At 69.1% G+C, this 461,373-nt stretch carries 338 protein-coding genes, 1 tRNA gene, 3 rRNA genes, 29 pseudogenes and 1 riboswitch (2 of these 372 cut by a window edge); of the genes and pseudogenes, 235 read left to right on the top strand and 136 right to left on the bottom strand.

Features of this window, described 5'->3' with window-relative positions; all coding sequences use genetic code 11:
* The 3 genes and pseudogenes from OG953_RS12455 to OG953_RS12445 all read left to right on the top strand — a co-directional run.
* Positions 1-965 carry the 3' portion of an NAD(P)/FAD-dependent oxidoreductase gene (locus tag OG953_RS12455; RefSeq protein ID WP_405684182.1) on the top strand. It extends 451 nt beyond the left edge of the window, so 965 of the gene's 1,416 nt are visible here — the last part of the coding sequence; the start codon falls outside the window, past its left edge; it ends in the stop codon at positions 963-965.
* A gap of 142 nt (positions 966-1,107) precedes the next feature.
* Positions 1,108-1,596: a hypothetical protein gene (locus OG953_RS12450; RefSeq protein WP_405684181.1), complete on the top strand. Its 489-nt coding sequence runs from the start codon at positions 1,108-1,110 to the stop codon at positions 1,594-1,596.
* Between the two features lie 149 nt (positions 1,597-1,745).
* Positions 1,746-1,942: pseudogene (locus OG953_RS12445) on the top strand (chitinase); the annotation flags it as partial.
* Between the two features lie 90 nt (positions 1,943-2,032).
* Here OG953_RS12445 and OG953_RS12440 read toward each other — a convergent pair.
* Together OG953_RS12440 and OG953_RS12435 are read right to left on the bottom strand one after the other, a co-directional pair.
* Positions 2,033-2,260 (bottom strand): annotated as a pseudogene (locus OG953_RS12440) (hypothetical protein); the annotation flags it as partial.
* Positions 2,261-2,823: 563 nt separating this feature from the next.
* Complete coding sequence (locus OG953_RS12435; protein ID WP_405684180.1) at positions 2,824-4,551, bottom strand: glycosyltransferase; 1,728 nt, start codon at positions 4,549-4,551, stop codon at positions 2,824-2,826.
* 882 nt (positions 4,552-5,433) lie between these two features.
* Between OG953_RS12435 and OG953_RS12430 the strand changes: the two genes are divergently transcribed.
* Positions 5,434-5,718: a transposase gene (locus OG953_RS12430; protein WP_405684179.1), complete on the top strand. Its 285-nt coding sequence runs from the start codon at positions 5,434-5,436 to the stop codon at positions 5,716-5,718.
* Between the two features lie 7 nt (positions 5,719-5,725).
* Complete coding sequence (locus OG953_RS12425) at positions 5,726-6,094, top strand: zinc ribbon domain-containing protein (protein WP_405684177.1); 369 nt, start codon at positions 5,726-5,728, stop codon at positions 6,092-6,094.
* Between the two features lie 192 nt (positions 6,095-6,286).
* On the opposite strand, the gene gabT is transcribed toward OG953_RS12425, so the two are convergent.
* Entirely contained in the window at positions 6,287-7,627 is a 1,341-nt protein-coding gene (gene gabT / locus OG953_RS12420) for a 4-aminobutyrate--2-oxoglutarate transaminase (RefSeq protein ID WP_405684176.1), read from the bottom strand.
* A gap of 301 nt (positions 7,628-7,928) precedes the next feature.
* On the opposite strand from gabT, the gene OG953_RS12415 reads away from it, so the two are divergent.
* From OG953_RS12415 to OG953_RS12370, 10 genes are all read left to right on the top strand, one after another.
* Positions 7,929-10,322 carry an ATP/GTP-binding protein gene (locus OG953_RS12415; protein ID WP_405684174.1) on the top strand — a complete coding sequence of 798 codons (2,394 nt, stop codon included), beginning with the start codon at positions 7,929-7,931 and terminating at the stop codon, positions 10,320-10,322.
* A gap of 123 nt (positions 10,323-10,445) precedes the next feature.
* Positions 10,446-12,032, top strand: coding sequence for a PucR family transcriptional regulator (locus OG953_RS12410; protein WP_405684173.1), 1,587 nt, complete (start codon positions 10,446-10,448; stop codon positions 12,030-12,032).
* A 226-nt stretch (positions 12,033-12,258) separates the two neighbouring features.
* Positions 12,259-13,704 carry an aldehyde dehydrogenase family protein gene (locus OG953_RS12405; RefSeq protein ID WP_405684171.1) on the top strand — a complete coding sequence of 482 codons (1,446 nt, stop codon included), beginning with the start codon at positions 12,259-12,261 and terminating at the stop codon, positions 13,702-13,704.
* 355 nt (positions 13,705-14,059) lie between these two features.
* Complete coding sequence (locus OG953_RS12400) at positions 14,060-16,006, top strand: acyl-CoA dehydrogenase family protein (RefSeq protein ID WP_405684169.1); 1,947 nt, start codon at positions 14,060-14,062, stop codon at positions 16,004-16,006.
* A gap of 331 nt (positions 16,007-16,337) precedes the next feature.
* Positions 16,338-17,591, top strand: a complete 1,254-nt coding sequence (gene dxr, locus OG953_RS12395) for a 1-deoxy-D-xylulose-5-phosphate reductoisomerase (RefSeq protein ID WP_405684167.1) — start codon at positions 16,338-16,340, stop codon at positions 17,589-17,591.
* The gene (locus tag OG953_RS12390; protein ID WP_405684166.1) at positions 17,588-18,898 is read left to right on the top strand and encodes a M50 family metallopeptidase; all 1,311 of its coding nucleotides are present in this window, start codon (positions 17,588-17,590) and stop codon (positions 18,896-18,898) included. Before dxr ends, OG953_RS12390 begins: the two co-directional genes overlap by 4 nt.
* Before the next feature lie 181 nt (positions 18,899-19,079).
* Positions 19,080-20,234, top strand: coding sequence for a flavodoxin-dependent (E)-4-hydroxy-3-methylbut-2-enyl-diphosphate synthase (gene ispG, locus OG953_RS12385; RefSeq protein ID WP_405684165.1), 1,155 nt, complete (start codon positions 19,080-19,082; stop codon positions 20,232-20,234).
* 167 nt (positions 20,235-20,401) lie between these two features.
* Positions 20,402-21,247: a GNAT family N-acetyltransferase gene (locus OG953_RS12380; protein ID WP_405684163.1), complete on the top strand. Its 846-nt coding sequence runs from the start codon at positions 20,402-20,404 to the stop codon at positions 21,245-21,247.
* A gap of 64 nt (positions 21,248-21,311) precedes the next feature.
* Complete coding sequence (locus OG953_RS12375; protein WP_405684161.1) at positions 21,312-21,881, top strand: GNAT family N-acetyltransferase; 570 nt, start codon at positions 21,312-21,314, stop codon at positions 21,879-21,881.
* 80 nt (positions 21,882-21,961) lie between these two features.
* Positions 21,962-23,662: a proline--tRNA ligase gene (locus tag OG953_RS12370; protein WP_405684159.1), complete on the top strand. Its 1,701-nt coding sequence runs from the start codon at positions 21,962-21,964 to the stop codon at positions 23,660-23,662.
* Positions 23,663-23,725: 63 nt separating this feature from the next.
* On the opposite strand, the gene OG953_RS12365 is transcribed toward OG953_RS12370, so the two are convergent.
* Genes OG953_RS12365 through OG953_RS12355 form a run of 3 tightly spaced genes read right to left on the bottom strand, consistent with a single transcriptional unit; the run spans position 23,726 to position 25,703 of the window.
* The gene (locus OG953_RS12365) at positions 23,726-24,631 is read right to left on the bottom strand and encodes an aminoglycoside phosphotransferase family protein (protein WP_405684157.1); all 906 of its coding nucleotides are present in this window, start codon (positions 24,629-24,631) and stop codon (positions 23,726-23,728) included.
* A gap of 29 nt (positions 24,632-24,660) precedes the next feature.
* Positions 24,661-25,179 carry a ferritin-like domain-containing protein gene (locus OG953_RS12360; protein ID WP_405684155.1) on the bottom strand — a complete coding sequence of 173 codons (519 nt, stop codon included), beginning with the start codon at positions 25,177-25,179 and terminating at the stop codon, positions 24,661-24,663.
* Positions 25,176-25,703, bottom strand: a complete 528-nt coding sequence (locus OG953_RS12355) for a hypothetical protein (protein ID WP_405684153.1) — start codon at positions 25,701-25,703, stop codon at positions 25,176-25,178. Before OG953_RS12355 ends, OG953_RS12360 begins: the two co-directional genes overlap by 4 nt.
* Before the next feature lie 176 nt (positions 25,704-25,879).
* Between OG953_RS12355 and rimP the strand changes: the two genes are divergently transcribed.
* From rimP to OG953_RS12310, 9 genes are all read left to right on the top strand, one after another.
* The gene (rimP, locus tag OG953_RS12350; RefSeq protein ID WP_383079548.1) at positions 25,880-26,377 is read left to right on the top strand and encodes a ribosome maturation factor RimP; all 498 of its coding nucleotides are present in this window, start codon (positions 25,880-25,882) and stop codon (positions 26,375-26,377) included.
* Between the two features lie 2 nt (positions 26,378-26,379).
* Positions 26,380-27,420 carry a transcription termination factor NusA gene (nusA, locus tag OG953_RS12345; RefSeq protein WP_405684152.1) on the top strand — a complete coding sequence of 347 codons (1,041 nt, stop codon included), beginning with the start codon at positions 26,380-26,382 and terminating at the stop codon, positions 27,418-27,420.
* Positions 27,421-27,608: 188 nt separating this feature from the next.
* Entirely contained in the window at positions 27,609-27,887 is a 279-nt protein-coding gene (locus OG953_RS12340) for a YlxR family protein (RefSeq protein WP_405684150.1), read from the top strand.
* A gap of 147 nt (positions 27,888-28,034) precedes the next feature.
* Positions 28,035-31,160 (top strand): translation initiation factor IF-2, encoded by a 3,126-nt coding sequence (gene infB, locus OG953_RS12335; protein ID WP_405684149.1) that lies wholly within the window; start codon positions 28,035-28,037, stop codon positions 31,158-31,160.
* 137 nt (positions 31,161-31,297) lie between these two features.
* Complete coding sequence (locus tag OG953_RS12330) at positions 31,298-31,594, top strand: DUF503 domain-containing protein (protein ID WP_093894188.1); 297 nt, start codon at positions 31,298-31,300, stop codon at positions 31,592-31,594.
* Between the two features lie 25 nt (positions 31,595-31,619).
* The gene (gene rbfA, locus OG953_RS12325) at positions 31,620-32,072 is read left to right on the top strand and encodes a 30S ribosome-binding factor RbfA (protein WP_093894187.1); all 453 of its coding nucleotides are present in this window, start codon (positions 31,620-31,622) and stop codon (positions 32,070-32,072) included.
* Positions 32,069-33,025 carry a tRNA pseudouridine(55) synthase TruB gene (gene truB, locus OG953_RS12320; RefSeq protein WP_405684146.1) on the top strand — a complete coding sequence of 319 codons (957 nt, stop codon included), beginning with the start codon at positions 32,069-32,071 and terminating at the stop codon, positions 33,023-33,025. The genes rbfA and truB overlap by 4 nt, the downstream gene beginning before the upstream one ends.
* 202 nt (positions 33,026-33,227) lie before the next feature.
* Complete coding sequence (locus OG953_RS12315) at positions 33,228-36,920, top strand: trypsin-like peptidase domain-containing protein (protein ID WP_405684144.1); 3,693 nt, start codon at positions 33,228-33,230, stop codon at positions 36,918-36,920.
* Between the two features lie 43 nt (positions 36,921-36,963).
* Positions 36,964-37,917: a bifunctional riboflavin kinase/FAD synthetase gene (locus tag OG953_RS12310; RefSeq protein WP_405684143.1), complete on the top strand. Its 954-nt coding sequence runs from the start codon at positions 36,964-36,966 to the stop codon at positions 37,915-37,917.
* On the opposite strand, the gene OG953_RS12305 is transcribed toward OG953_RS12310, so the two are convergent.
* Positions 37,874-38,110 (bottom strand): molybdopterin cofactor-binding domain-containing protein, encoded by a 237-nt coding sequence (locus OG953_RS12305; RefSeq protein ID WP_405684141.1) that lies wholly within the window; start codon positions 38,108-38,110, stop codon positions 37,874-37,876. The genes OG953_RS12310 and OG953_RS12305 overlap by 44 nt on opposite strands.
* Here OG953_RS12305 and OG953_RS12300 point away from each other — a divergent pair.
* Positions 38,095-38,589 (top strand): annotated as a pseudogene (locus OG953_RS12300) (XdhC family protein); the annotation flags it as partial. The gene OG953_RS12305 and the pseudogene OG953_RS12300 sit on opposite strands and share 16 nt — an antisense overlap.
* A gap of 72 nt (positions 38,590-38,661) precedes the next feature.
* Here OG953_RS12300 and OG953_RS12295 read toward each other — a convergent pair.
* From OG953_RS12295 to eccE, 8 genes are all read right to left on the bottom strand, one after another.
* Positions 38,662-39,657, bottom strand: coding sequence for an oligopeptide/dipeptide ABC transporter ATP-binding protein (locus tag OG953_RS12295; protein WP_405684140.1), 996 nt, complete (start codon positions 39,655-39,657; stop codon positions 38,662-38,664).
* Positions 39,654-40,682: an ABC transporter ATP-binding protein gene (locus OG953_RS12290; protein WP_405684138.1), complete on the bottom strand. Its 1,029-nt coding sequence runs from the start codon at positions 40,680-40,682 to the stop codon at positions 39,654-39,656. Before OG953_RS12290 ends, OG953_RS12295 begins: the two co-directional genes overlap by 4 nt.
* Positions 40,679-41,614, bottom strand: a complete 936-nt coding sequence (locus OG953_RS12285; protein WP_405684137.1) for an ABC transporter permease — start codon at positions 41,612-41,614, stop codon at positions 40,679-40,681. The genes OG953_RS12290 and OG953_RS12285 overlap by 4 nt, the downstream gene beginning before the upstream one ends.
* Positions 41,611-42,693 (bottom strand): ABC transporter permease, encoded by a 1,083-nt coding sequence (locus OG953_RS12280; protein WP_405684136.1) that lies wholly within the window; start codon positions 42,691-42,693, stop codon positions 41,611-41,613. The genes OG953_RS12285 and OG953_RS12280 overlap by 4 nt, the downstream gene beginning before the upstream one ends.
* A 147-nt stretch (positions 42,694-42,840) precedes the next feature.
* Positions 42,841-44,712 (bottom strand): ABC transporter substrate-binding protein, encoded by a 1,872-nt coding sequence (locus OG953_RS12275; RefSeq protein WP_405684134.1) that lies wholly within the window; start codon positions 44,710-44,712, stop codon positions 42,841-42,843.
* 197 nt (positions 44,713-44,909) lie between these two features.
* On the bottom strand, positions 44,910-47,573 hold the full coding sequence (locus tag OG953_RS12270) for an SCO5717 family growth-regulating ATPase (RefSeq protein WP_405684132.1): 2,664 nt from the start codon (positions 47,571-47,573) through the stop codon (positions 44,910-44,912).
* Between the two features lie 318 nt (positions 47,574-47,891).
* Positions 47,892-48,614, bottom strand: a complete 723-nt coding sequence (locus OG953_RS12265; RefSeq protein WP_405684131.1) for a hypothetical protein — start codon at positions 48,612-48,614, stop codon at positions 47,892-47,894.
* Positions 48,614-49,957: a type VII secretion protein EccE gene (gene eccE / locus OG953_RS12260; protein ID WP_405684130.1), complete on the bottom strand. Its 1,344-nt coding sequence runs from the start codon at positions 49,955-49,957 to the stop codon at positions 48,614-48,616. Before eccE ends, OG953_RS12265 begins: the two co-directional genes overlap by 1 nt.
* A 227-nt stretch (positions 49,958-50,184) precedes the next feature.
* On the opposite strand from eccE, the gene eccB reads away from it, so the two are divergent.
* The 4 genes from eccB to OG953_RS12240 all read left to right on the top strand — a co-directional run bounded on the left by eccB (position 50,185) and on the right by OG953_RS12240 (position 53,976).
* Positions 50,185-51,738, top strand: a complete 1,554-nt coding sequence (gene eccB / locus OG953_RS12255; RefSeq protein WP_405684128.1) for a type VII secretion protein EccB — start codon at positions 50,185-50,187, stop codon at positions 51,736-51,738.
* 47 nt (positions 51,739-51,785) lie between these two features.
* Positions 51,786-53,009 (top strand): type VII secretion-associated serine protease mycosin, encoded by a 1,224-nt coding sequence (gene mycP, locus OG953_RS12250; protein WP_405684127.1) that lies wholly within the window; start codon positions 51,786-51,788, stop codon positions 53,007-53,009.
* 260 nt (positions 53,010-53,269) lie between these two features.
* Complete coding sequence (locus OG953_RS12245; RefSeq protein ID WP_405684125.1) at positions 53,270-53,620, top strand: WXG100 family type VII secretion target; 351 nt, start codon at positions 53,270-53,272, stop codon at positions 53,618-53,620.
* A 50-nt stretch (positions 53,621-53,670) separates the two neighbouring features.
* Complete coding sequence (locus OG953_RS12240) at positions 53,671-53,976, top strand: WXG100 family type VII secretion target (protein WP_329832685.1); 306 nt, start codon at positions 53,671-53,673, stop codon at positions 53,974-53,976.
* A 70-nt stretch (positions 53,977-54,046) separates the two neighbouring features.
* Here the strand turns inward: OG953_RS12240 and OG953_RS12235 are convergent, their stop codons facing one another.
* On the bottom strand, positions 54,047-54,280 hold the full coding sequence (locus OG953_RS12235; RefSeq protein WP_093898771.1) for a DUF397 domain-containing protein: 234 nt from the start codon (positions 54,278-54,280) through the stop codon (positions 54,047-54,049).
* Positions 54,281-54,545: 265 nt separating this feature from the next.
* On the bottom strand, positions 54,546-58,505 hold the full coding sequence (gene eccCa / locus OG953_RS12230) for a type VII secretion protein EccCa (RefSeq protein ID WP_405684122.1): 3,960 nt from the start codon (positions 58,503-58,505) through the stop codon (positions 54,546-54,548).
* Positions 58,506-58,691: 186 nt separating this feature from the next.
* Between eccCa and eccD the strand changes: the two genes are divergently transcribed.
* From eccD to OG953_RS12200, 6 genes are all read left to right on the top strand, one after another.
* Complete coding sequence (eccD, locus tag OG953_RS12225) at positions 58,692-60,173, top strand: type VII secretion integral membrane protein EccD (protein WP_405684120.1); 1,482 nt, start codon at positions 58,692-58,694, stop codon at positions 60,171-60,173.
* A gap of 266 nt (positions 60,174-60,439) precedes the next feature.
* Positions 60,440-60,730 carry a 30S ribosomal protein S15 gene (gene rpsO, locus OG953_RS12220; protein ID WP_351084700.1) on the top strand — a complete coding sequence of 97 codons (291 nt, stop codon included), beginning with the start codon at positions 60,440-60,442 and terminating at the stop codon, positions 60,728-60,730.
* 333 nt (positions 60,731-61,063) lie between these two features.
* Positions 61,064-63,277 carry a polyribonucleotide nucleotidyltransferase gene (locus OG953_RS12215; protein ID WP_093898769.1) on the top strand — a complete coding sequence of 738 codons (2,214 nt, stop codon included), beginning with the start codon at positions 61,064-61,066 and terminating at the stop codon, positions 63,275-63,277.
* Positions 63,274-64,653, top strand: a complete 1,380-nt coding sequence (locus tag OG953_RS12210) for a pitrilysin family protein (protein WP_114246999.1) — start codon at positions 63,274-63,276, stop codon at positions 64,651-64,653. The genes OG953_RS12215 and OG953_RS12210 overlap by 4 nt, the downstream gene beginning before the upstream one ends.
* A 24-nt stretch (positions 64,654-64,677) precedes the next feature.
* Positions 64,678-65,430: a 4-hydroxy-tetrahydrodipicolinate reductase gene (gene dapB / locus OG953_RS12205; protein WP_405684119.1), complete on the top strand. Its 753-nt coding sequence runs from the start codon at positions 64,678-64,680 to the stop codon at positions 65,428-65,430.
* A gap of 12 nt (positions 65,431-65,442) precedes the next feature.
* The gene (locus OG953_RS12200; protein WP_405684118.1) at positions 65,443-65,901 is read left to right on the top strand and encodes a hypothetical protein; all 459 of its coding nucleotides are present in this window, start codon (positions 65,443-65,445) and stop codon (positions 65,899-65,901) included.
* A 110-nt stretch (positions 65,902-66,011) separates the two neighbouring features.
* Here the strand turns inward: OG953_RS12200 and OG953_RS12195 are convergent, their stop codons facing one another.
* Together OG953_RS12195 and OG953_RS12190 are read right to left on the bottom strand one after the other, a co-directional pair.
* Positions 66,012-66,563: a hypothetical protein gene (locus OG953_RS12195; RefSeq protein ID WP_405684117.1), complete on the bottom strand. Its 552-nt coding sequence runs from the start codon at positions 66,561-66,563 to the stop codon at positions 66,012-66,014.
* A 94-nt stretch (positions 66,564-66,657) separates the two neighbouring features.
* Positions 66,658-66,897: a hypothetical protein gene (locus OG953_RS12190; protein ID WP_405684115.1), complete on the bottom strand. Its 240-nt coding sequence runs from the start codon at positions 66,895-66,897 to the stop codon at positions 66,658-66,660.
* 186 nt (positions 66,898-67,083) lie between these two features.
* On the opposite strand from OG953_RS12190, the gene thyX reads away from it, so the two are divergent.
* The 7 genes from thyX (at position 67,084) to OG953_RS12155 (ending at position 76,766) form a co-directional block, all read left to right on the top strand.
* Positions 67,084-67,821, top strand: a complete 738-nt coding sequence (gene thyX / locus OG953_RS12185) for an FAD-dependent thymidylate synthase (protein ID WP_405684114.1) — start codon at positions 67,084-67,086, stop codon at positions 67,819-67,821.
* A gap of 152 nt (positions 67,822-67,973) precedes the next feature.
* Positions 67,974-68,873 (top strand): 4-hydroxy-tetrahydrodipicolinate synthase, encoded by a 900-nt coding sequence (gene dapA / locus OG953_RS12180; RefSeq protein WP_405684113.1) that lies wholly within the window; start codon positions 67,974-67,976, stop codon positions 68,871-68,873.
* Between the two features lie 129 nt (positions 68,874-69,002).
* Positions 69,003-70,688: a ribonuclease J gene (locus OG953_RS12175; RefSeq protein WP_405684111.1), complete on the top strand. Its 1,686-nt coding sequence runs from the start codon at positions 69,003-69,005 to the stop codon at positions 70,686-70,688.
* Between the two features lie 643 nt (positions 70,689-71,331).
* Positions 71,332-72,857, top strand: a 16S ribosomal RNA gene (locus tag OG953_RS12170).
* Between the two features lie 296 nt (positions 72,858-73,153).
* Positions 73,154-76,278, top strand: a 23S ribosomal RNA gene (locus OG953_RS12165).
* A gap of 79 nt (positions 76,279-76,357) precedes the next feature.
* Positions 76,358-76,474, top strand: a 5S ribosomal RNA gene (gene rrf, locus OG953_RS12160).
* The 16S, 23S and 5S rRNA genes sit together here with 1 tRNA gene alongside, the layout of an rRNA operon.
* Positions 76,475-76,693: 219 nt before the next feature.
* Positions 76,694-76,766: transfer RNA gene (locus OG953_RS12155), tRNA-Thr, on the top strand.
* Between the two features lie 109 nt (positions 76,767-76,875).
* Here OG953_RS12155 and OG953_RS12150 read toward each other — a convergent pair.
* Positions 76,876-77,358, bottom strand: a pseudogene (locus OG953_RS12150) (aldo/keto reductase); the annotation flags it as partial.
* Between the two features lie 55 nt (positions 77,359-77,413).
* A complete protein-coding gene (locus OG953_RS12145; RefSeq protein ID WP_405684109.1) occupies positions 77,414-80,029 on the bottom strand; it encodes a SpoIIE family protein phosphatase in 2,616 nt (871 codons plus the stop codon).
* A gap of 414 nt (positions 80,030-80,443) precedes the next feature.
* Between OG953_RS12145 and OG953_RS12140 the strand changes: the two genes are divergently transcribed.
* The 8 genes from OG953_RS12140 to OG953_RS12105 all read left to right on the top strand — a co-directional run bounded on the left by OG953_RS12140 (position 80,444) and on the right by OG953_RS12105 (position 94,234).
* The gene (locus tag OG953_RS12140; RefSeq protein WP_405684108.1) at positions 80,444-85,873 is read left to right on the top strand and encodes a HAMP domain-containing protein; all 5,430 of its coding nucleotides are present in this window, start codon (positions 80,444-80,446) and stop codon (positions 85,871-85,873) included.
* A 244-nt stretch (positions 85,874-86,117) separates the two neighbouring features.
* Positions 86,118-86,795 carry a two-component system response regulator gene (locus tag OG953_RS12135; protein ID WP_393699547.1) on the top strand — a complete coding sequence of 226 codons (678 nt, stop codon included), beginning with the start codon at positions 86,118-86,120 and terminating at the stop codon, positions 86,793-86,795.
* Between the two features lie 250 nt (positions 86,796-87,045).
* Positions 87,046-89,823 (top strand): DNA translocase FtsK, encoded by a 2,778-nt coding sequence (locus OG953_RS12130; protein ID WP_405684107.1) that lies wholly within the window; start codon positions 87,046-87,048, stop codon positions 89,821-89,823.
* 204 nt (positions 89,824-90,027) lie between these two features.
* A complete protein-coding gene (locus tag OG953_RS12125) occupies positions 90,028-90,828 on the top strand; it encodes a helix-turn-helix domain-containing protein (RefSeq protein ID WP_405684105.1) in 801 nt (266 codons plus the stop codon).
* Positions 90,829-90,971: 143 nt separating this feature from the next.
* The gene (rimO, locus tag OG953_RS12120) at positions 90,972-92,447 is read left to right on the top strand and encodes a 30S ribosomal protein S12 methylthiotransferase RimO (protein WP_114247011.1); all 1,476 of its coding nucleotides are present in this window, start codon (positions 90,972-90,974) and stop codon (positions 92,445-92,447) included.
* Positions 92,444-93,235, top strand: coding sequence for a CDP-diacylglycerol--glycerol-3-phosphate 3-phosphatidyltransferase (gene pgsA, locus OG953_RS12115; RefSeq protein WP_405684104.1), 792 nt, complete (start codon positions 92,444-92,446; stop codon positions 93,233-93,235). The genes rimO and pgsA overlap by 4 nt, the downstream gene beginning before the upstream one ends.
* Complete coding sequence (locus tag OG953_RS12110; protein WP_405684103.1) at positions 93,232-93,741, top strand: CinA family protein; 510 nt, start codon at positions 93,232-93,234, stop codon at positions 93,739-93,741. The genes pgsA and OG953_RS12110 overlap by 4 nt, the downstream gene beginning before the upstream one ends.
* A 109-nt stretch (positions 93,742-93,850) precedes the next feature.
* Positions 93,851-94,234: a helix-turn-helix domain-containing protein gene (locus tag OG953_RS12105; RefSeq protein WP_018105285.1), complete on the top strand. Its 384-nt coding sequence runs from the start codon at positions 93,851-93,853 to the stop codon at positions 94,232-94,234.
* A 697-nt stretch (positions 94,235-94,931) separates the two neighbouring features.
* Here OG953_RS12105 and OG953_RS12100 read toward each other — a convergent pair.
* From OG953_RS12100 to OG953_RS12090, 3 genes are all read right to left on the bottom strand, one after another.
* On the bottom strand, positions 94,932-95,696 hold the full coding sequence (locus tag OG953_RS12100; RefSeq protein ID WP_405684102.1) for an SDR family NAD(P)-dependent oxidoreductase: 765 nt from the start codon (positions 95,694-95,696) through the stop codon (positions 94,932-94,934).
* Between the two features lie 36 nt (positions 95,697-95,732).
* The gene (locus OG953_RS12095) at positions 95,733-96,533 is read right to left on the bottom strand and encodes a DNA-formamidopyrimidine glycosylase family protein (protein ID WP_405684100.1); all 801 of its coding nucleotides are present in this window, start codon (positions 96,531-96,533) and stop codon (positions 95,733-95,735) included.
* A gap of 92 nt (positions 96,534-96,625) precedes the next feature.
* Positions 96,626-101,299, bottom strand: coding sequence for a DEAD/DEAH box helicase (locus OG953_RS12090; protein WP_405684099.1), 4,674 nt, complete (start codon positions 101,297-101,299; stop codon positions 96,626-96,628).
* Between the two features lie 81 nt (positions 101,300-101,380).
* Between OG953_RS12090 and OG953_RS12085 the strand changes: the two genes are divergently transcribed.
* From OG953_RS12085 to OG953_RS12075, 3 genes are read left to right on the top strand one after another with little or no spacing between them, the layout of a single operon-like run.
* A complete protein-coding gene (locus OG953_RS12085; RefSeq protein ID WP_405684097.1) occupies positions 101,381-102,253 on the top strand; it encodes an AraC family transcriptional regulator in 873 nt (290 codons plus the stop codon).
* A gap of 10 nt (positions 102,254-102,263) precedes the next feature.
* Positions 102,264-103,064, top strand: a complete 801-nt coding sequence (locus tag OG953_RS12080) for an AzlC family ABC transporter permease (RefSeq protein ID WP_405684096.1) — start codon at positions 102,264-102,266, stop codon at positions 103,062-103,064.
* Positions 103,064-103,381: an AzlD domain-containing protein gene (locus OG953_RS12075; protein WP_405684095.1), complete on the top strand. Its 318-nt coding sequence runs from the start codon at positions 103,064-103,066 to the stop codon at positions 103,379-103,381. The genes OG953_RS12080 and OG953_RS12075 overlap by 1 nt, the downstream gene beginning before the upstream one ends.
* A 64-nt stretch (positions 103,382-103,445) precedes the next feature.
* Here OG953_RS12075 and OG953_RS12070 read toward each other — a convergent pair whose 3' ends face one another.
* Both OG953_RS12070 and OG953_RS12065 read right to left on the bottom strand, forming a co-directional pair.
* Positions 103,446-104,777 carry an MFS transporter gene (locus OG953_RS12070; RefSeq protein WP_405684094.1) on the bottom strand — a complete coding sequence of 444 codons (1,332 nt, stop codon included), beginning with the start codon at positions 104,775-104,777 and terminating at the stop codon, positions 103,446-103,448.
* Positions 104,778-104,779: 2 nt separating this feature from the next.
* Positions 104,780-106,180 (bottom strand): alkyl sulfatase dimerization domain-containing protein, encoded by a 1,401-nt coding sequence (locus OG953_RS12065; protein ID WP_405684093.1) that lies wholly within the window; start codon positions 106,178-106,180, stop codon positions 104,780-104,782.
* A 150-nt stretch (positions 106,181-106,330) separates the two neighbouring features.
* On the opposite strand from OG953_RS12065, the gene OG953_RS12060 reads away from it, so the two are divergent.
* Positions 106,331-107,563 carry a PucR family transcriptional regulator gene (locus OG953_RS12060; protein ID WP_405684092.1) on the top strand — a complete coding sequence of 411 codons (1,233 nt, stop codon included), beginning with the start codon at positions 106,331-106,333 and terminating at the stop codon, positions 107,561-107,563.
* Positions 107,564-107,649: 86 nt separating this feature from the next.
* Here OG953_RS12060 and OG953_RS12055 read toward each other — a convergent pair whose 3' ends face one another.
* A complete protein-coding gene (locus OG953_RS12055) occupies positions 107,650-108,564 on the bottom strand; it encodes a hypothetical protein (protein ID WP_405684090.1) in 915 nt (304 codons plus the stop codon).
* A gap of 79 nt (positions 108,565-108,643) precedes the next feature.
* Between OG953_RS12055 and OG953_RS12050 the strand changes: the two genes are divergently transcribed.
* Both OG953_RS12050 and OG953_RS12045 read left to right on the top strand, forming a co-directional pair.
* Positions 108,644-108,838 carry a DUF3046 domain-containing protein gene (locus tag OG953_RS12050; RefSeq protein WP_383970450.1) on the top strand — a complete coding sequence of 65 codons (195 nt, stop codon included), beginning with the start codon at positions 108,644-108,646 and terminating at the stop codon, positions 108,836-108,838.
* Between the two features lie 172 nt (positions 108,839-109,010).
* On the top strand, positions 109,011-110,177 hold the full coding sequence (locus OG953_RS12045) for an AI-2E family transporter (protein ID WP_405691785.1): 1,167 nt from the start codon (positions 109,011-109,013) through the stop codon (positions 110,175-110,177).
* Positions 110,178-110,200: 23 nt separating this feature from the next.
* Here OG953_RS12045 and OG953_RS12040 read toward each other — a convergent pair.
* Positions 110,201-111,095, bottom strand: a pseudogene (locus tag OG953_RS12040) (SDR family oxidoreductase).
* A gap of 267 nt (positions 111,096-111,362) precedes the next feature.
* Here OG953_RS12040 and recA point away from each other — a divergent pair.
* Both recA and recX read left to right on the top strand, forming a co-directional pair.
* Positions 111,363-112,490: a recombinase RecA gene (gene recA / locus OG953_RS12035; protein ID WP_405684089.1), complete on the top strand. Its 1,128-nt coding sequence runs from the start codon at positions 111,363-111,365 to the stop codon at positions 112,488-112,490.
* Between the two features lie 3 nt (positions 112,491-112,493).
* Positions 112,494-113,219 carry a recombination regulator RecX gene (gene recX, locus OG953_RS12030; RefSeq protein WP_405684088.1) on the top strand — a complete coding sequence of 242 codons (726 nt, stop codon included), beginning with the start codon at positions 112,494-112,496 and terminating at the stop codon, positions 113,217-113,219.
* 33 nt (positions 113,220-113,252) lie between these two features.
* On the opposite strand, the gene OG953_RS12025 is transcribed toward recX, so the two are convergent.
* A complete protein-coding gene (locus OG953_RS12025; protein ID WP_405684087.1) occupies positions 113,253-113,891 on the bottom strand; it encodes a hypothetical protein in 639 nt (212 codons plus the stop codon).
* Positions 113,892-114,095: 204 nt separating this feature from the next.
* Between OG953_RS12025 and OG953_RS12020 the strand changes: the two genes are divergently transcribed.
* Together OG953_RS12020 and OG953_RS12015 are read left to right on the top strand one after the other, a co-directional pair.
* On the top strand, positions 114,096-114,503 hold the full coding sequence (locus OG953_RS12020) for a hypothetical protein (protein WP_405684085.1): 408 nt from the start codon (positions 114,096-114,098) through the stop codon (positions 114,501-114,503).
* Positions 114,500-117,065: pseudogene (locus OG953_RS12015) on the top strand (FtsX-like permease family protein). Before OG953_RS12020 ends, OG953_RS12015 begins: the two are co-directional and overlap by 4 nt.
* A 109-nt stretch (positions 117,066-117,174) precedes the next feature.
* Here the strand turns inward: OG953_RS12015 and OG953_RS12010 are convergent.
* The 7 genes from OG953_RS12010 to OG953_RS11980 form a co-directional block, all read right to left on the bottom strand.
* The gene (locus OG953_RS12010; RefSeq protein ID WP_383970464.1) at positions 117,175-117,582 is read right to left on the bottom strand and encodes a rhodanese-like domain-containing protein; all 408 of its coding nucleotides are present in this window, start codon (positions 117,580-117,582) and stop codon (positions 117,175-117,177) included.
* The gene (locus OG953_RS12005; protein WP_405684083.1) at positions 117,579-118,097 is read right to left on the bottom strand and encodes a cysteine dioxygenase; all 519 of its coding nucleotides are present in this window, start codon (positions 118,095-118,097) and stop codon (positions 117,579-117,581) included. The genes OG953_RS12010 and OG953_RS12005 overlap by 4 nt, the downstream gene beginning before the upstream one ends.
* Positions 118,098-118,319: 222 nt before the next feature.
* The gene (locus OG953_RS12000) at positions 118,320-119,933 is read right to left on the bottom strand and encodes an FAD-dependent monooxygenase (protein ID WP_405684081.1); all 1,614 of its coding nucleotides are present in this window, start codon (positions 119,931-119,933) and stop codon (positions 118,320-118,322) included.
* Between the two features lie 227 nt (positions 119,934-120,160).
* The gene (locus OG953_RS11995) at positions 120,161-121,060 is read right to left on the bottom strand and encodes an amino acid ABC transporter permease (protein ID WP_405684080.1); all 900 of its coding nucleotides are present in this window, start codon (positions 121,058-121,060) and stop codon (positions 120,161-120,163) included.
* Positions 121,057-121,722, bottom strand: a complete 666-nt coding sequence (locus OG953_RS11990; RefSeq protein ID WP_398255939.1) for an amino acid ABC transporter permease — start codon at positions 121,720-121,722, stop codon at positions 121,057-121,059. The genes OG953_RS11995 and OG953_RS11990 overlap by 4 nt, the downstream gene beginning before the upstream one ends.
* Before the next feature lie 75 nt (positions 121,723-121,797).
* Positions 121,798-122,643 carry a glutamate ABC transporter substrate-binding protein gene (locus OG953_RS11985; protein ID WP_405684079.1) on the bottom strand — a complete coding sequence of 282 codons (846 nt, stop codon included), beginning with the start codon at positions 122,641-122,643 and terminating at the stop codon, positions 121,798-121,800.
* Positions 122,644-122,711: 68 nt separating this feature from the next.
* A complete protein-coding gene (locus tag OG953_RS11980) occupies positions 122,712-123,497 on the bottom strand; it encodes an amino acid ABC transporter ATP-binding protein (RefSeq protein WP_342281856.1) in 786 nt (261 codons plus the stop codon).
* 352 nt (positions 123,498-123,849) lie between these two features.
* On the opposite strand from OG953_RS11980, the gene OG953_RS11975 reads away from it, so the two are divergent.
* Positions 123,850-124,542, top strand: coding sequence for a response regulator transcription factor (locus OG953_RS11975; RefSeq protein ID WP_405684077.1), 693 nt, complete (start codon positions 123,850-123,852; stop codon positions 124,540-124,542).
* A 15-nt stretch (positions 124,543-124,557) separates the two neighbouring features.
* Positions 124,558-125,952 (top strand): sensor histidine kinase, encoded by a 1,395-nt coding sequence (locus tag OG953_RS11970; protein ID WP_405684076.1) that lies wholly within the window; start codon positions 124,558-124,560, stop codon positions 125,950-125,952.
* A 57-nt stretch (positions 125,953-126,009) separates the two neighbouring features.
* Here OG953_RS11970 and OG953_RS11965 read toward each other — a convergent pair whose 3' ends face one another.
* The gene (locus OG953_RS11965) at positions 126,010-127,008 is read right to left on the bottom strand and encodes a TAXI family TRAP transporter solute-binding subunit (RefSeq protein WP_405684074.1); all 999 of its coding nucleotides are present in this window, start codon (positions 127,006-127,008) and stop codon (positions 126,010-126,012) included.
* Between the two features lie 181 nt (positions 127,009-127,189).
* Here OG953_RS11965 and miaB point away from each other — a divergent pair, with 181 nt between their 5' ends.
* Both miaB and OG953_RS11955 read left to right on the top strand, forming a co-directional pair.
* Complete coding sequence (gene miaB / locus OG953_RS11960) at positions 127,190-128,683, top strand: tRNA (N6-isopentenyl adenosine(37)-C2)-methylthiotransferase MiaB (protein WP_405691784.1); 1,494 nt, start codon at positions 127,190-127,192, stop codon at positions 128,681-128,683.
* 68 nt (positions 128,684-128,751) lie between these two features.
* Positions 128,752-129,465: a class III extradiol dioxygenase subunit B-like domain-containing protein gene (locus tag OG953_RS11955; RefSeq protein ID WP_405684072.1), complete on the top strand. Its 714-nt coding sequence runs from the start codon at positions 128,752-128,754 to the stop codon at positions 129,463-129,465.
* A gap of 92 nt (positions 129,466-129,557) precedes the next feature.
* Here OG953_RS11955 and OG953_RS11950 read toward each other — a convergent pair whose 3' ends face one another.
* Positions 129,558-129,842 carry an antitoxin gene (locus tag OG953_RS11950; protein WP_405684071.1) on the bottom strand — a complete coding sequence of 95 codons (285 nt, stop codon included), beginning with the start codon at positions 129,840-129,842 and terminating at the stop codon, positions 129,558-129,560.
* A 295-nt stretch (positions 129,843-130,137) separates the two neighbouring features.
* Here OG953_RS11950 and miaA point away from each other — a divergent pair, with 295 nt between their 5' ends.
* The 9 genes and pseudogenes from miaA (at position 130,138) to OG953_RS11905 (ending at position 143,945) form a co-directional block, all read left to right on the top strand.
* Complete coding sequence (gene miaA / locus OG953_RS11945) at positions 130,138-131,076, top strand: tRNA (adenosine(37)-N6)-dimethylallyltransferase MiaA (RefSeq protein WP_405684069.1); 939 nt, start codon at positions 130,138-130,140, stop codon at positions 131,074-131,076.
* A 282-nt stretch (positions 131,077-131,358) separates the two neighbouring features.
* A pseudogene (locus OG953_RS11940) lies at positions 131,359-131,655 on the top strand (transposase family protein); the annotation flags it as partial.
* 755 nt (positions 131,656-132,410) lie between these two features.
* Positions 132,411-132,629: a hypothetical protein gene (locus tag OG953_RS11935; RefSeq protein ID WP_405684068.1), complete on the top strand. Its 219-nt coding sequence runs from the start codon at positions 132,411-132,413 to the stop codon at positions 132,627-132,629.
* Between the two features lie 34 nt (positions 132,630-132,663).
* Positions 132,664-135,618, top strand: a complete 2,955-nt coding sequence (locus OG953_RS11930; RefSeq protein WP_405684066.1) for a LamG domain-containing protein — start codon at positions 132,664-132,666, stop codon at positions 135,616-135,618.
* 507 nt (positions 135,619-136,125) lie between these two features.
* Positions 136,126-140,565, top strand: a pseudogene (locus OG953_RS11925) (RHS repeat-associated core domain-containing protein); the annotation flags it as partial.
* A gap of 879 nt (positions 140,566-141,444) precedes the next feature.
* Complete coding sequence (locus tag OG953_RS11920) at positions 141,445-141,714, top strand: hypothetical protein (protein WP_405684065.1); 270 nt, start codon at positions 141,445-141,447, stop codon at positions 141,712-141,714.
* An 80-nt stretch (positions 141,715-141,794) separates the two neighbouring features.
* A pseudogene (locus OG953_RS11915) lies at positions 141,795-142,318 on the top strand (IS21 family transposase); the annotation flags it as partial.
* A 4-nt stretch (positions 142,319-142,322) separates the two neighbouring features.
* Positions 142,323-143,475 (top strand): annotated as a pseudogene (locus OG953_RS11910) (polymorphic toxin-type HINT domain-containing protein); the annotation flags it as partial.
* Between the two features lie 284 nt (positions 143,476-143,759).
* Positions 143,760-143,945 (top strand): hypothetical protein, encoded by a 186-nt coding sequence (locus tag OG953_RS11905; protein ID WP_405684063.1) that lies wholly within the window; start codon positions 143,760-143,762, stop codon positions 143,943-143,945.
* Positions 143,946-144,368: 423 nt separating this feature from the next.
* Here OG953_RS11905 and OG953_RS11900 read toward each other — a convergent pair.
* Positions 144,369-144,623 (bottom strand): annotated as a pseudogene (locus tag OG953_RS11900) (tyrosine-type recombinase/integrase); the annotation flags it as partial.
* A 23-nt stretch (positions 144,624-144,646) separates the two neighbouring features.
* Between OG953_RS11900 and OG953_RS11895 the strand changes: the two are divergent.
* The 4 genes from OG953_RS11895 (at position 144,647) to ltrA (ending at position 150,013) form a co-directional block, all read left to right on the top strand.
* Positions 144,647-145,117: an NUDIX domain-containing protein gene (locus tag OG953_RS11895; RefSeq protein WP_405684062.1), complete on the top strand. Its 471-nt coding sequence runs from the start codon at positions 144,647-144,649 to the stop codon at positions 145,115-145,117.
* A gap of 499 nt (positions 145,118-145,616) precedes the next feature.
* Positions 145,617-146,129, top strand: a complete 513-nt coding sequence (locus tag OG953_RS11890; protein ID WP_405684061.1) for a hypothetical protein — start codon at positions 145,617-145,619, stop codon at positions 146,127-146,129.
* 1,161 nt (positions 146,130-147,290) lie between these two features.
* Positions 147,291-147,812 carry a hypothetical protein gene (locus tag OG953_RS11885; RefSeq protein ID WP_405684060.1) on the top strand — a complete coding sequence of 174 codons (522 nt, stop codon included), beginning with the start codon at positions 147,291-147,293 and terminating at the stop codon, positions 147,810-147,812.
* Positions 147,813-148,618: 806 nt separating this feature from the next.
* A complete protein-coding gene (gene ltrA, locus OG953_RS11880; RefSeq protein ID WP_405681812.1) occupies positions 148,619-150,013 on the top strand; it encodes a group II intron reverse transcriptase/maturase in 1,395 nt (464 codons plus the stop codon).
* 109 nt (positions 150,014-150,122) lie between these two features.
* Here ltrA and OG953_RS11875 read toward each other — a convergent pair whose 3' ends face one another.
* Complete coding sequence (locus tag OG953_RS11875) at positions 150,123-150,755, bottom strand: tyrosine-type recombinase/integrase (RefSeq protein WP_405684058.1); 633 nt, start codon at positions 150,753-150,755, stop codon at positions 150,123-150,125.
* A gap of 232 nt (positions 150,756-150,987) precedes the next feature.
* Between OG953_RS11875 and OG953_RS11870 the strand changes: the two genes are divergently transcribed.
* From OG953_RS11870 to hflX, 5 genes are all read left to right on the top strand, one after another.
* Entirely contained in the window at positions 150,988-151,425 is a 438-nt protein-coding gene (locus OG953_RS11870) for a hypothetical protein (protein ID WP_405691782.1), read from the top strand.
* A 126-nt stretch (positions 151,426-151,551) separates the two neighbouring features.
* On the top strand, positions 151,552-152,424 hold the full coding sequence (dapF, locus tag OG953_RS11865; protein ID WP_405684056.1) for a diaminopimelate epimerase: 873 nt from the start codon (positions 151,552-151,554) through the stop codon (positions 152,422-152,424).
* A gap of 140 nt (positions 152,425-152,564) precedes the next feature.
* Positions 152,565-154,721, top strand: coding sequence for a RelA/SpoT family protein (locus OG953_RS11860; protein WP_405684054.1), 2,157 nt, complete (start codon positions 152,565-152,567; stop codon positions 154,719-154,721).
* Between the two features lie 96 nt (positions 154,722-154,817).
* Positions 154,818-156,272 (top strand): M1 family metallopeptidase, encoded by a 1,455-nt coding sequence (locus OG953_RS11855; protein ID WP_405684052.1) that lies wholly within the window; start codon positions 154,818-154,820, stop codon positions 156,270-156,272.
* A 141-nt stretch (positions 156,273-156,413) separates the two neighbouring features.
* Positions 156,414-157,934 carry a GTPase HflX gene (gene hflX, locus OG953_RS11850; RefSeq protein WP_405684050.1) on the top strand — a complete coding sequence of 507 codons (1,521 nt, stop codon included), beginning with the start codon at positions 156,414-156,416 and terminating at the stop codon, positions 157,932-157,934.
* Between the two features lie 80 nt (positions 157,935-158,014).
* Here the strand turns inward: hflX and OG953_RS11845 are convergent.
* Both OG953_RS11845 and OG953_RS11840 read right to left on the bottom strand, forming a co-directional pair.
* Positions 158,015-158,479, bottom strand: a pseudogene (locus tag OG953_RS11845) (hypothetical protein); the annotation flags it as partial.
* Between the two features lie 212 nt (positions 158,480-158,691).
* A complete protein-coding gene (locus OG953_RS11840) occupies positions 158,692-159,912 on the bottom strand; it encodes a trypsin-like serine peptidase (protein WP_405684049.1) in 1,221 nt (406 codons plus the stop codon).
* A 328-nt stretch (positions 159,913-160,240) separates the two neighbouring features.
* Between OG953_RS11840 and OG953_RS11835 the strand changes: the two genes are divergently transcribed.
* From OG953_RS11835 to OG953_RS11815, 5 genes are read left to right on the top strand one after another with little or no spacing between them, the layout of a single operon-like run.
* Positions 160,241-161,620 carry a diaminobutyrate--2-oxoglutarate transaminase family protein gene (locus OG953_RS11835; protein WP_405684048.1) on the top strand — a complete coding sequence of 460 codons (1,380 nt, stop codon included), beginning with the start codon at positions 160,241-160,243 and terminating at the stop codon, positions 161,618-161,620.
* 29 nt (positions 161,621-161,649) lie between these two features.
* Positions 161,650-163,539, top strand: a complete 1,890-nt coding sequence (locus tag OG953_RS11830; RefSeq protein ID WP_405684046.1) for an IucA/IucC family protein — start codon at positions 161,650-161,652, stop codon at positions 163,537-163,539.
* Between the two features lie 44 nt (positions 163,540-163,583).
* Complete coding sequence (locus tag OG953_RS11825; RefSeq protein ID WP_405684045.1) at positions 163,584-164,390, top strand: GNAT family N-acetyltransferase; 807 nt, start codon at positions 163,584-163,586, stop codon at positions 164,388-164,390.
* Between the two features lie 60 nt (positions 164,391-164,450).
* Positions 164,451-166,355 carry an IucA/IucC family protein gene (locus OG953_RS11820; protein WP_405684043.1) on the top strand — a complete coding sequence of 635 codons (1,905 nt, stop codon included), beginning with the start codon at positions 164,451-164,453 and terminating at the stop codon, positions 166,353-166,355.
* Positions 166,356-166,405: 50 nt separating this feature from the next.
* Positions 166,406-168,376 carry an ATP-dependent DNA helicase gene (locus tag OG953_RS11815; RefSeq protein ID WP_405684042.1) on the top strand — a complete coding sequence of 657 codons (1,971 nt, stop codon included), beginning with the start codon at positions 166,406-166,408 and terminating at the stop codon, positions 168,374-168,376.
* Between the two features lie 83 nt (positions 168,377-168,459).
* Here OG953_RS11815 and lexA read toward each other — a convergent pair whose 3' ends face one another.
* A complete protein-coding gene (gene lexA / locus OG953_RS11810; RefSeq protein WP_093898912.1) occupies positions 168,460-169,254 on the bottom strand; it encodes a transcriptional repressor LexA in 795 nt (264 codons plus the stop codon).
* Between the two features lie 538 nt (positions 169,255-169,792).
* Between lexA and nrdR the strand changes: the two genes are divergently transcribed.
* Both nrdR and OG953_RS11800 read left to right on the top strand, forming a co-directional pair.
* Complete coding sequence (gene nrdR, locus OG953_RS11805; RefSeq protein WP_405684040.1) at positions 169,793-170,305, top strand: transcriptional regulator NrdR; 513 nt, start codon at positions 169,793-169,795, stop codon at positions 170,303-170,305.
* Positions 170,306-170,467: 162 nt separating this feature from the next.
* Positions 170,468-173,371: a vitamin B12-dependent ribonucleotide reductase gene (locus OG953_RS11800; RefSeq protein WP_405684039.1), complete on the top strand. Its 2,904-nt coding sequence runs from the start codon at positions 170,468-170,470 to the stop codon at positions 173,369-173,371.
* Between the two features lie 164 nt (positions 173,372-173,535).
* Here the strand turns inward: OG953_RS11800 and OG953_RS11795 are convergent, their stop codons facing one another.
* Both OG953_RS11795 and OG953_RS11790 read right to left on the bottom strand, forming a co-directional pair.
* Positions 173,536-174,072, bottom strand: coding sequence for a TerD family protein (locus OG953_RS11795; RefSeq protein WP_405684038.1), 537 nt, complete (start codon positions 174,070-174,072; stop codon positions 173,536-173,538).
* Between the two features lie 133 nt (positions 174,073-174,205).
* Entirely contained in the window at positions 174,206-175,162 is a 957-nt protein-coding gene (locus OG953_RS11790; protein ID WP_405684036.1) for a DUF1152 domain-containing protein, read from the bottom strand.
* 89 nt (positions 175,163-175,251) lie between these two features.
* Here OG953_RS11790 and OG953_RS11785 point away from each other — a divergent pair, with 89 nt between their 5' ends.
* Entirely contained in the window at positions 175,252-175,857 is a 606-nt protein-coding gene (locus OG953_RS11785; RefSeq protein WP_405684035.1) for a YdbC family protein, read from the top strand.
* A gap of 58 nt (positions 175,858-175,915) precedes the next feature.
* Here OG953_RS11785 and OG953_RS11780 read toward each other — a convergent pair whose 3' ends face one another.
* Positions 175,916-176,350 carry a TetR-like C-terminal domain-containing protein gene (locus OG953_RS11780; RefSeq protein WP_405684034.1) on the bottom strand — a complete coding sequence of 145 codons (435 nt, stop codon included), beginning with the start codon at positions 176,348-176,350 and terminating at the stop codon, positions 175,916-175,918.
* A gap of 240 nt (positions 176,351-176,590) precedes the next feature.
* Between OG953_RS11780 and OG953_RS11775 the strand changes: the two genes are divergently transcribed.
* The 6 genes from OG953_RS11775 (at position 176,591) to OG953_RS11750 (ending at position 182,227) form a co-directional block, all read left to right on the top strand.
* Complete coding sequence (locus OG953_RS11775; RefSeq protein ID WP_405684032.1) at positions 176,591-176,911, top strand: hypothetical protein; 321 nt, start codon at positions 176,591-176,593, stop codon at positions 176,909-176,911.
* A gap of 25 nt (positions 176,912-176,936) precedes the next feature.
* On the top strand, positions 176,937-177,596 hold the full coding sequence (locus tag OG953_RS11770; RefSeq protein ID WP_405684031.1) for a histidine phosphatase family protein: 660 nt from the start codon (positions 176,937-176,939) through the stop codon (positions 177,594-177,596).
* 12 nt (positions 177,597-177,608) lie between these two features.
* Entirely contained in the window at positions 177,609-178,511 is a 903-nt protein-coding gene (locus tag OG953_RS11765) for an ADP-ribosylglycohydrolase family protein (RefSeq protein WP_405684029.1), read from the top strand.
* 233 nt (positions 178,512-178,744) lie between these two features.
* Positions 178,745-180,484: a DUF4153 domain-containing protein gene (locus tag OG953_RS11760; RefSeq protein ID WP_405684028.1), complete on the top strand. Its 1,740-nt coding sequence runs from the start codon at positions 178,745-178,747 to the stop codon at positions 180,482-180,484.
* Between the two features lie 351 nt (positions 180,485-180,835).
* On the top strand, positions 180,836-181,546 hold the full coding sequence (locus OG953_RS11755; protein ID WP_405684027.1) for a ribonuclease HII: 711 nt from the start codon (positions 180,836-180,838) through the stop codon (positions 181,544-181,546).
* A gap of 60 nt (positions 181,547-181,606) precedes the next feature.
* Positions 181,607-182,227, top strand: a complete 621-nt coding sequence (locus OG953_RS11750) for a hypothetical protein (protein ID WP_405684026.1) — start codon at positions 181,607-181,609, stop codon at positions 182,225-182,227.
* 66 nt (positions 182,228-182,293) lie between these two features.
* Here the strand turns inward: OG953_RS11750 and OG953_RS11745 are convergent, their stop codons facing one another.
* Both OG953_RS11745 and OG953_RS11740 read right to left on the bottom strand, forming a co-directional pair.
* A complete protein-coding gene (locus OG953_RS11745; protein ID WP_405684024.1) occupies positions 182,294-182,932 on the bottom strand; it encodes a hypothetical protein in 639 nt (212 codons plus the stop codon).
* Between the two features lie 216 nt (positions 182,933-183,148).
* A pseudogene (locus OG953_RS11740) lies at positions 183,149-184,719 on the bottom strand (helicase-related protein); the annotation flags it as partial.
* 188 nt (positions 184,720-184,907) lie between these two features.
* On the opposite strand from OG953_RS11740, the gene OG953_RS11735 reads away from it, so the two are divergent.
* Positions 184,908-187,067, top strand: a complete 2,160-nt coding sequence (locus OG953_RS11735) for a RecQ family ATP-dependent DNA helicase (protein ID WP_405684022.1) — start codon at positions 184,908-184,910, stop codon at positions 187,065-187,067.
* A 323-nt stretch (positions 187,068-187,390) separates the two neighbouring features.
* Here the strand turns inward: OG953_RS11735 and OG953_RS11730 are convergent, their stop codons facing one another.
* From OG953_RS11730 to OG953_RS11715, 4 genes and pseudogenes are all read right to left on the bottom strand, one after another.
* The gene (locus OG953_RS11730; RefSeq protein WP_405691780.1) at positions 187,391-188,923 is read right to left on the bottom strand and encodes a long-chain-fatty-acid--CoA ligase; all 1,533 of its coding nucleotides are present in this window, start codon (positions 188,921-188,923) and stop codon (positions 187,391-187,393) included.
* 8 nt (positions 188,924-188,931) lie between these two features.
* Positions 188,932-190,515 carry an AMP-binding protein gene (locus OG953_RS11725; RefSeq protein WP_405691778.1) on the bottom strand — a complete coding sequence of 528 codons (1,584 nt, stop codon included), beginning with the start codon at positions 190,513-190,515 and terminating at the stop codon, positions 188,932-188,934.
* A 118-nt stretch (positions 190,516-190,633) separates the two neighbouring features.
* Positions 190,634-191,761 (bottom strand): ISL3 family transposase, encoded by a 1,128-nt coding sequence (locus tag OG953_RS11720; RefSeq protein ID WP_405684021.1) that lies wholly within the window; start codon positions 191,759-191,761, stop codon positions 190,634-190,636.
* Between the two features lie 25 nt (positions 191,762-191,786).
* Positions 191,787-191,867: pseudogene (locus tag OG953_RS11715) on the bottom strand (hypothetical protein); the annotation flags it as partial.
* Between the two features lie 408 nt (positions 191,868-192,275).
* Here OG953_RS11715 and hemA point away from each other — a divergent pair.
* The 4 genes and pseudogenes from hemA to OG953_RS11695 form a co-directional block, all read left to right on the top strand.
* Positions 192,276-193,507: pseudogene (hemA, locus tag OG953_RS11710) on the top strand (5-aminolevulinate synthase).
* A 63-nt stretch (positions 193,508-193,570) separates the two neighbouring features.
* Positions 193,571-198,280: pseudogene (locus tag OG953_RS11705) on the top strand (type I polyketide synthase); the annotation flags it as partial.
* A gap of 43 nt (positions 198,281-198,323) precedes the next feature.
* Complete coding sequence (locus OG953_RS11700) at positions 198,324-204,767, top strand: type I polyketide synthase (RefSeq protein WP_405684020.1); 6,444 nt, start codon at positions 198,324-198,326, stop codon at positions 204,765-204,767.
* A gap of 164 nt (positions 204,768-204,931) precedes the next feature.
* A pseudogene (locus tag OG953_RS11695) lies at positions 204,932-205,039 on the top strand (transposase); the annotation flags it as partial.
* 227 nt (positions 205,040-205,266) lie between these two features.
* Here OG953_RS11695 and OG953_RS11690 read toward each other — a convergent pair.
* A pseudogene (locus tag OG953_RS11690) lies at positions 205,267-205,669 on the bottom strand (DEAD/DEAH box helicase); the annotation flags it as partial.
* A 111-nt stretch (positions 205,670-205,780) separates the two neighbouring features.
* Here OG953_RS11690 and OG953_RS11685 point away from each other — a divergent pair.
* From OG953_RS11685 to OG953_RS11660, 6 genes are all read left to right on the top strand, one after another.
* Positions 205,781-207,079: a DUF4192 domain-containing protein gene (locus OG953_RS11685; protein ID WP_405684019.1), complete on the top strand. Its 1,299-nt coding sequence runs from the start codon at positions 205,781-205,783 to the stop codon at positions 207,077-207,079.
* Positions 207,080-207,496: 417 nt separating this feature from the next.
* Positions 207,497-208,261, top strand: coding sequence for an NUDIX domain-containing protein (locus OG953_RS11680; protein ID WP_266357133.1), 765 nt, complete (start codon positions 207,497-207,499; stop codon positions 208,259-208,261).
* 112 nt (positions 208,262-208,373) lie between these two features.
* Positions 208,374-210,137 (top strand): ATP-binding cassette domain-containing protein, encoded by a 1,764-nt coding sequence (locus OG953_RS11675; RefSeq protein ID WP_405684018.1) that lies wholly within the window; start codon positions 208,374-208,376, stop codon positions 210,135-210,137.
* Positions 210,138-210,297: 160 nt separating this feature from the next.
* Entirely contained in the window at positions 210,298-211,185 is an 888-nt protein-coding gene (locus OG953_RS11670; RefSeq protein WP_398255826.1) for a FadR/GntR family transcriptional regulator, read from the top strand.
* Positions 211,186-211,509: 324 nt separating this feature from the next.
* On the top strand, positions 211,510-213,057 hold the full coding sequence (locus OG953_RS11665; RefSeq protein ID WP_362452623.1) for an RNA polymerase sigma factor: 1,548 nt from the start codon (positions 211,510-211,512) through the stop codon (positions 213,055-213,057).
* 131 nt (positions 213,058-213,188) lie between these two features.
* Positions 213,189-214,019, top strand: a complete 831-nt coding sequence (locus OG953_RS11660; protein ID WP_405684015.1) for a S1 family peptidase — start codon at positions 213,189-213,191, stop codon at positions 214,017-214,019.
* Positions 214,020-214,119: 100 nt separating this feature from the next.
* Here the strand turns inward: OG953_RS11660 and OG953_RS11655 are convergent, their stop codons facing one another.
* Positions 214,120-214,353 carry a hypothetical protein gene (locus tag OG953_RS11655; RefSeq protein ID WP_405684014.1) on the bottom strand — a complete coding sequence of 78 codons (234 nt, stop codon included), beginning with the start codon at positions 214,351-214,353 and terminating at the stop codon, positions 214,120-214,122.
* 434 nt (positions 214,354-214,787) lie between these two features.
* Here OG953_RS11655 and OG953_RS11650 point away from each other — a divergent pair, with 434 nt between their 5' ends.
* The 6 genes from OG953_RS11650 to OG953_RS11625 all read left to right on the top strand — a co-directional run bounded on the left by OG953_RS11650 (position 214,788) and on the right by OG953_RS11625 (position 221,552).
* Entirely contained in the window at positions 214,788-216,908 is a 2,121-nt protein-coding gene (locus OG953_RS11650; protein WP_266357128.1) for a type IIA DNA topoisomerase subunit B, read from the top strand.
* Between the two features lie 128 nt (positions 216,909-217,036).
* On the top strand, positions 217,037-217,555 hold the full coding sequence (locus tag OG953_RS11645) for a DUF1453 domain-containing protein (protein WP_405684012.1): 519 nt from the start codon (positions 217,037-217,039) through the stop codon (positions 217,553-217,555).
* On the top strand, positions 217,552-218,715 hold the full coding sequence (locus OG953_RS11640; RefSeq protein WP_405684011.1) for a sensor histidine kinase: 1,164 nt from the start codon (positions 217,552-217,554) through the stop codon (positions 218,713-218,715). The genes OG953_RS11645 and OG953_RS11640 overlap by 4 nt, the downstream gene beginning before the upstream one ends.
* Positions 218,712-219,389, top strand: a complete 678-nt coding sequence (locus OG953_RS11635) for a response regulator (protein ID WP_405684010.1) — start codon at positions 218,712-218,714, stop codon at positions 219,387-219,389. Before OG953_RS11640 ends, OG953_RS11635 begins: the two co-directional genes overlap by 4 nt.
* A 130-nt stretch (positions 219,390-219,519) precedes the next feature.
* Positions 219,520-219,963, top strand: coding sequence for a DUF485 domain-containing protein (locus OG953_RS11630; RefSeq protein WP_405691776.1), 444 nt, complete (start codon positions 219,520-219,522; stop codon positions 219,961-219,963).
* Positions 219,960-221,552 (top strand): cation acetate symporter, encoded by a 1,593-nt coding sequence (locus tag OG953_RS11625; RefSeq protein WP_405684008.1) that lies wholly within the window; start codon positions 219,960-219,962, stop codon positions 221,550-221,552. The genes OG953_RS11630 and OG953_RS11625 overlap by 4 nt, the downstream gene beginning before the upstream one ends.
* A gap of 31 nt (positions 221,553-221,583) precedes the next feature.
* Here the strand turns inward: OG953_RS11625 and OG953_RS11620 are convergent, their stop codons facing one another.
* Entirely contained in the window at positions 221,584-222,267 is a 684-nt protein-coding gene (locus OG953_RS11620; protein ID WP_405684007.1) for a response regulator, read from the bottom strand.
* Positions 222,264-223,889: an ATP-binding protein gene (locus tag OG953_RS11615; RefSeq protein ID WP_405684005.1), complete on the bottom strand. Its 1,626-nt coding sequence runs from the start codon at positions 223,887-223,889 to the stop codon at positions 222,264-222,266. The genes OG953_RS11620 and OG953_RS11615 overlap by 4 nt, the downstream gene beginning before the upstream one ends.
* Positions 223,890-224,075: 186 nt before the next feature.
* On the opposite strand from OG953_RS11615, the pseudogene OG953_RS11610 reads away from it, so the two are divergent.
* Positions 224,076-225,730 (top strand): annotated as a pseudogene (locus OG953_RS11610) (IS1182 family transposase).
* 67 nt (positions 225,731-225,797) lie between these two features.
* On the opposite strand, the gene tnpA reads toward OG953_RS11610, so the two are convergent.
* Positions 225,798-226,238 (bottom strand): IS200/IS605 family transposase, encoded by a 441-nt coding sequence (gene tnpA / locus OG953_RS11605; RefSeq protein ID WP_405684004.1) that lies wholly within the window; start codon positions 226,236-226,238, stop codon positions 225,798-225,800.
* Positions 226,239-226,289: 51 nt separating this feature from the next.
* Here tnpA and OG953_RS11600 point away from each other — a divergent pair, with 51 nt between their 5' ends.
* Both OG953_RS11600 and OG953_RS11595 read left to right on the top strand, forming a co-directional pair.
* Positions 226,290-227,504, top strand: a complete 1,215-nt coding sequence (locus tag OG953_RS11600; protein WP_405684003.1) for an RNA-guided endonuclease InsQ/TnpB family protein — start codon at positions 226,290-226,292, stop codon at positions 227,502-227,504.
* A 79-nt stretch (positions 227,505-227,583) separates the two neighbouring features.
* A pseudogene (locus OG953_RS11595) lies at positions 227,584-228,270 on the top strand (LacI family DNA-binding transcriptional regulator).
* A gap of 29 nt (positions 228,271-228,299) precedes the next feature.
* Here OG953_RS11595 and OG953_RS11590 read toward each other — a convergent pair.
* A complete protein-coding gene (locus OG953_RS11590; RefSeq protein WP_405684002.1) occupies positions 228,300-229,616 on the bottom strand; it encodes a citrate/2-methylcitrate synthase in 1,317 nt (438 codons plus the stop codon).
* Between the two features lie 110 nt (positions 229,617-229,726).
* On the opposite strand from OG953_RS11590, the gene OG953_RS11585 reads away from it, so the two are divergent.
* Together OG953_RS11585 and OG953_RS11580 are read left to right on the top strand one after the other, a co-directional pair.
* On the top strand, positions 229,727-230,887 hold the full coding sequence (locus OG953_RS11585) for a citrate synthase/methylcitrate synthase (protein ID WP_405684000.1): 1,161 nt from the start codon (positions 229,727-229,729) through the stop codon (positions 230,885-230,887).
* A gap of 21 nt (positions 230,888-230,908) precedes the next feature.
* Positions 230,909-232,042, top strand: coding sequence for a CobW family GTP-binding protein (locus OG953_RS11580; RefSeq protein WP_405683999.1), 1,134 nt, complete (start codon positions 230,909-230,911; stop codon positions 232,040-232,042).
* A 29-nt stretch (positions 232,043-232,071) separates the two neighbouring features.
* On the opposite strand, the gene OG953_RS11575 is transcribed toward OG953_RS11580, so the two are convergent.
* The gene (locus OG953_RS11575; RefSeq protein WP_405683997.1) at positions 232,072-234,522 is read right to left on the bottom strand and encodes a DNA topoisomerase (ATP-hydrolyzing) subunit A; all 2,451 of its coding nucleotides are present in this window, start codon (positions 234,520-234,522) and stop codon (positions 232,072-232,074) included.
* A gap of 270 nt (positions 234,523-234,792) precedes the next feature.
* Here OG953_RS11575 and OG953_RS11570 point away from each other — a divergent pair, with 270 nt between their 5' ends.
* The 4 genes and pseudogenes from OG953_RS11570 (at position 234,793) to OG953_RS11555 (ending at position 239,862) form a co-directional block, all read left to right on the top strand.
* Complete coding sequence (locus OG953_RS11570) at positions 234,793-236,181, top strand: M16 family metallopeptidase (protein WP_405683996.1); 1,389 nt, start codon at positions 234,793-234,795, stop codon at positions 236,179-236,181.
* A 26-nt stretch (positions 236,182-236,207) separates the two neighbouring features.
* Complete coding sequence (locus tag OG953_RS11565) at positions 236,208-237,590, top strand: M16 family metallopeptidase (RefSeq protein ID WP_405691774.1); 1,383 nt, start codon at positions 236,208-236,210, stop codon at positions 237,588-237,590.
* Positions 237,591-237,942: 352 nt separating this feature from the next.
* Positions 237,943-238,110: riboswitch (cyclic di-AMP (ydaO/yuaA leader) on the top strand.
* Between the two features lie 12 nt (positions 238,111-238,122).
* The gene (locus tag OG953_RS11560) at positions 238,123-238,923 is read left to right on the top strand and encodes a M23 family metallopeptidase (protein WP_405683995.1); all 801 of its coding nucleotides are present in this window, start codon (positions 238,123-238,125) and stop codon (positions 238,921-238,923) included.
* Between the two features lie 215 nt (positions 238,924-239,138).
* A pseudogene (locus OG953_RS11555) lies at positions 239,139-239,862 on the top strand (GntR family transcriptional regulator).
* Between the two features lie 142 nt (positions 239,863-240,004).
* Here the strand turns inward: OG953_RS11555 and OG953_RS11550 are convergent.
* A complete protein-coding gene (locus OG953_RS11550; protein ID WP_093898943.1) occupies positions 240,005-240,286 on the bottom strand; it encodes an HPr family phosphocarrier protein in 282 nt (93 codons plus the stop codon).
* 172 nt (positions 240,287-240,458) lie between these two features.
* On the opposite strand from OG953_RS11550, the gene OG953_RS11545 reads away from it, so the two are divergent.
* The 5 genes from OG953_RS11545 to OG953_RS11525 all read left to right on the top strand — a co-directional run bounded on the left by OG953_RS11545 (position 240,459) and on the right by OG953_RS11525 (position 246,973).
* The gene (locus OG953_RS11545; protein WP_405683993.1) at positions 240,459-243,407 is read left to right on the top strand and encodes a GNAT family N-acetyltransferase; all 2,949 of its coding nucleotides are present in this window, start codon (positions 240,459-240,461) and stop codon (positions 243,405-243,407) included.
* Between the two features lie 128 nt (positions 243,408-243,535).
* A complete protein-coding gene (locus tag OG953_RS11540; protein WP_093898945.1) occupies positions 243,536-244,132 on the top strand; it encodes a DUF5998 family protein in 597 nt (198 codons plus the stop codon).
* Entirely contained in the window at positions 244,132-245,319 is a 1,188-nt protein-coding gene (locus OG953_RS11535; RefSeq protein ID WP_405683992.1) for an alkaline phosphatase family protein, read from the top strand. The genes OG953_RS11540 and OG953_RS11535 overlap by 1 nt, the downstream gene beginning before the upstream one ends.
* 81 nt (positions 245,320-245,400) lie before the next feature.
* Positions 245,401-246,051, top strand: coding sequence for a thymidine kinase (locus OG953_RS11530; protein WP_405683990.1), 651 nt, complete (start codon positions 245,401-245,403; stop codon positions 246,049-246,051).
* A gap of 43 nt (positions 246,052-246,094) precedes the next feature.
* On the top strand, positions 246,095-246,973 hold the full coding sequence (locus OG953_RS11525) for a PaaX family transcriptional regulator C-terminal domain-containing protein (RefSeq protein WP_405683988.1): 879 nt from the start codon (positions 246,095-246,097) through the stop codon (positions 246,971-246,973).
* Between the two features lie 22 nt (positions 246,974-246,995).
* Here OG953_RS11525 and OG953_RS11520 read toward each other — a convergent pair whose 3' ends face one another.
* A complete protein-coding gene (locus OG953_RS11520) occupies positions 246,996-247,772 on the bottom strand; it encodes a VOC family protein (RefSeq protein ID WP_405683986.1) in 777 nt (258 codons plus the stop codon).
* Positions 247,773-248,005: 233 nt separating this feature from the next.
* Between OG953_RS11520 and OG953_RS11515 the strand changes: the two genes are divergently transcribed.
* Positions 248,006-248,833: a sulfurtransferase gene (locus OG953_RS11515; protein WP_405683984.1), complete on the top strand. Its 828-nt coding sequence runs from the start codon at positions 248,006-248,008 to the stop codon at positions 248,831-248,833.
* A gap of 179 nt (positions 248,834-249,012) precedes the next feature.
* Here OG953_RS11515 and sepH read toward each other — a convergent pair whose 3' ends face one another.
* A complete protein-coding gene (gene sepH, locus OG953_RS11510) occupies positions 249,013-250,080 on the bottom strand; it encodes a septation protein SepH (protein ID WP_405683983.1) in 1,068 nt (355 codons plus the stop codon).
* Positions 250,081-250,577: 497 nt separating this feature from the next.
* Here sepH and OG953_RS11505 point away from each other — a divergent pair, with 497 nt between their 5' ends.
* Complete coding sequence (locus OG953_RS11505) at positions 250,578-251,531, top strand: hypothetical protein (RefSeq protein WP_405683981.1); 954 nt, start codon at positions 250,578-250,580, stop codon at positions 251,529-251,531.
* A 249-nt stretch (positions 251,532-251,780) separates the two neighbouring features.
* Here the strand turns inward: OG953_RS11505 and OG953_RS11500 are convergent, their stop codons facing one another.
* Together OG953_RS11500 and OG953_RS11495 are read right to left on the bottom strand one after the other, a co-directional pair.
* Positions 251,781-253,100 carry a D-arabinono-1,4-lactone oxidase gene (locus OG953_RS11500; protein ID WP_405683979.1) on the bottom strand — a complete coding sequence of 440 codons (1,320 nt, stop codon included), beginning with the start codon at positions 253,098-253,100 and terminating at the stop codon, positions 251,781-251,783.
* Positions 253,060-254,304: an MFS transporter gene (locus OG953_RS11495; RefSeq protein ID WP_405683978.1), complete on the bottom strand. Its 1,245-nt coding sequence runs from the start codon at positions 254,302-254,304 to the stop codon at positions 253,060-253,062. The genes OG953_RS11500 and OG953_RS11495 overlap by 41 nt, the downstream gene beginning before the upstream one ends.
* A gap of 145 nt (positions 254,305-254,449) precedes the next feature.
* On the opposite strand from OG953_RS11495, the gene OG953_RS11490 reads away from it, so the two are divergent.
* The gene (locus OG953_RS11490) at positions 254,450-255,577 is read left to right on the top strand and encodes a ferrochelatase (protein ID WP_405683977.1); all 1,128 of its coding nucleotides are present in this window, start codon (positions 254,450-254,452) and stop codon (positions 255,575-255,577) included.
* A 37-nt stretch (positions 255,578-255,614) separates the two neighbouring features.
* Complete coding sequence (locus OG953_RS11485; RefSeq protein WP_405683976.1) at positions 255,615-256,433, top strand: inositol monophosphatase family protein; 819 nt, start codon at positions 255,615-255,617, stop codon at positions 256,431-256,433.
* Between the two features lie 80 nt (positions 256,434-256,513).
* On the opposite strand, the gene OG953_RS11480 is transcribed toward OG953_RS11485, so the two are convergent.
* Positions 256,514-256,687 (bottom strand): hypothetical protein, encoded by a 174-nt coding sequence (locus OG953_RS11480; protein ID WP_176740391.1) that lies wholly within the window; start codon positions 256,685-256,687, stop codon positions 256,514-256,516.
* A 376-nt stretch (positions 256,688-257,063) separates the two neighbouring features.
* Here OG953_RS11480 and OG953_RS11475 point away from each other — a divergent pair, with 376 nt between their 5' ends.
* From OG953_RS11475 to OG953_RS11460, 4 genes are all read left to right on the top strand, one after another.
* Positions 257,064-257,717 carry a response regulator transcription factor gene (locus OG953_RS11475; RefSeq protein ID WP_405683974.1) on the top strand — a complete coding sequence of 218 codons (654 nt, stop codon included), beginning with the start codon at positions 257,064-257,066 and terminating at the stop codon, positions 257,715-257,717.
* Between the two features lie 6 nt (positions 257,718-257,723).
* A complete protein-coding gene (locus OG953_RS11470) occupies positions 257,724-258,953 on the top strand; it encodes a sensor histidine kinase (RefSeq protein WP_405683973.1) in 1,230 nt (409 codons plus the stop codon).
* Positions 258,954-259,357: 404 nt separating this feature from the next.
* Positions 259,358-259,654, top strand: a complete 297-nt coding sequence (locus OG953_RS11465; protein WP_003965732.1) for a DUF4193 domain-containing protein — start codon at positions 259,358-259,360, stop codon at positions 259,652-259,654.
* Positions 259,655-259,666: 12 nt separating this feature from the next.
* Positions 259,667-260,638, top strand: coding sequence for a hypothetical protein (locus OG953_RS11460; protein WP_405683972.1), 972 nt, complete (start codon positions 259,667-259,669; stop codon positions 260,636-260,638).
* A gap of 111 nt (positions 260,639-260,749) precedes the next feature.
* On the opposite strand, the gene OG953_RS11455 is transcribed toward OG953_RS11460, so the two are convergent.
* Positions 260,750-261,205, bottom strand: coding sequence for a DUF3093 domain-containing protein (locus tag OG953_RS11455; protein WP_405683971.1), 456 nt, complete (start codon positions 261,203-261,205; stop codon positions 260,750-260,752).
* 58 nt (positions 261,206-261,263) lie between these two features.
* Here OG953_RS11455 and OG953_RS11450 point away from each other — a divergent pair, with 58 nt between their 5' ends.
* The 7 genes from OG953_RS11450 (at position 261,264) to OG953_RS11420 (ending at position 268,050) form a co-directional block, all read left to right on the top strand.
* Positions 261,264-261,848, top strand: a complete 585-nt coding sequence (locus tag OG953_RS11450) for a PaaI family thioesterase (RefSeq protein WP_405683969.1) — start codon at positions 261,264-261,266, stop codon at positions 261,846-261,848.
* Positions 261,848-262,381 carry a dUTP diphosphatase gene (gene dut / locus OG953_RS11445; RefSeq protein ID WP_405683967.1) on the top strand — a complete coding sequence of 178 codons (534 nt, stop codon included), beginning with the start codon at positions 261,848-261,850 and terminating at the stop codon, positions 262,379-262,381. The genes OG953_RS11450 and dut overlap by 1 nt, the downstream gene beginning before the upstream one ends.
* A gap of 1 nt (position 262,382) precedes the next feature.
* Positions 262,383-263,156: a DUF3710 domain-containing protein gene (locus tag OG953_RS11440; RefSeq protein WP_405683966.1), complete on the top strand. Its 774-nt coding sequence runs from the start codon at positions 262,383-262,385 to the stop codon at positions 263,154-263,156.
* A gap of 334 nt (positions 263,157-263,490) precedes the next feature.
* Positions 263,491-263,580 (top strand): K(+)-transporting ATPase subunit F, encoded by a 90-nt coding sequence (kdpF, locus tag OG953_RS11435; protein ID WP_037701211.1) that lies wholly within the window; start codon positions 263,491-263,493, stop codon positions 263,578-263,580.
* Between the two features lie 7 nt (positions 263,581-263,587).
* On the top strand, positions 263,588-265,252 hold the full coding sequence (kdpA, locus tag OG953_RS11430) for a potassium-transporting ATPase subunit KdpA (protein ID WP_405683964.1): 1,665 nt from the start codon (positions 263,588-263,590) through the stop codon (positions 265,250-265,252).
* A complete protein-coding gene (gene kdpB, locus OG953_RS11425; protein ID WP_405683963.1) occupies positions 265,249-267,375 on the top strand; it encodes a potassium-transporting ATPase subunit KdpB in 2,127 nt (708 codons plus the stop codon). The genes kdpA and kdpB overlap by 4 nt, the downstream gene beginning before the upstream one ends.
* A gap of 6 nt (positions 267,376-267,381) precedes the next feature.
* Positions 267,382-268,050: a potassium-transporting ATPase subunit C gene (locus OG953_RS11420; RefSeq protein ID WP_405683962.1), complete on the top strand. Its 669-nt coding sequence runs from the start codon at positions 267,382-267,384 to the stop codon at positions 268,048-268,050.
* 61 nt (positions 268,051-268,111) lie between these two features.
* Here the strand turns inward: OG953_RS11420 and OG953_RS11415 are convergent, their stop codons facing one another.
* A complete protein-coding gene (locus OG953_RS11415; RefSeq protein ID WP_405683961.1) occupies positions 268,112-268,348 on the bottom strand; it encodes a hypothetical protein in 237 nt (78 codons plus the stop codon).
* 10 nt (positions 268,349-268,358) lie between these two features.
* On the opposite strand from OG953_RS11415, the gene OG953_RS11410 reads away from it, so the two are divergent.
* The 6 genes from OG953_RS11410 to OG953_RS11385 all read left to right on the top strand — a co-directional run bounded on the left by OG953_RS11410 (position 268,359) and on the right by OG953_RS11385 (position 274,162).
* A complete protein-coding gene (locus OG953_RS11410; RefSeq protein WP_405683960.1) occupies positions 268,359-268,583 on the top strand; it encodes a hypothetical protein in 225 nt (74 codons plus the stop codon).
* 84 nt (positions 268,584-268,667) lie between these two features.
* Complete coding sequence (locus OG953_RS11405; RefSeq protein WP_405683958.1) at positions 268,668-269,417, top strand: ABC transporter ATP-binding protein; 750 nt, start codon at positions 268,668-268,670, stop codon at positions 269,415-269,417.
* A 155-nt stretch (positions 269,418-269,572) separates the two neighbouring features.
* Positions 269,573-272,116: an ATP-binding protein gene (locus OG953_RS11400; protein ID WP_405683956.1), complete on the top strand. Its 2,544-nt coding sequence runs from the start codon at positions 269,573-269,575 to the stop codon at positions 272,114-272,116.
* Between the two features lie 70 nt (positions 272,117-272,186).
* The gene (locus OG953_RS11395) at positions 272,187-272,879 is read left to right on the top strand and encodes a response regulator (RefSeq protein ID WP_093899049.1); all 693 of its coding nucleotides are present in this window, start codon (positions 272,187-272,189) and stop codon (positions 272,877-272,879) included.
* A 98-nt stretch (positions 272,880-272,977) separates the two neighbouring features.
* The gene (locus OG953_RS11390) at positions 272,978-273,394 is read left to right on the top strand and encodes an OB-fold nucleic acid binding domain-containing protein (protein ID WP_405683955.1); all 417 of its coding nucleotides are present in this window, start codon (positions 272,978-272,980) and stop codon (positions 273,392-273,394) included.
* Between the two features lie 3 nt (positions 273,395-273,397).
* Complete coding sequence (locus OG953_RS11385) at positions 273,398-274,162, top strand: DUF3159 domain-containing protein (RefSeq protein ID WP_405683954.1); 765 nt, start codon at positions 273,398-273,400, stop codon at positions 274,160-274,162.
* Between the two features lie 80 nt (positions 274,163-274,242).
* Here the strand turns inward: OG953_RS11385 and OG953_RS11380 are convergent, their stop codons facing one another.
* Together OG953_RS11380 and OG953_RS11375 are read right to left on the bottom strand one after the other, a co-directional pair.
* Positions 274,243-274,920: a potassium channel family protein gene (locus OG953_RS11380; protein WP_401997643.1), complete on the bottom strand. Its 678-nt coding sequence runs from the start codon at positions 274,918-274,920 to the stop codon at positions 274,243-274,245.
* The gene (locus OG953_RS11375; RefSeq protein ID WP_405683953.1) at positions 274,920-275,588 is read right to left on the bottom strand and encodes a potassium channel family protein; all 669 of its coding nucleotides are present in this window, start codon (positions 275,586-275,588) and stop codon (positions 274,920-274,922) included. Before OG953_RS11375 ends, OG953_RS11380 begins: the two co-directional genes overlap by 1 nt.
* Positions 275,589-275,850: 262 nt before the next feature.
* On the opposite strand from OG953_RS11375, the gene OG953_RS11370 reads away from it, so the two are divergent.
* From OG953_RS11370 to OG953_RS11355, 4 genes are all read left to right on the top strand, one after another.
* Positions 275,851-276,507 (top strand): GntR family transcriptional regulator, encoded by a 657-nt coding sequence (locus OG953_RS11370; RefSeq protein WP_405683951.1) that lies wholly within the window; start codon positions 275,851-275,853, stop codon positions 276,505-276,507.
* Positions 276,508-276,654: 147 nt separating this feature from the next.
* On the top strand, positions 276,655-277,683 hold the full coding sequence (locus tag OG953_RS11365; protein WP_405691772.1) for a 1-aminocyclopropane-1-carboxylate deaminase: 1,029 nt from the start codon (positions 276,655-276,657) through the stop codon (positions 277,681-277,683).
* Between the two features lie 113 nt (positions 277,684-277,796).
* Entirely contained in the window at positions 277,797-279,845 is a 2,049-nt protein-coding gene (locus OG953_RS11360; protein WP_405683949.1) for an APC family permease, read from the top strand.
* 100 nt (positions 279,846-279,945) lie between these two features.
* Positions 279,946-281,274 carry a class I SAM-dependent RNA methyltransferase gene (locus OG953_RS11355; RefSeq protein ID WP_405683948.1) on the top strand — a complete coding sequence of 443 codons (1,329 nt, stop codon included), beginning with the start codon at positions 279,946-279,948 and terminating at the stop codon, positions 281,272-281,274.
* 534 nt (positions 281,275-281,808) lie between these two features.
* Here the strand turns inward: OG953_RS11355 and OG953_RS11350 are convergent.
* On the bottom strand, positions 281,809-283,938 hold the full coding sequence (locus OG953_RS11350; protein WP_405683946.1) for a UvrD-helicase domain-containing protein: 2,130 nt from the start codon (positions 283,936-283,938) through the stop codon (positions 281,809-281,811).
* A 101-nt stretch (positions 283,939-284,039) separates the two neighbouring features.
* Between OG953_RS11350 and OG953_RS11345 the strand changes: the two genes are divergently transcribed.
* The 5 genes from OG953_RS11345 to OG953_RS11325 all read left to right on the top strand — a co-directional run bounded on the left by OG953_RS11345 (position 284,040) and on the right by OG953_RS11325 (position 296,003).
* Positions 284,040-286,634 (top strand): DUF262 domain-containing protein, encoded by a 2,595-nt coding sequence (locus OG953_RS11345; RefSeq protein WP_405683945.1) that lies wholly within the window; start codon positions 284,040-284,042, stop codon positions 286,632-286,634.
* 146 nt (positions 286,635-286,780) lie between these two features.
* Positions 286,781-287,281, top strand: a complete 501-nt coding sequence (locus tag OG953_RS11340; protein ID WP_405683943.1) for a DUF4365 domain-containing protein — start codon at positions 286,781-286,783, stop codon at positions 287,279-287,281.
* A complete protein-coding gene (locus tag OG953_RS11335; protein WP_405683941.1) occupies positions 287,278-288,426 on the top strand; it encodes a hypothetical protein in 1,149 nt (382 codons plus the stop codon). The genes OG953_RS11340 and OG953_RS11335 overlap by 4 nt, the downstream gene beginning before the upstream one ends.
* Before the next feature lie 126 nt (positions 288,427-288,552).
* A complete protein-coding gene (drmD, locus tag OG953_RS11330) occupies positions 288,553-291,801 on the top strand; it encodes a DISARM system SNF2-like helicase DrmD (RefSeq protein ID WP_405683940.1) in 3,249 nt (1,082 codons plus the stop codon).
* Positions 291,798-296,003, top strand: a complete 4,206-nt coding sequence (locus OG953_RS11325; RefSeq protein ID WP_405683939.1) for an Eco57I restriction-modification methylase domain-containing protein — start codon at positions 291,798-291,800, stop codon at positions 296,001-296,003. The genes drmD and OG953_RS11325 overlap by 4 nt, the downstream gene beginning before the upstream one ends.
* 21 nt (positions 296,004-296,024) lie before the next feature.
* On the opposite strand, the gene OG953_RS11320 is transcribed toward OG953_RS11325, so the two are convergent.
* Both OG953_RS11320 and OG953_RS11315 read right to left on the bottom strand, forming a co-directional pair.
* Positions 296,025-296,360 carry a hypothetical protein gene (locus OG953_RS11320; protein ID WP_405683938.1) on the bottom strand — a complete coding sequence of 112 codons (336 nt, stop codon included), beginning with the start codon at positions 296,358-296,360 and terminating at the stop codon, positions 296,025-296,027.
* Positions 296,357-296,560 carry a hypothetical protein gene (locus OG953_RS11315; RefSeq protein ID WP_405683937.1) on the bottom strand — a complete coding sequence of 68 codons (204 nt, stop codon included), beginning with the start codon at positions 296,558-296,560 and terminating at the stop codon, positions 296,357-296,359. The genes OG953_RS11320 and OG953_RS11315 overlap by 4 nt, the downstream gene beginning before the upstream one ends.
* Between OG953_RS11315 and OG953_RS11310 the strand changes: the two are divergent.
* From OG953_RS11310 to drmC, 7 genes and pseudogenes are all read left to right on the top strand, one after another.
* Positions 296,559-297,181 (top strand): annotated as a pseudogene (locus tag OG953_RS11310) (DUF5753 domain-containing protein). The gene OG953_RS11315 and the pseudogene OG953_RS11310 overlap by 2 nt on opposite strands.
* A complete protein-coding gene (locus OG953_RS11305; protein ID WP_405683935.1) occupies positions 297,090-297,293 on the top strand; it encodes a DUF397 domain-containing protein in 204 nt (67 codons plus the stop codon). The pseudogene OG953_RS11310 and the gene OG953_RS11305 overlap by 92 nt, the downstream one beginning before the upstream one ends.
* 241 nt (positions 297,294-297,534) lie before the next feature.
* Complete coding sequence (locus OG953_RS11300) at positions 297,535-298,365, top strand: hypothetical protein (RefSeq protein WP_405683933.1); 831 nt, start codon at positions 297,535-297,537, stop codon at positions 298,363-298,365.
* A 136-nt stretch (positions 298,366-298,501) separates the two neighbouring features.
* Entirely contained in the window at positions 298,502-300,790 is a 2,289-nt protein-coding gene (locus tag OG953_RS11295) for a hypothetical protein (RefSeq protein WP_405683932.1), read from the top strand.
* A gap of 143 nt (positions 300,791-300,933) precedes the next feature.
* Complete coding sequence (drmA, locus tag OG953_RS11290) at positions 300,934-304,794, top strand: DISARM system helicase DrmA (RefSeq protein ID WP_405683931.1); 3,861 nt, start codon at positions 300,934-300,936, stop codon at positions 304,792-304,794.
* Complete coding sequence (drmB, locus tag OG953_RS11285; protein WP_405683929.1) at positions 304,791-306,704, top strand: DrmB family protein; 1,914 nt, start codon at positions 304,791-304,793, stop codon at positions 306,702-306,704. The genes drmA and drmB overlap by 4 nt, the downstream gene beginning before the upstream one ends.
* Positions 306,701-307,462, top strand: coding sequence for a DISARM system phospholipase D-like protein DrmC (gene drmC / locus OG953_RS11280; RefSeq protein ID WP_405683928.1), 762 nt, complete (start codon positions 306,701-306,703; stop codon positions 307,460-307,462). Before drmB ends, drmC begins: the two co-directional genes overlap by 4 nt.
* A gap of 495 nt (positions 307,463-307,957) precedes the next feature.
* Here drmC and OG953_RS11275 read toward each other — a convergent pair whose 3' ends face one another.
* Together OG953_RS11275 and OG953_RS11270 are read right to left on the bottom strand one after the other, a co-directional pair.
* Complete coding sequence (locus tag OG953_RS11275; RefSeq protein WP_405683927.1) at positions 307,958-308,695, bottom strand: ABC transporter permease; 738 nt, start codon at positions 308,693-308,695, stop codon at positions 307,958-307,960.
* A gap of 2 nt (positions 308,696-308,697) precedes the next feature.
* A complete protein-coding gene (locus tag OG953_RS11270; RefSeq protein WP_405683925.1) occupies positions 308,698-309,621 on the bottom strand; it encodes an ABC transporter ATP-binding protein in 924 nt (307 codons plus the stop codon).
* Between the two features lie 100 nt (positions 309,622-309,721).
* On the opposite strand from OG953_RS11270, the gene OG953_RS11265 reads away from it, so the two are divergent.
* Positions 309,722-310,294: a histidine kinase dimerization/phosphoacceptor domain-containing protein gene (locus tag OG953_RS11265; protein ID WP_405683924.1), complete on the top strand. Its 573-nt coding sequence runs from the start codon at positions 309,722-309,724 to the stop codon at positions 310,292-310,294.
* A 59-nt stretch (positions 310,295-310,353) separates the two neighbouring features.
* Here the strand turns inward: OG953_RS11265 and OG953_RS11260 are convergent, their stop codons facing one another.
* Positions 310,354-310,527, bottom strand: coding sequence for a hypothetical protein (locus OG953_RS11260; protein ID WP_405683922.1), 174 nt, complete (start codon positions 310,525-310,527; stop codon positions 310,354-310,356).
* Positions 310,528-311,011: 484 nt separating this feature from the next.
* Between OG953_RS11260 and OG953_RS11255 the strand changes: the two genes are divergently transcribed.
* From OG953_RS11255 to OG953_RS11235, 5 genes are all read left to right on the top strand, one after another.
* Positions 311,012-311,620, top strand: a complete 609-nt coding sequence (locus tag OG953_RS11255) for an ArsR/SmtB family transcription factor (RefSeq protein WP_405683921.1) — start codon at positions 311,012-311,014, stop codon at positions 311,618-311,620.
* Complete coding sequence (locus OG953_RS11250) at positions 311,617-312,933, top strand: MFS transporter (protein ID WP_405683920.1); 1,317 nt, start codon at positions 311,617-311,619, stop codon at positions 312,931-312,933. The genes OG953_RS11255 and OG953_RS11250 overlap by 4 nt, the downstream gene beginning before the upstream one ends.
* A gap of 392 nt (positions 312,934-313,325) precedes the next feature.
* On the top strand, positions 313,326-314,015 hold the full coding sequence (locus OG953_RS11245; protein ID WP_405683918.1) for a 4'-phosphopantetheinyl transferase: 690 nt from the start codon (positions 313,326-313,328) through the stop codon (positions 314,013-314,015).
* Positions 314,016-314,225: 210 nt separating this feature from the next.
* The gene (locus OG953_RS11240) at positions 314,226-315,347 is read left to right on the top strand and encodes a P1 family peptidase (protein ID WP_405691770.1); all 1,122 of its coding nucleotides are present in this window, start codon (positions 314,226-314,228) and stop codon (positions 315,345-315,347) included.
* A 113-nt stretch (positions 315,348-315,460) separates the two neighbouring features.
* The gene (locus OG953_RS11235) at positions 315,461-316,015 is read left to right on the top strand and encodes a hypothetical protein (RefSeq protein WP_405683916.1); all 555 of its coding nucleotides are present in this window, start codon (positions 315,461-315,463) and stop codon (positions 316,013-316,015) included.
* A gap of 237 nt (positions 316,016-316,252) precedes the next feature.
* Here the strand turns inward: OG953_RS11235 and OG953_RS11230 are convergent, their stop codons facing one another.
* The 3 genes from OG953_RS11230 to OG953_RS11220 all read right to left on the bottom strand — a co-directional run bounded on the left by OG953_RS11230 (position 316,253) and on the right by OG953_RS11220 (position 318,668).
* Positions 316,253-316,717 carry a hypothetical protein gene (locus OG953_RS11230; protein ID WP_405683913.1) on the bottom strand — a complete coding sequence of 155 codons (465 nt, stop codon included), beginning with the start codon at positions 316,715-316,717 and terminating at the stop codon, positions 316,253-316,255.
* Positions 316,718-316,821: 104 nt separating this feature from the next.
* Positions 316,822-317,400 (bottom strand): acyl-CoA thioester hydrolase/BAAT C-terminal domain-containing protein, encoded by a 579-nt coding sequence (locus OG953_RS11225; RefSeq protein WP_405683911.1) that lies wholly within the window; start codon positions 317,398-317,400, stop codon positions 316,822-316,824.
* A gap of 383 nt (positions 317,401-317,783) precedes the next feature.
* The gene (locus OG953_RS11220) at positions 317,784-318,668 is read right to left on the bottom strand and encodes an SIS domain-containing protein (RefSeq protein WP_405683908.1); all 885 of its coding nucleotides are present in this window, start codon (positions 318,666-318,668) and stop codon (positions 317,784-317,786) included.
* A gap of 186 nt (positions 318,669-318,854) precedes the next feature.
* Here OG953_RS11220 and OG953_RS11215 point away from each other — a divergent pair, with 186 nt between their 5' ends.
* The 18 genes from OG953_RS11215 (at position 318,855) to OG953_RS11130 (ending at position 338,716) form a co-directional block, all read left to right on the top strand.
* Complete coding sequence (locus tag OG953_RS11215; RefSeq protein WP_405683907.1) at positions 318,855-319,655, top strand: DeoR/GlpR family DNA-binding transcription regulator; 801 nt, start codon at positions 318,855-318,857, stop codon at positions 319,653-319,655.
* Positions 319,656-320,152: 497 nt separating this feature from the next.
* On the top strand, positions 320,153-321,154 hold the full coding sequence (locus tag OG953_RS11210) for an MBL fold metallo-hydrolase (protein ID WP_405683905.1): 1,002 nt from the start codon (positions 320,153-320,155) through the stop codon (positions 321,152-321,154).
* 83 nt (positions 321,155-321,237) lie between these two features.
* Complete coding sequence (locus OG953_RS11205) at positions 321,238-322,614, top strand: ATP-binding protein (protein WP_405683904.1); 1,377 nt, start codon at positions 321,238-321,240, stop codon at positions 322,612-322,614.
* Positions 322,611-323,036 carry a roadblock/LC7 domain-containing protein gene (locus OG953_RS11200; protein WP_405683903.1) on the top strand — a complete coding sequence of 142 codons (426 nt, stop codon included), beginning with the start codon at positions 322,611-322,613 and terminating at the stop codon, positions 323,034-323,036. Before OG953_RS11205 ends, OG953_RS11200 begins: the two co-directional genes overlap by 4 nt.
* Positions 323,033-323,386: a DUF742 domain-containing protein gene (locus OG953_RS11195; RefSeq protein WP_093899014.1), complete on the top strand. Its 354-nt coding sequence runs from the start codon at positions 323,033-323,035 to the stop codon at positions 323,384-323,386. The genes OG953_RS11200 and OG953_RS11195 overlap by 4 nt, the downstream gene beginning before the upstream one ends.
* A complete protein-coding gene (locus OG953_RS11190; protein WP_114247180.1) occupies positions 323,364-323,978 on the top strand; it encodes an ATP/GTP-binding protein in 615 nt (204 codons plus the stop codon). Before OG953_RS11195 ends, OG953_RS11190 begins: the two co-directional genes overlap by 23 nt.
* Positions 323,975-325,249, top strand: a complete 1,275-nt coding sequence (locus OG953_RS11185; protein ID WP_405683901.1) for a cytochrome P450 — start codon at positions 323,975-323,977, stop codon at positions 325,247-325,249. Before OG953_RS11190 ends, OG953_RS11185 begins: the two co-directional genes overlap by 4 nt.
* 95 nt (positions 325,250-325,344) lie before the next feature.
* Complete coding sequence (locus tag OG953_RS11180; protein WP_405683899.1) at positions 325,345-325,743, top strand: cell division protein SepF; 399 nt, start codon at positions 325,345-325,347, stop codon at positions 325,741-325,743.
* Between the two features lie 164 nt (positions 325,744-325,907).
* The gene (locus OG953_RS11175) at positions 325,908-327,227 is read left to right on the top strand and encodes an ATP-binding protein (RefSeq protein WP_405683897.1); all 1,320 of its coding nucleotides are present in this window, start codon (positions 325,908-325,910) and stop codon (positions 327,225-327,227) included.
* The gene (locus OG953_RS11170; RefSeq protein ID WP_405683895.1) at positions 327,224-327,592 is read left to right on the top strand and encodes a nucleotide pyrophosphohydrolase; all 369 of its coding nucleotides are present in this window, start codon (positions 327,224-327,226) and stop codon (positions 327,590-327,592) included. The genes OG953_RS11175 and OG953_RS11170 overlap by 4 nt, the downstream gene beginning before the upstream one ends.
* A 124-nt stretch (positions 327,593-327,716) precedes the next feature.
* On the top strand, positions 327,717-328,253 hold the full coding sequence (locus OG953_RS11165) for a DUF6099 family protein (protein ID WP_405683893.1): 537 nt from the start codon (positions 327,717-327,719) through the stop codon (positions 328,251-328,253).
* A 136-nt stretch (positions 328,254-328,389) separates the two neighbouring features.
* Entirely contained in the window at positions 328,390-329,313 is a 924-nt protein-coding gene (locus OG953_RS11160; RefSeq protein WP_405683892.1) for an LLM class F420-dependent oxidoreductase, read from the top strand.
* Positions 329,314-329,458: 145 nt separating this feature from the next.
* Positions 329,459-330,367, top strand: a complete 909-nt coding sequence (gene mmuM / locus OG953_RS11155; protein WP_405683889.1) for a homocysteine S-methyltransferase — start codon at positions 329,459-329,461, stop codon at positions 330,365-330,367.
* A gap of 52 nt (positions 330,368-330,419) precedes the next feature.
* On the top strand, positions 330,420-331,973 hold the full coding sequence (locus OG953_RS11150) for a 3' terminal RNA ribose 2'-O-methyltransferase Hen1 (protein ID WP_405683888.1): 1,554 nt from the start codon (positions 330,420-330,422) through the stop codon (positions 331,971-331,973).
* Positions 331,970-334,543, top strand: coding sequence for a polynucleotide kinase-phosphatase (locus OG953_RS11145; protein ID WP_405683886.1), 2,574 nt, complete (start codon positions 331,970-331,972; stop codon positions 334,541-334,543). The genes OG953_RS11150 and OG953_RS11145 overlap by 4 nt, the downstream gene beginning before the upstream one ends.
* 92 nt (positions 334,544-334,635) lie before the next feature.
* A complete protein-coding gene (locus OG953_RS11140) occupies positions 334,636-335,868 on the top strand; it encodes an arginine deiminase (protein WP_405683884.1) in 1,233 nt (410 codons plus the stop codon).
* 212 nt (positions 335,869-336,080) lie between these two features.
* Positions 336,081-337,088 (top strand): ornithine carbamoyltransferase, encoded by a 1,008-nt coding sequence (argF, locus tag OG953_RS11135; protein ID WP_405683882.1) that lies wholly within the window; start codon positions 336,081-336,083, stop codon positions 337,086-337,088.
* Positions 337,089-337,276: 188 nt separating this feature from the next.
* On the top strand, positions 337,277-338,716 hold the full coding sequence (locus OG953_RS11130) for an amino acid permease (protein ID WP_405683880.1): 1,440 nt from the start codon (positions 337,277-337,279) through the stop codon (positions 338,714-338,716).
* 32 nt (positions 338,717-338,748) lie between these two features.
* Here OG953_RS11130 and OG953_RS11125 read toward each other — a convergent pair whose 3' ends face one another.
* Positions 338,749-339,180: an ATP-binding protein gene (locus OG953_RS11125; protein WP_405683879.1), complete on the bottom strand. Its 432-nt coding sequence runs from the start codon at positions 339,178-339,180 to the stop codon at positions 338,749-338,751.
* Positions 339,181-339,407: 227 nt separating this feature from the next.
* On the opposite strand from OG953_RS11125, the gene OG953_RS11120 reads away from it, so the two are divergent.
* On the top strand, positions 339,408-340,235 hold the full coding sequence (locus OG953_RS11120) for an enoyl-CoA hydratase family protein (RefSeq protein ID WP_405683877.1): 828 nt from the start codon (positions 339,408-339,410) through the stop codon (positions 340,233-340,235).
* A gap of 4 nt (positions 340,236-340,239) precedes the next feature.
* Positions 340,240-342,582 carry a bifunctional salicylyl-CoA 5-hydroxylase/oxidoreductase gene (locus tag OG953_RS11115; RefSeq protein WP_405683876.1) on the top strand — a complete coding sequence of 781 codons (2,343 nt, stop codon included), beginning with the start codon at positions 340,240-340,242 and terminating at the stop codon, positions 342,580-342,582.
* Here OG953_RS11115 and OG953_RS11110 read toward each other — a convergent pair.
* From OG953_RS11110 to OG953_RS11100, 3 genes are read right to left on the bottom strand one after another with little or no spacing between them, the layout of a single operon-like run.
* Positions 342,569-343,000 carry a hypothetical protein gene (locus OG953_RS11110; protein ID WP_405683875.1) on the bottom strand — a complete coding sequence of 144 codons (432 nt, stop codon included), beginning with the start codon at positions 342,998-343,000 and terminating at the stop codon, positions 342,569-342,571. The genes OG953_RS11115 and OG953_RS11110 overlap by 14 nt on opposite strands.
* Positions 342,997-343,818: a GNAT family N-acetyltransferase gene (locus OG953_RS11105; RefSeq protein WP_405683874.1), complete on the bottom strand. Its 822-nt coding sequence runs from the start codon at positions 343,816-343,818 to the stop codon at positions 342,997-342,999. The genes OG953_RS11110 and OG953_RS11105 overlap by 4 nt, the downstream gene beginning before the upstream one ends.
* A 48-nt stretch (positions 343,819-343,866) precedes the next feature.
* On the bottom strand, positions 343,867-345,468 hold the full coding sequence (locus OG953_RS11100) for an AMP-binding protein (protein ID WP_405683873.1): 1,602 nt from the start codon (positions 345,466-345,468) through the stop codon (positions 343,867-343,869).
* 104 nt (positions 345,469-345,572) lie between these two features.
* On the opposite strand from OG953_RS11100, the gene OG953_RS11095 reads away from it, so the two are divergent.
* Together OG953_RS11095 and OG953_RS11090 are read left to right on the top strand one after the other, a co-directional pair.
* Positions 345,573-346,700 carry an acyl-CoA dehydrogenase family protein gene (locus OG953_RS11095; RefSeq protein WP_405683872.1) on the top strand — a complete coding sequence of 376 codons (1,128 nt, stop codon included), beginning with the start codon at positions 345,573-345,575 and terminating at the stop codon, positions 346,698-346,700.
* Complete coding sequence (locus OG953_RS11090; RefSeq protein ID WP_405683871.1) at positions 346,697-347,098, top strand: RidA family protein; 402 nt, start codon at positions 346,697-346,699, stop codon at positions 347,096-347,098. Before OG953_RS11095 ends, OG953_RS11090 begins: the two co-directional genes overlap by 4 nt.
* Before the next feature lie 48 nt (positions 347,099-347,146).
* Here the strand turns inward: OG953_RS11090 and OG953_RS11085 are convergent, their stop codons facing one another.
* Positions 347,147-348,280 carry an FAD-dependent monooxygenase gene (locus tag OG953_RS11085; protein WP_405683870.1) on the bottom strand — a complete coding sequence of 378 codons (1,134 nt, stop codon included), beginning with the start codon at positions 348,278-348,280 and terminating at the stop codon, positions 347,147-347,149.
* A 794-nt stretch (positions 348,281-349,074) separates the two neighbouring features.
* Here OG953_RS11085 and OG953_RS11080 point away from each other — a divergent pair.
* From OG953_RS11080 to mnhG, 6 genes are read left to right on the top strand one after another with little or no spacing between them, the layout of a single operon-like run.
* Positions 349,075-352,002: a Na+/H+ antiporter subunit A gene (locus tag OG953_RS11080; RefSeq protein WP_405683869.1), complete on the top strand. Its 2,928-nt coding sequence runs from the start codon at positions 349,075-349,077 to the stop codon at positions 352,000-352,002.
* Positions 351,999-352,604 (top strand): Na(+)/H(+) antiporter subunit C, encoded by a 606-nt coding sequence (locus tag OG953_RS11075; protein ID WP_405683867.1) that lies wholly within the window; start codon positions 351,999-352,001, stop codon positions 352,602-352,604. Before OG953_RS11080 ends, OG953_RS11075 begins: the two co-directional genes overlap by 4 nt.
* Entirely contained in the window at positions 352,601-354,256 is a 1,656-nt protein-coding gene (locus OG953_RS11070; RefSeq protein ID WP_405683866.1) for a Na+/H+ antiporter subunit D, read from the top strand. Before OG953_RS11075 ends, OG953_RS11070 begins: the two co-directional genes overlap by 4 nt.
* Positions 354,253-354,876, top strand: a complete 624-nt coding sequence (locus tag OG953_RS11065; RefSeq protein WP_405683865.1) for a Na+/H+ antiporter subunit E — start codon at positions 354,253-354,255, stop codon at positions 354,874-354,876. Before OG953_RS11070 ends, OG953_RS11065 begins: the two co-directional genes overlap by 4 nt.
* Positions 354,873-355,217, top strand: a complete 345-nt coding sequence (locus tag OG953_RS11060; RefSeq protein WP_405683864.1) for a monovalent cation/H+ antiporter complex subunit F — start codon at positions 354,873-354,875, stop codon at positions 355,215-355,217. Before OG953_RS11065 ends, OG953_RS11060 begins: the two co-directional genes overlap by 4 nt.
* Entirely contained in the window at positions 355,214-355,567 is a 354-nt protein-coding gene (gene mnhG / locus OG953_RS11055; RefSeq protein WP_405683862.1) for a monovalent cation/H(+) antiporter subunit G, read from the top strand. The genes OG953_RS11060 and mnhG overlap by 4 nt, the downstream gene beginning before the upstream one ends.
* 113 nt (positions 355,568-355,680) lie before the next feature.
* Here the strand turns inward: mnhG and OG953_RS11050 are convergent, their stop codons facing one another.
* Positions 355,681-356,499 carry a DUF6597 domain-containing transcriptional factor gene (locus OG953_RS11050; protein WP_405683861.1) on the bottom strand — a complete coding sequence of 273 codons (819 nt, stop codon included), beginning with the start codon at positions 356,497-356,499 and terminating at the stop codon, positions 355,681-355,683.
* A gap of 73 nt (positions 356,500-356,572) precedes the next feature.
* Here OG953_RS11050 and OG953_RS11045 point away from each other — a divergent pair, with 73 nt between their 5' ends.
* From OG953_RS11045 to OG953_RS11030, 4 genes are all read left to right on the top strand, one after another.
* Positions 356,573-357,148, top strand: a complete 576-nt coding sequence (locus OG953_RS11045) for a TIGR03086 family metal-binding protein (protein WP_405683859.1) — start codon at positions 356,573-356,575, stop codon at positions 357,146-357,148.
* A gap of 185 nt (positions 357,149-357,333) precedes the next feature.
* Entirely contained in the window at positions 357,334-357,927 is a 594-nt protein-coding gene (locus tag OG953_RS11040; protein ID WP_405683857.1) for a DUF5994 family protein, read from the top strand.
* Between the two features lie 60 nt (positions 357,928-357,987).
* Positions 357,988-358,461: a DUF5994 family protein gene (locus OG953_RS11035; RefSeq protein ID WP_405683855.1), complete on the top strand. Its 474-nt coding sequence runs from the start codon at positions 357,988-357,990 to the stop codon at positions 358,459-358,461.
* Between the two features lie 262 nt (positions 358,462-358,723).
* On the top strand, positions 358,724-359,566 hold the full coding sequence (locus OG953_RS11030) for a hypothetical protein (RefSeq protein ID WP_405683853.1): 843 nt from the start codon (positions 358,724-358,726) through the stop codon (positions 359,564-359,566).
* 135 nt (positions 359,567-359,701) lie between these two features.
* Here the strand turns inward: OG953_RS11030 and OG953_RS11025 are convergent, their stop codons facing one another.
* The 3 genes and pseudogenes from OG953_RS11025 to OG953_RS11015 form a co-directional block, all read right to left on the bottom strand.
* The gene (locus OG953_RS11025; protein ID WP_405683850.1) at positions 359,702-359,842 is read right to left on the bottom strand and encodes a hypothetical protein; all 141 of its coding nucleotides are present in this window, start codon (positions 359,840-359,842) and stop codon (positions 359,702-359,704) included.
* Between the two features lie 59 nt (positions 359,843-359,901).
* A complete protein-coding gene (locus OG953_RS11020; protein ID WP_405683848.1) occupies positions 359,902-360,519 on the bottom strand; it encodes a beta-N-acetylglucosaminidase domain-containing protein in 618 nt (205 codons plus the stop codon).
* 67 nt (positions 360,520-360,586) lie between these two features.
* Positions 360,587-360,706: pseudogene (locus tag OG953_RS11015) on the bottom strand (beta-N-acetylglucosaminidase domain-containing protein); the annotation flags it as partial.
* Between the two features lie 513 nt (positions 360,707-361,219).
* On the opposite strand from OG953_RS11015, the gene OG953_RS11010 reads away from it, so the two are divergent.
* Entirely contained in the window at positions 361,220-362,278 is a 1,059-nt protein-coding gene (locus OG953_RS11010) for a VWA domain-containing protein (protein ID WP_405683846.1), read from the top strand.
* A gap of 139 nt (positions 362,279-362,417) precedes the next feature.
* Here OG953_RS11010 and OG953_RS11005 read toward each other — a convergent pair whose 3' ends face one another.
* The 5 genes from OG953_RS11005 to OG953_RS10985 all read right to left on the bottom strand — a co-directional run bounded on the left by OG953_RS11005 (position 362,418) and on the right by OG953_RS10985 (position 366,408).
* The gene (locus OG953_RS11005) at positions 362,418-363,206 is read right to left on the bottom strand and encodes a hypothetical protein (RefSeq protein WP_405683844.1); all 789 of its coding nucleotides are present in this window, start codon (positions 363,204-363,206) and stop codon (positions 362,418-362,420) included.
* Between the two features lie 384 nt (positions 363,207-363,590).
* Positions 363,591-363,971, bottom strand: coding sequence for a hypothetical protein (locus OG953_RS11000; RefSeq protein ID WP_405683842.1), 381 nt, complete (start codon positions 363,969-363,971; stop codon positions 363,591-363,593).
* Between the two features lie 296 nt (positions 363,972-364,267).
* The gene (locus OG953_RS10995; RefSeq protein WP_405683839.1) at positions 364,268-364,900 is read right to left on the bottom strand and encodes a hypothetical protein; all 633 of its coding nucleotides are present in this window, start codon (positions 364,898-364,900) and stop codon (positions 364,268-364,270) included.
* Between the two features lie 128 nt (positions 364,901-365,028).
* A complete protein-coding gene (locus OG953_RS10990) occupies positions 365,029-365,679 on the bottom strand; it encodes a hypothetical protein (protein WP_405683836.1) in 651 nt (216 codons plus the stop codon).
* 57 nt (positions 365,680-365,736) lie between these two features.
* Positions 365,737-366,408 carry a hypothetical protein gene (locus OG953_RS10985; RefSeq protein ID WP_405683835.1) on the bottom strand — a complete coding sequence of 224 codons (672 nt, stop codon included), beginning with the start codon at positions 366,406-366,408 and terminating at the stop codon, positions 365,737-365,739.
* 326 nt (positions 366,409-366,734) lie between these two features.
* Between OG953_RS10985 and OG953_RS10980 the strand changes: the two genes are divergently transcribed.
* Positions 366,735-367,085, top strand: coding sequence for a trypco2 family protein (locus OG953_RS10980; RefSeq protein WP_405683832.1), 351 nt, complete (start codon positions 366,735-366,737; stop codon positions 367,083-367,085).
* Entirely contained in the window at positions 367,082-369,769 is a 2,688-nt protein-coding gene (locus OG953_RS10975; protein WP_405683830.1) for a trypsin-like peptidase domain-containing protein, read from the top strand. Before OG953_RS10980 ends, OG953_RS10975 begins: the two co-directional genes overlap by 4 nt.
* Before the next feature lie 1,260 nt (positions 369,770-371,029).
* Here the strand turns inward: OG953_RS10975 and OG953_RS10970 are convergent.
* From OG953_RS10970 to OG953_RS10930, 9 genes are all read right to left on the bottom strand, one after another.
* Positions 371,030-371,230, bottom strand: a complete 201-nt coding sequence (locus OG953_RS10970; protein WP_405683828.1) for a hypothetical protein — start codon at positions 371,228-371,230, stop codon at positions 371,030-371,032.
* Between the two features lie 68 nt (positions 371,231-371,298).
* Complete coding sequence (locus tag OG953_RS10965; protein ID WP_405683826.1) at positions 371,299-372,570, bottom strand: valine--pyruvate transaminase; 1,272 nt, start codon at positions 372,568-372,570, stop codon at positions 371,299-371,301.
* Positions 372,571-372,685: 115 nt separating this feature from the next.
* Entirely contained in the window at positions 372,686-373,231 is a 546-nt protein-coding gene (locus tag OG953_RS10960) for a pyridoxamine 5'-phosphate oxidase family protein (RefSeq protein ID WP_405683825.1), read from the bottom strand.
* A gap of 7 nt (positions 373,232-373,238) precedes the next feature.
* Positions 373,239-374,141: an NAD(P)-dependent oxidoreductase gene (locus tag OG953_RS10955; RefSeq protein WP_405683823.1), complete on the bottom strand. Its 903-nt coding sequence runs from the start codon at positions 374,139-374,141 to the stop codon at positions 373,239-373,241.
* A 17-nt stretch (positions 374,142-374,158) separates the two neighbouring features.
* A complete protein-coding gene (locus tag OG953_RS10950) occupies positions 374,159-375,118 on the bottom strand; it encodes a diiron oxygenase (protein WP_405683822.1) in 960 nt (319 codons plus the stop codon).
* Positions 375,115-376,359 carry a diaminobutyrate--2-oxoglutarate transaminase gene (gene ectB / locus OG953_RS10945; protein WP_405691768.1) on the bottom strand — a complete coding sequence of 415 codons (1,245 nt, stop codon included), beginning with the start codon at positions 376,357-376,359 and terminating at the stop codon, positions 375,115-375,117. The genes OG953_RS10950 and ectB overlap by 4 nt, the downstream gene beginning before the upstream one ends.
* Positions 376,360-376,373: 14 nt before the next feature.
* On the bottom strand, positions 376,374-377,342 hold the full coding sequence (locus tag OG953_RS10940; RefSeq protein ID WP_405683820.1) for a 3-methyl-2-oxobutanoate hydroxymethyltransferase: 969 nt from the start codon (positions 377,340-377,342) through the stop codon (positions 376,374-376,376).
* Positions 377,332-378,510 (bottom strand): pyridoxal phosphate-dependent aminotransferase, encoded by a 1,179-nt coding sequence (locus OG953_RS10935; RefSeq protein ID WP_405683817.1) that lies wholly within the window; start codon positions 378,508-378,510, stop codon positions 377,332-377,334. The genes OG953_RS10940 and OG953_RS10935 overlap by 11 nt, the downstream gene beginning before the upstream one ends.
* A gap of 12 nt (positions 378,511-378,522) precedes the next feature.
* Entirely contained in the window at positions 378,523-379,881 is a 1,359-nt protein-coding gene (locus tag OG953_RS10930) for an LLM class flavin-dependent oxidoreductase (RefSeq protein ID WP_405683815.1), read from the bottom strand.
* 252 nt (positions 379,882-380,133) lie between these two features.
* Here OG953_RS10930 and OG953_RS10925 point away from each other — a divergent pair, with 252 nt between their 5' ends.
* From OG953_RS10925 to OG953_RS10910, 4 genes are all read left to right on the top strand, one after another.
* The gene (locus OG953_RS10925; RefSeq protein WP_405683814.1) at positions 380,134-381,354 is read left to right on the top strand and encodes an acetyl-CoA carboxylase biotin carboxylase subunit family protein; all 1,221 of its coding nucleotides are present in this window, start codon (positions 380,134-380,136) and stop codon (positions 381,352-381,354) included.
* Positions 381,355-381,366: 12 nt separating this feature from the next.
* A complete protein-coding gene (locus tag OG953_RS10920) occupies positions 381,367-382,371 on the top strand; it encodes a ketopantoate reductase family protein (RefSeq protein ID WP_405683812.1) in 1,005 nt (334 codons plus the stop codon).
* 165 nt (positions 382,372-382,536) lie between these two features.
* The gene (locus tag OG953_RS10915; RefSeq protein WP_405683811.1) at positions 382,537-383,421 is read left to right on the top strand and encodes a sensor histidine kinase; all 885 of its coding nucleotides are present in this window, start codon (positions 382,537-382,539) and stop codon (positions 383,419-383,421) included.
* On the top strand, positions 383,418-384,092 hold the full coding sequence (locus OG953_RS10910; protein WP_405683809.1) for a response regulator: 675 nt from the start codon (positions 383,418-383,420) through the stop codon (positions 384,090-384,092). Before OG953_RS10915 ends, OG953_RS10910 begins: the two co-directional genes overlap by 4 nt.
* Before the next feature lie 35 nt (positions 384,093-384,127).
* Here OG953_RS10910 and OG953_RS10905 read toward each other — a convergent pair whose 3' ends face one another.
* Genes OG953_RS10905 through OG953_RS10860 form a run of 10 tightly spaced genes read right to left on the bottom strand, consistent with a single transcriptional unit; the run spans position 384,128 to position 397,467 of the window.
* Entirely contained in the window at positions 384,128-385,384 is a 1,257-nt protein-coding gene (locus OG953_RS10905; RefSeq protein ID WP_405683807.1) for an ATP-grasp domain-containing protein, read from the bottom strand.
* Between the two features lie 42 nt (positions 385,385-385,426).
* Positions 385,427-386,659 (bottom strand): acetyl-CoA carboxylase biotin carboxylase subunit family protein, encoded by a 1,233-nt coding sequence (locus OG953_RS10900; protein WP_405683805.1) that lies wholly within the window; start codon positions 386,657-386,659, stop codon positions 385,427-385,429.
* A 2-nt stretch (positions 386,660-386,661) separates the two neighbouring features.
* Positions 386,662-387,159 carry a flavin reductase family protein gene (locus OG953_RS10895; RefSeq protein WP_405683803.1) on the bottom strand — a complete coding sequence of 166 codons (498 nt, stop codon included), beginning with the start codon at positions 387,157-387,159 and terminating at the stop codon, positions 386,662-386,664.
* Complete coding sequence (locus OG953_RS10890) at positions 387,156-388,508, bottom strand: LLM class flavin-dependent oxidoreductase (RefSeq protein WP_405683801.1); 1,353 nt, start codon at positions 388,506-388,508, stop codon at positions 387,156-387,158. Before OG953_RS10890 ends, OG953_RS10895 begins: the two co-directional genes overlap by 4 nt.
* Before the next feature lie 58 nt (positions 388,509-388,566).
* Positions 388,567-389,526 (bottom strand): D-2-hydroxyacid dehydrogenase family protein, encoded by a 960-nt coding sequence (locus OG953_RS10885; RefSeq protein WP_405683800.1) that lies wholly within the window; start codon positions 389,524-389,526, stop codon positions 388,567-388,569.
* A 1-nt stretch (position 389,527) separates the two neighbouring features.
* On the bottom strand, positions 389,528-390,553 hold the full coding sequence (locus tag OG953_RS10880; protein WP_405683798.1) for a mandelate racemase/muconate lactonizing enzyme family protein: 1,026 nt from the start codon (positions 390,551-390,553) through the stop codon (positions 389,528-389,530).
* Entirely contained in the window at positions 390,550-391,935 is a 1,386-nt protein-coding gene (locus tag OG953_RS10875; RefSeq protein ID WP_405683796.1) for a DUF6025 family protein, read from the bottom strand. The genes OG953_RS10880 and OG953_RS10875 overlap by 4 nt, the downstream gene beginning before the upstream one ends.
* On the bottom strand, positions 391,932-394,460 hold the full coding sequence (gene acnA, locus OG953_RS10870) for an aconitate hydratase AcnA (RefSeq protein ID WP_405683794.1): 2,529 nt from the start codon (positions 394,458-394,460) through the stop codon (positions 391,932-391,934). The genes OG953_RS10875 and acnA (OG953_RS10870) overlap by 4 nt, the downstream gene beginning before the upstream one ends.
* The gene (locus OG953_RS10865; protein ID WP_405683792.1) at positions 394,457-395,836 is read right to left on the bottom strand and encodes a citrate/2-methylcitrate synthase; all 1,380 of its coding nucleotides are present in this window, start codon (positions 395,834-395,836) and stop codon (positions 394,457-394,459) included. Before OG953_RS10865 ends, acnA (OG953_RS10870) begins: the two co-directional genes overlap by 4 nt.
* A gap of 59 nt (positions 395,837-395,895) precedes the next feature.
* Positions 395,896-397,467 carry an amino acid adenylation domain-containing protein gene (locus OG953_RS10860; protein WP_405683791.1) on the bottom strand — a complete coding sequence of 524 codons (1,572 nt, stop codon included), beginning with the start codon at positions 397,465-397,467 and terminating at the stop codon, positions 395,896-395,898.
* A 251-nt stretch (positions 397,468-397,718) separates the two neighbouring features.
* Here OG953_RS10860 and OG953_RS10855 point away from each other — a divergent pair, with 251 nt between their 5' ends.
* The 8 genes from OG953_RS10855 (at position 397,719) to OG953_RS10820 (ending at position 411,779) form a co-directional block, all read left to right on the top strand.
* Positions 397,719-398,954 carry an MFS transporter gene (locus OG953_RS10855; RefSeq protein ID WP_405683789.1) on the top strand — a complete coding sequence of 412 codons (1,236 nt, stop codon included), beginning with the start codon at positions 397,719-397,721 and terminating at the stop codon, positions 398,952-398,954.
* Between the two features lie 18 nt (positions 398,955-398,972).
* Complete coding sequence (locus OG953_RS10850; RefSeq protein ID WP_405683788.1) at positions 398,973-401,630, top strand: YCF48-related protein; 2,658 nt, start codon at positions 398,973-398,975, stop codon at positions 401,628-401,630.
* A 239-nt stretch (positions 401,631-401,869) separates the two neighbouring features.
* Positions 401,870-402,493, top strand: a complete 624-nt coding sequence (locus tag OG953_RS10845; RefSeq protein ID WP_405683787.1) for an RraA family protein — start codon at positions 401,870-401,872, stop codon at positions 402,491-402,493.
* On the top strand, positions 402,490-403,722 hold the full coding sequence (locus OG953_RS10840; protein ID WP_405683785.1) for an MFS transporter: 1,233 nt from the start codon (positions 402,490-402,492) through the stop codon (positions 403,720-403,722). The genes OG953_RS10845 and OG953_RS10840 overlap by 4 nt, the downstream gene beginning before the upstream one ends.
* 54 nt (positions 403,723-403,776) lie before the next feature.
* On the top strand, positions 403,777-407,514 hold the full coding sequence (locus tag OG953_RS10835; RefSeq protein WP_405683783.1) for an amino acid adenylation domain-containing protein: 3,738 nt from the start codon (positions 403,777-403,779) through the stop codon (positions 407,512-407,514).
* A 194-nt stretch (positions 407,515-407,708) separates the two neighbouring features.
* Positions 407,709-408,818, top strand: coding sequence for a hypothetical protein (locus OG953_RS10830; protein WP_405683781.1), 1,110 nt, complete (start codon positions 407,709-407,711; stop codon positions 408,816-408,818).
* A 60-nt stretch (positions 408,819-408,878) separates the two neighbouring features.
* Positions 408,879-410,192: a hypothetical protein gene (locus OG953_RS10825; RefSeq protein WP_405683780.1), complete on the top strand. Its 1,314-nt coding sequence runs from the start codon at positions 408,879-408,881 to the stop codon at positions 410,190-410,192.
* A 354-nt stretch (positions 410,193-410,546) separates the two neighbouring features.
* A complete protein-coding gene (locus OG953_RS10820; RefSeq protein ID WP_405683779.1) occupies positions 410,547-411,779 on the top strand; it encodes a restriction endonuclease in 1,233 nt (410 codons plus the stop codon).
* A 207-nt stretch (positions 411,780-411,986) separates the two neighbouring features.
* On the opposite strand, the gene OG953_RS10815 is transcribed toward OG953_RS10820, so the two are convergent.
* The 3 genes from OG953_RS10815 to OG953_RS10805 form a co-directional block, all read right to left on the bottom strand.
* On the bottom strand, positions 411,987-414,104 hold the full coding sequence (locus tag OG953_RS10815; RefSeq protein ID WP_405683777.1) for an RNA-directed DNA polymerase: 2,118 nt from the start codon (positions 414,102-414,104) through the stop codon (positions 411,987-411,989).
* A gap of 570 nt (positions 414,105-414,674) precedes the next feature.
* The gene (locus tag OG953_RS10810; RefSeq protein WP_388737025.1) at positions 414,675-414,941 is read right to left on the bottom strand and encodes an integrase core domain-containing protein; all 267 of its coding nucleotides are present in this window, start codon (positions 414,939-414,941) and stop codon (positions 414,675-414,677) included.
* Positions 414,942-414,979: 38 nt separating this feature from the next.
* Positions 414,980-415,480, bottom strand: coding sequence for a transposase (locus tag OG953_RS10805; RefSeq protein WP_405683775.1), 501 nt, complete (start codon positions 415,478-415,480; stop codon positions 414,980-414,982).
* Between the two features lie 78 nt (positions 415,481-415,558).
* Between OG953_RS10805 and OG953_RS10800 the strand changes: the two are divergent.
* Positions 415,559-415,726: pseudogene (locus OG953_RS10800) on the top strand (IS30 family transposase); the annotation flags it as partial.
* Here the strand turns inward: OG953_RS10800 and OG953_RS10795 are convergent.
* Positions 415,691-416,743: an IS30 family transposase gene (locus OG953_RS10795; RefSeq protein ID WP_405683774.1), complete on the bottom strand. Its 1,053-nt coding sequence runs from the start codon at positions 416,741-416,743 to the stop codon at positions 415,691-415,693. The pseudogene OG953_RS10800 and the gene OG953_RS10795 overlap by 36 nt on opposite strands.
* Positions 416,744-416,778: 35 nt before the next feature.
* Positions 416,779-417,120: a transposase gene (locus OG953_RS10790; RefSeq protein ID WP_405683772.1), complete on the bottom strand. Its 342-nt coding sequence runs from the start codon at positions 417,118-417,120 to the stop codon at positions 416,779-416,781.
* 152 nt (positions 417,121-417,272) lie between these two features.
* On the opposite strand from OG953_RS10790, the pseudogene OG953_RS10785 reads away from it, so the two are divergent.
* Positions 417,273-417,440 (top strand): annotated as a pseudogene (locus OG953_RS10785) (protein kinase domain-containing protein); the annotation flags it as partial.
* 106 nt (positions 417,441-417,546) lie between these two features.
* On the opposite strand, the pseudogene OG953_RS10780 reads toward OG953_RS10785, so the two are convergent.
* From OG953_RS10780 to OG953_RS10765, 4 genes and pseudogenes are all read right to left on the bottom strand, one after another.
* Positions 417,547-417,913: pseudogene (locus OG953_RS10780) on the bottom strand (Scr1 family TA system antitoxin-like transcriptional regulator); the annotation flags it as partial.
* Between the two features lie 256 nt (positions 417,914-418,169).
* The gene (locus OG953_RS10775) at positions 418,170-420,527 is read right to left on the bottom strand and encodes a hypothetical protein (protein ID WP_405683770.1); all 2,358 of its coding nucleotides are present in this window, start codon (positions 420,525-420,527) and stop codon (positions 418,170-418,172) included.
* A 423-nt stretch (positions 420,528-420,950) separates the two neighbouring features.
* The gene (locus tag OG953_RS10770; RefSeq protein WP_405683769.1) at positions 420,951-422,480 is read right to left on the bottom strand and encodes a helix-turn-helix domain-containing protein; all 1,530 of its coding nucleotides are present in this window, start codon (positions 422,478-422,480) and stop codon (positions 420,951-420,953) included.
* 275 nt (positions 422,481-422,755) lie between these two features.
* Positions 422,756-423,122 (bottom strand): annotated as a pseudogene (locus OG953_RS10765) (RraA family protein); the annotation flags it as partial.
* 1,114 nt (positions 423,123-424,236) lie between these two features.
* Between OG953_RS10765 and acnA (OG953_RS10760) the strand changes: the two are divergent.
* A complete protein-coding gene (gene acnA, locus OG953_RS10760; RefSeq protein ID WP_405683767.1) occupies positions 424,237-426,963 on the top strand; it encodes an aconitate hydratase AcnA in 2,727 nt (908 codons plus the stop codon).
* 75 nt (positions 426,964-427,038) lie between these two features.
* On the opposite strand, the gene OG953_RS10755 is transcribed toward acnA (OG953_RS10760), so the two are convergent.
* Together OG953_RS10755 and OG953_RS10750 are read right to left on the bottom strand one after the other, a co-directional pair.
* Positions 427,039-427,236, bottom strand: coding sequence for a DUF397 domain-containing protein (locus tag OG953_RS10755; RefSeq protein WP_405683766.1), 198 nt, complete (start codon positions 427,234-427,236; stop codon positions 427,039-427,041).
* Positions 427,233-428,063, bottom strand: a complete 831-nt coding sequence (locus tag OG953_RS10750; RefSeq protein WP_405683764.1) for a Scr1 family TA system antitoxin-like transcriptional regulator — start codon at positions 428,061-428,063, stop codon at positions 427,233-427,235. Before OG953_RS10750 ends, OG953_RS10755 begins: the two co-directional genes overlap by 4 nt.
* A 189-nt stretch (positions 428,064-428,252) precedes the next feature.
* On the opposite strand from OG953_RS10750, the gene OG953_RS10745 reads away from it, so the two are divergent.
* Together OG953_RS10745 and OG953_RS10740 are read left to right on the top strand one after the other, a co-directional pair.
* The gene (locus OG953_RS10745; RefSeq protein WP_405683763.1) at positions 428,253-428,747 is read left to right on the top strand and encodes a phosphotransferase; all 495 of its coding nucleotides are present in this window, start codon (positions 428,253-428,255) and stop codon (positions 428,745-428,747) included.
* Between the two features lie 185 nt (positions 428,748-428,932).
* Positions 428,933-429,550, top strand: a complete 618-nt coding sequence (locus tag OG953_RS10740) for a histidine phosphatase family protein (protein WP_405683762.1) — start codon at positions 428,933-428,935, stop codon at positions 429,548-429,550.
* A 351-nt stretch (positions 429,551-429,901) separates the two neighbouring features.
* Here OG953_RS10740 and OG953_RS10735 read toward each other — a convergent pair whose 3' ends face one another.
* From OG953_RS10735 to OG953_RS10710, 6 genes are all read right to left on the bottom strand, one after another.
* The gene (locus tag OG953_RS10735; protein ID WP_405683761.1) at positions 429,902-430,135 is read right to left on the bottom strand and encodes a ferredoxin; all 234 of its coding nucleotides are present in this window, start codon (positions 430,133-430,135) and stop codon (positions 429,902-429,904) included.
* A gap of 4 nt (positions 430,136-430,139) precedes the next feature.
* The gene (locus OG953_RS10730; RefSeq protein WP_405683759.1) at positions 430,140-431,381 is read right to left on the bottom strand and encodes a cytochrome P450; all 1,242 of its coding nucleotides are present in this window, start codon (positions 431,379-431,381) and stop codon (positions 430,140-430,142) included.
* 72 nt (positions 431,382-431,453) lie between these two features.
* Complete coding sequence (locus OG953_RS10725) at positions 431,454-432,245, bottom strand: ABC transporter permease (protein WP_405683757.1); 792 nt, start codon at positions 432,243-432,245, stop codon at positions 431,454-431,456.
* The gene (locus OG953_RS10720; protein WP_405683754.1) at positions 432,245-433,249 is read right to left on the bottom strand and encodes an ATP-binding cassette domain-containing protein; all 1,005 of its coding nucleotides are present in this window, start codon (positions 433,247-433,249) and stop codon (positions 432,245-432,247) included. The genes OG953_RS10725 and OG953_RS10720 overlap by 1 nt, the downstream gene beginning before the upstream one ends.
* A 42-nt stretch (positions 433,250-433,291) precedes the next feature.
* On the bottom strand, positions 433,292-434,182 hold the full coding sequence (locus OG953_RS10715) for a DUF4097 family beta strand repeat-containing protein (RefSeq protein ID WP_405683753.1): 891 nt from the start codon (positions 434,180-434,182) through the stop codon (positions 433,292-433,294).
* Positions 434,183-434,298: 116 nt separating this feature from the next.
* Entirely contained in the window at positions 434,299-434,829 is a 531-nt protein-coding gene (locus OG953_RS10710; protein WP_405683752.1) for a hypothetical protein, read from the bottom strand.
* 300 nt (positions 434,830-435,129) lie between these two features.
* Here OG953_RS10710 and OG953_RS10705 point away from each other — a divergent pair.
* Both OG953_RS10705 and OG953_RS10700 read left to right on the top strand, forming a co-directional pair.
* A pseudogene (locus OG953_RS10705) lies at positions 435,130-435,336 on the top strand (hypothetical protein); the annotation flags it as partial.
* A 102-nt stretch (positions 435,337-435,438) separates the two neighbouring features.
* Positions 435,439-435,674, top strand: a pseudogene (locus OG953_RS10700) (transposase); the annotation flags it as partial.
* 243 nt (positions 435,675-435,917) lie between these two features.
* On the opposite strand, the gene OG953_RS10695 reads toward OG953_RS10700, so the two are convergent.
* Positions 435,918-439,763: a GH92 family glycosyl hydrolase gene (locus OG953_RS10695; RefSeq protein ID WP_405683750.1), complete on the bottom strand. Its 3,846-nt coding sequence runs from the start codon at positions 439,761-439,763 to the stop codon at positions 435,918-435,920.
* 501 nt (positions 439,764-440,264) lie between these two features.
* Here OG953_RS10695 and ngcE point away from each other — a divergent pair.
* The 7 genes from ngcE (at position 440,265) to OG953_RS10660 (ending at position 448,647) form a co-directional block, all read left to right on the top strand.
* On the top strand, positions 440,265-441,713 hold the full coding sequence (gene ngcE, locus OG953_RS10690; protein WP_405683748.1) for an N-acetylglucosamine/diacetylchitobiose ABC transporter substrate-binding protein: 1,449 nt from the start codon (positions 440,265-440,267) through the stop codon (positions 441,711-441,713).
* 50 nt (positions 441,714-441,763) lie between these two features.
* Positions 441,764-442,687, top strand: a complete 924-nt coding sequence (locus OG953_RS10685) for a carbohydrate ABC transporter permease (protein ID WP_405683746.1) — start codon at positions 441,764-441,766, stop codon at positions 442,685-442,687.
* 91 nt (positions 442,688-442,778) lie between these two features.
* Positions 442,779-443,696, top strand: a complete 918-nt coding sequence (locus OG953_RS10680; protein WP_398629804.1) for a carbohydrate ABC transporter permease — start codon at positions 442,779-442,781, stop codon at positions 443,694-443,696.
* Between the two features lie 200 nt (positions 443,697-443,896).
* Positions 443,897-445,096 carry an ROK family protein gene (locus tag OG953_RS10675; RefSeq protein ID WP_405683744.1) on the top strand — a complete coding sequence of 400 codons (1,200 nt, stop codon included), beginning with the start codon at positions 443,897-443,899 and terminating at the stop codon, positions 445,094-445,096.
* Positions 445,097-445,216: 120 nt separating this feature from the next.
* On the top strand, positions 445,217-446,332 hold the full coding sequence (locus OG953_RS10670; RefSeq protein WP_405683742.1) for a sugar ABC transporter substrate-binding protein: 1,116 nt from the start codon (positions 445,217-445,219) through the stop codon (positions 446,330-446,332).
* A 258-nt stretch (positions 446,333-446,590) separates the two neighbouring features.
* Positions 446,591-447,379 carry an ATP-binding cassette domain-containing protein gene (locus OG953_RS10665; RefSeq protein ID WP_405683741.1) on the top strand — a complete coding sequence of 263 codons (789 nt, stop codon included), beginning with the start codon at positions 446,591-446,593 and terminating at the stop codon, positions 447,377-447,379.
* A complete protein-coding gene (locus OG953_RS10660; RefSeq protein WP_405683739.1) occupies positions 447,376-448,647 on the top strand; it encodes a sugar ABC transporter permease in 1,272 nt (423 codons plus the stop codon). The genes OG953_RS10665 and OG953_RS10660 overlap by 4 nt, the downstream gene beginning before the upstream one ends.
* 241 nt (positions 448,648-448,888) lie before the next feature.
* Here OG953_RS10660 and OG953_RS10655 read toward each other — a convergent pair whose 3' ends face one another.
* A complete protein-coding gene (locus OG953_RS10655; protein WP_405683738.1) occupies positions 448,889-449,056 on the bottom strand; it encodes a hypothetical protein in 168 nt (55 codons plus the stop codon).
* On the bottom strand, positions 449,019-449,561 hold the full coding sequence (locus OG953_RS10650) for a hypothetical protein (protein WP_405683736.1): 543 nt from the start codon (positions 449,559-449,561) through the stop codon (positions 449,019-449,021). The genes OG953_RS10655 and OG953_RS10650 overlap by 38 nt, the downstream gene beginning before the upstream one ends.
* A gap of 146 nt (positions 449,562-449,707) precedes the next feature.
* Between OG953_RS10650 and OG953_RS10645 the strand changes: the two genes are divergently transcribed.
* The 3 genes from OG953_RS10645 to OG953_RS10635 all read left to right on the top strand — a co-directional run bounded on the left by OG953_RS10645 (position 449,708) and on the right by OG953_RS10635 (position 453,711).
* The gene (locus OG953_RS10645) at positions 449,708-450,109 is read left to right on the top strand and encodes a SelB C-terminal domain-containing protein (protein ID WP_405683735.1); all 402 of its coding nucleotides are present in this window, start codon (positions 449,708-449,710) and stop codon (positions 450,107-450,109) included.
* Positions 450,097-452,025 carry a 1-deoxy-D-xylulose-5-phosphate synthase gene (gene dxs, locus OG953_RS10640; protein WP_405683733.1) on the top strand — a complete coding sequence of 643 codons (1,929 nt, stop codon included), beginning with the start codon at positions 450,097-450,099 and terminating at the stop codon, positions 452,023-452,025. Before OG953_RS10645 ends, dxs begins: the two co-directional genes overlap by 13 nt.
* Before the next feature lie 174 nt (positions 452,026-452,199).
* Positions 452,200-453,711 carry an amino acid permease gene (locus tag OG953_RS10635; protein ID WP_405683732.1) on the top strand — a complete coding sequence of 504 codons (1,512 nt, stop codon included), beginning with the start codon at positions 452,200-452,202 and terminating at the stop codon, positions 453,709-453,711.
* A gap of 1 nt (position 453,712) precedes the next feature.
* On the opposite strand, the gene OG953_RS10630 is transcribed toward OG953_RS10635, so the two are convergent.
* A complete protein-coding gene (locus OG953_RS10630; protein ID WP_405683730.1) occupies positions 453,713-454,123 on the bottom strand; it encodes an NTP pyrophosphohydrolase in 411 nt (136 codons plus the stop codon).
* Between the two features lie 39 nt (positions 454,124-454,162).
* Complete coding sequence (locus OG953_RS10625; RefSeq protein ID WP_405683727.1) at positions 454,163-455,275, bottom strand: LCP family protein; 1,113 nt, start codon at positions 455,273-455,275, stop codon at positions 454,163-454,165.
* Positions 455,276-455,614: 339 nt separating this feature from the next.
* On the opposite strand from OG953_RS10625, the gene OG953_RS10620 reads away from it, so the two are divergent.
* Positions 455,615-456,736 carry a hypothetical protein gene (locus tag OG953_RS10620; RefSeq protein WP_405683725.1) on the top strand — a complete coding sequence of 374 codons (1,122 nt, stop codon included), beginning with the start codon at positions 455,615-455,617 and terminating at the stop codon, positions 456,734-456,736.
* Between the two features lie 84 nt (positions 456,737-456,820).
* On the opposite strand, the gene OG953_RS10615 is transcribed toward OG953_RS10620, so the two are convergent.
* From OG953_RS10615 to OG953_RS10605, 3 genes are all read right to left on the bottom strand, one after another.
* On the bottom strand, positions 456,821-458,827 hold the full coding sequence (locus tag OG953_RS10615; protein ID WP_405683723.1) for a glycosyltransferase: 2,007 nt from the start codon (positions 458,825-458,827) through the stop codon (positions 456,821-456,823).
* Positions 458,828-458,900: 73 nt separating this feature from the next.
* Positions 458,901-460,385: an SDR family NAD(P)-dependent oxidoreductase gene (locus OG953_RS10610; protein WP_405683722.1), complete on the bottom strand. Its 1,485-nt coding sequence runs from the start codon at positions 460,383-460,385 to the stop codon at positions 458,901-458,903.
* Positions 460,386-460,437: 52 nt separating this feature from the next.
* Positions 460,438-461,373: the 3' portion of a hypothetical protein gene (locus OG953_RS10605; RefSeq protein WP_405683720.1), read on the bottom strand. Its footprint extends 1,080 nt past the window's final position; only the last 936 of its 2,016 coding nucleotides appear in the window; its start codon lies beyond the right edge, outside the window; it ends in the stop codon at positions 460,438-460,440.

Raw genomic sequence — 461,373 nt, 5'->3', positions numbered from 1 at the left:
AACTTCTCGAGTGGCACCAGGAGACCGAAAAGCTCGGCTTCACGGGTGTGGAATTCCTGGACCGGGATGCGCTGCGCGCCGAGGTCGACTCGCCCACCTTCCTGGGTGGGCTCTGGGACCGGAACGGGGTCGCCATGCTGCATCCCGCCAAACTGGCCTGGGGTCTGAAGCGGGCCTGTCTCGACCTGGGGGTGCGGATGTACGAGCACACCCGGGGCCTCGAACTGGCCAGGTCCACCACCGGAATGGCGGTCCGCACGCCGTACGGGAGGGTCTTCGCGCGCCGTGTCGCCCTCGGTACGAACATCTTCCCTTCGCTGGTCAAGCGGGTACGCCCGTACACCGTGCCGGTCTACGACTACGCGCTGATGACCGAGCCTCTCACCGCCGACCAACTCGCCTCGATCGGCTGGAAGAACCGGCAGGGACTGGGTGACAGTGCCAATCAGTTCCACTACTTCCGGTTGTCGGCCGACAACCGGATTCTGTGGGGTGGATATGACGCGATCTATCCGTACGGGGGCCGGCTGAGCGCCGATCTCGATCAGCGCCCGGAGACCTTCCTCAAGCTCGCAGGCCAGTTCTTCGACTGCTTCCCGCAGTTGGCCGGGGTCCGTTTCAGCCATGCCTGGGGCGGGGCGATCGACACCTGTTCCCGCTTTTCCGCATTCTTCGGTACGGCCCATCAGGGCCGGGTCGCCTATGCCGCCGGATATACCGGACTCGGCGTCGGAGCCAGCCGGTTCGGGGCCGATGTGATGCTCGATCTGCTGGCGGGCGAACAGAATGAGCGGACCGCTCTGGAAATGGTCCGCAGCAAGCCGATGCCGTTCCCGCCGGAGCCCTTCGCCTGGGCCGGGATCGAGCTCACCAAGCGGTCCCTGGCCAGGGCGGACAGCAATGGCGGGCACCGCAATCTGTGGCTGCGGACGATGGACCGGCTGGGGCTCGGCTTCGACAGCTGAGCACGGCGGGCGCCTGCTCTCGGAGCTGTGATCCAGTTCACTGTCAACCGGTAGCCCGAACTCGCGTAATGGATCGGCGCGACCCCTCTCTCCCGTGTGCACCGGCAATGCATTGCCGGTGCACACGGAATGGAGGCAGGGCATGGCCGGCGCGGGGGTCGGAGCAGCAGTCGAATGGCTCGCATCGGTGGCACCGGATCCGGACGCCTGCCGGTGGGAGTGGGAGCGCAATCCCCAGGGAGCCGCGCTCCTTCCCGCCGGCCGGCGCTGGGACGTACTGATTCTTCCGGGCGAGCTGGGCTGTCCCACGTTCGATGTGCTCACCCGACTCATCGACCGCCCCGGGCCGGTTCTCTCCGATTTCGGCAATGCCCGCATGGGCTTCTTCGTGCCGCCGGGCACCGTCACCTGCCGGGTCGGCGCCGGTGTACGGGGAGCGGGGCGGGGGACCTGGGCAGTCGTGCCGTACCCGGGGCGGGAGGCCGCGGGCGGGGTGCGCCGGCTGATCCCGCCGGACGGCTCGGGAACGCTCGCCGACGCGACACTTCTGGAGCTTGCGATAGACGAGGCGGCGGCGGGGAGGGCCGAGAGCGGCGGGGACGGGCGGGGGACGGCGGGCCGGGGGTGCTGACAGAGGTCTTGACAGCCTGATTGGTCCGGACCATGTTGTGGCCGCCGCACTCAATTCCCCCATGCGCGGAGGCCGTTGTGGAGCGCACGGGATCCCCCGCCCGATTTGCCGGACTTCTGGCCGCTTTCTCGGCGGCCCTGCTTGCCGTCGTCCAGGACTACAACTCGGGCTCCACATGGGTCTGGACAACCAGTACCACTCAATGGGCGGAGCGGACTTCCACATCGCCATGACCGACATGCTGCTCGCCGGATTCCCGGTGACCGGCGACCGGACCAAGGTCTTCCCCGGGCTCCGTCCCGACCAGGTCTCCATCGGTCTGCCGGCCTCCACCCGGGCGGGTTCGGCAGCTGAGGCCCAGCGGCAGGAGCAGTGGCCCGCACAGGAACCAACTGGCCACCACGTCCAGCGGCCAGTGGTAGCCCTGTCGGACCAGCCCGAAGGAGACGCCGAGGACCAGGGCGGCACAGGCGGCGAGGAGTGTGAGGCGGGTGCGGGCCGAACGGAGCCAGGGCAGGAGGAGCAGGGCCGCGGAGCCGTACGCGACGGCGGCGGTGGCGGTGTGCCCGGAGGGGTAGTAGTCGCCCCCCGGCGGCACGACCGGGGTGCCGTGGCGGCCGGTCCACTCCTTCAGGGGCACGATGATCGCCGGCACCAGGGCCATGAGCACGGCCGCGACGAGCGGCGGCAGCCACCAGCGGCCCGTTCCGGTGGCACGGCCCCGCCAGGCGACGTATACCGCGACCAGCGCCAGCAAGGGCACAGCGACCTGACCATTACCGAGGTCGGAGAGCAACTCGGACACCCGGTCCGGATGGATCAGCGCATGGCTGACCCGTTCGTCCACGCCCAGGAGAGGGCCATCGGTGACCACCTGCCAGGTGATCAGCGTGAAGGGGAGGGCCGACAGGCCGCACACCAGGAGGAACACGCGAAGGGAGAGACGGAGGGATTCCGGTCGCTCGGCGACCCGTGGGGCGGGCGCACTCCCGGTCTGCGGGTCGGGGCAGGTCGGCAACATGAGGTCCAGCGTCTCAGATCCGGCCGTCCGAGCCGGGTCGGCCGAAACGCAGCCCCAGGTCCGGGGCCGGGAACCGCATGTCCGTCCACCACGGTCCGCTCGGGCCATGCCGGACGGACTCGCGCGCCCACGTCGGCCAGGATCGCCGGACAGGCCCGAGCGAGGGCCCGTCCGGCGGATCATGCCGCAGGTGCAGGGCAATACACCTAGGGCTGTGACCGACCGGGCTCGTTGGTCCGGCCGAGACCGGACAGGTGTCCGAGCCTCGCGACTCTTCTGAGTCTCCTGCTGCCGATCTGCTTGCCGAGGCCGGTCAGCCTCCTGCGTACGCGCCGCTTGAACCCTTTCGAGATCTGCTTCGTCTGGGAGGCGCGGGTGATGTGCAGGCTGAGGTTGGCGAAGCCCCGGGTGTAGTACGGCTCTACTTCCAGGGGTCCGCTCCGGCCGCCGCGGGCCGGAGCCAGGCCGTCCGCCTTGCGGGCGCCGAACCTGCGCTGGGTGCTCAGGCCCTGGGAGCGGACGTTGAGGTACACGTCCCACACCCCCGTCGGCAGCGGGGTGCCGTCCAGGGCGCGGGTGATGTCGATGTCGGCGGTGAAGCCTGCCGCCCTGTGGTCGCAGTCGTGCCCCCGGACACGGGTGTGGGCGGACAGCGGTGCGCGGCGGGTGGGGACGCGCACCTCGCGCCCGTCGTTCCGCAGCCGCAGGACCAGCTCGGTTGCGGGCTCCTGTGTGTCCACGTTCTCGATGTAGCCATGGCCGCGCAGCCGCAGGACGCCGCGTCGCCTGGTCCGGTGCCACTCGACGGCGTCCAGCCGGTCGTCCTGCCGTAGTCCGGCGGTGACGTCGTAGCAGGAGTCGGGGATACCGGCCTTCGCGTCGCCGAAATACGGGTAGGCGGCGTAGGCGCGCCCGTTCTTGACGGCAATCTCGTGAGGAGGCCGGTGCTTGTCCCTCTCCGCGGTCAGGAAATCGATGATGTCGATCAGTTCCCGCTGCAGTCCGTGCTGTGCGCAGTGGGCGACCAGCCGGAGCGGTGCGGTCATCCGGACGGCGAGTTCCGGGGTGTAGAACTCGTCCAGCTGCTCCTTGGCGATTCCCATGGCCTTCAGCCGGTCGCTCTCCTTCAACAGCGGGAAGCGCCAGGAGAAGGAGTCCAGGAGGCCGCCCCTGAAGTGCCGCAACAGCGCGGCGTCACGAACGGGTCCGGGTTCGCTGTACGTGGTGATCGCGGTCATCAGGCGTCGGGCGACCTCAAGACGTTTCATCACGTCACGGAAGTTGCTGGTGAGGTTGCCCTCGTCTTCGCGCTGTACCTTGAAGTAGCAGTCCTCGTCGGCGACCACCGAGATCACGGAAGCCTGCAGGTAGGCCTTGGTCACGAAGAGGCGGTCCTCGCCCATGTGGATGTCCTCGTCGAAGCGCAGTCGGCGCTCCTCCAGGAACGAACGCCGCATGAGCTTGTGCGGCATCAGGGCGTACCAGACGCGGGAGGTGGCCAGATCGACGACCTCCTGGTCGGCCTCGAACATGGAACGGGGCACGGTGCAGTTGACACCCACGTACTTGCCCAGCGTTATGTCGGAGCCGTTGCGCTCGGCCATGTCGATCATTCGGCGCAGAGCATGGGGGCCGAGGTAGTCGTCGGCGTCCAGGAAGAAGACGTAGCGGCCCCGGGCCAGCCCGAGAGCGACGTTGCGCGGGCCGCTCGGCCCTCCGGAGTTCTGCTGGTGGATGACGCGCACCGTGCCAGGATGCTCGGCGGCGAACCGGTCAAGCTCCTGCCCGGTGCCGTCGGTCGATCCGTCATCGACGGCCAGGCATTCCAGTTCGTACGTGCCCAGCGACTGTTCGACCACCGATTCCAGGCAGCGCGTCAGATAGGGCATGGCGTTATAGGCGCCGATGATGACTGTGACTGTTGGGTCCGACACTAATTCCCCCCCGGGAATCGTTCATGACGATTATGCTCACATATTTACCCATCGTTCACGGCGTGTGCCAAGTTTCCAACTGTCTTGGTCCTGTGAACGGTTGATTTCCACCCGTACGACAGCGAGAGCCGCCGGAGGGAACGGGACGGCTTGAGCGAGCCGGTGCGTCGGGGCGCCGACGCAAGGGGCGAGAGAGGAGCCGGCCGCCCGGGAACAGGGGGGGGTGGTTCCGGGGCGGCCGGTCGGATCGGTTTGCCGCGCGCCCCGGGGGGTTTGGGGCGAGCGGCCATCCGATCGGTGAGGAGTTCCGGAGCCAGAGGCTCCGGTGGTGTGCGCGAAGGCACGGCCAGGACGGTGCTGGGAAAGCTCCGGCCCGGCGTCGCCGGCAGTCCCCTGCGGGCGGGGTGTTTCTCTCATCTGCGGAAACCGTACGGCAGGCGATGGGGGACCGACAGTCGAAAACGGATCCCGCCATCGGCCCCCCACACGTTCTTCACCTCCCGTCCCGGGTGAAGCCAGGCGGTTCGAGCAAGTGTCCAATTTTGTCGCTGGGTCGGTGAGTGTCGAGGGAGCGGCGGTCATGTGTGTGGTGGTTTTACTACGGTCCGATGTCATGAAGCTGGTGGTACAGGTGAAGCTGCTGCCGACGCCCGAGCAAGCGTCGGCGCTCGAGGCGACTCTGTATGCCTGCAATCGGGCCGCCGCCTACTTTCTTCCGGCCTGAGGCGGCCCAGCCGTTCGACGACCGCTGCCTGTCGTGGCAGTACGACGCCCGCACGATCTCGGTCCGGACGGTGTCCGGTCGTATGAAGGATCCGGTTCGCCTGCTCCGCGGACCAGTTCAAGACGCTTGTCTCGTACCGCAAGGGCGAAAGTGACCTGGTGCGGCGTGGCGGTACGTGGTTCCTGGTCGCCACCTGCGATCTACCCGATCCGCAGGTGCACGAGCCGGTCGACCGGGTGGGCGTCGATCGGGGCGTCGTGAACCTGGCCACCACCAGTGACGGCGTCAACTACCAAGGACGCAGGTTGTCGCGCTACCGGCGCCGACAGGCCCGCAAACGCGCCGAACTCCAGGCCAGGAGCCCCCGCTCCGCCACCCGCCGCCTCTCTCGCCGCGCGCAGAAGGAGAAGCGTCATGCCACGCAGGTGAACCGCCATCAGTAAGGAGATCGTGTCCGTCGCGCAACGCACCGGTCGCGGGATCGCCGTCGAGGACCTCGGTGGCATCCGCGAGTGGGTACGGCTATGCCGCGACCAGTGGGGCACGCTTCCCTCCTGGCCTTTCCACCAGCTCGGCCGGCACCTCGCGTACAAGGCCCGCCGGGCCGGGGTGCCATTCCTTGAGGTGGATGCGGCCTACACCTCGCAGCGCTGTCCGCGCTGCGGGCACACAGAGCGGGCCAACCGGCCCGACCGGGACAACTTCCAGTGTCGTCGGTGTGGGCTCGCCGGCCCCGCCGATGTCGTCGCCGGGGTCAACGTGCGTGATCGTGCACGCTCGGCGTGGGTGTTCGTCACCGCACCCGCCCCCTCCCCCTGACCTTCGTCCGGGGGAGGGGGCGGGTGCGACCCGTGACCGTCCCGTCGTAGGGGACAGTCGGGAGCGCGACAAGGTGTGAACGACCGAGTACGTACACACTCGGCCGTCCACGGCCGAGAAGGTGACAGGCCCTCACGCGGGCCCTGTATCCCCGGCGAAAACGCCTTCCGTCACCGCCGGGGTTCGCACAGGTCAGATCTGGTCGAAAGCCTGCTCGATGATGTCGAGGGCCTCGTTCAGCAGGTCCTCGCCGATCACCAGCGGCGGCAGGAAGCGCAAAACGTTGCCGTACGTGCCACAGGTCAGGACCAGCACGCCCTCCGCGTGGCAGGCCTTGGCGAGCTTCGCGGCGGCCTCCGGGTTCGGGTCCTTCGTACCGGACTTCACCAGCTCGATCGCGATCATCGCGCCGCGGCCGCGGATGTCACCGATGACATCGCCGTTCGGCAGCTTCGCCTGCATCTCGGCGAGGCGGCTCTTCATGACCTCCTCGATGCGCTTCGCCTTCCCGTTCAGGTCCAGCTCGCGCATCGTCTCGATGGCACCGAGCGCACCCGCGCAGGCCACCGGGTTCCCGCCGTACGTACCGCCGAGGCCGCCCGCGTGCGCGGCGTCCATGATCTCGGCGCGGCCCGTCACGGCGGAGAGCGGCAGACCGCCCGCGATGCCCTTGGCGGTGGTGATCAGGTCGGGCACGATGCCCTCGTCCTCACAGGCGAACCACTGACCGGTACGGCAGAAGCCGGACTGGATCTCGTCCGCGACGAAGACGATGCCGTTGTCCTTGGCGAACTGCGCGATCGCCGGGAGGAAGCCCTTGGCCGGCTCGATGAAGCCGCCCTCGCCGAGCACCGGCTCGATGATGATCGCGGCGACGTTGTCCGCGCCGATCTGCTTGGTGATCTGGTCGATGGCCTGGGCGGACGCCTCGGCGCCGGCGTTCTCGGCACCGGTCGGCCAGCGGTAGCCGTACGCCACCGGCACCCGGTAGACCTCGGGTGCGAACGGGCCGAAGCCCTGCTTGTACGGCATGTTCTTGGCGGTCAGCGCCATGGTGAGGTTGGTGCGGCCGTGGTAGCCGTGGTCGAAGACGACGACCGCGGTGCGCTTGGTGTAGGCGCGGGCGATCTTCACGGCGTTCTCGACGGCCTCGGCGCCCGAGTTGAACAGCGCGGACTTCTTGGCGTGGTCGCCCGGCGTCAGCTCGGCGAGCTGCTCACAGACCTCGACGTACCCCTCGTACGGCGTGACCATGAAACAGGTGTGGGTGAAGTCGGCGAGCTGCGCGGAGGCGCGGCGTACAACGGCCTCGGCGGAGGCGCCGACCGACGTCACGGCGATACCGGAACCGAGGTCGATCAGACGGTTGCCGTCCACGTCCTCGATGATCCCGCCACCGGCGCGGGCGGTGAACACCGGCAGGGTGGAGCCCACACCTGCGGCCACCGTCGCGAGACGGCGGGCCTGCAGCTCCACCGACTTCGGGCCGGGAATGGCAGTGACGACGCGGCGCTCCTGCGGAATTGCGGTCATGAGGGGCTCCTGTGGGGTGTTTCGGACGCTTCTCTCTCTGCAGGCTATGGGCGAGGCCCGGGGTCCGGCATGTTCCGTTCGGGAGTGGTGACCGGGCGCGGTTGTCCTCCACGGACATAGCGACGGGGTGCGGGGGCCGGGCTGCGGCGGTGCGCGGGCGGGACGAAAGGCCCTGGGGCACGGGCGAAGGCTTATCGCCGGACCGCGTCTGACGGGGTGGTACGGGGCACTAGATTGATGACTTCGGGCGCCTGCGCCCGGAGTTACCGGTCGGCGCTGGTCAGGGGACGAGGGACAGCACATGGACACCGAGGGCACGTACGAATCACCCGACACCCGCTCCGGTCATCCGGTGCCGCGCCCGGCCGGCCCGCCACCGCCCGGACTGCCGCCCAGGCCGGGCTACGCCCCCGCCTCCGGCCCCTCCCTCGGGGACTGGCTCCGCACCCCGAGGCCCGCCGCGGAACCCGGTGTCTGGCGGCTCGGCCATGCCCCCCGGCCCGCCGAGGAGGAGGAGCGCACCCCGGACCGCACGCTGGTGAGCGGCGCGGTGATCTCGCTGCTGGCCTGCATCCTCGTCTGGTCGCTCTGGCGCAACAACTACATCCCGTACTGGCGGGTTCCGCTGAAGCTCTTCACCCCCGGCGACTGGTGGGGGCCGTTCGGCGACGAGCCGCAGACCCGGGGCGCGGTCCGTGCGCTCGACATCTACCGTCTGCTGATCATCGGGGGCCTCGTCTACGGATTCGGCCGGCTGGGCAACTGGCCGGCCGCCTTCGAGAGGTGCGTCGCCGCCAGGGGGGCCGCCGCACGGGCGGGCGGTGCGGCGATCGGTGCGCTGCTGGTCTGGATCCTCGTCTGGAACGGGACCGTGCCGGGGATGGGGCTGGCCTTCGGCCTGGTTCCCGGCTCCTGGCTGGGCCCCGACCAGCCGATGTCCCCGGTGATCAGCTACGGGCTGTACGTCGTGCTCACCCTGCTGATCGTGTGGCCGTTCGCCGGGCTGGGGCGCTGGACCGAGGCGTGGCGCCGCGGCCGGTCCCCGCAGCCGGCACCGGGCCGGGACGGCCGCGACCCGGCGAAGCCGCACGCGCCCGGCGGTGCGGACGCCATCGTCGAAGGCAGCGAGGAGGACCCGGCCGAATGGCCGGATCTGCGTGCCGCCGGACAGCACCAGGCCGCCGCCGCGCTCGCCAGGGAAACCCGGTCCGGGCGGATGAACGATGTCGACTACGCCCGTATCCGCCGCGCCTGGACGTCCGTGCGCGCCGACCACTCCAGGCTCTCCGCCTTCACCGACACCGTGCTGCGCAACGGCTCCGCCGCCTGTACCCACCCCTCCGGCGCACGTGACCTCCCGGTCCGCGCCGCCCGGCACGATCTGCTGGTCCAGCAGGTCAGGCTCGGCACCGTCGAGGGCGGCGAGCGCAATCCGTACGCCCGCCGCGGCAGCGGCATCGCCCTCGATCCCGGGCTGCTGGGCACGTCCCTGCTCGCGGTCGGCCCGCCCGGCGCGGGCAAGAGCCGGGCACTGATCCGGCCCGTCGTCGAATCCCTCGCACTGCAGGCGCTCGCCGGACAGGCCGCCGTCGTCGCCGTGTGCGCCGCCGGCACCCAGCTCGGCGGCGACCAGGGGTTCGACGTCGTCATCAAGGTCGGCGACCCGTCATCCGTGCACGATCTCGATCTGTACGGCGGCACCACCGACCCCGACGAGGCCGCGACCGTCCTCGCCGACGGTCTGGTCGGCGACCTCCCCGAGGTGGACAGCAGACGCGCCGCCACGGCCCTCGCCCAGCTCCTCGGCCCCTTCCGGGCCGCCCACGGCCGTTTCCCCTCCGTACCGGAGCTGCGGGAACTCCTGGACGGTGTGCCCGGTGCCCTCGCCGCCCTGCGGGAGGCACTCGACGCGACGGGACACCCCGGCATGCAGCGCGAACTCGACGGCCGCGCCCGCCAGTCCGGTGCGCCCGGCGACCCGGGCCCGGCTCTCGCCGACCGCGTCGCCCTGCTCGACCGGCCCGCCTTCACCGAGTTCTTCGACACCACGGGCAAGGCCCGCCCCTTCTCGCTGCGTGCCCTGGAACACCCGCTCCGGGTCCGTATCGATCTGCCCGAACGCGGCCACGCCGAGGCGTCCCGGGTACTGGCACGTCTGGTACTCGCCCAGTTCACCGCGAGCGCCGCGGCCCGTACCGACCGTTCCCTCTTCGCCTGTCTGGTCCTCGACGACGCGACCCACACCCTGACCGCCGACACCGTCCGCGGAATCCAGCGGCTGCGCTCCGCGCACGCCGGGGCCGTACTCACCCTGCGCACCCTCGACGACGTACCGGAGCAACTGCACACGGCGCTGCTCGGTGCGGTCGGCTGTCGGATGGCGTTCTCCGGAATCACGACGTGGGACGGGAAGAAGTTCGCCGAGGCCTGGGGAACGGAGTGGGTCGAGACCCGCGACGTCACCCAGCGCACCGTCTTCGCCGACCAGCCGATGACCCGGGCCATCCATGCCTTCCGCAAACTGGTCACCGGCAAGGCGGTCACCACGGACGCGGTGACCGTGCGCCAGGTCGAGCGGGAACGCTGGTCGGCCTCCGAACTGGCCCACCGGGTACCGGCCGGACACGCGGTGCTGTCCCTGACGACCGTACGGGGGGAGCACGCGCCGCCCTTGCTGGTGGATCTGAACGGCTGAGCGGTACGCAGAGTGGCCCGCGGCGCCGGAGCGGTTATGGCGGACCCTGCCGCCCTGGCAGAATCGGTAGGAGCCGTTCATACGGGACGGCGAAAATCGACTCCTTGAGGTCCCGCGGTCCCCATGCCCCCCACTCTCGCCTCGCTCGTCCAGCATTCGGCGCTCAAACTCACGGTGCGTGCGGGGGCGGACCGGCTCGACGCGCCCATCCGCTGGGCGCACGCCAGCGAGCTGACCGACCCCGTCCCGTACATGGAGGGCGGTGAGCTCCTGCTCGTCACCGCCACCAACCTCGACGCCGGGAACCCCGAGGCGATGCGGCGGTACGTGCGGCGGCTGGCCGGGGCCGGAGTCGTCGGGCTGGGCTTCGCCGTCGGCGTCCACTACGACGACGTACCACAGGCGCTGATCGACGCTGCCGAGGAAGCGGGACTGCCGCTTCTCGAAGTGCCGCGCCGCACCCCGTTCCTCGCCATCGCCAAGGCCGTGTCGTCGGAGATCGCCGCAGATCAGTACCGGGCGGTGACAGCGGGGTTCGAGGCCCAGCGTGAGCTGACGAAGGCCGCACTCGCGGGCGACGGCCCCGGCGAAATCCTCACCCGGCTCGCCGCGCATGTCGACGGCTGGGCGGCGCTGTACGACGCCTCCGGCGCGGTCGTCGCCGCGGCCCCCGACTGGGCCGCCCGCCGGGCCGCCCGGCTCACCCCCGATGTGGAACGGCTGCGGGAGCGTCCCGCCCCGGCCAGCATGGTCGTCGGCGACACCGACGACCGGGTCGAGCTCCAGTCCCTGGGCACCGGCCGCCGGGTCCGGGGCGCGCTGGCCGTCGGTACCGGCGCGGCACTGGGCACCGCCGAGCGGTACGCCGTGCACTCGGCGGTCGCGCTGCTGACCCTGACCACCGCCCGCTCCCGGGCCCTCCAGGGCGCGGAGCAGCGACTGGGCGCGGCGGTGCTGCGCATGCTGCTCGCCGGCCAGCCGGACCACGCACGGGCCGTCGCCGGGGATCTGTACGGCGGGCTGCTCGACGCCCCGTTCCGGCTGCTCATCGCGGAGGCGTCCGCCCCTTCGACACCGGCCCCGCTCGGCGAGGCGATGGAGGCGGCGGCCTTCCGGACCGGCGAGACCCTGCTGGCGGTGCCCGAGGGCGAACGGCTCGTCGTCCTGGCCGCGGACGGCGGAGCGGCGGTCGCGGCCTGCGCGGCGTACGCGGAGGCCCAGGAGGCCCAGGAGGCGCGGCCCCCGCGCGAACCGGCGACGGCGGAGGAGGGCCAAGTGGTCGTCGGTCTGTCCGCACCGGCGGGCCCCATCGCCGTCTCCGCCGCGTACAAGCAGGCGGAGCAGGCCCTGTCGGTGGCCCGCCGCCGGGGCAGGGCACTGGTCGAGCACGAGGAGCTGGCGGCCGGCTCGGTACTGCCGCTGCTCGCGGACGACGCCGTACGGGCCTTCGCCGACGGAATGCTCCGCGCCCTGCACGAACACGATGCCAAGGGCCGCGGCGACCTGGTCGCCTCGCTGCGGGCCTGGCTCTCCCACCACGGCCAGTGGGACGCGGCCGCGGCGGACCTGGGCGTGCACCGCCACACCCTGCGCTACCGGATGCGCCGGGTGGAGGAGATCCTGGGCCGCTCACTGGACGATCCTGACGTCCGGATGGAGCTGTGGCTGGCACTGAAGGCCACGAGCTCCCCGTCGGCGCCGGAGTCGTAGCGGTTGCCGTTGCCGTCGGCGGAAGGTCGCGGAAGGTCAACGAGCTGCACGTCGACGCCGGTGCCGTAGCCGTTGCCGGAAGGCCATGCGCCCCGCTCACGCCGACGCATCCGACAAACCGGCGTGTACCCGCCGCGTTCTGCTCCACGCCGGACAAACGCTGGCCCGGCCGTGCGGCCCTACGGTGGGGGCGTACACCCCACGACTCCGAAGGGCCGGAACCTCCATGACTTCCACCCACGCCTTCTGGCTCGCCGGCCGCCAGGCCACCGGCGAGGACAGCTTCGACGTCACCAACCCCTGGGACGGCCGTCTCGTCGGCACCGTCAGCGTGCCGACCGACGCGCAGATCGAGGAGGCCGTCGCGGCCGCGCACGCCGTGCGCGAGGAGTTCGCCGCGACCCCGGCCCACGTCCGGGCCGCCGCGCTCGATCACGTCGTACGGCGCCTGGTGGAGCGCACGGAGGAGATCGCCCAGCTGATCTCCGCGGAGAACGGCAAGCCCATCAAGTGGGCGCGCGGCGAGGTCGGCCGTGCCGTCTCCGTGTTCCGGTTCGCCTCCGAGGAGGCCCGCCGCTTCAACGGCGGCGACGCCCAGCGCCTCGACACCGATGCCGGTGGCACCGGCCGCCTCGGCCTGACCCGGCGTTTCCCCCGCGGCGCGGTCCTCGGCATCGCACCGTTCAACTTCCCGCTGAACCTGAGCGCCCACAAGGTGGCCCCGGCCATCGCCGTCGGCGCCCCGATCATCCTGAAGCCCGCCCCGGCCACCCCGATCTCGTCGCTGATCCTGGGCGAGCTGCTGGCCGAGACCGACCTGCCGGCCGGCTCGTGGTCCGTGCTGACGGTCCCCAACGACCGGATGCCTGCCCTGGTCCAGGACGAGCGCCTGCCCGTCATCTCCTTCACCGGTTCCGGCCCCGTCGGCTACTCGATCATGGAGTCGGTGCCGCGCAAGCACTGCACGCTGGAGCTCGGCGGCAACGGCGCCGCGGTCGTCCTCGGCGACTACGCCTCCGACGAGGACCTGGACTGGGCCGCGACCCGTATCGCGACCTTCTCCAACTACCAGGGCGGCCAGTCCTGCATCTCGGTGCAGCGGGTCATCGCGGACGCCGCGGTCTACGACCGGCTCCTCCCGAAGATCGTCGCGGCCGTCGAGGCCCAGGTCACCGGCGACCCGTCCGACGCCGCCACCGACGTCGGCCCGCTGGTCAACGAGGACGCCGCCAAGCGCGTCGAGTCCTGGGTCGACGAGGCCGTGCAGGCCGGCGCCCAGTTGCTCACCGGCGGCAAGCGGGACGGTGCCACCTACGCGCCGACCGTGCTCGCGGAGCTCCCGGACGGCGTCACCCTCTCCAACGAGGAGGTCTTCGGACCGGTGCTGTCCGTGCAGAAGGTGGACGGCGAGGCCGAGGCGTTCGCAGCTGTCAACTCCTCCAAGTACGGCCTGCAGGCAGGTGTGTTCACGCACGACCTGCAGACGGCGTTCCGTGCCCACCGCGCCCTCGAGGTCGGCGGCGTGATCATCGGCGACGTTCCCTCCTACCGCGCGGACCAGATGCCGTACGGCGGCGCCAAGCAGTCCGGCGTCGGCCGCGAGGGCGTCCGCTACGCCATGGACGACTACACCTACGAGCGCGTGCTGGTCCTCACCGGCCTCGCCCTGTAGGTCCGCGAACCGGATCGAACCGATCCACCAGCGCCGCCTGTGATCCGCCTGGACAGCACGACAGCAGGCGGCAGATGAACGGCCGGAGCCCACTGTGCGGGGGCTCCGGCCGTTTCTGCTCGCCCCGTGCGCCACCGGACCGATCCCCGTTCACGGCCCGGCAGCCCTGTCACCGCGGGGCTGACCAGTGGAGTGGCTACCGACCCGATCGGCGTCCGGGGGATGGTGGGAGTGCCGGTAATCGGGTACATCAGGACAAGTAGCACCGGTTGGTACGGCTCGGCAGGCGCCCATGCGCGCTCCGCGCGGACCGGCCGCGTCCGCCCACCCCACAACGCGGCGAGGTGAGCTCCTCATGTCCGCACCATCCGCTCCGAAGAACACGCCCAAGGTCACCGAGCGTGAAGCGCGCCAAGTGGCCGAGGCCGCGCGCGAACAGGACTGGCACAAGCCCAGTTTCGCCAAGGAACTCTTCCTCGGGCGCTTCCGGCTCGACCTGATCCATCCGCATCCGCTGCCGGCCGCGGACGACGTCCGGCGCGGCGAGGCGTTCCTCGCCCGGCTGCGCGACTTCTGCGAAACCAGGATCGACAGCGCCCTCATCGAGCGTGAGGCGAGGATTCCCGACGAGGTGATCAACGGCCTCAAGGAACTCGGCGCGCTCGGGATGAAGATCGACCCGAAGTACGGCGGCCTCGGCCTCACCCAGGTCTACTACAACAAGGCCCTCGCCCTGGTCGGCTCCGTCAGCCCCGCGATCGGTGCACTGCTCTCCGCCCACCAGTCCATCGGCGTACCGCAGCCACTGAAACTCTTCGGCAGCCAGGAACAGAAGGACACCTTCCTGCCCCGGCTGGCCGGCACCGACATCTCGGCGTTCCTGCTCACCGAACCGGACGTCGGCTCCGACCCGGCCAGGCTCGCCACCTCGGCGGTTCCGGAGGGACCGGACTACATCCTCGACGGTGTGAAGCTGTGGACGACCAACGGTGTCGTCGCCGACCTCCTCGTCGTGATGGCCCGCGTCCCGAAGTCGGAAGGCCACAAGGGCGGCATCACGGCCTTCGTCGTCGAGGCGGACTCCCCGGGCATCACCGTCGAGAACCGCAACGCCTTCATGGGCCTGCGCGGCCTCGAGAACGGCGTCACCCGCTTCCACCGGGTCCGGGTCCCGGCCGCGAACCGCATCGGCCCCGAAGGCGCAGGGCTCAAGATCGCACTCACCACGCTCAACACGGGACGGCTCTCCCTGCCCGCCATGTGCGTCGGCGCCGGGAAGTGGTGTCTGAAGATCGCCCGCGAGTGGTCGGCGGTCCGTGAGCAGTGGGGCAGGCCGGTCGCCCGGCACGAGGCCGTCGGCGCCAAGATCTCCTTCATCGCCGCAACCACTTTCGCGCTCGAAGCGGTGGTCGATCTCTCCTCCCAGATGGCGGACGAGAACCGCAACGACATCCGGATCGAAGCGGCCCTCGCCAAGCTGTACGGCTCCGAGATGGGCTGTCTGATGGCCGACGAACTGGTCCAGATCCGGGGCGGCCGGGGCTTCGAGACAGCCGCGTCCCTCGCCGCCCGCGGCGAACGGGCCGTCCCCGCCGAACAGCTCCTGCGCGATCTGCGGATCAACCGGATCTTCGAGGGCTCCACCGAGATCATGCATCTGCTGATCGCCCGTGAGGCCGTCGACGCCCATCTGAAGGTCGCGGGGGACATCATCGACCCCGACAAACCCCTTTCCGCCAAGGCGAAAGCGGGCGCGAACGCGGCCGGCTTCTACGCCCGCTGGCTGCCCAAGCTTGTCGCAGGGCCAGGACAACTCCCGCGTACGTACGGGGAATTCAACCCAACCGGACACCCGGACCTGTCCACCCATCTGCGCTACGTCGAACGCTCCGCCCGCAAGCTCGCGCGCTCCACCTTCTACGCCATGTCGCGCTGGCAGGGCCGGATGGAGACCAAGCAGGGCTTCCTCGGCAGGATCGTCGACATCGGCGCGGAACTCTTCGCGATGAGCGCCGCCTGCGTCCGCGCCGAACTGCTGCGCTCCTCCGGCGACCACGGCCGCGAGGCCTACCGGCTCGCCGACACCTTCTGCCGCCAGTCCCGCGTCCGGGTCGAGGAACTTTTCACCCGCCTGTGGTCCAACACCGACGACCTGGACCGGCGTGTGGTCGACGGCGTTCTGTCCGGTGCGTACACCTGGCTGGAGGAAGGCATCATCGATCCGAGCGGCGAAGGCCCGTGGATCGCCGACGCCACTCCCGGGCCGTCCGTCCGGGACAACGTCCACCGCCCCGTTCGCTGAACCGCGGACCACCGGGCGGGCGCACGTCCACTCACCGGACGTACCCCGCCCGGCCGTGCGGGGGTACGGCAGGATGACGGTTCGTGACCGTCATCCACATCCCCGGCTCCAAGTCCATCACCGCGCGTGCCCTGTTCCTGGCCGCCGCCGCGAACGGCACCGCTCACCCCATGTCGAAATGACCGCCCCCGGCGACTCCACGGATCACGGCGGCCCGGTGGGCGAGGTTCCGCGCCAAGGGCGGCTGAGATCGGCCCCGGGCGGACAGCGCCGGCCCGGCGCGGGGGACGCACTGTCCACACTCACAGCCGATGCGGCAACAATGGGGGGCATGAGCGACAGCCCTGCCCCCCTCGCCGACCCGCACGTCGTCTTCGATGCCACGGAAGGCCCCCGGGATCTCGTCATCCTCGGCTCCACCGGCTCCATCGGCACCCAGGCCATCGACCTGGTGCTGCGCAACCCCGACCGCTTCCGCGTGACCGCGCTCTCCGCCGCGGGCGGCCGGGTCGCACTCCTCGCCGAGCAGGCGCGGCAGCTGCGGGTGCGTACCGTGGCCGTCGCCGCACCGGACGCCGTACCGGCCCTCCGCGAGGCGCTGCGCGAGCAGTACGGGGCGGGCGAGCCGCTCCCCGAGATCCTGGCAGGGCCCGAGGCCGCCACCCAGCTCGCCGCCGGCGACTGCCACACCGTGCTCAACGGAATCACCGGATCGATCGGTCTCGCCCCCACACTCGCCGCACTCGAAGCGGGCCGCACGCTCGCCCTGGCCAACAAGGAGTCGCTGATCGTCGGCGGCCCGCTGGTCAAGGCGCTGGCCGAGCCCGGCCAGATCATCCCGGTCGACTCCGAGCACGCCGCCCTCTTCCAGGCGCTCGCCGCCGGGACCAGGGCCGACGTACGCAAGCTCGTCGTCACAGCGTCCGGCGGCCCCTTCCGGGGACGAACCAGGAGCGAGCTCGTGAGCGTCACCCGCGAGGAGGCCCTCGCGCACCCGACCTGGGCCATGGGACCGGTCATCACGATCAACTCCGCCACCCTGGTCAACAAGGGACTGGAGGTCATCGAGGCACATCTGCTCTACGACATTCCGTTCGAGCGGATCGAGGTCGTGGTCCACCCCCAGTCGTACGTTCACTCCATGGTGGAGTTCACCGACGGCTCCACCCTCGCCCAGGCCACACCCCCGGACATGAGGGGCCCGATCGCCATCGGCCTCGGCTGGCCCCAGCGCATCCCGGACGCCGCACCGGCCTTCGACTGGTCGAAGGCGTCCAGCTGGGAATTCTTCCCCCTCGACAACGAGGCCTTCCCGTCCGTGGGACTGGCCAGGCACGTGGGCACGCTCGGCGCCACCGCCCCGGCCGTGTTCAACGCCGCGAACGAGGAATGCGTCGACGCATTCCTGGCAGGACGGCTGCCGTTCAACGGAATCATGGATACGGTCACGGCGGTGGTGGCCGAACACGGCACCCCCGCCACGGGAACTTCGCTCACGGTCGCAGACGTCCTCGAAGCGGAGACCTGGGCACGCGCCCGGGCCCGTGAACTCTCGGCGAAAGCGACAGCGGAGGCGCGCGCATGAGTATTACGACGGTCCTGTTGACGATTCTGGGCATCGTCGTCTTCGTCATCGGGCTGCTGTTCTCGATCGCCTGGCACGAGCTGGGCCACCTCTCGACGGCGAAGCTCTTCGGTATCCGCGTCCCCCAGTACATGGTCGGCTTCGGTCCGACGATCTGGTCGCGGAAGAAGGGCGACACCGAATACGGGATCAAGGCCATCCCGGCCGGCGGCTACATCCGCATGATCGGCATGTTCCCGCCGGGACCGGACGGGCGCCTGGAGGCGCGGTCCACCTCACCGTGGCGCGGCATGATCGAGGACGCCAGGTCCGCGGCCTTCGAAGAGCTCGAACCGGGTGACGAGAAGCGGCTCTTCTACACGCGCAAGCCGTGGAAGCGCGTCATCGTGATGTTCGCCGGACCGTTCATGAACCTGGTCCTCGCCGTCGCGATCTTCCTCGGTGTGGCGATGACCTTCGGCTTCCAGACCCAGACCACCGAGGTGGCGGGTGTCCAGAAGTGCGTGATCGCCCAGAGCGAGAACCGCGACACCTGCAAGAAGTCCGACCCGGTCTCGCCCGCACAGGCCGCAGGACTCAAGAAGGGCGACAAGATCGTCGCCTTCGACGGCCAGAAGGTCGACGACTGGGCCACGCTCTCCGACAAGATCCGCGACACCATCGGCCCCGCCACGATCACGGTCCAGCGCGACGGCCAGGAACAGACCCTCCACGCGGTGCTGAAGAAGAACGCGGTGGCGAAGAAGGACTCCAAGGGAGAGGTGATCCCCGGTGAGTACGTGACGGCCGGCTACCTCGGCTTCGCCGCCCAGACCGAGATCGTTCCGCTCTCCTTCGGCGACTCGGTCGTTCGCATGGGAGACATGATCGAGAGTGGCGTCGACTCGATGATCGCCCTGCCCTCCAAGATCCCGGATCTGTGGGACGCCGCCTTCGGCGACGGTGAGCGAGCAGCGGACTCCCCGGTCGGCGTGGTCGGTGCGGCCAGGATCGGCGGCGAGGTGATGACGCTCGACGTACCGGCGCAGAACCAGATCGCGATGATGCTGTTCCTGCTGGCCGGCTTCAACCTCTCGCTGTTCCTCTTCAACATGCTGCCCCTGCTGCCGCTCGACGGCGGGCACATCGCCGGAGCGCTCTGGGAGGCCCTGCGCCGCAATGTGGCACGGGTCTTCAGGCGCCCCGACCCGGGCCCCTTCGACGTGGCCAAACTGATGCCGGTCGCCTATGTCGTCGCAGGTGTCTTCATCTGCTTCACACTGCTGGTGCTGGTGGCCGACATCGTCAACCCGGTCAAGATCTCCTGATCTCCCGACCGGCCCCGTGAACCATGGGTGACGGCCCGGCACACAGTGTGTGTACGGGCCCGCCCCATTGCGCGGCGCTCCCGGACGCGGTGTGCTCCGGGGTGTCGCCGGTGCCGTAACCTCGAAACCCGGAGCCCGCCGATCTCGGGACCTTGATCCACACCTTGGGGATGCTCAGCGCATGACTGCGATTTCTCTCGGAATGCCGTCCGTTCCGACCAAGCTCGCCGACCGGAGGGTCAGCCGCCAGATCCAGGTCGGGTCGGTTGCGGTCGGCGGGGATGCGCCGGTGTCGGTGCAGTCGATGACCACGACGCGTACGTCGGACATCGGTGCGACGTTGCAGCAGATCGCGGAGCTGACGGCGTCGGGCTGTCAGATCGTGCGGGTGGCGTGTCCGACGCAGGACGATGCGGACGCGCTGGCGACGATCGCGAAGAAGTCGCAGATCCCGGTGATCGCGGACATTCATTTCCAGCCGAAGTATGTGTTCGCTGCGATTGATGCGGGCTGTGCGGCGGTGCGGGTGAATCCGGGGAACATCAAGCAGTTCGACGACAAGGTGAAGGAGATCGCGCGGGCCGCGAAGGATGCGGGTACGCCGATCCGGATCGGTGTGAATGCCGGTTCGCTGGATGCGCGGCTGCTGAAGAAGTACGGGAAGGCGACTCCGGAGGCGTTGGTGGAGTCGGCGTTGTGGGAGGCGTCGCTCTTCGAGGAGCACGGTTTCCGGGACATCAAGATCTCGGTGAAGCACAACGATCCGGTGGTGATGGTCAATGCGTACCGTCAGCTGGCGGCGCAGTGCGACTATCCGCTGCATCTGGGTGTGACGGAGGCGGGGCCGGCGTTCCAGGGCACGATCAAGTCGGCGGTGGCGTTCGGTGCGCTGCTGAGCGAGGGGATCGGGGACACGATCCGGGTGTCGCTGTCGGCGCCGCCGGCCGAGGAGGTCAAGGTCGGGCTGCAGATTCTGGAGTCGCTGAATCTGAAGCAGCGGCGGCTGGAGATCGTGTCGTGTCCGTCGTGCGGTCGGGCGCAGGTGGATGTGTACAAGCTGGCGGATGAGGTCAGTGCGGGTCTTGAGGGCATGGAGGTGCCCTTGCGGGTGGCCGTGATGGGCTGCGTCGTCAACGGTCCGGGTGAGGCCCGTGAGGCGGACCTGGGTGTCGCTTCCGGGAACGGCAAGGGGCAGATCTTCGTGAAGGGCGAGGTCATCAAGACCGTGCCCGAATCGAAGATCGTCGAGACGCTGATCGAAGAAGCCCTGAAGATCGCCGAGCAGATGGAGAAGGACGGCATCGCCTCGGGCGAGCCCCAGGTCTCCATCAGCTGAACCAGAACTCGCACCACCGCGCCCCGCCGGACGAAAACCGCCCGGCGGGGCGCCGTCGTGAGCGACCTCACGGGCCCCCGCAGCCGCTGTTCCCGGGCACGGGCGGCGCCGATGAGCCTCTTTGGGTACAGTGCGGAAATCAGCAGACCGCATGGTGAGGCCCCCTCGTGTTGACGCAGACCACCACCCGGGTCCTCGAACCCAGCGACCTCGGCGCCGCTCTCGCCATCCTGGAGAGCGAACCCGTCGTCAATGCCTTCGTGACGTCCCGGGTCCGGATCGCAGGTCTCGATCCCTGGCGCCTCGGCGGCGAGATGTGGGGCTGGTACGCCGATGGGCGGCTGCGCTCGCTGTGCTACTCGGGCGCCAACCTCGTACCGATCTGCGCCACCCCCGAGGCCGTCAGGGCATTCGCCGACCGGGCCCGCCGGGTCGGCCGACGCTGCTCCTCGATCGTCGGCCCCGCAGAGCCCACCACCCAGCTGTGGCGGCTCCTCGAAACCGGCTGGGGCCCCGCCCGCGAGGTCCGGGCCCATCAGCCGCTCATGGTCACCGAGAGCCCGTCCGCCGAGGTCACCCCAGACCCCCTGGTCCGCCGGATCCGCAAGGACGAGATGGACGTCCTGATGCCGGCCTGCGTGGCGATGTTCACCGAGGAGGTCGGCATTTCCCCGCTCGCGGGCGACGGCGGACTCCTCTACCAGGCGCGCGTCGCCGAGCTCATCGGCGCCGGCCGCTCGTTCGCCCGGATCGAGGACGGCCGGGTCGTCTTCAAGGCGGAGATCGGTGCGGCCACCCCGCAGGCCTGCCAGATCCAGGGTGTCTGGGTCGCCCCCGAACACCGCGGCCGAGGACTCTCCGAGACCGGGATGGCGGCGGTCCTGCGCTACGCACTGGCCGATGTCGCACCCGTCGTCAGCCTGTACGTGAACGACTACAACACCCCTGCGCGCAAGGCCTACGCCAGGGTCGGCTTCCGCGAGGCCGGCGCGTTCATGAGCGTGCTGTTCTGACCGGTCGGCGGCCGGTGCCACCGACCCGTACCACCCACCCCACCCGGGCCAGTAGGGTCGGCGCATGGCAGCAGTTTCCGGGGGCGGCCCCCACACTCCCAGCATCCGGATCGGACCGATCGATCTTGCCGCGCGCGTGGACGAGGCGCTCGCGGTGCAGGCTGTCGCCTTCGGCCTGGGACCGGAAGAGATCGAGGTACGGCGCCACATCGTCCTCAGACACCTCGACCACCCCTGCGCCCGCGCGCTGGGCGCCACCACCCCGGGCGGCCGGCTCGTCGGCTTCGTCTACGGCATGCCGAACGAACGCGGTCAGTGGTGGTCCACCGTCGTCGAGCCCTACCTCCGCGCCACCGGCTCCGCGCACTGGCTCGACGACTCGTTCGTCATCACCGAGCTGCACGTCCTGCCGAAGTTCCAGAACCGCGGCATCGGCCGCGCGCTGATCACCGCCATCACGGACGCCGTCGACCAGCGCCGGTCCATCCTCTCCGCGATCGACACGGAGAGCCCGGCACGTGGTCTCTATCGCAGTCTCGGCTACCAGGACCTGGCCCGGCAGGTGCTCTTTCCCAGCGCTCCCAAGCCGTACGCGGTGATGGGAGCCCCGCTTCCGCTGCGTCGCAAGGGCTAGGACGGAAGCCAATCGATTTCCGCCCACCCGTACCACCCGGCTAACCTCCTGCACATCACCCTTCCGAGCAGGAGTTCATCATGGCCCAGGTCCAGCGCATGTCCCGATTGATGATCAAGACACTGCGCGACGACCCGGCGGACGCCGAGACGCTCAACCACAAGCTGCTCGTCCGGGCCGGATACGTACGTCGCACAGCGGCCGGAATCTGGACCTGGCTGCCGCTCGGCAAGAAGGTCCTGGAGAACATCACCCGCGTCGTGCGCGAGGAGATGGACGCCATCGGCGGCCAGGAAGTGCTGCTGCCCGCGCTGCTCCCCAAGGAGTCGTACGACGCCAGCGGCCGCTACCACGAGTACGGCGATCTGCTCTTCAAGCTCAAGGACCGCAAGGGCGCCGAGTACCTCCTCGGCCCCACGCACGAAGAGATCTTCACCCAGGTCGTCAAGGATCAGATCACGTCCTACAAGGATCTGCCCGTGATCCTGTACCAGATCCAGACCAAGTACCGGGACGAGGCCCGCCCCCGCGCCGGTGTGCTGCGCGGCCGCGAGTTCCAGATGAAGGACTCGTACTCCTTCGACACCACGGACGAGGGGCTCATCGAGGCGTACCAGCTGCACCGCGCCGCCTACATCCGGATCTTCGAGCGGCTCGGCCTCGACCACCGCATCGTCTCCGCCGTCTCCGGTGCGATGGGCGGCTCGGCCTCCGAGGAGTTCCTGGCCCCCGCCCCGGCCGGTGAGGACACCTTCGCGGACTGCCCCGCCTGCGACTACGCCGCCAACACCGAGGCCGTGACCTTCGAGGCCACCCCCGTGGACGGCTCGGCGCACGGCCCCGTCGAGGAGCTGGACACCCCCGACACCCCGACCATCGAGACGCTCGCCGCGCACCTGGGCGTCCCGGCCTCCGCGACCCTGAAGAACCTGCTGGTCAAGGTCGACGGCGAGATCGTCGCCGTGGGCGTGCCCGGCGACCGCGAGGTCGACCTCGGCAAGCTCGGCGAGCACCTCGCCCCCGCCGTCGTCGAACTGGTCACCGCGGAGGACTTCGAGGGCCGCCCCGACCTGGTACGCGGCTACGTCGGCCCGCAGGGTCTGGAGAAGGTCCGCTACATCGCCGACCCGCGCATCGCCGCCGGCACCGCCTGGATCACCGGCGCGAACAAGCCCGGCACCCACGCGAAGAACGTCGTCGCCGGCCGTGACTTCGAGGTCGACGACTACCTCGACGTCGTCGTCGTCGAGGCGGGCGACCCGTGCCCCAAGTGCGGCACCGGCCTCAAGCTGGACCGCGCCATCGAGATCGGCCACATCTTCCAGCTGGGCCGCAAGTTCGCGGACGCCTTCCAGCTCGATGTGCTCGGCCAGAACGGCAAGCCGGTCCGGGTCACCATGGGCTCCTACGGCATCGGCGTCTCCCGCGCCGTCGCCGCGCTCGCCGAGCAGACCGCCGACGAGCAGGGGCTGTGCTGGCCCCGCGAGATCGCCCCGGCCGATGTCCATGTCGTCGCGGCGGGCAAGGCGCTCCAGACGGAGCTGGCCCTCGACGTCGCCGAGAAGCTTGCCGCCGCCGGTGTGCGGGTCATGGTCGACGACCGCGCGGGCGTCTCGCCCGGTGTGAAGTTCACCGACGCCGAGCTGATCGGCATCCCGAAGATCCTGGTCGCCGGCCGCCGCTCGGCAGAGGGCGTCCTCGAGCTCAAGGACCGCCGTACGGGCGAGCGCGAGGAGCTCGCGGTCGACGAGGCGATCGCCCGCCTGACCGTTCAGGGCTGACACCGCAACGCAATGCCGTAGGCCCCCGCGCATCGCGCGGGGGCCTACGGCATTGCGAGGCATTTACAGCCAGCCTGCGAACTCCAGCGTCAGCTCGCCCTCCTGGCGACGGCCGACCGCCAGCGCCCGGGTTCCCGACTCCACCGCGCGGAACAGCGTCCAGCCGTGCAGCCGCTCCCGGTCCACGTCCAGCGAATCGGCGAGCTTCTTGATCCGCCGCCGGGCCGTCACCGGGCCGCCGGGGGAGGCGATCAGGTCCTCGACGCGGTCGCGCACCAGGCGCGCCAGATCGTAGGCCCGCTCACCGACCAGCGGCTCCGGCCCGACCGTCAGCCAAGGCACCCGCTCGCCCGCGAGCACCTTGCTCTGGCGGAAATTGCCGTGCAGCAGCAGGAGTTCGGGGGAGTGGGCGACAAGCTCCTCACGCGCCGCGAGCGCCGCGGAGACCAGCGGCTCCAGGCTCGGGTCGGCCGCGGCGCAGGCGCGCATCGGCTCCGTACGGCGCCCGGTCCGCTCGGCGACCGTCTCGAATCCGTGGCCGGCCGGCGGCTCGACCCAGAGCCGGCGCACCGTCCCCGCCGCCTCCAGCAGCGCCTTCGCCTCCGGCAGTGACCGCAGCGACACCTCGGGATGCAGCCGTTCGAGCAGCATTGCGCCGGGGCCGCCGTTGAGGAGCTGCACCGCGCCCCAGCCGTTCCAGTGAGCGAGCGCCGCTTGCTCCAGCTCGGGTGCGGCCCCGGACGGAGCGATCTTCAGCGCGGCCGGGGTGCCGTCGGAGCATGTCACCAGCAGGACCAGACTGCTGCGGCCTCCGGGGGCGGCGACCCGTTCCACGGTCAGCTTCTGCCCGGTCGAGGACAGCGCTTCCTCGGTCAGTGCGGGAAGCTGCGCGAGCCAGTCGGCGGCGGCCGCATCCCCGTACGACTCGCCGAGCGCTCGCACCAGACGCTGCGGCGGTTCGAAACCCATAACGTGCTTTGTTCCCTTTCAGAGCTTCTTCAGTGCGTTGCGCCGGTCCCGTTCGTCACATCGGTCCCGCGGATCGCGTCGGACCCGGCGCTCGCATTCGTCCCTGTCGTCGCGCCGGTCCCGTCGGCGGTCCGCTCGGCGAGCCCGGGAAAGGGTACGCCGCTGCCCCGCCAGCGGACCGCACGTACCGCGGCCTCCCGCAGCGCATCCGCGGCCTCCCGCCTGAGCGGACCCGCGGCGGCCCGTACGAGATCGGAGTACACGTCCGCGACCCGGTCCTCCAGCAGGGCGGCCAGCCGCACCGCCGCAGCCGGGTCCGGCACCGCGAACGGCAGAGCGTACGCGGCCTGAGCCGCCACCGGTTCACCGCCCAGGTCACGCACGGTCCGTGCCAGCGCATCGCGCCGGGCCCGGTGCGCGTGGTAGGCCGCGGTGGCCTCGGCCCGGCGGCCGTCGGCGACCCGGCCGCCGACCACCCCGTACCCGTACACCGCCGCGTGTTCGGCGGCCAGGGCCGCCTGCGCCGCCTTCTGCGTTCCGGCGCTCATGACGAGGTCTCCTTGGCCAGTTCGGTCAGCAGATAGGCATGGGCCGCGCCCGCCGCCGCGATCGACGCCAGCAGCCGGGCCAGTTCCGGCGGGGCTTTCAGCAGCGTCGCCGTGTGGGCGTCCGCGGTGCGGCGTTCCGCCGCGGCCAGCTCCTTGAGGGCGGCCTCGGCGTCGGTCGCGCGTGTCCGCGAGAACACGAGCGTCTTGCCGCCATCGGGCGCCAGCGCCTTGGCATGGGCCCGTACGGCGTCCCGCAGCGGTGAGAGCCCGGCGGCGGTCGCCGGATGGGCCCTGACCACCTGTTCGTACCGGGCGAGCAGTTCCCTGCTGGTACCCGCGGCACCCTCCCGGAGCGTCTTCTCCGCCCGTGCGGCGGCGGCCTGCTCGGCCGCGGTCGCCGCGTCGGCCCGTGCGGGGCCCTCCCGGGTCCCGGTCCCGTCGCCGCAGCCGGCCAGCACCGCCCCCATGGCGATCGCCCCCGTCGCGGTGAACGCACCTCTGCGCGTCGTCCCCGTGCGCCGCACTTGTTCTCCTTCGGGCTTGGACCTGTCTTGACTGGATCTGTCCTGAAGTGATCACCGCAGGCGAGCGTACCCGCGGCAGCGGAGCAGGCGGACGGCAACACCCCTCGGGACCGGATACCCTTTGACCTGACACGCGAGATCCCCACAACAGCACACGCGGCCGAGGAGTCACCCGGATGAGCACCACCCAGAGCGAGAGGCTGCGCGGACTGCTCGAACCGCTCGTCAGCGCCGAGCAGCTGGATCTCGAAGAGATCGAGGTGTCCCGGGCGGGCCGCCGCCGGGTGCTGCGGATCACCGTGGACTCCGAAGAAGGCGTGGAGCTGGACACCTGCGCCGAGCTGAGCCGCGCGATCTCCGAGAAGCTCGACGAGACCGACGCGATGGGCGAGGGCGAGTACGTCCTCGAAGTCAGTTCCCCCGGTGCCGACCGCCCGCTGACGGAGCACCGCCACTACGTACGTGCCACGGGCCGCCTGGCCAAGCTGCACCTGCGCGAGGGAGGCGAGCTGGTGGCTCGCATCCTCGCCGTGGACGAAGAAGGACTCGACCTCGAAGTGCCGGGCGTCAAGGGCCGCAAGCCCACGTCCCGCCGGGTCGCCTTCGACGAGATCACCAAGGCGCGCGTGGAGATCGAATTCAGCCGCAAGGACAAGAAGGAAGAGGAGGCGTAGCCGTGGACATCGATGTGAAGCTCTTGAAGGGCTTGGCACAGGACAAGGAGATCCCCTTCGACGTGCTCGTCGAGGCGATCGAGTCGGCCCTCCTCATCGCCTACCACCGTACGGACGGAAGCCACCGTCGCGCGCGCGTGAAGCTCGACGAGCGCGGCCATGTGACGGTGTGGGCGAAGGAGGACCCGGCCGACCTCGAACCGGGCCAGGAGGCCAAGGAGTTCGACGACACCCCGTCCGGCTTCGGCCGGATCGCCGCGACCACCGCCAAGCAGGTCATCCTGCAGCGGCTGCGCGACGCCGAGGACGACAGGACGTTCGGCGAGTACGCGGGCCACGAGGGCGATGTCGTCACCGGCGTCGTCCAGCAGGGCAAGGACCCGAGGAACGTCCTGGTCGACATCGGCAAGCTGGAAGCGATCCTGCCGGTGCAGGAGCAGGTGCCGGGCGAGGAGTACACCCACGGCCTGCGTCTGCGTACGTATGTCGTACGGGTCGCCAAGGGCGTGCGCGGTCCGTCCGTGACGCTGTCGCGGACCCACCCCAACCTGGTGAAGAAGCTCTTCGCGCTGGAGGTCCCGGAGATCGCGGACGGTTCCGTCGAGATCTGCGCGATCGCCCGCGAGGCCGGTCACCGCACCAAGATCGCGGTCCGTTCGACCCGTTCCGGGCTGAACGCCAAGGGTGCCTGCATCGGCCCGATGGGCGGCCGGGTGCGCAATGTCATGGCCGAGCTGCACGGCGAGAAGATCGACATCGTGGACTGGTCGGACGACCCGGCCGAGATGGTCGCCAACGCCCTGTCGCCCGCACGGGTGAGCCAGGTCGAGGTCGTGGACCTCGGCGCACGGTCCGCCCGGGTCACCGTTCCGGACTACCAGCTGTCGCTCGCGATCGGCAAGGAGGGGCAGAATGCCCGCCTCGCCGCCCGCCTCACCGGCTGGCGCATCGACATCCGTCCGGACACCGAGACCGACGCCGAGCGCGACGTCGCCGACCGGGAGCGGGCCGAGCGGGCCCGCGAGCGTTCGCAGCGCAGCTGACCGACCCGGCGGCCGCCGGGCTGCGGCCCGCGCCGGACTCCCTGGCGCCGCCCCGGAAGGGGTGCCAGGGGCTCGGTCGCGCGGGCCGCAGGGAATACATCTGGGCGGCATGCCGCTGAGAACACGACAACATCCGTTCGATTTTTGCCCCAAAGGGGTGAGGTCGGCGCGGGGAGGTAGACTTAAGCGTGTCTGGCCGGACGCACGCCCGCGCTTGCCCTGAACGAACCTGTGTGGGATGCCGGGAGCGGGCGGCCAAGAGCGAGCTGCTGCGCATCGTCGCGGACGGGGATGCATGCCTCCCTGATCCTCGCGGTACGCTGCCCGGCCGGGGTGCATATGTACACCCCGTCTCTGTCTGTCTGGACCTGGCGGTTCGCCGCCGGGCGCTCCCCCGGGCCTTCAAGGCCAAGGGGCCGTTCGACCCCGCCGCAGTGCAGCGGTTCGTCGAGCGGGTGACACCGTAAGAAATGAACGGCACGGGACCCCGTGCGGTCAGGTACCTCGCGAGTTGGAAGTAGGTCGAGATTGCGATGAGCACTCGATGAGTACGCGATGAGTACGCCCATGAAGTAGCGACGGTCCGGCGGTAACCCGGACCTAAAAGGAGCGAAGTGGCTAAGGTCCGGGTATACGAACTCGCCAAGGAGTTCGGCGTCGAGAGCAAGGTCGTCATGGCCAAGCTCCAAGAACTCGGTGAATTCGTCCGTTCGGCGTCCTCGACGATCGAGGCGCCGGTTGTACGCAAGTTGACTGACGCACTGCAGGGGCCCGGCGGCAACGCCGGCAAGTCCGCTGCGAAGCCTGGCGCGCCTCGCAAGGCCGCGCCCGCAAAGCCCGCAGCGCCCTCCCCGGCCGCTGCGGCCCGTCCTGCTGCCCCGAAGCCCGGCGCCCCGGCCCCCAAGCCGGCCGCAGCCGAGGCCCCCAGCAGCACCCCTTCCGCTGCCGCGCCTTCCGCGCCGTCGGCGGGCCCGCGTCCGGGTCCGAAGCCCGCGCCGAAGCCCGCTCCGGTCACCCCGGTGCCCGCAGCAGAGTTCTCCGCTCCGGCCCCGGCCCAGCCGGCCGCGCCGCAGCAGGCCCCGCGTCCCGCGGGTGCCACCCCCGGGCCCCGTCCTGCCGGTGGCCATGCCCGTCCGGCTCCGGCCGGCGGTCAGCGTGACGGCGGCCGTGGTGGCGAGCGCGACGGTGGCCGTGGCGGCGACCGTCCGGCCCGTCCCGCAGGCCAGGGCGCCCCGCGCCCCGGCGGCGCCCGTCCGGCGGGTCCCCGTCCGGGCAACAACCCCTTCACCTCCGGTGGCTCGACGGGCATGGCCCGTCCGCAGGCACCCCGTCCCGGTGGCGCCCCGCGTCCCGGTGGCGGTCAGGACCGTCCGGGCGCCCCGCGTCCTCAGGGCGGCCCCGGCGGTGCTCCGCGTCCCCAGGGCCAGGGCCAGGGCGGTGCCCGTCCGACCCCGGGCGGCATGCCCCGTCCGCAGGCTCCCCGTCCGGGCGGTGCCCCCGGTGGTAACCGTCCGAACCCGGGCATGATGCCGCAGCGTCCCGCTGCGGGCCCGCGTCCCGGTGGTGGCCCCGGCGGTGGCCGTGGTCCCGGCGGTGGCGGTCGTCCCGGTGGCGGTGGCGGCGCAGGCCGTCCCGGTGGCGGCGGCTTCGCAGGCCGTCCGGCCGGTCCCGGTGGCGGTGGCGGCGGTTTCGCCGGTCGTCCCGGTGGCGGTGGCGGCGGTGGCGGCGCAGGCCGTCCCGGTGGTGGTGGCGGCGGCTTCGGCGGTCGTCCCGGCTTCGGTGGACGTCCCGGCGGCCCCGGTGGCCGTGGTGGCACACAGGGTGCGTTCGGCCGTCCCGGCGGTCCCGCGCGCCGTGGTCGCAAGTCGAAGCGGCAGAGGCGCCAGGAGTACGAGGCCATGCAGGCCCCGTCGGTGGGCGGCGTCATGCTGCCTCGCGGCAACGGACAGTCCGTCCGTCTGTCGCGCGGTGCCTCCCTCACCGACTTCGCGGAGAAGATCAACGCCAACCCGGCGTCGCTCGTCGCCGTGATGATGAACCTCGGCGAGATGGTCACTGCCACGCAGTCCGTCTCCGACGAGACTCTGAAGCTGCTCGCCGAAGAGATGAACTACGTCCTCGAGATCGTCAGCCCGGAGGAGGAGGACCGCGAGCTGCTCGAGTCCTTCGACATCGAGTTCGGCGAGGACGAGGGCGGCGAAGAGGCTCTGGTCTCCCGTCCGCCGGTCGTGACCGTCATGGGTCACGTCGACCACGGTAAGACCCGACTTCTGGACGCGATCCGCAAGACGAACGTCGTTGCGGGCGAGGCCGGCGGCATCACGCAGCACATCGGTGCGTACCAGGTCTCCTCCGAGGTCAACGGCGAGGACCGCAGGATCACCTTCATCGACACCCCGGGTCACGAGGCGTTCACCGCCATGCGTGCCCGTGGTGCGAAGTCCACCGACATCGCGATCCTCGTGGTGGCGGCGAACGACGGTGTGATGCCCCAGACGATCGAGGCGCTGAACCACGCCAAGGCGGCCGACGTGCCGATCGTGGTCGCGGTCAACAAGATCGACGTCGAGGGCGCGGACCCGACCAAGGTGCGCGGTCAGCTCACCGAGTTCGGTCTGGTGGCCGAGGAGTACGGCGGCGACACGATGTTCGTCGACATCTCCGCCAAGCAGGGCCTCAACATCGAGGCTCTTCTGGAGGCCGTCGTCCTCACCGCCGACGCCTCGCTCGACCTGCGGGCCAACCCGGAGCAGGACGCGCAGGGTATTGCGATCGAGTCCCACCTCGACCGCGGCCGCGGTGCCGTTTCGACCGTCCTGGTCCAGCGCGGCACGCTGCGCATCGGTGACACGATGGTCGTCGGCGACGCGTACGGCCGAGTCCGCGCGATGCTCGACGACAACGGCAACAACGTCGAGGAAGCGGGTCCGTCGACCCCCGTCCTCGTCCTCGGTCTCACCAACGTCCCGGGTGCCGGCGACAACTTCCTGGTGGTGGACGAGGACCGTACGGCCCGTCAGATCGCCGAGAAGCGTGCCGCCCGTGAGCGCAACGCCAACTTCGCCCGCAAGGGTGTCCGGTTCTCCCTGGAGAACCTGGACGAGGCGCTCAAGGCCGGTCTGGTCCAGGAACTCAACCTCATCATCAAGGGCGACGCGTCCGGTTCGGTGGAGGCTCTCGAGTCCTCGCTGCTCCAGCTCGACGTCGGTGACGAGGTCGACATCCGGGTCCTGCACCGCGGTGTGGGTGCGGTCACCGAGTCGGACATCGACCTGGCGACCGGCTCCGACGCCATCGTGATCGGCTTCAACGTGCGCGCCGCAGGGCGTGCGCAGCAGATGGCCGAGCGCGAAGGCGTGGACGTCCGGTACTACTCGGTCATCTACCAGGCGATCGAAGAGATCGAAGCGGCCCTCAAGGGCATGCTCAAGCCGGAGTACGAAGAGGTCGAGCTCGGTACGGCGGAGATCCGCGAGATCTTCCGCTCGTCCAAGCTGGGCAACATCGCCGGTGTGCTGGTCCGGTCCGGCGAGGTCAAGCGCAACACCAAGGCGCGCCTGCTGCGCGATGGCAAGGTCATCGCGGAGAACCTCAACATCTCCGGTCTGCGCCGCTTCAAGGACGACGTCACCGAGATCCGCGAAGGCTTCGAGGGCGGTATCAACCTCGGAAACTTCAACGACATCAAGATCGACGACGTCATCGCGACGTACGAGATGCGCGAGAAGCCGCGAGGCTGACCCGTACCTCAACAGTCGGGGCCGGTCGACGGGTCATATTTCCGTCGATCGGCCCCGGCCGTTCCGTGTACGGTTCTTGTGTCCCTGCCAAGCGCTGGCAGGGCACGAACCCGAACCGGCGGGACATCCGGACATACATGTATGTGGGGACACTGTCCTTCGATCTGCTTCTCGGCGACGTACGGTCGTTGAAGGAGAAGCGCTCCATCGTCCGCCCGATCGTTGCCGAGCTCCAGCGCAAATACGCGGTGAGTGCGGCGGAGGTGGGCGGTCAGGATCTCCATCGCAGGGCCGAGATCGGCCTCGCCGTGGTCTCCGGGGACACCGGACACCTCACAGACGTACTCGACCGGTGCGAGCGGCTGATCGCCGGCCGGCCCGAGGTGGAGCTGCTGTCCGTACGACGGCGGCTGCACAGCGACGAAGACGATTGAGCAAGGCAAAGAAGGAGACGGACCAGTGGCCGACAACGCGCGGGCGAAAAAGCTGGCGGACCTCATCCAGGAGGTGGTCGCCGAGAAACTGCAGCGCGGTATCAAGGACCCGCGTCTGGGTACGCACGTGACCATCACGGACACCCGGGTCACCGGTGACCTGCGGGAGGCCACGGTCTTCTACACGGTCTACGGCGACGACGAGGAGCGGGCGAGCGCGGCGGCCGGCCTGGAGAGCGCCAAGGGCATCCTGCGTTCGGCGGTCGGAGCGGCGGCGGGGACGAAGTTCACCCCCACGCTGGCCTTCGTGGCCGACGCCCTCCCGGAGAACGCCAAGGCGATCGAGGACCTCCTCGACCGGGCACGGGCCTCGGACGCACGGGTGCGCGAGGCGTCCTCGGGCGCCACGTACGCCGGTGGCGCGGACCCGTACCGCAAGGCGGAGGACGAGAACGACGAGGACACCGCCTCCGAATGACATCGCAGAACAGGACTCCCGGTCAGGGGAGCGGGAGCGCAGCGACCTCGGGCAAAGGTGGTGGTGGGCGACGGGAGGACGGCCTTGTCATTGTCGACAAGCCGTCCGGCTTCACTTCGCATGACGTCGTCGCCAAGATGCGCGGCATTGCCCGGACCCGCCGCGTCGGCCATGCAGGCACGCTGGATCCGATGGCGACGGGCGTTCTCGTGCTCGGTGTGGAGAAGGCCACCAAGCTTCTGGGCCATCTCGCGCTGACCGAGAAGGAGTACCTCGGCACGATCCGGCTCGGCCAGAACACCATCACGGACGACGCGGAGGGCGAGATCACTTCGTCCACCGATGCGTCCGGTGTGACGCGTGAGGGCATCGACGCCGGGGTGGCGGCCCTGACCGGACCGATCATGCAGGTGCCGTCCAAGGTCAGCGCCATCAAGATCGACGGTAAGCGGTCCTACGCACGGGTGCGCGGCGGCGAGGAGTTCGAGATCCCGGCCCGGCCGGTGACGATCTCGTCCTTCAACGTCTACGACGTCCGCGAGGCGGTCGCCGAGGACGGGACGCCGGTCGTCGACCTGGTCGTCTCCGTCGTCTGCTCCTCGGGTACGTACATCCGCGCGATCGCCCGCGACCTCGGCGCCGGGCTCGGCGTCGGCGGGCATCTGACCGCGCTGCGGCGCACCAGGGTCGGGCCGTACGGCCTCGATGTGGCGCGGACGCTCGACCAGCACCAGCAGGAGCTCACCGTGATGCCGGTGGCCGAGGCCGCCGCCTCGGCGTTCCCCCGCTGGGACGTGGACGAGAAGCGCGCCAAGCTGCTGCTGAACGGGGTGCGGCTGGACATGCCGGCCTTCCCGCCGGGACCGGTCGGGGTCTTCGGGCCCGACGGGCGGTTCCTGGTACTCGTCGAGGAACAGAAGGGCAAGGCCAAGAGCCTCGCCGTCTTCGCCTGACCGGCGACCCGGGTCCTGAGACCCCATCGTGGAGCGGGCGGGGCCCCTGTGCCCGCTCCACGATCCCCCGACGGTTTCTGTCCATCGGACGCCATGAATTCACCCCAACGAGCAGGCGCTCGGAGTGACTCAGGGGTGCATTCGGGGGCGCTTTTACTCCGAGTGGTATTCGCGCCGATCACCGTCGGCCTAACGTCGGACCATGGGAAGCGGGGACCGGGCAGCGCTGGTACGTATCTGCGATTCGGCCGGCCGGTCGCGGGGGACCGGATTCGTCGCCGACGACCGGGGCACGGTGGTGACCAGCCACGAAGCGGTCGACGGCCTCACCCGGCCAGTCCTGTACGGAACGGACGGTCGCAGCTGCTCCGTCGAGACCGCCGATGTCACCGCGCTGCCGGAACTGGACCTCGCCCTGCTGCGCACCTCGGGGCTCTCCACGCTCGGCGTGGAGCCGACGCCGATCGCCTTGCGGGACCGGATCGACGCCGGTACGTATGTGACGATCGCCGCCCACGGCTGGCGCGAGGCGCGGGTGCTCGGCACCGCCCCGGTGACGTACACCGCGAACGGCAGCTCCCACCGGATCGGCACAGCACTGGAGCTGGCGCTCGGTACGGACGGCAGAGACGCGCTGCGGCTCGGAGGTGCGGCGGTGGGCGGGCCCGTCCTCGATCCGGAGAGCGGCGCGGTCATCGCCGTGCTGGGCACCGCGCTGCGCGCCGGGCACGCCGCCGCAGGGTTCGCGGTGCCGCTCAGGGGCACGGGCACCGACGGTCCGCTGGACGAGCTGCTGCGGCGCAACGCGACGGGCGTTCCCGGATACGGACGCGACCTGAATCTCGCGGGCGCCCTGCATCTCACCGCGACATCGCTCGGCTCGGCGGGCGGGTCGGCCGGCTGTTCCGATCCGGTCGAACGCCCGGACGTCATCGCGGAGTTCAGCGCCTTCTCGGCCCCCGGCCACCCCTCGTCCGCACCGCACGGCCCCGCCGTGGTCCTGGGTCTCGTCGGAGCGCCGGGCACCGGCCGCACCACCGAACTGGCCGCACTCGCCGCCCGCCGGGCCCGCGGCGCCGTACCCGCACCCACCCTCTGGCTGCGCGGCGCCGATCTGCTGGCCGACGACTCCTCGGTCTCCGAGGCGATCGCCCGTACGCTCCGGCGGGCCGGGCGGATCGTCACCGCCGCCGGAGCGAAGGGCGACATGGCGAGCGCCACCCCCGAGCGGGTGGCCGGGCTGGCCGAAGAGTCCGGGAGCCCGCTGCTCGTCCTGCTCGACGGCCCCGAGGAGATGCCTCCCGTACTGGCCCACGGGCTGGCCCGGTGGACCGCGGGCACCGTCGACTGGCTGCGGGCGTGCGGGGCGCGGCTCGTGGTCGCGTGTACGCCCGAGCACTGGGAGACGGCCGGTGCGCTCTGCCCGCCCGGTGCCCTGCACCGCCCCGCCAGGCCTGCGAGGCGGTTGCCGTCCGCGGTCCGCCTCGGCGACCTCACCGCGAGCCAGGCCGAGCAGGCCCGGGAGCGGTACGCCATTCCGCCCGATGCGCTCGCCCCCGGCCACGGCCGGCACCCGCTCACCCTGCGTCTTCTCGCGGAGGTGCGTGCGGCTCTGCCCGGGGACGTCGCCGGGCAGCCGGACGCGGAGGACGTCTTCGGCGCCCACCTGGACCTGATGTGCCTGCGCATCGCGTTCCGCATCGCAGCCGTATCGGGCCCGGCGCCCGGCGGCACCGCGGTTCGCCGGCTGGCCGCGCAGGTGGCGGGGCAGGTCCACGAAGCGGCGCGGCGCTGTCTGGGTCCCGGACAGGGGGAGCTGGACCGGGCGGCGTTCGAGGCGGTGTTCCCCTGGCACACGGGCTGGGCGTCGGCGGTGCTCACCGAGGGGCTGCTCGTCCCGGCGGGAGCGGGCTACCGCTTCGCGCACGAGGAGCTGGGGGACTGGGTGCAGGGCGCCCACCTGGACCTGGACGCGGCGCTGTACGCACTGGTCCACCGGTGGCATGCGGAGGAGGGACCGGGAGCGGTGGCGGCGGAGCCACGCGTTCCGCAGCCGAGGAGGCCGCGTACCGGGCGCAGCCGGGCGCCCGTGCCCGAAGTGGCAATGGAGGCCGCGATGACGGTGGGTCCGCGCACCCTGCCCGTACCGCGCCATCGGATCGGCCCGGTGATCCAGGCCCTGCTGCTCCTGGGCCGCCGCCAGGGCCCTGCCGCGCTGGCGCACCGGCTGGCCGATCTGATCGAGGCCCTGGACCGGATGTCACCGGGGACGGGGGCGCGTGCCGAGGCCGCCCGGGACGCCCGCTGGTGGGCGGTGCACCTGCTCTCGGAGACTCTGCTCCGGGTACCCGATGCCCGGCCCCACCTCGGGGTGCTGCGGCTGCTCGCCGACCGTATCGTCCGGCGCGCGGCCACGGGCGGGCCGGTGAGCCCGGGGGTGGGGGTGTACGCCGAGTTCGGGCCGTGGTTCTGGCGGCGGCTGAGGCTGCCCGAGGCGGACCGGATCGATCTGTTCCGGCGTCTCGTCCCCGCCGACGGCCCGCGCCGTGCCGACCCCCGTGGTGACGACGACCGCACCGGCGACCCGTACCCCGACGGCGACAGCGGCGAGCGGTTTCTGGATGCCGTCGCGCGGCGGCTCGTGGCGCAGCCCCGGACCATGCAGCCGCTGCTCTGCGGCTGGTTCACCGACGAGCGCCCTCTCCCTGGCGACGAGGGCGTCACGATCCGTCCGACCGTGGCCGCCGCCGCTCAGGCGCTGCTCTACGCCCGTCGGGACCTGGCCGTCGACGATCTGACCGACGCACTCGTCTCGACCGCCCACCCCCGGGCCGAGGAACTGCTCGCCGCGCTGGCCGAGGACGAGCCCTCCGCGCTCTGTCGGGCCGTCGACAGATGGGCCCGTGACGAGGACCAGCACGCCCGCCGGACCGCCGCCGCCTCGTACGCACTGGTCACCGCGGCACACGTCACCCTCGACGCCGACCGCGAGCTGCTGCGCCAAGCCGCCCTCGCCCTGCTGGCCCGCCCGGCCGACGCCTCCCTGCACGGGGCCGCGCTCACCCTCCTCGTACAGGATCAGCAGACCAGGGACCGCTACCTCCCGCAGGCTGTGCGGGCCTTCGTCGCGGGCGAGCCGCAGTTGCCGGCGGACGCACTCGCCATCGCGCTGCCCTCCCATGCGAAGCAGGTGCTCACCGCGTTCCGGGAGCGGCTCATCCGGCCCGACGAGGGGGCGGGCGAGGTGCTGTGCTCGCTCGCCGGGATCGACGCCCCCGCGCTGGCCCTGCACGCCGCCGGGCTCGTGCGGGCGTACATCGACAGCCACCCGGAAGACGCCCTGCACGCCGCCTCGTACATCGACCGGAGGCTGGAGCACGGACCCGCCGCCCGCGCCCTGCTGCTGCCCCTGGTGACCGGACTGCTGCGGGACCGTCCCGTGCCGCCGCCGGCGCGCGGCGCGCTCGCCGGGGTGCTCGCGGCACCCGGCAGCCCCGCCTCCGGGCAGCTGAGGGGCGAGCTGCTGGAGGTCCTGCTGGAATTCGAGCAGGACGCCCACCGTGACCCGGCCGTGCTCGACGCCTTGCTGCGGGCTGCCGCGACCGGCTCCGGCGGACGCACACCGGCCCGCACCCGTGCCCTGGTCCACCGCACCGGGATGCTGCTGGTCCGTACCCCCGAGGGCGCGGTCCGCTTCGACCGCCGACTGGTCGAACTCGCCCGTGACGTGCCCGGATTCGCGGCCCTGGTCACCGGGTGGCTGGCCGACGCCCCGCAGGAGTGGGCGGCGCTCGTCGGCCCGAGCGCGCGGCGGACGGTGGAGGCGCTGGGAAGCCCGAAGACGATGCCGATGCAGGCCGCGGGGCGTGAGCATGGCAGTCTTAGACCTGCGTAACAGGCAATCTCACGTACACAGGTTCGGGCGAGGAGCGGTCACAGTGCAGCGCTGGCGTGGCTTGGAGGACATCCCCCAGGACTGGGGACGCAGCGTCGTCACCATCGGCTCCTATGACGGGGTGCACCGCGGACACCAGCTGATCATCGGGCGGGCCGTGGAGCGGGCACGCGAGCTGGGCGTGCCGTCGGTCGTGGTGACCTTCGACCCGCATCCCAGCGAGGTCGTACGGCCTGGCAGCCACCCGCCGCTGCTCGCCCCGCACCACCGGCGCGCCGAGCTGATGGCGGAGCTGGGGGTGGACGCGGTGCTGATCCTGCCGTTCACCACCGAGTTCTCGAAGCTGGCGCCGGCCGACTTCATCGTGAAGGTGCTCGTCGACAAGCTGCACACGCAGCTGGTCATCGAGGGCCCCAACTTCCGCTTCGGTCACAAGGCGGCCGGGAATGTGCAGCTGCTCACCGAGTTCGGCGAGACGTACGACTACGGCGTCGAGGTCATCGACCTGTATGTGAGCGGCGAGGCGGGTGGCGGCCAGCCGTTCTCCTCCACCCTCACCCGACGGCTGGTCGCCGAGGGCGATGTCGCTGGCGCCGCGGAGATCCTGGGCCGGCCGCACCGGGTCGAGGGCGTCGTGGTCCGCGGCGCACAGCGCGGCCGTGAGATGGGCTTCCCCACGGCCAACGTGGAGACCCTGCCGCACACCGCGATCCCCGCCGACGGCGTATACGCGGGCTGGCTCAATGTGAACGGCGAGGCGATGCCCGCCGCGATCTCGGTCGGCACGAACCCGCAGTTCGACGGCACGGAGCGGACGGTGGAGGCGTATGCGATCGACCGCGTCGGCCTCGACCTGTACGGGCTCCACGTCTCGGTGGACTTCCTCGCGTACGTACGCGGGATGCTGAAGTTCGACTCGATCGACGACCTGCTCGTGGCGATGGCCGCCGATGTTAAGCGGTGCAGCGAGCTGATCTCCGCGTACGAGCGCGGCTGACGAAACGGGCGGGCAGGTCCTCGGCCATCGGCACCCGGTACTCCAGCGCCTCGCCGTTCAGCAGTGCGCCGTCCTCGTACCGCATCCCCTCGAACATCGCCTGGGCCGGGCCCATGACGACGGCGCCCTCGTCCTGGCTGCTGCCGGGGGTAGCGTGACCGCCCCGTCGGGCGTCAGGCGGCCGCCACCGCACGCATGGGTTCCTTCCTCGGTTACCGGGTCACCGTCTGCGATGCCCGCCCGGCCTTCGCGACCCGGGAACGCTTCCCCACCGCCGACGAGGTGATCTGCGCCGGGCCGCACACCTGTCTGGGGGTGACGGACATCGACGAGCGGACGGTCATCTGCGTACTGACGCACGAGCCGAAGTTCGACGTTCCGCTGCTGGTGGCCGCGTTGCGCACACCTGCCGCGTACATCGGGGTCATGGGCAGTCGGCGCACCCACCTGGACCGGGCCGCGCGGCTGCGGGAGGCCGGGGTCGACGCGGCCGAACTGGCGCGGCTCGCATCGCCCGTCGGGCTGGACCTCGGTGCGCGCACACCGGAGGAGACCGCCGTCTCGATCGCCGCGGAGATCATCCAGCACCGGTGGGGCGGGACAGGCAGGCCGCTCGGCGAGCTGACCGGGGCGATCCACGGCCGGGCAACCGGCGGCCCGCCCGGCGCCTGACAGCGCGGCGTCCGCCGGACGAGCCGGGGCCCGTCCGAGGGTGATCCGCCGGACAGGCCCCAGGTCACCCCGCTACGCCCGCGCCTTCGCAGCCGCGCCCGCCCAGTGGCACGCCACCTGCGTCTGCCCGCCGCCCGCGAGCACCGGCAGGTCCTTCGTACGGCACGCGTCCGCGACACCCGCCCGCTCGGCCTCGCCCGAGGCCAGCACCTGGCAGCGGGCATGGAACCGGCAGCCGGACGGCACCCTGGAGGGGTCCGGCGCCTCACCGGTAAGGATCACCGGCTCCGCCCCGGACTCCGGCAGCACCGACAACAGCGCCTGGGTGTACGGGTGCTGCGGATCCGTCAGGATCTGCTCCACCTCGCCCGTCTCCACGATCCGCCCGAGGTACATCACCGCGACCCGGTCGGCGATGTTCCACGCCAGGCCGAGGTCGTGCGTGACCACCAGAGCGGACAGGCCCAGCTCGTCCCGCAGCCGCAGCAGCAGCGCCAGGATCTCGCCGCGCACCGAGGCGTCCAGCGAGGCCACCGGCTCGTCGGCCACGATCAGTTCCGGCTCCAGCACCAGCGCGCCCGCGATCACGACCCGCTGGCGCTGACCGCCGGACAGCTCGTGCGGATACCGCAGGAAGAACCGTTCCGGCGGCCGCAGCCCGGCCCGGGACAGCGCCCCGGCCACCGCCTCCCGCTCGTCCCCGGCGTAGCCGTGGATCCGCAGCCCCTCGGCGACGGCGTCGTACACCGTGTGCCTCGGGTTGAGCGAACCGCTGGGGTCCTGGAGCACCAGCTGGACCCGCTTGCGGTACGCCTTCAGCGCCCGGCTCGCATAGTCGAGCGGCTGCCCCCCGAAGGTCACCTGCCCGGACGTCGGCGGGACCAGGCCCAGCAGCGAACGCGCCAGCGTCGTCTTGCCGCAGCCCGACTCGCCGACCAGGGCGACGATTTCGCCGGGACGGATGTCCAGGTCGACGCTGTCCACGGCACGCGCCGGGGCAGCCCCGCGCCGACCGGGGAAGGTGACCTTCAACCCCTGGGCGCTGAGCAGGGGAGTGGTGGTGGTCATGATGTGCTCCTTGCTTCCTCGGCACCCGGCCGGGCCAAGGCCGCGGCCACCCCCGGCTCCACCAGCACACAGGCGGCCCGCCGCTGTGGCCCGGCGTCCCGCAGCTCCTGGTCCTGCGTCGTGCAGGAGTCCAGGGCCACCGGGCAGCGCGGGTGGAAGGTGCAGCCGCCGGGCAGCGCCGACGGGTCCGGCGGATCGCCGGGCAGCCCGCGGGGTGCGAACCGGGAGGCCGGGTCGCCGATGCGCGGAAAGGCGCCGGACAGGGCTTTGCCGTACGGGTGGTGCGCGTTCTCGTAGACCTCGGACGCCGGGCCCTCCTCCACGACCCGGCCCGCGTACATCACCGCGAGCCGGTCGCAGGTGTCCGAGAGCACCGCGAGGTCATGGCTGATCATGATCAGGCCGAGGTCCTGCTCGGACACCAACTGCTCGATCAGCCGCAGGATCTGGGCCTGGATCATCACATCGAGAGCCGTGGTCGGCTCGTCCGCGATGATCAGGCCCGGATCGCAGGCCAGCGCCATCGCGATCATCACGCGCTGCCGCTGCCCGCCGGAGAGCTCGTGCGGATAGGCGTTCGCGCGGGCGGCAGGCAGCCCGACCTGTTCCAGGAGTTCGCCGGCCTTCTTCGCCGCCCCGGCCTGTGTCGCCTTCCTGTGCAGCAGGATCGGCTCGGCGATCTGCTCCCCGATACGGTGCACCGCGTTGAGCGAGTGCATCGCGCCCTGGAACACGATCGATGCCCCCGCCCAGCGCACCGCCCTGACCTGACCCCACTTCATGGTGAGGACGTCCTCGCCGTTCAGCAGGATCTGACCGGAGACCTTCGTCCCGGCGGGCAGCAGCCGCAGCAGCGCGAGCGCCAGTGTCGACTTCCCGCAGCCGGACTCACCGGCGATGCCGAGCTTCTGCCCCGCGTCGACGGTGAGGTTCACGCCGCGGACGGCCTGCGCTCCGCCGGCGTACGTCACCGTGAGGTCCCGTACGTCGAGAAGTGGCGTCTTGTGGATGCTCGTCGTATTCAACGGGCCACCCCCAGCTTGGGATTGAGGACGGACTCGATGGCGCGGCCGCACAGCGTGAACGCCAGGGCCACCACGGCGATGGCGATCCCGGGCGGTGCCAGGTACCACCAGTCGCCCGCGCTCACCGCGCCCGCCTCGCGGGCATCCTGGAGCATGCCGCCCCAGGAGGTGGTGGTCGGGTCGCTCAGGCCGAGGAAGGCCAGCGTGGCCTCGGTGAGGATCGCGCTGGAGATCACCAGCGTGGTCTGCGCGAGCACCAGCGGCATCACGTTCGGCAGCACGTGCCGGACCATGATGTGCCCGTGGCCGCCGCCCAGGGCGCGGGCGCGCTCGATGTACGGGCGGGACTCCACGGCAAGGGTCTGGGCACGGACCAGCCGGGCCGTGGTCGGCCAGGTCGTGACGCCGATCGCGATGATGACCGTCCACATCGAGCGGTCCATCACGGTGGCGAGCGCGATCGCCAGGACCAGGGTCGGCATCACCAGGAACCAGTCGGTGACCCGCATCAGGACCGTCGAGTACCAGCCGTGGAAGTGCCCCGCGACGATGCCGACGACCGTACCGATGGCGACGCACAGGAACGCCGCGAGCAGGCCGACCGTCAACGAGACCCGGGCGCCCCACACCAGCAGGGCCAGCACGCTGCGTCCGAACTGGTCCGTACCGAGCGGGAATTCACCGCTCGGCGACTCCAGCGCACCTCCCGGCGCGCCGGTGACGCTCTGCGAGTCGGCGCCGACGAGCTGCGGCGCGAACAGGGCGATCAGCGCGATCAGGACGAGCGCGGCCAGACCCCACAGTCCGCTCCTGTGGCTGCGGTACTCCCGCCAGAAACGGGCGACGGACCGGCGCTTGCGCGCCCGGGCCAGAGCGCGCGGGTTCTCGGCCGCTTCGGCCTTCGTGGGCGTGGGCATGGATTCGGTCGTCATCGGCCCACCCGGGGATCGAGCAACGGATACAGCACATCGGCAAGGGTGTTCGCCAGGATCACCGCGGTGGCGAAGACGAAGAACAGCCCCTGCACGAGGGGGAGATCGGGCACGCTGAGCCCCTGGTAGAAGAGACCGCCGAGGCCGGGCCAGGAGAAGACCGTCTCTACCAGGATCTGCCCGGCGACCACATGCCCCAGGTTCACGAACATCAGTGTGAACGTCGGCAGCATCGCGTTCGGTACGGCGTGCTTGCGGCGTACGACATCGTCCCGCAGCCCCTTCGCGCGGGCCGTCGTCAGATAGTCGCTGCCCATCTCGTCGAGCAGCGAGGAGCGCATCACCAGCAGCGTCTGCGCATACCCGACCGCGACCAGCGTGATGACCGGGAGGACCAGATGATGCGCCACATCGAGGATGTACGCGAATCCGCTCTCGCCGCCCGATTCCATACCGCCGGTCGGGAACATCCCGGGGATCGGACCGATGCCCACCGAGAAGACGATGATCAGGAGCAGGCCCAGCCAGAACGACGGCACCGAGTAGAGCGTGAGCGCGAACGCGGTGTTGAAGCGGTCGCTCATGGAGCCGTTGCGCCACGCGGTACGGGTGCCGAGCCAGATGCCGAGCGCGGTGTAGAGGACGTACGACGTGCCGGTGAGGAGCAGGGTCGCGGGGAGCGCCTCGGTGATCTTGTCGATGACGGGCGCGTGGAACTGGAACGAGGTGCCGAAGTCGCCCGTGAGGGCGTCGCCGACGTAGCTGGTGAACTGCCGCCACATCGGCTGGTCGAGGCCGAACTGATGCCGGAGCGACTGGAGTTGTTCGGCGGAGACGGGGCGGCCGCCTGTCATCTGCTTCACCGGATCGCTGGGAATGAGCCGGAACAGGAAGAAGCTGGTGACCAGGACCGCGAACAGGGAGACGGCCGCTCCCATGATCTTGGCCGCGACGTACTGGAGATAGGCCTTGGTGTTACGCGCCCGTGGACCGCGGGCGGCCGACGGGCCGGCCTGGGCCGGGCCTTCGGTGTCCGCATCCGCGATCTGCACGAGCGCCGGAGTGCTTTCAGCTGTCATAGGGAACTCTCGTTACTCGTGCTGCACTGAGACCGACCGGCAAATGGAGGTGCGGCGTTGCACCCCCATTTGCCGGTCGGTCCTGGAGGAAACCGGTGGGGCGGCTTCGTGTCGCCCTGGCCGGCCCCTCTCGAACCGTCCGCGTGATTACTCGCGGTCGTCCGCAGTGGTGCGGCGGCGCGTCGCGAAGAACAGACCGCCACCGGCGAGCACCACGACCACCACGATGACGCCGATGACGACTCCGGTGGAGCTGGACCCGCCGGAGCTGTCCGAACCGCTGCTGCCCGCCGGAACGGCCGACCACCAGCTCCAGTACCCGTCCTGGCCGTAGATGTTGCCTGCCGCCTCGGGCATGGTCGTGATCGACTTGATCTGGTCGGTGCGGTAGGCCTCGACCGCGTTCGGGTACGCGATGATGTTCATGTACCCGGAGTCGTACATCCATGACTGCATCTGCTTGACGATGTCCGCGCGCTTGGCCGGGTCGTACTCGGCGAGCTGCTTCTTGTAGAGCTCGTCGTACGTCTTGTCACAGATGAAGTTGTCGGTGGCGGCGCTGTCCTTGGCCTTGGCCGGCAGGGCGTCGCAGGTGTGGATGCCGAGGACGAAGTCCGGGTCCGGGTTGACGGACCAGCCGTCGAAGGCGAGGTCGTACTCACCGGCGTACCAGGGAACCGAGACGTCGTCGAGGCAGTCGACCTTGAGACCGATGCCGAGCTTGCCCCACCACTCCTTGAGGTACTTGCCGATCGCCTTGTCGTTCGGGTCCGTGGCGTGGCACAGGATGCGCAGGTCCAGCGGCTTGCCGTCCTTGCCGACGCGCTGGTCGCCCTTGAGCTTGTAGCCCGCCTCGTCGAGGAGCTTGGCCGCCTTGGCCGGGTCGTAGGCGAGGCTCTGGTCGGCGGACGGCTGCCAGTGGTACGCCGAGAAGCGCGGCGGGATGTAGCCCTGGCCCTCGACGGCGTGGCCCTGGAAGACCTTGTCGATGATGGTCTTGCGGTCGATCGACAGGAAGAGGGCCTGGCGCACCTTCTGGTCGAGAAGGGCCTTGTTGCCGTCGCCGAACTTCTTGCCGTCCTTGGTCTGCGCGCCCGGGTTGGTGGCCAGTGCGAAGAAACGGCGGCCGGGGCCCTCGTTGACCTTGATGTTCTTCTCGCCCTTGAGGGACGCGGCCTGTGCGGGCGTCAGCGCGGGGGAGCCGGCGACGAAGGAGACCTCGCCCTTGCGCAGTGCGGCGACCGCGGCGTCCTGGTCCTTGTACGTCTTGAAGACCAGCTCGTCGAACTTCGGCGCACCGCGCCAGAAGTTCTTGTTGGCCTTGAGCTTCACGTACTGGTCGACCTTGTAGTCGGTCACGACGAACGGCCCGTTGCCGACGATCGGGAACGTCTTGTCGTTGTTGAACTTGGAGAAGTCACCGACCTTCTCCCAGACGTGCTTCGGCACTATCGGCACATCGAGTGCCGCCATGGTGGCCTGCGGCTCCTTGAGCTCGATGACCAGCTGCGTGGGGCTCGGGGCCGTCACCTTCTTGAAGTTCGCGACGAAGTTGCCGTTGGCCTGCGCGGCGCCCTCGTCGGTCATGATCTTGTTGAACGTCCACGCCGCGTCCTCGGCGGTGGCCTGCTGCCCGTCCGACCACTTGGAGTCGGACCGGATGGTGTACGTCCAGGTCAACTTGTCCGCGGACGGCTCCCACTTGGTGGCGAGGCCGGGGATCGCGTGATTGTCCTTGGGGTCGTAATTCGTCAGGAAGTCGTACATGAGCCGGCTGATGCTCGTGCTCATCAGCCGCTGAGCGAGGAACGGGCTCAGGGAGTCGACGCTCTGTGCGACGGCGACGGTCAGTGTCGACTTGCCGCTGTCGGCGGCCTGCGCCTGCTGCGGCGCGGCACCGAGGGGCACGCCCGGGACGATGGATCCGGCGGCCAGCGCCAGAGCAGCCGCCCCGGAGGCCAGGAGGACACGCAGACGTGAACGTGGCTGGGCAGAGGGTGGTGGAACTCTTTCGACCATGGTCAGGGACCTCGCGTCATAACTCGCACGGAGAAGGCGGGTTGATCTGTGGTTCGCCAGCTGGTGAAGCGAAGGTCTATCAGCGGGGGTCGAGCCGCGTCAACGGTCACCGAAACGGCGTGTGGTCTGCGGGAATGCGCAGAGGGCCCGCACCGTGGAGACGGTGCGGGCCCTCATTGGTTTGGACCTCTGTTGCCTTACTGCTGAGGCGCTGGCGGCGGCTGCTGCGGCCAACCCGCGGGCGGTACGGGACCCTGCGGTTCGGGCGGGATCGGCTGTCCGGGTTGACCCGGCTGACCGGGCTGCTGCTGGTGAGGCGGCGGTCCGGCCGGGCTCGCCGCGGACTGGGCCTGGGAGGGCAACGACTGCTGCCAGCCGTTCTGTTGCACTCCGGGACCGGGCTGAGGGGGGTACGGCTGCGGGGGCTGCTGCCCGCCGTACGGCTGTTGCTGCGGCGGGTACGGCTGCTGCGGCGGGTACGGCTGCTGGCCGGGCATCGGCGGGGCGTACTGCTGCTGGCCGGGCATCGGCGGGGCGTACTGCGGGGGCGGGTTGGAGCCGTTCGACGTCCAGAGCCCCTGCTGCTGCTGGGCACGCGCGAAGTCCTCCGCGACCATCGCGGAGAGGTTGAAGTACGCCTCGCGGGTCTTGGGCCGCATCATGTCGAGGTCGACCTCCGCACCGGCCGACAGATGCTCGTCGAACGGTACGACGACCACGCCGCGGCAGCGCGTCTCGAAGTGCTGCACGATGTCATCGACCTTGATCATCTTGCCGGTCTCGCGGACACCCGAGATGACGGTGATGGAGCGCTGAACGAGCTCCGCGTACCCGTGCGCCGACAGCCAGTCCAGTGTGGTGGACGCGCTGGACGCACCGTCGACCGACGGCGTCGAGATGATGATCAGCTGGTCGGCGAGGTCCAGCACTCCGCGCATCGCGCTGTAGAGCAGACCGGTGCCCGAGTCGGTGAGGATGATCGGGTACTGCTTGCCCAGCACATCGATCGCGCGCCGGTAGTCCTCGTCGTTGAACGTCGTGGAGACCGCCGGGTCCACGTCGTTGGCGATGATCTCCAGGCCGGAGGGTGCCTGCGAGGTGAAGCGGCGGATGTCCATGTACGAGTTGAGGTACGGGATCGCCTGGACCAGGTCACGGATGGTGGCCCCGGTCTCCCGGCGCACCCGGCGTCCGAGCGTGCCCGCGTCCGGGTTGGCGTCGATGGCGAGGATCTTGTCCTGCCGCTCGGTGGCCAGGGTCGAGCCGAGGGCGGTGGTCGTCGTGGTCTTGCCGACGCCGCCCTTGAGGCTGATGACCGCGATCCGGTAGCAGGACAGCACGGGCGTACGGATCAACTCGAGCTTGCGCTGCCGCTCGGCCTCCTCCTTTTTGCCGCCCAGCTTGAAACGGGCCGCGCTGGACGGCGTACGGCTGCTCTTCGCCTTCTGCTTGTTCCGGAGCAGCCGGTCGGAGGAGAGTTCCACGGCCGCCGTGTACCCGAGCGGGGCGCCGGGCACGGAGCGCTCGCGCTGGTCGTGGGTGACCGGGGTCGGCCACGCGGCGCCGGTCCGCGGGTCGACGGGCTGTTGCTGCTGTGGCGGCTGCTGGTGCGCGGGCGGCTGTGCGGCGACCTGCGCGGGCAGATTGGGCGCGCCCTGGACCGGCTGCTGGGGCGCCTGGGGGACCTGCGGCGGCAGCGGCACGCCTTGCTGCGCGGGCCACTGGGGTGTCTGGGGTGCCTGCGGCGGATGGGGTGCCTGGGGCCTCTGAGGAGGCTGCGGGAATCCGTAACCGTCCTGCACCGGTGCCTGCTGCGCGGGGGGAGCGGGCTGCTGCGGGAATCCGTAACTGCTCTGCGGCGGCTGCGGTGGCTGTGGTGCCTGCGGTGGCTGAGGCGCCCCGGCATGCGGGAATCCGTAGCCGCCGGGCGCCTGGCCGGCCGGAGTCTGGGCGGGCCACTGCGGCGCCGACTGAGGCGCGGAGGGCTGCGGCGTGGCGGGCTGGAACGCGGGAGGCAGCGGCGGCAGACCGCCTTGCGGCGGCGCCGGGGTCCAGGGGGTCGGCATGGCGGGCGCCGGGGCGTCCTGCGGTGCGTTGGGGGGCGGTACGTCCTGGGGCGCCGCGTCCGTGACGGCGTCCGAGGACGCGGCGCCCTCAGGTCCGTCGGCAGCAGCGCTCGTGACGTCGCCCGGAGTCTCGGCGGGAGCCTCTGCATCGGCACCGGAATCCGCGGCGGCAGCGACGTCCGGCTCATCGGCGGATTCCGCCGCCTGCGCGGAACCGGAACTGGGGGCTTCGCCCTCGTCCGCACCGTCAGCACCGGCCCCCACGGAACCGGATTTTGAACCCGAGCCGTCCCCGTCCGCGTTCCTCGACGCCTCCTCGCGCTCCGCGATCTCCCGCTTCAGCGCGGCAGGTGAGAACCGCATGGTCGCACCGCTCTCCACATCACCACCCCCGAACGGGTCCGTCATCCCGTCGGGAGCCCCCGCCCCTGCCCCCTCCGCAGGAGCAGGAGCGGAGTCCCCCGCCGTGGAATGAACAGGAGCCGGAGCCGGGTCCGGTGCGGGAGCCGGTGCCGGAGCCGGGGCCGGTGCGGGCGGTGCCGGGGCCCAGTTGGGGTCGAAACCGCCCCCGGCCGGCGGCGCGGGCACGGACAACGGCGCACCGTTGGGCGGCGGAGGCGGCGCCAGGTGCGATCCGGCACCGCCCGACGAGTCCCCCGGCGCGTTCTGTGTGTACCAGGCGGGCGGGGTGTAGTCGATGGTGAACTCACCCGTCATCTCGGCGGGATCCGCGTCGGACGACTCGTCGACGGGCTTGTTCCAGCCCCCGCGGATCTCGTCCCGATCGCCGTTCACTTTGCCTCCTGGTGTGGTCGAGCACCCTTGTGCCTTGGTGGGTGGGGGCGACCGTTTCCGTCTTCCTAACCGCCCGGCTCTCCCCCCGGGACACGCATCGCCTGCCCGCAGGTTCTTCTGCCGTGCCCGGACCCACCCTAATCGTCTTGGGGCTCGCTCCGGCAGGCCGTACGGCACCGCATGAGCCGTCCCGTACATCACGCACTGCCCCCAAGTGAACCGAGTACGGCACAGAGTGAAGGGTGAAGCGGTCAAACTCGCATATCTATGTACGGAATGCCGAACGTTCCGTACAGGCCGAAAGTAAGTCGGCCCCCGTCAGTCCATCCGGCGCGCGCCACCCAGCAGCCCGGTCTCGGCGTCGGTCGCCTGGGTCATCACGAACTCCCGGTCGCGCCCCGAGCACCAGAGGGTGACCCCGTCCGCCAGCGTGGACAGTGCCTGAGTCTCGGCGGCCGGAAGATGCAGTATGCGACCGATCTGTGTGGCTTCGTCAGGAGAGACCCGCTGGATGCCGACCAGGGCCGACTTCTCGATCAGCCTCGGTGCGACCGGACTCAGATACGGAAGCAGCGTCAGCACAGACTGCCAAGGCCCGGACACCACCCGCCCGCGGGGTGGCCGCATGCCGCAGTCCCGCACCACGACCACCGGCGAACCAGCCGAGGGCCCCTGTGGCGGCACCCGCCCCACATCGTGCAGCGTGATGCACGGCTGACCGCCCCCCGCGGCGTGCGCAAGCCCCGTCCATGTCTGCGCCCGCCCGGTCTCCACGACGATCCGCGCACCGGTCGCGGCCGCCCGCAGCGCGAGAACCTGCGCCGTCCACAGCCCGCCGATCAGCGTGACGTCGTACGGAGTCGGCCGGTTGATCCCGAGCACGGCGGGGCGGCCATGGGCGTCCACGCCGATGACCATGCCGTCGTCACCGACCGGCAGGGCCAGCGCCGCCAACTGGTCGAGCGAGACCGACTGCCGCTCGCGACGCGGACCGATCAGCCCGAAGCCGAGCCGGGCACGGGCGCTCGTGGGCACGGACATCAGCGGGTACCCCCGAGCGGCAGAGTGGCGAGCACACCGGGCAGCTGCTCGCGGTCGAGCCGTACCAGCGAGGTCCTGACCCCGCGGGCAGTGCGCTCCAACTCGTGACGGGAGCCAACCAGTTCCTCGTCGCTGCGCCCGGTGATCCGGATGTGCCCCGTGATCGAGACGCCCTGCCGCTCGCCGTGCCCCAGCGTGAGGCTGAAGGTGGTGGCGAGCGCCGGGATCGAGGTGAGCAGGGCGACGAGCTGCGGCATCGCCGCACCGGCGCCACCACCGCTGCCGCCGAGCTGCGGCCAGCGGCCCACCCAGTAGGTGGTGTGCCACCGGTCGTCGCAGCGCCAGGTCCGCGAGGTCTCCCCGGTGCGGCGTACCGGCGTCCCGCCCCGGCCGGCCTGCGCCATGGCCGATGCACTGGCACAGACCGAGGTCGCGATCGCGGACGTCAACTCCTGCTCGGTCAGCACCGTCGCACGGAAGCCCGCTCCGGTCAGCCTGCTGGACAGCTGGTCGGCCGCGCGTACCACGCACTTCTGCGCCCCCGTGATGCCACCGCCGCGCGCCTGCACGGCCTCCGGGCAGAGTTCCGGGTCCAGTTTGAGTGCGATCCAGGTGATCCGGACGGCGGGCGAACCCGTCTGGGCCTGCAGCGGCGCGTAGTTGCGTGCGGCGACGGACTGCTGGGGCAGATGCGGGGCGGGTGCGGGCTGGGTGTGCTGCACGATCTGCGCCGACTCCAGCCGGATGCCGTCGACTTCCAGCACATCCTGTACGAGCGCCAGCGGCAGCGGCTGCACGGACCGGTCCGGCCTGAGCGCCGAGGCGTCCGACTCCACCTGGAGGACGGCCGTGACGAACGTACCGTCACCGATCATCCCGACCGGCCGCCGGTCACGGTCGCTGAAGGAGTACGTACGCAACGCCGGATCGCACTCGACGACGGGCGCTATCCCCGGCTCCGTTCCCGCGGGCAGCTCCAGCGAACCGGCCCTGCGTGAACGCGCGCGCAGCGAGAGGACGGTGCCCAGCCACTCGGGAAGTGAACGGCGGTGTCTGCGCACGACGGCCAGCAGCACCAACAGCGCGGCGACCACGACGGCCGGGGCCAGTAGCAGGGGTTCGATCACCCACGCCGCGAGCAGCAGCGCGGCCGCGGTCTCCAGCAGTACGAGTTGTTGCAATCGGAACGAACCGAGCTGCCCGGGGCGTCCGTTGAGCCGTGCGGAGGCCGGCCCTCGGGCGCCCCGCGAAGAGCGGCGGGAGGCCGGTGGGCCACCGGCCGGAGGAGCTGTGGAGACCGTTGCGTTCCCGGCCGGACGTGTCCGTGTCGCGGAAGCCGTCATTCCGGCATTCCCCCGTTCATTAGGCCCCAACTCCACCCGTATTCCGCCTGCCCCGCACGGAGCTTCGGCGGCTGGATCACCCTACCCGCCCCACCACCGCTCGCGGTCAGCAGGCATAGTAGGGGGCCGGTCCGGCACCCAGGTCCGGCATCGCGGGCCCGGCACAGGGGCCGGGGATGCGACCGCCCCCGGTGCCGCGCGGGGAGACACGGGAGAAAAAGCGACTCATGGCATCACGGCGGGATGAGCTCAACGCATACACCTTTGCGAAGAAACGCACGGTGGCGGCATTCCTCCAACCCTCGCCCACCGGGACCGAGGAGGGCGCCCCGCGGCCGCTGCGAGCGGTCCTGCCGAGCGTGGTCGTCGGTGCGCTGATCCTCGCGGGCTTCGGCGCCTTCGGCATGTTCAAGCCCACCGCGCCCAAGGGCTGGGACAAGCCCGGCACGAACGTGATCGTCGGCAAGAAGTCCACCACCCGCTATGTCGTGCTCACCACCGGCAAGGGCAAGAAGAAAAAGACCCTGCTGCACCCCGTGCTCAACCTCGCCTCGGCCCGGTTGCTCCTCAATCCGCAGAACTACGACGTCATCCAGGTCGCCGACGAGGTCCTGGACGCGGGCAAGCCCCCGCGCGGGCCGATCCTCGGCATTCCGTACGCGCCCGACCGGCTGCCCGAGGCGAAGGACGCCGGGACGGCCAAGCGATGGGCCGTCTGCGTACAGCCCGGCGGCAAGGGCAACACCGTGCAGAAGGCCGCCTTCGTCTTCGGTGAACGCGACAACAAGCTGACCGAGGGGAGGAAGAAGCTCAGCGGCGGCCAGGTGCTCTACGTCCAGGGCCAGGACCGGGCCCGCTATCTCGTCGATGCGAACGGCACCAAGTACCGCATCGCCGAGACCGCCGCCGACAACGGCCATCTGACCAACGCCCTGGTCGGCAGCAGGCAGCCGCAGTCCGTCACCGACGACTGGCTGGCCACCCTGCACGACGGCAGCCCGATCGTCTTCCCGCGGATCCCCGGGACCATCGGCGCCCCGGCACATGTCGAAGGGCAGCTCTCCACCGAGGAGAACAAGGTCGGCATGGTCCTCAGGACCAGGACCGGCGAAGGCACCAGTTACTACGTCGTGCTCGACAAAAAGGTCCAGCCCGTCTCCGGGTTCACCGCCTGGCTGCTGATCAACTCCCCGCAGACGGCCGAGCTGAACCTGGAGGGCGAGGCCCGCGCCGTCGGCCTCCAGGACTTCGTGCCCGACACCGCGGCCTTCGCCGGCCAGGCCGCACTCTGGCCGGCCCACAAGACCGACCCCCCGGTGAACGCCGCCGAGGGCGGCAGCGCCGGCCGCGACACCGTCTGCAGCGTGCTGCGCAAGGTCGACAGCTCGGGCCGGACCACCCTGAGCACCTGGGCGAGTACCGCGTATCCCGCCTCCATCGCCGCCGGTGGCACCAGCACCTACGTCACCCCCGGCAGCGGCCTGCTCTACACCCAGGTCCGCGGCGAACAGACCAGCCCCGACGGATCGCTCTTCCTGGTGACCGACACCGGACTGCGGTACGCGGTCCAGGCGAACGGCGACAGCGATGCCGGCCGCTCCGACATCGGCACCGGTGACGAGCAGAAGCAGTCGGATGGCCGCCCCGAGCCCAGCCAGGCGCAGAGCAGGCTCGGATACGAGAAGGTGACGCCCGCCCTGGTACCGATCGCCTGGTCGGACTTCCTGTCCAAGGGCCCCCGGCTCGACACCAACAGCGCCCGCCAGCCCCAGGGTTCATGACGTTCCGGCGCACCGCAGGCAGAACAGGGTACGGGGGAGAGGAACAGATGTTGTACCGGAAGACGGTCCTCGCGGCGGCGGTCGTCGCCGCACTGGCCGCACTGGTGGGGCCGGGGGCCGCGTACGCCGCCGGGAGCGCGCAGGGCACCGGCGATGTGGGCATAGACGGCAGCGGCGAATGCACCTTCCCGATGAAGCAGCAGTACGAGGGCCGCCCCTGGTCGCTGCAGCGCGTCCTGCTGGACGAACTGTGGCAGGACACCAAGGGCAAGGGGGTACGCGTCGCGGTCATCGACACCGGCGTGGACAACGTCAACCCGCAGCTCAAGACGGCCGTCGACACATCGGCGGGCGCCGACTACCTCAAGGGCGGCAAGAGCGACGGCACCGTCGACGAGGTCGGCCACGGCACCAAGGTCGCGGGCATCATCGCCGCCCGCCCCCGCAAGGGCACCGGATTCGTGGGGCTGGCCCCCGAGGCCACGATCATCCCGATCCGCCAGAACGACGAGAAGAACAGCGGCAAGGACACCACGATGGCGACCGCGATCGACCATGCGATCGCCAAGGGCGCCGACGTCATCAACATTTCGCAGGACACGACGAAACCCCTGAACGAGACGTCCGCGCTGGGCAGAGCGGTGGCCAGGGCGCTCGCCAAGGACATCGTCGTGGTCGCCTCCGCGGGCAACGACGGCATGGACGGCAAACGGAAGCGCACCTACCCCGCGGCCTTCGACGGCGTCCTCGCCGTCGCCTCGTCCGACCGCAACAACGAACGCGCCCCCTTCTCCCAGGCCGGTGAGTTCGTCGGCGTTGCCGCACCGGGCGTCGACATCGTCTCCACCGTCCCGGGCAACGGCCAGTGCACCGACAACGGCACCAGCTTCTCCGCCCCGTACGTCGCCGGGGTCGCCGCCCTGATGCGCGCCAAGTACCCGAAGTGGACGGCGGCCCAGATCGTCGCCCGGATCGAGCAGACCGCCGAACGCTCCGTCACCGGCCATGACGACTACGTCGGCTGGGGCGTCGTCGACCCGGTCCGCGCCCTGTCCGGCGACGGCATCCCGCAGGACGCCCCGCATCCCGACCCGGCACCGCCCAGGGCGCCTGCCCCCGAGCCCGCGCACCTTTCCCTGACGGAGACTTCGCAGGAGCGCAGCGAGCGGTACGCCACCTACGCGCTGGCCGTGGCGGCCGTACTGGTCAGTGTGATTGCCGGAACTGCGACGGTGGTCCGGGATGTCCGGCGTCGGCGCGCTTCGCGGTGACACATCCGCCCGGTGGCGTGACTCTCTCACCATGAACCACAGTTGGGGAGAGCTGACGAAGTGACTAGGGTGGTAACAGACTTCACGTGTGTGACGGGGGAACGAGAAGTGGCCGAATCCGATTTCGGATCGCGGGAATGCCGACGACGCGCTTTCCGGTCCCGCACTTTCCCCACTCCTTTGCCGGAGCACACGGGGGCAGGAAGAAGCCTGGCCGCACCATGCGGACAGGCCCGGGAACTGAGAGATAGGACCTCCGGATGACCAACCCCGCAGGCGGGTACGGGCTTGCCGACGATCGGATCGTCCAGGCGAAGAACCAGATCACCAAGACGGCCGGCGAGGTGTCCCGTGAGTCCAGGGAGCTCGCCGACATCCTCGCGACGGTCGGCGCCGGATGGACGGGTGTCGGTGCCTCGGGATTCACCTCCGCACAGATCATGATCAATGAGGACCACGACCAGATCCGCCGGCTTCTCAACGTCCTCCTCAACGCGGTGGGCAGCACAAAGGAACTCAGCAACGCCAACGACGAGGAGGTCCGTGCGGCCTTCAACGCGGTCAAGGATCAGGCGCCGTCGGGCAACACCTCCGGGCTGAACAACGTCTGAGCCGCGCCGCACCCCCCTTCCGTACACGCTGAGCACCGAGGAGAAGACACATGGGGCATGACCCGAACACCAAGGTCAAGTACGAGAGCGTCCAGGAGATCGCGAACCGTATCCGTTCGGTGTCGCAGAAGATCGTCAACGACCTCGCGGAGATGGACAGCGCAATCAAGGTCGTCACCGACACCTGGGACGGTGAGGCCCACCAGGAATACCTGAACCTCCAGCGCAAGTACAAGGAGAAGGCGGACCACATGAAGAACCGCCTGGAGCAGGTCGCGAAGATCATCGAATCCGGCAAGGACAGCTACCGCGCCACGGACCTCAAGGCTTCGCGCGCGTTCACCGAGGCGTACTGACCGCCCGCAAGAGCACCGAAAGAGGGGCACGCTCGTCGGAGCGTGCCCCTCTTTCGGTGTGCCACAACGACTACTTCAGGTCGAACTCGCCGTCCCGCGCCCCCAGGACGAAGGCCCGCCACTCGGCCTCGGTGTAGCGCAGCACGGTCTCGGGATCCAGCGAGGACCGCATCGCCACCGCGCCGCCCGGCAGATGCGCGATCTCGACGCGCTCCTCGGCCTCTTCGGTACCGGGCGCACTCAGCCACTCCACCCCCGAGATGTCGAGTGCGTACAGCTCGTCCTTCTCCGCTTGCGTGCCCATCAGGTGCCTTTCCTCTCCTGCGGCGGAACGTGTTCGTCGCCCGCGAGCACACTATCCCCGCTCGCGCGCCCCGCAGTCCCGGTGTTTACAGCTTCCGTACCACGGTGGTAGAGACCGCCCGCCCCGCATCCGGACGCACTGCTGGACCGGTACGCTCCGCCGAGCGCCGGCCCGCCCGGTCTCCTGCTGAGCTGGTCCTGACCGGCGAACACGATGGTGTCCGTGACCGCGGTCCGGGTACGGAACGACTCCCGGCCCCGGCGGCTCAGTTCTGCTCCGGCAACCGCCCGATCTGCACCAGCGGGTTCCCCCGGCGCCGTGAGGCGAAGTACCCGCGTCCCGGCGGCATCGCATGCCCGCGCACCGAACCGATCAGATCGCCCTCGGACGGGTCGCCGGACAGCACCACACCCTGCGCCCCCAGCTCCTTGATGCGCTGCATGAACGCCTCGTACATCGACCGCGAGGCCCCGGCGGAGTTGCGCGCGATGATGAAGCGGACCCCGGTGTCCCGGGCGAACGGCAGATACTCCGCCAGCGCGGCCAGCGGGTTGCCCGCGTTCGTCGCCACCAGGTCGTAGTCGTCGACGATGATGAAGATCTGCGGGCCACTCCACCAACTGCGGTCGCGCAACTGCTGCGGCGTGACATCCGTCGGCGGCTGCCGTCGTGCGAACACCCCGGCCAGCGCCTCCATGTGCATCTGCATCGAGCTCGCCATCGGCGCGTACTCCAGCAGATGCCCCTCCGGCAGCGCACCCAGCAGCCCCCGCCGGTAGTCACCGACGACGAGCTTCGCCTCGTCGGGGGAGTAGCGCTCCGCGATCTGCTTCGCGATCAGCCGCAGCAGATTGGTCTTCCCCGATTCGCTCTCCCCGAAGACCAGGAAGAACGGATCGGTCTCGAAGTCGACGAACACCGGCTCCAGTTCGGTTTCGTCGATACCGATCGCGATGCCCCGCTGCGGGAACTCGAAGCCCTTCGGCAGATGATCGGCCGGCAGCTTGCGCGGCAGCAGCCGTACGGCAGGCGCCGCGGGACCCGCCCAGTTCGCCTTCACCGACCCGACGAACGCGGCCGTACCGTCGGAGAGATCCGCGGCGCTGCTGGAGGAGTCGATACGCGGCAGCGCCCCCATGAAGTGCAGCTTCTGCGGCACCTGACCCCGGCCCGGGACACCCGCGGGAACATTGGCCGCGACCTTGCGGTCGAACTCGGAGTCCATGACGTCGCCGAGCCGCAGCTCCAGCCGGCCGAGGATCTGGTCCTTCAGCGCGGCCCGCACCTCCATGTAGCGGGCGGCCGTGATGACTACATGGATGCCGTAGCCGAGCCCGCGCGCGGCGATGTCGGTGACGACCTGCTCCAGCATCTCGTACTCGGAACGGAAGCCGCCCCAGCCGTCCACCACCAGGAAGACATCGCCCCACGCCTCGCCGGGCAGTTCACCCAGGGCGCGCTTGCGCCGGTAGGTGGCGATGGAGTCGATGGAGTGGGCGCGGAAGAACTCCTCACGCCGGTTCAGTACACCGGCGACCTCGGCGACCGTACGCCGCACCCGCTCCGGGTCCAGCCGGGAGGCCATCCCGCCGACATGCGGCAGCTCCGCCAGCGAGACCAGACCGCCACCACCGAAGTCCAGTCCGTAGAACTGCACTTCGTGCGGGGTGTGGGTGAGGGCGAACGACGAGATGAGCGTCCGTACCAGCGTCGACTTGCCGGACTGCGGCCCGCCGACGACCATCATGTGGCCCGCCGCACCCGAGAAGTCCCGGTAAAGCACCTCGCGCCGCTGCTCGAAGGGCTTGTCGATCAGCCCGAGCGGCACCGTCAGCCCGCCCGGACGGGTGTACTCCGTCGCCGTGAACCCGCGCTCGGCGGTCGGCGCGAGCCCCGGCAGCAACTGGTCCAGCGTCGGCGCCCGGTCCAGCGGCGGCAGCCACACCTGATGGGCGGGCACCCCCTGCCCCTCCAGGCGACGCACGATCACATCGAGCACCGTGTCGGCGAGCGCATCGTCCTCCGAGCTCGTCCGCGACGCCACCAGATGCGCCGGATCGGGTGCCGCGTACACCACCGGCACCGGAAGCGCGCTGAACACCGCGGGCCGCCGCTCGATCGGCAGCGCCCCCACCGACAGATCGGGACCGCCGGTGCGGTACGTCCCCGACACATACGCCGCCTTGAACCGCGTCATCTCGTCCGTACCGAACTTCAGATAGCCGGAACCGGGCACCGACGGCAGGTGGTACGCATCGGGCACACCCAGCGCCGTACGCGATTCGGCGGCGGAGAAGGTCCGCAGCCCGATCCGGTACGAGAGATACGTGTCGAGCCCGCGCAGCTTGCCCTCCTCCAGGCGCTGCGAGGCGAGGAGCAGATGCACACCCAGCGAACGCCCGATCCGGCCGATCTGGATGAACATGTCGATGAAGTCGGGCTTTGCGGTGAGGAGTTCGGAGAACTCGTCGATGACCAGGACGAGCGAGGCAAGCGGCTCCAGCGCCGCTCCCGCCGCCCGCGCCTTCTCGTAGTCGTGGATGTTGGCGTAATTGCCGGCAGACCGCAGCAGCTCCTGCCGGCGCTGCAGCTCACCGCGGATCGCGTCCCCCATGCGGTCGACCAGCGTCAGGTCGTCCGCGAGGTTCGTGATGACGGCCGCCACATGCGGCATGTGCGACATCCCGGCGAACGTCGCACCACCCTTGAAGTCCGCGAGCACGAAGTTCAGCGTCTCCGAGGAGTGCGTGACCGCGAGCCCCAGCACCAGCGTCCGCAGCAGCTCCGACTTGCCGGAACCCGTGGCGCCGACACACAGCCCGTGCGGACCCATGCCCTCCTGCGCGGCCTCCTTCAGGTCCAGCATCACCGGCTGGCCGTCCTCGCCGACCCCGATCGGCACCCGGAGCCGTTCGGAGACCGACCGTGGCCGCCAGGTGCGCGCCACATCGACCGAACCGGCGTCGCCCAGATTCAGCAGATCCGTGAAGTCCAGGTTGGCCAGCAGCGGTTCGTCGCCGTCGCCGCCGCCCATCCGGAGCGGCGCCAGCTGCCGGGCCAGCGCCTCGGCCGCGGGAAGCGACATCCCGTCCGGCACACCCTCGTACGCCAGTCCCGCACCGGACTCCAGTCGCAGCAGCCCCGGCCGCACTACCACGGAGAGACCCCCGCGCGGCTCGTCGAGCTCGCCCGGTACCACCTCGACGATCGTCACCCCCTGCAAGCCCTCGGCCGCCGCGAACAGCGAATCCGGCGGCACCATCCCACCGTCCAGCACCACCACGATGTGCGGCTGGTCCAGCAGCGGCTGACTCTCCCGGCCGAACCGCGGCCGCCCGTCGAGCCGGCCCGCCAGCAACTGCTCCAGCTCGCCCAGATCATCACCGAACAGCCGCTTCGTACCGGCCCCGTCGACCTGCCCCGGCACCTGCAGATGCGGAAGCCACTTCGCCCACTCCCAGCGCGGCACCGCACCCCGCGCCGCCACGACGGCGACCATCAGATCCTCGGGGGAGTGCAGCGTCACCAACTGCGCGACCAGCGCACGCGCCGCCGACTGCGCCGTCTCCGGCTGGCCGGAGACCGTCACGTGGTAGAACGCCCGCATCGACACGGCCATCGGCAGCCCGTCCAATGACCCGTGCACCGCGAGGAAGCGCTGCATCGCACCCGCGCACATCGGCTCCAGCTCGTCCACCGGAGCGGTGTCGGGCGCGATCAGCGGGGTGGCCAGCTGCTGCGCTCCCAGCCCGACCCGCACCTGCCCGAAGTCCTTGTCTCCGACGCGCCGTTCCCACACCCGGCTGCCCTCGGCGACCACCGACCACAACTGCTCGGGAGCAGGCTGCAGATACAGCTGTACGTCCCGCTGCTTGCGCGCCGTACGGCGCACCGTACGCCGCGTCTGCGCCAGGTATTTGAGGTAGTCACGCCGGACATCTGCCATTTGCCCCTGCGTACCGCGGCGATGGCGGACAAGCTGCGCGACCACCATTCCGACGGTCGAGACAAGCATCAGAACACCCATGATCCGCATGAACGGAGGGGCCTGGGGAGAGAAGAAGAAGACCACCGACGAACCCATGCCGAGCACCGGCAGGATCTGCATCAGCATGCCCTCCTGCTGCCCGCGGGGCAGTTCGGGAGGGGACTCCAACGTCAACTCGTCCATGGGGACTTCCGGCGGCAGGGCCCGCGGAGGTCGTTTCACGACGATCTGGCTCACCGAAACATCAATCCCTCGGTACGGACGGGCGGAAGACCGGCCGAACGTGCACCGAAGCCCCCGTGGCTGCCTTTGCTTGCGGACGTCCCTCCGCGCGATGGCGATCCTACTTGCAGATGACCTGCCCCCCTCCCGGTAGGGTGGCGCGCGCACCGTGCGCAACCGCGAATCAGGGGGACCAGACACGTGAGTTCGACTGCAGCGACGGGCTTCTGCCGCGTCACCGTCGTGGCGCCCGACAGCCGGATCGATGTGGCCCTGCCGGAGGACATCGCCGTCGCCGACATCTACCCGGAGATCCTCCGCCTCACCGGCCAGACCCAGGCGGCCGGAACTCCCACCGGGTACCACCTCGTACGCCGCGACGGTACGGTCCTCGACGGCGCGCGCACCCTCGCCGCCCAGCAGGTCCTCGACGGCGAACTCCTCAGCCTGCGCCCCTTCGCCCAGTCGCTGCCGCCCGCCGTCTTCGACGACGTCTCGGACGCCGTCGCCTCGGCCGTCACCCGCGACCGCCATCTGTGGAGCGACGAACTACTGCGCGGTGCGGGCCTGGTCGGCGGCGTACTGCTGCTCGTCCTGATGGGCTTCGTGCTCTGGTTCGCCGACCCGGTACGGCACGACATGCACAGCCTGCCCGGCATCATCGCCGGTTCGGCCGGACTTCTGCTGACCGCGTTCGCGGGGGTACGTGCCCGGGTCTACGCGGACCGGGCCACCGCCGTCGCCCTCGGTCTCGGCGCACTGCCCCTCGTACTCATCGCGGGCTCCGGCATCATCGGCCCGGACGCCGGCCAGGGCCCCGGCCGGCTGCAGTTCCTGCTCGGCTGCGTCGCCGTACTGGTCTCCTCGGTCGCGCTCGTCGCCCTCACCCCGAGCGGCGACGCCCCGTTCGTCGCGGCGACCTTCCTCGCCACCGTCGGCACCATGGCGACGTTCGTCGCGATCCTCACCGAGGCATCCGCCACCGAGACCGCCGCCGTCTGCGCCCCGGTCGCCCTCGGCCTCGTCGCCTTCCTGCCGGGCCTCTCCGCCCGTTTCGCCCGGCTGCCCATCGGCTACGCCTCGCCGCGTACCGCCCCCGGCGGCTACGACGACAATTTCGCCGAGCCGAACGCGGAGCCCCAGACCCAGGGCACCCCCGTCGACGCCGACCGCATCGCGGCCCAGGCCCGCCGCGGCCACGAGATGCTGCTCGGCCTGGTCGGGGGCTGTGCGGCCGTCGTCGTCGGCTGCGCGGCCGTCCTCGGCTTCTCGGACAACATCTGGGGCCAGTTCCTGGCGCTGGCCGCAGGACTCGCGATGCTGCTGCGCGCGCGCCTCTTCCGCTACACCTCGCAGGTCGCCTGCGTACTGGTGGCGGGCATCGGTGCGGTCGCCCTGCTGGTCCTCGGCCTCTCACTGAATCCGCCGACCGACCTGCTGTTCGATCTGATCAGGTACGGCGACCGCAGCTCCCTGGACATCCGTACGATCTGGCTCTCCGCAGCCGTCGCCGCCGGCGCCGCCCTGCTCACCGCGATCGGCCTGATCATCCCCCGCAAGGGCCTCTCCCCGTTCTGGGGCCGCCTCCTCGACCTGGCCGAGAGCACCGTCCTCCTCTCCCTGGTCCCGCTCTGCCTGGCCGTACTGGACGTCTTCGCGAGGGCCAGGGCTCTGACCAGCTGACACCGATCGGGCCCAGCCGGGCGGAACCAAGCCCGTCCGGCGATCGAGGACAGAGCGGCAACCAGACGCCCCGGGGGGACCGCATCGCCCCCACGCGGCCCGCCCCGCAGGGACTGGTACGCTGTGTTACGGCCGTTTGTGTACGCGCTCCCGGATCATCCTGGGAGCTGCGCTCATCGGACCTTCGCCCCCGAGTAACGGAAGACCCCCTGCGATCAAGACCAGGGGCGCTCGTGGACGCATCGAACACCAAAGAGGAGTACCGCGTGTCGCTCGACGCCGCTACGAAGAAGCAGATCATGGCCGAGTTCGCCACCAAGGAGGGTGACACCGGTTCCCCCGAGGTCCAGGTCGCGATGCTCTCCCGTCGCATCTCGGACCTGACGGAGCACCTCAAGGTCCACAAGCACGACCACCACTCCCGGCGTGGTCTGCTGATCCTGGTCGGCCAGCGCCGCCGCCTTCTGCAGTACCTGGCCAAGAAGGACATCCAGCGCTTCCGTGCCCTGGTCGACCGCCTCGGCATCCGCCGCGGTGCGGCCGGCGGCGCCAAGTAATACGCCGTGAAGGGAGCGGTTCCCACGACTGAGGGGGCCGCTCCCTTTGTTGTACGCACGGTTGTGCGTACGTATGTATGTACGGGATGTGACGGGCCTGCCCGCACGGCCGGAATGCCAAGCTGAGCCGAATCTCAGTACCCTGGTCGCAGAACGTCCCACAGACGAGCGAGAAGAAGACTCCCCGCCGCCGGTCCTCGGTAGTGGCCCCCGGACACAGCAACCCGGGTGCTTCGATCGAAGACCGGCCCGCCGATGGAGGGCTTCTCCGCAACCGTCCCCCGCCACACGGGCGTGGGGGCGAGAAGACGATATGTATCGGAGAAAACGCTAGTGGAGAACGAGACCCACTACGCCGAGGCCGTTATCGACAACGGAACCTTCGGCACCCGCACCATCCGCTTCGAGACGGGCCGCCTGGCCAAGCAGGCCGCCGGCTCCGCCGTCGCGTACCTGGACGACGACACCATGGTGCTGTCGGCCACCACGGCTTCCAAGAAGCCCAAGGACCAGCTCGACTTCTTCCCCCTCACGGTGGACGTCGAGGAGCGGCAGTACGCCGCGGGCAAGATCCCCGGCTCCTTCTTCCGTCGTGAGGGCCGGCCCTCCGAGGACGCGATCCTCACCTGCCGTCTGATCGACCGCCCGCTGCGCCCTTCCTTCAAGAAGGGCCTGCGCAACGAGATCCAGATCGTCGAGACGATCATGGCGCTCAACCCCGACCACCTGTACGACGTGGTCGCGATCAACGCCGCCTCCTGCTCCACGCAGCTGGCCGGCCTGCCCTTCTCCGGCCCGGTCGGGGGCACCCGTGTCGCCCTGATCAAGGGTCAGTGGGTCGCCTTCCCGACGCACACCGAGCTCGAGGACGCCGTCTTCGACATGGTCGTCGCCGGTCGCGTCCTGGAGGACGGCGACGTCGCGATCATGATGGTCGAGGCCGAGGCCACCGAGAAGACCATCCAGCTCGTCAAGGACGGCGCCGAGGCCCCGACCGAAGAGGTCGTTGCCGCCGGTCTCGAGGCCGCGAAGCCCTTCATCAAGGTCCTCTGCAAGGCCCAGTCGGACCTCGCTGCCAAGGCTGCCAAGCCCACCGGCGACTTCCCGGTCTTCCTGGACTACCAGGACGACGTCTTCGAGGCGCTCGCCGCAGCCGTCACGTCCGAGCTGGCCCAGGCGCTCACCATCGCCGGCAAGCAGGACCGCGAGGCCGAGCTGGACCGCGTCAAGGAGATCGCCGCCGAGAAGCTTCTCCCGGCCTTCGAAGGCCGCGAGAAGGAGATCTCCGCCGCGTACCGTTCGCTGACCAAGAAGCTGGTCCGCGAGCGCGTCATCAAGGACAAGGTCCGCATCGACGGCCGTGGCGTCACGGACATCCGTACGCTCGCCGCCGAGGTCGAGGCCATCCCGCGCGTGCACGGCTCGGCGCTGTTCGAGCGTGGCGAGACCCAGATCCTGGGCGTCACCACCCTCAACATGCTCCGCATGGAGCAGCAGCTGGACACCCTCTCCCCGGTGACCCGCAAGCGCTACATGCACAACTACAACTTCCCGCCGTACTCCGTCGGTGAGACCGGCCGCGTGGGCTCGCCCAAGCGCCGCGAGATCGGCCACGGCGCGCTTGCCGAGCGCGCCATCGTGCCGGTGCTGCCGACGCGCGAGGAGTTCCCCTACGCGATCCGCCAGGTCTCCGAGGCGCTGGGCTCCAACGGCTCGACGTCCATGGGCTCGGTCTGCGCCTCCACCATGTCGCTGCTGAACGCCGGTGTGCCGCTCAAGGCCGCTGTCGCCGGTATCGCCATGGGGCTGATCTCCCAGGAGATCGACGGCAAGACCCACTATGTCGCCCTCACCGACATCCTCGGTGCGGAGGACGCCTTCGGTGACATGGACTTCAAGGTCGCCGGTACGAAGCAGTTCGTCACGGCGCTCCAGCTCGACACCAAGCTCGACGGCATCCCCGCCTCGGTCCTGGCCGCCGCGCTGAAGCAGGCCCGCGACGCCCGCCTCCACATCCTCGATGTGATGAACGAGGCCATCGACGTCCCGGACGAGATGTCCCCGAACGCCCCGCGGATCATCACCGTCAAGATCCCGGTGGACAAGATCGGTGAGGTCATCGGCCCCAAGGGCAAGATGATCAACCAGATCCAGGAGGACACCGGCGCCGACATCACGATCGAGGACGACGGCACCATCTACATCGGTGCCGCCGACGGACCGGCCGCCGAGGCCGCCCGTGCCACGATCAACTCGATCGCCAACCCGACCATGCCGGAGGTCGGCGAGCGCTACCTGGGTACGGTCGTCAAGACCACCACCTTCGGTGCGTTCGTGTCCCTCATGCCGGGCAAGGACGGCCTGCTGCACATCTCGCAGATCCGCAAGCTCGCCGGTGGCAAGCGCGTGGAGAACGTCGAGGACGTGGTCGGCGTCGGAGCCAAGGTCCAGGTCGAGATCGCCGAGATCGACTCCCGGGGCAAGCTCTCCCTGATCCCCGTCATCGAGGGTGAAGAGGACGAGAAGAAGGACGACGCCGCCAAGTGACGTCCCGTAGTTCCGTGACGACGGCCCGCGCCTCCTCGAAGGCGCGGGCCGTCGCCCGTACCCAAACGCTTCTCAAGGGCACCAACGGCATCGGTACGGTCCGCCGCACCGTCCTTCCCGGCGGTCTCCGGGTCGTCACCGAGACGCTGCCCTCCGTCCGCTCCGCCACCTTCGGGATCTGGGCCAACGTCGGATCGCGCGACGAGACCCCCACCCTGAACGGTGCGACGCACTACCTCGAACACCTCCTCTTCAAGGGCACCGCCAAGCGCAGTGCCCTCGACATCTCAGCCGCCATCGACGCGGTCGGCGGCGAGATGAACGCCTTCACGGCGAAGGAGTACACCTGCTACTACGCGCGGGTCCTCGACACCGACCTGCCGCTGGCCATCGACGTCGTCTGCGACATGCTGACCGGCTCGCTCATCACCGCCGAGGACGTCGACGCCGAGCGCGGCGTCATCCTCGAAGAGATCGCGATGACCGAGGACGACCCGGGCGACTGCGTGCACGACCTGTTCGCGCACACGCTGCTCGGCGACACCCCCCTCGGCCGCCCGGTTCTCGGCACCGTCGACACCATCAACGCGCTCGACCGCGGCCGGATCGCCCGCTTCTACAAGAAGCACTACGACCCCACACACCTGGTCGTCGCCGCCGCAGGCAACATCGACCACGCCACGGTCGTACGCCAGGTCCGCAAGGCCTTCGAGCGCGCGGGCGCCCTGTCCCGCACCGAAGCCGTCCCGGTCGCCCCGCGCCAGGGCTCCCGCACCCTGCGCACCGCGGGCCGCGTCGAGCTGCTGAACCGCAGGACCGAGCAGGCCCATGTCGTTCTCGGCGTGCCCGGCCTGGCCCGCACCGACGACCGCCGCTGGGCGCTCGGCGTACTCAACACCGCCCTCGGCGGCGGCATGAGCTCACGCCTTTTCCAGGAGGTGCGGGAGAAGCGCGGCCTCGCCTACAGCGTCTACTCGTACACCTCGGGCTTCGCCGACTGCGGACTCTTCGGCGTGTACGCGGGCTGTCGGCCCAGCCAGGTCCACGACGTCCTCAAGATCTGCCGGGACGAACTCGACCGGGTAGCGTCCGAAGGGCTGAGCGACGAGGAGATCGGCCGCGCCATCGGGCAGCTCTCCGGCTCCACGGTCCTCGGCCTGGAGGACACCGGCGCGCTGATGAACCGTATCGGCAAGAGCGAACTGTGCTGGGGCGACCAGATGTCGGTCGACGACATGCTGGCCCGGATAGCGCAGGTCACCCCCGATGACGTACGCGCGGTGGCGGGCGAGGTCCTCGGACACCGCCCCTCGCTCTCCGTCATCGGCCCGCTCAAGGACAAGCAGGCCGACCGCCTCGACGAAGCGGTCTCCTAACTCCACCCGTAAGGAAGCAGAGCAATGAGCAAGCTGCGCGTGGCCGTTCTCGGCGCCAAGGGCCGTATCGGATCCGAGGCGGTACGAGCCGTCGAGGCCGCCGACGACATGGAGCTGGTGGCCGCCCTGGGGCGTGGCGACAAGCTGGAGACCCTTGCGGAATCCGGCGCCCAGGTTGTCGTCGAGCTCACCACCCCCGCGGCGGTGATGGGCAACCTCGACTTCTGTATCCGGCACGGCATCCACGCCGTCGTCGGTACGACGGGCTGGTCCGACGAACGGCTCGCGCAGCTGAACACTTGGCTCTCCGGCTCCCCGGAGACCGGTGTGCTCATCGCGCCGAACTTCTCCATCGGCGCCGTCCTCACGATGAAGTTCGCGGAGCAGGCCGCCCGTTACTTCGAGTCCGTCGAGGTCGTCGAACTGCACCACCCCAACAAGGCCGACGCCCCCTCGGGCACCGCCACCCGCACTGCCCAGCTGATCGCAGAGGCCCGGAGGAAGGCCGGCTGCGCCCCGCAGCCGGACGCCACCACCACAGCCCTGGACGGCGCCCGCGGCGCGGACGTGGACGGAGTCCCGGTCCACGCGATCCGGCTCCGAGGTCTTCTGGCCCACCAGGAAGTGCTGCTCGGCGGCGAGGGCGAGACGCTCACCATCCGCCACGACTCCCTGCACCACAGCAGCTTCATGCCGGGCATCCTGCTCGGCACACGCCGCGTGGTGACCACTCCCGGCCTCACGTTCGGCCTGGAACACTTCCTCGACCTGAACTGACTGAGCCCTGCCATGCGCGCAAAGATCACTTACTTCGTCACCGCTGCCGTCCTGGTCTTCTACTTCGCTCTGGTCGGCAGCCGTGGCATCCTGCTCATCCGGCACGGCACGCTGCTGACGGTCACCTTCGGGGTCGCGGTGCTGATCCTGCCGGTGATCGGTATCTGGTTCCTCTGGAAGAACACCCAGTTCGTGGCGCGGGCCAACGCGCTGGCCGCGGAACTGGACACGGAGGGAGGCCTGCCGGTCGACGAGCTGGTCCGCACCCCGTCCGGCCGCATCGACCGCGCCTCGGCCGACGCCGTGTTCGCACGCCGCCGCGAGGAGACCGAGGACTCGCCGGACGACTGGCGCTGCTGGTTCCGCCTGGCCGTCGCCTACCAGGACGCCAGGGATACCCCTCGCGCCCGAAAGGCCATGCAGCGCGCCATCGCCCTGCATGCGAAGCCCACTCAGCCCAGCACGCCCTGACCTGGGCCGACGGGCTGTCCGACCGGATCACCAAGCCCGTCCGGCCAGATCAAGCCCGTCCGGCGCTTGAGGACAAAACGGCTACCGGGCGCGCCCGGTAGCCGGACGCCTCAGCCCCGCCGATACTCGTCCCCCCACGCCTCGACCGTGTCGGCCGCACGGTCGAACGCCTCACCCCGCGCCAGGAAGTCCGCATTGCTGTCGGTGAGCAGGGGCGGAATCGCCTCGCCCCCCTGGCGTACGACGATCAACGCCTGCCCCTGCACCGTGCGCGGAAACCCGAGCCACTTCACCGGCTGCTGCACCGTACGGACGTTCGCGACGCGGTTCCACGGCACGGTTGTCGTCGTGAAGAAGCCGACCCGGCGCACGCCGTGACGGCTCACCCAGGCGCCGACCCGCAGCAGCCGCAGGGCGCAACCGATGACCACGACGGCGAGCGCCAGACACGCGGTGGCACCCGGCACCGCCCCGGAGAACGCGGTGATCATCCCCGCGAGCAGGATGAACGACGCGAGCAGCAGCAGGGAGGCCGCAGCCGCGACCCGCCAGGGTCCTGGGCGGTATGGACGCCGCCAGCTGTCGTGGTCGTCGAACGGCAGCGCGATGTCCTCAACGCTCGCGTCAAACGCGCGGTCGGCCGTCAGAAAGGGCAGGGGCACGACTGATCCTCACTCACAAGCACGCTCGATTGCTGTGCCCGGTGAGGCTACCGAGGAGGCCGCCGACCAGACCACCCCAGGGGGCCCGTAGGGGTCAGCGCCCGTAGGCAGCCTCGGTCTGCTGGGTGTGCGACGGCCCCTGGGAGGGGCTCAGGGCGGGCAGACCGAGGATCAGCGACCCGACGAGACCTGCGACGACCGTCAGCCCGACAAGGGAACGGTTGGCCAGCTGGGAGACGGTGGTGCGCTCCCGCGGGGGCGGGGTGACGTTACTGCGGAATCGGTCGGCCTCGGCTACGAACGAGAACGGGACGGATTCACGCCGGCGGAACATGAGGAAGCTCTCCTTGAACTCTGTTACGGACGCTGCTATTGAGTCAGACGTGCGGCAGACCAGTTCGGTGCCCTGAATCGCCGAATTCGTCGAAGAAATCCCTGCGCGACCCTTCCGGCCCTCGTTGTCAGTGGCGGCCCGTAGAGTGGGCGCCGCCCGAGCGACGCCATTGGAAGGACCCCGCCGGTGACCGAGACCCCCGAGCCCGCAAAGCCCAGCTTCCGTAGTGATGTCACCGTTGACCTGGTGAAATACGCCGCAGGCGACTCCGACGTCCTGTTCGCGGCCCGTGTCTCCACGGCCGGTGAGCAGTCCCTGGAGGAGGTCACCAAGGACCCTGAGCGCTCCAAGGGGCTCATCAACTTCCTGATGCGTGACCGGCACGGCAGCCCGTTCGAGCACAACTCGATGACCTTCTTCATCAGTGCCCCGATCTTCGTGTTCCGCGAGTTCATGCGCCACCGCGTCGGCTGGTCGTACAACGAGGAATCGGGCCGCTACAGGGAGCTGGAACCGGTCTTCTACGTTCCGGGGGAGTCCCGCAAGCTCGTCCAGCAGGGCCGCCCCGGTAAGTACGAATTCGTCGAGGGCACCCAGGCTCAGCAGGAGCTCACCGGCCGCATCATGGAGGACTCCTACCGCCAGGCGTACGAGGCGTACCAGGAGATGCTCGCCGCAGGAGTGGCCCGCGAGGTCGCCCGCGCGGTACTCCCCGTCGGCCTGTTCTCCTCGATGTACGCCACATGCAACGCCCGCTCGCTGATGCACTTCCTCGGCCTGCGCACCCAGCACGAGCTGGCGAAGGTGCCGTCCTTCCCGCAGCGGGAAATCGAAATGGTCGGCCAGCAGATGGAGGAGCACTGGGCCCGGCTCATGCCGCTCACCCATGCAGCCTTCAACAAGAACGGACGCGTAGCCCCGTAAGCGGTGTCCGTATTGCGGCGTTTCGTGAAGTTCATCTAGGCTGATCAAACGGACCCGGCACTGCTTGAACCCCCGAGCAGGCAGTGCCGGGCTCCTACTGGGTGTCCCCCCGAGGGGGCATTGGGCGCTGAGCAACGAGTAGCGTGTTACCCATGGCTCCGATCTCCACTCCGCAGACCCCCTTCGGGCGGGTCCTCACCGCTATGGTCACGCCCTTCACGGCGGACGGTGCACTCGACCTCGACGGTGCCCAGCGGCTCGCCGCCCACCTGGTGGACGCAGGCAATGACGGTCTGATCGTCAACGGCACCACCGGCGAGTCCCCGACCACCAGCGACGCGGAGAAAGACCAGCTCGTAAGGGCCGTACTGGAAGCAGTGGGAGACAGGGCCCACGTCGTCGCAGGCGTCGGCACCAACGACACCCGCCACAGCATCGAGCTCGCCCGCATGGCCGAACGCTCCGGTGCCCACGGCCTCCTCGCGGTGACGCCGTACTACAACAAGCCGCCGCAGGAAGGCATCTTCCGCCACTTCACGGCCATCGCCGACGCCACCGGTCTGCCGGTGATGCTCTACGACATTCCGGGCCGCAGCGGTGTGCCGATCGACACGGAGACGCTCGTACGGCTCGCCGAGCACCCGCGCATCGTCGCCAACAAGGACGCCAAGGGCGACCTCGGCCGCGCCAGCTGGGCCATCGCCCGGTCAGGCCTCGCCTGGTACTCCGGCGACGACATGCTGAACCTGCCGCTCCTCTCGGTCGGGGCCATCGGATTCGTCTCCGTCGTCGGCCATGTCGTCACCCCCGACCTGCGCGCCCTCATCGAGGCTTACCTCGGCGGCGACGTCCAGAAGGCCACGGAGATCCATCAGAAGCTCCTGCCGGTCTTCACCGGCATGTTCCGTACCCAGGGCGTCATCACCACCAAGGCCGCGCTGGCCCTCCAAGGCCTCCCCGCAGGGCCCCTGCGCCTTCCCCTGGTGGAACTCACCGCACAGGAAACGGCGCAGCTCAAGATCGATCTCGCCGCCGGTGGGGTAGAGCTGTAACCACAGACTTCACAACTGAATAAGCGAAGAACACTCGCAAGAGCGACAACACAGACAACAGCAAGTGCACGAATGACATGCGCGCCACGTGCCCAAGCGGTACGTGGCGCGCGTGGTAAGGAGAGTCTTTTGAGTCATCCGCATCCCGAACTCGGCACCCCGCCGAAGCTCCCGAAGGGCGGCCTCCGGGTCACCCCGCTCGGCGGCCTCGGCGAAATCGGCCGCAACATGACGGTCTTCGAGTACGGCGGCCGCCTGCTCATCGTCGACTGCGGAGTTCTCTTCCCGGAGGAAGAGCAGCCCGGAATCGACCTGATCCTGCCGGACTTCACCACGATCCGGGACCGTCTCGACGACATCGAGGGCATCGTCCTCACGCACGGCCACGAGGACCACATCGGTGGTGTCCCGTACCTGTTGCGACTGAAGCCGGACATCCCCCTCATCGGCTCCAAGCTGACCCTCGCGCTGATCGAGGCGAAGCTCCAGGAACATCGCATCCGCCCGTACACCCTCGAAGTCGCGGAGGGCCAGCGCGAGCGCATCGGCGTCTTCGACTGCGAGTTCATCGCGGTCAACCACTCCATCCCTGACGCCCTCGCGGTTGCCATCCGCACACCTGCGGGCATGGCCGTCGCGACCGGTGACTTCAAGATGGACCAGCTCCCGCTGGACGGCCGGCTCACCGACCTGCACGCGTTCGCCCGGCTGAGCGAGGAAGGCATCGACCTTCTCCTCTCCGACTCGACCAATGCGGAGGTCCCCGGCTTCGTGCCGCCCGAGCGGGACATCTCCAACGTTCTGCGCACGGTCTTCGCCAACGCCCAGAAGCGCATCATCGTGGCGAGCTTCGCCAGCCATGTGCACCGCATCCAGCAGATCCTCGACGCGGCACACGAATACGGCCGCCGGGTGGCCTTCGTCGGGCGCTCGATGGTCCGCAACATGGGCATCGCCCGCGATCTCGGCTATCTGAAGGTGCCCGCGGGCCTGGTGGTCGACGTCAAGACCCTCGACGACCTGCCGGACGACGAGGTCGTGCTGGTCTGCACGGGATCCCAGGGCGAGCCGATGGCCGCACTGTCCCGTATGGCCAACCGCGACCACCAGATCCGCATCGTCCAGGGCGACACGGTGATCCTGGCGTCGTCCCTGATCCCGGGCAACGAGAACGCGGTGTACCGCGTGATCAACGGCCTGACCCGCTGGGGTGCCAACGTCGTCCACAAGGGCAACGCCAAGGTCCACGTCTCGGGCCATGCCTCGGCCGGTGAGCTGCTGTACTTCTACAACATCTGCAAGCCGAAGAACCTGATGCCGGTCCACGGCGAATGGCGCCACCTGAGGGCCAACGCCGAACTGGGCGCCCTCACCGGTGTACCCAAGGACCACATCGTCATCGCCGAGGACGGCGTGGTCGTCGACCTCATCGACGGCAAGGCCAAGATCGTTGGCAAGGTCCAGGCGGGCTACGTATACGTCGACGGCCTCTCGGTCGGCGATGTCACCGAGACCTCCCTCAAGGACCGCCGCATCCTCGGCGAGGAGGGCATCATCTCCGTCTTCATCGTGGTCGACAGCTCCTCCGGCAAGATCACGGGCGGGCCGGACATCCATGCCCGCGGCTCCGGCATCGACGACTCGGCATTCAGCGCCGTCGTGCCGAAGATCGAGGAAGCGATCAACAGGTCCGCCCAGGACGGCGTGATGGAGCCCCACCAGCTCCAGCAGCTGGTCCGCCGCACGGTGGGCAAGTGGGTCTCCGACACCTACCGCCGGCGACCGATGATCCTTCCCGTAGTCGTCGAGGTCTGACCCCGACAGTCGCGAACTCCGGAGCGGGGCCCCCGATTTGCATCGGGGCGCCCCGCTCCAGTACGTTTACGGCTCCGCCTGACCGGGAAGCGCCGCGCACGCTCATGTGCAGTGAGCATCCCGAACGGAGCGGGAATTCCGGCTCAGAACTTCTGATAAAGTCGGATCCGCCGAGAGGCAAGGCCACTCCAAAGGCCACCGGAATTCAAATTCGGACCGGAAACGGAACGAAAAAGAATCTGGTAAGGTTGGAACCGCCGGAAAGGGAAGCGCGAAAGCGAAGAACTGGAAAGCGCAGTAAAAATTCTCCTGCTCCGCAGGGGGCCGCTTCGACCGGGAATCGGACACGAAAGAGTCTGATAGAGTCGGAAATGCAAGACCGAAGGGAAAGCCCGGAGGAAAGCCCGAGAGGGTGAGTACAAAGGAAGCGTCCGTTCCTTGAGAACTCAACAGCGTGCCAAAAGTCAACGCCAGATATGTTGATACCCCGGCCTGCTTCGGCAGGTTGGTGGTTCCTTTGAAAGTCCTGCCGGGCCTCACGGTTCCGGTAGGCAATTTACACAGCGAGGACGCTGTGAACGATCGGTCTTATTCCGGCTGATCGTTCCGCTCTCGTGATGTGTGTCCCGATTACGGGAAAACATTCACGGAGAGTTTGATCCTGGCTCAGGACGAACGCTGGCGGCGTGCTTAACACATGCAAGTCGAACGATGAAGCCCTTCGGGGTGGATTAGTGGCGAACGGGTGAGTAACACGTGGGCAATCTGCCCTTCACTCTGGGACAAGCCCTGGAAACGGGGTCTAATACCGGATAACACTCTGTCCCGCATGGGACGGGGTTGAAAGCTCCGGCGGTGAAGGATGAGCCCGCGGCCTATCAGCTTGTTGGTGGGGTGATGGCCTACCAAGGCGACGACGGGTAGCCGGCCTGAGAGGGCGACCGGCCACACTGGGACTGAGACACGGCCCAGACTCCTACGGGAGGCAGCAGTGGGGAATATTGCACAATGGGCGAAAGCCTGATGCAGCGACGCCGCGTGAGGGATGACGGCCTTCGGGTTGTAAACCTCTTTCAGCAGGGAAGAAGCGAGAGTGACGGTACCTGCAGAAGAAGCGCCGGCTAACTACGTGCCAGCAGCCGCGGTAATACGTAGGGCGCAAGCGTTGTCCGGAATTATTGGGCGTAAAGAGCTCGTAGGCGGCTTGTTGCGTCGGTTGTGAAAGCCCGGGGCTTAACCCCGGGTCTGCAGTCGATACGGGCAGGCTAGAGTGTGGTAGGGGAGATCGGAATTCCTGGTGTAGCGGTGAAATGCGCAGATATCAGGAGGAACACCGGTGGCGAAGGCGGATCTCTGGGCCATTACTGACGCTGAGGAGCGAAAGCGTGGGGAGCGAACAGGATTAGATACCCTGGTAGTCCACGCCGTAAACGTTGGGAACTAGGTGTTGGCGACATTCCACGTCGTCGGTGCCGCAGCTAACGCATTAAGTTCCCCGCCTGGGGAGTACGGCCGCAAGGCTAAAACTCAAAGGAATTGACGGGGGCCCGCACAAGCAGCGGAGCATGTGGCTTAATTCGACGCAACGCGAAGAACCTTACCAAGGCTTGACATATACCGGAAAGCATCAGAGATGGTGCCCCCCTTGTGGTCGGTATACAGGTGGTGCATGGCTGTCGTCAGCTCGTGTCGTGAGATGTTGGGTTAAGTCCCGCAACGAGCGCAACCCTTGTTCTGTGTTGCCAGCATGCCCTTCGGGGTGATGGGGACTCACAGGAGACTGCCGGGGTCAACTCGGAGGAAGGTGGGGACGACGTCAAGTCATCATGCCCCTTATGTCTTGGGCTGCACACGTGCTACAATGGCCGGTACAATGAGCTGCGATGCCGCGAGGCGGAGCGAATCTCAAAAAGCCGGTCTCAGTTCGGATTGGGGTCTGCAACTCGACCCCATGAAGTCGGAGTTGCTAGTAATCGCAGATCAGCATTGCTGCGGTGAATACGTTCCCGGGCCTTGTACACACCGCCCGTCACGTCACGAAAGTCGGTAACACCCGAAGCCGGTGGCCCAACCCCTTGTGGGAGGGAGCTGTCGAAGGTGGGACTGGCGATTGGGACGAAGTCGTAACAAGGTAGCCGTACCGGAAGGTGCGGCTGGATCACCTCCTTTCTAAGGAGCATCTAGATTCCGTAAGGAATCCAGAGCCACTACGTCGGCAAATGTTCGACGGTGGTCAGCTCATGGGTGGAACGTTGACTATTCGGCACGACAGGTTGTTTTTCACTAGTACTGCTTCGGCGTGGAACGTGGGAAGGGATCGGTTGTGTCGGGCACGTTGTTGGGTATCTGAGGGTACGGCCGTGAGGTCGCCTTCAGTTGCCGGCCCCAGTGAACTCGCCCTCAGGGGTGGGGTGATGGGTGGCTGGTCGTTGTTTGAGAACTGCACAGTGGACGCGAGCATCTGTGGCCAAGTTTTTAAGGGCGCACGGTGGATGCCTTGGCACCAGGAACCGATGAAGGACGTGGGAGGCCACGATAGGCCCCGGGGAGCTGTCAACCGAGCTTTGATCCGGGGGTGTCCGAATGGGGAAACCCGGCAGTCGTCATGGGCTGTCACCCGCTGCTGAACACATAGGCAGTGTGGAGGGAACGAGGGGAAGTGAAACATCTCAGTACCCTCAGGAAGAGAAAACAACCGTGATTCCGGGAGTAGTGGCGAGCGAAACTGGATGAGGCCAAACCGTATGCGTGTGATACCCGGCAGGGGTTGCGCATGCGGGGTTGTGGGATCTCTCTTTCACGGTCTGCCGGCCGTGAGACGAGTCAGAAACCGTTGATGTAGGCGAAGGACATGCGAAAGGTCCGGCGTAGAGGGTAAGACCCCCGTAGCTGAAACATCAACGGCTCGTTTGAGAGACACCCAAGTAGCACGGGGCCCGAGAAATCCCGTGTGAATCTGGCGGGACCACCCGCTAAGCCTAAATATTCCCTGGTGACCGATAGCGGATAGTACCGTGAGGGAATGGTGAAAAGTACCGCGGGAGCGGAGTGAAATAGTACCTGAAACCGTGTGCCTACAAGCCGTGGGAGCGTCGCTGTATGTGCTTGCACATGCAGTCGTGACTGCGTGCCTTTTGAAGAATGAGCCTGCGAGTTTGCGGTGTGTTGCGAGGTTAACCCGTGTGGGGAAGCCGTAGCGAAAGCGAGTCCGAATAGGGCGTTTCAGTAGCACGCTCAAGACCCGAAGCGGAGTGATCTAGCCATGGGCAGGTTGAAGCGGAGGTAAGACTTCGTGGAGGACCGAACCCACCAGGGTTGAAAACCTGGGGGATGACCTGTGGTTAGGGGTGAAAGGCCAATCAAACTCCGTGATAGCTGGTTCTCCCCGAAATGCATTTAGGTGCAGCGTCGTGTGTTTCTTACCGGAGGTAGAGCACTGGATAGGCGATGGGCCCTACCGGGTTACTGACCTTAGCCAAACTCCGAATGCCGGTAAGTGAGAGCGCGGCAGTGAGACTGTGGGGGATAAGCTCCATGGTCGAGAGGGAAACAGCCCAGAGCATCGACTAAGGCCCCTAAGCGTACGCTAAGTGGGAAAGGATGTGGAGTCGCAGAGACAACCAGGAGGTTGGCTTAGAAGCAGCCACCCTTGAAAGAGTGCGTAATAGCTCACTGGTCAAGTGATTCCGCGCCGACAATGTAGCGGGGCTCAAGCGTACCGCCGAAGTCGTGTCATTCGTACATGTATCCCCAACGGGAGTACGGATGGGTAGGGGAGCGTCGTGTGCCGGGTGAAGCAGCCGCGGAAGCGAGTTGTGGACGGTTCACGAGTGAGAATGCAGGCATGAGTAGCGATACACACGTGAGAAACGTGTGCGCCGATTGACTAAGGGTTCCTGGGTCAAGCTGATCTGCCCAGGGTAAGTCGGGACCTAAGGCGAGGCCGACAGGCGTAGTCGATGGACAACCGGTTGATATTCCGGTACCCGCTTTGAAACGCCCAATACTGAATCAGGCGATGCTAAGTCCGTGAAGCCGGCCCGATCTCTTCGGAGTTGAGGGTAGTGGTGGAGCCGACGAACCAGACTTGTACTAGGTAAGCGATGGGGTGACGCAGGAAGGTAGTCCAGCCCGGGCGGTGGTTGTCCCGGGGTAAGGGTGTAGGCCGTGTGGTAGGTAAATCCGTCACACGTTAAGGCTGAGACCTGATGCCGAGCCGATTGTGGTGAAGTGGATGATCCTATGCTGTCGAGAAAAGCCTCTAGCGAGTTTCATGGCGGCCCGTACCCTAAACCGACTCAGGTGGTCAGGTAGAGAATACCGAGGCGTTCGGGTGAACTATGGTTAAGGAACTCGGCAAAATGCCCCCGTAACTTCGGGAGAAGGGGGGCCATCACTGGTGATTGGATTTACTCCATGAGCTGGGGGTGGCCGCAGAGACCAGCGAGAAGCGACTGTTTACTAAAAACACAGGTCCGTGCGAAGCCGTAAGGCGATGTATACGGACTGACGCCTGCCCGGTGCTGGAACGTTAAGGGGACCGGTTAGCTGACTTTCGGGTCGGCGAAGCTGAGAACTTAAGCGCCAGTAAACGGCGGTGGTAACTATAACCATCCTAAGGTAGCGAAATTCCTTGTCGGGTAAGTTCCGACCTGCACGAATGGCGTAACGACTTCTCGACTGTCTCAACCATAGGCCCGGTGAAATTGCACTACGAGTAAAGATGCTCGTTTCGCGCAGCAGGACGGAAAGACCCCGGGACCTTTACTACAGTTTGATATTGGTGTTCGGTTCGGCTTGTGTAGGATAGGTGGGAGACTTTGAAGCAGCCACGCCAGTGGTTGTGGAGTCGTCGTTGAAATACCACTCTGGTCGTGCTGGATGTCTAACCTGGGTCCGTGATCCGGATCAGGGACAGTGTCTGATGGGTAGTTTAACTGGGGCGGTTGCCTCCTAAAGAGTAACGGAGGCGCCCAAAGGTTCCCTCAGCCTGGTTGGCAATCAGGTGTTGAGTGTAAGTGCACAAGGGAGCTTGACTGTGAGACCGACGGGTCGAGCAGGGACGAAAGTCGGGACTAGTGATCCGGCAGTGGCTTGTGGAAGCGCTGTCGCTCAACGGATAAAAGGTACCCCGGGGATAACAGGCTGATCTTCCCCAAGAGTCCATATCGACGGGATGGTTTGGCACCTCGATGTCGGCTCGTCGCATCCTGGGGCTGGAGTCGGTCCCAAGGGTTGGGCTGTTCGCCCATTAAAGCGGTACGCGAGCTGGGTTTAGAACGTCGTGAGACAGTTCGGTCCCTATCCGCTGTGCGCGTAGGAATATTGAGAAGGGCTGTCCCTAGTACGAGAGGACCGGGACGGACGAACCTCTGGTGTGCCAGTTGTTCTGCCAAGGGCATGGCTGGTTGGCTACGTTCGGAAAGGATAACCGCTGAAAGCATCTAAGCGGGAAGCCTGCTTCGAGATGAGTATTCCCACCAACTTGATTGGTTAAGGCTCCCAGTAGACGACTGGGTTGATAGGCCAGATGTGGAAGCCCGGTAACGGGTGGAGCTGACTGGTACTAATAGGCCGAGGGCTTGTCCTCAGTTGCTCGCGTCCACTGTGTTAGTTCTGAAATAACGAACGGCCGTGTTGTGTTCCGGTGTTGGTTAATTTCATAGTGTTTCGGTGGTCATTGCGTTAGGGAAACGCCCGGTTACATTCCGAACCCGGAAGCTAAGCCTTTCAGCGCCGATGGTACTGCAGGGGGGACCCTGTGGGAGAGTAGGACGCCGCCGAACTCCTTTTACGGGAAAGCCCCGCACCTCTGGTGCGGGGCTTTCCTGCGTTCACCCACGCGTGCGGTCGGCCGGCTCGGACGAGGCAGGCCGGGCCACGCATGCGCAGTGGTGAGAGGGGCGGCGGGTCTCGATGACAGTCCGTCAGAATCTTTTGCGGTCAGTGGTTCTGAGTACCCCTGAGTTCAGGGTATGCTTAACCTCGTTGCCACAGCGCAGCAGGCCCCAATAGCTCAGTCGGTAGAGCGTCTCCATGGTAAGGAGAAGGTCTGCGGTTCGATTCCGCATTGGGGCTCAGGCAAGACGAAAGGCCCTCGCCACTCGGCGGGGGCCTTTCGCATGTCCCGATGCTTCCGCGCTCGCTGCCCGTCGGCGTGGTGCGAATCGAGACGGCGAATTCGTTTGGCCAGTACGTGAGGGCCCTGATGCAGCGTCCATGCCAGCCGGACCTGTGCCACCGTCGCGCCATGTACGCGGGCGATGGCGAGCAGCTCGTCGTCGGTGGCGCCCGTGATGTTTGCGTCCTCCTCGCGTCCCTCGCCGGCAACGGAGAAGAAGGGGGACGAACGCGATGCCCTGCTCTCCACAGAGCCGCAGAACATCGTCCGTGCCCGCGTTGCGGGAGTCGAGGCCGTAGCGGTTCTGTACGCACACCACCGGGGCGATGGGCCGGGCCTCGGCGAGGTGTTTGCCTTGATTCCGGAGACACCGAGGTGGCGGATGAGGCCGGCGTCGCGGAACTCGGACAGGGCACCGAAGTGTTGCGGAGTGAGCGCCTGGTCGATCAGTTCGTTGGCGAACCGCAGCGACGAGAAGTAGAACGTGGCGGTGTCGATGTGGTTCACGCCGAGCTCGATCGCACGCCGGAGCACGCTTATGGACTGGTCGTCTTTGAAGTCATGGGCCGGAGTGTTTCCGAGCCTTCGGCCCGATGAAGTGCGGTCAGGTGGTGGGCGGTTCAGGGACGCGCATGGCGAGGATGGCCATGTCGTCGGAGGCAGGCTCGGCTGCGAAGCGTTCAACCGCCCGCAGGATGCGTGCTGCCACCGCGCCTGCCGTGAGGCCGGTACAGGTGGCCAGGACATCCGCCAGACCGTCGTCGCCGAGCATGCGGGTGCCCTCACGGCGTTCCGTGACGCCGTCGGTCACGCACAGCAGGACATCGCCCGGAGCGAGGGTCACCGTCTGCTCGTACAGTTCGAGGTCCTCGATGACGCCCAGCAGGGGCTGAGGTTCGGCCGCTGACTCCACCGAGCCGTCCTGGTGCAGGCGCAACGGCAGCGGGTGCCCCGCGCAGACCACCTTCAGGAGCGCGCTGCCGTCCTCCTGGGGCCACAGCTCCCCGTACAGGAGGGTCAGGAAACGGCTGCGGGCGCCTTCGTCCAGGATGGCGGCGTTGAGGCGCTCCAGAACGGCCGGACCGCCGAAGCCTTCGCGGGCGAGGAGGCGCAGGGCGTGGCGGGCGAGGCCCGTGACGGCCGCGGCCTCCGGGCCCGTACCGCAGACGTCACCGATGGCGAAGCCGTAGGCGCCGTCGCGGATCGGGAAGACGTCGTAGAAGTCGCCGCCGACCTCGTTGCCCTCGCCCGCCGCGCGGTAGATGACCTCGATCTCGACATTGGGGACCTCGGGCAGCCCCGGCGGCAGCAGGCTGCGCTGCAGGGACTGGCTGATCGCCATACGCTCCGAGTAGAGGCGGGCGTTGTCGAGGGCGAGGGCGGCGCGGCGGGAGAGGTCCTCGGCCAGTTCCAGGATCTCCTGGCGGAAGTGGTCGTCGGAGGGCTTCCCGAGGGTGAGCATGCCGATGACGCGGTTTCGGGCGACGAGTGGCAGGACCACCGTCTCCCCGCCCACCGCGGCCGCAGTGGCGAGCGTCGTACGGATGCCGGAGCCGAGCCCGCCGGGTTCGCCGAGGCCGAGCGTACGCATCGAGGTGCGCAGGGCTGCCTGGTGAGCAGCCTCCGACGGGGCTGTCCAGACACGGGCACCTGGGGTCGGCACGGGGTCCGGAGGAGCGATCTTGGAGAGCAGGGCCTTGAGGCCGTCGATGAGCTCCTCGTCCTCGTGCAGCACATAGGAGAGATACGGCTCCGAGGACTGGTCCGCGATCGTGTAGACGGCGCACCATGTGGCCAGGGTGGGGACCGTCATCTGGGCCATCAGAGCCAGGGTCTGGTCCCGGTCGAGGGTGCCCGCGAGCAGGTCGGAGGCCTCGACGAGGAAGGAGAGGGAACCACGGCGCAGGCGTTCCAGCTCGCCCAGGCGGGCCGATTCGACGGCCAGCGCAATGCGGTCCGCGGCGAACTGGAGGCGTAGAGCCTCCTCGTTGGAGTAGCGGCCTGCCGCTTCCGCGGCGACGCCCAGCGAGCCCGTGAGGCGCCCCTCGACCTTCAGCGGAACGGTGACGACGGAGCGCATCCCCGTGCCGCCGAGCAGGGGGACGGCGCCGGGCACGTTGTCGAGGTCTTCGTGTACGGCGGGCATCCGGGCGGAGCCGTAACGTCCGGTACCGGCCTCCACCGGAACCCGGGCGAAACGCTGGCGGGCGGAGGGCAGACCGGTCGTGGCCCGTACCTCCAGTTCCGTTTCATCGTCCGTCGCCAGCAGCAGGAAGGCCGAATCGGCGTCGAGCATGTCGCGCGCCCGCTCGACCGTGCGCTGGAGCAGGCCGTCGAGGTCGTCGGGGGCGGGGGAGCCGATGAAGATCTCGAACGGGTCCGTCTTGTGGCTCTCGGCGTTCGCGTCGGAGACCGGTGTGCGTACCGGGGACTGGAGCACGGCACGTTCGTAGTCGCGGACGAGCAGGCAGACCGTGGATGGTTCGCCGTGGGTGTCGCGGACCCGGAGATGCGAGGCGTAAACGGGGATGGTGCGGCCGTCGGCGCCCCGGATTCCGTAACTGCCCTCCCAGCGCGAGAGCTGCAGTGCGTCCACGATGCCGGTGTTGGTGCCGGGTGTCTGCGGCCAGGCGGTGAAGTCGGTGAGTTGCTTACCGGTGACTTGGTCCGCGGCATATCCGAAGAGGAACGCGGCGTCCTCGTTCCAGGCGGCGATGGAACCGGTGCTGTCGATCTGGACGACGGCCACCCGCACGCGCTCGTCGGCGACCGGGAGCAGGCCGACCGGGAGCAGGGGGCCGGCGGAGCGGATTCCCACAGGGCGCTCGGGAAGATCCAGCTGGAACCAGACATGTTTATGGATGGGCGAATACTCGACGCCCCACCGGGAAGCGAGCGCCGCGCAGAGCAGCAGTCCGCGGCCGTTCTCACGGTCCGGGCTACCGAAGTCCAGACCTGTGCTCTGGAGGGGGATCTCGCGTTCCGGGTAGTGGTCGGAGACCTCGATCCGGACGCCGTCCTCCGTGCGCTGGCACAGCACGTCCGCGGCGGTGCCAGCGTGCACCACCGCGTTGGTCACGAGCTCGCTGGTGAGGACGACGGCATCGTCGACGACATCCGTGTATCCCCACCCCTGGAGAGTGTCACGGACAAAGGCGCGGGCGGTCGCGACGGAGCGTCCGACCGGGTCGAAGGTGGCAGCCGCGCGCGCGGTGATCACAGCACTCCCCATATGGTGTCTCGTCGCTTCCTCGAGTCCTGTGCCCGTTTCTCGCCGCTTCGATTCGCCTGCCAGGCTAGACGCTCGGTCTCGGTGCCGGGTACACGAGGGCCGACTTCGGGCAGGAACGACCAGGAACAGGCATGTGACCGGACAAGTGTGGGCTTCCCAACAGGGTGATGTGGGACAACCGTTGGAGGCTGCACCCCGATTGGTTCGGGCCTGGTACGTTTCAACGATTTGACGTCCGCATGGTCACCCGTCGACGGTGGGCTGTGGCGGTGAGCCAATGAGGAACTGGGCAAGCTCCCAGATAAGGCCCGAGCGATACGGTCAACCCCTGCGGGAGGGATCACGGTGGAGTCTGGCGTGGCGGCGCGGGGAACAGGCACGCGCACAAAAGGCGGACAGTCCGTGAAAAAGCAGCGCAATGGAACCATCGACGTCGACGCGGCAGCGCTCAACAGACTGTTGGCAGGCCTGGTGGCGATGCGCGACGGGAACTTCCGCAGGCGCCTGACCGTTTCGGCTGACGGCGTGATGGCGGAGATCGCGGCAGTCTTCAATGAAGTCGCCGACCGGAATCTCCATCTCACCGGCGAGCTGGCCCGGGTGCGGAGGGTGGTCGGGCGTGAGGGGAAACTCACCGAGCGGCTGGAAACGGGCGCCTGCGAGGGTTCCTGGGCCGCCGCGATCGACGCCTCCAACGAGCTGGTCGACGATCTGGCGCGCCCGGTCTCGGAGGTCGGGCGGGTGCTGTCGGCGGTGGCCGACGGTGATCTCGAACAGCGGATGGAGCTGCGGTCGCACACGGCCGATGAGACGGTACGGCCGCTGCGCGGCGAGTTCCTGAAGGTCGCCCGTACGGTCAACAACCTGGTCGACCAGTTGTCGGCGTTCACCGAGCAGGTGACGCGGGTCGCGGTCGAGGTGGGTACCGAGGGCAAGCTGGGCGGGCAGGCCCAGGTGCGCGGGATGTCCGGGTCGTGGAAGGACCTCACGGACTCCGTGAACACCATGGCGTACCGGCTGACCGCGCAGGTGCGGGACATTGCCCTGGTGACGACGGCGGTCGCCAAGGGCGATCTGTCGCGGAAGGTCACCGTCCATGTGGCCGGCGAGATGCTTCAGCTCAAGAACACCGTCAACACGATGGTCGACCAGCTGTCGTCGTTCTCCTCCGAGGTGACCCGGGTCGCCCGCGAGGTGGGCACGGAGGGCGAGCTGGGCGGGCAGGCGACCGTGCCCGGTGTGGCCGGGGTGTGGAAGGACCTCACCGACTCCGTCAACACGATGGCCGGGAACCTGACCTCTCAGGTGCGGGGGATTGCCGAGGTGACGACCGCGGTCGCCAACGGTGACCTGTCCCAGAAGGTCACTGTGAGCGCCCGCGGCGAGGTCGCACAGCTCGCCGAGACCATCAACCAGATGACCGAGACACTGCGGACCTTCGCCGACGAAGTGACCCGAGTGGCCAGCGAGGTCGGTGGCGAGGGGCTGCTCGGCGGTCAGGCGCAGGTGCCGGGGGCGGCGGGGACCTGGAAGGACCTCACCGACTCGGTGAACACCGTCTTCCGGAACCTGACGACTCAGGTGCGCGACATCGCGCAGGTGACCACGGCGGTGGCCAGCGGCGACATGACGCAGAAGGTCACCGTCGATGTGGCCGGCGAGATGCTGGAGCTGAAGAACACCGTCAACACGATGGTGGACCAGCTGCAGTCCTTCGGTTCGGAAGTGACCCGGGTGGCCAGGGAGGTCGGCGTCGAGGGCCGGCTGGGCGGTCAGGCCGAGGTGCCGGGGGCGGCGGGGACCTGGAAGGACCTCACGGACTCGGTGAACACGGCGTTCCGGAACCTTACGGGGCAGGTGCGCGACATCGCGCAGGTGACGACCGCGGTCGCCAACGGTGACCTCTCGCAGAAGGTCACCGTCGATGTCGCGGGCGAGATGCTGGAGTTGAAGAACACCGTCAACACGATGGTTGCGCAGCTGTCGTCCTTCGCCGACCAGGTCACGCGGATGGCGCGTGACGTGGGTACGGAGGGCCGCCTCGGTGGCCAGGCGCGGGTCGACGGCGTTTCCGGCACGTGGAAGGAGCTCACCGACTCCGTCAACTTCATGGCGGGGAATCTGACCTCCCAGGTGCGCCAGATCGCGCAGGTGACCACTGCGGTGGCACGGGGCGACCTGTCGCAGAAGATCGATGTTGACGCGCGCGGCGAGATCCTGGAGCTGAAGAACACCATCAACACGATGGTCGACCAGCTCTCCGCCTTCGCCGAGCAGGTGACCCGGGTCGCCCGCGAGGTGGGCACCGACGGACGGCTCGGCGGGCAGGCGCAGGTGCCCGGCGTGGCCGGTGTGTGGCGTGATCTGACCGATTCGGTCAACGGCATGGCGGGAAACCTCACCGCTCAGGTCCGTAACATCGCGCAGGTCGCCACTGCGGTGGCGCGCGGTGACCTGTCGCAGAAGATCGATGTTGACGCGCGCGGCGAGATCCTGGAGCTGAAGAACACCCTCAACACGATGGTGGACCAGCTCTCGAACTTCGCCGAGCAGGTGACGCGGGTCGCCCGTGAAGTGGGTACGGAAGGCATCCTCGGCGGCCAGGCCGAGGTGCAGGGGGTGTCCGGTACGTGGAAGGACCTCACCCAGTCCGTCAACGGCATGGCCAACAACCTGACCCTGCAGGTCCGTAACATCGCCGAGGTCACCACAGCGGTCGCCAAGGGCGATCTCTCCAAGAAGATCACGGTCGACGCCAAGGGCGAGATCCTCGAACTGGTCACGACCGTCAACACCATGGTCGATCAGCTGCTCAACTTCGCCGACGAGGTGACGCGGGTCGCCCGCGAGGTGGGTACCGAGGGCATCCTGGGTGGTCAGGCCCGGGTGCGTGGTGCGACCGGTATCTGGAAGGACCTCAGCGACAACGTCAACCTGATGGCCAACAACCTGACCAGTCAGGTGCGGAACATCTCCCGGGTCTCGTCTGCGGTCGCCAACGGCGATCTGACGAAGAAGGTCACCGTCGAGGCGCGCGGCGAGGTCGCCGAGCTCGCCGACACCGTCAACACGATGGTGACGACGCTGTCCTCGTTCGCCGACGAGGTGACGCGAGTCGCCCGCGAGGTGGGCACGGAAGGTGAGCTGGGCGGCCAGGCACGCGTTCCGGGTGTCTCCGGTACATGGAAGGACCTCACCGAGTCCGTGAACTCGATGGCGTCCAATCTGACCGGGCAGGTGCGCCAGATCGCCACGGTCACCACGGCCATCGCCAAGGGCGACCTCACCAAGAAGATCGACATCGACGCCCGCGGCGAGATCCAGGAGCTGAAGAACACCATCAACACGATGGTCGACCAGTTGTCCTCGTTTGCCGAGCAGGTGACCCGGGTCGCCCGCGAGGTGGGCACGGAGGGGCAGCTGGGCGGCCAGGCCCGGGTCCGGGACGTCGACGGCACCTGGCGCGACCTCACCGAGTCCGTGAACGAGATGGCCGGGAACCTCACCCGTCAGGTGCGGGCCATCGCGGCCGTCGCCACCGCGGTGACCCGCGGCGATCTCAACCTCAAGATCGATGTGGATGCGGCCGGCGAGATCCAGGCCCTGCAGGACAACATCAATACGATGATCGCCAACCTGCGTGACACCACGGCCACCAACAAGGAGCAGGACTGGCTGAAGGGCAATCTCGCCCGGATCTCCGGTCTGATGCAGGGGCGGCGCGATCTCGACGACGTGGCCTCACTGATCATGAGCGAGCTGACCCCGGTCGTCTCCGCGCAGCACGGTGCGTTCTTCCTGGCCATGCCGACCGGTGACACCGACGCGGTGGGATCGGACAGCGACAAGGACAGCTCGTACGAACTCCGTATGAGGGGCAGCTACGGATACTCGGCGGGATCGATGCCGACATCCTTCCGGCCCGGTGAGACGCTCATCGGCACGGCGGCGGAGGAGAAGCGGACCATCCAGGTGGACAATGTTCCGCCGGGTTATCTGAAGATTTCCTCCGGACTCGGTGAGGCACCGCCCGCGCATGTGATCGTGCTGCCGGTGCTCTTCGAGGGGAAGGTTCTCGGTGTGATCGAGCTGGCCTCCTTCCAGCCGTTCACCCACATCCAGCGGGACTTCCTCAATCAGCTCGCCGAGATGATCGCGACGAGCGTCAACACCATCAGCGTCAATACGAAGACCGAGAAGCTCCTTGAGCAGTCGCAGGAGCTGGCAGAGCAATTGCGGGACCGTTCACAGGAGCTGGAGAACCGGCAGAAGGCACTTCAGGCCTCCAACGCCGAACTGGAGGAGAAGGCCGAGCTGCTGGCCCAGCAGAACCGCGACATCGAGGTCAAGAACACCGAGATCGAGGATGCCCGACAGGTCCTGGAGGAGCGCGCCGAGCAGCTCGCGGTCTCGATGCGTTACAAGTCGGAGTTCCTGGCGAACATGTCGCACGAGTTGCGTACCCCGCTCAACTCGCTTCTCATTCTGGCCAAGTTGCTCGCGGACAACGCCGAGGGCAATCTCTCGCCGAAGCAGGTGGAGTTCGCCGAGACGATCCATGGAGCCGGTTCCGATCTGCTTCAGCTGATCAATGACATCCTCGATCTGACGAAGGTCGAGGCGGGCAAGATGGACGTCAGCCCGACCCGGATCGCGCTTGTCCAGCTGGTCGACTATGTGGAGGCGACATTCCGGCCGCTCACCGCGGAGAAGGGGCTCGATTTCTCCGTACGGGTCTCGCCGGAGCTGCCCGCGACACTGCACACGGACGAGCAGCGGCTGCTCCAGGTGCTGCGCAATCTCCTTTCCAACGCGGTGAAGTTCACCGACAGCGGGGCGGTCGAGCTGGTGATCCGGCACGCCAACGAGGATGTGCCGAATGCCATCCGTGAGCAGCTCCTGGAGGCCGGCTCGCTGCGTGACGCCGATGCCGATCTGATCGCCTTCTCGGTCACCGACACCGGTATCGGGATCGCGTCCAGCAAGATGCTGGTGATCTTCGAGGCGTTCAAGCAAGCGGACGGTACGACCAGTCGCAAGTACGGCGGTACGGGGCTCGGCCTGTCCATCAGCCGGGAGATCGCCCGGCTGCTGGGCGGCGAGATCCACGCGGCGAGCGAGCCGGGCCGCGGCTCGACGTTCACGCTCTATCTGCCGCTGCACCCGAGCGAGTTGCCGCCGCAGGGCTATCCGCAGATCGGTCCTGGGCCCATCGAGGCACACGGTGCCGCAGTCGAGGAAGGTCTGCTTCCGGAGGCCGGTCCGGGCGTCGACCCGACGGCCACCGTGCACGATTCGGCGGGTGCCGCAGGACTGATGCGGCGTCGCCGCAAGAACCTGGGGAGCGCGGAGCGGCGGCCCGCGCTGCCGTCCCGCGCCGCCGCCCCGGCTGCTCCGCAGGAGCCTTGGACGCTTGCCGGGCAGGAGGAACCGGAGGTCCGCAGGACGTTCCGGTTCCACGGCGAGAAGGTGCTGATCGTCGACGACGACATCCGTAACGTCTTCGCGCTCACCAGCGTGCTGGAGCAGCACGGTCTTTCGGTCCTGTACGCGGAGAACGGACGTGTGGGCATCGAAGTCCTGGAACAGCACGACGATGTGACGGTCGTACTGATGGACATCATGATGCCGGAGATGGACGGCTATGCCACGACGGCAGCGATCCGCAGGATGCCGCAGTTCGCCGGGCTGCCGATCGTCGCACTGACCGCGAAGGCCATGAAGGGTGACCGGGAGAAGGCGATCGAATCCGGCGCTTCCGACTATGTCACCAAGCCTGTGGATCCCGATCATCTTCTTTCTGTTATGGAGCAGTGGATGCGCGGAGAGTGATCATTAATTGAGAGAATCGCGATGAGTTGATGAGCGACTGTGCTCGCAGGGGTGTGAGGAGGCGCTGTACGGGGAACCTTCTGGTCCCCCACCGCGTTTCTGTTGTGTGCACAGTGACATCGTGGTGACAGGGTGTGGTGACGGGCGGGGTGCGGCTACCATGACCGGCACAAGGACGGACGGCGTAAGGGAGTCGTCCCCTGGGGCGGCGCCCGGTGCAATTCCGGGGCGAGGAGGACGGGCCATGGTGCAGAAGGCCAAGATCCTCCTGGTCGATGACCGGCCGGAGAATCTGCTGGCGCTGGAGGCCATCCTCTCTGCGCTCGATCAGACACTGGTACGGGCATCGTCAGGGGAGGAAGCGCTCAAAGCGCTGCTCACGGACGACTTTGCGGTCATTCTGCTGGACGTCCAGATGCCGGGCATGGACGGTTTCGAAACCGCCGCGCACATCAAGCGGCGGGAACGGACCCGGGACATCCCGATCATCTTCCTCACCGCGATCAATCACGGTCCGCATCACACCTTCAGGGGTTATGCGGCGGGCGCGGTGGACTACATCTCGAAGCCGTTCGACCCATGGGTGCTACGGGCCAAGGTTTCGGTCTTCGTCGAGCTCTACATGAAGAACTGCAAGCTGCGCGAGCAGGCGGCGCTGCTGCGGCTCCAGCTGGAGGGCGATACCAACGGCGGCGCGGGCCACGAGAAGGAGCCCGCAGGGCTGCTGGCCGAGCTCTCGGCGCGGCTCGCGGCCGTCGAGGAGCAGGCCGAAGCGCTCTCCAAACAGCTCGACGACGAGTCGGCGGACGCCGCGGCCGTGGCCACCGCCGCCCATCTGGAACGCAAGCTGACCGGCCTGCGCCGGGCACTCGACGCGCTGGAGCCCGGCACCGGCAGCGGCGCGGCAGTCCTTCCCTCGTAGCGCCGTACTGCCCCGCGACTCCATGGCGGGGAGCGGTCCGGCGGTACGACCTCAGGTCGAGGGGTGGGCGGTTGTCAGGACGCTCGGCCCAACTGCCCTGCCGTCTCGGCCGTTCGACGGTTCGGCGACAGGGACATCCATCAGCGGCGGCGTGAGGACACGTCAGTTTCCTGCCTCTGTACAGCGACACGGTCGGGTGAAGAGGCGGGCACACGTGTTCACGGCCGTCAACACCGGTAACCTCGGCACCATGGCCTCACGTACGTCCGGCAAGGGTTCCCAGAGCACGGCGGGCACCGCGAAGCGCGTCGGCCGTACCGCGGGGCCGGCCAAGAAAGCCGCACCCGCGAAGAAGACCGCCGCGAAGAAGACCGCCGCGAAGAAGGCCCCCGCGAAGAAGGCGGTGGCCAAGAAGGCGGCCGCGCCCAAACCGGCACCGTCGCCCACCGGCGGTGTGTACCGCCTGGCGCGCGCCGTCTGGCTCGGTGCGGCCCACGCCGTCGGCGCGATGTTCCGTGGCATAGGGCGCGGCGCCAAGGGACTCGATCCCGCGCACCGCAAGGACGGCATCGCGCTGCTGCTGCTCGGTCTCGCGCTGGTCGTCGCCGCGGGCACCTGGTCGAATCTGCGCGGGCCCGTCGGCGACCTCGTCGAGATGCTCGTCACCGGAGCCTTCGGCCGACTCGATCTGCTCGTACCGATACTGCTCGGCGCCATCGCCGTACGGCTGATCCTCTACCCGGAGAAGCCCGAGGCCAACGGTCGCATCGTCATTGGGCTCTCCGCCCTGGTCATCGGGGTGCTCGGACAGGTTCACATCGCGTGCGGATCGCCCGGCCGGGGAGGCGGCACCACGGCGATGCAGGACGCGGGCGGACTCATCGGCTGGGCGGCCTCCAAACCGCTGGTCTACACGATGGGCGAGGTCCTCGCCGTACCGCTGCTGCTGCTGCTCACCGTCTTCGGACTGCTGGTCGTCACCGCCACCCCGGTGAACGCTATTCCGCAACGGCTCCGGCTGCTCGGCACCAAGCTGGGCATCCTCGACCCGGTGTACGACGCCGACGCGGAAGAGGAGGGCGACGACGAGCGCTACGACGAGCAGTGGCGCGAGGCGCTGCCCGTCCGCTCCCGCCGCTCTTCCGCACGCCGCTCCGAAGCGCCCGCGGAGTACGACCCCGACCAGGTGGAGGCCGACGCGCTCTCCAAGCGCCGCAGGCCGCGCAGGCCCTCCGTGCAGCCGACGATGAACCGCACCATGGACGCGGTGGATGTCGCGGCCGCCGCGGCCGCCGCGCTCGACGGGGCCGTGCTCAACGGCATGCCGCCCTCGCCGATTGTCGCCGACCTCACCCAGGGCGTCTCCGTCGAGCGCGAACGCCCGGGCACGCCGGTGCCGGGCGCCAGGGAGGGTGAACCCGCCAGTGGGGGAGGGAAGCCGGAGAAGGGAGCGGTGCCCTCGGGCGGCGTACCCGATCTGACGAAGCCCGCGCCCGACCGGTCGCAGTCCCAGCCGTTGCCGGCCCGCGCCGAACAGCTGCAGCTCTCCGGCGACATCACGTACTCACTGCCCTCGCTCGACCTGCTGGAACGGGGCGGGCCCGGCAAGACCCGCAGCGCCGCCAACGACGCGATCGTCGCGTCCCTGACGAACGTCTTCACCGAGTTCAAGGTCGACGCCGCAGTCACCGGCTTCACCCGCGGACCCACGGTCACGCGGTACGAGGTGGAACTCGGCCCCGCGGTGAAGGTCGAGCGGATCACCGCGCTCGCCAAGAACATCGCGTACGCAGTCGCCAGTCCCGACGTCCGGATCATCTCCCCGATCCCGGGCAAGTCGGCGGTCGGCATCGAGATCCCCAACACCGACCGGGAGATGGTCAACCTCGGCGATGTGCTGCGCCTCGCGGACGCCGCCGAGGACGACCATCCGATGCTGGTCGCGCTCGGCAAGGACGTCGAGGGCGGATATGTGATGGCCAACCTGGCGAAGATGCCGCACGTGCTGGTGGCCGGTGCGACCGGTTCCGGCAAGTCGTCCTGCATCAACTGTCTGATCACCTCGGTCATGGTGCGGGCGACGCCGGACGACGTACGGATGGTGCTGGTCGACCCCAAGCGGGTCGAGCTGACCGCGTACGAGGGCATCCCGCACCTGATCACGCCGATCATCACCAATCCCAAGCGCGCCGCCGAGGCCCTCCAGTGGGTCGTGCGGGAGATGGACCTCCGGTACGACGACCTTGCCGCGTTCGGGTATCGGCACATCGACGACTTCAATCAGGCCGTCCGCAACGGCAAGGTCAAGCCGCCGGAGGGCAGCGAGCGCGAGCTCTCGCCGTACCCGTATCTGTTGGTGATCGTCGACGAGCTGGCCGACCTGATGATGGTCGCTCCCCGTGATGTGGAGGACGCCATCGTCCGTATCACCCAGCTGGCCCGCGCTGCCGGTATCCACCTGGTGCTTGCGACCCAGCGGCCCTCGGTCGACGTCGTCACCGGTCTGATCAAGGCGAATGTGCCCTCCCGGCTCGCCTTCGCGACGTCTTCGCTGGCCGACAGCCGTGTCATCCTCGACCAGCCCGGCGCCGAGAAGCTCATCGGAAAGGGTGACGGTCTGTTCCTGCCGATGGGGGCCAACAAGCCCACCCGTATGCAGGGTGCCTTCGTCACCGAGGACGAGGTCGCGGCCATCGTCCAGCACTGCAAGGATCAGATGGCGCCGGTCTTCCGCGAGGACGTGGTGGTCGGCACCGCCAAGAAGAAGGAGATCGACGAGGACATCGGCGACGACCTGGATCTGCTCTGCCAGGCCGCCGAACTGGTCGTCTCCACCCAGTTCGGGTCCACCTCGATGCTTCAGCGCAAGCTTCGGGTCGGCTTCGCCAAGGCCGGCCGGCTGATGGACCTGATGGAGTCGAGGAACATCGTCGGGCCGAGCGAGGGATCCAAGGCGCGCGACGTCATGGTGAAACCGGACGAGCTGGACGGGGTGTTGGCACTGATCCGCGGGGAAACCGCTTCGTAGGAGAAGTGCGGGCAACCGTTTCGTCGGGTCGTACGTCAAGTTGAAGGGAGGGGCGGCAAGATTGTCCTTCTCGGGGTGGCCCAGAGAATCGGACGGCGTTCGAGTCTGATGGCGTACAAAGTCCTTCCTCCCGGTTGCCCCACCCTTTCGTACCCCCCCTAGACTGAACACCCAGCAGGTGGCTCACGCTCGAAAGGCGCCCCCGTGTCCATCGGCAACTCCCCCGAAGAAGACCGGCCTTCGATCGGTCGAGTGCTCCAGCAGGCTCGTATCGCCGCAGGTCTCACGGTCGAAGAGATCAGTTCGTCCACCCGGGTGCGCATCCCCATCGTGCACGCGATCGAAGAGGACGACTTCTCCCGTTGTGGCGGCGATGTGTATGCGCGCGGCCATATCCGTACCTTGGCGCGTGCCGTCGGGACCGATCCGGAACCGCTGGTTTCGCAGTACGACGCCGAGCACGGCGGCCGTCCCGCACCCACGCCCGCGGCGCCGCTGTTCGAGGCCGAGAGAATCCGTTCCGAACCCCGTCGGCCCAACTGGACGGCGGCCATGGTCGCCGCGATCGTCGCTGTCGTCGGTTTCGTCGGCTTCACCTTCTTCAAGGGTGGCGACGACAGCTCCACGACCACACAGGTCGCGGAGGGTTCGACGCCCAACACGAAGAGCCCCAAGCCGAAGACCAACAAGCCCGTCGACCCCAAGCCGCAGCCCTCCGACAGTGCCATCGCCGCGGCACCCAGGGACAAGGTGACGGTGAAGCTCAGCGCCAGTCAGGGCAAGAGCTGGATCTCCGCCAAGGACCACAACGGGCGGCTGCTCTTCGACGGGCTGCTGCTGCAGGGCCAGTCCAAGACCTTCCAGGACCAGGAGCGGGTCGACCTCGTCCTCGGTGACGCCGGGTCCATCGAGCTCTTTGTGAACGGCAAGAAGGTCGAGGACAAGTTCCAGCCGGGCCAGGTCGAGCGGCTCTCGTACACGAAGGGCGACCCGGCGGTCGGCTGACCCGTACACGCACGGTTTCCCGAGCGGCATCAGCAACACGGCGAGCGCCCGGCAATGCTGGGCGCTCGCCTGCTTTGTCACTCGGTGTGACGGTGGAACCCTGCACGGCAGGGCGAGTGCTGGGACAAAGTAGTCTTGAGCCCATGCCCGAACGCCGTACCGTCGCCCTTGTCACTCTTGGCTGCGCCCGTAACGAGGTGGACTCGGAGGAGCTCGCAGGCCGCTTGGCAGCGGACGGCTGGGAGCTCGTCGAGGATGCCTCCGACGCGGATGTCGCCGTCGTCAACACCTGTGGATTCGTCGAGGCCGCCAAGAAGGACTCCGTCGATGCCCTGCTCGAAGCCAATGATCTGAAGGACCACGGCAGGACCCAGGCCGTGGTCGCCGTCGGCTGCATGGCCGAGCGCTACGGCAAGGACCTCGCCGAGGCCCTGCCCGAGGCGGATGGTGTCCTCGGATTCGACGACTACGCCGACATCTCCGACCGCCTCCAGACCATCCTCAACGGTGGCATCCACGCCTCGCACACCCCGCGCGACCGCCGCAAGCTCCTGCCGATCAGCCCGGCCGAGCGGCAGGACGCCGCAGTGGCTCTGCCGGGGCACGCGCAGGAGGCCGCACCGGCTCCCGCCCCCGAGGACCTTCCCGACGGAGTCGCTCCGGTCTCCGGGCCGCGGGCGCCCCTGCGCCGCCGGCTGGGCACCAGCCCCGTCGCCTCGGTGAAGCTCGCCTCCGGCTGCGACCGCCGCTGCTCCTTCTGCGCCATCCCTTCCTTCCGCGGCTCCTTCATCTCGCGCCGCCCGTCGGACGTGCTGGGGGAGACCCGCTGGCTGGCCGAGCAGGGCGTGAAGGAGGTCATGCTGGTCTCCGAGAACAACACCTCGTACGGCAAGGACCTCGGCGACATCCGGCTGCTTGAGACGCTGCTGCCGGAGCTCGCCGACGTCGAGGGGATCGAGCGGATCCGGGTCAGCTATCTGCAGCCGGCGGAGATGCGGCCGGGCCTCATCGACGTACTGACCTCGACCCCGAAGGTCGCCCCGTACTTCGACCTGTCCTTCCAGCACTCGGCCCCCGGTGTGCTGCGGGCGATGCGCCGCTTCGGTGACACCGACCGCTTCCTGGAGCTCCTGGACACCATCCGCAGCAAGGCACCGCAGGCCGGTGCCCGCTCCAACTTCATCGTGGGCTTCCCCGGCGAGACCGAGGCCGACCTGGCGGAGCTGGAACGCTTCCTCACCGGCGCCAGGCTCGACGCCATCGGCGTCTTCGGCTACTCCGACGAGGAAGGCACCGAGGCGGTCGGTTACGAGAACAAGCTGGACGCCGACGTCATCGCGGAGCGGCTCGCGCACATCTCGCAGCTGGCCGAGGAACTGACCTCGCAGCGCGCCGAGGAGCGCCTGGGTGAGTCCCTGCAGGTGCTGGTCGAGTCCGTGGACGAAGAGGACGGTGCGGTGGGGCGCGCGGCGCACCAGGCCCCCGAAACGGACGGCCAGGTGCTCTTCACCGCACGCGAGGGCCTCGTGCCCGGCCGTATGGTCGAGGCAAAGGTTGTGGGCACCGAAGGAGTGGACCTGGTGGCCGAGTGTTCCGAGCTCGTGGAGGCGGCCAGATGACGGGAGTCCCGGCATCCGCGGCAGGCGGCTCCGGCGCCAAGCCGGTCCGCGGCGGCGAGCTGGGTACTGCGGCCGTCAACCAGGCCAGCCTGTGGAACATCGCCAATCTGCTCACCATGCTGCGGCTGGTGCTGGTGCCCGGCTTCGTGATGCTGCTCCTGCACAACGGCGGCTACGACCCGGCCTGGCGGTCGTTCGCCTGGGCGGCGTTCGCCATCGCCATGATCACCGATCTGTTCGACGGTCATCTCGCGCGCACATACAACCTGGTCACCGACTTCGGGAAGATCGCCGACCCGATCGCGGACAAGGCGATCATGGGTGCGGCGCTGATCTGTCTGTCGTATCTCGGTGATCTGCCCTGGTGGGTCACGGGCGTGATCCTCTTCCGCGAGATCGGCATCACGCTGATGCGGTTCTGGGTGATACGGCATGCGGTGATCCCGGCCAGTCGAGGCGGGAAGATGAAGACTCTGGCACAGGGGACGGCCGTCGGGATGTACGTCCTGGCGCTGACCGGTCCACTTGCCACGCTGCGCTTCTGGGTGATGGCGGTGGCTGTCGTGCTGACGGTCGTCACGGGACTCGACTATGTGCGCCAGGCCGTCGTGCTGCGACGCCAGGGGCTCGCGGCCGAGCGGGCCGCCGCGGCGGAGGCTGCTGGGGGGTCCGGAGCCGCTGCGGTGTCCGGGGTATCTGCGAGGCCTGGGGTGTCCGGGGCAGCTGAGGGGGCAGGGCCGGTCTCCGGGGCCTCGAGTGCCCGTGGTTCGGCGGAGGCCGAGCGGTGACTGCCGCGGCCCGGGTGCTGGAGTTGCTCGTGGAGCGCGGTGAGACTCTTGCCGTCGCCGAGTCGCTGACCGGCGGTCTGGTCGCGGCGGAGCTGACTTCCGTACCGGGTGCCTCGAACTCCTTCCGCGGGTCCGTGACGGCTTACGCAACGCCCCTGAAGCGGGAATTGCTGGGTGTCGACGGCGTCCTCCTGGCGGAGCGCGGTGCGGTCGACCCGGAGGTGGCGCGGCAGATGGCGGCAGGTGTGCGCCGTGTTCTCGGGGCAGACTGGGGTATGGCCACCACCGGCGTTGCGGGCCCCGAGCCGCAGGACGGCAAACCCGTCGGCACGGTCTATGTTGCGGTGGCCGGGCCGGACGGCGCGGAGAATGTGACCACGCTGCGATTGAACGGCGGGCGTGCGGACATCCGTAGAGAGACTGTACGGAGCGTGCTGGCATTGCTCTCCGCCGAACTCGGCAAGAATGCAAGCGCACAGGATACGGAACAGAACGGGGGGAATTGATGTTTGCAGCCCTGAGTGAACACGTCATCGCTCCCCGCACGGCCGCGGCGCAAGGCGGTACGGTGGGGCGTGAAGGATGCGGCTACGCGGTCCGAGGAGGGAGCCACCGATGATTCTGCTCCGTCGCCTGCTTGGTGACGTGCTGCGTCGGCAGCGCCAGCGCCAAGGCCGTACTCTGCGCGAAGTCTCCTCGTCCGCCCGAGTCTCGCTCGGCTATCTCTCCGAGGTGGAGCGGGGGCAGAAGGAGGCATCCTCCGAGCTGCTCTCCGCTATTTGCGACGCGCTTGACGTACGGATGTCCGAGCTCATGCGTGAAGTGAGCGATGAGCTGTCGCTGGCCGAACTGGCCGAGTCGGCAGCAGCCAGCGATCCGGTGCCTGTGCCGGTACGTCCAATGCTCAATTCCGTCTCCGTGACGTCGGTGGCAGGTGTGCCGACGGGACGGGTGACCATCAAGGCGCCCGCGGAAGCGGTGGATGTCGTCGCCGCCTGACCTGCGAGGTCCGGTGTGAAGCGGAGCCCCGGTCGGCCCCTCAGGGGGCGGCCGGGGCTCCTGCGTGGTCCGGGGTGGGTGGGCGTGGTCCGTTCTGGATGCGGCTCGGGAGTGTCTGGGTGAGACTGCGAGTAAGAGGCGTTGATCAGGAAGATCACGGGTGGCCCGACACGGGCTGACGTGGCCTGACGTGTCTCGATGCAGCCTGCGCCGGGGTGCCTGAATGCCTCTGGCCCGGGTGGAGCCGCGATCCGGAGCAAGCCCGGATGTCCCGGGCGGAGAGCGCACAACGGTCTGCGGCAGCGCACTGCGCGCCGGTGGTGCACCGGTGCGCCCTCCCGCCGGGCGAGCGGGTCGGACTAGGTTCGGCCGGAGGAGGCAGCCATGGTACGGCGATGGGTGCCGGCGCTCGTTCTCGGCGGGGTGTGGTGGTGGGCCGTGCTGCGGCTCGTGCTGGAACCGGCCCATGCGGGGCTTGTCGAGGGTGCGGTGGCGGCGGGCGGATGGGGGCTGAGCCTCCTGCCCGTGCATGTGGCCGCGACCGCTGGGCCGACGGGGGCGAGCGGGGCGGACGCGTGTGAGGGGCGGTGGTCTGCTCTTGGGATGCGGTGTGCGGGTTGGTGGTCCGACATCGGGACGCGGTGCCTGGGGCGGTGGTCCGCCCTTGGAATGCGGTGCGGTGGCCGGGCCTGGCGGACTACCAGGGCATGGATACGCCGCCATTCGGGCGGAGGATCTGACCGGTCATGAAGGCCGACGCATCGGATGCCAGATAGACCAGGGTGTGGGCGACGTCCTCGGGCTCGCCAACCCGGCCGAGCGGGGAGATCCGCGCCATCGTGGCCTCCGCCCGTCGCTGTTGTTCCGCGTCGTGGCGGGCTGTCATGGGCGTACGGATCCAGCCCGGGGCGACGGCGTTGACACGGATGGAATGAGGCCCCAGCTCGGTTGCGAGGGTCTTCGTCAGCTGGACAACCGCCGCCTTGGCCGCGCTGTAGCAGAGCAGCCCGGGGCTCGCGGCGTCGACCGCTCCCGAGGCCATGGTGATCAGCGAGCCGGGTGCGCTGCGCGCGATCAGGCTGCGGGCAACTTCCTGACAGGCGTACAGAACGCCCTTGAAATTGACTGAGAGGACGCGATCGAGGTCGTCGTCCGCGGTCTCCAGGACGCTGCTCGTATGCATGATTCCGGCTACGGCGGCCAGGATGTCGAGGTTGCCCGCGGCGGCCACCGCGGCCCGGATCCGACTGCGGTCGGTGACATCGAGAGTGTGGATGTGGGATGTGCCACCCGCTTCGGCGATCAGGTCCCGGGTCTCCAGCAGGCCCTTCTCGTCGCGGTCCGCGCAGTGCACGGTGGCGCCCGCCGCTGCGAGCAGGATGGCGCCTGCGCGGCCGATGCCACCCGCCGCGCCGGTGATGAACGCGGAGCGGCCCGTGAGGTCGTACGCGGTGAGGGACATGACCGGACGGTACGACCGAATCTGACGGATCGTCAACTAGCTTGTGGGGCCCGATTGGCAGCGCGGGCACCAGTAGGTGGGGCGGGCTTCCTGATCGGCTGTGCGGATGGGCGTGCCGCAGCGCAGGCAGGGGTGGTTGGTCCTGCCGTAGACCCAGAGCCGTTCGTTCGCGCCGTATCCGCGGGGCGCTGCGCTGGCGGTCGTGCGCATGGGGCGGTCTCGGTTGGCTTCGAGGAGTTGTTTGGCCGTGGTGACAAGACGGGCGGCGGTGGGGGCTGCCAGGTCGCCGATGGGGAGCCAAGGGGTGGCACGGGCGAGGAAGCAGAGCTCGGCCTTGTAGATGTTGCCGATTCCGGCCAGGTTGCGCTGGTCCAGGAGGGCCTCGCCCAGGGGGCGGGCGGGGTCGCTGAGCAGATTGTGCAGGGCGGTTTCGGCGTTCCAGTCGGGGCCCAGCAGATCGGGGCCGAGATGACCGACCGCCTTCTCCTCGTCCCGGGTGCGGAGGAGTTCGAGGAGGGGGAGCCGGTAGCCGACGGCGGTGTGTTCCGCGTTGGCGAGGACGGCGCGGATCTGGTGGGAAGGGCCGCCGCGCCAGCGCTCGCCCGGAGCATAGATGCGCCAGGCGCCGTCCATCCGCAGATGGCTGTGGAGGGTCAGGCCGCCCTCGATACGGGTGAGGAGATGCTTGCCGCGCGAGGTCACGTCCAGAACCGTCCGGCCGGTGAGGTCGGCGGTGGCGAACCGGGGGACGCGCAGGTCGGAGTGGGTGAGGACTCGGCCGGCGAGTGCGGTGTGCAGACGTTTGGCGGTCTGCAGGACGGTGTCTCCTTCGGGCATGCCTCCATGATGCGGGGTCGGGTGGGGAGTATGGCGTGGGTGGTGTTGGGGGCGGGCGGAGTGGCGTACGAGGCGTGAGGTGCGCAGGTTGTTCAGGCGCGCAGGCGGAGTCCCCTCGGGGTGGCCAGGAATCCGGCCGCCTCCAGCGTGCGGCCGAGCGGGGAGGTCAGGGATGAGGCGCCGTTGGTGCGCTCCACCGTGACCGTGCCGAGCGCCCCCGCACGGGCGGCTGCCGCCAGTGCCCCGGCTGCCGCGAGGAGTGCCGGGTCGTCCGGGTCGGTGGGCCAGGCCAGCAGCGTCTTGCCGCCACGCTCCATGTACATTGCCAGTTCGCCGTCGACCAGCACCACCAGGGCGCCCGCCTTGCGGCCGGGCTTGTGCCCGGCGCCGTCCGGCGGCTCGGGCCAGGGCAGGGCCGCACCATAGGCATTGGCCGGGTCTGCCGCGGCGAGGACCAGGGCTTGGGGTGCGGCTCCCGGCGCCGTACGGTCGCGGGCGGTGGACGTGGCACGCAGCCGGTCGACCGCGCCGTCCATCGCGAACTGGGCCGCTCCCAGGCCCTCGACGACATAGCCGCGCCGGGCCTGACCGTTGTCCTCGAAGGCGGAGAGGACACGGTACGTAGCGGAGAAGCCGCCCTCGACGCCTTCGGCCTGGACCGCGCCGCGGGTCACCACCCCATGGCGGTCGAGGAGCGTGCGGGCCAGGGCGTGCGCACGGTGCGTGGGGTCGGGTTCGGTGGCGGGCAGCAGGGACCAGCGGCCCGAGACGGTGGGCGGGCCGGTGCGGGACACTGGCCGGGCAGCGGCGGTGAGTGAGCCGTAACGCCCGCGCGGGACGGTCCGTTTGGCGCGGTGGGCGGTCGATCCTGCCGTGCGACCGGAGCCGAGGAGCGAACGCAGCGGGGCGAGCGTGTCATTGGTGAGCCGGCCCGACCAGGCCAGGTCCCAGACTGCATCGGCCAGTTGCGGATCGGTGCAGTCCGGGTGAGTGGTGGCGCGGACCTGGTCGGCGATCTGCCGGAAGAACAGTCCGTATCCGCCGGTCAGGGCCGTCAGGACGGATTCGTGCAATGCGCTCAGTTCGAGCGGGTGCGGGGGCGGGAGGAGCAGGGGTGCGCTGTCGGCGAGGTAGAGGGACAGCCAGCCGTCCTTGCCGGGAAGGGCACCCGCACCGGCCCAGACGACCTCGCCGGTGGTGGTCAGCTCGTCCAGCAGCGCGGGGGAGTAGCCGGTGACCCGGCCCGGCAGGATCAGTTTCTCCAGGGCCGACGCCGGGACGGGCGCACCCTGCAACTGCTCGATGGCGCGCGCCAGTCCGTCGATGCCGCGCAGGCTGTTGTTGCCCAGGTGCTGCCACTGCGGAAGGAAGCCGGCGAGGGCGGCGGGCGGGACCGGTTCCAGCTCATGGCGGAGCGCGGCGAGCGAGCGGCGGCGCAGCCGGCGCAGCACGGTGGCGTCGCACCACTCCTGGCCGATGCCGGCGGGGTGGAACTCGCCCTGGACGATCCGGCCGGTTGCGGCGAGCCGCTGCAGCGTGCCGTCCGTGACAGCGGTACCGAGGCCGAAACGGGTGGCGGCCTCGGTGGAGGTGAACGGGCCGTGCGTACGCGCGTATCGGGCGAGGAGATCGCCGAGTGGGTCCTTCACCGGTTCGGTGAAAGCCTCGGGGACACCCACCGGGAGGGCGGTGCCCAGTGCGTCGCGCAGCCGTCCCGCGTCCTCGATCGCGGCCCAGTGGTCCGTTCCGCCGATCCGGACCCGGATGGCCCGGCGGGCAGCGGACAGCTCCGGAGCCCAGGGCGGCTGGGCGCCGCGCTCGGCCAACTCCGCGTCGGTGAGCGGACCGAGGACCCGAAGGAGATCGGCGACCCCTTCGATGTCCTTGATCCGGCGGTCCTCGGTCAGCCACTGGAGTTCCTGTTCCAGCTCGGTCAGGACGTCGGCGTCGAGCAGTTCGCGCAGTTCTGCCTGGCCGAGGAGCTCGGCCAGGAGGTGGGAGTCGAGGGAGAGGGCGGCGGCCCGCCGCTCGGCGAGGGGCGAGTCGCCCTCGTACAGGAACTGGGCGACATAGCCGAACAGGAGCGAGCGGGCGAAGGGCGAGGGCTCCGGGGTGGTGACCTCGACCAGCCGGACACGGCGTGCTTCGAGGTCGCCCATGAGTTCCGTCAGCCCGGGGACGTCGAAGACATCCTGGAGGCATTCGCGGACCGCTTCCAGAACGATCGGGAAGGAGCCGAACTCGGAGGCGACCTGGAGGAGTTGTGCGGCGCGTTGGCGCTGCTGCCAGAGCGGGGTGCGCTTGCCGGGGCTGCGCCGCGGCAGCAGCAGGGCGCGCGCCGCGCATTCGCGGAACCGCGAGGCGAACAGGGCTGATCCGCCTACCTGGTCGGTGACGATCTGGTTGATCTCGCCCTGGTCGAAGGTCACGTCCGCAGCGCCGACGGGCGGTTGCCCGCTGTCGTACGAGGGGCCCGGCAACGGGGCCGGATCCAGGGCCGGGTCCTGCGCCGGATCGAAGTCCAGGAGGTCCAGGCCCATCAGGTCTGCGTCGGGCAGCCGCAGCACTATGCCGTCGTCGGCATGCATCACCTGGGCGTCCATGCCGTACCGCTCGGCGAGGCGGGCATTCAGCGCCAGCGCCCACGGGGCATGCACCTGCGCGCCGAACGGGGAGTGGACGACGACCCGCCAGTCACCCAGCTCGTCACGGAAACGCTCGACGAGAATGGTCCGGTCGTCCGGTACGTGACCGCAGGCGCGGCGCTGTTCGTCGATGTACGAGAGGGTGTTGTCGGCGGCCCAGGTGTCGAGACCGGCGGCGAGCAGACGCTGCCGGGCATCTTCCTGGGACAGTCCGCCGATCTCGCGGAGGAACGCACCGAGCGCACGCCCCAGCTCCAGCGGACGGCCCAGCTGATCGCCCTTCCAGAACGGCAGCCGGCCCGGAACCCCGGGGGCGGGCGACACCAGGACCCGGTCGCGGGTGATGTCCTCGATTCGCCAGGACGTGGTGCCCAGCGTGAAGACGTCGCCCACCCGGGACTCGTACACCATCTCCTCGTCCAGCTCGCCCACCCGACCGCCGCCCTTCCTGGGGTCGGCGCCGGCGAGGAAGACCCCGAAGAGCCCGCGGTCGGGGATGGTCCCGCCGGAGGTGACGGCGAGTCGCTGGGCGCCGGGGCGGCCCGTGACCGTACCGGCCACCCGGTCCCAGACCACACGCGGGCGCAGCTCGGCAAAAGCATCGGACGGATAGCGCCCGGCGAGCATGTCCAGCACAGCCGTGAACGCCGACTCGGGCAGGGCGGCGAAGGGGGCGGCACGGCGGGTCACGGCCAGCAGATCATCCACCTGCCATGTGTCCAGGGCGACCATGGCGACGAGCTGCTGGGCCAGCACATCCAAGGGGTTGGACGGGATCCGGAGCGCCTCGATGGAGCCCTCGCGCATCCGCTCGGTGACCACGGCAGCCTGTACCAGATCGCCCCGGTACTTCGGGAAGACCACTCCGGTGGAGACCGCACCGACCTGGTGCCCGGCCCGGCCGACCCGTTGCAGCCCGGAGGCGACCGACGGCGGCGACTCCACCTGGACGACCAGATCGACCGCCCCCATGTCGATGCCCAGCTCCAGACTGGAGGTGGCGACCACGGCCGGCAGCCGACCCGCCTTGAGGTCCTCCTCGACCTGGGCGCGCTGTTCCTTGGAAACCGAACCGTGGTGTGCGCGGGCGAGGAGCGCGGGGGCGCCCTTCGCCGCGCCCGACTGGGCCATGATCTCGGCCGGGGAGTGTGCTTCCGGCAGCGTCGTGGCGGAGCCGTGCTCATCGAGCACAGTGCCGGTGGCCCGCTCGTACGCGATCTCGTTGAGCCGGTTGCAGAGCCGCTCCGCGAGGCGGCGGGAATTGGCGAAGACGATGGTGGAGCGATGCTCCTGGACGAGATCGACGATGCGTTCCTCGACATGGGGCCAGATCGACGGCTTGTCCGCCTGGTCGGTGTCGGTGGCGGGGGAGCCGCCGAGCTCGCCCAGATCCTCGACCGGCACGACCACCGACAGGTCGAACCGCTTGGTGGACGGCGGCTGGACGATCTCCACCTTCCGCTGCGGTGAGAGGAAGCGCGCCACCTCGTCGACCGGACGGACCGTCGCCGACAGGCCGATCCGCCGTGCGGGCCGCGGCAGCAGCTCGTCGAGACGCTCCAGCGACACGGCGAGATGGGCGCCCCGCTTCGTACCCGCCACGGCATGCACTTCGTCGAGGATCACCGTCTCGATGCCGGACAGCGCCTCCCGGGCCGATGAGGTCAGCATCAGGAAGAGCGATTCGGGCGTGGTGATCAGGATGTCCGGCGGCCGGGTCGCCAACGAGCGGCGCTCGGCGGGCGGGGTGTCGCCGGAGCGGATTCCCACCCGGACCTCGGGCTCGGGCAGCCCCAGACGCACCGACTCCTGGCGGATGCCGGTCAGCGGTGAGCGGAGATTGCGCTCGACATCGACCGCGAGGGCCTTGAGGGGCGACACGTACAGCACGCGGCAGCGCTTCTTCGCCTCGGCGGGCGGCGGGACGGACGCAAGACCGTCCAGCGCGGCGAGGAACGCGGCCAGGGTCTTACCGGAGCCGGTCGGCGCGACGACCAGCACGTCCGAGCCCTCGCCGATCGCGTGCCAGGCGCCTTCCTGCGCGGCGGTGGGCGCGCTGAAGGCACCCGCGAACCAGCTGCGGGTCGCAGGGGAGAACGAGTCGAGCGCAGAGCCGGCCATGTCCCCCATCGTGCACCCCGGCACTGACAACGGCTGTGACGGCCATCGGGGACCGCGCCCCGGAGCTGCGAGAATTCGTCCATGGTGGCAAGACCGGAGTCGGGGTCAGGGGAGTGGGCGAGGCACTGGCAGTACGCGGAGCTGCCCGACCTCGATCTGCTGCGTGCCCGGTACGTGCGCCACACCTTCCCGCGCCACAGCCACGAGGGCTATGTCTTCGGGACCATCACCCGAGGGGTGGAGGACGTCGGTCTGCCCGGCGGCACCGTCGTACACGCGGGCCCCGGCGCTGTGGTCATGATCAATCCGGAGGTGCCGCACACCGCCCGCGCGGGTGTTCCGGAGGGCTGGGTGTACGCCACGCTGTACCCGTCCGCGCAGGTGATCAACGACATCGCGGCCGAGACGACGAGTCTGCGCGGCACGGTCGGTTTCACCGAGACCAGCGTCATGGACCCCTACGCGGCCCGGCTGATCGGCGAGGTCCACCGGGCAGCCGAGGAGGGCAATGCACTCGCCGCGGACAGCGTGCTGCGGGTGATGGTCGCGCGGCTGCTGAGCCTGCACGGCAGCGCGCTGCCCGCACGCGTGCCCCGCTCGGCGGGTGCCCGCGACGCGGCGCGGGCCCGCGCCGTGCTGGAGGGCAGGATGGCGGAGCCGCCCACCTTGGAGGCGCTGGCCGCGGAGCTCGGAACCAGCCCGTTCGCGCTGCTGAGGGCCTTCAAGAAGCAGTACGGGATGCCGCCGCACGCCTGGCTCACCGATGCCCGGGTGCGGGCCGCGCGCCGGATGCTCGACGCGGGGACGGCACCTGCGGAGGCGGCCGCCGAGGTCGGCTTCACCGATCAGCCGCATCTCAACCGTCACTTCACCCGGATCGTGGGAGTGCCGCCCGGCGCGTACCGGCGCGAACGTGCAAGAACGTACAAGACCGGTCGTGACCTGCCCACGTAGCGTTCCGGTCGTGGCAGAACAGACAACACTCCCAGAGGGCGTAGGCGAAGCAGCCGGTGCCCCCCACGGCAGCGCGACCGTCCCAGGGGTGCAGCCGGACGCCGTCGGGGCGAAGTCGGACGCGGCCGTCGTACGCGACGCGCTCGGTGTCGGCATAGCCGTCGGACTTTCCGGCTTCGCCTTCGGCGTGACCTCGGCCGGCTCCGGACTGAGCCTGCTGCAGACCTGCGCGCTCAGCCTCGCCGTCTTCACCGGCGCCTCGCAGTTCGCCCTCGTGGGCGCTCTCGCAGCGGGCGGCAACCCGTACACGGCGGCTGCCGGGGCCTTCTTCCTCGGCGTACGCAACTCGTTCTACGGCCTGCGGCTGTCGCAGCTGCTCGCTCTTCCACGCGCGCTCCGTCCCTTCGCCGCCCAGTGGGTCATCGACGAGACGACCGCCGTGACACTGCCGCAGCCCACCCGGCGGGCCGCACGGATCGGTTTCGCCGTCACCGGACTCACCCTCTACATGCTGTGGAACCTGACCACGTTGCTGGGGGCCCTCGGTGCCGAGGCGCTCGGCGACACCGACGCCTGGGGGCTGGACGCGGCATCGCCCGCGGTCTTCCTCGCCCTGCTCGCGCCGATGCTGAAAAGCACGACGGAACGCATCACCGCCGCAATCGCGGTTCTGCTCGCGCTCGGACTGCTGCCCGTACTGCCCGCAGGTGTCCCCGTCCTGCTGTCCGCGCTCGCCGCACCCGCCGTCCTCTTCCTGAGCGGATGCCGGAAGGGAACGAGCCGGGGGACGGCCACGGCGGAGGAGAACTGATGAACATCTGGATCGCCATCGCGCTGACCGCCGTCGGCTGCTACCTCGCCAAACTGCTCGGACTGCTGGTGCCCGCCGGGGTGCTGGAACGTCCGCTCGCACAGCGTCTCGCCGCGCTGCTGCCAGTGGCGCTCCTGGCCGCCCTCACCGCGCAGCAGACGTTCGGCGACGGGCAGCACCTGACGCTGGACGCCAGGGGCGCGGGGCTCGCCGCGGCGGCGCTCGCACTGGTTCTGCGCGCGCCCTTCCTCGTGGTCGTAGGGGCCGCCGTGGTCGTCACTGCAGGGGTACGTGCCCTGGGTTGGACACCTTGGTGAGATACATCGGTAAGGGGCTCGGTCCCAGGGACCGAGCCCCTTACACACGTACCTGCCGACCCGTTCAGTGCACTGCGAGGCCCATTGGCGCGGTCTCCGCCACTTCGAGCCGTGCCGCGTCCTTCTCCGGCCGGAGGAAGCAGACGGCGAGCACACCGGCCACCGCCACCAGCCCCGCCATCAGCAGATACGCCGAGTGGTAGCCCGTGGGCACGGTGGCCGCCGCATCCACCATCCGGCCCGTGACGAGCGGCGACAGAATCCCGGCGAGCGCATAGACGAAGGCCAGCGCGCCCAGCACCACCCCGCGCTGCCCGGCCGGTGTGATCCGGGCGACGGCCGTCTGCGAGGCGGTGAGGATCACATGCGTCAGCGCCATCGGCCCTACCATCAGAGTGATCTTCACGCCCACCGAGTCCACCTCGGCGAACACCGCGATCGACAGGGCGGCCACACACATCAGGAGACCGCTGCCGAGCCCGACGGGCAGCCTTGGCGCGGTCCGGTTCCGGGCCGTCCGCCGTGCCAACAGCCCATGCCCCAACAGCACCACGGCGTTACCGACGGCCGTTGCCGTCACCACCGCCCCCGACTGCTTCAGCGTCAGCCCCGACACCTCGTGCAGATAGTCCGGCGCCCAAGTCAGACCCGCCGAGAGCATCCAGTAGGCGGCGAACGCCCCGAAGGCAGCGGTCAGCCAGGTGCCGGAGAGCAGCACCCTGCGATACGGAACAGACGGACCGGCCCCGTCGGAGACGGCAGAGGGCCCCCTTCCCAAGGGAGGCGCGAGCGGCCCCTCCTCGCCCCGTACGTACCAGCACACCGCCCACCCCAGGCCGACCAGTCCCACGGCGCCGAAGGCCCAGCGCCATCCCCACACATCGATCACCACGGTCAGCAGCGGAGCGGACAGCGCCACTCCGCCCGCCGCACCGACCATCAGCACGGCGGTCGGCAGCGTCCGTTCCTTCTGCCCGAACCAGCCGTGCAGATGGTGCACCGCCACCGGCGCCGCAGGCCCCTCGGCCGCCCCGAGCAGCACCCGGGTCGCGATCAGCGTCCCGAACCCGGCGGCGCCGAGCAGCATCGGCAGCTGCGCCACCGACCACAGCAACGCCATCCCGAGCAGCAGCACGGTGGTGCGGACGCGACGGGTCAGGAAGGACACCCCCAGCGCGGCCAGGCTGAACAGGGCGAAGAACGAGGACTGCGCCGTGCCGAACTCACCCCGAGTCAGTCCCAGCTCGTCGCGGATGGGGTCGGCGGCCAGGCCCATGACGGTCTTGTCGGCGAAGTTCACCAGCATGAAGGTGAGCAGCAGCCAGGTGGTGCCCCAAGCGCCCTTGCATACCTGCTCCTCCGCGGCGGCCCCGTCTCCCGTCCGGAGCCGATCCATGGTCACCCGTCCTCCCCGGGCGCCCCGCCGCAGCCGCACTCGTCCTCGTCCGCGACTCCGACGCTGATCATTCCGGCGGCCCGCTTCCGGCCTTCCGGGGAGCGCGTCAGCTCGGTCTCCAGATCGGTCCCCTCGGCCACCGCCGCCGACTCCGCAGCCGCCCAGTTGAACACCCCGCGGGCCATGGTCGACGTCTCGGACCTCGCCCGCTGCGCGTACACCCGCGCACGTATCCGTGCCACTTCCACATCGGCAGGGGCCGCCAGCGCGGCGGTCTCCGCCAGATGCGAGGCGAGCCTCAGCTCACCCTCCTCCAGAAGCTTCAGCGCCCGCTGAGCCAGTACGGAAGCGCCACCCGCTGCGTCCGCGAACTCGGTGGCGACCGCGGCGTCCGGGGCCGGCTTGAGGTGGGCCGGGTTCTGGTCGTACCAACCGCCCCAGAGCCGCCACAGGTTACGTACGACGAACTCCGGCTCGTCGTAGGCGGGATGCAGATAGGGCTTCTCCAGCAGCTCCTGCGGCACCTGTATGCCATGCAGCACGGCGTCGAGGCGGTGACCCGCGTTCATCAAGGCCCTGGTCTGCTCACAGAGCGACTCCAGGAGTTGCGCAGTGTCGTCGAGTGCCCGGTTCACGCGCTCCGTGCCGACAATCGGCACGCCGTGGCCGGGGAGCAGCAGTTCTGCGCCGAGCTCCTGCATGGCGCGCAGCGCCCGCGCCCAGTCCTCCGGGTACCGCTGTACCTTCTGGGGGTTGCCCGCGTTCGGGGTGTTCCAGATGAAGAGGTCACCGGTGCACAGCGTCTTGAGTTCGGGAACCCACACATAGGTGCTGTCGTCGGTCTCACCCTTGGCATGCACCAGCTCGAAGGTCAGATCACCGCGCTCGACGGTCATCCGGTCGCGGTAGGTGGTGTCGGGGTAGCGGTAGGTGGACGGCCAGTCCAGCGACGGTACGCCGAACTGCCTGCGGTTGATCCAGGAGTTGTAGCCCGCCGTGCTGATGTATCGGTCGAAGCGGGCCGTGACCGCCTCGTGCGCGATCACCTCGGGCCGTGTACGCCCCTCGCTGTCCGCCTGCGCGTCGAACGGCGCAACACCGAAGACATGGTCGACATGGCCGTGCGTATAGACGACGGTACTGACCGACTGTTCACTGAAGGCGCGCACCGCCTCGTGCAGAGGACGCGCCGTGCGGATGTCGCCGGAGTCCACCAGCACCAGCCCGTCGCCGGTGTCGAACACCGCCACATTGGCGAAGGCGGGCAGGAAACCGACCCGCTCGCGCACGGTCACCAGCTCCGCGCCCGAGTACGCCCCGGACAGATGTGCCAGGAGTGTGTCCTCTCCCTGCCACACCCGGTCGATGTAGCTGAGATAGTCCGTCGACTTGTGCTCGGTCATACCTGCGGCTCCTTCGGTGCTGTACGGCGGATCGCCCGGAACCTGAGTGTCGGCCCAAGAAGTGACCTGCGACACCCTCCCTCGTCACACCTCGATGAGCTGCGTACTGTGACGCATCACAAGGACGATCGAGGGAGAGGGAGTGCCGCCATGCCACTCTCCGACAGGGCCAGGGTCCTCGCCCTGCGTTGCGAGCCCAAAGTCAATGAGCTGGCGCGGCGCATGACCCGCCAGTCCTTCGCGCAGCTCCCCGGATACGCCGGACTCCCGGACGACGTGAAGGACCTGGAGATTGCCGCGACCATCCGGCACGGCGTACGTCTCTTTCTTCGCCGTGCCACGGAGCCACACCCCGGTCCCGGCGGGCTCCGCCTCTTCCGTGAACGGGCGGCGCAGCGTGCCGAGGAAGGGATGCCGCTGCATCTGCTGCTGCGCAGTCACGCGCTCGGTATGTACGTGCTGTGGCAGTCGCTGCGTGAGACCGCCGAGCCGGGTGAGGAGGGTGCGCTCATCGAACTGGTCGATCTGCTGCTCCAGTCGCACCACTCTCTGGTCGGCGCAGTGGCCGAGACCTATATGGACGAGCGATCCGCGCTGGAAGCGGAACAGCGCGAGCAGCGCCGCTCCCTGGTACGCGGATTTCTCGACGGGACGCTGGAACCCGGCCGTGCCTTGCTTGAGCAGCTCGGCCTCGACGGGCCCGCGCTCGTGCTGGCCGTCGTCCTGGAACCCTCGGCCGACGCCGATCCGGAATCGGGCGGTTCGGAACAGGGGAGCGCGGTGACCGTACGGCGTCGGATGCGTCGCATCCAGACCGTGCTCGATCAGGGATTCGGCACGGAACTGCTCTTCCTCTTCGATGCGGGAATGGGACGGGCCGTCGTACCGCAGGGCTGCGAGCCCCCCGGCGACCTGGCCGAGCGTCTGACCCGTGCCTGCGGGGCCGAAGTCCGGATCGCCGCCGTCCCGGCAGTGGCATCCGAGGCGGTCCCCGAAGCGTCCCGGACGGCCGTGGAGATCCTCCGGGTCGCCCGCACGTGCGGGTTGCCACCCGGGCTGCACTGCCTCGACGACGTACTCCTCGAATTCCATCTGTCGCGCCCCGGCCCCAGCAGCCACCGCATCGCCGCCCTGCTGGACCCCGTCGCAGGCCGCCCGGAACTGCTGCAGACCCTCCGCACACACCTGGCACAGCACCAGGACAGACGCCTCACCGCGGCACTGTTGGGGCTGCATCCCAACACCGTCGACAACCGGCTGGCCAAGCTCACCGAGCTGACCGGACTCGATCCGTCGTCGCCACGTGGCGCCGCGCTGGCCATCGCGGCCCTGTTGCTGCGCGACACCGCTGCCGGGGTCGACGGCGTGTCCGCAGCCGGCTGACCGATACGGACGGCACATGCACGGCGACACGGCTCGGGTGCACGGGGTGGGCCACGAGCCCGCTGCGCCGCCTTGCCCGCCTGGTCTCAGTCGAGGCTGCGCCCATGGGCCCGCAGCGTCAGGAGCGCCTTGAGCGTCACGATGGGCCGGCCCTCCAGAGCCGTCCCAGGCGCCCACTGCCGCCAGTTCACCGGCCAGCCGCCGTCCGTCTGCTGCTCGGCCGCAAGATGGTCGAGCGAGTGGGCCAGCTCCTCGTCGGTGAACCAGCGGCGGGCGAGCGAATCGGGTGTACGGGCGTAGTCGTACGGGAAGTGCTGCTCGCCCGGTGCGTATCCGGCCGCCACCGGGTACTCCTCGCGCCTCTCCGGATCCAGCACGGCGAGCCGCTGTTCCCGCACCAGCCGCCCGAGCCGGTCGGCCGCCGCCTCCGCACGGGCCCGGTCCGGAGCGCCGTCCAGAAAGGCGAGCGCCGCCTCGATCTCGTACGGATGCGACCGGTCCAGAGCGTCGACCGCAGCCCAGCAGAAATCGGTGGCCCGGAACAGCCAGGCATGCCACACCGCATTGCGGTGCAGGAGCCCGACGACGGGTCCGGTGGTCAACAGTTCCGCGGGCGGGTCGTCGACGATCGGGATGAATGGTGCGGCCGGATAGCCGCGCTGCGACGGCAGGAGAGCGGGCAGCGCCCCCTCCCTGGTGGACACCTCGGTCAGGAAGCGGCAGATCCGGTCCACTCCCAGCCCGCTGCAGCGGCCGATGGAGTCGAGGACATTGAGTGCGTGCGCGGTGTGCAGTGGCTGACTGACAGGGCCACGCAGATCGGGTTCGAGTGCGTGCCCATATCCGCCGTCCTCATTCAGATAGGCGGCGAGTGCGGTCTCCACGGCCTCCGCACTTCCTTTCAGGAAGTGATGGGCGAACCGCCGCTGTTCTAGGACACGGGCCGTGAGCCAAATGAACTGCTCGGCACGGTTGAGGGGACTTGTTCCGGTTCCAGCCATGGACCGACCGTAGGGCGGTAAGCGCTCTCGGCAAGACGTAGCGGCCTGGCTGCACTCTCAGGAGCGGGATACTGAGGTCATGCGGTTGACGATTTTCTGGGAACGGATGGCGGACCACTTCGGCGCGGGATACGCCGATTCCTTCGCGCGCGATCATGTGATGGCCGAGCTCGGCGGGCAGACGGTGCACCAGGCGCTGGCCGCGGGCTGGGACGCCAAGGATGTCTGGCGCGGTGTCTGTACCGCGGTCGGCATCCCCGCCGACAAGCGCTGATCGCCGGCTCGTCAATGGCCGGACCTGTGGTGTTGTCCGGGGTGGGCGGCTGTTTGCCACAGCTGTAGGCGAGACTGGAGCCGTGTCACCGACAGACGAGACAGCCCAGACCCAGACGCCTTTCACTCAGCCCGCCCCGCCGGTCCCGCCGTCCGGCTACGGGCCGGCCCGTATGCCCGCGTGGCTGCCGCGTGCCATGGTGCTCGCCTTGGCGCTCTACGCCTGTTTCCGGCTCGGCAGCTGGGCGTTCGACCAGCTCATCGGGCTGCTGATCAATGTTCTGATCGCGTTCTTCGTGGCGCTCGCCATCGAGCCCGCGGTGAGCCGGATGTCGTCGCGCGGCATGCGTCGCGGCCTCGCCACTTTCCTGGTCTTCCTCGTCGTGCTGATAGCCGCAGCCGGTTTCGTCGTGCTGCTCGGCTCGATGCTCGCGGGCCAGATCGTCGACATGGTCGAGGAGTTCCCGAAATATCTGGACTCGGTGATCAACTGGGTCAACCAGAGCTTCCACACCGAGCTCTCCCGGGTCGAGGTCCAGGACAGCGTGCTGCACTCCGACTGGCTGCAGAAGTACGTCCAGAACAGCGCGACCGGAGTGCTCGACATCTCCACCACCGTGCTTGGCGGGCTGTTCCGTCTTCTGACGATCTTCCTGTTCTCGTTCTACTTCGCCGCCGACGGCCCCAGGCTGCGGCGCGCCCTGTGCTCCGTACTGCCGCCCGCCAAGCAGGCCGAGGTTCTGCGGGCCTGGGAGATCGCGGTCGACAAGACCGGCGGCTACCTCTACTCGCGCAGCCTGATGGCGCTCATCTCCGGGATCGCGCACTACATCCTGCTGGTGATCCTCGGCGTTCCGTACGCGCCCGCGCTCGCCCTCTGGGTCGGACTGGTTTCCCAGTTCATCCCCACGATCGGTACGTATCTGGCAGGCGCCCTGCCCATGTTGATCGCGTTCACCATCGACCCCTGGTACGCGCTGTGGGTGCTCGGATTCGTCGTGGTCTACCAGCAGTTCGAGAACTACGCGCTGCAGCCCAAGCTCACTTCCCGGACCGTCGACATCCATCCGGCGGTCGCCTTCGGATCGGTCATCGTGGGCACGGCGTTGATGGGTGCCGTGGGTGCGTTGATCGCGATCCCGGCCGTCGCCACGCTCCAGGCGTTCCTCGGCGCCTATGTGAAGCGGTACGACGTGACGGACGACCCGCGGGTGCACGGACGCCACCAGCAGCGTGGTGAGCCGGTGGTCACGCGGCTGCGCCGGTCCTGGCGGACTGCCGAGAGCAATGAGGGCCGGGGCGGACAGGACGGGGCCGGGGAGCATCCGGAACGTGCCTGACCGGCTCGGTGGTGGGGCTCGTCTCAGCGATAGCCCGCTACGTCGGCCGGCCCGGGTCCTGGACCTCGGTGACATATCTCAAGGCATCGGGCCGACTGCCGTCGAGGTCGGTGAAGCCGTAGACCTTCGCCGACTGTCCGCTGGACAGCGACTTGCCGTTCCAGCGCGACCCCGCGAGCGCGGCTACCGCCCGGCCGACGAACGCCGGGCTCTCGGAGATGGCGAAACGGGGCGAGTGCGCGATCGCGTCGCGCCGGTTCGCCTCGGTGACGCCGTGGGCCTCCGGCATGGCTTCGGAGCGCAGCCAGTCGGGCGTGAGGGGCGCGGCGGTCGCACCGTGGGGGACTCCAGCTCGTGCGCCGGCGCGAAGGCCATCCGGTCCACCGATGCCTTGGCCAGGTCGTAGAAGAAGGAGACCCGGTAGTTGGCGGCGTTGTACTCATCGGTTCCGTCCGTCACCTCGACGACCAGTCCTCCCGGCGTCTCTATGAGGAGCGGGAGCGCGTAATGACTGGTGATGGCGTGGGTGTCCGCGGCCAGACGCAGGGTGTGCAGCCCGGTTTCCAGGGAGGATTCCCAGACCGACTTGTTCCACTCGATCTCCGCTCCCCAGATGTCGTTCACGAGAACATGCAGACAGCCCTGTTCTCTCGGGATACGGGCCACGAGCGCGCCGACCTCCTCGGGCATCAGATGGTCCACCCGAACCGGGATTCCGTGGCCGCCGGCCTCGTCCACGAGAGCCGCGGTCTCCTCGACGGTCTCGGGGCAGTTCATCTCCGAGCGCTGCGACCCGCCCGTCCGCCCCGTGACGTAGACGGTCGCTCCGGTCACACCCGGCTGAAGAGCGATGCCGCGGCCCGCGGCCCGCGTCGCCCCGGCCACCAGCGTCACTTTGCCTGTCGGCTCTGTCGCCATTTAGCCGAAATCTGTCAGGGTGTCGATCGCTGATCTTGACTCCCTCGAGGGTGGAGTGCTAGGGCGCTACGCTGGGGGCAGTTCGGTCCGGCGCGGTGTGCTTGACACCAAAATCGAACATACATTCTCATGGGATTCCGGCCGGGTTTTCCCGGGCCCGACCGTGGAGTTGTCCACAGGCCGGGAGGACGTCGAGGCCCATTGTCAGTGGCAGGGGTTAGCGTCTTTGACGTGAAGCGATCGACTCAAGCAAATCGGGTGGAACCCATGGCAGGAACCGACCGCGAGAAGGCGCTGGACGCCGCACTCGCACAGATTGAACGGCAATTCGGCAAGGGCGCGGTGATGCGCCTCGGTGAGCGGCCGAACGAGCCCATCGAGGTGATCCCCACCGGGTCGACTGCCCTCGACGTGGCCCTCGGCGTCGGCGGCCTGCCGCGCGGCCGTGTGGTGGAGGTGTACGGACCGGAGTCCTCCGGTAAGACGACGCTGACGCTGCACGCGGTGGCGAATGCGCAGAAGCTCGGCGGCTCGGTAGCCTTCATCGACGCGGAGCACGCCCTCGACCCCGAGTACGCGAAGAAGCTCGGCGTCGACATCGACAGCCTCATCCTGTCCCAGCCGGACAACGGTGAGCAGGCCCTCGAAATCGTGGACATGCTGGTCCGCTCCGGCGCCCTCGACCTGATCGTCATCGACTCCGTCGCGGCGCTCGTGCCGCGTGCGGAGATCGAGGGCGAGATGGGCGACTCGCACGTGGGTCTGCAGGCCCGTCTGATGAGCCAGGCACTCCGCAAGATCACCAGCGCGCTCAACCAGTCCAAGACCACCGCGATCTTCATCAACCAGCTCCGCGAGAAGATCGGTGTGATGTTCGGCTCGCCGGAGACCACGACCGGTGGCCGGGCGCTCAAGTTCTACGCCTCGGTGCGCCTCGACATCCGCCGGATCGAGACGCTGAAGGACGGTACCGACGCCGTCGGCAACCGCACCCGCGTCAAGGTCGTGAAGAACAAGGTCGCGCCGCCCTTCAAGCAGGCCGAGTTCGACATCCTCTACGGCCAGGGCATCAGCCGCGAGGGTGGTCTGATCGACATGGGCGTGGAGCACGGCTTCGTCCGAAAGGCGGGCGCCTGGTACACGTACGAGGGCGACCAGCTCGGCCAGGGCAAGGAGAACGCCCGTAACTTCCTCAAGGACAACCCCGATCTCGCCAATGAGATCGAGAAGAAGATCCTTGAGAAGCTGGGCGTCGGCGTCAGGCCTGATGCCGACGCCGCCGAGCCCGGTGCGGATGTGGCGGGCGGTGCCGCGGCTTCGGCCGACAGCGCGAAGTCGGTGCCCGCTCCGGCCGGCAAGGCCAAGCCGGCCAAGACTGCGGCGGCCAAGAGCTAGACCGTGACGCGTCGTACGGAGTGGCCGGTCAGCGCCACTGACCATGGCGCCGGTCCCGGCCCCGAATTCGCCGCCGGACACACGGCCGAGTCCGAGGGCGCGTACGAGCCGGAGGCCGGCCACGGCACCGGCTCGGGCGCCGGATTCGGTGAGGGAGCGGGTCGTGGTGCCCGCTCCCGCTCAAGGAGCAGCGGCTCCCCTTCCTTGTCGAGGGCCGAGAAGGGGGAGCCGCGAGACCCGGTCGAGCAGGCGCGCAACATCTGTCTGCGGCTGCTCACCGGGACCCCGCGCACCCGAAAGCAGCTTGCGGATGCCCTGCGCAAGCGGGAGATCCCGGATCAGGCGGCCGAAGAAGTGCTGTCGCGCTTCGAGGATGTCGGGTTGATCGACGATGCTGCGTTCGCGGACGCCTGGGTGGAGTCCCGGCACCACGGCCGAGGGCTGGCCCGCCGCGCTCTCGTCCGTGAGCTGCGCACCAAGGGGGTGGATTCCGCTGTGATCGACGAGGCCGTCGGGCAGCTCGACTCCGAGCAGGAGGAGGCGACAGCCCGAGAGCTGGTCGCGCGCAAGCTGCGCTCCACTCGTGGCCTGGACCGCGACAAGCGGCTGCGCCGTCTTGCGGGCATGCTCGCCCGCAAGGGGTACGGGGAAGGTATGGCCCTGCGCGTGGTGCGGCAGGCGCTGGAAGAAGAGGGCGAGGACACGGAAGGCCTGGACGAGCCCTTCTGACCGGGCCCGCACTGGACGGGGCGGTTGTGGAGATTACTGCCCGGCGCGAGCGGCGCGGCTGATGGTGGCGTCGATCAGGGCGAGCGCATCTGCGGCGGTGCGGCCGGGGTGCCGGTTCCAGGGGCCGATCAGCCCGATCCAGCCCTGGGAGCGGAGCTCGGCGACGAGCCAGGCGCCGGCCCGGTCCACGGTGTCGCGGGAGCCGTAGCCCAGGCGGTGTGCGGTGAGGAGGGCGCCGCAGATGCACCGCGCACCGCGGGCGTTGCGCAACCGGTACGGGGTGTTCTGCCAGCCCCACTCGGTAAGGATCTGCCGTGCGTAGGCGAGATGCGTGGAGGGACGCACCTCGGGCTGCCCGATGCGCCGCCAGGAGTGGAGCCGGTCGGGGAGGATCGCACCCAGGCGCCCGGGGAGGGGCCGTTCGCGCGGCGTGGTCGCCGGCAGGGCACGGACGGAGTCGGCGATGAGTTGGTCGACCGGTACGGACAGCAGGTCGCGCCAGTCGGCCGGGGGGCTGACCGGCAGTCGTTCCGCGGTGCCGGGGGAGGAGGGGAGCAAGGGTTCGGGGGTGGTGAGGTCCCAGCCGGAGACGATCTGTTGCCACGCCTCGGTGTCATGGAGGCGAGCGGCCTGAACGTCGAGTTGGTCGGGGGTGAGGGTGGGGGTCGGCATGGGTGCGAGGCCTCCGTCACGTCGGTCCTTGGCGTTGAGGTGAATGTCCGTCGGGTACGGGGATTGCTCCACCGGAGCGTGGCGTTCGGGTGTGTCGGGATGGATTCGGGGGACCGGCGAACGGCCTGCGGGGGGTAGCCCCAGCACGAAGACGCAGGCGCGCTCCAGTGCACGGACATCTGTGGACAGAGCACTGTGTGACGCATGGCAGAGAAGCCACCCATGGCAGCCGTGCACGACACACGCGCCGTGCACGACACACGCGCCGTGCACGACACACGCGCCGTGCACGACACACGCGCCGTGCACGACACACGCGCCGTGCACGACACACGCGCCGTGCACGACACACGCGCCGTGCACGACACACGCGCCGTGCACGACACACACGCCGTGCACGACACACACGCCGTGCACGACACGGACGCTGCGCACGACACGGACGCTGCGCACGCCACCAGCTACCACCCGCGTGCACTGGCCCTACGCGCCGACCTCGCCCTCTTCAAGCAACTCCAACGCGGAAGCGACCCGGCCCCGGACCCGACCGGGATCCCGGACCCGGCCGTGACCCCGGCGGACGACAACAGAAAAGAGACGGACGCACCATGATGCTGCGCTATGCCCTGCAGACGATCCGGGACCCGTAAGGGCGGATTCCTCGGTGCCTTCCTGGCCCTCATGTGCGCCGCCGCCCTCATCACCGCCTGCGGCACACTGTTGGAGACCGGCCTACGCGGAAGGATCGCCACCGAACGCTATGCCGCCGCGCCGCTCGTGGTCTCCGCCGACCAGAACGTCCACCGCACCACCGTCAAGCACAAGGGCAACGGAAAAACCAAGGTCAAACACAAGTCGAAGCCGGTCGCCGAGCGCGCCTGGCTGCCCGCGGCCATCGCTGACCGGATCAGCAACCTGGAAGGCGTACGGAAGGTCGTTCCCGAGCTGACCTTCCTGGCCCAGCCCGTGACTCGGTCCGCGCCCCAGTCCGTGTCCCAGTCCGCCGCCCACCGCTCGTACGGTCACTCCTGGGCCTCCGCCCCACTCACCCCCTTCGCTCTCGTCTCAGGCCGCGCCCCCACCTCCGAGGACGACGTGGTGATCGACCGCGGCCTCGCCGAACAGAAGGGCCTGAAGCCCGGGGACCGGCTCGTCGTCCAGTCCACCAGCACCCCCCGTCCGTACCGCATCAGTGGCATAGCGGCCCCGGCCGGCCGGGGCGATCTCGGGCAGCAGTCCTCGCTCTTCTTCTCCACCGCCGAGGCCGAGCGACTTGCCGCCCGACCCGGCCGGATCAGCGCCCTCGGCGTGATGCCCGCGCCCGGCACCGACCCCAACCGGCTGAAGAAGCAGGTCGAACAGGCGCTCAAGGGCACCACCGCGCAGGTCGCCACCGGTGACGACCGTGGGCCCGTCGAGTTCCTGGACGCCGCGGGAGCCCGCATCAAGCTGGTCTCCATGGGCGGCGCCATGGGTGGTACGTCCCTCCTGGTCGCGATCCTCGTCGTGGTCGGCACCTTCGCGCTCTCCATCCAGCAGCGCCACCGCGAACTGGCCCTGCTCCGCGCCATCGCTGCCACCCCGCGTCAGGTCCGCCGCCTCCTCGGCCGTGAGGCCCTGGCCGTCGGAGCCGTTTCCGGTGTCCTGGGCGCGCTCGCCGGGCTGCCCCTCGCCGGCTGGCTGCACAGTCGATTCATCGACATGGGTGTGATCCCGGCGACCCTGGAACGCACCGCAGGCATCTTCCCGGCCTGTGCAGCCCTGGCCGTCACTCTCCTCGGCGCCTGGGCGGCGGCGAGGATCTCCGGCCGCCGTATCGCCCGTATCCGTCCCGCCGAGGCCATGGCCGAGTCCACGGTCGAACGCGGCCCGGCCCGCGGCCGGATCGTCGCGGGTCTCGTGCTGCTCGCGGGCGGCGCCGCTCTCGTCGCCGTACTGAGCGTCCTGCGTACCGAGGCCGCCGCGACCCCCGTCACGTTCCTGGCCGTCGTCGTGTCGGCCACGGCCGTGTCACTGCTGGGCCCGTTCCTCGTACGACTGGCTTCTGTGCTGCTCGCAGGACCGCTTCGACTGGCAGGTTCCGGGGGACCGCTCGCGACCGCGAACATCCGCGGGAACTCCACCCGGATGGCCTCCGTCGTCACCCCGCTCACCCTGCTCATCGGGATGACCTGCACGGTTCTCTTCGTTCAGCCGACGCTCGGCGACGCCGCCCGCGTCCAGGCCCACGACGGCGTCCGCGCCGCCTGGGTACTGGCCGCGCAGGGGCCAGGTGTCCCGTCCGCGGCCGCCGAGACCATCCGTAGGACGACGGGTGTCACGGCCGCCACTGAGGTCGTGCGGACCACCGTGCGCGTCGGCCTCGACAAGTACCCGGCCCAGGGCGTCACCCAAGCCGGACTCGCCCGCACCTGGGACCCTGACGTGACGAGCGGATCGCTCACCGAGTTCACCGCCGGCCCCGGCACCGTCGCGATCAGTGAACTCGCTGCCGACCGGCTCGGCCTCCACCCCGGCAGCAAGTTGAAACTCCACCTCGGCGACGGCACCCCCGCCACCCTCACCGTTGCCGCCGTCTACAGCCGGGGCCTGGGCTTCGGCGACCTGACCCTGCCCCATGAGCTGCTCGCCCGCCACATGGACAACCCTCTTGCCGCCACGGTCCTGGTCGCCGGGGACAGCGGCCGTGACGAACTCGCCGCCGCACTCAAGCGGTTCCCCGGCGTCTCCGTACTCGCCCCGGCGACCGCCGACCGGCTCCAGGCGGACCGACAGCAGGAGAATGCGGCGGTCAACCATCTCGCCATGGGCCTGGTCCTGGCCTTCACCGCCATCGCGGTCGTCAACACCCTTGCCATGTCCGTGTCCGAGCGCATCAGGGAGTTCGCCATGCTCAGGCTGGCCGGCGCGACCCGGCGTCAGGTCCTGCGGATGCTCCGCATCGAGGCCCTGTCGGTCCTGCTGATCGCCGCTGCCCTCGGCAGCGGTATCGCACTGGCTGTACTGACCGCCTTCAGCATCGGCATGACCGGCAGTGCGGCGCCCGCGGTTCTGCCGCTGGTGTTCGCGACGGTGGTGGGCGCCGCCGCACTGCTGGCACTGACCGCCACGGCGCTGCCCGGGCGACTGGCACTCAGGGTCCGCCCGGTGGAGGTGGCCACGTCCAGGCAGTGAACCTCCGACGGGATCAGGCGTCGGCGTCCTCCGGCTGGGACGCCCCGCCCGACTCGACGCCGTCCTCCGGCTGGACACTCCCGCCCCTGCCCCGTCCCAGCGCCGTCCGTCAGGCTTCGACCGGAAGCCCCGCTGCGCGCCATGCCTGGAATCCGCCGATGAGATCGGTCGCCCGGTGCAGCCCCAGCTGCCGCAGGGACGCGACGGCGAGACTCGACGCATAGCCCTCGTTGCAGACCACCACGATGTGGAGATCGTGGCTCACCGCCTCCGGGGCCCGATGGCTTCCCTGCGGGTCGAGCCGCCACTCCAACTCGTTGCGCTCGACGACCAGCGCCCCCGGAATCAGTCCGTCCCGTTCCCGCAGCTCCGCATAGCGGATGTCCACGAGCAGCGCACCGTCCGCAGCGGCGGCGACCGCCTCCTGCGGGCCGACCCGGACGAACCCGGCCCGGACCCGTTCCAGCAGTTCGTCGATCCCGACCGGCTCCGTACCACCCCGACGGCTGTCGCTCACTGCCAGTCCTCCGGCCGTTCGACCTGCTCAAGACGGAGCACCGCACCGATACGGCTGTAGCGCCGGATCTGCGGCAGTGGTGGGTAGTACGCATGGACGGAGACGGCATGCTCCGTGCCGGACTCGTTCAGCACCTCGTGGACGTGGTGGCGGCCGAATGCCCTGCCCTGGCCGGGGGCCAACTGCCGGGAACGGTCGATGCCCTCGGCGAGTTCGAGGGTCTTCCAGCCGTCGGTGGGCAGCCGGGCGGCGAGCGACAGCTCCTTGAGGGTGCCGACTGCGGTGGTGAAGGCGCCGATCGAGTCGGCGTGGTCGTGCCAGCCGGTGCCGGCACCCGGCGGCCAGCCGATCAGCCATGCCTCACTGCCGCCCGGTCCTTCCAGCTGGACCCAGGTGCGGTCCTCGGGATCGAGGGGGAGCGAGGCGACGATCTCGGCGTCGGCGGCGACACGGCGGACGAAATCGAGCAGCTCTGCGGCCGTCGGACCGGTAGCGCCGTCGGCGGCGGAGGACATGAGTACAGAAGGTGACGCAGGGGCAGGCACAGAGACCGTCCTGAGGGTTCGCGCGGATGCACGGCCGCACGACAGTGCGCACGGCGCGGCAGGAGGAGGCGATTCAGCAGGACGGGCGACACACGCAGCCCGCATAGCGGACGAGGTCCGTATGGACCCTCCGCCACAGGCGCACATCGGTGTCGATCACGTTTGGGAGTACACCATGTGCGCCTGCGATGGTCAATTGATGTCCGCTGTCCGGTCGGAGCGCACTGAGGTGCGTGCCGCGCCGCCGCGCGTCGCGTCCGCCGCCGCGAAGAGCTCCCGGGGCCGTACCCCGCCGAACGACGCCACCAGGTGGCCGTCCGGCCTGATCAGCAGCACGGTGTGCGCCGACGCCCCCGGATAGCTCTCGGTCACCAGCAGCTCGCCCTTCACCGGCAGCGCGTCGACAGCCGCGACGAGACTGGGCATGACGCCCGCGGTCATCCAGTGCCGCCGGTCCCACACCACGGTTCCGGGCGCCACCAGGACCACCAGCAGATGCCCCTGCCCCAGCCGCTCGCGCAGCCGCACGGTCGTGCCGTCGGGTGCCGTCACCCGTACATCGGCGACCGGCGCACCGGGGGGCGTACCCACAGATGTGTGCGCCTCGGCGCGTGCGGGCGCAAGGGGCGAGTGCGAGTACGAGGGGGGCGCACCGAGGGGGCCGCATCCCAGATGTCCGTCGGTGAGCAGCGAGTCGTGCCCCCGTGCGCTCCCCGGTACCAGGGTCCGCAGACCTCCGCCGCCGCGCAGTATCGGCAGCGACTGGTCCGCGGCGCGCAGCCGTGTGGCGACCGCGGCCCGGCGCTCCGCCTGGTAGCTGTCGAGCAGTACGTCGGAGGCGCCGTGGTGCCAGGCCTGGGCCAGCTTCCAGGCCAGGTTCTCGGCGTCCCGCAGCCCCTCGTCGAGTCCCTGGGTGCCCAGCGCGCCCAGCAGATGGGCGGCATCCCCGGCCAGGAAGGCCCGGTCGACCCGCCAGCGCAGGGCGAGCCGGTGGTGCAGCGTGTACACGCCCGTGTCCAGCAGTTCGTACGGCGGTGTCTCGCCGCACCAGCCCGCCAGGGTGTCCCGGATCCGGGTGATCAGGGCGTCCGGGGTGACGAGCTCGCCACGCGACGGAAGCAGCCAGTCCAGCCGCCAGGCGCCGTCCGGCAGCGGCCGCGCGGTCACCTCGGCGCCGCCGGTGCGCCACGGCGGCAGCCGGTGCAGCAGGGCCTGCCCGGGCCAGGGAAGTTCGGTGCGCAGCGCGGCGACGGCATGCCGCTCCACCGCCGTACGCCCGGGGAAACGGATGTCGAGGAGCTTGCGTACGGTGGACCTGGCCCCGTCGCAGCCCACCAGATAACTCCCGTGCCACCAGGTCGAGTTCGGCTCCCTGGTGTGCACGGTGACCCCGGCCGGGTCCTGCTCCAGCGTGTCGATCCGGCTGTTCGGAGCCACCTGCACCAGCTCCTGTGCGGCCACCGCGTCCCGCAGCCCGCGTGTCAGGACGTGCTGCGGCAGATGGATGGGGGCCGGCAACGGATCACCGTCGGGGGAGTCCTTGCCGAGCGGCAGCTCACGCACCAGCTGCCTGCGCCGCATGGACCGCCAACCGGACCACCGGATGCTCTCGTGCCGGAGCGCTTTGCAGCCGAGCCGCTCCACCAGGGCCGCTGTGTCCTCGCGCAGCACCACCGTACGGGCGGGACGCGTCTCGTCCTTGGCCGGATCCTTGTCGAGAAGGACGGAAGGGACGCCCTGCGCCGCGAGGGCGAGCGACAGCACCAGACCGACGGGCCCGGCGCCGACGACGATCACCGGGTCCACGGGGCGGCTCCTCGAATCCGTGCGGACGGTGCCGAGGGCGCGGACGGAAGGAGCGCGCGGCTCGAAACGGGGGTAGGCGGCGGAGGAAGTGTGGCGGCGGGGGCAGGGGGCGCGATCACAGAACGTATGCAACCTACTGCCGGTGCTTGCGTCAAGCGACACCAAAGAGCGGTGAGGGGCGGTGGCAGATCTGCCACCGCCCCTCGGGCACGCATTCCGACGAGCCGTCAGGCGGCGCGCCCGTCGTCGACGACGAGCGACGGCGTACCGATGGTCTCGGGCGCGCCCCCGGGCGCGGCACCCTTCCCCTTCTTGTTGCGCCGGAGCCACCGCTCCAGCCACCTCGCGAACGACGTGAGCGCGAAGTTCAGCACGAGGAAGATCAGGGCCACGATCGTGAAGCACGCGATCGTGTTCGCACCGTAGTTCGCGCTCATCGGGCGGACCGACGCCAGCAGTTCGGGGAAGGTCATCATGGCGCCGCCGAGCGCGGTGTCCTTCACGATGACGACGAGCTGGCTGACGATCGCCGGCAGCATGGCCGTCACCGCCTGCGGCAGCAGCACGGACAGCATGATCTGGCTCTTGCGCATGCCGAGCGCCTTGGCCGCCTCCGCCTGGCCCTTCGGCAGGGTCTCGATTCCGGCCCGCACGATCTCGGCGAGGACCGAGAAGTTGTACAGCACCAGTCCGGTCACCACGGCGTACAGCGGACGCACATCGGTATCGATGGTGGTGTACTCCGCATACACCGCGTTCGCGATGATCATCAGGATCAGTACCGGGATGGCGCGGAAGAGTTCCACGACGATGCCGGCCGGCATCCGTACCCAACGGTGGTCCGAGAGCCTGCCGATACCGAACAGGGCGCCCAGCGGCAGCGCGATGATCAGGGCGAAGAACGCCGCCTTGAGTGTGTTCTGGAGGCCCGGCCAGATGTACGTCTCCCACGGCTGGGGGCTGGTGAAGAAGGGCTTCCACTTGATCCAGTCGAGCTGGTGCTTCTCGGCCAGGCCGTCGTACACCCACCACACCACGGCCGCGGCGCACAGCACGAACAGCACTGTGTAGAGGATGTTGCGCTGCTTGGCGCGGGGTCCCTGGGCGTCGTAGAGGACGGAACTCATCGCTTCACCGCCACCTTCTTGCTCACCCAGCCGAGGATCAGGCCGGTCGGGAGGGTCAGAACGACGAAGCCGAACGCGAAGACCAGCGAGATCAGAATCAGCTGGGCCTCGGCCTCGATCATGTCCTTCATCAGGTAGGAGGCCTCGACGACGCCGATCGCGGAGGCGACCGTGGTGTTCTTCGTCAGCGCGATCAGCACGTTGGACAACGGGTTGACCACCGCGCGGAACGCCTGGGGGAGGATGATCAGCCGCAGCACCTGCGTGAAGCTCAGCCCGAGTGCGCGCGCCGCCTCGGCCTGGCCGACCGGCACCGTGTTGATGCCGGAGCGCAGCGCCTCGCAGACGAAGGCGGCCGTGTAGGCGGCCAGGGCGAGTACAGCCAGCCGGAAGTTGATGTCGTCGATGACCTCGGCGCCGAGCATGACGCCCAGCGTCTGGTACAGACCCAGCGACGAGAAGACGATGATCACGGTCAGCGGAATGTTCCGGACCACGTTCACATAAGCGGTGGCGAAGCCACGCATCAGGGGGACCGGGCTGACCTTCATGCCGGCCAGCAGCGTTCCCCATATGAGGGAGCCGAGGGCGGAGTAGACGGTGAGCTGCACCGTCACCCAGAAGGCCCCCAGCAGGTCGTAACCTTCAAGAAAGTCGAACACGATCTCCCGCGCTTCCGCGTGTAGGAGGGCACGGCGCGCCGCCGTTCACGGACGGCGCGCCCGGTCAGCCCTGCTTCACTTGACGATGTTGCCGATCTTCGGGGCGGGCTCGTTCTTGTAGTTCGCCGGGCCGAAGTTGGCCTTCACGGCCTTGTCCCAGGAACCGTCCGAGACCATCTTGGTGAGCGCGTCGTTGATCTTCTTCTTGAGGTCGGCGTCGCCCTTCTTCAGGCCGATGCCGTAGTTCTCGTTGGTCATCTGGAAGCCGGCCAGCTTGAACTTGCCCTGGAAGTTCTGCTGCGAGGCGTAGCCCGCCAGGATGCTGTCATCGGTGGTCAGCGCGTCGATGACCTTGTTCTCCAGGCCGGTCAGGCACTCCGAGTAGCCGCCGTACGTCTGGAGCTGCGCCTTCGGGGCCAGCTTGTCCTTGACGTTCTTCGCCGAGGTCGAGCCGGTGACCGAACACAGCTTCTTGTTGTTCAGGTCGGCCGGCGACTTGATCGAGTCGTCGTCGGCGCGCACCAGGATGTCCTGGTGCGCCAGCAGGTACGGACCGGCGAAGTCGACCTTCTGCAGGCGCTCGTCGTTGATCGAGTAGGAGGCGGCGATGAACTTCACGTCACCGCGCTCGATCGCCGTCTCGCGGTCGGCGCTCTTGGTCTCCTTGAAGACGATGTCCTTGGCGTCGTAGCCGAGTTCCTTGGCGACGTACGTGGCGACGTCGACGTCGAAACCGGTGTACTTGCCGTCTGGCGTCTTCAGGCCGATACCGGGCTGGTCGATCTTGATGCCGATGTTGATCTTCTTGCCGCCGCCCGAGCTGTCCGAGCCGCCGTCCTTGTTGTCGGAACCACAGGCGGTGGCGGTGAGGGCGAGGGCGAGCACGGCGGCCGAGGCGGCGGTGACCTTACGAAGCTGCATGGTGGTTTTCCCTAGAGTTGACGCGATGTGAGTGATCAGCCGGTCCGGGCCCGGTGGTGAAGGATCAGTCAGTGGTGAAGGATCTTCGACAGGAAGTCCTTGGCCCGGTCGCTGCGCGGGTTGCTGAAGAACTGGTCGGGCGTGGCCTCTTCGACGATCTTTCCGTCCGCCATGAAGACGACCCGGTTCGCCGCCGAGCGCGCGAAGCCCATCTCATGCGTGACGACGACCATCGTCATGCCGTCCCGGGCGAGCTGCTGCATGACCTCCAGCACCTCGTTGATCATCTCCGGGTCGAGCGCCGATGTCGGCTCGTCGAAGAGGATCACCTTCGGGTCCATCGCCAACGCCCGTGCGATGGCCACGCGTTGCTGCTGACCGCCGGAGAGCTGGGCGGGGTACTTGTCGGCCTGCGTCGCCACACCCACCCGGTCCAGCAGCGAACGGGCCTTGTCCTCGGCGGCCTTCTTGTCCGTCCTGCGGACCTTGATCTGGCCCAGCATCACGTTCTCGAGCACCGTCTTGTGCGCGAAGAGATTGAACGACTGGAAGACCATGCCGACGTCGGCGCGCAGCCGGGCCAGCTCCCTGCCCTCCTGGGGCAGCGGCTTGCCGTCGATCGATATGGCGCCCGAGTCGATCGTCTCCAAGCGGTTGATCGTGCGGCACAGCGTGGACTTCCCGGACCCGGAGGGCCCGATGACGACCACGACCTCGCCACGGGCGATGGTCAGGTCGATGTCCTGGAGCACATGCAGCGCGCCGAAGTGCTTGTTGACGTTGCTCAGTACGACAAGGTCGTTCGCCGCAGGCGCGGCGTCCTCGGCGCCCTTGGTCACTGAAACTCCGCTCATCGGCTTCTTGCTCCGTCCTCCTCGGTTGGGAAGGACCCTAGTGACGCGGTGCTACCAGCGTCATTACATCTGAGCGGAAATTGAGGATAACGATCCGGCGGCGGCCGGACACTCCGCGTGAACGGGGTGGCGGGCGAGACGCCCGGGGCGTACCGGGTGGATAACAGATGGCTCGATGCGATGGGCGGGCCCTTGACTGACGTACCGGTCATCGGAGTGGATGCCCTGGTACGCCATGACGTGAAACACCTCGCTACGGGGAAGTGACGAGGGGCGTACGAGAGACCACACCGACACACGCCGATACCGCACCTACGGAAATCCGGCATCGCACCTTCGGAAAGGGGGAGCCTTGAGACTGCTGCTCGTCGAGGACGACAACCACGTCGCGGCCGCCCTCTCCGCGATCCTCGCCCGGCACGGCTTCCAGGTCGTGCACGCGCGCAGCGGCGAGGAGGCACTGCAGGCGCTGCTGCCCGCGGACACGGAACCCTTCGGTGTCGTGCTCCTCGACCTAGGCCTGCCCGACCAGGACGGCTACGAGGTGTGCGGGAAGATCCGCAAGCGCACCTCCACCCCGGTGATCATGGTGACCGCGCGCGCCGATGTCCGGTCGCGGATCCACGGCCTCAACCTCGGGGCCGACGACTACGTGGTCAAGCCGTACGACACCGGCGAGCTCCTCGCCCGTATCCACGCCGTCAGCCGGCGCAAATCGGCGGGTGAGGACACCGTCCCCACGCCCGTCGTCGCTCTGCGCCTCGGGCACGTCCACATCGAGCTGCCGACCCGCCGGGTCAGCGTCGACGGATCGGAAGTCCAGCTCACCCGCAAGGAGTTCGACCTGCTCGCGCTGCTCGCCCAGCGCCCCGGTGTGGTTTTCCGCCGGGAGCAGATCATCAGCGAGGTGTGGCGCACGAGCTGGGAGGGAACGGGGCGCACGCTCGAAGTGCACGTCGCGTCCCTGCGTTCCAAACTGCGGCTGCCGGCACTGATCGAGACGGTGCGCGGGGTCGGCTACCGCCTCGTCGCCCCGTCCGCGTAGAGGCGTACGTCCCAGGTGCGCACCCGGCTGCTTCCCCTGCTCATCATTCTCATGGCGAGCGTGCTGCTCGCCCTCGGCTTCCCCCTGGCCGTCAGCGTGGCCGGCGCCCAGCAGCAACGCGTCGTCATCGACCGCATCGACGACACGGCACGCTTCGCCGCGCTCGCCCAGTTCATCGCCGAGCGGACCCCCGGCTACGACGAGAGACGCCGCACCCTGCGGAGCGAACTCGACACCTACGCATCGGTGTACGGCATCCGCGCCGGTGTCTTCTACCGCGACGACAGTGCCATGGCGAAGGCCCCGGCCACCTGGCAGCTCCCGATCGAGGGGGAGGGGAGAGAGGCCTTCAAGGAGGCGCTCCTGGGTCGTCGCAGCCACGATCCGCCGCAGGTCTGGCCCTGGCAGCGGGGCAGGGTCGTCGTCGCCTCACCCGTCGTACGGGACGGCGATGTCGTCGCCGTCGTGGTCATCGACTCGCCCACCTCCGAAATGCGCGCACGCACGCTGCGCGGCTGGTTGCTCATCGCGGCCGGCGAAGTCGTCGCGATGCTGGTGGCGGTCGGCGCCGCGATCCGGCTCACCGGCTGGGTACTGCTGCCCGTACGGACCCTGGACGCGGCCACCCACGACATCGCCAGCGGCCGGATGAGATCTCGGGTCGCGGCCTCCGGAGGGCCGCCGGAACTGAGGCGCCTGGCCCGCTCGTTCAACGAGATGGCCGACAACGTCGAGGACGTGCTGGAGCAGCAGCGCGCCTTCGTCGCCGATGCCTCGCACCAGTTGCGCAACCCCCTTGCCGCATTGCTGCTGCGGATCGAGCTCCTCGCGCTCGAACTCCCGGAGGGCAACGAGGAGATCGCCTCCGTGCGCACGGAGGGCAAGCGCCTCGGGCAGGTTCTCGACGACCTGCTCGACCTGGCGCTGGCCGAACACGCCGATGCCGATCTGCAGCTCACGGACATAGGCGCACTCACCGCGGAACGCGTCGCTTCCTGGCGAGCGGTCGCCGAAGAGAAGGGAGTACGGCTCAGGGCGGACGGCTCATCCGCCGTGACCGCCTGGGCGGACCCCATCGCCCTGTCGAGCGCCCTCGACGCCATCATCGACAACGCCCTGAAATTCACCCCTGCCGGCGAAGAGGTCCTCGTCACGGTCGCCTCCGGCCGCGATGACGTCACGGTCGTCGTCGCCGACCGCGGACCGGGCCTCACCGCACAGGAGATGGAGCGCGTCGGAGATCGCTTCTGGCGCAGCGCCCAGCATCAGAACGTGCAGGGTTCCGGTCTCGGGCTCTCCATCTCCCAGGCCCTTCTGGCGGCGGGCGGCGGCTCTCTCAGCTACGCCGCGCATGAGCCGCACGGCCTGCGGGTGACGGTGTCGGTGCCACGCCAGGGCCCGCAGGGCTGAGCGCGGACGGGCGAGGGCCCAGCCCGGGGATCGGGCCCGACCGAGCGGTGCCGGGGATCAGGGCTTGACCGAGCGGTAGTAGCGCTTGGCCCCTTCGTGCAGCGGCAGCGGATCGGTGTAGATCGCCGTACGCAGATCCACCAGCTGGGCCGCGTGCACCTCGCGCCCGATCCGGTCCCGGCTGTCGATCACGGTCCGGGTGAACGCCTCCGTCATCGCCGGATCCGTACGGTCCGTGGTCACCAGCACATTGGCGACCGCCACCGTCGGCACCGCCTGCCCCTGCTGCGCGTTGCGGTAGGCGTCGGCGGGCATCACGGCCGAACGGTAGTAGCGGGCGGACCCGCCCACGGCCTGAAGCTCCTTGATCAGCGGGGCCTCCAGCGGCACCAGCCGGATCGCGAACCGGTCCGACAGCTCCTGGACGGCGGAGGTGGGCAGTCCGCCGGACCAGAAGAAGGCGTCGAGCAGGCCGTTCTCCAGCCTCTGAGGCATGGTGTCGATGCCGTCGGGAAGCGGCGTCACATCGTTCGCGGGATCGAGGCCGGCGGCCGTCATCAGCCGGTCGGCGATCAGTCGTACCCCGGAACCCGGCTGCCCCACCCCGACGCGCTTGCCGATCAGGTCCGAGACCTTCCGCACCTCCGAGTCACGCGGCACGACCAGCTGGATGTAGTCGTCGTACAGCCGCACACAGCCCCGCAGCCGGTCGGCGCCCGGCTTGCCGCTGCGCAGATAGGTGGCCAGGGCATCGGCGGTGGCGATGGTGAAGTCGGCCTTCCCCGTGGCCACCCGCGCGATGTTCTGCTGCGAGCCCTCACTGGTCTGCAGCCGTATCGACACCTGGGGCAGATCCTTGGCCAGGTCCCCCTTGAGCCGCTCGCCGTACCGCTGGTAGACCCCGCTGCGTACGCCGGTGCTGAAGGTCAGCGTGCCGCTTGGCGTCGGGTTTCCGAGCGGGAGCAGCCACCACAGCAGCAGCCCGAGCACGACGGCGAGGGCGGCGCACGCCTGAAGGGTGCGGGGCCGGCCGATACGGGACAGTGCCTGGAGCATGGCGGCGATCCTGCCAGCCCGCCGGGGCGATGACCAGGGCCGGGCCCCGGTGGTCCGGAGCCTCGGTCCCCGCACCCGGACACAGGGGCCGTGAGCCCGGCCGGAGAGGTATTCATCCTTGCGGCCCGATCGGAGCCCTTACCCTGGACGGGTGAGCGGCAACGACGTGGCTGGTGGAGTAGTGGACGGTTTGAAGACGTACGAGGTGCGCACCTACGGGTGCCAGATGAACGTCCATGACTCCGAGCGGCTGTCGGGGCTGCTGGAGGACGCGGGTTACGTACGTGCCGCCGAGGGCTCGGACGGCGACGCCGACGTCGTCGTCTTCAACACCTGCGCGGTGCGGGAGAACGCGGACAACAAGCTCTACGGCAATCTCGGCCGGCTCGCCCCGATGAAGACCAAGCGGCCCGGTATGCAGATCGCCGTCGGCGGCTGCCTGGCGCAGAAGGACCGCGACACCATCGTCGAGCGGGCCCCCTGGGTGGATGTCGTCTTCGGTACGCACAACATCGGCAAGCTGCCGGTGCTGCTGGAGCGCGCCCGTATCCAGGAAGAGGCGCAGATCGAGATCGCCGAATCCCTGGAGGCGTTCCCCTCCACGCTCCCCACCCGCCGCGAGTCCGCCTACGCGGCGTGGGTATCCATCTCCGTCGGCTGCAACAACACCTGCACCTTCTGCATCGTCCCGGCGCTGCGCGGCAAGGAGAAGGACCGCCGCACCGGCGACATCCTCGCCGAGATCGAGGCACTGGTCGCCGAGGGAGTCTCGGAGATCACCCTGCTGGGCCAGAACGTGAACGCGTACGGCTCCGACATCGGCGACCGAGAGGCCTTCTCCAAGCTGCTGCGCGCCTGCGGGAAGATCGAGGGCCTGGAGCGGGTCCGTTTCACCTCGCCGCATCCCCGTGACTTCACGGACGACGTGATCGCGGCGATGGCCGAGACGCCCAATGTGATGCCCCAGCTGCACATGCCGATGCAGTCGGGCTCGGACACGATCCTCAAGGCGATGCGGCGCTCGTACCGGCAGGAGCGCTTCCTCGGCATCATCGAGAAGGTGCGCGCCGCGATGCCGGACGCCGCCATCTCCACCGACATCATCGTCGGCTTCCCCGGCGAGACCGAGGAGGACTTCGAGCAGACCATGCACGCGGTCCGCGAGGCGCGCTTCGCCAACGCCTTCACTTTCCAGTACTCCAAGCGCCCCGGAACCCCGGCCGCCGAGATGGAGGGGCAGATCCCCAAGGAGGTCGTCCAGGAGCGGTACATGCGCCTGTCCGCCCTCCAGGAGGAGATCTCCTGGGAGGAGAACAAGAAGCAGGTCGGCCGAACGCTGGAGATCATGGTTGCGGAGGGCGAGGGTCGCAAGGACGGCGCCACCCACCGCCTCTCCGGCCGCGCCCCCGACAACCGCCTGGTCCACTTCACCAAGCCGGACGAGGAGGTGCGTCCGGGCGATGTGGTGACCGTCGAGATCACCTACGCGGCCCCGCACCACCTCCTCGCCGAGGGCGTTCCGGTGGGCGTACGGCGGACCCGGGCCGGGGACGCCTGGGAGAAGCGCACCGCCACCGAGGCCACCAAGCCTGCCGGAGTGATGCTCGGGCTGCCCGGTATCGGTGCCCCGGCGCCGCTGCCGGCCGCTGCGGCCCCCGGCTGCGGCTGCGACTGACACCGGCAGGACGCGAACGGCGGCGGTGGCTGACGGACGCATCGCACCCAAGCAGTACGCTGCCCACCATGCTTGTCGCCGCCGCTGTCTGCCCTTGCCCGCCCCTGCTGGTACCCGAGGTCGCCGCCGGTGCCGCGCCCGAGCTCGACGCCCTGCGGGACGCCTGCGCCGAGGCCCTCGGCGTGCTCGCCGCCGCCCGGCCCGATCTGCTGATCGTGATCGGGCCCGCGGACCGCGCGGGGCGTGGCCCGCATCCCGAGGGGGCCACCGGCACCTTCAAGGGCTTCGGCATCGACCTCGGTGTACGGCTGGGGCGCGAAAAGGGGCCGGTGGCGGACCCCACGCTTCCGGCGTCCCTCGCCGTCGGTGCGTGGCTGCTCGCCCGCGCGCACTGGGCCGAGGCGCCGGTCGAAGGGCTCGGCGTGGGGGAGCCGCTCGAAACCGGTCGCTGCATGAGTACCGGACGGGACCTGGCCGTCAGGGCGGACCGGGTGGCCCTGCTGGTGATGGGCGACGGCAGCGCCTGCCGCACACTCAAGGCCCCCGGCTATCTGGACGACCGAGCCGAGGCGTTCGATGCGGCGGCCGCCCATGCGCTGGGCACGGCGGACCCCGACGCGCTGATCGCGCTGGACGAGTCGCTGGCGTCCGAACTGAAAGCGGCGGGCCGGGCGCCCTGGCAGGTGCTCGCGGGCGCGGCCGAGGGGGCGGGCCTGGGTGGACAGCTGCTGTACGAGGACGCTCCGTACGGTGTGGGCTACCTGGTCGCCACCTGGTCCTGAGCCCCGTCCGTACCCTTGCCCGAGCATATGCAGCCGACGGCCGTGCAGCGTCGTCGCTCCACGGCCGTCCATCGGGCTTGATCGGTTGATGTTCAGGAAGCGGGCGGCGTACCACCCGGCGTACCCGGCGGTGTTTCGCCCTCGTCGTGCTTGGTACCACCCTCGTCGTGCTTGTGGGACAGGCGCTCGACCGCTTCCTTGGCCTTCTTCGTGCCGGACTCGATCTTGTCGCTGTACTTGCCCTTGGTCTTTTGGTCGACCGTCCGTGCGGCCTTGTCGAGCCCTTGGTCGATCTTGTGTCCGTGCTGATGCGCGAGATCGCCGACCTTGTCCTTGGCGGGGCTCAGTTTGGCCTTCAAATTGTCCAGGAAGCCCATCGGGCACCTTCCCTGCTGGGGGACTAGGGTCGGGCGTCCTCTCCGACCTCGCTGCCGACGGCCTCATCAGGCAGCCATGAGAGCGAACGGCAAACCGTGAAAAAACGCCCCTATTCACTTACGAATTCTACTGGTACGGGCGAAGATCCGCGCCGCTCGGAGCATCGCCCCCGGCTACTCGCCTGCCCAGGGGCCAGGGCCGGGGGCTTGTGGCCGGAACGGCAGACGACTCCCGTTCGGAGCCGGTCACCTCACTCGTTCCGGAAGAGGGCCGGAGGTTTGCGAGACTGGGGCGGTGAGAAGTTCAGCTCCCGCACCGCGGGTCATCACCGTCGTCGGTCCCACTGCAGCCGGAAAGTCTGATCTGGGGGTATTCCTTGCTCAGCAGCTCGATGGCGAAGTGGTCAATGCCGACTCCATGCAGCTCTACCGGGGGATGGATATTGGCACTGCGAAGCTGACGCTCTCCGAACGCGGACACGTTCCGCATCACCTGCTGGACATCTGGGACGTCACCGAGACCGCCAGCGTCGCCGAGTATCAGCGGCTGGCCCGCGCCGAGATCGACCGGCTGCTTGCCGCGGGCCGTACCCCCGTCCTGGTCGGCGGCTCAGGGCTGTACGTGAAGGGCGCCATCGACGCCCTGGAGTTCCCCGGCACGGACCCCGGCGTACGGGCCAGGCTGGAGGAGGAACTGGTCGAGCGCGGCTCCGGGGCACTGCACGCCCGGCTCGCGGCCGCTGATCCCGAAGCGGGCCGGGCCATCCTGCCGAGCAACGGCCGCCGGATCGTCAGGGCCCTCGAAGTCATCGAGATCACCGGCAAGCCCTTCACCGCCAATCTCCCCGGTAACGATGCGGTGTACGACACCGTCCAGATCGGCGTCGACGTGGCCCGCCCCGAACTCGACGAACGCATCGCTCTGAGGGTCGACCGGATGTGGACGGCCGGACTCGTGGACGAGGTGCGCGCCCTGGAGGCGCACGGTCTGCGCGACGGACGGACCGCGTCCAGGGCGCTCGGCTACCAGCAGGTGCTTGCCGCGCTGGCCCGGGAGTGCACCGAGGACGAGGCGCGTGCCGAGACCGTACGCGCCACCAAACGATTCGCGCGCCGTCAGGACTCATGGTTCCGCCGCGACCCGCGGGTCCACTGGCTCAGTGGTGCGGCGGAGCACCGCGGGGAACTCCCGCACCAGGCGCTGGCGTTGGTCGAACGAGCGGTTACAGCCTGATCGCATGACGGGAGATCGGTGGCGTAGCAGGGCTCTCTCTGGGCTGCATCGAAGCAGGTCAGAGGGAGTTTCCTGGGTTGCGGGGCTTCGTCAGGCTTCGGCAGTCAGAGACAGCCCTTTCGGGTGTCGGTGCTGACCCCTTGCTGGCTTTGTTGATGGGGAGTCAGTTACACGGGTTGGCTGTGAGCGGGGTGCCGGAGCGTGTGGTGGGTGATGCGACGGGGGAGCTGCCGTGGTGCCTGCGGGTAGAGCAGCGGGCCAGCCCGTTGACTCCTTCAGACGAACGTCCAGGTCCTCATCGACCCGTTCGGACGTCTGCTGTGGGGCTCACCCGCGCTGCCGGGACCCACTCGTGCTCTGACCGCCGCACGGCAGCACGGCATCATTGACGGACTCGCCGACGCCGACGTGAGGTGCTGGGCGGACAAGGCATATCAGGGCGCCGGCTGCCACGTCCGCGTACCGTTCAGAGGCCGCCGGCTCGAGAGGCGGAAGCAGCGGCGCAACAGCAGCCACGCCAAGATCCGCTGTGTGGGTGAGCAGGCGATGGCGGTCCTGAAGGGCTGGCGCCTGCTGCGGGCAGAGAAGACCTGGCGAGACAGCGCCACATACCGCGCAAAAAGCCTTCATCTCCTCAAGGAAACGATCGGCTTCCTCCGACTACCCGGTCCACAGATCTTGACGATTACTGCATTCTTCTCGCCAACCCCGGCATCTACGATGCGGTCCGGATGGCGCAAGGCCAGCGCCCTGCCCAGGAGCTTCCCCTCAAGCGTGCGCACCGCGCCGAGAGCAGTTAGTGCCGGTCGGTCCCCTGTCCGTCTCGGATAGCGAGAGGAAGGCCTTTCTCCGGAAGAAACTTTCAAACGCTCGAGGTCCTGCACTCTCTGTAGCGACCCGAGGTCGCTCAGTGAGATGGGCTAAGCGCCATCTCTGCACCGCAGCCGTGTTGTTGGCGAGATCTTGCCCATAGCGCGCGACTCGCCCAAACGGCAGTGTGCACGTCGTGGACCGGCAAGTCCGGACACCGGTTTCATCGCGGCGTACTCGGTTATGGCTGGTTTCTGGGTGTTAAAAACCGTCACGGAGCGTGTCGCCACTGGCGGCGGCCCGAGCTGCACGGATAGGGCACATTGTCCTAATGGGACTTGCCGCCTGCCGCCACTTCTGACCCATGCGACTCATCCCCCTTGACTACTGCAGATGATCAGGCGTTGACTCCGAGCCACTTGTAGATCTTTTGTGACTCTGGGGTGGGGACTGTGGAGTTCGGGCGGGGGCATCGCCATGCCCGCAAGCGTCGAAGAGACCTGCTGAGCCGAGGCGCCTCGGGTGTGATCGGCGTGGCACTGACGGCGCTGCTGTCGACGATGGTCGTGCAGGCGCCGATCGCTGCCGCGGCCACCGTGGAGACAGAGCCACCGGAGCTGTCCGAGGGGCAGAAGGCGCTGGCCGCGGCGAAGGAGTCCGGCGAGCGGGTCGAGGTTGTGGGGCAGCGTTCGGCTGAACGTCAAGGAAGGCGCGTCGGGCAACCTCGCCGCAATCGACGATGACGGCAGGACGGTGTTCAAGGCGCCGCCGGCTCGTATGTGGAATTCCGCCGGCAAGGACCAGCCATCGCCGCCGGCGGTCGTCTCGGAGCGTGCCGCGCTGGATGAGACTGCTCCCTCCGACCCGGCCGCGAAAGCCTCATCGAGCGCCGGTACCGAGCCGGGGCAGGGCGATCAGGTTGCCAAGGTGGACATCGAGGTCGGGAAGGGGACGCTGTCGACCGTGCCGGATGCAGATCTGCTCGCGGTCAAGGACTCGGCAGTCTATCCGCTGTACATCGATCCGTCGGTAACCTGGGGCGAATCCGAGCGGACGCTGCTGCGCTCGGATGGCTACGAGGACTATGCCTGGGGCAATGGTGACGACGACCAGGGCAAGGGTGCTGGCAAATGTGGCACCTGGAACGGCTATGGATGCGGGCCCGGGTACGTACAGCGCCTGTACTACGAGTTTTCGCCCGCCAGTTTGAAGGGCAAGCATGTCCTGGATGCCACGTTTCGGGTGACGGAGCCGTGGGCCTTCCAGTGCGAGCCGCGCTGGGTGGACCTGGTGCGGACGAACAACATCTCGTCCTCCACCACGTGGTCCTCGCGCCCGAAGGAGCTGGACTTGATGGGCGACCGTCACGTGTCGGCGGGCCGGGGAGATCTCTGCAGTCCCGGATTGCCCAATGCGGCGATCGAGTTCAACGACGATCCGGAAGAGACCAACGAGAACCTCACGCCGACCGTGAAGGATTTCGCGGCAGGAAAGTTCTCCCGGCTCACGCTGGAGATCCGGGCGCACGATGAGTCGGACACCGCGGCATGGAAGCGGTTCAAGAACGATGCCGTCCTCGAGGTCTCCTTCGTGGGTATCCCGGACAAGCCGAGTGGCATTGGCCTGGTGACTGGTTCGGGCACGGTGTGCTCGACCAGCGAGTCGAACCCGACGATCGCGTCCGACCCGACGCCGGCGCTGACCGCGACGACGCAGACCAAGGCCGGCGGTGAGGAGGACGCGCAGCTGCGGATCTTCTTCGACGTCGACCGGAAGAACACTGACGGCACGTGGGCGGACACCAACATCGGGACGAATGACGCGCGGCCGTCGACGGGATACGCGGGGGACGGGAAGAAGCAGGTCATCAGCTGGTCCACCCTGAACGAAGGGCCGGTACACCGCTACCGGGCCTGGACGCAGTCGTTCTACAACAACGGATCGAGCCACCTCTCCGGTCCTTCCAATGGCTCTACCACTGGGTTCTGCTACTTCAAGGTCGACCCGACCGCCCCGAAGGCTCCGAAGATCACCATCGGTGCGCCGTACACCGAGTGCCTTCCCAACGCCTGTGAGGGCAGGGGCGGTCCGGGGCAGAAAGCCACCTTCAGCCTCGCGCCCGCCACGGGTGACACCGGCGTGGTGTCCTACCAGTACACGCTCTCGGGCATGACGAGCTGGCTGACGGTCAACGGCTCCACAGCGAGCGTTCCGCTCACACCGGATCGGGAGGGCAGCTTCACCCTGTGGGCCAGGGCGAAGGACAACGTGGGCCGCTACGGGGCGTGGAACGCGGTGGACTTCCTCGTCGCCGCCGGACCAGGTCCCATCGGCCGCTGGCACTTCGACGAAGCCGATGGAGCCGCGATCAACTCGGCGACCTCCACCGCAGGCCGGCACGGAGCCACCCTCGGTGGCGGAGCGGTCCGTGATGATCGGGGCCGACGCGGCGTGATTACCCATGACGCGCAGGGCCAGCCGTTGGCGAACCCCGTCACGGACAAGGGCCTCTCCCTGAACGGCACCAGCAGCTACGCGGCCACCGCCGCCACCGTGCTGGAGACACGGTCCGCATTCACCATGGCCACCTGGGTGCGGCTGGACAAGAAGGGCGCGGACGCCACGGTCCTGTCCCAACGCGGAGCCCAGAAGACTCCCTTCACGTTCCGCTATCTGGCCAGCGCCGACAAGTGGTACTTCGGAATGATGAAGGCCGATGCCAGCCAGTACTGGGGACAGTATTCCGCCTACCCGGCCGAGGTCGGCGTCTGGACGCACCTGGCCGCCACCTACGATCCCGCCACCGATGAACTCGCCTTCTATGTGGACGGCCGAAGGCAGGGGCAGGTGATCAAGCCTGGTGCCGGCTCGTGGGAGTCGGCGGGTCCGCTGCAGATCGGTCGCCAGGAAAACGTCAGCGGAACCTTCAGCCAGTACTTCCCGGGGTCGATCGACGAGGTGGCTGTGTGGCAGACCGTCCTGACGCACCAGCAGGTCGCCGATGAGGGACGGGCACTGATTTCGGAGCAGTTCGCGGGAGTCGAGCTCATGGCGGACTGGGACGCCGGTCGTGGCAGTGGGACGACCGTCGCCGACACCACCTCGGGATACGGGAAGAGTCTCACGTTGACCGGCGGTGCGACCTTGGACGGCGAGGCCATTGTGCTCGACGGCGTCGATGACGCGGCCACGGCAGCGGGTCCGCTGGTCTACGACCACGCGGCGTTCACCGTGACGACGAGGGTGCAGCTCGACGGCGCGACGCTCGCCGGAAAGGCCGTCGGCTACACAGGTCAGGTTCTCGGACAACGGACGGCCGACGGCTCGGCGTGGGGCTTCTGGTACGAGCTCACCGGCAAGGGCACCGAACTCGACGAGGAGACCCTGGAGGAGAGGTCGGTCCCCCTCGGTGTGTGGCACTTCGGACGTCTGAACGCGGACGGGACATGGAGCTCTGTGGCTTCGGAGGAAGTGGCCGCATTGGACACCCCGGTCAGGCTCACCGGGATCTACGACTCCATGTACGGCACCATCAGCCTGCACCTCGGCTACAACCAGGAGGGCGACTCCAAGGACTTCACCGTCCAGCTGGGCACCGGGGACTTCGCCATCGGCAAGGGCTTCACGGACGGAACATGGAAGCACTTCCTGCCCGCGCGGGTCGAGGAAGTGCGGCTGTGGGCAGGCGCGATGGCCAGCCCGGAGCAGATCGACGCACACGTTGGCGACTGATTTCGGCGATGGGCGGCGGCACGAAGGCCGCCGCCCACGTGCGGCCGAACAGTGACGTCGCCGTGGCGACTCAATGACCTTTCTGAACCTTGTGGACTGGGTGGGGACGGAACTCTGATGGCGTTTGGCATAGGCACCTCAAGACGGGGTTCGGGTGGTGGACGGCGTTGGGGACGCCGGCTGGTGACTCCTGTGGTGGCGCTGGCCCTGCTTGCCCCTCTTGGGGAGGTACAGGGCGCGGTCGCCAAGGACGCCGGAGTGGTTCGAGCTGGTTCGGACCGGCCGGATGTTCCCAAGCCCCGGGTAAGCAAGGTCAAAGAGGTCAAGGGCCTGGGAGCGAAGAAGGCTCGTGACAGGGTCGCAGCGGGCAAGAAGGCCGGGGCTGCGCAGGCGGAGCGTGCCCGCAATGAACAGACGGTTACCTGGCCCGAGCGTGATACCGCAAGCATCGAGCTCGTTGATGATAAGCAGGCCACGGCAGAGCTCGGCGGCACGTCCGTCTCAGTGGTGCCTGAGAAGGGCAGAAACGCAGCTGCATCTGGTACCGCCCAGGTCACGATCCTGGACCAGAAGGCCGCGGACAAGGCGGGCATCACCGGCGTGCTGCTCAGCGCAGCCGCGGACGCCGCTGGCACTGCGGAGATCAGCGTCGACTACAGCGGCTTCGCCTCCGCCTTCGGTGGTGACTGGGCCCAGCGGCTGCGTCTGGTGCAGCTGCCCGCCTGCGTACTGACGACGCCGGAGAGGGCCGGATGCCGCAAGCAGACCTCGCTGAAGACGGATAACAACGCTTCCGAGCAGTCGGTTGCGGCCCAGGTCACCCTGGCCAAGGCGGAGCGCGGCGGGCCATCAGCCCAGTTGCTTGCGAGCGCTGAGGTGCCGAGCGCCACCGTGTTGGCGGTGACTGCTGCTGCAGCCGCATCCGGCGAGTCACCCAAGGGAACGGGCAACTACTCGGCGACGGAACTCTCTCCCTCATCCTCCTGGGAGGCTGGCGGCAGCTCCGGTGCGTTCACCTGGAACTACGGGTTTAGCGTGCCGCCGGCCGCGGCCGGCCCCACGCCACCCCTGTCGCTCTCCTACGACTCGGGCAGCATCGACGGCCGCACCGCCACCACCAACAACCAGGGCTCCGCGGTCGGTGAGGGCTTCTCCCTGACCGAGTCCTACATCGAGCGCACCTACGGCAGTTGCGACAAGGACGGTCATACGGACGTCTCGGACCACTGCTGGAAGTACGACAACGCACGCATCGTCCTCAATGGCAAATCCAGCCGCCTGATCAAGGACAACACCTCCGGAGACTGGCGTCTGGAGGACGACGACGCCTCCACCGTGACCCGCTCCACCGGCGCGGACAACGGCGACGACAACGGCGAGTACTGGACCGTCATCACCGGCGACGGCACGAAGTACGTGTTCGGCCTGAACAAGCTCGACGGCGCCGCCGACCAGCGCACCAACTCCACCTGGACCGCCCCCGTATTCGGCGACGACTCGGGCGAGCCCGGCTACGACACGGGCAGCGCCTTCGCCGACCGGTCCCTGACGCAGGCGTGGCGATGGAATCTCGACTACATCGAGGACACCAGCGGCAACGCTTCCACCTACTGGTACACCAAGGAAACCAACCACTACCCCAAGAACAAGGCCACCACCGCCAACGCCTCCTACACCCGTGGTGGCTACCTCAAGGAGATCAAGTACGGGCTGCGCAAGGGCGCCCTGTTCACCGATGACGCCGATGCGAAGGTGACCCTCGCGCACGCCGAACGCTGCACCGTCGGCGACTGCGCCGAGCTGACCGAGGACACCGCCAAGAACTGGCCCGACGTCCCCTTCGACGCCATCTGCAGCGACGGCGAAACCGAGTGCAACGCAGCCGGCCCGTCCTTCTTCTCCCGTAAGCGTCTCACCGGTATCAGCACCTTCTCCTGGAACGCCACCACCAAGGCGTACGACCCGGTGGACACCTGGACGCTCACCCAGGACTACTACGACGCAGGTGACATCGGAGACACCACCGACCACGTCCTGGTCCTGGAGTCGATCAAGCGGACAGCCAAGGCCGGTCCCGCGGCGATCGATGTCAACCCGGTGACCTTCACCTACCAGCTGCGCCCGAACCGGGTCGATGGCACGGACGACATCCTGCCGCTCAAGCGGCACCGCATCGAGACGATCACTTCCGAGACCGGGTCGATCACGACGGTCACGCTGTCGCAGCCCGAGTGCAAGCGCAGCGAAGTCCTCGGCGCCGCACAGGACACCAACACCCGCTCCTGCTACCCGCAGTTCTGGAACATCAACGGCGCCTCCGAGGCGTCGGTGGACTGGTTCCACAAGTACCGCGTCCTGGCCGTCGGCGTCGCCGACCCCACCGGCCAGAACGAGACGATCGAGCACGCCTACGACTACGCCGGTGCCGCCTGGCGCCACAGCGATGACCCGTTCACCCCGAAGGACGAGCGGACGTGGTCGGAGTGGCGCGGCTACCGCGACGTCACCACCTACACCGGAGCGTTGGACACCACCCGCTCCAAGAGCGTCTCCCGCTACCTGCTGGGCATGAACGGGGACAAGAACAAGGACGGCACCACCAAGACTGTCAGCATCGAGCCGCTGATGGACACCGATGTGGACTTCACGGCCCTGACCGACAGCGACCAGTACTCGGGTCAGCTGCTCCAGAAGGTCACATACAACGGCAGTCAGCCGATCTCCACCTCGTACACGAACTACACGTACAAGAACACCGCCAGCCAGTCGGTGCCGGACGCGACAGATCACACGGCCCGCTGGGTACGGCCCAACTCGGCCTACGCCAGCACCTACCTCACAGCCTCCAAGACCTGGCGCACCCAGGTGACCACCAGCCGCTACGACGACCTGGGCATGGTCACCTCGCACGACGACTACGGCCAAAAGGGCCTGGGCGGCGACGAAACCTGCACCCGCACCTGGTACGCCCGCAACACGGACGCCGGCATCCACAGCCTCGTTTCCCGCACCCGCACCGTCGGCAAGGAATGCTCCGTCGCCGACACCACGCTCGACCTGCCGGCCGACGACAAGCGACCCGGCGACGTCCTGTCGGACACCGCGACCGCCTATGACGGTGCCACGTGGTCGGACTCGATGAAGCCGACCAAGGGCCTGGTCACCTGGACCGGCCGCGCGAAAGGCTACGCATCCGGCACGCCCAGCTGGCAGACGCTCACCAGCGCGGCGACCGCGGACTTCGACGTCCTCGGCCGGCCGCTCAAGGTCACCAACGCGGACGGACAGCCAACCACCACCGCGTACACCCCCGCCACGGCAGGGCCGGTAACCAAGATCATCAGCACGGATCCCAAGACCTTCAAGACCACCAGCTTCCTCGATCCGCGCAGTGGCCAGACGCTGCGCACCTATGACGCGAACCTGAAGAAGACCGAACTCGTCTACGACGCCCTGGGCCGCCTCACCCAGGTGTGGCTGCCGAACCGGGACCGCGGCAGCGAAAGCGCCACCTTCGGCCCCAACACCAAGTTCGAATACACGATCGACAACAAAGATCCGTCCTGGGTATCGACCGCGGCGCTGAAGAAGGACGGCAAGACCTACACCACCAGCTACGCCATCTACGACTCGATGCTGCGCCCGCTGCAGAGCCAGACCGAGACGTCCAACGGCGGTCGCCTGCTGACCGACACCCGCTACGACACCCGCGGCCTCGCGTACGAGACCTACGCGAACATCTTCGACACCACCAGCACACCCAACGGCACCTACACCCGTGCCGAGTACGGTGAATCACCCAACCAAAGCGCCGCCGTTTTCGATGGAGCCGGCCGGGCCACCAAGAGCACCCTGCACGTCTTCGGCGTGGAGAAGTGGTCGACCACCACGAGCTACACCGGCGACTCCACCGCCACCACTGCCCTCGACGGCGGCACCGCCGCCCGCGCCATCACGGACATCCGCGGCCGCACCGTGGAAAGCCGTGAGTACGCCGGCAAGTCGCCGGCCGATACCCAGTACGGCGATGGCCTCGGCGTCAGCTTCGCGTCGACCAGGACCACCTACTCCCGAGGCGGCCTGCAAACACAGATCACCGGCCCGGACGACGCCAAGTGGTCCTACACATACGACCTGTTCGGCCGGCAAAGCGAGGCCAAGGACCCCGACAAGGGCACCAGCGCTACCGAGTACGACGTCCTCGACCGGGCCATCAAGTCGACCGACTCGCGCGGCAAATCGATCCTGACCGGATACGACGAGCTCGGCCGTATCACCGGCACCTGGGCCGGCTCCAAGACGGACGCCAACCAGCGCACCGGGTACACCTACGACACGCTACTCAAGGGCCAGCCCGACAAGTCCACCCGATACGTCGGCGGCAAGGCCGGGCAGGCGTACACCGACACCATCACCGAGTACGACAGCCTGTCCCGCCCGGTGGCCAACACCCTCGAACTGCCCGCTGACGACCCGTTCGGCGCACTGAGCACGTTGTCGTTCAAGAGTTCCTACAACCTCGACGGCACAGTCGAGACCGCCGAGGAGCCGGCTCTCGGGGGCTTGCCCTCAGAGATCATCGACTACGGATACAACAACGTCGGCCAGATCACCTCGGTCGGCGGCTCCACCGGCTACCTCCTCAACACCACCTACTCACCGCTCGGCCAGCCCTGGGAACAACGCCTGGGAACAGCCAACACGGCCGATCACAAGAAGGTATCCATCAGGAACACCTTCGAAGACGGCACCGGCCGCCTCACCCGCAGCAACATCAAGGCCGACGCCCAGCCCTACATGCTGCAGGACCTCAACTACAGCTTCGACCAGGTCGGGAACGTCACCTCCATCACCGACCCCACCACGCTCGGCAGCACCAGCGGCGCCGAAACCCAGTGCTTCGCCTACGACGGCCACCGCCGCCTCACCGAAGCCTGGACCCCCAGCCTGTCGGTAACGCGAACGATCCCAAGCCATGGCCTCGGTGACGAGGGAGCAATCAGAGGTGGACAGATGAACGTGGTGTGGACGGCAACATCGCCGGAATCGGATGAATTCTATCCACTCGAGAAGGAGACGGACCTCAGTGAACTATCCGACCGTTTCCGAGAGTTGCGTGAGTTTGGTGCCGGATACCTGGAAGTTCGGCATCCGGAATGCGACTATCCGCAATTGACCCTCGGATTCCGCGGCGAACATGCAGTTATCCACCGGTTTGTAAGCCCCGATGCCATGTCTTTGCTTTCAGGGGACGCTTCCGTCCCCGCAACGATGGTGATCGAAGTTCCGATCATGGGCGAATTGGCGGAATTTACAGGTGACTTTGCGGTTCGTGCAGAGCACGCCTGGGATCTCGTTGACGAGTTCGTTCGGACTGGAGAGGTCAGCGGATTGGGTGAGTGGTGTGACCTGTAATCGAGCGCTATCGATGCGGCTTTCTTCCTGGGAGGAAGTAGGCGTCAATCCGGGATCGTTCGAAGCTTTCATAGAGGCTTCTCCCCGGTGACGGGGGAGGGGGACGCGTGCTGGAGCAGCGCATGGCGGAGCTTCTCGGGGTCGATGAGGGTGTCGTCGTCGCGTAGTTCGCACCAGCCGCCGAAGTATTCGTCGGCGCGGCAGGGGTTCGGGGCGACCAGTCATGAGCCGTGTGAGAGTAGCCGCACGGGCAGGCCGTGCCATGCGTCGGCCGTGCTCATGGGAATCGCGAAGTGCAGGCGTGTGCTGGGCTGGTCGTACAGCACGGGGCCGATGGATTGTCCGGTTGTTCGCAGCAGGGACAGGGCCAGGAGTCCGGGTTCCGCGTGGACGCGGAGGAGGTCCCAGCCGTTGCCGGCTGCCAGCGGATTTGTTCTGCTGGCCCGCGGGCTGGTCGGCTCCGACGCCGCAACCCGTGCCAATACGCCCCCACAGCCACTCCGACAGCAGATGCACAGCAGGGTCGGGTTCACGAGGCTCGCCCAGCCCGGCGCGGGCAGCTGCTCGGCCCCGGCGGGTAATCTCCACCAGTACCCGACCCACATGGCCAATGTCGGGATGCTCGATGTCGGCGTACGGGCTCTGGTGCAGAGGTGCGTACGGGTTGATCTGCAGAGGTAAACCGGCGTGTCGGGGTGGGGTCTGGCGTGCTGAGAGGAGTCTGGCGCTGACTGCATGACGCGTCGAGGAGAGGCCGACGAATGTTGCTGGAGCCGGAGCGGTGGCTGGAACTGCGGCGTTTCCGGGCTCTGCATGAGGCGGGTGCGAGCATCTCGGAGATTGCCCGGGAGACTGGCCTGAACTGGCGGACGGTCAAGAAGTACCTGGAGAGCGACGGGCCTCCTGAGCCTCCGGCGGCGGCGCCGCGGTCGGATCTGGGCAACCAGGTGATCAAGCCGTGGGCGCATGTGATCGATGCCTGGCTGCGGGCCGAGGGGTGCTGCTGAAGGCCGCGGTGATCCATGAGCGTCTCGTCGAGCAGTATGACTTCCCGCACCACTACCAGCGCGTCGAGATGTATGTGCAGCAGGCCCGCCCCAGGATTGCGGAGGAGCTCGGATATACCCCGCGAGAGCTGGCCCGGCTGCACCGCCGCTTCGAAGTGGTGCCCGGCGCCCAGGCCCAGGTCGACTGGGGAGACGAGGGCGGCATCCTGGCCCATGTCGGGATCCCGAAGGTCTACTCCTTCCACATGGTCCTGCCCCACTCTCGGGATCCGTTCTGCTGAGGGCTTCCTTGGCAAGACAACCGACGAAACCACCGGCCTCACCCACATCGGCGCCCGCGAATACGACCCCACCATCGGCCAATTCATCAGCATCGACCCCATCCTCGACCCGGCACAGCCCCAATCCCTCAACGGATACAGCTACGCCAACAACACCCCCGTTACCGCATCCGACCCCTCCGGCCTCTGGTGCGACAGCTGCAACGACGGAATGGGCTGGACACGCCCCGACGGCGGAACCAGAGGCGATGAGAACGGGGGCAAAAACCCCGACGGCAGCGTCCGCGGCACACCCGGCTTCCCCAGCACCCAACCGGTGCCCGCTGGTCACGGCAACAGCCCCGGAGCCGGAAAGGTCATAACGAATCTGGGGCACGGCGCCCCCGCGCTGCCCCCGCCGGACGTCTACCGGGACTACCAGTCGAAGCTCCCCGGCGTCGCACAGATGAGCAACCTCGGCACCTACATGCCGGAACTCAGCTACGCACTCAACGTAGAGCTCTACTTCAGGGAACGCTGCAGCTTCTCATTCGACGAATCGTGCTTCGCCATCCGCGACTTCTACACCAAGGGTGAGGACTCCCACGGGCTTCCCAAGTACTGGGCACACGTCGACGACATCCCCCTCATCAACACGTGCCCCATATGCCAAAACATCGGCTTCCAGGCGCTGATGACGGCGCTGCCCGTCGGGAAGTTCAAATACGCGCCGAAGTGCTTCCTGGCCGGCGCCGACGTCCTCATGGCCGACGGCGATACCAAAGACATCGAGGATATCGAAGTCGGCGACATGGTCATGGCCGCCGACCCGGAGACGGGGGAGCAGGGGCCCGAGAAAGGTGACGCGCCTCATCCGAAGCGAGGGTGAGAAGCAACTCAATACGCTCACTATTCTCACACCGGACGGTCCGGAAAAGCTCACGGCCACACGCGAGCACCCCTTCTGGTCCCCGTCCGAGCGGGCCTGGGTGGAAGCAGGCGACCTCACCCCGGGGATGACGCTGCGCACCGATACCGGTGAAACAGTCGAGATCACCGGGAACAAGTCCTTCACCAAGCGCACCAAAACCTACAACTTCACCGTCGACGAGCTCCACACGTACTATGTACTCGCCGGGACAACTCCAGTTCTCGTGCACAATACGTGCGGACCGGGGATCACGACGCGAACCGAGAAGGCTGGTGATATCGGTAAATACACCGAGGGGCAGAAGATCCGGGATCCAGCGCCGCAGTGGTATCACGAGGAACTGAGCAATGAAGAACTTCTGGATGGAATCAACAACCCTGGTGAAGGAGACGGACTCCTCGTCTCGTGCGACGGCACGATCCTTGGGGGCATCACCGTTGGGACGAACTCCAAACAAGAGTCAGAGACGGGCGCATTGACCCAGATACGCCCATACGCATTGACGTCTACGACCCGGAGTAGTACCTGATGCCTCTGATTCATTCGACCGACCCCGACTTTCGCGTGTGTCAGATCAGCTTCGATGCGCTGATCGCGATCCAGTTGGAGGCGGAGAGGCGAGGCTGGGCGACTCGATGGTCCTCGGTAGATGCGCTCCGCAGCCAGGTCAGGGATAGCGCCGTCGTCCTCCAGTCACTGATGCGCGAGGAGTGAGGAGGGGCTGTGTGGGCATACCGGTGTCTCGTGTTGTTCTCAGTTGCGGATGGCGAGGAAGCTGGCGGAATCGCCACGATCGATCTTGATCCGGCAACGTTCGAGTCGTTGGAGCGAATTGATCGGGACCCGGATGCTCGAAAGGCTTTTGCGCGAATGTTCTCCCTTGCGAGCGGCGGAATTTCGATGGTCTCGAAGAAGTAGCGAGATCTATCAATGGTCAACCATTGGCGGAGCGGTCGCAGGTCGAGTCGGCGAATTTCTCGTCTCCCTGGATGGGAAACTGATCTCTGACGCGAAGCTTGGCCGCCCAGCTGGGAGAATTACCCGTCGATAACGACCAGCGATAACCGCAGAGGCCCCACCGGAATGATGTTCCGGTGGGGCCTCTGTGGTGTCTGACGGCAGTAGTTGACGGCAACGTCAGCGGACGGGGGTTGCGCAGGGGGGTGGTTCGTTGCCGTCGTCGGGCTTGCTGGTGCTCTCGGTGGGGTTGCGGAGGGCGTGGCCGAGGAGGTCGATGGCGTCGCGTTGGAGGCGGAGCCGGACGTGGGCGTACACGGTGGCGGCGACGCCGATGTGGGCGTGCCCCAACAGTTCCTTGATCACCACGAGTTCGACGCCCTGCTCCAGGAGGAGGGTCGCCGCCGAGTGCCGGAGATCATGGAAGCGAATGCGGCACACAGGAAGGCTGACTGACTGTGGCCCGCACCGAGTACTACGACGACCCCACCGCACCCAAGCCGAACAGCATGGTCGTCGCCGCCTCCGCCGTCGTCACCGACGACCACGGGCGCATCCTCCTCCAGCGCCGCCGCGACAGCGACCTATGGGCACTGCCCGGCGGCGGCATGGACCTCACCGACTCCCTGCCAGGCACAGCCGTCCGCGAAGTCAAGGAAGAAACCGGCCTCGACGTCGAGATCACCGGCCTGGTCGGCACCTACACCGACCCGAAACACATCATCGCCTACACCGACGGCGAGGTCCGCCGCCAGTTCAACGTCTGCTTCACCGCCCGCATCACTAGCGGCCAACTGGCAATCTCCGACGAGTCCACCGAACTCCGGTTCCTACCGCCGGAAGAGATCGAGCACTTGCCGATGCACCACACCCAACGACTCAGGCTCCAGCACTTCCTGGAACAGAGCGAGAAGCCGCACCTGGGCTGAACCGTCTGACGGCAGTAGCGACGGCAACAACCCCGCACAACCACGGACACCCACGCACCTCACCGGACCAGCAAACCGTACTTGACCTGCGAAAAAGCAGGTCGAAGGCTTCGCTTAGCACACGTACTATGTGCTGGCAGGGGACGCGCCGGTCCTGGTTCATAACAATTGTGTCCCGTCGATTTCTCGACAGAAGCAAGATCAGCATGTTCTCGGGACGAAGGAGTGCCAAAAGCGGCTCGACAACGGCACGCCGACATCTGTGTTCGGAAGTCGCAGTGAGGCAGATGCCTATGCGCGGGACGCCTGGCAAAACGGAACTCCGGTGCCCGGTCGTTCGAATGTTCGCGACTACGAGTACGGCCGACCGGTGGGAAGGGGGCCCAATGGGGGCTGGCAGACCAGGGTGCGGGTTCACATTGATCAGTCCGGCAAGACGCACGCCCGCCCCCGGTGGGTCGCGAGTACTTTGACTAGCGAGATGAAAGAAAGAGGATCTGTGGGAGCAAGAACCTCCTGGTCTTGGCGGGCGTGGGACGTTTTGTTGCAGGATATTCAAAATGCATATGAGGACATCGGTGCTCCCAGGAGGGCCTTTGCTCTGACTGCAGCACGACGCCAGCCATACCGCGACCTAATCGATGCTCTGGCTGGAATTGCAACATTGACCGACGGCACGGATATTAACTGCGACGTGTGTTTCAGTTATGCGGTCGAGTCGCACGGGTTGCATCTCGTTCGCCTCTCGATGGTCGGGCCGTATGCCACTTTTGCAAGGGTGCATGCCTGTGGAGACGTGGAATTCATTGATTCGCGGGAGGCTTCTTCATCGGATTTCCAGCGGGACGTACTTCGACTGTTGAAAGCGCGCGGCTTCCATGTTCTGTCGGAGGATCAGTTGAATGCGACTGTCGATCTGGCGCTACCAGAAATTGGGCATGTAAAAGTCTATAATGCCCTCTTTTCTCCGGAGGAGGAGCTGTCCTTGAAGAAGCGGAATAGTGGGCGATAAAGTGCTGGTCCTCGCTGCGAATCTTGAGTCTTCCGGGTCGCGCGAGACCGCCCGACGGCAGTAGTTGACGGCAGCACGGTTGGACGGCGGAGTCCCCACGAGGTTCTCGGAGGGACTCCGTCTTCGTCCGCAAGCCCCGCCCGCCCCGGACCTCGCCCTCGCCAGACTCGGCACCATCGGGGCTCCGTCGGACTGCAGTGTCTAGTTTCAGTTTCAGGTGTGGACCTCATCGACGTTCGCCGAGGGCGGGCAGGCTCGGCCAGCCATGGCGCACCAAGGTCCGATACACCGGCACGCGCGACAAAAAATCTCCCGAATACCGGGCGCGCAGGGCAGCAGGTCGAGCTGTTCAAAGTTTCTCTACTGGTTCAAGGCGACCCGCTGGCGCGGGTCGCCCGCGGCACGGCCGCCCACCCGGCCCGCTCTCGGCTCCGCCACCGCGGGCCGGCCAGCGACCAGGCCGCGCAAAGACAGCGCAGCGGATGACCAGAAGCGCGAGGAAGCCCGGACGTTCCCGCGCTGCGAGGGCCAGGCCGACGGCGAGGCAGCGACAGGGCATTGGCCAGTGCGCAGCTCCCGGTGGGGTCGGTCGGCTCCGTGGGCTTTACCCACCTGTTCGGCTCGGGGCCCGCGTTGGGCAAGGCCAGGGAACGGGAACAACCGCACAGCTGAAATCGCTAACAGAGTTCTTTCCGGACGGATGGACCCAAATACGCTTATCGAATTCATGTTAGGAGGGCGATGAACGTCGTTGCGGTGCGACTGGACGCTGCGGTGCACTTCACCGCGTTTGTGCTGCGCGGAGATGAGGAGTCCGCTGAGCGGGTATGGGTCTGCGTTCGCGCCGCAGACTCGGCGCCTGCGGTCTCGTGGCTCGGATGTTGGAGCAGGGAGCCGGAGCCGTCTCTGGGTGAGATCAAAAAGCTCCTTCAGCTTCTCTCTCGGTCGATCAGCTCCGGAGTGGTGATTGGCCCTTATGGTCCAGCCCTGGGCGCAATTGAGTCGTTCCAGTCTTGGGATTCGTGGGGCCCTGGAGTGCCTCACCCGGTCCTTGGCCAGCGCCCCTGGGAGTTGCAGGCTGGAAACTCGCTGAACGAAGTCTCCATCGATGACCTGAATCTGGGCTAGGGCGTGTGTCGGAAGTGCTTTAGGTTGGCTTATGTGAGTGCGCGGGGGCAGGGTTATAGATATGTCGGACCGGTCGAGCTGAAGGCTGCGGTCCAACCTGGCAGCCGCGGGTGCCGGATCAGCTCGGCAGCTGAATTCAGCGACTGGATCGCTGGGCGATCGGCGGCGGAGTTGACCGAGCCGTTCACCTTCGTGGTCGGCACGGACGGTGCGCTTCGGCTGGCGCCGCGGCGGAGCGAACACGTGGCCTGCGCCGGCGGAGCCATGGTTCTGAGTGCTGGCGAGATCGGTTTCGTGCGCGAGGCGGATCGGTGGGTCGTGAGCGAGGTCAGCAACCAGTCCACCGGGTATCGCCCCGACATCAGTTCCTGGCAGGAAGTCGCTCGTGCTCTGGACAACGCAGGGCTCGAACGGCCTTCCGGCTTCACCCACGAGGTGGTGTTCCGGTGGTGTGCTGGCTGTCAGGAGCACAACATCGTGCGCGAGGACGACTTCGTGTGCGTCTTCTGCGGCAGCGATCTGCCGGAGACGTGGAACGTGGATCCCACGGTGTGATGGCTGAGGTGCCTCCGGTCCCACCCCTGTACGCTCGCTCACCAGAAAGGTGCCCTGACTCTTGTGCCGGATACGACCTCAACACTCGAATCCTTGCAGTTCAGCGGCACCTTGCTGCTATCGAACCATCAAGCCGCCCAATTCGGATGAATGGTCAGGGCTGGGACGACCACCCGGAATCTCCGCCTGCCTGCATTCGGAATGACCGCTGAAAAATATCCGAAATCCACGATCAGGATTCATACGGTGGATCGAGGCGTACGTCCAGCAGTCCGAAACGTCGGACGCGAAGGAGGTTCGATGTAATTCGGGCGACAAGTTCAGGGCAGCCAGCCGGTGCAAGTCCGGTCCGAGGAGACGCCAGAGTCCTCGGTAGCGGGGCTCCCGGCATCGGTCGAGAGGCCGGTGTCGAAGTGGAGCGACGATCACCCCTTGGGGGTGCGCAACCGGCCGGTCCGCAACATCAAGTGAAGCCTGCAGCGTCGTCAGCACCGACCCGCGTGAGCGGGGCCAAGGAGGAGCCGAGCCCGTGCCTTAGAGGGCGAAGGCCAGGGAAGACGCCTGGGAATCTGGAGCGGGCGTCGAAGAACCTCCCGGCGTAAGGGGCGTGGAACGGCCGGAAGGTTGTCCTGGGAACTGGAGAGGGCCTCCTCGGCCCCGGGTCTGCGGCCCGGGAAGCAGGGCCCGCCTATAACCGGTGGAGCCGGGAAGTGGCGGGCTGCCGAGAGGCAGTCGGAGGGGGTCGTAGTAGTGCCGATCGGCGGGACAACACAACCCGTCAGGAGCGAAGGGCCCCTGCTTCATCGATGCGTGTCGCGTGTGAGGAGGTGGCTCGGGTGAGTGCCGGAGTGGCTAGTTCCGCCCGCCGGAAGGAAGGCGTCGCACGACTGGATGGCCGGCCTTTGGACAAGGTCCGTGCCTTGCAGTGGACGCTCTACCGCTGTGCCAAGCAAGATCCTGAACGTCGGTTTCATTCCCTGTACGGCCATGTCTCCCGCAGAGATGTCTTGTGGCGGGCCTGGTCCGGCGTGTGTGCGAACCGGGGCGCTCCCGGCGTGGACGGGGTGACCGTCGATGCCGTGGCCGCCGCCGGGGTGGAGGAGTTCCTCAACGACTTGTCGCAGCAACTGCGGGCGCATACGTATCGCCCGTCACCGCTGCGGCAGGTCCTGATCCCCAAGCCGGGGCGGCCGGGAGAGTTCCGGCCGCTCTCGATCCCCACGGTGGCGGACCGGGTGGTGATGACCGCCGCGAAACTGGTTCTCGAACCGGTCTTCGAAGCGGACTTCCTGCCGGTCAGCTATGGGTTCAGGCCCAAGCGGTCCGCGATTGACGCGTGCGAGAGCGTGCGCGTGGAGGCGAACCGGGGCCGGGAGTGGGTGCTTGAGGCCGACATCCGCGACTGTTTCGGATCGATTCGGCATGACGCCCTCGTGGCCCAGGTGGCCCGGCGCGTCGTGGACGGCCCGATGTTGAAGCTGATCCGGATGTGGCTCCGGGCGGGGGTTCTGGAGGACGGGGCGACCGGCTCACCAGGAGCAGGGACCCCACAGGGCTCACCGATCTCACCGTTGCTCGCCAATATTGCTCTGCACGTCCTGGACGTGGCATGGCAGCGAGACGGGCACCGGCTCGGGGTGTTGGTGAGGTATTGCGACGACTTCGTGATTCTGTGCCCGACCAGGGAACGTGCCGTGCAGGCGCGGGAACTGGCCGGGACGGTGCTGGTCGGCCTCGGGTTGCAGCTGCATCCGGAGAAGACCGGCATCGTCCATCTCGCCAGGGGTGGGCAGGGTTTCGATTTCCTCGGCTTCCACCACCGGAAGGTGGAATCGTGGCGCCGCCGTGGCAGGTTCCACCTGCAACGATGGCCGTCTCAGCGGGCGATGGGGGTGCTGCGGGACAAGATCCGGGCGGCGACCGACCGTCGGCACGTGGGACGGTCGCTGTCGGCCGTGGTCGCCGACTTGAACCCGGTCCTGCGAGGCTGGGCGGCGTACTTCCGTAACGGCAATTCCGCCGGGAAGTTCTCCACGATCGACAGCTACGTCCACGAGCGTCTCGCGATCTTCGACAATCGCAAGCGCGGCATCCCGGGCAGAAAGTGGGGCAAGCGCCACGATGGCGCGTGGTTCGCCAGGCTCGGAGCCTTTCGCCTGTCTGGAAACGTGCGCAGGGTGGCGGTGCATGCCAGCCGGTGAACGATGTCGGTAAGCCGTGTGCGCGAGAAGCGCATGCACGGTTTGACGGGCGGGGGCTGGAAACGGAGCCTCACAGGCCACCGCGCCAGTCCCCGACCCTACTGATATGTCAGGCCGCGGCGGTGCCTTCGGGTGCTTCTATCGTTCTGGTGTTGAAGTCGAGGCCGTTGTTCGGGAGTGCGGCGGCCTTGGAGATGGAGCCGGGCAGGAGGTGCCGGTAGGCACGGAAGGTGATGTTGATGTCGGAGTGTCCCATCCAGTCCGCGACGTCCGTGATGGGGATGCCTTGTCCGAGGGCGTTGGAGGCGAAGTAGTGGCGGAAGCTGTACATGGTCATCCCCTCGGGGACGAGGTTCGGCTTCTGCTCCTGGAGCTGGGTCCACCATCTCCTGAGGGTGGTGGGTGAGAGGAAGGCGTTCCCGGTGCTGGGGCGCAGGGTCTTGAGGAGGTAGCCGTTGGCGAAGGTTCCGTGCGTCGCGGCGTACTGTTCGATGCCTTCGCGGACGAAGGAGGGCAGGGGCACCTCACGGAATTCGCCGGTTTTCCTGAGCTTGAGCGGTTCCAGGGTGACGGTCCGGTCGTGTACCTGCTGGTGCACCCGATATACGTCCTTGGCGACCATGTTGTTCACGTTGACGGCGAGGGCCTCGCCGTTGCGCAGGCCCATGCCGGCCATGAGGTCGACGATGAGGCGGAAGGCGTCGTCGTCGCGGGCCATGCGCAGGAGGCCGACCTGTTCCACCCAGGCTGGTCGCGACCGGTCAATCCGGCGCTGACCTGGGGCTATTGCTGACCTCTCGCTGACTCGCTGACCAGCAGCAGGCATCCGACCTGCGTAAACCCTAAAGCGGGGCTATAACAGCCTGATCACGTGATGGCATCGGGAAGCCCTGCCCGTCATTTCGGTGACCGGGAGCGTGCCATCATCGAGCATCGATCGACCAGTGGAGTCCGAGTTGGGAGGGCGCGTGGCGATGGAGGCCGGCCCTCGCGACACGGAACAAGACGCACCGGACACGGCGCACGAGGCAGGACGCTTGAGCCCTGACGGGCCCGACGAGCTCGAGGTGACCTCCGAGGTCGAGGTCGAGCTGCGGCCCGCGCGGCGTCTGCGCATCTGGCAGCTCGCACCGATCGTCATGCTCGCCGCCGTGGGATCGCTGATGTTCGCGTTCCCGCTCGCCTTCGAGTTCGGCGACGGCGGCGCGGTCGTCGCCATGCTGGGCCTGCTGATCAGCTGCTGCGCCGCGGGCTGGGGCATGATGGCCGCCCGCCGCGTGGGTTACACCTGGCCCGGGCTGCCGCAGCGGGGCTCGGGCGAGAGATCCGACTGGCGCGTGATCGCCCTGTACGTCGCCGTGTGCGCCGCACTGGTCGCACTGGCCGTCTGGCGTGTGGCGCGGCTCCGCTGACGGACGGAGCGGCTGCAACAGTGTGGCGCAGAGACCCTGCTTCGGCATGATGCCCGGTCGCTGCCCGGTGCACCCTTGCGCGGCCCGGTTTCGTCGGCTGTCGGCGCCGCCTCGTACAGTTGCCCTGTGAGCACCTCGCAGATCGCCTTCCTCAAGGGGCACGGCACCGAGAACGACTTCGTGATCGTTCCCGACCCGGACAACGCCACCGACCTGCCTGCCTCCGTCGTCGCCCGACTGTGCGACCGCCGGGCCGGTATCGGTGGTGACGGGCTGCTGCACGCCGTACGGTCCGCCGCGCACCCGGAGGCGCGGGCAATGGCGGACGAGGCCGAGTGGTTCATGGACTACCGCAATGCCGACGGTTCGATCGCCGAGATGTGCGGCAACGGCGTACGGGTCTTCGCGCGCTATCTGCAGCATGCCGGACACGTCGAGGAGGGCGACCTCGCCGTCGCGACCCGGGGCGGCGTGAAGAAGGTGCACATCGCCAAGGGCGGCAACGTCACCGTCTCCATGGGGCGTGCACTCCTTCCCGAGGACGGCGTCACGGTCAGCGTGGCCGGCCGCAGCTGGGACGCCCGCAATGTGAACATGGGCAATCCGCACGCGGTCGCCTTCGTCGACGATCTGGCGCACGCCGGCGATCTGCTCTCCGTACCGCCGTTCAGCCCCGCGGCCGTCTACCCCGACGGCGTCAACATCGAATTCGTCGTGGACCGCGGACCGTGCCATGTCGCGATGCGGGTCCATGAGCGCGGTTCGGGCGAGACCCGCTCCTGCGGCACGGGCGCCTGCGCCGTGGCCGTCGCCGCGGCCCGCAGGGACGGCGCCGACCCCGCGGAGACCGGCACCCCGGTCACGTACACGGTGGATCTGCCCGGCGGCACCCTCGTGATCACCGAGCGGCCGGACGGCGAGATCGAGATGACCGGAGCCGCCGTGATCGTTGCCGAGGGCTTGATCGACTCCGCCTGGCTCGAAACGGCGATCGGCTAGAGCTTCGCTCGAATGGGTGATCCGTTTCACGCTGAGCGAGAGCCGGACTCCGCCACGTGGTGGGCTCGGTAGCATCAAGCACCGGCCCGGAGGCGCGTCCGCACCTCCCCACCGCCGGTCGACGTCGCCGGAGGTGCCCCATGAGTGCAGAGGCCACCAACCCAGGTGCTCCCATCCGCAGGCGGGGCCGTCCCCGGATCGATCTCCGCAGGCTCGGCCGCGTCGCGCTGCTCGGCCCCGTCTCCCGCGACCGGCTGCCGGACGCGATCGGCCATGTCGCCGAGGCCCACCGCGCGCACCACCCGGATGCCGACCTCTCCATCCTGCACAGGGCCTACGTACTCGCGGAGTCCTCGCACCGCGGACAGATGCGCAAGAGCGGCGAGCCGTACATCACGCACCCGCTCGCCGTCACGCTGATCCTTGCCGAGCTCGGCGCCGAGACCACGACACTCACGGCCTCACTGCTCCACGACACCGTCGAGGACACCGAAGTGACCCTCGATCAGGTGCGGGAACAATTCGGCAAAGAGGTCTGCTACCTCGTCGACGGCGTCACCAAACTCGAAAAGGTCGACTACGGAGCGGCGGCCGAACCCGAGACCTTCCGCAAGATGCTGGTCGCCACCGGGGACGACGTCCGGGTGATGTCGATCAAGCTCGCCGACCGGCTGCACAACATGCGAACCCTGGGCGTGATGCGTCCCGAGAAACAGGCAAGGATCGCCAAGGTCACCCGCGACGTGCTGATCCCGCTGGCCGAGCGGCTCGGCGTACAGGCCCTCAAGACCGAGCTGGAGGACCTCGTCTTCGCGATCCTCCGCCCCGAGGAGTACGAACACACCCGCGCACTGATCGCCGCCGCGTCGGCGCAACCGGACGCCTCCGGCGCCGCGGCCACCCAGGACCCGCTCGCCGCCATCGCCGAGAACGTCGCAGCGGTGCTGCGGGAGGCCGGCATCCCCGCAGAAGTCCTCATCAGGCCGCGCCACTACGTCTCCGTACACCGCGTCAGGATCAAACGCGGCGAACTGCGCGGCACCGACCTCGGCCGGCTGCTGGTTCTCGTCGGCGAGGACGCCGACTGCTATGCCGTGCTCGGTGAACTGCACACCTGTTTCACCCCGGTGATCTCCGAGTTCAAGGACTTCATCGCCGCCCCCAAATTCAACCTGTACCAGTCCCTGCACACCGCGGTCGTTGGCCCCGACGGGGCGGTCGCCGAAGTTCTCATCCGTACGCACCGAATGCACAAGGTCGCCGAGGCGGGCGTCATCGCCCTCGGTAATCCGTACGCGGCGGACAGCGGCTCCGCGCCGCAGTCCGCCGAACCCGCGGACGGAGAGCGCGCCGACCCGACCCGGCCCGGCTGGCTCTCCAGGCTCCTTGAATGGCAACAGTCCGCCCCGGACCCCGACACCTTCTGGACCACACTCCGTGCCGACCTCGCCCAGGACCGGGAGATCACGGTCTTCCGCACCGACGGCGGCACGCTCGGACTGCCCGCCGGAGCCAGCTGCGTCGACGCCGCCTACGCGCAGTACGGGGACGAGGCGCACAGCTGTATCGGCGCCCGGGTCAACGGCCGGCTGGCCACCCTCGGCACCGTACTGAGCGACGGCGACACCGTGCAGCTGCTGCTTGCCGAGGACGCTGCCTCCGGCCCCTCGCCCGACTGGCTCGACCACGCCCGAACCCCAGCCGCCCGTATCGCCATCACCGGCTGGCTTGACGCCCATCCCGAGGATGCCCAGGGCCCGCACAGCAGCAGGCCCGCGGGGCCCAGGCCCGAACCACAGCCCCAGGAAAACACCGACCCCGGGCACGCCAGGTCCGCGAGCCGCACCGCGAGCGCCGTGGTGGACCGGCCGGATGCCACCGTACGACTCGCGGGCTGCTGCACCCCCGTACCACCCGACGCCGTCACCGGATTCGTCGTGCGCGGCGGCGCCGTCACCGTGCACCGGCTGGAGTGCCCCGCGGTGGCCCGGATGCAGTCCGTCGGCCGGGCGCCGGTCTCGGTGAGCTGGGGCGACGCGGCCGGGTGCCGGGTCACCCTGGTTGCCGAGTCCTTCGGACGGCCCCGGCTGCTCGCCGATCTCACCGAGGCGATCGCGGTGGCGGGCGCGGCGATCATCGCCGCCACCGTCGAACCGCCCAGCGAACAGCGCGTCCGGCACACCTACACATTGCAGCTCCCCGATGCCGCCGGACTACCGGCGCTGATGCGCGCGATGCGTGACGTGCCCGGGGTGTACGACGTGAGCCGCGCCCAGCACCCCGCCGCCACCGTCTGACCCCGCCGCGCAGCGCCATCTGCCACAGCGATCTCGTTCGAGTGGCATGGCGCGCGCCGCACCTGTACAGGTGGGAGTCGCTGGTAGCGGTAGTTCATGCCGATCATCTCCCGCCGTCTGCGGGCCGCTCTGCTGGCCACCGCATCGGCCGCCCTCGTTGCCGCCGCCCTCCCCTCACCCGTGCCGCTAGGAATCGGTGATCCACTCTTCCCGCGCCTCGGCAACCCCGGGTACGACGTCCTCTCGTACGACATCGGACTGACCTACCACGGCAGCAACAGCAAGCCGCTGGACGCCGTCACCACGATCGAAGCGCGGACCACCGAGCCGCTGGACCGGATCAACCTCGACTTCGCCCAGGGCACTGTCCGTACGGTCGAAATCAACGGTCTGCGCGCCGACTTCGCCGCGGCGGACGAGGACCTGGTCATCCAGCCCCCCGGCCGGCTCCCGGCCGGAGTGCCGCTGCACATCACCGTCCGGCACACCAGCGACCCGAACGGCGGCCGGGACAGCGGCGGCTGGCTGCGCACCGCCGACGGTCTGGCCATGGCCAATCAGGCCGACGCCGCGCACCGGGTCTTCCCGAGCAACGACCATCCCGCCGACAAGGCGTACTTCACATTCCGGATCACCGCACCCAAGGACCTCACGGTGGTTGCCAACGGCCTGCCCGCAGGAACGGCCCGCAACGGTGCCGAGACCACCTGGACCTACCGGACCGAACACCCCATGGCCACCGAACTGGCCCAGGTCACCATCGGCCGTTCCACCGTCCTGAAACGGACCGGGCCGCACGGGCTGCCGGTACGCGACGTGGTGCCGAGCGCCGACCGCAAGCGGCTGGAACCCTGGCTCAGCAAGACACCCGGTCAACTGGAATGGATGGAAGAGCAGGTCGGCCCCTACCCCTTCGAGACATACGGACTGCTGGTCGCCGCCACCGACACCGGCTTCGAGCTGGAGACCCAGACACTCTCGCTCTTCGAACGGTCTTTGTTCACCCAGACCGCCTACCCCAAGTGGTATGTCGAATCGATCATGGTGCACGAGCTCGCCCACCAATGGTTCGGCGACAGCGTCTCCCCACAGGCATGGTCCGATCTGTGGCTCAACGAGGGCCATGCCAGCTGGTACGAGGCCCGCTACGCCGAGGAGCACGCCGACAAGCCATTGGAAAGCCGGATGCACGACGCCTACATCAGGTCCGACGGCTGGCGCGCCGCGGGTGGCCCTCCGGCCCGCCCCGACGTTCCGGAGCCCGGACAGAAGCTCAGCCTGTTCCGGCCGGTCGTGTACGACGGCAGCGCACTGATCCTCTACGCGCTGCGCCAGGAGATCGGCGAGAACGCATTCGACCGGCTGGAGCGGAGCTGGGTGGAGAAGCACCGGGACTCCAACGCCGCCACCGCGGACTTCGTCCGGCTGGCGTCACAGACCGCGGGCCGCGACCTGACCTCGTTCTTCGACGGCTGGCTGTACGGCGACAAGACCCCGCCGATGCCGGGGCACCCGGACTGGCACAGTGCCAAGCCCGACGGACAGCGATAAACCCGGGTGACGGGCCCGGCGGACCATGCCACTATCGACGGGTCGCCGCGGCGGCCGGACCGGCTTCCCGACAGCGGGAATCATCGGGAGAGGTCACGCGTTGTGACTGATGTAACGGACTTCCATCGACGTAAGGATCCAATGACCTCCTCTTCTTCCCTTCCCCAGGACGCGCAGGACGCGCAGAGTGCTACGGAGAATGTCACCGAGAGCCTCACCGAGAGCCTTCGGGCCGACGCCCTGATGGAAGAGGACGTCGCCTGGAGCCACGAGATCGACGGAGAGCGGGACGGCGAGCAGTTCGACCGCTCCGAGCGCGCCGCACTGCGGCGTGTGGCAGGACTCTCGACCGAGCTCGAGGACGTCACCGAGGTCGAGTACCGACAGCTGCGCCTGGAGCGTGTGGTGCTGGTCGGCGTCTGGACCTCGGGGACCGTGCAGGACGCGGAGAATTCCCTCGCGGAGCTGGCCGCACTTGCGGAGACGGCAGGCGCCATGGTGCTCGACGCCGTCTTCCAGCGCCGCGACAAGCCCGACCCGGCCACCTACATCGGCTCGGGCAAGGCGCTGGAGCTGCGCGACATCGTCCTCGAATCAGGGGCCGACACCGTCGTCTGCGACGGTGAGCTCAGCCCCGGCCAGCTGATCCATCTGGAAGACGTCGTCAAGGTCAAGGTGGTCGACCGGACCGCCCTGATCCTCGACATCTTCGCCCAGCACGCCAAGTCCCGGGAGGGCAAGGCGCAGGTCTCGCTGGCACAGATGCAGTACATGCTGCCGCGGCTTCGCGGCTGGGGTCAGTCGCTCTCCCGTCAGATGGGCGGCGGCGGTTCCAGCGGCGGTGGCGGCATGGCAACCCGTGGTCCCGGTGAGACCAAGATCGAGACGGACCGACGTCGGATCCGCGAGAAGATGGCGAAGATGCGCCGGGAAATCGCGGAGATGAAGACCGGCCGCGAGATCAAGCGCCAGGAGCGCAAGCGCAACAAGGTGCCGTCGGTCGCCATCGCCGGCTACACCAACGCGGGCAAGTCCTCGTTGCTCAACCGGCTGACCGGTGCGGGCGTCCTGGTGGAGAACGCACTGTTCGCCACCCTGGACCCGACCGTACGCCGGGCCGAGACGCCGACCGGCCGGATCTACACCCTGGCCGACACCGTCGGGTTCGTACGGCATCTGCCGCACCACCTCGTCGAGGCGTTCCGCTCCACCATGGAGGAGGTCGGTGAATCCGATCTGATCCTGCATGTGGTGGACGGCTCCCACCCGGTGCCGGAGGAACAGCTCGCCGCGGTGCGCGAGGTGATCCGCGAAGTGGGCGCGGTGGACGTGCCCGAGGTCGTGGTGATCAACAAGGCGGATGCGGCCGATCCGCTGGTGCTGCAGCGGCTGCTGCGCATCGAGAAGCATGCGATCGCCGTCTCGGCGCGTACCGGCGCCGGTATCGACGAGCTGCTCGCACTCATCGACACCGAACTGCCTCGGCCCTCGGTCGAGATCGAGGCACTCGTCCCGTACACCCAGGGCGGACTGGTCTCCAGGGTGCACGCCGAGGGTGAGGTGATCTCCGAGGAGCACACGTCGGAGGGCACTCTGCTCAAGGCGCGGGTCCATGAGGAACTGGCAGCCGTCCTCTCCTCGTTCGTCCCCGTGGCGCACTGACCGCAGCGCGGTACGGCTCAGAACGGACCGAAGGCCCGCTCCCTCGTCGGGGAGCGGGCCTTCGGGCGTACGCGCGGCTGCTACTGGCTGCCGAACTTCTCGCTCATCGCGGTGAAGACGTTCTGTGCGCCCTTGCCCAGGTGGGGGCCGGCGAGCCGGCCCGAAGTCACCGGGCCGATGGAGGTGTTGGAGACCAGCGCGAGCTTGCCGTCACTGCCTTCGCTGAACCACCCGCCGCCGGAAGAGCCGCCGGTCGTGGTGCAGCCGATGCGGTACATCGTCGGAGCGCTCGGGCTGATGGAGAGCCGGCCGGGGCGGTCGACGCACTTGTGCATGATCAGGCCGTCGTACGGCGGGGCGGCGAGGTAACCCCAGGCGCCCATCGCGCTGATCTTCGAGATCTCGGGGGCGTCGAATTTGACCGGCAGGGCGTTGCCCACAGCCTCCTCAAGGGACTTGCTGCCCTTCTCCGGCTTCACATGCAGCACCGCGTAGTCATAGGGGGCGCCGTCGCCCCCGGTGGGACCGCCATCGGCGAGCCATTCAATGGTGGCCGGACCAACGGCCACCGACGATGCAGGCCCACCCTATGACGGTGCGGAGCATGCTCTTTGCCGCAGAGACACAACCCGCATGGGGTGCGGCGGGCCACTCGGGGCCGTGGCGCGACAGCAAAGGCCCCGGCGGGCAACAGCCGCACCGGGGTCCCTGATGTGCCGTCACCGTCACCCGAACCTGGCCGGGTGACGGTCCGTCGTCACTGCCCTGCGTACTTCTTGCTGACCGACTCGTAGACGCCCTTGGCTTCCTTGCCGAAGCGCGGTCCGGCCAGCCAGCCGGCCGTCACCGGGCCGATGGAGGTGTTCGAGACGAGGGCGGGCTTGCCGTCCTGGCCCGCCGCGACCCACCCACCACCGGAGGCGCCGCCCGTCATGGTGCAGCCGATGCGGTACATCGTGGGGTCCTGCGCGGTCAGCGAGAGCCGACCCGGCTTGTCCGCGCACTGGAAGGCCTTCTGGCCGTCGTAGGGCGGAGCGGCCGGGAAGCCGGTGGCGGTCATGCTGTCGATGTTCGGTACGGCCGGGGCATTGAACTCGACAGGCAGCGCAGAGCCGACCGTTTCCTCCAGGGACTTACCCGTCGAGCCCTTCTCCGGCGTGACATGCAGCACCGCGAAGTCGTACGGGGCGCCCTGCCCGCCGATCGAGGAACCCTGAGAGATCCACTGGTCGGACGTCTGTGCCCACTGGCCCCACCACACGCCGTAGGGCGCGATCTCCTGCTTGGTCGCCTTCTGCAGCTCGGCCGTCGACAGACCTCTGTTGTTGTACGACGGCACGAAGGCGATGTTGCGGTACCAGCCGCCCTTCTTGCCCGCGTGCACGCAGTGCCCCGCGGTCCACACCAGGTTGGACCTTCCGGGGTGCGCAGGGTCCTTCACCACGGTCGCGGAGCAGACCATGGAGCCCTCGGGGCTGTCGAAGAGCAGCTTCCCGGACTCCGCGGCATTGGCGTGGTACGGCGTCCGGACACCGGCCGCCTGGACCGGCGCGGGCGTCGGGTCCGTCACACCCACGTCCCCCGAGATGTCGTTATCGACCGGCTGCTCCGGCGACTTGTCGGCATCCCGCATCCGGTCCGGGTCCCAGAGACCCTCGATGATCGGGTTGACGAAGTCCTTGGCCTCGCGCAGCCACTGGTCCTTGTCCCAGTTCTTCCACTCGCCGTTCTTCCACTGGTCGAGGTCGATCCCGTGTTCCTTGAGCCGGTCCTTCAGATCGTCCGGAATGGTGATCTTGCCGTCCGAGGACTGGCCGGCGGCACTGCTCGGCTTGTCACTGGCGTTGTCCTCACTCGGACCGCAGGCAGTGGCGGTGAGCGCAAGGACCGCAGTGACTGCGGCCACGGCGAGCACCGAGGAACGCGTGCGACGTGCGCTCCCCTGACGTGCGGTGAGAGCTGGTCGAATGAGTCGCATGTGGTGATCCCCCTGGGACTTCGTAACTCAACACTTCTGTACTGCACTTCGGTACTGCTCCGAGCCACCTGCTCCGAACGTCGTGCGGACTCCCGGAAATCTGTCCGAGCCCTCCGTGCGGCCCCCACTATGCCGGTGCCGATGGGGACGGTGCGCAGCAGGGCCACGGTTCCGCCCCGCAAGGATCTTCGGATTTACCCGTGATCCCCTGCGTTCTGCGTCGTTGGTACGTGCGAGGGACTCGAGGACAGCGTTCATCCCCGCAGTCCGTCCGTGCGTCGACGTAATGACGTGCAACGCAACTGTTACAGCGGGAGGACCAACAGCCGTGGCCGTGACCGAACCAGCCCCGGTGGCAGCACCGGCGTTGCACGAGGGGATCCTGCGCCGTCAGTCGCTGCGCGAATCCGCCGCCCGTACCTATGCGCGTTCACTGCCGATCGTGCCGGTGCGCGCCCGTGGGATGACCATCGAAGGAGCGGACGGGCGGCGATACCTCGACTGTCTCTCCGGAGCCGGCACCCTGGCGCTCGGGCACAACCATCCGGTGGTTCTGGAAGCGATCAGGAAGGTGATCGACTCGGGTGCACCGCTGCATGTGCTCGACCTCGCCACCCCCGTAAAGGACGCCTTCACCACGGAGCTGTTCGCCACCCTGCCGCGGCAGTTCGCCGACAACGCCCGGATCCAGTTCTGCGGACCTGCCGGTACGGACGCCGTCGAGGCGGCGTTCAAACTGGTCCGTGCCGCGACCGGCCGCAGCGGACTTCTCGCCTTCACCGGCGCCTACCACGGGATGACGGCAGGAGCCCTTGCCGCCTCGGGCGGTGCCGAGGACGTACGGGTGACACGTCTGCCCTTCCCGCAGAACTACCGTTGCCCCTTCGGTATCGGCGGCGAGCGCGGCGCGGAGATCGCCGCCCGGTGGACCGAGAACCTTTTGGACGACCCCAAGGGAGGCGCGCCCGTGCCGGCCGGGATGATCCTCGAACCGGTGCAGGGGGAGGGCGGCGTGAACCCCGCCCCCGACAGCTGGATGCGCCGGATGCGCGAGATCACCGAGACTCGGTCCGTCCCCCTGATCGCCGACGAGGTCCAGACGGGCGTCGGCCGCACCGGTGCCTTCTGGGCGGTCGAGCACAGCGGGATCGTGCCCGATGTGATGGTGCTCTCCAAGGCCATCGGCGGTTCCCTCCCGCTCGCAGTGATCGTCTACCGCTCCGAACTCGACACCTGGCAGCCGGGCGCTCACGCCGGCACCTTCCGGGGCAACCAGCTCGCGATGGCGGCGGGCACGGCCACCCTTGCCTTCGTGCGGGAGCACCGCCTCGCCGAGCGCGCCGCGACACTCGGCGCCCGGATGGTCGCACGCCTCCAGGCACTGGCCACGGACCACCCGTCCATCGGAGACGTCCGCGGACGGGGCCTGATGATCGGGGTGGAACTCATCGACCCCGAGGCCGCTGCGCAGGGCGGCAGCCCTGAGCCACTGCCCGCCCCGGTCCTCGCCGCAGCCGTCCAACAGGAGTGCCTGCGCCGCGGGCTCATCGTCGAACTCGGCGGACGCCACTCCACCGTCGTACGCCTCCTCCCGCCCCTCACCCTCACCGACGAACAGGCAACAGCGGTCGTGGACCGCCTCGCCGACGCCCTGGCGGCCGCCGAGCGCCTGCCGCACCGCCGGACCACGACCGGGTCGATCCGCTGACCCCGGACACCATCACAAGGAAGACCGCCGTGAACCCCACCACCGCACCCCAGGCCGACGGCCCTCCCCCCACCCAGCAGCGAGGACAGGCCGGACTCACCGGTAACCTCGTCGTCGAGCAGACCACCGTGCCCCGCCAGATGGCGGCACTGCACGACGAGCGGTACGCCTCGAAGGCCACGTTCACCTGTGCGGCACCGGCGGACCTCCTCGACCATCCGGACCCGCTGAGGGCCGCCGACACGGCGGGTGTCGAGAATCTGCTCCGCTGCTGGGTCCGGGAGTGCGACCTGCCCCAGCCGGCCGGGGAAACGCTCCGAATCCCGCTCCCCGCCAGCGGAACCGCTCTGCTCGTCCCCGTCCTCTACTGGTCTGCCACGGGCTGGCACCGCTTCGGCATGCCTGCCCTGGAGGGGGCATCCGAAGGAGCACCGCCCACCGACGCCGTCACGGTCGCCGCTCTCCTGGGCCGCGAGGCCGACCGCCAGGAAGGGGCCGACATGGTGGCCCGGGTCGCCGACTCCGTACAGCGGACGGCCGGCTTCATCGCCGAGCGGCGCCGCACCCCCGGCGCCCCGGCCGAAGCGGACCTCTTCCTCACCGCCGAGCAGTCACTTCTCCTCGGACATCCGCTCCACCCCACCCCCAAGAGCCGCGAAGGCCTCTCGGACTCCGAATCCCGCCTCTACTCACCTGAGTTGCACGGCTCCTTCCCGCTGCACTGGATGGCTGTCGACCGGTCAGTGCTGGCCACCGACTCCGCCTGGACCGACGGAGGCCGTCCCGTATCGGCCACGGAACTGATCACCTCCCATGCCGAAGGACTGCAACTCCCCGACAACACGACACCGATTCCGCTCCACCCGTGGCAGGCCCGCGAACTCGGACACCGGCCCGCAGCCGCCGCCCTGCTCGACGCCGGACTGCTGCATGACCTCGGACCGCACGGGAAGCACTGGTACCCCACCTCATCCGTCCGCACCGTGCATCGGCCCGGCGCCGAGCTCATGCTCAAGCTCTCCCTCGGCGTTCGCATCACCAACTCCCGTCGAGAGAACCTTCGCAAGGAACTCCACCGTGGAGTGGAGGTCCACCGGCTGCTCCGCAGCGGACTCGCCGCGCAGTGGCACGCCGTCCATCCGGGCTTCGACATCGTCCGCGACCCCGCATGGCTCGCCGTCGACAGCCCGGAAGGCGAGCCTGTCGCAGGCCTCGACGTGATGCTGCGCCACAACCCGTTCGGTCCGTACGACGACGCGGTCTGCATCGCCGCGCTCACAGCCCCGCGCCCCTGGCCGGGCCGGACGGGCATGCACTCACGCCTCGCCGAGATCGTGATCTCCCTGGCTGCTGTCACCGGAAGAGCCGTAGGCGCCGTCGCCACCGAGTGGTTCCTGCGCTACCTCGACCGCGTCGTACGCCCCGTGCTCTGGCTCGACGCCCACGCAGGCGTGGCCCTCGAAGCCCACCAGCAGAACACCCTGGTGCTGCTCGATCCCCACGGCTGGCCCGTCGGCGGCCGGTACCGCGACAATCAGGGCTACTACTTCCGCGAGTCCCACCGTGCGGCACTGGAGCACCGGCTCCCCGGCATCGGATCGGTCAGCGACACCTTCGTCTCCGACGCGGTCACCGACGAGCGCTTTGCCTACTACCTCGGCATCAACAATGTGTTCGGACTGATCGGAGCCTTCGGCGCCCAGCACCTCGCCGGCGAACACGTGCTCATCGCCGCGTTCCGTCGATTCCTCGGCTCGGCCGCCGCACTGGGCTCCCCACTGCCCACACATCTGCTGGAAAAGTCCCACCTGCGGTGCAAGGCCAACCTGCTGACCCGGCTGCACGGCCTCGACGAACTCGTCGGGCCTGTCGACACCCAGTCCGTCTACGTCACCATTGTCAACCCCCTGTGTGCCTGAGGGAATATGACCACCGCCTGAACCGCCGAGAGGAGAGCGACACCGTGGCTCCCGCCGATGCGCACACCGACGCCGGTACCGGCCCTGCCCCACAGGCCGACACAGGCGCCGAGGACACCCTGGACCTGCCGCTCTCCGAAGAACTCCTCGCCCTTTTCGGCGAGGACGCACCCGCCACCGCGACACGCCCCCAGCCGCCGAACGCGTCCGCGTCATCCGAACCGGACGACGCGCGCCCGGTCACAGGCACGCAGGCAACCATGAGCAGGCCGGCCGCCTCGGATCTGCTCGACCACCCTGCCGGCTGGGGACCGGTCACCACCCCGGCCGGAGTGTTCCAACTCGTTCCCGTGCGACTGGAACGCGATCTCGCCGTGATCAGCCGCTGGATGAACGACCCCGCAGTCGCCGCATTCTGGGAACTCGCCGGATCCGAATCCGTCACAGCCGACCATCTGCGCCCTCAACTCGACGGTGACGGACGCAGCGTCCCGTGCCTCGGCGTGCTGGCAGGCGTTCCCATGAGCTACTGGGAGATCTACCGTGCGGATCTCGATCCGCTGGCGCGTCACTACCCCGCTCGACCGCACGACACCGGAATCCACCTTCTCATCGGCGGTGTGAACAACCGAGGACGCGGGGTCGGTACCACCCTGCTCCGGGCCGTCTCCGACCTCGTACTCGACAACCGTCCCCTGTGCGCACGTGTTGTGGCAGAGCCCGATCTGCGTAACACCCCTTCCGTCTCCGCCTTCCTCAGTGCAGGCTTCCGCTTCTCCGCGGAAGTGGAATTCCCCGACAAACGAGCCGCCCTGATGGTCCGCGACCGAACCCACCGTGCCCAGCTGTGAACGATCTGCTGCTTTGCATACACCGCTCGAACCCCATCGGTTTCATCCCGAGGAGTCCCCGTGCCGAAATATCCTGCGAGCCATGATTCAGCGGAGTCTGCCGACCTGCTCAGCACGCCAGAACTGAACCGGACGGTCTGGGACGGAGCCGCTGCCCGGCTGCTCGCGAAGATGCTCGGTCAATTCGCCTACGAGGAAGTCATCGAGCCGGTCCGGCAGGCCGACGGGGGCGATACGTACACCCTCGGGCTCGATGACGGTGGAACCCTGAGCTTCAGCGCCCGGCGGGGCGTGTACGGCAGTTGGCGCATCGCCCCCGATTCGGTTCTGGAGACGTGCGGCAGCGCCCGGGAGTCGCCGGCGGACACGACGCGGGACAGAGGCCGGGGCGCGCCTGCCGAGCAACTGCGGGACCGGAACACCGACATCGTCCCTTTCCGCGACCCGCTGCAGTTCCTCGCCCGCGCCCGCCACCTCCTCGGGATCGACGGCGCCACCCTCGGCCACCTCATCCGCGAGATCACCACCACCCTCGCCGCCGACGCCCGGCTCGACCACACCGCGCTCTCCGCCGCCCGGCTGGCCGATCTCGACTACGCCGAGCTGGAAGGGCACCAGACAGGACACCCCTGGCTCGTCGCCAACAAGGGACGCCTCGGCTTCTCCGCCACCGACGCCTCCCGTTACACACCGGAGGTCCGCACGCCGGTCAGGCTGCCGTGGATCGCCGTCTCCACCAGGATCGCCGCCTACCGCGGAGTGACCGGCCTGGCCACACCCGATCAGCTGTACGTACAGGAACTCGACCCGTCGGTCCGCGACTCCTTCGCCGCCGTGCTCCGCGCCCGCGACCTCGATCCCGCCAGCTATCTGTGTCTTCCCGTGCACCCCTGGCAGTGGGATGAATGGATCGTTCCGGTCTTCGCCCCGGCCATCGCCGCAGGCGACATCATTCCGCTCCACACCGACGCCGATCTCCGGTTGCCTCAGCAGTCCATCCGCACGTTCACCAACGTGGCCCGCCCCGACCGGCACACCGTCAAACTGCCCCTGTCGATCCTCAACACGCTGGTCTGGCGAGGGCTGCCGACCGAACGCACCCTCGCGGCCCCCGCCGTCACCACCTGGGTCCAGGGCCTGCGCGACCGGGACGCCTTTCTGCGCGACACCTGCCAGGTCATCCTGCTCGGCGAGGTGGCCTCCGTGACCGTCGAGCATCCGCTCTACGACCACCTCCCGGAGACCCCGTACCAGTTCAAGGAGATCCTCGGCGTGATCTGGCGAGAACCCCTCCAGCCCCGGCTCGCGCCGGGCGAACGGGCCCGGACCCTCGCCTCGCTGCTCCACACCGATCCACAGGGCCGCGCCTTCACAGCCGAGCTCGTCGCCCGCTCGGGGCTCACGCCCACCGCCTGGCTGACCCGGCTCTTCGCCGTGCTGCTCCCGCCGCTGCTGCACTTCCTCTACCGCTACGGCACCGTGTTCTCCCCGCACGGCGAGAACTCCATCGTCGTCTTCGACAACCAGGACGTACCGGTGCGCCTGGCGATCAAGGACTTCGTGGACGATGTGAACATCAGCGCCCAGCCGCTGCCGGAGCATGAGTCGATGCCACAGGACGTACGCCGCATCCTGCTCACCGAGGAGCCCTCCTTCCTCACCCAGTTCATCCACTCCGGACTGTTCATCGGTGTCTTTCGCTTCCTGTCCCCGCTGTGCGAGGAACAGCTGGGAGTTCCGGAGGACGATTTCTGGTCACTCGTACGGGCCGAGATCCTGCGGCACCACGCCCGCTTCCCCGAGCTCAAGGAGCGATTCGAGATGTTCGACATGCTGACGCCCCGCATCGAACGTCTCTGCCTGAACCGCAACCGCCTGCACGTGGACGGCTACCGGGACCGCCCCCGGCGCCCGCACGCCGCCATTCACGGGACCGTTCCCAACCCGCTCCACCCCGCCGTCTGAGTCCGGGAGTGATCGCCGTTGTCAGTGGTGCCCCGTAGGCTGGTCGGGCTATGACAAAGCCATCCCTCCCCGAGCTCCTCCACGCCGCCGTGACCGCCGTCGGCGGTACGGAACGGCCCGGCCAGGCCGCCATGGCCGAGGCCGTTGCCGAGGCTGTCGACGACAATGCCCATCTGCTCGTCCAGGCCGGCACCGGCACGGGCAAATCCCTCGGCTACCTGGTGCCCGCGCTTGCGCACGGGGAGCGCGTCGTGGTGGCCACGGCGACCCTGGCACTGCAGCGCCAGCTTGTCGAGCGCGACCTTCCGCGCACGGTCGACGCCCTGCATCCGCTGCTGCGCCGCCGTCCCCAGTTCGCCATGCTCAAGGGCCGCTCGAACTATCTCTGCCTGCACCGGCTCCATGAAGGAGTCCCCCAGGACGAGGAGGAGGGGCTCTTCGATCAGTTCGAGGCAGCGGCCCCGTCGAGCAAGCTCGGTCAGGATCTGCTGCGGCTGCGTGACTGGTCGGACGAGACCGAGACCGGCGATCGCGACGACCTCACCCCTGGCGTTTCCGACCGTGCCTGGGCGCAGGTCTCCGTCTCCTCCCGCGAATGCCTGGGCGCCAGCAAGTGCGCGTACGGCGCGGAGTGTTTCGCGGAGCAGGCCCGTGAGCGTGCCAAGCTCGCCGATGTCGTCGTCACCAATCACGCCCTCCTCGCCATCGATGCCATCGAGGGCGCCCCCGTGCTTCCGCAGCATGAGGTACTGATCGTCGACGAGGCCCATGAGCTGGTCTCCAGGGTCACCGGAGTGGCCACCGGCGAGCTCACCCCCGGCCAGGTCAACCGCGCGGTGCGCCGAGCGGCGAAGCTGGTCAACGAGAAGGCCGCTGACGCCCTGCAGACCGCGTCGGAGGGCTTCGAGCGAGTGATGGAGCTGGCGCTTCCCGGTCGTCTGGAAGAGGTCCCCGAGGACCTCGGCTACGCACTGCTGGCCCTTCGTGACGCCGCGCGTACGGTGATCTCGGCCCTGGGCGCCACCCGGGACAAGTCCGTCCAGGACGAGGACGCCGTCCGTAAGCAGGCACTCGCATCGGTGGAGACGATTCACGGCGTCGCCGAGCGCATCACCCAGGGCTCGGAGTACGACGTCGTCTGGTACGAGCGTCATGACCGTTTCGGCGCCTCTGTGCGGGTCGCCCCGCTCTCCGTATCCGGACTTCTGCGCGAGAAGCTCTTTGCCGAGCGGTCCGTCGTCCTCACCTCGGCCACGCTCAAGCTGGGCGGGGATTTCAACGGGGTGGGGGCGTCGCTCGGACTCGCTCCCGAAGGCACTGCGGGCGACGACATTCCGCAGTGGAAGGGGCTCGACGTCGGGTCTCCGTTCGACTACCCGAAGCAGGGAATCCTGTACGTCGCCAGGCATCTGGCCACGCCCGGTCGGGAGGGTTCTCGCACCGACATGCTGGATGAGCTCGCCGAACTGGTGGAAGCGGCGGGCGGGCGCACCCTCGGGCTGTTCTCGTCCATGCGGGCGGCCCAGGCCGCCGCCGAGGAACTGCGCGGCCGGCTCGACAAGCCGATCCTGCTGCAGGGCGAGGAGACCCTCGGAGAGCTGATCAAGAACTTCGCAGCCGATCCCGAGACCTGCCTCTTCGGCACGCTGTCGCTCTGGCAGGGCGTGGATGTGCCCGGGGCCAGCTGCCAACTGGTGGTCATGGACAGGATCCCGTTCCCGCGTCCCGACGACCCGCTGATGAGCGCACGCCAGAAGGCGGTCGAGGAGGCCGGAGGCAATGGGTTCATGGCTGTCGCGGCGACGCATGCCGCGCTGCTGATGGCACAGGGCGCCGGCCGGCTCGTACGGGCCACGGGCGACAAGGGTGTGGTCGCGGTGCTCGATCCGCGCCTGGCCAACGCCCGGTACGGCAGCTATCTGCGCGCCTCGCTGCCCGATTTCTGGTACACCACCGACCGCAATCAGGCGCGCCGCTCACTCGCGGCTATCGACGCGGCAGCCAAGGCCAACGACCAGTAGCCCACCCTGGGTGCCGGGCGGCACATGCAGGGCCCCGGGATCGGCGCAGTGGATCCCGGGGCCCGGTCGGAACCGGCGAGTCTTCACACCCGCCGCAGCACCGCCACCACCTTGCCGAGAATCGTCGCCTCGTCGCCCGGGATCGGCTGGTACGCGGAGTTGTGCGGGAGCAGCCACACATGGCCGTCCTCCCGCTTGAAGCGCTTGACCGTGGCCTCGCCGTCCAGCATGGCTGCCACGATGTCGCCGTTCTCCGCGACGGGCTGGCGGCGCACGGTGACCCAGTCGCCGTCACAGATCGCCGCCTCGATCATCGAGTCACCGACGACCTTGAGGACGAACAGTTCTCCGTCACCGACCAGCTGGCGGGGGAGCGGGAAGACGTCCTCGACCGATTCCTCGGCGAGGATCGGGCCACCGGCTGCGATCCGGCCGACCAGCGGCACATACGACGCTGCGGGCTTTCCCGTTGTGTCGGTGGGCTGCGAGCTGGGTTGGTCCGAACCGCGGACCTCGTACGCCCGCGGGCGATGTGGGTCGCGACGCAGGAAGCCCTTGCGCTCCAGGGCCATCAGCTGGTGGGCGACGGAGGACGTGCTGGACAGGCCCACCGCCTGACCGATCTCCCGCATCGAGGGCGGGTAGCCGCGCCGCTGCACGGAGTCCCGGATCACCTCGATCACTCGCCGCTGCCGGTCCGTGAGCCCCGAGCTGTCCGCCCGGATACCTGGAGGTCGGCCGGGCAACGAGCGCGCCGGGCGCACGGGCTCTGGCCCCTCCGTGTTCGTGACTGAGTCATTCATGGCATGCACCGGCTCGAGTCGGCTCTGGGAGCGGTCCTGCGCAGTGATGGTGGCACTGTCTGCGGTGGTGGTCACGTCGGCCCCTCTCGAATGGTCTCCCTGGACTGGACAACGGTAGTAGCTTTCGAAAGGTTGCGCCAAACACACGTTCGAGTGAAAAACGAATAAAAGTCTGCCGTGTGTTCACTGCTGGGTGTATGCGCAACGGCTGGAGCGACCCGACCGACCCTGCTTGGGTCGAACTCTTGGGTCGACCGGCAATTCGGGCTATTACGGTAGCGTTCGCCGGCGCGGCGTCGCCGCGCGGGGTGGTCTCCGCGTCGTTGTCCGAGTCTGACAGCAGGAGCCCCGCAATCCTGGCAGCCGCGCGGTTCCCGTAACCTCGTGCTCGGCCGTACGCTGCCTGCGGTCCGCCCGCAATGCGCGACACGCGCTAGGGCTGAATGAGCGGCCAAACCCAAGATCTAGTGGTTGGATTGTTTCAGCCGCCCAGAAGTTGTGGTCCCCCGTCCGTCGGGGGTGCGGCCATCGCCTATGCTTGTGACTGCTTCGAGGGGCCCTGGCGGGCCCTGAAGAGGCTATTCAGTCGTGCTGTGAAGGAGGGTTGGGAGCCATGCACTGCCCCTTCTGCAGGCACCCCGACAGCCGGGTCGTCGACAGTCGCACCACCGATGACGGCACGTCGATCCGCCGTCGCCGTCAGTGCCCCGACTGCTCCCGCCGTTTTACGACGGTGGAGACCTGCTCGCTGATGGTGGTGAAGCGCAGCGGTGTGACCGAACCCTTCAGCCGTATCAAGGTCATCTCCGGCGTGCGCAAGGCATGCCAGGGGCGGCCGGTCACCGAGGACGCCCTCGCCAAGCTCGGCCAGCGGGTCGAGGAGGCAGTGCGTGCCACCGGTAGCGCCGAGCTGACCACCCATGACGTGGGTCTGGCCATTCTCGGCCCCCTGCAGGAACTCGACCTCGTCGCGTACCTGCGTTTCGCGTCCGTGTACCGGGCGTTCGACACACTTGAAGACTTCGAGGCCGCCATCGCGGAACTTCGCGAGCGGCGGCCTCCCGTGGAGGAGCGCGGGAGGGGCGAGACCCTTGAGGTCCCCGTTCCCGCCGTCGCCGCCGACTGAGCGACACCGGCCGATCGGCACAGGTCCGCGGATCGGCGACAGGGCGGCTGTATATAGACCCGCTCCGGGTGCTGTGCGTGGCACCCGAAGCATCAGAGACAGACTGTGCCCCGGGAAGTTCTGGGCACTTCAGGGCGTTTTTGCCCACATATGGGAGGCGGCATGACAGAGACGGCGAGCGGCCCGGCACGAGGTTCCCGAGCCAAGGGAACCAAGTCGAGCAAGGGTCTGCGTATCGAGCGCATCCACACCACCCCCGGCGTACATCCGTACGACGAGGTGGCGTGGGAGCGCCGTGACGTCGTCATGACCAACTGGCGCGACGGCTCGATCAACTTCGAGCAGCGTGGCGTCGAGTTCCCCGACTTCTGGTCGGTGAACGCGGTCAACATCGTCACCAGCAAGTACTTCCGCGGGGCCGTCGGCACCCCGCAGCGCGAGACCGGTCTGCGACAGCTCATCGACCGGATCGTGAAGACGTACCGCAAGGCCGGTGAGGACCACGGCTACTTCGCCTCTCCCGCGGACGCCGAGATCTTCGAGCACGAGCTGGCATACGCCCTCCTGCACCAGATCTTCAGCTTCAACTCGCCGGTCTGGTTCAACGTCGGAACGCCCCAGCCGCAGCAGGTCTCCGCCTGCTTCATCCTGGCCGTCGACGACTCCATGGAGTCGATCCTCGACTGGTACAAGGAAGAGGGCATGATCTTCAAGGGCGGTTCCGGCGCCGGCCTGAACCTCTCCCGTATCCGCTCCTCCAAGGAACTGCTGTCCTCCGGGGGCAACGCCTCCGGCCCGGTCTCCTTCATGCGCGGTGCCGATGCCTCCGCCGGAACGATCAAGTCCGGTGGCGCCACCCGACGCGCGGCCAAGATGGTCATTCTCGACGTCGACCACCCCGACATCGAGAACTTCATCGAGACCAAGGTGAAGGAAGAGGAAAAGATCCGCGCCCTGCGCGACGCGGGCTTCGACATGGACCTGGGCGGCGACGACATCACGTCCGTCCAGTACCAGAACGCCAACAACTCGGTCCGTGTGAACGACGAGTTCATGAAGGCCGTCGAGTCCGGCGGCAAGTTCGGGCTGCGCGCCCGGATGACCGGTGACGTCATCGAAGAGGTCGAGGCCAAGTCCCTCTTCCGCAAGATGGCCGAGGCGGCCTGGGCCTGTGCCGACCCGGGCATCCAGTACGACGACACGATCAACCAGTGGCACACCTGCCCGGAGTCCGGCCGGATCAACGGCTCGAACCCCTGCAGCGAGTACATGCACCTGGACAACACCTCGTGCAACCTGGCCTCGCTGAACCTGATGAAGTTCCTCAAGGACGACGGCAAGGGCAACCAGTCCTTCGAGTCCGAGCGCTTCGCCAAGGTCGTCGAGCTGGTCATCACCGCGATGGACATCTCCATCTGCTTCGCCGACTTCCCGACCCAGAAGATCGGCGAGAACACCCGCGCCTTCCGCCAGCTCGGTATCGGTTACGCCAACCTCGGCGCCCTGCTGATGGCGACCGGCCACGCGTACGACAGCGACGGCGGCCGGGCCCTCGCCGGTGCCATCACCTCGCTGATGACCGGCACCTCGTACAAGCGCTCCGCCGAGCTCGCCGCGGTCGTCGGTCCGTACGACGGCTACGCCCGCAACGCCGAGCCGCACCAGCGCGTCATGAAGCAGCACGCCGACGCCAACGCCGCGGCCGTCCACATGGACGACCTGGACAACCCGATCTGGGCCGCCGCGACGGAGGCCTGGCAGGACGTGATCCGCCTCGGTGCGAAGAACGGTTTCCGCAACGCGCAGGCCTCGGTCATCGCCCCCACCGGCACCATCGGTCTCGCGATGTCCTGCGACACCACCGGCCTCGAGCCCGACCTCGCCCTGGTCAAGTTCAAGAAGCTGGTCGGCGGCGGCTCGATGCAGATCGTCAACGGCACCGTCCCGCAGGCCCTGCGCCGCCTGGGCTACCAGGAGGAGCAGATCGAGGCGATCGTCGCCCACATCGCCGAGCACGGAAATGTGATCGACGCCCCCGGTCTGAAGACCGAGCACTACGAGGTCTTCGACTGCGCGATGGGCGAGCGTTCCATCTCCGCGATGGGCCACGTGCGCATGATGGCCGCGATCCAGCCGTGGATCTCCGGCGCGCTCTCCAAGACGGTGAACCTGCCGGAGACGGCCACCGTCGAGGACGTCGAGGAGGTCTACTTCGAGGCGTGGAAGATGGGCGTCAAGGCGCTCGCGATCTACCGCGACAACTGCAAGGTCGGCCAGCCCCTCTCCGCGAAGACCAAGGAGAAGGGAAAGTCCACAGCGGACGCAGTCACGGCCAAGGCCGAGGAGACCATCCGTACCGCGGTCGAGAAGGTCGTCGAGTACCGCCCGGTCCGTAAGCGCCTCCCCAAGGGCCGTCCCGGCATCACCACCTCCTTCACGGTAGGCGGCGCCGAGGGCTACATGACCGCCAATTCCTACCCGGACGACGGTCTCGGCGAGGTCTTCCTGAAGATGTCCAAGCAGGGCTCCACTCTCGCGGGCATGATGGACGCCTTCTCCATCGCAGTCTCGGTCGGTCTGCAGTACGGCGTTCCGCTGGAGACGTACGTCTCGAAGTTCACCAACATGCGCTTCGAGCCGGCCGGTATGACGGACGACCCGGACGTGCGGATGGCGCAGTCGATCGTCGACTACATCTTCCGCCGCCTCGCGCTGGACTTCCTGCCCTTCGAGACCCGCTCGGCACTCGGCATCCACTCGGCCGAGGAGCGCCAGCGGCACCTCGACACCGGTTCGTACGAGCTCTCCCTGGAGGACGACGAGCTGGACGTCGAAGGCCTGGCCCAGTCCGCCCCGGTGCGGACGGAGCCCCTGAAGGCGGTGGCCGCCGTGCAGGAGGCCGAGAAGCCGGCCCCGAAGACGGCGCACACCTCGGCGGAGCTCGTCGAGATGCAGCTGGGCATCAGCGCGGACGCGCCGCTCTGCTTCTCCTGCGGTACGAAGATGCAGCGCGCCGGATCCTGCTACATCTGCGAGGGCTGCGGCTCGACCAGCGGTTGCAGCTGACACCGGGCGCCATCGCGTGGGACACAACGTCCGACGTAGCCTGCGCGCCTAGCTGATCAGCAGCTCGCACGAAGGGGACCGACCGATGGTCGGTCCCCTTCGTCGTGCCGCAGCCCCTGGGCAGGGACGGGACGTGTGCTGCGTGGACCGCGTCCTGTGACGTGTCACGTTCCGGGCGTACGGCTTCCCATCATTCCGGCGAACGAATCGGGGTCGCCATCGAAGCCCCGGACCGATCCGTGGAACTCCCAGCTGCCGGAGGCACCGCGGATGAACTCGGCGACGGATGCCGCGGTGGCGGCGCCGACCGCGGAGAAGTCGTTCTCCGCGAGATTCGTGTAGCCCTCCCGGATCTGAACGCCGGTGTTCGCTATTTCGGCGAATGTCCTGCGGCCGTCGCGCTGCTGAATGGCGACTCCGACGACGACCCGGGTGTACGTGGTCGACAACCGGTCCAGTTCCAGAGTCATGACCTCGTCGAAACCGAGGCCCTGGCCGGTCCTGCTGTCGCGGTTGAGAGTGATGGTGCCGTCCGGGGAGCGGCTGTCGAAGTGCACGAGATATGCAGGGCGGCCGTACGGCGCCTCCGCGAGGTAGGTCGCCGCGATGATGTCGAGGTCATGGGTCGGGGCACCCGGAGGGCTGGGATCCCATTTGAGCCTGACTTCGGCCTTCTCTATGTCCTTGTTGGGCGTGCTCATCGGACTTGCCTCCCTGGCTTGCCGTTGGGCCGTCGTCGGGCTGTTCAGACCACCCGATCATGTCCGTAACCGGCCGTGGATCCAACCGGCTTGGCCGTAAGCGACGGAATCGGGCCACTGCCGGTTCGGCGGTTCAGTGCGGAATCCGGCGCGGTGGTCTCTGGCGGACCTCTTCCCGGAAGATCTCGATGGCGCTGCTGACCTGTCGGATGAGGTGGGTGTGCTCGATGCGGTCGAGATAGAGGCAGTTGCGGGCCACTCCGTCCAGCTCGAAGGCGAAGCAGAGCGTCATCAGAGGGTTGATGAAGAGTTCGCTGTCCCGGGTGCGCGAGGTGAACTGGGCGTTTCCGAAGGCTCCCTGGACCGCTGCGGCAATCGACCCGTTGACGATGCTGGGGTGGTCAGGAGTGTGGTGCTGAGCGTGTGCCACCGCATCGACGAAGAGGGCGCCTTCGCGTGTCGTACGGGATATGGAGAATGCGCCGAGGAAGGAACCGTCGCGTTCGAGGGTGGCGATGTTCTCCAGTACGAGGCCGTGGCTCACCCCGTGATAGGCGTCGATACCGAAGCCGATGGACACAACCAGGCGTTCCCGTACGTCGATTGCCGCGAGTGCCGCGACGCTGGTCAGGTCCTCCTCCGGTGTGCCGAGGCCGGATTCGTCGCCGCGCATCAGGATGTCCGTACCGCCGTCGACCAGGACGACCGCATCGATGTCGTACTTCTCGATCAACGCCCGGTAGGCGGCGCGCAGCGGTTGCACGCCCACTCGGGAGAAAGCGTGCACACTGCTCGGGTAGCCGTGCAGGGCGAGCCACTGGGCGAGGGTGCGTTCCGGGAAGTAGGCCTGGTGGAGGGCCGTTTCGGGGGTGATGGCGGCGACGTCCGGCGCGAGCCAGGCGTCGAGGGGCAGCCCTTCGAGAGCGCTGAACGACAGATTGGCGAGTTGGACGTGCTTGCCCTGGTGGAGCAGGGAGAGCGCGATGGGGAGCCCCGCATAGATGTCGAAGCCGCCGCCGGCCCCTGCGACGAGGATGCGTTCTGCGGATTCGAGTCGGGAGAACAGGGAGTTGGTGTGCAACGAGGCCATGGAGATCATTCTGCGATTCACGGCCATTGATTCGGGCGTACTCCGGCAGAGCGTGACCCTTACCACGTTCGGCACCGTACGATGGCGCGGTGCTGGTCAAGTGGATTCGTTGCACCGTGGTGGACCGTCGAGGTTTTGAACGGGGACAGCGAAAGTGGGCGGGGCTGCTGGGTGAGCCGGGGTTCAGGGGACAGGGCGGCGGGTGGAGTCGAGGGCGTCCGGAAGTGGCCCACGTCTTTACTTTCTGGGAGAACCGCGTCTTCTACGACTCGTTCATGGCGCGCGCGCACGACCGACTGGCTGCCGAGCAGTCCGGCACGTACAGCAGCATCCAGGTCAAACTGTTCGAGTACCGCTTCGATGTGAAGACCGGCTTTGAGCCCCGCTTCACCGATGCGGATGTTGTCAGGGTGGCGCACAGCAAGGTGCACGAGGACCGGGTCGAGCATTTCGCGTTGATGCAGGAGCGGGTGTGGAATCCGGCAATGGCCGGATCACCGGGCATGCTGCGAGGGGTGTTCGGGGAGGCGTCGGGGCACGAGTTCCTCGTGTTGTCCATGTGGCAGTCGAGCGCCGAGCGTGGCAAGTATCGGGCGGGGAGCATTGAGCGGCTGACTCAACGGGCGCGGACCGAGGACGATGTGACGGCGGTGGCGGGAGACGTCGTGCAGCTTGAGCCGTCCTGGACGGTGTGATCGGCCGACACGGAGCGGTGCGGCGGGGACAGTGCGCCGGGGGCGATGCGGCTGCTGATCAGGCAGGTTCGGCCGAGATGGGCGGAGTGCTGAAGACGCTCGCTCGGGCAGCAACCAGGGCCGCGTCGGCAGCCCGGTCGGCCAGCGTCTCGTCGATGGGCTCGCAGGTGATGAACAGTCCGGAGAACAAGGGCGAGGCCACGGCCCTGACCAGCGTTTCCGCCTCCGTGTGCCGGTCCAGTTCGTTGCGCGCGACGGCGCGCGCGACGATCACGTCGCAGCGGGCGAACCGCTCCGAGTAGAAGGCGCTCAGCGCTTCGGCGGCGCGCTGGGACTGGAAGGCCGCGGCGGTGAACGCGGTCGGTGCGGCCGCTGCGGCAGGATCCGTGAAGGCGTCGGCTGTCGTGTGCGCCAGGGCGCGCAGATCTCCTTCCAGGCTTCCGGTGTCGGGCGCCGCCCAGCTGTCCTCTCCAGCCGGGTCCAGGGCGTCCACGACGAGCCCTTCGAGGTTTCCTCAGCGGCGGTAGAGGGTCGTCTTGTGGACGCCGGAATGCTCCGCGAAGTATTCGACGACCTCGCAAGCGTCTGGAGCGTCTGAGGGAGGAGCCCGTCCCCAGGCCTCCGGACCCGTTGCGCTTCACCGCTCGGCCTACGGCCGGCGCGACCGAAGGGGAGCTGGTGTCCCTGACGGGCATTACGGGTCGGTGCTCGGATCGCAGTCGACCGGCTCTGCGTGGCGGCAGGCGACAGACTGCTGATTCACGGCGGCAACGGAGGCTTTCGTGCGGACTGTTCCGGTCCCGGGATCTTCAGGTGCCGGTCGGATCGCTTTCCGCGGGCCAGCAGACGGCTCGCCCTCGCCCGTCTGCTGGCCCGGCCCGCGGACCTGCTGCTCGACGAGCCCGCGAATCATCTGGCACTCGGACTCGTGCAGGAGCTGGAAGAAGCTCTGACCCTCCGGGGCGCGCTGGTGGTGGTCTCCCACGACCGGCTGCTGCGCCGCCGCTTCACCGGCGACATTCGTCGGATGGAGTCCCGACAACTGCTCGAATGAGCCGCAGTCGATCTACGGTCGGTACATGGCACGACCGCAACGCATTGTCCTCGTCCGGCACGGGGAGTCCGAGGGCAATGTCGATGACACGGTGTACGAGCGTGAGCCGGACCATGCGCTGAGGCTCACCGCCACAGGGCTGCGGCAGGCCAGGGAGGCGGGCGTGCGGCTGCGCGAGCTGTTCGACGGCGAGCGGGTCAGTGTGTACGTCTCGCCCTATCGCCGCACGCACGAGACGTTCAGGTCCTTCGGGCTGGACCTTGAGCGGGTGCGTGTGAGGGAGGAGCCGCGGCTGCGGGAGCAGGACTGGGGGAACTGGCAGGACCGGGACGACGTGAGGCTGCAGAAGGCATACCGGGATGCGTACGGTCATTTCTTCTACCGCTTCGCGCAGGGAGAGTCCGGGGCCGATGTGTACGACAGGGTCGGGGCCTTTCTGGAGAGTCTGCACCGCAGCTTCGAAGCCCCAGACCACCCGCCGAATGTTCTGCTGGTCACGCACGGACTGACCATGCGTTTGTTCTGCATGCGCTGGTTCCACTGGTCAGTGGCAGAGTTCGAGTCACTGTCCAATCCGGGCAATGGGGAGACCAGGACGCTCATACTCGGAGAGGACGGGCGCTACACCCTTGACCGGCCGTTCGAGCGCTGGCGTACCCCTGAGCCGTACGGCATCACCGGATAGAGTGGAAGTGCGATGACAACCGCTGACTCTGCTTCCGACCAACGATTCGAACGCGCCCTGGCGAGCCTGCGAGGGCTGTCCGTGGGGGACGCACTGGGTTCCCAGTTCTTTGTGCCCGCCAACTATCCGCTGCTGAAGCAGCGCGAACTCCCCCCCGGCCCCTGGCAGTGGACGGACGACACCGAGATGGCCTCGTCGGTGCTGGCCGTGCTGGTGGGTCACGAGCGAATCGACCAGGACGCGCTCGCTCGTTCCTTCGCCGAGCATCATGACTTCGACCGGGGATACGGTCCTGCCGTGAACCGGCTGCTCAGGCTGGTACGGGAAGGCGGCGACTGGCGGGAGCTGGCGTCGGCGCTGTTCAAGGGCCAGGGCTCCTGGGGCAACGGCTCGGCGATGCGCATTGCGCCGCTCGGCGCCTGGTACGCGGACGACCCGGAGCAGGCCACACACCAGGCCGAGATCTCCTCGTACCCCACGCACCAGCATCGCGAGGCGGTCGTGGGCGCGATGGCCGTCGCGGCCGCAGCCTCGCTGGCGGCGGCGACCGCGGGACCACCCACCCCGACAGAGCTCCTCGACGGCGTGATCGCACTCGTACCGCGCAGCGCGGTCGGTGCCGGACTGCGCCGGGCACGCGACATGCTCGACTACGGCGATGCCGCGACGGTTGCCGCGGTCCTCGGCAACGGCCGACGTACCAGTGCGCATGACACCGTTCCGTTCGCCCTCTGGTCGGCGGCGCGGAGCCTTGGCGATTTCGAGCAGGCTTTCTGGCTGACGGCCCAAGCAGGCGGCGACGTCGACACGACCTGTGCGATCGTCGGAGGGATCGTCGCAGCGGGCAAGGCGGGCGCACCGCCTGCCGACTGGTCGGCACAGACGGAAGAGCTGCCGGACTGGCTCCCGCGATAGTCCGGGGGCGACGACAGCGCCGCCCCCGATGCGGCCGCGCCAGCCGGGCCACCCGACTGTCACGGTACTGCCACAGCCCTTCCTCACGCGGTCGGAGACAGTAAGCGGAGGCTACTCTTTCGGCCACGCCGCCCTCGGTGATCATCCTGACGGGTGTGCACCGAAATGAGACGCCGGGGTGCCCCGCGCTGCCCAGCGGCGGTGCGTGCAGACCCCGGTGAGGGAGGGGTCCCATGTCCGATCACACGTCAGAAACGCCCCGGCAGGAAGATGCCCCAGAGCGGTCCGAGCCGTCGGGTCAGGCTGGGACGTCCGAGCCGACCGCATTGTCGAAGGCCCCGCTGCCGGAGCCTCGCGGAGTCGCTCCCGAGCCGCCGAAAGTACCGGCGTACGCGCAATCGGGCAGGCAACAGCATCCGCCCAACCCCTGGCAGCCAGGCCAACCCCAGGCCCCGGCGCTCTCGCGGCTGCGCCCGGCCAGGCCCGCCATCATTCAGAGCGCGACGCTCTACTCCGTCCTGGCCACCGCGATACTGAGCGCCCTGCTGCTGGGTGACGGCCTCGGCCTGAATCTGCTGATCGTCGCGGTCCCCGCCGCGCTCGCGGCCTTCTTCGCCGCACAGGCGGCCGGTCGCCGCCTCCGCTCATGGACAGCTGTCTGGGCGGTCGGTGGCTTGGCGCTCCTCGCCGTCCCGGCCCTTCGGGACGCCGGATGGCCCACCTTCCTCGCCGTTGTGTCGGCCGTCGCACTGGGCTCACTCGCCCTGCACGGCAGTCGCAGCTGGCTCGGGGTGTTTCTCGGCTCACTGGGCCTGTTCAGCTCCATCGCCGAGGGTCTGGCCTGGGGCGGGCGAGGCGTGCGCGAGCGGATGGCGGGCTCCCGAGGCCGGTTGGGCGTGGTATTCCGCACCACCGCGGTGGCGGTCGTCCTGCTCATCGTGTTCGGGGCACTGTTCGCAAGCGCCGATGCCGCCTTCGCCGATGTGCTCGGCAATCTGATACCCGATGTGTCGGTGGGCGGCATCCCCTGGCGGTTGTTCCTCTTCGTCGTCGGCCTGATCGGTGCGCTCGCCGCCGCGTACACCGCAGCTGCCCCGGTGCGCTGGGACGGCATCGCCGTTCGTCCGGGGAAGGCACGTGGGCGGCTGGAATGGGCCCTGCCGCTCATCGTGCTGAATCTGCTGTTCGCCGTCTTCATCGCCATCCAGCTCACTGTGCTGCTCGGCGGATACGACAAGGTGATGACAGAGACCGATCTCAGCTACTCCCAGTACGCCCGGCAGGGTTTCTGGCAGCTTCTCTGGGCCACACTCCTCACGCTGTTGGTGATCGCACTCGCCCTGCGCTGGTCCCCTCGTGGACGGGGGAGCGACCGCACTCTCGTCCGTAGCGTGCTCGGCGTGCTCTGCCTGCTCACCCTCATCGTCGTGGCGTCCGCGCTGAGGCGCATGGACCTGTACGTCGATGCGTACGGTCTGACGCGGCTGCGAATATCCGTGGCAGCGGTGGAACTCTGGCTGGGCGTGGTGCTCGTCCTGATCATGGCGGCCGGAGTGTTCGGCGCCCGCCTGCTGCCGCGCGCTGTGGCTGCGAGCGCAGCCGTCGCCGTGCTCGCGTTCGGGCTGATCTCGCCCGACGGGCTGATCGCGGAGCAGAACGTTCAGCGGTACCGCAACGACCACTCGATCGACATCGACTACCTCCGAGGCCTGTCGGCCGACGCCGTACCCGCCCTGGACGCACTGCCCGAGCCGCTCCGCTCCTGTGCCCTCATGGACATCGAACGGTCGCTGCGAGACTCCGACGATCCCTGGTACGCCACCAGCTGGGGCGAGGCGCGGGCCCGGGACATTCTGAGAAAGCGGAGTTCGAACGATCTGGCGCAGGCATGCAACGCTTCGCGTACGAGCGGCGGAGGCAGTGACCGCGGCGGTGACGGAGACGATCCGTACGACCCCTACGACCCGTACTGACGTGGGCTGACCCGCACAGGTGCAGGCCGAGCGACCGCGGTGCGAGCGGGCACCTGCTGTGTGTCCGCCGCTCCGGCTCGGCGCTGCGTTCCGTGCTTCACGAATGTGATGCATTCACTGCTGAGCGCCTCAGCTGGTGATCCTCAGTCGTGTTCTCCTGGCGTCGGCACAACGCTTCGTGGGCACCGCCTTCGTACGCACAGCTCTTCGGACGCATGTACCGCAGCAAACTGAACGCCGGGGCCCATGACCGTGCCGCAATCCGCTCTGCGGCTCGGTGTGCGGCTGGGGCGGCCGTCGGGCGCCCCGGGGTGTTGTCGGCGTTCCCATCGGCGTACGCTGACAGGCGCCATGCCGTACGAACCACCCACGCACACCGTCGAGCGCTCACTGCGCGCTACCACTGGTGCCAAGACCGTCGCCGGTGTCGACGAGGTCGGACGCGGAGCGTGGGCGGGACCGGTCACTGTGTGTGCGGCCGTCACCGGCCTTCGCAGACCTCCCGCCGGACTCACCGACTCCAAGCTGATCAGTCCCAAGCGCCGCGCGGAGCTGGCCCCGTTGCTGGAGCGCTGGGTCACCGCGTTCGGTCTGGGTGATGCCTCTCCGCAGGAGATCGACGACCTGGGGATGACGGCTGCACTGCGCCTCGCCGCTGTGCGCGCCCTCGAAGCCCTGCCGGTGCGGCCCGACGCGGTGATACTCGATGGCAAACACGATTACCTGGGACGGCCCTGGCAGGTTCGCACAGTGATCAAGGGCGACCAGTCCTGTATCGCGGTTGCGGCTGCGTCGGTGATCGCGAAGGTCCGACGGGACACGATGATGGCCGAACTGGGCGCGGATTCCGGCGAGTACGCCGCCTTCGCCTTCGGCGCCAACGCCGGTTACCCGTCGCCCGTGCACAGGGCCGCGCTGGAGGAGTGGGGACCCACACCCCACCACCGCCTCTCGTGGTCCTACCTCGACGCGCTGCCCAAGTGGCAGCACCTCAAGAAGGTCCGCTTCTCCGCCGAGGCGGCTGCACTGGAAAGCGGGGGCCAACTCGGCTTCGACTTCTGATCGCGCACATGTACCCACCCGCTGATGCCTTGCGTGTCGGCGTTTGATAGACAACCACCCATGCCTCTCATCCCCGAGGAGCCTCAGATTCACGAGAGCGTCCAGGGTCCCCGCGTCATTCCGGCCGCAGGCCGCACCGCGTCGACCCCCCGTCCTGTACCCGGTCCGCGTTCAGCGGCCATGCCGCGCCCCGGTCGCCCGGGACCCGGCCCCGCGAGGCCCGCGCCCCCGGCGCAGCGTCCGCACTCCAGCTCCGGCCAGCCGCAGGCGGCCCGGCCGGAGAATCGTTCCGCACCACAGATCCAGCTGATCCCCGCCTCGGCTGCCGACGCACTCGACGCTGCCGACGAAGCGGTGGACCTGCTGCTCGACTCCGGACGCGCACCGGGCGACATCCTGGTGCTCACCACTGGTGAGCAGCACCCGTGGGCAGCGCACGAACTCTCCTTCGGCGAGGCCGCCTACTGGGCGCAGCACGAAGCCGGCGACGACGTCTTCTTCGCCGGTGCCGCAGCCACGGAGCGGGTGAAGCCCCGCCCCGTGGTGATCGTCGCCGTCAACGGTGACGGCGGTGACGGCATTGCCGGCGCACTGTCCGGTGCGCAGGAACGCGCCGGTGCCCTGCTGATCGTGTGCGGGGACCCGCAGCGGATCAACGCGGTGCTCGGCGTCGGCGTCTGATCCGTAGGGGACAAGGGCCGTGGTGACCCGGCTGCCCGACAGGGCGGCCGGGTCCGCAACCACGGGTCAGCGTGCCGCGGTGCGGCGCAGCGCCTGAGCCGCACCGCCGCCGGTGCGCAGCGGGACCGGATCGTGGTCGAGAGATGTGTCGGCAAGAGCGGACAGCTGCGATGTCGAACTGGGCCGACGCCCGCCCCGGCCCTCGCCCAGCACCTGCCAGCCGCCGCGGGTCAGCGTGATGTACGCGCCGCACCGAAGGCCGTGCAATGTGCAGGCGTCCCGCAGGCCCCACATCCACGCTCCGTCCTCCTCCGTCCAACGCTCGTCGCCCTCGCGGCAGTAGAGCAGTACTGCGGTACGGACAGGTGTGCGGCGGCGCAGGTCGTGCGGGATGACCCGCCGCAGATGTGCCAGCAGCGCGTTGCGGAACTCCCAGCCGTCCGCGGCTATGGAGCGGCGGGCGAACGAGGCGCTGGCCGTGAGGCGTTCCTCATGGTCGAGTACGGCGACGACAGCGGTCGCCGGGGCCGGCCGGTGCCGGGCGTGCAGGCCGCTGACGACCTCGCGGGGACTGCGCAGCAACGGTATGCCCGCTTCGGCCCACTCGGCCGGTTCGAGCATCCTGGCAAGGCGGTTGGCGGAATCGGCAGATGCCGAGGACGCCGACATCGAAGTGGCTGCGGACGGAGCGAATCCGAAGGTCACGATCCTCCCTTCGCATACGCGCCCACGGTGCGGGCAGGGTCGGGTGAGGGTGCACCGCGGCACAGCCCTTCCGGGCCGCGAAAGGGCCGTGCGGGGAGCGGTCCAATTCTTGCTGGCGTATCGGCAGGCGGCAACGAGCAATTGGCGCAGCTGACGGGAATCAGCCGGAATGACTCTGATATCCCTGCCCACGCCGTGCCTGGATGACGCTTCCTGTCACGCCTGAATGGCAAGGACCAGCGGAAACACTCCCTGCGCCCCGGCCCGGCGCAGCAGCCGCGCGGCCACGGCCAGTGTCCAGCCGGTGTCCGAGAGATCGTCCACAAGCAGCACGGGACCGCCTGCCGCGGCCAAGGCGTCGGCCAGCTCGGGCTCCACGACCAGTGCTTCGTGCAGAGCCCGGAGCCGCTGTGCGCTGTTGGGCTGCGAGATCCGTACCCCGGCGGCCGCCGGTGCATAGGCGACGCTGCCGAGCAGGGGCATCCGGCCCACCTCGGCGATGCGGCTGCCGAGTGATTGGATGAGCTGCGGCTTGCTGCGCGAGGCGATGGTGACCACCCCGACCGGTCGGGGCGCGGCGTCCTCCGCCCCGGATGCCCATCCCCCGGGCCCCCTGGCCCAGTCGGCCAGCACGCTCACCACCGCGTTGGTCACGTCGTCCGGCACGGGGGCATCCGGTGTCTGCGCCGCCAGCATCGGGCGCAGCCGGTTGCCCCAGCCGATGTCGGAGAGCCGGCCCAGTGCGCGGCCGGTGAACGACAGTTCTCCGGCAGGAATACGGCCCTTGAGATCGATGCCCACGGCGGCGAAACCGGTCGGCCACATCTTGCGGGGCTCCACCTCCACGCCGGGCCTGCCGAGTTCGCCCCGCGCACCGTCCAGGGCCGCATCGGACACGTGGTCGTCGAAGCGGGCTCCCGCGCAGTTGTCGCAGCGCCCGCATACGGTTGCCTGCTCGTCGTCCAACTGGCGGCGCAGGAACTCCATCCGGCAGCCGGTCGTCGTCGCGTAATCGCGCATCGCCTGCTGCTCGGAGTCCCGTTGGCGGGCCACCCAGGTGTAGCGCTCGGAGTCGTACACCCAGGACTCACCCGTGGCGATCCAGCCGCCCTTGACCCGCCTGACCGCGCCATCGACATCGAGCACCTTCAGCATGGTCTCCAGCCGGGTGCGTCTCAGGTCGACCAACGGCTCCAGAGCCGGCAGTGAAAGCGGTCGGCCGGCCTGGGCGAGAGCGTCGATCGTCCGCCGAACCTGCTCCTCGGGAGGGAAGGCAACCGATGCGAAGTACTGCCAGATCGCCTCGTCCTCCTTGCCCGGGAGCAGCAGCACCTCCGCATGCTCGACACCGCGGCCCGCGCGTCCCACCTGCTGGTAGTAGGCGATGGGGGAGGAAGGCGAGCCGAGATGAACGACGAAACCCAGGTCGGGCTTGTCGAATCCCATGCCCAGCGCGGACGTTGCCACCAGGGCCTTGACACGGTTGGCAAGGAGATCGTCCTCGGCCTGCTGACGGTCGGCATTCTCGGTGCGGCCGGTGTAGGACGCCACCGTGTGCCCGCACTGGCGCAGATATGTGGTGATCTCCTCGGCGGCCGCGACCGTCAGCGTGTAGATGATCCCCGAGCCGGGGAGTTCCGACGTCGGTAGTCGGGCCGGAAGGCATGGCCCCAGTCGGAAATGCAGTGCGCCTCGTCGACCACGAGCAGCCCGGTCGCGGCGGCAAGCCGGGGAAGGACCTGATCCATGAAATCGGGATTGTTGAGCCGCTCGGGGCTACCGAACAGGGAGGGCATTTGCATTCCAGGCGGAATTGGGGCCCTGACTTGGGTAAACATGTCGATCTGGGGTGGTAGTGGTCGAGTGCTCGCGCCTGGCTGTCCTTGATCGGTGCGTGGCCAGTGGACCGCTTGCGAGGGGATTGTCACTCAGGGTGAGTTGGTCGATTGTCAGTGGTATCGGGTTGCATGGGGGCATGACCAACCTGGAGCTCCGTGCTGAAGCCGATGCCATCCTCGCTGAGCTTGTCGGCGCCCCTGGGGGTTCGGCGCGGCTGCGGGAGGACCAGTGGCAGGCGGTGGCAGCCCTGGTGGAGGAACGTCGACGGGCCCTGGTGGTGCAGCGCACCGGGTGGGGTAAGTCGGCGGTGTACTTCGTTGCGACTGCTTTGCTGCGCCGGCGTGGCTCCGGGCCGACGGTGATCGTCTCGCCGCTGCTGGCGTTGATGCGTAACCAGGTGGAGGCGGCGGAGCGGGCCGGTATCCGGGCGCGGACGATCAACTCGGCGAATCCGGAGGAGTGGGTCTCGATCTACGACGAGATCGAGAGTGGCGCGACCGACGTTCTCCTCGTGAGTCCGGAGCGTCTCAATTCTGTGGATTTCCGGGAGCAGGTGCTGCCCAAGCTGGCGGCCACGACCGGTTTGCTGGTGGTCGACGAGGCGCATTGCATCTCGGACTGGGGCCACGACTTCCGGCCCGACTACCGTCGGCTGCGGGCCATGCTCGGGGATCTTGCCCCGGGTGTTCCGGTGCTGGCCACGACGGCGACGGCGAACGCCCGGGTGACGGCGGATGTGGCTGAGCAGCTGGGCACCGGCGCGAGCGAGGCCCTGGTGCTGCGGGGCTCGCTGGAGCGGGACAGTCTGCGGCTTGGCGTCGTCAGGCTGCCTGACGCGGCTCACCGGCTGGCGTGGCTGGCCGAGCATCTGGACGAGCTACCGGGCTCCGGGATCATCTACACGCTGACGGTCGCCGCGGCCGAGGAAGCCACGGCCTTCCTGCGGCAGCGGGGCTTCAAGGTGGACTCCTACACGGGGCGGACGGAGAACGCCGACCGGCTCCAGGCCGAGGCCGATCTGCAGCAGAACCGGGTCAAGGCGCTCGTGGCCACGTCCGCGCTGGGCATGGGATTCGACAAGCCCGACCTCGGTTTCGTGATCCACCTTGGTTCGCCGTCTTCGCCGATCGCGTACTACCAGCAGGTGGGCCGTGCGGGGCGTGGGGTGGAGCACGCGGAGGTGCTGATGCTGCCGGGCAAGGAGGACGAGGCGATCTGGCGCTACTTCGCCGACACGGCCTTCCCGCCCGAGGCCCAGGTCCGCCAGACCCTTACGGCCCTCGCTGAAGTGGGGCGTCCGCTGTCCGTGCCGGCCCTGGAGGCGGCGGTGGATCTGCGGCGCACCCGGCTGGAGGCGATGCTCAAGGTCCTCGACGTGGATGGGGCCGTCAAGCGGGTGAAAGGCGGCTGGGAGAGCACCGGGCAGCCTTGGACGTACGACACCGAGCGGTACGCGTGGGTGGCGCGGCAGCGGGCCGCTGAGCAGCAGGCCATGCGTGACTACGTCAGCACCTCCCAGTGCCGGATGGAGTTCCTGCGCCAGCAGCTCGACGACGAAGGCGCGGTCCCATGCGGGCGGTGCGACAACTGCGCCGGCGCCTGGATCGGCTCCTCCGTCTCAACCGAAGCACTGACGGGAGCCGAGAAGGAACTGGATCGCCCGGGAGTGGAGGTCGAGCCGCGCCGGATGTGGCCGACCGGCATGCCCGCCCTCGGCATCGACCTCAAGGGCCGCATCCCCGCCGGCGAGCAGTGCTCCACCGGCCGGGCCCTGGGCCGCCTCTCGGACATCGGCTGGGGCAACCGCCTGCGCCCCCTCCTGGCCGAGAACACCCCCGACGGCCCGGTCCCCGACGACGTCCTGAATGCCGCGGTCGCCGTCCTTGCCGACTGGGCACGCTCGCCGGGCGGCTGGGCACCGAACGTCCCGGACGCCTCCGCCCGGCCGGTGGGGATCGTTGCTGTGCCGTCCCTGTCCCGCCCGGAACTGGTCGGCTCCCTCGCCCAGGGAATCGCGACCATCGGCCGTCTCCCCTACCTCGGCACTCTGACGTACGCCGGGCCGGACAGCGCTCACGCGGCACGCCGCAGCAACTCGGCCCAACGCCTCAAGGCGTTGTCCGGCACCTTCACCGTCTCCGAGGAGCTGGCTGCTGCCCTGGCCAGTTGCCCCGGTCCCGTGCTGCTCGTGGACGACTACACCGACTCCGGCTGGACCCTCGCAGTCGCTGCCCGACTGATCCGCCAAGCAGGCAGCGAACAGGTTCTTCCGTTGGTCCTCGCTGCGGCCAGCTGAGCTTCCCTCATCGGGATCCTTCTTGTCAGCCAGGGCGGACGTCAGCCACCATTTCGGCCGCTTCAAGGTCTTGGATGGGTGGCGTGCCCCGGTGATGGTCGTTGTGGTTACGGTACTTCGCTGCTGTGCTGCTACCTACGATGACCAGCGAGACGGACGCGCCAGCGTCCGCGTACGCACCGTCGGCCTTTGCCCAAGTCGGTGAATTCAAGAACCGATCAGGGGGCAGCCCTTACTGCGGCACGGTCACTGCCAAGTCTGCCGTGGACCTAGGACACAGCCTCCGGCGTAAGCCTTGTCGGAGCAAGAAGAAGGTCGCTGTGTCAGCGGCCGAACCGTGCCGCCAGCTCGCGTTTGAGGACCTTTCCACTGGGGCCGAGCGGGAAGCCGTCGACGAACTCCACCACCCTCGGATACTTGTACGCTGCCAGTTTCTGCCTGCTCCAGGCCACGATCTCCCCGGCCAGTTCCGCGCCGGGCACCGCCCCGGGCCGCACGGACACCACCGCGCACACCTCCTCGCCGTGCCGCTCGTGCGGCACGCCGATAACCGCCACCTGCACGATCGCCGGATGCCGCATCAGCACTTCCTCCACCTCGCGCGGATACACGTTGTACCCGCCGCGGACCACCATGTCCTTCTTCCGGTCCACGAGGGAGAGATAGCCGTCGGAGTCCTTCACACCGAGATCACCCGAGCGGAACCAGCCGTCGACCAGCACCTCGGCCGTGGCCTGCGGCCGGTTGAGATACCCGGCCATCACGTTGTGGCCGCGGATGACGACCTCGCCCAGTTCACCGGCCGGGAGGAGCTCGATCCGGCCCTCCACGTCGGCCCTGGCGATCTCCACGTCGACGCCCCAGATCGGTCTGCCCACCGTGCCGGGCCTGCACGGCCAGGCCTTCTGGTTGTACGCCACGACCGGAGACGTCTCGGTGAGCCCGTAGCCCTCGTAGATCGGGCAGCCGAAGGTCTCCTCGAACTCCTCAAGCACGGTCACCGGCAGCCCCGAGCCGCCGGAGAACGCGCGGTCCAGACGCGGGCGCAACCGCGCGTCCTCGACGGCCGCGAGCAGGGCGATGTACATCGTGGGGACGCCCATGAACACCGTGCAGCCGTGCCGCACCATGAGGTCGAGCGCCCCCGGGGCGTCGAACCTCTCCATCAGCACCAGCGTCGCGCCCGCCCGGAAGCAGGTGGCCATCCCGCAGATCTGCCCGAAGGTGTGGAACAGCGGCAGGCAGCCGAGGAGCAGGTCGTCAGGACCCAGGTCGAACGGGGAAAGCATGGTGGTGCCGACGTTCATGACCACATTGAGGTGAGTGAGCATCGCTCCCTTGGGCCGGCCCGTGGTGCCCGAGGTGTAGAGGACCACCGCGATGTCTTCGGGCATGCGCGGCACCAGGCGGTCGAGGGGCGCGATGTCCCGGGCGAGCGCGTCGAGACGGGGGCGACCGCTGCTGCCCTCGTTCTCCATGACCGTGAGCAGCGGCACCCCGGCCACCTCCGCGCCCTTGGCGCCCTCGTCCAGCAGGGGCTCGGCGCACACCAGCGCCTTTGCCTCGGAGTCGCTGAGGACGTAAGAGATCTCGTCGGCCTTGAGCAGGGCGTGCACGGGCACCGCCACCGCGCCGAGCGCGAGCACGCCAAAGTACGCCTTCGGGAAATGAGGCGTGTTGGGGAGCAGCAGCGCGATCCGGTCACCGGGCCCGAAGCCATAGGTGCACAGCACCGCGGCGTACTGCCTCGCCTCGTGCCACAGCTGCCGGTACCGCAGCTCCTGGCCGCCGAAGACGATGGCCGGATGGTCCGGTCGGCGTTCGGCGGACTCGGCGAGCACGGCCGCCAGCGACATGGTCCCGCTCACCTCCGGCTCCACGCGTCCGCGCGCAGCGCCGCCTTGTCGGGCTTGCCGGTATGGCCGAGCGGAATCTCGTCGTAGTACCTGATCTCCACCGGCGCGTGGTTGGACGAGAGCTCACGGCTCACCTGGCCGCGCAGCTGGTCCGCCGTGGTGGCCGCACCCCCCCGCAGCACCACCGCCGCATGGACATGCTCGACCTGGTCCTCGTCCGCGACGCCGAACACCGCCGCCTGAACCACGTCCTGGTGGGTCAGCAGCGCGTTCTCGACGGCCGACGGATGCACCTTGATGCCCCTGGTCTTGATCACATCGGCCAGCCGCCCCTGGAGATGGACGTAGCCGCGCTCGTCGAGACAGCCCAAGTCGCCGGTGTGCAGCCAGCCGTCACGGATCGTGCGCGCGGTGAGCTCCGGCGCGCCCCAGTATCCGAGCATCGCGTACGGCGAGCGGACGCAGACCTCCCCGACCTCGCCGGAGGGCAGGTCGCGATGGTCGTACGGGGCGCGGATGCGGACCTCCGCAGCCGTCGGCCGCCCGGCGGTGGCGAGCAGGCTCGCGTCGTGGTGGTCGGCCGGACTCAGCTCGCTGATGGGCCCCACCTCGGTGGTCCCGTAGGTCTGCGCGAGCACGTCACCGAACACCTTCACCGCCTCGGCCAGCCGCGTCGGTGACGCGGGGCAGCCCGAGTACGTCAGCGTCCTCAGGCTCGACAGGTCGAAGGCGCCGGAGGCTGCCTCGTCGAGGAGCATGTACAGCTGCGGGGGAGAGACCGTCATCCGCGAAACCCGGTGGGTCTCGACCGACGCCAGGGCCCCGGCCGGGTCGAAGCCCTCCTGCAAAACCACCGTGCCTCCGGAGACCAGCGCCATGTCGGCGACCGCGCCGCTGGTGTGGCTGAGCGGTAACGTGGACAGGTACACCGTCCGTGCGTCCTTGGGCAGCCCCGTGACGGCCATCTGCCGTACGCCGAAGGAGACCGTGACACCCTTCGGGGCGCCGGTGGTGCCGCTGGTGTAGGTCACCGTGGCGGGATCGTCGGGGGCGATATCGACGTCCGGCGCTTCGCCGGGGCTGCCCCCGCCGTCCGCGTCGAGATCGAGACTGCCGGTCAGGTCGAGCACGTCATTGCCAAGAGCGCCGAGACCGGCAAGGTGAGGTGCCTCGGTCATACCGCCACACAACTCCCGTGCGAGGGCAAGGTGTTCCTTGTCGACGGCCAGCAGGGTCGTCCCGGTCGCCGCGAGAATCCGGCGGCGGGCCTCGGTGCTGATGCGGTCCAGCGGGTCGACGGCGTTGGCGGTCTGCAGATGCACCACCATCGCGCCGATGAGGTTCGCCGCGTACCGCAGGATCAGCGTGGCGGGCGTGTTGGTGACGGTCAGCAGACCGACGACAGTCCGGCCATTGTTCCGTGCGCTCAGCTCGTTCCTGCGGCGGTCCAGAATCTGTGCGGAGGACGTCACCGAGTAGATGAACTCCTCGGCGGTGACGGGCTTGCCCTGCCACCACAGCGCCACCCGCTCGGGGTTGACGGACAGCTCTCTCAGAATCTCACGGACGTAATTGCGACCGACGTTCCTCATGCTCACCGCGAACTCCCGTCAGGCAGGCCGTTTACCGAATTCAACTGCAGCCGCCCACGAGTGCGCTCTTCCGCCAGTAACTGAACCCGGTGAACTGTGGGTTACCGGGTCTTCGAATTTAGTGGGGGTGCGCCTCTCGTCGACTCCGGCGGGTGGTTGCACAGCGTGAGCGCAGGCGTTGGTTGGCGCGGTTCCGGAAGCCGAAGGCGTTGCGTGCTTCGAGCTTGATGAGGCGGTTGTTGCCTTCGGATGCGGCGTTGGTGATTCCGGTGGTCAGGTAGGTCTCGATGCCGTCCCACCACTGCTCGACGGTCTCGGCGAGGGTGACGAGTTCGGGCAGGTGGGCGCGGTCGGCGACGTGGGCGAAGAAGCGGTGGCGGGCTGTGGAGATCGCGGAGTGGTTGGGGGTGACGTGGGTGCGGCTGACGGCCAGGTCGAGGAGGTCGCGCAGGAGTTCCTTGGCCTGCCAGGCCGCGTGGATCTGTCGGCCGTAGGTGCCCATGTACTCCAACTCGGCCTTGAGGAGGCTGCGTTGGTCTTCGGTGAGGTCCTCTTTGTTGCGGCGCAGGAGTCTGCGGACGGTGTAGATGCCGTCGCCTTTGCGGGCCCGGCGGCCGTGCTGCCGCCAGGTGAGGCGTCGGCGCAGGTCGGCGAGGTGGCGCTGGGTGAGCTGGACGATGTGGAAGCAGTCGACGACCACGGCCGCGTGCGGCAGGGTGCGGTGGACGGCGGTGCGGAAGGTGGAGCACAGGTCGATGGCGACGTAGCGCACCTGTGCCCGCCAGGCGGCGGGCTGGGAGGTGAGCCAGTCGGCGACCGAGGTGGCGTTGCGGCCCTCGGCCTGGCCGAACAGCCCTTGTCCGCCGATCGCGTCGACGAAGCCGATGTGCCAGGCGTCCGCGAGGAGTTCCCACTTGTTGGTGGCCGGGTTCTGCTTCCATACCGGTTTGCCCCGCCGGGTCTCGTCGATCCCGATCGCCGAGGCCGCGGGTCGCGTCTCGGGCAGGATCGTCGCGGCGTAGTCCTCGAAGCATCGCTGCACGATGGGCCAGCTCAGGTGCAGGTCACGGCTGGCCTGCACGACGGTGCGAGAGCCGTCGCAGACCGCGGCCCCCGCCGCCCGGCGCAGGGCGGTGGTGGTGCGCATCCCGGCGGGCACCACGTGTATCGCCTCGGTGAACGAGCCGCGCGGGCAGGCGGGTTCGGCGCAGTGCCAGCGCGCCTTGCGCCACCGGACGCCCACCACAGGGCAGGTGCCTGGGCCGGGTTGTGCGGTAGTCCTTCAGCCGGGTGGCGAAGACCCCGCATGAGGGGCAGGCCCGGGCGGAGTCCTCGGCCGTGACGACGTACACCGTCGAACCGCCCGATCCATCGTCCTTGACCTTGATCACACTCACCCCCTCCAGCCCAAGAAGTCGCGTTGCCGCCTCGTTGATCCCGGTATCGTCGATGTTCAAGCCCGTGGGGTTTCGTGATCGGTTGCGTAGAGAACAACCATGATCACGAAGGCCCGCGGGCTCCTTGCGTCCGGGGCTCCAGCTCCCCAACCGCCTCACGCAACGTGACCAGCGAGCCCGCCCGTCACCGCCGCGCCCCCATCAGTTCGAAGACCCGGGTTACCCGCCGCTGGACGGGTCGCACGCCGGTGGTCAGCGGGTTACCCGGCGCTTGACGGCACGGAGATAGCTTTCCGGAAAATCGAGAAGCCCGGCACAGTCGGCCCCTGACACCGCTACGGCAAAAGAGAGTGAGTAGACGTCATGGCTCAGCACTTGGAGACCTTTTCGCGCCAAATGGCCGAATTCTCGGACAATAAACGAGAGTTTCTGGAAATCGGGCGTCTGGCCGGACGATTTCCCGCCGCAAGCGCACGGACCAAGAGCGACAGCGACTCCTCCGAAATAAGCATTTGGTGCAGCAACGACTACCTCGGCATGGGGCAGAACCCGCTCGTGCTGGATGCCATGAAGGAAGCCATCGACACATTCGGAGCCGGGTCCGGCGGTTCCCGCAACATCGGGGGCACCAACCACTACCACGTGCTCCTCGAAAAGGAGCTGGCGGATCTGCACGGCAAGGAAGAGGCGCTGCTGTTCAGCTCCGGATACACCGCGAACGACGGGGCCCTCACGATCCTCGCGGGCCGGATGGAGGGGTGCGTGGTCTTCTCCGACGAGCTGAACCACGCTTCCATCATCGACGGGCTGCGCCACAGCGGCGCCGAGAAGCACATCTTCCGCCACAACGACGTCGGGCACCTTGAGGAGCTGATCGGGCGGGCCGACCCCGCCCGCCCGAAGCTCATCGTCGCGGAGTCCGTCTACTCCATGTCGGGCGACGTCGCACCGCTCGCCGAGATCGCACAGCGCCACGGAGCGATGACCTTCCTCGACGAGGTGCACGCGGTCGGCATGTACGGCCCCGAGGGCGCCGGCATCGCCGCGCGGCTCGGCATCGCCGACCGGTTCACGGTCATCATGGGCACGCTGGCCAAGGGCTTCGGCACGGCGGGCGGCTACATCGCGGGACCCGCGGCCGTCGTCGACGCCGTCAGGAGCTTCTCGCGCGCCTTCATCTTCACCACCTCGCTGCCGCCGGCTATCGCGGCGGGCGCGCTCGCCGCCGTGCGGCATCTGCGGGGCTCGGAGAAGGAGCGTGACCAGCTCTGGAGCAACGCGCAGCTGATGCACGGGCTGCTGAGGGAGCGGGACATCCCTTCGTCTCGGACAACTCGCACATCGTGTCCGTGTTCGTGGGCGACGAGAAGAAGTGCAAGCAGGCGTCCGAGCTGCTGCTCGGCAACCACGGCAGCTATGTCCAGGCGATCAATGCGCCGAGCGTGCGGGCGGGGCAGGAGATCCTGCGCGTAGCTCCCGGCGCGGTGCACAGTGCCGCTGCGGTACGGGAGTTCGTCGAGGCGCTGGACCAGATCTGGGAGACCATCGATATTCCCCGCGCGTCGACGTCGCTTCCCTCGCAGGTGATCGGCTGACCTGGCTGACCCACGGACAAAGGGGCGCCCCCGCGCCGGAGGAGGACTCCGGCGCGGGGGCGTTTTCTGAGCGCTCAGATCTCCGGCCGACGGGCGGAGTCGCCCGCGAACACGACGTCAGCGGTCGCGACGGACGAGCCGATTGCGATCGTGGGCATGGCCTGCCGTTTCCCGGGCGGTGTGAGCTCGTCCGAGGAGTTGTGGCGGCTGGTTGCGGACGGCGTGGACGCGGTGGGTGAGTTTCCGGTCAACCGCGGCTGGGACCTGGATGAGCTGTATGACCCGGATCCGGCGACGTCGGGCACGTCCTATACCCGGCACGGCGGATTCCTTTACGACGCCGACGAGTTCGATCCCGAATTCTTCGGGATGTCGCCGCGCGAGGCGCTCGCCACCGACCCCCAGCAGCGGCTGCTGCTGCGGACCGCGTGGGAGACGTTCGAGAGTGCCGGGGTCGATCCCGAGACGCTCCGGGGCAGCCGTACGGGCGTCTTCGCCGGCGTGATGTACCACGACTACGGCTCGCGCATACGCAGTGTGCCGAAGGACCTGGAGGGCTATCTGGCCGGCGGCAACGCGGGCAGCATCGCCTCCGGCCGTGTTGCGTACACCTACGGTCTGGAGGGCCCGGCCGTCACCGTGGACACTGCCTGCTCGTCCTCCCTGGTCGCGCTGCACCTGGCGGCCAACGCCCTGCGTCAGGGCGAGTGCGACATGGCGCTCGCCGGCGGCGTCACCGTGATGTCCACTCTCCAGGCATTCGTCGAGTTCTCGCGCCAGCGCGGGCTCTCGGCCGACGGCCGCTGCAAGCCCTTCGCCGCGGCTGCGGACGGGACGGGCTGGTCGGAGGGTGTGGGCCTGCTGCTGGTCGAGCGGCTGTCTGATGCTCGGCGCAACGGGCATCAGGTGCTGGCGGTCGTACGGGGCAGCGCGGTCAACCAGGACGGTGCGTCGAACGGCCTGACGGCGCCGAACGGTCCTTCGCAGGAGCGGGTGATCCGGCAGGCGCTGGCGAATGCGGGCCTGTCGGCCGCGGACGTCGACGCGGTTGAGGCGCACGGCACCGGCACCACGCTGGGTGATCCGATCGAGGCGCAGGCGCTGCTGGCTACGTATGGTCGGGAGCGGCCGGAGGACCGGCCGTTGTGGCTGGGTTCGTTGAAGTCGAACATTGGGCACGCGCAGGCGGCGGCGGGTGTCGGCGGCCTGATCAAGATGGTGCAGGCCATGCGGCACGGTGTCCTGCCCAGGACCCTGCACGTCGACGAACCCACCCAGCACGTCGACTGGGAAGCCGGAGCCGTACGTCTGCTCACGGAGGACCAACCGTGGCAGCAGGACGGCCTGAGGCCGCGCCGCGCCGGGATCTCGTCCTTCGGCATCAGCGGCACCAACGCGCACATCATCATCGAGCAGCCGAGCGAGCCCGCGGCCGAGGGCCGGGCGACCGACGGGATCGAACCACCCGTCCTCCCTTGGGTGGTGTCGGGCACTTCCGCGGACGCCGTGTCGGCCCAGGCACGACGCCTGCTCGCGTCCGTCTCGGGTGCGAGCGGCCCGGATGCGCTGGACGTGGCGTACACGCTGGCCACCGGCCGGGCCGCGCTGGAACAGCGCGCCGTCGTCGTCGGCACGTCCAGGGCCCAACTGCTCGCCGGCCTCGGTTCGCTGGCCAACGGGAGCTCAGCACCCGGCGTGGTCCGCGGCACGCGCGCGCAGGGCAGAACGGCGTTCCTGTTCACGGGGCAGGGGAGTCAGCGTCTGGGTATGGGGCGTGAGCTGTACGAGCGGGTGCCGGAGTTTGCCCGTGCCTTCGACGAGGTGTGCGGGCATCTGGACGGTGAGCTCGGACGGCCCTTGAAGGATGTGGTGTTCGCTTCCGCAGATGGCGAGTTGGCTGAAGCGGGGTTGTTGGACCAGACGGTGTTGACGCAGCCGGCGTTGTTTGCGGTCGAGGTGGCGTTGTTCCGGCTGGTGGAGTCGTGGGGTGTGCGCCCTGATTTTGTGGCGGGGCATTCGATCGGCGAGTTGGTGGCGGCGCATGTGGCCGGGGTGTTGTCGCTGGCGGACGCCGCGGTGCTGGTGGCGGCGCGGGCGCGGTTGATGCAGGCATTGCCGGCCGGTGGGGCGATGGTGGCGGTCCAGGCAGCCGAAGAGGAAGTGCTGCCGCTGCTCCAGGACGACCGGGTGGCGATCGCGGCGGTCAACGGACCCCGGGCCACGGTCGTGTCGGGTGACGAAGAGGCAGTCATCTCGGTCGCCGAGCAGGTGGAGTTGCTGGGCCGAAAGACGCGTCGCCTGACGGTCTCTCATGCGTTCCACTCACCCCGTATGGACGGGATGCTGGAGGAGTTCCGGGAGATCGCCGCCGGACTGACCTACCACACCCCCCACACCCCCGTCGTCTCGAACGTCACCGGTGAACTCGCCGACGCCGCTCGGCTCTGCTCCGCCGACTACTGGGCTCGGCATGTCCGCGAGGCCGTGCGCTTCGCCGACGCGGCACGCACCCTCGCCCGCGAAGGCGTGACCAACTTCGTCGAGCTCGGCCCCGACGGCGTGCTGACCGCGCTTGTCGAGGACACGCTCGACAATGAGCCGGGCGAGCACCTCGCTCTGCCGCTGCTGCGACGCGACCGGTCGGAGACCGGCACGCTTGTTGCCGGAATCGGGCAGCTGTACGCGGCGGGCGTTCCGGTGGACTGGCGCGCCTTTTTCGCGGGCAGCGGAGCCCGTCGCGTCGACCTGCCCACGTACGCCTTCCAGCAGGAGCGCTACTGGCTTGATGCCGACATGGCCGACGACGAGGCCGGGGGAGCGGGGACGAGCCCGACCGGTCACCCGTTGCTGGGTGCCGCGGTCGATCTCGCCGGGGCCGACGGGGCGCTGTTCACCAGCAGGATCTCGGTGCGGAACCAGCCATGGCTCGCGGATCACACCCTCCTCGGCAGTGCCGTGCTGTCGGCCGGTGCCTTCGTGGACCTGGCGGCGCGCGCGGGCGAGGAGGTGGGGGCGTCCGTTGTGGACGAACTCGTACTCCGCACCCCGCTCGTGCTGCCGGCCGAAGGCGCTGTGCGGCTGCAAGTCAGGGTGGGCACTTCGGAGCCGGAAGGCGCCGATCGCCGGCCGATCGCCGTGTACGCCCGACCCGACACGGCCGGCGCCCCCTGGACCCTGCACGCGGAAGGTCACCTCGAAGCCGGTGACGGCGGCGGCCATGAACTGGACCCGGGGGCGCTGGACGCCGCGCTCCTCGACCACCCGTTCACGGAGGGCGAAGGGACCGTGCTCGTGCCCACGGAGTGGCGCGGGGTACGGATCCACTCAGCCGTCACGGAGTCGGCACGGGCGCGCCTGACCGAGACAGGAGAGAACACGGTCGCCGTCCAACTGGTCGATGTTCAGGGCGCGGTGGTCGGCACGGTGGACTCCGTCCGCTACCGGGAGATCGTCGAGGAGGAGTTCACGGCCGCCTCGGGTGTGTACGGCGACGCGCTGTTCCGTTTCGAATGGACACCGGTCACCGCCACCGCTCCGCATTCCCCCGTCGAGCTTCACTGGGCCCTTCTCGGGGCTGACACTCGTACGGGCCACGACACCGCCGACGACACGGCCCGCGGCCTGGTGCGTCACGAGGATGTGGCCGCGGTCGGCAAGGCTGTCGACGCCGGTGTGCCGCTCGACGCCGTACTGACCTACTGGCCATCCGGCGCGTCCGACAGTGGCCTGGCGCTCCGCGCGGCAACCCACCGTGCGCTGACGCTCGTCCAGGACTGGCTCGCCGACGAGCGGCTCGGCGAAACGCCGCTCGTCGTGGTCATGAGCGGTGGGGCGGCAGTCGGCTCGCGGGATTCCGTCGACCTGGAGGCCGCGACGGTCCGCGGACTGCTGCGCTCCGCCCAGGCGGAGCACCCGGCCCGGCTGATCCTCGTCGACATCGAGCCGGTCGACATCGAGCCGGTCGACATCGAGCCGGTCGACATCGAGCCGGTCGACATCGAGCCGGTCGACATCGAGCCGGTCGACATCGAGCCGGTCGGCTTCCGGCCGCTGACACCACGCGTGGGCACAGCGCTGTTCGACGCGGCACTCTCTGTGCCCGTGAACGGAGCCCCCACCGACGCGGTCCTGGTCGCGATGCCCGTGAACCTCCCGGCGATGCGCGCTCACAGCCCCGTACCGCCGCTCTTCCGGACGCTCGCCGGAGTGCCGACGCGCGCCGCGCACACCGGCGGGGGTGTCGAGCCGTTGGCGCGACGCCTCGCCGGACTCGACGACGACGAACGGCACAGGCTGGTGCTCGACCTGGTGCGTGCGAAGGTGGCGGACGTGCTGGGCCGTACGGATCCGGCCTCCGTGGGGGCCGAACGGCCCTTCCAGGAAATGGGCTTCGACTCGCTCACCGCCGTCGATCTGCGCAACAGGCTGAAGGCGGACACCGGGCTTCCGCTGCCCGCGACACTGATCTTCGACCACCCCTCGCCGGCCGCGCTCACCCACTTCGTCCTCGCGCAGGCGGCGGCCGACGAGCAGCCCGGCGCGACCTCGGTCCTGGCCGAGCTGGACGGGCTGGAGGCCGCGATCTCGTCGGCCGATCCCGACGGTCTGGACAGGACCGTGATCACCGAACGTCTGCGGGTGCTGCTGGCCAGGGTCGGCCCTGACCGGACGGATGACGAGCAGACGCCCGATGCGGCGAGCAGGCTCGCCGAGGCATCGGCCGACGAGATCTTCGACTTCATCGACAGCGAGCTGGGCCGCGGCACGAACTGACCGTCCCACCACCTCACAGCCATCCAAGGAGAAGCGGGTCCACATGCCGAACGAAGAGAAGCTGGTCGAGTACCTCAAGTGGGTGACCGCGGATCTCCAGAAGACGCGCCAGCGGGTCGCCGAACTGGAAGCGGGGCAGGACGAGCCCGTGGCGATCGTCGGCATGGCCTGCCGATTCCCGGGTGTCACCTCGCCGGACGAGCTGTGGCAGCTCGTCATGGACGAGGGCGACGCGATTTCGGACTTCCCCACTGACCGGGGCTGGGACCTGGACAGTCTCTACGACCCCGACCCGTCCCGGCCAGGGAAGATCTACATCAAGCAGGGCGGCTTCCTCGACGGTGCGACGCAGTTCGACCCCGCTTTCTTCGGGATCTCGCCACGCGAGGCCCTGGCCATGGACCCGCAGCAGAGGGTGCTGCTCGAGACCGCGTGGGAGGCCATCGAGCAGGCGGGCATCGACCCCACGACGCTCAAGGGGACCAGGACCGGTGTCTTCGCGGGGCTCGTCGAGCAAAGCTATCTGGACCTGGACAGCCCCGAGGAGTTCGAGGGCTACCAGATGACCAGCAAGCTCAGCTCGATGGCGTCGGGCCGCATCTCGTACACCCTGGGCCTGGAGGGCCCTTCGGTGTCGGTCGACACGGCCTGCTCGTCGTCGCTGGTCGCCCTGCATCTGGCCGTGCAGTCGCTGCGGTCGGGCGAGTCGACGCTGGCGCTCGCGGGAGCCTCGTACGTCTCCGCGCACCCTGGCGGATACATCGACGGCTCCCGGCAGCGGGGACTCGCCGAGGACGGCCGGTGCAAGCCGTTCTCCGCCGCTGCCGACGGCATCGGCTGGTCCGAGGGCGTCGGCCTGCTCGTGGTCGAGAAGCTGTCGGACGCCCGGCGTAACGGTCACCGGGTCCTCGCCGTCGTCCGGGGGAGCGCCGTCAACCAGGACGGTGCGTCGAACGGCCTGACCGCGCCGAACGGTCCGTCGCAGGAGCGCGTGATCCGCCATGCGCTGGCCAACGCCAAGCTGACGGCGGCCGACGTGGACGCGGTCGAGGCGCACGGCACGGGCACCCGCCTGGGCGACCCCATCGAGGCGCAGGCGCTGCTGGCCACCTACGGCAGGGCGAGGCCCGAGGGCCGACCGCTGCTCGTCGGCTCCTTCAAGTCCAACATCGGCCATGCGCAGGCGGCTTCGGGCGTCGGCGGGCTGATCAAAATGATCCAGGCCATGCGCCACGGCGTCCTGCCGAGGATGCTGCATCTTGACGAGCCCACACCCTTCGTGGACTGGTCGGCGGGTGACGTCGAACTCCTCGGCGAGGCCCGGCCGTGGCCCGAGACGGGTGCGCCGCGCCGGGGCGCGGTCTCGGCGTTCGGAGCGAGCGGCACCAATGCGCACGTCATCCTGGAACAGGCGCCCGAGGTCGGGCCGGAGCCCGAGTCGGCCGTCGACGCGCCCGCCGTGCCGTGGGTGCTGTCCGCCAAGACCTCCGACGCGCTGCGAGCCCAGGCCCGGCGGCTGCACGCCTTCGCTGCCCGTGACACCGCCCCCGGCACGCTGGACGTGGCGCTGTCGCTCGCCACCACCCGTACGGCGATGGAGCACCGCGCCCTGGTCGTCGGCCGGGATCGTGAGCAACTGCTCAGCGGTCTGGATGCGTTGGCGAACGGGACCGAGACCGGCAACGTCGTCACCGGGACCGCGGGCGGTCCCGGTGAGAGCGGCAAGACGGTGTTCGTCTTCCCCGGGCAGGGCAGCCAGTGGCCCGAGATGGCCCGGGAGCTGCTGGACACCTCCGACGTGTTCGCGGCGCGGATCGCCGAGTGCGCCAAGGCGCTGGAGCCGTACGTCGACTGGTCGTTGGAGGACGTGCTGCGCGACGCGGAAGGCGCGGCGTCGCTGGAGCGGCTCGACGTGGTGCAGCCCGCGCTGTTCGCGGTCATGGTTTCGCTGGCCGAGCTGTGGCGTTCGCACGGTGTCGAACCCGCGGCCGTCGTCGGGCACTCGCAGGGCGAGGTGGCCGCCGCGTGCGTCGCCGGAGCGCTGTCGCTGGACGACGCGGCCCGGGTCGTCGCCCTGCGCAGCGTCATCGCACTCAAGCTCCAGGGTACCGGCGGCATGGGCGCGATCGGGCTGCCGCGCGAGGACGTCGCCGCACGCCTGGAGCAGTGGGACGGCAGGCTGTCGATCGCGGTGGAGAACGGCCCCAGCTCGGTGCTGGTCGCCGGAGACCGCGACGCACTGGGAGAGCTCATCGCCCAGTGCAAGGCGGACGGCGCGCGGACCAAGCGGTTTCCCACGGACTTCGCCTCGCACTCCGCGCAGGTGGAGGCGGTACGGGAAGAACTCCTCGCGGCGCTTGCGCCGGTACGGCCGCAGAAGGGGACCGTTCCGTTCTTCTCGACGGTGACGTGCAACTGGGTGGACACCGACCGTCTGGACGCCGAGTACTGGTACACGAATCTGCGGGGGACAGTCGAGTTCGCCCGCTCCGCCCGGGCCCTGGCCGAGCAGGGACACGGGATCTTCGTCGAGATCAGCCCCCACCCCGTGCTGACCTCGCATCTTCAGGAGAACCTCGGCGACGCCCCGGTCATCACCGGCACCCTCAGGCGCGACGAGGGCGGCATCGACCGCTTCCTCGCATCCCTGGGGGCCTATCAGGTGCGCGGTGGAGAGGTCGACTGGGCGCGGCTGTTCGGGGGCATCGGCGCTCGTCGCGTGGAGCTGCCCACGTACGCCTTCCAGCACGAGCGGTACTGGTACGAGTCCGGCGCCGACACGCTCGACGCCACCGGTCTCGGCATGAGCGCGACAGGGCATCCGCTGCTCGGTGCCGCGGTCGCGCTGGCCGGAACCGAGGAGACGCTGTTCACCAGCAGGCTCTCGCTGCACACGCATCCCTGGCTGGCCGATCACATCGTCGCGGGCGCGGTCGTTCTGCCGTCGTCCGCCCTGGTGGAACTCGCCCTGCGGGCCGGTGACGAGCTCGGCTGCACGGCCGTGGACGAACTCCTCGTCGGCGCACCGCTCGTGCTGCCCGCGCACGGCGGCGTGCAGCTCCAGGTCGCGGTGGGCGCGGCGGACGAGGAGGGCGGGCGGGACGTCACGGTGCACGCCCGCCCCGAGGACGGCGACGTACAGTGGGCCGAGATCGCCCGGGCGCGGCTGAGCGTCCGGGGTCCGGGCGCGCCGTTCACGACGGGACAGTGGCCGCCCCCGGGGGCGCAGGCGATCGACCTGGAGGGCGCCTACGACGGGCTCGCCGCGGCGGGCCTGGCACACGGCCCGAGGTTCCGGGCGCTGACTGCCCTGTGGCGTGCCGACGACTCCGTCGTGCACGCGGAGCTGACGCTGCCCGAGCTGTCCGCGGGCGACGCGTCCCGGTTCGGCGTGCACCCGGCCCTGCTCGACGCGCTGACCCACGCCGCGCAGATCGCGGACGCAGCGTCCGACGCCTCTGCCGAGCCGTCGGCGCGCACCGCAGTCGGCTGGGGCGACGTCCAGCTCTACGCCACCGGCGCGACCGCGCTGCGCGCGCGGCTGACCCGGTTTTCCGATGGCAGCCTGTCCGCGCTGCTCACGGACCTGAGCGGGCAGCCGGTCGCCGCCGTCGGCTCACTCACCTTCGGACCCGCGGCGACCGGTCGGCTCGAACACGCCGCGGCCCGTGACCACGACGCGCTCTTCCACACCGACTGGACCCCGATCACGCTCGCGCAGCCCGATGAGCCTCTCCGCTTTGCCGAGTTGGGCGACGGCGAGGTCTCCCCGGCGCGGGTCGGGGACGTCGATGCCGTACTCGTACACCTGGAGTCGCGGGACACGGACGAGCCCGTCGCCGCCGCCCACGCGGCCACCCACCGTGTGCTGTCCGTGGTCCGGGCGTGGCTCGCCGACGACTCGCTCGCCGACATACCGCTGCTCGTGCTGACCCGAGGAGCGGTGGCCGCCGCATCAGGCGAAGGAGTACGGGACTTGGGCGCGGCGGCCGTAATGGGCCAGATCCGCTCGGCGCAGTCGGAGAACCCCGGCCGGTTCGTGCTCGTGGACACCGCGGGAACCGACGGCGAACCCTCACCCACGACCTTGTCGGCGGTCGTCGCCTCCGGCGAGCCCCAACTGGCCCTGCGGGCGGGCAAAGTGCTGCTGCCGCGAGTGCGCCGGGTGCCGGTGGCGACCGGACGATCGCCCTCCGGGTCCTGGGACCCTACCGGCACGGTGCTCATCACCGGTGGTACCGGCACCCTGGGCGGCCTGTTCGCCCGCCATCTCGTCGTCGAGCACGGCGTGACCCGGCTGCTGCTCACCAGCCGCCGGGGTCCCGATGCGCCGGGCGCTGCCGAGCTCACGGCCGAACTCGCCGAGTTGGGAGCCGAGGTCGCCGTCGCCGCCTGCGACGCCGCCGACCGGGACGCACTCACCCGCGTGCTGGCCGCGATTCCGCAGGACCGTCCGCTGACCGGCGTGGTGCACGCGGCCGGCACCCTGGACGACGGCCTGATCACGGCGATGACCCCGGAGCGCCTGGACGGAGTGCTGCGGCCGAAGGTCGACGCGGCGTGGCATCTGCACGAACTCACTCGCGACCTCGACCTGTCGGCGTTCGTGCTGTTCTCGTCCCTCGCGGGCGTCATCGGCGGTGCCGGACAGTCCAGTTACGCCGCCGCGAACACCTTCCTCGACGGTCTCGCCGAGTACCGGGCCGGCCTCGGCCTGCCCGCGACCTCCGTCGCCTGGGGGCTGTGGGCGCAGACCGGCACCACGGGTGACCTGTCGGCGGCCGACCTGGAGCGCATCGCGCGCGCCGGTTATCCGCCCATCGCCTCCGAGCGTGGCCCGGCGATGCTGGACCTCGCGCTGGCCCTCGACCGGGCCACGGCCGTGGCCACCCCGCTGAACATCGAGGCACTGCGCGAACAGCCGCGGCAGGTGCCCGCGGTGCTCGGTTCGCTGGTGCGCGTACCGTCGCGTCCCGCCGCCCGGAACAGCGATGTCGCGGTCGGCTCCCTGGCGCGCGACCTCAGCGGTCTGCCGGAGGAGGAGCAGCGCGGCCGGGTGCTCGACCTTGTGCGGGCGGAAGCGGGCGCGGTGCTCGGCCATCCGGCACCGGACACCATCGGCGAGCGGCAGCCCTTCACTGATCTGGGCTTCGACTCGCTGACCGCCGTCGAACTGCGCAACCGGCTCGGCTCGCTGACCGGCCTGCGGCTGCCGACCACGCTCGTCTTCGACCATCCCACCCTTGCCGCTCTCACCGCGTATCTGTGGGCCGAACTGGTGGGGGAGACGAGTGCCGACGACGGGCCAGCCGACCGTTCCGCGGTCGACTTCGCCGCAGAGATACGCCTCTCCGACGACATCCGCCCGGCCACCGAGGTGCACCGCGTCGTCGAGAACCCCAAGGAGGTCTTCCTGACCGGCGTCACCGGGTTCCTGGGCGCATATCTTCTGCGCGATCTGATGCGCACCACGGACGCGACCGTGCACTGCCTGGTGCGCGGCGCCGACGAGACGGCGGCGCTGGAGCGGCTGCGGGCGAACCTTCAGTGGTACGGAATCTGGGACCAGGTCGACAACGAGCGGCTGTCGGTCGTGGTCGGCGATCTCGGCCTGCCGGGCCTCGGGCTCGCCCCTGAGCAATTCGACGAACTGGCCCGGGCGGTCGACGCGGTCTACCACCCGGGGGCCATGGTCAACTGGGTCCAGCCGTACGCCACGGTCAAGGCGGCCAACGTGTCGGGCACCGAGGAGATCCTCCGGCTCGCCGCCCGCCACCGCACCGTCCCCGTGCACTATGTGTCCACCCTCGGCGTGTACGTCGGCCGCGACGCCGGCGGCGCGGGCATCAAGGTCTCCGACCCCAGCGGCCCGGGCGAGACCCTGCCGACCGGCTACACCCAGAGCAAGTGGGTGGCCGAGCAGATCATCGAGCTGGCCAGGGAGCGGGGACTGCCGGTCTCCGTCTACCGGGTTGACCTCATCGCCGGCGACCACGAGAGCGGTGCCTGCCAGACCCGCGACTTCGTGTGGCTGAGCCTGAAGGGGCTGCTCCAGGCCGCGGCGGTGCCGGGTGACATTCCGGTGCGGTTCCGTCTGATGCCGGTCGACTACGCGAGCGCCGCGATTTTGCACATCTCCCGGCAGGCCGGGAGAGACGGCCGGACGTTCCACGTGTGCAGCCACACCGGACTGACGCTGGGCACCATGGTGGAGGAGCTTCGGGCGCACGGGTACACGCTCGACGAACTGGACTGGGACAGCTGGCGTGAACGCGTGACCGCCGACGCGGAGAACGCGATGGTCCCGCTCTTCGACGCGTTCGAGGTGATGGCCGCCGCTCCGGACGCCTTCTATCCGCCGATCGACGACCGCGAGACGGTCGAGGCGCTGGCAGGGAGCGGAATCCACTGCCCGGAAGCGACTCGCGAACTGTTCGGCAGGCACGTCGAGTTCTTCGCGGAGAAGGGGTACTTCCCGGTGAAGTAGGAAGCGCGGACAGACGGGGCTAGGCCGTTTCATTCAGATCATCGGATCCTTGGTCCGGTTGTGTCGCTGTCTGATGCCCAATGGGCCCGGATCATGCCGTTCTTACCCGATCGGACGCCGAGGCGGGGTAGCCGATGGCGTGATCGTCGGCAGGTGATCACGCCATCGCGTGGAAGTACCGCACGGGCTCGCCCTGGATGGACCTTCCCGCGGAGTACGGCTCGTGGAAGGGCGCCCACGACCGGCTCCGGATGTGGGCGATGGACGGCACGTGGGAACGGATCCGCCTGCCCTTCGGTGTCGGCCGGGAGCATACCGCCGGGAGTGTTCTGCCCTATCTGCTACGGCCCGAACGTGAAGGCGGCCACTGTGCTGCTGGCGGTGCGCGGCCATATGGGCGTGGCATGGGCCGCGCAGATGATGCACGCCCTGCTGGACGCGGAGGTCTCCACCGGCTTCGCTTCTGGCCTGACAGAGTGCGAGTCCGAGTGTGGAGAAATCAGTTCGTCGGGGCTGACCAGCAGCACATCCACCTCCCCGGCCGCCACCTCGGCCTGGACGGTGTCCCACTCCTCGGTGTTGGACGAATTGATCGTGCGGGCGCTGATTCCGGCCCGGGCCGCTGCCGCGACCTGGTTGCGCATCAACGCCAGCAGCGGCGACACGATCACGGTCGGTCCACCGCCCTGTGCACGGAGCAGCGACGTCGCGACGAAGTACACAGCGGACTTGCCCCAGCCGGTTCGCTGGACGACCAGGGCTCTGCGCTTGTCGGCGACGAGAGCCTCGATGGCCCGCCACTGGTCCTCCCGCAGCCGTGCAGCGCCTGACGTGTCCCCGACGAGTCAGGCAAGTACGGAATCGGCTGAAGCCCTGAGCTCTGCGCGGTCTGCGTTGGTCATGCCCCCATGCAACCCGATGGCTACGACAAACCGCGAACGGCCCTGCGGTCCTGTGGATAAAGTTATCCACAGGGGGTCGCGGAATTTGGCTGCCCGGGGGACGGTCATGCCATGAACCAGCACCACGAATCCACCGGTCCGGCCGACGAGCAGCAGATCACTCTGCGGGGGCCTGGCGAACTCGCCGATGCCCTCCCATACCTCATGGGGTTCCACCCGAACGACAGCGTGGTCATGGTCGCCCTGCATGGCGGCCGGGGCCGTTTCGGCGGGCGGCTCAGGCTCGGCATCCCGCAGGCACCTCAAGAATGGCCACCCGTCGCCGAGCAGCTTGCCGAGTGCCTGATCAAGGGGAGCGAGCGGCGTGGGGAGCGCCCTGACGCGATCGTCATCTTCCTCTGCCAGGATCCGGCCGAAGGCGAGAGCGGCAGTCAGATCATGGAGCGGCTGAAGCCCCTTGCCCAGCGTCTGCGGACGGCCTGCGGTGCGCTCGACGTACCCGTACTCGAAGCGCTCTGCATCTCTGCCGGCCGGTACTGGTCTTACTGCTGCCCGGACGAGCGTTGCTGCCCGGCCGAAGGGAACCAGTTGGCTCTGCCCGGCACCTCGGTGATGGCGGCTGCCGCCGCATACGCGGGCATTCAAGTGCGCGGAACGCTTCGGGAGATGGAGGCCAGGCTTGCACCCCTGAACACGACGGTGGTTGCAGAACAGCAACGGGCACTCGACTCGGCCGGGGCCGAGCTGGTGCCGAAGATCCTCGACGAGGTGGGACGCAAGGACGTGGCCCGAGAGACCTTGGGGCTTGCCCGAAGGCTCATGAAACGCCTCAGGGAGGCGCCGGCTACGGTGCCCTCCGCGTCGGACATCAACGACGACCAGCTGATCAGCCATGACGAGGCCGCTGCCGTGATCCTCGGTCTGCAGGACCGGGAAACCCGTGACAAGGCCGCCGAATGGATGGAAGGGCCCGAAGCCGATTCAGCGTTGCGACTCTGGCGGGCGCTGTCCCGTCGCTGCGTCGCACCGTACGAGGAGCACGCCGCGGCGCCGCTGACCCTGGCCGGGTGGGTCTCCTGGTCGACGGGCGATGAACCGGGCGCACGGGTCGCGCTGGGTCTCGCCCTGCGGGCGGATCCCGGGTACACCTTTGCTCAACTTCTCCATGAGGCATGCAACCAAGGCCTTGATCCGGAGACGCTGCGCCGCTGTCTACGGGGGGAGCGCAGTGCTCGGACGGGCCGTCGCGGCCACCGTACGGACCGGAGCACGCGGTCCCGCACGTCACGCCCGACCGCCACACGACGAAGGAAGACCCCATCCGGCTCCGCCCGCCCCGAAACGGCCACCACCCGACGTCGGCCAGGGCAAGCCTCCCCCAGCCATCGTGGGTCCAGGAGCGGTCGATGACCCTTGTGCCTCGTCGCTCCGACTCAGCAGCTGTTCCCGCCTGACGTTGGCGGGCAGCGCCCGGGCTGCCGTCGTCGACGGCCGTCGACGGAGGTTGTGAGGGTGGCCTGGGTGTTGCGGCGGTGTGGGCGGCCGGTGCTCCGTACGACACCGGCTTGAGGGGGTACACGGCCCACTGTTGCGAAGTGGGTGCCGGCTCAAAGGCCGGCCGCGGTTCGACCCCCATGCTGTGGGGACGGCCGGCAGGAGTCGCCATGGTGCGCGGAATCGGTGATCTCCAGGGCGTCCATGGCCGGTGCCCTGGAGATTCCCGGCCGGCGAGCGGGCCGGGGCCACAGCGAGGAATCTGGCGTCAGGACGGACGAAGAACACGGCGAAGGGAGTGTTTATCGTCAGGCAGACGACTATGATCACCGCATGCCGCCCTACGACCCGTCGACCTTCCCGCCCTTCGCTGTCACCGTCGACCTGGTCGTGCTCACGGTGCGCCGTCATGCGCTCTGCGCACTGGTGGTACGCCGCGGTGAGCCGCCGTTCCAGGGTCGATGGGCGCTGCCCGGCGGGTTCGTCAAAGCCGATGAGGATCTCGGAGCCGCAGCAGCGCGCGAGCTCGTCGAGGAGACCGGCCTGTGCGCTCAGGATCCCGCAGCCCCGGCGGTCGGCAATGGCGCCCATCTCGAACAGCTCGCCACCTACGGCGACCCCGGGCGTGACCCCCGGATGAGGGTTGTCAGCGTCGCTCACCTCGCTCTGGCCCCTGATCTTCCGGCCCCCCGGGCGGGTGGCGATGCGAACAGTGCGCGCTGGGCGCCTGTCGAGGATCTGCTCGGACCGGAGGGTGGCTTCGGCCATGAGGGCGAAAACCAGGCCCCACTGGCCTTCGACCATGCGCAGATCCTTGCCGACGGCGTCGAACGGGCGCGTTCCAAGATCGAGTACTCCTCTCTGGCCACCGCTTTCTGCCCGCCGGCTTTCACGGTTGGTGAGCTTCGGAGGGTGTACGAGGCGGTGTGGGGCGTGGTTCTCGACCCGCGGAACTTTCACCGCAAGGTGACAGGCACGCCCGGCTTCCTGGTGCCTGCCGGCGGGACGACCACCCGGCAGGGTGGTCGCCCCGCCCAGCTCTTCCGGGCCGGTGCGGCCACGGTGCTCAACCCGCCGATGCTGAGGCCAGAAGTCTGACCTTGCGGAACGCCCGCAAGGTCAGTGATGCGCAAAAAGTCGGATATGTCGCGTTATCTTGCTGCGGTACCTGCCCTGCCGCCGAGCGGTCTCACCTTCCGCGAGAGAAGCGATGCTCCAGGCCATTGGACTCACCAGCGCCCGCCGCCGTGGCCTTCCGGCCGCCGTGGACGATCTCACCTTCGAAGCCCCGCCCGGCCGCGTCACCGCACTTCTGGGCGCCCCCAGCTCGGGCAAGACCACAGCCCTCCGCCTCATGCTCGAACTCGACTCGGGGCGGGGGGTCACCTACTTCCGGGGCAGACCGCTGCACCGCATCCCGCACCCCGCGCGTGAGGTGGGCGTACTTCTCGGGAACGTGCCGGGTCACCCCGCCCGTACCGCCCGCAGCCAGCTCCGCATGCTCTGCGCCGCCGCAGGCGTACCGGCGTCCCGGGCCGACGAACTGCTCGAGACCGTCGGTCTTGCCGGACTCCGGGACCAGCGCATCGGCACACTCTCGCTCGGCATGGGCCGCCTGCTCGCCTTCGCTTCGGCGCTGCTCGGCGACCCGCACGCGCTCATCCTCGACGACCCCGCCGAAGGTCTCTCTCCGCGCGAGGAGTGCTGGTTGCACGGGCTGCTGCAGGCCCATGCCGCCCAGGGCGGGACCGTTCTGTACACCACGACCGATCCCAAGGAGGCCGCGCGAGCAGCCGACCACGTGGTCACCATCGACGGCGGACGTCTCGTCGCCGACCAGAGCATCAGGGACTTCTCCCGGACCCGCCTCCGCCCCCGGGTCGCAGTCCGTACCCCACACGCAGCCCGCCTTGCCGCCGTCGTCAGTCGCGAGGCCCGAGCGGCCAGGCGCTCGGTCGAGGTGGTCACCGAAGCAGGCAGCCTCCTCTCCGTGTACGGCTCCACCTGCGCGGAGATCGGCGACGCGGCATTCCGGCACGGGCTCCCGGTGCACCGGCTCGCCGACGAGGTCGGCGACACCGGTCCCACAGAACCTGTAGATGCCGCAGACCCCGCTGTCGGCGAAGGCGAGGGGCAAGCCGAACCGCGACCGGCCGCGCGGGCAGCCGGCTCGGAACCGTCGCCACCGATCCGACGTCGCCCGCCCCGTGGCCCGCTCCATCCGCTGCGATACGAACTGCGCCGCCTCCTCGGTGTCAGAACAACAGCCTTGATCGTGGGTACTGTTCTGGTCGCCTCGGTCGGGCTTTCCGTCCTCCTCGCCCGCTCCGGCCATGCTCAGCTGCCGAAGATGTTGGCGGCCTGGCCGTCGCTGCTGCCACTGCCGCCCGCAGCGGTCGGGGCCGGACTGCTCGGCGCCCTCTCGTTCGGCGACGAGTTCCGCTACCCCGCGCTGGCGGCGGGCCGAGGCGCCGTTCCGTGCCGCCTGGGGTTACTTCTTGCCAAGCTCGTGGTGTCAGCGGGCGTCGCCCTGGTGCTCGCTCTGGCTGTCGTGCTGGCCTCCGCCGAAGCCCTTTACTTTGTGTACGGCAACGAGATCAAGGTTCCTTCGAATTCGGTATATCTGAGCGCGAGTTGGGCGGGGCTGACCGTGGGCTGCGCCTGGGCGGGTCTCCTGGCCGCCGGAGTCTTCAGAGTGACGACGGCCGGTATCGCTGCGGTACTTGCCGTTCCTGTGCTCGTCGTGCCGATTGTCCAGGGCTTGCTGACGGGGCCGGCCTCTCGTCCGGTCGTCGGGCTTCCAGTCAGGCTCCGCGAGCTGGTGTGGCCGCGCTGGCCGCAGGAGGCGGACCGATGGGTGACAGCTGTCGTGCACGTGGTGGCACACCCGGTGGGGGCTGCGTTGTCGTTGTCGTTGTCGGTTCTGATCTGTGCATATCTGTTCACCAGCCTTCGCGGCAGGGTCCGTTGGTGATCGCAGGGCGGTTGCGGATCGCTCCGAGCCTCACAACTTCCTTGAAAATGCCCGATTTCAACCTATAAGGCGTCAATTGGGGGGTGGGTGCCGATCACCCTTTCGTGTGCTTTTCACCAAAGACCTCAAGGGTCGGCTGGGCCGCGCCGACAAAGGATGCGTGAGTACCCTTGCGCACACCATGATGACCGCCGCCCGCTCCGCCGATTCCGGCCTCGCCGGCCCGGGTGAACTTGACCGCTACCCGTATGCGGAGGCGCCGGCCGGCGAGCGTGCCGCTCTTCGCTCCTGGGACGGTCCCGATGCCGAGCTCGGCCGGGCGAGCCGACGAGGCTCGGCCAGCCGTGGTCGTGGCCTCCACGGCCAACTCGTTCAGCAGCTGGGCCAGATGATCGTCTCCGGTGATCTGGGCGCCGACCGCCCCCTCGTGCCGGAAGAGATCGGTCAGCGTTTCGAGGTCTCCCGCACCGTCGTACGTGAATCGCTGCGCGTTCTCGAGGCCAAAGGCCTGGTCAGCGCCCGACCCAATGTGGGTACCCGGGTCCGCCCCGTCAGTGACTGGAATCTGCTGGACCCTGACATCATCGAATGGCGTGCCTTCGGCCCTCAGCGCGAGGATCAGCGCCGTGAGCTGGGGGAGCTCCGGTGGACGATCGAGCCGCTCGCTGCCCGTCTCGCCGCAGGTCACGGCCGTGAGGACATTCAGCAGCGCCTCGGTGACATGGTCGAGATCATGGGGCACGCGCTCGGGCAGGGCGACGGGATCACCTGCTCCCGGGCCGACGCGGAGTTCCACTCCCTGCTCATCCAGGCGGCGGGCAATCGCATGCTTGAGCACCTCTCCGGCATCGTCTCGGCGGCCCTGCAGGTCTCGGGCGGTCCCGTCACGGGCTGCGACCGCCCCGGCGAGACGTCCCTCGGTCACCATGCCCGGATCGTCGATGCCCTCGCATCCGGCGACTCGGCGGGCGCCGAAGCCGCCATGCGTCAACTGCTCGTCGTCCACCCCGAGGTGGAGCGGGTGGTGCCCGCGCCCCGCGAGCACTGAGCACAACACTGCCAGGGTGCACGAACCACGTGTCGCCGGGCCCCAGTGGTCCGGCGGCACAATTGTGGGGGGATGGTACCTCTGGTCACGTTCGTCGCAAATGAGGTGTGACTCGGGCCACGTGGATTGGGCGTAACACTCCTCGAAACAGTGCGATGACTTAAGAGGTGACCGCCGCGGAAGGAATACAGCAGCCATTCAGTGCGCTGTGCAGTTCTGAGGCCAAACCCGCGCCGTCGGTACATTCCCAGCCCGACGGTCGTCGGCTCAAGCCCTCTCCAGGGCCGGGCCGGAAGCCGTTTCCATCGTTCCGAGAGGTTGTTCGTGTCGGCCAGCACATCCCGTACGCTCCCGCCGGAGATCGCCGAGTCCGAGTCTGTGATGGCGCTCATCGAGCGGGGAAAGGCTGATGGGCAGATCGCCGGCGATGACGTGCGTCGGGCCTTCGAGGCTGACCAGATTCCGCCAACCCAGTGGAAGAATGTTCTGCGCAGCCTCAACCAGATCCTCGAGGAAGAGGGTGTGACGCTGATGGTCAGTGCCGCGGAGCCGTCAAAGCGTGCCCGCAAGAGCGTCGCAGCAAAGAGCCCGGTCAAGCGCACCGCCACCAAGACTGTCGCGGCCAAGACGACCGTGACCAGGACCGTCGCGGCCACTGCCGCCCCGTCGGCAGAGACCGTGGACGTGGTGGCTGACGACGCTGCCGCAGCCGGTCCTGCGAAGAAGGCGGCAGCCAAGAAGACGGCTGCCAAGAAGACCGCCGTGAAGAAGACTGCGGCTAAGAAGACAGCAACGAAGAAGTCCGGAAAGCAGGACGACGAGCTCCTCGACGGCGACGAGGCGGTCGAAGAAGTAAAGGCCGGCAAGGGCGAGGAAGAGGAGGGCGAGGGCGAGAACAAGGGCTTCGTCCTCTCCGACGACGACGAGGACGACGCACCTGCGCAGCAGGTCGCCGTCGCCGGCGCCACCGCCGACCCGGTCAAGGACTACCTGAAGCAGATCGGCAAGGTTCCCCTCCTCAACGCCGAGCAGGAGGTCGAGCTCGCCAAGCGCATCGAGGCCGGTCTGTTCGCCGAGGACAAGCTGGCGAACTCCGACAAACTCGCGCCGAAGCTCAAGCGCGAACTGGAGATCATCGCCGAGGACGGCCGTCGCGCCAAGAATCACCTGCTGGAGGCCAACCTCCGTCTCGTGGTTTCGCTGGCCAAGCGCTACACCGGCCGCGGCATGCTCTTCCTGGACCTCATCCAGGAGGGCAACCTCGGTCTGATCCGCGCGGTCGAGAAGTTCGACTACACCAAGGGCTACAAGTTCTCCACGTACGCCACCTGGTGGATCCGTCAGGCGATCACCCGCGCCATGGCCGACCAGGCCCGCACCATCCGCATCCCGGTGCACATGGTCGAGGTCATCAACAAGCTCGCCCGTGTGCAGCGTCAGATGCTCCAGGACCTGGGCCGTGAGCCCACGCCGGAGGAGCTGGCCAAGGAACTCGACATGACCCCCGAGAAGGTCATCGAGGTCCAGAAGTACGGTCGTGAGCCGATCTCCCTCCACACCCCGCTGGGTGAGGACGGGGACAGCGAGTTCGGTGACCTGATCGAGGACTCCGAGGCGGTCGTCCCGGCGGACGCGGTCAGCTTCACGCTCCTCCAGGAGCAGCTGCACTCGGTGCTCGACACGCTCTCCGAGCGTGAGGCGGGCGTGGTCTCGATGCGCTTCGGTCTCACCGACGGACAGCCGAAGACGCTGGACGAGATCGGCAAGGTCTACGGCGTGACGCGCGAGCGTATCCGTCAGATCGAGTCGAAGACCATGTCGAAGCTGCGCCACCCGTCGCGTTCGCAGGTGCTGCGCGACTACCTCGACTAGGTCGCAGGAGTACACAGACCGAGGGCCCGGATCCCGTGAGGAGCCGGGCCTTCGGCCTATCTGCGGGTGCGATCGGCGACGGGTCGGATGACTCTGGGTGGGAATGGTTCACCACAGAGTCAGGAGTGTGCATGTCCCGCACAGTTTTTCGCGCCATGGCCGGGGTGTTCGCCCTTGTTGCCGCCACGGCTGCCATACCGCTCGGATCCCCCGCTGCGGCTGTTGCGGACAGCATCGTCATCGGTGGCCAGCCCGCACACGTCAAGGACAACCCCTGGGTTGTGGCACTGTCCAGCCGTGGCCGGTTCGGAGAGACACGCGCCGGGCAGTTCTGCGGCGGTGTCGTGGTGGCGCCGAAGAAGGTACTGACTGCTGCACACTGCCTGAGCCGGGAGGCGCTCGGCGTCGAAGTCGGCGAGGTGCGCGATCTGAGGGTCATCTCCGGCCGGGACGACCTGCGCGGGACCGGAGGGCAGGAGACGCCGGTACAGGCGGCTTGGAGCAATCCGGGGTTCGACCCCGCCACGAACGCGGGGGACCTGGCGGTGCTCACCCTGGCCGACGCGCTGCCTACCAAGAGCGTGATCCCGATGGCTGCATCCGGTGACGCGGCATACGAGCCGGGTACCGGCGCCGTCGTCTACGGGTGGGGTGACACGACCGGCAACAGCGACTATGCGTCGTCACTCCGCTCCGCCGAAGTGAGCGTCCTGCCGGACAGCCTGTGCCGGCAGGCCTACCCGGGCGGCAGAGACGGTACGTACGACGCCTCAGCGATGCTCTGCGCGGGCGAACTGCTGGGTGGGCACGACGCATGCCAGGGCGACAGCGGCGGGCCGCTGGTGGCCCATGGGCGGCTCATCGGGCTGGTGTCCTGGGGGAACGGCTGCGCCCGGGTCGGGAGCCCCGGCGTGTACACGCGGATCTCTGCTGCGATCGGCTGGATGCCGGGCGGTAGCTGAACGACCTCACTGCGGGTACGAGAACGGGCGGCTCCCCATTCGGGAAGCCGCCCGCCGTCAGGTCTGGGACCTGACCCTGGCTCGTCGTGGATGCGAGGTGTCAGTGTTGTTCCTCTTCGGCGGCTTGGGCCTGCACGGCCGTCAGCCGGTCCGTCTCATCCTGTATTTCCGCGGCGATCTTCTTGAGTTCCGGCTCGAACTTGCGACCGTGGTGGGCACAGAAGAGCAGTTCACCGCCGCTGATCAGGACGGCGCGCAGATATGCCTGGGCGCCGCAACGGTCACAGCGGTCTGCTGCGGTCAGCGGGCTCGCGGGGGTCAGAACAGTAGTCACGTCGCCTCTTCTCTAGCTCGACGAGCTGTCGTACCAGGGTCAACATCCAACCAGGCCGAAAACGTTCCCGCTCGTGGCTTTTCTTCGAAACTTCTTCTCAAGATGGCTGTCTGTTGCCGGTTGGCGGCGAATGTGCCGTATTGCGTAGCGCTACGGTTTCGCGTTGCTTGTCTTGGTGGATCCTCCCGGCTGGCTTGCCGGTTTGTTCATGAGGACGTGCCCGGAGCCTAAATGGTTCATGCCTGGAAGGGAACGTGATGTTCACGTCACTCCTACGAGGGATCGAACGTGTATGCGAGGCTGGACTAGTGTGAGGGTTCTCGGAGGGTGGCGTTACAACCGCTCTACCAGGCCTCGGTACCCTCTCAGCGGCGACCGAAGCCGAGCCCGTTACCGACTGGGCCCCAAATGAAATTCAGCGAGGAGCGAACCGCGTGACCGCCGATACGTCCGTGCCGTCCACTGCGCTGCTGACCGGAGCAGACCGAGACGGTTCCAACTACACCGCGCGGCACCTGCTCGTACTCGAGGGGCTCGAAGCGGTTCGCAAGCGTCCCGGGATGTACATCGGGTCCACCGACAGCCGCGGCCTCATGCACTGCCTCTGGGAGATCATCGACAACTCGGTCGACGAGGCTCTGGGCGGCTACTGCGATCACATCGAGGTCATCCTCCACGACGACAATTCCGTGGAGGTCCGGGACAACGGGCGCGGCATCCCCGTCGACGTCGAGCCCAAGACGGGCCTGTCCGGCGTCGAAGTCGTGATGACCAAGCTGCACGCCGGTGGAAAGTTCGGCGGCGGCTCGTACGCCGCGTCGGGCGGTCTGCACGGCGTCGGCGCCTCCGTGGTCAACGCGCTCTCCGCCCGGCTGGACGTCGAGGTCGACCGCAACAGCGCGACCCACTCGATCAGCTTCCGGCGCGGAGTCCCGGGGATCTTCACCGAGCAGGGGCCTGACAGCCCGTTCGACCCGGCCAACGGCCTGCTCAAGGGCAAGCGGGTACCGAAGGCGCGCACCGGCACCAGGGTGCGTTACTGGGCGGACCGGCAGATCTTCCTCAAGGACGCCAAGCTCAACCTGGAGACGCTCCACCAGCGGGCGCGGCAGACGGCCTTCCTCGTCCCCGGCCTCACGATCGTCGTCCGTGACGAGCGCGCTCTCGACGGCGAGGGCAAGACCGAGGAGACCTTCCGCTTCGACGGCGGAATCAGTGAATTCTGCGAGTACCTCGCCCAGGACAAGGCGGTCTGCGACGTCCTGCGCCTGACCGGTCAGGGCACTTTCAAGGAGACCGTGCCTGTCCTGGACGAGCGCGGACACATGACGGCGACCGAGGTCACCCGCGAACTCGCCGTCGACATCGCCCTGCGCTGGGGCACCGGATACGACACCAACCTCAAGTCCTTCGTCAACATCATCGCCACCCCCAAGGGTGGCACCCATGTCACCGGATTTGAACGCTCCGTGACCAAGACGGTCAACGAGGCTCTGCGCTCCGCCAAGCTGCTCCGCGTCGCCGAGGACGACATCGTCAAGGACGACGCACTGGAGGGTCTCACCGCAGTCGTCACCGTGAGACTGGCGGAGCCGCAGTTCGAGGGCCAGACCAAGGAGGTGCTCGGCACCTCGGCGGCCAACCGGATCGTCGCCAACGTCGTGGCCAAGGAACTCAAGGCGTTCTTGACCTCGACGAAGCGCGATGCCAAGGCCCAGGCCAGGGCGGTCCTGGACAAGGCCGTGGCGGCCGCGCGCACCCGCATCGCGGCCCGCCAGCACAAGGACGCACAGCGCCGCAAGACAGCGCTGGAGTCCTCCTCGCTGCCGGCGAAGCTCGCCGACTGCCGCAGCGACGACGTGGACCGCAGCGAGCTCTTCATCGTCGAGGGCGACTCCGCGCTCGGTACGGCCAAGCTCGCCCGGAACAGCGAGTTCCAGGCACTGCTGCCGATCCGGGGCAAGATCCTCAATGTCCAGAAGGCGTCCGTCTCGGACATGCTGAAGAACGCTGAGTGCGGTGCGATCATCCAGGTCATAGGAGCCGGGTCGGGGCGGACCTTCGACATCGACGCCGCTCGCTACGGGAAGATCGTCCTGCTGGTGGACGCCGATGTCGACGGCGCGCACATCCGCATTCTGCTGCTGACGCTGTTCCAGCGCTACATGCGGCCCATGGTCGAGGCAGGTCGGGTCTTCGCAGCCGTACCCCCGCTGCACCGGATCGAGCTTGTCCAGCCCAAGAAGGGCCAGGACAAGTACATCTACACGTACTCCGACGGCGAGCTGCGTCAGCGGCTGCTGGAACTGCAGCGGAAGAACATCCGGTACAAGGACTCGATCCAGCGCTACAAGGGTCTGGGCGAGATGGACGCCGACCAGCTGGCGGAGACCACGATGGACCCCCGGTACCGCACACTGCGGCGGATCAACATCGGCGATCTGGAATCGTCCGAGCAGGTCTTCGATCTGCTGATGGGCAATGAGGTGGCGCCGCGCAAGGAGTTCATCACCAGCTCGGCCGCCACCCTGGACCGCTCACGCATCGATGCCTGAGCGTCGCCGTCTCCACCCCTGGGTGGAGACGGCGACTCCACCCAGGATCAACCCCTGAGCCGATTCCCTGACCTGGTCGTTTCCGTAGCGTCGAAGGCGTTCAACCTTCCCGCATCTCGGAGGCAGTCATGTCCGGGCTTGTCAATGTCCTGGTGATCGACGCCGTCATCGCTGCTGTCGTGGTCCGCCAGTGCCCGGCACGGCGGATCTCCGACGACAAGCGCTGGTGGATCCTGCCGGGCATTCTCCTCGTCATGTCGCTGCGCGAGCCCGGGCTGGCGGATCCGCGTCACGAGGCGCTGTCCGTGGCGGTCCTGGGCGCAGAGCTGGCAGTGGGGCTGGTGACCGGCGCCGGCTGGGGCTGGACCTCTCGGCTTTGGCACGAGGCGGACGGCTCGCTGTGGAGCAAGGCCACCAAGGCCACCGTCTTCGTCTGGACAGCGGGACTGGCGCTGCGGGCGGCTCTCTACGGGGCTGCCGCGCTGATGGGCATACACCAGGGCAGCGCTGCACTGATGTCGGCTCTCGCGGTCACGTTGGTGGTGCGCAGTGGTGTGCTGATGTGGCGGGCCGGGCAGATGCGTCCGGCGTACGGTGGCTCTGCCGACGGGATGTCGTCGCAGCCGGCGTGGAAGGACCGCGTGTGACTCGCACGATCTGGACGAGCTGGCCGTCCAGGGAAGCCCTGTCACGGGTGAGCCGCGCCCGCCCGCGGGCGGCGATCACCTGGTCCATCCGGCTGGGTCTGCTCACCGCCATGCTCTGGGGCACATTCACCGGCGGGCGGTTGGGGCCCTGGGAAGTTGCGCTCGGGCTGGTGGGCGTTCTGGGCTGTGGGGTTGCCGCGTGGGCGTTCTTCCGGACCAGCCTGGAACACCGGCTGTGGCCGTCGCTGGGACTTCTGGCGTTGCTGATGGTGGCGGCACTCGGTGCGCAACAGGCCGGCGCCGGTGTGCCCGCGGTGATCCTTTGGTGCGGTTGCGCGGTCGCCGCGCTGAAGAGGTTGCCGCTCGCGGCGGGCCTCCCGACCACAGCCGTCACCCTCGGCGCGTACGCCGCCGTCAACACTGACGGCTGGCTGACCACGGCCATGACCACGGCGGGCCTCTCCCTGGCGGGCTACGTGATCAGACTGGACGCCGAGGCCCGCGGCAGCGCCCAAACACTTCTCGCGCAGGAGCGGGCGGCCCGCGCGGCGGAGGCCGAGACGGCTGCCCTGGACGAGCGGGCCAGGATCGCCCGGGAGATCCACGATGTGCTCGCTCACAGCCTCTCGGCGCAGCTGGTACATCTGGAGGCGGCGCGACTGCTGATCGAGCGGGAGCCCGCGGGGGAGTTCCGGGACCGGGTACTCGAGCGGGTGGTGGCGGCACGCTCCATGGCGCGTGAGGGGCTTGCGGAGACCTGGCAGGCTCTGTCGGCGCTCCGGGGGGAGGTGTCCCCGGTGGAGGATTTCCTGCGGCAGTTGGTGGCCGCGGAGCCTGCCGAGGTCAGCGTGTCGGGGGAACAGCGGACGCTGACCGCTGAGGCGTCGCAGACGGTCCGGCGGGTGGCGCAGGAGGCCCTGACCAATGTGCGCAAGCACGCACCGGGGGCCAGGGTCCTCGTACGGCTGGAGTACCTGCCGGACGAAATCGCCCTGGAGGTCCGGGACTCGGGTGGGCACGGACACGAGGAGGAGCTCGCCGCCAGTGGCTCCGGATACGGTCTGCTGGGGATGCGGGAGCGGGCCGAGCTGATGGGCGGGATGCTGGAGGTCGGTCCCGGCGAGGAGGGTTTCGTGGTGAGTCTGCGGGTGCCCGCGTGAACGCGCGGGTCGTGGTCGCCGATGACCAGTCGGTGGTGCGCGAAGGAATCGTGATGCTGTTGGGGCTGCTGCCCGGAATCGAGGTGGTCGGGTCGGCGAAGGACGGTGAAGAGGCCGTCGCGCTCGTGGCCGAGCTGGCCCCCGATGTGGTTCTGATGGATCTGCGGATGCCCCGTTGCGACGGGGCGGAGGCAACACGGCGGATCCGCAAGGAGTATCCGGGAACCCAGGTGGTGGTGCTCACCACATTCGCGGATGACGACTCGCTCTTTCCCGCACTGCAGGCGGGAGCCCGGGGCTATCTCACCAAGGACGCCGGGGGCGATGAGATCGTGCGGGCCATCCAGGCCGTGCTGTCGGGCGAGGCCGGGCTCTCGCCCTCCGTGCAGCGCCGTCTGCTGGAGCGCGTCACCACGCAGCCCTCGCCGCCCGGTCCGGCCCCCGAGCCCCAACTGCCCGACGGTCTGACACCACGTGAGCTGGAAGTGCTGGTTCTGATCGCGGAGGGGCTGTCCAACCTGGAGATCGCCCGCAGGCTGCACATTTCGCAGGCCACCGTGAAAAGCCACATCAACAACCTCTTCGCCAAGGCCGGGGTGCGCGACCGGGCACAGGCCGTTCGCTATGCGTACGTTCGGGGCCTCGCACAGCCGCCCGGGTCAACCTTCACCTGAAGTGGTGAAGACCGGCGAATGAATGCCCGGGATCTTCCCGATCTGCCCATTCTTGAGTAAGCGGCCGAAGTGGTCCGTGGACAAGGGGAGTTGCTCGGTGGAGAAGGAAGCAGGGCGCGAGGCCGCAGCGATGCGACTCGACGACCCGTGGGACGACGCGCTGGCCTCCGGATGGGGCGAGCTGGACGGTGCCGGGAGCTTCGCTCCCGCCGGACCACCCGGGCCCGCTGACCCGCAGCGCGGCCACAGTGCGGCCGACATCTATCTGGAGGTGCAGCGCAGCGAGGCCTTCCAGGAAGTGCGCCGTCGGTACCGTCGGTTCGTCATCCCCGCCACCCTCGCCTTCCTCGTCTGGTATCTCGCCTACGTCGTCGCCGCGATCACCGCACCCGGGCTGATGGCCCGTCCGGTGGCCGGAGCGATCAATGTCGCGATGGTCGCGGGGCTCGGGCAGTTCCTCACGACGTTCCTTCTCACCGGGGCGTACGCACGTCACGCACAACTGCGCAGGGACCGGGCCGCACTCGATCTGCGCTGGGAGACACAGGAGATGACGCGGGGGATCGGGCGTTGAACGGGAACCACCAGACCCTGGCGCTCCTGCTGTTCAGCGCCTTCATCGCAGTGACGCTTGCCATCACCACCTGGGTGAGCCGTAACCGGCACGGCTCGGCAGAGGAGTTCTATGCGGGCGGCCGGCTGTTCTCCCCCATGGAGAACGGTTTCGCCATCGCCGGCGACTACATGTCGGCCGCGTCCTTCCTCGGCATCTCCGGTCTGATCGCCCTCTTCGGCTACGACGGCATGCTCTACTCGGTCGGGTTCCTCGTCGCCTGGCTCGTCGTCCTGCTCCTGGTTGCCGAACTGGTCCGCAACTGCGGCCGGTTCACACTCGCCGACGTGGTGGGGGCGCGGATGGCGGAGCGCCCGGTCCGGATCGCTGCCGGCACCTCGTCCGTCACCGTCTCCGTGCTCTATCTCGTCGCACAGATGGTGGGTGCGGGCAGCCTGGTCGCCCTGCTTCTCGGCGGTACGAGCAGCGCCGCCCGTTCCTGGACCGTCATCGGTGTCGGGGCGCTCATGGTGATCTACGTATCGCTCGGCGGGATGCGCGCCACCACCTGGATCCAGATCGTCAAGGCCGTTCTGCTGATGGCGGGAGCGGCCGTGCTCACCGGGCTCGTCCTGGTCCACTTCCATGGCAACTTCAATGCCCTGCTCAACGCCGCCGCCGAACGGAGCGGGCATGGAAGCCGGTTCCTCTCGCCCGGCCTCCGGTACGGCGGATCCTGGACGGCACGCATCGACTTCATCAGCCTGGGCCTGGCCCTGGTACTCGGTACGGCGGGACTGCCGCACATCCTGTCGAGGTTCTACACCGTGCCCACCGCCCGTGCGGCCCGCCGTTCGGTCGTTTGGTCCATCGGGCTCATCGGCAGCTTCTACCTGATGACGATCGTGCTCGGATTCGGGGCGGCGGCACTGGTCGGCTCGGCGGAGGTACGAGCGTCGAATTCCGCGGGGAACACAGCGGTTCCGCTGCTGGCTTTGGTGCTTGGCGGTGGCGAAGGATCCACCGGGGGAACGATTCTGTTCGCCGTGGTCGCCGCCGTCGCCTTCGCGACCATCCTTGCCGTCGTCGCGGGGATCACCCTCGCCTCGTCCGCCTCTGTGGCCCATGACCTCTACGCCTCGCTCAGGCGTCCTGGCTCCAAGCAGTACAGCGAGGTCACCGTGGCCCGGGTCGCCGCAGCGGGGATCGGGGCGGCCGCCATCGGGCTCGGCCTCGTCGCCCAGGACCTGAATGTGGCGTTCCTGGTGGGGCTCGCCTTCGCCGTCGCCGCTTCGGCCAACCTCCCCGTGCTGCTGTACTCCCTGTTCTGGCGGAACTTCACCACCCGGGGAGCGGTCTGGTCGGTCTACGGCGGGCTGATCCCTGCCGTGCTGCTCGTGCTGCTCTCCCCGGTCGTCTCCGGCAGCCCCACCTCGCTCTTCCCCGGCGCCGACTTCCAGCTCTTCCCCCTGGAGAACCCCGGCCTGGTCTCCATCCCGCTGGGCTTCCTGGCCGGCTGGATCGGAACGGTCACGTCCACCGAGCCGCCCGACGCCGCCAAACATGCGGAGACCGAGGTCCGTGCGCTGACCGGGGCAGGGGCGGTGTAGCCGCGCGCGTGCACCACACGGACCGGATCTCTCAGGCCTGCCCGCCGGTGGACCAGGTGTAGCGGTGTTCCGGGCGGCCCGTCTCGCCGTACCGCAGCGTCAGCCGCACCCTGCCGGTCCTTTCCAGCAGCTTTAGATAGCGCTGGGCGGTCTGCCGGCTCATCCCGGCGCTCTCCGCGATCTCCTGCGCGGAGAGCGGCCCTTCGGCGCTCCGGAGTGCTTGTTTGACCAGCTCCGCCGTGGTCGGTGAGTGGCCCTTGGGCAGGTCGGGTTCGCCCGTCGCCCACAGGGCGCCGAAGAGCCGGTCCACCTCACCCTGCTCCGCCTCGCCGCCGCCTTCGAGGGTGTGGCGGAGAGTCGCGTACGCCTCCAGCTTGGTACGCAGCCCCGCGTAGGTGAACGGCTTCACCAGGTACTGCAGCGCGCCATGTCGCATGGCCTCCTGGACGGTGACGACGTCGCGCGCCGCCGTCACCATGATCACGTCGGTGTGGTGACCGAGCCTGCGCAGCTCACGCACCATCGTCAGACCGTTGCGGTCGGGCATGTAGTGGTCCAGAAGGACCAGGTCCACACGCTGTTTCTCGATCGTGGCGAGGGCTTCGGCGGCGGAGTGCGCCTGGGCGGCCACCCGGAATCCCGGCACCCTGGAGACATAGGCCGCATTGACCTTCGCGACCCGGATGTCGTCATCCACGACCAGGACCTCGATCACTGAGCCTCTCCCGCGGTGCCGGTTTTCGGTTCGGTCATTTCCCGTTCAGTCATTTCAGGGTCCGTCATGTCCTGGACGGCCAAGGCTTCCGGCAGTACGACGGTGAACTCGGCGCCACCGTCCGCGGCCCCGTCGACAGTGACTCCGCCACCCTGCCGTTCCGCCAGCCGCCGCACCAGTGCAAGACCCAGGCCGCGCTTGCCGTGCGCCGGGAGTTCCTTCGTCGACCAGCCCTCCGTGAAGATCGATTCGCGTTGCCCGGGCGGAACCCCGGGGCCGCTGTCGCGGACCCGCAGCACCACGGTACGGCCCTCGGCGCGCAGGCCCACCTCGATCAGGGCACCGTCCGCTCCGGCCGCCGCGTCCAGTGCGTTGTCCACGAGATTGCCGACGACGGTGACCAGCCCGCGAGGGTCCACCAGCCGGTCCGGTAGCAGGGTCCCGGGGGCCATGCGGAGCGCGACGCCGCGCTCCGCCGCGACCGTGGCCTTGCCGACCAGCAGGGCGGCCAGCAGGGGGTCGTGCACCTTCTCGGTGACCTGCTCGGCCGTTGCCCGGTGGACGCCGACGACCTCGGTGACGTACTCCATGGCGTCCTCGCGCATGTCCAGCTCCAGCAGTCCCAGGAGGGTGTGCATCCGGTTGGCGTGCTCGTGGTCCTGGGCCCGCAGAGCGTCGATCAGGCCACGGGTGGAGTCGAGCTCGCGGCCGAGATGTTCGAGTTCAGTGCGGTCGCGGAGGGTGGCGACGGCGCCGCCGTCGTCGGTCGGCATCCGGTTGGCGAGCAGGACCCGGGTGCCCTGCACCGTCAGCAGATCGTTGCCGACCACCCGGCCGGCCAGTACATCAGCGGTCCGCCCCTCGCCGAGCACGGCGTCGAGCGGGCGGCCCGCGGCATCGGGGCCGAGCCCGAGTAGCCGCTGCGCCTCGTCGTTCAGGAGCCGGATGCGGCCGGTCCGGTCGAGTGCCACGACCCCTTCCCGGATGCCGTGCAGCATCGCCTCGCGCTCCGTCAGCAGCGCGGAGATATCGGAGAAGGCGAGGTCATGGGTCTGCCGCTGGAGGCGCCGGGAGATCAGATAGGCGGCCAGCGCCCCGACAGCGAGCGCCCCGCCCGCGTAGGCGAACAGCCCGGGAATCGCCGCGAGGAGCCGGGCGCGGACACTGTCGTACGCGATCCCGACGGAGACCGCGCCCACGATGTGGTCCGTCCCGTCGCGCAGAGGCACCTTCCCGCGGGCCGAGCGACCGAGCGTGCCGCTGTCGATCTCCATGACGTTCCGGCCGGCGAGCGCGTCACTCGGGTCGGTGGAGACAACCTTGCCGATCTGGTCGGTATCGGTGTGTGACCAGCGCACCCCGCGCCGGTCCATGACGACGATGTACTCGGCGCCGGTGGCGCGTCTGATCCGCTCGGCCGCGGTCTGCACGGGCCCGGTGGGGGCCGGGGCCGTGGAGAGCAGCGACTCCGTGATCTGTGGCTGGGCCGCCGTGCTCTGCGCGATGGCGAGTACGGTGACACCGGTGGCGATGGCCAACTGCATCAGCAGGACCTGGGAGAAGACCCGCTGTGGCCAGCCGAGTCGGCGTGCTCTTCTGGCGGTGGGCGGTGGTGCGCTCATCATATGAACGGTAGAGGGCATTCCGATGCTTTCCGAAATTCCCTTCCACTGTTCGAGATTCTCCTCGTCCATCCCTCTCTTCGGAGGGAATCCCCGCCTTCAGGACTCTGCTGAGGAATGCGTGATTCAGGGCTGGGTCGTTGGTCCGTCACGATTGTTGTGGCGTGGGCGGGAGGGCCGAGAGAGATGTCGCTGGAGCCACGGGCTGATCGTGGGGTGCCGGAGGTGACGGCCCGGGTGGTGCGGGCAGCGTTCCCGAAGGGGACGATGGCGGTGCGGATCCGGGAGGCGTTGGGTCCGCTGTTTGAGGACGAGGCGTTCGCCGGGGCGTTTGCCGTCCGGGGACGTCCGGCTGTCTCGCCGGGGCGTTGGCTTTGGTGTCGGTGTTGCAGTATGCGGAGGGGCTGACCGATCGGCAGGCCGCTGACCAGGTGCGGGCCCGGATGGACTGGAAGTTTCTGCTCGGCCTGGAGCTGGACGATCCCGGGTTCGATGCCTCCGTGCTGAGCCTGTTCCGTTCCCGTCTCATCGAGCACGGACTGGAACAGACGACGCTGGAGCTGGTGCTGGAACGCTTGCGCGGGCTGGGCCTGCTGAAGGCCGGTGGCCGGCAGCGGACCGATTCCACGCATGTGCTGGCGGCGGTGCGGACGCCGAACAGGATGGAGTTCGTCGGCGAGACGCTGCGGGCGGCGCTGGAGGCGCTGGCGGTCGCTGCCCCGGCATGGCTGTCCGGCCTGGTCACGGCCGAGTGGGCCGAGCGCTACGGGCCGCGCGTGGACGACTACCGCTTCCCCAAGGGCGAAGAGGTCCGTGAACAGTGGTCTGAGCAGGTCGGACGGGACGGGTTCGTCCTCCTGGAGGCGGTCTACGCCCCCGCGGCTCCGGACTGGCTGCGCGAGATCGAGGCGGTGCAGGTCCTGCGGGTCTCCTGGGTCCAGCAGTACCACCGCGACGAGAGGGGGGTGCGCCGGCGGGAGGGCAAGGATCTCCCGCCGGTTCATCACCGGTTGTGCTCGCCCTATGACACCGATGCCCGTTACGGGATCAAGCGCGGCTCGGGCTGGACCGGCTACAAGGCCCACCTGACCGAGACCTGTGAGCCGGATGCGCCGCACGTGATCACGCAGGTGGCCACCACCGATGCCGTGGTGGCCGGCACTGAGATGACCGAACCGGTCCACCAGGCGCTCGCGGAACGGGAGTTGCTGCCGGACGTGCATGTCGTGGATGCCGGCTACACCACTGCCGCCCTGTTCCTGTCCGCGACCGAGCGGGGTATGGAACTGCTCGGCCCGGCCCCGCACGACAGCAGCCACCAGTCCCGAGAGGATCAGGGCTTCTCCCGCGCCGACTTCACCATCGACTGGGACAACGAGAGCGCCACCTGTCCAGGCGGGCACCGAAGTTTCGAGTGGTGGGAACAGAAACACCACCGCAACGGCACTCCGGTCCTCAAGGTGTTCTTCCCCGCCGAGCACTGCCGCCCCTGTCCGAAGCAGACGTCGTGCACCAAGCCCCCGTCCGGACGCCGGGGCAGGGGCATCACCTTCCTGCCCCGCGGACGGCACGAGGCACTCGAAGCCGTCCGCCAGGCCCAGGAGACCGACAATTGGAAGAACCGTTACGCGATCCGGGCCGGGGTCGAAGGCACGATCTCCCAGGCCGTCCGTGTCACCGGCCTGCGCCGTACCCGCTACCGCGATCTACCCGCGACCCGCCTCGGCCACGTCTTCGCCGCCACCGCGCTCAACCTCATCCACATCGACCGATGGCTGACCGGCACCCCACTCGGCGGCACCCGCACCTCCCGCCTCGAAGCTCTGATGCTCGCGGCCTGACCACCCGAATCACGCATTCCTCAGCAGAGTCCTTCAGGCGGGGAGGGAATCCGATCTCGGGACTGCTCTAACTCTCAGGCTGGAGCGGACGTTTTTGCTGCTCGATGTACTGCTTGACGATATCCAACGGTGCGCCACCGCAGGACCCGGCGAAGTAGGAGCCCGACCAGAAACGGCCGTGCATGATGAAGCGGTTGACACGGCTGGTGAACTCCTGTCGCAGGTAGCGGGATGAAACGCCCTTGAGCGAGTTCACCAGGGCCGACAGGGCGACCTTCGGCGGGTAGTGCACCAGGAGGTGCACGTGATCCTCTTCGCCGTTGAACTCGATCAGCTCCGCGCCGAAGTCCGTGCAGACGTTCCTCATGATCTCCTCGCAGCGCGTCAGCATGGCGTCGTTGAAGACTTCGCGCCGATACTTCGTCACGAACACCAAGTGTGCGTGGAGGTTGTGGACGACGTGACGGCCCCGACGGACCTCGGGATTCGGTTCCCAGCGTGGTGACATGAACCAATCGTAGTATGCTCGAGCGAGCTCGACCGGAAGGGGGGTGGGCCGGTGATCCGTGCGTACAAATTCCTCATGCGGCCCACCGTGGGTCAGGCACAGGCTTTGAGTGAGATGCTGCGCGACCACTGTTCGCTGTACAACGGGGCGTTGCAGGAATGTCGTGACTCCTTCCGGCACGTGTCGAGGACGAGCATCACGTACGGGCAGCAGTCCGGGCAGCTGAAGGAGATCCGGGCGTTCGATTTGGAGCGGCAGGGCCGCTGGTCCTTCTCCTCGCAGCAGGCCACGCTGCGTCGCCTGGACAAGGCGTTCGGTGCGTTCTTCCGGCGGATCAAGGCCGGCGAGACGCCTGGCTACCCGCGCTTTCGTGGGGTGAACTGGTTCGACACGGTGGATTTTGCCAAGGACGGCGACGGCTGCCGCTGGGACTCCACCCCGCACGACCCCGTTACCCGGGTCCGTTTCCAGGGCGTCGGGCACGTCAAGGTCAACCAGCACCGTGCGGTGGTCGGCAAGGTCAAGACCGTCAGCGTCAAGCGCGAGGGCCGCAAGTGGTTCGTCGTGCTCACCGCCGAGCAGGACCGGCCCGAACCGCTCCCGCCCACGGGCAGCGTCGCCGGTATCGACCTGGGCATTGCCTCGTTCCTCACCGACTCCAACGGCGTACACGTCCCCAACCCGCGCCACGGCCGCAAGGCCGCCGCGAAACTCGAAGCCGCACAGCAGGCCCTGAGCCGGTTCCCACGCCGCAAAGCCGAAGACCGCACGAAAAACCACCAGCGGGCCGTGGAGAAGGTTGCCACGCTCCACGGCAAGGTCCGACGCCAGCGGCTCGACCACGCGCACAAGACCGCGCTCGCCCTGGTCCGTGAGCACGACTTCATCGCGCACGAAGACCTCAAGATCCGCAACATGAGCAAGGCCCCCGCACCGAAGCCCGACCCTGGAACGCCGGGCACCTTCCTGCCCAACGGGGCAGCGGCGAAATCCGGGCTCAACCGTTGCATTGCCGATGCCGGATGGGGGGTGTTCCTGACGATCCTGTACGCCAAGGCTGAGAGCGCCGGACGGGAAGTGATCGCCGTGGACCCCCGCAACACCTCCCGCACCTGCCCCGAATGCGGGCACACCGCCAAGGAGAACCGGCCCACACAGGAGAAGTTCCACTGCGTCTCGTGCGGCCACCAGGCACACGCCGACGTCGTTGGAGCAACCAACGTTCTACGGGCCGGGCTGGTCCGCCGCTACGCCAACCAGGCATAGCGAGAAGCCACCCCGTTCACGGGGTGGAGGAGTCACATTTACGTAACCTGCTTGCACTTCTTGCGCCAGTCAGGCGCGCATGACGCGACGACTTGCTCAGATGGCGCAGAAGGTGGGAGCCAGCGAGGCCACGGTCAGCCGGGTGCTCAACGGCAAGCCCGGCGTCTCCGATGCCACCCGGAAGGCCGTCCTCTCCGCGCTCGACGTCCTCGGTTACGAGCGCCCGACCCGGTTACGCGGCGAGCGGGCCCGGCTGGTCGGCCTGGTGCTTCCCGAGCTGCAGAACCCGGTTTTCCCCGCCTTTGCCGAGGCCGTCGGCGGCGCGCTCACCCAGCAGAGGCTCACCCAGGTGCTGTGCACCCAGACCAAGGGCGGCGTCTCCGAGTCCGACTATGTCGAGCTGCTCCTTCAGCAGCAAGTGTCGGCCGTGGTCTTCGCCGGTGGGCTCTGCAGCGCAAACCGGCCGCCGCCCGCGCGATCGCCGCGGAGTCGGGCACCACCGTGCCGGACGAGCACATGGCCCGGGCCATGTGCTCGCTGGAGGGCGGGCAGGCCGCCGCCATGCGCCAGCTCGACCAGGGCGTCACGGGCATCATCTGCGCCAGCGATCCGCTCGCGCTCGGAGCTGTGCGCGGCGCGCGCCGCCGTCGAGCTGCTCTGCGTGCAGATCGGGGGGCGTACCATGCCGTCCGACGAACTGCTCTTCGAGCCGGAACTGGTGGTGTGCGGCTCCACCGCCCAGCCGCCGCGCACCGCTTCTCGCTGACCGTCGCGATTTTGCGTTGCACGGGCTGTCTACTGCAGCGGTCCACCCGCGGGGGTGGGCAGCGGCTGAGGGGGACGGGGGCCTTCGTACTGGCCGCTGGGGCGTATACGCAGCGGCCGTTCCCCGTACTCCTCCAGTGCATGTGCGATCCAGCCCGCCGTGCGCGACACGGCGAACACCGTCTCGCCCGCCTCCGCGGCCATGCCCGAGGAGACCGAGAGCACGGCGAGCGCCAGGTCGACATTGGCGTGCAGGGGTGCGTGGCGGGCGGTCGTGGTGACCACGTCGCGCGCTGCAGCGAGCGCGGGGGCTGCCTGCGGGACGTCCGCGAGCAGGGCGAACAGCGTCTGCGCCCGTGGGTCCTCGGAGGTGTACAGGCGGTGGCCGAGCCCCGGGACCCTGCGTCCGGTACGGAGATGGTCCGCGACCACCGGTACCGCGCTGCCCCGCTCCAGGACCTCGGTCAGCATCCGGTGCGCCAGACTGCTCGCGGCCCCGTGCAGCGGGCCCTCCAGGACTCCCAGGCCCGCGGAGACCACCGCGTACGGATGGGCATGGGCGGATGCGGCGACCCTGGCGGCCAGTGTCGACGCCGCGAGATCGTGGTCGATCAGCAGAGCGAGGGCGGTGTCCAGCGCGGTGACTGACGGCTCGTCGGCCGGCCGGGCAGTGAGCTTCGGCCACAGCCTCCGTGCCAGCCCGACCCCGCTCACGTCCGCCCTCCCTCCGGATCCGTCACCCGTCGATGATGCGCGCGAGGCCAGGGGCAGCGCTCCGACCAGGGTCGGAATCAGGCTCCGTGCACTGGCGAGCACTGCCTCGCGCGAGAGGTCGAAGCGGAGCGGATCGGCGGTCGCCGCGGCGATCACGGCCACCCGCAGCCGGTCCGTCGAGCCGCTGTGCGCGGGCAGTGCGTCGACCGCCCGGCCTGCCGCAGCCAGCGCCTCAGCAGGTGCCGTGAAACGGATGTCGGGCCGCAGATGGCCGGTCCAGAGCCATTCGGCGACCTCCTCGTAGGCGTACTGCCTGGCCAGTGCGGTCGCGTCGACGCCACGGAAGTAGTAGCGGTCGCTCTCGATCAGGGTGATGCCGGTACGGAAGACCAGATCACCGGTGGCGGCCGAGGACTCCCGGCGGCCCGTGCGCCGGGCCAGCGCATCGACCTCCGCGACGTCGAACGTGCTGCCGCGTCCGCCGGGAGCGCGCCTGCTGCTCAGCTGGCCCCGGCTGACATAGGCGTACACCGTCTCGGGTTTCACACCGAGGCGCTCAGCCGTCTCCCGGGTGCTGAGCCGCTGCCGGGCCGTCGCACCGGGGCCGTCACCGGGTGCTGCTTGATCCTTCATGTCGCCAACCGTATCCATATTGATTCAATCAATATTGACAGGATTGAAGTCAATCATAGATGGTCGAATCAATATTGATGAGATTCACCGGGACGCTCACGGAGGAAGAGATGCCGACCATGACCAGCGGAACCCCGCTCGACGTACCCCGAGGGCTCGCCGGAGTCGTCGTCACCGACACGGCCCTCGGCGATGTCCGCGGGCGTGAGGGCTTCTACCACTACCGGCAGTACTCGGCGATCGAACTGGCACGGACCCGCAGCTTCGAGGACGTCTGGTACCTGATGTTCGAGGGCACGCTGCCCGATGCCGCAGCCGGTGCCGAATTCGCCGCCCGCACCGCCGCACTGCGCCGACTGCCCGCGGAAGTACGCGAGGCCCTGCCCGCCATAGCCCGCGCGGGAGCCGTCTCCGGGCCCCTGGCCGGCCTGCGCACCGCCCTCTCGCTCCTCGGCGCCTCGGTCGGCTTCCGGCCGGTGTACGACATCGACGCCGACCGGCGCCGCAGTGACGCCCTGGCCGCCTGCGCCGCCATCCCCACCGTGCTCACGGCCCTGTACCGGCTCGGCCAGGGCCTCGAACCGGTCGAGCCGCGCGACGATCTGCCCTACGCGGCCAACTACCTCTACATGCTCGCCGGTTCCGTACCGGACACCGCACGCGTCAGGGCCGTGGAGCAGTACCTGATTTCCACCATCGACCACGGCTTCAACGCCTCGACCTTCACCGGCCGCGTCGTCGCCTCCACCGGCGCCGATGTCGCGGCCTGTCTGGTGGCGGCCGTCGGCGCGCTCTCCGGACCGCTGCACGGCGGAGCACCCAGCCGCGCCCTCGACACCCTGGACGCCATCGGCACCCCCGACCGCATCGACGGCTGGATCCGCGAACGGGTGCTCGCGGGCGAGCGGATCATGGGCTTCGGTCACCCCGTGTACCGCACCGAGGACCCGCGCTCACGCATGCTGCGCGGAATCGCCCAGGGCTTCGGCGGCCCGCTCGTCGACTTTGCCGTCGAGGTCGAACGGCAGGTCGAGGCGATCCTCGCCGAGCTCAAGCCGGGCCGTGAACTGCACACCAACGTGGAGTTCTACGCCGGAGTCGTCATGGAGCTGTGCGGGCTGCCGCGCGAGATGTTCACGCCGACGTTCTGCGCGGCGCGGGTGGTCGGCTGGAGCGCCAATATCCTGGAGCAGGCGGAGGACTCGAAGATCATCCGCCCCGCGGCCCGATACGTCGGTACGCCCCCGTCACAGCTGGTCCCGGCGCCCTGACGCCCCCGAGGAAGGTCCCCGTTGAACCCGTCGTCCCCGCCCCGCAAGCAGCAGATCCCGGTCATCGTCCTTGCGGGGTTCCTGGGATCCGGCAAGACGACACTGCTCAACCACCTCCTCCGTAATCGTGCGGGAAATCGGATCGGCGTGATCGTCAACGACTTCGGCTCCATCGAGATCGACGCCATGACGGTCTCGGGGCAGGTCGGCTCGACGGTCTCGCTGGGCAACGGATGCCTGTGCTGCGCAGTCGACGTGAGCGAACTCGACACCTTCCTGGAGACGCTGACCCGGCCCGCCGCCCGCCTCGACGTGATCGTCATCGAGGCCAGCGGACTCGCGGAGCCGCAGGAGCTCGTGCGCATGCTTCTGGCCAGCGAAAATCCGCACATCGTGTACGGGGGACTGGTGGAGGTCGTCGATGCCGCAGAGTTCGATGCCAGCCGGGAGCGCCATCCGGAGATCGACCGCCACCTCGCTGTCGCCGACCTTGTCGTGCTCAACAAGACCGACCGGGTCGGGAGCGAGGAGCAGGCCCGTATCCGGGACGTCATCGCTGCGGCAGGTGTCCCGGCCGGCGACGCAGCGGCGGGTGGCAGCGCGGCCGCCGTCATCTGCGCCACGTACGGACGCATCGACCCCGAGCTGCTCTTCGATCCGGCGCTGCGGCCGGACGGTGAGGAGAAGGCGCGCCAGCTCACTTTCGAGGATCTGCTCCTGGCGGAGCGGGCCGAGGAAGAGGCCGACGCCGGACACGGTCACCATCTGCATGCCGTGTACGAGAGCGTGTCCTTCACCGCGGACGTACCCATGAACCCCCGCCGATTGATGGAGTTTCTCGACTCCAGGCCGCAGGGTCTCTACCGGATCAAGGGGTTCGTCGACTTCGGCGTGGGCGACCGCGGCAACAAGTACGTCCTGCACGCGGTCGGCAGGTTCCTGCGGTTCGACCCGCAGCCGTGGACCCGCAACGAACCGCGCCTCACGCAGCTGGTGCTGATCGGCTCAGGTATCGATCCGGAGCAGCTGCACAAGGAGCTGGCCGACTGTCGCGAGAGCGCCGCGCCGACGCCTGACACGACGCAGGACGCCGCACATGAACGAAGCATGTGGGGCGTCCTGCGGTACGTGCAACGGCCCTACGACGACGCGTAGCGGCAGGCCACGCGTCGTCGGCCGACTGCCTACACCGGCCCCGCGATCACCGCGACCGGCTTGGCCAGCGGCGTCCCCGAACCGTCGCGCCGCGGGTCGGGCTCCGGCAGCTCGGTCGGCGTGCCGTTCTTCTGCGCGGCCCGGGCAGGCGTCGCGCCCGCCCAGCCGAACACCAGGACGTCCTCGCCCTTGAGGAACCTCTGGCAGCGCACCCCACTGGTGGCCCGGCCCTTGCGCGGATACTGGTCGAACGGGGTGAGCTTGGACGTCAGCACCGAGTCGTCCAGCGTGCCGTGCGAGCCCGCCACCGTGAACACCACGGCGTCCGCCGCCGGATCCACCGCCGTGAACGAGATCACCTCGGCATCCGCCGTGAGTTTGATCCCCGCCATGCCTCCCGCGGGCCGGCCCTGCGGCCGCACCTGCGCCGCCGGGTAGCGCAGCAACTGAGCGTCGGACGTGATGAAGACCAGGTCCTCCTCGCCCGTACGCAGTTCGGCCGCGCCGACGATCCGGTCACCGTCCTTGAGGGTGATGACCTCCAACTCGTCCTTGTTGGCCGGGTAGTCCGGCACTACCCGCTTGACGACCCCCTGCAGAGTGCCGATCGCCAGGCCGGGGGAGGCCTCGTCGAGCGTGGTGAGGCAGATGACCTCCTCGTCGCTCTCCAGCGTGAGGAACTCCGAAACCATCGCACCGCCCGAAAGGTTGGGCGCGGCATGGGTGTCCGGCAGCTGGGGCAGATCGATCACCGCGAGCCGCAGCAGCCGCCCCGTGGACGTCACCACGCCCACATCGCCACGTGCCGTCGCCGGTACGGCCGACACGATCACATCGTGCTTGGCACGCTTGGCGTCCTCGGCGAAGACGATCGGATCGTCATTGGCGGTGCGGGCCAGCAGGCCGGTCGAGGACAGCAGCACCCGGCACGGGTCGTCCGCGACCTCGAGCGGCACCGAGGCGACCTGCGAACCGGCCGACTCCAGCAGCACCGTACGCCGATCGGTGCCGAACTTCTTGGCGACTGCGGCCAGTTCGGAGGAGACGAGCTTGCGCAGCTCGGTGTCCGATTCGAGGATGACGGTCAGCTCGTCGATCTCGGTGTTGAGCCGGTCCCGCTCGCTCTCCAGCTCGATCCGGTCGAACCGGGTCAGCCGGCGCAGCGGGGTGTCCAGGATGTACTGCGTCTGGGTCTCGCTCAGCGAGAAGTGCTCGATGAGCCGCTCCTTCGCCTGGGCCGAGTTGTCGCTGGACCGGATGAGCCGGATGACCTCATCGATATCGATCAGTGCGACGAGCAGGCCCTCGACCAGATGCAGCCGGTCGCGACGTTTGCCCCGGCGGAACTCGCTGCGCCGGCGCACCACGTCGAAGCGGTGGTCGAGATAGACCTCGAGGAGCTCCTTGAGGCCCAGAGTGAGCGGCTGTCCGTCGACCAGCGCCACATTGTTGATACCGAAGGAATCTTCCATCGGAGTCAGCTTGTAGAGCTGCTCCAGCACGGCCTCCGGCACGAAGCCGTTCTTCACCTCGATGACCAGGCGCAGGCCGTGCTCGCGGTCGGTCAGGTCCTTCACGTCCGCGATGCCCTGGAGCTTCTTCGCCGAGACCAGATCCTTGATCTTGGCGATCACCTTTTCCGGGCCGACGGCGAAGGGAAGTTCGGTGACGACCAGGCCCTTGCGGCGCGCCGTCACATTCTCCACGGCGACGGTCGCACGGATCTTGAACGTGCCGCGCCCGCCGGCGTACGCATCCTTGATGCCACCCAGGCCCACGATCCGGCCACCCGTCGGCAGATCGGGACCGGGGACGAACCGCATCAGGGTCTCCAGGTCCGCACCCGGATGCCTGATCAGATGGCGGGCGGCGGCGATGACCTCGCCCAGGTTGTGCGGCGGCATATTGGTCGCCATGCCGACCGCGATCCCGGACGAACCGTTGACCAGGAGGTTCGGGTATGCGGCCGGGAGAACGGTCGGCTCCTGCTCCTGACCGTCGTAATTCGACTGGAAAGCGACGGTGTCCTCGTCGATCGACTCCGTCATCAGTGACGTCGCGTCGGCCATCCGGCACTCGGTGTACCGCATGGCGGCCGGCGGGTCGTCGTTTCCGAGCGAGCCGAAGTTGCCGTGGCCGTCGACCAGGGGGAGCCGCATGGAGAACGGCTGTGCCAGACGGACCAGCGCGTCGTAGATCGACGTATCGCCGTGCGGGTGCAACTTGCCCATGACCTCGCCGACGACACGGGCGCACTTCACATAGCCGCGGTCGGGGCGCAGGCCCATCTCGTTCATCTGGTACACGATGCGGCGGTGCACCGGCTTCATGCCGTCACGGGCGTCCGGCAGGGCCCGTGAGTAGATCACCGAGTACGCGTACTCAAGGAAGGAGCCCTGCATTTCGTCGACGACGTCGATGTCGAGGATCTTTTCCTCGAAGTCGTCCGGCGGCGGGGTCTTCGTGCTGCGGCGGGCCATCGCTGCTGCGACTCCTTCACGGATTCTGTTCGGGCAACCTCAGGTTCTGACGCGGACCATTGTGGACCGCCGCACTGACATCGCCGACCTCGACCCGTCCCAAGAGCAGTTCCCGACCCCTGCCGAGGTGGTTTCACGACCCATCCCGCGGGGGATGCGCCCCTCTTTCACGCGAACTTCCGCAGTATGGGAACTTCGCCAGGTGCCTGTGCGCTTGCTTACAGTGGCAGGTCTCGCAGGAAATCCAGTATCGCGATCGAAGGGACGTACATGCCCATGGGTCACACGGCCACAGCCCAGGCCGGCTCCGGCGGTTTGACAGCGACCGAGCACCGTCTGGCCAACGGCCTGCGCGTGGTGCTCTCCGAGGACCATCTGACCCCGGTCGCCGCGGTCTGCCTCTGGTACGACGTCGGCTCGCGCCACGAGGTCAAGGGACGTACCGGTCTGGCTCACCTCTTCGAGCACCTGATGTTCCAGGGCTCCGGCCAGGTCAAGGGGAACGGACACTTCGAGCTGGTGCAGGGAGCCGGCGGTTCGCTCAACGGGACCACCAGCTTCGAGCGCACCAACTACTTCGAGACCATGCCCACGCATCAGCTGGAGCTGGCTCTCTGGCTCGAGGCCGACCGGATGGGCTCGCTGCTCGCCGCGCTCGACGAGGAGTCCATGGAGAACCAGCGCGACGTCGTCAAGAACGAGCGCCGCCAGCGCTACGACAACGTCCCCTACGGCACGGCGTTCGAGAAGCTGACGGCACTGGCCTACCCCGAGGGTCACCCGTACCACCACACGCCGATCGGCTCGATGGCGGACCTGGACGCCGCGACCCTCGAGGACGCCCGCACCTTCTTCCGTACGTACTACGCGCCCAACAACGCGGTGCTCTCGGTCGTCGGCGACATCGACCCCGAGCAGACCCTCGCCTGGATCGAGAAGTACTTCGGCTCCATTCCGTCCCACGACGGCAAGCAGCCGCCGCGCGACGGCACGCTCCCCGAGACCATCGGCGAGCAGCTGCGCGAAGAGGTGCACGAGGAGGTTCCGGCGCGGGCGATGATGGCCGCCTACCGGCTGCCGCACGACGGAACCCGTGAATGTGACGCGGCAGACCTCGCGCTGACCGTGCTCGGCGGCGGCGAGTCGTCGCGGCTGCACAACCGCCTGGTCCGCCGTGACCGCACGGCCGTGGCGGCCGGGTTCGGGCTGCTGCGGCTGGCCGGTGCGCCCTCGCTCGGCTGGCTGGACGTCAAGACGTCCGGTGGCGTCGAGGTGCCGCAGATCGAGGCCGCGGTCGACGAGGAGCTTGCCCGGTTCGCCGCCGAGGGCCCCACGCCCGAGGAAATGGAACGTGCGCAGGCCCAGTTGGAGCGCGAGTGGCTGGACCGGCTCGGTACGGTCGCGGGCCGCGCCGACGAACTCTGCCGGTTCGCCGTGCTGTTCGACGACCCGCAGCTCGCCCTGACCGCCGTACAGCGGGTACTCGATGTCACCGCGGCAGAGGTCCAGGCGGTCGCCAAGGCCCAGCTGCGCCCCGACAACCGGGCGGTGCTGGTCTACGAGCCGGTCGAATCGGCCGAGCCCGCAGACGCAGCGGACACCGAGACCGGCGTCGACCGCGCCGACGACACCGACGCGTACGAAGGAGCGGACAAGTGACCGACGCTGCCGCGACTGGAGTTTCGATGAAATACCACCCGCAGCCGGCCCCCGGCCTCGCCCGCCCCTGGGCCTTCCCCGCGCCGGAGCGAGGCGCGCTGCCCAACGGCCTCACGGTGCTGCGCTGCCACCGCCCCGGCCAGCAGGTCGTGGCGGTCGAGATCTTCCTCGACGCCCCGCTGGACGCCGAGCCCGAGGGCCTCGACGGCGTGGCCACGATCATGTCGCGAGCGCTGTCCGAGGGTACCGACAAGCACACCGCCGAGGAGTTCGCCGCTGAGCTGGAGCGCTGCGGCGCCACCCTCGACGCGCACGCCGACCACCCCGGCGTCCGGGTCTCCCTGGAGGTCCCGGCCTCCCGGCTGGCCAAGGCGCTCGCGCTGGTCGCCGAGGCGCTGCGGGCGCCCGCCTTCGCCGACAGCGAGATCGAACGGCTGGTACGCAACCGGCTCGACGAGATCCCCCACGAGCAGGCCAACCCGGCCCGGCGCGCCGCCAAGCAGCTCTCCAAGGAGCTCTTCCCGGCCGCGGCGCGGATGTCGCGCCCGCGCCAGGGCACCGAGGAGACTGTGGAGCGGATCGACTCGGCGGCCGTGCGTGCCTTCTTCGACGGCCACGTCCGGCCGTCCACGGCGACCGCCGTGGTCGTCGGCGACCTCACCGGCATCGACCTGGACGCCCTGCTCGCCGACACCCTCGGCGACTGGTCGGGAGACACCGCGGAGCCTCGTCCTGTCCCGCCGATCACAGCCGACGACACCGGCCGAGTGGTGATCGTCGACCGTCCGGGCGCGGTGCAGACGCAGCTGCTGATCGGCCGGATCGGCGCCGACCGGCACGACAGCGTGTGGCCGGCCCAGGTGCTGGGCACGTACTGCCTGGGCGGCACGCTCACCTCCCGGCTGGACCGTGTGCTGCGCGAGGAGAAGGGCTACACCTACGGCGTACGGGCCTTCGCCCAGGTGCTGCGGTCGTCGGCCCCGGATTCCGCCTCGGGGGCGACCGGTGCCGCGATGCTCGCCATCAGCGGATCGGTGGACACGGAGTCCACGGGACCGGCGCTGAAGGACCTGTGGACGGTCCTGCGGACCCTGGCGGCCGAGGGGCTGACCGATGAAGAGCGTGAGACGGCCGTGCAGAACCTCGTGGGTGTCGCACCGCTGAAGTTCGAGACGGCGGCCTCGGTCGCGGGCACTCTCGCCGACCAGGTCGAGCAGCACCTCCCGGACGACTACCAGGCACAGTTGTACGCCCGGCTCGCGGAGACCGGCACGGTCGAGGCGACCGCTGCGGTTGTCAACGCTTTCCCGGGTGACCGGCTCGTCACGATCCTCGTCGGTGACGCGTCACAGATCGAGGAACCGGTCCGGGCCCTGGGCATCGGAGAGGTGTCGGTGGTCGTCGGCTGACGGGCGTACCCGTCGTGGACACCGGACGACCGGCCGGGCCGAGGCGGGTGCCCCCCGCCTCGGCCCGGCCCGTTGCGTGTGACAGTCCATGGTCGACTTCCACCTTTGACCGAGCACCGAAGGCAACGGCCGGTCCACTGACCCGTCATACGTCCGCATATCGGGACAGAACGAAGATCCCTGTGAGCGAAATCTCGCCGGAGTCTTCCTTTTTGTCCGTTTTGGCGGTGAGGTTGCCTGCCTGCCCTGTGGGATGCGCTACAAAATGGCCTGTCCGTTTGGTGAATGTCAGTGACCCCGCTTAGCGTCGGCCGGGCTGTCCGTCACTCGTATGCCGCATCCGTGACGTACCGGGCAGCCATCGCCGAGTCCCCGTCAGGCGCGAGCCTGGGGAGCCGGGGACCCATGCAGTCCCTGGGGTGAATCGGATGCCTGAGCCCAGATGAGGCCAGGGCGTCCGTAGGAGACCTTCCTGCTCCGAACCCGTCAGCTAACCCGGTAGGCGAGAAGGAAGGAAAGGATCAGCCACTTCATGGCGTTCACCCGTGCCACCGGGAAGCATCGTGCCCCGAGCCGACTGACGCGCAGCAGCGCGAAGATCGCCGGCGTCGCGGCTCTGGCCACCACCGGCGTCATCGGCGGCATGGCCTCTCCGGCCCTCGCCGCGGACTCCTCCGTCAGTGAGACCGGTCTGAACCAGGTCATCGCCATCGAGGGCACCCTCGCCGACCAGATCGACGCCCAGGCCGACGCGCAGAAGCGCCAGGCCGATGTCGCGGCGAAGGCGAAGGCGGAGGCCCAGCGGAAGGCCGAGGCCAAGAAGAAGGCCGAAGCCAAGAAGAAGGCCGAGGCCGAGGCGAAGCGCGCGGCCGAGGCGCGCGCCGAGAAGGCCCGCGCCGCCCGGTCCGCCGAGCGCACCCGACTGGGTTACTTCCAGCTCCCGGTCGCCGGTTCGTACGTCACCACCGGCTACAAGTCCAGCGGCTCGCTCTGGTCCTCCGGCAGCCACTCGGGTATCGACTTCCATGCCGCGTCCGGCAGCTCCGTCGTCGCCGTCGGCGCCGGTACGGTCGTCGAGGCCGACTGGGGAGGTGCGTACGGCAACAACATCGTGCTCCGGATGGCGGACGGCACGTACACGCAGTACGGCCACCTCTCCTCGATCGGCGTCTCCGTCGGCCAGAGCGTCGGCGCGGGCCAGCAGATCGGCCTCTCCGGCTCGACCGGCAACTCCACCGGACCGCACCTCCACTTCGAGGCCCGGACCACGCCGTCGTACGGCTCCGACATGGACCCCGTCGCGTACCTGCGCGCCCACGGCGTCAACGTCTGACCGACGCTCCACCCGCAGCACCCCTTCGAAGGCCCCGGCAGCGCGCCGGGGCCTTCGCCGTGCCCGCCCGCAGTACCTGCTCCCCGAACCGTCCTGTGGCCAAAAGATATTCATGAATTTCCACCCGGCATCGGAAATGCGGCTGCATTGCAATAGAGTCGCAGAACAGGCGTCGGTCGGCCGCGTTTCGCGGGAATCAAGGCGGAGGTTCAGACATGCGTATTCCGGCGCATTCGGTATGCACGGCGATCCGTGACGACATCGTCTCCGGTTTCTTCGAACGCGGAAGCCGGCTTACCGAGGAGTTGCTGGCGCGCCGTTACGGGGTCTCCCGTGTCCCGGTACGGGAAGCGCTGCGCACCCTGGAGTCCGAGGGCTTCGTGGCCACCCGCCGGCACGCGGGCGCCTGTGTCGCCGAGCCCACCGAGGAGGAGGCCGCCGACCTCCTGGAGGTCCGGATGCTGCTGGAGCCGCTGGGTGCCGCGCGCGCCGCGCAGCGCCGCACCGGGGCGCATCTCAAGGTATTGCGCGGTCTGGTCAGGCTCGGCCGGGAGCGGGCCCGGCGGGGCGAGGGGGAGGACCTGCGTTCACTGGGTGGCTGGTTCCACGAGACGTTGGCGCAGGCCTCCGGCAGTCCCGGCCTGATCGCGCTGCTCACCCAGCTCCGGCACAAGATCGCCTGGACGTACACGGTCGAGCAGCCGGCCCGCCCGGTGGACTCCTGGGCCGAGCACGGGGCCATTGTGGACGCGGTGGCGCGGGGTGACGCGGGGTGACGCGGAACGGGCCAGGGCGCTGGCGACCCAGCACGCCGAACGGGCCGCGGCCGCGCACCGGCTGCGCCGCGCCGACCGGCCGGGCCGCCGCGCCGACGCCTCGCGCGCCGACCGGGTGAGGACTTCGCAACATTCCGTAAACGCCACGGGTGTTCGGCATTAACAATTACGCCGTATACAAAGAGTTGTGATTCTGTGAGGGCCTTCTTTGGGCTGCCCGAATTTGCTCCGGCGGTTCCGGGTCGGGAAAGTAAAAAAGCCGCGGCCCCCAATAAGGGTGCCGCGGCTCTCTGGCAGAAAATGGTTCAGACGGTCTCTGGAAGCTCATCGAGCCCTTCGGCGACCAGCTTCGCCAGACGGTCCAGGGCGGCTTCGGAGTCGTCGGCCTCGGACGCGAGCACGATCTCCTCGCCGCCGTGCGCGCCGAGACCGAGCACCGCGAGCATGGAAGCCGCGTTCACCGGGTTGCCGTCGGCCTTGGAGATCGTCACAGGGACGCCGGAAGCCGTAGCGGCACGGACGAAGATGGAAGCGGGGCGGGCGTGCAGGCCCTCGGCCCAACCGACGTTGACGCGGCGCTCAGCCATGGTTCTGCCCTTCACGAATCAATGGTTGTCTAGACCAGTCTCTCATGTGGTGCGCGATGCTCCGGCCGACCCGCGGCACGCCCGCAACCCGTGCTGGACCGCCGATCGGCCCCCTCAGACTGCCCCGGCCCCAAGGCCTACGCGACCGCTGACGGAGCCGTAGTCTTTGCGCATGCAGCCCTCGCCGGAGCAGAGTCCGCATCACGCGTACCCCGATCACTGGGAAGCGGACGTGGTCCTCCGCGACGGAGGAACCGCCCGGATCAGGCCCATCACCACGGACGACGCCGAACGGCTGGTCAGCTTCTACGAGCAGGTCTCCGACGAGTCGAAGTACTACCGCTTCTTCGCCCCGTACCCGCGTCTGTCCGACAGGGACGTGCACCGCTTCACCCATCACGACTACGTCGACCGGGTGGGGCTCGCGGTCACGGTCGGCGGCGAGTTCATCGCGACCGTCCGCTACGACCGGATCGACGAGCGGGGCAGGCCCGCTTCCGCGCCCGCCGACGAGGCCGAGGTCGCCTTCCTCGTCCAGGACGCACATCAGGGCCGGGGCGTGGCATCGGCGCTCCTCGAACACATCGCTGCCGTCGCCCGCGAGCGCGGCATCCGCCGCTTCGCCGCCGAGGTGCTGCCCGCCAACAACAAGATGATCAAGGTGTTCCGGGACGCCGGGTACACCCAGCAGCGCAGTTTCGAGGACGGCTCCGTCCATCTCACCCTGGACCTCGAACCGACCGCCGAGTCGCTCGCCGTGCAGCGCGGTCGTGAGCAGCGGGCCGAGGCGCGCTCCGTGCAACGGCTGCTCGCCCCCGGATCCGTCGCTGTCATCGGCGCGGGCCGCACTCCCGGCGGGGTCGGCCGCACGGTCCTGCGCAACCTCCTCGGGGCCGGCTTCACCGGCCGTACGTACGCAGTGAACCGCGCCTTCGCAGCCGACCAGGGCACGATCGACGGTGTCCCCGCCCACCGTTCCGTGGGCGAGATCGACGAACAGGTGGATCTCGCGGTCGTCGCCGTCCCCGCCGACCGGGTTCCGGAGGCCGTCGCCGACTGCGGTGAGCACGGCGTCCAGGGCCTGGTCGTCCTCTCCGCCGGGTACGCCGAATGGGGCGCCGAAGGCAGGGAACGGCAGCGTGAACTGGTCCGCCAGGCCCGCTCGTACGGGATGCGGATCATCGGCCCGAATGCCTTCGGTGTCATCAACAACTCCGAAGCCGTCCGGCTGAACGCCTCCCTCGCCCCCGAGCCGCCCGCCCCCGGACGCATCGGCCTCTTCACTCAGTCCGGAGCGATCGGCATCGCGCTGCTCTCCGGGCTCTACCGGCGCGGCGCGGGCCTGTCCACCTTCATCTCCGCCGGCAACCGCGCCGACATCTCGGGCAACGACTTCCTGCAGTACTGGTACGAGGACCCGGACACCGATGTCGCCCTGCTGTACCTCGAATCGCTCGGCAACCCCCGCAAGTTCACCCGCCTCGCGCGGCGCACAGCAGCCGTGAAGCCGGTGGTCGTGGTGAAGGGTGCCCGGCACAGCGGCTCCACCCCACCCGGCCATGCGGTGCCGGTCAGCCGGATCCCGGACGCGACGGTATCCGCGCTCATGCGGCAGGCGGGCGTGATCCGCGTCGACACCGTGACGGAGATGGTCGACGCGGGTCTCCTCCTCGCCGATCAGCCCCTCCCGGCGGGCCCGCGGGTCGCGATCCTCGGCAACTCCGAATCGCTCGGCCTGCTCACCTACGACGCCTGCCTGGCCGAGGGGCTGCGCCCGCGCCCGCCCCGCGACCTCACTACCGCCGCCACCCCGCAGGACTTCCGGGATGCCCTGGTCGAGGCCCTCGCCGACGAGGGCTGCGACTCGGTGGTCGTGACGGCGATCCCGTGGGTGGGCGAGAACGGCGAGGCGGAATCGGGCGACGGCGAGGTGCTGGCGACCGCGCTGCACGCGGCCGCCGCAACCGGTCCCGCCAAGCCGGTGGCCGTCGTCCATGTGGAGATCGGCGGTCTGGCGGAGGCCCTCGCCGCGGCCACCAGCACGGTCGCATTGCCGCGTCCTTCGACACAGTCCTCCGCGGCCGCGACACCCCCGCGCGCCGGAGCCGCCACCACGACCGGCCCCGCCCCCGCGCATACCCCCTCAGCACCCGGAACCGGCAGCGGCACCGCCGCCACCGATGAGGGCAGCGAGGACGGCGCCGGTGCCGGCGCGGGCACCGATGGCAGCCCTGGCATCCGGATCGGCCGGATTCCCGCCTACCCCGCCGCCGAGCGGGCCGTGCGTGCCCTGGCCGAAGCGGTGAGGTACGCGCAGTGGCGACGGCTGGCCGCTGTGCCCGGCAAGGTGCCCGAGTTCCTCGACGACACCATCGACGAGCCGGGCGCCGCCGCCCTGATCGACACCCTCCTCGGCCCCGACCCCGACCCGCGGGGCAGACCACTCGCACACGACGAGGCGCGCGAACTCCTGGGTTGCTACGGCATCACCGTACGGCCGACGCTTCCGGCCCCCGACCCGGAAGCCGCTGTCGCCGCGGCGGCACAGCTCGGCTATCCCGTGGCGCTCAAGACCACCGCGCCCCATCTGCGTCACCGTGCCGATCTCGGCGGTGTCCGGCTGGACCTCGCCAACGAGAGCGCGTTGCGCCGGGCGTACGGCGAACTGACCGACCTGCTCGGCAAGCCCGCCGAGCTCCAGCCCGTCGTCCAGGCCATGGCGCCGCGCGGCGTCGACACCGTCGTACGGGCCACGATCGACCCGGCGGCGGGTGCCGTCCTCTCCTTCGGGCTCGCGGGCGCGCCCTCCGAACTCCTCGGCGACACCGCCCACCGCCTCGTTCCGGCCACCGACCGCGACGTCGCCGAGCTGATCCGGTCCATCCGGGCGGCGCCGGTGCTGTTCGGCTGGCGTGGCGCGGCGCCCGTGGACACCGCGGCGCTGGAAGAGCTGCTGCTGCGGGTGTCCCGGCTGGTCGACGACCATCCCGAGGTGGTTTCCATCGCCCTGGAACCGGTCGTGGTCGCCACCCAGGGGCTGACCGTCCTCGGCGCGAGCGTCCGGCTCTCGCCGCCCCCGGCCCGCACCGACCTCGGCCCCCGCCGCCTCCCCAACTACTGACCGGCGGCGCACCGTTTCGTCCCCGATCGCCGGACGGGCGCGAAACCGGGTCCCTTCACCGCTGGGCCCCGGTCCGACCTGCCGCACAACGTCCCCGGCAGTCATCCGTCCCCCGTAGGATGGTCCTCATGGCAAAGACCGGTACGACGACCCAGGGGCTGCGCGCGGCGATCGAGCGCAGCGGCTACTACCCGGCCCTCGTGGCCGAGGCGGTGGAGGCCGCCGTGGGCGGTGAGCCGGTCGCTTCGTACCTGGTGCACCAGGAGACCACCTTCGACTCCAACGAGGTGCGCCGCCACGTCACGGTCCTGGTCCTGACGGACAACCGTTTCATCGTCAGCCACACCGACGAGCAGAACGCGGACACCAGCTCCCCGACGCCGTACGCCACCACCTCCACCGAGTCGGTCAAGCTCGACCGGATCTCGTCGGTCGTCGTCAGCCGTGTCGTGGCCAACCCCGAGAAGTACGTACCGGGCACGCTGCCCCGCGAGGTCGTCCTCACCATCGGATGGGGCGCGGTCTCCCGGATCGACCTGGAGCCGGCCGCCTGCGGCGACCCCAACTGCGAGGCCGACCACGGCTACACCGGCAGCTCCACCGCCGACGATCTGAGCCTGCGGGTCAGCGAGGCCGGTGACGGCCCGGACACCGTGCGCCAGACCCTCGCCTTCGCCCAGGCGCTCTCCGAGGCCACGGCCGCGACCGCGGCGACCGGCCGCTGATGGCCCAGCCGGCCTGGCAGGACCCCGTTCTGCTCCCCGTCGACACCGCCCCCGTCCCGGAGTACGGCAGCGGCTCGCTCTCCGATCTGCTGCCCACGCTCGCCGCCGGGCAGGGCGTACCCGGCTTCACCGCCGCGATCCCCGAACTCACCCCTGCCGACCGGAACTGCGTGTTCCTGATAGACGGTCTCGGCTGGGAGCAGATCAAGGCCCACCCGGACGAGGCACCGTTTCTGCACTCCCTGCTGCCCACCTCGCGCGGCGGCACCGGCCGTCCGATCACGGCGGGCTTCCCGGCCACCACCGCGACTTCGCTGGCCTCGGTCGGTACCGGACTTCCGCCGGGGGAGCACGGCCTTCCCGGCTACACCGCGCGTAATCCGGAGACCGGCGAGCTGATGAACCAGCTCCGCTGGCAGCCCTGGACCTCGCCGAAAGCCTGGCAGCCGTACCCCACCGTCTTCAAGCTCGCCGACGCCGCCGGTGTGCGCACCGCCCAGGTCTCCGCCCCCGCCTTCGAGCAGACTCCGCTCACCAAGGTCGCGCTCAGCGGGGGCTCGTTCCTCGGCCGGCTGTCCGGCGAGGAGCGGATGGACGTCGCCGCCGAACGGCTCGCCGCAGGTGACCGGTCGCTCGTCTACACGTACTACAGCGAGGTCGACGGCAAGGGCCACCGCTTCGGCGTCGACTCCGACGCCTGGCGCGGACAGCTGATGTACGTGGACGGCCTGGCCCGGCGGCTGGCCGAACAGCTCCCGCCCTGCTCGGCCCTGTACATCACCGCCGACCACGGCATGATCGACATCCCCTTCGACGAGCAGTCCCGGATCGACTTCGACGAGGACTGGGAACTGCGCGCGGGTGTCGCCCTGCTCGGAGGTGAGGGCCGGGCCCGTCATGTGTACGCCGTCCCGGGGGCCGAGAGCGATGTGCTGACCGTCTGGCGGGAAGTGCTCGGCGAGCAGTTCTGGGTGGCGAGCCGGGACGAGGCGATCGCGGCCGGCTGGTTCGGCCCGAAGATCGACGAACGTGTCCATGGCAGGATCGGAGACGTCGTCGCGGCGGCCCGCGACGACGTGGTGATCACGGCTTCGGTCAATGAGCCGCACGAGTCCGCGATGGTCGGCATGCATGGTTCGATGACCCCCGTCGAGCAACTCGTCCCGCTGCTCGAAGTACGCTCGTAGGCGCGTTTTCCCTCTCCAGTCTTCCCCCACCACCATTTCCCCTGCCCCGCTTCGTCCCGCCCGAAAGGTGCTCAGCCCCTCATGCCCGAGCTTGTGTTCTTCTCCGGAACGATGGACTGCGGAAAGAGCACGCTGGCGTTGCAGATCGGCCACAACCGTTCGGCACGCGGACTGCAAGGCGTGATCTTCACCCGTGACGACCGGGCGGGGGAGGGCAAGCTCTCCTCACGTCTGGGGCTGGTCACCGAGGCCGTCGAGGCCGATGAGGGCATGGATCTGTACGCCCACCTGGTCGGCCTCATCAGCCGGGGCGGCCGGGCGGACTACGTGATCGTGGACGAGGCGCAGTTCCTGGCTCCCGTCCAGATCGACCAGCTTGCCCGTATCGTCGACGACCTCGGCATGGACGTCTTCGCGTTCGGCATCACCACCGACTTCCGGACCAAGCTGTTCCCCGGATCCCAGCGGCTGATCGAACTGGCCGACCGGGTCGAGACGCTCCAGGTCGAGGCGCTCTGCTGGTGCGGTGCACGGGCCACACACAATGCCCGAACGGTCGGCGGCGAGATGGTCGTCGAAGGTGCCCAGGTGGTCGTGGGAGACGTCAACCAGCAGGCGGGCGAGGTCGGTTACGAGGTACTGTGCCGGCGTCACCACCAGCGAAGGACGACCAGCGCGAGCGCCCGCGCGGCCGCGCTCTCGCCGGACGTGCTGCCCGTCACCTCTGCCTGAACCGTCCCCTCGGGCGTCCGGCGCGGATGCTTAGGATGACGCTGTGAACACGGTGAGCGGAAAAGAGGCCGAGTCCGAATCGGGCCCGTCGGGCAGGGTGCAGCCGAGGCAGCTGATCGTGACGGTCTACGGGCTGTACGCGCGCGACACCGAAGGCTGGATGTCCGTGGCCTCGCTCATCCAGCTGCTCGCCGATCTCGGCGTCGAGGGGCCGACCGTCCGGTCCTCGGTCTCCCGGCTGAAGCGCGCCGGACTGCTCGAAGCCGAATCGGTCTCCGGAGCTGCCGGATACCGGATCTCACCCGAGACCGAGCAGATTCTGCGCGACGGCGATCCGCGGATCTTCGCGGCGCGGCGGGCCACCGTGGACGAGGGCTGGGTGCTGGTCGTCTTCTCGGTGCCCGAGTCGGAACGCGCCAAGCGGCACACCCTGCGCACCCAGCTCACCCGGCTCGGCTTCGGTTCCGTGTCCGCCGGGGTGTGGATCGCACCGGGACATGTGCACGACGAGGCGGAGGACATGCTGGCCCGGCACGGGCTGCGGTCGTACGCCGACCTCTTCCGGGCCGACTATCTGTCGGTGGGCGGGGGCGCGGACGGGAGCGGGGACCTTGCGGCGAAGGTGCGCTCCTGGTGGGACACCGTCCGGCTGCAGCAGCTGTACGTCGAATTCCTCGCGGTGCACCGTCCGGTGGCCGAGCGGATCGCGAGCGGAAGTCCGGTGACGGACCGCGAGGCGTTCACGACGTACATCAGGGTCCTCACCGACTGGCGCCGGCTCGTCTACCTCGACCCCGGTGTCGCGCGTGAACTGCTGCCGGCCGAGTGGAGCGGAACCGAGGCGTCCGAGCTCTTCGACGAGTTGCACGCCCGGCTGGCCGGCCCCGCCCATCGGCATGTCGAACGGGTCCGGGCCGGCTGACCCGCCCTCGCAGCCCGGCGGCTCAGTGAGCGGCCGTGCGTACGATCGTGAACACCGCGCCCTCAGGGTCCGCCACGGTCGCCACCCGGCCGCTCGACCCCTCCCGGACCGGCTGCAGGATGTATCCGCCGAGCTCCACCACGCGGTGCGCGGCCGCGTCGGTGTCGGTGACCTCGAAGTACGTCATCCAGTGCGGGCCCCGGTCGCGCGGCAGGGCGTGGCCTACGCCGTGCAGCGAGGCCACCGGACGACCGTTCAGATGCAGGGTCTGGTAGTCGAAGTCGGCCGAGACGACCGCCTCCGCCTCGTAGCCGAAAACCGTCTGGTAGAACTTGCAGACCGTCGAGGTCTCGCTGGTCACCAACTCGTTCCAGACCGGTGTGCCGTGGGCTCCCGCGAGCGCCGTACCGACGTGCGCGGCGGCCTGCCAGATCCCGAAGACGGCGCCGCTGGGGTCGGAGGCGATGGCGAGCCGGCCCGCCTCGCCCGCGTCCAGAGGTCCGACGGCGACCGTGCCGCCGCAGGAGCGGATCATCTCCGCCGTGACATCGGCGTCGCCGGTGGCCAGATAAGTCGTCCAGGCGACCGGCAGATGGCGGTCGGGCGGCAGCTGTCCGATGCCCGCGACCACCTTCCCGTCGATCAGTGCGCGGACGTACGGACCCAGCTGGTCCGGGCCGGGCACGAACTCCCAGCCGAACAGATCGGCGTAGAAGTCCTGGGTCGCGCTCAGGTCGTGCACGATCAGACTCACCCAGCAAGGTGTTCCGGGCGTGCGCCGGGCGGCAGCCTCGGTCATCGTCACTCTCTCCTCGGACCATCGTGGTGGCCGTACGGGGGGAACGGGGCCGGTGTGCCGCCATGCGGTACAGGATGTGTGCGCCCCGTGCAGATGCTTGCACCACCCGGCGCACGATGTGCCCCGGCCGCGCCGCACTTTCCGGGATCTCGACAGAGAGAGACCGGTTTAATGTGATACGTCCGTTTCGAAGGTGTTACGGGTGGGGCGGCTCCTGCGCGAGGATGGCACCCATGAAGCCCATCATCACCGCATCCGAATGCGCGAGCGAGTCGGCGGGGCCACGTCCGCCGGTGCTCTTGGACGTACGTTGGCAGCTGGGCGGCCCGCACGGCCGTCCCGGCTACGAGGCCGGGCACATCCCCGGTGCGGTATTCGTCGATCTTGATGCGGAACTTGCCGGTCCGGCAGGCAGCGGCGGCCGTCACCCGCTGCCCGATCCGGAGGAATTCGGCGCGGCGATGCGCCGAGCCGGTGTCTCCCGGGACACTCCCGTGGTCGTGTACGACGGCGGCCAGGGCTGGGCGGCGGCGCGCGCCTGGTGGCTGCTGCGCTGGACGGGGCAAGAGGACGTCCGGGTCCTGGACGGCGGTCTCGCGGCCTGGAGGGGGGAGCTCCAGACGGAGACCCCGCCCCCGGCCGAGGGTGACTTCCGGCCCGTACCCGGCGCTCTGCCGCTGCTGGACGCGGACGGGGCGGCGGTGCTGGCCCGCTCGGGTCTGCTGCTCGACGCGCGAGCCGCCGAGCGCTACCGGGGCGATGTGGAGCCGATCGACCGGGTGGGCGGCCACATCCCGGGTGCCGTCTCGGCCCCGACCTCCGAGAACGCGGGGGACGACGGCCGATTCCTGCCCGCCGAATCGCTGGCGGCCCGCTTCGAGAAGCTCGGTGCCGGCCGGGCACCGGAGGTGGGCGTCTACTGCGGCTCCGGTGTCTCCGCCGCCCATGAGGTGCTGGCCCTGGCCGTTGCCGGGATCCCGGCGGCGCTGTACGCGGGCTCCTGGTCCGAGTGGTCCGGTGACGGGTCCCGCCCGGTCGCAAAGGGCCCCGACCCTCAGTAACGGAGCGCGCACCGGCCCGAGGGCAAGGAACCCCCGTAACAGGTTCCGTACGCGCACGGCGCGAGCGGTGCACGCGGTACGAGGGACGCATGCGACACGAGCGGCACGAGGCCCGCATACCGCACGAGGGCCCGTACGCAGCGGCGTACGGGCCCTCGTCATACTGCGGTCGCCCCGCCTCAGTCCTGCTTCTTCCGGCGCGTACCGAAGACGATCTCGTCCCAGCTCGGCACGGCCGCCCGGCGGCCCGGTCGGACGCCGTCCGCCTCGGCCTGGCGGTCCGTCGTCCCGGTCAGCCGGTCGCGATGGCCGGCCACCGCTCGCGGCATGAGCACATCCGCGTAGGCGGAACCGGCGCCTGCGGAGGCTGCCGCGGCCGGCGGCTCATCGGCCTCCGGCTCCTGCACGGCGGGCTCGATGGCCGGAGGCTCGGGCGGTGCGGGCCGCTCCGGCACCACCATGTCCCCGCGGAAGCTCGGCACCGCCTCCAGCAGGCTGGTCAGCGAATCGCGCTCGCCGGCCGAGATGCCGCCGATGTGTTCATCCGGCTCGGGCACGGGTGCCGGCGCCGTGGGGCGCTCCATCTGGCGGTCCAGGGCACGGTCCAGCGGCCGGTCGCGGGGCAGCCGGGCGATCCGTGGCACGAACGGGAAGCTCGGCTCGGGCGCGGCGACGTCGTCGGTCTCGCCGATCAGTGAACGCGCCTCGTCGTCCACGGCCTGGACCAGCCGGCGCGGCGGGTCGTACGTCCAGCTCGCCGAGTGCGGCTCGCCCGCGACCCGGTAGACCAGCAGGACTTCCCAGGTGCCGTCGTCACGGCGCCAGGAGTCCCACTGGACGGTCTCCTTGTCGGCGCCGCGCAACAGCAGCCGCTCCTGCACCGCCTCGCCGAGCTGGGGGCCGGTGTTCTCGCCGGGACGTCGCACAGGAGTCTTCCGGGCCCGCTCGGCCATGAAGGCACGCTCCGCGAGCACGGGGCCCTCGAAGCGGCGGACACGGTCGACCGGAATCCCGGCGAACTGAGCAACCTCCTCCGCGGAGGCACCGGCTCGTATCCGGGCCTGGATGTCGCGGGGGCGGAGGTGGCTCTCCACCTCGATCTCGATCTGGCCGAGCCGCGCGCGGTCGTTGCGCACGGCGGCTCGCAGCCGCTCGTCGATCGGAAGCGTGTACTCCGTGCTGTCCGCAGCCTTGAGCACCAGTCGTGTGCCGTCGTTGGAGACGGCCACGACACGCAGTTCGGGCATGGGGACCTCCCGGGTGGTGCCTGCCGACGTCACGTGCGTCGCTGCTTCCGCTAGTCGAGTGTGGCCTGCCCGGGTGCAGCCTGCCACAACATTGCCGTGTTGCCCGGCGTGTCGGGCGTGAGCCCTTGATCGCCGATATGACACGGTGACCTATTGTGCAACACAAAGTGATTGATGGTCGCTTTGTGCAGTCAGTCCCCGTGCGATGCCGTGGCGCCGCCGGATCGAGTGCCTCCTTCGGCCCCCTCCCGAAGATCCCGGACACCCACGTGGGAGTCCGGCCCCAGGGCTCGCCACAGTACTCCATTCGGGCCATGTGGGTGGACCGCCGCGCCGCCGAAGTTCTCGTGAGGTGTGGGAGTTGAGCTACCCGGCCGGGTGTGGGGTGACCTTCATGCGTGTCCTGCTTCACAGAATCTCCCGAAGCGGAACTATTCACTTCGCTCAAATGTCCCTTCCTGTTGCATGGTGGGAGAGATGTCAATCAAGGGCTGGAAATGGTGCACAAGCCAGAAAGTGACAGAGAACCCAAAGAAAGGCGTATAGATCTGAGCCTGCCGCAGGTGGCGGGCAGCGCCGTGGCAGCAGTCGCGGCAGCGGTGGCGGCCTCCCAACTGGGCGTGTACGGAACGATCCTCGGTGCCGGAGTGATGAGCGTCGTCGCCACGTGCGGCGGTTCGGTCTTCCAGCACTTCTTCCGCCGCACGGGGGAGCAGATCCGCGGGGCCACGGTCCAGGTGAAGCACCCGCGCCGCGAGGTGACCGTGCATACGCGTGAGACGGGTGGTGCGCGCGTCACCACGGCCGAGCAGCGCGATACGGATGCCACGACCGTACTGCGCAATGTGGCAGACGATCCGGACCGTACGCAATTGCTGAGGCCGCTCGACGGGACCCAGTTGCTCACCACTGGGCGCCCGGACCCGGACGAGGAGTTCTCCGCAGCCACCACCCACGGCACCCGCATCCGCGGCTGGAAGCGGTCGGCGCTCGGGGCGGTCGTGGTCTTCGCCGTGACGATGGCCGGCATCACCACGTTCGAACTGGTCTCCGGCAACGGCCTGAGCGGTGGCAAGGGGACGACCGTCGGATCCGTCGTACGAGGCGGGGAGCGGGGCTCCGGGTCGAACGACCCGGCACCGGCGACCAGCACCGATCCCGGCCAGGGGCAGACCCCGGGCCAGGAGAGCGGTGCGACGCCCGGTACGGATTCGCAGGACGGACAGAGCCGGAACCCGGACTCCGGACAGGGCGACGGTTCCTTGACCGATCCGACGCCCAGCCCCACGCCGTCCGACAACACCGGTGGCCGCACGAGTCCTCCTCCGGCGACCACGCCCTCCCCGGCAGCGCCCGGCGACGGCAGCACAGCCGGCCCGGACCCCGCGGGTGCGGGCGGCGCCCCCGTTCAGGGTGACCGCGCCACCACGGGCACGGACGCCGGGCGGTGAACGGCCGCGACGCCCAGAGCCTGTCGGGTGACCTCTGATCGGGCGGACGCGGCCTGGCACGCACTCCCCCAAGGCCTTAAGGGCCAGGGGGGACCCCCTCCGGCGTTGCCGAAATGCCCTAGTAGCTCCTTCCCCAAGCTCTCAACTTCGTTCGAGCAGGGGAGGCCCCGTCCGAGGCCGTCCCGGCGCCTTGGAATCGCACGCACCATGCCGCGTCCGCTCTCCGATCGAAGGTCACCCGACAGGCTCTCAGTCGCCCAGCACCCGGCGCAGATAGTCGTTGCCGAAGAGGCGGTCCGGGTCCAGCCGGTCGCGTACGGCGGTGAACTCGCCGAACCGCGGATACACCCCGGCGAGGTACTCGGCGTCGCGGGTGTTGACCTTGCCCCAGTGCGGGCGGCCGGCGTGGGTGGTCATGATCCGCTCGACGGCGGTGAAGTACGCCTGGTAGGGCGTGCCCTTGTACAGATGGACGGCGATGTACGCGCTCTGACGGCCCGAGGCCGTGGAGAGCGCGATGTCGTCCGCGGGGGCGGTCCGGACCTCCACCGGGAAGCTGATCCGCAGGGGTGAACGCTCGACCATCGCCTTGACCTCGCGCAGCGCCTCCACGACGGCCTCGCGCGGCAGCGCGTACTCCATCTCCACGAAGCGGACCCGGCGCGGGCTGGTGAAGACCTTGTACGGGATGTCGGTGTACGTGCGGGCCGACAGAGCGCGGCTGGAGAGCTTGGCGATCGACGGAATGGCGGCGGGGACCGCCCGGCCGAGCGAACAGGCCACCTGGAAGATCCCGTTGGAGAGGAGCTCGTCCTCGATCCAGCCGCTGACCTTTCCGGGCGGGGCGGCGGGGCCCGCGCTGCGGTTGTTGCGCTTGGTGTTGCAGTTGCCGGTGTGCGGGAACCAGTAGAACTCGAAGTGTTCGTTCTCGGCGACCAGCTCGTCGAAGTCGTTCGTGACCCGGTCGAAGCTCATCGGCTCCTCACGGGCCGTCAGCAGGAAGACCGGCTCCACGGCGAAGGTGATCGCCGTGACGACACCCAGGGCGCCGAGCCCGATCCGGGCGACGGCGAAGATGTCGGCGTTCTCCTTCTCCGAACAGGTCAGCACCGTGCCGTCGGCCGTGACCAGTTCGAGGGCACGGATCTGCGCGGATATGGACGCCGAGTCGCGGCCGGTGCCATGGGTGCCGGTCGAGGTGGCGCCGGCGACCGTCTGCTCCATGATGTCGCCCATGTTGGTGAGCGACAGGCCCTCCCGCGCCAGTGCGGTGTTCAGCCGCTTCAGCGGGGTGCCTGCCTCGACGGTCACCGTCATCGCCTTGCGGTCGATCTCCCGGATGCCGGTGAGTAGATCCGGGCGGATCAGCACACCGTCGGTGGCCGCCGTCGCGGTGAAGGAGTGCCCGGTACCGATCGGCTTCACTCTCAGACCGTCCTCGGACGCGCGGCGCAGCACCTCGGCGAGCTCCGCCACGGAGGCGGGGGACACGGCCCGTACCGGACGGGCGCTGACGTTCCCCGCCCAGTTACGCCACGCGCTCGCCGTCCGTGCGTCGGTGTCGGTCATCTTCCCCGAGCCCTTCCGTAGGAACCGGCCCGCTGAGCCGGCGATACCCCAGGAACGCCACCGCGGCCGCGAGCGCTCCCGCCACGACGGGCACCGCGTACCCCGCCTCGGCTCCGGAGGCGTCGACCACCAGGCCGGCGGCCGAGGAGCCGAGCGCCACACCGACGGCGAGCCCGGTACTGGTCCAGGTCATGCCCTCGGTCAGTTCGGTGCGTGGTACGTGCTGCTCGACGAGGGCCATGGTGGTGACCATCGTCGGTGCGATGGCGAGGCCCGCGACAAAGAGCGCCACGGCCAGAAACGGGAGGTTCCCGGCCAGTTGGAGGGGGATCATACTCACGGCCATCGCACACACGCCCACCAGCCACCGGGTGGACGGCTTCCCCTTGAGGTGCAGCAGGCCGAAGACCACTCCGGCCAGGCAGGACCCCAGCGCGTACACGGCCAGCACGAGGCTCGCCGCGGCCTTGTGGCCCTGCTCCTCGGCGAAGGCCACCGTCACCACGTCGACCGCCCCGAAGATCGCACCGGTTGCCACGAACGTGACCACGAGCACCTGGAGACCCCTGGAGCGCAGCGCGGTTCCGCCGGTGTGCTGCTCGCGCGGATGCGGCACCGGCTCGGTGGCGCGCTGCGCGGTCAGCCAGACGACACCGACCAGCAGGAACCCGGCGGCGAGAAGCGGCCCCGCCTCCGGGAACCAGGCGGTGGACAGGCCGATCGAGATGATCGGCCCGAAGATGAAGCACACCTCGTCGACGATCGACTCCCACGCGTACGCGGTGTGCAGCTGCTGCGGCGAACCGCGGTAGATCTCCGCCCAACGGGCCCGGATCATCGAACCTACGCTGGGGACGCAGCCGGCGCCCGCCGCGAAGACGAAGAGCGTCCAGTCCGGCAGCCGCTGCTGCGCGCAGACCAGGAGACCGGCCACCGCCGTCAACGCGACGAGAGTGGCGGGGCGCAGGACGCGGCGCTGCCCGTGCCGGTCGACGAGCCGGGAGATCTGCGGCCCGATCACCGCCGCCGACATCGCCAGCGTCGCGGAGAGCGCGCCCGCGAGCCCGTAACGGCCGGTGAGCTGGGAAACCATGGTCACCACGCCGATGCCCATCATGGACAGCGGCATCCGGCCGAGGAATCCGGCCGCCGAGAACCCCTTGGTGCCGGGGGCGGCGAAAATCGCGCGGTAGGGACTGGGCAAGGACGGCTCCGGAACAGCGCGATCGCACGCGCCCGTAATGCGTGAAGGTAGCCGGTACAGCTTACGGTCGGGGTGGTCCGTCCGACAGGGGGGTGAGCCGATGTCGGTGGGAGCGCTGTCCGAGGCGAGTGGCAGGATCGGTGCCATGTCCGATCTGCGCGATCCCGCTCCCTATGACGCCCTGCTGCTGCTCTCCTTCGGCGGCCCCGAAGGCCCGGACGACGTGGTCCCGTTCCTGGCGAACGTGACCCGTGGCCGTGGCATCCCCGAGGAGCGGCTGCAGGAAGTCGGCAAGCACTACTTCCTGTTCGGCGGCGTCAGTCCGATCAATGCCCAGAACAGGGCCCTGCTGGACGCCCTGCGCAAGGACTTCGCGGAGCACGGACTCGATCTGCCGGTGTACTGGGGCAACCGCAACTGGGCGCCGTACCTCACCGACACCCTGCGCGAGATGACCGCGCACGGACACCGCCGCATCGCAGTCCTCGCCACCAGCGCATACGCCTCCTACTCCGGCTGCCGGCAGTACCGCGAGAACCTTGCCGAGTCACTGGCCGCCCTGGAGGCCGAGGGGCTGCGGCTGCCCCGGGTTGACAAGCTCCGGCACTACTTCAACCATCCCGGGTTCGTACAGCCCATGGTGGACGGCGTCCTCGCCTCCCTGGCCGACCTCCCCGAGGACGTACGGGCAGGGGCGCATCTCGCCTTCACCACGCACTCCATCCCCATCTCCGCCGCCGACACCTCCGGCCCCGTGGAGGAGCACGGCGAAGGCGGCGCCTATGTCGCCGAACACCTCGACGTCGCCCGCCTGATCGTCGACGCGGTGCGCGAGGAGACCGGCGTCGAGTACCCCTGGCAGCTCGTTTACCAGTCGCGCAGCGGCGCCCCGCACATCCCGTGGCTGGAGCCCGACATCTGCGACCACCTGGAGACGTTGCACGGCGAAGGCGTCCCCGCCGTGGTGATGGCCCCCATCGGTTTCGTCTCGGACCACATGGAAGTGCTGTACGACCTCGACACGGAGGCCACCGCGAAGGCCGCCGAACTCGGACTTCCGGTGCGCAGGTCCGCGACGGTGGGCGCCGACCCGCGGTTCGCCGCGGCCGTGCGCGAACTGGTGCTGGAGCGCGCCGCCACCGAGCAGGGGCGACTCGCGCAGCGGTGTGCGCTGGGCGCGCTCGGCCCGAGCCATGACCTCTGCCCGGTCGGCTGCTGCCCGGCCCGGGCCCTCAAGCCCGCCGCCGCGGGCGCCGACAGCCCGTACGTGTAAGAGCGCCTGCCTGATGCCTAGAGACCCCTGGAGCGCCGTGACCGACCCGAACCTGTCCGAACTGCTCGACCTCGCCCTGGAGGCCGCCCGCCGTGCCGGTGCGCTGCTGCGCGACAGCCGTCCGGCCGATCTGGGGGTGGCCGCGACCAAGTCCAGCCCGATCGACGTCGTCACCGAGATGGACATCGCCGCCGAGAAGCTGATCACCGGCTTCCTCACCGAGCGCCGCCCTCAGGACGGCTTCCTCGGCGAGGAAGGAGCGAGCGCGGAGGGCAGCAGCGGTATCCGCTGGGTCATCGATCCGCTCGACGGCACCGTGAACTACCTGTACGGACTGCCGACCTGGGCCGTCTCCATCGCCGCTGAACGGGACGGCGAGCGGGTCGTGGGCGTGGTGGAGGCCCCGATGCGCCGTGAGACGTACCAGGCGGTGCTCGGCGGCGGTGCATACGCGAAGGGCGGTGCGTACGGCGAAGGCACCGCGCTTCGCTGCCGGCCCGCGCCGCCGCTCGACCAGGCGCTCGTTTCGACCGGCTTCAACTACGTCGGCCACGTCCGTGCGCACCAGGCGGACGTGGCCCAGAAGCTGATCCCGCGGCTGCGTGACATCCGGCGCAGCGGCTCCGCCGCCGTGGACCTCTGCGATGTGGCGTCCGGCCGCCTCGACGGCTACTACGAGCGTGGGCTCCACCCGTGGGACCTGGCGGCCGGCGACCTCATCGCCCGCGAGGCGGGCGCCCGTACCGGCGGCCGTCCCGGGCTGCCCGCCGACGGTGATCTGACCGTCGCCGCGACGCCGGGTGTCTTCGAGCCGCTGCAGGGCCTCCTGGAGGAGCTCGGAGCCTGGCACGACTAAACCCGGTCGACCGGGTTCTTCCGGCACGCGAGAAGGGCCCCTGACGCCGGTTGCGGCATCAGGGGCCCTTCTCGCGTGGCTCAGACGCTGGTGGCGCCGATTTCAACGCCGTGCTCGGCGGCGAGGCGGTGCAGGTCGTCCAGCTCGCCCTGCTCGACATCCGCGAGGAAGTCGTCGCCCGTCTCCCGAGCTTTCGTGAGGTCGGACTCGGTGGTCTTGATTCGTTGCAGCAGACCTGCGGTGAAAGCGTCCATAATGCGCCCCCTCATCGTGGGTCGGTGGCACGGGGGTGTGCCCGGGTTTCCCTCCGCACGGAGGCGGTAGGGCGGGTGATCACGCGCTCTCCGGGGACGGAGTGGCCTGTGGCACGCCACATTCAAGGCGTGATCGCGGGTGTGAATTCGTCCTCCCCAGACCAAAGCTCAGAGAAACCTCAACTGGCCCGGAAATCCGGTGAATTCCCCGGAGCCCCAGGTCGGCCAGCGCCGTCTTACCGCCGGTTTATACGCGTTGCGGGCAGGATGGAGCCGCACAGACAGTGCCGATGAGCGGTCCGGATCACGGACCGTGAGCACATCGGGACGTTCTGAAGTCACCTACGTACTGAAGTTTCTAAGGAAGGACAGCGCCGTGCGCGTACTCGTCGTGGAGGACGAGCAGCTGCTCGCCGATGCGGTGGCCACCGGATTGCGCCGTGAGGCCATGGCCGTCGATGTCGTGTACGACGGTGCGGCGGCCCTGGAGCGCGTCGAGGTCAACGACTACGACGTCGTGGTGCTGGACCGGGACCTCCCCCTGGTGCACGGCGACGACGTCTGCCGACGGATCGTCGAATTGGGCATGCCCACCCGGGTGCTCATGCTCACCGCGTCCGGGGACGTCAGCGACCGGGTGGAGGGGCTGGAGCTGGGCGCCGACGACTATCTGCCCAAGCCGTTCGCCTTCAGCGAGCTCACCGCGCGGGTACGGGCGTTGGGCCGGCGTACGACGGTGGCCCTGCCGCCCGTCCTGGAGCGCGCCGGAATCAAGCTCGACCCCAACCGCCGCGAGGTCTTCCGGGGCGAGGCGGAGGTCCAGCTCGCGCCGAAGGAATTTGCCGTGCTGGAGGTCCTGATGCGCAGCGAGGGCGCGGTCGTCTCGGCCGAGCAGTTGCTGGAGAAGGCCTGGGACGAGAACACCGACCCGTTCACCAATGTCGTCCGGGTGACCGTCATGACACTGCGCCGCAAACTCGGTGAACCGCCGGTGATCGTCACCGTGCCCGGCTCCGGCTACCGGATCTGACGGCCGATGCCCACCGTCCCGGCGCCGCCGACGGCGCCCCCGAAGCCCACCTGGGAGCCCAAACAGCAGGAGCCGCCGTACTGGCTGCGCCCGACCATCCGGATACGGCTCACGCTGCTCTACGGCGGCATGTTCCTGATCGCCGGCATCCTGCTGCTGGCGATCATCTACATGCTGGCCGCCGAGGCCCTCCAGGTGGGCAGCGAGCTGCCGTTCAAGATCGTGAACGGCCGGGTCGTCAGTGACGTGTGCAACTTCAGCGGCTTGACCACACCCGATGCCGCCAACGCGGCCATGAACACCTGCGTCAACCACCAGCGCCAGCAGGCGCTGGACACCCTCCTCAACCGGTCGCTGCTGGCCCTGGTCGGCCTCAGCGTCATCGCCTTCGCCTTCGGCTATGCCATGGCGGGCCGGGTGCTCTCCCCGCTGGGCCGGATCACCCGCACCGCACGCCGGGTGGCCGGAACCGATCTGTCCCGCCGGATCGAGCTGGACGGCCCGGACGACGAGCTGAAGGAGCTCGCCGACACCTTCGACGAGATGCTCGATCGCCTGGAGCGGGCCTTCACCGCCCAGCAGCGGTTCGTCGGGAACGCGTCGCACGAACTGCGCACCCCGCTCGCGATCAACCGCACGCTGCTCGAGGTCCATCTCTCCGACCCCCAGGCCCCGCTGGAGCTGAAGCAGCTCGGTAAGACCCTGCTGGCCACCAATGAGCGCAGTGAACAGCTCGTCGAGGGCCTGCTGCTGCTCGCTCGCAGCGACAACCAGATCATCGAGCGTAAACCGGTCGACCTCGCCGAGGTGGCCTCGCGCGCGATCGACCAGACGCGCGGCGAGGCCGAGGAGCGGGGCGTGGAGATCCGTGGCGAGCGGGCCCCGGCCGTCGTCCAGGGCAACGGCGTCCTGCTGGAGCGGATCGCGCTGAACCTCGTACAGAACGCTGTGCGCTACAACGTTCCGGAGCAGGGCTGGGTGGAGGTCACCACCGAGCTCCAGTCCGGCCAGGCCTTGCTGGTGGTCTCGAACACGGGCCCAGTGGTGCCTGCGTATGAGATCGACAACCTCTTCGAGCCCTTCAGGCGGCTGCGTACGGAGCGAACAGGCAGCGACAAGGGGGTGGGGCTCGGCCTGTCGATCGCGCGCTCTGTGGCGCGCGCTCACGGCGGCCGTATCGTCGCGGAGCCCCGCGAGGGCGGTGGTCTTGTGATGCGCGTCTCACTGCCGGTCTGAGATGCTGGGCGGGGCGATACGTGCACGAATTATTTTGTTCGCTTTGAGCGGAATTTTCGGGACCTGCGCCCGAAGTTGCCGTGTGTGATCGATCACAGGAGCGAATTTCTGGATGTCAACGCTCCGTGATCAGGGCCGGCACCGGAAAACCCGCAAAAGTCGGGGTTTTCGAGGTTCGATATCACGGGAAGTACACGGGGTGGCGCCCGTGAAGCGCGAGACCGGGACCGTGTACGGTCCCCATCGCCACCCAAGGCGACCACTCCCGAGCGGTCCTTTTGGGTGTCGATTGAGTAACAGACCTTGATGTGAGGCAAAATCTCCGCCTCAGGTCGGGCACAAGTCCGGCCTCTCACGCGTTACGTGCGCTGAGACACCGCAGACACCCAGAGGGGGAGAGCGACATGGCAACGGATTACGACACCCCACGCAAGACCGATGACGACGTCGACCAGGACAGCCTTGAAGAGCTCAAGGCTCGCCGGAGCGACAAGACGGCGTCCGCCGTCGACGTCGACGAGTTCGACGCGGCCGAGGGACTGGAGCTGCCCGGAGCAGACCTGTCCAACGAAGAGCTGGCCGTAAGGGTCCTGCCCAAGCAAGCCGACGAGTTCACGTGCATGAGCTGCTTCCTCGTGCACCACAGGAGCCAGTTGGCGCGCGAGAAGAACGGCCAGCCGATCTGCCGCGACTGCGACTAGGTCGAACCGACCGTGGCAGGCGACACACCGTTCCGGAAGCGACGCTTGCGGCGCAAGAGGTCGTCGGAGGCGAATCAGGGCGGCACAGGCCCGGCAGAAGGCGTAGCAGCGCCTGCTGAGCGGTCCGCCCTGCCACCCTCCCCGGGTGAGCGGGACGACGAGCGGGGCCGGTCGGCCTCGCTCGAAGCAGTCGCGGCAGTCGCGGCAGTTGAAGGAGTCGAAGGAGTCGACACGGCCGATAGGGCCGGACAGGTCGACAGGGCGGAGTCCGTGACCGGGGCAGGCCGTCTGAGTTCAGTGAAACGGGGAGTACGCAAGGGTGGGGAGAGCGCCAAGGCAGCGATCGGTCATATCGCCGACCTGATCATCGAGACCGCTCCCCGCATCCCTGTGCGCGATCTCGCGACCTTGCGCAAGCAGTTCCCGGGCCTCGGGCCCGAGGAGCTCGCCGACAAGCTCATCGCAGGTGCGAGCAAGGCCACAGCAACCGTCGGCGCCGGTATCGGCGCGGCGGCCATGATGCCCGTACCGCCCGCCATGCTCGCCGAACTGGCGGCGGAGATCACCGGTGTGGCCGCGATCGAGATGAAGCTCGTCGCCGAACTGCACGAGGTGTACGGGCTGCGTCCGCCGGGCGGGCTCACCCAGCGTTCCACCGCCTACCTCACGTCCTGGACGGAGGAGCGCGGTATCGATGTCACCCACCCCGCGACGATCAATGCGGCGCTGGGCGGCCAGATGAGGCGTGAGCTGCGCCAGCAGATCACGAAGCGCATGGTGCGCGATCTGCCGAACCTCTTCCCGTTCATGGTCGGCGCCGCCGTCGGCGCGATGATGAACCGGCGCGACACCAGAAAGCTTGCCGAACGGGTCAGGAAGGACCTGCGCAAGCGCCGGATCCCCTGGGACCGGCTTCCGGAGCTGCCTCCGCTGGAGCGGCCGGGGGGCCTGCGCAAGGACCTCCCGGGCGAGCTGGAGAGCTAGGGCATCCCGGCGCCAGACGGGGCCGGGTCCCCGCCCGACAGGGCCTGTGGGGCGGGGAGGGGCCGCCTGGAGGGCCCGCGAGGGTCCCCCCGAAGGAGAGAAGCCCCGAAGCTAGGCCCGCACCGCGCTGAGCGCTGCGACCAGGGCCTGCGGCTCGCGGGTCGACAGATAGACGTACGGAGTCGGGTCCTGTGGGTCGGTGACCTCCACCCGGACCGCCGTCGGGATGTAGCTGCGCAGCAGCATGAACGCGCGGGTGTCCGCCTTGTACGAGCGCCACGCGCGCGCCTCCTCCGCCTCCAGCACCTCGGCCTCGCCGAGCGCCGTCACCGGAATCCGTGCGTCGCCGGCCACCAGGGCGCCCGCGACCACCCGGATCCTGGCCGAACCGTACGAGCTCACCGCGGCCGCCGACAGGGCCGTTCCGCCCACCAGGCCGGCCAGCAGGGGCAGGGTGCCGAGCGGCAGCAGCATCAGGGCACAGGCGATGCCGACCAGGAAGGCGATGAGCCACCACGAACGGGGCGCGGTCAGTCGTTCGTCGAAAGGCGGGGTGGAAGGCTGCATGAACCCAAGCTTGGCACGGCGCGACCTGCGGGTGGCCGCGCGGGTAAGGTCTGCGCCTGTGAGTGGAACATCTGTGGCTCTGAAGCCCCCGGCCGACGCGGTGAAACCGGTCCGGCACCCCGAAGCCCCGGCCCCCGGCGAACTCCTCGGCGCGCACTACGAACACTGTTTCGGGTGCGGCGAAGGACAGCCGCACGGGCTGCACCTCCAGGCGCGGGCCGACGAGGGTGTCAGAGTCACCGCCGAGTTCACCGTGAAGGCCGCCCACCAGGGCGCCCCGGGCCTGGCCCACGGTGGCGTCCTGGCCACCGCGCTGGACGAGACGCTCGGCTCGCTGAACTGGCTGCTGCGGGTGATCGCGGTGACCGGGCGGCTGGAGACCGACTTCGTGCGCCCGGTGCCCGTGGACACCGTGCTGCACCTGGACGCCGAGGTCACCGCGGTGCACGGCCGGAAGATCTACTCCCGGGCGACCGGCCGGATCGGCGGCCCGGACGGACCGGTGGCGGTCCGCGCCGAGGCCCTCTTCATCGAGGTCAAGGTCGACCACTTCATCGAGAACGGCCGCCCGGCCGAGATCCAGGCAGCGATGGCCGACCCGGACCAGACCAAGCGCGTCCGTGCGTTCGAGGTGAACCCCTGATGCGTCACCCCGTAGACGTACTTATCCGCCGTGTCGACCCGGACGTGCCGATTCCGGCCTACGGACACCCGGGCGACGCCGGGGTCGATCTGGTGACCACCGAGGCCGCCGAACTCGCCCCGGGCGAGCGGGCTGTGCTGCCCACCGGGGTGTCGATCGCGCTGCCCGACGGATACGCCGCGTTCGTGCACCCGCGGTCCGGCCTCGCCGCACGCTGCGGAGTCGCTCTTGTGAATGCCCCGGGGACGGTTGATGCCGGGTACCGTGGAGAGATCAAGGTGATCGTCATCAATCTCGACCCGCGCGAGCCTGTGCGGTTCGAGCGGTTCGACCGGATTGCCCAACTGGTCGTCCAGCAGGTCGAGAAGGTGCGCTTCCACGAGGTGGCGGAGCTACCCGGCTCGGCCCGCGGTGAGGGAGGCTTCGGATCCACCGGAGGGCATGCTTCCGGTGATGTTGATGGCGTCAGGGGCGGGATTACCCAGGGCGGGAACAGCTACGCTTCGGTCGTACTCGACCGGGAAGGACAGTGACGTGTTCGGACGTCGCAAGAAGAGTGGTTCCGCCGAGGACGTGGCGGACGAAGCGCGCGAGGCCGAGCAGGTCGTCGACGAGCTCGATGACGCCGATGGGGCCGACAGCGGCTCGCGTCGGGTGAATCTCCCGCCGGCGCCGCGGCCGGACGGACCGTGGGACATCACCGAGGTCTCCCAGCCCGGCGAGGGCCGGGTCGACCTGGGCGGCATTTTCGTGCCCGGCGTCGAGGGCATGGAGCTGCGCGTCGAGGTGGCCGGTGACGCGATCGTCGCTGCGACCGTGGTGCTGCGCGAGAGCGCCATTCAGCTGCAGGCCTTCGCCGCCCCCAAGAAGGAGGGCATCTGGGGTGAGGTCCGCGAGGAGATCGCCTCCGGCATCACCCAGCAGGGCGGGATCATCGACGAGGTCGAGGGCCCGCTGGGCTGGGAGCTGCGTGCCCAGGTCCCCGTACAGCTCCCGGACGGGACGAACGGCGTGCAACTGGTGCGCTTCGTCGGCGTCGACGGGCCGCGCTGGTTCCTGCGCGGAGTGATCTCCGGCCAGGGTGCCGTGCAGCCGGAGGCTGCGGGGCTGCTGGAGACGATCTTCCGGGACACCGTGGTCGTCCGTGGCGAGGGCCCGATGGCGCCGCGCGACCCGATCGTCCTCAAGCTCCCCGACGACGCCCAGATGGTGCCCGAGGGCGTCCAGCAGGAGAACCAGGAGGGCTCGAAGTTCTCCGGTGGCATGGGCCAGCTCCAGCGCGGACCCGAGATCACCGAGGTGCGCTGAGCTGATACGGGCAGCCGCCCGGCACAGCTGCAGAAAGGCCGGTGGGCCGTACCCCCTGGGGGGGTACGGCCCACCGGCCTTTCTGCGCGCGGGGCGCGTGACAGGGGCGCGTATGGAGCGCGTATGGGGCACGTATGTGCACCGTCAAGGGCTCGCCCTTCCCCGTAAGGAAGCCATCAACGCAGGCCAGGACGGCTGTGACGCAAGGTTTGCTCATGAGGTCCGAGAATCCGTACCTCATCTAGGAGCACACGATGGCCGATGTGGCCTTCGTCGTCACCACGATCGCGGTGTTCGCGTTGGTGGCTCTCATCGCCAAGGGGGTGGCGAAGCTGTGACTGCCGAGAACATTGTCGGTCTGATCGTGGCCGTTGCCCTGTTGGGCTATCTCGTCCTCGCCCTTCTGTACCCGGAGAGGTTCTGAGCCCGATATGAGCCCCGTCCTCGCTGGTGTGCTCCAGCTGCTCGCGCTCGTTGTGGCGCTGGGTCTGGCGTACCGTCCGCTCGGTGATTACATGGCCGGCGTCTATTCCTCTCCGAAACATTTGCGGGTGGAGAAGTGGATATACAAGGCCATCGGCGCCAATCCGAACACGGAGATGCGTTGGCCCGCGTATCTCCGTGGTGTCCTCGCGTTTTCCGCGGTGAGTGTCCTCTTCCTCTATCTGCTGCAGCGGGTGCAGGGCAGTCTGCCCGGCTCGCTCGGTTTCTCCTCGATCGACCCCGATCAGGCGTTCAACACTGCGGCGTCGTTCGTCGCGAACACCAACTGGCAGTCGTACTACGGCGAGCAGGCCATGGGCCATGTCGTCCAGACCGGCGGCCTCGCGGTGCAGAACTTCGTCTCGGCCGCCGTCGGCATCGCCGTCGCGGTGGCGCTGGTACGCGGTTTCGCCCGCTCCCGCACGGGTGAGCTGGGCAACTTCTGGTCCGACCTGGTGCGCGGCACCATACGCATCCTGCTGCCGATCTCCGTGATCGGGGCGCTGGTACTCGTCGCCTGTGGTGCGATCCAGAACTTCTCCGGCATCCATGAGGTCGGGCAGTTCATGGGCGGCTCGCAGCAGTGGAACGGTGGCGCGGTGGCCTCGCAGGAGGTCATCAAGGAGCTGGGTACGAATGGCGGTGGCTACTTCAATGCCAATGCGTCCCACCCGTTCGAGAACCCCAACGGGCTGTCGAACCTCTTTGAGGTCTTCCTGATCCTGGTGATTCCGTTCGCGCTGACCCGCACGTTCGGCCGGATGGTCGGTTCGCTGAAGCAGGGCTACGCGATTCTGGCGGCGATGGGTTTCATCTGGCTCGGGTTCACCGCGCTGATGATGTGGACCGAATTCGCCCACCACGGGCCCGCTTTCGATATTGCGGGCGGGGCGATGGAGGGCAAGGAGACCCGGTTCGGCATCGCCGGCTCTTCGATTTTCGCGGTGGCCACGACGCTGACGTCGACGGGTGCGGTGAACTCGTTCCATTCCTCGTTCACGGGCTTCGGCGGCGGGATCACGATGCTGGGCATGCAGCTGGGTGAGATCGCTCCTGGTGGTACGGGGTCGGGGCTTTACGGAATGCTGATCATGGCGATCATCGCGGTGTTCATCGCCGGTCTGATGGTCGGCCGTACGCCGGAATATCTGGGGAAGAAGATCGGCACCCGGGAGATCAAGTTCGCGGCCTGCTACATCCTGGTCACGCCGACTCTGGTGCTGTGCTTCACCGCCGCGGCGATGGCCCTGCCCACCCCGCCCCACTCGATGACGAATACCGGGGCTCACGGCTTCTCGGAGATCCTGTACGCCTACACCTCCGGCGCCAACAACAACGGCTCGGCGTTCGCCGGGCTCAACGCGGACACGCAGTGGTTCAACACGACGATCGGCCTGGCGATGCTGCTGGGCCGGTTCCTGCCGATGGTGTTCGTGCTGGCGCTGGCCGGCTCGCTCGCCGAGCAGAAGCCCGTACCGGCGACCGTGGGAACCCTGGGCACGCACAAGCCGCTGTTCAGCGGGCTGCTGGTCGGCACGATCCTGATCATCACCGGGCTGACCTACTTCCCGGCACTAGCGCTGGGGCCGCTGGCCGAAGGGCTGGCGTCATGACCACTCGTCTGAAGCAAGAGGACTCGATGTCCACTGTCACCCCCACCCGGGCACCGCACCAGGACGCGCCCACGGGCCACCAGAGCGAAGGACGCGTCGGCGGGGGTCTGTTCGACCCCAAGCAGCTGCTCAAGTCCTTCCCGGACGCAGTACGCAAACTGGACCCCCGGGTGATGGTCAAGTCACCTGTGATGTTCGTGGTGCTGATCGGCTCGGTGCTCACCACCGTGCTCGCGGTACTGGATCCGGGCGACTGGTTCGGCTGGGCGATCGCGGTCTGGCTTTGGCTCACGACGATCTTCGCCAACCTGGCGGAGGCGGTCGCCGAGGGGCGCGGCAAGGCGCAGGCCGACACGCTGCGCAAGGCCAAGACCGACACCGTCGCCCGGCGGCTGATCGGCACGAACGAGGAGCGGGTGCCGGGGACCGAGCTGCGTATCGGTGATCTGGTGGTCTGCGAGGCCGGTGACATCATTCCCGGTGACGGGGATGTCGTCGAGGGCGTGGCCTCGGTGGACGAGTCCGCGATCACGGGCGAGTCGGCGCCGGTCATCCGGGAGTCGGGCGGTGACCGCTCGGCCGTCACCGGGGGTACGAAGGTGCTCTCCGACCGGGTCGTCATCAAGATCACCACGAAGCCGGGTGAGACGTTCATCGACCGGATGATCGCCCTGGTCGAGGGCGCCGCCCGGCAGAAGACACCCAACGAGATCGCCCTGAACATTCTCCTGGCGTCCTTGACCATCGTCTTCCTGCTCGCCGTCGTCACTCTGCAGCCCTTCGCGATCTACGCGGGTGAGAAGCAGTCGATGATCGTGCTGACCGCACTGCTGGTCTGCCTGATCCCGACGACCATCGGTGCGCTGCTCTCGGCGATCGGTATCGCCGGCATGGACCGGCTGGTGCAGCGCAACGTCCTTGCCATGTCGGGGCGTGCCGTCGAGGCCGCGGGGGATGTCTCGACCCTGCTGCTCGACAAGACCGGCACCATCACGCTCGGCAACCGGCAGGCCGCCGAATTTCTTCCGGTCAAGGGCACGACCGAGGCCGAAGTGGCGGACGCCGCCCAGCTGTCCTCACTGGCCGACGAGACTCCCGAGGGGCGTTCCATCGTCGTGCTCGCCAAAGAGAAGTACGGGCTGCGCGAACGACACCAGGGCGAACTGCGGCACGCCGAGTGGGTCGCGTTCACCGCCCAGACCCGCATGTCGGGTGTGGATGTCGACGGACGCAAGGTCCGCAAGGGCGCGACCGGTTCGGTCGTCGCCTGGGTGAAGGAGCGCGGCGGCAGCGTCTCGCAGGACGCGCAGGCACTCACCGACCGGATCTCCCAGGCCGGCGGCACACCGCTGCTGGTCGCCCTGGAGGACGAGCACGGTGCCCGGGTCCTGGGTGTCATCCACCTCAAGGACGTCGTCAAGGAGGGCATGCGGGAGCGGTTCGACGAACTGCGCCGCATGGGCATCAAGACGGTCATGATCACCGGGGACAACCCGCTGACCGCGAAGGCAATCGCCGAGGAGGCAGGCGTCGACGACTTCCTCGCCGAGGCCACCCCCGAGGACAAGATGGCCCTCATCAAGCGGGAGCAGGCCGGCGGCAAACTCGTCGCGATGACCGGTGACGGCACCAACGACGCACCGGCGCTGGCTCAGGCGGATGTCGGCGTGGCCATGAACACCGGTACCTCGGCCGCGAAAGAGGCCGGGAACATGGTGGACCTGGACTCCAACCCCACCAAGCTGATCGAGATAGTCGAGATCGGCAAGCAACTCCTCATCACCCGCGGAGCCCTGACCACCTTCTCGATCGCCAACGACGTCGCGAAGTACTTCGCGATCATCCCGGCAATGTTCGCGGTGGCCTACCCCAGCCTGGACAAGCTGAACATCATGCAGCTGTCCTCGCCTCAGACCGCGATCCTGTCCGCGGTCGTCTTCAACGCGCTGATCATCATCGCGCTTGTGCCGCTCGCCCTGAAGGGCGTGCGCTACCGGCCCAGCAGCGCCGACTCGATGCTCCGCCGCAACCTCGGAATCTACGGACTGGGCGGCCTGGTCGCCCCGTTCATCGGCATCAAGATCATCGACCTGATCATCTCCCTCATCCCCGGAATCGGCTGACCTGCCATGAACAACTCCGTAGGAAACACCGCCCGGCTGCTCTGGGCCGCGCTGCGCGCCCTGCTCGTCCTCACCGTCGTGTGTGGCGTCATCTACCCGCTCGCCGTCACCGGTCTCGCCCAGGGCATCTTCCCCGACAAGGCCAACGGCTCCGAGATCACCTACAACGGCAAGGTCGTCGGCTCCGAACTCATCGGCCAGCGCTACGACCTGCCACTGAAGAAGGGACAGGAAACCGCAGCCCCGGACCTCAAGTGGTTCCAGCCGCGCCCCTCCAACGGTCTCGGCACCAACAGCGTCAACACCCAGTACAAACTGATCCTCTCCGGCGCGACCAACCGCTCCGGCGACAACAAGGAACTCATCGACTGGGTCACCGCCGCCAAGGCCGCCGTCGTCAAGGACAACTCCGTCCCCGGCCACCCCGTCAACCCCGCAGATGTGCCCGCCGACGCCGTCACCTCCTCGGCCTCCGGCCTCGACCCCGCCATCTCCCCGGCGTACGCACAGCTCCAGGTACGCCGCGTCGCCGAGCGCAACCACCTCGACGTGACCCAGGTCGAGAAGCTCGTCGAGCAGCACACCGACGGCCGGATCCTCGGCTTCGTGGGGGAGCCGACGGTCAACGTCCTCCAACTCAACATCGCACTCAAGCAGCTGGTGAACGGGGCTTGAGGGAACTGAGGCCGGCCGTGGTGGCCGGCCTCAGGCCGTTGGGCCCCCGTTGCACGCCGGTCTAGCGGGTCGGCGTGCCCAGGCTGCCCGGATAGAGGTACTTCTCCGGCGGGATCACCGTGCCGTCGACCCACGCCCCGAAGAAGCCCTTGAGGTCCTTGCCCGAGTCCCTCGCCGCCAGCGCCTCGAACTGCCGGAACGAGGCGTTGCCGTACGCGTGGTCGCGGGTCCAGGTCCTGAGCGTCCGGAATTTGCGCCGCGCCGACGACGGACTCGGCGCGACCGTCCTGGTCGTCACCCACGACCCGATGGTCTCCGGGCAGGTGCGGCGTACGGTACGCATCCGCGACGGCCGGACCTCCACGGAGACCCTGTGCGACGGCAGCCCCGACGGCGGCGCGGAGGAATTCGCCGTACTCGACCGGGTGGGGCGGCTGCGGCTGCCCGACGACTATCTGCGACGGTACGGGCTCCGCCACCGGGTGCGCCTCACCGCCGAGGACGACCACATCGGCGTCTGGCCCGACGCCTGACCACCGCGCTTCGGCCATTGCCCAGCCCTGTGTCCGATGCACATACTGGCGGCCGACGGGACCGAGCACGTATGGGGGAGAGGCATGACCGACAACACCGGCCGGACGAGCACCGGCGGGCAGAGCGGTGCGGCGGTCGCCGAGGACCCGGCCCGCGGGCCCATGGTCCGGGTCGAGGACCTGCACCGCTCGTACGGCACCGGCGCCGCGGCCGTGCACGCGCTGCGCGGGGTGTCCTTCGAGGTGCCGCGCGGTGAACTCGTCGCGCTCAAGGGACGCTCGGGCTCAGGCAAGACGACGCTGCTCAACCTCGTCGGTGGCCTCGACAGCCCCGACGGCGGCCGGATCACCGTCGGCGGCACGGACCTCGCCGAGCTCGGCGAGAACGGGCTCCTGGAGCTGCGCCGGGACCGGATCGGCTTCATCTTCCAGTCGTTCGGCCTGATCCCGATCCTGACCGCCGCGGAGAACGTCGGCGTACCCATGCGGCTGCGCAAGGCGGACCCGCGCGAGCGCGAGGACCGGGTGGCGCTGCTGCTCTCCATGGTCGGCCTCGCCGACCACGCCGCTCAGCGCCCCGGCGAACTCTCCGGCGGCCAGCAGCAGCGCGTCGCGATCGCCCGCGCGCTGGCCAACCGCCCCGCGCTGCTGATCGCGGACGAGCCGACGGGGCAGCTCGACGCGGAGACCGGGCTCGCGGTGATGGAGCTGCTGCGGGCGGTGGTGCGGAGTGAAGGCGTCACAGCGCTGGTGGCGACGCATGATGCGCAACTGCTGGGGCTGGCGGACCGGGTGCTGGAGCTGAGCGACGGGCACATCGTCGAACACGAGTAGTGGGGCGGGGCGGGGGCCGGGGCCGTCCGAGGCGTCAGAATCCTGTCAATTCGGTTCCTCGCCCCACCCCCCGTCCCATTTGTCGAGAATCCTCGGGGTAGCTTCGAACCGGCTGCCGCATCTGCGGCAGCCGGTTCAGAGAAGACAATGGGGCCATGGCACGCGGCAAGCTTCGGATCTACCTGGGTGCGGCACCCGGCGTCGGCAAGACGTACGCGATGCTCTCCGAGGCCCACCGTCGTGTGGAACGGGGCACCGACTGCGTCGTCGCCTTCGTGGAGCACCACGACCGCCCGCGCACCGAGGTCATGCTGCACGGCCTGGAGCAGATCCGGCGCCGTGAGATCGAGTACCGCTCCGCCGTCTTCACCGAGATGGACGTCGACGCGGTCCTGGAGCGCGCCCCGGCCGTCGCCCTGGTGGACGAACTGGCGCACACCAATGTGCCGGGCTCCCGCAACGCCAAGCGCTGGCAGGACGTCGAAGAGCTCCTCCAGGCCGGCATCGACGTGATCTCCACCGTCAACATCCAGCACCTGGAGTCGCTCGGCGACGTCGTCGAGTCGATAACCGGCGTGCGGCAGCGCGAGACCGTCCCCGACGAGGTGGTCCGCAGGGCCGATCAGATCGAACTCGTCGACATGTCGCCCCAGGCGCTGCGCCGCCGGATGGCCCACGGCAACATCTACAAGCCGGACCGGATCGACGCGTCCCTGTCCAACTACTTCCGCCCCGGCAACCTGACCGCCCTGCGCGAGCTGGCCCTCCTCTGGGTCGCCGACCGGGTCGACGAATACCTTCAGCAGTACCGCGGCGAGCACAACATCCGCACCACCTGGCAGGCCCGCGAACGCATCGTCGTCGGACTCACCGGCGGTCCCGAGGGCCGTACGCTCATCCGCCGCGCGTCCCGGATGGCGGCGAAGGGCTCCGGCAGCGAGATCCTCGCCGTCTACATCGCCCGCAGCGACGGACTGACCGCCGCCTCGCCCAAGGAACTCGCCGTCCAGCGCACCCTCGTGGAGGACCTCGGCGGCACGTTCCACCACGTCATCGGCGACGACATACCGTCGGCGCTCCTCGAATTCGCCCGTGGGGTGAACGCCACGCAGATCGTCCTCGGCTCCAGCCGCCGCAAGGCCTGGCAGTACATCTACGGGCCGGGGGTGGGCGCCACCGTCGCCCGGGAGTCCGGGCCCGACCTCGACGTCCACATCGTCACCCACGAGGAGGTCGCCAAGGGGCGCGGTCTGCCCATCGCCCGCGGTGCCCGGCTGGGCCGGGTCCGGATCATCTGGGGCTGGCTGGTCGGGGTGGGCGGCCCCGCCCTCCTCACGCTGCTCCTGAGCGGCCTGGGCAACGGCCCGGGGCTCGCCAACGACGTCCTGCTCTTCCTCTTCATGACGGTCGTCGCGGCCCTGATCGGCGGACTGCTGCCCGCCCTCGCGTCGGCCGCCGCCGGCTCGCTGCTGCTGAACTACTGGTTCACCCCGCCCACCCACACCCTGACCGTGCAGGACCCGGAGAACTTCGTCGCCATCGTGATCTTCTTCGCGGTGGCGGTCTCGGTCGCCTCGGTCGTCGATCTGGCGGCCCGCCGCACCCATCAGGCGGCCAGGCTGCGCGCCGAGTCGGAGATCCTCTCCTTCCTCGCCGGCAGTGTGCTGCGCGGCGAGACCACCCTGGACGCGCTCCTGGACCGGGTCCGCGAGACCTTCGGCATGGAGTCCGTCGCCCTGCTGGAGCGGCAGAGCGACGTCGATCCGTGGACGTGCGCCGGGAGCGTCGGGCCGAGCCCGGTGGCCCGGCCGGAGGACGCGGATGTGGACATGCCCGTCGGCGACCACATGGCGCTCGCGCTCTCCGGCCGGGTGCTGCCGGCCGAGGACCGCCGGGTGCTCGGCGCGTTCGCCGCCCAGGCCGCCGTCGTACTGGACCGCCAGCGCCTGGTCGATGAGGCGGAGGAGGCCCGGCGGCTCGCCGAGGGAAACCGGATCAGGACGGCCCTCCTCGCCGCCGTCAGCCACGATCTGCGTACCCCGCTCGCCGCCATCAAGGCCGCCGTCAGCTCCCTGCGCTCCGACGACGTCGCCTGGTCCGACGAGGACGAGGCCGAACTCCTCGAGGGCATCGAGAACGGCGCCGACCGCCTCGACCACCTCGTGGGCAACCTCCTCGACATGTCCAGGCTGCAGACCGGCACCGTCACCCCGCTGATCCGTGAGATCGACCTCGACGAGGTGGTCCCGATGGCGCTCGGCGGCGTCCCCGAGGGCAGCGTGGATCTGGACATTCCCGAGACCCTGCCGATGGTCGACGTCGACCCCGGACTGCTGGAGAGGGCCGTCGCCAACATTGTCGAGAACGCCGTCAAGTACAGCCTCTACGCAGAACGCGTCACGGTGGCCGCCAGTGTGCTCGGCGAACGCGTCGAGCTACGGGTGGCCGACCGCGGCCCCGGCGTCCCCGACGACGCCAAGGAGCGCATCTTCGAGCCCTTCCAGCGCTACGGCGACGCCCCGCGCGGCGCAGGCGTCGGACTGGGCCTCGCCGTCGCCCGCGGCTTCGTGGAGTCCATGGGCGGCACGCTGGACGCCGAGGACACCCCCGGCGGAGGCCTCACCATGGTGCTGACCCTCAAGGCGGCATCGGGATACGTTCCCGTCAGTCCCGACCTGCCCGCGCGGGTCACCTCATGACCTCGCAGGTCACCTCATGATCTCCGCAACGTCCCAGGAGATCGCCGTACAGCAGAAAGGCAGGGCCCCCATGACCCGGGTGCTTGTGGTCGACGACGAGCCGCAGATCGTACGCGCCCTCGTGATCAACCTGAAGGCGCGCAAGTACGAGGTGGACGCCGCGCCCGACGGCGCGACCGCCCTCCAGCTCGCCGCCGCTCGCCACCCCGATGTCGTCGTCCTCGACCTCGGACTGCCGGACATGGACGGCGTCGAGGTGATCAAGGGGCTGCGCGGCTGGACCCGGGTGCCGATCCTGGTGCTCTCCGCCCGCCATACCTCCGACGAGAAGGTCGAGGCCCTGGACGCCGGAGCCGACGACTACGTCACCAAGCCGTTCGGCATGGACGAGCTGCTGGCTCGGCTGCGCGCCTCCGTCCGCCGCGCCGAGCCCGTCGGCCAGCACGGCTCCGACGACGTCGTGGTCGTCGAGACCGAGGGGTTCACCGTCGACCTGGCGGCGAAGAAGGTCCACCGCGAGGGACGCGACGTACGGCTCACCCCCACCGAATGGCACCTGCTGGAGGTCCTGGTCCGCAACAGCGGCCGGCTGGTCAGCCAGAAGCAACTGCTCCAGGAGGTCTGGGGGCCCTCGTACGGCACCGAGACCAACTATCTGCGGGTCTACATGGCGCAGCTCAGGCGCAAGCTGGAGGCCGACCCCTCGCATCCCCGGCACTTCGTCACCGAGCCGGGGATGGGCTACCGCTTCGAGCGCGGCTGAACGGGGCACCGGGTCTGTCCCGTTACCGTTGCGAGCAACTCGTTCGAGTGACACCCGGGACACCCGCTCGGAGCACGGGAGACCGGTACCCTTCGGATATGAGTGCTGTTCCTCGATTCGAGAAGCCCGGCAGGGCTGAGAAGCCGTCCGGCCGCTTCCGGCGGATGCTCGACCGGCTGTCCAGCTCCCAGGAGGACCTGGAGTCCGAGGAGCTGCAGGAGGACTTGCAGGCTTCGGGGTGCACGCGGATCTCCGAATGCACCGACCGCCAGATCGTCAAGGTGACTGGTACGTTGCGGACCGTCACCCTGCGGCCGCGCGCCGGAGTGCCTGCCCTGGAGGCGGAGCTCTTCGACGGCACCGCGCCGCTGGACGTGGTCTGGCTGGGCCGGCGCTCCATCGCGGGCATAGAGCCGGGGCGCAGGCTCATCGCCTCGGGCCGGATCGCCATGTGTCATGGACGCCGTGTGCTGTTCAACCCCAAATACGAACTCCGACCGCTCGGCAAGGAGTAGCCGGTGACGTCTCTCGACAAGCCGACGTCCGACAAGGACCGCACCACCCACACCGACCAGCAGGAGGCCGACGCGAAGACGGTCACCGAGGCCGCGCTCTTCGAGGCGTTCGGCGGTGCCCGGGGGATGGTGGAGACAGTCCTTCCCGGGCTGCTCTTCGTCACGATCTTCACGATCAAGAAGGATCTGCACCTCTCCGCCATCGCGGCCCTGGTGGTGTCCCTGGTCCTCGTCGCCGTACGGCTGATCCGCAGGGACACCGTCAAGCACGCCTTCAGCGGTGTCTTCGGCGTGGCCTTCGGTGTGGTCTTCGCGATGATGACCGGCAATGCCAAGGACTTCTATCTGCCGGGCATGCTCTACACGCTCGGCCTGGCACTCACCTACCTGATCACCACCCTCGCCGGGGTGCCGCTGATCGGTCTGATGCTGGGCCCGGTGTTCAAGGAGAACCTCTCCTGGCGCACCAGGAACCCCGGCCGCAAGAAGGCGTACGCCAAGGCCAGTTACGCCTGGGGGCTGATCCTGCTCGCCAAGTGCGCGATCCTCTTCCCGCTGTACTGGTGGGCCGACACCACCCAATTCAGCTGGGTCCTGGTCGCCCTGAAGATCCCGCCGTTCCTGCTCGCGGTCTATCTGACCTGGGTCTTCCTCGCCAAGGCGCCGCCGCCCATCGATGTCTTCGCCGAGATGGAGGCGCAGGAGCAGGCCGAGAAGGCCCGCAAGGCGGAGGCGGCCGCCGCCGCGACGCGCCACCAGGAGTTCTGAACCGCCCACGACAGACGGAAGGGGCCCGGAACCGTGCGAAAACGGTTCCGGGCCCCTTCCGTCTGCCTGCCCTGCCTCGGTCAGTCCTCCGAGTCGCCCCGGCGCACCGACAGCAGGTCCTCCAGTTGCTCCTCGCGAGCCTGCGCGGCCACGAACAGCAGCTCGTCACCGGCCTCCAGCGTCTCCTCGGTGCTCGGCGTCAGAACGCGCTGCCCGCGGATGATGGTGACCAGCGAGGTGTCCTCGGGCCAGGCCACATCACCGACCTGGGTGCCGGCCAGCGCCGACTCCGGGGGCAGCGTCAGCTCGACCAGGTTGGCGTCGCCATGGCTGAAGCGCAGCAGCCGGACCAGATCGCCGACGCTCACCGCCTCCTCGACCAGGGCCGACATCAGACGCGGCGTGGAGACCGCCACATCGACGCCCCAGGCCTCGTTGAACAGCCACTCGTTCTTCGGGTTGTTGACCCGGGCGACGACCCTCGGCACGCCGTACTCGGTCTTGGCGAGCAGCGAGACAACCAGATTCACCTTGTCGTCGCCGGTCGCGGCGATCACGACGCTGCAGCGTTGAAGCGCCGCCTCGTCGAGTGAGGTGATCTCGCAGGCGTCCGCCAGCAGCCACTCGGCCATGGGAACCCGCTCCACCGAAATGGCCGTCGGCGCCTTGTCGACGAGCAGCACCTCGTGCCCGTTCTCCAGCAGCTCGCCCGCGATGGAACGGCCCACCGCACCGGCCCCGGCAATCGCGACACGCATCAGTGACCGCCCTCCTCAGGACCCTCGGCGAAGGCCGCCTCGACCTTTGCGATCTCGTCCGTACGCATCATCACGTGGACCAGGTCGCCCTCCTGCAGCACCGTCTGCGAGGTGGGCAGAATGGCTTCGCCCAACCGGGTGAGGAACGCCACGCGGACGCCCGTCTCCTCCTGCAGCGTGCTGATCTTGTGGCCGATCCAGGACGGTGTGGTGTGCACCTCCGCAAGCTGCACGCTGCCGCTCGGATCCCGCCACAGCGGCTCGGCGCCCGAGGGCAGCAGCCGCCGCAGCATCTGGTCCGCGGTCCAGCGCACGGTGGCGACCGTGGGGATACCGAGGCGCTGGTAGACCTCGGCGCGCCGGGGGTCGTAGATCCGCGCCGCGACATTCTCGATGCCGAACATCTCGCGGGCCACCCGGGCGGCGATGATGTTCGAGTTGTCGCCGCTGCTCACCGCGGCGAACGCACCGGCCTCCTCGATCCCCGCCTCACGGAGGGTGTCCTGGTCGAAGCCGACACCGGTGACGCGCCGCCCACCGAATCCGGACCCGAGGCGCCGGAACGCCGTGGGGTCCTGGTCGATGACGGCGACCGTGTGCCCCTGCTGCTCCAGGGTCTGCGCGAGAGCGGCTCCTACTCGTCCGCAGCCCATGATGACGATGTGCACCTTGCGCCTACCTCGCAGTCCTGGTCGTCCGGCTGACCTGCGAAAACACCCTGCTCACACTTCTTCCTCAGCTTGCCGGGCAAACAACGGGGCAACGGTCTGTCCCGTTGCCCAGGATGAGCTTATGCGGCCGGGAGTGCGAGGCCTCATCCGAGTGCGCTTTCGCCGCGCCCCGTGATGAGGGCGGGGAGGGCCGCCGGATGCAGCCACTGCGGGACGGACCCTTGAGTACGACGACTACAGACATCTAACATGTCAGTTCATGGAGACCCTGCGCCCCGTCCGACGGACCTTGCTGCGGGACACCGCGTACGAGGCGATCCGTGACGCCATCGTCTGCGGCGACATCCCGCCCGGTGCCCCCGTCCGCGACGCCGACCTCGCCGAACGGCTCGGACTGTCCCGGGCCCCGGTCCGCGACGCACTGTCCCGGCTCTCCGGCGAGGGCCTCGTCGAATCCAAGCCGCAGAGCTACACCCGGGTGACCCGGCTGGTGCCGCGCGACGTCCGGGACGCGGCGGCGGTCGTACGGGCCATGCAGGAACTCGCCGCCAGGACGGCCGTACCCCTCCTCGCGGATTCGGACATCACCGCGATGCGCGAGGCGAACGACCGCTTCCGGGACGCGACCCGCCGCGGCGACGTGGCGGACGCACTGCGCGCCGACGACCGGCTCCACGACGTCCTCGTCCTCGCCTGCGGCAACCGCGCCGTGGCCGCCACCGTCCGGCGCTACACGCCCCTGATCCGGCGCCTGGAGTGGCGGCAGTTCGGCACACCAGGCGCGGCACACGGCTCGGCGGAGCTGCACGATCGGCTGATCGAGGCGTGCGCGGGGCGCGATGCCGAAGCCGCGGCCCGGGTCACCGCGGAGATCTGGCGGGCACTCGAAGAACTCGCCGACGAACCGTCCGACTAGGCCGACGGCCCGAGCACCGTCCGGACGAGCCGCCAGGCCGCGGACGAACCGACCACCATCACCACGCCAACCCCCGCCCACCATCACCGAACCACCCCCCCGGCCAAGGGAGCCCCCGTGACGCCCGCATCGCCCGCAGCCCCGTCCATCCCCTCCCTCTCCTCCTACGACCGCTACCCCCTCCTCTTCGGTCCCTCTCCCGTGCACCGCCTCGACCGGCTCACCGACCACCTCGGCGGCGCCGCGGTCTGGGCCAAGCGGGAGGACTGCAACTCCGGCATCGCCTATGGCGGCAACAAGACCCGCAAGCTCGAATACCTCGTCGCCGACGCCCTGGCGAAGGGCTGCGACACGCTCGTCTCCATCGGCGGCGTCCAGTCCAACCACACCCGCCAGGTCGCGGCGGTCGCCGCCCGTACCGGCCTCAAGTGCGTGCTCATCCAGGAGAGCTGGGTCGAGTGGCCCGACGCCGTCTACGACAAGGTCGGCAACATCCTGATCAGCCGCCTGGCCGGTGCCGATGTCCGCCTGGTGCGCGCCGGGTTCGGCATCGGCGTCAAGGAGAGCTGGGAGCAGGCGCTGCGCGAGGTCGAGGAGGGCGGCGGCCGGCCGTACGCCATCCCCGCCGGCGCGTCCGACCATCCTCTCGGCGGGCTCGGCTTCGCCGACTGGGCGTACGAGGTCGCCGAGCAGGAGCGCGCACTCGGCGTGTTCTTCGACACCGTGGTCGTCTGCTCGGTGACCGGCTCCACCCAGGCCGGCATGGTCGCGGGCTTCGCCGCGCTCGAAGAGGCGGGCGGCCGTCCGCGGCGCGTGCTGGGCATCGACGCCTCCGCCGAACCCGCTCGCACCCGCGAGCAGATCGCCCGGATCGCGGCCGGTACCGCACGGCTCATCGGGGTGCGGCGCGAGCTCACCGTGGACGACATCGAGCTGGACGAGCGCTACCACGCGGGCACGTACGGTATCCCCGACGACACCACCCTCGACGCGATGCGGCTCGCCGCCCGTACCGAGGGCATGGTCACCGACCCCGTGTACGAGGGGAAGTCGATGGCCGGGACGGTCGACCTCGTGGCGCGCGGCGAGGTCGCCCGCGACTCCACGGTCCTCTACGCCCATCTCGGCGGTCAGCCCGCACTCAACGCCTACAGCGCCCTGTTTGCGGACGCCTGAGCGCAAGGATTTCGTTAAGGATTTCGTGGCTTTTTCGGCCGGGCGCAGGAGATTGCGAGGCCACGGGGGTGGTGGGTCTGCGGCTTCCATACGGAACGCATACGATCCTCTGCGTGTCCAAACTGACCGACCTGCCCAAACGGATTCTGATCGGACGGGCGCTGCGCAGCGACAAGCTGGGAGAAACGCTCCTCCCCAAGCGCATCGCTCTTCCCGTCTTCGCATCCGACCCGCTGTCCTCGGTGGCGTACGCACCCGGAGAAGTTCTCCTGGTGCTCTCCGTCGCGGGCGTGTCGGCCTACCACTTCAGCCCCTGGATCGCGCTCGCCGTCGCGGTCCTGATGTTCACGGTCGTCGCCTCGTACCGTCAGAACGTGCGCGCCTACCCGAGCGGTGGTGGTGACTACGAGGTCGCCACCACCAACCTCGGGCCCAAGGCCGGGCTGACCGTGGCCAGCGCGCTGCTGGTCGACTACGTGCTGACCGTCGCCGTGTCGATCTCCTCCGGGGTCGAGAACCTCGGGTCCGCGATCCCGTTCGTCGTCGAGCACAAGACGGCATGCGCGATCGCGGCCATCGTGCTGCTGACGGTGATGAATCTGCGTGGCGTCAAGGAGTCCGGCAAGCTCTTCGCCATCCCCACGTACCTCTTCGTGGCCGGCGTCTTCATCATGATCATCTGGGGTGCGTTCCAGGGACTGGTCCTCGACGAAACCATGCACGCCCCGACCTCGGGCTACGAGATCAAGGCCGAACACGAGGGACTGGGCGGCTTCGCGCTGGTCTTCCTGCTGCTGCGGGCTTTTTCCTCCGGTTGCGCCGCCCTCACCGGTGTCGAGGCGATCAGCAACGGCGTGCCCGCCTTCCGCAAGCCGAAGAGCAAGAACGCCGCGACGACGCTCTCGATGATGGGTCTCCTGGCCGTCACCATGTTCTGCGGCATCATCGCCCTGGCCATGACCACCGGTGTGAAGATGGCGGAGAACCCGGCCGAGGACCTGATCAACAACGGTGTCCCGGTCGGCCCCGACTACGTCCAGGACCCGGTGATCTCGCAAGTCGCGGCCGCCGTTTTCGGCGAGAATTCGTTCCTCTTCATCGCCCTCGCGGCGGCCACCGCACTCGTTCTCTTCCTGGCCGCCAACACCGCGTACAACGGCTTCCCGCTGCTCGGCTCGATCCTTGCCCAGGACCGCTACCTGCCCCGCCAGCTCCACACCCGCGGTGACCGGCTCGCCTTCTCCAACGGCATCGTGCTGCTGGCGGGCGCGGCGATCCTGCTGACCTGGGTCTACGGAGCGGACTCGACCCGGCTCATCCAGCTCTACATCGTCGGTGTCTTCGTCTCCTTCACCCTCAGCCAGACCGGCATGGTCAGGCACTGGAACCGCCACCTGGCAACGGAGAAGGACCCGGCCGAGCGCCGCCGCATGATCCGCTCCCGCGCGATCAACACCTTCGGCGCCTTCTTCACCGGCCTCGTACTCGTCGTGGTGCTCGCCACCAAGTTCACCCACGGCGCCTGGGTCGCGCTGCTCGGCATGGTGATCTTCTACGGGACGATGACCGCGATCCGCAAGCATTACGACCGGGTCGCCGAGGAGATCGCCGCGGAGGAGACCCCGGTCGACGAGACGATGCGGCCCTCCAGGGTCCACTCGATCGTCCTGGTCTCCAAGCTCCACCGGCCCACGCTGCGCGCCCTCGCCTACGCCAAGCTGATCCGCTCCCACCGTCTGGAGGCGCTCTCCATCAGCGTCGACCCGGCCGAGACCAAGGCACTCAAAGAGGACTGGGAGCGGCGGGGCATCGACATCCCGCTCAAGATCCTCGACTCCCCGTACCGCGAAGTCACCCGCCCGGTCATCGAATACGTGAAGAGCCTGCGCCGGGAGAGCCCGCGCGACGTCGTGAGCGTGTACATCCCGGAGTACGTGGTCGGTCACTGGTACGAGCACCTCCTCCACAACCAGAGCGCCCTGCGCCTCAAGGGGCGGCTGCTGTTCACCCCGGGCGTGATGGTGACCTCCGTGCCCTACCAGCTGGAGTCCTCCGAGGCGGCGAAGAAGCGCGCCAGGAAGCGCGCCGAGTGGAACGCACCGGGCTCGGTGCGCCGCGGACCCGTGGAGCGCAGGCCCAAGGAACCTGCCAACAAGGGCTGACCGCGCCCGCCCGCTCGTGGTAAACGGCCGGACGACACCCACGTAGACTCGTGGGTTGTTGTCCGGCCGTTTTTCCCTTGATCCCTGGAGCCACCCCCTCATGCAGAACGAACCCACGTCGTCGCTGGTCGGGGAGGAGTACGAGGTCGAGGTCGGGCCCGTCGCGCACGGCGGCCACTGCATCGCCCGCACCTCGCAGGGTCAGGTCCTCTTCGTACGGCACACGCTTCCCGGCGAGAAGGTCATCGCCAAGGTCACCGAGGGCGAGAGCGACTCCCGTTTCCTGCGCGCCGACGCGGTACGGATCATCGAGGCGTCCAAGGACCGCGTCGAGGCGCCCTGCCCGTACGCCGGTCCCGGCAAGTGCGGCGGCTGCGACTGGCAGCACGCCAAGCCCGGCGCCCAGCGCAGACTCAAGGGCGAAGTGATCGCCGAACAGCTTCAGCGCCTCGCCGGCCTCACCCCCGAGGAGGCGGGCTGGGACGGCACCGTCATGCCGGCCGAGGGCGACAAGCTTCCGGCGGGCGAGGTACCGGCCTGGCGCACCCGGGTCCAGTACGCCATCGACGAGGACGGCCGTGTCGGCCTGCGCAAGCACCGCTCGCACGACGTGGAGCCGATCGAGCGCTGCCTGATCGCGGCCCCCGGCGTCACCGAGCTCGGCATCGAGAAGCGGGAATGGCCCGGCATGGCCTCGGTGGAAGCCATCGCGGCCACCGGCTCCCACGACCGCCAGGTGATCCTCACCCCGAGGCCCGGCGGCCGGCTGCCCCTCGTCGAGCTCGACAAGCCCGTCTCGGTGATGCGCGTCGACGAGCGCGACGGCGGCGTCCACCGCGTGCACGGCCGCGCCTTCGTCCGCGAGCGCGCCGACGACCGCACCTATCGGGTCGGCTCGGGCGGCTTCTGGCAGGTCCACCCGCAAGCAGCCAACACCCTCGTCCGCGCCGTGATGCAGGGCCTGCTGCCCCGCAAGGGCGACACCGCCCTCGACCTCTACTGCGGCGTCGGCCTGTTCGCGGGCGCCATCGGCCAGCGCATCGGCGAGAAGGGCGCCGTCCTCGGCATCGAGTCCGGCAAGCGCGCCGTGGAGGACGCCCGGCATAACCTGAAGGACCTGGAGCGGGTCCGCATCGAGCACGGCAAGGTCGACCAGGTCCTGCCGCGCACCGGCATCACCGAGACCGACCTGATCGTCCTCGACCCCCCGCGCGCAGGCGCCGGCAAGCAGACGGTCAAGCACCTGACGGGCCTGGGCGCCCGCCGCATCGCGTACGTGGCCTGCGACCCGGCGGCCCTGGCGCGCGACCTGGCGTACTTCCGGGAGGGCGGCTACAAGGTGCGGACGCTGCGCGCGTTCGATCTGTTTCCGATGACCCACCACGTGGAGTGCGTGGCGATTCTGGAGCCGACCACAAAGAGCTCCTGACCTGTGCTTTTGGGCGCGCGCATTACGGGCGATATCTTGGCGCATGTTCGATGCTCGTGGCGCACGTTGACGTACGTTCTGACGGATCGCCACCTTGCTGTTGGTGCAGGTCAGGCGGGATGCCCGACCCACATTCTGAGGTCCGGCTTTGTGAAAACCTGACTCTACGCTGCCCTGGGCGTCAACGCCCAGGGCAGCAAGGCGGCGCCGTGAGCGCCGCTGGGCGGCTCTGAGGTGACTTCAAAGGGTCACTGTTAGTAGCCGGGACCGTACGGGCGAGGCTCGGGATGTCCGGCAGATGGAGTGTCCCGTTGAGCGGGTTCAGGCGTTGCACGTGGCCGTCGGCCCAAGCGATCCATGCCTCGGATCCGTCCCTCTCCGGTCCAGCCGACAGGGTCTCTGCATGGAGGCGCAGGCGTGCTGCTTCCAGATCGGCCAGCCGCTTGCGTTCGGTGGCTTCTGGTGAGCGGTGATCGGTATGGAAACGGGTGACAGCGCTAGTCGGCCGGACCTGTTCCGAGAGCCCTCGCTCCATCAGAGCGCGAGAAACGGGCTGGGTGCACCGTGCCAGGAAACCCGCAAGGCCTCGCGGGCGCGGGTGCACGCGACGAACAGTAGGTTCAACTCGCCGAGCAAGTCATCGCGATGCTGCTGCGCATCCACTTCCGGCGGTGTCAGGGCCGACGCCAGGGGAACGGTGCCATCGTTGGTGCCGGCAACGGCGACACAGCGGAACTCCAAGCCCTTCATCCGGTGCATGGTCCCGATCCGGACGCCGTCGCCGGTCGATTGAGAGGATCCGAGCACGCACACTGGCAGGCCGGACTCCTCCAGCGCTTGGGCGATTTCCTTGCCCAGCTGGAGGTAGCGCACGGCCACGCCGATTTCGCCGGCCTCCACACCGCCAGCCACCCATTGCTCGACCTTCGCCACGAGGTCTGCGATTTCCCCGGACCTGCTTTCGGATCCGTGAAGTTCGGGCTGCCCGCCCCGCAGTACAGACCGGAAACCAGCCAGCGATGCGGTACCGCCGTCCATGTCATCGGGCTTCTCGTTGCTGAGCAGCGCGGTCGACCACTGCAGAATCTCGTGTGTGGTGCGGTAGTTGACGCGTAGGCGGTGGGATCTGCCAGTCACGGTGATGCCGAGATTACGCAACGCCACCTTGTACCCGTAGATGCGCTGGTGGGTATCGCCTGCAATGAACAGGTCGTCGGGGCCTTCGGGGACCAACGCCCTGAGCATGCGCCACTGAGCGGGATGAAGATCCTGAGCTTCGTCGATCACCACATGGTGAAAGGGACGGTCGGTACGAGGCTCCAGCAGACGGGCGGCCTCCGCGCTTACCTGGAGGAAGGTCCACTCTCCCGCATCACGCAGTTCTCGGGTGAACCCCTCCACGGCGCGCCAGACCTGCGCGCGCCGCAGCGGGCTGAGCGGCGTACCCCTGCCGCTACGAGAGGCCTTCAGGTAGGCCTCGGGCGAGCGAAGGTCTTGCGCGAGGATCACTTGACGCCATTCCTGGTCGAGGAACACGTCGTTGAGGTCGAGGCCCAGCCGCTGGGCGATTCGCTTCCAGCGGGTGTGGATCTCCTTCTGGCCGGTGAGTATGGCCAGGGGAGTGCCTCGGTCCTCCCGTACGAGCTGGTTGGCCAGAGCATCGACGTTGACGACTCGGATCTTCGCTCGCAGCGGCGCGTCGGGGATGAGCAGTTCGAGGGCGCCGCGCAGGTCAGCCGCGAGATCCTTCGTGTAGGTCGTGAGCAGGATCGCGCCGTCGGGAGCATCGGTGGGCAACCGCCTGGCGAGGTGGAGGGCGCGGTGCAGGGCTACGACGGTCTTGCCCGTCCCCGGGCCGCCGGTGACCCGCGCCGATCCGCTGTACGAGGGCCGGTAGGCGATGCGCCGCTGGCTGGGATGGAGGAAGACGCGCCACGCATCGAAGGGTCTGGACAGGATGTCCAGCAGCTCTTCGGGCCCGGACAGCAGGGCGATCCTTCCTTGCGAGCGGGCCATGGCCACGGCGAGCTCGTCGCCGATCGAAGGGTGGATCTCTGCGTCGGGAGTGTGCTCTGTCTGGACCGCGACGGACTCACGCCAGACCTCGTCGGGGGTCAGGCCGGCAGCCAGGCCGGCGAGGACGTCGTACTGCTGCTCGGGAAGGAACTTGCGGAGGGCGTCGAGGTGGGCCTCGTCACTGAAGTTCCGTACCAACGGAAGCAGGTCGGGGTCGATACCGAGGCGGGTCAGCTCTTTGTCGGACACGTGGGTGAAGAGCCGCTCGTCCACTGCGGGCGTGGCGCTCCGTACGGAGGCGGCCGCGTGCTCGAGGGCGACGTCATCGCGTAGCTCGATGCCCTGGGTCGCGGAGTTCACCGTTGCCCGGTGGCTCAGTGCCCAGGCGATGGCGTCGTCGTGTGCCATGACCTTGAGGAGAAGGAAGCTGTCCCCGGTGTCCGGGGCGAGGACGACGCCGCGCATGAACTTGTTGACACGGATGGTGCGGATCCGGGGGTCGCGCGGATTCTCCAGCTTCTCCAGGTGAAGCCCGGCATGCCGGTGCTCGCGGAACTTGCCGAAGACCTCGTGAACCCGTTTCTGAACGGGCTTTTCCAGCTTGGCGAACTCCAGGAGGAAGTCCTTGTGGATTCCCAGTGTCGCCATGAAAGCCCCCGGATCGCACGAGTGTTGACGTTTCGACTGATCACCGTACGGTATGGGACGACAATGGCGGGTCGGTGCCGGAGGTCGGGGAGAGGACGGGCGTGCACGCTCAGGAGACTACGTTCAGCAAGCTGGTCCAAGGGGAGAAGCAGTTCCAAGTCCCGCTCTACCAACGTACGTACAGCTGGCAGCGGGACGAACTGCGACAGCTGTGGTACGACGTGCTGGAGTTGGTCGAGGACCGGCAGGAAGGCCGCCCCAATACGGGTCACTTCCTCGGCTCGGTGGTGCTGGCACCCGAGCGCATCGCTGCGGGTGGGATGCAGCGCTGGCTAGTGGTGGACGGCCAGCAGCGGATGACTACCCTGATGCTCGCTTTCACGGCCCTGAGGGACCACCACCGGGACCGGGGCTCGGCGAAGAAGGCCGCCCGCATCAACGACCTTCTCCTGGTCAACGCCTATCAGGACGGCCATGACAGCTACCGTCTGCTGCCGACGCAGGCGGACCGCGATGCCTACATCGCGTGTGTGGACAGCCTTCCGAAGGCCGGTGGCGCCGGAAATGTCGGTGCCGCCTACCGCTTTTTCACCGGTGAGCTGGCCGAGGGGGCGGACAGCGTCGGCGAGGCCTGGGTCGACGCCGTCGAGTCCGTACTCGGCGACTGCCTGTCCATCGTGGCGATCACCGCTGCCGAGGGCGACAACGTCTATCGCATCTTCGAGTCGATCAACAACACCGGAGTCGGGCTCAGCCAGAGTGATCTGCTGCGCAACTACCTCTTCATGTGCCTGCCGAGCAGGGGCGAGGACGTCTACCGCAAGCGGTGGCTTCCGATGCAGGAGCTGCTGGGCCCGAGCAACCTGGAGTTGCTGGTCTGGCTCGACCTCGTCGTCGGCGGCAACAGCAGAGCCCGGCAGAGCGAGATCTACCGAGACCAGAAGAAGCGTCTGGAGCCGTTGGGCGGCGACGAGGAGGCGCTGGAAGCGGAGATCGCCCGGTTCTCCCTGCGCGCCGACCGGCTCATGAGGATCCTGGAGCCCGAGCGGGAGACTGACCCGCAGTTGCGGGCGGTGCTGGAACGACTGTCCCGATGGGGCGGTCAGACCCACTACCCGCCCGCGCTTCACCTCCTCGACCTGGTGGACGAGGGCAGCACCACGGCAGCCGAAGCGACCACGGCCCTCGAGTATGCAGAGAGCTATATGGTGCGGCGCCTCTTCGCGGGGCTGTCCACGACGGGCAGCAACCGGGTGTTCATGGAACTGCCCAAGGAGCTGGACAAGGAAGGGACTCCCTCCGAGGCGGTCCGCCGGTTCCTGTCGCGCAACCGCACGGGCGCGCGCGTGTGGCCCGGTGACGAAGCGGTCCGCGACGCCATCCGCACCCGGCCCTTCTACAAGACGGGCCGTAGCAACCAGCGCTTCCAGATCCTGCGCAGGCTGGAGGAGAGCTACGCGTCGGCCGAGCCCGTCGACTACGGGAAGGCGCAGCTCACCGTGGAACACGTCCTGCCACAGCGTCCCGCGCAACAGTGGTTCGACCTGCTGGCCGAGGAGGCCGGTGACGAGGAGAGCCCCGAGGAGATCCACGCTCTGTTTGTACACACCCTGGGCAACCTGACCCTGTCCGGGGAGAACGCACGTCTATCCAACCACCCCTTCCGCCGCAAACAGGAGCTGTTGGACTCGAGCGCGCTGCGGATGAATCAGCGGATCGCGGCACAGGGCGGTTGGGGGCGGAGGGAGATCCTGGCCCGGGCCGAAGAACTGGCCGACCGGGCGGTGGAGTTGTGGCCCGGCCCGCTGGACGGAGTGGTGCACGCCGACGACGAGTGGGCGGGCTGGCGTGAGTTGCGTGAGATTCTGCTCGCCGTGCCGGCCGGGACCTGGACTTCGTACGGTGATCTGGCTGCCCTCATCGGGACCAGCGCCATCGCCGTCGGAAATCACGTGTCGGCCAAGACGGGTCTGCACTGCGCCTACCGAGTGTTGACCGCTGACGGACGGATCGCCGGCGGGTTCAGGTGGACAGACGACCGGCACTCCGGTGACCCGCGGCTGGTCCTGGAAGCCGAAGGCGTCCCCTTCGACGCGAACGGCCGGGCTTTGAAGTCCCACCGGCTGAGCGCCTCCGACCTGGCGGTCCTGGTGGGCAAGGAGGTGCCGGAGGAGCAGCTCCCGGGGACGGCGCCCCAGGGCGGGGACGAGAAGACGGAGGGCACGGCCGCGCGGTTCGAGGCGCTACTGCGGGACAACCAGCCGCCCGAGGTCGTCGAAGGTGTCCTGGCCGCAATGCGGTTCTGGGAAGAGCAGGGCGGATACCAGGTCTACGGCAAGTCGAACGAGACCAGCTGCTTCCCCACGGTGGACGCGGGGCGGCCGAACGCTCCACGCGCCCTGTGGCCGATCGCGCTGTACCCAGTGACGGGCACGGCGGAGGTGGTCTTCCAGTACCTCAAGCGGCGCCCGCCGTTCGACGACGAGCCGCTGAGGCGAGCGCTGATGCAGCGCTTCAACACCGTCGATGGCATCGACCTGGCCGAGGCCAAGCTGGACCTTCGCCCGTCGTTCCCGCTGGAGGTCTTCGCCGACCACGGCGAGGAGATCCGCGCCGTACTGGAGTGGTTCGTCCACGAGGTCGCCCTGGCGGAGGCCCGGCGTCCGTTCGACGACGTCGATCAGGCTGTGTTGTGACCTGAACCGACCGTCGACGGCGGCCATGTGGCCGGATCGCAGCCTTACCGGAAGATCACTGCTCAGGTAGCCTGCCCGGGCAGTGATCGTCGTCACTCCGGACGTGGGCGCGTGACGGGTGGCCTGCGACCGGAGCACGGGGGCGCATGGAGCTCAACAACCACCAGGGCTGGTACGGAGAGACCTTCGTGGCCGCGATCGCCGCAGCGGCCGGATTTCAGGTGGCTGTGCCCTATCCGGACATCGGCAAGGACCTGATCCTGGGCCGGGACCACGAGGACCCGGACCTGGACGTCCAGATCGCACTCCAGGTGAAGACCCGCCGGGTCGAGGAGGTCGCCGAGACGGATACCGGTTTCAAGATCACGCTGTCGGCCGCAGGCTACAAGCGCCTGCGCGGCAAGCGGCAGGTACCCGCCTACCTGGTGATGGTCCTCGTCCCCACGGATCCGGCACAGTACATCCGCATGGACGAGGAGGCCCTAGTCCTGCGCCGCTGTGCCTACTGGGTCTCGCTGGAGCAGCGCCTTCCACTGCAGCAGGGCCAGAAGACGGTGACTGTCACTGTGCCGCGCGACAATTTGCTCACGGTCGACGCTCTGCACAAGTTCTTCGCCCGGGCGTGTGAGGAGGTGCCCGCACCATGACCGCGATCGGCGTATCCGAAATCGAGCTGGAGCGGTTGCGGCCGCAGGACGTGGCGCACTATCTCAGCAGCAGAGGCTGGCGCGCGGGGATCCAGGTCCGCTACAGCCGCCGCTGGGAACGGGACTGGGCAGGGCGGACGCTCCGCGTCCTGGTGCCCCTGGACACCGACCTGGCGGACTTCGCGGACCGCATGGCCGATCTGGTCGGAGCCTTGGCCGAAATGGAGGGCCGCCCCCCGTCGGCGGTCCACCAGGACCTGACTCTCACCGGTCTCGACGTGCAGTACATCAGGACGCTGCCGAACACGCCGTCGGGGACCATTCCCGTCCAGGCCGGCGTGCTCGCCATGGCGGGTGCCCGCGATCTGCTCCTGGCGGCTGCCTCCCACACCGTCGAGCCGCGACCCGTCCTTCCCCGGCGTAAGAGCCGGGCCGCTCGTGACCTCGTGGACCGTGCCCGCTTCGGGCCCACCGTGCCGGGCAGCTACATCCTCAGTCTTCAGGTACCTCTCCCGGAGCGCAGGCCGCAGCTGTCCCTCTTCGACGACGAACCGGATCCCTTCGCGCGCCAGGTCTCCCGCCGCATGTACGAAGCGGTCGCGGCGGCGCGTACGGCAGCCGAGCGCGCGAAGAGCACAGGCGATCCCGCGCCCTTCACTGATGCCTCGCGCGCCGGGGTCTCCGCCGACCTGTGCGAGGCACTCGCAGGGATCGGCGGAGATGACGACCGCGACTCGCAGGTCCACGGATTCTCGATCGACTTCACCTGGTCACCGCGCTGGCCAGTGCCGCCATTGCCCGTCGTCGCTCCGTTCACACCGAGCCTCGTCCGGACACTTCGCGAGGGTGCCAAGGACATGCGTCGGCAGGCCCCCGAGCCCGGCGTGACCATCATCGGCCGCTCGATCAAGCTCAAGCGTGCCATCGATCAAGGCCCGGGTGAGGTGACGGTGGAAGCGGTGGTCCTCGGCCAGGCCGGTGCAATCGGCCCGAAGCGGCAGATCCACGTCCACCTGAACACCGACGACTACACCCGGGCCACGGACGCCCACGCTCAGGGGCGGACGCTCAAGATCGAGGGTGATCTGAGCCGCCGGGGCACCTACTACGAGCTGACCCAGATCACGGCCTTCGACGTGCTGTGACGGTACCGGTACAGGTGGCGCTGCCAGCGATGCCGGGAAGAGGGTTGCAAGGCCGGTCGTGCGTGTTTGAATTGCTGTGTTTGACGTGAATCGCCCGGGGCGGGCATGCAGAGGGGCGGAATGCCGATGACCACGCCGACCACCGACCTGGCGGGTGTGGCGCAGAGGTCGGTCCGCCGACGCGCCGACGAGCTGGACAGCCAGGCCGTCCCGGAGATCAGCGACCTGGTCGAGGTGCGGGGGACTCGGTGGGTCGTGGCCGACGTCGACCACGTCAAGCCGGAGGCGGACGCGGCAGCCGGGGCCGCCGCCACCCTCGTCACCCTCAACAGCGTCGAGGACGGCCGCTACAACGACACGCTGTCCGTGATCTGGGAGGTCGAGCCCGGCCGCCGTCGGCTCCCTGCCGGGTCGCTCCCGGACGTCACGGCCCAGGGGTTCGACCCACCGGAGCGCCTCGCCGCCTTTCTGGACGCCGTCCGCTGGTCGGCCGTGACCTCTGCGGACGTCCGCACCCTCCAGGCGCCCTTCCGCTCCGGCGTAGCCATCGAGCCCTACCAGCTCGAACCCGTCTCCCGCGCCGTGGCCGCGCCGCGCGTGAACCTGCTCCTCGCGGACGACGTCGGCCTCGGCAAGACCATCGAGGCCGGCCTCGTTGCCCTGGAGCTGATTCTCCGCAACCGCGCCCACAAGATCATGATCGTCTGCCCGGCCGGCCTCACCGTGAAGTGGCGTGACGAGATGGCCGAGAAGTTCGGCCTCGACTTCGCCGTCATCGACTCGGACCGCTGCGCGGAAGTCCGCCGTACCCACGGCAGCGCGGCCAATCCCTTCAACATCTATCCGCAGTGCATCGTCAGCCTGCCGTGGCTGCGCGGCCCCAAGGCCCAGCGCCTGCTCGCCGAGGTGCTGCCCGTCCAGCAGGCCGACGCGGTAATCCCCGCCAAGCGGGCCTTCGACCTGCTCATCCTCGACGAGGCGCACCACGTCGCACCCTCGGCGCCCAAGCAGCTGTACCCGGTCGACTCCCAGCAGACCAAGCTGATTCGCCGTCTCGCCCCGCACTTCGAGCACCGCCTCTTCCTGTCCGCCACCCCGCACAACGGCTACCAGGAGTCGTACACCGCCCTCTTGGAGCTCATCGACGGCCAGCGCTTCGCCCGCGGCGTCGAGCCCGACCCGGAAGCGGTCAAGGACACGGTCGTCCGGCGCCTGAAGTCCGACATCCGCGACCCCAAGACTGGTGAGCGCCGGTTCCTGGAGCGGGAGACACGCGCCCTTCCCGTGGAATACACCGAGGACGAGCGCCGCATCCACGGCCTCCTCAAGGAGTACGCGCAGCTGCGCCGGGCGAAGCTCGGCACGCGCTTCAAGGGCGGGCGCAAGGCCGCCGACCTGGTCACCCTGCTGCTGAAGAAGCGCCTCTTCTCCTCGCCCGACGCCTTCGCCCGCACGATCGGCGTCTACCTGGAGACCCTCCGCACCAAGAAGCAGCAGGCCGCGGAAGAGGTCGAGGACTGGCAGGAGACCTTCTTCGACGACTACGCCGACTACGACGACGAGCCGCTCGCCGAGGCCGAGGACGACGCCATCGCGCGCGCCACCACCCTCCAGCCCGGCACCGACGGCGACGAGGCCGTCCTGCTGGAGCGGATGCGGGACTGGGCCCAGCGCCATCAGGCCCAGGCCGATTCCAAGGCCCGGGAACTCATCACATACCTCAAGGCCCAGTGCCTGACGTCGGACGGCAAGTACTGGCTCAACGAGCGGGTCGTCGTCTTCACCGAATACCGCGACACCCAGATCTGGCTCCAGAACCTGCTCCGCGACCACGGCCTCGGTGGTGACCGCGTCGCCCTACTGCACGGCGGGATGAACGCAGAGGAGCGCGAGCAGCTGCGCCTCGCCTTCCAGGCCGAGCCCGCCGAGAACGACGTACGTATTTTGCTGGCCACCGACGCGGCGAGCGAGGGCATCGACCTTCAGCGGCACTGCCACCGTCTGGTCAACTACGACATCCCCTTCAACCCCAACAAGCTGGAACAGCGCATCGGCCGCGTGGACCGCTACGGCCAGCTCACCGCTCCCGAAATCGTGCACTTCATCGGCAGCGGCTACGAGAAGGCCACGGATACCTACGAGGCCGACCTCGAGTTCCTTTCCCGCGTCGCCGTCAAGGTAGCCCGGATGCAGGAGGACCTCGGCAAGGTCAACGCCGTCCTCGCCGACGCGGTCCAACGCCGGATGACTGGCGACCTCGGCACCGACTTCGACGTCGAGCACGCGGAGGCGTACGCCAACCGCAAGGCCAGGCGCGGCGGCAACGTCGCAGCCGAGCGCGATGCCCAGGCCCAGGCGCTGCGCCTCAAGGAGCAGGTCGACACCACCAGGAGCACGCTCGGCGTCACCCCGCAGCGGGTCGCCCGAGTTGTCTCCACGGCGCTGCCGCTCGCCCGCCAGCAGGTCATCCGTCCCACCCTGGACGACCGAGAGGCGGCCGAAGGCCTCTACGAGGTCCCCACCCTCACCGGCTCCTGGGAGCGGGCCACCCACGGCCTCGCGGACAAGCTCCGCCCCGAGGTCCAGCGGCCCGTGACCTTCGACCCGGCCGAGGTGAAGGACCGGGACGACGTCGTCCTCGCCCACCTGGGCCACCCGCTCGTGGCCATGTCCACCCGGCTGCTGCGCGCGGCCGTCTGGAACAAGAACCGCACGCGCCTCGCCCGGGTCTCGGCGGTCATCAGCGATCACCCGGAGCTGGAGACCACCCTCGTCGGCGCCTTCGCCCGCTTCGTCCTCGTCGGCGCGGACGGCGTACGCCTGCACGAGGAGATCCTCCAGGCCGGCGGCTGGCTCCGGGAGCCCGAAGCGGGACGACCCGCCCGCTTCAGCCGCCTGGAGAAGCTGACCACGGTCGGCGAGATCCTCGACGACGCCTTCACCCGCGCCACCCCGGCCTCGCCGCTGCTCCAGACCCGGCTCAGCGAGTCCTGGCCGCACGTCGGTGAGGGCCTGGTGTCCGCACTGGAGTGGCGGGCCCGCAACCGCCAGACTGCGCTGGAAGGCCGACTGGAGACCCGTCGCCGCGACGAGTCCGAGCGGATCTCCGCCAACATCGACCGGTTCCGGGACTCCCTGCGCGCCGCCCTCGGAGCGGACCCCGACGAGCACCCGGAAGGCCAGCTGGAGCTGGACTTCTACGAGGCCGAGCAGAAGCAGTGGGACCGCGAGAACTGGGACCGCAAGCTGAAGGCACTCGAGAGCGAGAAGGAACGCGAACTCGCTTTCATTGCGGCCCGCTACGCCCAGCCCAAGGCGCTGCTGTTCCCCGTCGCCGTCGTCTTCGTCGTTCCCCGCCGGGAGGCAGTGAAGTGAGCACCACCAGCACGCGCACGTCGGGACCCGGCCGCGGACGGACCCGCAGCGGCGCCCCGCTGCCCCCCGACGGCAAGCAGCAGCACCTGGACTGGCTCAGCCTGGTCGATGTATCGGGCCCGTTCCTCACCCTGCCCATCCTGCTGAAGACCTGGGCGCAGCTCGACTCGCTGGACAAGCCGCTGCGCGACCGCCTCCGCTACGAGCACGGCGTCTGGCAGTCCGACCCGGCGGCCGGCCAGGCCGACTGGACCGCCTTCGTCCTCGGCGAACTACTGGGCTGGGGTGACGCACTGCGAGAGGGCCCCGACTTCTCGGAAGCCTTGGCGGTGGACGTGCCGGAGCACGACGGAGAGCGGATCACCCCGTCCTTCGCCCTCTTCGAACCGGGCAGCGAGGCCGCAGACACGGCGGCGCTGGTCGCCGACTGCGCGATCCTGGGCCTGACCGTGCCCGCCGGCCAGCACCCGGCGAAGCGCGTCGCGGGCTCGGCCTGGTCGGCCACCCCGATCGACCGGGTGGCGCACCTGTGCCGGCACCACGGCATCGAGCTGGGCCTCGTCACGGAAGGCCGCTGGTGGGCCCTGGTCTGGGCACCGCGCGGCGGCGTCACGACGTCCGCCGTCTTCGACACCGTGGACTGGCCCTCGCCCGCGGAACGGGTCGTCGTCCGTGCCTTCCTGTCCTTGCTGCACCGGCGCCGCTTCTTCTCCGTCCCGGACGACGAGACGCTGCTGCCGCTGCTCCGGGAGTCCCTGGACAGCCAGGAGGACGTGACGGACGCGCTCGGCGTCCAGGTCCGCCAGGCCGTCGAACTGCTGGTGGAGGCCATCGGCCGCGCCGACATCAGCGAGCGTGCGGACGGGCGTCGCGGACTGTCCGACGTGCCTGCGCAGGACGTCTACCGGGGCGCCGTCGCGATCATGATGCGGGTGGTGTTCCTGCTCTTCGCGGAGGAACGGGGGCTGCTGCCGAGCGACAACGAACTGTACGTACGGGCCTATTCAGCGGGCCGCCTGTGCCAGGAGCTGGAGGACCTGGCCAAGCAGACCACAGAGGAGGACCTGGAGGAGACCACGGCCGGCTGGCACCGGCTGATCGCCCTCTTCAATGCGGTGTACGGGGGAGTGGACCACCCTGCGCTCGCCATGCACGCGTACGACGGCTCGATCTTCGACCCGAACGCCTTCCCGTGGCTGGAGGGCCGCGGGACGGGTGAGAACGACCCGGCGGAGCCGCTGCCGATCGACGACCGGACCGTGCTCCACATGCTCCAGTCCGTCCAGTACGTCTGGATCGGGACGGGCAAGAAGAAGGAACGCCGGCGGCTGACCTTCCGGACACTGGACGTCGAGCAGATCGGCTACGTGTACGAGGGTCTGCTCTCGTACCAGGGTCGCCGGGCCGAGGACACGATCGTCGGGCTCGTCGGAAAGCCGGGGATGGAGGCCGAGGTCCTGCTGACCCGGCTGGAGTCGCTGGCCCGGACGAAGGGCGAGGGGCTGGGCGCGGCCCTGTCGGAGGAGTACCACAAGGCGACGGGCCTCGGTGCCGCGGCGAAGGTGACGAAGCTGCTGGCGCCGGTGGGCGAGGCGGAGCGCGGTGAGGCCCGCGCGAAGCTGCTGGCGGCGACGGACAACGACGGCCTGCTTGCGGACCGCCTGCTCCCCTTCTACGGCATCATCCGCCGGGACCTGCGCGACCTGCCGGTGGTGATCCGGCCGGGCGCGCTGTTCGTGACGGAGTCCTCGCTCCGGAAGAACACGGGCACGCACTACACCCCGAAGTCCCTGGCCCAGCAGGTCGCGGACGGGGCGCTGGAACCGCTGGTCTACGAGTACGGCCCGCTCCAAACGGCGGAGCGATCGCAGTGGCGGCCGAAGAGGTCCGAGGAGATCCTCAAGCTCAAGGTCGCGGACATCGCGATGGGCTCGGCGGCGTTCTTGGTGGCTGCTTGCCGGTACCTGGCGGGCGCGCTGGTGGAGGCGTGGTCCCGGGAGGGCGAGGAGCGGGCGAGGGCGTACCTGGCAGCGGCGGAGTCACTGTCGGTGTCGGCGGTGGACGCCGAGGCGGACCCGGTGATGGTGGAGGCCCGACGCCAGATCATCGAGCACTGCCTGTACGGCGTGGACATCAACCCGATGGCCGTGGAGATGGCGAAGTTGTCGCTGTGGCTGGTCTCGATGGACCGCGAGCGGCCGTTCACTTTCTTGGACGACCGCCTGGTGGCGGGCGACTCACTGCTCGGCATCACGTCTGTTGAGCAGCTTGAGGCGATGCACCTGGACCCGGTCCGGGGGCGTGAGCTGGGCAAGGACACCCTCGACTTCACGGGCGGTGTCCGGCGGGTGGTGGCGGAGGTCGCCGAGGAACGCCGCAAGCTGGCCGACATCAAGGGCACGGACCTGGAGGCGCTGGCCCGCAAGCGGGCGATCCTGGTGTCGGCGCGGGAGAAGGCGCGTCAGGCGTCTGTCTTCGCTGACCTTGTGGCGGGCGCGGCCCTGGCTGGTGCGGGTCGCAGTCAGGTGGAACAGGACCAGCTGTCGTTCGAGGCGGTGTCCACTGCGCATGCGGTGGCCGATGCGGGCGACGACGAGGTGGCTGCCGAGCTGGACCTTCGGCGGGCGGAGGCGCTGGCACGAAAGTGGCTGGCGACGGGGCGGCCGGAGGGGGCGTTCGACCGGGAACCGGTTCATCTGCCGCTGGTGTTCCCGGAGGTCTGGGAGGAACGGGGTGGGTTTGATGCAGTGGTAGGGAATCCACCTTTTCTTGGTGGGACTAGAATTTCAGGACCCATGGGTGTTGCCTACCGGAAGTACCTAGCGGAGTCGATCGTCGGATTTGAAACCGACAGGGCTGATCTTGCCGCATTCTTCACTCGCAGGGCGGCTGACATTGCAAACACTGGTGGTAAGGTCGGGCTCGTGACCACCCATGGCGTGGCCCAAGGAACCAGTATGCAGGTGAGCCTTGGTTACCTTACTGCGCATGGCTGGACTTGCTATAAAGCCGTACCGAAGCGCCCGTGGTCCACGCGCAGTGCCTCCGTTTATATCATCCAATTTCACATTTCGGCCACTAAGTGGCATGGTGAATATTGGCTGGATGGAAACCGGGTGACCGGTATAACTGCCGCACTCGCCCCGATGAGTCGATCGACCTGGAAGCCACAGGCGCTCGCGGAGAACCTTGGGATGGGGCTGCAAGGGAGCAAGCCGTCGGGTAAGGCATTCATTCTCGATGATCTGGAGCGCTCCGCCATGCTTGCGGACGCCCCGGAGAATTCCGCCGTAGTGCGGCCCTACCTTACCGGTAGTGATCTTTATGCTACGCCCGAAGGGAATGCGCGGCGGCATATTGTCAATTTTAGGGATTGGGATCGCGAGAGGGCAGCCGAATTTGTCCGTCCTTTCAGGCGTGTCGAGCGGCTTGTCGAGTTGGAGCGTATCGGAAGTTCGGAGGAGGGGAATCCGAATTGGTGGCAGTTTGGGCGACCTGCAACGGAGCTCTATCGAAGGATCGAGAGCCTTGATAGGGTAATTGTGTTCGCGGAGACGAGTAAGACGCTGACTCCGGTCATGGTTTCCGTGGGGCCCACCTTCAGTAATACTGTCGTCGTTCTCCCGTTTGCGGATTACGGGACATTTGCCGTCCTGGCTAGTGCGCCGCATTATTGGTGGGCTTTGAGTAATGGGACTTCAATGAAGAAGGACCCCAGATATCAGGTCCCGAGGTGCTTTGAGAACTACCCAAGACCAGTAATTGACGGGCTGCAGGGTGTGGGAATGCAGTTCAGTGAAATCCGGTCTGATATCGCCCGGCGGCGTGGAGTCGGGCTGACTGAACTTTACAATCTGTTTCACGATGAATGTTGCGGTGATTCCGATATTGAGGAGCTTCGGGCGATTCAGCGGAAGGTAGATGCCGAAGTTCTTCGTGCGTACGGCTGGAAAAACCTTCTCGACCAGTCTGGCGGTTTGGATCACGGATTTCACCCGACGGAGCAGGGTCCTCGCTACACCGTCGGACCCGTCGTGCGGCAAGAGATCCTCGACCGGCTTCTCGAAGAGAACCAGCGGCGCTACGCCGCCGAAGTCGCCGTCGGCCTGCATGACAAGAAGGGCGCTAAGAAGAAGGCGACGGCGGCACGCGCCAGCCGGAGGCCGAAGCCTCCGGCTGAGGAGCCGCCGAGTCTGTTCTGAGGCAGGTGCCGGCGGAGCCGTTCAGCGCCGACCGCACAGGGCTCCGTCGCCCCCTCGTTCGCGGACGACCGTGATCGACACCCACGGCTGGAGGACGTACACGTTGCCGTTCTCGAACTCCAGCCGCTTCCGGCGTCCTTGCAACTCCCGCACGTCCACCACCCGGTGCGGGACTCCGCCGGCCGCCAGCACGTCACCGCACTGAATGCCGTCGGCCGTTACTTTCAGGCTCTGCGCGACTCGCCTGGTTGTGTCTGCCCTCGCCAGGCTCCGCTTGTTGTGCTCGCGGAGCCTGGCCAGTAGCTCCTCGCGACGTGCAGCGGCGCGCTGCTTCGGGTCCGGCGAACGGTCGGTCACGGCGCGCAGTTCCTCAGCGCCGCCGCCAGCTTCCACGCCACGTCCGTGCGGCAGCACCCCAACTCCACCAGCGGCGCCAGGTACTTGCTCGTCAGCGACACGGAATCGACCCCGAGCGACGGCAGTACGACATCCACCGCCGCCAGCGCCTCGCGCAACTCGTCTCGCGCCGCCTCCGTCGCCCTGGTTTTCTCAACCATGCTCCCGTGCCTGCCCGTGCGGAAGTACATGGCGCAGGTTGTTCCTGGCTTGCTGCAGACAGACGCGTATGCACGCGCGCTACTTCGTACCAGTCGGCCCCGTGACACGGATGCGCAGATCGAGCAGTTGGTCTCGGCTCGGATGGAGCGACAGTCGATCCTCGCCGGTAGCTCCCCTCCCTTGCTGTGGTGCATCCTGGACGAAGCCGTGGTCCGTCGCCCGGTGGGTGGGCCGTTGGTCATGCGAGGTCAGCTGGTTCACTTGCTGGCGCAGCGCAGAGCTCGCACGTTGTCTTGCAGGTGCTGCCCTTTGGTGCGGGTGAACACCCCGTGATGGGTGGATCGTTGACGCTCCTCAGCTTCGAGAGGGGGCCGGACGTGGCATACACCGAGAGCTCGCACGCAGGTGAACTCATTGAGGCCCCTGAAGAGGTGGCGGAGTACACGCTCGCCTACGATCTTCTGCAGGCGAAGGCTCTACCGCCGGATGAGTCGGTGACCCTTGTCCGTTCAGCCCTGGAGGACCGGAATGCGCGTCGCGCGAGGCGATCTGAGCAACGCCAGTTGGCGAAAGAGCACGTACAGCAACGGGCAGGGTGGCGACTGCGTCGAGGTCACTGACGGCGTCCCCGGTGCCGTCCCTGTCCGGGACAGCAAGCGCCCCGCCGGCCCCGTACTCGTCGTCGGTGCGCCCGCCTGGATCATGTTCATCGGGCACCTGCGTCAGTCGTAGCCGCCGGGGCGCGGATCCCCACGACCCGGTGCCGTGCGATGCCCTTCAAAGAAACGGGTGAGAACCCTCCCAACCAAACCCGGGGCTCAACTCCCTTCGCCACCCGATCGGGTGATGGGACCGCGCCGCCCGACACGGGTGGGGTACGGTCGCGGAAACAACCCCCATACAGACAGACGGCCCCCGACAGGACGGCAATCCTGGCGAGGGCCTGACCAATCCGGAAGAGAGAAGCTTCCCGATGGCTGACCCGCAGTCTAACGCGGCCGCGCCTCCGTGCCCCGTGTTCGCGATCCCCGAGGACGCACCCCGCGCCGGGGTGATCCACGTACGCCACCGTCACACCGACCGGTTCACGGTCGTCGGCAACCACCTCGCCCAGCACCCGCACCTCTCCGCCGCTGCGATCGGCATCGGTGTGTACATCCAGTCGCTGCCCGACGGAGCCTCCGTTACCGCGAAAGCGCTGACCCTCCGGTTCCGCGAGGGAGAGATCACCATCCGGCGGGCCCTCAACGAGCTTGAAGCAGCCGGGTACTTGGAGCGTCGCCGCGTACCGCTCGGCGGTGGCCGGTTCGCGACCCGCACCCTGGCCTATGACAAGCCCGGCTGTGCGCCCGTACGGCAGCCTGCCCCCCTGAAGAGGGAGCCGGCCGAGGTCGCGCCCGCGCAGGCCGCCGCCCCACCGCACGCGCTCGCCGCCAGCGGACCGGCCGCCGAACTCCTCGCCCAGCTACGGCTCATCGACCCCCGTCTGATCCTCGCCGTCCGCGACGTGCAGCGCCTGGTACCCGCCGTCGAAGCGTGGCTGGCCCGCTCCGCGACCCCGGATCAGATCACCCGCACCCTCACGGCGAACCTCCCGCCCGCGCCGGTGCCCATCCATCACCCGCCCCGCTTCCTCGAACACCGCCTGACCGCCTTGCTGCCACCACCGCTTCCGGCCTCCCCGCTACCGTCACCGCGTCCCGCGCCCCTGATCACTTGTGACGGCTGCGAGCGCGCGTTCCGCAGCCACGACCCTGAGGCCCAGTGCACGGACTGCGCGCCACCGGTCGCCGAAGCGGGCTGAGACGCATACCCCCTGGTCACAGGAGGATGTGGCCGGTAGCCATGGGGCAGTTGTCAGTGGTCGCGGCTAACGTCTTGATCACCACGGTCCGACCGTGGACGTTTCAGTCGGCCCAGCCCTGGAGTGTCGCCCGATCATGACTTCCCCCGTGCCCTACGCGTCTACGTCCCTCGCCGACCTCCTCCCCGCCCTCCGCTATGCCGATCCGCAGCTGCTCGCCGCCCGGTTGGAGGACGTACGGCTTCCGCTCGGCTGGTGGCACGCGACACCGATCCTGGCCGTCGAGCAGGTCATCGGAGCCGAGGCGCTCAGCCACCAGGTGGCGCAGACGCTGCGGGCGGTGTGGCCGCACGCGGAACTGGGGGATGCGATCCCCGTGCTGCGCCTGCTGGACGAGGCGACCGCTGCGACGGCCCGGCAGACCGTGGCCCGGGCGGCGCGCGCTGCCGGACCCACGGTCGCGGACGGGGACGAGGTGCTGGCCGGGCTGTTCCGGGGGATCCTCGACCGGCTGCATCAGCGGGGGATCCCCCGGGAACGCGCGGGCGGCGTACGGGAGGCGCTCGCGGTCATCGCCGCCTGGCTGCCCGAGGACGCCCCGGCGGAGGTGCGTGCTGCGCTCGCCGTGCTTCAGGGGTCGGGCGCAGAACCGCGCGAGAACCACGAGGGTCCGGAGGCGGGGGAGTCGTTGCCCACGCAGGACGACGTGGCGGAAGATGCCGCGGTCATCGGGCCGGTGGGTGGGAACGAGAACGAAGACGGAACCGAGGGCGAGGACGGGACCGAGGGGGAGGACGGGACTGAGGGGGAAGCGGAAGAGCCCGTCGAAGAGCCCGCTCCCGCACCGATGGTGCTCGCCGATGGGCCGGAGCCGTCCGTCGCTGCGCTCATAGACAGGCCGCTGGCCGCGTTCGACCGGCTCGTCGGGACGTGGGACGAGCGCGACACCGTGATCGCTGGGCAGCGGATGTTCGCCGCCCAGCCGGAGAAGCTCAGCGTCCTGGGGGAGCGGTTCTCCGTCAGCCGCGAGCGTGTCCGGCAGGTGGAGCGGATCATCCTCGGGGTGATCAGGCAGTGGCTCGCGGGCCACGGCGACGAGGGCGCGGCAGGCCGGGACTTCGCCGGGCATCTGGCCGCCGTTGCCGAGCGGCTCGGTGCCGTCTGCACCGTGGCAGAAGTGCACGCCCTGCACCCGGACCACGCCGCCACCGTCGAAGCGCTCGGGGTGCCGCTCGGGGACGTCATCGCGCGGTTGCTGCCCGACCGGACGGTCGACGGCGCGTGGATTGTGCAGGGGGATGCTGCCGAGCTGCGGTCGGTGATGCAGGAGCAACTGCTCGCGGCCTGCGGTGACGCACCCCTCGCCTGGGACGAGGCGGCCGCGCTCGGTGCCCGCTTCGGGGTGCGGGCCGAGGTACTGGGGCCCTGGGCCGCCGAGATCGGCCGGTTCCGTGTGATGGAGGGGAAGGTGGTCCACTGGGGCCGATCCGTCAACGACCGGGCGGTCGCCGTACTCGCAGTGCAAGGGACTCCGCTGCCGATGGAGGACATCCACGAGCGGCTGGCCGACGGCACGGCGATCAGCAGCATGCGGAACCAGATCTGGGTCGACGAACGGTTCATCAGGCTCGACCGCAACCTCTACGGCCTGCGCCAGTGGGGCGGCGAGGAGTACCTCGGCATCCGGGAGATGATCACTCGGGAGATCGAGCGCGCGGGCGGTGAGGCCGAGGTCAACGCGCTCGTCGAAGCACTCGCCACCCGCTTCGACGTATCGGCCGCCTCCGTGCGTACCAACCTCACCGCGCCGATCTTCGCCCGCAGCAGGCGCGGTTGGGTCTGCCTCGCCGACCAGAGCAGCACCGGCACGGACACCCCGTACACACCAAGGAACGACGTGGCCGGCACCCGGCGGTGTTTCCTCGGGGCGGACGGGCGCTGGTGGTACCGGCTGGAGGTCAACGCCGAGCACCTGCGCGGCTCAGGGACGCCCGTTCCGGCCGGGTGGGCGGCTCACATCGGCGGAGCCCCCCTGTGCGAGCCGATCACGTTTCGGCACGATGCCGGCGAGACGACGCTCCAGTGGCGGAATCAGTCGGTCCTGGGGTCCATCCGGCCGCTTTTGGAAAACATCGGTGCCGGTGTCGGCGACCACGCGTTCTTCAACGTGGCGGACGGACGGCTGAGCGCCTTGCGCCTGCCCGCTCCGCAGCCCGGTACGGGTGCCGAGGCGCGTGCTGCCCGGCTCACCGGCTGGACTGCGGCCGTGACCCGGCAGGAGGCGGTCGAGGTGATCGCCCGGCGGATCGGGATGGAGCCCGGATCGGATTCGACGGCTCTGTTGGAACGGCTGGGCGAGCGCGGGGACCGGGACATCGCCGAATTCCTGGAGCAGGCCCTGGCCGGGGCGATTCCGGCGTTCTGATTCCTGTCCGGTTGTCGGAGGCTGCCGTTAGCATCGAGCTGACGACGCATGATGACGCACTGTCATGATCCGTGCGGCGGCTGCCGCGTCGGGAGAAGGGCCTCCTGAGGGGTCGGGAATCCGCCGGGGGGCGGGAGAGGGGAATGCGTATGCCGCCGAGCCAGTCCACGGGAGGCACCACCGGATCGCTCGAGGAGGACCTCCTCCAGCGCGTCCGCGAGGTCGAGCAGACCCTCGTACCGGCCACGTCGTACGAGGTCCGGGACGACCTGGGCGAGCTGATCAGCCGGGACCTCCTCGGACCGTGGGGCGGCTCGGGCGAGGAGTTCGACCACCGTGCCGCCGGGCCGCGCGACCGCTACCTGGTCGGGATGATCGGTCCGAAGCGGGCGCTGACCACGACGCTCGCGGCCGCGAGCGAGCAGCTCCTGGACGACTCCGACGGCGAGGGCGACGGCAGTGACCAGGGCCTTCCCGAGCGCCTGACCGCCCAGAACGCGGGCCGGATGTGGGCCTCCTCGATGGGCCTGATGTTCGCCGTAGCCGCGGACGACAGGGGGGCCGAGGTCTCCGTGCGGGTCCGCTGGGGGCGGTATCACCGTTCGCAGGTGCTGGGCGAGGACGGTGTCGCCCGCTCCACGTGGACGCGGGAGCAGGTCGAGCAGACGCACGCACTGCGGCTCGACGGCCCCGCCCAGCAAGTACTGCCCCTCACCTCGGACGACCCGGAAGCACCCGGGGTGCGTCTGGTCACCGAGGTGCGCAACCGGCAAGGGGCGGCAGGGACCACCCGGGTGGTCGAGCTCGCGCTCGTCAACGCGCAGGACGAACCCCAGCAGGCCAGGGATACGGCCTGGATGTTCCAGACGGAGCTTCACGTCACCGCGGCGGATGGGGCCGCCGCGGTGTTCCTTCCCATCTCCGACCCGCTCGACGAGGTGGAGGAGAACCACGGACCGCTCGGCGGTGCCGATCCGGAGGAGGACCACCTCACCCTCCTCTACCGCAACCACCTCAAGCACGCCGCCGGGCGGAACGTGGCGGTCGACGTCACCGTCGGCGAAGGGGAGCGGCAGGCCCGGGCCCTCACCACGACCTGGCTGCCCGTGCACGACGTACCGGCGACCATCGCACCCTCGGGGAAGCAGGCGCAGCACCTGGAGGGGCTCGAGCTCTCCATGGACGAGCTCGCCGTGCTGCCGCCTGCTGCTCTCATGGAGGCCCTTGCTCCGCTCGCCGACGGCTACAGTGCCTGGCTTGACGAACGCGAGGCCGAGGCCGAGCAGCTGTCCGGCACCCTGCGGGAGAGCGCACTCGACGCCGTGCGCCAGGCACGCGACGTGGCCGTCCGAATCACCCTCGGTGTCGACCTGCTCTCTCACACGGACCGCCCCGAAGTACTGGAAGCATTCCGCTTCGCCAACCGGGCGATGGCGCTCCAGCGCCGGCACACGGCCATCGCCGCGCTGCGCGAGCGCGAGGGCATCGGCTTCGACGAGGCCCGCAAGCGCATCGCCGCGCAGGGGGCGGCCGGCGCGTCGTGGCGCCCGTTCCAGCTGGCGTTCGTCCTGCTGAACCTGCGCGCGCTGGCCGACCCCACCCTGCAGGAGCGCGAGGCCGGTTCCGACGCGGTGGTCGACCTGCTGTTCTTCCCCACCGGTGGCGGCAAGACAGAGGCGTACCTCGGCCTGGCCGCCTTCACGTTCGCCATCCGCCGGCTCCAGGGGACCATCGCCAGCGGCGAGGACGCCCGCAGCGGTGAGGCCGGTGTCGCTGTGCTGATGCGGTACACGTTGCGGCTGCTGACCGCGCAGCAGTTCCAGCGGGCCGCCGCCCTCGTGTGCGCGGCGGAAGTGCTGCGCCGCGAGGCGTACGACGGAGGCGACTACCGCTGGGGGGAGACGCCGTTCCGGATCGGGCTGTGGGTGGGCGGCGCCGTCTCGCCGAACCGGTACGAGGAAGCCGAGCAGCAGGTCGCCGAGGCGAAGGACGCGGGTGACGGACGCGCAGCCAAGGTGCTCCAGACGCTCGCCTGCCCCTGGTGCGGTACGGCCCTGAGCGCACAGCGGGACCTGCATCCTGATCCCGACCTGCGCCGCGTGGTGCTCTACTGCGCCAACGGCGAGGGGAAGAACGCCTGCCCGTTCTCAGAGCGGCGCTCGCGCCACGAGGGCCTGCCCATCCTGACCGTCGACGAGGAGATTTACCGGCTGGCCCCCAGCCTCCTCATCGCCACCGTGGACAAGCTGGCCCAGCTGCCCTGGCGTGGCCAGGCCGGAATCCTCTTCGGCCGGGTGTCGGAGCTCTGCCCGCGGCACGGATACCGGCACCCCGACCTCGACGTCCGCACCAAGTGCGGTGAGAAGCACCAGGCCAAGCCGGGGCACGAGGCGGTCAAGAGCCGGGCGGTGACGCGGCTGCGACCCCCGGACCTGATAATCCAGGACGAGCTGCACCTCATCTCGGGTGCGCTGGGCACCACCGTCGGCCTCTTCGAGGCGGCCGTGGACGAGCTGTGCGGCTGGCAGGTGCCCGGCCACGAGCGCGTCGGCCCCAAGATTGTGGCCTCCACCGCCACGACGAAGCGCGCCGCCGAGCAGATCCAGGGTGTGTTCGCACGGAAGTCGGCGATCTTCCCGCCCCAGGTCATCGATGTTGGCGACACCTTCTTTTCCCAGCAGGTTCCCCTGTCATCGAAGGCGCCCGGCCGCCGCTATCTCGGCATCTGCGCCCACGGCGTCAGGATGAAGCAGGCCGAGATCCGCGTCGCCGAGATCCTCCTGCTGGCCGGCCAGACCCTGTTCGACCGGCATGGCAAGCCCGCCGATCCCTACATGACGCTGGTCGGATACTTCAACGCCACCCGCGAACTCGCTGGCATGCGCCGCTTCCTGGACGACGACATCGCGACCCGGGTACGCATCCACGGTACCCGCAAGGAGATGTCGAACCGTCTGCTGCGCCCGACCGAGATGCTGTCCGTCCAGGAGTTGACCTCGCGTATCTCCTCCGGGGACATCACCGAGGTGCTGGCCCGCATGGACGTCGGCTTTGACGAGGAGACGGACACGACCGTCCGCAGGCAGGCCGTCGTCGCGGAACTGCGGGCGGCGGCGCAGCACAAGCAGCGCCTGGACCCGGCGAAGCTCGGACTGCGCAACGAGGGCAACGGCGCGGTCGACGCGGTGATCGCGACCTCCATGCTGCAGGTCGGGGTCGACGTGCCCCGCTTCGGCCTGATGATGGTCGTCGGCCAGCCCAAGAACACCGCCGAGTACATCCAGGCGTCCTCCCGCGTCGGCCGTGAGGCCGAACGCCCCGGCCTGGTCGTCACGCTGTACAACTGGACCCGGCCGCGCGACCTGGCCCACTTCGAGAACTTCGGCCACTACCACGCCACGTTCTACCGGCAGGTCGAGGCGCTGTCCGTCACCCCGTTCGCCCGCCGCTCCCTGGACCGCACGACGGCCGGAGCGTGGATCGCGGCCGTCCGCAACGCGGCGCTCCCGCACTCCCGCAACGGTGACGCCTACGACGTCGACCTCGACGGGCCGGTCGCCCGGCAGATCACGGAGCGCTTTCTGGCCCGGGCCGAGACCGTGGGCGGGCCGCGTGCGCGCGGCTACCTCGCGGAACGCATCGAGGTCCTCAAGGACGCCTGGGCACAGAAGAAGCAGGGCAGTGCGCGCCTGGGCTACGAGGAGGCCCGCTGGCAGGGACAGCAGCTCACGGGTCTGCTGAACCGGGCAACGGGAGCCGTTTGGGACGAGCTGACCGTCGCCCAGTCGATGCGCGAAACGGAGAACGAGATCAACCTGCTGGTGCCGGGCACCGGTCTGTACGACATCGTCGGCGGAGCACCGGATTGGACGTACGACGGCGGCTCCGGAGCGGGCGGCACGGACGACGGAGACTCGCCGGACGGCGACGAGACCGGCGCGGTACTCGACACCAAGGCTGCTGCCGCGGCAGCGTCTCAGCACGGGAAGAAGGCGCAGTCATGACGGACAAGGCCCAGCACCGCCGCCGTGTCGGCTCGGTCCGCCCCAGCCATCTCATGTTCACCGGTGGAGTCGGTGCCCTGGTCGACCTGCCCAACTTCGCCGTACTCGTGCGAGGCATCGACGACTGGCACTACGACTCCTTCGAGTGGGCCGATCTGAAGGAGCCCCGCCTGCTGCACGCCGTCAACGGACTGATCGCGGATCCGTACGGGCCGCAGGTCACCCAGCTGAGGCCGGCACCGTGGATGGACGGCACCGATTCTGACCCCAGCGGCCCGGCAGCCAAGGTTGGTGTACCTGTTCTGCCGTTCCCACAGTGGCTCCGCTGCACCGCCTGCAACGACCTAGGCGCCCTCGACTCGAAGATCTTCAAGTTCGAGAATGCCAGGCCGCGTCGCCCCGACCAGGCGCGTTTCTTCCACGAGAGCTGTACCGCCAAGCGCAAGGGCAAGCGCCCGCTCGCCGTAGCCGCGCGGTTCGTGCTGGTGTGCCCCGCCGGTCACCTGGACGACTTTCCGTACGCCTCCTTCGTGCACCGTGGCGGACCGTGTACGGAGGTCAGTCATCCAAGGCTGCAGATGCTGGACCACGGCGGCAACCAGGCAGCCAATGTGAAGGTCAAGTGCGTCAACTGCGGGCAGGACCGCAACATTCGTGACGCGATGGGCCAGCGCGGCGAGATAACGCTCCCGCGCTGCCGTGGCCGCCATCCCCACCTGTCGACCTTCGACCCGGCCGGCTGCAAGCTGCCGTCGAAGCCCCTGGTCATCGGCGCCTCGAACCAGTGGTTCGCGCAGACCCTCAGCGTGCTGGCCGTCCCCCCGACCAGTGGAAGTGCACTGCAGGGAAAGGTCGAGCAGCTGTGGGAGCACCTCAAGAAGGCGGTCCTGCCGGAGATCCTTGACGCCCTGTGGGACCTGCCGCAGTTCAAGCCGTTGCACCAGTGGACCCAGGCCGAGGTTTTCGAGGCCATCTCGGCGCACCGGTCGTCTGTCGACGATGCCACGGCTGTGCAAGAGGCGGCCGCGTACCCCGATCTCCACACCCCTGAGTGGGAGATCTTCACCAGCCCCCAGCTTCCCGAGCCCAGCGAGGACTTCGCCCTCAACGGTGTTGCCGTACCGCCAGCGCTGAGCGGTGTGTTCTCGCACATCGTCCAGGCGGACCGGCTGCGGGAGGTACGCGCACTCATAGGGTTCACCCGGCTCGACGCCCCCGACCCCGAGGACCCCACGCTCGTCGCCCGGGCGCCGCTGTCGCGCAGCCGCACACCAGCCTGGGTCCCGGCAACCGAGGTACGCGGCGAAGGGATCTTCCTGCGCGTGTCCGACGAACTGGTCGCGGACTGGGAGCGGCGCGTGGCCGGCTCCGCTGCCCTGGCCGCGCACCGGGACGCGTACGTGGAGTTCCGGCGCAACAGGTACTCCGGCCGCGTTCAGGACACCGACGACCCGCTGCGTGGCTGGCCCGGTGCCCGTTACATCGCCCTGCACACCCTTTCACACCTACTCATCCGGGCGATCTCTCTGGAGTGCGGCTATTCCTCGGCGAGTCTTTCGGAGCGGATCTACGCGGGCCGGGACGACGACCGGCGCACCGGCATCCTGATCTACACGGCCGTACCCGATACCGAAGGCACTCTGGGCGGCCTCGTCGCGCTCGCCGAACCGGAACGGTTCACGCGCATCGTGCGACGGGCGCTCCGCGATGCCGAGCGCTGTTCTTCCGATCCCCTGTGCGCGGACCGTCTGCCCCGGCCCCCGCACGAGGACTTCCTGCACGGCGCGGCCTGTCACGTGTGCCTCTTCGTGTCGGAAACGACCTGCGAGCGGGGCAACCGCTTTCTGGACCGCAGATTCATCGTGCCAGTAGGTGACCCGGATCTCGTCCTCCTCCCGGGCCTCAAATGAAGTGGGCCCGCCTGCTGGAGGCCGCAGCGGACGTGGAGGCCGTAGCTGGGGTCCGCGCCCTGACGGCCCTCGCCGACGGCATCGGCGAGGGTCAGCCCCGTACCTCGCTGCTCGCACTGCGCTCCGATCCGGGCTTCACCGAAGCCGCGGCGGCCGTACTGGAGGCCATCGCGGTCGACGGCCTGCCGGGCGAGGCGGCGGCCGCCTCACTACACGGACTGGCGGCAGGCTGCACGCAGCGGGACCAGGAGCAGGAGGTTTCACTGGTTTGGAGCGGCCCGTCGTCCCACCGGGTGCCCGTGCGGTCCACGAGCAGGGTCCTGCTCGGGCTTATCGCCACGGCAAGGCAGGAACTGACGCTGATGACGTACTCGGCGCGACGCTACGAACCACTGGTGGCGGCACTACAGGAAGCCGTGGCTCAGGGCGTCCACGTGGACGTCGTCGTCGAGACGCTCCAAGGCGCTGGCAGCGCGCTGTCGGAAATCGAGCCGGCATCCGCCTTCGCGGATGTCATCGGGGCGCGGATCTGGCACTGGCCGTCAGGCAACAGGAAGGATCCCGGGGCCAAGACCCATGCGAAGCTGGCGGTGGCTGATCAACGCACCTTGCTCACGACCAGTGCCAACTTCACCCAGGCAGGGGTGGACCGGAATATCGAGGCGGGGATATTGATCAAGGGCGGCCCTGCTCCGATCCGTGCCCTGGAGCATGTGCGCGAACTCCAGCGCACCGGAGTCCTCGAAAGGCTTTGGTGAGCCCAACCCATCTCGGGTGCAAGGTTCGTCCGACGCAGCAGCGTTGGGCTGCCGCGCTGTAGCGTGCTACCGCCCGTACCAGTCAATCAGCTTCATGAGCTTGCGCTTGCGCTTCTCGGTTCATCAGGCGGAGGCAGACGGTTAGGGCGGCGGTCACGGAGGCGGTCGGCGAGGGTGAGTCACTGTCGACTGTCGGCGAACCCTCCATGGCTGCTGCCGATGCCGTGTCCTGGTCGCCGTCGTCCAGCAGCGTGTCGACGATGGCCGAGCCCAAGTGCTGGAGGCTCTTTCGGGGCCGGGCACCGGCAGCTCGTCCTGATGGGGGGTCAGGCATAGGAAGAGCCGCCCAACCCCTCCGGATCGAAGGGGAGGATGGGCGGTTCCAAGCCGCAGGCTCTCGCCGAGAACGACCGTCAAGGGGCACCCCTGGCCGGCCCCAGGACGTGGCAGGCCGGGGCGGCCGGTCTCATCCGTTCCCCTCCCGCCCCGCGGGACCTACGCGTCCCTGCGCCTCAGGGACCACCACCCCGCCAGCACCGCCGCGCCCGCCCACAGTGCCGTCACCCCAAGGCCCGCCAACGGCGCCAGGTCGCTCGGCGGGTCCACGTACAGGACCTGCTGTCCGGCGCGGTCGGGGAGGTAGTCGGCGACGGAACCCGACGTCTCGCCCAGGACCATGGAGACGATGAGGATGAACGGGATCAGGATGCTGAGCACGGCGAGGCCGCTGCGCAGCACCGCCGTCAGGCCGGCCGCGAAGAGCGCCATCAGCGCGAGGTAGACGGCCCCGCCCAGGCAGGCGCGCAGCGCGTCCGCGTTGCCCAGGCTCAGCGCCGCGTCGCCCAGGAAGGCGCTGCCGCCCAGGAACGAAACGAACGTCGTCACCAGGCCCATCGCCAGCGCGAGGCCCGCCACGTTCGCGAGCTTCGCCGCGTAGAACAGGCCCCGGTTCGGCACCGCCGTCAGCGACGCGCGGATGGCTCCCCCCTGGTACTCGGACGACATGGCCATCGTGCCGAAGGAGATCGCCGCGATCTGGCCCAGGTTGAGGCCGAGGAAGACGGAGAAGAGCGCGTCGAAGTCGGCGCTGTCCGCTTCGGAGTCGCCGGTCGCCGCGTTGGCCGCGACGGCGAAGCCGGCCGTCAGCAGGAAGACGGCCAGCAGCGACCACGCGGTTCCGCGCAGGGTCCTGATCTTGATCCACTCGGAGCGGAGTACGGCTGCGGTGGACATGGTCAGGCCTCCTGCGGGGCTCGTGCGGAGAATTCCGTGGCGGTAGCGGTGAGGTCGAGGTAGGCCTGCTCCAACGTGGCCTCTTCGGCGGCGAGTTCGAGAAGAGCGATGCCCTCCTGGGCGGCCAGCGGGCCGATGGCGTCGATCTCGGCGTCGTCGATCAGCATGCGCCCGTCGTCCGACTCGACGGGGGTGTGGCCGTGCCGCAGCAGTACCTCGCGCAGCCGTGCGGGTTCCGTCGTACGGACGCGGACACGCGGCTTGACGCGGGCCGCGATGAAGTCCTTCGTCGGCGTGTCCGCCAGCAGTCTGCCCTTGCCCAGGACGATCAGGTGGTCGGCGAAGGAGGCCGTCTCGCCCATCAGATGGCTGGAGACCAGCACGGTGCGGTTCTCCCGCGCGAGGCGGCGCATCAGCTCGCGGATCCAGATGATGCCCTCGGGGTCGAGGCCGTTCGACGGCTCGTCGAGCAGCAGCACCTGGGGGTCGCCGAGCAGGGCCGCGGCGATGCCGAGGCGCTGGCGCATGCCGAGGGAGAACGTCTTCACCCGGCGGGATGCCACGCTCGCGATGCCCGTCAAGTCGAGGACCTCGTCCACCCGCCGGTCGGGGATGCGGTTGCTCGCGGCGAGAGCCAGAAGGTGGCTGCGGGCGGTGCGGGAACCGTGCGGCGCCTGGGCGTCGAGGAGGGCGCCCACATGCCGCAGCGGCTCGTCGAGCTGCGTGAACGGGCGGCCGCCGATCGTCGCCGTGCCGGAGCTCGGGCGGTCGAGGCCGAGCATGAGGCGCATGGTGGTGGACTTGCCCGCGCCGTTGGGGCCGAGGAACCCGGTGACCTGGCCGGGCCGGACGGAGAAGGTGAGGCGGTCGACCGCGCGCACCTGTCCGTAGACCTTGGTCAGGTCCTTCACTTCGATGGCTGTCATGGTGATGACGGTGCCGTCCACAGGGGGATGTCCGCTTCCCCCGGCGGAGGGAACGTCCTCCCCCACGCGGGGGAGGCAACTGCCCTGCCCCGCTGGGATTGTGGCCCTGCGGCTGTGGCTCGGCTTCGGGGTCACCGTGGTCACGCTCAACGGCGTCGTACTGACGCTGGGTCTGCTGATGCCGTCCCTGTGGCCGCCGTTCGGGCCCGCGACCATGCTGCTGCCCGGGCGATGGGGGTGGTGGTACCCGCTGCCGGCCCCGGTGTCCGGCGCCGCGCTGGTCGCTGTCGTATGGGGGGCCGGCGCGCTGATGGCCGACCTCGCACCCCGGCTGCTCGGCCCGTCCCCGGCGGAGCGGCTCGCGGAAATGGAGGAGCGGACCGAGCGGTTGCTGGAGCGCACGCGGCTCGCCCGCGAGCTGCACGAAACCATCGGGCACGCGCTCACCATCGCCGTGGTGCAGGTGGGCGCGGCGCGCGCGGCCGGGACGCCGGAGTTCACCGACCGGGCACTGGCCGCCATCGAGGACACCGGGCGCGAGGCGCTGTCCGAACTGGACCGGGTGCTCAGGCTGTTGCGCGAGGACGCCGACCCGACGGCGCAGCGGTCCACGCTCGCGCACGCCGGACGGCTGGACGAGTCGGCGCGAGGGGCCGGGGCCGACGTGACCTGAGCGAGAGCGAGCAGCCGCCGTTGCACTTTGCAACGGCGGCCGTATCCAGAGGGCCGTTACTACAGCGCCCGCTCGATCTGGTTTTCGTTGATCTTCTCTTCTCGCATGGTCTTCTCGTTCTGGACGGCGTAGCGAGTTTGCGCCCCGCTGCCCTCGGTCTGCCGGATCTCGCCCTGCTGCTTCTGGTTCTGCTGGTCCCGGTACTCGACGCGCTGTCCCTGGCGGTATGACATGGGAGTCTCCAAGTCTCGTGGGGGTTGACGGAGGGCCGACCCCGCTCGTTCGGCGGGGGACGCGCCTCCTCGGCGCCTGCGACTATCGCTCGGCGTCCTCTGACAGCCCACCCCCACGTCCGCGCTACAGCAACCACTACGAGGCGAATGGGGTACGGCTCGCCCCCGGCCGAGGTCGCGCCAGTGGTGATCAACTTTTGGTGACAGCGGCCAAGGAATGCTGATGCGGGACAGTCGAGCTCGGAGGTTCTCCAGACCCTTCGAAGGTGTCTCATTCGAGTGAGCCTCGGAGCGCTCCTCCAGCCCCAGCGGCGTGATCGGTAGTGATTCCTACCGACTCGCCCACCCTGGGGCTCGGCAACAGGCAAGAGGCCGCCATAGGTGCCTGACTGCACCTGATCCACGGGGACATGTACCGGCGGTTACTTGACGTTACCGATGTGAGAGTTGACTCTCACGAATCATGAGAGGAGACTCTCACATCATGGACTCCAGTAATCGCCTGGGCGATATCGAGATCACTGATCCGCAAGCTATGCGGGCGTTGGCGCATCCGGTGCGACTGGCGATCCTCGACCACCTTCAGCGGCACGGACCTGCGACTGCCACGCAACTCGCGCCCGACGTAGGAGCGACGCCGTCGGTGACCAGTTGGCATCTGCGTCACTTGGCCGGCTTCGGTCTGGTCCGCGACAGTGAGCCCGGCCCGGACCGCCGCCAACGGCGGTGGGAGGCAGAGGCGCGCGGCTTCCGATTCGAGACGCCGCAGGACCCGGCTGATGAGGAGGGTCAGTCAGCCGCGCGGGTGCTGTCGCAGCAGATGTTCCGGCGCTATGCCGACTTCCCGAGCCGATGGGCTGCCGAAGTCGAATCCGAACTCGATCCGGCGTGGCGCAGGGTGGCCGGGCTGGCCAACACCCGCGTCGTCGTTTCCGCTGAGGAACTCGCCGCCATCGAGGACGGGATCGAGCGCATTCTTGCGCCGTACGTCAATCGTGACCCGGCCGAGCGGCCCACCGACGGCCGCGGCGTCCGGCTCATGCGCTACGTCCTGCCGGAAGGTGCCGAGGAGCAGACCGGGCAGACGCCGTGAGCAGCCCGGAGCAGACCGCTGCGATATCGCTGTGGCGGGATCGACGGTTCTGCCGCTTCTGGGCCGGTCAGTCGGTCTCGCAGTTCGGCGACCGGATCACCGAGCTGGCTCTGCCCCTGATCGCCGTGAGCGCGCTGAACGCTTCGGCCAACCAGGTGGCGTGGCTGACCGCACTCATCTGGGCCCCGAACCTGCTCGCAATCTTCCTGGGGGCCTGGGTCGATCACCAAGCCCACAAACGCCGTCTGATGATCCTCGCCGACCTGGTGCGCGCCGCAGTGCTGCTCAGCCTCCCGGCGGCCTACCTGTTGGGAGCGGTGACACTCGGGCAGCTGTATGCCGTGGCGTTGCTGACGGGCGCCGCCGGGGTGCTGTTCAACACCGCCTATCCGCCGTTCTTCGTGCGCCTCGTGCCGCGCGCGTCCTACGTCGACGCCAACAGCAAGCTCAGCGCCAGCCGGTCCGCATCGTATGTCGTCGGCCCGGCCATCGGTGGCCCACTGGTCCAGGCGCTGACCGCACCCGTCGCCATCGTCGTGGATGCCCTGACCTTCCTGGTGTCAGCAGTACTGGTCAGCCGGGTATCGGTCGACGAACCACCGGCAGCCTCCGGCGCCGCAGCGGCGCCCTCGCTGTTGCGGCGTGCCAAGGAAGGCCTGACGTTCATCGTCCGTCACCCAGTACTGCGGGCCGGCCTCGGCTGCGCGGCAACCGTCAACTTCTTCACCTTTGTCGCGGGCAGTGGGCTGATCGTGCTCTTCGCCAGCCGGAGCCTTGGACTGTCCGCCGGAGTGATCGGCATCGCGTTCGGGATCGGCGCGACGGGTTCCCTCCTTGGCGCGGTGTTCGCTCCGAAGATCTCGCGACGGCTCGGCGTGGGGCGCAGCATTGTCGTGGGCGCGGTGCTGTTCCCGGCACCGATCGCCATCGCCGCCGCTGCGGACGGCCCGCTCTGGCTCCGCGCCGGAGCCTTGGCCGCGGCCGAGTTCTTCTCAGGCTTCGGCGTCATGCTGTTCGACGTCAACCTCAACTCCCTCCAGGCCGCGGTGATCCCTGACGGCATGCGCAGTCGCGTGGCCGGCGCGTACAGCACGATCAATTACGGCATGCGCCCCGTCGGCGCCGTCGTCGGCGGGCTACTCGCTACGCTCATCGGCCTGAGGCCGACCCTCCTCATCGCCGCCGTCGGTGGAGCCCTGTCGCTGCTCTGGCTACTGCCCTCACCGATACCCCGCATCCGATCCCTGGCCCCGAACAACACTGCGGATACCGCTGGCGACTCGGACGACGACCAACGACCAGTACCTTGTTGACCGCCAGGCATGGTCCAGACCGGGTTCGAGCGGATGCCTCCCAGATCCGAGGGTGCGAGTTCCGCAAGCGCGCACTCGTAACGGCCCGCTCCGGTAGGAGGCGGAGCCGACCGCCAGGGTTACCAGGCGTTTCCGGGGATTTCCAGGGATCTGCGGTGTGGCGGTGGTTTCCGGTCGGTATGCGGTGCTCGTCGGCCGACGTGTCCACCACGACGAATCCGATGGGGCCGGGGTCACCTCCCCTGCGGACCCCGTCCGCGATCCCCGCAGAGCGGAACGACAGGCGTACACCGCAAGGCGGTTGGTCGCCACGAACTGAAAATTCTTCAGTCTTCGGGCAGGCTTCAGAGACGATGCAGAGGATGGATCAACCAGCCGGTACGAGGGGGAACATGATCGAGAAGATTCTGCCGTCCCAGGTGGCCGTTGCCGAGGCGCACTCCGACCCGCCCGACGCGGCGCTCTTCCCTGGCGAGGCAGAGCTGATCCGTAATTCCGTGGAGGGCCGCCGCAAGGAGTTCACCACCGCACGCTGGTGCGCCCGCCGCGCGCTCGGCGAACTCGGTCTCGCACCCGCCCCCATCCTGAAAGGCGAACGCGGTGCGCCGATATGGCCGGGAGGAGTGGTCGGAAGCATGACCCACTGCGCCGGCTACCGAGCAGCTGCAATCGCCCGCCGGGCGGATGTGCTCACCGTCGGCATCGACGCCGAACCACATGAGCCGCTGCCCGACGGGGTGCACGAGTCCATCGCGCTCGCGACGGAACAGCAGCGCGAGCTCGAGCTGCGTCGGGCGTACCCCGAGATCCACTGGGACCGGCTGCTGTTCAGCGCGAAGGAGAGCGTCTACAAGGCGTGGTTCCCGCTCACCCACCGCTGGCTCGGCTTCGAACAGGCCGACATCGTGCTCCACTCGAACGGCAGCTTCACCGCCGGGCTGCTGATCTCCACCACGGAGCCGGACCTGGCCGCGGGAGCAACGGCGACCCCTACGGCTTTCAGTGGCCGATGGCTGGTCGCGGACGGTCTCCTGGTGACCGCCATCGCTGTCGGGAGCGAGCCGAACGCGCCCACCGGGTAGCGGGGCGCCGCAAGCGGTCACCGCTGCGGTACATGGCACGGCGCACAGTCAGGGGTGACGCGCGAGGAGACCGGCGAGAACCATGCCGGTGACCCAGCGCGTCGTCTCGACCATCAGCGGCGGGGTGGCCGGATACGATGAAACGTCGGCTCGCACCTCGTCCGGCGTGCGGGTGTACCCGTAATCTCTGACCGCATGAGTGCAGACCACATGGGCGAAGACCGCAAGCGTGCACGTGAAGTGGGCATCCCTCTGGCAGGCGAGCCGGGGCCGTGGAACGCGATCACGGACGTGCCCGGTGTCGAGGTCGGGTACGTCACCCTGGTCGAGGGCGAGGACGTACGCACCGGAGTGACGGCGCTCCTGCCGCGCGGGCGGGACGGTGTGGGTACGCCCTGCGCGGCCGGCTGGCACTCGTTCAACGGCAATGGCGAGATGACCGGAACCGCCTGGATCGAGGAGAGCGGATCGCTTGCCGTGCCGGTGGTCATCACCAACACGTACGCGGTCGGCCCGGTGCACCGCGGCGTGGTCGAGTGGGTGCGCGCCAACCGTCGTGGTATGGCGCCGGAGTGGCTGCTGCCGGTGGTCACCGAGACCTGGGACGGCCACCTCAACGACATCCACGGCTCGGCCGTGGAATCCCGTCATGCGGCGGACGCGATCGAGGCGGCGATCTCCGGCCCGGTCGAGGAGGGGTGCGTCGGCGGCGGAACGGGCATGCGCTGCTATGGCTTCAAGGGCGGCTCGGGAACCGCATCGCGGGTGGTGCAGTACGGCGAGGACCGTTACACCGTCGGCGCCTTCGTGCAGGCCAACTTCGGCGCACGGCGCGAACTGGTGGTCGCCGGTGTGACGATGGGGCGTGAGCTGTCCGATCCCTTCGAGACGCCGGCCCCCGAACCGGCGCCCGCTGGGGAGCCCCAGGTGCCGCCCGGCGCGGGGTCGGTGATCGTGGTCGTGGCGACCGACGCGCCCCTGCTGCCGGGGCAGTGCAAGGCGTTGGCCCGCCGGGTGACGCTGGGCCTCGCCCGGACCGGCACCACCGGCAGCCATTTCTCCGGGGACCTCTTCCTGGCCTTCTCCACGGCCAACCCGTCCGCGCTGACCAGTACGTTTCCCGCTGACGACGGCAGCACGCCGTACGAGTCGATGCGCTTCGTGCCATGGGGCCGGATGGACCCCTTCTACGGTGCGGTGGTCGAGTCGGTGGAGGAGGCGGTACTCAATGTGCTCACCGGCGCACACTCGATGACCGGCCGGGCGGGCCACCACGTCCCGGCGCTGCCGCTGGACCAGGTGACCGAACTCCTGGCGGCGCGAGGACAGTGACGCCGTGCGGAAGGCGATGCTGACGGCGCATTCGGAGGTCGCAGCCGGGGAAGACAGGCGCAGGGCGTGGTGGTCACTGGTCTCGTACAGGTTCGTCGGCCATACTGCCCGCCGTGGAGCAGCGCATAGATCCGAACACTCAGCCCGGCTACGCCGCGGGAACAGACCCGGCGTACATCCCTGGTCTCACGGCCCCCGCTACTGCCGGAAAGCAGGATACGAGTCAGGAGCAGACGGACCAGGAACGGACGGACCAGGAAAGGACAGAGGAGCGGGCGCCCGGTGCCGTCGCCCCCGGCGATGCCGTTGCGGAGGCCGTATCCGAGGATGCGGCAGCCGACGGGGAGGCCGCTGCCGAAGCGGCGGCTGACGACAAGGAGGCAGAGGACGGCCCCGTATTCGAGGCGAGCGACCGCCGTGGGTCGATCACCGCGGACCGTGACGGCGTCCGGTTCCGGCTGGACGACCAGGAGGCCGAGTTCCGCTGGGACGAGATCGGTGCGGTTGAGGTGAAGACTCCTCGGTTCGGCCGCCGGTTCACCGTCACGGTCCATATGTCGGCCCGTCGATGGTTCAACGCCGAGGTCGAGGCACCGGCCAGGAGCAACCTCAAGCAGTGGGCGGGAGAACTCGACGCGGTCCTGGACGTCTACTTCGAGGAGTCCTGACCACGGCGGTGTCGTCCGAGAGGCTGGGCCGGCGGCCGAAACGGCCGCCGGCCCCGTCGCGACCGCAGGCATGGCCCCGACCCCTGACCCGCCGACCGCGCGTATGCCGGGCGGTGGAGTGGCTGAGAGGCCGGCACGGGCGTGCGGCAGCGCAGTGCCAGGTGGGACCGGGTGCCCGGCCGGGGCCTCGGCCGTCGCCGCCTCGTCCCTGTCCCCGAGGCGTGCTGTGGATGACTCCTACCAGCTGTTGCCGAACCGGGCCATCGGCTCGATGAGGTAACGCTCCTCGTAGGCCCGATACGAGACAAGAGCGTCGGCGAGCAGATCCAGCGCCGAGCGCAGCTCCCGAGCCCGGGCCTCGGCTCCGACCCCGGCCCGGTCCTCGCCGCTGCCCGCGACTCGGGCGACCAGGGCCCGGCGGCGCCCCGCGTGATCAACGCCGCCGGCTGACCCGGCGCGGCAGCTTCCAGCCGAGGGCTGCGCCGAGCCGTCCCGCGCGACCCGGCCGATCGCCGCAGGCAGGTCGTCGCACTCACACCGGAGGGGGAGCGGCTCCAGCGGATACTTCAGGAAGTCGCCGAGCGCTCGCAGGAGACATTCCTCGCCATCCTGTCCACGGCCGAGCGGGCGGTGCCGGCCGCACTGTTGCGCAGGGTGCTCGTCTCGGACGACCGCGCCGGCGCCGCAGCGGACGCCTGACACTCAAACGCGGCGGCGGAGACCTGACACCCAAGCGCCACGTCGGACGCTGACGCTCAAGCGCCGTCGCGCGCGCCGCAGCGGACGCCCGACGCGCCGAAGTGCCGTCAGACGCCGCCCTGACGTGCGCCGCGAAGCACGTCGAGTATGTGGGGCCAGGCTGCCGCCCCAAGTGCCGCGTCCGTCGCGGGTGAGCCTCCGTACAGGAAGTGCGCGGAGGCGGGAGCGGGGACCTCGCCCGGAAGTCGTGGGCGGTGGCCTGCGTCGGGGCTGCTGATAACCCGTACGGGCAGGTCGGCCGCCCTGCGACGGGCGACCAGTTCCCCGGCGTAGGGCAGCGAAGGCCACATCGCATCGTCCCCGCCGGCGACAAGCACGAATTCGGCGGTGGACTTCTCCACCGCGATCGTCGCCGCGTCGACGCGGTCGGCGAACGTCTGCCGGCTGCGCTCGTAACGAACCAGCGGATCGACAAGGCCGTCATGCCCTCCCGGGCCAGGATCCGGCAGCGCTCGTCCTCGATGCGCCCACTGGACCCGGAGAGGACGAGCACCCCGATATCGCCGCCACGTACGCGGCCACGCGCGGGCATGGCCAGAAACCGTTCCTGGGCAGTGAGCAGGAGTGAGTCCTGTCTCACCGGCACGCCCCGAACGGTGTTGGGCGCACTGGTCCTCCGCTTTCACGTCTTGGGCGGCGACACATATCACGTATGCGGTCCGTCCCAGGTGGGCGGAATCCCTACGACCTGGCCATGTGGGTGTGGCCAGAGGCGACGGGGAGGCCCCGAACCATCACTCCGGTGATACGGGGGCCCCGACTGCTGACACCACACCCGGCGTCCCAGATCGCGTGACACACGTTACGCACACCCAGTCAGGCACACCCACAGACCGGAACACCGTTCACTCAATCGTGTCCATGTTCGCCAAAACAAGGTACTGGACCAGCAGTTGTGAACCCCTCGCGAATGCCCGGGTGAGGGCCTTCGCGAGGGGCTCCGTGGGCAGCCTTGCGAGCGTCCCCGCCCGGACCGTTGAAGGTGCGCTCGACGATGTCCATCGGTCGGTCAGGCGCCCGAGAGCACCACTGAGCGGGTCAGATGGCGCGGGCTGTCCGGGTCCAGACCGCGGGCGGCGGCGCGGGCGATCGCCAGACGCTGGACGCGTACCAGCTCGGCCAGCGGGTCCAGCCCGCTCTCCACCCAGCGGGCGCCGGTCGAGAGCACCTGCTCGGCAAGGCCCTCGGGGGCGGTGCCGAACATCCAGGTCGCGGTACCGGTGGTGGCGATGCTGATGGGACCGTGGCGGTACTCCATCGCGGGGTACGCCTCCGTCCAGGACAGCGACGCCTCCTTCATCTTGAGCGCGGCCTCGTTGGCGAGACCCGCCGTCCAGCCACGGCCGAGGAAGGTGAACTGGGTGCAGTCCAGCAGGCCTTCGGGCAGCGGCTCTGCCAGTGCGGTCTCCGCATCGCGGACCACGGCGTCGGTGTGCAGACCGAGGTGGGCGCGGAGCAGCGTGAGCAGGGTGGTGGCGAACCGGGTCTGCACGACGGACTGCTCGTCGGCGAAGTCGAGCACGACAACCTCGTCGGCGGACGTCATGACCGGGGTGTCCGGGTCGGCGGTGATGGCCACTGTGCGGGTGACACCACGGAGCCGGTTGAGCAGTTCCAGCACCTCGGTCGTGGTCCCCGAGCGGGTGAGGGCGACGACCCGGTCGTAGCCGCGGCCGAAGGGGAACTCCGAAGCGGCGAAGGCATCGGACTCGCCCTGCCCGGACTCCTCGCGGAGCGCGGCGTATGCCTGAGCCATGTAGAAGGAGGTGCCGCAGCCGACGACCGCGATCCGCTCACCGGTGGCGGGCAGAGCGGCTGCCTGCGTCTGGGCCAGCTCGGCGGCGCGGCGCCAGCACTCCGGCTGACTGGCTGTCTCGATCTCGACAAATGACACTCTTGCACTCCGTACTCGTAGTGGGATGCTCGTTTGTGCACGCTATACGCGATGTGCAAGCATTATCAAGCATTCTGCTTGCAGGAGGCTTGGCTGGGTGAAGCCTTGTGCGACGCTTGCGCGTGTCCGGTGACACGTACCCAAGGGGATGGGTGCCCGAAGCCCGGGCTCGTAAGGAGATTTCTCTTGTCCAGGGATGCCCGGTGGAACGCGCTGCTGGAACTTGTCGGTAAGAACGGCCGGGTGGAGGTCGAGGACGCCGCCGCGACGCTGGATGTCTCGGCCGCGACCATCCGTCGTGATCTGGACCAGCTTGCCGAGCAGCAGCTGCTCACGCGTACCCGCGGTGGCGCGGTCGCGCACGGCGTCAGTTACGAACTGGCCCTGCGCTACAAGACCGGCCGTCACGCCCCGGAGAAGCAGGCCATCGGCCGCGCCGTCTCGGAACTGGTGGCGGTCGGCGAAGTGGTGGGCCTGACCGGCGGTACGACACTGACCGAGGTGGCCCGTTCGCTGGCGGTGCGCTCCGATGTCGTCGGCGACACCGCGGCCGGGATGGGCGGTCAGCCGACCCTGACCGTTGTCACCAACGCCCTCAACATCGCCAACGAACTGGTCATCCGGCCGCAGATCAAGATCGTGGTGACCGGCGGAGTGGTCAGGCCGCAGTCGTACGAGCTGACGGGCCCGCTGGCCAGCGGAGTGCTGGGCGAAATCACGCTGGATGTCGCCGTGCTGGGTGTCAACGCGATCGACACCGAGCGCGGTGCATACGTACACCACGAGGGCGAGGCCAGCATCAACCGGCTGCTCGCCGAGCGGGCGCAACGGGTGGTCGTGGCGGCCGATTCCTCGAAGATCGGCAAGCGGGCCTTCGCCCGGGTCTGCGATCTCGGGCAGGTCGATTTCCTGGTCACCGACAAGGGGATCACGCCCGAGGCGACCGCCCGCTTCGCGGAGGCCGGCGTCACCGTCATCGCCGTCTGAACCAGTCGCCCGAACGGCGGGTCGACACCAAGGGGGTGGCGACCCGCCGTTTCCGTTTCTGTGTGGCCGAAACCGGACGCAGCCACGCAGAAGGGCGTATGGGCGGCGTTCCGGACAGGTTCTGCTTGAGAATGTTGTTAGTGGTGACGTCAAACGCATAATCATGCACGATCGAGCGCTCGGGACCGGTTCGGTGACAGTGCTTCCAGCGCCGTCACCGGAGGTTTTGGCGCAGCTGTTTTCAGCCATGCTCGGTGGGTAGTCGGCTCTTTCCGGTTTGGCGACGGCCCGACCGGTGTCCGCCGCGATGTGTGACACCGTCAGGTGAATTGTGGGTAATCATCCGGAAGATGTCGTATGGGGGTGCGGGGTGCCGGTCTCGTAGGGTCACCGAGCCTCCGGAACCGGAGAGCGTGAGCGGCGATTTTGCGCCAATGAGATCTCGCGGTGGCCGAGTTCGAACGCATGGCCGGATCGTGGTCGGCATAATCGCGTCCATGTCGATCATGGGTGGAGACGTCGTTGACCTGGGTCGGGGCTTGTACGCATGGCTCCCGCCGAAACGGGGCTGGGGGCTGGCGAACTGCGGTCTCCTCATCTCGCCCCGTGGCGCGCTCTGGATCGATACCCCGTACGACGCCGTGCTGGCCCGCCAGTTCCTGGCCGAGTCCACGAAGCGGCTGCCCGACGGTGTCTCCATCGACCGGGTGATCGTCACCCACGCGAACGGCGACCACTTCTGGGGAGCGGGCGTGCTCCCGGACGCGGAGATCATCGCGACCCGAGAGGCCCGCGAACACATCCATTACGAGCCCACGCCCAAGCAGCAGCACGCGCTCGTCGCCACCGGCGATCCGGCCACCGCGCTCGGGGCCTACCTCGGACGTCACTTCAACCCCTTCGACTGGTCGCAGACCGAGCCGGTGCAGCCGACGACATACTTCACCGGGGAGCTCGAACTGACCCTGGGGGAGTACCCGGTCCAGCTCTCCGCCTTGCCGTCCGCGCACACCACCGGCGACCTGATGGTCCATCTGCCCGCGCAGCGTGCGGTGTTCAGCGGCGACATCATCTTCTCCTCCACCCCCGCTCGGCCGGGCGATCACCCGGTGCACTGGGCGGGTCCGCTGAGCAATGTGATCGCGGCCTGCGAGCGGGTGCTGGCCACCGGCGCCGAGATCATCGTCCCGGGGCACGGACCGGTCCTCGATCAGGCCGGGGTGCGCGATCACATCGTGTATCTGGAGTACGTGCGCGAGCGCGCCCACGCCTTTCACGCAGCCGGGATTCCCGCCCTCGAGGCGGCCCGCCGGGTCATCGCCGAGGGGCGCTACCCGGAGCTCGGTCTCCCCGAGCGGCTGGTGGTGACCATCGGAAGCGAGTACCGGCAGCTCGACGGCTCCGAACTGCCCGGAGTGCTCCAGGTGATGACCGATGTCGCCGTGGTCGCTCAAGAGGTCGAGCAGGCCCGTGAGTCGGCGGGCCCGGCGGAGAAGTAAGCGGGCCCGGCGGAGAAATGAGCGGAGCTTCCGCCGTCGCTTCGGCCGGAAGACCGATCCGACAACAGAAATGCGGTGACGGCATGGGATGGATCGTGGCGGTGATCGCCGTCGCTGCTGCCGTGGCGGCGGCTGTCCGCGCACAGAACGCTGCGCGCGCGGAGCACCTGGCCCTGGCCCGCGCCGAGCTGGCCGAACGGCAGTCGAAGGCCGCCGAGGCCCGTACGGCCGCCCTCACCGACGAGATCCGGCAACTGGCCCGCAAGCGGATACCCGCCGCGGCGCTCGCCCTCTCCCACCCCACCGCCCAGGTCCCCGGACTGCGGGAGGCGGCCGAGGTCGACGGCGATTCCGCCCGGCTGCTCACCGAGGCCGTACAGGCGGCTCGCACGGCGGTCGTCGAGGAGCGCGGGCGCGTCGACGCGGCCGCCCGGGCTGCGATGCGCGGCACCTCGGCCAAGATCCAGTCCCTGCTCAACCAGTCCCAGCAACTGCTGCACGAGCTCCAGCACGAGTACGACGACCCACGCATCCTGCAGCTGGACTTCCGTAACGAACTGGCCTTGCGGCGTACCCAGTCCACCGCCGTGCTCTGCGACGCCTGGCCGGGACTCGCCCGCCAGAACTCGCCGCTCGTCGAGATCGTGCTCGGCGCCCAGTCCCGGGTCGCCGGCTATGAGCGGATCAAGGTCGCCAACCATTTGCGCGACGAACGGCTCGCGCTCGTCGCCCGCGCCGCGGAACCCCTCGCGATCGCGCTCGCCGAACTGCTGGCCAATGCCACGGCCTACTCGCACCCCGACACCGATGTGCAGGTGACCGTCCAGCAGAGCGGTGGCCGCGGCGCGTTCCTGATCGTCGACGACGCGGGCATCGGCATGGACGACGATGCGCTCGACCGGGCCCGTGCCCTGCTGGCGGGTCCGTCCGAAGTGCTCCTGACCGAGCTGGGCGACCCACCGCAGACCGGTTTCGCCGTCGTCGGCCGGCTCGTCGTGCAGTACGGCTTCAACTGCCACATCGAGGCATCGCCGTTCGGTGGAATGCGTACGATCCTGCGCGTCCCCGCCCATCTGCTCACCGTGATGGAGGACGACCGCAGCCTCTCCGCCCTCGCCCCGAAGCCGATGCAGGCGCACACCACTCCTCCGGTTTCCGCCCGCGTCGAACCGGAACCCGCACCGGCACCGCAAGCCGTCGGCGGGCACCCCGCCGAGCTGCCCAGCCGGCGCCGACGTTCACCACGCCCGACCCCGGCCCGGTCCGCATCCGCCGCCCTCACCCGGGACCGGGAACAGGTGTCCCGTACACCCGAGCAGGCCGAGGCTTCCTGGGCGGCACTCCAACAGGGCACCCTCAATGGCCGGAGCGTCGCCGGGCGGTCATCCGCACCGGCAGCGGACGATCACCACCCGGACGACCACGACGACCAGGACGACCAAGGAGACGACGAGAAGTGAGCGCCCCCACTCCCACCACCGGTGACCTCGCATGGGTGCTGACCCCCCTGCTGGAGCTGCCCGGAGTCCAGCACGCCGTGGTCGCCACCGGCGACGGCCTCGTCGAGGGGGCCTCACCCGGCCTGGACCGGGCGTCCGGCGAGCGGGTCGCCGCCATGACCGCCACGCTGCACGCCGCGGCCCGCGCGTTCACCACGGCCTTCACCGACGTCGAGGCGCCGCGCCTGGCCCAGACGGTTGTCGAGTCCGACCAGGGCTTCGCCATCGTCGTACCGGCCGGGAACAACACCACACTCGCCCTGTTCGCGGAACCCGGAGCCAAACTCGGCGACATCGCCTACCAGATGCAGGTGCAGGTCACCGCCCTGACCCGGGCGATGAACGCGCCCGCCCGCCAACCGGACACCGCCACCCGGCCATGACCTCCGGCCCCGGACGCCGTCTGATCCCCGCCTATCTGGTCACCGGCGGCCGGACCCGGCCCGCCGGTCCCGCGCTCGACCGGCTCGCCGTGCTCGTACGCACCGACACGGACCTGCCCCCGGACACCGGCTCGGAACAGCGCAGGCTGTGCGAGCTGCTCGAACCGGGCGCGCTCACCGTCGTCGAATCCGCGGCCCACCTGGATCTGCCGGTCAGCGCCACCGTCTTTCTGGCCACGGACCTTGCGGCCGCCGGACATCTGCACACCCGACCGCCCATCCCCAGCGCCGGGGAGATCGACCGGTCGCTCGTCGAGAGGCTGCTCGTTGGACTCCGCTCCCTCCACTGACCGGACCGGCATCGGCTATCTGCCGCCTGCCGCCCGGACCCTGATGAAGCTCGTCGTCACGGGTCCCTTCGGCGTGGGCAAAACCACCCTGATCCGCACGCTGTCGGAGATCGCCACGCTCCACACCGAAGAGGCGATGACTCAGTCCAGCACCCGGCTCGACGACACCGCAGGCCTGCCGGACAAGACCACGACCACCGTCGCCATCGACTTCGGCCGGCTCACCGTCCTCGACGACCTGGTGCTCTACATGTTCGGCACGCCGGGCCAGCAGCGGTTCCTCCCGCTCTGGGAGGACATCGCACGCGGCGCGCTCGGCGCACTCGTCCTGGTCGACACCCGCAGGCTCGCCGACTCCTTCGCGGTCATGGACATGGTCGAGGAGCAGGGACTGCCGTACGCCGTCGCCGTCAACCGTTTCCCCGACGCCCCCGCCCACACCGACGAGGTCCTGCGCAAACACCTCGACCTCGCCCCCGAGACCCCGCTGGTGCAGTGCGACGCCCGCGAACGCCGCGGCAGTATCGACGCACTGATCGCGCTCGCCGAGCATGTGCTGACCCGAATGCCCCGGCCCGAGGACCCGTCATGACACCGCCCGCACAGCCGCCGCAGCCCCTCGCGCTGTACGGCCCGAACTTCGCCGCCGACCCGCAGAGCCACTACCGGCGCCTGCGTGAACACGGCCCCCTGGCCCCCGTCCGGCTCGCGCCCGGCATCGACGCCCTGCTGATCACGGACTACCAGGCCGCCGTCGACCTGCTGCGCGACACCCACACCTTCACCAAGGACCCGCGCGCCTGGCAGGCCACCGTCCCCGACGACTCGCCGGTCCTGCCCATGCTCGGCTACCGGCCCACCGCGCTCTTCAGCGACGGCGACGTACACGCCCGTTACCGCGACGCCATCAACGACAGCCTCGCCCTGATCGAGCCGCACGTCCTGCGGGCCGAGGTCGTCCGGGTCGCCCAGCGGCTCATCGGCGAATTCGCGGCCACCGGCAGCGGCGACCTGATCGCCCAGTACGCCCGACGACTCCCGGTGCACGTCATCGTCACCTGGTTCGGCGTACCGTCGGGCGACAGCGAACGCATCGTCAACGGCATCGCCGGCATGTTCAACTCCGCCGAGGACGCCGCCACCGCGTACGCCGACCTCGTCGAGGTCGTCACCGATCTGGTCGCCGATCGCCGCGCCCGGCCGCGCCGCGACCTCATTTCGTACCTCCTCGCCCATCCGGCCAACCTCGACAACGACGAGACTGTGCGTCAGATCACTCTGATCATGAGCGCGGGCCACGATCCGACGACCAATCTGATCGGCAACGCGCTGCTGCACATGCTCACCGACGCGCGCTACGCCGGCTCGCTGCACGGCGGCGCGATGACGGCACACGAGGCGATCAACGAGGTCCTCTGGCAGGACCCGCCGCTGGCCAATTTCGCGGCCCACTACCCGCGCCACGACACGGAGTTCCACGGCGTCCGACTGCGCGCCGGACAGCTGCTCCTCGTCTCCTACGCCGCCGCCAACACCCAGTCCGTGCCCGACCGTTCGGACCCCGGGGTCCGCTCCGGCGCCAGTGCCCATCTGGCCTGGTCGGCCGGTCCGCACCGGTGCCCGGCAAAGCAGCCGGCGCTGCTCATCGCCATGACCGCGATCGAGCAGCTCACCAGTCAGCTGTGCGACGCAGAACTGGACGTTCCGGTCAGTGGACTGAAGTGGCGGCCGGGACCGTTCCACCGTGCTCTGGTGCGGCTTCCGGTACGTTTCACGCCCGTTGACATGACTACGGAAACGGACCGGCACGACGCGGCCGAGGGTGCTTCGGACGGACCGTCAGCGGTGTCGATCAGCTTGTGAACCGTGTCGGTGGTACGCCGAACGGGTGAGGGGCGAGAGAATTGCCCGATGAACAGCGAGCGCAACGCCGACCGAAGCACAGACGGGGTGGTCCGGTGAGCAGGTACGACAGGTACGACGTCACGGACGAGCAGTGGGAGGGGCTTGCCCAGGTCGTACCTCTGCGCAGCCGCGACGCGTGGCCGTCCAGGGTCGATCACCGTACGGTCCCCGGCGAGAGCGCGGCAGCCGAACAGCGGCGCCTCGTCGTGCTGCGGGTCCAGGTCTTCGCGGACGCACGCGAGGTGGCGGAGTACCTGGTCGCACAGATCCCGGTGCTGCTCGATCTGACCAGCGCGGAGACGGATGTGGCCAAGCGCATCCTGGACTTCACCAGCGGGGTGGTCTTCGGTCTGGGCAGCGGAATGCACCGGGTCGACCGGAACGTCTTCCTGCTGTCGCCGCTCGGCATGGAGGTCGAGGGGGTTACGGCGGCAGGCGTCCCCGGGGCGTAGGAAGGCCGCCGTGCGGGTGTCGGCAGGGTGGGCGCGGCGGTAGACGTCCTTCGGTCGTGGGAATGCCGTCCGGGGCGGGGTTGCCGCGGCAGGCGTTACACGATCGTAGGAAGGTCGTTCAGGCGGAACGGTTCGCCGCTCCGCGGTCTGCGTACGGTCCGACCATGAGTGCACTCCGCCGGGGGACCACCTCGCCACTGCCCGCCCGTACGCCCGTGCCTGGTGAAGCTGTTGCCGTTACCGGTGCATCCGTGTTCGGTGAAGCTCCTGCCGCTACCGGCGCGTCCGTGTTCGGTGATGGCCCCGCCGCTACGGATACGTCGGCCCGCCCGGAAGCCGTGTGGCGTTCCGGCGGTCCTGTCCGCTCCGCCGGACCTGTCGTCACCGAACTGCGGTTGTCCGCCTTCGCCTCGCACCGGGGCGCCAACTTTCCCATCGGCCCGGTCACGCTCTTCGCCGGACCCGGCGGCAGCGGCAAGTCGAGTGCGTTGCGGGCGTACGAGGCGCTGGCGCGGCTGGGCAGCGGAGACCCGCTCGACGAGGTTTTCCCGGACCCGGCGGGGTGCGTACCGGAAGGTGCCGCGGCCGATGCGCAGGGCCGCCGCGGATTCCGGATCGGCTGCACGACGGACGGTCCGGCAGGACCGGTACGGCTCGACGTGGCCGTCCAGGTGGAGCCCATCCTTCGTATCGTCGGTGAACGGCTCACCGGCGGTGGCGAGACCCTGCTCACCACTGCATTGCGCGACCCGGGGCGCTCGACGGTCCAGGCGGCCTGGCACACCGCGGGCGCGGCCCCGGTGACGCGCGCGCCGCTGCCGGACGACCGCCTCGGAACGGCCCTGCTGCCGCTGCGGGTGGCGGGCAGGACCGAGGGGCAGTTACAGGTCCTTGCCGCCGCCGAACAGATGGTCGTGGCCCTGCGGTCGGTCTTCGCCTGTGAACCGCAGCCGCCGCGGATGCGTGCGCCCGTACCGGCGGGCGACGGCCGGTTGCGCCGCGGTTGCGACAACCTCGCGGCGGTGCTGGAGCGCACGCGCACGCAGTGCGCTCAACGCCACGCCCGGCTGGTCGCGGCGACTCACGCAGGATGCGCGGGGCCGGTGACCGCACTCGGTGTCGAGCGGCTCGCGGACGGGTTGCTGCGCGCGACCGTCGGGCGCGGCGGGGGGCATGCGACGCCGGTCGGCCGGCTCGGCGACGGTGAGCTGAGGTATCTCGCGCTCGCTCTGGTGCTGCTCACCGGCCCCGGGGTGCTGGCGGTGGACGCCGCGGGCGAGGTGCCGTCGGCCATGCAGACCCTCACCGTGCTGGCCGACGGACTCGACCGGGACCTGGACGGACGGCAGTTGCGCGGACTGCTGGATCTGGCGGTGTCGATCGGGACGGCCGGGCACCTCAGACTGGTGGGGACGGTCACGGAGTCGGGTGCGGTGCGAGCCCGGGAGACCGCCGGGGTGACGATGGTAGACCTGAAGCCGTGACAGAACTTGATGTACGTGCCCTGCAGCAACGGCTCGCCGCGTTCGCGGCTGCACGGGACTGGGAGCAGTACCACACCCCGAAGAACCTGGCGGCGGCGCTGAGCGTCGAGGCGTCCGAACTGGTCGAAATCTTCCAGTGGTTGACGCCGGAGCAGTCGGCGCGGGTGATGGAGACACCCGAGACGGCGCACCGGGTGGCGGACGAGGTCGCGGATGTTCTCGCTTATCTGCTGCAGTTCTGCGAGGTGTTGGGGATCGACGCACTGACGGCGCTGGCGGAGAAGATCGACCGGAATGAGACCCGGTTCCCAGTGCCGGAGCGCCCGGACACCCTGGAGTCCCCAGATCGTCACTCTTCGGAGTGATCAACTTATTCACAGTCGACTTCGTGTCCACAGATTTCCGAATTCCCCTGGCTTTTCGGTACCGACACCCTCACTGTGGGTAATGGATGAGTTGAGCGGCTTTTCGTACGGACGGGGGTAACGCATGGAAGCGGAGCGGCTTGTGGGAGTCAGCCGGCGTGCACTGGCACAGAGCCGCTGCACGCCGGACATCATCGCCGAGGCATGGCAGGCCCAGGCGCTCGCTCAGGCGATCGGCAGCCGGCTGGCGGCGGACGGGCCCAAGGAGGTACGGGGAGAGGCGCGCGGGCTCAGCGAGATCGGCGGAAGGAGCGGCGGGGCGCTGGACCACCCGGCGGCGCGGGCCGGAGTGGCGCGGGCCGCGCAGCTTTCCGAGCTTGCCGAACCGCGGGCGACGCTGACGGGGCTGGGCACGCTGCTCGGGGAGGTGGGGATGGCCTTGGTCGGGGTGGCCTGCGAGACGGACGAGCAGGGGCTCTACTGGCAGTGCATGGAGGCGATCGACGCGGCCGACGAGTCCATGGACCGGGTGCACGGAATGCTCCGGCGCCTTGACGAGCAGGACCGGGAGCGGCAGCAGGATCTGGAGCGAGGCCGGGAGCGGGACGGCCCCTACGGTGCGATCCGCGGACCGGCGGGATCGGCGGCGGGCCAGCCGTGACCGCGCAGGATTCAGGGAGTGATGAGGAACGGGACGGTGTACGGGACGGCCGTGACCGTAAAGGGCCTCGGCAGTGGCGGCGCGTGGGAGGGAGAAGGAGGGGAATGACCGGCATCCGGAGGTGCAGGATGGATGCATGGATCTTCGAATCTTCACCGAGCCCCAGCAAGGGGCCTGCTACGACACCCTGCTCACCGTCGCCAAGGCGGCCGAAGACCTCGGCTTCGACGCCTTCTACCGCTCCGACCACTACCTCCGCATGGGCCCGGGGGACGGGCTGCCCGGCCCGACCGACGCGTGGATCACCCTGGCCGGGCTGGCGCGCGAGACCAAGCGGATCCGGCTCGGCACGCTGATGACCGCGGGGACCTTCCGGCTCCCCGGAGTGCTCGCCATTCAGGTCGCTCAGGTCGACCAGATGTCCGGCGGACGCGTCGAGCTCGGCCTCGGCGCAGGCTGGTTCGAGGAGGAGCACAAGGCCTACGGCATTCCGTTCCCCAAGGAGAAGTTCGGCAGGCTGGAGGAGCAGCTGGAGATCGTCACCGGGCTCTGGGCGACCGAGATCGGCAAGACGTTCAGCTTTGAGGGCACGTACTACCAGCTGACGGATTCGCCCGCGCTGCCCAAGCCGGCGCAGGCCAAGGTGCCGGTCCTGATCGGCGGTCACGGTGCGACGCGCACACCGCGGCTGGCCGCCCGGTACGCGGACGAATTCAATATTCCCTTCGCGTCGCTGGAGGACAGCGAGAAACAGTTCGGCCGGGTCAGGGAGGCGGCGAAGGCGGTCGGCCGCGGACCGGACGACCTGGTGTACTCCAACGCCCTGGTGGTCTGCGTCGGCAAGAATGACGCCGAGGTGGCGCGGCGCGCCTCCGTCATCGGCCGTGAGGTGGAGGAGCTGAAGGCGAACGGGCTTGCGGGCTCACCCGCCGAGGTGGTCGACAAGATCGGCAGGTACGGCGCGATCGGGTCGTCCCGGATCTACCTCCAGGTCCTGGATCTGGACGACCTGGAGCACCTGGAGCTGATCTCCTCCCAGGTCCAGTCCCAGTTCACCTGAACCGGGAACCATCCCGGCTCCCCCGAGTCAGGGATCGGTCGCCGCTCACCCGAGCCAGGTCCGGGCCCGGTTCACGAGGGAGTCACCCGTGCAACCCATCCGGTCAGTCGACGGTCCGCCCGTCCGTGCGCTCGATCGTGCCCTCTTGGAGGGGACGCTCCTGCTCGACGGTGGTCTCTCCAACCAGTTGGAGGCGCAGGGCTGCGATCTGTCCGACGCTCTGTGGTCGGCCCGCCTGCTGGCCGACGGGCCGCGGCAGATCGAGGCCGCGCACACTGCCTATGTGCGGGCGGGTGCGCAGGTGCTCATCACGGCCAGTTACCAGGCGACCTTCGAGGGATTCGAGGGGCGGGGGATCGGACGGGCCCAGGCTGCGGAGCTGTTCGCCCGCAGTGTGCGGCTGGCGCGGCGGGCCGCGGGCGCGGTGGAGCGGGAGATCTGGGTCGCCGCCTCGGTCGGCCCGTACGGGGCGATGCTGGCGGACGGCAGCGAGTACCGGGGCCGCTACGGGCTCTCCGTCCGGGAGCTGGAGCGGTTTCACCGGCCGCGGGTGGAGGCGCTGGCCGCCGCAGGGCCCGATGTGCTGGCGCTGGAGACGGTGCCGGACATCGACGAGGCCGAGGCGTTGCTGCGAGCGGTCGAGGGGTGTGGGCTGCCCGTCTGGCTCTCGTACAGCGTGGCGGGGGACCGGACCAGGGCGGGGCAGTCGCTGGAGACGGCCTTCGCTCTTGCCTCGGGGCATGACCGTGTGCTGGCAGTCGGGGTGAACTGCTGTGATCCGGCGGACGCGGACCGGGCGGTGCGGGCGGCGGCGGAGGTGGCCGGGAAACCGGTCGTGGTCTATCCGAACAGCGGTGAGCGGTGGGATGCCGGCGGACAGGAGTGGGCCGGTGCCCCCACCTTCGATCCGGGGAGAGTGCGGGCCTGGCAGGACGCCGGCGCCCGGCTGGTGGGCGGCTGCTGCCGGGTAGGCCCGGAGACCGTCGCGGAGCTGGCCGGGCTGCTCGGCGCAGCGACGGCAGGCGAAGGGAGAGGAGGGTCAACAGTGCCGTAGACACATGAAAATACCTGGTGGGGGGCGAGCGACGCGGACCATACTCGGACGTGTGTTCCTGACAATCAGCACGACCGGCAACCCGGAACGTCCCGCGACCGATCTCGGCTTTCTGCTGCACAAGCATCCCCAGAAGGCGCAGACGTTCTCCACCTCCCATGGCACCGCGCATGTCTTCTATCCCGAGGCATCCGCCGAGCGCTGCACAGCGGTGCTCCTTCTGGAGGTGGATCCCGTGGCGCTGGTGCGGCGCGGCAAGGGCAAGGGCCGGGGCGGCGCCCCCGACGCGGCGCTCGCGCAGTACGTCAACGACCGTCCGTACGCGGCGTCCTCGCTGCTCTCCGTCGCGATGAGCACGGTCTTCAAGACCGCGCTGAACGGTGTGTGCCGCGCACTGCCCGAACGTGCACAGGCGCCGCTGCCGCTGAGGATCGAGGTGCCCGCACTGCCGGCGCGCGGCGGCGCGGAACTGGTGCGCAAGCTCTTCGGGCCGCTCGGCTGGAAGAGCGTGGACGCCGTGGCCGTACCTCTGGACGAGCAGTTCCCGGAGTGGGGGGACTCGCGGTACGTACGGCTGGTGCTGGAAGGCGAGTTGCGGCTGGCGGACGCGTTGCGGCAGCTGTATGTCCTGCTGCCGGTGCTCGACGACGCCAAGCACTACTGGGTCGCACCGGACGAGGTGGACAAGCTGTTGCGGGCCGGTGAGGGCTGGCTGGCCGGCCACCCCGAGCAGAAGCTGATCACCAGCCGCTATCTGTCCCGGCGCTGGGGGCTGACCCGGCAGGCGATGCAGCGGCTCGAACTGGTGCGGCTCGCCGAGTCGGACGACCTGGACGTCGAGAGCATCGACAACGCGGTGGACGAGACGACCGACACCGAGGAGAAGCCGGTGCCGCTCGCCGAGCAGCGGCGCACCGCGATCCTCGACGCGTTGCGCACCGCCGGGGCGAGCCGGATCCTCGACCTGGGCTGCGGTCAGGGCCAGTTGGTGCAGGCGCTGCTCAAGGACGTGGGCTTCACGGAGATCGTCGGCGTCGATGTCTCGATGCGCGCCCTCACCATCGCCTCACGACGGCTGAAGATGGACCGGATGGGGGAGCGGCAGGCCGGACGGGTCACGCTTCAGCAGGGCTCGCTCACCTACACCGACAAGCGGCTCAAGGGGTATGACGCGGCCGTGCTCAGCGAGGTCATCGAGCACCTCGACCTGCCGAGGCTGCCCGCGCTGGAGTACGCCGTGTTCGGTTCGGCCCGACCGCGGACCGTGCTCGTGACGACGCCGAACGTCGAGTACAACGTCCGCTGGGAGACCCTTCCGGCCGGGCATGTGCGCCACGGCGACCACCGGTTCGAGTGGACCAGGGCCGAGTTCCGCGACTGGGCCCAGGAGGTGGCACAGCGGCATGGATACGGGGCCGATTTCGTCCCCGTGGGGCCCGACGACCCCGAGGTGGGGCCGCCGACACAGATGGCCGTGTTCACGATGACCGCGGCCGATGAGGGCACGACCAAGAGCGAGAGCAAGAGCGAGAGCAAGAACGAGAGCAAGAACGAGTCCTGGCACGAGACCGCCAACGAGATTGAGAAGGAGGCGAAAGTCGCATGACCAGTACTTCGCGCACGTTGCCGGTGACCGACCTCTCCCTCGTGGTGCTCATCGGAGCCAGCGGTTCCGGCAAGTCCACCTTCGCCCGTAAGCACTTCAAGCCCACGGAGATCGTCTCCTCGGACTTCTGCCGCGGCCTGGTCGCCGACGACGAGAACGACCAGAGCGCCAGCCGTGATGCCTTCGACGTCCTGCACTACATCGTGGGCAAGCGGCTCGCCGCCGGGCGGCTGACCGTCGTGGACGCCACCAGCGTCCAGTCCGAGAGCCGCAAGCAGCTGGTCCAGCTGGCCAGGAGCCACGACGTGCTGCCCATCGCGATCGTTCTCGACCTGCCCGAAGAGGTCTGCGTCGCGCGCAATGCGGCCCGCCCCGACCGCGCCGACATGCCGCGCCACGTCATCCAGCGCCACCGCCGTGAACTGCGCCGCTCGCTGCGCGGCCTGGAGCGCGAGGGCTTCCGCAAGGTGCACATTCTGCACACCGAAGAGGAGGCGGAGCACGCAGAAGTGGTGCTGGAGAGCCGCTACAACGACCTCCGCCACCTCACCGGACCCTTCGACATCATCGGCGACATCCACGGCTGCAGTTCCGAGCTGGAGGCCCTGCTCGGCAAGCTCGGCTACGTCGACGGCGCGCACCCCGAAGGGCGTACGGCGGTCTTCGTCGGCGACCTCGTGGACCGCGGCCCCGACAGCCCCGGAGTACTGCGCCGCGTCATGTCCATGGTGTCGGCGGGCAACGCCCTGTGTGTGCCGGGCAACCACGAGAACAAGCTCGGCCGCTACCTCAAGGGCCGCAAGGTCCAGCACACCCATGGACTCGCCGAGACCATCGAGCAGTTGGACCGGGAGGAGGAGAAGGACCCCGCCTTCCGCGAGCGGGTGCGGGAGTTCATCGACGGGCTCGTCAGCCACTACGTACTCGACGAGGGCAAGCTCGTCGTCTGTCACGCCGGACTGCCCGAGAAGTACCACGGGCGCACCTCCGGACGGGTCCGCTCGCACGCGCTGTACGGGGACACCACCGGTGAGACCGACGAGTTCGGCCTGCCCGTGCGCTACCCGTGGGCGGAGGAGTACCGCGGCCGTGCCGCCGTGGTCTACGGCCACACCCCGGTGCCCAACACCTCTTGGGTCAACAACACCATCTGCCTGGACACCGGTGCGGTCTTCGGTGGGAAGATGACCGCGCTGCGCTGGCCGGAGCGCGAGCTCGTCGACGTACCGGCCGAGAAGGTCTGGTACCAGCCGGCCAAGCCGCTGACCACCGAGGCGCCCGGGGGCAGGGAGGGCAGGCCGCTGGACCTCACCGATGTGCACGGCCGCCGGATCGTGGAGACCCGGCACATGGGCCGCATCTCGGTCCGCGAGGAGAACGCCGCGGCGGCACTCGAAGTCATGAGCCGGTTCGCCGTCGACCCGCGGCTGCTCGGCTACCTCCCGCCGACCATGGCGCCCACCGCCACCTCGCACGAGGACGGTTATCTGGAGCACCCGGCCGAGGCCTTCGCCCAGTACCGGGCGGACGGTGTCACCGAGGTCGTGTGCGAGGAGAAGCACATGGGCTCGCGTGCGGTGGCGCTGGTCTGCCGGGACGCGAACACTGCCCATGAGAGGTTCGGCGCAGGGAGAACCTCCCACGCTTCCGGCGGTGAAGGAGGTCCGACCGGGGCGCTCTACACCCGCACCGGAAGGCCGTTCCTCGACGACGTCGCACTCACCGAGGTGATCCTCGGCAGGCTGCGCACCGCCGTCACCGCCGCCGGACTCTGGGAGAAGTGGGACACCGACTGGGTGCTGCTCGACGCCGAGCTGATGCCGTGGTCTCTCAAGGCGGCCGGGCTGCTGCGCTCGCAGTACGCCGCGGTCGGTGCCGCATCCGGGGCGGTCTTCCCGGAGGCCAACGCGGCCCTCGCGGCAGCGGTGGCCCGTGGGGTGGACGTGGGCGCGCTCGCCGACCGCCAGCGGGGACGGGCCGAGGACGCGACCGCGTTCACCGAGGCGTACCGCCGCTACTGCTGGAGCACCCAGGGCCTGGACGGGGTGCGGCTCGCGCCGTTCCAGATCCTCGCCGTGCAGGGCCGCTCGTTGGCCTCCGTACCGCACGACGAGCAGCTGGCCTGGCTCGACCGGCTGGTCGAGCATGATCCGACCGGGCTGCTCCAGGTCACCCGCAGGCTCGTCGTCGACACCGGTGACGAGGCGTCGGTGCGCTCCGGCATCGACTGGTGGCTGGAGATGACCGGCCGCGGCGGCGAAGGCATGGTCGTCAAGCCGCTCGCCGCACTCGTACGGGACGGCAAGGGCAGGCTGGTCCAGCCGGGCATCAAGGTGCGCGGCCGGGAGTACCTCCGGATCATCTACGGCCCCGAGTACACCGGCCCGGAGAATCTGGAGCGGCTGCGCGGCCGGTTCCTCGGCCACAAGCGGTCGTTGGCGCTCCGGGAGTACGCGCTGGGGCTCGAAGCGCTGGACCGGCTGGCCGACGGGGAGCCACTGTGGCGGGTCCACGAGGCGGTGTTCGCGGTGCTGGCCCTGGAGTCGGAGCCGGTCGACCCGCGGCTGTAGGCAGTGGCGCCGGCGGGTCTTCCGATGAGATCAACGGAAAACCGCTGGCGATTCACCGGGTGAACGGCGCTCCGCACGGTGAGGATGGATGCATGGGATTCCATGTCGACTCCGAGGCCGGGCGGCTGCGCCGCGTCATCCTGCACCGCCCCGATCTTGAGCTGAAGCGGCTCACCCCCAGCAACAAGGACGCGCTCCTGTTCGACGACGTGCTCTGGGTGCGCCGCGCCCGCCAGGAGCACGACGGCTTCGCGGACGTGCTGCGCGACCGCGGAGTGGAGGTGCACCTGTTCGGCGATCTGCTCCGTGAGTCGCTGGAGATCCCGGTGGCCAGACGGCTCGTCCTGGACCGGGTCTTCGAGGAGAAGGAGTACGGCCCGCTCGCCACCGAGCATCTGCGGGCCGCGTTCGAGGAGTTGCCCAGCGCCGAGCTGGCCGAGGCGCTGGTCGGCGGGATGACCAAGCGGGAGTTCCTGGAGCGGCACAGCGAGCCGACCTCCGTCCGCTTCCATGTCATGGACCTGGACGACTTCCTGCTCGGCCCGCTGCCGAACCATCTCTTCACCCGGGACACCTCGGCCTGGATATACGACGGGGTGTCGATCAACGCGATGCGCTGGCCGGCCCGGCAGCGCGAGACCGTCCACTTCGAGGCGATCTACCGCCACCATCCCCTCTTCACCGGCCCCGACGCAGGCGCCTTCCACCACTGGTCGGAGGGGCAGGACGACTACCCCTCGACCATCGAAGGCGGCGACGTACTGGTCATCGGCCACGGCGCCGTACTCATCGGGATGAGCGAGCGCACCACCCCGCAGGCGGTGGAGATGCTGGCCCGTGGACTGTTCGACGCCGGCTCGGCGCACACGATCGTGGCGCTCGACATGCCCAAGCGCCGGGCGTTCATGCACCTCGACACGGTCATGACGATGATCGACGGCGACACCTTCACCAAGTATGCGGGCCTGGGCATGCTCCGCTCGTACACCATCGAGCCCGGTGAAGGGCCGAGGGACCTGAAGGTCACCGACCATCCGCCCGAGCACATGCACGACGCGATCGCGCATGCCCTGGGCCTGGACTCGATCCGGGTCCTCACAGCCACCCAGGATGTGCACGCCGCCCAGCGCGAGCAGTGGGACGACGGCTGCAATGTGCTCGCCGTCGAGCCGGGCGTCGTCGTCGCGTACGAGCGCAACGCCACCACCAACACCTATCTGCGCAAGGAGGGCATCGAGGTCATAGAGATCCGCGGCAGCGAACTCGGCCGGGGCAGGGGTGGCCCCCGTTGCATGAGCTGCCCCGTGGTGCGTGATCCGGTGTAGCGGTGCACGATCTGGTGCAGTGGTGCGCGACACGGCGCAAGGAACGCGACACGGCGCAAGGAAAGAGACTCTGCGCAAAGAGCCTCCGCACGAAAGGACTCCGCGCGAAGAGTCGTCGCACAAGGCAAGAGCCTCCGTATAGCGATGCAATGCTTCGTATAGACTTCCAGGGTCACTGTTTGCACGACCTCACCCGACCCAGGAGCAGTCTCATGGCCATAGACCTCGCAGGCCGCCACTTCCTCAAGGAGCTGGACTTCACGGCCGAGGAGTTCCGCGGCCTGATCGATCTCGCGGCCGAGCTCAAGGCCGCCAAGAAATCGGGGACCGAAGTGCAGCGGCTGCGCGGCAAGAACATCGCGCTCATCTTCGAGAAGACCTCGACCCGTACCCGCTGCGCCTTCGAGGTGGCGGCCGCCGATCAGGGTGCGTCCACGACGTATCTCGATCCCTCCGGCTCGCAGCTGGGGCACAAGGAGTCGGTGAAGGACACGGCCCGCGTCCTCGGTCGGATGTTCGACGGCATCGAATACCGCGGTGACAGCCAAGCGGCCGTCGAGGAGCTGGCTGCGTACGGCGGCGTTCCGGTCTTCAACGGACTCACCGACGACTGGCACCCGACCCAGATGCTCGCCGACGTCCTCACCATGGCCGAGCACAGCGAGAAGCCGCTGGAGCGGATCGCGTTCGCCTACCTCGGCGACGCCCGCTTCAACATGGGCAACTCCTACCTGGTCACCGGCGCACTGCTGGGCATGGACGTGCGGATCGTCGCGCCGAAGTCCTACTGGCCGGCCGAGGAGATCGTCACCGAGGCCCGCAGGCTGGCCGAGGCCGGCGGTGCGACGGTCACTCTCACCGAGGACATCGCCGAGGGCGTCAAGGGCGCGGACTTCGTCGCCACCGATGTCTGGGTCTCCATGGGTGAGCCCAAGGAGGTCTGGGGCGAGCGCATCGAGGCCCTCGCGCCGTACGCCGTGACCATGGACGTCCTGCGCGCCACCGGCAACGCCGACGTGAAGTTCCTGCACTGCCTCCCGGCCTTCCATGACCTCGGCACCAAGGTCGGGCGGGAGATCGAGGCCGCCCACGGGCTGACGGAGCTGGAGGTCACCGACGAGGTCTTCGAGTCCACGCACTCGGTCGTCTTCGACGAGGCCGAGAACCGGATGCACACGATCAAGGCCGTTCTGGTGGCCACCCTGGCGGCCACCAGCTGATTGCTGCATGATCATGCACCCGATTGGGTGAACATGCGTGGAGGCGGCTAATATGTTGTCTCTTGGTGGGGTTCGAGCTCGCACGCTCGAACCCCATTTTCGTGTGTGTCACCAGAGCCCGGAGCTCCCCCACGGGGCCCCGGGTGCACACCCCCCACACATGCTCCACCAGAGAAGAGACCGTCCCCGTGAGTCCGCTGCGCCCGCCGAGCTCCCTGCGCCCCTCCGGGCCACGCATCAAGAGCCCCCACCAGCTGATCGCCGAGTCCGGCGCCGACCTGGAGGGGCACGGCCTCAAACGCACCATGGGACTCTTCCAGCTGGTGTGCTTCGGTGTCGGCGCCGTCGTCGGCACCGGCATCTTCGTCGGCCTCTCCGACAGCGTCGCCGAGGCGGGCCCCGCGGTCGTGCTGTCGTTCGTGCTCGCCGCGATCACCTGCATCTTCACCGCGTTCTCCTTCGCCGAGCTGGGCAGCGCGATCCCGGTGTCCGGCAGCTCGTACTCCTTCGCCTACGCGACCCTCGGCGAACGCATCGCGTTCCTCGTCGGCTGGTGTCTCCTGCTGGAGTACGGAGTCTCGGTCTCCGCGGTCGCCGTCGGCTGGAGCCAGTACGTCAATGAGCTGCTGAACAGCTTGTTCGGCTGGCAGCTGCCTGCGGCCCTCTCGGCGGGGCCCGGCGACGGCGGAGTGATCAATCTGCCCGCGGTCCTGGTGGTCATGATGGCCGCCACCCTGCTGGTGCGCGGCGTCCGGGAGAGTGCGGGGGCCACCACCGCGATGGCGGTCCTCAAGATCGCCATTCTGATCATGTTCTGCGTCATAGCCTTCACGGCCTTCGAGCACGGGAATCTCACGCCGTTCGTCGCCCACGGGGCGGGCGGGGTCACCGCCGGCGCGTCGCTGGCCTTCTTCTCGTACATCGGCTTCGACGCCATCACCACCGCGGGCGAAGAGGTCAAGAACCCGCGGCGGAACATCCCGATCGCGATCATGGTCTGCATCGGCCTGGTCACCCTGCTCTACTGCGCCGTCGCGCTCGCCGCCATCAGCGCCCTCGGCCCGGAGGCCGTCGCCGACAAGCCGGCCGCGCTCTCGATCGTCGTCGACCAGGTCACCGGCTCGACCGTCGGCGGTGGAATCATCGCTTTCGGAGCGGTCGTCGCGATCGCGTCCGTCGTGCTCGCGGTGATGTACGGGCAGACCCGCATCCTGATGTCGATGTCCCGCGACGGTCTGATCCCGCGGGTCTTCGAGCGGGTCTCGCCGCGGACGGCGACGCCGGTCGCGAACACCTGGATCGTGGCGGTCGTCTTCGCGATCCCGGCGGCCTTCTCCTCGCTCGACGTGGTGGTGAATCTGACGACCATCGGCACGCTGGGCACCATGGTCGCGGTGAACATCGCGGTGATCGTGCTGCGCCGCCGAAACCCTGAGGTGACCGGCTCGTTCCGGGTGCCGCTCTACCCGGTGAGCCCGCTCCTGGGCGTCGTCTTCTGCCTCTATCTGATGTACGGGACGGGCTGGGCGACCTGGGTGCAGTTCGCCGTCTTCCTGATCGTCGGTGCGGCGGTGTACGCCTTCTACGGCCGCAGCCGTTCCCGGCTGGCCGCTGCCGACGCGGGTTGATGAGGACGGTCGGTCGGCTCCGAGATGTCCGGTCAGCTCCGAGGCGTACGGGACGGCAGGGTGAACCACACCGCCTTGCCGTGTTCCGTCGTGCGGTGACCGCAGGACGAGCTGAGCGTACGGATCAGCAGCAGACCCCGGCCGTGTTCCTGCCAGGGGTCCGGCGCACTGCCGGGCTCCGGATGGGAGAGATCGCCCGGCGGGGCCGGGTCGCGGTCGTGCACCTCCACCTGGCAGCCGGTCGGCAGGAGCTCCACCACCAGCTCGATGGGTTCGTCGCTGCGGGTGTGCTCCACGGCGTTGGCGACCAGTTCGGCGGTGAGGAGTTCAGCGGTATCGGAATCGGCCGGCGCTTCGATGTCCGCCAGTGCCGTACGGATCAGGGCGCGAGCGACCGGTACGGCCACCGTCGAATGCGGCAGGGCAATCCGCCAGGAGGCGGGGAGGGGGACATCGGAGGGCACAGCTCGGTTTCCGTTCCGGAGTTCACGAACTTTCTGGAGGTCAAGACTTCTCGGTTTCAACCTTACGAAGTGCAACGACACAGGCAAGGGACCGCCGACCGGTACGAAGGGGACGTTCGGCACTGAGTTCTCACGCTCCGCCTATTGCGTGCTCGTGACGGGAGTCACGTACGAGTGATAAGTTCGTTCGCAGGTAGCAGCCCGACGGCTGAAGGGGAGCCCCCTCGATGAGCCCGTTTCCCAGCTCCGCCCCCCGTACGGATGACTGGCGCCATCTGCGGCTGACGACGGAGGACGGAGTTGCCACCGTTACCCTCGCCCGCCCCGAGAAACTCAACGCTCTCACCTTCGGTGCCTACGCCGACCTGCGCGACCTGCTTGCCGAACTGTCCCGCGAACGCACCGTGCGCGCTCTGGTGCTCGCGGGGGAGGGCCGCGGTTTCTGCTCAGGCGGAGATGTCGACGACATCATCGGCGCGACACTCGCCATGGACACCGCCCAGCTCCTCGATTTCAACCGCATGACCGGACAGGTGGTGCGTGCCCTACGTGAAACCCCCTTCCCCGTCATCGCCGCCGTACACGGCGTGGCCGCAGGTGCCGGCGCGGTTCTTGCGCTGGCCGCCGACTTCCGGATCGCCGATCCGTCCGCCCGCTTCGCCTTCCTCTTCACCAAGGTCGGTCTCTCCGGCGGCGACATGGGCGCCGCCTATCTGCTGCCGCGCGTCGTCGGCCTCGGCCATGCCACCCGGCTGCTGATGCTCGGCGAACCGGTCCGCGCACCCGAAGCGGAACGGATCGGACTGATCAGCGAGCTGACCGAAGAGGGCCAGGCGGATGTGCGCGCGGCAGCGCTCGCCCGCCGCCTCGCCGACGGACCGGCCCTCGCCCTCGCCCAGACCAAGGCGCTGCTCACTGCCGAACTCGACATGCCGCTCGCCGCCGCGGTCGAGATGGACGCCGCGACCCAGGCCCTGCTGATGCACGGTGACGACTACGCCGAATTCCACGCCGCTTTCACCGAGAAGCGGCCACCGAAGTGGCAAGGCCGGTAGCGCGATGCCGCCCGACACGAGCGCGACCGGAGCCGGGCCGTCCACCGCGACGGCGCCCGGCGCGAATCGGACCGGCGTGAAGCGGATCGCGGTCATCGGCGGCGGCCCCGGCGGGCTCTACGCCGCGGCCCTGCTCAAGCGACTCGACCCGGAACGCGACATCACCGTCTGGGAGCGCAACGCCCCCGACGACACGTTCGGCTTCGGCGTCGTCCTCTCCGACGAGACGCTCGGCGGCATCGAGCACGCCGACCCCGTCGTCTACCGGGCACTCCAGGACGAGTTCGTACGGTGGGACGACATCGACATCGTCCACCGCGGCGTGACCCAGACCTCCGGCGGCCACGGCTTCGCGGCGCTGGGCCGGCGCAGACTCCTGGAGATCTTGCACGAACGCTGCGACTGGCTCGGCGTACAGCTCCGCTTCCGCACCGAGGCACCGCCGGCCGCCGAGCTGGCCACCGCATACGACCTGGTGATCGCCGCCGACGGCGTGCACAGCCTCACCCGCGCCGCGCACGCCGACACCTTCGGCCCCCGCCTCACCACCCACCGCTGCCGCTACATCTGGCTCGCCGCCGACTTCGCCCTCGACGCCTTCCGCTTCGAGATCGCCGAGACTGCGTACGGAGTGATGCAGCTCCACGGCTACCCCTTCTCGGCCGACGCCTCCACCGTCATCGTCGAGATGCGCGAGGAGGTCTGGCGCGCCGCCGGATTCGACACCTGCGACGTGGAGCACTCGACCGTACGCTGCGCCAAGATCTTCACCGAGGCGCTCGGCGGCCGGCCGCTGCGCTCCAACAACTCCGCCTGGCTCACCTTCCGTACCGTCGTCAACGCCCGCTGGTCGCACGGCAACACGGTCCTCATCGGCGACGCCGCTCACACCGCGCACTTCTCCATCGGCTCCGGCACCAAACTCGCCGTCGAGGACGCCCTCGCGCTCGCCGCCTGCATCGAGGAACAGCCCGACCTGCCAGGCGCACTGGCCGCGTACGAGACCGAACGCCGGCCGGTCGTCGAATCGACCCAGCGGGCCGCCGCGGCCAGCCTGCGCTGGTTCGAGGAGCTCGGCACCTACGTCGACCAGCCGCCCCGCCAGTTCGCCTTCAACCTTCTCACCCGCAGCCGCCGCGTCACCCACGACAATCTGCGGCTGCGCGACGCCTCCTTCACCGCCGCCGTCGAGGAGGAATTCGGCTGTGCCCCGGGCACCCCGCCGATGTTCACCCCGCTGCGGCTGCGCGGCCTCGAACTCCGCAACCGCGTCGTCGTCTCACCCATGGACATGTACTCGGCCGTCGACGGCGTCCCCGGCGACTTCCACCTCGTCCACCTGGGGGCACGCGCACTCGGCGGTGCAGGGCTCGTCATGACGGAGATGGTGTGCGTCAGCGCCGAGGGCCGCATCACCCCCGGCTGCACCGGCCTCTACACTCCCGAACAGGCTGCCGCCTGGACCCGCATCACCGACTTCGTCCATGCGAGCGCACCCGGTACGGCCATCGGCGTCCAACTCGGCCACTCCGGGCGCAAGGGCTCCACCAAACTGATGTGGGAGGGCATCGACCAGCCCCTCGACCACGGCAACTGGCCGCTCACCGCCGCCTCCCCGATCCCGTACGCCGACGGCGTCAACCAGGTCCCGCACGCCCTGGACCGGGCCGGCCTCGACGCCGTACGCGAACAGTTCGCAGCGGCGGCCCGGCGCGCCGACCTCTGCGGCTTCGACCTGCTCGAACTCCACTGCGCCCACGGCTACTTGCTCTCCGGCTTCCTCTCGCCACTCACCAACCACCGTACCGACCGCTACGGCGGATCGCTGCAGGGCCGGCTCCGCTTCCCCCTCGAAGTCTTCGACGCGATGCGCGCCGACTGGCCCGACGACCGGCCCATGACCGTCCGTATCTCCGCCACGGACTGGGCCGAGGGCGGCACGACGGCCGAGGACGCCGTAGAGATCGCCCGCGCCTTCGTCGCCCACGGGGCCGATGCCATCGACGTCTCCACCGGTCAGGTCGTCCCCGACGAGCGCCCCGAGTACGGCCGCTCCTACCAGACCCCGTACGCCGACCGGATCCGCAACACACTGTGCGTGCCCGTCATCGCGGTCGGTGCGATCTCCTCCTGGGACGACGTGAATTCACTGCTGCTCGCGGGCCGGGCCGACCTCTGCGCCCTGGCCCGTCCGCATCTCTACGACCCGCACTGGACGCTGCACGCGGCGGCCGACCAGGGCTACAGCGGACCGGGCGCGCCCTGGCCGCTCCCGTACCGCGCGGGCAGCCGTACCCCGCCTACGGGCCGCACCGACGCACCGAAGCCGCGGCTCACTCTGGGGTGACGGGCAGGCACGCGTGGCAGAGACAGGCATCGGGGTGCGGGGCCCCGTGATGGGCATGCCGTTCCTCCCCGGCGACCCGCTCCAGAAGTGCGGCCAGCTCCTCGGCCTTCTCCCTTGTGGCAGCGCCCGGACCGGCACACCGCTTCAGCACGGCCGGGATGTACACCAGCTGGGCCCGGAAGGTGTGGAGATGGCGGGTTCCCGTGTCGATGGTGATCCAGCGGCCGGTGTGCCGCGCATGCCCCACCGTGGTCAGCTGCTGGTGGCCCGTCCCGGGGTAGGTGTCGATGACATACACCTTCGCCCCGCCCCGGTACGCCTTCGTTCCGGGACGGAGCTCCTGCCCGAGGTCCCCGTACCGCCGCCACAGCACCACACTCGCCGCGACCAGCCACGCGGGTTCCGGCGGTCCGTTCATCGCTCCGCCGCGCTGATCAGCAGCCGGTCCGAGACCGCCCGGTAACCGATGCGCTGATACACGCCGTTGCTGGTCGGGTTGGCGAGGTCGGTGAAGAGCAGCACCTCCTGCGCGCCCGCCTCCCGTGCCGCCCGGCTGATCTCCGCCGTCACCGCGGCCGCGTACCCCCGGCCGCGGTGCTCGGGAGGTGTGTAGACCGCCGCGACCCGCACCGTGCCCGCGATCTGCGGTGAGACGCCGGCCATCGACACCGGCACGCCGTCGACCTCCCAGAGGGTCAGCCTGCCGGACGCCGTCCGTTCGTCCAACACCCGTTCGGCATGGGTGCCGGGCTGGCCGACCTGATCGGCGAAGGCGAGATGCCAGCGCAGCAGCAGTTCCCGGTCGGCGGTGGTGGCGGCCCTGGGCCGGCCCGAGGGGGCGGGGGAGGGCGGGATCAGCGTCCCCAGCCGGTAGAGCCGCTGCTCCTGGTCGACCCGGTGGCCGGGCCAGTTGGCGGCCAGCGCCTCGGCGGTGGCCCGGTCCGCGTTGATCCCGGTCAGGGGGAGCGCGGCCGCCAGCGGGGCGACCGCCTCCGGGGCGACGGTTCCCAGCAGCGCCGGATACGGCGGGGTCTGCACCAGTGTCCCCGCGACCTCGCCGTCCGCCCCGCGCCACCAGCCCAGCAGCGGGTCGGCGTCACCGTAGGCGTGCGGGCCGCTGCTGCGCAGGGTCGCGGTCACGGTCAGAACCAGGGTGTTCTCGGCGGGCCGGGCGGCCAGCGAGGCGCCGGCCGCGTCGAGAAAGGCGTTGATGTCATCGGTGAAGGTCCAGGTCATGCCTCATCCTGCCGGGTGTGCGCGGAGCAAGGCACCCGTATTTCCGGGTCAGTCGTCCCGCAGCCGGAAGCGCTGCAGCTTCCCGGTGGCGGTGCGGGGGAGAGCGGGCAGGAACTCGATGACGCGCGGGCACTTGTGCGGGGCCAGTTCGCTCTTCATGTACGTGCGCAGCTCGTCGGCGTCCAGTTCCGCGCCCTCGCGCAGCACCACGTACGCCACCACGATCTGGCCGCGCAGCTCGTCCGCCCGGCCCACCACCGCGGCCTCGGCCACTGCGGGGTGGTGCAGCAGGGCGTCCTCGACCTCGGGGCCCGCGATGTTGTAGCCGGAGGAAATGATCATGTCGTCGGCGCGGGCGACGTAGCGGAAGTAGCCGTCCGGCTCGCGCACATAGGTGTCGCCGGTGAGATTCCAGCCGTGCGCCACATAGTCCCGCTGACGCTCGTCGGCGAGATAGCGGCAGCCGACCGGCCCGCGGACGGCGAGGAGTCCGGGCTCCCCGTCCGGCACCTGCCTGCCCTCGCGGTCCAGCACCCGGGCCTGCCAGCCGGGCACGGGAACTCCGGTGGTGCCGGGGCGGACCGCGTCGTCGGCGGCGGAGATGAAGATGTGCAGCAGTTCGGTGGCGCCGATGCCGTTGATGATGCGCAGACCCGTCCGCTCGTACCAGGATCGCCAAGTGGCGACCGGGAGGTTCTCGCCGGCCGAGACACAGCGCCTCAGCGCGCTCAGATCGTGCTCGTCGATGTGGTCGAGCATCACGCGGTAGGCGGTCGGCGCGGTGAACAGCACCGAGACACGGTGGGCCGCGAGCGCGGGCAGCAGCTGCGTCGGGCCGGACTGTTCGAGCAGCAGGGCACTGGCACCGGCCCGCAGCGGGAAGACCACCAGGCCGCCGAGCCCGAAGGTGAAGCCGAGCGGCGGACTGCCCGCGAACACATCGTCGGACGTGGGGCGCAGGACATGGCGCGAGAACGTGTCGGCGATGGCGAGCACATCCCGGTGGAAGTGCATACAGCCCTTGGGGCGCCCGGTGGTCCCCGAGGTGAACGCGATCAGTGCGACATCGTCCGCCGCCGTGTCCACCGGACGGTACGGCCCCGTCCTGGCCTCGGCCAGGTGCAGCAGATCGTCCGGGGCGTCACCTCCGTACGCCGTGATCCGCAGCCCCGGCACCTGAGCCTTCACCAGGTCGTCGACCGCCCGGATGTCGCACAGTGCGTGGCTCACCCGGGCGATCGAGCAGATGGTGGCAAGCTCGGCGGACCGCTGCTGGGCCAGCACCGTGACGGCGATCGCGCCCGCCTTCAGCACCGCGAGCCAGCAGGCGGCCAGATGGGGTGTGGTGGGGCCGCGCAGCAGGACGCGGTTGCCGGGTACGACCCCCAGATCGGAGGTGAGGACATGGGCGATCCGGTCCACTTGGTCCCGCAGCTCCCCGTAGCTCCAGACTCCGCCGTCGGGGGTACGGAAGGCGGGGCGCCCGGGGCCGAAGCGGTCGACCGTACGGTCCAGCAGTTCGGCCGCGCAGTTGAGGCGGGCCGGATACTGCAGTTCGGGAAGGTCGAAGAGCAGTTCCGGCCACTGGTCCGGGGGTGGCAGGTGCTCCCTGGCGAAGGTGTCGAGGTGCGCTGAGGTCTTCGGGTCCATGACGGATCGCCCCCTTGTCGCATCTGGAGCGTATCGTTTGGGTGACGGTAGTCAACGGTCCGCGATAAGAAGAGAAGACGAGACGCGACAAGAGAGGCGCCGGTATGACGGCATTCTCGCTCGATCCGGCACAAACCGCCTGGTGTGAAGAGCTAAGAGCCCTTGCCGAGCAGCAACTGCGCCCCCTCGCCGAAAAAGGCGAACCGGGCCACGTCAACCGCCCCCTGATCGCCGCACTCGGTGAGTCCGGCCTCCTCGACCGGCTGCTGAACTCCGGCGCCCTCGACCTCTGCCTGCTTCGAGAGTCCCTGGCCCGCGGCTGCACGGAGGCCGAAACCGCACTGGCCCTCCAGGGCCTCGGCACCCACCCCGTGGTCCAGGCAGGCACCCCGGCCCACCGCGAACGCTGGCTCCCAGAGGTGCGCGCCGGCCGCGCCGTCGCCGCCTTCGCGCTCAGCGAACCGGGCGCGGGCTCCGACGCGGCGGCCCTGGCCCTGAACGCCGAACGCGCCCCCGACGGCTGGCGGCTGACCGGCGAGAAGTGCTGGATCTCCAACGCACCCGAGGCCGACTTCTACACCGTCTTCGCCCGTACGACCCAGGGCGCCGGATCGCGTGGCGTCACCGCGTTCCTGGTTCCCGCCGACCGACCCGGACTGACCGGCACCGCACTCGACATGCTTTCGCCGCACCCCATCGGGGCCCTGGTCCTCGACGGCGTCCCGGTCACCCCCGACGATGTGCTCGGCGAACCGGACCGCGGCTTCCGGGTCGCCATGAACACCCTCAACCTGTTCCGCCCCAGCGTCGGCGCCTTCGCCGTCGGCATGGCCCGCGCCGCCCTCGATGCCACGGTCGCGTACACCGCCGAACGCACCGCGTTCGGCGGTCCGCTGAAGGACCTCCAGGCCGTTTCCCACCAGGTCGCCGAGATGGCCACCCGCACCGAGGCCGCCCGGCTCCTGGTGTACGCGGCCGCCGCCGCGTACGACGCGGGGGAGTCCGGAGTGCCGCGCCGCGCGGCCATGGCGAAGCTGTACGCCACCGAGACCGCGCAGTACGTCGTCGACACCGCCGTCCAACTGCACGGCGCCCGCGCCCTGCGCCGTGGCCACCTCCTCGAACACCTCTACCGGGAGGTCCGCGCCCCACGGATCTACGAGGGCGCCAGCGAGGTCCAGCGCACGATCATCGCCAAGGAGCTGTACGCGAACCGGGAGGCGTCCGCATGAGTCCGGTCCACCGGATCAACCCCGCCGAACTCTCGCCGCCCGCGGGCTTCTCGCACGCCGTCACTGCCACCGGCGGCCAACTGGTCTTCCTGGCCGGGCAGACCGCCCTCGACCAGGACGGCAAGGTCATCGGCGCCGCCCTGCCCGAGCAGTTCGCGACGGCGCTCACCAATCTGCTGACCGCCCTGCGCGCGGCGGGCGGCGCCCCGGCGGACCTGGCCCGGGTCACCGTGTACGCCACCGACGTGGCCGACTACCGGGCCCATGTCGGGGAACTGGGCCGCATCTGGCGGCAGTTGGCGGGCCGTGACTATCCGGCGATGGCGGTCATCGGCGTGGCGAGACTCTGGGACGAGCAGGCTCTCGTCGAGATCGACGGGGTGGCGGTACTGCCGTGAACGCGCCGGACGGGCCGGGCATGCCGAGCCCGTCCGGCAACGCGCGGATCAGTAGGGCTTCACCAGTACATGCGCCGCGCCCGGAATGCCGACCTTCAGCAGCTCGTCCTCCTCGGGCGTGGTCCCGGTGCCCGTCTCCTGCTTGAGCACCGCACGCGACATGGCCTGCACCCACATGGCCCGGGGGCGGCGGCGTGCCTCCCACGCTTCGAGGGCCGCGGCCACATCGGCCTCGGCGTCCAGCGACTCGGCGAGCACCAGAGCGTCCTCGACGGCCATCGCCGCGCCCTGCGCGATGTGCGGGGTGGAGGCGTGCGCGGCGTCACCGGCCAACACCACCCGGCCGACGTGCCACGGCTCCTCGACCGTCACCTGGGAGATCCGCGAGTACACCACCGCGGCCGGGTCGGTGACGGTGGCGAGCGCCTCGGCGACCGGTCCGGAGAACATCGCCAGCCGCTCCATGAGCTGCTCATGGGCCCGCTCCGGGTCCGGCCGGAAGTCCTCGGACTCCTCGAACACCGCACCCAGGTACATCAGTTCATCGGTGATCGGGGTGAGCAGCGCCTTGGCCTCCTTGCCCGCGGTGCCCATCACCACACCCCGCACCCGAGGCTGCCGGGGCACTGTCACGCGCCAGTTGGCGAAGCCGGTGTATTCGGGGGCGTAACGGTCCCCGTACAGCCGGGTGCGCAGCGGCGAACCGATGCCGTCGAAGCCGACCACCAGGTCCCAGCGGCCGGTGGAGCCGTCGGAGAGGGCGACGTCCACGCCGGAGCCGTCGTCGGTCAGCCCGGTGATGGTGGTGCCGAAGCGGATCGTGGCCCCGGCGGCGACGGCGGCGGCGTTCAGCACCTGGGCCAGGGCGGGGCGCGGGATGCCGTTGTTGGAGGGGGCGTCGCCCATCCGCGGCTGCGGTATCTCGGCGAGCGTGTTGCCCGCCGGGTCGGCGATGGTCAGGATCTCCCACTCGAAGCCCGCCTTGAGGCAGTCGTCGAGAACCCCGATCTCCCGCATCACATGGAGGGCGTTGGACGGCTGGATGATGCCGACGCCGAGCGCGTCCAGCTCGTCGCGGAGCTCGGCGACCTCGACGGTGTGGCCGCGCCGGGCCAGCGCGGTGGCGAGGGCGAGTCCGCCGATGCCGCCGCCGTGAATCAGGACGCGCAGGGGTGATGCCATCTCAGATCTCTCCAGAGCGAGAAAAGTAGGGGGAAGCGACGGGGAAGAGCGGACGGTCAGCCGGCCACGACGGGCAGGGTCTTCGACTGTTGGGGGATTGGCTCAGACCGACCGGCAAATGGGGGGCGGCTGCTGGGGATCTGCCACTCGTTTCCTCCCGTCCAGTGGTGGTCTCCTCTGTTTGTGTGAGTGGGGAGCCTTCCTCGTTCTCCGCGTCGTGGGATGTTGACGATTGTGCTCTTCCCGCGCGTTGTGGTTCCCTGCGGGGGTCTCGGACGGATCGACGGGGTGCGGTGAGGCCGTGTCCTTGTGTGACTGTCAGTCGTCAAGCCGATCGGAGTGCCGTGATGCGGCCGCTCCGGCGAACTGATCGGGATCGTGTGGGGAAGCGGGGGTGGTGGGCGTGGCCAGGTTGATGGCGACGGCCACCTGTAGCGCCTTTCGTGGCGTCGTCGAGAGCAGTGGTGAGCGGGTCGGGCAGGGCCTGTTGTTCGAACGGGTGGGTTTTCTGGCCGGGTTGAGCCACGGTGATCCCCGTCGGCGTACCGAGGCGGAGTGGGCCGCGCTGCGGAAGCTGCTGCCCGCTGGGGTGGCGGTGCCGAGATCCGTAACCGCACCCGCCAGATCCACTGCGGCGAGCACAAGTGAACCCACTGCGCCGAGCGGGGCGCGGCGCGCCGTACGGGTGAAGCACGCTCGGGGATATATCTGTATTTAGTGCCCTTTGCCCTTGACGCATCGCCCAGGCCCCGGACGCCCGACCGGGGCGGGCGCGGGACGCCCCCCGGGGCTGTATGACCGCGCTCGTCGTCTGCCACTTCGTCCTGGCCGCCTGCGCGCGCCCGCTGGTACGAGCGCTGGGCAGGCGAGCCTTCATCGTGCTCGCGCTGCCACCGGCCGCCGCCACCGTGTGGGCTGCCACACAGTGGGACACCGCGGCGTCCGGCGGCTCGGTCACCTGGTCGTGGCAGTGGATGCCGGCGTACGACGTCACCGTCGATCTGCGGCTCGACGCGCTGGCCGAACTGATGGTGCTGCTCGCGGCCGGAATCGGCACGCTCGTCCTGCTGTACTGCGCCTCGTACTTCACGGACGAGACCCCACAGCTGGCCGGCTTCGCCGGGAACCTCCTGGCGTTCGCGGGCGCCATGCTCGCCCTGGTCCTCGCCGACGACCTGATCTCGCTCTATGTGTTCTGGGAACTGACCACGGTCTTCTCGTACCTGCTGATCGGGTACGACAGCGAGCAGAAACACAGCCGCCGCTCCGCGCTCCAGGCGCTCACCGTGACCACGCTCGGCGGCCTCGCGATGTTCGTCGGCTTCCTGATCATCGGTCAGTCGGCGCGCACCTACCGGATCTCCGCCATCCTCGCCGACCCGCCCGGGGCGAGCCTCGCCGTCTCGGTCGCGGTGGTGCTGATCCTGTGCGGGGCCCTGTCGAAGTCGGCGATCTGGCCGTTCAGCCTCTGGCTGCCGAACGCCATGGCCGCGCCCACCCCTGTCAGCGCCTATCTGCACGCCGCCGCGATGGTGAAGGCGGGCGTCTACCTCGTTGCCCGGCTTGCGCCCGGCTTCGCCGACGTGCCGGTCTGGCGCCCCGTCGTGATCGTCCTCGGCGCCGCGACCATGCTGCTCGGCGGCTGGCGCGCGCTGCGCCTGAACGACCTCAAGCTCGTCCTCGCCTACGGCACCGTCAGCCAGCTCGGCTTCCTCACCCTGCTCGCCGGGGTCGGCAACCGGGACGCGGCACTGGCCGCCGCCGTCATGATCCTGGGCCACGCCCTGTTCAAGGCCCCGCTGTTCCTCGTCACCGGCATCGTCGACCACGCGGCCGGAACCCGTGATCTGCGCAAGCTCTCCGGTGTCGGCCAGGCGCTGCCGCACGTCTGCACCGTCGCGGTGCTGGCCGCGGCTTCCATGGCCGCCCTGCCGCCGCTGCTCGGCTTCGCCGCGAAGGAGGCCGCGTTCGAGGCGCTGCTGCACGGAGACACCGCCGACCGCTGGGCGCTGGGCGTCACGGTCGCGGGCTCGGCGTTGACCGTCGCGTACACCGTGCGATTCGTCTGGGGCGCCTTCGCCCGCAAACCCGGCGTCGAGGACACTCCGGTCCACCGGGTCGGCTGGGCGTTCCTCGCGTCGCCCGCTCTGCTCGCGGTCTGCGGGCTGGTGCTGGGACCTGGCGTCGGATGGACCGACCGGCTGCTCAGTGCGTACGCGGACACGTTCCCCCCGTCCGCGCATCCGTACCATCTCTCGCTCTGGCACGGATTCGGGACCGCCCTCCTGCTCTCGGCCATCGCCATGGCGGGCGGCGTGGTGCTTTTCGCCGTACGCACCACCGTGACCAGGCTCTCCCGGCGGATCGCCTGGCCGACCGCCGACAGCGTCTTCGGGCACCTGCTGCTCGGCCTGGAACGGCTCTCCCTCCAGCTCACCGGCCTCGTCCAGCGCGGCTCGCTCTCCGTCTACCTCGCCACCACCCTGCTCGTGATGCTGGCCGGCCAGCTCACCGTCCTCGGTGTGGACCGGCCCTGGCACCGGGCGGCCCTCCCGAGGGTCTGGGACATCCCGCTGCAGGGCGCCATCGCCGTGCTGACCTGCGCGGCCGCACTCCTCTGTCTCACCGTCAGCCGCCGGATGAAGGCCGTGGTCCTGGCGGGGCTGACCGGATACGGCGCGGCGCTCCTCTTCGTCATCCAGGGAGGTCCGGACCTGGCGCTCACCCAGTTCTGCGTCGAGACCGTGTCGATGATCGTGTTCGTGCTGGTGCTGCGGCGGATGCCGGTGCACTTCCAGGAGTCGGTCAGCACCTGGCGGCGTGCCGTACGCATTCCGGTGGCGCTGGCCGCGGCGGCGACGCTCGGCGTGGTGGTGTGGGTCGCTGCGGCCGCCCGCAGGGCCGCCCCGGCAGGCGCGGCCATGGTGGAGGAGACCGCCCACCACGGCCTCAAGGACGTCGTGGCCACCATCCTGGTCGACCTGCGGGCCTGGGACACGATGGGGGAGTCCGCCGTGCTCGCGGCGGCGGCGATCGGGGTGACGAGCCTGATCTATCTGCACCGCCGCACCGAGGGATCGTCACTGCGGGAAGAGTTGCAGGGGCGTACTGCCTGGTCGCTGACGGCCCCCGAGATGACGGGACTTCCGCACGGTGATGAAGGGGCACCGGAGCGCAGCTGGCTGGCGGCCGGCTCGACGCTCGCACCCGAGCACCGCTCGATCGTCTTCGAGGTCGTGGCCCGGCTGCTGTTCCACCCGATCCTGGTGCTCTCGGTCTATCTGCTGTTCTGCGCCGAGAACATGCCGGGCGGCGGCTTCGTCGGCGGGCTCGTCGCCGGGCTCGCCCTGATCACCCGCTACCTGGCGGGCGGCCGTTTCGAACTCGCCGAGGCCGCGCCGCTGCAGCCCGGACTCTTCACCGGCCTCGGTCTGTTCATCTCCACCGGCGTCGCCCTGCTCGGCCTCGCCGAGGGAACGGTCCTGCACGCCTGGACCCACCACGGCCGGCTGCCCCTGATCGGCGCATACCATCTGGGCACCCCGGTCCTCTTCGACTTCGGCGTCTATCTGCTGGTCCTGGGCGTGGTGCTGGACATCGTGCGCGCCCTCGGCGCCAAGATCGACCGGCAGATCGAGCGAGCAGCGGTCGAAAAGGCAGCCGCGGCGAGCACCGCCACCCCACCGGGAACAGCACCCGGGACGGGAGGCACGCCCGGATGACGGTCAGCTTCTCGCTCCTGGCCACCGCCGCGGTGCTGTGCGCGGTCGGCGGCATCCTCATGCTCACCCGGCCCCTCACCCGCATCCTGCTCGGCGCGGTGATCGCGGGCAACGGCATCAATCTGCTCGTCCTCGCCGCGAGCGGACCGGCCGGCCGGGAACCGCTCCTCTACGGCGTCCCGCTGGGACAGGTCACCGACCCCCTGCCGCAGGCCATCGCGCTCACTGCGATCGTCATCACCCTCGCCACCACGGCGTTCCTCCTCGCCATGGCCTACCGCAGCCACCAGTTGACCGGCACGGACGAGGTCCACGACGACCTGGAGGACCGGCGCATCGCGCTGCGCTCCGAGGTACTGGGGGAGCGGGACGAGTTGCGTGACCGGTACCGGGCCGCCTCGGACGTCACGGACGAGGAACGCGCCCGGTACCGCGAGGAGCGCCGCCGCCTGAGGGCCAGGCTGCGCGCCGACCGCGCCCTGCAGGCCCGCGGCCGGTACGCCACCGGGGACCTCTGGCACGACGTACTGGGCGCGGACCCCGCGGACTACGCCCAGCAGCAGGACCACTCCGCCGACGCCGACCCAGGAGCCACCGGATGAACGCACTGGTCCCCCTGCCGGTGCTGCTGCCGCTCTGCGCCACCGGCCTGAGCCTCGCCTTCGGCACCCGGTTCAAGCAGGTCCAGCGCTTCATCAGCGTCGCCGTGCTCAGCGCCGTACTCGGACTCTCCCTCACTCTGATGATCGTCGCCGACACCCGCGGCCCGCTCTCCGTACACCTCGGCGACTTCGCACCACCGCTCGGCATCACCCTGGTCACCGACCGGTTGTCCGGGCTGATGCTGACCGTCTCCTCCGCCATCACGCTCTGCGTGCTGGTCTACTCCCTGGGCCAGGGCATGGCCGACCGGGACGAGGTAACACCCGTCGCGGTCTTCCACCCCGCGTATCTGATCCTGGTCGCCGGGGTCTCCTGCACCTTCCTCGCCGGTGACCTCGTCAACCTCTATGTCGGCTTCGAGATCATGCTGGTCGCCAGCTTCGTCCTGCTCACCCTCGGCGGCACCGGACCCCGCGTCCGCGCAGGCTCCACCTACGTGATCATCTCGCTGTTCTCGTCGATGCTGTTCCTCACCGCCATCGCCATGACATACGCGGCGACCGGCACCGCCAACTTCGCCCAGTTGGCCGGACGGCTCGCCGAACTCCCGCTCGGGGTACAGACCCTGATCCAGGCGATGCTGCTCACCGTCTTCGCCATCAAGGCCGCCGTCTTCCCGCTCGCCGCCTGGCTCCCCGACTCGTACCCGACCGCGCCCGCACCCGTCACCGCGGTCTTCGCCGGTCTGCTCACCAAGGTCGGTGTCTACTCCATGCTGCGTACGGAGACCCTGCTCTTCCCCGGCAACCGGCTCGGCGACCTGCTGATGGCCGCCGCACTCGCCTCGATGGTCGTCGGCATCCTCGGAGCCGTCGCCCAGACCGACCTGAAGCGGCTGCTCTCCTTCACCCTCATCAGCCACATCGGCTACATGGTCTTCGGTATCGGCCTCGCCACCCGGGACGCGTACGGTGGCGCGATCGTCTACGTCGCCCACCACATCACCGTCCAGACCACGCTCTTCCTGGTGGCAGGGCTGATCGAACGCCGGGGCGGCACCACCGAACTCACCCGGATCGGCGGACTGACCAAGGCCGCCCCGCTGCTCGCCGTCCTCTTCTTCGTACCGGCCATGAACCTGGCCGGCATCCCGCCGCTGTCCGGATTCATCGGCAAGCTCGGGCTGATGCGGGCCGGTGTCGCCGACGGCAGCGTCTGGGCGTGGATCCTCGTCATCGGGTCGGCCGTGACCAGCCTCCTCACGCTGTACGTGATGGCCAAGGTCTGGAACCTGGCGTTCTGGCGGGCCGCGCCCCCCGGACAGGCCGCGTACGGCACCGTCCTGGAGTCCGACTCCGACGAGGACGACAACGACGCCGACGAGGGCCCCGACCACATCCCGGGCAGCGGCGACGAACCGGTCCGCCCCCGCCATCAGCCCGCCGGGCGCGCGGTCGCGGCCACCCTGCACGGACACGCCGTCACCACCACCACGAAACTGCCGCGGCCGATGACCGCGGCCACCGCCGCAGCCGTCGCCCTCGGACTCGCCTTCACCGTGTTCGCCGGACCGCTGACCTCCTACACCGACCGCGCGGCCGCCGAACTCCTCGCACGCGCCTCCTATGTCGAGGCGGTGCTCGGCCGGTGAAACGCCTGATCAAGCCATCTTTCCGGAACAAGGACCTGCCGCCCTTCAGCTGTGAGTTCGGCGGGCGGGGACGTGTGCTCGACCTCCCGCTGATCGCCTGGCTCACCCTCATCTGGGTGCTGTTGTGGTCCAGCCTGAACTGGGCCAACGTACTGACCGGTGTGCTCGTCGCGGTCGCCGTCTGCCTGGCCTTCCCGCTGCCCAGGGTCGACCTCGGGCTCCGCCTGCACCCATGGGGCATCCTGATGCTCGCCGGCTATCTGCTCTACGACATGTACACCTCGGGTGTACGGGTCACCCGGCAGATCTTCGTCGACCATCCGCACCGGGCCGCCGTCATCGCCGTACCGCTGCGCTGCCGCTCCGACCTGATGCTCGCGGCCACCGCCGTGGCCGTGTCGAATGTGCCCGGCGGATCGGTCGTCGAAGTGCGCCGCGCCACGGCCACCGTCTTCCTGCATGTCCTCGACGCGGACAGACCCGCCGCACTCGACGCGGCGCGGCGCTCCGTCTGGCGGCTCGAGGAGCTGACGGTACGGGCTTTCGGTACCCCCGACGAGATCGGCCGCGTCGCCGAACCACCACCACCGATCAGGCACGAAAGGGGGGACGGCGCATGAGCGTGCCGGAGTCCGTCGACCGGGTGCTGCTCACCGCGGCCGTCGTCGTGATCGTCATCGCCGGAGCCGGGCTCCTCACCCGGATCTGGCGAGGCCCCTCCATGCTGGACCGGGCCATCTCGCTGGACGTGTGCGCCGCCCTCATCATCGCGGGTCTCGGCGCCAAGTCCGCCTTCGCGCGCGAGCCGTTCTACTTCCCGATCATGCTGGTGCTGGCCTTTCTCGGGTTCACGGGGTCGGTCGGCATCGCCCGCTTCATCGCCACACGCGACCGGCCGGCGCTGCGGCGAGGTGCGGACGCAACCGAAAGCAGCGACGGACGCGAGGGGGGAGCACGGTGAGTGTCTGGCTCCAGATCCTCGACACGGCCGGTGCGGTGCTGGTCTTCACCGGTGCGGCCATCTGTCTGCTCGGTGTGATCGGGATGCTGCGGCTGCCGGACGTGCTGTCCCGCAGCCATGCCGCCACCAAACCGCAGACGCTCGGCATGCTCCTGGTCCTCGCCGGGGTGGCCCTGCGGCTGCGCAGCGGCATGGATCTCGCCACCCTCGCGCTGATCGGCTTCTTCCAGCTGATGACGGGCCCGGTCGCCGCCCACCTGGTGGCGCGATCCGCCTACCGGACCGGTCAGACCGGCCACAGCGAGCTGCTCTTCGACGAACTGGACGAGCAGCTGACCGAGGAGCGCTGACGCTCTCCCGCTGTCAGCAGTCCTGGCGCGCCGCGCTCCGGCTGCGAGCGGGCGCGGTCGGTACGGGTGACATCGGTGCGGTCCTGCGTCCTGAACGTGAGGCGGGGTGACGGTCAGTGCGTCGGCGTTCGTGCGGCCCGGCGGGTGTACTGGTCCGGGGAGGTGCCCACGGTGGCGGTGAAGTCACGGACGAGGTGGGACTGGTCGCTGTAACCGAGTTCGGTGGCCAGTTCCGCCCAGTCGATGGACGCCCGGCGCATGGCCGCCTCCGCGGCTTCGTGGATCCGGCACCGGTTGATGACCCACTTGGGGCTGAGGCCCACATGGTCGGCGAACAGTCGTTGCAGCTTGCGCGTGTTCATTCCCAGCCGATCGGCGAGATCGCCGACCCTGGTCAGCGACCTGTCGGCGACGACGAGGCCGACCACGGCGTTCAACGGCCCGGTCGCGGACAGCGGTTGTACGTCCAGGGAACGGAGAAGGTTCTCGACGACGGCCGTCGACCCGTTCACGTCGTCGGCCCCGGCCAGCACACGCGCCGTTTCGTCGGCCTCCGCGCCGAACACGGCCGACGCCGCGAACCGCTGCCCGGCGACGGCGGACACCCGGCCACGCAGGAAGGGCCGGAATCCCGCCGGCCGGAATTTGACGCCGAAGACCTGGCCACGGCGCTCCAGCCGTCGCACGAACTCGTGCGGCGAAATGGCCTCGATCGTGGCGGTACCGGCCTCGAACACCAGATGCACGGCAGCGTGCGGGATCACGCGCTGTTCGTAGGACTCCCCGTCCGGCATGTCCCAGCGAACGACCCAGTAGCAGTCGACTGCCCAGGCCAGGTCGGGTGAGGGCAGGTGCCGGGTCAGCTCGAAGTGCTCGAATCCGGTGCGGGGGTCGACGATGCCGCGGGTGTCCTGATCGGTCTGCCGGGTCACGGAACCATGCTAACGAGGCCGCGGTGTCGTGTTTCTTCAAGACCGCTTCTCCGGCTCCGCATAGGCTCCGGCCATGAGCGAAGTCGATCTCCTTGCGGGTGTGCTGTCCAAGACCGGCGACGTCATCGAGGGAGTCGATGCCGGCCAACTCAGCCTTCCGACCCCGTGCGACGACTACGACGTCGAGGCTCTGATCAATCACATCGTCGGGTGGCTCCTCGTGTTCGAGGCCGGCTCCCGGGGCCGGTCCCACGAAGCCGATGCGGCAAACCACAGATGCGGCGCCGACCCCGCCCGCGAGTTCCGCGCCGCCGCGGCCGGCGTCGTCGAGGGCTGGGAGAAGTACGGCTTCGACCGACAGGTCAGCGTCACGGGCGGCAGCATGCCGGGCGAAACGGTGTTCAGCATGACCGTCATGGAGTACCTGACCCATGGCTGGGACCTGGCGGTCGCCACCGGGCAGCCGATTCCCTACACCGACCGGGAAGCGGCAGAAACCCTCGCCCGCGCGGCGGTCACTCTGCCGCCGCAGTACCGGGGCGAGAACCTGCCCTTCGGCCAGATCGTTCCGGTCGACGCGGACGCGTCGGCCGTGGACCGGCTCGTGGCGTTCCTCGGACGCCGGCCGGTGCCGTCGTCGGCGCGGTAGCCGCTCTCCGGACACGGCCCATGGCCATGCGGCAGCGGAACGGCCCGGCCCGGCTCGGTCCGGTCCGGCCGGGAGTACCCTGGAGTCACCGAGGACAATTCGCGCACCCGCTTTCAGGTGGGTGCCGCTCTCGGCGATTCACGACACCGGGCCGGTCATGACCGGCCCGGGGCAGGGTTCGCGTCATGACCGCGACCATTCAGTACACGTCCGCGGTCGAAGACCGGACCCCTTCTTCGTTGCCGCTCCGACTCATGCTGGCGCCCGCCGGCACCTCTCCGGCTCTGGTCGACGGTGCATGGTGGCCCCACTCCCGCGACCTGACGGCGGAACTGCCGTCGCTGACGGCCGTACTGGATCCGTTGTGGGGCCGGATCACCCGGGTCACCGTGAACCCCACGTTCTGGCCGGTCGTCCCGCGCAAGGTGCGCGTCGCCGGGCATCTGGTCCATGTCGGCTGGTTCAAGGCCGAACAGGACCCCCATAAGCTCCTGCTGCTCTCCTACACGACCGGCCGCTGGGACCTGCTGGTGATCCCGCCGGAAACCGGCCAGGCCACAGCTGCCCGGCTGATGACCGCAGCCACCGATCCCTTGCGGGTTCTCACCGCGAGCGGTCTGATCCGGGAGGCGGAGTTCTTCCGGATCGCGGCCGAGGCCGACTGGGACTCGACCCGGGAACTGGTCTGGGACGCCGAGGGCGGCCAGGGTGCATCTCCCCGGATGCCTGCCGCCCGACGAGCCGTTCCCGAGGGCACGGCCCCGGGCGGCGGGGCGTGAAGACCTTCGACACCAAGGGTTACCGACTTCAGCAGGTGATCTCCAGACAGGTGGCATCTCATGACTGCCGACGAACGTACCCCGGAGCTTCTCCTGCTCCTGGCGGACACCGGTGATCAGCCGGTGCCTGGTAGCGCTCTTCTGCGGATGGAGACGACCTCCAGCCGGGCCGGGTTCTTCGACGGCGCCTGGTGGCCGCGCTCCCGTGACATCAAAAGCCAGTTGCCCGACCTGATCGACGCGCTGACGGTCAGGCTGGGACCCATTGCACGGGTCGGCCTCGACGCGAGTGCCTGGGACGAAGCCCCGGGACACCTGGTCATCGGTGACCGGAAGATTCGTATCGACTGGTCCGCCGTCGACGACAGCACAATGATCGTCACCCGCGGCCATCAGGACCACTTCTCGTTCCTGGTGATCCCACCGCACGCCTCCGCCTCGGCCGCACACACCGCGATGACCATGGCCGTACTGGACGGTAACTGCACATCGGCGGAGCAGGTTCTCGACGCCGCCGGCATCGTCGCCACGTAGCCGGGAGGCAATACGCCACAACGGCCCCGGCAATACGCACCGGGGCCGCCCTTCCGGGCCGTGCACGTGAGCGTGCACCAACCCGAACCCCACGATACGCCTGAGGGATATTTCCGTCATAAGGCGTCAACGGCGCGGACTGGTGGGCTGCAGTGGCGCGGGCCCGTCATCTTCGCCCCATGTGCTGCTCCGCACTTCGCAACACCGCCGCCCCGGCCGGTTTCTCCCACGTGCGGGTGGTGCCCGCGACTAGCCTCCGAACATGCTGCGTATCGCCGACACCCGCACCGGTCACCTCGTGGAGATCCCCGCCGCCCCCCGCCGCCTGCTGCGCAGCTGCGTCCATCTGCCGGCCATCGGCACCGGGGCCGGTCCGGTGTACCTGCGTGTGCCGCTGGTCGGCGACGTACTGGCGCGCACCGCGGAGCTGAACGGCCTGCAGGTCGTCACGGTCCTCACCACCCCGGACCTGACGCACGATCAGGCCCGGGCGCTCGACCGCGTCATGACGGCGCTCGGCATCCATCCGCCCCTCGTCGTCGCAGGCCACCATCCGGACGGGGCGCTCGGCGGCCCCGCCGACGTACACGTGGTCGCCCAGGGCACCGACACGGACGACGCCATGGGCGGGGTCCGGATCGATGTGGGGCAGGTCAGTACGGCGCCGCTGGACGAGGGTGTCCCGGACCCCGGCCACCTTCTCTCCTCGGACCTTCCGGACGTACTCGTACCGGAGGTCGCCGATCCACTGGCCGTGCGCCTGCTGTTGCTCGGCCGCCCCTACGGCACACCTGTCACGGTCACCGGTGGAGTGCTGGCCGACGCCCGGCGCACACTGCGGCAGTGGCGTCAGCAGGTGGCCGACTGGGCGCAGGAGCCGTCCAGGCCGATCCCCGCCGACCTGCTGCGACAGTCGCATGCGGCGCTCGTCGACGATCTCGGTGTCGGTGCCGTGCTGGATCTGCTGGCCGATGTGGCGGGACGGTCCGATGTGCCGGCCGGTGCCAAGTTCGAGACCTTCGCCCATCTCGACCGCGTCCTCGGCCTGGACCTCGTCCGCGACGTCGGCCACCAGCGCGGCCCGGACCGGCCGACGCCCCGGTGAACAGGCACGACCAGCGGTTTCGGCGCCCCGACCGGGCGGAATGCCGATTCCCGGGACCAGGCGCATGGCCACGCCAGGGCCGTGCCCGCCCTTGCACACTGCGCGATCGGGGCAGGCACGGCTCGGGTCGGCAGGTCAGTTCCTTCGTGCGGTGCCCATGCCGAACAGCTCTTCGTATGCGAGGGAGAGGACGGGACCGGCGGCCGGGCCGCCGACGATCGCTCGCCGTCGTGAGACGCGCGGGCGGCCTCGCAGCCGGTGGGAATGGTTCGTCATGAACGCCCTTTCGCTGGTGTGCTCATGGTGCGGTTCATCCGCGCGCGGGGCCGGGGGACCTATCGCATGAGGCTCTCCGCCTGCGCGAGGAAGGTGTCGAGCACGCCGTCACCGACCTTGGGCTGGACGCTGCCCCAGGTATTGCGCGGCGGGTCGACCCGCACGGCGCGTGCCTGTTCCCGCAGACGCCGTGATGCGGCGAGCAGTTGCGCGGCCGTGTCCTTGTCGCCCGCGCTCCAGGCGTCGAGTGCGTCGAGCATCGTCACAGCTGCGTCGCCCCACAGCCGGGTGGCGTCGAGCCAGGGCCCGGCGTCGGTGACGAATCCGGGCTGGACGGCGCCCCCGCGGATGACCGCGGGCGCGTTCCGGATCGCGGTTGCGTACGGGCGCAGCTCGCGCACGGCGTCGGCCCGGTCGCCGGAGTCCCAGGAGGCCCGGAACGCCGCTGTCCGGCGGGCGAGTTCGGGAGCCTGCGGCTGCCAGGGCGTGGCGCCGAAGGTGGGCGCCAGGTGTTCCAGGTCGCCGAACACCAGCAGGGCATCGGTCGCCGCCCGGTCGCCGCCCGCGAGGTAGGCCATGGCGCGGCGCCAGTTGGCGCGTGCGTCGTACGCCGTGTCGTTCCAGGTGAAGTCGGCCGTGCCGAAGACGGTGACCTTGCTTGCGTACGGCTGGTTCATGGGGGTTGGCCACGATGCCGGTGAGGTGCGCGGACAGTCCTGCCTCACGCTTGTCGTACGGCGCGAGGAGCAGCCGTCCTCTGGTGTTCCCGTAGTCGTTGTCGGGATAGTTGTCCCACACGAACACCTTGCGTCCGTACAGCTTTGCCGCCCCTTCGGCCTGCTGGTCGGTGATGCTGGGCGGCACGACGTCGGTGCCGCCGAGGGCTATCGCCGATCCGGGCCTGTGTGCCGAAACCCGCAGGGCGTAACCCTCGGCGTGGTCGGGGGCCGTCGTGGTACCGAGTTCGCGGGCGACGTCCGGGCGGGTGGCGGGTCCGAGTCGCACGGTGAGCAGGCCGGCGGCGGCCGGGGGCACGTTGCCGGGTGCGACGACGTCCACCCGCCCGGCGCCGTGCGTCTTGAGCTCTGCGACCAGGCGGCTGAGGGCTGCGGCGTCGGTCCGGTCGTCGGCCACGACAAGCACACGGCCCGTGACGGCGGCGTCGGAACCGGACGACGGCGCGGCTCGCCACGGGCCCGGTCTCGGCCGGCTGCCCAGGACGGTCGTAAGAGCTGACGGCCGGGGACTCCGGATCGTCTCCTGGGTGCCGAGCAGGGCGCCAGGTGCAGGCAGGTGATCGTCCGTCAAACGCCGTTGTCAGTGCCTCCCCATAGAGTGAAAGCGTCACTCGGGGAGCCTCGGAAAAGGAGCAGAAACGTGTCCGCCAACAAGATCCAGCACAAGGTGAATCACGTCGCGCTGGTAGTGGACTGTTCGGGTTCCATGTATCAGCACCAAAGTCAGCTCATCCGTGTTGTGGATGAGTTCGTGGCGGGTCTGAAGGCCGAGTCGGACAGCCTCGGCCATGAGACCCGGATCAGCCTCTACTCCTTCGACCACAGGGTGGAGAATCTGGTCTGGGACATGGACGTGAAGCATCTGCCGTCCATGCGGGGTCTGTACAAGGTCAACAACGGCGCTACGGCGCTCATCGAGGCCTCTCTGAAGTCCCTGGACGACCTGGGCCACATCTGGGAGGAGTACGGCGAGCACAGCTTCCTCCAGATCGTGGTGACGGACGGCGAGGAGAACGCCTCCGGCGGCGACAGGCGGCACGACGGCGACATGGCCATCCTCGGCCCCTGGCTCGACAAGATCGCGGCGAAGATGGGCAAGCTTCCGGGCCACTGGACTTCCGCGATCCTCGTTCCGAACTCCCTGGCGAAGCGAACCGCCCAGAACTACGGTTTCCCGGCCGGAAACATCGCCATCTGGGATGCGGATTCCCAGGAGGGTGTCGAGGAGGCGATCGGCACCGTGCGCGCTGCCGCCACCAGCTTCCTCCGGGGCCGCGAGCAGGGCGTGCGCGGCACGAAGAACCTGTTCGCCGTCGGCCAGGACATATCGGTCGACGAGGTGCGGGCGAACCTCGAACCGATCCCGGCCGACAAGTACCGGCTCCTGAAGGTCGACAAGGAGATCGAGATTCGGCCTTTCGTTGATTCGCATCCGGGCGTGACGTACGAACGCGGTTCGTGTTACTACCAGCTGGGCACCCGGGCTCAGGTTCAGCCGAACAAGGAAGTCATCGTGGTCGAGAAGGACACCGACCGCGCATACACGGGCGACGCGGCGCGCAACCTTCTGTTCGGCACGGGTATCCAGGGGACCGTCTCCGTGAAGGCGGGGAACAATCCCAAGTTGGAGGTATATGTGCAGAGTCGTTCGGTGAATAGAAAGCTCAAGCCGAAGACGCGTCTGCTCATCATGCTCTGATCCTCGATCGACCGCGTGAATTCTGATCACGGGTGTCGGGCGGGTTCTGGGTGTCTCTTCGGGATACGAGCAGCGGCGATTGCCGGGTGGCCGTCCGGTGCGGGGTCTCCAAGGTCCTTCGGGTCGTGGGCGGCCTGCACTACCTACGCACGAGAGGGCCCGGCGGCCATCGCCGGGCCCTCCTGCCTATCCGTTGCATCCCTACGCCCGTCCTTCCGGGCAGCGGGGTCCCGCCCCCCGCGGCAGCCCCGCGCGGACAGGAGATCAAAGTGCGTGAGACAAAGCTTCCCCCTTGCGCGTAGTAGCCGTAAACGGCGTCTGCCGCGACGGCCTGCCGCAACGTCGCGTGGGAGTACGCGACACGGTCCTCGATCGAGAACGAGGCGGCGTCGACCGGGTGCATGGCGGAGAGCTCTCCCTTCAGCCAGTCGACAGCCGAGACGAGGTCGGTGAACGTCGTGGCGATGTGGGCGACCGGCCTGTCGAGCCAGTGCTTGATCTCGATAGGCGGGTAGTCCGAGGGGGAGGGGCTACCGAGAAGCCGGTTCTGACGGGCGTAGCGCGGCCTGCCGCCCGAGTTCTGCCATCTCCGCTTCGTCGAGGTGCAGCGGGGGCCCTGGCCCCCCGGAGGCGTCAAGCACGCGTTGATGTGCGCAAGGCACCCCGTCTCCTGCTGGATGTCGTGACGCATCCGCGTCAACGCCGGCTTGACTGTCTGGAGCTGACGGAGAGAGCGCGTCCCGCCGTCGCGCATGTGCGCGCGGACACTCCGGGGGAAGGGCATGTCTCCCATGCCGTACGTGTGCCGCTCGCGGACCTTGCCGTCCTTGATCAGGACCAGGTTCCGCATCGCGATGCACTCGGCGTCCACCCAGTCCTCGACGACGTCGCCGTCCGCGATGTCTACGCTCCGTGGCCGTACGTACACTCGGCATACGGGTTCAGTCGGGTTCAGGTTCCAGGAGGCTTGTCGCGCTGGGTGCGTTCGTCTGGGTGCGGCACGGGTCGCGGCGTAACCTGCACCTTCCGGGGCGCCCGTACGCGGGCACGGCCACGGTCTACGCGGCCACCGTCCCGGCGGTCTACGACCGGGCGCACGGCAACCGGCTGGACGGTGAAGGGTTCACGGCCCGGGTCGTCGGGAAACGGGAACGGTCTGTGGACAACTCCGGTGCGGCCGTGCCGGGTTGCCGGGGGCGTGAGCCCCATTCTCTTGGCGGCCGCTCCGCTTACGTACAGCTGAGGTGGGGGGAGGTGGAAAGACACCCCGCGCAGGCGCACGAGGTCCCGAACCGCTTCTCCGTCCAGGAACTCATCGCTCCGCAGCCCACGGCAGGTCGCCCAGGACATCCGGATCGCCCGCCGGGTCCGGCCGCTGGTTGGATGGACCCAGGGCGAAGGCCTGCGCCGCCTCGCATACGCACTGCGGCCCGTCATCGACCAGGGGAAGGACGTCCACGACATCGCCGCCGAGCTGACGTCCTGGTGGCTCGACTGGCGTCCCGCCCGCCCCGCCGCCTACATCACCGCCCAGCTCCGAAACCGGGCGGCCCCGCACGAAGCATTCGCGGAAGACACCCACCCGGACACTACCGGACCCGCCGGCAACCCGGCATGGCAGGCGTGGCTGCGACAGCGCGCCATCACCCCGGAACGCGTCGAACTCACGTGCACCGACGACGACCGCCGCCACGCCCGCCCCTACGGCTGGGACCGATGGCCCGACATCACCGCGCACTACGCGACCGACCCCGACGACGCCCTCGACCTCTACGGCACCCGCCTGTGCTGCTACGCGGTCAAGCGCAGTGCATGGGCCTGAGGGAGGCGGGGGGATGCCTGCCCTGTAGTGGGGTTCCCGGTGCCCTCCCGCCAAGGAGGCCACCGGGAGGCGGCGGGGCGCGGTCGCCTCACCCGGTCGGTCACTCAAAGCTGCGGCCGGCGGGCGTGGGCCCGCATCCAGAGGGGCGCTTCGGGGCGTACGCGTACCTACGGCCCCGTACTCGCCGGAGGCGGGGTCACGGACGGTTCGATGGTCGACCGGACGTATATACGAGTCGTGCCGGGCTTGAACTCGTGAGCGAAGAGGTCGACGCAGCGCTGAAGGTACTTCCCCTCAAGGGTGGTGAGTTCATCAGGACAGACACCGCCCCTTTTCAGTCCCTGGACGAGAATCTCCGGCTCCACCAGCCCCAGGTGAGCAAAGCGGGCAGCGGGGCGGTAATCCTTCTTCTCAGGATCCGAGTTCGGAATCAATTCGGTGCCGTCTCGCATAAGTCGGTTCGTGTACGTCTCTGCTTCCTGGCTCGGCAGGACAAAGGACAGGAGCCCCGTGTCGAAGCGCTGCCCTACCTTGTAACCCGCACGCCGGTCGGATGCGGCCTCCGGGATGCGGATGCCTATTTGGCCGCTCATCCAGACCGGATTCGCTCCGTCTTCCCAGCAGCAGTTCATCTCCTGGTCCAACAGATCAGCCTTCGCGCGGTCGGCGACCCACCACAGCGCGCCGATTACGGCGGCGCCACCGACGCAGAACACCAGAGCGACGATGCCGAGTGCGACCGACAGCCGAAGCGGAGGCTTGGGCTGTCCACCCGCAACTTCATTACCGGGACTGTTCATGGGTGCGCCTCGTCTTTCCTGCTGATCACGACCGGGATTTGTGCGATCACCGTCACGCTCCGGCTCGTCTGGCTGCCGTGGAGGATTGTGATTCGGGGCGGGTCCTCCCAGGTGGTAACGGGTCCTGCTCAGGAGACCTTTACCCAGGCGGGCAGCGTGCTGGGCACGACGGGCCTGTTCTGGCAGTCGAGCGTGTTCGCCATGACGCGGGCCGAGTGCAGGAGGAGCGCGAGATGGTCTCGAACGTTCACACCGTCGGTGAGCGTGTCGGTCAGCTCGCCCGTCAGAGGGACTTCGCGCTCCTGTCCTGCCGGGGTACCCGGTACCTTGCACTGCACGTAGACCTGGTATCTGGCTTCCCTGTATTCATCGGTCCCGTAAACGAGCTTCACGTCCGAGTTGACCTGCGTCAGGCGAGGCTCCGAAATAATTCCGTTCTTGGTCCCTTTGTCGAAAGCGGTATCGAAAGGGAAGGGAGAAGGTTTGTATGTGAGGCCGATTTGCATCCCCGTGGAGATATCGGTCCGGATCATGCACATATTCGACTCGATGTACGGGGTTGGCTTACTCTCGGGAGTCCACTTCCGGACTTGATCACGGTGGCGAGATCGGGCATCGGCCAAAGAGGCCGGGCTCCTGAAACGCAGCTCTTCGGATTCTTCGACCCCACGGTCTATCTGTTTCAGCCCGGACGCGCCGAAAAGTTCCTGGCATGCCTTGCGCTGTGCGGCAGCCACATCCGCTTCTGTTTCATCCGTCGTTTCCGAGCAGGCGCTCACTCCGAGAGCCAAGGAACACATCAGGAGGATGTGGATAGGTGTAAGTGTCCTCATACGTCACCACCCCCGGGCGTCGTCGGTGTCGCTGAGTCGTCCGCCTCTGTTGTACGCGTCCTCGGCCGTCCCCATCAGCTTGCGGACCTCACCGCTCTCCATGTTGTGTGCCTCCACGTAGTTGAGGAGGGGCCCCATCGCGTTCTGCCGCCCTTCAGCCTTGGCCTTGTCAATACCCTGGGCTGCTTCGTCGTGGTTCTCGAACTCATGGTCCTTGAGCCACTGCAGGGTTTCGTTGCCGAACTGTGTGTTGGCAGCGCCGCCAATGGTCTCGATGGCCAGAGGAACAGCAACCACGGCTACCGGTCCAGCGGGAACTATCGCCGCCGTCGAGACACCCACCGCAACGCCGATCGTGGCCTCGGCAGCGAAGTCGCGCCATGCGCCCTGTTGTTCCAGCTTCAAGTTACGTTCGGTCTTGTCGTCCGCGAATTCTTTGCCAATGGCCTCGATGCGGGATTCGTCCAGCATGCCGTGCATCTTGACACTGTGCAGGCCGGCCGCGACGGCGGAGTCGCTGTCGTCGCCTTGAGCCGTCATGAGGCTCGACCCCCGGCGGACCTTGGCGCCAGCGCCTGAGAGCCTGTGGACGTAAGTACGGAGAGTAATCGCTGAATCGGCGTGACCGAGGCGGTCTGTGAGGGTGTAAATGTTCACGCCTTTCGTCAGGGCCATCTTGGCGTCAGTCTCTCTACTGAACAGATCCGTCTGTGGACACTGTCAGGGTCGCTCCAGTGGGTCCGCCATCGCTTGCCCTGGCCGTGCGCCTTCGACTGCGACTTTCCCTTGTGATGGCGGCACACAGGGGCCTGAGGGTGCGGCTCCTGGCGTTCTTCTGGTGTGTAGGGGGCAGTCGAGGGCGGGTGGGCGTCGGCTGGGATGCTGCGTGGCCACACAGCGTCCCGCCGTGTCTGGAGGCACTGTCCGGATCGCCGTTTCGTGCCAGGGACACTGTGATAGTGGTAGCGGTTGACGGTGGACCGAACGGGGGAGTCGGAGACGTGCGCGATCCGTTGGAGAACGTGGAACTCACTGAGGCCGTACAGGGCTTGCGGGATCAGCTGATGGCCTCTGTGCACGCCGCGGACGGCCAGCGCATCAGGTTCGAGGTCGACGAGATCACTCTGGACTTCTCGGTCGAGCTGCGGCGCGACGCGACGGCCAAGGCGGGGTTCAAGGCATGGGTGGTCTCCGGCGACGCCCAGGTGGGGGTGGCGCAGAACGCCGTCCACAAGGTGTCCGTGAAGCTGAAGCCGAAGGACTCGGCCAACGGCGGGCCGATCGAGATCGGAAATCAGGCCGAGGTCGACATGGGTGACTTCGAGCATCCGTCCGGACTGCGCGGCGGATGAGAGCCCGGTCCGTCGAACGCATCGCCATCGTCCAGGGAGCGCGGCAGGGCAGCGGCTTCCTACTGGACTCCCGCTTGGTGCTCACTTCGGCACACCTGTTCGAAGGGGAGGGTGGGGCTGCTCGCGTCGCCGTCCCCGGAGGGACGGGGATGCGCAGCTGCCGCCTCGTGTGGCGCCGCTACGACGAGTCGTGCGACGCGGCCCTGCTCGAAGTGGATGAAGACCTGGTCAGGGAGGCCACGACGTGCCGGATGTCCGATGTCCGGTGGGGCCGGATTTCCGGCCTGGCCGCCTGGGAGAACTGCGAAGCGGTGGGCTACCCGCGGATCTCGCTCCGGGACGGGATGCGGCCGGACACCGAGCAGATCGTGGGCACGCTGAAGCCGGGATCATCCGTCCTGCGCGGCCGCTATGTCCTGGACAGTTCCCACGCCCCGCCGCCCGCGGCCGACACCTCCGGCGCATCGCCATGGCAGGGGATGTCGGGCGCCGCGCTCTTCGTCGGCGAATACCTGATCGGCGTGGTCTCCGGGGATCCCGCGCAGTGGGGTCACGCGCGGGTGGAAGCCGTTCCCATCTCCGTCATGGTGGCCGATGCCGGCTTCCGGCGGGCGGTGGAGGCAGCTGCAGGGCTCTGTCCCGAGGTGGTGGAGATCGGCAGGCCGGCGCCGCAGGTGGTGCACGAGGCCTCCGCCTCCTGCGAAGGCGACTGGCTCCCTGTCGCCGACGCCGACCCGGTCTCCTTCGGTGTTCATCGCGCGCCGGATGCCTCCGGCCATCCGGACGTCGTGCAATACGTGCCACGCTGCGTTGATGCGCAGGTGGACGCCCGACTCGAAGCGCTGGCGGAAACGGGCGGCATGCTGCTGCTGACAGGGGATTCGGCCGCAGGCAAGTCGAGGGCCCTGTTCGAAGGTATGGTCCGCAATCTCCGGGACTGGTCGGTCTGCAAGCCGGACCCCGACGCCGCCCTGTCCTCCCTGCATTCCTCCTCCGGAAGTGATTACAAGAAGGTCGTATGGCTCGACGACCTGCACAACTACCTGCGGTCTGACGGGCTGACGCCGTCCCTGCTCGACCGGCTCGTCCGCCGCGGCGCGGTCGTGCTTGCAACGCTGCGCACCGAGTTCCACGAGCATTACACGGACGAGGAGGACGGCCCGTCGCTCTCGCGGAGCACCGGGCCGCGCCTGCCGTCCTCGCCGGGCAGAGTGATCCGCGCAGCGCATCACATCACCCTGGACCGGATCTGGACCGACGACGAGCGGCAGGCTGCGTCGTTGAGCGAGGATCCGCGCGTCGTTGCGGCACTGAACGCCGACAGGGCGCACGGGGTGGCGGAGTACCTTGCGGCGGGACCGCAGGTCCTCAAGCGGTGGAAGGCCGCTTCCCGGGTGAAAGGCAACGCCCGGGGTGCCGCGCTCGTCGCGGCCGCCGTCGCCCTCGCCCGCACAGGTGTGGACACTGCGCTGGCGCCGGAGTCCCTGGAACGCCTCCACGCGTACTTCCTCGACCGGGCGGGCGGCCCGGCGCTGCGGCCGGAAGGCATGGAGGAGGCCTGGGACTGGGCGTCCAGGATCGTGCTGGGCGTAACCAGCCCCCTGGTACCGGGCCGGGGAGGAACGTGGAAGCCGTTCGACTACCTCGTGTCCGACGCCGCGCGCCGGTCCCGTCCGAGTGAGCTCCCGGGACAGGTGTGGGACGAGGCCCTGCGCATCGTGGACGACACGCGCCGTGTGCTGGTGTCGACCGTCGCCAGGGTGGCGGGTCGGCCGGACGTGGCCAAGGAGGTGCTCCGCCCCCTCGCGAAGGCGGACGATCCCGACGGCCTGATCAACCTGGGGGCGCTGCTGGCCGCGGAGAAAGACTATTCCGGTGCCGGCCGCTGCTTCGAGCGCGCTTCCTGCCTGGGTGACTCCACCGGGGCTCACAACATGGGTGCCCTGTCCTTCGCGAGGGGGGATCTGAAAGCGGCACGGGAGTGGTACGAGCGTGCGATCGAGGGCGGGGAACGGGAGTCGATCGGCGCCCTCGGCCTGCTCCACGAAAAGCTGGGGAACCAGGACGAGGCGATAGCGCTCTGGAAGCGCGGTACCGAGGCCGGCGATCCCGGGAGTGCCCTGCACTACTCGGACTGGCTGAGGTCGAAGTGGCAGTCGGACGAAGCCGTCGAGGCCCTGAGAGTTGCCGCAGATGGCGAGATCCCGCTTGCCGCGCTCTCGTACGCTGGCGTCCTCCTGCGCAGGGAAGACCACGAAATGGCGAACGCTTATGTCTCGCGTGCCTACGATGCGGCGGTCAACCAAGGGAATCTGGGCGACCCGGTCGGCTGCCTGATGGCCGGCGTGACCGCGTACTCCTTCGGCAACATCCGGCTGGGGGAGGAGTGGTGGAGCAGGGCACGGGAGCACGGCCACCCATCGGACTGGGTGGTCCTGGAGGCCGCGGACGGCTCGGCCGGACTCCCGCACCTGGCCTTCAGTCAGGATTGCCTGAACAAACTCGGGCAGGAGGAAGCCCGTTCCCTCATGCAGTTGCTCTGGGCAGGCGACTGCCAGGACTGCGGATACCCGCTGCGCGACGGTGTTCCAGCACTCTATGTGGACGACCAGTACAGTCGGGCCGACGCACGGCTCTTCCACTTCGGACTGTGCGGTATCCGCACTGGAACGATTCGGCCCTGATCAATGTGGCCCAAGAGGCGGGTATCAGCTGGAAGGCCTTCGCCGCCGGAGTGCCTGTGGGGGAGCGGAACGACCTGCTCGTTCCCGCTCTCGTTGTCAACCCCTCTATCGAAGTGGCGCAGTTGGTCCAGAGCGGGGACCGCTGGACGGCCACGGCTGCTTTCGGTCCCCGGTCGGCCAACGCTGAAGTGCTCGGCCTCCAACCGCTGTGGTCCGGATTGCCGCCCAGGTCGTCCGACGGGCGCGCTTGGGCATTCACCAGTCCCGGTGAGGTCGCGGTGGCAACGTTTGGCCGGCTCTGGAGCGCTCCTGCGACCGAGGAGTTCACCGCACTGGTGCAGCAGTACGGAGGAATGCTGCTCATCGTGGCGAGCACCGTCGGACCTGATTCCCCGGCCGCTGTGGAAGTCCTGACAGACGCTCTGGAGGCCTGGGACTCGATGACGAGGTGGGTCTCTCTGAAATCCGATGCCTCGGGCCAGGACTGCCGAACCACCCTACGACGCCAGGTGGTTCGAGAGGTAAGGAAGGACGGAGGGCTCGGCGTCCAGGCCCAGGATGGCCGTGGTCGCTTCTGCCTATTCCAGGATGCCCTACAGGGCGCCGGGCGGCCTCCTGCCGGGCCGCGCAGACCATGCCCGAGTCCGGGTTGCGGAAGTACACACGCGGATGCCCCGCGTCCTCTGGGACCGCCGTGAACGCTTGGCGGCCGGCTGGCCCGTCGGGGGAAGGCCCTCCAGCCGGGTGCGGGGTGGGCTGGATCCGGGCGCGGCGGCCGTCCGGGAAGCGGGCGATGCTCGCGCCCGGGTCGATGCCGGTGCCGGGCAGCAAGGCGGGGCTGGTTTAGCGGTCGGGTAGCCCTGGTGGGTTCAGACGGCCATCTGTCCGTCGAGGGCGGCGAAGGCCCACAGCCAGCCTGGGGTGCTGGAGGTCAGCCAGGAGGGTCGTGCTCGACACCGAGCGCATGGAACTTTGGGGATGAAAGCGCTGGAAAAACACTGAGACCCCATGACCCTCCGTGAAGAGTGACGGGGCTCAGTTGTGTGATCGCACCTGTCGAACCGTCAGCCGGACGCCATCGCCTTGCACCGTACTTGTACAAGGCGATGGGAAGCGATGAAAGAAGCCGGCAGGGGCGGTGCCCGATTACCCGAATCCCTAAATATCCCGTTACTGTGCAGAGTTGCGTCTGGCCTGCGAGAACAGCCGTCACTCAAGATCATGTTGCACGAATCCTGCACGAGCGGCCACGTCTGCACATCAGGCTGCCTTCCCGTACATGCGGACGGCATCCGGTGGCATGGCGGGATCGGACAGGGGCACCGCAATGGTGTGGTCGGTGAACGCGCGAGTGAGGCTGCCCAGGCGGGCTCCACAGCCCCAGCCCTCCTGGGCACGCCGGATGCCGCGGATCACCTTCACGGCCATGGGCTCGCCGAGTGGGCTGTGGGCGAGATACACCTCCCATGCCGCCTGAGCCCAGCTCCTGGAGGGCCGAACAGCCCCGATGCTTCAGGCGGCCTCGGGACTCAGCCCAAGGCAGGGTTTTGCATGTCGGTGAGAGTGTCGGCGAGCCGGGTCACGCCGTCGACGATGGCCTTTTCCGGCGCGCTCAGGCTCAGTCGGAGACAGCGGGTGGCGTGGCCGTCGGGGAGGTCGGTGGACGGGGCGTCGACGAAGAAGTACCGGCCAGGGACGACGAAGACCTGCTTCTCCTTCAGTCTCCGGTACACGTCGATGTCGTCGAACCACGGGTGGTCTATCCAGATCCAGGAGAACATCCCACCGGAACCGGAGTGGACGCGCCAGTTCAGACCGGGCGGGAGCTGTTGGGCGAGGACTTCATCCATGAACTGCCGCTTGTGACGGTAGTGCGGGGTGATCGCCTCACGGGTGACGCGGTCCAGGCATCCGTCGCGCAGCGCCGCCGCCACTGCGGCCTGCGGAAGCTGTGGGGCGTGGAGCACTGAGTTGGACATGAAGGCGGCAAGCGCCCCGATGTGGTCCGGGTCGCCTATGGCGAAGCCGATCCGTTCGCCCGGCAGGCCGGCCTTGGAGACGGAGAAGCAGTTGATGACGTTGCGGTGCCGTACCGGGTCGACGTGCACCTCGCCGATCCTCGGGAAGGGTGCGCCGTAGGCGTGGTCCACGACGAGGGGGACGTCGTGCTGCTCGGCGACGGCGATCAGGTCGTCCAGTTCGGTCCGGGTGACGGCGCGGCCGGTCGGGTTGCCGGGACTCGAGATGAGGAGCATGCCCAGGTCGTCGCGGCGGGCCAGCGCGTCGAGGTCCAGCGAGTAGCTGAACCGGTGTTCTGCTTCGAGGTTGATCCGCGGGGCGACGCCGGCGATGCCGTCCTCGTGCATGCACAGGCCCTGGTACCCGGTGTAGTCCGGGACCATCGGCATCACCAGTCGGCGCATGCCGTCCGGGCCCGGCCCGAGGAACAGCGCCGCCGCGGCGAAGCACACCATCTGACTGCCCGGGCCGATCACCACGTTCTGCGGCGTCAGATCCCAACCGTAGGCACCGTTGAAGTAGTCGACGACGGCGTTGATCAGGACGGTGCTGCCGCGCGAGGGACCGTAGCGCCCGACGGCTCGGTCGAAGTCCTCCGCGAGGGCGTTCGACAGCGCCTCCCGCCACATGGCCCCGGCCTCGGGTATCGCGGCCGGATTGCCGATGCCGAGGTTGATCCAGTCCTCCTCCGCGGTTCCCGCCATGGTGGAGGCCACGTCCTCCATGATGCTTCGCAGGCCGGACATCCCGGCCATCCGAGTTCCGATAGGCGACAGTCGCATGCGTGATCCTCCGGGAGGACGAAGGGGGGAGGGGCCGGCGGCCCACGGGAGCCGAGACCCGCGGGCGGTGAACGCGGCCGCGGGCGGGACCGGCCGGGCGCGGGGTGGGGTGGGTTCAGGGACGGGCGGGCAGGCCGTCGATGCTGAAGGAATTCTTCTCCCGCATGTACGTCTCCAGTTCCAGGGGGGTCTTGCGTTCCCCCCACTTGTCCTGCAGGTCGCGTTCGCGGACCAGCGTCATCTCGGGGACGGTGAAACCGCAGGAGTCGGCGATGCGGTGCAGGGAGACGACCATGACGGAACGGGGGATGGGATGCTTCCCGAAACGGCCGGTCAGCGCGTCCCACTCGGTGGAGTCCGGGAAGACGCAGCGGGCACTGCCGTAGAGCCGGAGGATCTTGGGACGGGCACTGAAGGAGCAGAACATCAGGGTGATCCGCTGGTTCTCCCTGATGTGGGCGATGGTCTCCGCTCCCGAGCCGATGAGGTCCAGGTAGGCCACCGTGGTGTCGTCCAGGATCGTCAGGGTGTCCATCCCGCCCTTGGGCGACACGTTGACATGCCCGTCCTCCGCCCGCGGCGCGGTGGCCACGAAGAAGACGGGGGCTTCCTCGATGAAGGCGCGCAGCGCGGGAGTCAGCGCCGGGTAGAGCTTTCCCATGGGCCGCTCACCCTTCCTGCCGCGGTCGGACGGCCGTGGCGGGACGCAGGTCCCGCCCGGCGACGCCTTCCAGCCAGCGGACGACCTCCACGTTGTCGGCGCCGCTGGGGAGTTCGGCGAATGCCTTCTCCCACAGCTCGCCACAGGCCGTGCCGAAGGCCGCGGGGCCGCCTGCCTCCGCCTGCAGTGAGGTGGCGATACGGATGTCCTTGAGCATCAGCCGCAAGGCGAAGCCGGAGTCGAACGTTCCGGACAGGACGTGGTCGGGGAGCTTGGTCTCCGAGGCGTGGTTGCGCCCGGTCGACGCGTTGATCACCTCCAGCATGACGGCGGGATCCAGGCCGAAGGCCCTGCCGGTGATCATGACCTCCGCGACCGCGGCCAGATTCACCGCGGACAGCAGGTTGTTGAGCGCCTTCAGGGCGTGGCCGGCGCCGGCCGGGCCGACGCGGTGGACCCGGCCCAGGGCGGAAAGGACCACCTCGGCACCGTCGAGGGCGTCGGGGGTACCGGCCGCCATCAGGGTCAGCTCGCCCGCGCGGGCGGCGGCGGGACTGCCCGACACGGGTGCGTCCACGACCGCGACACCGTGGTCGGCGGCCACCCGGCCGAGCTCCAGGGTGTCGGACGGGGCGGACGAGCCGGTGTCGATGATGAGCGAGCCGGGCTCGAGCCGCGGCAGCAGCACGTCCGCCACCTGCCGTACGGCCGAGCCGTCGGGCAGCATGGTGACCACCACCGAGGCGGCGAGACCGAGGACATCCGACACGCCCTCGATACCCGGGTGACGATCAGCGGACTTGACCGCCTCCCGGTCGATGTCGAAGACCGTGACGTCGAACCCACGGTCCGCAAGGCGGCGGCACATGCCGCCACCCATGGATCCGAGACCGGCGAAACCCACGCGCATGCTGTGCACGTCCTCTCTCACTCGTCCCCGAAGTCGAATGCGACGAGGTTCTCGAGTTCCATCTCCCGGACGATGCGGCGGATGCCGGAGAAGTCCCGGACCAGCAGCCCGTTGCCGGTCTGGGCACGGCAGTCGGCGACGATCTCGTCGGCAGCCTCGATCCCCGCGTGCCGGAGGATGCCTGGCCACACCTCGAAGTCCTGGGCGACGAAGGCGTGCAGCGCCTTGGGCAGCGAGTCGACGAACATGCGTCGCTGCTCCTTGTTGAGGTGGACGTACAGGGCCTTGGCGACCTCGACCATGACCGAGGAGTGCGCGGCCTCGTCCCGGGCGTGCAGGCGGGGGACGAGGGCGTGCAGGGGCTGCACGCTCTCGTCGCGGGACAGCAGCTCGAGATAGGCGTTGACGCTGATCTCGGAGACGGTCGTCCAGATCAGCCTCAGCAGGTCCCGCTCCCACTGCTCCGAGGTCTGCGCCTCGGCCTCCACGAGCCTGCGGTAGGTGACGGTGTGCGGGTGGCTTGGCTCGCTCGTCACCTTCCGGATCTCGCGGGTGCGCTGCATGGCCACCATGTGCATGTAGGTGTGCCAGACCTCGTCCACGTGCGTCTGCTGTACGGCGCGCTTCAGGTGCACTCCGTCGGCGCCCGGGAAGGCACCGTGCATGATCATGGCGAAGGTGGGGTTGGCGACGTACTCTTCGGCCGCGATGACCCGCTCGTTGTACACCAGCCAGGCCATGGTGAGCACCTGCTGGCGCTGCTCCGGCGAGGCGGCCAGGAACAGGGGGTGCTCGGCGAAGGGCAGCAGCCGCACCGGATAGTCCGGCAAGGACTCGTCGTAGGTCTCCGGCTCGGAGATGCGGTCCAGGTCGGTGCGGATGGTCGCACGGCGGGGCCAGGCGTCGGCTATCCGGCGCAGGACGGTCTCGTCCAGGTGGTCGGCTTCGACGTGGACGGCATCCGAGAGGTCGGTCACTGCGCGTGCCCTTCTGCTGCGGCCGACGCGATGGAGTCGGCGAGGATGGCGATGCCGCGGCGGAGTTCGTCCTCGCCGGTGACGATCGGGGGCATGATCTTGAGGACCTGGCCGCGGGCACCCGACGTCTCGACCAGGAGCCCCTTCTCGAAGGCCGTGCGTGAGACCCGGTCGGCGAGCGTGTCGTCGGCGAAGGCGAGGCCGCGGATCAGGCCCCGTCCGTGTACGCGGCATCCCAACTGCTCGTACCTGACGGCTAGTTCCTCGAGGAGTCCGGTCAGACAGTCGGTGTGTTCCTGGACCCGCTTGCCGAAGGCCGGGTCGGCCCAGTAGTCCAGGCAGGCCGTGGCGGTGACGAAGGCCAGGTTGTTGCCACGGAACGTGCCGCTGTGCTCGCCGGGTCCGAGCTGGTCCAACTCGGGCCGGACCAGGACGAGGGCCATGGGCAGTCCGAAGCCGCTGATGGACTTGGACAGGCACACGAGGTCGGGAGTGATGCCGGCTTCCTCGAAGCTGAAGAACGTCCCGGTCCGGCCGCAGCCCGCCTGGATGTCGTCGACGATCAGCAGGATGTTCCGCTCCCTGGCCACCTCGGCGAGTCGGCGCAGCCAGGAGGGGCTCGCCGCGGACAGGCCGCCCTCGCCCTGCACCGTCTCGACCACGAAGGCGGCCGGCAGGTCCACACCGCTTCCCGGATCGTCGAGGAGACGGGTCAGGTAGTTGATGGTGTCGACGTCCTCGCCCGGGAACCCCTCGTACGGCATGCGGGTGACGTGGGACAGCGGGACACCGGCGGCGTTCCGCTTGAAGGCGGTCGCCGAGGCGGCCAGCGCGCCGAGCGACAGGCCGTGGAACCCGCCGGTGAACGCGACGATCTCGGTTCGGCCGGTCACCCGCCGGGCGGTCTTGAAGGCCGCCTCGATCGCATTGGTGCCGGTGGGGCCGGTGAACTGGACCCGGTACTCCATCGCCCGGGGGGCGAGCACCACGTCCTGGAACCGTTCGAGGAACGCGGCCTTGGCCGTCGTGTGCAGGTCCAATCCGTGCACGGGACCGTCGGCGAGCAGGTAGTCGACGACGGCGGCGCGCACCTCGGGCGGGTTGTGGCCGTAGTTGAGGGCTCCCGCGCCGGACAGGAAGTCCATGTACTCGCGGCCTTGTTCGTCCCACATCCGGTGGCCCGAGGCCCGGGTGAACACTGCGGGGAAGCGGCGGCAGTAGGTCCGTACGGCCGATTCCATCGCGTCGAAGATCGTCACGGCATACTCCAGGGGTCGGTTGCGGCGATCTCGGCGGACTCCCGGCGGCCGAGCGCGGTGTGTGGACGGAGCGGGAACCAGCCCGCCAGGGTGAGCCGGAGCAGTTCGCGCATCCGGTCTGCGATCAGGGCGGGCGTGTACGCGGTGGGCACGTCGGCGAAGTCGATCGTCGGCGTGGGCGGGAAGTACCGGCCGCGACGGGCGGGCCGCACCACGGCGTCCCAGAGGTTGAGGCTCTGGCCGCCCCAGCGGGCCCGGCCGCTGAACACCGAGTAGACGGGCAGGCCGTGCGGGTGCGGACGGCTCAGCGCCTGGTTGACCGCCTCGCTCACCATCTCGACGATCAGGCCGCACGATCCCGCGTCACGGGCCCGGCGGGCCTGCGCGAACAGTTCCGCCGCGTCGTCCACGGCGTCCCCGCGGCGGCTGAGCCCGGTGAGCTGTGGCGTGTAGCCGAGGTGGGCGAGGGTGGGCAGACCGGTGGCGGCACAGGCCTCGACGCAGCGCATCCCGTCCTCGCCGGCCACCTCGATCTTCACGGCGTCCGCGCCGGACGCGGCGAAGCGCTCGGCGGCGACCAGCGCCGCCGTGGTGTTCGCCGTCGTGCCGTCGGGCAGGTCGGCGAGCAGGAACGGCCGGCGGTCGGCCGGGAACTGTGCGTCCAGCGCGGCCCGCACCTCAGCCACCAGACCGACCAGGGTGTCCAGGGCCCACGCCTGCTCGGCGGGACCCGACATCACTGTTCCGGTACGGCCGAGGTGGGTCATGAAGTACGAGTCGCCGACCATCACGCACTCGACGGGGCTGTCCGCCAGGTCGGGCGTGGACAGGGCCTGGGCCAGCCCTTCGATCTCGTATCCCCGGTAGGCGTTGACCTTCAGCCCCAGCTGTGCGGGAGACGCGTACCGCCACAGGTAGGGCGCGAGCAGGCCCGTGGCTGCTGATGCGGTCAGCTCAGTCTGCATGGAGGGACTCCTGGTAGATCTTGTTGATGCGCAGTACCGCCTCGTGCACCTGAGCGGGAGGCGCGGCCGTGAAACAGATGCGGGCCCAGCCGGCACAGTGCTCGCCGAAGACCCTGCCGGGTGCCAGGCCGATGCCCTCCTCGGCGCAGCGCCGGACAAAGGCGTCCCCGGCCTTCCCGTCGCCCAGCGCACCAAGGTCGAGGAAGGTGTACAGGCCACCGGCCACCGGAGTGTGCGGGATCTGAAGCGCCTCGTCCGTCCGGCGCCAGGACTCGGCCGTGCGGGCACGCCGGGCCGCGAGCTCCTCCTGCGGTGTGGCCAGGGCCTCGAACGCGGCGAACTGGGCGGCCGTGGCGACCGAGTACAGCGTGTGCAGCGACCACTTGGTCAGGACCTCGCCAAGCCCCGGCGGGTGGATGAGGTGGCCGACCCGCGCTCCGGGCATCGCGTAGGTCTTGCTGCACGAGTGCACCGAGAAGGTGCGCTCGGCAGCCCCTGCGATCGTGGCGGTGTCGATGAACCCGTCCGGGGAGAAGTCGTAGTTCTCGTACGCGTTGTCCGCGATGATCCACAGGTCGTGCCGCCGGGCCAGTGCGACGAGTTCGGCGAGCTGGTGCGCGTCGAGCCGGTAACCGGTCGGGTTGTTCGGGTTGTTGAAGTACACGGCACGCGTGCGGGGCCCCACCGCGGCTTCGACGGTTGCGGCGAAGTCGTACGCGGGATCCCGGGACAGCTCCAGGAAGACCGGTACCTCGCGGGGCACGCCCTGCGCGGCCCGGACCAGGCCGGTGGCGAAGAGCCACTGAGGAGACAGGACCAGCACCTCGTCGCCGGGTTCCAGCACGGCGTGCAGGACGACGGCGATGGCGTGCGTGGCCCCGCCGGTCACCAGGACCTCGTCCTCGCCGACCGGTGTGCCGCGGCGCGCGGTGGCGGCCTCGGCGAAGCGTTCGCGGAGCGCGGGGACACCGGCGGGCGGGGCATGTTCGTGGGCGGCGATCCCGAACTCGGTGCGCTCCCACGGGCGAGGCGTGGCGCACGGTGTGAAGACCGTCTTGCCCTGGTGGAGCCTCGCCGGGTTCTCGTGACGGTGCTGCTGCAGGAGACGTTCGACCGCCGTCAGCGGGGAGGCGGGTATCTCGGCCAGCGGCCGGCCGATGGAGGGCATGGCTGGTGACTCCTAGTCTTGTCGCGTGCGGGCCGCAGCGCCCCAGGCCGGCCGGCCGAGCCCGAGGTTCTCGCGGAGCGTCCTGCCCTTGTACTCGGTGCGGAACAGACCCCTCCGCTGGAGTTCGGGGATGACCTGACCGACGAAGTCGCACAGCCCGTCGGGGAGGACCGGGGGCATGATGTTGAAGCCGTCGGCTCCTTCGTTCAGGAACCAGTCCTCCAGCTCGTCCGCGATGCTCTCCGCGGTGCCGATGACGATGCGGTGCCCCCGGCCGCCGGAGACCGACTGGTAGAGCTCGCGGATGGTGAGCCCCTCGCGCCGCGCCTTGTCGTACACCAACTGCTGGCGACTGATGCTGCCCTCGGTGCGGGGCAGTTCGGGCAATGGGCTGTCCACCGGCAGGTTGGAGATGTCGGCTCCGCCGAGGAGCAGCCGGAGCAGGCCGAGGCCGACCACCGGGTCCACCAGTTCCTGGAGCGCGGCGTACTTGTCCTCGGCCTCCGCCCGGGTGCGGCCGACCACGGGGAAGATGCCAGGCATGACCTTGGCCTCGTCGGGCTCACGGCCGTGGTCGGCGAGCTGCTTCTTGATCCCGCGGTAGAACTCCTGGGCCTGGGACAGGTCCTGGGCGGCTGTGAAGATCACCTCGGCCCACTGGGCGGCGAAGTCCCGGCCGTCCGGCGACGATCCGGCCTGCACGATGACCGGGTAACCCTGCGGGGGACGTGCGACGTTGAGCGGTCCGCGCACCTGGAAGTGCTCGCCGCGGTGCCCCAGCACATGCATCTTCTCGGGGTCGAAGAAGCGACCGGCGGCCTTGTCGTGGAGGAACGCGTCGTCCTCCCAGCTGTCCCACAGGCCGGTGACGACGTCCATGAACTCCCGGGCCCGGTGGTAGCGCTGTGCGTGGGAGGGCTGCCTGTCACGGTTGAAGTTCTGCGCCTCCGCGTCGGTGACGGACGTGACTACGTTCCAGCCGGACCGCCCCGCGCTCAGGTGGTCCAGGGAGGCGAAGTTGCGTGCCAGGTGGAACGGCTCGTGGTACGTGGTCGAGGCGGTCGCGACCAGGCCGATGCGTTCGGTGTGGACGGCCAGTGCCGACAGCAGCGTCAGCGGCTCGAACTGGATGATCCGTCCCTGGCGGCTGAGCTCGTCGTGACTGTCGAACGGGATGCGGATGCCCAGGCCGTCGGAGAGGAAGACCAGGTCGAACAGGCCCCGCTCGGCGGTACGCACGAGGTCGCGGTAGTGGCCGAAGTCCAGCCCGCCGGCCGCGTGGGCATGCGGATGGCGCCACGAGGCGACGTGGTATCCGGGGGTGATGAGGAATGCTCCCAGGTGAAGCGTACGGCGCGATTTTCGCGTCATGGACTCTCCCTTGGCGGGCGCTCCGCGACCGGTGCCGGAGTGGCCCGGAGTGGCTGGACTGGAACGTAACCGAGCCGAGCTGCCTCACACGGGTTGTGAGCGCAACGGGATTTCGCCGCAGAAGTTTCGTTCAAATCCTTTTGATCGCTCTGCCGTCCGGGCCCCGAGCCCAATGGGGTACTCGATCAGAAGAGGGCGTCCGAGGCCGTCGCGACCTACGCTGCGAGCGATCCGGAACGGGAGGGGCACAGCATGGACGAGGCGAGCGGACGTGACGTCCTGGTACTGGTCGACAGCGACCATGCGGACACCCCGTACGACAAGTGGGCCGCCGAGGCGGGGATCCGCGCCCATCTGCTGGTGTCCCGGGCCCGGTATCCGCAGTACCGTCATGTCCCCGGCGCGCGGGCTTTCGACGACTACGTTTCGGGCGGCGGGGTGGAGCGCGCGGCACTGGAACTGGCCGACTCGGTTCCCCTGTCCGCGGTGGTGGCCCGGATGGAGGGCGATCTGTTGCGCGCGGCCCGGCTGCGGGAGGCCCTCCGCATCCCCGGGCAGGACTGGAGCAGCGCCCTCGCCTTCCGGGACAAGGTGGTGATGAAGTCCCGCTTGCGTGAACAGGGAGTGCCGGTACCGGAGTTCGCAGCCGTACGGACGCCCGTGGACCTGCTCGCCTTCGTCCGGCACCACGGATACCCGGTGGTGGTGAAGCCGGCTCTCGGGTCGGGCTCGACGGGGACCCAGGTGCTGCACGGGCCCGAGGACATGGACGCTCTGTTCGCCGCGGGGCTGCCGGACCACCCGGAGGTGGAACAGTTCGTCGAGGGCATCATGCATGTGGTGGACGGCCTGATCGTCGACGGCGGGATGCGCGCCGCGTTCGTCTCGCGCTACGTCAATGACTGCCTCTCCTTCCGGGCCGGCGGGCACCTCGGATCGGTGCAGCTGACCCGTGACGACCCCCTGACGCCACGACTGATCGACTACGCCCGCCAGGTGCTCGCTCTGCTGCCCACGCCCGACCGCACGACCTTCCACCTCGAGGTCTTCCACACCCCGGACGACCGACTGGTGTTCTGCGAGGTCGCCAGTCGTACGGGAGGCGCGCTCACCGGGGCCGCCCTACGGGCTGCCGCGGGGGTCGACCTGGACAAGGAGTGGTTCCTCGCTCAGACGGGACATTCACAACACGGCCTGGTGCCGTGCGTTCACGGTGCGGCGCCGGGGCGGTCGGCCGGCTGGGTGGTGTTCTATCCGGAGCGGGGGAGGCTGGCCGCGCTGCCGCAGTCCCCGCCGCCGTTCGTCGCCGAGCAGAGGCTGCGCGGGGCGGTCGGTACGACCTACCGGGGCGGCGAGAAGTCGGGCGTCTACCTGGCCGGTTACGTGGTGACCGGAAGGCACGCCGATGAGGTGGAAGACAGGATGAGGGAGGTCGCCACGTGGTACGCGGCCCAAGTCCGGTGGGAAGAGTGAGTGGGAGCTGATATGCGGTACATCGTCATCGGAGCCGGCGCGGTGGGTGGTTCCATCGGCGCCCGGCTGTTCGAGAACGGTCACGACGTCGTACTCGTCGCCCGTGGCGCCCATTTCGAGGCGCTGCGGCAGGGAGGACTCCGGTTCACGACTCCGGAGGGGGCCCGCCGGGTTCCGGTGCCGGTCGCGTCCGGTCCGGAAGAGGTCGCACTGCGCCCCGGCGACGTCCTCGTCCTGGCCGTGAAGACCCAGCACAGCGCGGCCGCGCTGAGCGCGTGGGCCGGTCGTCCGGTGGCCGACGGCACCACGGCGGGCGAATCACTTCCCGTGGTCTGTGCCCAGAACGGCGTGGAGAGCGAGCGGCTGGCGCTGCGTCACTTCCATGCGGTCTACGGCATGTGCGTGGTGCTGCCCGCGGTCTTCGTGCACCCGGGGGAGGTGACCGCGGCGTACGGCCCGTACACCGGGGCGCTGGTGCTCGGCCGCTACCCGTCCGGGGACGACGCACGGGCCCGGCGCATCGCCGCGAACCTGGAGCGTTCGTTGTTCTCGGCACCCGTCGTGTCGGACGTCATGCGCTGGAAGTACGGCAAGCTGGTGGGTAATCTCGCGCAGACGGTCGAGGCACTCTGCGGGCCGGTGAAGCCCGATGGCCCCGCTGCCGAGCTGGCCGAGCGGTCAAAGGCGGAGGGGAAGGCGGTGCTGGCCGCGGCCGGGATCGCCTACGCTGACGCGGCGGAGTTGGCGGCCCTGCGCAGGGGCAAGGTCGAACTGCGGACACCGGCCGCCGACGGTGTGCTGGGATCGACGTGGCAGAGCCTCGCGCGCCGCACGGGCTCCGTCGAAGCGGACTACATCAACGGCGAGTTCGTGCTTCTGGGCCGGACGCACGGGGTACCCACCCCCGTCACCGAGAAACTGCTGCGGCTCGCGCACGTCTCCACGCTGGAGCGGCGGGAGCCTGGCTTGATCTCTCCCGAAGAGGTGCTGAGGATGTGTACATCCGTAGCCGGATGACCGGAATGAAATGTCGGCAGTTGTCGACTTTCTGCATTGCTCACCCAATCGATCGGTGACTGTTCAGGGGCGTCGGCGAGCTGCGGTGATGCGGGTTCGGGTGGCTCTGCCGGTCGGTGGATCGATCTTGTTTCCCCTTCTCAGCCGCCGCCCTTGTACGAGGAGTTGGCCGAGCCCGTCGGTGCGGGGTACCGGGCCCGGCAGGTCTTTGATCTGCCCGAGATGAAGGCGCACATCGCCGAGCACCGGTTGCACCGGTCGGTGTGCGGGCGGTACACGCCCCCGGCTGCCTCGACGCTTCCCGGCAAAACGCAACGACGTCGAGTGAAAACTCTTACATTGATCTCGGGGCGGCCCGAGCACCTGTGCGAGTTAGTGAAAGGGCCTCGTTCTCGGCTTTCGAACACACAGGATCGTGATGGGTGGGGCGTGGTGGAATTGAGCGGTTACGGTGAGGGCGATGTCATGCAGGACAGCCGCGCGGGATGTCTCCTCAAGCATGAGCTCAGGAACGCAGCGCACGTGCTGATGGGGCTGAGGGAGATCGCCGGACGCGAAGGGCCGGACACTGTACCGCTCGCCGGGGGTAGACGGATCAAGGACCCAGTCGTAAAAGCCCTGTTGGTGGGCAAGACGCTAGCCGCCCGGACGGGCGGGGTCCGGCTGGAGATCGACGAGGGATCGGCTCTCGGCAGCGCCTCGGAGCTGTCGGGGGACATCGTCATCGTGCTCGGCAACCTGGTGGACAATGCTGTCGATGCGGCCCTGGAGGGCCCCGACCTCGAGCCGGCGGTATGGGTGACGGTGCGGGAGAACGCCGGAGGCGTGCTGCTGCGGGTGGAGGACAACGGTCCGGGGATACCGCCGGACAAGCGGCAGTGGATCTTCAATACGGGTGCTTCCACCAAGCAGCGCGCCGACGGGCCGGACCGGGGACTGGGGCTCGCCATCGTCCGGAAAATCACCGCGAAACGGGGCGGTACCGTCGCGGTCTTGGACCGGGCGGGCGGCGGGGCAGTGGTCACCGGGCGGCTGGCCACGGCGGAATGACGACCATGTTCAACGTCCTCGTCGTGGATGACGACTTCTACGTCGCCAAGATCAACTCGCGTTACGTGTCCGCGGTACCCGGGTTCCGGGTGGTGGGCGAGATGCACAGCGCCGGGGACGCGTTCAGCGCCCTGGAGCAGGGCGGGATCGATCTCGTCCTGCTCGACCACTACCTGCCGGACGAGAACGGCCTGTCGCTGACCCGCCGGCTGCGCGAGCTCGGCCGTGACATCGACGTCATCATGGTGACGGCCGAGCGGAGTTCGGCCTCGGTCCACGAGGCCATGAGAGCCGGAGTCCTCCAGTACCTCGTGAAGCCGTTCACCTTCGAAGTGCTGCGACGCAAGCTCGAGGCGTACAGCAGGCTGCGCGGGACTCTCGGCACCGGCCGGCTGGACCAGGAGCGGATCGACCGGATCGTAGGCGGCGGCGGACCGCAGACCGCCCTGTCGCTGCCGAAGGGGTACAACAATCGGACGGTCGAGTTGATCATGGAACTCGTCTCCCGCACCGAACACCCTTTGTCGGCGCACACGGTGGCGGACCGGACCGGGGTCAGCCGGTCCACCGCGCAGCGCTACCTGAAGCATCTCGAGGAGAACGGGAAGCTGCAGCTCACCCTGAGGTACGGGGACAGCGGTCGTCCCGAGCACCTGTACCAGGGCAAGTGACGTCGCCCGGCGGGATGCGCCGGGCGACGCCACGGTCATACGACGTCGCCGGCGAGAGGGCGGACCCGCAGCCGGACGCCGAGCACGTCCACGGCGGCCCGGGCCGCCCGCACCGCCTCCTCGGCGGTCTCCGCGACCGCGCGGACCTGGGCCACCCGGGAGTCGGACGAGGTGAGGGTGCTCACAGTGTCCCCGGGGTCGGCCGACACGGAGACCTCCGTCACGCCGGGCAGTGCCCTGGCCTCCTGGACACCGGTGATCTCCTCGAGCTCGCCGGGGGCGTCGACAGCTGCGAACCAGATCGCCGAGGCGCGGGCCGGGCGCGGCTCGGAGAGTGTGGCCCGGATGTCGGGCAGGACCTTCTCCCCGATCGTGTGGCGGACCATGCACTCGGCGATGTCGACACCGGTCGCGTCGAGGGTCAGGGCCGGTATCTCGTCGCCGCCCGCCCGTACGTGCGTCTCGATCACCCGGGGGCCCTTGCTGGTGAGGACGACCTCCGTGTGGGTCGGCCCCGACCGCACTCCCAGCGCGTCCAGCAGCTGCCCGACGTACGCGTGGATCTCCGCCTGCTCCCCGGTGGGCAGGGGTGCCGGGGACACGTGCCCCAGCTCGACCAGGCTGACCGGGTCCGAGTACTTCCGTGTGATGCCCACCACCTGGTGGTCGCCCTCGTCCGAGAACGCCTCCACGCTGAACTGCGGGCCCTCGTGGAACTCCTCCACCAGCACTCCGGTGTTGACGAGGCCCATGTAACTGCCGCCGGCCCGCTCGAAGGCGGTGGCCAACTGGCTCTCCTCGGTGACCTTGGTGACGCCCGCGCTGCCCGTGCTTTGGACCGGCTTGACCACGCAGGGCAGGCCGTGGTTCCGCACGAAGGCGTGCAACTCGTCCAGTTCCGTCACGCGGGCGTACGCGGCGGAGTCGACACCGGACTCCCGCAGCCTCGCCCGCATCGCCTCCTTGTCGTGGATGACGGTCATCGTGGCCGGGCTGAGGGCCTTCAGGCCGAGCGCCTCACCGATTGCGGCGTAGCGGTGCTGATCGCGTTCGCCGAAGGTGGCGATCCTGGTGAAGGGGTGGATGGCGTGAACGGCCTTGGCCATGGCGATCCACTCCTGGTCGTCGGCGTCCCCCCGGACGGCGATGATCCGGAGGTGTCCGGCGGGCTCACGGACGTTGCGGACGTATTCCACCTGGCAGATGGTGGTGGTGCAGACCCCGGGCCGGATGCCGCGGAGCAGGGACGGGTGGTTCCGGCCCGTGCCCACGACCAGTACGTGTTCGTTCATGGGATGCTTCGTCTCTCTGTGCTGATTCGGTGTGCGCCGGGCCTACTGCCAGGCGGTATTGGCGTGCCACCACTTGGTGACCTCGGCCATGCGCTTGCGGACTTCCTCGGCCGTCCCGGCATGGACGAGGGCCTCGGCGGCCGCGTCGGTCGCGTGCTCGACGCCGTCCCGTCGGGTCCCGGCGGCCAGCTTCACCTCCAGCTCCACACCCGGTACGGGGCAGGACTCGGCCGGCGGCACGAACGTGCCGTGACCGGCGGGCAGCAGGAGCCAGCCGAGGAGCCCGGCGGGCGCGGCCGGCTGGTGGTCCAGGGTGAGGTCCGAGCCGCACTGTGCCCGCAGCCCCTCCTTGGCCAACTGCACGCCGAAGGCGCGCTCGTAGACCTCGGCGATCAGCGCACCACCCGCCCGGCTGGCGATCTCGCACATCACCGGTTCGCCGTCCGGATCGATCCACGCCTCGAGGTGGAAGGCGAGCGGGTCCGGGGCGGCGGGCAGCGCGGCGACCACGTCGGCGGCGAACTGCCTCAGTACCTCGGTGCGGGCGTCGTCCCGTTCGAGCAGCACGCTGCCCAGGGGCGCCCCGTCGATGACGCGCTCCGCGAGGCCGCCGGTGTACTCGCAGGGCCAGGAGTGGACGATCCTGCCGTCCCGCATGATGCCGTCCACATGGAAGAGGTCCCCGCGCGCGAAGCTCTCCACCATCCACTGGCCCGGCACGTGGGACACGGCCGACTCCCGACCGCCCTCCAGGAACGCGGTGACGTCCGCCGGGGAGCGCAGGATGGAAACCCCTTGCGCGGCGGCTCCGGTGCGCGGCTTGATCACCACCGGGAAGCCCTCCGCGTCGATGAAGTCGAGCAGGTCCATCGGACCCTCGACCGCGGCGAAGGACGGCACGCGCAGGCCGGCCGCCCGGGCCGTACGCTTCATGACCAGCTTGTCGCGGTACGCGGTGGCCGACTCCACGCTCTGCCCGGGCGCCCCGAGCCGGGCCCGGAGCCGCGCGGCCCGCAGCACGTCGCTCTCGCTGGTGCTCGCCACGAGCTCGGCGCCGTGCTCCCGGGCCGCCTCCTCCGCGGCCTGCTCGGTGGCCCAGGAGTGGTAGTCCTCGACGAGTCGGTGGCGCGGGAAGTGGGTGGCCAGGATCTCCTCCGCCTCGGCGACGGCCTTGGGTGTGGTGATCAGGACGACGCTGTCCGCGGTCTCGTCCAGCCACTCCTGGAGGGGACGGCTGGTGAGCGGCTGACGGGAGAACAGCAGAACTCTGGGCATGCTCAGATCCTCGTGAGGTCGGTGGAGGGAACGCCCCGCAGACAGCTGTGGAGATGCACCAGACTGTCGCCGGGCGCGCCCTCCACCACCTCGTCGACGGAGCACACCACCAGGTGGTGGTCCCCGAGCCGGGCCTGATGATGCGGGGAGCAGATCAGCCAGCAAAGACAGTCGTCCAGCAGCGGGACGCCGTGCGGACCGAGGTGCCAGCGGGTGGGCGGTGCGAAGCGATCCACGCCGGAGGACGCGAACAGCTCCGCCACCTCGACCTGGTGCGCGCCGAGGAGCTGCACCCCGAACCGTGTGCAGTCCTTGATCCGCTCCCAGGTGCTCGAGGTCTCGGCCAGGGCGAAGGAGATCAGAGCCGGCCGGGCACTGATCGAGGTGAACGAGGTGACGGTCACCCCGGCCGGTCCGGCCGGACCCGTGGCGGTGACCACCGCGACGCCCGCCGCGTGGGCGCGCAGGGCCGACCGCAGGGCCAGGGCCGTGACCGTCACGATCCGCTCCCGGTGGTGGTGAAGTCCGGCCGGGGCAGGCCCAGATGGTCCCGGAGGGTGGTGCCCTCGTACTCCGTGCGCATCAGGCCGCGCCGCTGCAGTTCGGGGACCAGCAGGTCGACTATGGAGTCCAGTCCGGTGGGCAGGCAGTCGGGCATGATGTTGAAGCCGTCGGCCGCCTCGTTCACGAACCAGTCCTCCAGCTCGTCCGCGACGGTCTCGGCGGTGCCCAGCAGGAAACGGTGACCCCGGCCGGCCGCGACCGACAGGTACAGCTGCCGGATGGTCAGGCCCTGTCGCCGCGCCTGCTCGTAGATCGTCTGCTGTTTGCCCGCGCTGCCCTCGGACGCCGGGAGTTCGGGCAGTGGCCCGTCCAGCGGGTACTGCGACAGGTCGACCATACCGAGCTGGTACGAGAGCATCCCCAGGCCGACGACCGGGTCGACCAGCTCCTGGAGCTCCGCGTACCGCTCCTCGGCCTCCGTCTGGGTGCGGCCGAGCACGATGAAGGCGCCGGGGAGGATCTTCACGTCCTCGGGGTTGCGGCCGTGGTCGGCGACCTGCTTCTTCAGCCCCTGGTAGTAGCTCTGTGCCCGTTCCAGGGTCTGCTGCACGGTGAAGACGACCTCGGCCCAACGGGCCGCGAAGTCCTGGCCGTCGGGCGAGGAACCGGCTTGCACGATCACCGGGTGCCCCTGGGGCGGACGGGCCACGTTGAGCGGGCCGCGCACGCTGAAGTGCTCGCCGCGGTGCCCGAGGACGTGCAGCTTGTCGGGGTCGAAGAAGCGGCCGGACGCCTTGTCGTGGAGGAACGCGTCGTCCTCCCAGCTGTCCCACAGGCCGGTGACGACCTCCATGAACTCCCGGGCACGGTGGTAGCGGGCGGCGTGCTCGGGCTGGGCGTCCCTGTTGAAGTTGCGGGCCTCGGCGTCGGTGGCGGAGGTGACCACGTTCCAGCCGGCGCGGCCGGCGCTGAGGTGGTCGAGCGAGGCGAACTGGCGTGCCACAGTGAACGGTTCGTTGTACGTCGTCGAGGCGGTCGCCGCGAGGCCGATCCGCTCGGTGTGCACGGCCAGGGCGGACAGCAGGGTCAGCGGCTCGAAGTGCACCATCCGGCCCTGCCGACTGAGCTCGTCGGCGTCGCGGTACTTGGTGCGCACTCCGGCGCTGTCGGAGAGGAAGACCATGTCGAATTTACCGCGCTCGGCGGTCTGGACCAGCCTGCGGTAGTGCTCGAAGCTGTGTCCTCCGTCTGCGCGGGTGTCGGGATGGCGCCAGGCGGCGACGTGATGGCCCGGCGCGGGCAGGAAGGCGCCGAGTTTCATCATGCGGTGGGGCGATCTGCTCACAGTGGATCTCCAAGGGCGGCGAAGGCGGGCATCGGGGAAGGCAGGGGAGCGGGACAGGTCAGCCGAGTCGGCGTACCGGTGAGCCCGCCAGGAATGCCTCGATGTCCTCCACGGCCTGGCTGTAGTACGTGCGGTAGTTGTGCTGGGACACGTAGCCGAGGTGCGGCGTGGCCAGCAGTCGGGGCGCGGTGCGCATGGGGTGGTCGCCGGGCAGCGGCTCGACGTCGAAGACGTCGACCCCGGCGCCGGCGATCCGCCCCTCCCGCAGAGCGTCGAGCAGGGCCTCCTGGTCGACGATCGCGGCCCTGGAGGTGTTCACCAGGTAGGCGGACGGCTTGAGCAGGGCCAGCTCCGGGGCTCCGAGGAGACCCCGGGTGCGGTCACTCAGCGCCAGGTGCACCGAGACGAAGTCACTGCTGGACAGCAACTCCTCCTTGGACGCGGCCAACTGGACCCCGTGCTCCTTGGTCCCCCGCTCGGTCAGGTTCTGGCTCCAGGCCACCACGTCCATGCCGAAGGAGAGGCCGACCTGCGCCACCCGGCTGCCGATCTTGCCGAGGCCGAGCAGACCGAGGCGGCGGCCGTGCAGGTCGACGCCGACGGTGGACTGCCAGGGGCCGCCGGCGCGCAGCGCGGCGTTCTCGGTGACGATGCCGCGGGCAAGCCCGAGCAGTAGCGCCCAGGTCAGTTCCACGGGAGGGGTGGAGGAGCTCTTGGTGCCGCACACCGTTACGTCGTTGCGTGCCGCGGCAGCGAAGTCGATCACGGAGTTGCGCATGCCCGAGGCGACCAGGAGCGTGAGCCGGGGCAGCCGGTCCAGCGTCGAGGCGGGGAACGAGACGCGCTCCCGCAAAGTGACGATGATGTCGAAATCCCGTACCGCTGCGACGAGTTCTTCCTCCGTGTCGAAGTGTTCCGGGAAGCTGACGACCTCCACCCGGCCCAGGACCGGGCCCCAGTCTGCGAGGGACGTGGCGACGGCCTGGAAGTCGTCGAGGACGGCGCAACGCAGGTTCATGTCAGTGCTCTCCGATGTTTCCGCGGTGGGTGGGGTAGTGGACGGGGTCCGGCTGGGCGCCGAGGCCGGGAGTTTCGGGGCGGGAGATCACCCCGCGGTCGATGCGGACGCCGGTGAACGGGTCGTCGGTCAGGCCCAGATGGCCGTCGAGGTCCAGATGGTCGGCGAGTCCGGCCAGTTGTGCCATGGCGGTCACGCCGAGGGAGCTCTCCACCTTGCACCCGAGCATCACCTGCAGACCGACGCGGCGGGCGAGGGCGATCGCCTCGCGGGCCGCGAGGAGCCCGCCGCAGGTGAGCAACTTGATGTTGACTCCGCTTACTCGGCCCTGCAGCCGCAGGACGTCCTGCGCGCTCGCGCAGTCCTCGTCGGCGAAGACCGGGACCGGGGACCGCTCGTGCACGTAGCGCAGGTCGTCGGGCGAGTCGGGCGGTACCGGCTGCTCGAGGAGTTCCACGCCGTGGCGGTGCAGTTCCTCGGCGACCCGGAGCGCCTGGTCGGGCGTCCAGGAGCCGTTGCCGTCCGCCCGGATGCGCCCGCCGTAGACCGAGCGCAGCACTCCTGCCCGGCTGCCGTCGTCCTCGGGGGTGAGCTTGAGTTTGAGGACCGGCCACGAGGCCGCGTCGCGCGCCTTGGCACGCAGTTCGTCGTCCGGGCAGGCGCCGATGGACAGCGCGGTCGGCGCCGTCGGCAGCCCTGCCAGCCCGAGCACGTGCTGCAGCGGCTGTCCGCACGCCTTGCCCAGCAGGTCGTGCAGAGCCATGTCCACGGCGGATCGGGACGCCGGGCCGATGCCGGCCGCGTCCAGGTCCCCGAGGACGCGGCACATCTCATGCGGCGAGGCACCGGTGAGCAGCGGAGCGCAGGCGTCGATCTCCGCTGGGTCCGCGTCCCGCGCGGTGCCGTAACCCGTGAGTCCCTGCCAGGTCAGCTCCAGCACACACTGACGCACCGCGGTGACGACGCCGGTGTTGCTGACGAAGGGCTTGTCGAGGCCGATCGAGGTCTGCCACCGGGTGAGTCTCATGCCAGCACCTCCTCGAACGCAGCAACGACAGCGCATGCCTGCCGGAACGTCAGGTCACGGAATCCCGTTGGTTCCACCGGTGTGGCGGGAGCCCGCCGCACGGCGTCGGTGGGGACGCCGCTGCCGTCCCGGAAGCGGGCACGCAGGTAGGGCGACAGCCGGTCCTTGTACGTGGACAGCCAGGTGACGGTCGTGTCGTGGGTGGCGTCCGGATCGGCTGCGAGCACGACCTTGAACAGGTCTGCGAGCAGCTCGCGGTCCTGTTGCTCGCTGTCGGGCGGGCACAGCATGAAGATCTGCGCGGGCAACAGCGCGAAGCACAACGGGCGCACCTCGGCGAAGTTCCGCACCAGGGGACCGGTGATCGCGCGCAGCGAGCGGACGGTGGTCTTGCGGGCCAGATAGCCGCGGCGCCGCGGCGGGCAGCCGGCCATCGCCCGGGCGCCCCAGTGCAGATGGGTGACGAAGGGACTCTCGGAGGGGAGCCCCGAACGGTCGGGAAGATGGCTGCCGAGCAGGCCGAACAGAACGCTGCTCAGCTGGATCGAGATCACGGGCAGGACCGGTGGCACCTCGCCCATCCGGGAGAAGAAGGCGCGGGGTTCGGTCAGCGCCTGGACGGTGAGCAGAGCCGCCTCGGCGAACGCCCGCGCGGACGGGTAGACGTGGTCCTCGATCGCGTAGCCCGTGCCGTGCCGCCGCACCTCGCAGCGGCCCACCGAACCGTCCAACCGGACGGCGTGGCTGATCAGTTCGGCGAAGGCCGCGCGCGGGTTCTGCCGGGCGGCGGCCTCCTCGAGCAGCAGGCAGAGCATGTCGGTCACCAAGGCGGCGTGCTCGGCCAGGAAGGCCGCCCACTGCCGGAACCGGTAACCGGGCACGGTTGTCATGCGCCGCCAGTGCAGTTCGGCGAGCGGGACGAGTTCCCCGTCCAGCTCCGCCTGGGTCAGGGCGCAGAACAGCGGACGGCTGCGGTCCCGCCGGGTGAAGGCCCGCCCGTCCCAGGTGTGCAGCGGCAGCGTGGTTCGCCGGCCACCGTCGACCAACGAACCCGGCAGGTAGACGTCGTCGCCCCCTTCGGTGTCGGCCTCGGTGCGGGTGAAGCCGTAGACCAGCGGGTAGCCGTAACCGCCCGCGCACACGGCGGTGTTGAAGTCCATCGGGCCCGAGCGGCAGAGCGCGATGTCCTCCCAGTTGCCCAGGTGACCGGTGCGCGGCGGCAGCAGCCCCTCCGTGTCCCGCACCAGATCGAGCAGGCTGCCGACGGGGACATCGAGCGTGCCGAAGTGGAGGGTCGTGTAGGGCTTCTCGCCGGTGGCCAGCGCCGCCGTGCCGGTGGCGGAAGGCGTCAGACCGAGGCGGTCGAGGACGTTCGCACTCACCCTGCCTCCTCGGCGCGCAGCCTGCCGAGCAGGTGCGGCAGGGTGCCGCCGGCCAGCAGGACGTCCCACTCGCCGGCCGAGGTGACGTCCGCCCTCGCGGTGAAGGACACCTGGTCCGCGGTGACGTGGACCAGACCGCTCTCTCGCACGTCGTCGAGCGCCAGGTCGAAGGCCTCGTGTCCGGTGAGCCCGAGCGAGGCCCAGGTCCGGCCCTCGGGCAGCAGCAGGGGCAGGATGCCCATGGCGCACAAGTTCGCCCGGTGGATGCGCTCGAAGCTCTCGGCGAGGACCGCCCGCACCCCCAGCAGCCAGGGGCCCTTCGCGGCCCAGTCACGGGAGGAACCCATGCCGTAGTTCCGCCCGGCGAGCACGACGAGGGGAGTTCCCGAAGTGGCGTAGCGCTCTGCGGCGTCGAAGACGGGGAGCCGTTCGCCGGTGGGTAGATGCAGGGTGGTGCCACCGCTGTCGCCGTCGCCGACGAGACGGTTGCGCAGCCTCGGGTTGCTGAAGGCACCGCGCGCCATCACCTCGTGGTTGCCGCGGCGTGAGCCGTAGGAGTTGAAGTCGCGCACCCCGTGGCGGCGCAGGTGGATGCCGGCGGGCGAGTCCTCGGGGATGTCGCCCACCGGTGAGATGTGGTCGGTGCTGACGTCGTCGCCGAGTGCGAGGAGCGCGCGGGCGCCGGTCAGCGGTCCGGCCTTCGGCCCGGCGTCTACGTAGGCGGGGAAGCGGATGTAGGTGGACTCCTTGTCCCAGGGGAATGTCTCGCCGTCCCCGGCGGTGAGGGCGTCCCACTCCGGCACCGGAGCCTGGTCGGCAGTGAACAGCTCGGGGCGGACGAACTGCGCCTCCAGCGCCTGCAGTTCGGCGATGTCCGGCCAGATGTCCCGCAGCAGTACGGGCCTGCCGTCGCTGCCGACGCCCAGCGGTTCGCTGTCCAGGTCGGCGCGGACGTGCCCGACCAGGGCGAGCGCGATGACCAGCGCGGGGGAGGCGAGATAGCCTGCCCGTACCTGGGCGTGCACCCGGGACTCGAAGTTGCGGTTGCCGCTGAGCACCGCGGCCACCGTCAGACCCTCGCGGGTCACCGCTTCGCCGACGCCGGGGTTCAGCTGTCCGCTTCCCCCGTTGCACGTCATGCAGCCGTAGCCGGCCACATGGAAGCCGAGCTTCTCCAGGTGCACCATGAGACCGGCGTTCTCGAGGTAGCGGGTCACGGCCCTCGACCCGGGCGAGAGACTGGTCTTCACGTGGGCGGGCACGCTCAGCCCCCGCTCGACGGCCCGCCGGGCCAACAGCCCTGCGGCCAGCATGGCCCGCGGGTTGGAGGTGTTGGTGCACGAGGTGATCGAAGCGATCACGATGTCGCCGTCGGAAACGCCGTCTGCGGTCCGCTTCGCGGCGCCATGCAGCGCAGCGAAGGACGTGGGGAGTTCCCCGAGAGAGATCCGCTGGTCGGGCCGGGACGGACCGGCCAGTGTCGGGCCCACCGAGCCGAGGTCGAACTCGATCACCCGGCCGAACCGGGGCTCGGCCTCCCCGGGGTGCTCGCGCAACAGCCGCTGCCGACGGCAGTACTCCTCGACCCGCCGCAGGTCCGCCTCAGGGCGACCGGTCTGCCGCAGGTAGGCGAGGGTGTGCTCGTCCACCGGGAAGAACGCGGACATGGCGCCGTACTCGGGCGCCATGTTGGCGACGGTGCAGCGGTCGGGCGCCGACAAGGCGATGAGGCCGGGGCCGGTGAACTCGACCATCAGGCCGCGCACGTTCGCCTCGCGCAACGTGCGGCACAGCGCGAGGACCACGTCGGTCGCTGCGGCGCCGGACGGGATCGTGCCGGTCAGACGGACGCCGACCACCGGGGGTATGCGGACCGGCTGGGCCATGCCCAGCATCAGGGCTTCCGCCTCCAAGCCGCCGACGCCCCAGCCCAGCACGCCGAGACCGTTCACCATGGTGGTGTGGCTGTCGGTGCCGATGACCGTGTCCGGGAAGAGCGCCCCGTCCGGGCCCTCGGACACCACGGTCGCCAGTCGCTCCAGGTTCACCTGGTGCACGATCCCGGTGCCCGGCGGCGTCACCCGTACGCCCCGGAATGCCTTCCGCGCCCATTTCAGGAACGTGTAGCGCTCCCGATTGCGGCTCATCTCCAGGGCCTCGTTCCTGACGAGGGCGTCCGCAGTGCCGGCCCAGACGGTCTGCACGGAGTGGTCGACGACCACGTCGACGGGCAGGGCCGGGCTGACCCGGCCGGGCTCGGCCACCCGGTCTCGCAGCGCGGCCAGGTCCACCAGGAGCGGTATCCCGGTGTAGTCCTGGACGAGGACGCGCGCAGGCCGGAACGGCATCTCCAGCTCCGGGTCGGCGCCACGCCCCAACCGCTCGCCGAGCACGGCGGCCTTCTCCGGGTCCCCGTGCCGCAGCAGGGATTCCAGCAGGACCCGGCCGGTGTACGGGACGGCATCCAGGGCGAAACCGTGCTGCGCGGCGAATTCCGGCAGGGTGCTCAGGGGCGCTGTTGTCACCGGTTCCCCTTCGTGAACGGGCGTGCGTGCGGGCCCGTGTAGCTGAGCAGCGGCCGGATCAGCACGTTGTTGGACTGCTGCTCCAGGACCTGCGCCACCCAGCCCGCGGTGCGGCCGATCACGAAGAGGGGGACCGCCAGGTCGTCGGGCAGGCCGAGCAGTCGGTAGGCGAGGCCGGCGTAGAGGTCCACGTTGGCGGCGACACCGTGCCGGCTGTAGGGGCTCATGGCGGCGGCCACGGCATCGAGGGTTTCCAGCCCAGAGGTGTCCCCGCACTCCTCGCTGAGCGCGACGACGGTCGCCCGCAGGTGCCGCACCCGCGGATCCTCGGTGCGGTAGACACGGTGGCCGAAGCCCATCACCGGCTCCCCGCGTCCCTGCAGTTCGGCGACGTACGCCTCGGCCCGCTCCGGTGAGCCCACCTGGTCCAGCAGCGTCATCACACGCTCCGCCGCCCCGCCGTGCACCGAGCCGCCGAAGGCCGCGACGGCGGCGGTGAGCGAGGCCGTCATCCCGGCCCGGCAGCCCGTCGCCACCCGCGCCACGAACGCCGAGGCGTTCGAGCTGTGGTCGGCGTGGACGATCAGGCCCCGGTTGATGAACTGCACCGCGGCGGGTGTGGGGGACTCACCGAGGAGCGCCGTCAGGACGGCCTCCGCGTACGAGGTGTCCTCGGCCGGCATCAGCGGCTCGCGGCCGTTGCGGAAGGCGTGGTGCGCGGCGACGATCATCGGGATCTGGCCGAGGAGCGTGATCCCGGTCTCGCGGGCCTGCTCGTACGTCTCGTCGGAGCCGTCCACCCGGCGCTGACCGAACGCGGCGAGCGCGGAGACACAGGTGCGCAGTGCCTCCACGGGGTGCGCGTGTGCCAGCGAGCGGGCCAGGTCCAGGACCGGCCCCGGCAGCGCGCGAGCGGCGTGCAGCTCCTTGCTGAACCTCTCCAGCGAGGCGGCGTCCGGCAGTTCACCGTCGATCATGAGATGGGCAACCTCCTCGAAGGAGGCGTGGGCGGCCAGGTCGTGGATGCTGTAGCCCCGGTACTCCAGGACGCCGGCGACGCCGTCGATGTGCGTGATGCCCGTCCGGTCGAAGACGACGCCCTCCAGGCCGCGGTGCACGGCGGCACGGTCGTCGGGCGCGGCCGGCCCCTGCTGCGGGGTGGTTCCCGCGGCGAACTCCCGTATCGCCGAGACCGTGCGCAGACTGAGCGTCAGCTCATCGTCGATGGGGACGCCGTACGCCTTCTCGAGCGCCACCATGAGCGAGACGTGGCCCAGCGAGTCCCACTCCTTGATCGACTGGTATTCGACCTCGTCGGTGACCCGGGCCTCCGCAATGCCCAGGGTGCGGGCGATGAGCTGGTCAACGCTGCTCATGGCTTCCCTTCTGCAAGTGATCGTTGAGGTATGGCGAGCACGGCCTTCGGGGCCGCGCGTCAGTTGTTGCCGGACCGTTCGTCCAGCAGTTGGTGCAGGGCCTGGCGGTCCACCTTGCCGTTGGGGTTCACCGGCATGGCGTCCACCACGTGGACGGACCTCGGCGCCATGTAGGCGGGCAGGCCCGCCGCGCAGGCGTCACTCAGAGCGTCCGGGTCGTCCGTTCCGGACACCACCGCGGTGACCGTCTGGGTGTCGGGCCACAGCAGGCACACGGCCTCGGCCGCCCCGGCCCGGCGCAGGACGGCCTCGATCTCGCCCAACTCGACACGGTGGCCGCCGATCTTGACCTGCTGGTCGTTGCGCCCGAGACAGACGAACTCACCGTCCTGCAGACGTACGAGGTCCCCGGTGCGGTAGTACGTCCGGTCGTCGCGCTCGAAGTAGCGCTCCGCGGTGAGCTCCGAGGCCCGCCAGTAACCCGGAGTGGTCTGCGGTCCGGCCATGCACAGCTCGCCGGTCCCGCCGTCCGGGACCGGGACGAGTTCCTCGTCCACCACCAGGGGATGCAGCCCGGGGTACGGCCGGCCGATCGGCACGTTGTCGTGGACGCACTGGGCCGGACTCGTCCGCGGATCCCAGCGGTGGACCGTGCACGCGATGGTGAGTTCGGTCGGCCCGTAGAGGTTCTCCACCACCGAGTGCGGGGCCGCGGCCTGCCAGTCCTCGGCGGCCGCGCGGGACAGCGCCTCACCGCAGAAAAGACTCCAGCGCAGGGTGGGCATCGTCCCCGGCTTCAGCACCCCGCGCCGGCGCAGCACCGCAGCGACGGACGGCACAGAGAACCAGACGGTGATCTGGTTGCGCTCGAGGTACTTGAACGGGGCGAGGAGCTCCAGCGGATCCATCGCGCAGACCCGCGCCCCGTGCTCCCAGGCCATGAAGAGGTCGAACACCGACAGGTCGAAGGTCTGCTCGAAGGTCTGGGTGAGCCGGTCGTCGGGGGTCAGCGCGTAGCGGTCCTGGTTGGCGTCGAGGAACGCCCGCACATTGGCGTGGGTGACCGGCACCCCCTTGGGTGCGCCGGTGCTGCCCGAGGTGAACAGCAGGTACGCCGGGTCCTGGGGCGACACCTCGGGGAACCGCTCCAGCGTGGTCGCCGCCGCCAGGTCGGTCGCGTCCAGGACGCGCGCGTCACCGAGGTCGGGGGCGTCGGCCCGCAGGGTGTCGGGCAGGAGGATGACCGGCCGGCGCGGCAGGCTCCGCAACAGCTCGGGGAGTTGGGGGAGCGACGCGGCGTCGGCCAGTACCGCGTCCGCCTCGGCGCGCTCCAGCATGGTCAGGGTGCGCTCCCGCGGAAACTTCCGGTTGAGCGGTACGAACGCCGCGCCCGCGAGCAGCGAGGCGGCCACCCCGAGGTAGGAGGTCACGCTGCGCTGTGCGAAGACCGCCACGCGCCGCGGCCGGCGGCCGACCGCCTCGACCAGCAGCGTGGCCCAGCGGCGTGCGGTGTCGGCGGCCTCCGCGTAGGTGACGTCACGGCCCTGGGCGGTCAGGGCCACGTGGTCGGGGAGGAGGGCCGCGTGATGGAGGAGGCCGCTGCCCAAGCGGTGGTCGAGTGCGGTGGTCATGTCGTTCCGGCCTTAAGTAGCGGGATTGCGGCGCGATCTGCCTGTCGGCTGTACGTGGCCAGACGCTAACCCCGCCCCGGTCCGGTGGAACGATTACGTGCGCACTGCCTCTTAACCGGGAAAATCTCGGTGCCCAAAGCGCAAGAGGCGGAACTGGATTTTCGCGGTAATGCCGCTTTGTGCTCGCAAGCGCGGTCGATCCCGGGCCTTGACCTAACCTCGTCACAGATAAGAGCGAGGAGACGCCCGGAATGCTCACACGCTTCCTTCCCCCGCCCGGCCCCGCCAGGCTCATCACCGTCATCACCATGGTGCTGACGTTGGGGCAGGGGCTGTGGATGGCCATCAACGCGGTCTACGCGGTCGAGATGCTCCACCTGACGCCGACACAACTGGGCATCAGTGTGAGTACCGCGGCCGCACTCGTGCTCATGTGCAGCACGCCCCTCGGGCACCTCGCCGACCGGGCGGGCCCTCGCGAGGTGCAGATGTGGTCGTACGTGGTGGCGACGCCGCTGACGGTGGCCCTGGTGTTCGTGGACAGTTTCGTGTCCTACCTCGTGGTGACGGCCGTTCAGGCCGTCGCGTACCGGGCGGGCCGCAGCGCCCGAAAGGCGATGATCGCGGCGCTCATCCCCGCCGCGGACCGGGTGCGTCTCCTCGCCTACGTGCGGGCAGCCAGCAATGCGAGCGTCTCGATCGGCGCGGGCATGGCGGGGCTCGTGCTCGCGGTCGGCACCCGGCCGGCCTATCAGGGCGCCGTGCTGTTCACCGCTGCTTGCTTCCTCGTCACCGGCCTGCTCACGCTGAAGGAGCAGCATGTTCCGCCCGTCCCGGCCAAGCCCGGATTCGCCTTCTCGGTGCTGCGTGACCGGCCGTTCCTGCTGTTCACCGCCCTCGACGGGCTGCTGACCACGCACGCCTTGCTGCTCGACGTGGTAATGCCGCTGTGGGTACTGCACCACACCGGTGCGCCCCGGTGGATGAGCGCCGTCATCCTCATCCTCAACACCGTCCTCGTGGTGGCCCTCCAGACCAGGGTCGCCCGGGGGGCGGACGCGCCGGCGGCGGCGGCGAAGGCCAGTCTCCAGGGCGCGGGTTTTGTCACGGGCGCCTGCGCCGTGTTCGCTCTGAGCAGCGGTACCGGGACGCTGACCACGTGTCTGCTCCTCCTGGTGGGCGCCGTGATCCACGCCCTCGGCGAGATCCGGCAGTCGGCGGGGAGCTGGGGAGTGGCCTTCAGCCTCGCTTCCGACGACGCCCAGGGGCAGTACCAGGGCACCCACGCCATGGGGATCGACCTCGGCAGGATGATCGCCCCTGCGATCTTCGTTTGGCTGGTGCTCGAGCACGGGGCCACCGGCTGGATCGTCCTGGCCGCCGCGTTCGCGCTGCTGGGAACGGCGATGCCGGCGGTCGTCGCCTGGAGCCTGCGCAAGGGTGCCAAGGACACAGAGGAACCCGGGCGCATCGCCGCAGCGGGCTGACACGAGGAGAAACGCGGTATGACGCAGTGGCATGTTGCCCCGCGGAGTGTAAACCTACAAGGCGTCTGCCTCATCGACCGGACCACCGGCTGGGTCGTCGGCGACGGCGGGATGATCCTCGCCACCCACGACGGAGGGGCCACCTGGATGTCCCAGGGGGACACCGCGAAGGACCTCCGGGCGGTGTCCTTCGCCGACACCGGCAGAGGCTGGGCCGCCGGGCGTGACGGCACCCTGCTCAGGACCATCGACGGCGGCGCCCGCTGGGAGCCGTGCGCCGTCGGCACCACACGCAACCTCTACGGGATCTCGTTCGCTCCATCCGGGCGGACCGGGTGGGCTGTCGGTGACGGCGGTACGATCCTCGCCTCGTCGGACGGCGGGCTGACCTGGCAGTCGCAGAGCCCGACGGAGAAGACCCACTTCACCCGCTGCTGTGCGGTGGACGACCGGGTGGCATGGGTGGTGGGCAAGCACGGCCGCGTCCTCGTCACCACCGACGGCGGAACGACCTGGACGGACCGCTCCGGCGCCACGAAGGCCGACCTGAAGGGCGTCTTCGCGGTCTCCGCCGAGCTGTGCTGGGCCGTGGGACGTTCGGGCACCCTGCTGTCGACGACGGACGGCGGCGTTCACTGGGGCGCGGCGGACGGGGTGACCGCCCTCGATGTCTACGGGGTGTGGGCATCACCCGACGGGCGCACCGTCCGGGCCTCGGGGGACGACGGCCTGGTACTTGGCTCGGACGACGGGGGCCGTACCTGGTCGCACCTGGACAGCGGCACGCCCAAGGACGTGGTGACCCTCGCCTTCACCGCCGACACACGGCACGGGTGGGCCGCCGGGGACGACGGTCTGATCCTCGCCTCCGCGGACGCCGGCCGGACCTGGGTTCCGCAACTCAACGGCACATACAAGGACTTGGTGGGCGTCCATGGCGCGGGTTCCACCCGGTGGGCGGTCGGTCAGGACGGCACCATCCTGACCACTGTCGACGGCGGAACCGCCTGGCGGGCCTGCGTGGAAGCCGGTCAACTCCTCTGGGCGGCGCATGTCCTGGACGACGAACGGCACGGCTGGGCCGTGGGCGCCGGGGGCACGGTGCTGAGCACGGCGGATGGCGGTGCGAGTTGGCAGCGTCGGGATGTGTCCGTGGACGTGGATCTGTTCGGTGTGCATTTCGGGCCGGGTGGGCGTCGGGGTTGGCTGGTGGGCGCCGGGGGCACGGTGCTGGCCACGGCGGATGGCGGTGCGAGTTGGCAGCGTCGGGATGTGTCCGTGGACGTGGATCTGTTCGGTGTGCATTTCGGGCCGGGTGGGCGTCGGGGTTGGCTGGTGGGCGCCGGGGGCACGGTGCTGGCCACGGCGGACGGCGGCACGAGCTGGCAGCCTCAGGACGCGCCGGTGAAAGCCAACCTGACGTATGTCCACGCCGTCGACGACGACAGCGCCTGCGCGGTCGGACGCGCCGGCACCTTGCTCGTCACCCACGACGGCGGCGCCACCTGGTCGCCGCGGGACAGCGGCACCGGCGCGGCCCTGTGGTCCGTCGCCTTCACCCCGTCGGGAGATCGGGGCTGGGCGGTCGGAGACCTCGGCACGGTGCTCGTCACCGACGACGGCGGCGAGGTGTGGAAGGCCCAGGAGACCGGGACGTCCACAAACCTCAAGAGCGTGTGGGCCGCCGCCGACGGCAAGCACGCGCACGTCGTCGGCGACGGCAGCCTGGTCCTGGCCACCCAGGACGGCGGCACGTCGTGGACCCGACAGGTGGCCGGCACCGGCAAGAACCTGTACGGCGTCCGCATCCTCCCCGAGGCGCGGCGGGGCTGGGTGGTCGGTGACGGGGGCACCGTCCTCGCCTCCCGCGAAGCGGGCACCTGGGCCCCGCAGCCGAGCCGCACCACGGCGAACCTCTATACCCTCGCCGCGGCCTCGCCCGAGGCGGCCTGGGCGGTGGGCCGGGGCGGCGTCGTCCTGGTCACCGACGACGCCGGCGCCTCCTGGCGGCCGCAGCGCAGCGGGACCATCAAGGACCTGCTGGCGGTATGCGTACGTCCGGACGCCGGCACCGGATGGGCCGCGGGCGATCACGGCACGATCATCGCCACTCGGGACGGCGGGGCGACCTGGTTGACCCAGCCCACCCCCACGGGCGACGTGCTGTGGGGGCTGGACTTCGCCGACGCGCTGACCGGTTGGGCCGTGGGCCTCGGCGGCACGATCCTGCACACGCGCGACGGCGGGGACACCTGGGACCTGCAGGACGGGGGCACCCCGGACGACCTGTTCGGTGTGTACGCCGCCGACAGCCGGACCTGCTGGGTCGTCGGCGACCGCGGCACGGTCCTGAGCACCCGGGACGGCGGCCGCACGTGGCAGCGCCGCAACGCCGACACGATGCAGAACCTCAACGCCGTCGCCTTCTCGGCGGACGGCGAAACGGCCCTCGCGGTGGGACGCAGCGACACCGTCCTCACGTCCCGGGACGGGGGTGCCACGTGGCGGGCCGACTCGACCGGTACCGGGATGTCGCTGTGGGCCGTGCAGCTCACCTCGGCGCGAGAGGCATGGGTCGTCGGCGACGAGGGGACTGTGCTGTCGACCTCGGACGGCGGCTCCACCTGGGACCGCCACCCCTGCAGCCCGGTGAAGGACTCGGTCGTCCACTGGTAGCGCACCCGGGAACCTCGAAGCGCACCTAGGGCCTGTTCTGAGTTGGCCCGTGGCGTCGCGACGCCCGGCACGCACGCTCGCCGCACCGGCCGAACGCCCGAGCAGCTCCGCTACCAGGGCCTTCGTCCGGCACGCCGATCGCACGCACCGAACGCCGCTCCTTCCCCCACGGGACAACTCAGAACAGGCCCTAGGCTCACCCCCGGAAAGCCCGGGCACACCCCACACAGGAGAAGCAGATGAGCAGCACCACCCCCTTCGCGGACATCCCGACGACCACCCTCGCCGACATCCTGGGACGCGAGCAGGTCATGGACATCACCATCCGCCCGCTGTGGCCCTCCATGCCCCGCGTCGCGGGCCCCGCGTTCACCGTGCAGTGCCCGCCCGGGGACAACCTGATGCTGCACGCGGCGATCCACCGGGCCGAGCCCGGCTCGGTCATCGTGGTGGAGTCCGGTGACCTGGACTACGCGCTGGCCGGCGGTAACGTCTGCGCTGTGGCCCAGCGGCGCGGGGTCGTGGCGTTCGTGGCCGACGGACTGATCCGCGACCTCGCCGAGGTGCGCGAGGCAGGCTTCCCCGTCTACGCAAGGGGAGTCATCCCCTTCCCGGGGAGCAAGAAGGCCGTCCGGCCGCTCAACGAGCCGGTGCGGTGCGGTGGCGTACGGGTCGAGGCCGGTGATGTCGTGGTGGCCGACGAGGAAGGCGTCGTCGTCGTCCCCGGCGCGCGTCAGGAGGAAGTACTGCTCCAGGCCAAGGCGAAGCTGGCCAAGGAGGCGGAGCAGTCGCTCGACGCCTGGCAGGAGGCGCACCGCTCGCGCATCGACCGGATCCTCGCCGAGTCCGGCTTCGAGGAATGAGCGCCGGCACCATGCTCAACCGCGTCCTTCCCGTGCACGGACACGTGCGGACCTTCCTCGGTATCGTCCTGGTCCTCACGCTGGGACAAGGGCTGTGGATGGCCCTCAACGCCGTCTACTCGACCACCGTTCTGCACCTGTCCGCATCGCAGTTCGGCGTCGGCGTCGGGCTCGCCGCCGGAGTGGCGCTGCTCCTGAGCACGCCCAGCGGTCACCTGGCGGACCGGATCGGGCCGCGCCGCCTGCAGATCTGGTCCCTTACCGCGATGGGCCCGCTGTCGGCCGCGCTGCTCCTGGTCTCGGGCTATCCCTCCTACCTGGTGGTGGTCTGCACCCAGGCGGTGGCCTACAGCGCCAGTCGCAGCGCCCGTCTGGCGATGATCGCCGGGCTCGCCCCGCCGGAGGAGCGGGTGTCCGCGCGGGCGTACATGCGGACGGTGAGCAACGTCAGTGCGACGGCCGGCGCCGGGGCGGCGGGCGTGCTGCTCGCCGTCGGCAGCACCACGGCCTATCGGGCCGCCGTCGTCGTCGTGTCGCTGGCCTACCTGGCCAGCGGCCTGCTGACGCTGCGGCTGCCCACCGTGCCCCCGCAGCCTCCCCGGCCGGGCCCGGCACTGGTGGTGCTCCGCGACCGTCCCTTCCTCACCTTCGTGGTGCTGGACGGCCTGCTGTCCATGCACAACATGCTGCTCGAGGTGGTGCTGCCGCTGTGGGTGCTGCACCGCACCGGCGCGCCGCGCTGGGTGATCGCGGCGATCATGCTGCTCAACACCGTGCTCGTGGTGGTGCTGCAGGTACGGGCCTCGCGCGGCACCGACGAACCGGAGGCCGCCGCGCGGGCGGCCCGCGGCGGAGCCCTGTGCGTCGCCGCCGCCTGCGTCGTGTTCTCCCTGACCGAGGGCGCCTCCGCGGTCACCGCGTCGGTACTGCTGCTGCTGGGGGCCCTCGCGCACGTCCTCGGCGAGGTGCGGCAGGCGGCGGGCAGTTGGGGCATCTCGTTCGGGCTCGCTCCCGCTTACGCCCAGGGGCAGTACCAGGGGACTTCGTTCATGGGCGCCGACATCGGCAAGATGATCGCGCCCGCGCTGCTCACCTGGTTGGCGATCGAGCACGGGACCCTCGGCTGGCTCGTCATGGCGATCGGCTTCGCCGTGGTGGGGGCGGCGATGTCGCCGGTCGTTGCCTGGGCCCGGCGCAGCAAGGAAGCCGCCGTGCCGGCATCCGGTTGAACCCGCTTCGATCCCCCGGATCGGAACAGTGCCTCACGACAAGGAGAAGACCCCGTGGACAAGCTCGCCGAGCCGGCGCCCGCCCTGCAATTCCCGGTCCGGGACGCGGCCGCTCCCGACGAGGGGACACCCCGTGACTCCTTCTCCTGGGACATCGCGCTGTCCGGCCCGGTCGACCGGTTCCCCGCGCTGGTCCGCGCTGTCTTCGCCGTGCTGCTCCACCGCTACAGCGGTCAGGACGATCTCGCCCTGACCTACTTCCCGGCCCGGACCACCAAGGTCCCCGCCCGGCCAGTGGTGCTGCGGTCCCGCATCGAGGACGCCGGCACCGTCGCGGACCTGGCCGCCGCGCTGACGGCGGAGGCGGCGGGCTCCGGCGTCGCCGTCCCGGACAGCGGGCTGCGCGCTGCAGTCGCCGGCGCCGTCGCGCCGGAGGACGTCCTGGGATTCCATCTTCTGCTGGAGGCGGTGCCGGCGGCCGACGGCGCGCGGTGCACGTTCCACTACGACCCCGCGAGGTTCACCGAGTCCTTCGTCTCCCGGATGGCCGCCAACCTCCACACGCTGTTCCTGGACGCCGCCGCGCGGCCCGGCTCCCCGGTACGGCAGCTGCGCCTGCTCTCGGACGAGGAGACGCGCTACCTGCTCCGCGAGGTCAACGCCACCGAACGCCCGTACCCCCGGGAGAGCTCCCTGCACGCGCTGGTCGAGGCGCAGGCGGCCCGCACTCCTCAGGCACCCGCCGTGGACTGGAACGGCGAAATCCTCACCTACGCGGAGCTCGACGCGCGGGCGAACCGGATCGCCCGCGTCCTGGGCGGGCTGGGCATCGCCCCGGGGAGCCGGGTCGGAGTGTCGACCGGACGCACCCAGCACACGGTCACCCTGCTGCTCGGCATCCACAAGGCTGGCTGCGCCTACGTGCCCCTCGACCCCGCATACCCCGCCGAAAGGCTCCGCGCGATCGCCGCCACGGCAGCCATGTCCGCGGTGGTCACCACCGGCGAGGACACCCCGGACTGGCTCGACGGTGTCGACGTCCTGCCGGTGACGTGGCAGACGCTGCTGGAGAAGGCCCGCGGCGAAGACGCCGGCGGGGTGCCCCCAGCTGCCGGTCCGCAGGACGCCACCCATCTGATCTACACCTCCGGCTCGACCGGCTCGCCCAAGGGCGTGGTCATCAGTCACCACAACGTGGTCGCGCTGCTGGCCTGGGCCTGGGACACCTACCGCACCGAGGACGTCTCCCGGGTCCTGTTCTCCACCTCGCTCAACTTCGACCTGTCGGTCTTCGAGCTGTGGGTCCCGCTCACCATGGGCGGCTGCGTGGTCGTCGTCGACAACGTCCTCGCGTTGGCGGAGTCCCCCGGCCTGAACCCCAGCCTGGTCAACACGGTTCCGAGCGCGCTGCGGGTGCTGCTCCAGCGGGACGCCGTGCCGGCCTGCACCGGCGTGCTGAACGTCGCCGGTGAACCCCTGCCCAAGGAACTCGTCAACTCCGCGTTCGACAGCACACGGGTCCAGCGTCTCTACAACCTCTACGGTCCCTCGGAGGACACCACGTACTCGACGTGGAAATGTTTCACCGGACCGGTGGCGGACAACCCCACGATCGGCGTGCCGATCCACAACACCGCGGCATACCTCCTCGATGCCCACGGGCAACTCGTCCCGCGAGGCGCCGTCGGCGAACTCCACCTGGCGGGCGCGGGCGTGTCCCAGGGGTACGCCGGCGACCCGGACCGCACCGCGGAGGTCTTCGTCGCGAGTCCTGCGGGCCTGCCCGCCGCGACCCTGTACCGGACGGGAGACCTCGCCCGGTGGACCGAGGACGGGGAACTGTACTTCCTGGGCCGGCGGGACAACCAGGTGAAGGTGCGCGGCTTCCGGATCGAGCTCGGTGAGATCGAGTCCGTGGTGCGGGAGGTCGTCGGTCTGCGCGACGTCGCCGTGCTGGCCGTCGCGGCCGAGGACGGCGCCCGCCTCGTCTGCTACGTCGGCCAGGCCGGCGACGAGGCCGACGTCGCACGCCTCCGGGACCGCCTGGGCCGCAGGCTGCCGCACTACATGCAGCCCGCGAAGATCGTGTTCGACGAGGCGTTGCCGCTGCTGCCCAACGGCAAGGTCGACCGGAAGACCCTCCTGGTCCGGCGCGTCGACTGGGCGGAGGGCAGCGCGGCGGGCTCCCCGCCGGACGGCGCCGACCAGGTGGCCGTCGCCCGGGTGTGGTCACGGCTGCTGGGGCTGGAGCAGCTGGGCTCCGACCTTGACTTCTTCTCCGTCGGCGGGCACTCCCTGCTGGCCACGCTGCTGGCGGCCCGGCTCGGCGAGGAGTTCGGCGTAGTCGTCAAAGTGGCCGAGCTCTACCGGAACCGGACAGTGACGGAGCAGGTCCGCATGATCCGCGACAAGCGCGAGCGGGCCACGGCAGCCATCGGCTCCAGCACGGAGGCACGGCTGCGCGCCGTCGCCGAGACACTGTGGGAATCCGCCCGCGGACACGGAGTCCCGGGCGCCAGTGCGGCCGTGTACATCGACGGCGAACTCGGCTTCACCCACTACGGCTTCGACGACGCGGAGCAGCGCATATCGCGCTCCGCCCAGTCGCGCCAGCGGATCACCTGCGTTACCAAGGCCCTCCTGGCGTTCGTGGCCCTGCGACTCGTCGACCGTGGCCTCCTCGGGCTGGACGAGCCGCTCGACGGGCATCTGCCGCAGGCGTTCCGGCGCCGGGACGGTCGTACCGTGAAGGTGACGCTGCGTCAGTTGCTGTCGCACACCAGCGGCATCGACGACTCCTACGAGGTCTGGCACGAAACCGACTTCGACGACCTCGAGAAGTACGTCACCGCCTTCGGCGCGTACGGGCAGCTCTTCGAGCCCGGCACGGTCTTCGCCTACTCCGCGTGCGGCACCTCCATCGTCGCCGCGCTGATCGGGAAGCTCCTGGGTATGCCGTGGCGCAGGGCCGTGAACGAACTGTTGTTCGTCCCGCTCGGCATCGAGGAGATACCCGAGACGCTCGCCGAGGACGGCCACTACGGCGACTCGGTCTCCGGCGGTCACCTCTGGAACGACAAGGCGCAGGCCTACCTGCGGCACGACCCGGTGCCGCAGACCGTCGCCGACGACGCGGCCGGTCCGTTCTCCATCTGCCTGACCATCGGTGAACTGGCACAGATCGCTCTGCTGGCGCTGAACGACGGTGTCACGGCGCAGGGCGAACGCCTGCTGTCGGAGGAACTCGCCCGGCAGATGCGCACCCCGCAGGTCGACGTCCCCGGGCATCACTTCATGCACGCCTGGGGGCTGGGGTGGCTGATGTTCGGTCCCTCCGCGTTCGGGTTCAACTCCAACGGCAGCGGACACCACAACTTCATTCAGATCTTCCCTGAGGAGAAGTCGTTCCTCCTGCTGCTGGCCAACGCCTATCCGGTCTTCGGACTCTACGAGGACCTGCTGCGTTCACTCACCGGCAAGGGCCTGGTGCACACCGACCGGAGCTTCGATCTGGAACTGTCCGACTGCGTCGGCCGGTACGAGTCGGACGGGTACCGGATCACCGTGCACAGGGGCACCGAGCACCTGGGCTACGCCTACGCGGAACGGCAACCGGACGGGAGTTGGGCCGATCTGGACGAGGGCGACCTGGTGCTGTCGGGGGCGGGCGGATTCAGCTCCATCTCGGAGCGGAACGTGCTGGCCGGTTCCATCTCGTTCATCCCGGCACCCGGCACCCGCACACCGGCCTTCGCCCGGGTCGGCCAGCGCTTCGTGGTGAAGGTCTCCTGAGCCGGTGCGGTGACTGCCCGGCAGCCGCTCGCCCTGGTACGGCGCAGAGGCCGTTCAACGGGGGCGCTGCGTGGGCGGTGCGGGCGGCGGGCCGGTAGCGCAGGCGGTCGGGCGGCAGTGACCACCGTGCCCACCAGGGCGCCGAGGCAGCGAAGCCGGCGCTCGTCCGGCCGTGTCCCAGAAAAGTCCCAGAGGTGCCGCCGCACCCCTACCGGCCCGCATTCGCGCAGGTCAGGCGGGTGCGACGGCGTCCTGGAAGCCGTCGGTCAGATGTCGCGGAAGAGACCAGCGAGCGCGGTGACCTGCCAAAGAGCCTGCTCGCCGCACACCGCGCCGTCCACCTCGCCCTCACCGGCCGGCCCGCCCTGCTGCTGTCCCGCTCCAACCTCCTGCGCCAGCTCGTGCGGGACACGCTCCAGGGCCTAACGGTCCCGAGCGCCCCCGTCGAGGCCGCCACCGTCCACGGCTGGGTCATGCGCCACTTAGGCTACGGCGCACCGCGTACCCAGGACGGCTGGTTCGACTGGACGGCCCTCACCGGCCAGGCCGCCGGGACGCTCGGCACATACGACGGGACCATGCCCCATCTTGTCGTCGACGAAGGCCAGGACCTGTCGCCCGGCTTCTACCGGCTGGTCCGTATCGCCGCCGTCTCCGTCACGGTCTTCGCCGACGAGTGTCAGCGCCTCACGGAGACGAACTCCACCCTCAACGAGATCACCGACGCTCTCGGCCGCTCCACGGGACGCGTTGAGATCGCGGGAAACCACCGCAACAGCCGCGAGATCGCCTCCCTCGCCGAACACTTCCGCATAGGCGGCACTCGACCCGAAATCCCCTTCCGCAGCGGGATGCTGCCCGTGGTCCGTCACTATTCCGATACCAAGGACCTGGCCGACGACATCGCCGGTCTGGCGGCCCGGCACCCGCGGGACCGTATCGGTGTCATCGTCAACACCATGCGCCTGGCTGCCGACTTGATGCGGCTCCTGGAACGCGCCGGCCTCGCCCACGAACCCCAGCTCTACAGCTCGGAGGCCTCGTCCGGCCGCTATCGCGACCTCGACCTCGCCCGCCCCGGCGTCGTCCTCGTCCACCGCGCCAGCACCAAGGGCCTCGACTTCGACACCGTCGTCATCGCCGACACGGAATCCGACTCCGCCACCGACCCCACGGCGGCGACCCTGCGCATGGCGTACTACGTCGTGATCACCCGCGCCCGGCAGCGGCCGGTGCTGGGCTGGCAGGGGAGCCGGTTGCCCCGTCATCTGGAGGGGTTGGACGGATTGGCGGATTCGCGGTGATGGGATCGCTCCGCATTCGATGTCAGACGTAGGCTGCTGTCGGAGAACAAGGGGGAGACGATGACTGACGACCGCAAGACGACCGTGCCGGTGTGGACGCTGGCGACCGCTGACGTCCGAGTGCCGGGATTGACCGCGGGCGAGTCGATGACAGCTGAACGCCTGGCTGAACTGCGCGGAGTGCTGGCCGCTCTGGCCGACGAGCCGATCGTCACACTTGAGGTACATCCGCTGCCCGACAAGATCGACCGAGGCCGTGGCATCCCGCTCGACGCCGCGAGTCCCCTGGCGCAGCATCTGTCACAGTTCATCACGCAATCGACGCGAAGTTCCCTTACGGCGGCCAGAGCGACCGCTTCCGGCGAGAATCTGTATTGCATGGTGGTCCCGGCGAAGGTCGCCGCCCAGTTTGGGCAGGGCATCGTCCGCCCGATGGTGCCGAAGGGGGCGGTCGGCGGCATCTACGGTGAGCTCGTGAATTCGACGGGCAGGATCGCTTCCAAAGCAAGATTCGTGCCGGTCGGAGGCGCGGCAGCGGCGGGCACGGTCGGCGGGGCCGGTGCGACCGCCGGTGCCGCGGCCGCCGGCGGCACGGCGCTCACCGTGGCCGCTCCGCTCGTGCTCATGGCCGTGGCGGTGGGAGTGAGCGCGCACGCCGACCGCAGGCGCCAACAGGCCATCGAACACATCACGGAACTGCTTGAGCGACTTCAGGAGGAGAAGCTCGACGACGAGCGCAGCACACTCGACGGCTGCCGTGGCGCTATCGACAAAGCCACGGCCATCCTGCTCGACCAGGGCAAGCTCGGTGTCTCCCTGGGACTCGACTCGGCGGTGCATGCCATCGACACGGCGCTGAGCAAGGCCGACGGCCGCCTTACCCGGTGGCAAGGCGCGCTCGACGGACTGCGCGAGGGCGAGGCCGTCGAACTCGGCACGCTGACCAAGGCGTTCCCCGGCGTCGATGACCATGGCGGTACGTTCCGCACCCACCTCGAACTCGCTTCCCTGGCCATCGCGCTGAAGCGGCGGGTAGTCGTCCTCCAGGCCGTCGAGCACGCACAGAGCAACGACGGCAATCCGTTCGAGAACTTCACCCGCGAACTCAAGCGCGATCAGCAGCGCCTCGATGAAATGGAGTCGAGCATCGCCGGTGTCCTGGTACGCCTGTCGGCACTGGAGCTGGCACGCCCGAGCGGCTTGCGTGCGCCCGTCTTCACGACCGGTGAAGTGGATCGCCTCATGAGCGCGGCGCACCGGATTCACCAGCTGGGCCGTGGCGTCACAGTCAACAGCCGTACGACAGACGTGGCGATTGAGATTGCCCGCGACAAGGACGGCTCGGTGGTCGTGTTCCCCGCGTTGCCGGCGTAGACCTATCGGTGTGTTCGGCAATGCGCGCAGGGCGCTGTCGCCCCAAACGCCGATCAGTAGCGGCGGGCAGCCGGCCCGGGACCGTGGTGGGTGCCGCGCAGGGTACTGAAGGCGTTGTCGTGATCGAAGGCCGTCTCGATCCACAGCGCGCAGGATGGTGGTCGTCCAGGGCAGGCGGGCCAGGACCTCACTGGGACTCAGGAGCGGCAGGCAGAGGCTGGCGTACCCGGTGACGACCGGGTTGGGGTCGAGAACTGGCGTGAGAATTAGCTGAATTCATGGTGCACTCCGCATCGGGAACTAGGTTGCGCACCGGAACCCTCGCCTTGCTCGGATGAGTTGATGCAAGATGGCATGGTGTCAAGTCTCCGCAGCGACCCACGTACCTCCGCTGCTGTCCGCGGCAGCGGCTGGGTAGGCAACTCACCACAGGCCGAGCAGTTACTGACGCATCTGGCGCCCGGTGAGCGCGTCGAGTCGCTGTTCACCACTCTCCGGTTCCACGGCGCGCTGACCGGTCAGCGTCTCCTCCTGTGGCGGGGCACCTTCAAGGTGGAACACATGGAACTGCGCCGTCCCCTCACCGTCCTGGGGAGTGGGAGTCAGTCGCGGTTCGGCGAGGCGGTCGTGCTCGACGGCCCAGAGGGGGTGATGGAGCTCAAGCCCCTTTCGCCGGTGGTGGCCCGTGCTTTGATCGACGCCGGTCGGCCTGGCGATGACGACGGCCCGGGCACTCCTCCGTACCTCGCGCAGGGCGACAGCGACGCCTCCGGGATTCCCCGAGCACACCCGGGGAATCCCGGCCGGGCATCCACACCTCCGCATGCGAAGGAATGCACCGGCTCACAGGAGAGGGTGTTCCGCGCGAGAACCATCCGCACATGGCAGGACGCCGAGTTCGCCGCCGTCGACCACATGCGCAGTATCGGCTTCGCCGAGGCACAGGTGACAGGTTCCGGCGCGGACGGGGGTATCGACGTGATCGCCCACGATGCCATTGCGCAGGTGAAGCACTACAGTCAGCCGATCGGTGTCGGCCCCATCCGAGAACTGCGGGGGGTGGCGGACGCGCACCATCACCTGCTGTTCTACGCGTCCGGCGGCTATACGGCCAGTGCCCTGAAGTTCGCGGACGAGAGGGGGGTCGCGCTGTTCTCCCTCCTGGAGCTCGGCCACATCACTCCAGTGAACGCGGCAGCGTCTCGGCTGTCTGCACGCCAGGACCGGACCGCCGGGTGGAGCCGGACGACGCCCAGCTGGAGTCAAGTGGCTGCCGGGGGCGGGCAGTCCCCGAACTCGCGCGCGATCCAGCGCGCCGCTGAGCTGGAGGCCCAGCGCCAGACCGTGCGCCGCCTGATCACTAGCGTCCGTGCGCAGACAAGTGTGGTTCACGCGCTGCCGTCCAACCGGTATACCAAGGACCGCATCAAGACACTGAACGCAGCGCACAAACTGACGGAGCGGGCGGAAGTCCTCCTGGCCAAGTCGCAGGCGGACTTCCAGACCCACGGCGGCCGGAAGCGACTCATCGCCATGGCCGACGAGAAGGCCCGCGAAGCCGCCCTGAAGCTGGGGATGCGTGTCTGAGGGAACGGCAGGCAGGAGATTCTGCTGTTCTCATGGACCATCAGGGCTCGGCCGGGAGACCGTTCCTGATGCGGACCTCGAGTCCCACCGGGCATGGAGGCTCTGCTGCTGCGGCAGATCTGACACTACCGGCGGCGAGTGGATGGATGATCCGACGTCCGAGACCGAACTCGCAGAGGTCCGACGCATGCAGGGTGGGTACCCTGATCACTTCTTCGATTTCTGGAGCCTGGTGGCAGGGACGCGTTTCCTCCCCATCTCGATGATCAGGCCGGCGGCCTTGAACGTGAGGTTGAGGGCGACGCTGTCGGGGACCTGCTGGTCGGGGCCGAGGTGTCCGGTGATGTAGTCGCCCATCTGGACATCCGGCTCCAGCCGCCTGAGGACCATGTAGGCGATGGACTCGGCCTCGACCTCGTTGCGGGCACGGGCCGTGGCGCGTTCCTCGTCCGAGCGGGGCCGCAACCGACGGTCGGGCCAGGTCTCCCCAGGACCTGCGCTGAGGTGTCCGCAGAACAGGTGCCCGAGCTCGTGGGCCAGCGTGGCGTACCGGTCCAGCAGGGACAGATTCCGGTTGACCTCGATCTCGAACAGCGTCGGGTACGTCTCCGGTCGATCCCCGGGCCTGCTGCCAGGACGCCCGACGAAACCGCCGGACCTGCTCGGGTACGTGCGCCCGCAGGAGGAGGCCGCGTGGTCGACCAAGGTCAGCCGGATTCCCAGGGGCGCCAGGTTCGACTCCGTGTGGTGCCAGACCTCGGCGACTTCCTTCTCACCGGCCCGCGATGACACCGACACAGGGGCGGTGACCTCCTTGGGCAGCGCCCGGGCTCCCGGCAGGGCTTCTGTGTCCCCGACGTCGTACACGAGCATGTAGGGCCCCCGGGGCTGGAAGATCAACAGCGGTTGGGCGCCGGGTCTGAGTACCCGCCGATACTTCGACTTCCACTCCGAGGAGGACAGGACGTAACGCGCGCCCGGCCTCTGGACGTGGACCACCATCGCATTGAACGGGGCGTACCGTTTGAAGCGTCCGACGAACTCGAGCATCTGCACGTAATCGGCGGACGAGCGATAGCGCTGGGCGCCGCGGACGAGATCGTCGATCGACGCCTTGGCCAGGTCCGCCTGCGAAACCTCGACCTCCTCGTCCCACGGAAGATCCAGCCCGTACTGCGCGATCACCGCTTCTTCGTGCTCCAGCGGAATCTCGCGCAGCCGCTTCCAGGCCGCGAGCTGTTCTCCGGCCCAGCTGGGTTCGACCATGTGCGCGAACGACAGCAGCCCGGTGACATGGGCGTCCAGCTCGGCCAGATCTCCGAACTTCTGATGATGACAGTGCTGCACGACACCGAACGATGCGGCTCCTCGCACATGCTTGGTGATGCGGCGCTTGTACGCGCGCGTCAGGCGAGGAGTGGGGCCGTCGACGACGATGCCCAGCACGCTCCGGCGAGAACCGGGGCGAGCCACATAGGTCTTCTGCGCGTTGAGTCTCATGCCCAGCGGTTCCAGGGCCTTCTTCACCTCGGTGACGAGACGGTCCACGCGGTCGTGGCGCACGGGCCCACGGCTGGAGAAGTACATGTCGTCGCTGTAGCGGGTGTAGCGCAACCCCAAGGACTCGGCCTGGTGGGAGACGACCTCGTCGACGCCGCGCATGACGATGTTCGACAGATACCCGCTGGTGGGAGCGCCTTGCGGAAGGAAGCCCTCGCGGGTGTGCTTGTGGACCAGGGCGGGCCGGCGGACGGAGAAGCTTTGCCCGGTGGCCTCCAGGTACACGTCGCGGTGCCCGGTGCCACGGTTCATCCAGGTCTGGTTCGACCCAGGTGGCGACACGGTGACCAGCCGGGCCGTGGTGTAGGCGCCCAGGGTGCGGCCGACACGACGCAGGCCGATCTCCGGGGAGCCGTCGTCGTCCTCCACGAGTTCGATCCGGTACTCAGGTCCTCTCGTGCGGGGCCACGCGTCCTTCAGAGCCGCGTGGACATGCCGCTCCCTGACGCTCCCGAAGAAGTCGGCGACGTCCAGGCGGATCACGGTGTGGGCCCGCAGATGGACTGCCGCGCAGTCCACGACCGAGCGGCCCTCGCGATAGGCGAATGCTGCCGGGTGCGGTTGGAACCTGGCTGGAAGAGTCCCCAGACGGGTCAGGATCTCCTGCTGCATCCAGGACAATCGAGGGATGGGGGCGTGCAAGGTCCGCAGTCCGCCGCGAGGCTTGGGTATCCGGTGTTCGATGTACGGGTAGATCGAGCCGCTGACCACCGCCTGGAGGAACTCCCCGGGGCTGAGATCCGCGAAGTCGTCTGCCGTCGTCATCGAACCGCCCCGTCCCCCCTTGGTGAGACGCAGCCGACGAGCCTCACCTTGAGCTGTTCCACCGCCCCTGCACGGGCGGCCGCTGTATCCCTCCGCCACCCTGTGACAAGCACAGGGCTCGATCCCTGGCATCCTGTGTGATCAGCACCCGGACGTCAGGACCGGAGGGCCCATCGCAAGGGATGGGTTCCTGAGACCCGTCGACTGCGTTGAGGAAGATCGTAGCTGCCCGAAGTGTCGAACCCACCGGTTCAGGTCACCTGACGGCGCACCGAACCTGCGCACTCCACTGCGGAGTTGGGCAGGACGAAGGCTGTCGGTGGTCGTGGGTTCGGAGGGCTTCGCAGATGCGCGTCGCCGGTCTTGTCGTCCGAGCGAAAGGCCCCACCAGGCGTGGCCACACACTGTTCAAGGCGCCGACAACTCGGCCCGGACGGTCTTGCCGCCGGGTGGGTGGGGGACGCATTCCCACCGGTCGGAGAGAGCGGCGACGAGCAGCAGGCCACGTCCGCCGGTGAGCAGCGCTTCCGGTTCGGCACCCGCTGAATCGCCCCGGGTTCGGTAGAGATCTCAGATTGTGGTTGTGACCTGGGGTTTCGTGGTTGCGAGGTAGTAGTTGGTCTCGTATTCGACGGGCGGGATGTGCCCTATCTCACCGTGGAGCCGGCGGTGGCAGTACCAGTCGATCCATTCGGCGGTGGCCAGTTCGACCTGGGAGAGCGTCTTCCAGGGGCGCCCGGGCTTGATCAGTTCGGTCTTGAACAGGCCGATCGTGGACTCCATGAGCGCGTTGACGCTGATCGGAAAATCGAGGTTCGTGAGGGCAGGCGGCAGCATCCGGGCCGCTTGCGGGCCGGATGTCGAGGCGAGCCTGGTCAGGCGGATACGGGTTCGAGGGTGACCTGGTGACCGAGGGCCTGGAGCTGGCGGACGAGGTCGCGGGTCTTGCGGGCGGGATTGAGATGGCGTTGATGCCAGTCGGCGCCGAGTTCCTGGTAGAAGGCGTCCGGGTCGTTGATCAGGTGCCAGGTGATGACGAGTATCGATCGTGCGACGGCGACCAGGGCTTTGGCGTGGCCGCGGCGTTTGACGATGCGGCGGTAGCGGGCGCCGAGGAAGGTGTCGGTGCGGGCGGCGGCGTTCGCGGCCTCGCCGAGGGCGCCCTTGAGCCAGGGGTTGCCCTGCCCGGCCGGGCCTGTGGTGTTCTTCGCGCCGGACTGGATCGTGCGGGGGCATAACTTGGCCCAGGACACCAGGTGTTCGGGGGTGGGGAAGCGGCTCATGTCCGCGCCGATCTCGGCGAGGATGATCTGTGCGGTGGCCGGGCCGATCCCGGGGACGGCGTCCAGTTTCTCGGCCAGGACGCGGGCGTTCACGCCGCCGGCGGACCGTCCCGCTCCCGCGTCGCGCGGGGTGGTGACCTCCTCCAGCGTGTGGGCGATGAGCCGGTCGAGTTCCCGAAGGGGACCGACCTCAGCAGACACACCCGCGAGGATCTCGCTGCCGTCGCCACCGCCCTCAACGGCCGCCCCCGCAAAACCCTTGGCTGGAGAACACCCTCCGAGACCCTCAACAGTCATCTACAATCAACACAAAACGGAAGTGTTGCGACGACTCCTTGAACCTGGGGTCGTCCTGGCTGAACGTCGACAGGTTTGTGCCTTTGGGCAGGTACTGCCGGAGCAGCTTGTTGGTGTTCTCGTTGGTGCCACGTTGCCAGGGGCTGCGCGGGGCTGCGAAGAACACGTCGACACCGGTGTCGGCGGTGAACCGCTTGTGGGCTCCAGCGTGCTGCGTAGTCGGGGGTTCATGCGTTTGTAGGTCTCGGCCAGAGCGGGAACGACCACGGTGGTGTGACGGCTGGCGAGTTTCACGACCGTGAGGAACCGTGACTTCCGGTCGACCAGCGTGGCGACCTGGCTGTTGTTCGAGCCGATCACCAGATCGCCTTCCAGATGCCCGAACTCGCTGCGGTCCGCCGCCGGCTGGGGCCGCTCCTCAATCGGTCGGGCATCGGTGATCTGTGAGCGCCACTGTCCTTTCACCGTGTGGCGCTTGTTCTTCCGGATCGGGCGGCCAGTTCGCAGGTGCTCGCACAGCTCGCGGGGGATCACTTTCCAGCGGGTGGTGTAGACCGATCGGTAGATCGTCTCGTGGCTGATCTCCATCCCCGGGTCGTCACCGTGATGCCGACGCAGGTGGCCGACGATCTGTTCCGGCGACCACTCCTCCCTCAGCAGGATCAGCACCGTCTGCCTCAGCGCGGGCCTGCGGGCGAGCAGGCACTGCTTCGGGCGCCGGGCGCGGTCAAGTGCCCGTTCCTGCGCAGCGATCGCCCGGTAGACGTCGCGTCCGCCGTTGTTGCTGACTTCACGACTGATCGTCGACACTGCACGCCCCAGGAGGCCGGCGATGGCCCGGTAGGACTCTCCGGCACAAAGACCACGTGAGATCTCCTCCCGCTCGCCCATGGTCAAGCTTCCGGCGCGCGCTTTGCGGGGTCCGGGAGCGATCCCTCCGTGGTGCTTGAGGACGGTGAACACCGAACCGGGCGGCTTACCGATCTGCCTTGAGATGACGCTGATCGATTCCCCGGCCCTCCACCGCCGCCACAAGTCGGCCTTCATCTCGTCCGACATCCCCGGCCGACCCAGTCTCGCCACGTAAACCGTCCTCAACCAGCACTGTTGCTCTGACCGGTTGAATCTAAGGCGGCTTTTTTCAAGATCTCGATCGTCTGCTGCTGTTCCCGGTTCTCCCTGCGCAGCCGCTGGAGCTCTTCCTTCTCCGCCGTGGTCAGTGCACCGGGCGCACCATCTCCCCGGTCGGTGCGGTCCTGCTTAACCCAGCCCCGCAGCCCCTCGAGGCTCACTCCGAGTTCCCTGGCGATCTCGGTGACGTTCCGATGCGGCGAGGACCGGACGAGAGCGATCGCGTCCCGCTTGAACTCGGCTGTGTACCGCTTGCCCATGTTGCTCTTGCCACTCACTATCTGGACTGCTTCCTCCGGGACCAACCGTCCCAGTATCAGGCTGTCCAGTTCAGTGGGGGAACTTCAAGGGACCGTAAAGCGACTCTCTTGGAGTCGTCATCCTGGTGTACGGCCCGTGCGTCGCCGCGTTCGTGGCGGCCGACGCCCAGGCGGACCGGCCCTGACTCGCCGTCGAATACGTTGCGGGACGCGACCTGCGGACGTACGTGACCGGTCACGAGCCGCTGCCCCTGGCCGAGACCGCCAACCTGGGCGCTCTGCTTGCCGAGGGGCTCGGCACAATTCACGAGGCGGGACTGCTGCACCGCGACCTGAAGCCGCCGAACATCCTGCTCGCCGAGTAGGGACCCAAGGTCATCGATTTCGGCCTGGCCGTCCTCGCCGAGCGGCGCTCCGTACTGACCGCCACTGGCAGGCCGTGGCGTTGCGCATCGAGGACCCCACCGCCGGGCCCAACGGCGGCAACTGGTTGACGAACAGCCGCCGCGCGTACGCCTCGGTCTGCAAGAGCCCCGGAACCAGCCGGCACTCGTACCTGTAGAGGCTCACCGCCTCCTGCTCCAGCCGTGCCCACTACCGGAACCAACTCGCTAGCCCAGGCCGCCGCGACAGATGCCGTGCCGCACCCCGCAGCCCCGAACGCGTCCAGTACCTCCTCGGTCCGGTCCACGAACTCCGCTGACGGAAACCGCCGCCCCTGCTCGATCGAACCCACGGTCGTCACCGAATACCGCACCCGCCCAGCGATCTGTTCCTGCGCCGGCCGGGCCCGGAACGCCTTCACGACCACCTCCGCCACCCCCGCAGCACTCAGCAACCGGCCACTGCGCGATGCTCACACGTTCACCCAGCGATTCAGCTCCTCCCCACGCGGCGCCAGGCTCGCCCGGCGCCTGGCCGTGCTCCGGCTCGACCGGTGGTGCATTCCGCCTGGTAGCGAGCTGCTCGATGTGGCCGCCCTGGTCGTCGCCGACGCAGTGCAAGATCACAGGGCTGCACGGCCGTCGAGCGGAAGCAAGCAGGCCCGTTCCGGAACTGACCGGGACGGGCCTGCGGGGGAGCCAGGAGGGGATTTAGGATCGATGACCGTTCCAGCGGAACAGGTCCTGTTCCTCGATCACCTGGTCCACAAGAGCGGACATGGCATGCAGCAGGCCGTTCCCATCGCGTGACGGGGTGGCGGTGGGGATGGGAGCGCCACGCTCCAGCACGTCGGAGTCGATGATCTCCGCCCGAATGAAGGTGGAGCCCTTCCCTTGCTGGCAGTAGGCATCCAGCCAGGCACTCTGAACGTCCGTTTTGATGCGTTTTTCCGTCAGAGCGTAGATCTTGCTGGTGATGGCGCTGCTGATCTCTTCGACGATCGCGTCCCGCTGCTCGCCGGTCGGAGGTTCCCCCTCCCAGCGCACGGGACGCTCAAGCAGCCACATGATCTGCACCTGAAGCTCATTGCGGAGTTCAGCGACAGGTTTGAGTGTGTCGTACTCGTCCCACCCCCATTCACCGAGCCGCCTGGAAAGGGCTTTGATCCGCGTCCAATGCTCTTTCGAGTTCGACTCGAGACCGAGAAGCCCACGCCATCGAGCACGGTAGGTGCTCGCCGCTTTGGTCACGGCGAGGGCCAGATCCATCCGGTCGAAGACCGGCTTCGCCGGCCCCAGTGGCACCGATTCCTCACCCTCGGCGAGTTGTCGTGTCAGTGCCTCGAGCTGACTGATGGTGCGTCTGGCACTGTTGCTGACGGGACGTAGTGGCTTGTGCATTCCACCGACGAAGTAGCAGCGCCGTTCCAGTCGCCGTCGGATTCCCCGCTCTGCTGTCGTACCCAGCTCCTCCCCGATGGAGCTGAGCATGTTCTCCGCCGAGGCGCGAACATGCTCCTCCCGGTCCGCGAAACTCGGAAGGTTGTCGGCTCTCATGCGGTCGAAATGGGTGAACAGGAAGCTCAGCTTGCTCGTGTTCCCCGAAACGGCGATGGACTTCAAAGCCGCGGCCGGGGCTGCCTGCATGGGAGCGGTGGCATTGTCCACCAGGAGGATGGCATCGACTTCGTCGAGCCGCTTGGCCAGATCGGTGGAGAGCGTGGACGCCGACTTCGGCGTATGCCCCAGACCCTCCAGGTCGATGAGGACCATCCGTTGGGGCGCATCTGCCCACGAGGAAGTGAAAGGCCCGCCCACTCGGATACCGTTGACGAGTGGCGTGAGCAACCGGCCGAAGAGCGGAGCGTAGTTGCTGGAAAGCCACGTGACCGACTTGAGGAACGCACCACGGTCCTCGGTCGACAGCGTCCAGGTGAGCGGCCACCCCTGACGCGTGCGCCGGAGCTCGCCCTCCGTGAGGAGTGCGAAACGGAGTTCGATCTCGTGGAGCATGTTGTCGACGATGGTGTGGAACTCCTCCAGCTGGCGGAGCGAGGAGTCGAGCACTTCTTCCAGGAGTTCCTCGATGACACGCTCGTCGTCACCCGCCTGCGGCTGCAGGTCCGCAAGGGCACCCTGCTTCTGTTCCGCCACCAACCTTCGCAGCTCGGCCACGGCCGTGATGAGCATGGCGGCGGTCGCGTCACTGTCGATGGCGGCGAGTTCGTCGGCTTCGAGCGCAGTCGCGTCCTCGTCCGTCTCGTCCTCGTCATCGGGCATGTCGTCGTCATCGGATGTCAGCGTCGGCCGGCCGAGTGTGTAGCTGAACCGGAAGCGCTGGTTCACGTGATCCAGAAGTCGCCTCAGCGCTTCGCTGTTCGACTTCCCCTGGAAGATCGCCAATGCGGCGGAGGACACGTTGTCCGTGAGGTGATCGATCACCTCATCTCGAGCGGCGAAGGTGACCGCAGCCTGGTAAGGACCGTCCTCCGTCGGGATGATCTCGGTATCGGCCACCGTGGTCTTCGCTGTCGACGTGGACGGGAAACGCTCGGTGCCGGGATCTGTGCCGAGCAGTTGCCGCACCGCCGTGGTTTTCCCGGCACCCGTCGTACCCAACAGGAGGACATGGGGGTATCCATCAGCCAAGGTCGGCAGAGGCAGAAATTCTTCGCGCAGTCCTCTGAAGTCTGTGCGGGTGGCTTCGAGCCCGTCGTAGAAGACATCGACGATCCGCTGGTCGTACAGCGCGATTGCTTTGGACCGGGCCTGCGACTCCCACAGTCCTTCGTTCTGAAGGATCTGATTCAGTTGGTCGACGAGGGCGTCAGCCTCCTCGTCGACGCTCGTTCCCAGTCCTCGTCGGACACGCCGCCCCTGTTTACCGGTCGCCGGATCAAGTCGACTCGGGTGCCGGAAGATCACTGACCATCCGTCTCGCCCCTGCGAACGACTTTTCGACGCGGTGTAATGACGTCCCATTGCCAACCCCCCAGTTGTTCCCGGTTGTTCCGAGATGCAGAACGTTGGCAGGCGCTGTGACGCATAGTCAAATCGATCAAGCCGCATTCCCTGCGGTGGCCGTTGATCACGATGTTTGACTGGCTAGCACGGCCTGCCTACGGGGGACTGTCATTCCTCGTACCTGCGCGAAAGCCGACAAGCGCGAGACGCTGGTGGCGCTGTTCGAGGTCGAGCCCGGCCTGCTCACCGGCCGCAGGCGGATAGCGGTTCAGCTCGTCGGCCCGACGTGACACGACCGACATCGGACGTTGCGAGGCCACTTCGGCGACAACCCTCCGTAAAGGCTGACGGGTACTCAGGCTTTCCTGACGTACCGTCAACCATTCAAGATCATCTTGCACGTGCGTTGCACAAGGTGCTGAAAAACAACGGTGATCAGTGGAGGGCTGTGAAGGTAGGTATCCGCAGGTCAGCTGGCATGTTGAGGTGTCGTGCCCCTTGCCTCCAAGGGGCACGACATCGGGCCGGTCAGATGTCCCGGAAGATCTCGATCTGCGCGCCCACGGAGTTGAGCCGCTCCGCCAGCTCCTCGTAACCGCGGTTGATGACATACACATTGCGCAGTACGGAGGTGCCTTCCGCCGCCATCATGGCGAGCAGCACCACCACGGCGGGCCGCAGCGCGGGCGGGCACATCATCTCGGCGGCGCGCCAGCGGGTCGGGCCCTCGACCAGTACCCGGTGCGGGTCCAGGAGCTGCAGCCTGCCGCCGAGGCGGTTCAGATCGGTGAGGTAGATGGCCCGGTTGTCGTAGACCCAGTCATGGATGAGGGTCTGGCCCTGGGCCGAGGCGGCGATGGCCGCGAAGAAGGGCACATTGTCGATGTTGAGCCCGGGAAACGGCATGGGGTGGACCTTGTCGATCGGCGCCTCCAGCTTGGAGGGGCGGACCGTGAGGTCGACCAGCCGGGTACGGCCGTTGTCGGCGGCGTACTCAGTCGTACGGTCGCAGTCGACGCCCATCTCTTCCAGCACCGCGAGCTCGATCTCGAGGAACTCGATCGGCACCCGGCGGATCGTCAGCCGGGACTCCGTCACCACGGCGGCGGCGAGGAGGCTCATCGCCTCGACCGGGTCCTCGGAGGGGGAGTAGTCGACGTCCACATCTATGTGCGGGACGCCGTGCACGGTCAGTGTGGTCGTGCCGACGCCGTCCACGCGTATGCCCAGTGCCTCCAGGAAGAAGCACAGGTCCTGGACCATGTAGTTGGAGGATGCGTTACGGATGACGGTCGTGCCGTCGTGCCGGGCGGCGGCGAGCAGCGCGTTCTCGGTCACGGTGTCCCCGCGCTCGGTCAGCACTATGGGACGGTCGGGTATGACCGAGTGGTCTATCTGGGCGTGGTAGAGCCCTTCCGTCGCGGCGATCTCCAGCCCGAACCGCCGCAGCGCGATCATGTGCGGCTCGATGGTCCGCGTGCCGAGGTCGCAGCCGCCCGCGTACGGAAGCTTGAACGAGTCCATCCGGTGCAGCAGCGGACCGAGGAACATGATGATGGAACGGGTCCGGCGGGCGGCGTCCGCGTCGATGGCGTCCAAGTCGAGCCGGGCCGGCGGGACGATCTCCAGATCGACTCCCTCGTTGATCCACCTCGTCCGCACGCCGATGGAGTTCAGCACTTCCAGGAGTCGGTAGACCTCCTCGATGCGGGCCACGCGGCGCAGCACCGTACGGCCCTTGTTGAGCAGCGAGGCGCAGAGCAGTGCCACGCACGCGTTCTTGCTCGTCTTGACATCGATGGAGCCCGAGAGCCGGCGCCCGCCGACCACCCGCAGGTGCATGGGCCCGGCGTAGCCGAGCGACACGATCTCGCTGTCGAGTGCCTCACCGATGCGCGCGATCATCTCAAGGCTGATGTTCTGATTGCCACGCTCGATGCGATTGACGGCGCTCTGACTGGTGGCGAGTGCCTCGGCGAGCTGACTCTGTGTCCAGCCCCGGTGCTGACGGGCGTCACGGATGAGCTTGCCTATGCGTACGAGATAATCGTCTGACATGACGAAAGGCTATCTCAGATATGAGATGAGACCTGTGGTGGGGTGTGGTGTTCGGGTGACGACTGCATGTGGAGGCACGGCGGTTACGCAGCCTGATGTGCGTGAAAGGTGCGGGCTACGGGCGCACCGTGCGTTCCATGGTCCACCCGGATCGCCGCGACGGCGCGCGGTGTACGTCCATCCGGGGGGACGGGTGTCGGCCTCGCCCAGGCTCCACTCGCCGAGCCGGGCGAGGCCGGGGAACAGTGCAGGCCTGACGGGAGCCTGGCGTCGAATCAGCCCTCGAAGCCGCCTTCGGCCAGGATCTTGTCGATACGGGTGCGATGCGCTTCCTCCCACGCATGGAAAGATTCGCCGGCCTCCATGGTCGGCTTCTTCCGGGCATCGAGGAGCACCTGCTCCCGGCGGGCACAGGGAGTGACCACAACGCCCTCTTCGTCGGCCACCACGATGTCGCCCGCGTCGACGCTCACACCACCGCACCGCACCGGGCCGTTGAGCGGCTCAACGGCCTTCTTGGTGCCCGGGACGGGGAGGACTCCTCTGGCGAAGAACGGGAAAGCCCATCTCGCGCACCTCGGCGAGGTCATGGATCGCCCCGTCGGTCACGAACGCCGCGATTCCACGGCGCTGAGCGACGGCGGGGCGCCGGGAAACCCAGGCCGTCCCCGATGCCGCAGGCGGGAGGCATCGCCGGGACGGCTCCGCTCAGCGGAGCTGCTGCCACGGTCGCTCGATGGCAGACTTGGGCCGGCCACCGCGCACACCAGCCAGAGTGTCTCTCGGCTACATGTCACGTCGCGGCGAGCTTCGCCGGCGGAGCCCTGAGCTCGGGGGGAGCGCCTGACCGACCTGCCGGGCATGGCAGCAGCGCCCGCTGCCGCCATGCCTTCCCCCCCCGCCGTTTCGTGGCCCGGTTGGATCCCCGCTGTGCTCAGGATCTCCAGGGTGCGGGGCCCCGCCCCCTGGGAGTGGCCAGGAGGGTGAACGCCGGTCTCGGTGTGGCGTGGAGTCGGAGGACTTCAGCGAGGCGTTCGGTGGTCGCGGACGTCCTGCGTTGCGTGCCCGCAGCGTCACCCTGGAGACGATGCGTCCCGGCTGGGCGGAAGCCCTGCGGTCCTTCTGCGCTTCCCGCTGCACGCAGGCGGGGCGCGGCCTCGTCCCTTTTCGGAGCATCTGTCGGCAGGCCGAGCAGAACCTCCAGGATGTGCCTCCCCCGCCGGCGGACCGTTTGGTGGCAACCTCGAAGAACTCCGCGATCCGATACCAGCCGGGAAGTGACGCACACCGCGCGACCGGCGAAACTCGCGCCGGAGTGACACGTCGAACCCGCCCGTCACACAGTCCCGCAGCGGACGCCGTCGACGCCCGTGCACCGCATCGACGTACGACAGCTCGACGTACGGCACCGCGGGATCCACCCTGACCGGTACGGCCACCCAGCACCCCCAGCACGTCACCTCGTACGACTGGGTTCGCTGGCAAGGAAGCCGAAACGACTGGGTTCGCTGTCAAACGCCTCGATTGGATGACAGCGGACAAAGCCGCCCGCGCATGACCGTGCGGCGGTGATGTACTAGAGTTATCTCGACATCGAGATATATGCCGAAGGCGCACCGCAGTCCGCCAGTCAGTAAGGGTTACCTAACTAAGCCTTACCTTAGCGGATGGTCGAGGGGCCGTAGGCGGCACCACGCGGCGCCCGCCGTAAGGAGGCGCGGCGCGGAGTACGCGCACATTGATGAAGGAGACTGTCGTGTCGGCGAACAGCTTCGACGCCCGCAGCACGCTGCGCGTGGGCGACGAGTCGTACGAGATCTTCAAGCTGGACAAGGTCGAGGGCTCCGCGCGCCTCCCTTACAGCCTGAAGGTGCTGCTGGAGAACCTGCTCCGCACCGAGGACGGCGCGAACATCACCGCCGACCACATCCGGGCGCTCGGCGGCTGGGACTCCCAGGCGCAGCCCAGCCAGGAGATCCAGTTCACGCCGGCCCGCGTGATCATGCAGGACTTCACCGGTGTGCCGTGTGTCGTGGACCTCGCCACCATGCGTGAGGCCGTCAAGGAGCTGGGCGGTGACCCGGCCAAGATCAATCCCCTCGCCCCGGCCGAGCTGGTCATCGACCACTCCGTCATCGCCGACAAGTTCGGCACCAACGACGCGTTCGCGCAGAACGTCGAGCTGGAGTACGGCCGCAACAAGGAGCGCTACCAGTTCCTGCGCTGGGGCCAGACCGCCTTCGACGAGTTCAAGGTCGTCCCCCCGGGCACCGGCATCGTCCACCAGGTCAACATCGAGCACCTGGCCCGTACGGTCATGGTCCGGGGTGGCCAGGCGTACCCCGACACCCTCGTCGGCACCGACTCGCACACCACCATGGTCAACGGCCTCGGCGTGCTGGGCTGGGGTGTCGGCGGTATCGAGGCCGAGGCCGCGATGCTCGGCCAGCCGGTCTCCATGCTCATCCCGCGCGTCGTCGGCTTCAAGCTGACCGGCGAGCTCCCGGCCGGCACCACCGCCACCGACCTCGTGCTGACCATCACCGAGATGCTCCGCAAGCACGGTGTCGTCGGCAAGTTCGTCGAGTTCTACGGTGAGGGCGTCGCCGCCACCTCCCTCGCGAACCGCGCCACCATCGGCAACATGTCGCCGGAGTTCGGATCCACCGCCGCGATCTTCCCGATCGACGACGAGACGCTGAAGTACCTGCGCCTGACCGGCCGTGACGAGCAGCAGGTCGCGCTCGTCGAGGCGTACGCCAAGGAGCAGGGCCTCTGGCTGGACCCGGCCGCCGAGCCGGACTTCTCCGAGAAGCTGGAGCTGGACCTGTCGACGGTCGTTCCGTCGATCGCCGGCCCGAAGCGCCCGCAGGACCGCATCGTCCTCGCCAACGCCTCGCAGCAGTTCGCGCAGGACGTCCGCAACTACGTCTCCGAGGACGAGGAGTCCGGCAAGGAGTCCTTCCCGGCCTCCGACTCGCCGGCCTCCTCCAACGGTGTGCCGTCGCGTCCGACCACGGTCACGGCCCCTGACGGGACGACGTACGAGATCGACCACGGCGCCGTCACCGTCGCCGCGATCACCTCCTGCACCAACACGTCGAACCCGTACGTCATGGTTGCCGCGGCGCTCGTGGCCAAGAAGGCCGTCGAGAAGGGCCTGACCCGCAAGCCGTGGGTCAAGACCACGCTCGCCCCGGGCTCGAAGGTCGTCACCGACTACTTCGACAAGGCGGGCCTGACCCCGTACCTCGACAAGGTCGGCTTCAACCTCGTCGGCTACGGCTGCACCACCTGCATCGGCAACTCCGGCCCGCTGCCGGAGGAGGTCTCCAAGGCGGTCAACGAGCACGACCTGGCCGTGACCTCGGTGCTCTCCGGCAACCGTAACTTCGAGGGCCGGATCAACCCCGACGTCAAGATGAACTACCTGGCGTCCCCGCCGCTGGTCGTCGCGTACGCCATCGCCGGTTCGATGAAGGTCGACATCACCAAGGACGCCCTGGGCATCGACCAGGACGGCAAGCCGGTCTACCTCGCGGACATCTGGCCCTCCGAGGCCGAGGTCAACGATGTCGTCGCCAATTCCATCGGCGAGGACATGTTCAACAAGTCCTACCGGGACGTCTTCGCCGGCGACGCCCAGTGGCAGGCGCTGCCGATCCCGACCGGCAACACCTTCGAGTGGGACGCCGAGTCGACGTACGTCCGTAAGCCCCCTTACTTCGAGGGCATGACGATGGAGACCACCCCGGTCTCCGACATCACCGGCGCACGCGTGCTCGCCAAGCTGGGCGACTCGGTCACCACCGACCACATCTCCCCGGCCGGTGCGATCAAGGCCGACACCCCGGCCGGCAAGTACCTGACGGAGCACGGCGTCGAGCGCCGCGACTTCAACTCCTACGGCTCGCGCCGAGGCAACCACGAGGTCATGATTCGCGGCACGTTCGCGAACATCCGGCTGCGCAACCAGATCGCCCCGGGCACCGAGGGTGGCTTCACCCGCGACTTCACCCAGGCTGCTGCTGCCGGCGATGCCCCCGTGTCGTTCATCTACGACGCCTCGCAGAACTACCAGGCCGCCGGCACCCCGCTGGTCATCCTGGCGGGCAAGGAGTACGGCTCCGGCTCGTCCCGCGACTGGGCCGCCAAGGGCACCGCGCTCCTCGGCGTCAAGGCCGTCATCGCCGAGTCGTACGAGCGCATCCACCGCTCGAACCTCATCGGCATGGGCGTCCTCCCGCTCCAGTTCCCGGAGGGCGCGACCGCCGAGGCCCTCGGCCTCACCGGCGAGGAGACCTTCTCCTTCACCGGCGTGACCGAGCTGAACAACGGCACGACGCCGCGCACGGTGAAGGTCTCCACCGACACCGGTGTGGAGTTCGACGCGGTCGTCCGCATCGACACCCCCGGTGAGGCGGACTACTACCGCAACGGCGGCATCATGCAGTACGTGCTCCGCAGCCTGATCCGCAAGTAGGCCGCAGAGCCGAAGGGCCGCATCCCGAACTCCCGGGGTGCGGCCCTTCGCGTTGCACGGCGTCTGCGGTCGTCCCTACCGGTTGATGGTCTGCACGAACGCTGCCCAGCCTGCGGCCCGGAAGGCCAGGACCGGGCTGTCGGTCAGCTTGGAGTCGCGTACGGGGACGAAGCCGGGGACGTTGTCGGCGACCTCGACGCAGCTTCCACCGTCTCCGTTGCTGTAGGACGAGGTCCGCCAGGCGGCACGGCTGAGGTCGGGCGTGCTGTTCATCGGTCGCAGTCCTTCGCCGCCGAGGCGATCAGTGCCAGGGACGCCTCCGGCGACAGCGCGACGGCCCTGGCCAGATCGTATGCCGATCGATACTGCGCCACCAGAGCCGCATCCTCGATGAGTTGGCCCGTGTAGGCGCCCTCCGTGTACACGACGGTCGGGGCATCGGTGAACTGCATCAGCGAGGACATGGTGTTCAGAAAAGGATGAAAGCCGGCGGAGAAAGGCAGAACCTGCAAGATCGCGTGCGGATGGGCCCGGGTTGTCTCGACGAGATGGGCGAGCTGGTCCCTCGTGGCGGGGAGGCCGCCGATCGGAACGCGTAGTGCGGCCTCGTGAATGATCGCCCAGAAGTCCGGCCCGTTCTCGCAGCTGAGGAGTTGAGCGCGCTCCATGCGGGCGCTGACCGTCTGTTCCACCACTTCGTCGGACGTCCGCCGCATCGTGCCTCTGGTCAACGCTGTTGCGTAGGCACGCGTCTGGAGCACACCCGGGATCAGCATCGGTGCGTACTCTTCGATGGACCTGGCTCGTTCTTCCAGTTCCGCCGCATCCGCGAAGTACCCCGCCACCTTCGACTTCCGCGCCAGTCGGCACAGTCGCTGGAGGTGCTCGCCGCTTTCCAGCAGTTCGTCGAAGGCACGGGACATGTCCTCCTGCGGGCGCCGTTCCGCCATCTCGAACAGCCCGATGTACGTACCCGAGCAGAACACCTTGTCGCCCAGCTCGCTCTGGGACATCCCTGCGGCCTCACGCAGGCGGCGCAACTCGGAGCCGTAGAAGGAGCGGGCGTCGGTGTACGGATCGAGGTCCTTGGGCTGCGGCATACGCCGAAATGTAACGGCGCACGGACGCGCCGGTCCGGGAATCGGGGAACGCGCCACCCGTAGGTGGCTGCCGCCGCTCGGTCGTCGAGGGCCGCGCGCGGTAAACGATTTGACGGGCGGCGCGCGCGAGCGTTCGTATGGCCGTCGGCCGCCAACCGCCGGTCGGTGCCCCACTCCTGAAGGGTCCTCATGCACACGGGCAAGATGCATGCCGACGAACCGGAGATCGGCGAATCCCTCGTGCACCGGCTGATCGCCTCGCAGTTCCCGGGCTGGGCCGGACTGCCCGCCGAACCGGTCGTCCCCGTGGGCACGTCCAACGCCATGTACCGGCTCGGCGAGGACCTGGTGGTGCGACTACCCCGTACCGCGGGAGCCGCCGGCGACGTGGCGAAGGAGCACCACTGGCTGCCCCGGCTCGCCCCGTCGCTTCCCGCCACGCTTCCCGTACCGCTGGGCAGGGGCGGGCCCGCGGAGGGCTATCCGTGGCACTGGTCGGTCTTCCGGTGGCTCGACGGCGCGAATCCGACGGTCGGGGAGGTCGTCGAACCCGGCCCGCTCGCGGCGGACCTGGCGGACTTCGTCGCCGCGCTGCACCGGGTCGACCCCGCCGACGAGCCGCCCTCCTTCCGCAGCGAGCCCCCGGCGGCCCGCGACAACGGCCGGCGCACCCGGCCTGGGTAGGTTCAGCGGGGACCCGGCCCGGTTCCTTCCGCTGGGGCATCTGACGGAATGTGACGGGACACCGGGATGCCGTACCCGCGGGGAGGTACCGGCCACCGCATCGTGGACCGGAGGGTCTGCAACCAAGCAGCGCGCGGCGCGCGGCATGAACAGCCGCGGAACAGCACAGAGAGCGGATGACACCCATGGGCGAGTTGATCCTGATCCGGCACGGCGAGACCGAGTGGTCGCGGTCCGGGCAGCACACGAGCCACACCGACCTGCCCCTGACCCCCCTCGGCGAACGTCAGGCACGCGCGCTGGCGCCCCTGCTCGCCGACCGGCAGATCGCACTCACCCTGGTCAGTCCAGCGGTACGCGCCCGGCGTACCGCGGAGCTCGCCGGACTCGTCGCACCCCGCATCGCACCCGAGCTGCGCGAATGGGACTACGGCGGCTACGAAGGGGTGACCACCGAAGAGATCCACCGCACCCGTCCCGGGTGGAACCTCTGGACCGACGGAGTCGCCCCCGGCCCCGAGGCGCACCCCGGGGAAACCCCCGCCGAGGTCGGAGCCCGCGCCGACCGGGTGCTGGCCGAAGTCGTGGAGGCGGCGAGCCGCGACGCGGACGAGGACATCGCGCTCGTCGCCCACTCCCATTTCCTGCGCGTACTGACCGCCCGCTATCTCGGCCTGACCCCGGCCGAGGGCACACTGTTCCAGCTCGCCACGGGGGCCGTATCCCGGCTCGGCACCGAGCACGGTCAGCCGGTCATGACAGCGTGGAATGTGACATTGCTCGATCTTGACTTCCATCTTTGATGGTCGAATTGTGCTTCGAAATTGATCACTCGTAGTGATGAGCGCTGTTCGTCAGGGCGGCCTCCGTCGGATCCTGTGCTCCGTCACAGAGGCACCGGATCAACACGAAGGCCGTAGAGGTGAGTCTGCTGCATCACGATGTCACGCGGGAGCCGTTCGGGCTGCTGTCAGCCTTCCGCGCGGAGTTGTACGCGTCCATGACCGGGAGGGCGGACGCGTTGTTCGAGCTGACCGACGCGATGCTGTGTGCTGAGCCCGGGGGCCGGAGCGGCGTGGCGGACGGGTCCGCACGCGCGAGAGCCCCCACCGGTGCGCGGTGCGGGGTTCTCGGTCCGGGAAGTGCCACGGTCGCTACGAGTCGGTGGAATCCGGGGAGTTGAGGGCGATGGCTCCGACGGGGCAGAGGCCGACGGCCATCCGGGCGGCGGACCGGTGCTCGGGGGCCGGCGCGGGGTGCAGGAGCACCACCAGGCCTTCCTCGTCGTCCTGGTCGAAGACCTCGGGGGCCGTCAGGGCGCACATGCCGGCACCGGCGCAGCGCTCACGGTCGACGCTGAGACGCAGCGGCTCTCGTGGGTCGCTCATGGGTCTACTCCTTGTCCCAGGTGACGGGCAGGCTGATCACGCCGTAGATGTTGGAGCGGTCGCGCAGCGGCACCTCCTGCGGCGGCACCGCGAGGCGCAGGGTGGGGAAGCGGGCGAGGAGTGCCGGAAGCGCGACGGTCATCTCGACGCGGGCGAGCTGCTGGCCCAGGCACTGGTGGGCGCCGTGGCCGAAGGACAGGTGCCCGGTGGCCTTGCGGTGGATGTCGAGCCGGTCGGGGTCGGGGAACTTGTGCGGGTCGCGGTTGGCAGCCTGCACGGAAACGGTCACCGTCTCGCCCGCCCTGATGAGTTGGCCCTCCACCTCGACGTCCTCGAGCGCCGCCCGCAGCAGCGGGTCGGCCACGCTGAGGTAGCGCAGCAGCTCCTCCACGGTCTGCTCGGCGAGGCCCGGGTCGGCTCGCAGTGCGTCCAGCTGGTCGGGATTGCTGAGCAGGGCGAAGGTGCCGAGGGCGAGCATGTTCGCGGTGGTGTCGAGCCCGGCCGCGAGCAGCAGCCCACCGATTCCGGCCAGCTCCTCGTCGGTGAGGTCGGAGGTGGTCAGATCACTGAGCAGGTCGTCGGTGGGCTCGGCGCGCTTGGCGAGGACCAGTTCTCCCAGGTACTGGAGCAGCGCCGTATAGGCCTCGCCCTTCGCCTCGGCGTCCGCCGTCTGGTCGAAGAGGGTCGCCACGTGGCTCTGGAAGCGCTCCCGGTCGGTGTACGGCACGCCGAGCAGCTCGCAGATCATGAGCGCGGGCAGGGGCTGCGCGAACGCCTCCACCAGGTCGACCGTGGGCCCGGACTGCTCCATGGCGTCCAGGCACTCGGTGGTGAACTGCGCGACGCGCTCGGTGAGTTGACGCATCCGGCGAACGGTGAACTTACCGGTGAGCAGGCGTCGGTAGCGGGTGTGCTCGGGGGCGTCGAGGCCGATGATGTCGCCGACCGGCGCCGGCGGTAACTCCCCCGACACGCCCGCTATCGGCACCGGCAGATGCAGGAGTTCGTAGCGTGAGCTGAAGCGTGGGTCGGCCAGGACCGCGCGGGCCGTGGCATGGCCGGTGACCAGCCGGCCCACGTGTCCGTCGGCGTAGCGCATGCGGCGCATCGGCTTGTCGCTCAGGGCGGTGAGTCCGGCGGGCGGGTCGAAGGGGCAGCCGGTGCGCCGGTCGGTGGGCAGGGTGGGCGGCTCGTCGGCGGTGATGTCGTCGGTGGTGATGCCGGCGGCCGTCGGGTCGTACGACATGGGGTCCTCCCGCGATCGTGGGGCGAGGTGCAGCTGGTGCGGATCGGTGAAGTGGGCTGAGAAGAGCGGAGGTTACCGCTTGGGGCCGGTCTTGAAGGCGCGGCGCGCCCACACGTAGCCGACCAGGGAGAGCCCCACGCACCAGGCGAGGCCGATGACCGCGCTGGATCCGATCTCGGTGCCGAGCCACAGACCGCGCAGGGTCTCGATGATCGGAGTGAAGGGCTGGTACTCGGCGAACCAGCGCAGGCCGGTGGGCATGGACTCCGTCGGCACGATGGCGCTGCCGAGGAACGGCAGGAACGTCAGCGGCATCGGGATGTTGCTGGCGCTCTCCACGTTCTTGGCGACCAGGCCGATGCCCGCGGACAACCAGGTGAGCCCGAGCGTGAGCAGGGCGAGCAGACCGATGGCGGCGACCCACTCGACGGGCGTCGCGCTGGGGCGGAAGCCCATCAGGAGGGCGACGCCGATGACGAGCGCGATGCTGGTCATCGTCTGGATCACGCCCCCGACGACATGGCCGGTCAGGAACGAGGCCCGGGAGATCGGCATCGTACGGAAGCGATTGACGATGCCCTCGGTCTTGTCGACGCACACGCTGATCGCGGTGGTCAGGGCGCCGGAGGTGGCGGCCATCAGGATGATGCCGGGCGCCAGGTAGTCGATGTAGTCGCCGCTGCCGGTGGGCAGGTCGCTGATGCCGGTGCCCAGGGCGCTGCCGAGGACGTAGTTGAACAGCAGCAGCATCACGATGGGCATGATGACGACGGTGAGCGTCAGGGACGGGTAGCGCAGCGCCTTCTTGAGGTTGCGCCGCAGCATCGTCCTGGAGTCTCTGGCGGCGTAGGACATGGTGGCCATCAGGCGTTCTCCTTGGTCGATGCGACGGTGTCGGCGGGGCGGGGCCGGCCGGTGAGGGTCAGGAAGACGTCGTCGAGGTCGGGGGTGTGCACGGTGAGCGACTCGGCCTGGACGGCGGTGGCGTCCAGGGCGTCGAGGACGGCCCGCAGGTTGGGGATGGAGCCGTCGCTGGGGATCTGCAGGGTGAGGGAGTCCTCGTCGCGGGTGGCGATGCCGAAGATTTCCGCGGCGGTGCCCAGGCCCTGGATGTCGGTGAACCGCACCCGGATGTGGCCGCCGGGGATGCGCTGCTTCAGCTCGTCGGCGGTGCCCTCGGCGATCAGCCTGCCGTGGTCCAACACGGCGATGCGGTCGGCGAGTTGGTCGGCCTCTTCGAGGTACTGGGTGGTCAGGAAGATGGTCACGCCGTCGTCGGCGACGAGGTCCCGGATGATCTCCCACATGGTGCGCCGGCTGCGCGGGTCGAGTCCCGTGGTGGGCTCGTCGAGGAAGATGATCCGCGGATCGCCGACCAGGGTCATCGCCAGGTCGAGCTTGCGCCGCATGCCGCCGGATAAAGTGACGGCGGTCTTGCCCGCCACCTCGGACAGGTCGAAGCGGCGCAGCAGGTCCTTGGCCCGCCGCTTGCCCTCGCGCCGGTCGAGGTGGTGCAGATCCGCCATGAGGAGCAGGTTCTCCTCGGCGGTCAGCAGATTGTCGACGGCCGAGAACTGGCCGGTGACGCCGATCGCGGAGCGCACCGCGTCGGCGGCCCTGGTCAGATGGCGGCCCGCGACCCAGGCCTCGCCCGCGTCGGCGTCGATGAGCGTGGAGAGGATCTCCACCGTGGTGGTCTTGCCGGCGCCGTTCGGCCCGAGCAGGGCGAAGACGGTGCCTTCGGCGATGCTCAGGTCGATGCCGTCGAGCACGAGCTTGTCGCCGTAGGACTTGCGCAGCCCGGTGGCGGTGATCGCCGGCGCCGTCGCGTTCGCGGCGATCGGCGCGGATGTCTGGGAGGCAGTCATGCCGCTTTCCTTTCGGGGGTGGGGAGTTGGGGGTACGCGGGGTCAGGCGCGGCGGATGACGATGTCGCCGGCTCCGGTCCGCGCGTGCACCTCGACGGTCTCGTCGGAGTCCGCGGGGCCGGCGGAGGAGCCGAGCGAACTGCGTACCGTGCCGTACTTGGTGTTCAGGTCGAGCCAGGCCGCGGTGCCCTCGTGGATGCCCACGTCGAGGTCGCCCACGGAGGTGCGCAGATCGATTCGGCCGCGGGTCACGTCCCCGACGCGGATGCGGCCGTTGGAGGACATCGCGTCGACCCCGGCGTGGGCGACGCCGATCTCGATACGGCCGTTGGCGGACTTGGCGCCGACGCCGCCGTGCGCGATGCCCACGGAGATGTCCCCGTTGGCCGCGTTGGTCTTCAGGCCGCCGGTGACCTCGCCGATCTCGGTCAGGCCGTTGCCGTTCTTGACGGTCGCCGAGCCGGTGACCGTGCCGACCTCGACCCGCCCCGAGCCGATGACTTCGATGTCCCCGGTCGAGCGGGCCAGGCGGATGTCGCCGAGGTCGGTCTTGAGGGCGGCGCCCGCCACCTCGTCCACCTGGAGGTCGCCGAGCGAGGTCTTGAGCGCGACCTCTCCGAGGGGGCCTTCGCAGAAGAAGCCGCCCATGGCCGAGGTGCCCCGGACATCCGACCCCGCGGGCAGTTCGACGCTCACCTCGATGGCGCCCGGCTTGCCGAACAGGGACCGCTTCTTGGGCGTCTTGACCGTCAGGCGGCCGCCCGAGCAGGTGAGCTGGGTCTGCTGCACGGCGCGTACGTCGTTGTCGTCGGACCCGTTGCGCGGCAGCACCTCCACGACCGTGTCGGTGCGCTTGCCCGCGGTGATGCGGGCGTTGGCGACCTCCAACTCGAAGGTGGCGGAGATCGGTTCGGGAGTCTCGAAAGTAGGCATGGCTGTCCCGTCCTCTTGGCTTGGGTGGTTGATCCCGCCGGTGAGGCGGGTGATGAGTTACGTCGGCCGGATCGGCGATCCGCCGGTGAAAGTGGGGGTGGGCCGGGCCGGCGGCCCTAGCGGACCCAGCCGGTGAAGCCCCGGCTGCCCGAGTCCTTGCCGCGGCCCGGCGGGCTTACGCGCTCCCCGCCGTCCAGGGCGGTGGACACGGCCCGCACCAGCCAGGCGTTGACCGACAGGCCCTCCACTGCCGCGGCGTTCTCGGCGTGGCCCTTGAGGTGGGCGGGGAGGCGGAAGTTGATCCGTGCCATGGCGCCGTCGTCGGCGTCCGCGGGTGGCGGTGGCGGCGCGGGTGCGGCGGGGGCCGCGGGCGGCGCCTGCGTCTCCTGGAACGGCTCGGGTACGGGCGGCGGTGTCACCACGAACTCGGGGTCGAGTCCGCGCAGCCGCACGTCGACCGAGCCGGGCGCCAGCTCCCGGGTGACCTCGCCCATGGCTGCGGACAGCGCGTTGAGCAAGGTGAGCCGGGTGGCGGACTCCAGGGGGGCGGTGAGCCGCTCGGCCAGGGCGCGGGCTTCGTCCCCGCCGGCGTCCGCCGCGACGGCGAGTTCTTGCCGGAGGTTGTCGACGTAGGGCGTGAGGTCCATGACGCCATCATGGCACATTCGTGGCGCCATGGCGAGCCAAGTTGACTCTTTCGCGGTGCACGCGCCTCTGGCCTGGGGTTTCTTTGTTGCCGTGGCGTGGCATGGTGCCGTTTGGGTGAGGGTATGGCTTGCGGATGGCGCCATGCAGATGTCATGGTGGCGCCACTTGAATGAGGAGTCTGGTGTCACCGGGGTGCCCGTCTGGCGCCATCTCCCAGGCCATTCCCTCTTCTCGCCACCGCACCCCGCTCAGGCCTCTTTGTTCCGCTCTTCCCTGCCCACTGACAGGAGTTCCCAGCCGTGGCTACCTTCCTCTACGAACTGGGCCGTCTCGCCTTTGGGCGGCGATGGCTGATGGCGCTGCTGTGGGTGGTGATCTTCTGCGGTGCGGGCTTCGCCGCCTCCTCCGCGCCGACGCCACCCGCCGACACCTTCTCCATGCCAGGCACGGAGTCGCAGAAGGCCTTCGACCTCCTTGAGGAGAAGTGCTTCCCAACCTCGACGTCGAGGGCGAGAAGCTCTCCCGCATGGGGCGGGTGGCGCCTCCGCGCCGCGAACATGAACTGGTCGACCAGGGGCCCGGGTCGACCCTGGTCAGGCCCAGCGGCTCGGCGCCACTGGGAACGTCCTGCCGAGCCCGGCCGACTCACCCCGGCCCGCGTCCGCCGCGGGTTCAGGAACCTCCGCGCTCACTTGCCATGCCCAGCCCGTGCGCCCAACCCTCAAGGCCAGGACCGGGCAGGCCACTTGGGTCGAAGAACCGCCGGCCGGCGCCCCGCTACGACGTGGGTGGAACGGCCAGACGACCCGAGTCCATCATCGAACGTGATCGGCTCCGACCATGAAGATCGAGCCGAGAGCCTGTTCCCCCGGGCTGTTCCGGATTCCCCGAGCGGGACCGAGGGTGTCATGCGCAGCTGAGGGGGCACCGGCTGCTGCCTCGTCGTCCTGAGCGCCATGGTCGACCGGAGCCGTGATGTCGTCCCCGTCCCACCGTCGGAGCAACGCAGGACGGCCGGTACCTCACAGGGGAGGTACCGGCCGTCCGTGTGAAACGAGGTAGTGCCACGAGCGAGGGGGGCGTCGGATCAGGAGAGCAACTCCAGCTCTGCGAGCGTCCCTTCACCGGCGAACACCACTCGGTAGTGCGCGTACGAGCCCGGCGTGCTCACCGAGAACACCCTCGTCTGCCTGTCCCAGGCGAACGACTGGGCCGACCGCTTGTCGAGGTCCTTCCATGTCGTGCCGTCCGACGAGCCCTGCAGGACCCACCCGGCCGGGGCCTTGTCCGCCGCGCTCGATGTCAGCGTGTACTGGACCGCGTCCGTGGCCGAGGGCACCGGCAGGTCCACCGAGGCGACCGACGCCGAGGTGGCCGATGTGTTGTCGAACAGGGCACCCTCGCCCTTCAGCACGTCCGCCTTCGGCGATGCCACCTTGTCGTCCGTGGTGATCGAGGTCGGCGCCGCGTCCTTGCCGGTGCCCCACGACGACGGCTTGGCGCCCATGTCGAAGTCCAGCACACCGCCCTTGGCCAGCAGGTCGTGCGGCAGTGAAGTCGAGTTCCACTTCTTGCCGTTGACCTTCAGGCCCTGCACATAGATGTTCTTCGCGCTGTTCTTCGGCGCCCTGACGACCAGGTCGTGGCCGTTCTCCAGATGGACCGTGGTCTTCGTGAAGAGCGGGGAGCCGATCGCGTACTCGCCACTGCCCATGACGAGCGGGTAGAAGCCGAGCGAGGAGAAGAGGTACCAGGCCGACTGCTCGCCGTTGTCCTCGTCGCCGTGGTAACCCTGGCCGATCTCGCTGCCCGTGTAGAGGCGGCTCAGGACCTCGCGGACCTTCTCCTGCGTCTTCCAGGGCTGCGAGGCCGCGTCGTACATATAGGTGACATGGTGCGCGACCTGGTTGCTGTGGCCGTACATGCCCATCCGTACGTCACGCGCCTCCGTCATCTCGTGGATGACACCGCCGTACGAGCCGACGAACTCCGGGCCCGCTGTCTCGGGAGTGGAGAAGTACGTGTCGAGCTTCTTGGCCAGGCCGTCGCGGCCGCCGTACAGGTTCGCCAGGCCCCGGCTGTCCTGCGGGGCCGTGAAGGCGTAGCCCCAGCCGTTCGTCTCCGTGTAGTCGTAGCCCCAGACCCGCGGGTCGTACTGGTCCGACGGGAGCCGCCAGTCGCCCTTGGCGTCCTTGCCCTGGAAGAAGCCGGCCTTGCTGTCGAAGAGGTCGACGTAGTTGCGGGCGCGGTTCAGGAAGTACTCGGACTCCTCCTTGTACCGCTCCTTCTTCGTCTTCCTGTAGAGCGCCCGGCCCATCTGCGCGATGCCGTAGTCGTTGAGGTAGCCCTCCAGCGACCAGGACAGGCCCTCGTGCGTGGAGGTGTTCGCGTAGCCGACGAACGGGGACGTCTCCATGCCCTTGCGGCCGACGCCCGAGGACGGCGGGACCACGGTGGCGTTCTTCAGGGCCGCGTCGTACGCCGCCTCGGCGTCGAACTTCACACCCTTGACGTAGGCGTCCGCGAACGCGACATCCGAAGAGGTGCCGGTCATCAGATCGGAGTAGCCGGGGGACGACCAGCGGGAGATCCAGCCCCCGTCCTTGTATTGCTGGACGAAGCCGTCCACCATCTCGCCGGCCTTGTCCGGCGTGAGGAGGGAGTACGCGGGCCATGTCGTCCGGTAGGTGTCCCAGAAGCCGTTGTTGACGTACACCTTGCCGTCGACGATCTTCGCGCCCGTATGGGTCGGGGTGTCGGAGCCGACCTGCGGTGAGAAGGGGCTGGCGTACTTGTCCTTGCCGCCGACCTTCTCGAAGCCCGAGTTCGGGTACAGATACAGCCGGTACAGGCTGGAGTACAGCGTGGTCAGCTGGTCGGCCGTTGCGCCCTCGACCTCCACCTTGCCCAGGATGTCGTCCCAGGCCTGCTGCGCCCGGTCCTTCACCCGGCCGAAGGAACGGGAGGCGGGGATCTCGGCGGCGAGGTTCTGCTTCGCCTGGTCGATGCTGATCAGTGAGGTCGCCAGTCGCAGGTTCACCGTGCGGTCCTTGCCCGCGTCGAAGCGGAGGTAGCCCGTGACATCGTCGCCACCGCCGCCGGACAGCTTGCCGCTCCCGGTGACCGGCGCGTCGAAGACGCCGTGGACGAAGAGGCGGGTGGCGCCGGTCGAGCCGCCGCTCTTCACATCGGAGAAGCCGGTGAAGGAGCTGCTCTTCGGGTCGAGAGTGAGCCCGCCGTCGTTGGAGACGTTGTCGAAGACGATGCTCGCGTCGTCACCGGGGTAGGTGAACCGCATCCGGGCGGCGTGGTCGGACGGTGTCATCTCGGCCTTGAGGCCGTTGTCGAATGTCACACCGTAGTAGTGCGGTTTCGCCGTCTCGTTCTCGTGGTGGAACGGCAGCGCACGCGCCGTACGGGAGGCGTCCGGGGTGCCGGAGACCGCCGACGGCATCAGCTGGAAGGTCTGCCGGTCGCCCATCCAAGGACTCGGCTCATGGCTGGCGCCGAAGGCCTGGAGCGTGGGCAGGTTGTCGTTGTTGTTGCCGCGCGCGTAGTCGTACAGCCAGCTGGTCGATCCGGCGTTGGTGACCGGCGTCCAGAAGTTGAAGCCGTTCGGGACCGCGGTGGCGGGGAAGTTGTTGCCGCGCGAGAAACCGCCGCTGGAGTTGGTGCCACGGACCGTCGACGCGTAGTCGGAGAGGTGCGAGCGGCGCTTCTCGGGTGCCTTCGGGGCGATCTCGATGTCGTCGATCCAGCCCTGGAACTTCGCCGGGCCCTTGGGGGAGTCGTACGCCATCAGAATCCGGTCGACGGTCTTGCCCGCCGCGACCGTGCCGATCGTCGAGTCGACCTTGTTCCACTGGTTGACGTACAGCCGCTTGGCATCGGCCTGGCCCTGCGGGGTCAGCAGGCCGCCGTTGCTGTCGGTGGCCCGCAGATCGCTCAGATACGTGCCGTCCGTGAACGCCAGGTCCACCGAGACATGCGTCGCCGGGTAGGAGAGGTCCGTCTCGCCCATCTGAGGGTAGATCAGATAGGAGAGTGAGGTGTCACGGGTGACAGCCGTGTTCACATCGAAGATCTTGTTGTACGAGTAGGCCCGGCCGTCCGTCCTGTGCGTACCCGCGTACCGCAGGGCCTTCTTGCCCGTGAAACCGGCGCCCGCCTTGGCGGTGGGGGAGCCGGACGGGCCGCGGTCGATCTGGCTGCGCATCGAGTCGGGCGCCGGGACCGAGGTGTTGCCGTCGGAGAACTGGACGTCGGCGAGCTGGGTCGCGTCCAAGGCGCCGTTGTTCTTCGTGATCTGCAGACGGTAGTGCTGGTACGCCGTGTCAGATGTGAAATCGTACGACTTCGTCTGGAACCGCTCGGTGAACGTCTGGCCGGTCCGGGAGTCGAGATCCTTCCAGTCCTTGCCGTCGGCGGAGCCCTGCAGGGTCCAGTCCTTCGGATCGCGCTCGCCGTGATCATTGGCCGACGTCAGCGCGTATGTCACGACCTTCACCGGTTCCGTGAGGTCGAACTCGACCCAGGCGGTGGGCTCGAAGGACAGCCACTTGGTGCCGGACTCCCCGTCGATCAGGTTCTCCTTCACCTCCCCGCCGCCGGTGTTCTCTTCACTGGCGCGGACATCTGTCACCTTGTCCGTGACATTGCCCGGTATTCCTGCGGAGAAGCCGCCATCGACACCTGATGACCGCTTCTTTCCGTCAGGACCGTCTTCGACGGTGTTGCGCCAGTCCGGCTGCTCTTCATCCGCTTCGAAGGACGAACTGAACGTCCGTTCCCCCAAGGGGATTTGGCCCTTTTTGCCTGTCCCGGCCGACTGAGCGACGGCCGCGGTGGGGGCTGTCACGACCAGAACCAGCGAAGCCGCTATCAGCGCGGCCGTACGGCTTTGTCTCTTGCGAGAACCATGTCGGGGCTGCATGCCGAGCCATTCCTCCCGAGGAAGTGCGCTTGGACAACGTTGTCATGGAGTTGCGCAAGGTCCAGTAGGGAGCCAAGTGCCGGGATGTGTCAAGGGTGTTGGGTGTGAATCGCCAGTCGAATCGACCGTAATGCGGAAATCGTTACACCCGGACCGAGACGCAAAGGGTCCAGGTATCCGCGAGGTCTCAACTCGGGAAAGACTGCTGCTCAACCTTGCATTCGATCTTGCTCAGGCGGCCGTGAGTGGACTATACCTGTCGGCGTCCGCACAGCTTATTCCGGCGACGCGGACAAGGGGGACACGGGGGAACGGCCAAGGAGTGCACAACAAGTGCATCCGATGCCCGATCTCCCGAAGCCCCCCACTGCACATGGCTAGCCTGAGATCAGCACTACCCAAGCGCAACTGACCGCGGTGGCGGGGCCCTTCGCCTGAGGCGAGTTTCGACGGGCGACCGGTACACACCGCCTGAGTCCTGGAGAAGGCGAGGACTTGAGCATGGGATCCACCTCCGCCCACAAGAATGAGGGCCTTGGCCGTCGCGATGTGATCAAGCGATCGGCCGCACTCGGCCTGATCAGCGTTCCGACGATGGGCTTCCTGTCGGCGTGCGCCAGCGGCGACAGCAGCAGCGACAAGAAGGTCGAGAAGGGCAAGGTCACCAAGACCAACCCGCTCGGCGTCAACGAGACGGCTCCCCTTGAGGTCGTCATCTTCAACGGCGGCTTCGGCGAGCAGTACGCGATCGACGCGGAGAAGAAGTACAACGCGGCGTTCCCGAAGGCTCCGAAGGTCAAGCACGTCGTGACCCAGAAGATCGCGACGCAGCTGCAGCCGCGCTTCAACGGTGGCACCCCGCCGGACCTGATCGACAACTCGGGTGCCGAGCAGATGGACATGGGTGTCCTGGTCGGAAAGAAGCAGCTGCTGGACCTGACGCCGCTGATGGACGCCCCGTCCATCGACGACCCGACCAAGAAGGTCCGCGACACGCTGCGTCCGGGTGTCCTGGAGATGGGTCAGTTCGACGGCGACCCGGTCTGGATCATGTACTACGCGTACACCGTGTACGGCGTCTGGTACTCGCAGACCGCGCTCGACAACCTCGACGCGCAGTACCCCGAGAACTGGGACGACATGCTCGCCCTCTGCGCCAAGGCGAAGAAGAAGGGCATCGCCGGCTGGACTTACGCCGGCAAGTACCCGTACTACCTGCCGTTCTCGCTCTACCCGTTCATCGCCAAGATCGGTGGCCGGGAGGTTCTCGACAAGATCGACAACCTGGAGCCGAACGCCTGGAAGGACCCCGCGGTCAAGGCGGCGTTCGAGGCGTACTACGAGCTGTACCAGAAGGGGTACATCCTCAAGGGCACCCCTGGCCTGACCCACATCCAGTCGCAGACCGAGTGGACCAAGGGCAAGGCGCTCTTCATCCCGAACGGTTCGTGGGTGGAGAACGAGGCGGCGCCGACCACGCCCAAGGACTTCAAGATGATGGTCGCGCCGCCGTCCGGCCTGGACGCGTCCGACAAGCTCCCGTTCGGCACCATCTGGGCCTCCGGCGGCGAGCCCTTCGTCATCCCGGCCAAGGCGAAGAACCCCGAGGGCGGCATGGAGCAGCTGCGCATCATGCTCTCCGAGGAGTCCTCCAAGAACTTCACCAAGCAGGTCAAGTCGCTCAGCGCCTTCAACGGCGGCACCGACGGCCTGACCCTGTCGACCGCCATGCAGTCCGGTGTCGACTCGCTGAAGAAGGCCGGCGACAACGTGGTGAACCCGCGTATGCAGGACTGGTACGTGAAGCTCCAGAAAGAGCAGATCGGCATTGCCGGCATCGGCGAGATGATGGCGGGCCGTGCGACCCCGGCGGAAACCATCAAGAAGATCCAGGCCTTCGCCGACGCGGCGGCCAAGGACCAGTCCATCAAGCACTACAAGCACCAGTGAGCAACCGTCACCAGCGGCGGCACCCGCGGAAAGATCGGGGTCGGTAAACGATGCAGCATGGCAAGTACCGTTTCATCGTGGGGTTCTTGGTGGTCCCACTGGCGTTGTACGCGGTCTTCGTCATTTGGCCGTTCGTCCAGTCCATCTATTACTCGTTCACGGACTGGACCGGTCTGAGCCCGGACTTCAAGATGGTCGGGTTCGACAACTACACGAGGATGCTGAAGGACGACATCTTCTGGAAGTCGTTGCAGCACAGTGTGTTGCTCGTGCTGCTGCTGCCGCTGGTGACGTTGGGCCTGGCGCTGTTCTTCGCCTTCATGCTCAATGTCGGAGGCCGACGGCGCAAGAACGCCGCGGTCTCCGGCGTGCGCGGCTCGGGCTTCTACAAGATCGCCTATTTCTTCCCGCAGGTGCTCTCGATCGTCATTGTCGCCCTGCTCTTCCAGTTCGCCTTCAACCCCCGTGGCGGGATGCTGAACGCGACGCTGAAGGGAATCGGCCTGGGTTCCATTCAGCCGGACTGGCTGGGGGATCCGAGTCTCGCGCTCGTCTGTGTCATGTCGGTACTGGTCTGGTCGACGGTCGGATTCTTCGTCGTCCTCTTCTCGGCCGGAATGGCGTCCATCCCGAAGGACTTCTACGAGGCGGCGCTCCTCGACGGCGCCAGCCGCTTCACGACGTTCTTCCGGATCACGCTCCCGCTGCTCTGGGACACGGTGCAGTCGGGCTGGGTCTACATGGGGATCCTGGCCCTCGGCGTGGAGGCTTTCACCGCCGTACAGGTCATGACCGTGGGCCCCGGTGGTCCCGACTACTCGACCACGGTCCTTCCGCTGTACGTGTACCAGACGGCCTTCCGCGACGGGCAGGCCGGATACGCAACAACGATCGGTGTCGGACTGCTCATCGTCACCATGGCCTTCGCCGCCATCGTGATGCGGCTGGGCCGGCGCGAGCGGCTGGAGTTCTGATGCTGCGATTGACGGGAGACGGTCCCCGGACCCCCAGCAGGCACCACAGGTCGGCCTCCGTGTCCGGCTCGACAGTACGAGGTGAGTACACGTGAAGACCACTGACACCCCGCCCGCGGTCCCGGACGTGGACCCGGCCCCCGTGGCCAAGGCGTCGGCGCCCGCAGTCAAGGAGAAGAGCAGCGAGGGCCAGGTCCTCAATGTCTTCTCGCACGGTGTGCTGATCATCTGGGCGATCCTGGTCGTCATGCCGCTGCTGTGGGCGGTGATGGCGTCGTTCAAGACCGACGACTCGATCCTGTCGACGCCCTGGGCGCTGCCGGACAAGCTGCACTTCGACAACTGGTCGCGCGCCTGGAGCCAGGCGCACATGAGCGACTACTTCTTCAACACGGTCGTGGTGGTGGGCTGCTCGCTCGTCGGGACCCTGCTGCTCGGGTCGATGGCGGCGTACGTACTGGCGCGGTTCGACTTCCCCGGCAACCGGTTCCTCTACTACCTGTTCATCGGCGGGATGAGCTTCCCGATCATCCTGGCGCTGGTCCCGCTGTTCTTCGTCATGAACAACATGGGCCTGCTGAACACGCGGCACGGACTGATCATGGTCTACATCGCGTACTCGCTGCCGTTCACCGTCTTCTTCCTCACCTCGTTCTTCCGGACGCTGCCGAGCTCGGTGGCGGAAGCGGCGATGCTCGACGGGGCCTCGCACACCCGGACGTTCTTCCAGGTGATGCTGCCGATGGCGAAGCCCGGCCTGATCAGCGTCGGTATCTTCAACTTCCTCGGGCAGTGGAACCAGTACATGCTGCCGACGGTGCTCAATACCGATCCGGGCCACCGGGTGCTCTCCCAGGGGCTGGTCGAACTGGCCAACAGCCAGGGATACAAGGGTGACTGGTCCGGTCTCTTCGCCGGTCTGGTGATGGCGATGCTGCCGGTCCTCGCGGCCTACATCATCTTCCAGCGTCAGGTCGTCGCAGGGCTCACCGCGGGCGCGGTGAAGTAGCACTCGTACCCTCCGCACACACACGAACCGCCCGCCGGCCACGCGCCGGCGGGCGGTTCGCGTGTGCAGGGGGGACTGCCTCGGGTGCGGGCAATGTGCTCATCCGAGGCTTCGCATGCTCAAGGTCTTGACGGGGAGCACCCCAAAACGCTCAGCTTAGAGTTCACATGTTAGAGAAAACGGTAGGAGTGAGAGAGTCGATGGAGACTCCGGGGTCGCAGACATCTCTGCATCGCGCCAACCTTGAGCGGGTCGTGCGCGCGGTACGTATGGCCGGCGCGCTCACCCAGGCGGAGATCGCACGGAGCACCGGCCTGTCAGCGGCCACCGTCTCCAACATCGTTCGCGAGCTGAAGGAAGGTGGCACGGTCGAGGTGACCCCCACCTCGGCGGGCGGCCGCCGGGCCCGCAGTGTCTCGCTCAGCGGTGACGCGGGCATTGTGATCGGCGTCGACTTCGGGCATACGCATCTGAGGGTGGCGGTCGGCAATCTCGCCCACCAGGTGCTCGCCGAGGAGTCCGAACCGATGGATGTCGACGCCTCGGCGGCGGAAGGCTTCGGGCGGGCGGAGCGGCTGGTCAAACGGCTGATCGAGACGACCGGGATCAGCCCGGACAAGGTGATCGGGGTCGGCCTCGGTGTTCCCGGCCCGATCGACGTCGAGTCCGGCACCCTGGGCTCCACGTCGATCCTGCCGGGCTGGACGGGCATCAACCCCAGCGAGGAGCTCGCAGGCCGGCTCGGCGTTCCCGTGTACGTCGACAACGACGCCAACCTCGGGGCGCTCGGCGAGCTGGTCTGGGGGAGCGGCCGCGGGGTCAAGGACCTCGCCTACATCAAGGTCGCCAGCGGTGTCGGCGCCGGTCTGGTGATCGACGGGCACATCTACCGGGGGCCGGGCGGCACGGCCGGTGAGATCGGGCACATCACGCTCGACGAGTCGGGCCCGGTGTGCCGCTGCGGCAACCGGGGGTGCCTGGAGACATTCACGGCCGCGCGATACGTCCTGCCGCTGCTCCAGCCCAGTCACGGGCCCGATCTCACCATGGAACGGGTGGTCCAGCTGGCCCGCGGGGGCGATCCGGGCTGCCGTCGGGTGATCGGGGACGTCGGGCGGCACATCGGCAGCGGGGTGGCCAATCTCTGCAATCTGCTCAATCCCAGCCGGGTGGTGCTCGGCGGTTCGCTCGCAGAGGCGGGCGAGTTGGTGCTCGCGCCGATCCGCGACTCGGTCTCCCGCTATGCCATTCCCAGCGCCGCCAGGCAGCTCTCGGTGCTGCCCGGGGCGCTCGGCGGCCGGGCCGAGGTGCTGGGCGCGCTGGCCCTGGTACTGAGCGAGATGGGGGATTCGACCCTTTTGGAAAGCAGTCTGTCGACGGGCACCTCTGCATTCACTTAGATAACGAATGGCACCGTTGTCATCTCGTTAAGGATTTACTCCTTGACGCTGACGTCGCAGCCGAGTTGACTTCCAGCCACCTCGGCCGCAACGTCGCGGCCTCGTCAGGGAGGTTCGAGAATGAACACGCGTATGCGTCGTGCCGCCGTTGCCGTTGCCGCCACCGCGATGGCGATGTCCCTCGCTGCCTGTGGCAGTGCCAAGGACGCCGATGGCAAGAAGAGCACGGAGTCGAGCGCCAAGAAGGGCGACGACATCACCATCGGTCTGCTCCTTCCGGAGAACCAGACCGCGCGTTATGAGAAGTTCGACAAGCCGCTCATCGAGAAGAAGGTCAGCGAGCTGACCAACGGCAAGGGCAAGGTCCAGTACCTCAACGCCAAGCAGGACGCGCCGACCCAGGCCCAGCAGGTCGACGCCATGATCACCAACAAGGTCGACGCGCTGATCGTGGACGCGGTGAACTCCGCCTCCATAAAGACCTCGGTCCAGAAGGCCCACGACGCCGGTATCCCGGTCGTCGCCTTCGACCGCCTGGCGGAGGGCCCGATCGACTCGTACGTCTCCTTCGACAACGTCCAGGTCGGACACGTCCAGGGCAAGGCGCTGCTGGAGGCCCTCGGCGACAAGGCCAAGTCCGGCGAGATCGTCATGATGAACGGTGCGATCACCGACCCCAACGCCCACGACTTCAAGACGGGCGCGCACGCCGAGCTCGACGGCAAGGTGAACATCGGCAAGGAGTACGACACCAAGGACTGGAAGCCGGAGAACGCCAACGCCAACATGGACGCGGCGATCTCGGCCATCGGCAAGGACAAGATCGTCGGTGTCTACTCCGCCAACGACGGCATGGCCGGCGGTATCATCACCGCCCTCAAGGCCGCCGGTATCTCCCCGCTCCCGCCGGTCACCGGCCAGGACGCCGAGCTCGCGGGTGTGCAACGCATCGTCGCCGGTGAGCAGTTCATGAGCATCTACAAGCCCTACGTGCAGGAGGGGCCGATCGCCGCCGAGATGGCGGTGAAGCTGGCCCAGGGCAAGGAGCTCGGCTCCCTCACGACCTCCACGGTCGACAGCCCCACCACCAAGAAGGTCCCCTCGGTGATCCTCCCGGTCGTCTCGCTGACCAAGGAGAACATCCAGGACACCGTCCTCAAGGACGGCATCTACCAGGTGAGCGAGATCTGCACCCCGAAGTACAAGGCCGCCTGCGACAAGCTCGGCCTGAAGTAAGGGTCCCTCTCGCCGCGAGACCGGTCGGCCGACTTCAGCGAAACCGCGGTCGGCTGACCTCTCCGGCGGCAAGTCCGCTGATCTCAACGGGACTTGCAGCTGATAAAGCCTGTCCGGCGCCCCGCACATCAACCGTCCCGCTATCGGGCGGGGCGCCGGGCGGAACGCTTCCCCGCCTTCTGTTCTCTTGTTCTCTTCTGCTCGACCACCGTGCCTTCCCCCAGGTGCGGCATCCCCGCCGGTCAGGCGGCGAAGGAGATGGTTCATGTGTCCGCTACGCCCGTGCTGGCGTTGCGTGGGGTCTCCAAGCGATTCGGTGCTGTGCAGGTACTCACCGACGTAGAGCTTGAGGTCCACGCCGGTGAGGTCGTCGCCCTGGTGGGCGACAACGGCGCCGGAAAGTCCACGCTGGTCAAGACGATCGCCGGTGTGCACCCCATCGATGACGGCGTCATCGAATGGGAAGGCAGCCCCGTCCAGGTCAACAAGCCGCAGGATGCCCAGCACTTGGGCATCGCGACGGTGTACCAGGACCTCGCGCTGTGCGACAACATCGATGTCGTCGGCAACCTCTATCTCGGCCGGGAGCTGCGCAGGCGCGGCATCCTCGACGAGGTCGAGATGGAGCGCCGCTCGCGCGAGCTGCTCAACACCCTTTCCATCCGCATCCCCAGTGTGCGCATTCCGATCGCCTCGCTCTCCGGCGGTCAGCGCCAGACCGTCGCGATCGCGCGCTCGATGCTCGGCGAGCCCAAGCTCGTCATTCTGGACGAGCCCACCGCGGCGCTCGGCGTCGAGCAGACCGCCCAGGTCCTCGACCTGGTCGAGCGGTTGCGTGAGCGCGGCCACGCGGTCATCCTCATCAGCCACAACATGGCGGACGTCAAGGCCGTGGCCGACAAGGTCGCCGTGCTCCGGCTGGGCCGCAACAACGGCGTCTTCGATGTGAAGAGCACGTCGCAGGAAGAGATCATCTCCGCCATCACCGGAGCCACGGAGAACGCCGTGACCCGTCGTGCGGCGCGCAACGCGGAGGTTCAGAAGTGAGCACCGAAAAGACCGCCGTCCCCACGGCCGAGGCCGCCAAGGGCGCCGTCACCGCGGTGGACCCCCGGCTGCTCGTACGCGAGCAGGGCCTCAAGGGTTACCTGTCGGAGTTCCGGCGCAGGATGCGGGCCGGGGACCTCGGTTCCCTGCCCGTCGTGCTCGGCCTGCTGATCATCTGGGCGATCTTCCAGAGTCTCAACTCGAACTTCCTCTCCGCGGAGAACCTGAGCAATATCTCCGTCACGATGGTCGGCACGGGCATGATCGCCGTCGGCATCGTCTTCGTACTGCTGCTCGGTGAGATCGACCTCTCGGTCGGCTCGGTCAGCGGTGTTTCGGGCGCCGTCGTCGCCGTGATCACGGTGACGCACGGCATGAACGAGTGGTTCGCGATCCTCGTCGCGATCGCCAGCGGCGCGGTCATCGGCGCCGTCCACGGTTTCTTCTTCGCCCGTGTCGGCGCCCCCGCGTTCGCCGTGACCCTGGCCGGTCTGCTGTTCTGGCTGGGCTTCATGCTCCAGATCCTGGGTGACAACGGCACGATCAACCTGGACTCCGAAGGCGTCGTCGGGCATCTGACCACGTACTACTTCACCGATGTGGCGGCCGCCTACGGCCTGGCCGTACTCTCCGCGGTGGTGTACTTCCTCAGCACGTTCTTCGACAACCGGCGGCGTGAGGCGGCGGGCATCCCCTCCCGGCCGGTCGGCGAGATCCTGGTGCGCACGGGACTGCTCGCGGTCCTGTCCCTGGTCGTCGCCTATGTGCTCAACCAGTACAAGGGCCTGCCGCTCGCCTTGGTGATCTTCCTCGCGTTCCTGGTGGCCACGGACTTCGTGCTGCGCCGCACCGCCTACGGCCGCAAGGTCTTCGCGCTCGGCGGCAGCGTCGAGGCGTCGCGCCGAGCCGGTATCAACGTCACCGCGATCCGTATCTCGGTCTACACGATCGCCGGCACGTTCGCGGCCATCGGCGGCCTGTTCCTGGCTTCCAAGATCGCCGCGGCCAACCAGAGCGCCGGCACCGGCGACCTGCTGATGAACGCCATCGCGGCGGCCGTCATCGGCGGCACCAGCCTCTTCGGCGGCCGCGGCCGCACCTGGAACGCGCTGCTCGGTGTCATGGTGATCACCTCGATCCAGTACGGCCTCGCCCTGGAGGGCATCGCCACCCCGATCCAGTACATGATCACCGGTGGTGTGCTTCTCGCCACAGTCGTCATCGACTCGATCACCCGCAAGACCCAGAAGTCCGCGGGCCGCGCCTGACCGCGGTTCCGCGGGCCGTGCCCGGCATCCGTCATGGATGCCGGGCACGGCTCTGTCCGGGGACGGATGCGGCACGGCCGTGCCCGCAGGCGGAAGCGGTCACCCCGGTGTGCCGGCGGCGGCACCACGTGCGCCCCGTACAAGGGCCCGGGCGGCCGTCCGCACGTAGATCTCATCGGCGTACCTGCCCAGGCGAGCCGTACGGTACGGCTCGCCTGGGCCGCCCACAGCCCGATCGCCGTCAGTACGGGACGCCCTGCGCGCCTTCGGCGTCCGCGACGGTGTCCTCGTCGTCACCCGGGCCGATCCCGGCGACGGCGCCCTCGCGGCCGAGGAGGCCAGGGACCGGCTGTCCGGCCTGGAGGCTGTCGTCACGAGCGCGCCCACCGGAGCGCCTCGGCGACGGCACGGCGCGGATAGGGGCGGAGTGCGACCTGCCCATCGACGTCGGGGAACGGGCGCTGCTGCGCGACCCGGGACAGCGCAGGATCGCCGCCGGACTCGTCGTCCTGGACGCGGATCCGCCGCCGCTCGCCCGCAGGGGCGCCGCCGCCCGGCGCCATGCCGACCTCGCCCGCCGTCCCGACCGCCCCGACGCGGCCGCGGAGATCGCCCGGCGCGGCGCCGTACGCCGCGCGGCGCTGACCTCGTCGGGCCACCTGGCCCCCCGACCGGGAGGCGCCGGCGGGCAGCGACGAGGTCGCCGGCCGGCTCGTCGACGTGGCGTGGTGGCGCCACCGCCGGGAACGGCCGGCGGCGGCCGTGCGGGAGTGGGCCGTCGGCCATCCGCTCACCCCGCCCTGCCGCGGGCGGCCGCGCTGCGCCTGACCGGCTTGCCCGACACCGCCCTGCTGGACGCGGCGGCGGACGGGCTCGGCATGGTGTGGGACGGATCCGGGATCCGGGAGGCGCACGTGCGTCCCCTCCTGTCCGACCGGGCGCGGGACGCACTCGACACCCTCTGCGCGCGGCGATCCGTTCGGCGAACCCGGGCAGCCGGAGCCGGTAGAGCTCGGCCTCACCACCCCGCACCTGCGCGCGGCCGTCGACCGCGGCCTATGTGCACCCCGACGGGGTGCGCCTCGCGCCGGCCCGGCTCGCGCCGCTGCCCCAGCCGTTCACCGTCAGCGCCGGCCGCCGCACGCTCGGCACCTCCCGCCGGGTCGCGGTACCCCTGTTCGAGCTCCTCGACCGGCTCGGGCACACCGGCTCCACCCCCGACGGCCTCAGGCCGCCAGGTCGCGAGCGGCGATGCGACCCCCTGACGCCACGTGACCTCGCACGTGTTCACCGGAACACACGAAACGCAAGAGATATCAAGAGATGTGGAGCGTTTCCCGCCGAAGGTGTGACGCACGAACCTCCCCCTGACGAACGCCGTCCCGTGCGGAACATTAGACTCTGCGGATCGGCAAGAAGTTCGACCGGCTCATACGCAAGGAGGCACGGGTGCCGTTGCTGACCCACATCAGGGGACCGCGCGACCTGGACCGGCTCAGCCTGGAGCAGCTCGACCAGCTGGCGGACGAGATCAGGACCTTCCTCGTCGACGCCGTGTCCAAGACCGGCGGCCACCTGGGACCCAACCTCGGTGTCGTCGAACTCACCATCGCGCTGCACCGCGTCTTCGAATCCCCGAAGGACCGGGTCCTCTTCGATACGGGCCACCAGTCGTACGTGCACAAGCTCCTCACAGGCCGCCAGGACTTCTCGAAGCTCAAGAGCAAGGGCGGCCTCTCCGGCTACCCCTCGCGCGCCGAGTCCGAGCACGACATCATCGAGAACTCGCACGCCTCCACCGTGCTCGGCTGGGCCGACGGCCTCGCCAAGGCCAACGAGGTGCTGGGCAAGGACGACCATGTCGTCGCGGTCATCGGTGACGGCGCGCTCACCGGCGGTATGGCCTGGGAGGCGCTGAACAACATCGCCGCCGCCAAGGACCGCCCCCTCGTCATCGTCGTCAACGACAACGAGCGCTCCTACGCCCCGACCATCGGCGGCCTCGCCAACCACCTGGCCACCCTGCGCACCACCGACGGTTACGAGCGCTTCCTGGCCCGCGGCAAGGACATCCTGGAGCGCACCCCCGTCGTCGGCAAGCCGCTGTACGAGACGCTGCACGGCGCCAAGAAGGGGCTGAAGGACTTCATCGCCCCGCAGGGCATGTTCGAGGACCTCGGCCTGAAGTACGTCGGTCCGATCGACGGCCACGACATCGAGGCCCTGGAGTCCGCGCTCCAGCGCGCCAAGCGCTTCGGCGGGCCCGTCATCGTGCACTGCCTCACCGAGAAGGGCCGCGGCTACACCCCCGCCCTGCTCGACGAGGCCGACCGCTTCCACGCCGTCGGCAAGATCCACCCCGACACCGGCCTGCCCGTCTCCACCTCCGGCCTCGACTGGACCTCCGTCTTCGGCGAGGAGATGGTCAAACTCGGCAGGGAGCGCAAGGACATCGTCGCGATCACCGCGGCCATGCTCCAGCCGGTCGGCCTCAGCAAGTTCGAGGAGGTGTTCCCGGACCGGATCTACGACGTCGGTATCGCCGAGCAGCACGGCGCGGTCTCCGCGGCCGGCCTCGCCACCGGCGGACTGCACCCCGTCTTCGCGGTGTACGCCACCTTCCTCAACCGCGCCTTCGACCAGGTCCTCATGGATGTCGCCCTGCACAAGTGCGGTGTGACGTTCGTCCTGGACCGTGCCGGTGTCACCGGCACCGACGGGGCCTCGCACAACGGCATGTGGGACATGTCGATCCTGCAGTGCGTGCCGACCCTGCGGATCGCCGCCCCGCGCGACGCCGACCAGGTCCGCGCCCAGCTGCGCGAGGCCGTCGAGGTCGACGACGCCCCGACCGTGGTCCGCTTCTCCAAGGGAGCCGTCGGCCCGGCGGTCAAGGCCGTCGGCCGAGTCGGCGGCATGGATGTGCTGCGCACGTCCGACGCGCCCCGCCCGGACGTCCTCCTGGTCTCCGTCGGTGCGCTCGCCCCGATGTGCCTGGAGATCGCGGACCTGCTGGACGCCCAGGGCATCACGACAACGGTCGTCGACCCGCGCTGGGTCAAGCCCGTCGACGAGGCCATGGCCCCGCTCGCCGAGCAGCACCGCGTCGTCGTCACTGTCGAGGACAACAGCCGGGCCGGCGGCGTCGGCTCCGCCGTCGCCCAGGCGCTGCGCGATGCCGGGGTGGACGTACCGCTGCGCGACTTCGGCATCCCGCCGCGCTTCCTCGACCACGCCTCCCGCAAGGAGGTCATGGCCGAGATCGGACTGACCGCGCCGGACATCGCCCGTCAGGTCACCGGCCTGGTCGCCAAGCTGGACGGCCGCTACGACACGGACACGGACAGCAGCTCCGTGATCGAGCCCGTCCGCGACTGACCCGTACGACCCCGGTCCCCCGCGGCCGGTACGCGTTACGGCCAATGGGCCGGTCGGCCACCCTGTACGAGTGGTCCGACCGGCCCATTCGCGTGAAATCGCCCGGTGCGGAGCCCTGCGGCGCAGATACGGTCCCAATCATGGCGTACACGACGAGTGCGTGGAGGTACGCCGGTGACTGCCCAGCAGGACACACCACCCAGCAGTGGCGGACTGTTCCGGACCAAGACGGTCGAACAGTCCATCCGCGATACCGAGGAGCCGGAGCACGCGCTCAAGAAGTCCCTCTCCGCGCTGGACCTCACAGTCTTCGGCGTGGGCGTCATCATCGGCACCGGCATCTTCGTGCTCACCGGCAAGGTGGCCAAGGAGACCGCGGGCCCCGCCACCGCCCTCGCCTTCGTAGTCGCGGGCATTGTCTGCGCCCTGGCCGCGCTCTGCTACGCCGAGTTCGCCTCCACCGTCCCGGTCGCCGGCTCCGCCTACACCTTCGCGTACGCCTCGCTCGGCGAACTGGTCGCCTGGATCATCGGCTGGGACCTGGTGCTGGAGTTCGCACTCGGCACGGCGGTGGTGGCGGTCGGCTGGTCCGGTTATGTCCGCTCGCTGATGGACAACTTCGGCTGGAACATGCCCGCAGTGCTCTCCGGAACGGATGTGGCGAAAGGATTCGGCTTCGACATCCTGGCCTTCGTCCTAGTGCTTGTCCTGACCGTCGTGCTGGTGTTGGGCATGAAGCTCTCCGCCCGGGTCACGACGATTGTGGTCGCCATCAAGGTTGTCGTGGTCCTGATCGTGATCATCGCCGGGCTGTTCTTCGTCAAGGCCGCCAACTACTCGCCCTTCATCCCCCCGGCGCAGCCGCAGACCTCGGGTTCCGGACTGACCGCGCCGCTGGTCCAGCTGATGTTCGGTTACGCGCCCACGAACTTCGGTGTCATGGGCATCTTCACCGCCGCCTCCGTCGTCTTCTTCGCCTTCATCGGCTTCGACGTGGTGGCCACCGCCGCCGAGGAGACGAAGGTTCCGCAGCGTGACATGCCACGTGGCATCCTCGCTTCGCTCTTCATCTGCACCGTGCTCTATGTCGCCGTGTCACTGGTGGTCACGGGCATGCAGCACTACAGCGAGCTGTCGGTCGAGGCCCCGCTGGCCGATGCCTTCAAGGCCGTCGGCCATCCCGTCTACGCGGGATTCATCAGCTTCGGCGCAGCGATCGGCCTCACCACGGTCTGTCTGATCCTGCTGCTCGGGCAGACCCGGGTGTTCTTCGCGATGAGCCGCGACGGTCTGCTCCCGAGGTTCTTCTCCGTGACGCACCCCCGCTTCCACACCCCGTACCGCCCGACCATCCTGCTCGGCGTGATCATCGCGATCGTCGCGGGCTTCACGAGCATCAACGAACTGGCGACGCTGGTGAACATCGGCACGCTCTTCGCGTTCGTCGTCGTGGCCCTGGGAGTCATGGTGCTGCGCCGCACCCGCCCCGATCTGCACCGCGCGTTCCGCACCCCGTGGGTGCCGCTGATCCCGATCCTCTCGGTGGCCGCCTCGGTCTGGCTGATGCTCAATCTGCCGGCCGAGACCTGGCTGCGGTTCGCCATCTGGATGGTCATCGGCGTGGTCATCTACTTCGCGTACGGGCGCAGGCACAGCCGGATCAACGAGCCCGTCGGCCGGCCGTAGATCAGTCGCTGCGCGACGGAGGCAGCGGCCGTACCGCACGGGGGCCCACGCACTGAGCTCCGTACGCCTCCACCCGCTGCCGCAGCCCCCGGTCGGCGGTGACGACCACGCAGATGCGGGCTGCCGGACGGGACATGGCGTCGGCGACCAGCTCGACGATCCGGTCGTCACCGCTTCCGGGCGCCGATTCCACCCGTACCCCGGGAAGCGATTCGACGCCCCGGGCCGCGCCCTCGACGACCAGGATCAGCTCGGCGGGACCGGGAAAGGAGCCCAGACCGTCCGCGGCGAACGGGGCCAGCGAATCCCGCAGCCGTACGGCCGCCCCCCGCCGGTCCCGCCACCATCCGTCCGGTACCGACCCGACCACATTGGCCGCGTCGACGATCACCAGGGTCGGTTCGCTCAGCATCCTCGAAGGGTGCCATGTGCAGACCGCGGCCGGAGACCGTCAGCCGCCGGTGGCCGGGGACTTCTTCGCGGACTCCGGAATCGTGGCGTCCCCGCGGATCGCCTTCCACAACGTGTCGGCCTGCGGCTGCGCCGCCACGACCCGGTCCGGATCGGCCTTGTCGTACGCCACCGGGAGCATGATCGTCTCCATCGAGGCAGGATCGACGCCCTGCATGGAGCGGGCGAACTTCGAGAGCGACGTCAGCGAGGCGAGACCGTCGTCGGTCGTCAGCGACTCGGTCGCCGAGTTGGCGATCTTGTACACGTCCGTCGGGCTGCTCAGCAGATCCTGCGACTTGACCTCGCTCAGCAGCGCCAGCAGGAACTGCTGCTGCAGCCCGATCCGGCCGAGGTCGCTGCCATCTCCGATGCCGTGCCGGGTGCGTACGTACGCGAGCGACTGGGTGCCGTCGAGCTTGTGCGGCCCCGCGGTGAGGTCGAGGCCGGACGACTTGTCGTGGATGTCCTGCGGAACGTCGACCGTGACGCCGCCGATTGCGTCGACCAGATCCTTGAACCCGGCAAAGTTGATCTCCAGGTAGTGGTCGATCCGGACCTTGGACATCTTCTCGACGGTCTTGACCACACAGGCCGGACCGACCTGCGAATAGACGGAGTTGAACATCACGCGGTTCGCCGACGGAACGGCCGAGCCGTCGGCCTTCGTGCACTCGGGCCGGGTCACCAGGGTGTCACGGGGTATGGACACGGCGACGGCCTCGGTGCGGCCCTCGGGAATGTGCACCACCATCGCGGTGTCGGACCGGGCACCGCTGACGTCGCCCCCGCCACCCAGCTCCTTGTTCTCGGCACCGGCCCGCGAGTCGGAGCCGAGAACCAGCAGGTTCTGACCGCTGGTCGGCAGCTTCTCGGGGCGGTCGTCGCCGAGCGCCTCGTCGATGTCGACGCCCTTGATGTTCCCGTCGAGGCTGCTGTAGAGCCAGTAGACGGTGCCGCCTGCGGCGAGGAGGACAACAAGCAGGCTGATCAGCACAATGCGGCCGGTACGACGCCGTGGGCGCCCGCCCCCGTCGCCCTTCTTGCGGCCCTTCCTGCGGGACTCCGCCCGCCGTGAGGCGCGCGGGCCAGGGGGAACGATGTCGTGGCTCATCCTGCTCGAGTCCCTTGATCTCGTGGCCGCGGAGCGGCCGGGGTAGGGCCGGGGACTCGGGTGGGGCCGGTCCACGCATGTGGGGGGCAGAGCGTGCACTATAGACAGATTTTCGAATTTTGTGTAATCCTTCGCGCGATCTTCAACTCCGGCATCGAATTGTTATTCGTTCCGTGGTGCGCCAGTTGTCTCCGTGGGCGCCTGTGATGCCGGGGAGCGCTGATCCGTGGGGCGAACGGGGAATCTATGATGGGTTGGTTCGGCCCGTTGCGTGCCGGAGAGCCGAAACGGCTCCCGGAGCCGGGGCCGAGGAACCATGGGGAAGGACGACTTCACGTCATGCCGGTCAGATCCAGGCGCGCTGCCCAGGGGAGGGCCCCGATTCCGGGTGCCGACGTCCACGACGGAAGCGGGAATCGGGTGGCGCGGGCGACCGCCTACGGGCGTTGGCTCGTACTCGGCAAGGACGGCAGACTCAGTGCTTACGCACTGTGCGACGAGGGGCTGCTCCGCTGGACGGAGGCTCGTCCCGGGGGGCCCGACTGGACGGGCCCGGACCTCTTCCCGGTGGCGAACCTGACCCATCTGTCGGTGACTCAGGGATCCGACTGCTTTGTGCACTTCATCGGGCGCCGCACGGTACGCAAGGACGACGGACCGGTCGTCGACCTCGTGCATGCCACCCAGTTCCAGTCCGGCCGCCCCGTCACCGCGTGGCACCCCCTCGGCAACCCGCACAAGGACCGCGAGAAGGCGGCCCGACTCGGAGTGCCGACGGCCGCCGTCAACGCCGAGGGGCTGCTGCACGTCTTCGTCCGCAACGCCGACGGCAGGCTCGCACTGCGGCGCGAGAAGACGGGCGGAAAGTGGGAGGGTTGGCAGGACCTCAAGGGCGGACGGCTCCAGGACGGGGCGGTTGTGGCCGCCACCGCCTCCGGACGCATCGAGGTGCTCGTCCCGGGACAGGGGCAGGCGATGCGGTGGAGCCAGAACGAGCCCGACGGCGCCTTCACACAGGACCAGGACGTCCCGTTCGCCCATGCCCCGGGCAGCGCCGCGGCTCTGGAGACCGCGCAGGACAGGGTGACGTACTACTGGGCCGATGAGGCGACCGGGGGCGTCGTCGCGCATCGCCCCGGCACCTGGGCGATCCCGCTCAACAGCTCTCCTGCGAACGGTGCGGTGGCGGCTCTGCGCGCCATGCTGGACGGCTACGACTGCACCGTACTGGCCCACCGAGACCGCGAGGGCCAGGTCATGCTCACAGCCTGCGGTACGGAGAACGAAGGAGCGGGCGTGTGGTGGTCGCCGACGGGTGAGCGCTGTGTGGGCGGACCGGCGCTCGCCTACGACGCGTACGGCCGGGTCGTGCTCGGGCTGATCGGCGAGGACGGCGCCCTGCGCGTTGCCCGGCAGAGCCGTGAGCCGGGCCTGGCCCTGGAGCACTCGGTCCGGATCTGAGCCGTACGGACTGTCCGGACCACCGGGGCACGGGGCACTCACCGCGATGAGTGCCCCGTTCGCGTCGCCGGGCAGGACCATGGATCAGGAGGCAGGCTTCAGCCCGATCGACAGGTAATTACTGTCCGTGTAGTACGGGTTGAAGGTCACCGAGCGTCCACCGACGGTGGTGATCGTCCGCTTCGGATAGACGTGGATGTGCTTGCGCTGCATGATTTCGTCGCCGAACCGCCCCAGCCGCAGACGGTGTGCCTCGCCCGACACCGTCAGGTTCCCCGGAATGCTCAGGGACAGGTCCCAGATGGTGTCGACATCGACCATCCGGTCCGCGTACTGCTGGAGATCGATGGTGAAGCTGGCCCCGCCGTTCGAAAACGCGCACGGGATGGTGACGAAGGAGTCCGCGTTCTTCCGGCTCTGCGCGATCACGTGCGCGCCCTGACCGGCGAGGTCGACCTGCGGTCCGCCGGCCGCTGCGGCGACCCCCAGAACGTACGACTGGATGTTGAGGTGTGAGCCGGTCGCCTCCACCGACAGCACCTCCGCATGGGCATGGAACTCGCGCGAGACGATCTGGAGATAGCCGCCGTCCTCGGAACGCGTGAACGTGCGGAACTGCACCGGGCCGGCGTGGGCCGGGGACGAGATCAGCGAATTCGCCGACTGCTGGAGTTCGTTGACCTTCACCCGGCGCATGACGCCGTCGTCCTCGCGGCGCAGCAGCACGTTCCATGTCCCGGGAGCCAGCCGCAGCTGCGCCGGGACGGAGGCGTACAGATGCCCGTCGGCCGCCTGCTCGGCCTGCGCCGCCAACAGCGCCTGCCGCCCGTCCGCCGCGTTGACGCACAACACGGTGAACCGACTGCCCGGCGCCCGAGCCGGATCGACCGCGAACTCCAGGTCCCCCGCGGGGGTGGCCCGGCACAGCGCCTCGGGCCGGTAGGCGCGCGCCGTGAGCAGACGGGAGAGGTACGTCTCGTACGCCTGCGCCTGCGATTCGTTGCTGTAGTGCCGGGACTTCTCCACCGCGTTCGATCCGAGCTGTACGCGCAGGTCGGCGTCGCTCAGCAGCCAGTCCAGGTTCTTCGCGAACGCGTCCACATCTCCGACGGGCGACAGCGCGCCGTCCACTCCGTCGGAGATGATCTCGGACGGACCGTGCGGGCCCGCCGTGCTGAGCACCGGGACGCCACAGGTCATGGCCTCCACGATGGTCAGGCCGAACGTCTCGTCCGTCGACGTCGAGGTGTGCAGCGCCGCCTTGGCCAGCTCCTCGCGCAGATGCCTCGTGTGCCCCATGAGAAGGATGCGCTCGTTCGCCCCCAGGTCGTCGATGAGCTTGCGCAGCTTCGGCTTTTCGTCGCCGCTTCCGTAGATTCGCAGGGTCCAGTCCGGGTGCTTCCTGCCGAGCTGCGAGAAGGCGTTCACGAGCAGGTCGAACCGCTTCCAGTCGACGAGCCGCCCCGACGCCGTGACGATGCGCGAGCCGTGCACATCGGCCCGGAGGAAGGTCCCGGGGACGGCGTTGGGAATGGCATGGAACACCGTCCCGACTGCGCCGTACGCGTCCCGGTGTGTCTGGGCGTCCTTCGCGGTCACGGTGACGAAACCGTCCAGCCGCGGAATCGCGGCGTCCAGCATCTTCCGCGAGGCCGCAGTCTGGTGGTGGTAGTGCGTATGCGCCTGGCCCAGCGTGATGTACTGCCCGGTCCCCAGTGCCGTCAGCAGCGACACCGTGTTGGGGGCGGTGGCGATGATGACGTCGGCGTCGGAGCTCTCCAGGTACGCGGCCGCCCGCTCGTCCATCAGCCGGCTGTAGCGGTTCTTGTCGTCGGCCTTGAAGCCCGTGCAGTGCTGGGACGCTGTCGAGTGCAGCGGATTCGTCAGGTCGGGCGAGCCGCCGCGGGTGTCCACGAGCGTGCGCAGCCTGATGCCGGGCGCGAAGCGGAGCGGCGGTACGTCGTGGTACTGGAACACGCTCACCAGCTCGACCTCGTGCTGCCGGGCGGCGAGCGAGTTGGCGAGCGTCTGGGTGGCTACGGACGTACCGGCCTGTCCGTAGGCGCTGTACATCAGAAATGCGATCTTCACGTGGTCCTCCTGGATCCGTGGCCGTAGCGGCTTCAGTTCCGAATTCCGTGGGCTCCGGTCTCCGGGACGGGGCTCAGACGGGCTGGTTCCCGGAGTCGTCGAGCACCTGCGAGAGGGCGGTCTCGAACGCCGAGGCGGCGCGCTGCCTGCGTACGTCGATCACCTGGCCGCTCATGCCGGAGAGCAGGACATCGAGCGAGCTGCGCGCGACCTCGTCCGAGGGGAGCAGCGAATCGCTGGGCTCCTGCCCGAACACCTTGGTCCGCATCGGGGTCGCGGTCCGCTCCGGGTTCATGCAATTGACCCGGATGTTGTCCTCGGTCCACTCCTCCGACAGCGCCTGGGTGAGGTTCACCACGGCCGCCTTGGTCGAGGAGTGCAGGCTGTACTCGGCGCGCCCGCGGGTGTAGCTGCCGGAGGTGAAGAGCAGCAGCTGTCCCTCGGTCTCCGCCAGGAACTTGTACGCGTTGCGGGCGATGTTCACGGGGGCGAGGTAGTTGATCCGGAGCGCCTCGTGGATCGCGGCGGAGTCGGTTTCGTCGAGCCGGCCGATCCGGAGCACACCCGCGGTGTTGACGACGTAGTCGATCCGGCCCGTCTCCGCGTACGCCCTGGTGAAGGCTGCTTCCACCTCGTCCGGGTTCTCCACATGGGTGCCGGTGGCGGAGCGGCTGAGGGCGTACACGCGGGCCCCGTACTCCTCGGCCATACGGGCGATGCCGGCGCCGATTCCGTACGAGCCGCCGAACACCATGAGAGTCCGGCCGGCCAGCCGCTCCCGGTAGAACGCGTCGGAGCTGTGTGCCGGAGCGGTCGTCGAGGCCAGTTGGAACAGCTTGTCGGCGATGAAGACATCGACGGGCTGGGTGACCTTCATGTTGTACTCGTCGCCCATGACCACATGAACAGGCACGTCGGGCAGGTACTTGACGACGACCGAGCAGTCGTCGGTGGCCCGGAACAGTGGGTCGGCCGCCGCGAGCTCGTACGCCCGACGAATCGTGGACAGCCGGAACCCCTGGGGCGTCTGGCCGCGCCGGAGGCGGTCGCGGTCGGGCACCTCGGTGATGAACTCGCCGTCGTCGCCGTGCGTCCGGGTCACGATCACGGTGTCGGACGAAGGGATGGCTACGTCGACGGCGCGGTAGCGTTCCAGCGCCTGCACGCACTCCTTGACCACGCGCTGCGACAGCAGCGGACGCACCGCGTCGTGGAACAGCAGATTGCAGTCCTCATCGCCGTCGAGCCGGGCGGCCACCGCCGCGATCGCGATGTTCGTGGTCTCGCTTCGGGTGCTGCCGCCCGAGAGCACCTGCGACACCTTGCTCAGACCGGCCTTCGCGACGATCTTCTCGGCGTCGGCGACATGGTCCGGTGCCATCAGGACCACGACGTCGTCGATGTCCGGTGCGTTCTCGAAGATGTGCAGAGTGTGCTCGAGTATCGACTTACCGGCGATCTTCAGGAGCTGCTTCGGGACAGCGAGCCCGATGCGCTGCCCGGTGCCACCGGCGAGGACAACGGCGACAGTACGGCGACGGGAGGCGCGGATGGTCAAGGTCTCTTGCTTCCTGTAGGCGGTGAGGTGACGAGCATGCGGCGGCAGGCCGTCAGGCCGGCTGGTGCGGCTGCTGTTCGGGGTGGCCGGGTTGTTCCGGGGACTCGATGGGGAAGTCCCGCAGACCACGGAGATAGAGATCGTTCGCCGCGTCGGCGAAGCGCACGGTCGACGGCGGATTGTCCGGACCGAGCAGATAGTCCTTCAGCTGCTCCCGGTACGGGGCCATGACGTCCTGGTCCCGGGAGAACATGGCGCAGAGCGCCGTCTCCAGGCCATTGCACTCGGCGTCGAGCAGGTACGAGGCGTACGCGGTGCGCTGCTCGTTGCGGAACTCCGCGTCCGGCAGGCCCTCCAGATTGAAGATGGCGTACGGCTTCCGGGTGGCCACGAAGTCCGAGACCACGCTCGACATGTCGCCGATCAGCAGGTCCGAGTGGTTGAAGCAGTCGTAGAGCGTGGGCACCCTGTCGGTCACGACGTGGTGCGCGTCGGCGGGCAGTGAGTCCCAGTAGAGCGTGCCCGCCTGGTCACGGAACTTGCGGATCCGGGTTGTCCGCTCCTCCTCGGTGAGGTCCGGGTACTTCGAGCGGACCCCGCGCTCCTGGAGTGCGGCGAGCCGCTTGTCGATACGGGCCAGCCGGCGGGCCGCGGCCTTCGAATCGAGGATCTTCCGGCCGAACCGGCGGGCGTTGTCGTCCTGGAGCAGCGCGATGATGCGCCGGTGCGCGGCGGCAGCGGCGGGGGAGCGGGTGCCGGTCAGCGGGTGCGGCTTGTAGATGATCCGCAGCTGCCGCTCGTGCGCGAGCAGGGTCCGTATGAGGTGCTCGCCTGCCGGGATGACCGAGGTGTAGCAGGCATCGTCGGTCCAGCCCTCCCAGGTGGGGGCGTAGATGACGGTCGGGATCTCCTGGCTGACCGAACCCGTCCAGCGGCGCAGGGGCATCAACTGAGGTCGGCCGACCTCCACGATCTGATGGGCGGTCAC

The sequence above is a fragment of the Streptomyces sp. NBC_00057 genome (assembly GCF_045041165.1).
Lineage (GTDB): Bacteria > Actinomycetota > Actinomycetes > Streptomycetales > Streptomycetaceae > Streptomyces.
The sequence above is the reverse complement of the archived record's forward strand: the minus strand, read 5'-3'. Positions and strand labels throughout refer to the sequence as shown.

Excerpts from the sequence above, each read along its gene's own strand:
- OG953_RS12400 (WP_405684169.1), top strand. The coding sequence starts at position 14,060 with ATGTCCGCACCATCCGCTCCGAAGAACACGCCCAAGGTCACCGAGCGT.
- OG953_RS11195 (WP_093899014.1), top strand. The coding sequence starts at position 323,033 with ATGACCTCCGGCCCCGGACGCCGTCTGATCCCCGCCTATCTGGTCACC.
- OG953_RS11615 (WP_405684005.1), bottom strand. The coding sequence starts at position 223,889 with ATGAGCGCACCACCGCCCACCGCCAGAAGAGCACGCCGACTCGGCTGG.
- OG953_RS11035 (WP_405683855.1), top strand. The coding sequence starts at position 357,988 with ATGACTGCCGACGAACGTACCCCGGAGCTTCTCCTGCTCCTGGCGGAC.
- dxr (WP_405684167.1), top strand. The coding sequence starts at position 16,338 with ATGAGCGACAGCCCTGCCCCCCTCGCCGACCCGCACGTCGTCTTCGAT.
- OG953_RS11985 (WP_405684079.1), bottom strand. The coding sequence starts at position 122,643 with ATGCAGCTTCGTAAGGTCACCGCCGCCTCGGCCGCCGTGCTCGCCCTC.
- OG953_RS11110 (WP_405683875.1), bottom strand. The coding sequence starts at position 343,000 with ATGAACGGACCGCCGGAACCCGCGTGGCTGGTCGCGGCGAGTGTGGTG.
- OG953_RS11045 (WP_405683859.1), top strand. The coding sequence starts at position 356,573 with ATGAGCGAAGTCGATCTCCTTGCGGGTGTGCTGTCCAAGACCGGCGAC.
- OG953_RS10750 (WP_405683764.1), bottom strand. The coding sequence starts at position 428,063 with ATGCCGCAGCCCAAGGACCTCGATCCGTACACCGACGCCCGCTCCTTC.
- OG953_RS12450 (WP_405684181.1), top strand. The coding sequence starts at position 1,108 with ATGGCCGGCGCGGGGGTCGGAGCAGCAGTCGAATGGCTCGCATCGGTG.
- OG953_RS10720 (WP_405683754.1), bottom strand. The coding sequence starts at position 433,249 with ATGACTGCCTCCCAGACATCCGCGCCGATCGCCGCGAACGCGACGGCG.
- OG953_RS11070 (WP_405683866.1), top strand. The coding sequence starts at position 352,601 with ATGAACGCACTGGTCCCCCTGCCGGTGCTGCTGCCGCTCTGCGCCACC.
- OG953_RS10820 (WP_405683779.1), top strand. The coding sequence starts at position 410,547 with ATGGTGTCAAGTCTCCGCAGCGACCCACGTACCTCCGCTGCTGTCCGC.
- drmD (WP_405683940.1), top strand. The coding sequence starts at position 288,553 with ATGACCACGCCGACCACCGACCTGGCGGGTGTGGCGCAGAGGTCGGTC.
- OG953_RS11355 (WP_405683948.1), top strand. The coding sequence starts at position 279,946 with ATGCAGAACGAACCCACGTCGTCGCTGGTCGGGGAGGAGTACGAGGTC.
- OG953_RS11205 (WP_405683904.1), top strand. The coding sequence starts at position 321,238 with ATGGGATGGATCGTGGCGGTGATCGCCGTCGCTGCTGCCGTGGCGGCG.
- OG953_RS12360 (WP_405684155.1), bottom strand. The coding sequence starts at position 25,179 with ATGAGCGCCGGAACGCAGAAGGCGGCGCAGGCGGCCCTGGCCGCCGAA.
- OG953_RS11560 (WP_405683995.1), top strand. The coding sequence starts at position 238,123 with ATGGCGTTCACCCGTGCCACCGGGAAGCATCGTGCCCCGAGCCGACTG.
- OG953_RS11080 (WP_405683869.1), top strand. The coding sequence starts at position 349,075 with ATGACCGCGCTCGTCGTCTGCCACTTCGTCCTGGCCGCCTGCGCGCGC.
- OG953_RS12295 (WP_405684140.1), bottom strand. The coding sequence starts at position 39,657 with ATGACCACCACCACTCCCCTGCTCAGCGCCCAGGGGTTGAAGGTCACC.
- OG953_RS12190 (WP_405684115.1), bottom strand. The coding sequence starts at position 66,897 with ATGTTCCGCCGGCGTGAATCCGTCCCGTTCTCGTTCGTAGCCGAGGCC.
- OG953_RS11455 (WP_405683971.1), bottom strand. The coding sequence starts at position 261,205 with ATGCAGCCTTCCACCCCGCCTTTCGACGAACGACTGACCGCGCCCCGT.
- sepH (WP_405683983.1), bottom strand. The coding sequence starts at position 250,080 with ATGCCCGAACTGCGTGTCGTGGCCGTCTCCAACGACGGCACACGACTG.
- OG953_RS11410 (WP_405683960.1), top strand. The coding sequence starts at position 268,359 with ATGGTCTCCGGGCAGGTGCGGCGTACGGTACGCATCCGCGACGGCCGG.
- OG953_RS11030 (WP_405683853.1), top strand. The coding sequence starts at position 358,724 with ATGCTGCGTATCGCCGACACCCGCACCGGTCACCTCGTGGAGATCCCC.
- OG953_RS10905 (WP_405683807.1), bottom strand. The coding sequence starts at position 385,384 with ATGAACGAACACGTACTGGTCGTGGGCACGGGCCGGAACCACCCGTCC.
- OG953_RS11630 (WP_405691776.1), top strand. The coding sequence starts at position 219,520 with ATGCGACTCGACGACCCGTGGGACGACGCGCTGGCCTCCGGATGGGGC.
- OG953_RS10740 (WP_405683762.1), top strand. The coding sequence starts at position 428,933 with ATGGGCGAGTTGATCCTGATCCGGCACGGCGAGACCGAGTGGTCGCGG.
- OG953_RS11735 (WP_405684022.1), top strand. The coding sequence starts at position 184,908 with ATGACCAACCTGGAGCTCCGTGCTGAAGCCGATGCCATCCTCGCTGAG.
- OG953_RS11390 (WP_405683955.1), top strand. The coding sequence starts at position 272,978 with ATGAGTGCTGTTCCTCGATTCGAGAAGCCCGGCAGGGCTGAGAAGCCG.
- drmC (WP_405683928.1), top strand. The coding sequence starts at position 306,701 with ATGAAGTGGGCCCGCCTGCTGGAGGCCGCAGCGGACGTGGAGGCCGTA.
- OG953_RS11465 (WP_003965732.1), top strand. The coding sequence starts at position 259,358 with ATGGCAACGGATTACGACACCCCACGCAAGACCGATGACGACGTCGAC.
- mycP (WP_405684127.1), top strand. The coding sequence starts at position 51,786 with ATGTTGTACCGGAAGACGGTCCTCGCGGCGGCGGTCGTCGCCGCACTG.
- OG953_RS12410 (WP_405684173.1), top strand. The coding sequence starts at position 10,446 with ATGCCCCCCACTCTCGCCTCGCTCGTCCAGCATTCGGCGCTCAAACTC.
- OG953_RS12090 (WP_405684099.1), bottom strand. The coding sequence starts at position 101,299 with ATGGCCGGCTCTGCGCTCGACTCGTTCTCCCCTGCGACCCGCAGCTGG.
- OG953_RS11115 (WP_405683876.1), top strand. The coding sequence starts at position 340,240 with ATGCCGCCCGACACGAGCGCGACCGGAGCCGGGCCGTCCACCGCGACG.
- OG953_RS12020 (WP_405684085.1), top strand. The coding sequence starts at position 114,096 with ATGGCAGAGAAGCCACCCATGGCAGCCGTGCACGACACACGCGCCGTG.
- OG953_RS11120 (WP_405683877.1), top strand. The coding sequence starts at position 339,408 with ATGAGCCCGTTTCCCAGCTCCGCCCCCCGTACGGATGACTGGCGCCAT.
- OG953_RS11590 (WP_405684002.1), bottom strand. The coding sequence starts at position 229,616 with ATGAAGGATCAAGCAGCACCCGGTGACGGCCCCGGTGCGACGGCCCGG.
- OG953_RS11760 (WP_405684028.1), top strand. The coding sequence starts at position 178,745 with ATGTCCGATCACACGTCAGAAACGCCCCGGCAGGAAGATGCCCCAGAG.
- OG953_RS11790 (WP_405684036.1), bottom strand. The coding sequence starts at position 175,162 with ATGGCCTCGTTGCACACCAACTCCCTGTTCTCCCGACTCGAATCCGCA.
- OG953_RS12105 (WP_018105285.1), top strand. The coding sequence starts at position 93,851 with ATGATTCTGCTCCGTCGCCTGCTTGGTGACGTGCTGCGTCGGCAGCGC.
- OG953_RS12060 (WP_405684092.1), top strand. The coding sequence starts at position 106,331 with ATGCCACTCTCCGACAGGGCCAGGGTCCTCGCCCTGCGTTGCGAGCCC.
- OG953_RS11795 (WP_405684038.1), bottom strand. The coding sequence starts at position 174,072 with ATGAGCACGCCCAACAAGGACATAGAGAAGGCCGAAGTCAGGCTCAAA.
- OG953_RS10910 (WP_405683809.1), top strand. The coding sequence starts at position 383,418 with ATGACGACCATGTTCAACGTCCTCGTCGTGGATGACGACTTCTACGTC.
- pgsA (WP_405684104.1), top strand. The coding sequence starts at position 92,444 with ATGACGGGAGTCCCGGCATCCGCGGCAGGCGGCTCCGGCGCCAAGCCG.
- OG953_RS10710 (WP_405683752.1), bottom strand. The coding sequence starts at position 434,829 with ATGGACCTCACGCCCTACGTCGACAACCTCCGGCAAGAACTCGCCGTC.
- OG953_RS10985 (WP_405683835.1), bottom strand. The coding sequence starts at position 366,408 with ATGGCCCTGACGAAAGGCGTGAACATTTACACCCTCACAGACCGCCTC.
- OG953_RS11725 (WP_405691778.1), bottom strand. The coding sequence starts at position 190,515 with ATGAGGAACGTCGGTCGCAATTACGTCCGTGAGATTCTGAGAGAGCTG.
- OG953_RS12330 (WP_093894188.1), top strand. The coding sequence starts at position 31,298 with ATGTATGTGGGGACACTGTCCTTCGATCTGCTTCTCGGCGACGTACGG.
- OG953_RS10775 (WP_405683770.1), bottom strand. The coding sequence starts at position 420,527 with ATGCGGCTTGATCGATTTGACTATGCGTCACAGCGCCTGCCAACGTTC.
- OG953_RS10940 (WP_405683820.1), bottom strand. The coding sequence starts at position 377,342 with ATGCAGACTGAGCTGACCGCATCAGCAGCCACGGGCCTGCTCGCGCCC.
- OG953_RS11165 (WP_405683893.1), top strand. The coding sequence starts at position 327,717 with ATGGAAGCGGAGCGGCTTGTGGGAGTCAGCCGGCGTGCACTGGCACAG.
- OG953_RS11505 (WP_405683981.1), top strand. The coding sequence starts at position 250,578 with ATGGTGCACAAGCCAGAAAGTGACAGAGAACCCAAAGAAAGGCGTATA.
- OG953_RS11905 (WP_405684063.1), top strand. The coding sequence starts at position 143,760 with ATGCCTCTGATTCATTCGACCGACCCCGACTTTCGCGTGTGTCAGATC.
- OG953_RS11295 (WP_405683932.1), top strand. The coding sequence starts at position 298,502 with ATGACTTCCCCCGTGCCCTACGCGTCTACGTCCCTCGCCGACCTCCTC.
- OG953_RS11025 (WP_405683850.1), bottom strand. The coding sequence starts at position 359,842 with ATGACGAACCATTCCCACCGGCTGCGAGGCCGCCCGCGCGTCTCACGA.
- OG953_RS10955 (WP_405683823.1), bottom strand. The coding sequence starts at position 374,141 with ATGCGCGTGGGTTTCGCCGGTCTCGGATCCATGGGTGGCGGCATGTGC.
- OG953_RS11175 (WP_405683897.1), top strand. The coding sequence starts at position 325,908 with ATGAGTGCACTCCGCCGGGGGACCACCTCGCCACTGCCCGCCCGTACG.
- OG953_RS11085 (WP_405683870.1), bottom strand. The coding sequence starts at position 348,280 with ATGGCATCACCCCTGCGCGTCCTGATTCACGGCGGCGGCATCGGCGGA.
- OG953_RS11105 (WP_405683874.1), bottom strand. The coding sequence starts at position 343,818 with ATGACCTGGACCTTCACCGATGACATCAACGCCTTTCTCGACGCGGCC.
- OG953_RS10685 (WP_405683746.1), top strand. The coding sequence starts at position 441,764 with ATGCAGCATGGCAAGTACCGTTTCATCGTGGGGTTCTTGGTGGTCCCA.
- OG953_RS11870 (WP_405691782.1), top strand. The coding sequence starts at position 150,988 with ATGGAGGCCGGCCCTCGCGACACGGAACAAGACGCACCGGACACGGCG.
- OG953_RS11370 (WP_405683951.1), top strand. The coding sequence starts at position 275,851 with ATGGAGACCCTGCGCCCCGTCCGACGGACCTTGCTGCGGGACACCGCG.
- OG953_RS10920 (WP_405683812.1), top strand. The coding sequence starts at position 381,367 with ATGCGGTACATCGTCATCGGAGCCGGCGCGGTGGGTGGTTCCATCGGC.
- OG953_RS11930 (WP_405684066.1), top strand. The coding sequence starts at position 132,664 with ATGTGGAATTCCGCCGGCAAGGACCAGCCATCGCCGCCGGCGGTCGTC.
- OG953_RS11800 (WP_405684039.1), top strand. The coding sequence starts at position 170,468 with ATGACAGAGACGGCGAGCGGCCCGGCACGAGGTTCCCGAGCCAAGGGA.
- OG953_RS10620 (WP_405683725.1), top strand. The coding sequence starts at position 455,615 with ATGCCGGTCAGATCCAGGCGCGCTGCCCAGGGGAGGGCCCCGATTCCG.
- OG953_RS11730 (WP_405691780.1), bottom strand. The coding sequence starts at position 188,923 with ATGTCGCTGGCGGCCGTGCTCGCCGAGTCCGCCGAACGCCGACCGGAC.
- OG953_RS11350 (WP_405683946.1), bottom strand. The coding sequence starts at position 283,938 with ATGGCGACACTGGGAATCCACAAGGACTTCCTCCTGGAGTTCGCCAAG.
- kdpA (WP_405683964.1), top strand. The coding sequence starts at position 263,588 with ATGAGCCCCGTCCTCGCTGGTGTGCTCCAGCTGCTCGCGCTCGTTGTG.
- OG953_RS11470 (WP_405683973.1), top strand. The coding sequence starts at position 257,724 with ATGCCCACCGTCCCGGCGCCGCCGACGGCGCCCCCGAAGCCCACCTGG.
- OG953_RS10925 (WP_405683814.1), top strand. The coding sequence starts at position 380,134 with ATGGACGAGGCGAGCGGACGTGACGTCCTGGTACTGGTCGACAGCGAC.
- OG953_RS11685 (WP_405684019.1), top strand. The coding sequence starts at position 205,781 with ATGAACCAGCACCACGAATCCACCGGTCCGGCCGACGAGCAGCAGATC.
- OG953_RS10880 (WP_405683798.1), bottom strand. The coding sequence starts at position 390,553 with ATGAGACTCACCCGGTGGCAGACCTCGATCGGCCTCGACAAGCCCTTC.
- OG953_RS11480 (WP_176740391.1), bottom strand. The coding sequence starts at position 256,687 with ATGGACGCTTTCACCGCAGGTCTGCTGCAACGAATCAAGACCACCGAG.
- OG953_RS11570 (WP_405683996.1), top strand. The coding sequence starts at position 234,793 with ATGCCCATGGGTCACACGGCCACAGCCCAGGCCGGCTCCGGCGGTTTG.
- OG953_RS11245 (WP_405683918.1), top strand. The coding sequence starts at position 313,326 with ATGATCGAGAAGATTCTGCCGTCCCAGGTGGCCGTTGCCGAGGCGCAC.
- OG953_RS10885 (WP_405683800.1), bottom strand. The coding sequence starts at position 389,526 with ATGAACCTGCGTTGCGCCGTCCTCGACGACTTCCAGGCCGTCGCCACG.
- OG953_RS11765 (WP_405684029.1), top strand. The coding sequence starts at position 177,609 with ATGACAACCGCTGACTCTGCTTCCGACCAACGATTCGAACGCGCCCTG.
- rimP (WP_383079548.1), top strand. The coding sequence starts at position 25,880 with ATGAGCACCACCCAGAGCGAGAGGCTGCGCGGACTGCTCGAACCGCTC.
- OG953_RS11380 (WP_401997643.1), bottom strand. The coding sequence starts at position 274,920 with ATGCGTGTCGCGATTGCCGGGGCCGGTGCGGTGGGCCGTTCCATCGCG.
- OG953_RS11530 (WP_405683990.1), top strand. The coding sequence starts at position 245,401 with ATGCCCGAGCTTGTGTTCTTCTCCGGAACGATGGACTGCGGAAAGAGC.
- OG953_RS11140 (WP_405683884.1), top strand. The coding sequence starts at position 334,636 with ATGGGATTCCATGTCGACTCCGAGGCCGGGCGGCTGCGCCGCGTCATC.
- OG953_RS11860 (WP_405684054.1), top strand. The coding sequence starts at position 152,565 with ATGAGTGCAGAGGCCACCAACCCAGGTGCTCCCATCCGCAGGCGGGGC.
- OG953_RS10735 (WP_405683761.1), bottom strand. The coding sequence starts at position 430,135 with ATGAGCGACCCACGAGAGCCGCTGCGTCTCAGCGTCGACCGTGAGCGC.
- OG953_RS11020 (WP_405683848.1), bottom strand. The coding sequence starts at position 360,519 with ATGAACCAGCCGTACGCAAGCAAGGTCACCGTCTTCGGCACGGCCGAC.
- argF (WP_405683882.1), top strand. The coding sequence starts at position 336,081 with ATGGCCATAGACCTCGCAGGCCGCCACTTCCTCAAGGAGCTGGACTTC.
- OG953_RS11855 (WP_405684052.1), top strand. The coding sequence starts at position 154,818 with ATGCCGATCATCTCCCGCCGTCTGCGGGCCGCTCTGCTGGCCACCGCA.
- ispG (WP_405684165.1), top strand. The coding sequence starts at position 19,080 with ATGACTGCGATTTCTCTCGGAATGCCGTCCGTTCCGACCAAGCTCGCC.
- OG953_RS10900 (WP_405683805.1), bottom strand. The coding sequence starts at position 386,659 with ATGCCCAGAGTTCTGCTGTTCTCCCGTCAGCCGCTCACCAGCCGTCCC.
- OG953_RS12275 (WP_405684134.1), bottom strand. The coding sequence starts at position 44,712 with ATGGTCGAAAGAGTTCCACCACCCTCTGCCCAGCCACGTTCACGTCTG.
- OG953_RS10975 (WP_405683830.1), top strand. The coding sequence starts at position 367,082 with ATGAGAGCCCGGTCCGTCGAACGCATCGCCATCGTCCAGGGAGCGCGG.
- OG953_RS11240 (WP_405691770.1), top strand. The coding sequence starts at position 314,226 with ATGGGCGAAGACCGCAAGCGTGCACGTGAAGTGGGCATCCCTCTGGCA.
- dapB (WP_405684119.1), top strand. The coding sequence starts at position 64,678 with ATGAGCAAGCTGCGCGTGGCCGTTCTCGGCGCCAAGGGCCGTATCGGA.
- OG953_RS10725 (WP_405683757.1), bottom strand. The coding sequence starts at position 432,245 with ATGGCCACCATGTCCTACGCCGCCAGAGACTCCAGGACGATGCTGCGG.
- OG953_RS12315 (WP_405684144.1), top strand. The coding sequence starts at position 33,228 with ATGGGAAGCGGGGACCGGGCAGCGCTGGTACGTATCTGCGATTCGGCC.
- OG953_RS10860 (WP_405683791.1), bottom strand. The coding sequence starts at position 397,467 with ATGACCACCGCACTCGACCACCGCTTGGGCAGCGGCCTCCTCCATCAC.
- OG953_RS11255 (WP_405683921.1), top strand. The coding sequence starts at position 311,012 with ATGGACTCCAGTAATCGCCTGGGCGATATCGAGATCACTGATCCGCAA.
- OG953_RS12200 (WP_405684118.1), top strand. The coding sequence starts at position 65,443 with ATGCGCGCAAAGATCACTTACTTCGTCACCGCTGCCGTCCTGGTCTTC.
- OG953_RS10675 (WP_405683744.1), top strand. The coding sequence starts at position 443,897 with ATGGAGACTCCGGGGTCGCAGACATCTCTGCATCGCGCCAACCTTGAG.
- OG953_RS11950 (WP_405684071.1), bottom strand. The coding sequence starts at position 129,842 with ATGGGCTTCCTGGACAATTTGAAGGCCAAACTGAGCCCCGCCAAGGAC.
- OG953_RS10715 (WP_405683753.1), bottom strand. The coding sequence starts at position 434,182 with ATGCCTACTTTCGAGACTCCCGAACCGATCTCCGCCACCTTCGAGTTG.
- OG953_RS12075 (WP_405684095.1), top strand. The coding sequence starts at position 103,064 with ATGAACATCTGGATCGCCATCGCGCTGACCGCCGTCGGCTGCTACCTC.
- OG953_RS11040 (WP_405683857.1), top strand. The coding sequence starts at position 357,334 with ATGACCGCGACCATTCAGTACACGTCCGCGGTCGAAGACCGGACCCCT.
- OG953_RS10865 (WP_405683792.1), bottom strand. The coding sequence starts at position 395,836 with ATGAGCAGCGTTGACCAGCTCATCGCCCGCACCCTGGGCATTGCGGAG.
- OG953_RS11500 (WP_405683979.1), bottom strand. The coding sequence starts at position 253,100 with ATGACCGACACCGACGCACGGACGGCGAGCGCGTGGCGTAACTGGGCG.
- OG953_RS10745 (WP_405683763.1), top strand. The coding sequence starts at position 428,253 with ATGCACACGGGCAAGATGCATGCCGACGAACCGGAGATCGGCGAATCC.
- OG953_RS12065 (WP_405684093.1), bottom strand. The coding sequence starts at position 106,180 with ATGACCGAGCACAAGTCGACGGACTATCTCAGCTACATCGACCGGGTG.
- OG953_RS10730 (WP_405683759.1), bottom strand. The coding sequence starts at position 431,381 with ATGTCGTACGACCCGACGGCCGCCGGCATCACCACCGACGACATCACC.
- OG953_RS12375 (WP_405684161.1), top strand. The coding sequence starts at position 21,312 with ATGGCAGCAGTTTCCGGGGGCGGCCCCCACACTCCCAGCATCCGGATC.
- OG953_RS11395 (WP_093899049.1), top strand. The coding sequence starts at position 272,187 with ATGACCCGGGTGCTTGTGGTCGACGACGAGCCGCAGATCGTACGCGCC.
- OG953_RS11550 (WP_093898943.1), bottom strand. The coding sequence starts at position 240,286 with ATGGCTGAGCGCCGCGTCAACGTCGGTTGGGCCGAGGGCCTGCACGCC.
- OG953_RS10960 (WP_405683825.1), bottom strand. The coding sequence starts at position 373,231 with ATGGGAAAGCTCTACCCGGCGCTGACTCCCGCGCTGCGCGCCTTCATC.
- OG953_RS12245 (WP_405684125.1), top strand. The coding sequence starts at position 53,270 with ATGACCAACCCCGCAGGCGGGTACGGGCTTGCCGACGATCGGATCGTC.
- OG953_RS11545 (WP_405683993.1), top strand. The coding sequence starts at position 240,459 with ATGCAGCCCTCGCCGGAGCAGAGTCCGCATCACGCGTACCCCGATCAC.
- OG953_RS12095 (WP_405684100.1), bottom strand. The coding sequence starts at position 96,533 with ATGCCCGAAGGAGACACCGTCCTGCAGACCGCCAAACGTCTGCACACC.
- OG953_RS10855 (WP_405683789.1), top strand. The coding sequence starts at position 397,719 with ATGCTCACACGCTTCCTTCCCCCGCCCGGCCCCGCCAGGCTCATCACC.
- OG953_RS12365 (WP_405684157.1), bottom strand. The coding sequence starts at position 24,631 with ATGGGTTTCGAACCGCCGCAGCGTCTGGTGCGAGCGCTCGGCGAGTCG.
- OG953_RS11075 (WP_405683867.1), top strand. The coding sequence starts at position 351,999 with ATGACGGTCAGCTTCTCGCTCCTGGCCACCGCCGCGGTGCTGTGCGCG.
- OG953_RS11660 (WP_405684015.1), top strand. The coding sequence starts at position 213,189 with ATGTCCCGCACAGTTTTTCGCGCCATGGCCGGGGTGTTCGCCCTTGTT.
- OG953_RS12405 (WP_405684171.1), top strand. The coding sequence starts at position 12,259 with ATGACTTCCACCCACGCCTTCTGGCTCGCCGGCCGCCAGGCCACCGGC.
- OG953_RS10815 (WP_405683777.1), bottom strand. The coding sequence starts at position 414,104 with ATGACGACGGCAGACGACTTCGCGGATCTCAGCCCCGGGGAGTTCCTC.
- OG953_RS11420 (WP_405683962.1), top strand. The coding sequence starts at position 267,382 with ATGAACAACTCCGTAGGAAACACCGCCCGGCTGCTCTGGGCCGCGCTG.
- OG953_RS10845 (WP_405683787.1), top strand. The coding sequence starts at position 401,870 with ATGAGCAGCACCACCCCCTTCGCGGACATCCCGACGACCACCCTCGCC.
- OG953_RS11750 (WP_405684026.1), top strand. The coding sequence starts at position 181,607 with ATGCCTCTCATCCCCGAGGAGCCTCAGATTCACGAGAGCGTCCAGGGT.
- OG953_RS10770 (WP_405683769.1), bottom strand. The coding sequence starts at position 422,480 with ATGTCAGACGATTATCTCGTACGCATAGGCAAGCTCATCCGTGACGCC.
- eccB (WP_405684128.1), top strand. The coding sequence starts at position 50,185 with ATGGCATCACGGCGGGATGAGCTCAACGCATACACCTTTGCGAAGAAA.
- OG953_RS11565 (WP_405691774.1), top strand. The coding sequence starts at position 236,208 with ATGAAATACCACCCGCAGCCGGCCCCCGGCCTCGCCCGCCCCTGGGCC.
- hflX (WP_405684050.1), top strand. The coding sequence starts at position 156,414 with ATGACCTCCTCTTCTTCCCTTCCCCAGGACGCGCAGGACGCGCAGAGT.
- OG953_RS12045 (WP_405691785.1), top strand. The coding sequence starts at position 109,011 with ATGCCCGCGTGGCTGCCGCGTGCCATGGTGCTCGCCTTGGCGCTCTAC.
- OG953_RS11680 (WP_266357133.1), top strand. The coding sequence starts at position 207,497 with ATGCCGCCCTACGACCCGTCGACCTTCCCGCCCTTCGCTGTCACCGTC.
- OG953_RS11490 (WP_405683977.1), top strand. The coding sequence starts at position 254,450 with ATGTCCGATCTGCGCGATCCCGCTCCCTATGACGCCCTGCTGCTGCTC.
- truB (WP_405684146.1), top strand. The coding sequence starts at position 32,069 with ATGACATCGCAGAACAGGACTCCCGGTCAGGGGAGCGGGAGCGCAGCG.
- OG953_RS11185 (WP_405683901.1), top strand. The coding sequence starts at position 323,975 with ATGACACCGCCCGCACAGCCGCCGCAGCCCCTCGCGCTGTACGGCCCG.
- OG953_RS11770 (WP_405684031.1), top strand. The coding sequence starts at position 176,937 with ATGGCACGACCGCAACGCATTGTCCTCGTCCGGCACGGGGAGTCCGAG.
- OG953_RS12235 (WP_093898771.1), bottom strand. The coding sequence starts at position 54,280 with ATGGGCACGCAAGCGGAGAAGGACGAGCTGTACGCACTCGACATCTCG.
- OG953_RS12130 (WP_405684107.1), top strand. The coding sequence starts at position 87,046 with ATGGCCTCACGTACGTCCGGCAAGGGTTCCCAGAGCACGGCGGGCACC.
- OG953_RS12050 (WP_383970450.1), top strand. The coding sequence starts at position 108,644 with ATGCGGTTGACGATTTTCTGGGAACGGATGGCGGACCACTTCGGCGCG.
- OG953_RS11980 (WP_342281856.1), bottom strand. The coding sequence starts at position 123,497 with ATGAGCGGAGTTTCAGTGACCAAGGGCGCCGAGGACGCCGCGCCTGCG.
- OG953_RS10630 (WP_405683730.1), bottom strand. The coding sequence starts at position 454,123 with ATGCTGAGCGAACCGACCCTGGTGATCGTCGACGCGGCCAATGTGGTC.
- OG953_RS12285 (WP_405684137.1), bottom strand. The coding sequence starts at position 41,614 with ATGACGACCGAATCCATGCCCACGCCCACGAAGGCCGAAGCGGCCGAG.
- OG953_RS11335 (WP_405683941.1), top strand. The coding sequence starts at position 287,278 with ATGACCGCGATCGGCGTATCCGAAATCGAGCTGGAGCGGTTGCGGCCG.
- OG953_RS11060 (WP_405683864.1), top strand. The coding sequence starts at position 354,873 with ATGAGCGTGCCGGAGTCCGTCGACCGGGTGCTGCTCACCGCGGCCGTC.
- OG953_RS12025 (WP_405684087.1), bottom strand. The coding sequence starts at position 113,891 with ATGCCGACCCCCACCCTCACCCCCGACCAACTCGACGTTCAGGCCGCT.
- OG953_RS11160 (WP_405683892.1), top strand. The coding sequence starts at position 328,390 with ATGGATCTTCGAATCTTCACCGAGCCCCAGCAAGGGGCCTGCTACGAC.
- OG953_RS10695 (WP_405683750.1), bottom strand. The coding sequence starts at position 439,763 with ATGCAGCCCCGACATGGTTCTCGCAAGAGACAAAGCCGTACGGCCGCG.
- ngcE (WP_405683748.1), top strand. The coding sequence starts at position 440,265 with ATGGGATCCACCTCCGCCCACAAGAATGAGGGCCTTGGCCGTCGCGAT.
- OG953_RS10810 (WP_388737025.1), bottom strand. The coding sequence starts at position 414,941 with ATGCTGCCGCCTGCCCTCACGAACCTCGATTTTCCGATCAGCGTCAAC.
- OG953_RS11535 (WP_405683992.1), top strand. The coding sequence starts at position 244,132 with ATGGCCCAGCCGGCCTGGCAGGACCCCGTTCTGCTCCCCGTCGACACC.
- drmA (WP_405683931.1), top strand. The coding sequence starts at position 300,934 with ATGCGTATGCCGCCGAGCCAGTCCACGGGAGGCACCACCGGATCGCTC.
- OG953_RS10795 (WP_405683774.1), bottom strand. The coding sequence starts at position 416,743 with ATGTCGGACGAGATGAAGGCCGACTTGTGGCGGCGGTGGAGGGCCGGG.
- OG953_RS12390 (WP_405684166.1), top strand. The coding sequence starts at position 17,588 with ATGAGTATTACGACGGTCCTGTTGACGATTCTGGGCATCGTCGTCTTC.
- OG953_RS12370 (WP_405684159.1), top strand. The coding sequence starts at position 21,962 with ATGGCCCAGGTCCAGCGCATGTCCCGATTGATGATCAAGACACTGCGC.
- OG953_RS12085 (WP_405684097.1), top strand. The coding sequence starts at position 101,381 with ATGGTGGCAAGACCGGAGTCGGGGTCAGGGGAGTGGGCGAGGCACTGG.
- OG953_RS10995 (WP_405683839.1), bottom strand. The coding sequence starts at position 364,900 with ATGAACAGTCCCGGTAATGAAGTTGCGGGTGGACAGCCCAAGCCTCCG.
- OG953_RS11645 (WP_405684012.1), top strand. The coding sequence starts at position 217,037 with ATGTCCGGGCTTGTCAATGTCCTGGTGATCGACGCCGTCATCGCTGCT.
- OG953_RS11840 (WP_405684049.1), bottom strand. The coding sequence starts at position 159,912 with ATGCGACTCATTCGACCAGCTCTCACCGCACGTCAGGGGAGCGCACGT.
- OG953_RS10930 (WP_405683815.1), bottom strand. The coding sequence starts at position 379,881 with ATGACGCGAAAATCGCGCCGTACGCTTCACCTGGGAGCATTCCTCATC.
- OG953_RS12100 (WP_405684102.1), bottom strand. The coding sequence starts at position 95,696 with ATGTCCCTCACCGCGTACGACCTCACGGGCCGCTCCGCGTTCATCACC.
- OG953_RS10825 (WP_405683780.1), top strand. The coding sequence starts at position 408,879 with ATGACTGACGACCGCAAGACGACCGTGCCGGTGTGGACGCTGGCGACC.
- OG953_RS11305 (WP_405683935.1), top strand. The coding sequence starts at position 297,090 with ATGCGCGTCGCGCGAGGCGATCTGAGCAACGCCAGTTGGCGAAAGAGC.
- OG953_RS11515 (WP_405683984.1), top strand. The coding sequence starts at position 248,006 with ATGAAGCCCATCATCACCGCATCCGAATGCGCGAGCGAGTCGGCGGGG.
- OG953_RS11405 (WP_405683958.1), top strand. The coding sequence starts at position 268,668 with ATGACCGACAACACCGGCCGGACGAGCACCGGCGGGCAGAGCGGTGCG.
- OG953_RS11965 (WP_405684074.1), bottom strand. The coding sequence starts at position 127,008 with ATGCTCCAGGCACTGTCCCGTATCGGCCGGCCCCGCACCCTTCAGGCG.
- OG953_RS11400 (WP_405683956.1), top strand. The coding sequence starts at position 269,573 with ATGGCACGCGGCAAGCTTCGGATCTACCTGGGTGCGGCACCCGGCGTC.
- OG953_RS11955 (WP_405684072.1), top strand. The coding sequence starts at position 128,752 with ATGCTTGTCGCCGCCGCTGTCTGCCCTTGCCCGCCCCTGCTGGTACCC.
- OG953_RS12280 (WP_405684136.1), bottom strand. The coding sequence starts at position 42,693 with ATGACAGCTGAAAGCACTCCGGCGCTCGTGCAGATCGCGGATGCGGAC.
- drmB (WP_405683929.1), top strand. The coding sequence starts at position 304,791 with ATGACGGACAAGGCCCAGCACCGCCGCCGTGTCGGCTCGGTCCGCCCC.
- OG953_RS11340 (WP_405683943.1), top strand. The coding sequence starts at position 286,781 with ATGGAGCTCAACAACCACCAGGGCTGGTACGGAGAGACCTTCGTGGCC.
- OG953_RS11815 (WP_405684042.1), top strand. The coding sequence starts at position 166,406 with ATGACAAAGCCATCCCTCCCCGAGCTCCTCCACGCCGCCGTGACCGCC.
- ltrA (WP_405681812.1), top strand. The coding sequence starts at position 148,619 with ATGCGTGTCGCGTGTGAGGAGGTGGCTCGGGTGAGTGCCGGAGTGGCT.
- OG953_RS10965 (WP_405683826.1), bottom strand. The coding sequence starts at position 372,570 with ATGCGACTGTCGCCTATCGGAACTCGGATGGCCGGGATGTCCGGCCTG.
- OG953_RS11520 (WP_405683986.1), bottom strand. The coding sequence starts at position 247,772 with ATGACCGAGGCTGCCGCCCGGCGCACGCCCGGAACACCTTGCTGGGTG.
- OG953_RS11100 (WP_405683873.1), bottom strand. The coding sequence starts at position 345,468 with ATGGACCCGAAGACCTCAGCGCACCTCGACACCTTCGCCAGGGAGCAC.
- dapA (WP_405684113.1), top strand. The coding sequence starts at position 67,974 with ATGGCTCCGATCTCCACTCCGCAGACCCCCTTCGGGCGGGTCCTCACC.
- OG953_RS10625 (WP_405683727.1), bottom strand. The coding sequence starts at position 455,275 with ATGAGCCACGACATCGTTCCCCCTGGCCCGCGCGCCTCACGGCGGGCG.
- OG953_RS10670 (WP_405683742.1), top strand. The coding sequence starts at position 445,217 with ATGAACACGCGTATGCGTCGTGCCGCCGTTGCCGTTGCCGCCACCGCG.
- dut (WP_405683967.1), top strand. The coding sequence starts at position 261,848 with ATGCGTCACCCCGTAGACGTACTTATCCGCCGTGTCGACCCGGACGTG.
- OG953_RS11300 (WP_405683933.1), top strand. The coding sequence starts at position 297,535 with ATGGCTGACCCGCAGTCTAACGCGGCCGCGCCTCCGTGCCCCGTGTTC.
- OG953_RS11090 (WP_405683871.1), top strand. The coding sequence starts at position 346,697 with ATGAGTCCGGTCCACCGGATCAACCCCGCCGAACTCTCGCCGCCCGCG.
- OG953_RS10840 (WP_405683785.1), top strand. The coding sequence starts at position 402,490 with ATGAGCGCCGGCACCATGCTCAACCGCGTCCTTCCCGTGCACGGACAC.
- OG953_RS12135 (WP_393699547.1), top strand. The coding sequence starts at position 86,118 with ATGGTGCAGAAGGCCAAGATCCTCCTGGTCGATGACCGGCCGGAGAAT.
- OG953_RS11585 (WP_405684000.1), top strand. The coding sequence starts at position 229,727 with ATGCCGACCATGACCAGCGGAACCCCGCTCGACGTACCCCGAGGGCTC.
- OG953_RS11700 (WP_405684020.1), top strand. The coding sequence starts at position 198,324 with ATGCCGAACGAAGAGAAGCTGGTCGAGTACCTCAAGTGGGTGACCGCG.
- OG953_RS10850 (WP_405683788.1), top strand. The coding sequence starts at position 398,973 with ATGACGCAGTGGCATGTTGCCCCGCGGAGTGTAAACCTACAAGGCGTC.
- rimO (WP_114247011.1), top strand. The coding sequence starts at position 90,972 with ATGCCCGAACGCCGTACCGTCGCCCTTGTCACTCTTGGCTGCGCCCGT.
- OG953_RS11315 (WP_405683937.1), bottom strand. The coding sequence starts at position 296,560 with ATGGTTGAGAAAACCAGGGCGACGGAGGCGGCGCGAGACGAGTTGCGC.
- OG953_RS11270 (WP_405683925.1), bottom strand. The coding sequence starts at position 309,621 with ATGACAGCCATCGAAGTGAAGGACCTGACCAAGGTCTACGGACAGGTG.
- OG953_RS12055 (WP_405684090.1), bottom strand. The coding sequence starts at position 108,564 with ATGGCTGGAACCGGAACAAGTCCCCTCAACCGTGCCGAGCAGTTCATT.
- OG953_RS10935 (WP_405683817.1), bottom strand. The coding sequence starts at position 378,510 with ATGCCCTCCATCGGCCGGCCGCTGGCCGAGATACCCGCCTCCCCGCTG.
- OG953_RS12415 (WP_405684174.1), top strand. The coding sequence starts at position 7,929 with ATGGACACCGAGGGCACGTACGAATCACCCGACACCCGCTCCGGTCAT.
- OG953_RS11275 (WP_405683927.1), bottom strand. The coding sequence starts at position 308,695 with ATGTCCACCGCAGCCGTACTCCGCTCCGAGTGGATCAAGATCAGGACC.
- OG953_RS11145 (WP_405683886.1), top strand. The coding sequence starts at position 331,970 with ATGACCAGTACTTCGCGCACGTTGCCGGTGACCGACCTCTCCCTCGTG.
- nrdR (WP_405684040.1), top strand. The coding sequence starts at position 169,793 with ATGCACTGCCCCTTCTGCAGGCACCCCGACAGCCGGGTCGTCGACAGT.
- OG953_RS11095 (WP_405683872.1), top strand. The coding sequence starts at position 345,573 with ATGACGGCATTCTCGCTCGATCCGGCACAAACCGCCTGGTGTGAAGAG.
- gabT (WP_405684176.1), bottom strand. The coding sequence starts at position 7,627 with ATGACCGCAATTCCGCAGGAGCGCCGCGTCGTCACTGCCATTCCCGGC.
- OG953_RS11755 (WP_405684027.1), top strand. The coding sequence starts at position 180,836 with ATGCCGTACGAACCACCCACGCACACCGTCGAGCGCTCACTGCGCGCT.
- OG953_RS11995 (WP_405684080.1), bottom strand. The coding sequence starts at position 121,060 with ATGAGTTCCGTCCTCTACGACGCCCAGGGACCCCGCGCCAAGCAGCGC.
- recA (WP_405684089.1), top strand. The coding sequence starts at position 111,363 with ATGGCAGGAACCGACCGCGAGAAGGCGCTGGACGCCGCACTCGCACAG.
- OG953_RS11260 (WP_405683922.1), bottom strand. The coding sequence starts at position 310,527 with ATGTCATACCGCCAGGGACAGCGCGTCGAGTACCGGGACCAGCAGAAC.
- OG953_RS10665 (WP_405683741.1), top strand. The coding sequence starts at position 446,591 with ATGGTTCATGTGTCCGCTACGCCCGTGCTGGCGTTGCGTGGGGTCTCC.
- ectB (WP_405691768.1), bottom strand. The coding sequence starts at position 376,359 with ATGGAATCGGCCGTACGGACCTACTGCCGCCGCTTCCCCGCAGTGTTC.
- OG953_RS11675 (WP_405684018.1), top strand. The coding sequence starts at position 208,374 with ATGCTCCAGGCCATTGGACTCACCAGCGCCCGCCGCCGTGGCCTTCCG.
- OG953_RS11540 (WP_093898945.1), top strand. The coding sequence starts at position 243,536 with ATGGCAAAGACCGGTACGACGACCCAGGGGCTGCGCGCGGCGATCGAG.
- tnpA (WP_405684004.1), bottom strand. The coding sequence starts at position 226,238 with ATGTCACCACGCTGGGAACCGAATCCCGAGGTCCGTCGGGGCCGTCAC.
- OG953_RS10755 (WP_405683766.1), bottom strand. The coding sequence starts at position 427,236 with ATGAACAGCACGCCCGACCTCAGCCGTGCCGCCTGGCGGACCTCGTCC.
- eccE (WP_405684130.1), bottom strand. The coding sequence starts at position 49,957 with ATGACGGCTTCCGCGACACGGACACGTCCGGCCGGGAACGCAACGGTC.
- OG953_RS11575 (WP_405683997.1), bottom strand. The coding sequence starts at position 234,522 with ATGGCCCGCCGCAGCACGAAGACCCCGCCGCCGGACGACTTCGAGGAA.
- kdpB (WP_405683963.1), top strand. The coding sequence starts at position 265,249 with ATGACCACTCGTCTGAAGCAAGAGGACTCGATGTCCACTGTCACCCCC.
- OG953_RS11210 (WP_405683905.1), top strand. The coding sequence starts at position 320,153 with ATGTCGATCATGGGTGGAGACGTCGTTGACCTGGGTCGGGGCTTGTAC.
- OG953_RS12240 (WP_329832685.1), top strand. The coding sequence starts at position 53,671 with ATGGGGCATGACCCGAACACCAAGGTCAAGTACGAGAGCGTCCAGGAG.
- OG953_RS12265 (WP_405684131.1), bottom strand. The coding sequence starts at position 48,614 with ATGTCCGTGCCCACGAGCGCCCGTGCCCGGCTCGGCTTCGGGCTGATC.
- OG953_RS12070 (WP_405684094.1), bottom strand. The coding sequence starts at position 104,777 with ATGGATCGGCTCCGGACGGGAGACGGGGCCGCCGCGGAGGAGCAGGTA.
- OG953_RS12005 (WP_405684083.1), bottom strand. The coding sequence starts at position 118,097 with ATGTCCTCCGCCGCCGACGGCGCTACCGGTCCGACGGCCGCAGAGCTG.